The organism is Sorangium sp. So ce327 (assembly GCF_051530205.1).
Classification (GTDB): domain Bacteria; phylum Myxococcota_A; class Polyangia; order Polyangiales; family Polyangiaceae; genus Sorangium; species Sorangium cellulosum_B.
In genome coordinates this window covers 1037645-1499017 of record NZ_CP150330.1, presented here as the reverse complement: position 1 = coordinate 1499017, position 461373 = coordinate 1037645, and the positions used below count along the sequence as shown (strand labels likewise).

The 461373-nt window shown below is 70.9% G+C and carries 344 protein-coding genes, 1 pseudogene and 1 riboswitch (2 of these 346 only partly in view); of the genes and pseudogenes, 167 read left to right on the top strand and 178 right to left on the bottom strand.

What is annotated here, in order from left to right:
- A protein-coding gene (locus WME95_RS05545; protein ID WP_437907391.1) for a LysR family transcriptional regulator crosses the window boundary here: on the top strand, window positions 1-116 show its end. Its footprint begins 841 nt before the window's first position; only the last 116 of its 957 coding nucleotides appear in the window; the start codon falls outside the window, past its left edge; the stop codon is at window positions 114-116.
- Window positions 117-250: 134 nt separating this feature from the next.
- Here the strand turns inward: WME95_RS05545 and pyrF are convergent, their stop codons facing one another.
- From pyrF to WME95_RS05470, 15 genes are all read right to left on the bottom strand, one after another.
- Window positions 251-1129 (bottom strand): orotidine-5'-phosphate decarboxylase, encoded by an 879-nt coding sequence (gene pyrF / locus WME95_RS05540; protein ID WP_437907390.1) that lies wholly within the window; start codon window positions 1127-1129, stop codon window positions 251-253.
- 11 nt (window positions 1130-1140) lie between these two features.
- Window positions 1141-1782, bottom strand: coding sequence for a dTMP kinase (tmk, locus tag WME95_RS05535; protein WP_437907389.1), 642 nt, complete (start codon window positions 1780-1782; stop codon window positions 1141-1143).
- Entirely contained in the window at window positions 1779-2387 is a 609-nt protein-coding gene (locus WME95_RS05530; protein WP_437907387.1) for a GTP cyclohydrolase II, read from the bottom strand. Before WME95_RS05530 ends, tmk (WME95_RS05535) begins: the two co-directional genes overlap by 4 nt.
- The gene (locus WME95_RS05525; protein WP_437907385.1) at window positions 2381-3070 is read right to left on the bottom strand and encodes an SDR family NAD(P)-dependent oxidoreductase; all 690 of its coding nucleotides are present in this window, start codon (window positions 3068-3070) and stop codon (window positions 2381-2383) included. Before WME95_RS05525 ends, WME95_RS05530 begins: the two co-directional genes overlap by 7 nt.
- Window positions 3067-3951, bottom strand: coding sequence for a hypothetical protein (locus WME95_RS05520; protein WP_437907383.1), 885 nt, complete (start codon window positions 3949-3951; stop codon window positions 3067-3069). Before WME95_RS05520 ends, WME95_RS05525 begins: the two co-directional genes overlap by 4 nt.
- On the bottom strand, window positions 3941-4633 hold the full coding sequence (locus tag WME95_RS05515; RefSeq protein ID WP_437907381.1) for a hypothetical protein: 693 nt from the start codon (window positions 4631-4633) through the stop codon (window positions 3941-3943). The genes WME95_RS05520 and WME95_RS05515 overlap by 11 nt, the downstream gene beginning before the upstream one ends.
- A gap of 22 nt (window positions 4634-4655) precedes the next feature.
- Window positions 4656-5987, bottom strand: a complete 1332-nt coding sequence (locus WME95_RS05510; protein ID WP_437907379.1) for a hypothetical protein — start codon at window positions 5985-5987, stop codon at window positions 4656-4658.
- A 2-nt stretch (window positions 5988-5989) separates the two neighbouring features.
- Window positions 5990-6448, bottom strand: a complete 459-nt coding sequence (locus WME95_RS05505; protein ID WP_437907377.1) for an acyl carrier protein — start codon at window positions 6446-6448, stop codon at window positions 5990-5992.
- Complete coding sequence (locus WME95_RS05500) at window positions 6445-7389, bottom strand: nucleotidyltransferase domain-containing protein (protein WP_437907375.1); 945 nt, start codon at window positions 7387-7389, stop codon at window positions 6445-6447. Before WME95_RS05500 ends, WME95_RS05505 begins: the two co-directional genes overlap by 4 nt.
- Window positions 7379-8899 carry an AMP-binding protein gene (locus tag WME95_RS05495; protein ID WP_437907373.1) on the bottom strand — a complete coding sequence of 507 codons (1521 nt, stop codon included), beginning with the start codon at window positions 8897-8899 and terminating at the stop codon, window positions 7379-7381. Before WME95_RS05495 ends, WME95_RS05500 begins: the two co-directional genes overlap by 11 nt.
- Window positions 8896-9681 (bottom strand): glycosyltransferase family 2 protein, encoded by a 786-nt coding sequence (locus WME95_RS05490; RefSeq protein WP_437907371.1) that lies wholly within the window; start codon window positions 9679-9681, stop codon window positions 8896-8898. The genes WME95_RS05495 and WME95_RS05490 overlap by 4 nt, the downstream gene beginning before the upstream one ends.
- A gap of 2 nt (window positions 9682-9683) precedes the next feature.
- Entirely contained in the window at window positions 9684-11234 is a 1551-nt protein-coding gene (locus tag WME95_RS05485; protein WP_437907369.1) for a condensation domain-containing protein, read from the bottom strand.
- Between the two features lie 67 nt (window positions 11235-11301).
- Complete coding sequence (locus tag WME95_RS05480; protein WP_437907367.1) at window positions 11302-11952, bottom strand: hypothetical protein; 651 nt, start codon at window positions 11950-11952, stop codon at window positions 11302-11304.
- A gap of 377 nt (window positions 11953-12329) precedes the next feature.
- Window positions 12330-12665, bottom strand: a complete 336-nt coding sequence (locus WME95_RS05475; protein WP_437907364.1) for a hypothetical protein — start codon at window positions 12663-12665, stop codon at window positions 12330-12332.
- Window positions 12666-13237: 572 nt separating this feature from the next.
- Window positions 13238-16168: a protein kinase domain-containing protein gene (locus WME95_RS05470; RefSeq protein WP_437907362.1), complete on the bottom strand. Its 2931-nt coding sequence runs from the start codon at window positions 16166-16168 to the stop codon at window positions 13238-13240.
- A gap of 406 nt (window positions 16169-16574) precedes the next feature.
- On the opposite strand from WME95_RS05470, the gene WME95_RS05465 reads away from it, so the two are divergent.
- From WME95_RS05465 to WME95_RS05445, 5 genes are all read left to right on the top strand, one after another.
- Window positions 16575-17423: an SDR family oxidoreductase gene (locus WME95_RS05465; RefSeq protein WP_437907360.1), complete on the top strand. Its 849-nt coding sequence runs from the start codon at window positions 16575-16577 to the stop codon at window positions 17421-17423.
- Window positions 17424-17434: 11 nt separating this feature from the next.
- Window positions 17435-19804, top strand: a complete 2370-nt coding sequence (locus tag WME95_RS05460) for a tetratricopeptide repeat protein (protein WP_437907358.1) — start codon at window positions 17435-17437, stop codon at window positions 19802-19804.
- Complete coding sequence (locus WME95_RS05455) at window positions 19801-20064, top strand: GIY-YIG nuclease family protein (RefSeq protein ID WP_437907356.1); 264 nt, start codon at window positions 19801-19803, stop codon at window positions 20062-20064. Before WME95_RS05460 ends, WME95_RS05455 begins: the two co-directional genes overlap by 4 nt.
- Before the next feature lie 62 nt (window positions 20065-20126).
- A complete protein-coding gene (locus tag WME95_RS05450) occupies window positions 20127-20762 on the top strand; it encodes a PH domain-containing protein (protein ID WP_437907354.1) in 636 nt (211 codons plus the stop codon).
- A gap of 34 nt (window positions 20763-20796) precedes the next feature.
- Window positions 20797-21015, top strand: coding sequence for a hypothetical protein (locus tag WME95_RS05445; protein ID WP_012233609.1), 219 nt, complete (start codon window positions 20797-20799; stop codon window positions 21013-21015).
- 41 nt (window positions 21016-21056) lie between these two features.
- On the opposite strand, the gene WME95_RS05440 is transcribed toward WME95_RS05445, so the two are convergent.
- Both WME95_RS05440 and WME95_RS05435 read right to left on the bottom strand, forming a co-directional pair.
- The gene (locus WME95_RS05440) at window positions 21057-21416 is read right to left on the bottom strand and encodes a DUF2325 domain-containing protein (protein ID WP_437907352.1); all 360 of its coding nucleotides are present in this window, start codon (window positions 21414-21416) and stop codon (window positions 21057-21059) included.
- 223 nt (window positions 21417-21639) lie between these two features.
- A complete protein-coding gene (locus tag WME95_RS05435; protein WP_437907350.1) occupies window positions 21640-21999 on the bottom strand; it encodes a DUF2325 domain-containing protein in 360 nt (119 codons plus the stop codon).
- Window positions 22000-22508: 509 nt separating this feature from the next.
- Between WME95_RS05435 and WME95_RS05430 the strand changes: the two genes are divergently transcribed.
- Together WME95_RS05430 and WME95_RS05425 are read left to right on the top strand one after the other, a co-directional pair.
- Complete coding sequence (locus WME95_RS05430; protein WP_437907348.1) at window positions 22509-23483, top strand: ferritin-like domain-containing protein; 975 nt, start codon at window positions 22509-22511, stop codon at window positions 23481-23483.
- Entirely contained in the window at window positions 23456-24370 is a 915-nt protein-coding gene (locus tag WME95_RS05425; RefSeq protein WP_437907346.1) for a hypothetical protein, read from the top strand. The genes WME95_RS05430 and WME95_RS05425 overlap by 28 nt, the downstream gene beginning before the upstream one ends.
- 9 nt (window positions 24371-24379) lie before the next feature.
- Here WME95_RS05425 and WME95_RS05420 read toward each other — a convergent pair whose 3' ends face one another.
- The 3 genes from WME95_RS05420 to WME95_RS05410 all read right to left on the bottom strand — a co-directional run bounded on the left by WME95_RS05420 (window position 24380) and on the right by WME95_RS05410 (window position 27118).
- On the bottom strand, window positions 24380-25012 hold the full coding sequence (locus tag WME95_RS05420) for an RNA polymerase sigma factor (protein WP_437907344.1): 633 nt from the start codon (window positions 25010-25012) through the stop codon (window positions 24380-24382).
- Window positions 25005-25931 carry a helix-turn-helix transcriptional regulator gene (locus tag WME95_RS05415; RefSeq protein ID WP_437907343.1) on the bottom strand — a complete coding sequence of 309 codons (927 nt, stop codon included), beginning with the start codon at window positions 25929-25931 and terminating at the stop codon, window positions 25005-25007. Before WME95_RS05415 ends, WME95_RS05420 begins: the two co-directional genes overlap by 8 nt.
- Before the next feature lie 98 nt (window positions 25932-26029).
- Window positions 26030-27118, bottom strand: coding sequence for an RNA polymerase sigma factor (locus tag WME95_RS05410; RefSeq protein ID WP_437907342.1), 1089 nt, complete (start codon window positions 27116-27118; stop codon window positions 26030-26032).
- 225 nt (window positions 27119-27343) lie between these two features.
- Here WME95_RS05410 and WME95_RS05405 point away from each other — a divergent pair, with 225 nt between their 5' ends.
- The 3 genes from WME95_RS05405 (at window position 27344) to WME95_RS05395 (ending at window position 31703) form a co-directional block, all read left to right on the top strand.
- A complete protein-coding gene (locus tag WME95_RS05405; RefSeq protein WP_437907341.1) occupies window positions 27344-28465 on the top strand; it encodes a hypothetical protein in 1122 nt (373 codons plus the stop codon).
- Entirely contained in the window at window positions 28459-30120 is a 1662-nt protein-coding gene (locus WME95_RS05400; RefSeq protein ID WP_437907340.1) for a hypothetical protein, read from the top strand. The genes WME95_RS05405 and WME95_RS05400 overlap by 7 nt, the downstream gene beginning before the upstream one ends.
- 587 nt (window positions 30121-30707) lie before the next feature.
- On the top strand, window positions 30708-31703 hold the full coding sequence (locus WME95_RS05395; RefSeq protein WP_437907339.1) for a hypothetical protein: 996 nt from the start codon (window positions 30708-30710) through the stop codon (window positions 31701-31703).
- A 215-nt stretch (window positions 31704-31918) separates the two neighbouring features.
- Here WME95_RS05395 and WME95_RS05390 read toward each other — a convergent pair whose 3' ends face one another.
- From WME95_RS05390 to WME95_RS05375, 4 genes are all read right to left on the bottom strand, one after another.
- Window positions 31919-32509: an SMI1/KNR4 family protein gene (locus WME95_RS05390; protein ID WP_437907337.1), complete on the bottom strand. Its 591-nt coding sequence runs from the start codon at window positions 32507-32509 to the stop codon at window positions 31919-31921.
- A 57-nt stretch (window positions 32510-32566) separates the two neighbouring features.
- Window positions 32567-33622 carry an RHS repeat-associated core domain-containing protein gene (locus WME95_RS05385; protein ID WP_437910950.1) on the bottom strand — a complete coding sequence of 352 codons (1056 nt, stop codon included), beginning with the start codon at window positions 33620-33622 and terminating at the stop codon, window positions 32567-32569.
- Window positions 33623-33775: 153 nt separating this feature from the next.
- A complete protein-coding gene (locus tag WME95_RS05380) occupies window positions 33776-34150 on the bottom strand; it encodes a hypothetical protein (protein ID WP_437907336.1) in 375 nt (124 codons plus the stop codon).
- Window positions 34147-40848: an RHS repeat-associated core domain-containing protein gene (locus tag WME95_RS05375; RefSeq protein ID WP_437907335.1), complete on the bottom strand. Its 6702-nt coding sequence runs from the start codon at window positions 40846-40848 to the stop codon at window positions 34147-34149. Before WME95_RS05375 ends, WME95_RS05380 begins: the two co-directional genes overlap by 4 nt.
- Window positions 40849-41219: 371 nt before the next feature.
- On the opposite strand from WME95_RS05375, the gene WME95_RS05370 reads away from it, so the two are divergent.
- From WME95_RS05370 to WME95_RS05350, 5 genes are all read left to right on the top strand, one after another.
- Complete coding sequence (locus WME95_RS05370) at window positions 41220-41816, top strand: hypothetical protein (RefSeq protein WP_437907334.1); 597 nt, start codon at window positions 41220-41222, stop codon at window positions 41814-41816.
- Between the two features lie 12 nt (window positions 41817-41828).
- Window positions 41829-42395, top strand: a complete 567-nt coding sequence (locus WME95_RS05365; RefSeq protein WP_437907333.1) for a sterol desaturase family protein — start codon at window positions 41829-41831, stop codon at window positions 42393-42395.
- Window positions 42392-43147 (top strand): sterol desaturase family protein, encoded by a 756-nt coding sequence (locus tag WME95_RS05360; protein WP_437907331.1) that lies wholly within the window; start codon window positions 42392-42394, stop codon window positions 43145-43147. Before WME95_RS05365 ends, WME95_RS05360 begins: the two co-directional genes overlap by 4 nt.
- Before the next feature lie 295 nt (window positions 43148-43442).
- Window positions 43443-44135, top strand: coding sequence for a hypothetical protein (locus WME95_RS05355; RefSeq protein WP_437907330.1), 693 nt, complete (start codon window positions 43443-43445; stop codon window positions 44133-44135).
- 74 nt (window positions 44136-44209) lie between these two features.
- Window positions 44210-45913, top strand: coding sequence for a DNRLRE domain-containing protein (locus WME95_RS05350; RefSeq protein ID WP_437907328.1), 1704 nt, complete (start codon window positions 44210-44212; stop codon window positions 45911-45913).
- Between the two features lie 58 nt (window positions 45914-45971).
- On the opposite strand, the gene WME95_RS05345 is transcribed toward WME95_RS05350, so the two are convergent.
- A complete protein-coding gene (locus WME95_RS05345) occupies window positions 45972-47363 on the bottom strand; it encodes a right-handed parallel beta-helix repeat-containing protein (protein ID WP_437907326.1) in 1392 nt (463 codons plus the stop codon).
- A 499-nt stretch (window positions 47364-47862) separates the two neighbouring features.
- Between WME95_RS05345 and WME95_RS05340 the strand changes: the two genes are divergently transcribed.
- The 3 genes from WME95_RS05340 (at window position 47863) to WME95_RS05330 (ending at window position 52157) form a co-directional block, all read left to right on the top strand.
- Window positions 47863-49044: an N-acetylglucosamine-6-phosphate deacetylase gene (locus WME95_RS05340; protein ID WP_437907325.1), complete on the top strand. Its 1182-nt coding sequence runs from the start codon at window positions 47863-47865 to the stop codon at window positions 49042-49044.
- A 527-nt stretch (window positions 49045-49571) separates the two neighbouring features.
- Entirely contained in the window at window positions 49572-50792 is a 1221-nt protein-coding gene (locus tag WME95_RS05335; protein ID WP_437907323.1) for an aldose epimerase family protein, read from the top strand.
- A gap of 165 nt (window positions 50793-50957) precedes the next feature.
- The gene (locus tag WME95_RS05330; RefSeq protein WP_437907322.1) at window positions 50958-52157 is read left to right on the top strand and encodes an alpha/beta hydrolase; all 1200 of its coding nucleotides are present in this window, start codon (window positions 50958-50960) and stop codon (window positions 52155-52157) included.
- A gap of 116 nt (window positions 52158-52273) precedes the next feature.
- On the opposite strand, the gene WME95_RS05325 is transcribed toward WME95_RS05330, so the two are convergent.
- Window positions 52274-53620, bottom strand: a complete 1347-nt coding sequence (locus tag WME95_RS05325) for a glycoside hydrolase family 30 protein (RefSeq protein ID WP_437907320.1) — start codon at window positions 53618-53620, stop codon at window positions 52274-52276.
- Between the two features lie 893 nt (window positions 53621-54513).
- Here WME95_RS05325 and WME95_RS05320 point away from each other — a divergent pair.
- The 3 genes from WME95_RS05320 (at window position 54514) to WME95_RS05310 (ending at window position 58108) form a co-directional block, all read left to right on the top strand.
- Window positions 54514-55401 (top strand): glycoside hydrolase family 11 protein, encoded by an 888-nt coding sequence (locus tag WME95_RS05320; RefSeq protein ID WP_437907318.1) that lies wholly within the window; start codon window positions 54514-54516, stop codon window positions 55399-55401.
- Between the two features lie 329 nt (window positions 55402-55730).
- A complete protein-coding gene (locus WME95_RS05315; RefSeq protein ID WP_437907317.1) occupies window positions 55731-57281 on the top strand; it encodes a DUF5924 family protein in 1551 nt (516 codons plus the stop codon).
- Window positions 57278-58108, top strand: coding sequence for a hypothetical protein (locus WME95_RS05310; protein ID WP_437907315.1), 831 nt, complete (start codon window positions 57278-57280; stop codon window positions 58106-58108). The genes WME95_RS05315 and WME95_RS05310 overlap by 4 nt, the downstream gene beginning before the upstream one ends.
- Window positions 58109-58132: 24 nt before the next feature.
- On the opposite strand, the gene WME95_RS05305 is transcribed toward WME95_RS05310, so the two are convergent.
- From WME95_RS05305 to WME95_RS05260, 10 genes are all read right to left on the bottom strand, one after another.
- Window positions 58133-60052 carry an ATP-binding protein gene (locus WME95_RS05305; RefSeq protein ID WP_437907314.1) on the bottom strand — a complete coding sequence of 640 codons (1920 nt, stop codon included), beginning with the start codon at window positions 60050-60052 and terminating at the stop codon, window positions 58133-58135.
- A gap of 187 nt (window positions 60053-60239) precedes the next feature.
- Window positions 60240-61964 carry an SEL1-like repeat protein gene (locus WME95_RS05300; protein WP_437907313.1) on the bottom strand — a complete coding sequence of 575 codons (1725 nt, stop codon included), beginning with the start codon at window positions 61962-61964 and terminating at the stop codon, window positions 60240-60242.
- A 204-nt stretch (window positions 61965-62168) separates the two neighbouring features.
- On the bottom strand, window positions 62169-62498 hold the full coding sequence (locus WME95_RS05295; protein ID WP_437907311.1) for a hypothetical protein: 330 nt from the start codon (window positions 62496-62498) through the stop codon (window positions 62169-62171).
- A gap of 169 nt (window positions 62499-62667) precedes the next feature.
- Window positions 62668-63129: a hypothetical protein gene (locus WME95_RS05290; RefSeq protein WP_437907310.1), complete on the bottom strand. Its 462-nt coding sequence runs from the start codon at window positions 63127-63129 to the stop codon at window positions 62668-62670.
- Window positions 63130-63662: 533 nt separating this feature from the next.
- Window positions 63663-63830, bottom strand: a complete 168-nt coding sequence (locus WME95_RS05285; RefSeq protein WP_437907309.1) for a hypothetical protein — start codon at window positions 63828-63830, stop codon at window positions 63663-63665.
- Window positions 63831-64027: 197 nt separating this feature from the next.
- Entirely contained in the window at window positions 64028-64513 is a 486-nt protein-coding gene (locus WME95_RS05280) for a DUF1579 domain-containing protein (protein WP_437549823.1), read from the bottom strand.
- Window positions 64514-64588: 75 nt separating this feature from the next.
- Window positions 64589-64975 (bottom strand): VOC family protein, encoded by a 387-nt coding sequence (locus tag WME95_RS05275; RefSeq protein ID WP_437549822.1) that lies wholly within the window; start codon window positions 64973-64975, stop codon window positions 64589-64591.
- Window positions 64976-65236: 261 nt separating this feature from the next.
- Complete coding sequence (locus WME95_RS05270; protein ID WP_437907307.1) at window positions 65237-66370, bottom strand: formimidoylglutamate deiminase; 1134 nt, start codon at window positions 66368-66370, stop codon at window positions 65237-65239.
- 160 nt (window positions 66371-66530) lie between these two features.
- Window positions 66531-67169 carry a hypothetical protein gene (locus WME95_RS05265; protein ID WP_437907306.1) on the bottom strand — a complete coding sequence of 213 codons (639 nt, stop codon included), beginning with the start codon at window positions 67167-67169 and terminating at the stop codon, window positions 66531-66533.
- A gap of 174 nt (window positions 67170-67343) precedes the next feature.
- On the bottom strand, window positions 67344-68366 hold the full coding sequence (locus tag WME95_RS05260; RefSeq protein ID WP_437910949.1) for a YegS/Rv2252/BmrU family lipid kinase: 1023 nt from the start codon (window positions 68364-68366) through the stop codon (window positions 67344-67346).
- A 158-nt stretch (window positions 68367-68524) separates the two neighbouring features.
- On the opposite strand from WME95_RS05260, the gene WME95_RS05255 reads away from it, so the two are divergent.
- Both WME95_RS05255 and WME95_RS05250 read left to right on the top strand, forming a co-directional pair.
- Window positions 68525-71608, top strand: coding sequence for a PEP/pyruvate-binding domain-containing protein (locus WME95_RS05255; RefSeq protein WP_437907304.1), 3084 nt, complete (start codon window positions 68525-68527; stop codon window positions 71606-71608).
- A gap of 226 nt (window positions 71609-71834) precedes the next feature.
- Window positions 71835-72347 carry a DUF1993 domain-containing protein gene (locus WME95_RS05250; protein WP_437907303.1) on the top strand — a complete coding sequence of 171 codons (513 nt, stop codon included), beginning with the start codon at window positions 71835-71837 and terminating at the stop codon, window positions 72345-72347.
- Window positions 72348-72387: 40 nt separating this feature from the next.
- Here the strand turns inward: WME95_RS05250 and WME95_RS05245 are convergent, their stop codons facing one another.
- Window positions 72388-72978 (bottom strand): Uma2 family endonuclease, encoded by a 591-nt coding sequence (locus WME95_RS05245; RefSeq protein ID WP_437907302.1) that lies wholly within the window; start codon window positions 72976-72978, stop codon window positions 72388-72390.
- Window positions 72979-73385: 407 nt separating this feature from the next.
- Between WME95_RS05245 and WME95_RS05240 the strand changes: the two genes are divergently transcribed.
- Together WME95_RS05240 and WME95_RS05235 are read left to right on the top strand one after the other, a co-directional pair.
- Window positions 73386-74621: an AAA family ATPase gene (locus WME95_RS05240; protein ID WP_437907301.1), complete on the top strand. Its 1236-nt coding sequence runs from the start codon at window positions 73386-73388 to the stop codon at window positions 74619-74621.
- The gene (locus WME95_RS05235; protein ID WP_437907299.1) at window positions 74618-75187 is read left to right on the top strand and encodes a hypothetical protein; all 570 of its coding nucleotides are present in this window, start codon (window positions 74618-74620) and stop codon (window positions 75185-75187) included. Before WME95_RS05240 ends, WME95_RS05235 begins: the two co-directional genes overlap by 4 nt.
- A 30-nt stretch (window positions 75188-75217) precedes the next feature.
- Here the strand turns inward: WME95_RS05235 and WME95_RS05230 are convergent, their stop codons facing one another.
- The gene (locus WME95_RS05230) at window positions 75218-77257 is read right to left on the bottom strand and encodes a sulfatase-like hydrolase/transferase (RefSeq protein WP_437907298.1); all 2040 of its coding nucleotides are present in this window, start codon (window positions 77255-77257) and stop codon (window positions 75218-75220) included.
- A 5-nt stretch (window positions 77258-77262) separates the two neighbouring features.
- On the bottom strand, window positions 77263-79311 hold the full coding sequence (locus tag WME95_RS05225; RefSeq protein ID WP_437907296.1) for a sulfatase-like hydrolase/transferase: 2049 nt from the start codon (window positions 79309-79311) through the stop codon (window positions 77263-77265).
- A 153-nt stretch (window positions 79312-79464) separates the two neighbouring features.
- On the opposite strand from WME95_RS05225, the gene WME95_RS05220 reads away from it, so the two are divergent.
- The 13 genes from WME95_RS05220 (at window position 79465) to panD (ending at window position 94456) form a co-directional block, all read left to right on the top strand.
- Entirely contained in the window at window positions 79465-80748 is a 1284-nt protein-coding gene (locus WME95_RS05220) for a SprT-like domain-containing protein (protein ID WP_437907294.1), read from the top strand.
- Between the two features lie 189 nt (window positions 80749-80937).
- Window positions 80938-81402, top strand: coding sequence for an SRPBCC family protein (locus WME95_RS05215; RefSeq protein ID WP_437907293.1), 465 nt, complete (start codon window positions 80938-80940; stop codon window positions 81400-81402).
- A 395-nt stretch (window positions 81403-81797) separates the two neighbouring features.
- The gene (locus WME95_RS05210; protein WP_437907292.1) at window positions 81798-83252 is read left to right on the top strand and encodes a sensor histidine kinase; all 1455 of its coding nucleotides are present in this window, start codon (window positions 81798-81800) and stop codon (window positions 83250-83252) included.
- 414 nt (window positions 83253-83666) lie between these two features.
- On the top strand, window positions 83667-84068 hold the full coding sequence (locus WME95_RS05205) for a c-type cytochrome (RefSeq protein ID WP_437907290.1): 402 nt from the start codon (window positions 83667-83669) through the stop codon (window positions 84066-84068).
- Between the two features lie 143 nt (window positions 84069-84211).
- The gene (locus tag WME95_RS05200) at window positions 84212-86788 is read left to right on the top strand and encodes a transglycosylase SLT domain-containing protein (protein WP_437907289.1); all 2577 of its coding nucleotides are present in this window, start codon (window positions 84212-84214) and stop codon (window positions 86786-86788) included.
- Window positions 86789-86894: 106 nt separating this feature from the next.
- Window positions 86895-88232: a protein kinase domain-containing protein gene (locus WME95_RS05195; RefSeq protein ID WP_437907288.1), complete on the top strand. Its 1338-nt coding sequence runs from the start codon at window positions 86895-86897 to the stop codon at window positions 88230-88232.
- Between the two features lie 4 nt (window positions 88233-88236).
- Entirely contained in the window at window positions 88237-89316 is a 1080-nt protein-coding gene (locus WME95_RS05190) for a dipeptidase (protein WP_437907287.1), read from the top strand.
- Between the two features lie 47 nt (window positions 89317-89363).
- Window positions 89364-90467: a hypothetical protein gene (locus tag WME95_RS05185; protein WP_437907286.1), complete on the top strand. Its 1104-nt coding sequence runs from the start codon at window positions 89364-89366 to the stop codon at window positions 90465-90467.
- 210 nt (window positions 90468-90677) lie between these two features.
- Window positions 90678-91223, top strand: a complete 546-nt coding sequence (locus WME95_RS05180) for a DUF1232 domain-containing protein (RefSeq protein WP_437715874.1) — start codon at window positions 90678-90680, stop codon at window positions 91221-91223.
- 82 nt (window positions 91224-91305) lie between these two features.
- Entirely contained in the window at window positions 91306-92403 is a 1098-nt protein-coding gene (locus tag WME95_RS05175) for a metallophosphoesterase (protein ID WP_437907285.1), read from the top strand.
- Window positions 92404-92611: 208 nt separating this feature from the next.
- On the top strand, window positions 92612-92788 hold the full coding sequence (locus WME95_RS05170) for a hypothetical protein (protein WP_437907284.1): 177 nt from the start codon (window positions 92612-92614) through the stop codon (window positions 92786-92788).
- Window positions 92788-93933 carry a hypothetical protein gene (locus WME95_RS05165; protein ID WP_437907282.1) on the top strand — a complete coding sequence of 382 codons (1146 nt, stop codon included), beginning with the start codon at window positions 92788-92790 and terminating at the stop codon, window positions 93931-93933. The genes WME95_RS05170 and WME95_RS05165 overlap by 1 nt, the downstream gene beginning before the upstream one ends.
- Before the next feature lie 133 nt (window positions 93934-94066).
- Window positions 94067-94456, top strand: coding sequence for an aspartate 1-decarboxylase (panD, locus tag WME95_RS05160; RefSeq protein ID WP_437297999.1), 390 nt, complete (start codon window positions 94067-94069; stop codon window positions 94454-94456).
- A 78-nt stretch (window positions 94457-94534) separates the two neighbouring features.
- On the opposite strand, the gene WME95_RS05155 is transcribed toward panD, so the two are convergent.
- The 9 genes from WME95_RS05155 to WME95_RS05115 all read right to left on the bottom strand — a co-directional run bounded on the left by WME95_RS05155 (window position 94535) and on the right by WME95_RS05115 (window position 111245).
- A complete protein-coding gene (locus WME95_RS05155) occupies window positions 94535-95920 on the bottom strand; it encodes an MATE family efflux transporter (RefSeq protein ID WP_437907281.1) in 1386 nt (461 codons plus the stop codon).
- 382 nt (window positions 95921-96302) lie between these two features.
- The gene (locus WME95_RS05150) at window positions 96303-97955 is read right to left on the bottom strand and encodes a hypothetical protein (RefSeq protein WP_437907280.1); all 1653 of its coding nucleotides are present in this window, start codon (window positions 97953-97955) and stop codon (window positions 96303-96305) included.
- An 8-nt stretch (window positions 97956-97963) separates the two neighbouring features.
- On the bottom strand, window positions 97964-100051 hold the full coding sequence (locus WME95_RS05145) for a PhoX family protein (protein WP_437907278.1): 2088 nt from the start codon (window positions 100049-100051) through the stop codon (window positions 97964-97966).
- 578 nt (window positions 100052-100629) lie between these two features.
- A complete protein-coding gene (locus tag WME95_RS05140; protein ID WP_437907276.1) occupies window positions 100630-100833 on the bottom strand; it encodes a hypothetical protein in 204 nt (67 codons plus the stop codon).
- Window positions 100834-100986: 153 nt separating this feature from the next.
- Window positions 100987-103437 (bottom strand): sodium-translocating pyrophosphatase, encoded by a 2451-nt coding sequence (locus WME95_RS05135; protein WP_437907275.1) that lies wholly within the window; start codon window positions 103435-103437, stop codon window positions 100987-100989.
- Between the two features lie 472 nt (window positions 103438-103909).
- On the bottom strand, window positions 103910-105661 hold the full coding sequence (locus WME95_RS05130; RefSeq protein ID WP_437907274.1) for a protein kinase domain-containing protein: 1752 nt from the start codon (window positions 105659-105661) through the stop codon (window positions 103910-103912).
- 118 nt (window positions 105662-105779) lie between these two features.
- Window positions 105780-108413, bottom strand: a complete 2634-nt coding sequence (locus tag WME95_RS05125) for an ATP-binding protein (RefSeq protein ID WP_437907272.1) — start codon at window positions 108411-108413, stop codon at window positions 105780-105782.
- 62 nt (window positions 108414-108475) lie between these two features.
- Entirely contained in the window at window positions 108476-109171 is a 696-nt protein-coding gene (locus tag WME95_RS05120) for a DNA-directed RNA polymerase (protein ID WP_437907271.1), read from the bottom strand.
- A gap of 169 nt (window positions 109172-109340) precedes the next feature.
- Window positions 109341-111245 carry a hybrid sensor histidine kinase/response regulator gene (locus WME95_RS05115; RefSeq protein WP_437907270.1) on the bottom strand — a complete coding sequence of 635 codons (1905 nt, stop codon included), beginning with the start codon at window positions 111243-111245 and terminating at the stop codon, window positions 109341-109343.
- Window positions 111246-111700: 455 nt separating this feature from the next.
- Between WME95_RS05115 and WME95_RS05110 the strand changes: the two genes are divergently transcribed.
- On the top strand, window positions 111701-112195 hold the full coding sequence (locus WME95_RS05110) for a hypothetical protein (protein ID WP_437907269.1): 495 nt from the start codon (window positions 111701-111703) through the stop codon (window positions 112193-112195).
- Window positions 112196-112208: 13 nt separating this feature from the next.
- Here the strand turns inward: WME95_RS05110 and WME95_RS05105 are convergent, their stop codons facing one another.
- Window positions 112209-114410, bottom strand: coding sequence for a TonB-dependent receptor (locus WME95_RS05105; protein ID WP_437907267.1), 2202 nt, complete (start codon window positions 114408-114410; stop codon window positions 112209-112211).
- 240 nt (window positions 114411-114650) lie between these two features.
- Window positions 114651-114858: riboswitch (cobalamin riboswitch) on the bottom strand.
- Window positions 114859-115008: 150 nt separating this feature from the next.
- Here WME95_RS05105 and typA point away from each other — a divergent pair.
- Together typA and WME95_RS05095 are read left to right on the top strand one after the other, a co-directional pair.
- Window positions 115009-116895, top strand: a complete 1887-nt coding sequence (typA, locus tag WME95_RS05100; protein WP_437907266.1) for a translational GTPase TypA — start codon at window positions 115009-115011, stop codon at window positions 116893-116895.
- Between the two features lie 87 nt (window positions 116896-116982).
- On the top strand, window positions 116983-117477 hold the full coding sequence (locus WME95_RS05095; RefSeq protein ID WP_437907265.1) for a hypothetical protein: 495 nt from the start codon (window positions 116983-116985) through the stop codon (window positions 117475-117477).
- On the opposite strand, the gene WME95_RS05090 is transcribed toward WME95_RS05095, so the two are convergent.
- Entirely contained in the window at window positions 117465-118403 is a 939-nt protein-coding gene (locus tag WME95_RS05090; RefSeq protein ID WP_437907264.1) for a LysR family transcriptional regulator, read from the bottom strand. The two genes, WME95_RS05095 and WME95_RS05090, sit on opposite strands and share 13 nt — an antisense overlap.
- Before the next feature lie 216 nt (window positions 118404-118619).
- Between WME95_RS05090 and WME95_RS05085 the strand changes: the two genes are divergently transcribed.
- Window positions 118620-119429 (top strand): haloacid dehalogenase type II, encoded by an 810-nt coding sequence (locus WME95_RS05085; RefSeq protein ID WP_437549786.1) that lies wholly within the window; start codon window positions 118620-118622, stop codon window positions 119427-119429.
- 55 nt (window positions 119430-119484) lie between these two features.
- Here the strand turns inward: WME95_RS05085 and WME95_RS05080 are convergent, their stop codons facing one another.
- Both WME95_RS05080 and WME95_RS05075 read right to left on the bottom strand, forming a co-directional pair.
- Window positions 119485-120084: a DUF1990 family protein gene (locus WME95_RS05080; RefSeq protein WP_437907262.1), complete on the bottom strand. Its 600-nt coding sequence runs from the start codon at window positions 120082-120084 to the stop codon at window positions 119485-119487.
- A gap of 23 nt (window positions 120085-120107) precedes the next feature.
- Entirely contained in the window at window positions 120108-120584 is a 477-nt protein-coding gene (locus WME95_RS05075) for a hypothetical protein (protein ID WP_437907261.1), read from the bottom strand.
- 347 nt (window positions 120585-120931) lie between these two features.
- Here WME95_RS05075 and WME95_RS05070 point away from each other — a divergent pair, with 347 nt between their 5' ends.
- From WME95_RS05070 to WME95_RS05025, 10 genes are all read left to right on the top strand, one after another.
- Window positions 120932-121291: a hypothetical protein gene (locus tag WME95_RS05070; protein ID WP_437549783.1), complete on the top strand. Its 360-nt coding sequence runs from the start codon at window positions 120932-120934 to the stop codon at window positions 121289-121291.
- Entirely contained in the window at window positions 121288-122478 is a 1191-nt protein-coding gene (locus WME95_RS05065) for a caspase, EACC1-associated type (protein WP_437907260.1), read from the top strand. The genes WME95_RS05070 and WME95_RS05065 overlap by 4 nt, the downstream gene beginning before the upstream one ends.
- A gap of 137 nt (window positions 122479-122615) precedes the next feature.
- Complete coding sequence (locus WME95_RS05060; RefSeq protein ID WP_437549781.1) at window positions 122616-123113, top strand: HD domain-containing protein; 498 nt, start codon at window positions 122616-122618, stop codon at window positions 123111-123113.
- Window positions 123085-123498 (top strand): RNA polymerase sigma factor, encoded by a 414-nt coding sequence (locus WME95_RS05055; protein ID WP_437907259.1) that lies wholly within the window; start codon window positions 123085-123087, stop codon window positions 123496-123498. The genes WME95_RS05060 and WME95_RS05055 overlap by 29 nt, the downstream gene beginning before the upstream one ends.
- A complete protein-coding gene (locus WME95_RS05050; RefSeq protein ID WP_437907257.1) occupies window positions 123495-124337 on the top strand; it encodes a nucleotide-binding enzyme in 843 nt (280 codons plus the stop codon). Before WME95_RS05055 ends, WME95_RS05050 begins: the two co-directional genes overlap by 4 nt.
- 287 nt (window positions 124338-124624) lie before the next feature.
- The gene (locus WME95_RS05045) at window positions 124625-125674 is read left to right on the top strand and encodes a DUF2169 family type VI secretion system accessory protein (protein WP_437907256.1); all 1050 of its coding nucleotides are present in this window, start codon (window positions 124625-124627) and stop codon (window positions 125672-125674) included.
- Between the two features lie 98 nt (window positions 125675-125772).
- Window positions 125773-126615, top strand: coding sequence for a helix-turn-helix transcriptional regulator (locus WME95_RS05040; RefSeq protein WP_437549777.1), 843 nt, complete (start codon window positions 125773-125775; stop codon window positions 126613-126615).
- A 45-nt stretch (window positions 126616-126660) separates the two neighbouring features.
- Entirely contained in the window at window positions 126661-127848 is a 1188-nt protein-coding gene (locus WME95_RS05035) for a methylated-DNA--[protein]-cysteine S-methyltransferase (protein ID WP_437907255.1), read from the top strand.
- Window positions 127779-128051, top strand: coding sequence for a hypothetical protein (locus WME95_RS05030; protein ID WP_437911136.1), 273 nt, complete (start codon window positions 127779-127781; stop codon window positions 128049-128051). The genes WME95_RS05035 and WME95_RS05030 overlap by 70 nt, the downstream gene beginning before the upstream one ends.
- 102 nt (window positions 128052-128153) lie before the next feature.
- Entirely contained in the window at window positions 128154-128876 is a 723-nt protein-coding gene (locus WME95_RS05025) for a glutathione peroxidase (protein WP_437907253.1), read from the top strand.
- A 40-nt stretch (window positions 128877-128916) separates the two neighbouring features.
- Here the strand turns inward: WME95_RS05025 and WME95_RS05020 are convergent, their stop codons facing one another.
- Complete coding sequence (locus tag WME95_RS05020) at window positions 128917-130383, bottom strand: hypothetical protein (protein ID WP_437907251.1); 1467 nt, start codon at window positions 130381-130383, stop codon at window positions 128917-128919.
- Between the two features lie 184 nt (window positions 130384-130567).
- Entirely contained in the window at window positions 130568-132361 is a 1794-nt protein-coding gene (locus tag WME95_RS05015; RefSeq protein WP_437907250.1) for an AMP-dependent synthetase/ligase, read from the bottom strand.
- A 233-nt stretch (window positions 132362-132594) separates the two neighbouring features.
- Here WME95_RS05015 and WME95_RS05010 point away from each other — a divergent pair, with 233 nt between their 5' ends.
- The gene (locus WME95_RS05010) at window positions 132595-134328 is read left to right on the top strand and encodes a protein kinase domain-containing protein (protein WP_437907249.1); all 1734 of its coding nucleotides are present in this window, start codon (window positions 132595-132597) and stop codon (window positions 134326-134328) included.
- Here WME95_RS05010 and WME95_RS05005 read toward each other — a convergent pair.
- On the bottom strand, window positions 134279-138139 hold the full coding sequence (locus WME95_RS05005; RefSeq protein ID WP_437907247.1) for a serine/threonine-protein kinase: 3861 nt from the start codon (window positions 138137-138139) through the stop codon (window positions 134279-134281). The genes WME95_RS05010 and WME95_RS05005 overlap by 50 nt on opposite strands.
- 145 nt (window positions 138140-138284) lie before the next feature.
- Between WME95_RS05005 and WME95_RS05000 the strand changes: the two genes are divergently transcribed.
- The 3 genes from WME95_RS05000 (at window position 138285) to WME95_RS04990 (ending at window position 142247) form a co-directional block, all read left to right on the top strand.
- The gene (locus WME95_RS05000) at window positions 138285-140084 is read left to right on the top strand and encodes a sigma 54-interacting transcriptional regulator (protein WP_437907245.1); all 1800 of its coding nucleotides are present in this window, start codon (window positions 138285-138287) and stop codon (window positions 140082-140084) included.
- A gap of 406 nt (window positions 140085-140490) precedes the next feature.
- Window positions 140491-142098 carry a CHAT domain-containing protein gene (locus tag WME95_RS04995; RefSeq protein WP_437907244.1) on the top strand — a complete coding sequence of 536 codons (1608 nt, stop codon included), beginning with the start codon at window positions 140491-140493 and terminating at the stop codon, window positions 142096-142098.
- Complete coding sequence (locus tag WME95_RS04990) at window positions 142095-142247, top strand: hypothetical protein (RefSeq protein WP_437907243.1); 153 nt, start codon at window positions 142095-142097, stop codon at window positions 142245-142247. Before WME95_RS04995 ends, WME95_RS04990 begins: the two co-directional genes overlap by 4 nt.
- 36 nt (window positions 142248-142283) lie before the next feature.
- Here WME95_RS04990 and WME95_RS04985 read toward each other — a convergent pair whose 3' ends face one another.
- On the bottom strand, window positions 142284-144140 hold the full coding sequence (locus WME95_RS04985) for a hypothetical protein (protein WP_437907241.1): 1857 nt from the start codon (window positions 144138-144140) through the stop codon (window positions 142284-142286).
- A 167-nt stretch (window positions 144141-144307) separates the two neighbouring features.
- Window positions 144308-145627, bottom strand: coding sequence for a glycoside hydrolase family 5 protein (locus WME95_RS04980; protein ID WP_437907239.1), 1320 nt, complete (start codon window positions 145625-145627; stop codon window positions 144308-144310).
- 490 nt (window positions 145628-146117) lie between these two features.
- Between WME95_RS04980 and WME95_RS04975 the strand changes: the two genes are divergently transcribed.
- A complete protein-coding gene (locus tag WME95_RS04975; RefSeq protein WP_437907238.1) occupies window positions 146118-146834 on the top strand; it encodes an RNA polymerase sigma factor in 717 nt (238 codons plus the stop codon).
- Between the two features lie 48 nt (window positions 146835-146882).
- Here WME95_RS04975 and WME95_RS04970 read toward each other — a convergent pair whose 3' ends face one another.
- A complete protein-coding gene (locus WME95_RS04970; protein WP_437907237.1) occupies window positions 146883-147239 on the bottom strand; it encodes a hypothetical protein in 357 nt (118 codons plus the stop codon).
- 235 nt (window positions 147240-147474) lie between these two features.
- Here WME95_RS04970 and WME95_RS04965 point away from each other — a divergent pair, with 235 nt between their 5' ends.
- Window positions 147475-147921: a hypothetical protein gene (locus WME95_RS04965; RefSeq protein ID WP_437907236.1), complete on the top strand. Its 447-nt coding sequence runs from the start codon at window positions 147475-147477 to the stop codon at window positions 147919-147921.
- Window positions 147922-148012: 91 nt separating this feature from the next.
- Here WME95_RS04965 and WME95_RS04960 read toward each other — a convergent pair whose 3' ends face one another.
- Window positions 148013-148399, bottom strand: coding sequence for an NFACT RNA binding domain-containing protein (locus tag WME95_RS04960; protein WP_437549763.1), 387 nt, complete (start codon window positions 148397-148399; stop codon window positions 148013-148015).
- A 14-nt stretch (window positions 148400-148413) separates the two neighbouring features.
- Entirely contained in the window at window positions 148414-149409 is a 996-nt protein-coding gene (locus tag WME95_RS04955) for a lysophospholipase (RefSeq protein ID WP_437907235.1), read from the bottom strand.
- 117 nt (window positions 149410-149526) lie between these two features.
- Here WME95_RS04955 and lon point away from each other — a divergent pair, with 117 nt between their 5' ends.
- Window positions 149527-151938, top strand: coding sequence for an endopeptidase La (gene lon / locus WME95_RS04950; RefSeq protein ID WP_437907234.1), 2412 nt, complete (start codon window positions 149527-149529; stop codon window positions 151936-151938).
- A 6-nt stretch (window positions 151939-151944) separates the two neighbouring features.
- Here lon and WME95_RS04945 read toward each other — a convergent pair whose 3' ends face one another.
- The 3 genes from WME95_RS04945 to WME95_RS04935 form a co-directional block, all read right to left on the bottom strand.
- Complete coding sequence (locus WME95_RS04945) at window positions 151945-152838, bottom strand: N-acetylmuramoyl-L-alanine amidase family protein (protein ID WP_437907233.1); 894 nt, start codon at window positions 152836-152838, stop codon at window positions 151945-151947.
- A 162-nt stretch (window positions 152839-153000) separates the two neighbouring features.
- Window positions 153001-154251, bottom strand: a complete 1251-nt coding sequence (locus WME95_RS04940; protein ID WP_437907232.1) for a DNRLRE domain-containing protein — start codon at window positions 154249-154251, stop codon at window positions 153001-153003.
- Between the two features lie 721 nt (window positions 154252-154972).
- Window positions 154973-156229 carry an MFS transporter gene (locus WME95_RS04935; RefSeq protein ID WP_437907231.1) on the bottom strand — a complete coding sequence of 419 codons (1257 nt, stop codon included), beginning with the start codon at window positions 156227-156229 and terminating at the stop codon, window positions 154973-154975.
- A 143-nt stretch (window positions 156230-156372) separates the two neighbouring features.
- On the opposite strand from WME95_RS04935, the gene WME95_RS04930 reads away from it, so the two are divergent.
- Window positions 156373-157233: an MBL fold metallo-hydrolase gene (locus tag WME95_RS04930; protein WP_437907230.1), complete on the top strand. Its 861-nt coding sequence runs from the start codon at window positions 156373-156375 to the stop codon at window positions 157231-157233.
- A gap of 272 nt (window positions 157234-157505) precedes the next feature.
- Window positions 157506-159368: a hypothetical protein gene (locus tag WME95_RS04925; RefSeq protein WP_437907229.1), complete on the top strand. Its 1863-nt coding sequence runs from the start codon at window positions 157506-157508 to the stop codon at window positions 159366-159368.
- Between the two features lie 104 nt (window positions 159369-159472).
- Here WME95_RS04925 and WME95_RS04920 read toward each other — a convergent pair whose 3' ends face one another.
- The gene (locus WME95_RS04920) at window positions 159473-161923 is read right to left on the bottom strand and encodes an ATP-dependent helicase (RefSeq protein ID WP_437907228.1); all 2451 of its coding nucleotides are present in this window, start codon (window positions 161921-161923) and stop codon (window positions 159473-159475) included.
- Between the two features lie 180 nt (window positions 161924-162103).
- Here WME95_RS04920 and WME95_RS04915 point away from each other — a divergent pair, with 180 nt between their 5' ends.
- Complete coding sequence (locus WME95_RS04915) at window positions 162104-164398, top strand: D-alanine--D-alanine ligase family protein (protein WP_437907227.1); 2295 nt, start codon at window positions 162104-162106, stop codon at window positions 164396-164398.
- On the top strand, window positions 164395-165597 hold the full coding sequence (locus WME95_RS04910; RefSeq protein WP_437907226.1) for a P1 family peptidase: 1203 nt from the start codon (window positions 164395-164397) through the stop codon (window positions 165595-165597). Before WME95_RS04915 ends, WME95_RS04910 begins: the two co-directional genes overlap by 4 nt.
- Window positions 165598-165758: 161 nt before the next feature.
- On the opposite strand, the gene WME95_RS04905 is transcribed toward WME95_RS04910, so the two are convergent.
- Both WME95_RS04905 and WME95_RS04900 read right to left on the bottom strand, forming a co-directional pair.
- Window positions 165759-166136 (bottom strand): STAS/SEC14 domain-containing protein, encoded by a 378-nt coding sequence (locus tag WME95_RS04905; protein ID WP_044963993.1) that lies wholly within the window; start codon window positions 166134-166136, stop codon window positions 165759-165761.
- A 153-nt stretch (window positions 166137-166289) separates the two neighbouring features.
- Window positions 166290-167531 (bottom strand): glycosyltransferase, encoded by a 1242-nt coding sequence (locus WME95_RS04900; protein ID WP_437907225.1) that lies wholly within the window; start codon window positions 167529-167531, stop codon window positions 166290-166292.
- A 182-nt stretch (window positions 167532-167713) separates the two neighbouring features.
- Here WME95_RS04900 and WME95_RS04895 point away from each other — a divergent pair, with 182 nt between their 5' ends.
- From WME95_RS04895 to WME95_RS04875, 5 genes are all read left to right on the top strand, one after another.
- Window positions 167714-168802 carry a Gfo/Idh/MocA family protein gene (locus tag WME95_RS04895; protein ID WP_437907224.1) on the top strand — a complete coding sequence of 363 codons (1089 nt, stop codon included), beginning with the start codon at window positions 167714-167716 and terminating at the stop codon, window positions 168800-168802.
- Window positions 168799-169809: an NAD-dependent epimerase/dehydratase family protein gene (locus tag WME95_RS04890; protein WP_437549750.1), complete on the top strand. Its 1011-nt coding sequence runs from the start codon at window positions 168799-168801 to the stop codon at window positions 169807-169809. The genes WME95_RS04895 and WME95_RS04890 overlap by 4 nt, the downstream gene beginning before the upstream one ends.
- Entirely contained in the window at window positions 169806-172280 is a 2475-nt protein-coding gene (locus WME95_RS04885) for a hypothetical protein (protein WP_437907223.1), read from the top strand. The genes WME95_RS04890 and WME95_RS04885 overlap by 4 nt, the downstream gene beginning before the upstream one ends.
- A 131-nt stretch (window positions 172281-172411) precedes the next feature.
- The gene (locus WME95_RS04880) at window positions 172412-173377 is read left to right on the top strand and encodes a hypothetical protein (RefSeq protein ID WP_437907222.1); all 966 of its coding nucleotides are present in this window, start codon (window positions 172412-172414) and stop codon (window positions 173375-173377) included.
- Window positions 173378-173493: 116 nt separating this feature from the next.
- Entirely contained in the window at window positions 173494-174870 is a 1377-nt protein-coding gene (locus WME95_RS04875; RefSeq protein WP_437907221.1) for an O-antigen ligase family protein, read from the top strand.
- Window positions 174871-174944: 74 nt separating this feature from the next.
- Here the strand turns inward: WME95_RS04875 and WME95_RS04870 are convergent, their stop codons facing one another.
- Window positions 174945-175676: a sugar transferase gene (locus WME95_RS04870; protein WP_012233516.1), complete on the bottom strand. Its 732-nt coding sequence runs from the start codon at window positions 175674-175676 to the stop codon at window positions 174945-174947.
- Window positions 175677-175741: 65 nt separating this feature from the next.
- On the opposite strand from WME95_RS04870, the gene WME95_RS04865 reads away from it, so the two are divergent.
- The 5 genes from WME95_RS04865 (at window position 175742) to WME95_RS04845 (ending at window position 181910) form a co-directional block, all read left to right on the top strand.
- On the top strand, window positions 175742-176329 hold the full coding sequence (locus tag WME95_RS04865; RefSeq protein ID WP_437327675.1) for an ATP-binding protein: 588 nt from the start codon (window positions 175742-175744) through the stop codon (window positions 176327-176329).
- Complete coding sequence (locus WME95_RS04860) at window positions 176326-176625, top strand: STAS domain-containing protein (protein ID WP_012233514.1); 300 nt, start codon at window positions 176326-176328, stop codon at window positions 176623-176625. Before WME95_RS04865 ends, WME95_RS04860 begins: the two co-directional genes overlap by 4 nt.
- 354 nt (window positions 176626-176979) lie before the next feature.
- Complete coding sequence (locus WME95_RS04855) at window positions 176980-178536, top strand: GumC family protein (RefSeq protein ID WP_437549746.1); 1557 nt, start codon at window positions 176980-176982, stop codon at window positions 178534-178536.
- The gene (locus WME95_RS04850) at window positions 178529-180388 is read left to right on the top strand and encodes a hypothetical protein (RefSeq protein ID WP_437907220.1); all 1860 of its coding nucleotides are present in this window, start codon (window positions 178529-178531) and stop codon (window positions 180386-180388) included. The genes WME95_RS04855 and WME95_RS04850 overlap by 8 nt, the downstream gene beginning before the upstream one ends.
- A gap of 88 nt (window positions 180389-180476) precedes the next feature.
- On the top strand, window positions 180477-181910 hold the full coding sequence (locus tag WME95_RS04845) for a hypothetical protein (protein ID WP_437907219.1): 1434 nt from the start codon (window positions 180477-180479) through the stop codon (window positions 181908-181910).
- 121 nt (window positions 181911-182031) lie between these two features.
- Here WME95_RS04845 and WME95_RS04840 read toward each other — a convergent pair whose 3' ends face one another.
- The 4 genes from WME95_RS04840 to WME95_RS04825 all read right to left on the bottom strand — a co-directional run bounded on the left by WME95_RS04840 (window position 182032) and on the right by WME95_RS04825 (window position 187924).
- The gene (locus tag WME95_RS04840) at window positions 182032-183726 is read right to left on the bottom strand and encodes a SpoIIE family protein phosphatase (protein ID WP_437549743.1); all 1695 of its coding nucleotides are present in this window, start codon (window positions 183724-183726) and stop codon (window positions 182032-182034) included.
- Window positions 183727-184203: 477 nt separating this feature from the next.
- Window positions 184204-185538 (bottom strand): nucleotide sugar dehydrogenase, encoded by a 1335-nt coding sequence (locus tag WME95_RS04835; protein WP_437907218.1) that lies wholly within the window; start codon window positions 185536-185538, stop codon window positions 184204-184206.
- Between the two features lie 290 nt (window positions 185539-185828).
- The gene (locus tag WME95_RS04830) at window positions 185829-187310 is read right to left on the bottom strand and encodes an oligosaccharide flippase family protein (RefSeq protein ID WP_437907217.1); all 1482 of its coding nucleotides are present in this window, start codon (window positions 187308-187310) and stop codon (window positions 185829-185831) included.
- 2 nt (window positions 187311-187312) lie between these two features.
- On the bottom strand, window positions 187313-187924 hold the full coding sequence (locus tag WME95_RS04825; RefSeq protein ID WP_437549740.1) for a polysaccharide biosynthesis/export family protein: 612 nt from the start codon (window positions 187922-187924) through the stop codon (window positions 187313-187315).
- A gap of 283 nt (window positions 187925-188207) precedes the next feature.
- On the opposite strand from WME95_RS04825, the gene WME95_RS04820 reads away from it, so the two are divergent.
- From WME95_RS04820 to WME95_RS04805, 4 genes are all read left to right on the top strand, one after another.
- Window positions 188208-189542 carry a 3-dehydroquinate synthase gene (locus WME95_RS04820; protein WP_437907216.1) on the top strand — a complete coding sequence of 445 codons (1335 nt, stop codon included), beginning with the start codon at window positions 188208-188210 and terminating at the stop codon, window positions 189540-189542.
- Window positions 189539-191056 carry a metabolite traffic protein EboE gene (gene eboE, locus WME95_RS04815; protein WP_437907215.1) on the top strand — a complete coding sequence of 506 codons (1518 nt, stop codon included), beginning with the start codon at window positions 189539-189541 and terminating at the stop codon, window positions 191054-191056. Before WME95_RS04820 ends, eboE begins: the two co-directional genes overlap by 4 nt.
- Entirely contained in the window at window positions 191053-191934 is an 882-nt protein-coding gene (locus WME95_RS04810; protein ID WP_437907214.1) for a UbiA family prenyltransferase, read from the top strand. The genes eboE and WME95_RS04810 overlap by 4 nt, the downstream gene beginning before the upstream one ends.
- A gap of 374 nt (window positions 191935-192308) precedes the next feature.
- The gene (locus tag WME95_RS04805) at window positions 192309-193688 is read left to right on the top strand and encodes a hypothetical protein (RefSeq protein WP_437907213.1); all 1380 of its coding nucleotides are present in this window, start codon (window positions 192309-192311) and stop codon (window positions 193686-193688) included.
- A gap of 59 nt (window positions 193689-193747) precedes the next feature.
- Here WME95_RS04805 and WME95_RS04800 read toward each other — a convergent pair whose 3' ends face one another.
- The 3 genes from WME95_RS04800 to WME95_RS04790 are packed head-to-tail and all read right to left on the bottom strand — an operon-like array spanning window position 193748 to window position 196836.
- On the bottom strand, window positions 193748-195121 hold the full coding sequence (locus WME95_RS04800) for an alkaline phosphatase family protein (protein ID WP_437907212.1): 1374 nt from the start codon (window positions 195119-195121) through the stop codon (window positions 193748-193750).
- A gap of 12 nt (window positions 195122-195133) precedes the next feature.
- A complete protein-coding gene (locus WME95_RS04795; RefSeq protein ID WP_437907211.1) occupies window positions 195134-196018 on the bottom strand; it encodes a TatD family hydrolase in 885 nt (294 codons plus the stop codon).
- A gap of 23 nt (window positions 196019-196041) precedes the next feature.
- On the bottom strand, window positions 196042-196836 hold the full coding sequence (locus tag WME95_RS04790; protein ID WP_437907210.1) for an EboA domain-containing protein: 795 nt from the start codon (window positions 196834-196836) through the stop codon (window positions 196042-196044).
- A gap of 68 nt (window positions 196837-196904) precedes the next feature.
- Here WME95_RS04790 and WME95_RS04785 point away from each other — a divergent pair, with 68 nt between their 5' ends.
- The 3 genes from WME95_RS04785 (at window position 196905) to WME95_RS04775 (ending at window position 201274) form a co-directional block, all read left to right on the top strand.
- Window positions 196905-198356 carry a PQQ-dependent sugar dehydrogenase gene (locus WME95_RS04785; protein WP_437907209.1) on the top strand — a complete coding sequence of 484 codons (1452 nt, stop codon included), beginning with the start codon at window positions 196905-196907 and terminating at the stop codon, window positions 198354-198356.
- A gap of 110 nt (window positions 198357-198466) precedes the next feature.
- Complete coding sequence (locus tag WME95_RS04780; RefSeq protein WP_437907208.1) at window positions 198467-200344, top strand: MYXO-CTERM sorting domain-containing protein; 1878 nt, start codon at window positions 198467-198469, stop codon at window positions 200342-200344.
- 168 nt (window positions 200345-200512) lie between these two features.
- Window positions 200513-201274: a YdcF family protein gene (locus WME95_RS04775; protein WP_437549730.1), complete on the top strand. Its 762-nt coding sequence runs from the start codon at window positions 200513-200515 to the stop codon at window positions 201272-201274.
- A 17-nt stretch (window positions 201275-201291) separates the two neighbouring features.
- Here WME95_RS04775 and WME95_RS04770 read toward each other — a convergent pair whose 3' ends face one another.
- From WME95_RS04770 to WME95_RS04760, 3 genes are all read right to left on the bottom strand, one after another.
- The gene (locus WME95_RS04770) at window positions 201292-202416 is read right to left on the bottom strand and encodes a glycosyltransferase family 2 protein (protein ID WP_437549729.1); all 1125 of its coding nucleotides are present in this window, start codon (window positions 202414-202416) and stop codon (window positions 201292-201294) included.
- Between the two features lie 129 nt (window positions 202417-202545).
- A complete protein-coding gene (locus WME95_RS04765) occupies window positions 202546-204906 on the bottom strand; it encodes a peptidylprolyl isomerase (protein ID WP_437907207.1) in 2361 nt (786 codons plus the stop codon).
- 2 nt (window positions 204907-204908) lie between these two features.
- Window positions 204909-205454 carry a YdcF family protein gene (locus WME95_RS04760; RefSeq protein ID WP_437549727.1) on the bottom strand — a complete coding sequence of 182 codons (546 nt, stop codon included), beginning with the start codon at window positions 205452-205454 and terminating at the stop codon, window positions 204909-204911.
- A 415-nt stretch (window positions 205455-205869) separates the two neighbouring features.
- Here WME95_RS04760 and WME95_RS04755 point away from each other — a divergent pair, with 415 nt between their 5' ends.
- A complete protein-coding gene (locus WME95_RS04755; RefSeq protein WP_236644465.1) occupies window positions 205870-206691 on the top strand; it encodes an MBL fold metallo-hydrolase in 822 nt (273 codons plus the stop codon).
- A gap of 250 nt (window positions 206692-206941) precedes the next feature.
- On the opposite strand, the gene WME95_RS04750 is transcribed toward WME95_RS04755, so the two are convergent.
- On the bottom strand, window positions 206942-207769 hold the full coding sequence (locus WME95_RS04750) for a sigma-70 family RNA polymerase sigma factor (RefSeq protein WP_437549726.1): 828 nt from the start codon (window positions 207767-207769) through the stop codon (window positions 206942-206944).
- Between the two features lie 380 nt (window positions 207770-208149).
- Here WME95_RS04750 and WME95_RS04745 point away from each other — a divergent pair, with 380 nt between their 5' ends.
- The gene (locus WME95_RS04745) at window positions 208150-210033 is read left to right on the top strand and encodes a S41 family peptidase (RefSeq protein ID WP_437907206.1); all 1884 of its coding nucleotides are present in this window, start codon (window positions 208150-208152) and stop codon (window positions 210031-210033) included.
- 6 nt (window positions 210034-210039) lie between these two features.
- Here the strand turns inward: WME95_RS04745 and WME95_RS04740 are convergent, their stop codons facing one another.
- The 3 genes from WME95_RS04740 to WME95_RS04730 all read right to left on the bottom strand — a co-directional run bounded on the left by WME95_RS04740 (window position 210040) and on the right by WME95_RS04730 (window position 218180).
- The gene (locus WME95_RS04740; protein ID WP_437910948.1) at window positions 210040-214251 is read right to left on the bottom strand and encodes a DnaJ domain-containing protein; all 4212 of its coding nucleotides are present in this window, start codon (window positions 214249-214251) and stop codon (window positions 210040-210042) included.
- Entirely contained in the window at window positions 214251-217079 is a 2829-nt protein-coding gene (locus WME95_RS04735; protein WP_437907205.1) for a protein kinase domain-containing protein, read from the bottom strand. Before WME95_RS04735 ends, WME95_RS04740 begins: the two co-directional genes overlap by 1 nt.
- 285 nt (window positions 217080-217364) lie before the next feature.
- The gene (locus WME95_RS04730; protein WP_437907204.1) at window positions 217365-218180 is read right to left on the bottom strand and encodes an N-formylglutamate amidohydrolase; all 816 of its coding nucleotides are present in this window, start codon (window positions 218178-218180) and stop codon (window positions 217365-217367) included.
- A gap of 209 nt (window positions 218181-218389) precedes the next feature.
- On the opposite strand from WME95_RS04730, the gene WME95_RS04725 reads away from it, so the two are divergent.
- The 6 genes from WME95_RS04725 (at window position 218390) to WME95_RS04700 (ending at window position 226954) form a co-directional block, all read left to right on the top strand.
- Window positions 218390-219541, top strand: a complete 1152-nt coding sequence (locus WME95_RS04725) for a hypothetical protein (protein WP_437907203.1) — start codon at window positions 218390-218392, stop codon at window positions 219539-219541.
- A 122-nt stretch (window positions 219542-219663) separates the two neighbouring features.
- Entirely contained in the window at window positions 219664-222102 is a 2439-nt protein-coding gene (locus WME95_RS04720) for a type VI secretion system Vgr family protein (protein WP_437907202.1), read from the top strand.
- Between the two features lie 7 nt (window positions 222103-222109).
- Window positions 222110-224749 (top strand): DUF2169 family type VI secretion system accessory protein, encoded by a 2640-nt coding sequence (locus WME95_RS04715; protein ID WP_437907201.1) that lies wholly within the window; start codon window positions 222110-222112, stop codon window positions 224747-224749.
- Complete coding sequence (locus WME95_RS04710) at window positions 224746-225807, top strand: pentapeptide repeat-containing protein (RefSeq protein WP_437907200.1); 1062 nt, start codon at window positions 224746-224748, stop codon at window positions 225805-225807. Before WME95_RS04715 ends, WME95_RS04710 begins: the two co-directional genes overlap by 4 nt.
- 14 nt (window positions 225808-225821) lie before the next feature.
- A complete protein-coding gene (locus WME95_RS04705) occupies window positions 225822-226529 on the top strand; it encodes a DUF3540 domain-containing protein (protein WP_437907199.1) in 708 nt (235 codons plus the stop codon).
- A 29-nt stretch (window positions 226530-226558) separates the two neighbouring features.
- Window positions 226559-226954, top strand: coding sequence for a DUF4150 domain-containing protein (locus WME95_RS04700; RefSeq protein WP_437555306.1), 396 nt, complete (start codon window positions 226559-226561; stop codon window positions 226952-226954).
- Between the two features lie 20 nt (window positions 226955-226974).
- Here WME95_RS04700 and WME95_RS04695 read toward each other — a convergent pair whose 3' ends face one another.
- The 3 genes from WME95_RS04695 to WME95_RS04685 form a co-directional block, all read right to left on the bottom strand.
- The gene (locus tag WME95_RS04695; RefSeq protein WP_437907198.1) at window positions 226975-227982 is read right to left on the bottom strand and encodes a double zinc ribbon domain-containing protein; all 1008 of its coding nucleotides are present in this window, start codon (window positions 227980-227982) and stop codon (window positions 226975-226977) included.
- Window positions 227983-228190: 208 nt separating this feature from the next.
- Window positions 228191-229123, bottom strand: coding sequence for a 3D domain-containing protein (locus WME95_RS04690; protein ID WP_437907197.1), 933 nt, complete (start codon window positions 229121-229123; stop codon window positions 228191-228193).
- On the bottom strand, window positions 229120-230901 hold the full coding sequence (locus WME95_RS04685) for a hypothetical protein (protein WP_437907196.1): 1782 nt from the start codon (window positions 230899-230901) through the stop codon (window positions 229120-229122). Before WME95_RS04685 ends, WME95_RS04690 begins: the two co-directional genes overlap by 4 nt.
- A 162-nt stretch (window positions 230902-231063) precedes the next feature.
- Here WME95_RS04685 and WME95_RS04680 point away from each other — a divergent pair, with 162 nt between their 5' ends.
- The 6 genes from WME95_RS04680 to WME95_RS04655 all read left to right on the top strand — a co-directional run bounded on the left by WME95_RS04680 (window position 231064) and on the right by WME95_RS04655 (window position 241497).
- Window positions 231064-232206 (top strand): SDR family oxidoreductase, encoded by a 1143-nt coding sequence (locus WME95_RS04680; protein ID WP_437549713.1) that lies wholly within the window; start codon window positions 231064-231066, stop codon window positions 232204-232206.
- A complete protein-coding gene (locus tag WME95_RS04675; RefSeq protein WP_437907195.1) occupies window positions 232203-233627 on the top strand; it encodes a GDSL-type esterase/lipase family protein in 1425 nt (474 codons plus the stop codon). Before WME95_RS04680 ends, WME95_RS04675 begins: the two co-directional genes overlap by 4 nt.
- A 132-nt stretch (window positions 233628-233759) precedes the next feature.
- Window positions 233760-235190, top strand: a complete 1431-nt coding sequence (locus tag WME95_RS04670) for a serine/threonine-protein kinase (RefSeq protein ID WP_437907194.1) — start codon at window positions 233760-233762, stop codon at window positions 235188-235190.
- On the top strand, window positions 235190-235837 hold the full coding sequence (locus WME95_RS04665) for a tetratricopeptide repeat protein (RefSeq protein WP_437907193.1): 648 nt from the start codon (window positions 235190-235192) through the stop codon (window positions 235835-235837). Before WME95_RS04670 ends, WME95_RS04665 begins: the two co-directional genes overlap by 1 nt.
- A gap of 372 nt (window positions 235838-236209) precedes the next feature.
- Complete coding sequence (locus WME95_RS04660; protein WP_437907192.1) at window positions 236210-240445, top strand: protein kinase domain-containing protein; 4236 nt, start codon at window positions 236210-236212, stop codon at window positions 240443-240445.
- A 5-nt stretch (window positions 240446-240450) separates the two neighbouring features.
- Complete coding sequence (locus tag WME95_RS04655) at window positions 240451-241497, top strand: tetratricopeptide repeat protein (protein WP_437907191.1); 1047 nt, start codon at window positions 240451-240453, stop codon at window positions 241495-241497.
- A gap of 118 nt (window positions 241498-241615) precedes the next feature.
- Here WME95_RS04655 and rpsS read toward each other — a convergent pair whose 3' ends face one another.
- From rpsS to WME95_RS04605, 10 genes are all read right to left on the bottom strand, one after another.
- Window positions 241616-241912, bottom strand: coding sequence for a 30S ribosomal protein S19 (gene rpsS, locus WME95_RS04650; protein ID WP_437297915.1), 297 nt, complete (start codon window positions 241910-241912; stop codon window positions 241616-241618).
- Between the two features lie 2 nt (window positions 241913-241914).
- Window positions 241915-242745, bottom strand: coding sequence for a 50S ribosomal protein L2 (gene rplB / locus WME95_RS04645; protein ID WP_437279857.1), 831 nt, complete (start codon window positions 242743-242745; stop codon window positions 241915-241917).
- 2 nt (window positions 242746-242747) lie between these two features.
- Complete coding sequence (locus tag WME95_RS04640) at window positions 242748-243044, bottom strand: 50S ribosomal protein L23 (RefSeq protein ID WP_012233478.1); 297 nt, start codon at window positions 243042-243044, stop codon at window positions 242748-242750.
- A gap of 15 nt (window positions 243045-243059) precedes the next feature.
- Window positions 243060-243683: a 50S ribosomal protein L4 gene (rplD, locus tag WME95_RS04635; RefSeq protein ID WP_012233477.1), complete on the bottom strand. Its 624-nt coding sequence runs from the start codon at window positions 243681-243683 to the stop codon at window positions 243060-243062.
- A gap of 13 nt (window positions 243684-243696) precedes the next feature.
- The gene (gene rpsJ / locus WME95_RS04630) at window positions 243697-244008 is read right to left on the bottom strand and encodes a 30S ribosomal protein S10 (RefSeq protein WP_272100105.1); all 312 of its coding nucleotides are present in this window, start codon (window positions 244006-244008) and stop codon (window positions 243697-243699) included.
- Window positions 244009-244018: 10 nt separating this feature from the next.
- Window positions 244019-245209, bottom strand: a complete 1191-nt coding sequence (tuf, locus tag WME95_RS04625; protein WP_012233037.1) for an elongation factor Tu — start codon at window positions 245207-245209, stop codon at window positions 244019-244021.
- Window positions 245210-245218: 9 nt separating this feature from the next.
- Entirely contained in the window at window positions 245219-247333 is a 2115-nt protein-coding gene (fusA, locus tag WME95_RS04620; RefSeq protein WP_437907190.1) for an elongation factor G, read from the bottom strand.
- A 305-nt stretch (window positions 247334-247638) separates the two neighbouring features.
- A complete protein-coding gene (gene rpsG / locus WME95_RS04615) occupies window positions 247639-248109 on the bottom strand; it encodes a 30S ribosomal protein S7 (protein ID WP_012233474.1) in 471 nt (156 codons plus the stop codon).
- 36 nt (window positions 248110-248145) lie between these two features.
- Window positions 248146-248544, bottom strand: coding sequence for a 30S ribosomal protein S12 (gene rpsL, locus WME95_RS04610; RefSeq protein ID WP_012233473.1), 399 nt, complete (start codon window positions 248542-248544; stop codon window positions 248146-248148).
- Between the two features lie 61 nt (window positions 248545-248605).
- Window positions 248606-248740 (bottom strand): hypothetical protein, encoded by a 135-nt coding sequence (locus tag WME95_RS04605; RefSeq protein ID WP_437907189.1) that lies wholly within the window; start codon window positions 248738-248740, stop codon window positions 248606-248608.
- Window positions 248741-249960: 1220 nt separating this feature from the next.
- On the opposite strand from WME95_RS04605, the gene WME95_RS04600 reads away from it, so the two are divergent.
- A complete protein-coding gene (locus WME95_RS04600) occupies window positions 249961-250725 on the top strand; it encodes a hypothetical protein (RefSeq protein ID WP_437907188.1) in 765 nt (254 codons plus the stop codon).
- Between the two features lie 77 nt (window positions 250726-250802).
- Here the strand turns inward: WME95_RS04600 and ppk1 are convergent, their stop codons facing one another.
- Window positions 250803-253109, bottom strand: coding sequence for a polyphosphate kinase 1 (gene ppk1, locus WME95_RS04595; RefSeq protein ID WP_437907187.1), 2307 nt, complete (start codon window positions 253107-253109; stop codon window positions 250803-250805).
- A gap of 100 nt (window positions 253110-253209) precedes the next feature.
- On the opposite strand from ppk1, the gene panC reads away from it, so the two are divergent.
- A complete protein-coding gene (gene panC / locus WME95_RS04590) occupies window positions 253210-254100 on the top strand; it encodes a pantoate--beta-alanine ligase (RefSeq protein WP_437907186.1) in 891 nt (296 codons plus the stop codon).
- Window positions 254101-254799 carry a dTMP kinase gene (gene tmk, locus WME95_RS04585; protein ID WP_437907185.1) on the top strand — a complete coding sequence of 233 codons (699 nt, stop codon included), beginning with the start codon at window positions 254101-254103 and terminating at the stop codon, window positions 254797-254799.
- 120 nt (window positions 254800-254919) lie between these two features.
- Here tmk (WME95_RS04585) and WME95_RS04580 read toward each other — a convergent pair whose 3' ends face one another.
- Together WME95_RS04580 and WME95_RS04575 are read right to left on the bottom strand one after the other, a co-directional pair.
- Window positions 254920-259242, bottom strand: a complete 4323-nt coding sequence (locus WME95_RS04580; RefSeq protein ID WP_437907184.1) for a tetratricopeptide repeat protein — start codon at window positions 259240-259242, stop codon at window positions 254920-254922.
- A gap of 32 nt (window positions 259243-259274) precedes the next feature.
- Window positions 259275-259583, bottom strand: a complete 309-nt coding sequence (locus tag WME95_RS04575) for a hypothetical protein (RefSeq protein WP_437907183.1) — start codon at window positions 259581-259583, stop codon at window positions 259275-259277.
- 532 nt (window positions 259584-260115) lie between these two features.
- Here WME95_RS04575 and WME95_RS04570 point away from each other — a divergent pair.
- Window positions 260116-260427: a hypothetical protein gene (locus tag WME95_RS04570; RefSeq protein WP_437907182.1), complete on the top strand. Its 312-nt coding sequence runs from the start codon at window positions 260116-260118 to the stop codon at window positions 260425-260427.
- Window positions 260424-261002 (top strand): AAA family ATPase, encoded by a 579-nt coding sequence (locus WME95_RS04565; protein ID WP_437907181.1) that lies wholly within the window; start codon window positions 260424-260426, stop codon window positions 261000-261002. Before WME95_RS04570 ends, WME95_RS04565 begins: the two co-directional genes overlap by 4 nt.
- A gap of 65 nt (window positions 261003-261067) precedes the next feature.
- On the opposite strand, the gene WME95_RS04560 is transcribed toward WME95_RS04565, so the two are convergent.
- Window positions 261068-262420 (bottom strand): hypothetical protein, encoded by a 1353-nt coding sequence (locus WME95_RS04560; protein ID WP_437549701.1) that lies wholly within the window; start codon window positions 262418-262420, stop codon window positions 261068-261070.
- Window positions 262421-263054: 634 nt separating this feature from the next.
- On the opposite strand from WME95_RS04560, the gene WME95_RS04555 reads away from it, so the two are divergent.
- The gene (locus WME95_RS04555; protein WP_437907180.1) at window positions 263055-264191 is read left to right on the top strand and encodes a vWA domain-containing protein; all 1137 of its coding nucleotides are present in this window, start codon (window positions 263055-263057) and stop codon (window positions 264189-264191) included.
- 36 nt (window positions 264192-264227) lie between these two features.
- On the opposite strand, the gene WME95_RS04550 is transcribed toward WME95_RS04555, so the two are convergent.
- Entirely contained in the window at window positions 264228-265400 is a 1173-nt protein-coding gene (locus tag WME95_RS04550; RefSeq protein ID WP_437907179.1) for a tetratricopeptide repeat protein, read from the bottom strand.
- Window positions 265401-265739: 339 nt separating this feature from the next.
- On the opposite strand from WME95_RS04550, the gene WME95_RS04545 reads away from it, so the two are divergent.
- A complete protein-coding gene (locus WME95_RS04545; RefSeq protein ID WP_437549698.1) occupies window positions 265740-265961 on the top strand; it encodes a DUF465 domain-containing protein in 222 nt (73 codons plus the stop codon).
- 269 nt (window positions 265962-266230) lie between these two features.
- On the opposite strand, the gene WME95_RS04540 is transcribed toward WME95_RS04545, so the two are convergent.
- The 5 genes from WME95_RS04540 to WME95_RS04520 all read right to left on the bottom strand — a co-directional run bounded on the left by WME95_RS04540 (window position 266231) and on the right by WME95_RS04520 (window position 272409).
- Window positions 266231-266740, bottom strand: coding sequence for a hypothetical protein (locus WME95_RS04540; RefSeq protein ID WP_437907178.1), 510 nt, complete (start codon window positions 266738-266740; stop codon window positions 266231-266233).
- A gap of 120 nt (window positions 266741-266860) precedes the next feature.
- Entirely contained in the window at window positions 266861-268036 is a 1176-nt protein-coding gene (locus WME95_RS04535; protein ID WP_437907177.1) for a serine/threonine-protein kinase, read from the bottom strand.
- Window positions 268037-268072: 36 nt separating this feature from the next.
- On the bottom strand, window positions 268073-269473 hold the full coding sequence (locus tag WME95_RS04530; protein WP_437907176.1) for a serine/threonine protein kinase: 1401 nt from the start codon (window positions 269471-269473) through the stop codon (window positions 268073-268075).
- A gap of 78 nt (window positions 269474-269551) precedes the next feature.
- Window positions 269552-270946 carry a formylglycine-generating enzyme family protein gene (locus WME95_RS04525; RefSeq protein ID WP_437907175.1) on the bottom strand — a complete coding sequence of 465 codons (1395 nt, stop codon included), beginning with the start codon at window positions 270944-270946 and terminating at the stop codon, window positions 269552-269554.
- Window positions 270943-272409: a formylglycine-generating enzyme family protein gene (locus tag WME95_RS04520; RefSeq protein ID WP_437907174.1), complete on the bottom strand. Its 1467-nt coding sequence runs from the start codon at window positions 272407-272409 to the stop codon at window positions 270943-270945. Before WME95_RS04520 ends, WME95_RS04525 begins: the two co-directional genes overlap by 4 nt.
- A 166-nt stretch (window positions 272410-272575) precedes the next feature.
- Between WME95_RS04520 and WME95_RS04515 the strand changes: the two genes are divergently transcribed.
- The 4 genes from WME95_RS04515 (at window position 272576) to WME95_RS04500 (ending at window position 276719) form a co-directional block, all read left to right on the top strand.
- Window positions 272576-273514: a hypothetical protein gene (locus WME95_RS04515; RefSeq protein WP_437907173.1), complete on the top strand. Its 939-nt coding sequence runs from the start codon at window positions 272576-272578 to the stop codon at window positions 273512-273514.
- 26 nt (window positions 273515-273540) lie between these two features.
- The gene (locus WME95_RS04510; RefSeq protein ID WP_437907172.1) at window positions 273541-274572 is read left to right on the top strand and encodes a PEGA domain-containing protein; all 1032 of its coding nucleotides are present in this window, start codon (window positions 273541-273543) and stop codon (window positions 274570-274572) included.
- A gap of 129 nt (window positions 274573-274701) precedes the next feature.
- Window positions 274702-276072, top strand: a complete 1371-nt coding sequence (locus tag WME95_RS04505) for an AAA family ATPase (protein ID WP_437907171.1) — start codon at window positions 274702-274704, stop codon at window positions 276070-276072.
- Window positions 276073-276155: 83 nt separating this feature from the next.
- Entirely contained in the window at window positions 276156-276719 is a 564-nt protein-coding gene (locus WME95_RS04500; RefSeq protein WP_437907170.1) for a hypothetical protein, read from the top strand.
- Window positions 276720-276818: 99 nt separating this feature from the next.
- On the opposite strand, the gene WME95_RS04495 is transcribed toward WME95_RS04500, so the two are convergent.
- The 4 genes from WME95_RS04495 to WME95_RS04480 all read right to left on the bottom strand — a co-directional run bounded on the left by WME95_RS04495 (window position 276819) and on the right by WME95_RS04480 (window position 294731).
- Entirely contained in the window at window positions 276819-284714 is a 7896-nt protein-coding gene (locus WME95_RS04495; RefSeq protein WP_437907169.1) for a beta-ketoacyl synthase N-terminal-like domain-containing protein, read from the bottom strand.
- Window positions 284715-284725: 11 nt separating this feature from the next.
- On the bottom strand, window positions 284726-292447 hold the full coding sequence (locus WME95_RS04490) for an SDR family NAD(P)-dependent oxidoreductase (protein WP_437907168.1): 7722 nt from the start codon (window positions 292445-292447) through the stop codon (window positions 284726-284728).
- A gap of 26 nt (window positions 292448-292473) precedes the next feature.
- Window positions 292474-294123 (bottom strand): PfaD family polyunsaturated fatty acid/polyketide biosynthesis protein, encoded by a 1650-nt coding sequence (locus WME95_RS04485; RefSeq protein WP_437907167.1) that lies wholly within the window; start codon window positions 294121-294123, stop codon window positions 292474-292476.
- 275 nt (window positions 294124-294398) lie between these two features.
- Window positions 294399-294731 (bottom strand): SDR family oxidoreductase, encoded by a 333-nt coding sequence (locus WME95_RS04480; RefSeq protein WP_437907166.1) that lies wholly within the window; start codon window positions 294729-294731, stop codon window positions 294399-294401.
- A gap of 303 nt (window positions 294732-295034) precedes the next feature.
- Between WME95_RS04480 and WME95_RS04475 the strand changes: the two genes are divergently transcribed.
- A complete protein-coding gene (locus tag WME95_RS04475) occupies window positions 295035-297614 on the top strand; it encodes an ATP-binding protein (protein ID WP_437907165.1) in 2580 nt (859 codons plus the stop codon).
- 41 nt (window positions 297615-297655) lie between these two features.
- Here the strand turns inward: WME95_RS04475 and WME95_RS04470 are convergent, their stop codons facing one another.
- A complete protein-coding gene (locus tag WME95_RS04470; protein ID WP_437907164.1) occupies window positions 297656-298405 on the bottom strand; it encodes a hypothetical protein in 750 nt (249 codons plus the stop codon).
- Between the two features lie 172 nt (window positions 298406-298577).
- Between WME95_RS04470 and WME95_RS04465 the strand changes: the two genes are divergently transcribed.
- Both WME95_RS04465 and WME95_RS04460 read left to right on the top strand, forming a co-directional pair.
- Window positions 298578-298703: a hypothetical protein gene (locus WME95_RS04465; protein WP_437907163.1), complete on the top strand. Its 126-nt coding sequence runs from the start codon at window positions 298578-298580 to the stop codon at window positions 298701-298703.
- A gap of 9 nt (window positions 298704-298712) precedes the next feature.
- Window positions 298713-299891 (top strand): hypothetical protein, encoded by a 1179-nt coding sequence (locus tag WME95_RS04460; RefSeq protein WP_437907162.1) that lies wholly within the window; start codon window positions 298713-298715, stop codon window positions 299889-299891.
- Window positions 299892-299973: 82 nt separating this feature from the next.
- Here WME95_RS04460 and WME95_RS04455 read toward each other — a convergent pair whose 3' ends face one another.
- Complete coding sequence (locus WME95_RS04455; RefSeq protein WP_437907161.1) at window positions 299974-301320, bottom strand: MBL fold metallo-hydrolase; 1347 nt, start codon at window positions 301318-301320, stop codon at window positions 299974-299976.
- A 292-nt stretch (window positions 301321-301612) separates the two neighbouring features.
- Window positions 301613-302422, bottom strand: a complete 810-nt coding sequence (locus WME95_RS04450) for a transglutaminase-like domain-containing protein (protein WP_437865948.1) — start codon at window positions 302420-302422, stop codon at window positions 301613-301615.
- Window positions 302423-302975: 553 nt separating this feature from the next.
- Here WME95_RS04450 and WME95_RS04445 point away from each other — a divergent pair.
- The 4 genes from WME95_RS04445 (at window position 302976) to WME95_RS04430 (ending at window position 308725) form a co-directional block, all read left to right on the top strand.
- A complete protein-coding gene (locus WME95_RS04445; RefSeq protein WP_437907160.1) occupies window positions 302976-303749 on the top strand; it encodes an acyl-CoA desaturase in 774 nt (257 codons plus the stop codon).
- Window positions 303750-304232: 483 nt separating this feature from the next.
- Window positions 304233-306155 carry a glycosyl hydrolase gene (locus WME95_RS04440; RefSeq protein ID WP_437907159.1) on the top strand — a complete coding sequence of 641 codons (1923 nt, stop codon included), beginning with the start codon at window positions 304233-304235 and terminating at the stop codon, window positions 306153-306155.
- A 234-nt stretch (window positions 306156-306389) separates the two neighbouring features.
- On the top strand, window positions 306390-307124 hold the full coding sequence (locus WME95_RS04435) for a hypothetical protein (protein WP_437907158.1): 735 nt from the start codon (window positions 306390-306392) through the stop codon (window positions 307122-307124).
- Window positions 307125-307228: 104 nt separating this feature from the next.
- On the top strand, window positions 307229-308725 hold the full coding sequence (locus WME95_RS04430) for a carotenoid oxygenase family protein (RefSeq protein ID WP_437907157.1): 1497 nt from the start codon (window positions 307229-307231) through the stop codon (window positions 308723-308725).
- Window positions 308726-308895: 170 nt separating this feature from the next.
- Here WME95_RS04430 and WME95_RS04425 read toward each other — a convergent pair whose 3' ends face one another.
- The 7 genes from WME95_RS04425 to WME95_RS04395 form a co-directional block, all read right to left on the bottom strand.
- Entirely contained in the window at window positions 308896-309963 is a 1068-nt protein-coding gene (locus WME95_RS04425; RefSeq protein WP_437907156.1) for a nuclear transport factor 2 family protein, read from the bottom strand.
- Between the two features lie 148 nt (window positions 309964-310111).
- Window positions 310112-310942: an SDR family oxidoreductase gene (locus WME95_RS04420; protein WP_437907155.1), complete on the bottom strand. Its 831-nt coding sequence runs from the start codon at window positions 310940-310942 to the stop codon at window positions 310112-310114.
- A 215-nt stretch (window positions 310943-311157) separates the two neighbouring features.
- On the bottom strand, window positions 311158-311538 hold the full coding sequence (locus tag WME95_RS04415; RefSeq protein WP_437907154.1) for a hypothetical protein: 381 nt from the start codon (window positions 311536-311538) through the stop codon (window positions 311158-311160).
- A gap of 94 nt (window positions 311539-311632) precedes the next feature.
- Window positions 311633-311977: a hypothetical protein gene (locus tag WME95_RS04410; RefSeq protein WP_437907153.1), complete on the bottom strand. Its 345-nt coding sequence runs from the start codon at window positions 311975-311977 to the stop codon at window positions 311633-311635.
- Window positions 311978-312249: 272 nt separating this feature from the next.
- Window positions 312250-312627, bottom strand: a complete 378-nt coding sequence (locus tag WME95_RS04405; protein ID WP_437907152.1) for a response regulator — start codon at window positions 312625-312627, stop codon at window positions 312250-312252.
- A gap of 35 nt (window positions 312628-312662) precedes the next feature.
- Complete coding sequence (locus tag WME95_RS04400) at window positions 312663-313199, bottom strand: chemotaxis protein CheX (protein ID WP_437715744.1); 537 nt, start codon at window positions 313197-313199, stop codon at window positions 312663-312665.
- 48 nt (window positions 313200-313247) lie between these two features.
- Window positions 313248-316037 carry a nitrate- and nitrite sensing domain-containing protein gene (locus WME95_RS04395; RefSeq protein WP_437907151.1) on the bottom strand — a complete coding sequence of 930 codons (2790 nt, stop codon included), beginning with the start codon at window positions 316035-316037 and terminating at the stop codon, window positions 313248-313250.
- Window positions 316038-316525: 488 nt separating this feature from the next.
- Here WME95_RS04395 and WME95_RS04390 point away from each other — a divergent pair, with 488 nt between their 5' ends.
- The 3 genes from WME95_RS04390 to WME95_RS04380 are packed head-to-tail and all read left to right on the top strand — an operon-like array spanning window position 316526 to window position 318843.
- The gene (locus WME95_RS04390; protein ID WP_437907150.1) at window positions 316526-317962 is read left to right on the top strand and encodes a hypothetical protein; all 1437 of its coding nucleotides are present in this window, start codon (window positions 316526-316528) and stop codon (window positions 317960-317962) included.
- A gap of 18 nt (window positions 317963-317980) precedes the next feature.
- Entirely contained in the window at window positions 317981-318436 is a 456-nt protein-coding gene (locus WME95_RS04385; protein WP_437907149.1) for a hypothetical protein, read from the top strand.
- Window positions 318437-318459: 23 nt separating this feature from the next.
- Window positions 318460-318843: a hypothetical protein gene (locus WME95_RS04380; RefSeq protein ID WP_437907148.1), complete on the top strand. Its 384-nt coding sequence runs from the start codon at window positions 318460-318462 to the stop codon at window positions 318841-318843.
- Between the two features lie 31 nt (window positions 318844-318874).
- Here WME95_RS04380 and WME95_RS04375 read toward each other — a convergent pair whose 3' ends face one another.
- A complete protein-coding gene (locus WME95_RS04375; protein ID WP_437907147.1) occupies window positions 318875-319384 on the bottom strand; it encodes a chemotaxis protein CheX in 510 nt (169 codons plus the stop codon).
- Between the two features lie 488 nt (window positions 319385-319872).
- Between WME95_RS04375 and WME95_RS04370 the strand changes: the two genes are divergently transcribed.
- A complete protein-coding gene (locus tag WME95_RS04370; RefSeq protein WP_437907146.1) occupies window positions 319873-322044 on the top strand; it encodes an alkaline phosphatase D family protein in 2172 nt (723 codons plus the stop codon).
- Window positions 322045-322069: 25 nt separating this feature from the next.
- Here the strand turns inward: WME95_RS04370 and WME95_RS04365 are convergent, their stop codons facing one another.
- Window positions 322070-323494 carry a multicopper oxidase family protein gene (locus tag WME95_RS04365; protein WP_437907145.1) on the bottom strand — a complete coding sequence of 475 codons (1425 nt, stop codon included), beginning with the start codon at window positions 323492-323494 and terminating at the stop codon, window positions 322070-322072.
- Window positions 323495-323653: 159 nt separating this feature from the next.
- Entirely contained in the window at window positions 323654-325183 is a 1530-nt protein-coding gene (locus WME95_RS04360; protein WP_437907144.1) for a right-handed parallel beta-helix repeat-containing protein, read from the bottom strand.
- Window positions 325184-325840: 657 nt separating this feature from the next.
- Here WME95_RS04360 and WME95_RS04355 point away from each other — a divergent pair.
- The 4 genes from WME95_RS04355 to WME95_RS04340 all read left to right on the top strand — a co-directional run bounded on the left by WME95_RS04355 (window position 325841) and on the right by WME95_RS04340 (window position 333171).
- Window positions 325841-327589 carry a DUF1592 domain-containing protein gene (locus tag WME95_RS04355; protein WP_437907143.1) on the top strand — a complete coding sequence of 583 codons (1749 nt, stop codon included), beginning with the start codon at window positions 325841-325843 and terminating at the stop codon, window positions 327587-327589.
- A 4-nt stretch (window positions 327590-327593) separates the two neighbouring features.
- Window positions 327594-329066 carry a DUF1552 domain-containing protein gene (locus tag WME95_RS04350; protein ID WP_437907142.1) on the top strand — a complete coding sequence of 491 codons (1473 nt, stop codon included), beginning with the start codon at window positions 327594-327596 and terminating at the stop codon, window positions 329064-329066.
- Window positions 329067-329476: 410 nt separating this feature from the next.
- The gene (locus tag WME95_RS04345; RefSeq protein ID WP_437907141.1) at window positions 329477-331438 is read left to right on the top strand and encodes a protein kinase domain-containing protein; all 1962 of its coding nucleotides are present in this window, start codon (window positions 329477-329479) and stop codon (window positions 331436-331438) included.
- Between the two features lie 8 nt (window positions 331439-331446).
- Window positions 331447-333171 (top strand): ATP-binding protein, encoded by a 1725-nt coding sequence (locus WME95_RS04340; protein WP_437907140.1) that lies wholly within the window; start codon window positions 331447-331449, stop codon window positions 333169-333171.
- 38 nt (window positions 333172-333209) lie between these two features.
- On the opposite strand, the gene WME95_RS04335 is transcribed toward WME95_RS04340, so the two are convergent.
- The 3 genes from WME95_RS04335 to WME95_RS04325 form a co-directional block, all read right to left on the bottom strand.
- Window positions 333210-333887, bottom strand: a complete 678-nt coding sequence (locus WME95_RS04335; RefSeq protein ID WP_437549659.1) for an iron-containing redox enzyme family protein — start codon at window positions 333885-333887, stop codon at window positions 333210-333212.
- A 30-nt stretch (window positions 333888-333917) separates the two neighbouring features.
- On the bottom strand, window positions 333918-334118 hold the full coding sequence (locus WME95_RS04330) for a hypothetical protein (RefSeq protein WP_437549658.1): 201 nt from the start codon (window positions 334116-334118) through the stop codon (window positions 333918-333920).
- A 125-nt stretch (window positions 334119-334243) separates the two neighbouring features.
- On the bottom strand, window positions 334244-334444 hold the full coding sequence (locus tag WME95_RS04325) for a hypothetical protein (protein WP_437907139.1): 201 nt from the start codon (window positions 334442-334444) through the stop codon (window positions 334244-334246).
- A 168-nt stretch (window positions 334445-334612) separates the two neighbouring features.
- On the opposite strand from WME95_RS04325, the gene WME95_RS04320 reads away from it, so the two are divergent.
- Together WME95_RS04320 and WME95_RS04315 are read left to right on the top strand one after the other, a co-directional pair.
- Entirely contained in the window at window positions 334613-335857 is a 1245-nt protein-coding gene (locus tag WME95_RS04320) for a YcaO-like family protein (RefSeq protein WP_437907138.1), read from the top strand.
- Window positions 335858-335931: 74 nt separating this feature from the next.
- Window positions 335932-337260 (top strand): TfuA-like protein, encoded by a 1329-nt coding sequence (locus WME95_RS04315; RefSeq protein ID WP_437907137.1) that lies wholly within the window; start codon window positions 335932-335934, stop codon window positions 337258-337260.
- On the opposite strand, the gene WME95_RS04310 is transcribed toward WME95_RS04315, so the two are convergent.
- The 3 genes from WME95_RS04310 to WME95_RS04300 all read right to left on the bottom strand — a co-directional run bounded on the left by WME95_RS04310 (window position 337232) and on the right by WME95_RS04300 (window position 343939).
- The gene (locus tag WME95_RS04310; RefSeq protein ID WP_437907136.1) at window positions 337232-338032 is read right to left on the bottom strand and encodes a GNAT family N-acetyltransferase; all 801 of its coding nucleotides are present in this window, start codon (window positions 338030-338032) and stop codon (window positions 337232-337234) included. The genes WME95_RS04315 and WME95_RS04310 overlap by 29 nt on opposite strands.
- Window positions 338033-338116: 84 nt before the next feature.
- The gene (locus WME95_RS04305; RefSeq protein ID WP_437907135.1) at window positions 338117-342211 is read right to left on the bottom strand and encodes a TOMM system kinase/cyclase fusion protein; all 4095 of its coding nucleotides are present in this window, start codon (window positions 342209-342211) and stop codon (window positions 338117-338119) included.
- Between the two features lie 48 nt (window positions 342212-342259).
- The gene (locus WME95_RS04300; protein WP_437907134.1) at window positions 342260-343939 is read right to left on the bottom strand and encodes a GMC oxidoreductase; all 1680 of its coding nucleotides are present in this window, start codon (window positions 343937-343939) and stop codon (window positions 342260-342262) included.
- 351 nt (window positions 343940-344290) lie between these two features.
- On the opposite strand from WME95_RS04300, the pseudogene WME95_RS04295 reads away from it, so the two are divergent.
- Window positions 344291-344677: pseudogene (locus WME95_RS04295) on the top strand (thioredoxin); the annotation flags it as partial.
- Window positions 344678-345145: 468 nt separating this feature from the next.
- Here WME95_RS04295 and WME95_RS04290 read toward each other — a convergent pair.
- From WME95_RS04290 to trmB, 6 genes are all read right to left on the bottom strand, one after another.
- Window positions 345146-348127, bottom strand: coding sequence for a DNRLRE domain-containing protein (locus tag WME95_RS04290; protein ID WP_437907133.1), 2982 nt, complete (start codon window positions 348125-348127; stop codon window positions 345146-345148).
- A gap of 1118 nt (window positions 348128-349245) precedes the next feature.
- Entirely contained in the window at window positions 349246-350178 is a 933-nt protein-coding gene (locus WME95_RS04285; RefSeq protein WP_437907132.1) for an SDR family NAD(P)-dependent oxidoreductase, read from the bottom strand.
- A 426-nt stretch (window positions 350179-350604) separates the two neighbouring features.
- Window positions 350605-350733 (bottom strand): hypothetical protein, encoded by a 129-nt coding sequence (locus WME95_RS04280; RefSeq protein ID WP_437907131.1) that lies wholly within the window; start codon window positions 350731-350733, stop codon window positions 350605-350607.
- 86 nt (window positions 350734-350819) lie between these two features.
- Window positions 350820-351554 carry an MXAN_6577-like cysteine-rich protein gene (locus tag WME95_RS04275; RefSeq protein WP_437907130.1) on the bottom strand — a complete coding sequence of 245 codons (735 nt, stop codon included), beginning with the start codon at window positions 351552-351554 and terminating at the stop codon, window positions 350820-350822.
- A 581-nt stretch (window positions 351555-352135) separates the two neighbouring features.
- The gene (locus WME95_RS04270; RefSeq protein ID WP_437907129.1) at window positions 352136-352372 is read right to left on the bottom strand and encodes a hypothetical protein; all 237 of its coding nucleotides are present in this window, start codon (window positions 352370-352372) and stop codon (window positions 352136-352138) included.
- A gap of 57 nt (window positions 352373-352429) precedes the next feature.
- A complete protein-coding gene (gene trmB, locus WME95_RS04265; protein ID WP_437907128.1) occupies window positions 352430-353110 on the bottom strand; it encodes a tRNA (guanine(46)-N(7))-methyltransferase TrmB in 681 nt (226 codons plus the stop codon).
- A 111-nt stretch (window positions 353111-353221) separates the two neighbouring features.
- Between trmB and WME95_RS04260 the strand changes: the two genes are divergently transcribed.
- The 7 genes from WME95_RS04260 to WME95_RS04230 all read left to right on the top strand — a co-directional run bounded on the left by WME95_RS04260 (window position 353222) and on the right by WME95_RS04230 (window position 363865).
- Window positions 353222-355435, top strand: coding sequence for a hypothetical protein (locus WME95_RS04260; protein ID WP_437907127.1), 2214 nt, complete (start codon window positions 353222-353224; stop codon window positions 355433-355435).
- A gap of 393 nt (window positions 355436-355828) precedes the next feature.
- Entirely contained in the window at window positions 355829-358168 is a 2340-nt protein-coding gene (locus WME95_RS04255; protein ID WP_437907126.1) for a TonB-dependent receptor, read from the top strand.
- A gap of 163 nt (window positions 358169-358331) precedes the next feature.
- The gene (locus WME95_RS04250; protein WP_437907125.1) at window positions 358332-358820 is read left to right on the top strand and encodes a chemotaxis protein CheW; all 489 of its coding nucleotides are present in this window, start codon (window positions 358332-358334) and stop codon (window positions 358818-358820) included.
- A 155-nt stretch (window positions 358821-358975) separates the two neighbouring features.
- Entirely contained in the window at window positions 358976-359329 is a 354-nt protein-coding gene (locus WME95_RS04245) for a response regulator (protein ID WP_437907124.1), read from the top strand.
- A 75-nt stretch (window positions 359330-359404) separates the two neighbouring features.
- Complete coding sequence (locus WME95_RS04240; RefSeq protein WP_437907123.1) at window positions 359405-359986, top strand: YfiR family protein; 582 nt, start codon at window positions 359405-359407, stop codon at window positions 359984-359986.
- A gap of 137 nt (window positions 359987-360123) precedes the next feature.
- Window positions 360124-361689 carry a methyl-accepting chemotaxis protein gene (locus tag WME95_RS04235; RefSeq protein WP_437907122.1) on the top strand — a complete coding sequence of 522 codons (1566 nt, stop codon included), beginning with the start codon at window positions 360124-360126 and terminating at the stop codon, window positions 361687-361689.
- A complete protein-coding gene (locus WME95_RS04230; RefSeq protein ID WP_437907121.1) occupies window positions 361673-363865 on the top strand; it encodes a hybrid sensor histidine kinase/response regulator in 2193 nt (730 codons plus the stop codon). Before WME95_RS04235 ends, WME95_RS04230 begins: the two co-directional genes overlap by 17 nt.
- Before the next feature lie 30 nt (window positions 363866-363895).
- On the opposite strand, the gene WME95_RS04225 is transcribed toward WME95_RS04230, so the two are convergent.
- Window positions 363896-364687, bottom strand: a complete 792-nt coding sequence (locus WME95_RS04225; protein ID WP_437907120.1) for a hypothetical protein — start codon at window positions 364685-364687, stop codon at window positions 363896-363898.
- A gap of 203 nt (window positions 364688-364890) precedes the next feature.
- On the opposite strand from WME95_RS04225, the gene WME95_RS04220 reads away from it, so the two are divergent.
- Window positions 364891-365691: a DUF4339 domain-containing protein gene (locus tag WME95_RS04220; protein ID WP_437907119.1), complete on the top strand. Its 801-nt coding sequence runs from the start codon at window positions 364891-364893 to the stop codon at window positions 365689-365691.
- Between the two features lie 478 nt (window positions 365692-366169).
- Window positions 366170-367636 (top strand): glucose/sorbosone family PQQ-dependent dehydrogenase, encoded by a 1467-nt coding sequence (locus WME95_RS04215; RefSeq protein ID WP_437907118.1) that lies wholly within the window; start codon window positions 366170-366172, stop codon window positions 367634-367636.
- A gap of 78 nt (window positions 367637-367714) precedes the next feature.
- On the opposite strand, the gene WME95_RS04210 is transcribed toward WME95_RS04215, so the two are convergent.
- Window positions 367715-369397, bottom strand: a complete 1683-nt coding sequence (locus WME95_RS04210) for a delta-60 repeat domain-containing protein (protein ID WP_437907117.1) — start codon at window positions 369395-369397, stop codon at window positions 367715-367717.
- Window positions 369398-369978: 581 nt separating this feature from the next.
- Here WME95_RS04210 and WME95_RS04205 point away from each other — a divergent pair.
- On the top strand, window positions 369979-372021 hold the full coding sequence (locus WME95_RS04205) for a hypothetical protein (protein WP_437907116.1): 2043 nt from the start codon (window positions 369979-369981) through the stop codon (window positions 372019-372021).
- A gap of 11 nt (window positions 372022-372032) precedes the next feature.
- Here the strand turns inward: WME95_RS04205 and hcp are convergent, their stop codons facing one another.
- Complete coding sequence (hcp, locus tag WME95_RS04200; protein ID WP_437910947.1) at window positions 372033-373334, bottom strand: hydroxylamine reductase; 1302 nt, start codon at window positions 373332-373334, stop codon at window positions 372033-372035.
- Between the two features lie 566 nt (window positions 373335-373900).
- On the opposite strand from hcp, the gene WME95_RS04195 reads away from it, so the two are divergent.
- Window positions 373901-375658, top strand: coding sequence for a CotH kinase family protein (locus tag WME95_RS04195; protein WP_437907115.1), 1758 nt, complete (start codon window positions 373901-373903; stop codon window positions 375656-375658).
- A gap of 58 nt (window positions 375659-375716) precedes the next feature.
- On the opposite strand, the gene WME95_RS04190 is transcribed toward WME95_RS04195, so the two are convergent.
- Both WME95_RS04190 and WME95_RS04185 read right to left on the bottom strand, forming a co-directional pair.
- Entirely contained in the window at window positions 375717-376139 is a 423-nt protein-coding gene (locus WME95_RS04190) for a DoxX family protein (protein WP_437907114.1), read from the bottom strand.
- A gap of 97 nt (window positions 376140-376236) precedes the next feature.
- On the bottom strand, window positions 376237-377139 hold the full coding sequence (locus WME95_RS04185; RefSeq protein WP_437907113.1) for a LysR family transcriptional regulator: 903 nt from the start codon (window positions 377137-377139) through the stop codon (window positions 376237-376239).
- 413 nt (window positions 377140-377552) lie between these two features.
- On the opposite strand from WME95_RS04185, the gene WME95_RS04180 reads away from it, so the two are divergent.
- The gene (locus WME95_RS04180) at window positions 377553-378923 is read left to right on the top strand and encodes a glycoside hydrolase family 15 protein (RefSeq protein WP_437907112.1); all 1371 of its coding nucleotides are present in this window, start codon (window positions 377553-377555) and stop codon (window positions 378921-378923) included.
- Between the two features lie 54 nt (window positions 378924-378977).
- Here the strand turns inward: WME95_RS04180 and WME95_RS04175 are convergent, their stop codons facing one another.
- The gene (locus tag WME95_RS04175; protein WP_437907111.1) at window positions 378978-379865 is read right to left on the bottom strand and encodes a transglutaminase-like domain-containing protein; all 888 of its coding nucleotides are present in this window, start codon (window positions 379863-379865) and stop codon (window positions 378978-378980) included.
- A gap of 178 nt (window positions 379866-380043) precedes the next feature.
- Between WME95_RS04175 and WME95_RS04170 the strand changes: the two genes are divergently transcribed.
- The 5 genes from WME95_RS04170 (at window position 380044) to WME95_RS04150 (ending at window position 383168) form a co-directional block, all read left to right on the top strand.
- Window positions 380044-380349: an ArsR/SmtB family transcription factor gene (locus tag WME95_RS04170; protein ID WP_437297850.1), complete on the top strand. Its 306-nt coding sequence runs from the start codon at window positions 380044-380046 to the stop codon at window positions 380347-380349.
- A gap of 44 nt (window positions 380350-380393) precedes the next feature.
- Window positions 380394-380870, top strand: a complete 477-nt coding sequence (locus tag WME95_RS04165) for an ArsI/CadI family heavy metal resistance metalloenzyme (RefSeq protein WP_437907110.1) — start codon at window positions 380394-380396, stop codon at window positions 380868-380870.
- 76 nt (window positions 380871-380946) lie between these two features.
- Window positions 380947-381357, top strand: a complete 411-nt coding sequence (locus WME95_RS04160) for an arsenate reductase ArsC (RefSeq protein ID WP_437907109.1) — start codon at window positions 380947-380949, stop codon at window positions 381355-381357.
- Complete coding sequence (gene arsN2 / locus WME95_RS04155) at window positions 381354-381794, top strand: arsenic resistance N-acetyltransferase ArsN2 (RefSeq protein WP_437907108.1); 441 nt, start codon at window positions 381354-381356, stop codon at window positions 381792-381794. Before WME95_RS04160 ends, arsN2 begins: the two co-directional genes overlap by 4 nt.
- 288 nt (window positions 381795-382082) lie before the next feature.
- Complete coding sequence (locus tag WME95_RS04150) at window positions 382083-383168, top strand: STAS domain-containing protein (protein WP_437907107.1); 1086 nt, start codon at window positions 382083-382085, stop codon at window positions 383166-383168.
- Window positions 383169-383413: 245 nt separating this feature from the next.
- Here the strand turns inward: WME95_RS04150 and WME95_RS04145 are convergent, their stop codons facing one another.
- Entirely contained in the window at window positions 383414-385651 is a 2238-nt protein-coding gene (locus tag WME95_RS04145; RefSeq protein WP_437907106.1) for a prolyl oligopeptidase family serine peptidase, read from the bottom strand.
- Between the two features lie 382 nt (window positions 385652-386033).
- On the opposite strand from WME95_RS04145, the gene WME95_RS04140 reads away from it, so the two are divergent.
- The 4 genes from WME95_RS04140 (at window position 386034) to WME95_RS04125 (ending at window position 388849) form a co-directional block, all read left to right on the top strand.
- Window positions 386034-386300: a hypothetical protein gene (locus WME95_RS04140; RefSeq protein ID WP_437907105.1), complete on the top strand. Its 267-nt coding sequence runs from the start codon at window positions 386034-386036 to the stop codon at window positions 386298-386300.
- Window positions 386301-386378: 78 nt separating this feature from the next.
- Window positions 386379-387896, top strand: coding sequence for a M20/M25/M40 family metallo-hydrolase (locus WME95_RS04135; RefSeq protein WP_437907104.1), 1518 nt, complete (start codon window positions 386379-386381; stop codon window positions 387894-387896).
- Window positions 387897-387965: 69 nt separating this feature from the next.
- Entirely contained in the window at window positions 387966-388409 is a 444-nt protein-coding gene (locus WME95_RS04130; RefSeq protein WP_012233393.1) for a helix-turn-helix transcriptional regulator, read from the top strand.
- 53 nt (window positions 388410-388462) lie between these two features.
- The gene (locus WME95_RS04125; RefSeq protein ID WP_437297839.1) at window positions 388463-388849 is read left to right on the top strand and encodes a VOC family protein; all 387 of its coding nucleotides are present in this window, start codon (window positions 388463-388465) and stop codon (window positions 388847-388849) included.
- Between the two features lie 77 nt (window positions 388850-388926).
- Here WME95_RS04125 and WME95_RS04120 read toward each other — a convergent pair whose 3' ends face one another.
- The 3 genes from WME95_RS04120 to WME95_RS04110 form a co-directional block, all read right to left on the bottom strand.
- Window positions 388927-390060, bottom strand: coding sequence for a hypothetical protein (locus tag WME95_RS04120; protein ID WP_437907103.1), 1134 nt, complete (start codon window positions 390058-390060; stop codon window positions 388927-388929).
- An 89-nt stretch (window positions 390061-390149) separates the two neighbouring features.
- A complete protein-coding gene (locus tag WME95_RS04115; protein WP_437907102.1) occupies window positions 390150-390989 on the bottom strand; it encodes a hypothetical protein in 840 nt (279 codons plus the stop codon).
- On the bottom strand, window positions 390986-391918 hold the full coding sequence (locus WME95_RS04110) for an ABC transporter ATP-binding protein (protein WP_437907101.1): 933 nt from the start codon (window positions 391916-391918) through the stop codon (window positions 390986-390988). The genes WME95_RS04115 and WME95_RS04110 overlap by 4 nt, the downstream gene beginning before the upstream one ends.
- Before the next feature lie 650 nt (window positions 391919-392568).
- Between WME95_RS04110 and WME95_RS04105 the strand changes: the two genes are divergently transcribed.
- Window positions 392569-393162 (top strand): hypothetical protein, encoded by a 594-nt coding sequence (locus WME95_RS04105; RefSeq protein WP_437549606.1) that lies wholly within the window; start codon window positions 392569-392571, stop codon window positions 393160-393162.
- 57 nt (window positions 393163-393219) lie between these two features.
- Here the strand turns inward: WME95_RS04105 and WME95_RS04100 are convergent, their stop codons facing one another.
- On the bottom strand, window positions 393220-394578 hold the full coding sequence (locus WME95_RS04100) for an FAD-binding oxidoreductase (RefSeq protein ID WP_437907100.1): 1359 nt from the start codon (window positions 394576-394578) through the stop codon (window positions 393220-393222).
- 129 nt (window positions 394579-394707) lie between these two features.
- Window positions 394708-395613: a LysR family transcriptional regulator gene (locus WME95_RS04095; RefSeq protein WP_437907099.1), complete on the bottom strand. Its 906-nt coding sequence runs from the start codon at window positions 395611-395613 to the stop codon at window positions 394708-394710.
- 145 nt (window positions 395614-395758) lie between these two features.
- On the opposite strand from WME95_RS04095, the gene WME95_RS04090 reads away from it, so the two are divergent.
- Window positions 395759-396538: an NAD(P)H-dependent oxidoreductase gene (locus WME95_RS04090; protein ID WP_437907098.1), complete on the top strand. Its 780-nt coding sequence runs from the start codon at window positions 395759-395761 to the stop codon at window positions 396536-396538.
- Window positions 396539-396639: 101 nt separating this feature from the next.
- On the opposite strand, the gene WME95_RS04085 is transcribed toward WME95_RS04090, so the two are convergent.
- The gene (locus WME95_RS04085; RefSeq protein ID WP_437907097.1) at window positions 396640-398055 is read right to left on the bottom strand and encodes an RICIN domain-containing protein; all 1416 of its coding nucleotides are present in this window, start codon (window positions 398053-398055) and stop codon (window positions 396640-396642) included.
- A 431-nt stretch (window positions 398056-398486) separates the two neighbouring features.
- The gene (locus WME95_RS04080; protein ID WP_437907096.1) at window positions 398487-399989 is read right to left on the bottom strand and encodes an RICIN domain-containing protein; all 1503 of its coding nucleotides are present in this window, start codon (window positions 399987-399989) and stop codon (window positions 398487-398489) included.
- A 1468-nt stretch (window positions 399990-401457) separates the two neighbouring features.
- Between WME95_RS04080 and WME95_RS04075 the strand changes: the two genes are divergently transcribed.
- Window positions 401458-402672 carry a hypothetical protein gene (locus WME95_RS04075; RefSeq protein WP_437907095.1) on the top strand — a complete coding sequence of 405 codons (1215 nt, stop codon included), beginning with the start codon at window positions 401458-401460 and terminating at the stop codon, window positions 402670-402672.
- 173 nt (window positions 402673-402845) lie between these two features.
- Here WME95_RS04075 and WME95_RS04070 read toward each other — a convergent pair whose 3' ends face one another.
- From WME95_RS04070 to WME95_RS04060, 3 genes are all read right to left on the bottom strand, one after another.
- Window positions 402846-403391 carry a DUF1003 domain-containing protein gene (locus WME95_RS04070; protein ID WP_437907094.1) on the bottom strand — a complete coding sequence of 182 codons (546 nt, stop codon included), beginning with the start codon at window positions 403389-403391 and terminating at the stop codon, window positions 402846-402848.
- Between the two features lie 572 nt (window positions 403392-403963).
- Window positions 403964-405271, bottom strand: a complete 1308-nt coding sequence (locus WME95_RS04065) for a hypothetical protein (RefSeq protein WP_437907093.1) — start codon at window positions 405269-405271, stop codon at window positions 403964-403966.
- A 240-nt stretch (window positions 405272-405511) separates the two neighbouring features.
- Window positions 405512-409186, bottom strand: coding sequence for a sensor histidine kinase (locus tag WME95_RS04060; protein WP_437907092.1), 3675 nt, complete (start codon window positions 409184-409186; stop codon window positions 405512-405514).
- A gap of 184 nt (window positions 409187-409370) precedes the next feature.
- Here WME95_RS04060 and WME95_RS04055 point away from each other — a divergent pair, with 184 nt between their 5' ends.
- On the top strand, window positions 409371-409640 hold the full coding sequence (locus WME95_RS04055; RefSeq protein ID WP_437907091.1) for a hypothetical protein: 270 nt from the start codon (window positions 409371-409373) through the stop codon (window positions 409638-409640).
- Window positions 409641-409838: 198 nt separating this feature from the next.
- Here the strand turns inward: WME95_RS04055 and WME95_RS04050 are convergent, their stop codons facing one another.
- Window positions 409839-410198 carry a hypothetical protein gene (locus WME95_RS04050; RefSeq protein ID WP_437907090.1) on the bottom strand — a complete coding sequence of 120 codons (360 nt, stop codon included), beginning with the start codon at window positions 410196-410198 and terminating at the stop codon, window positions 409839-409841.
- Between WME95_RS04050 and WME95_RS04045 the strand changes: the two genes are divergently transcribed.
- On the top strand, window positions 410179-410883 hold the full coding sequence (locus WME95_RS04045; RefSeq protein WP_437907089.1) for a hypothetical protein: 705 nt from the start codon (window positions 410179-410181) through the stop codon (window positions 410881-410883). The genes WME95_RS04050 and WME95_RS04045 overlap by 20 nt on opposite strands.
- A 132-nt stretch (window positions 410884-411015) precedes the next feature.
- On the opposite strand, the gene WME95_RS04040 is transcribed toward WME95_RS04045, so the two are convergent.
- The 9 genes from WME95_RS04040 to WME95_RS04000 form a co-directional block, all read right to left on the bottom strand.
- The gene (locus WME95_RS04040) at window positions 411016-414930 is read right to left on the bottom strand and encodes a serine/threonine-protein kinase (RefSeq protein ID WP_437907088.1); all 3915 of its coding nucleotides are present in this window, start codon (window positions 414928-414930) and stop codon (window positions 411016-411018) included.
- Window positions 414914-415768: an ATP-dependent Clp protease adaptor ClpS gene (locus WME95_RS04035; protein ID WP_437907087.1), complete on the bottom strand. Its 855-nt coding sequence runs from the start codon at window positions 415766-415768 to the stop codon at window positions 414914-414916. The genes WME95_RS04040 and WME95_RS04035 overlap by 17 nt, the downstream gene beginning before the upstream one ends.
- A 69-nt stretch (window positions 415769-415837) precedes the next feature.
- On the bottom strand, window positions 415838-416707 hold the full coding sequence (locus WME95_RS04030; protein ID WP_437907086.1) for a hypothetical protein: 870 nt from the start codon (window positions 416705-416707) through the stop codon (window positions 415838-415840).
- A 365-nt stretch (window positions 416708-417072) separates the two neighbouring features.
- The gene (locus WME95_RS04025) at window positions 417073-417231 is read right to left on the bottom strand and encodes a hypothetical protein (protein WP_437549591.1); all 159 of its coding nucleotides are present in this window, start codon (window positions 417229-417231) and stop codon (window positions 417073-417075) included.
- A gap of 74 nt (window positions 417232-417305) precedes the next feature.
- Window positions 417306-417800, bottom strand: coding sequence for a cupin domain-containing protein (locus tag WME95_RS04020; protein ID WP_437910946.1), 495 nt, complete (start codon window positions 417798-417800; stop codon window positions 417306-417308).
- A gap of 176 nt (window positions 417801-417976) precedes the next feature.
- The gene (locus WME95_RS04015; protein ID WP_437907085.1) at window positions 417977-419056 is read right to left on the bottom strand and encodes an STAS domain-containing protein; all 1080 of its coding nucleotides are present in this window, start codon (window positions 419054-419056) and stop codon (window positions 417977-417979) included.
- Window positions 419057-419417: 361 nt separating this feature from the next.
- Window positions 419418-420656, bottom strand: coding sequence for a DUF1552 domain-containing protein (locus tag WME95_RS04010; protein ID WP_437907084.1), 1239 nt, complete (start codon window positions 420654-420656; stop codon window positions 419418-419420).
- A 122-nt stretch (window positions 420657-420778) separates the two neighbouring features.
- Window positions 420779-422449: a DUF1592 domain-containing protein gene (locus WME95_RS04005; RefSeq protein ID WP_437907083.1), complete on the bottom strand. Its 1671-nt coding sequence runs from the start codon at window positions 422447-422449 to the stop codon at window positions 420779-420781.
- A gap of 476 nt (window positions 422450-422925) precedes the next feature.
- Window positions 422926-423720 (bottom strand): hypothetical protein, encoded by a 795-nt coding sequence (locus WME95_RS04000; protein ID WP_437907082.1) that lies wholly within the window; start codon window positions 423718-423720, stop codon window positions 422926-422928.
- A 477-nt stretch (window positions 423721-424197) separates the two neighbouring features.
- Here WME95_RS04000 and WME95_RS03995 point away from each other — a divergent pair, with 477 nt between their 5' ends.
- The 4 genes from WME95_RS03995 (at window position 424198) to WME95_RS03980 (ending at window position 426307) form a co-directional block, all read left to right on the top strand.
- Window positions 424198-424866 carry a hypothetical protein gene (locus WME95_RS03995; RefSeq protein WP_437907081.1) on the top strand — a complete coding sequence of 223 codons (669 nt, stop codon included), beginning with the start codon at window positions 424198-424200 and terminating at the stop codon, window positions 424864-424866.
- A 76-nt stretch (window positions 424867-424942) separates the two neighbouring features.
- Window positions 424943-425257 carry a hypothetical protein gene (locus WME95_RS03990; protein ID WP_437907080.1) on the top strand — a complete coding sequence of 105 codons (315 nt, stop codon included), beginning with the start codon at window positions 424943-424945 and terminating at the stop codon, window positions 425255-425257.
- Window positions 425241-425528, top strand: coding sequence for a hypothetical protein (locus WME95_RS03985; protein ID WP_437907079.1), 288 nt, complete (start codon window positions 425241-425243; stop codon window positions 425526-425528). Before WME95_RS03990 ends, WME95_RS03985 begins: the two co-directional genes overlap by 17 nt.
- Window positions 425529-425815: 287 nt before the next feature.
- Window positions 425816-426307, top strand: a complete 492-nt coding sequence (locus WME95_RS03980) for a UPF0262 family protein (RefSeq protein ID WP_437907078.1) — start codon at window positions 425816-425818, stop codon at window positions 426305-426307.
- Between the two features lie 152 nt (window positions 426308-426459).
- Here the strand turns inward: WME95_RS03980 and WME95_RS03975 are convergent, their stop codons facing one another.
- Entirely contained in the window at window positions 426460-426966 is a 507-nt protein-coding gene (locus WME95_RS03975; protein ID WP_437907077.1) for a DUF1993 domain-containing protein, read from the bottom strand.
- A gap of 407 nt (window positions 426967-427373) precedes the next feature.
- Between WME95_RS03975 and WME95_RS03970 the strand changes: the two genes are divergently transcribed.
- Complete coding sequence (locus WME95_RS03970) at window positions 427374-427976, top strand: hypothetical protein (RefSeq protein ID WP_437907076.1); 603 nt, start codon at window positions 427374-427376, stop codon at window positions 427974-427976.
- 112 nt (window positions 427977-428088) lie between these two features.
- Here WME95_RS03970 and WME95_RS03965 read toward each other — a convergent pair whose 3' ends face one another.
- On the bottom strand, window positions 428089-430011 hold the full coding sequence (locus WME95_RS03965) for a response regulator (RefSeq protein ID WP_437907075.1): 1923 nt from the start codon (window positions 430009-430011) through the stop codon (window positions 428089-428091).
- A 219-nt stretch (window positions 430012-430230) separates the two neighbouring features.
- Between WME95_RS03965 and WME95_RS03960 the strand changes: the two genes are divergently transcribed.
- The 5 genes from WME95_RS03960 (at window position 430231) to WME95_RS03940 (ending at window position 436037) form a co-directional block, all read left to right on the top strand.
- Complete coding sequence (locus WME95_RS03960) at window positions 430231-431160, top strand: RNA ligase family protein (RefSeq protein WP_437907074.1); 930 nt, start codon at window positions 430231-430233, stop codon at window positions 431158-431160.
- 77 nt (window positions 431161-431237) lie between these two features.
- Window positions 431238-432452, top strand: coding sequence for a phosphotransferase (locus tag WME95_RS03955; RefSeq protein ID WP_437907073.1), 1215 nt, complete (start codon window positions 431238-431240; stop codon window positions 432450-432452).
- Window positions 432453-432483: 31 nt separating this feature from the next.
- Window positions 432484-433143, top strand: a complete 660-nt coding sequence (locus WME95_RS03950; RefSeq protein ID WP_437907072.1) for a MarR family winged helix-turn-helix transcriptional regulator — start codon at window positions 432484-432486, stop codon at window positions 433141-433143.
- A gap of 416 nt (window positions 433144-433559) precedes the next feature.
- Window positions 433560-434144 carry a protoglobin domain-containing protein gene (locus tag WME95_RS03945; protein WP_437907071.1) on the top strand — a complete coding sequence of 195 codons (585 nt, stop codon included), beginning with the start codon at window positions 433560-433562 and terminating at the stop codon, window positions 434142-434144.
- Between the two features lie 327 nt (window positions 434145-434471).
- Entirely contained in the window at window positions 434472-436037 is a 1566-nt protein-coding gene (locus tag WME95_RS03940) for a hypothetical protein (protein WP_437907070.1), read from the top strand.
- Between the two features lie 125 nt (window positions 436038-436162).
- On the opposite strand, the gene WME95_RS03935 is transcribed toward WME95_RS03940, so the two are convergent.
- The gene (locus WME95_RS03935) at window positions 436163-436609 is read right to left on the bottom strand and encodes a hypothetical protein (protein WP_437907069.1); all 447 of its coding nucleotides are present in this window, start codon (window positions 436607-436609) and stop codon (window positions 436163-436165) included.
- A gap of 208 nt (window positions 436610-436817) precedes the next feature.
- On the opposite strand from WME95_RS03935, the gene WME95_RS03930 reads away from it, so the two are divergent.
- On the top strand, window positions 436818-437294 hold the full coding sequence (locus tag WME95_RS03930) for a VOC family protein (RefSeq protein WP_437907068.1): 477 nt from the start codon (window positions 436818-436820) through the stop codon (window positions 437292-437294).
- Between the two features lie 115 nt (window positions 437295-437409).
- On the opposite strand, the gene WME95_RS03925 is transcribed toward WME95_RS03930, so the two are convergent.
- The 7 genes from WME95_RS03925 to WME95_RS03895 form a co-directional block, all read right to left on the bottom strand.
- Window positions 437410-438447, bottom strand: a complete 1038-nt coding sequence (locus tag WME95_RS03925) for an NADP(H)-dependent aldo-keto reductase (RefSeq protein ID WP_437907067.1) — start codon at window positions 438445-438447, stop codon at window positions 437410-437412.
- Window positions 438448-438666: 219 nt separating this feature from the next.
- Complete coding sequence (locus WME95_RS03920; RefSeq protein WP_437907066.1) at window positions 438667-439389, bottom strand: hypothetical protein; 723 nt, start codon at window positions 439387-439389, stop codon at window positions 438667-438669.
- A gap of 143 nt (window positions 439390-439532) precedes the next feature.
- The gene (locus tag WME95_RS03915; protein ID WP_437907065.1) at window positions 439533-443456 is read right to left on the bottom strand and encodes an ATP-binding protein; all 3924 of its coding nucleotides are present in this window, start codon (window positions 443454-443456) and stop codon (window positions 439533-439535) included.
- A 152-nt stretch (window positions 443457-443608) separates the two neighbouring features.
- The gene (locus WME95_RS03910) at window positions 443609-444649 is read right to left on the bottom strand and encodes a metalloregulator ArsR/SmtB family transcription factor (RefSeq protein ID WP_437907064.1); all 1041 of its coding nucleotides are present in this window, start codon (window positions 444647-444649) and stop codon (window positions 443609-443611) included.
- 234 nt (window positions 444650-444883) lie between these two features.
- Window positions 444884-445486 carry a glutathione S-transferase N-terminal domain-containing protein gene (locus WME95_RS03905; RefSeq protein ID WP_437907063.1) on the bottom strand — a complete coding sequence of 201 codons (603 nt, stop codon included), beginning with the start codon at window positions 445484-445486 and terminating at the stop codon, window positions 444884-444886.
- 27 nt (window positions 445487-445513) lie between these two features.
- Window positions 445514-447214 carry a right-handed parallel beta-helix repeat-containing protein gene (locus WME95_RS03900; RefSeq protein WP_437907062.1) on the bottom strand — a complete coding sequence of 567 codons (1701 nt, stop codon included), beginning with the start codon at window positions 447212-447214 and terminating at the stop codon, window positions 445514-445516.
- 133 nt (window positions 447215-447347) lie between these two features.
- Entirely contained in the window at window positions 447348-448286 is a 939-nt protein-coding gene (locus tag WME95_RS03895; protein ID WP_437907061.1) for a helix-turn-helix domain-containing protein, read from the bottom strand.
- A 170-nt stretch (window positions 448287-448456) separates the two neighbouring features.
- On the opposite strand from WME95_RS03895, the gene WME95_RS03890 reads away from it, so the two are divergent.
- The 4 genes from WME95_RS03890 (at window position 448457) to WME95_RS03875 (ending at window position 450986) form a co-directional block, all read left to right on the top strand.
- Entirely contained in the window at window positions 448457-448912 is a 456-nt protein-coding gene (locus WME95_RS03890) for a nuclear transport factor 2 family protein (protein WP_437907060.1), read from the top strand.
- Window positions 448909-449817, top strand: a complete 909-nt coding sequence (locus WME95_RS03885) for an NmrA family NAD(P)-binding protein (protein ID WP_437907059.1) — start codon at window positions 448909-448911, stop codon at window positions 449815-449817. The genes WME95_RS03890 and WME95_RS03885 overlap by 4 nt, the downstream gene beginning before the upstream one ends.
- A 256-nt stretch (window positions 449818-450073) precedes the next feature.
- The gene (locus WME95_RS03880; RefSeq protein ID WP_437907058.1) at window positions 450074-450340 is read left to right on the top strand and encodes a PAS domain-containing protein; all 267 of its coding nucleotides are present in this window, start codon (window positions 450074-450076) and stop codon (window positions 450338-450340) included.
- Window positions 450294-450986 carry an STAS domain-containing protein gene (locus WME95_RS03875; RefSeq protein ID WP_437907057.1) on the top strand — a complete coding sequence of 231 codons (693 nt, stop codon included), beginning with the start codon at window positions 450294-450296 and terminating at the stop codon, window positions 450984-450986. Before WME95_RS03880 ends, WME95_RS03875 begins: the two co-directional genes overlap by 47 nt.
- 25 nt (window positions 450987-451011) lie before the next feature.
- Here WME95_RS03875 and WME95_RS03870 read toward each other — a convergent pair whose 3' ends face one another.
- The 4 genes from WME95_RS03870 to WME95_RS03855 all read right to left on the bottom strand — a co-directional run bounded on the left by WME95_RS03870 (window position 451012) and on the right by WME95_RS03855 (window position 456885).
- Entirely contained in the window at window positions 451012-451644 is a 633-nt protein-coding gene (locus WME95_RS03870) for a MarC family protein (protein WP_437549562.1), read from the bottom strand.
- Between the two features lie 403 nt (window positions 451645-452047).
- On the bottom strand, window positions 452048-452887 hold the full coding sequence (locus WME95_RS03865) for an inositol oxygenase family protein (RefSeq protein ID WP_437907056.1): 840 nt from the start codon (window positions 452885-452887) through the stop codon (window positions 452048-452050).
- 118 nt (window positions 452888-453005) lie between these two features.
- Window positions 453006-455273 (bottom strand): hypothetical protein, encoded by a 2268-nt coding sequence (locus tag WME95_RS03860; protein ID WP_437907055.1) that lies wholly within the window; start codon window positions 455271-455273, stop codon window positions 453006-453008.
- A gap of 52 nt (window positions 455274-455325) precedes the next feature.
- The gene (locus tag WME95_RS03855; RefSeq protein WP_437907054.1) at window positions 455326-456885 is read right to left on the bottom strand and encodes a dipeptidase; all 1560 of its coding nucleotides are present in this window, start codon (window positions 456883-456885) and stop codon (window positions 455326-455328) included.
- A gap of 355 nt (window positions 456886-457240) precedes the next feature.
- Between WME95_RS03855 and WME95_RS03850 the strand changes: the two genes are divergently transcribed.
- Both WME95_RS03850 and WME95_RS03845 read left to right on the top strand, forming a co-directional pair.
- A complete protein-coding gene (locus tag WME95_RS03850; protein WP_437549557.1) occupies window positions 457241-457687 on the top strand; it encodes a hypothetical protein in 447 nt (148 codons plus the stop codon).
- Between the two features lie 79 nt (window positions 457688-457766).
- Window positions 457767-459608: a DEAD/DEAH box helicase gene (locus WME95_RS03845; protein ID WP_437549556.1), complete on the top strand. Its 1842-nt coding sequence runs from the start codon at window positions 457767-457769 to the stop codon at window positions 459606-459608.
- Between the two features lie 232 nt (window positions 459609-459840).
- Here WME95_RS03845 and WME95_RS03840 read toward each other — a convergent pair whose 3' ends face one another.
- The 4 genes from WME95_RS03840 to WME95_RS03825 all read right to left on the bottom strand — a co-directional run.
- Complete coding sequence (locus WME95_RS03840) at window positions 459841-460227, bottom strand: DUF5615 family PIN-like protein (RefSeq protein ID WP_437907053.1); 387 nt, start codon at window positions 460225-460227, stop codon at window positions 459841-459843.
- Entirely contained in the window at window positions 460224-460460 is a 237-nt protein-coding gene (locus tag WME95_RS03835; protein ID WP_437744190.1) for a DUF433 domain-containing protein, read from the bottom strand. Before WME95_RS03835 ends, WME95_RS03840 begins: the two co-directional genes overlap by 4 nt.
- A gap of 217 nt (window positions 460461-460677) precedes the next feature.
- A complete protein-coding gene (locus WME95_RS03830) occupies window positions 460678-460920 on the bottom strand; it encodes an anti-sigma factor family protein (protein WP_437907052.1) in 243 nt (80 codons plus the stop codon).
- Between the two features lie 6 nt (window positions 460921-460926).
- On the bottom strand, window positions 460927-461373 hold the 3' portion of the coding sequence (locus WME95_RS03825) for an RNA polymerase sigma factor (protein WP_437907051.1). The gene runs 312 nt beyond the window's last position; the window shows 447 of its 759 coding nt (coding positions 313-759); the start codon falls outside the window, past its right edge — the gene reads right to left on this strand; its stop codon occupies window positions 460927-460929.

Sequence of the window (461373 nt, the reverse complement as noted above, 5' to 3'; positions counted from 1 at the left end):
CGCCCATGGTGCGAGCGCTGATCGAGGCCGCGCGAGAGGTGAGCCCGCTCCTGCAGCACGCCGCAGACCGCGCGCGCTCCCCCAGGGCCGCCGGGCGAAAGCGCAACGAGCGCTGAGGCGTTTTCCCGGGCGGTCACGAGAGCAACACGCGTCGCCTCCGCGCCTGGGCGGCTGCTTTGCCCGTGCGGAGGTCGACATCACCGGCGCGCTGCAGCGACTGCTGCCCTGACCTGCCTCCGAGCGGAGGGCCTCAAGCAGCCCGGTGGGCAACCACGGTGTCGATGAGCTGCCGGGTCGACGACCGGACCGCCTCTTCGCTCCAAGCCGCCGCGCCGCCGAACCGATCCGGGAACGTGAGTGCCCTCGAGCTCGACAGCAGCGCGCCGAGCCCATCAGGCCGGCGGAAGCGAACGAGGGTGTCGAGGGAGCCCCCCTGGGCACCGATGCCCGGCACCAGAAACCACGACCGCGCCCCCGAGCTGCGTAGCGCCTCCGCCGTCCCGGGGAAGGTGGCGCCCACGACGAGGCCGAGGCTCGGCTCTTCGGCCTGATCGTAGCGCGCTACATGCTCGGCGACGAGCTGGTACACTGGCTTTCCGTTCACGGTGGCGAACTGGAGATCCCGGGCGCCGGGGTTCGACGTCTGCGCCAGGACGAACACCCCCTTGTGGTTCGCAAGAGCCACGGAGAGGAAGGGCTCGATGGAGTCCCACCCGAGGTAGGGGCTCACCGTCATCGCGTCGCACGGGAGGAAGGCTCTCGGGCCCAGGTACGCCTCCGCGTAGGCCGCGGAGGTCGACCCGATGTCGCCGCGCTTGGCGTCGATGATCACCAGGAGGCCCCGGGCGGTCGCGGAGGCGGCCACCTTCGCCATGGCGTGCACCCCGTCCCCCCCCAGCACCTCGAAATACGCTGACTGCAGCTTTACCACCGGGACGAGATCCCCGACCGCGTCGAGGATGGCGAGACAGAACCGCTCGACGGCGGCGCTCGGCCCGCCTCCGCTCAAGAACGCCGGAGGGATGAGATCCAAGCTTGGATCGAGGCCGACCACCACGGGATTGCCCAGGCGCCGCACCTGGCTGGCCAGCCTGACACCAAACGAGACGACTGTGGATTGATTCTCCATGACCCCCCCTATCACAGGATCGAGCCCCACCGGCGCTGGATCTCCTCGGCGATCCTGACCGAGAGGACATCCGCCGACAAACCGGCGTCGAGCACCAGGAACGATTCGTCCCGGCACTCGAGGAACGTCTCCCGGACAAGTGTCATGAACTCGATCCTCCGCTCCTCGAATTTCGTGATCTTCCCCTCCCGGCACAGTACGCGGCTCCTGGCCTGCTCCGCGGAGAGATCCAGCAGCAAGGTAAGGTCGGGGATCCGCACCCCCTCGTTCGCACGCCGAACGAACGCGAGGTCGACCCTCCGCGCGCGAAAGAACGCATACGAAGAGTATACATACCGGTCACATAGCACCCAGGCGCCGCGCTCCAGGGCCGGGCCGATCACGGTTGCAAGGTGCTGTCGCCTATCCTCGGCAGCCAGAATACACAACTCCTCCATCCCGATGCTCCCGTCGCCTCGCTCCAGGTAGGCACGGACCCGCGGGTCCTCGCGGTAGTGGGACGTCGGTTGACGCGTACAGAGCACGCTGGCGCCCCGCGCGCGCAACATGCTCTCCAGGGCTCCGAGCTGGGTCGTCTTGCCGCACCCGTCAAGCCCCTCGAAGGCGATCAGCTTTCCACTCGCTACATCCATGTCCGGCCGGTCGTTACTCATGGTCCGGCATCTCCCGACAGGAGCCGATCCCGGAAGCGATAGAAATCCGCGAGGCGAGGCTCGGGCGACCGCAGCCCGACGACCTCCACCGCCTCGATGCCCTCCTCTACAAGAGCGCCCCTCTTGGCGTCGTTGTCCGAGAGCAGGCGAGCCCTCCGGACGCCAAGCCATCGCGCCGCGAACGCCTGGCTGCGGAATTGCCTCAGGTCACGCGTCGCGAGGTATCGGCCCTCGAGGCCGCTCGAGGCGGTCCCGTCGGACCCGAGATAGGCGCGCAGCTTCGAGACGAGGCCGTGACCGCGCCCCTCGTCCGTCGGAGTGTACACCAGCGCGCACGACTCCTCGGCCTCGAACATCCTCAGCGCCTCGGCGAGCTGCCAGATGCAATCACAGCGCTGGCAACCGAAGAGCTCGGAGGTCAGGCACGCGGAGTTCAGCCGCAAGAGGCAGATCGAGCCCGGCCCCACGCCCCTGTACAGGCACAGGTGCTCGCTCTCGCGCCCAGCCACGTCGCGCAGCCGGATCGCAGCGGACAAGAAGCGCCCGTGCGGCGTCTCCATGGGAACGTCCCGCACGCAGTCGAGGATGACGTGCTCGTTCACCATGTCAGTCCATTGCTCACGTTGAGGTCGGCGCCGCTCATGTAGTGAGGGCGCGTCTCGACGAGCCAGAGGATCGCCGCCGCCACCTCCTCCGGCCTCGCGGCCCTCTTCAGCATGGTTCTCGAGATGGCCATCTCTCTCCGCTCCTCCGGCTGTGCGCGGGACATCGCCGTATCGACGATCCCGGGAGACACACTGAACACGCTTGGCCCGCGCCCCGTCAGGTTGAGGGCCAGGCTCCTCGTCAGGCCCAGGATGCCGGCCTTCGAGGCCGAGTATCCGGGATCGCGGCTGCCGATGTGGCCGGCCGCGGAGCCCACGAGCACGACGACGCCCCGCGCATCCTCCGCCGATGGATCGAGCCACGCCCGGACGAGCGCGAACGGGCTCACGAGGTTCATCCGGAGCACGGAGGCGAACGAGTCGACGGTGCACCCGTCGAGAGTCGAGGCGTCGTAGCGCGCGGCGCACAGGACCAGCGAGTCGACGGATCCGAGGGCGGTCCGCACGGACGCGATGAGCGAGCCCGCCCCCTCCGTCTCGCTCAGATCACACTGCACGTAGCAGTCCGCCTCCTGCGGCTGGTTCCTGTCCGCTACGGCCACCCGGTGCCCCCGGGCGCGGAGCCCCTGCACGACAGCCTGGCCAATGCCGCCCGAGCCTCCCGTCACGAGCACGTTGCTCACACGACCCACCTTTCGTCGTCGAGCAGCCCGTCGCCCGACGTGCGCCCGCGCAGGTGCACCGGAGGTACCTCGTGCTCCGCGAAGCGGGCCACGTACTCCTCGAGGGTCGTTCCGAGCTCGTCCCGGGCGGCGACGCCGCCGAGCAGGTACTCGGCGACCGCCGCCGGCCCGCAGAGATGGGCGCCGGCCAGGACGCCGGACAGGTCCGCGCCCCGCCTGCGCAGGCTCTCATCGAGCGTCGCTCCGGCGGCCGCGAGTACCTCCTCGAGCGCGCAGAGGTTCCGCTCCAGGAGCTGACGGACGAGGAGCTCCTGGCTCGCAGGTGACATGCAGTCTTCGTACGTCCAGATGCCGTGGCGTCCCGTGAACGTGCCCGCCCAGGTGTTGACGTCTGTCGCCCAGATCATCTGTCCCTCCACGCGCTGGAGCCCCGCCCGCCGCCCGGCAGCCCAGCAGCTGGCCGGGACGGCGCCCGAGTAGAGGCAATCGACATCGATCCCGCGCCCTTGGTGATCCACGCGCACGCGCCGCGGACGGTAGACACCGAGGCTCACGAGGGCCGCTTCGCCGAACTGGTATCCGAAGAAGCCGAGCGCGTTCACCGAGCGGTACTGCATCGAGGCCAGGCACCCGGGATCCCGGGGATCGAACAGGTCGGCGACGCCGAGGCTCGCGAAATACTGTTGAACGGTCATCTGCTCGATGATCAGCGCGCCGGTCCGCGGATCGCGGCGGCACCGCCCCGGGCGCTCGACCGCCATCGACCGGAGGACCGGCTCGTGCAGGTTGCTGCGGTACCAGGCGTGGCGCCGTAGATCGACGCCCGACTCGACCGCCAGCAGCGCCGGCAGGAGCGGCTTCGAGAGCCTGTCAAACGGCATGGCTCCTCTCGATCACCTCGAGGAGGGCGCGCTCGACCTCGCGCGGCTCGAGCGTGCGCCCGGAGGTGGTCCCGTCGCACGATCCCCCGGTCTCCGGGTCAGGCCGCATGATCACCCGGGAAAAGCTCCGCCGCGGGGGACCCGTGAGCACCAGGGTCGCCGCGAAGCTGCTCGGCGCCGGTGTCCGGTGGAGCTGGGTGTGCTCGATCCAGTGCGTCCCGCCGGGGGTCACGGTATACTCGCAGGTGAGGCGCAGATCGCAGCGCGCGAGCTGCGCGCACTGCTTCACGCCCCGCAGGTCCGCGTCGGTGAGGTCGCGCGCGAACCAGCCTCCGCCCGCCGCGGGCACCTGCTCGAAATTGGAGAAGCTCAACCGGCCGGCCAGCACGAGGGAGGAGAGATTCCACCTGTGATTGTGCACGGAGGACGTCGACGGCTGTCGGGCGGGCTTCCAGACATGAACGCGGATGGATGTCCCGGTCTCCGGATGGCGCCACAGAGAGATCTTGAGAAAGCCGTTGTTGTGGGCATGGGATCGTCCGGCGGGACGGCTCTCGCGCCTCGACCAGGCGAGATAGCTCTCGAGGAGACGGAGCGCCTCGCCGCGGCTCGCGAGCTGCTCTAGAAGCGCGCGGTGCTCGTCCTCCCGGGCGCCGATCTTCGAGATGAAGTGTGCAAACATCGATCCCGGCATGTCCGCACTTTCAGGAGACATTTTGTATAAGGCCGTCGCTGGCCTCCCGCTCGGACCACGAGGACACGAGCTCGCCGAGCATCGCCTCCAGGGTCTCCTTGACCTCGCCGGACGTGCGCGTCCCGGCGCGGACCTCGCGCGCGAGCCCGAAGCAGAGCTCGTTCACCGCGCGCTTGTGCCAGCCGGCGAGCGGCGCCGATAGCCGAGGATCCGGCATTACGAAGGACGCGGAGCCCGGCCAGAGCACCCCCCCGATACACAGCCAGGAGTCCGACACCGTGCTCGCCAGGGGATTGTGAAATTCGGCCCGGACGTTCACGTGACCGAAATCAAACATCTGAGCGACCCGCCCGCCCGCGTCCACGTCCCGGGTCAGCTGGATGTTGATCCGCTCGATCCGGAGATCGCCTCGATCGCCCTTGAACTCTCGAAGGCGGCGCAGGTCGTCAGCGTCGAGCGCCAGAGTGATGTCCCGTCCACTGCTCGTCACGCTGAGCTCTCCGTCCTTCTCCTCGATCGTCAGGCAGTTGCCGTTGTTCACCGAGGTCAGGCCGTACGAGCGCAACAGGAGCTCGATGAACGTGCTCATCGCCTCCGCGTTGCTGCCGCTCGCGGGGATGCTCGAGCCCCCGGGCGGACGGCGATGCGCTCTGCGCACGTGTACCCCGGCGGGGCCGGTACCGTTCCAGCCATTCACGATGTCGAAGCCGAGATCCAGGACCGCATACACCGGGACCGTCGAGAGCGAGGGCACCGTCCTCGTGAAGATGGCGTCGACCAACCGCTTGAGGAGGTAGTCTCCGAGCGCCACGCCGAGGTATTCCAGGCCGCTCCCGTAGGGACCTGCGTGAGGCCGCGTGCCGGCCGCGACCCCTACTCCCTTGAGGTCCAGGAGCCCCCCTCGCTCCTCGCCCTGGCACGACCAATCCGCGGCGCGGATCTCGTCGAGCGCCACGATCGCCGATCGACCGTACCCGGGCGGCCGGTGGCAGGGCAAGGCAGGTCCGGTCGTGACGATCTCCGAATTGACCACGTTCTGCCCGAGCTGAGCCTCGGAGATGAGGCCGGCGTGCTCGACCAGCCACCGGTCGACCATCGCGCTCATCGCCCGCCGCCGCTTGTCCTCGGGCAGGCTCCCCAGAGCCGGGAAGCGACGCAGCAGGGCGGCGTCGGATAGCTCCGGGAAGTCGTGCTGCAAGAGCCGGTAGTCCGCGAGGGCCACTCGAGCCGATGACAGACGTCGAACCGAATCCGGGCGGATCTGCGCCTCATCGAGCTGCTCGATCGAGGTCAGGACAGGACCGACGGGCGCCGGAGCTCCGGAGGATACTACCTCCCCCATACCTACGCCTCCTCCGGGCGCCCGGGCACCGCCGGGGCCCAGGGGACCTGCATCGAGAGCAGGAGCGCGAGCGCCAGCGTCTGCTTCGGCTGCGGGTCGACCCCGAACGGCCGGTATCCCAGGAGCTCCGAGGCCGCGCGCCCGGACCTGTCGACGGCTCGCTGGTGCGCCGGGAGGGCCAGGAGACCCGGCGGGACCTCGGGAGAAGCGCCCCCACGACCGGGCTCGTCCGGATGATCTGCGGCGAGGACCGCGCGAACGAGCCTCTCGAACGTCGGGTGCGCAAGGAACGACCTGTATTCGAACGCGAGATCCAGCTCCTCGCACACCCGGGCGACCAGGTTGATCACCCCCATCGAGTCGCCGCCTGCCTTGTAGAAATCATCCTCGTCGCGAACGACCGGGACCGACAAGACGGACTTCCAGATGGCCGCGAGCCGGCCGACGGTCGCCTCGCTCATGGTCGCCCTCCGCTGATGATCCGCGGCCGGGCAACGAACGGCGAGACATCCAGCGCCAGCCGGAACCGCAGGTTCGAGTCGAGCACGCGCCGAACATCCCCGACGAGCTCCTCTACGCGCGTCAGGTAGCCGAGGACTTCCTCGGGGGCGGCGACCGGAAAGAGCAGCTCGCGGCCACGCACGGCGACCGGCGCGGGCAATCGGCCGCGCTCGACGCCCGTCATGTCGCTCCAGCGGCGCTCCAGGAACCTCAGCCACTTCAGCCCCAGGTAGCTGTAGCCGCGACTGGCGAAATAGGCCTCGAACGCCTTCTCGACCGAGTGGCGCCCCATCGCGAGCGCGAGCCAGAAGCTGTCCTCGGCGGCGACCCTGGCGTCGACGAGGGAACGGTAGGACGTGATCATGGACTGGACAGCACAGTGGATATCGAAGCTCTCGTCCGGCAGATCCACCACCGCCGACGGCCACGCCTCGGGGCTCAGCGGCCACGCCCTGCGGAGCCGGGCCAGGAGCTGCCGCTGCTGGAACGAGAGCGCCACGCGGGAGGTCTTCAAGAGCCCAAGGAGCTGCGATATCTTCTCGGTCAGGAGGAACTGGACATCCATCTCGACGTTCGAGCTGCGCACCACCGCCGTCGCGATCGCGAGCTCGTCCGAGCTGGCATAGTTGCCTGCAAAAAGCACGTGAGGCGTGCCGGCTCGTGGCATACGGAGGCAGTCCGGCGATCTCAGCAGGACCAGCAGATCGATGTCGGAGGCTTCCGTGGCGATCCCGAGGGGGATCGACCCGCCGAGCGCGATGAGCACGATCCCGGCGGGATCCACGAAGTCCGACAGCACGGCGTCGATGGTGCGGCCGGTCGCCGCCTCGAAGCGGGACCGGAACACGGCCGCGTCCGAGGCGGCATGCAGCCTGTGGCCAGAGATGGTGTCAGTCTCCATAGCGTTCGCTCATCGATCCATCCGCTTGCAGCATCTTCGCGAGCCGGACACGGTCGACCTTGCCGCTGGAGGTCCGCGGCAGTTCTCCGAGCGGGACGAACCGGCGCGGCACCATGTGAGGAGGCAGCTCCTCGCCGCACATACGCGTCAGGTCGCTCGCGGAGCAGGCGCCCTCGACGAAGGCCACGATGCCCGACACTCGGCCGTCCGCCTGCGCCACCGGCACGACCGCCACGTGGGCCCGCGTGAGCGCGCGGAGGTGGCTCTCCACCTCGAGCAGATCGATCCGGAAGCCGGACATCTTGATCTGCTGATCACGACGGCCGACAAAGAGCAGGCCATGATCGGGGGAGAGCCGCACCACGTCGCCGGTACGGTACCACACGCCCGCGGACGTGTCGTCGAAAGCGGCGGCTGTAGCTACCGGGTCGCCCCAGTACCGCCCGGCCACCTGGTCGCCCGACAGGAGCAGTTCCCCGCGCCCGTCCGGATGTCCATCCAGCGGATCGATCCGGACACCCACGCCCGGCAGCGGTGCGCCGATCGGCACGATCCGCAGATCCTCCGGGAGCCCCCCCGTGTACCGGAACCAGGTCACGCAGACAGTCGCCTCGGTCGGGCCATAGAGATTGATGAGCTCCGCGCCGGGGGCGAAGCACCGCCAGGCGTCGGCGAGCGAGACGGGCAACGCTTCTCCACAGAAGAGGGAACGGCGGAGGTGCCGCAGCATGCCTGTCCGGACGGCGCGCATCGAGACCATCGCGGCGGCGAGGGTCGGGACGGAGCTCCAGATGGTGATCTTCTCTTGCTCGCAATAGGGAGGGAGCGCCAACTTCTCCTCGGCCGAGGGCACCGCCACACAGCCTCCCCCGTGCCAGGTCGGGAAGATCTCGCCGACGGAGAGATCGAACGAGAGGTCGGCCGCCTGCAGGACCCGGTCCGAGGGCTCGACGGGCAGGACCGCGCTCAGGGCATTGACGAACGAGACGGCATGGTGGTGGGAGATCGGCACCGCCTTGGGAATCCCCGTCGAGCCAGAGGTCAGGATCAGGTACGCGAGCCCGGAAGCTCCGGCGGAAGCCGTGGTCGCCGGACGCAGATCGACCAGATCGAGCGCCTCTCCTTCGACCGAGACCTGCGGGCGCACGGCGTCGTCGAGGTCGAGGGCAGCGCGCAGTCGGCCGCGGAGCTCCGGAGCGCAGAGGACCGCTGCGAGCGTCGCCTGACGCACCTGTGCGCCCAGCCGCTTCGGGGGCTCCCTGAGGCCCAGAGGAACGTAGGCATTGCCGCTGGACAACACGCCGAGCATCGCGGCGAACATCGCGAAGCTCTTCTCCCCGAGTAGGCCGATCGGCACCCCGGCGAGACCCACGCCGGTGAGCGTATCCGCGATCCGACGTTGTGCGGCTTGGAGCTCGTCGTACTGCCAGACGCGCCCGGCCACGGACAGGCATGGTCGCCCGGGGAATCGCGCGGCCGCGAGTTCGAAGCAGTCCTGGATGCGGCTCATAGGGGATCTTGGCCGGAGAGACCGACGGCAAACCGCAGCTTGTCGCGGAGGTAAGGATGGGCGTCGAGGACGGCGGCCATCCTCTCCAGGACGACCCCGCACTCGTGGAGGCGGGCGCTGTCATGTTCCAGGCTCGTGAGCCGGGGGTCCTCGTGGCAGTGAACCGTGACGTGCACTCCCGGGACGACGGTGGGGAGGTATCCATGAGACAGGAAGCGCAGGAACCACTCCGTGTCCTCCACCAAGCGGAGATCCTCGGAGAAGCCGCCGACCTGCGCGAAGCACTCACGGCGGACGGTCACGCCGTGGCCGAGGCCGATGGACAGGAACGCCAGAAGCAGGCTGCGCTGATCGCGGATCCTCGGCGCGAAGTCCCTGACCCGAGACGCCCGCGGGTCGTCCGAGTTCGAGGGCTTGAGCAGGACCCCCGTCCAGCAGAGCCCGACCGTGGCAGGCGCCTCGGCGAGCGCCGCGGCTGCACGGGCGAGGTAACCGGGGTGGAATTCGTCGTCGTCGTCGAGGAAGGCCACGAGCTCGGAGGTGGCCGCGCGGAGCCCCGCGTTCCTGGCGACCGCTGGCCCCGCGTTCCGCTCGAGCCGGACCACGTGGATGCTCGGATCCAGCGCCCGCAACGCGGAGACGTAGTCGAACGAGGAGGCGTCGTCGACGAGGATGATCTCCCGGGCCGCGCTGCTCTGAGCAAGGACGCTCCGCACCGCCCTGTGCACGAGCTGTGGACGGTCACAGGTCGGAATGATCACCGATACTCGAGGATCGCTCATCGTCACTGGCCCTCGACGGAGCGCGCGAGATCCGTGATCTCCTCGCGGCAGAGCTCGGTGAAGGCCTCGACGTGGGACCGGGAGAGCAGCCGCTCGCTGAAATCCCACGCGACGCAGACCTTGCCCTGCCGCCGGATGACGCCGCCGCTCAGAAGGAATACACGCTGTGTCGAGGGCGCGACCACGCTGGGCGCGACCACGCTTTCCTCGCGCACGAAGAACGCGCTGTGTCTCGGCAGGAGAGGCTCTCGCAGATCGATGTTCAGCGACACGTCAGCGTCCGGCAGCCGGCGGATGGCATCGACGCCGGGCACGGTGGAGGGAACCAGGTGCCTGAGCACACCGAAGGAGCGCCCCGAGGAGGCGGCCCTCTCGAGCTGCGCCCGGGCTTCCAGGGCGAGGGCACGGCGATCGGCCTCGAGCGGCAGGACGATGGGCACCGTCTCGCTGATCCAGCCCACCGTCCGCGCCAGCTCCCCGGATAGCCCGTCCTCGGTGCGCCCGTGCATCACCAGCGAAAGGTGGAGCGCGGCATGCGCGCTCCAACGCCGGAACGCTCTCGCAATCCCCGCGACGATGAGGTCGGTGATTTGGAGATCGCCCGCGCCCCCCCCGTCGCGCAGGACGGGAAGATCCTCCAAGGCGAGCAGGACCTGGACGGAGTGCTCCTCGGTGTTGAGCGGATCGGCCGGCGACGTCCCCGGCAGCAACGGTGAAACAAGGTGCCATGGGAGCGACAGCCAGCGTGGGACCTCCTCCGGCCCACGTCGAGCCCAGTACGCGATGCTCTCTGACGAGTATCGCGCGAACGACAGGGTCGGCGGCGCCGGGGGCGGGTCCTCGCCGGCCCCCTTCGCCCAGCACGCGTAGGCCTCGACGAGGCTCGCCATGACCATCCGGAAGGACATGGAGTCCACCAAGAGGTGATGGGCGATCACGCAGAACCAGGCCGAGCCTGTGAACACATCACGGAAGAGCAGCACCCGGAAGAGATCGCCGGGCAGCGCGAGCGCCTGTTGCGCCGCCCGGCTCTGCTCCTCCATCCACCGCGACGCCATCGAGGCGGAGAGCGCACCGGGGATCTCCAGGACGCGGAGCGGCCGGACCTCCCGAGGCGGGAGGCATACCTGCTCCACGCCGCCGGGACCGACGCAGACACGGAGCCGGAGGCTATCGTGCCGGGCCACGACCAGATCGACGGCCCTCGCGAAGGCGTCCACGTCGACCGGCGGGAGCAATCGATACACGTGGCTGACGACGTTCCACGCCGAGAGGTTCCGGACGCGCCGGACGAAGTAGGAGTAGCGGTTGGCGAGCGCCGGCACACGCGCGGCTTGCTCCTCGTCCGGCGCAGGCAGAGCGGATGTCCCCGCGCTCTCCGTCCGGACGGCGCTCAGCCTCGCCGCGAGCGTGGTCGCGATCTCGTCCAGGCTGTGGGATACCGAGAGATCCCTGGACGACAGCAGGAGGTGAAACTCATCGTGGATGCCCGCGAGCAACAAGATCAAGGAGAAAGAGTCCGCCCCCAGCTCCTGCAGGGGCCGATCGAGCACCGAGGCGCGCGCTCCTACGGTCGCCCGGGAAACGCGGACCAGCCTCCGGCGGACGTCCTCCAGCATCTCAGAAGGCCCCCGCCGTGGAGGCCAGGACATCCAGCATCTGGCGCCACTCTGCCTCGAAGCCTGCGTCCATCGCGGCCCAGTCCACACCTTGGGGTCGAACCAGGATCTCCACCATCATGCTCTCTCGCCGCCCCTTCGTGCGCGCAATGAATTCATCCACCTCGCGGGCGACACGCGCGCTCTCGGGCGCGCGCTCCTGGACGAGGTGCTGGGCGAGCATCAGCAGGTGCAGGTTGCCCAAGTTGACCTCCTTCAGGTACGATCTCAGGAGGCGCTGCGTGACATCCCGGCCCCGGCCGCGAGCGGCCTGAAGACGCCGCAGGTGGCGGCGATCGACCGAAGCGCCGGGCTGCAAGCTCGACCCATTGAGTATGCGCAGCAGTGAGGTCGCGTGCGCTCCAGCCGGGCTGGGGCGTGCTCGAACCCGCATTGCCCAGAGCCCCGGCTCCCGCAGCATGGATCGCACATCGCCGGCTCCGGCCAGGGAGAAGCGCTCCAGAAGAGCCCCGAGCTCGACCTTCGGGAACCGGAACTCCTGGTAGGTGGTCCGCTCTTCGTACGGGGCGGCATCCGCCGAGTCCAGAAAGACCAGATCTTGCTGCTCCTCGCGCAGGACGAGATGATAATGGACAGCCTCGCCCTGCCCCACGGAGCTCGCCTCCCCTCCTCGGACCCGTCGAGCCGCCGGTACGAGCACGGGCTCCCCCGCGGCGACGGCACGCTCGACGGCCTCTCTCACCTGGTCGGGGCCACGACAGGGCTCAATCAGGAAATCGACGTTGAGAGCCGGACCCGCCACTTCTCCGACGAAGGAGAAGTGCCCGCAGTCCTCCGACGAGAAGTGGTCGCCGATGCCGTGGGCCCTGTGTAGCGAGAGGAGGAGAAGGAACGGATCCCCGGTGCCGGGGGCCGCGAGCTCGAGCAGGTGAGCCTGAGGGCGCAGGAAGCAGTCGATGGCATCCCAGCCGAATGCTGTCCAGATCGCCATGGCGACGGCGCTACCTCACTCCGAGTTCGCGCGAGAGGTCACGCGCCAATGTCGATGATCATGGCGTCCAGCCTGAGCCTCTGGAGGGCGAGCCTGGAATGCGCCCTGTAGATCTCGGCCCACTCGGCCTTCAGCTCCTCGGGAGACGACTCCTTCAATGGCTGGCCGTGGAGCTCCGGGTGCAGGGCGTGAAACTCGGCGTCCGCGCCCCGGAAGATCTGGAATAGCGCACCGTCCTTCCCGTCCGCCATGACACGCTTCGACATGGAACCGTACAGCACGTTCACGAGCGCCGAGCGAAGAACCTGGCTCTCCCGGAGAGCACGATTGCCGCCGTCGGCCGCCGCCGAAACATCCGCATCCTTGCTTGTCATCGGTTACATCCTCCGCGTGAAGTTGAGACCCCAATCCGCGGCTCCGGCTGGCAGTGTCGTGCCCGCGCGTGAGCCCTCACCACGGTCGCCGACAAGCTTGCGGTCTGGGCGAATGGCGAGTCAAGCATTTTCAGGCTACCGGCGCGGTCGCATACAAATGCTCCATGGGCTGTCAAGCTCAAATTTTATTGATTCCCCGTGCCGGCATTCCCCGCGATCCGCGTCACGCCGCGCAGGGCATTGGGCGATAGGCGACGGCGCCGCAAGCTCACGCCAATACTACAGTCGTACTTCGGCGAGGCAGCCGCCCCCGTCCTGCCCCCGCAGGCCCGCGGGTCTCGTGCATGGTCACCGCCGCACCCCGGACAGCTCGGCCGGACGCCGCTCTTCTGCACGAACTAGCAGCGCTCGGTGACGTCTGGGCATCCGCCTGGACGGAAATTTCTCGAGCGCGTGGGCAGCCACTTCGCACGCGGGGCGACGAATCGGTGGCCTCGTCTGGCGGAGATCATTCATGTGGTCCACGTGCCAGAAGGCATTGAGTCAGGAGGCACCCAACGATCCCAGCGCGCTCAGCGCGCGGGCCGGTCGAGCGCTGCGAGCGCCTCCTGCGCGCCCCGGTGTTTGGGATCGAGCCGCAGCGCCTCCTCGAGGTGCTTCTTCGCCTCGGCGAGGAGCTCGGCGCGTCGCTGCTGCTCCTGCTCCTTGTCCGCCAGCGCCCGGAGGTACAGCGCCATGCCGTGCGGCGCCTCGGCGCTCCCGGGATACGCCTCCTTCGCGGCGAGGAACTGCGCCCGCGCGCCCTCGAGGTCCTGCCGGGCGAGCAGTTGCCGGCCCTTGCCGCACAGCGCGCTGGCCAGGATCGTGCGCCCTATCGGGTAATCGTTCGTGGCGAGGGCGGCTCGCGCCATGTCCACCGCCCGATCGTGCTCCTCTCTCCACGTGAGAAAGTTGGCGTAGTTGCCCTTGGCCCAGGCGGACTTCGGATCGAGGCGAACGATCGCCAGGTAGGTGTCCTCCACCGCGTCCCACTCACGCATGGCCTTGTAGACGTCGGTGAGGATGTCGTAAGCGCGCGCCAGCACCTGCGGGTTCTTGCTGGTCTCGATGATCCGCTTCGCGCCCGCGAGGGCCTCCTCCGTCTTCCCCTCGCGCTCGGCGAGGGTGGCCGACAGGAGGATCACATCGTCGGCGTCGCGGCGGAGCGCCTCCGCGGCCTCGACCCTCCTGCGCGCCTCGCCGTGGTTCTTCTGGAACATGTAGGCCCAGCCCTTGACCACATGGGCGTCCAGGCATCCGGGATCGAGCTCCAGCGCCTTGTCGGTGTGCTCGTGGGCGCGCACAAGGCTGTCGGGCTCGTACTCGTTGCCACGGAGGTAACCGCTCTTGTAGGCGACGCGGCCGAGCGCCGCGTGGGCCGGCGCGTAGGCGGGGTTCGCGCGGATCGCCTGATCGAGCAGCGCGCGCGCCCGCTGGTAGACGCTCTGCGATCTGGCCTCATCGAGCAGCGCGTTGGCGTCGCGGACGAGCGACGCCTCGACGGAGGGCGACGGCTCGGGGGCGACGGGCGCTGGCGTGTAGTCGGCGGGCGGCACCGGCGGCCTCCACACCTTGCCCGGCGCCGCCCAGATGCGGATCTGGTTGTTCCCGCCGCCCGCGGCGAACTGCGCGCCGCCCGGGTGGAAGGCGAGCGCGATCACGCCGTTCAGGCCGGCGCGCAGCTCTCTCCTGACCTTGCCCGAGTAAACGTCCCAGACCCGGATCATGTCGTCCTTGCCGCCGCTCACCAGGGTGTCGCCGTTCGGTGAGAGCGCGAGCGACCAGACCTCGTCGGTGTGCCCGGAGAGCGTGTTGAGCGGCTTCCGGCTGCCGAGGTGGGAGAGGCGGATGGTCCGATCGTCGCTCGCGCTGATCACGGTCTGCCCGTCGGGCCCGATCACGATGCGGTTCACCGGCCCGGCGTGGCCCGAGAGCACGCCGATCTCGCTGGCCGTCTCGACCGACCAGACCCGGACGGCCCCGCGGTCGTCGCCGCTCAGGACCACGCGGCCGTCGGCCGTCATGGCGACGGACATGACGCGCCCGCCGTTCTGGAACGTCTTCTCGTTCTGGCCAGTCCGGATCGAGAACACCCGCACGGTCCCATCCATGCTCGAGACGGCGACCCGGCCGCCGTCGGCGGACAGCGCGAGATCGGTGATGACCCCGGCGCCGGCGTCGAGCGTCTTCAGCGGCGCGCCGGAGTCGACGTCCCAGAGCCGCACCGTCGAGTCGGCAGCAGAAACAAGTGTCTTGCCGTCCGGCGTGAACGCGATCCCTCCGATGCGCTTCGTGTGCCCGGCGAAGGAGCGCAGCGGCTGGCCGTCGTCGAGGTTCCAGAGCTTGAGCGCGAGATCGTTGCTGCCGCTCGCGAGGCGCTTGCCCCCCGGGTCATAAGCGACCTCGAAGATCGCGGACCAGTGGCCCGAGAGCGTCCGCAGCGGGGCGAAGGACGCCCGTCCCTTCGCTTCCTTCGCGGCGGTCGTCATCGCGGGCGTGCCGGGCGTGCCGGGCGTGCCGGGCGCGTCGCGCGAGACGGCCGCGGTGGGGAGCGGAGCCGATCGAGTGCGATGGACGACCAGGGCGGCGCCGCCGGCGACCGTGAGGCCGAGGGCGACCGCGGCCACCGCGAGCAGGCCCCGCCGGGGGCCGCGTTCCGCCGGACGATCGAGCGCGAGGAGCGCTTCCCTCGCCGTGGCGAACCGGCGATCCAGGTCGGGATCGAGCATGCGATCGAGCCAGTCGGCGAAGGGAGGCGAGACCTGGACGCTGCCGCGGACATCGAACCGCATGCCCTTCTGGGGCAGATCCGCGGGATCGCGGCCGGAGAGCACGTGCAGCAGCGTGGCGCCGAGCCCGTAGAGATCGCTCCCGGGCGCGGCGCGGCCGCGGAACTGCTCCGGGGCCATGTAACCGTACGTGCCCACCACCGTGCTCCCTCCCGAGGTGGTGTCCCGCGCCTCCCCCACGGCGCCGAAATCGACGAGGTACACGGAGCCGTCCTCGTGGCGAAGCAGGTTCTGCGGCTTGATGTCGCGGTGGACGATGGGCTGGCTGAAGCCCTGGAGATAAAGCAACGTCCGCAGGACGTGCCGCGCGATGGTCGTCGCCTCGGCCTCGTCGGCGCGCCATCCGTCCTTGACCCAGGCCGAGAGCGGTCGCCCCGGCGCGAGCTCCTGCACCAGATAGAAGCAAGGCCCCTGCGCGCCGTCGAGCTTGAGGTAATCGATGTAGCGAGGAATGCTGGGGTGGGTGAGGCTCGAGAGGACCCTCGCCTCGCGCTCGAACAGATCGAGGGCCTTCCACTCCGCGTGCTTCCAGATCAGGAGCTGTTTGACGGCGACGCGCCCCCCGGTCGAGAGGTCCTCCGCCTCGTAAGTGATCGCGTTGCCGCCGCGGCCAAGCACGCGAACGACGCGGTACCGATCGGCGATCACATGCCCTTCGAGGTACGCAGAGTCCATGAGGAGCGAGAGGGTATCATGTGGAATGCGCTGCTCTCCGCGCGGTCCGCGCCGCCGGAGCGCCGGAATCGTGCCCCGAGGCGAGGGCGGCTCCGGGGCCCAGGGACGTCGTGAGGACACGCAAATGACCCAATTCGTTCAACAATGCCTCGCTCGAGAGGCGCAGTCGCTCACGTGAGCAGCGCCGGCGTCGCGCAGCGGGATCGGCGGTCCGACCGCGCGCTGGCCGCGAGGCGCCTGGCAGGCGCGCCGGGCGATCGCCGAGCCGTGGAGCACTCCGCGCCAGGCGCCGGAGCCGGACGGGCAAGCGCCCCCGAACGCCGGGACCTTTCTGCCTGGGACGCCGGATACCCCCCGGATCGCCCAGCGTGTGGCGGCGCCCGCTGAGCCGTTGTAAACGCGGGGCGTGACCCAGGTGCGCTCGATCTTCGCCCCAGGACTCTTCGAACGCCAGGTGGCGATCGTCACCGGCGGAGGCAGCGGCATCGGCCTCGCGTGCGCGCGTGAGCTCGCTTACCTCGGCGCGAAGGTCGCCCTCTGCGGCCGCCGGGCCGACAAGCTCGAGGCCGCGGCGAGCACGCTCGCGGGGGACGGCGTCCCCGGCGACGACGTGCTCGCCGCGCCGTGTGATATCCGCGAGCCGGAGCAGATCGCTGCCTTCGTGGGCCAGGTCCTCGAGAAATTCGGCCGTATCGACGTCCTCGTGAACAATGCCGGCGGCCAGTTCCCGAGCCCGGCCAGCGAAATGACGCCGAAGGGCTGGGAGGCGGTCGTCCGCAACAACCTGAACGGGACCTTCTTCATGACGCGCGAGGTCGCGAGGCGCGCGATGCTCCCGGCGCGCCGCGGCCGGATCGTGAACGTAACCGCGTCGGTGAGCCGCGGCTTCCCGGGCATGGCGCACACGGGCGCCGCGCGCGCCGGCGTGGAGAACCTGACCCGCTCGCTCGCCGTCGAGTGGGCGGCGCTCGGCATCCGGGTCAACGCGGTCGCGCCCGGCAGCAACATCCGGTCGAGCGGCACATCGCAGTACGGCGACGAGCTGCTCGAGCTCGCGCGGCGCGCCACGCCGCTCAAGCGCCTCGCCACCCCCGAGGAGGTCTCGCGGCTCATCGTGTTCCTCGCCAGCGACCAGAACGACTTCATCACGGGCGCGGTCTACGGCGTCGACGGCGGCCAGCCGCTCTGGGGCGACATCTGGTCCATCCCCGAGCCGGACGGCGCGCCGGGCGCTCCACCGGACGTGAAGGGCTGAGAGGGCGCGGCGTGACCTATCGGCCCCCGTCCCCTGCCGCCGCGCGCGACCCCATGTCCAGCGCGCTCGACGACGACACGACGACGCCGTACGGGCCGCCGTCCTCCGGGCCGCCGCCGTCCTTCGGGCCGCCGCCGTCCTCCGGGCCGCCGCCGTCCTCCGGGCTGCCGCCGTCGGCAGGGCCGCCCGCCACGCCGTCCTTCCTCGGGGACGCCGCGCGGCGCGTGCGCGACTACTTCCTCGCGCTCGACCCGACCTTCCTGTCCGCGATCGCGCCGCTCGCGCTGGTCGCCGTCATCCTCTTCACGCGCGCACCGTCGACGAACTACATCTTCGACGAGCAGGAGGCGCTCCTCGCCAACCCGTACGTGAACGCGAAGGGCGGGATCGGCTTCCTCGACGCGATCCACCGCGATTTCTGGGGGCTGCCGCCCGACCGGAGCGTCGGCTCCTACCGCCCGCTGCCGAACTTCCTCTGGCGCACGATCTGGGCGGTCACGAAGCAGCCGTTCTTCCACCACTTCTACAACGTCCTCTTCCACGCGGTGAACGCCGCGCTGCTCACGTGCGTCACGTTCTGGCTCACGCGGCGGCGCGGGCTCGCGTACCTCACGGGGCTGCTCTTCGTCGGCTGCGCGGTGCTCACCGAGGCGGTGAGCGGCATCGTCGGCATCGCCGACGTGCTCGGGGGCATGGGGGCGATCGCCGCCCTCGCCGCCCTCGCGCTGCCCGCGTGGGCGATGCCGTTCGGCGTGTTCGCGGCCGTGCTCTTCGGCCTCTTCTCCAAGGAGAGCGCGCTCGTCTGCGTGCCGCTCGTCCCGTTCGCCGCGCTGATCGCGGCGCCGCTCACCCACCCCACGCGGCCGGCGCGGTTCGTCCGTGCGTTGCTCGCGCTGCTCGCCGCGGGCGCGGCGTTCGTGCTCTACGTCGAGCTCCGGCGGCGCTGGTTCCCCTCGCCCATGCCGGCCGAGCTCGCCGCGCCGCTCCCCGAGGGCGCGCCGCTCGTGAAGCGCGCGCTCCACGAGGCGCTCGTCTGGTTCCACCAGGCGCCCCTGCCGCGCGATCCGCTCAACAACCCGCTCGGCGCCGCGGACATGCCGCACCGGATCGCCGGCGCGCTGCGCGTCTACTGGCGGGGCCTCACCCAGATCGTGTTCCCGTGGACGCTGAGCGGCGACTACTCGTACCCGCAGGAGCCGGTGCCGGACAGGCTCGTCTTCTTCGGCAGCGTCGCCGGCGCCGCGATGATGGTGCTGCCCCCGCTCGGATCGCTCGCGCTGTGGATCGCGGCCCTCCGCCGCGAGCACCTGGAGCGGCGCGAGCGGCGGTCGGTGCGCGCCGCCTTCCTGGTGGACGGCGGCCAGGCGACGTCGCGGAGGTGGCCGCTGCTCCTCGCGGGGGCGCTCCTCGCGATCGCGGCGGCGGCGCTCGCGGCGTACGACTGGCACGTGCTCCGCCCTGCGGGGCGCGTGCCGCTGCTCCGGGCGCTGCCGCTCGTGCTCTGGCCGCTGCCGTTCCTGCCCGCGTTCCTCCTCGGGCTCGGGCTGCTCGTCGAGGGCGCGCGCCCCCTGCCCTGCCCGGCGACGGCGGACCGGAGCGCCTGGGTACCGCTGCGCCGCGGCTACGCGGGGCTGTGCATCGCGGCGATCGGGCTGACCTGGGTCGTGGTCAGCTACTTCCCGCACTCGAACATCCCGGTCGTCCTGCCGACGGTGCGCGCCGAGCGCTTCTGGTACTTCCCGGCCATCGGCTCGTCGCTCGTCCTCGCCGTCGCCTTCTCGTGGCTCCACGAGGCGCTCGCGGGCTCGACCCTCACGCCGCGCGCGCGCTGGTCGTGGAGGGCGTGGGTGACGCCGGCGCTGTTCGTGCTCTTCTTCGGCTTCCAGTGCGCGCAGGCCTACCGGCACGCGATGGACTACCGCAACGACCTCGATTTCTGGGCCGCGACGAAGGAGGCGGTCCCGAACAGCGCCAAGGCGCACCTCAACTACTCGGTGATGAAGGGCGCCCGCGGCGACCTCGAGACCCGCCTCGCCGAGAGCAAGATCGCGATGGATCTCGCCCCGACGTGGCCGATGGCGCACGTGTACACGGGCGACACGCTCTGCCGGATGCACCGCCCCGACGAGGCCTTCCCGCACTACAAGCGCGGCATGGAGCTCGGCCCGAACGAGCTGAGCCTGATCGCGCTCGCGCTGCAGTGCCTGCACGACGAGCAGCGCCTCGCGGCGCACGACGCGGAGCTCCGGCGGCTCGCGGAGGAGCACCCCGGGACGTGGCTCGCGTACCTCGCGACCGACACGCTCGACAACGGCGCGACGCACGGCGGAGTGGACCCGAAGTACCGGCCGCGGGGCTACAACGAGGGGCCGAAGGAGTGACCGCGGGCTGGCACGTCTACATCCTGCGCTGCGGAGACGGGTCGTTCTACACGGGGATCGCCCGCGACGTGGAGGCGCGCTTCGCGCAGCACGCGGCGGGGCGCGGGGCGCGGTACACGCGCGGGCGGGGGCCGCTCGCGCTGGTTCACGTCGAGGCGGCGGCCGACAGGGGGGAGGCCCTGCGGAGGGAGGCCGCGATCCGGCGGCTGGGGCGCGCCGGGAAGGCGGCGCTCGCCGCCGGGGGCCGGGGGTCAACGTAACCGTTCGGATGTAGGACAACGCGACGCGAAGCTTGGTGGTTGCCGTGGATCTCACGCCCGGGATGTCGACTAGAATCGTCGGGGTGAAGCCCTGCCCCTTCTGCGCGGAGCAGATTCAGGACGCCGCGATCAAGTGCCGATTCTGCGGCAGCATGCTCGACGAGCGAGCGCCCGTGGCCGCGGCCCCCGCCGCGCCGCTCGCCCACACCGCCCAAGCCGGCAGCGCGCTCGCCCCCGCTGGCGGCGCGCTCGCCCCCGCCGGCGGCGCGCTCGCCCCCGCGCCGGGCGCGGCGCGCGTCCTCTTCGAGGGGACGCCGAGCTGGAAGGCGTGGTTCTGGTCCTACGTGGCGGCGGGCGTGCTCTCGCTCGTGCTGGTGGGCCTCATCTGGCTCGGCATCCTGCACTGGAAGCGCAAGAGCCTCCGCTACAAGATCACCGATCGCACGATCGACTACGAGGCCGGCCTGCTCACGCGCCGGATCGAGACCCTGCAGCTCTGGCGGGTCCTCGACATCGACCTCCGCCAGACGTTCATGCAGCGGCTGCTCGACGTCGCGGAGATCCGCGTGTTCACGAAGGACGCGAGCGATCCCGAGCTCGTCATCCGGGGGCTGCCGGCGTCGCGCGAGCTGTTCGAGGCCCTCAAGAACGCGGCGGAGCTCGCGCGCCAGCAGCGCGTGCTCGGCGTCGTGCAGTGAGCCCGGCCCAGGAAGCCTAGATCGGAGCCCGACCATGCCCCCGAGGCGATCCCCGCTCGACGAGCTCCCGGACGTGCGCGACGGCCTGACCCGCGCCGAGCGCATCATCCTGTGGAAGCTCTCCGAGCTCGAGAAGGAGTTCAACGGCCGCAACGTGCCCACGGCCACGCTCTACGGCCGCGTCGTCGAGCACATCGACCTCTCGGTCCCCGAGTTCCAGCGCCTCATGCAGCGCCTCGTCGGCGTGCGCTGAGCGCTGCGTGGCGTGTCCGCGCGCTGGCGCGGCGCCTCCCGTCAGGCGGCCGCCTGCTCGATGGCGGCCCGCAGCGCGGACACGGACGCGCTGCGCAGGTACACGACCTGAGCGCCGTCCGCCGCGAGGCTCTGCATCTGGTCACGCAGCGCGTGCGAGACCATCGTCACCATGATCACGATGAGCGCGATCCTCCCCACGCCGTGGCGCGCGCCCGGCGGCACGCGGTTCTCGTAATGGCGCAGCGACCAGCCGTGCTTCTCGGCCACATCGCGGTAGCGGCTCGACATGCCGCCGCTGCCCCCGATGACCAGCACCGTCTGCTCCTCGCGCCTCCCGTCGCTCCCCTGACTCCGCCGCTCCGCCTTCATGCGATCTCCCTGGAGCAAGGCGCAAGCCACGCTCTCCAGCTCGCCGTTTCTTGCAAAACCCTCGGTATCGGGCTCTATTCCTGGGCAAATTGTCCTCGAATCGCAAAGGCCCTTGTCTCCGTGACAGCGCGGGCGTCGGAGCGCGGGACAGACATGCTCGAGGAGGGGCGGAAGAGGAGAGCAGCAGGAGAGGAGGCGCGACGCCGGCTCCGGGGGAGAGGTCCTCTCCTCGCCGCGGCGGCGCGACGTGGTGTCAGGCGGCGCGCTGCTCGATCGCGGCCCGCAGCGCCGAGACGGAGGCGCTGCGCAGGTACACGACCGGGGCGCCATCCGCCGCGAGGCTCTGCATCTGATCGCGAAGCGCGTGCGAGACCATCGTCACCATGATCACGATGAGCGCGATCCTCCCCACGCCGTGGCGCGCGCCCGGCGGCACGCGGTTCTCGTAATGGCGCAGCGACCAGCCGTGCTCCTCGACCACATCGCGGTAGCGGCTCGACATGCCGCCGCTGCCCCCGATGACCAGCACCGTCTGCTCCTCGCGCTTCCTGTCGACCGCCTGGGAACGCCGCTCCGCCTTCATGCGATCTCCCTGGAGCAAGCCGTAAGCCACGCTGCTCCAGCGGCCATTTCCGCGCAAATGTCGCGGCTCCGGCCTATTCCCCGGCAAAATGTCGTCGAGTCACCGAGGCCTCTGTCATCGTGACATCGCGAGCGCGAGGACCCGGCGCTGCGCCGCGGCCGCCACGAGGATCGGGGAATATTCTCCCCCTCGCGGCAGTTCCTGCCGGCGCGCGCGGCCCGGGCGAGGAGATGGATCGCAGGCGCTACCGCGAGCGTCCCGCCAACGCCACGAGAGCGCCGCGACGACGACCCCTCGGTGCGGAAGGCAAACCCACCGGCACCGAGATAGCCCGACATGCCGTCCCCACTGCCCGCGGCCGGGGTGCGCCCGGTGGAAGGGCGCCGGATGCGGGCACGAAGGCGGGAACGCCGGAATAAAATTCAACAATATTCCATGTTGAACGCTGCAGGATGGCTCTCTCCTGGCGGACGCCACGGCGTTCCGCCGGCGACGTCGAGCTGTGGTAGGGAGCGGCGTCCCCCCTGCCCCGCCCTGCCATGATGTCTCCCGCCACGCCGCCCAGCGACCCGCCTCCGCCGCCGCCCGGCACCGTCGAGCGCTGGGCCTGGGATTACGTCCTCTCGACCGACCTCGAGCACAAGCTGTCTCCGCCGCCCGTGCCCTCCCTCTGGGAGTCGGATGCCACGCTGTCGGCGTCGGGCGCCGCGCCGGCCCCGCCGCGGCGCCTCGAGCGACCTGGGCGGCCCGCCGCGCTGCGCATCTCGGAGCGCGCGCAGAAGAGCCCGGGGCCCGAGGCGCTGCGCAACCCGGCGCGCCGCGCGCAGCTCTTCCACGCGTTCCTGCACCACGAGCTCCAGGCGGCGGAGCTCATGGCCTGGGCGCTGCTCGCCTTCCCCGAGACGCCGCGCGCCTTCCGCGGCGGCCTCGTCCGGATCGCCCTCGACGAGGCGCGCCACATGCGGCTCTACGCCGCGTACCTCGCCGCGATCGGCCACCGCTTCGGCGACTTCCCCGTGCGCGACTGGTTCTGGACGCGGGTGCCCGCCGCCGCGTCGCCCGCGCAGTTCGTGGCCGTGATGGGCATGGGCCTCGAGGGGGGCAACCTCGACCACACGGCGCGCTTCGCCGAGCGCTTCCGCGCCATCGGCGACGTCGAGGGCGCCGCGCTCACGGAGCGGGTCTGCGCGGAGGAGATCCCGCACGTGCGCTTCGGGGTCCGCTGGTTCCGCCGCTTCACGCAGGCGAGCGGGAGCGCTGGCCAGGCGGCGCCTTCCACGTCTGCCGCAGGCGATCCGGCCGCCGCGGGTGAAGCGGCGCCGCGCGGGCCGGAGGACGTCGCGCAGCGCGGGCCGAGCGATTTCGAGGCCTGGGTCCGCCACATCCCGCCGCCCCTCTCGCCGCTGCTCATGCGGGGCGAGCCGATGAACCGCCGCGACCGCAGCCGCACCGGCCTCTCCGAGCCGTTCCTCGACGCGCTGGCCTCATGGACCGAGCGAGCGCCTGGGTCCTGAACTTCGACGCCGACGAGGAGCTGGCGCGCCCCGCGGGGTACACCCCGCGCGCCGCGGTCGCCGGCCGGGCTCCCGAGCTCGCCGGCCGCGTCTCGGCCCTGCTGCGCCCCGGCGACGTCGTGCTGAGCCCCGAGCTCCCCTCGCCCCTCGTGCCGCCGGCGCCTCCTGGAACGCCGCTCGTCGGCCGCGCGTGGTGCCCCACGCCCCGCGCCCTTCGCCTCCTCGGCCGCGCCGGTGTCGCCCTCGCGGAGGCGCCGCCGCTCGAGGTGCTCCGGCGCGTCAACCACCGGAGGTTCTGCGCGGACCTCGGCCAGACGCTGCCCGGCGCGCGCTATGTCGCCTCGCTGGCCGAGCTCGAGGCCGCGATCGCGGAGCCCACGCCGACGGGCCACTGGCTGCTCAAGCGGCCGTTCGGGTTCGCCGGGCGCGGCCGGCGCCGGGTCGCCCGCGGGGCGCTGCTGCCCGACGCGCGGCCCTGGGCCGCCGCGTCGCTCGATCCCGCGTCGCCGGACAGCGGCCTGCAGGTCGAACCGTGGGTCGAGCGCCGCGGCGACTTTTCGCTGCACGGGCACGTCGCCCGCGGCGGCGCGGTGCACCTCGGCGACCCGTGTGTCCAGCGCTGCGACGCGAACGGGGCGTACCTCGGGGCCGCCCTGGCCGGCGAGGGCGACCTGGGCGACGGCGAGCGCCGGGGGCTCGTCGAGGCCGCGCTCGAGGCGGGGCAGGCGCTCGCCGGCGCGGGCTATTTCGGGCCGTTCGGGATCGACGCCTTCCGCTGGGAGGACGAGCAGGGCGCGCTGCGCTGGAACCCGCGGTGCGAGATCAACGCGCGCTACACGATGGCGTGGGCCATCGGCATGGGCAGCGCGCGGCCTGACCTGGAGTGACCGAGGCCGTCAGCCCTCACTGCTCGGCTCCCGAAGCGGTGACGTGCTCGCCAACATGCTCCTGATGGCTGGCAGCGTCGGGGCATCGTTCAAGCGCAGCACCCTCCGGAGCCGCTCTCTTCCGCGCGCCAGACGCTCCTGGATCGTGCTGGGGTTCTGACCGAGCTCGGCCGCAATCTCCTCCGCGGTGAGTCCCAGAGCGAAGTCCACCACGACGTCGCGCAGCGCGGGATCGATCCGTTCCAGGTTGCGGAGGCTGAGCCGCGCCTCCACGCGCCCGGACGGCGACGACATCGGGTCACCGATCGCCGAATACGCATAGGAATCGCGGCCTTTCTCCCACCGATTCTGGAATTCCCTGTAGTGCGTCGTATGGTGCCACACGACCACATCCAACCAGCGTCTTGTCGCCTGCTTCATCGACAGGTGCTCGCGCGCAGGAACGCGTCCTGCCTCAACTGTCTTCCATACGGAGAGCAGGATCTCCTGCATCACATCATCGCGATCGCACTCTGGAACCTGGAGCCGGCGCAGCCTGTCCCTGATCATCGAACTTTGCTGCACGATGACATCGAATGTAACGCGTGCCCCGGGGCGCATGGCCACGTCCTCCGCATCCGCGGCACGGTGGCGCTCACCCATGGCGCCCTACTCCCGGAAGTGTCGTGTTCAGCGGAGAGCGCTCTGCTTCCTCCCAATCCGACGCGTCGGCGGAGCTCGCCCCCCCTTCGTCACGCTGTAGCGGGATGCTCGCCAACGTCCCAGCTCGACGGGCGACCTCTTCCCCCGTGGCGGAGCGGACAGGGAGCGGCGACCGAAGCCGCGGCAGCGGTGGCGGCGGGAGCTTCGCCCGCGGGCTCCTGGCCGCGAGCTCGGGAGACGGCACCACGGGCGGAGGAACGTCGGGCGCGCGGGGAGGCATCGTGAGCGGAGGCGGCGGCACCGAGCTCGGCGCCGGTGACGACGCGGAACGCGCCGAGCTCTCGCGCCTGGTGACGGGCTCGCCGACCTGGATCACCGCGGTCTCCTCTGCGTCCGCCCGGTAGTCCTCGTGCAGCCGCCACAGGCGCTCCCAGTACCGGGCGGGTGTGCCGGTGAACGCCTCCAGCTGCCGGGCAAGGCCGGGGGTCATGGGAAGGTCGCTCCTTAACAACTGCTCCACCTCCCTCGTCGATAGCCCCGTGCTCTCGGCCAGCTTTCTCCTCCACGAAGGGTTTGTCGCGCAGAACGACTCGAGGACCCTGCCTGGCCCGGGAATGGGGCGCGCGCGGACGTTTGTGAGCTCTGCGAGCGCCGCATCGATGTGGCAGTCCAGCAAGCGCCGGTATCGGTCCCGCTCCGCCGCAGCCTGCTCCTTCGCATCGGTGAGGACTGCCACCTCGTCATCATGCGCGTGCTCGCGCGCCTCGCGAAGCCCGCGCTCGCGTCCCAGCGCTTCGCGCGCGGTGACCGCGAAGCCGATCGCGACGCAGGCTATCATCGCGAGCCCGAGCGGCGAAATGAGCCACATCGCACCGAGCACATCCTCCATCGTCGTCATCGCGTTTCGTTTCCTGGACATGACCGTTCTTGTCGGGAACAAGGCGGATCGTCGCCTTGTGCTGTCCGAAGACCTCACCAGCGTCACCGCCTGCTTGCTGTCAGAGGACAGCCGAGGGCTCAGCGTAGCTGTCGGAGAAGCGCTTCGCGCTCGGCGGCGAGCAGCCCATCGGGGAACTCCCGCGCGTGGACGTTCAGCAGCTGGAGCGCCTCGACGTCGGCCATGGCGTTGCCGGCCTCGACAGCCCTCCGGGCCTGGTCGATCAGGCTCCTCTCGTGCTCGCTGACGGTCGGTCGAACGGCCCTCGCCGGAGCCACGGGCCGGCCGTTGGTCCTCTTCGAGGGAGCGGGTGTGCTGCTCGCAGCCGGCTGCGCGCGTGCGCTTCCTTGATGCCTGACCGACGAGATCTCGTGCGCGATCGGCGCAGAGGGCGCCGCGGCGCCGTGCGCGCCGCCTCGCGCAGGGGACGCCCCAGCATCCTGCGCTGCGGGTGGGGTGACAGGGACGCGGACCACCGCCGCCCCGAGCCATGATTCCAGGTCGGCCAAGGGCGGCACGGCGGAGACGATCGCGCCGGTCAGCAGGACGAGCGCGCACTGAACGAGGATCCTCACGCCCAGATGGCGCAGCGAGGCCACCCACGACGCGTGGCGGCGGAACCCCAGCGCGAGCGACAGGAAGGCGCGATCGTCCCTTCCCTGCGAGCGCTCCCGCGCCTGCCATCGCTCCCGCTGCACCCGGAGCTCCTTGTGCGCCCGCCAGTGTCGCGTCTTCACCGTGGCCAGCGGCAGCCCCTGCTCGGCGGCGATCTCAGCGAGCGGGACCTCCTGGAGATCGTGCTTGATCACGAGCTCCCGGTACTTGGGATCGAGCTGGTCTATCAGCTGCCGCGTGAACTCTTCCTGCTGCCGTCTCCGGAGCAGCTCTTCCGGCGTGGGGCACTCGTCTCGGAGCTCGCACTCATCGAACGACGTCAGCACCTCGCCGCGGAAGCGCGCGTCACGGACGTGGTTGCGCGCCTGGTTGACGGCGATCGTGACGCGGTACGGGGCCGGGTCTCCCCCCGGGTCGAGCCGCTTGTCGGCCTCCAGCCCCCGCAGCAGCGCTTCCTGAGCGACATCCTCGGCGCTTCGCGCCGGCACGCCGTGGCGCCTGGCGAGGCGCCGGAAGAGCTCGAAGCCGGGGGAGACGGTCGCTGGCTTGTCCACGGTAAGCAGCACACTTGAGCGGGTCGAAAGGCTTCAAAGAAATGAACCGCCGAGCAATTTTGGTCGGACAATGTAGCACAAAGCAACACCATTAATCACATCCAGTCGGGCATGGCGTTGGCTGATCGCATTCAATTAACCGACCGAAAATTCTCACCAAAACGGACTAAATCTGGCGATTTCTGTCGGTTGACGCCAAGAGGACGGCATCACTAGCGTGACTGGATGCGTTACATCGCGCATTCGCTCTCGATCTTTCTTGCGCTCGGGATCGCGACAGGCCTCACGCGCTCCGCCAGCGCGGACGACATTCAAGCGAAGGCGAAACCGAGCGGCAGCTCCTCGGTGAAGGACCATGTTCGCCGCGGTCAGAGAGCGCGTTATGCCGGGCTGTGGGTCGAGGCGCACGCCGCCTACAAGGCTGCTTTCGAGGCCGCGGACCCCGCGACCAGCACCGAGCGAGAGCGCGCGGAGCTTGCCGGTGAGCTCGGCCTTTGCGAGGTCGCGCTGCACAGGTACCGCGACGCGGCCGAGCACCTCTCCAGGAGCCTGCAACAGCGCGAGACGCTGCCGGACGCGCTCCGGCGCCGATTCGAGGCAGGTCAGCGCGAGGCAGCGAAGCACATCGCGACGCTCGTGCTCGGGGTCGATCCGCCCGACGCCGAGGTGTTCATCGACGGCGAGCGCATCGGCGAGATTGCACGGACCTACACACGCTTCTTCGAGCCGGGCAAACACATGGTGCGGGCCCGCGCACCGGGCCGTGAGGACGCGCTCCATTCGTTCCTCGCCGTGGCAGGCGCGGAGCACGAGATCACGATGCAGCTGCCCCGCAGTGCGGCGAGCAGCGCCAAAGAGGCGAGCAGCGCCAAGGAGATCGCGACAGCGGCGCCGTCCTCCGCACGCAGGTTGCCCGCTGCGCGCGCGCAGGCTCCCAGCCCGTGGGCCTCCTGGCCGGGGACGCTACGCATCACGGGGATCGCCGTCTCGACGGCAGGCGTGGCCGTGGGCACCATCCTCATCGTTCGGGCGGGCAAGCTCGATGACGATCTGAGCGCCCGCAGAGCTCGGCTCCAAAGCGAGCCGTCATCGAGCGCGTCGATGTGCTGGCAAGCGCCTCGGAGCTCGCCATGTGGCGAGCTGGCGCGCCTTCAGGACGCGCGCAACACGTACGGCCGGGCCGGGCTGGCCACGGTGATCACGGGCGGTGTCCTCGGGGCCATGACCGCCGCGTCATTCTTCACGGACTTCTCTTTCCTGGGACTCGAACCGGCTGGAGACCGAGTCCATGTCTCGCCCGTGGCGAATGGGAGCGAAATTGGCGCGCGAATCGAGGGGAAATGGTGAACACGCAGGGGGCCGAGAGAACGGCGGCGCTGGCAGGCCGAGGCGCCGTGAGGTCGGTCATCGCTCTGGCAGTCTGCTTGTGGGGAGCTGGCACGCTGACAGCTTGCGCTAACTATTCCGATGATTGCTCGGAAAAGCTGGCGTGTGCTCCCGAGACGGAGCCTCCGCTCGACCCGTGCGCGGGAGACCCCAGCACAGCGCCAGCGCTCGACAAGTGCGGCGTGTTCGTCAGCGAGCACGGCGACGACGAGCACCCCGGCACGAAGGATGCGCCCGTGAAAACCTTGCAACACGCGGTCGGGCTCGCCGCGCACGGACGAGGCCACGGCGAGGCAGCGACCCGGCGCGTGTACGCGTGCGGCGGGAGGTTCGAGGAGGCGCTCGCGTTGCCCTCGGGCGTCGATCTCTGGGGCGGGCGGCTCTGCGAGGACGGCGAGTGGTCGTATGAAGGGTCGTTCGGCGGGCCGGATCACCCGACGATCATCGCTCCGGCGGTGGGGATCCCGCTGCGGGTCCTCGGGGGGAACGACGGGGGCATCGCAGGGGACGACGCGACCTCCGTGATCTTCGGCGTGCGCGCCGTGGCGGCCGACGCCTCCGCGAGCGATGGAAAGTCGTCGATCGCGATGATCTTGAGCCAGGGCGCCAAGGCGAGGGTGGCGTCGAGCGATGTCATCGCGGGCGACGGCAAGGATGGGGAGGCGGGCAAGGACGCGCCGAGCCATCGAGCGACGGACGGCGAGCTGGGGAACGACGGCGCGCCCGCCTGCACCGTGGACGCCGCTGTGGGCGCCCTGCCGGTTGTCAACTCCTGCGAAGACGGCATCGAGTCGACGGGCGGATATGGCGGCGACGGCGGACTCGACGTCGGCGGCGATGGCGCACCGGGAAAGCCGGCGCCCGCGGAAAATCCGCAAGGCTACGGGGTTGCGGGGCTCGGCGCGGGCAGCGATCCATGCACGAAGGGGGCAGACGGCGCGCCCGGTGCAAGCCGTGGCCGCGCTGACGGCGCGGTAGGTGAAGGCTACCTCAACATCTACGGATGGGTCGGCGTCCGCGGTAAGGATGGAGAGAAGGGCGGCGTCGGCCAAGGGGGGGGCGGCGGGGGCGGCAGCAAGTCGCGCGGGCCCATGGTTGCGTGCCCGGTAGGCCGCCCCCAAAGCGGTGCGGCTGGCGGCTCGGGGGGGAGCGGGGGTTGCGGCGGCGACGGAGGCAGGGGCGGCGGCTATGGCGGCGCGAGCATCGCCATCGTCGCGCTGGAGGACTCGGAGCTGGAACTCAACGCCACGAAGGTTGTCGCGGGCAACGGCGGCAAGGGCGGGGTCGGCGGAACGGGTCAACCGGGCGGGCACGGCTGGACTGGTGGTCATGGGGGGGGAACGAGAGGTGATATGTGGCCTGCGTGCCCCGGAGGCCAAGGAGGCGACGGCGGCCACGGCGGTGACGCCGGTGGCGGGCTTGGCGGCGCCGCGATCGGCATCGCGTACGTGGTCCCCCATCTGACCATCCTGCCGGGCACGACCTTCGAGGTTGGGCCAGCTGGAGAAGGCGGCCCCGCAGGCAACACCGATGTCAATGACGAGGTGGGCAAAGGCGCGCGCGGCCCACGGGGCCACCTCTATCCTTTCGGTGCGGCGAACGAGCCGCCCCGTTGAATCGTTCACCGCGGCGCCGCCGTCGAGGAATACCGATGATGTCAAGACGCACGATTGTCCTGCTCCTGGCACTCCCTCTCGGCACGGTCGGCTGCGGGAGCGCGCCAGGCCCCATGGATGCCGATGGACCGCCGTGTGCGCTCACGTCGTCGTGCCAAGACGAACCACCGCCGGAAGCCGTCTGTCTCGAGCACCTCGCGGCCGATCGGTTCGACGACGGCTGTGGCGTGTTCGTCACCGGACCCTTCTTTGGCGGCGACGATGCGAATCCAGGCACGAAGGACAAGCCGGTCCGCTCTCTCCATCGTGCGATTGCCCTGGCACGCATCGGTCGAGGAAGGGTGTTCGCGTGCAACGACGCCTTCGAAGGAGCCGTCGTCCTACCTTCCGGCGTGGACCTCTACGGGGGCCTTGATAGCCAAACGTTTGAACGCTTCAAGGAGGATGTCACGACCGGCATCGTCGTCCGTGAGAAACCTTTCGCCATTGCCCTTACCGTCGAGCCGGCGGGCGCCGGCGACACCGGGGCGGCGGATGGAGTCTCGAGGATCGACCACATAGACCTTGCGGGCGGAAAATATCTCGGGATGCTCGTTCGGTCGGGCGCCGCGGTGGAGCTCACCCGGAGTTACATCAGCGCATCCTACGGGAATGGGGGTGCCCCCGGAGAGAGGTGGCCTGGGCCGTATCAGGCACCCGACGGGGCGCACGGCATCTACGGCGGAGATGCGTGCTCGGCGGCCACCGTCGTCGGCGGGCCCGCGGTGGTGAACCCGTGCGAGGGCGGGCTCCCGAGCGTCGGTGGCAAGGGAGGCGACGGGCGCGCCGACGGCGCCGGAGATGGGGAGGCCGGCGAGCCCGTTCCCGCGCCGGACCCCGGACACGATGGGCAAGGAGGACTCGGCGACCGCGAAGACGTTGGCTGCTACAGCGGCGTTGCCGGGAAACGCGGGAAGTGGGGCGCCGCCGGCGCACCCGGCGAGGGCATCGGGCGGCTTGCCGAGACCGGATGGGAGGGCGACAAGGGAGCCGAGGGCGGCCGCGGCATGCCGGGCCAGGGCGGTGGCGGGGGAGGCGGCCGTCGCGGCGGGCTCGCCGTGTGCGACGTGGCCTCCAAGGGAGGCGCCGGCGGTGGTTCGGGCGGCGCGGGGGGCTGCGGCGGTCGAGGCGGCCGAGGAGGCGGGAACGGCCAGCCGAGCATCGGCATCGCCGTGCTTCACGCCAAGCTGACGGTGCGCGACAGCGTGATCGAGACGCTGGCTGCGGGGCCGGGCGGCGATGGCGGGGAGCCACAGCAAGGCGGCGACGGGGGCCGAGGCATGCCAGGCGGGGCCGTGGGGGACGGCACCTGGTCGTGCGGCGGCGGCGAAGGAGGCCGAGGAGGCGACGGCGGCTACGGCGGCCCGGGGCGCGGCGGCGACTCGATCGGCATCGCCTACCTCGACGAGGACCAGCTTACGCTGGAGGGCGTCAGGTATGAACTGGGACCGCCGGGTAAGGGCGGCGTGAGCTGGGATTGGTCTGGCGACGAGATCAGGGGGGAGGATGGCGTCGCCATCAAGACGCTTCGCTTTCGCGAATAGGTGCGGTCATCGGTCAAGGCATCAACGAGAGAGCCTTGACTTCATATGTTACGGCGGTGTCCCACGTCCACGTGGTCGTCCGGCTCTCCGCGCCGTCCTGGTCCACGCGCATGCGCGGTCGACCGGCCGCGTTGCTGGTAAAGGTAGTCGTGCCCCGATCATGGTCTGCGATCCACCGCGCGTGCCGCACCTCGTCGGAGCGCTGAACGGGCGGTTCAGCTGGTCCGTCCACGGTAGGGCACGCCGATTGGACGGCTTCGAAGTCGCGCGGTCATCGGAGCCCTGGTGAACGGATTGATCCCTGAACGCTCCTCAAATGTGAACAGCCTCTCCGCGAGTGAAACACCATTGACCCAGTCAGCCATCCAGTCATGAAGCGATATCTGCGTGTCGGCGAGGCCTGTCTCGTCCAACATCAGCACATGTCCAGTGTCTTCGTCGATGCACGACCATGTGCCGCAGCCCCAATCGCAGAGAGGGACTACCTGCGCAGGTACACCAGCACCCGTAGGGTCTGCGAAGAGCTGTTCGCGGAGCTCTACGACCGATCGACCGTCGTCATCAACTTTGCCTCCCGGTAAGCCAATGAGACCATTCGCTGGACCGAATCCACCATTTCCGACCTCTTGGAGCAGCCTTCGGTGCAATGGGTGGAGCTTACACTTCAATGCTTTCTCGGCTCGCTCCACCTGCTCCAATGTGGCGCACTGAGCTAGCTCAGGCGTGTCTCGGTCCGGCCAATCCGTGCGGGTCGTCGGATCTGTTGCTCGTCTGATGATCGCGCCAATAAGGGTGTCGTCTTTCATGATTAGAACTCGAATGCGTGCTTTCCGGTGACGCGGCCTCCGAGGCCTTCGATAAACTCAGTGCATCCACCGGGGGCCTGTGCAAATGGTGCTGGTGGTTACGCCGCACGTAGGTGTCAGGCCGAGCTCTCCGGCTCCGAAAATTGCGGTTGGCTCAGCATGAACTCCTGGCATCGGTGGTGCTGGAGTCAGCCCGAGCCTCTGAGCCGCAGCGATTTGAGCGGCGGATAGATCGCTCGCGCCTCCAGCAACCAGCGTCGGTCCTTCGGCCGTTTCGACGAGCACAACCGTTCGTCTGAAGTTCATCGGCACACGTTCGACGTTGGCAATATGCTGAGCGAGCTCGCGAGTGGCTCCTGCCCCGCGTACCGCCCCCGCCGCAACCGCCGATCCCTCTGCTGCCCCGAGCCCCCGTCCCATCCCGAAGACGGTGGCCGCGGCGAGCACCATCGTCTTGGTCCCCGCCGCGCCCGCTGTCCGATAGTCATCCGGATCGATGGCGAGGGTCGTGTCCGCCGCGCCGCGGCCGACGTGGTAGAGCGGGTTGACGGCATTGAGCGCGCCGACGAGGCCGTCTTCGTCGTAGCCGTCCCACCTCGCGCTGGCGAACTCGTAGCCGCTGTACATCCCGAGCGTCAGCGCATTCAGCACGAGCATCCGCCCGATCCCTGCTCCGAGGTCGCGCGTCCCCTCCGCGGCGCCCAGCAAGGTCTGGCCGACGACGGTGCCTGGGCCGCCGACGCCCGAGTGCTCCGGCGATAAGGTCACCGGCTGCGGCACGTACCCGGACGAGCTTCCGGTCGTGCCCACGTCGATAGGCGCCGTCGTGGCGCCGACCTCCACCGCCTCGTGCGGCCCTTCTTCAGGCTGGTTTGCTTTCGGCGGCGAGTAGAAGATCTCCACGGCATAGTGTTCCGGGCGCACCATCGAGTAGACCGGCAGGATCGGCGCCTCCACCGGCTCTTCCTGGAACCCGCTCGGATCCACGTGATTGAGCGGACTGTTGCGCACGTAGCTGCACGGATTCCAGCTCTGTCCGAAGGACTGGATCGAGATGATCAGGTCCGTCGTCAAGAACCGCCCGATCCTTGGATCGTAGATCCTGCCCTTCATGTTCACGAGCCCGAGCTCGTCGTCGCTCTCGTGCCCGGTGACCCCTTGCGTCGTCTCGCTCGGGAACGACGCAGGCGGGCGCTCCCCCGATGGATCGGATCGTACCTCCACTCGGTCACGGGCCCATGATGCCGCGATCCGGGCGGTATCATGCTAAATATTCTTATCGCTCAATTGCTGGTTCAGGATGTCGTGCAGCGGCGTTCCGTTGGGACTGTTTATCTCCCACTCGCGCCCCCCCTTTCGGAATATCAGCCTGAATTCTCCCTTCTCTGCGTCATCTTCGATCACTCTCGAGCCGTCGAGGACAGCGAGAAAGCCGAAAACCGCTTGATGGGCCGCCATGTTGAGCACTCGGAGCAGCGTCGCCTGCTCCTGGTCGGACAAGGTTTCAAACCACCGACTGGCCTCAACAAGATTCTTCTCGGGCCGACGCCCCGGCGGGTGCTCCAATGTTGCCACCGTCGCTTCGGTTGCGGCTTCGAGGACATTTTTTTGTATCGCTGCGACAAATTCTTCCGGTGTCATTTTGTAAAGGCTCCAGGGTACATTTCCTTGTTGAGTCGAACTAGCTCTTGGAGTGGGCCGTTTGGCACATTGGTGGACTGACGCAAGTTCCAAATGTCATGAGCGAGCAGCGCCCGCGGTGAGAGCGATACAGGCCCTCGGAGCGTCGGAACCAAGGCGTGTTCACCGCGGGGTAAGGCGATGGCAGGTCCGGAAGCCCTGCTGTAGCCAGGGACGACTTGCTCCATTGCGTGCGCCTGTCCCACATGATGAATGTCGAGTGCATCCCCAACAACTGAGCGAGCTTTCAGTGCGTCGTAGGTCCCCACTTCGTATGCGGCGACTCTCGGGGCTCCGCCTGCAGCTCGAGCCGCAACCACCGACTCCTCCGTCGCCGCCCCCAGCCCCCTTCCCATCCCGAAGACGGTGGCCGCGGCGAGCACCATCGTCTTGGTCCCCGCCGCGCCCGCTGTCCGATAGTCATCCCGATCGATGGCGAGGGCCGTGTCCGCCGCGCCGCGGCCGATGTGGTAGAGCGGGTTGACGGCGTTGAGCGCGCCGACGAGGCCGTCTTCGTCGTAGCCGTCCCACATCGCGCTGGCGAACTCGTAGCCGCTGTACATCCCGAGCGTCAGCGCATTCAGCACGAGCATCCGCCCGATCCCTGCTCCGAGGTCGCGCGTCCCCTCCGCGGCGCCCAGCAAGGTCTGGCCGACGACGGTGCCTGGGCCGCCGACGCCCGAGTGCTCCGGCGAGACGGTCACCGGCTGCGGCACGTACCCGGACGAGCTTCCGGTCGTGCCCACGTCGATAGGCGCCGTCGTGGCGCCGACCTCCACGGCCTCGCGCGGCCCTTCTTCAGGCTGGTTTGCCTTCGGCGGCGAGTAGAAGAGATCCACGGCGTATTGTTCCGGGTGCACCACCGAGTCGACCGGCAGGATCGGCTCCTCCACCGGCTCTTCCTGGAAGCCGCTCGGATCCACATGATTGAGCGGGCTGTTGCGTACGTAGCTGTACGGATTCCAGCTCTGCCCGAAGGACGGGAGCGCAATGATCGGGTCCGTCGTCAAGAACCGCCCGATCCTGGGATCGTAGATCCTGCCCTTCATGTTCACGAGCCCGAGCTCGTCGTCGCTCTCGTGCCCCGTGAATCCCTGCGTCGTCTCGCTCGGGAACGACGCCGGCGGGCGCTCGCCCCACACGGGGTTCCTGCGCTGCCCGAACGGGTCGTAGCTCCGCCGTTCGATCACAGCGCCGTCCTCGTCGGTGAGCGCATCGATCGAGCCGAGGTGATCGACATGCACGTAGCGCGTACCCTCGTCCGAGCCTCCCCGGGTCACGATCGCCACCACGCGCTCCGGCGAGTGGACGTGGTACCGGTGCTCCACGGCGCCTGACGCCGCCTCGGTGACCCGCTCGTACAGATCGCCGAAGTAGAGCGTCTCCCTTTCCGGCGTGGTCTTGCGGATCCGCTGCTGGTCGCCGTCGTAATCGAACGTGATGGCGCTCGCGCTCTGCGTGATCTGCTCCGGCAGGTCGAACGGCGTATAACGCACCGTCGTGCCGCCGGGCCGCGCGGTCTGATTGCCGACAGCGTCATGCGCGAAGGTGTCCGTACCCGCGCCGGTGACCGCATGCGGGTGCAGCGGGTCGTCATACGAGAGGTCGCCGACGTCCGACTTGTAGGTGAGATTGCCGTTCGGGTGGTAGTCGTAGCGGAGCGCGCAGGGCGCCGTCGCGCTCTCGAGATCGCCGAAGTACGCGCAGGTCAGCCGTTGGATCGGATCGTACCGGAAGCGCTCCGTCGTGTTCTCGGGCTGGAGCGCGTCGGTGCGGCGCGTGAGATTCAGGAGATCGTCGAACCCATAGTCCAGGTCCTGCACCTCCCCCGCGCCGCTCTGCGTCGCCATGTGCCTCAGACGCTGCTTGTCCGCGAAGTAGCTCCGCTCCGTGACGGCGCCGTTGCCGAACACCTCCTCCCGGAAGCGCCCCGCGTCGTCCACGTCCGCCAAGCGCCAGTAGGTGAGGTTCGTTCCGCTGTCGCGCACGGCGAGCACATGGCCGTGTGCGTCGCGTTCGCGGGCCACGACGAACGCCGCCACGCCGGCAGGCGCCGGATACGTGATCGTCTCGACGCGGCCGAGGTCGTCATAACCGAGCCTGGCCTCCAGGGGAGAGCGCTCGCCGTCGATGCGGAGCGCGATCGTGTCGAGCTGGCCACGGCCCGTGTACCCGTACGTCTTCTCCCCGTCGGGGCTCGCGAGCGTGTGCAGCTTCCCGACGCCGTGCGCCGCCGTGTCCCATGTCCAGGTGGTCGTCAGGCTCTCCGCGCCGTCCTGGTCCACGCGTGAGCGGGGTCGACCGAGCGCGTCGTACGTCCACGTGACCTTTCGCTCGAGCGCGTCGGTCGACGAGATCAGCTCGCCGAAGCCGTCATGGATCGAGACCGTCGTGCCCCGATCGGGGTCGTCGAGCTGCCGGACACGGCCGAACGCGTCGCGCGTCGTGCGCGTCACTGCCTCGCCCGGATCGGTAACCGTGTGCAGCAGGCCGAAGGGGCCGTACGCGTAGCGGGTAATCCCGTCGGCCGCGTCGGTGATGGTCTTGATGCGCCCCAGCGGGTCCTGCTCGGTCACCGTCACGTGATCGAGCGGGTCGGTGACGCGCACCTGCAGGCCATCGTACGCCGTCGTCGTGACCGCGTTCCACGGCGTCGTATGGCGCACCTCGCGGCCCGCCGCATCGTACTCGTAGCGATCGTACAGGATCGCGCTCTCGGGCGTGTCCTCCCTGACCGGCACCGAGCGCCGTGCGATGTGCTCGCCCAGCGCGTCGTACCCGATCTCCTGCATGATGCGCTTCGCATCGCCCGAGCCCTCCGAGGGCTCCGGTTCGGGCCCGTGTCCCAGCCATCGGATCGGGCGGCCGAGGCTGTCGAACTCCACCGTATCGTCGGCACCGCCGGTCGTGATGCTCCGCTCCCTCACCCGCCACGCATCCTGCTCCGGGCCACCCTCCTTGCTGCGAGCGAGGGTGACGGTCGTCGTCGTGCCGTCCGGGCGCCTCTCGATGCCGAGCCGCCCGAAGCCGTCGTGCGCCCACGTCGTCACGAGCTGATTCGGATCGACCCGCTTGAGGAGCACGCCGAGCGCGTCGTCGAACTCCAGGAGCGTGGTGTGCCCGGCCGCGTTCACGTACTTCTCGGGGAACATGCCCTCCTCGTCGAAGCCCGTGCTGAATGGCCGCTTGTGCCCGAAGGCGTCCTCCGCCGTGACGCCGGTGATGTTCCCGAAGGCGTCGCGCGCATAGGTGAGCTTCAGCTTCGTGTCCGGCAGGCCGTCGTCGCTCTCGGTGGACTCGGTCTCCACCTCGCCGTAGATCGTGTTCGTTCGGTTGAGGGTCCTGCACTGCGACATCCCGGCCGCCGCGCTGCACTCCTTCTGCGTTTCAAGCTGGCCGAGGGCCCAGCGCCCTGTATCGTTCTTGAACGACCGCGTGACCTCGAGCGTCAGGTCGACGCCCTCCGTCGACACCTCCTCGGCGCGCACGTTGCCGAACGTGTCGAAGTCCGTCACCTTCGATATCGAGTCGCGCAGCAGCGTCGCGCCATCGCCGCCGCGCTCGATCTCCCGCACGTACACCTCGATCGATGTCGCGTCCCCGCCCGGGGGCGGATAGATCCCTTGCGCTCGCCTCACCCGGCGCTCGGTGGGCAGCGTGAAGTACGTGGCGCCGTCGTTGGTCGGCACGAGCGTCCGCGTCACGTCGCGGAACGAGAGCTCGATCAGCTCCGGCCTGGGCTGGCTCGCGAGCCCCGGAGCCCCGCGCAGCGTCCGCTGGACGCTCCCCGCGAAGGGAAAGACCTGGAGCTCGTCGTCGAAGGTGCCGTGGTCGTAGACGTCGATCGTCACGGCCCCCGTATCCAGGTCGGTGACGATCCGCTCGCCGAACCCGAGAAATCCGCGGCCCAGCCGGTGGTAGCGCCCGTCGCGGTAGCCGACCTCGAAGCGCCTCGCTCGATCCGCGCCGTTGTTGAGCGCGTACGCGCTGACCACCCGGCGAGGGCCCGCGACGCAACGCCGAGGATAGCCGCAGTCGTCCGCCGCGCCGGAACGCGCGACGTAGAGCGCGCTCCTCCTTTCAGGATCCTCCTCCGCGCCTCCGCTCGTGACCGGCGCATCGGTCAGGTGGCCGTACGAGATGCTCACGTTGGGCACGAAGCCCGGCTCGGTCGGCTCGTGCGCGTTCATCCCGTCAGAGACCGCGACCAGGAGATCCTGGTCGGCCGAGAGGTTCTGGAAGACGTTGAACACGCCGCCGAGCGCCAGGATCACGTCCTGGGCCCCGTCCCCGTCGAGATCGCCGGTGCGCGGCCCGCGCGGATCGGCGAGCGTGATCGCGTCGCCGAGCTTGGCCTCGAAAGGAACCCCTGCATCGACGAGCTTGAACGGCGGCCCCGCCAGGTCGCCCGTCGCTTGCAGGACGCCCCAGGAGGGGAGGACATTGGAGCCACTCAGCAGCATGCCTGGTGGGACGGGCATGAGCAGATCCTGCCGTCCATCGCCGTTGAAGTCGAGCGGCACCGCGAGGCGGAAAAGCGCGTCGTGATCCGGGGCCCCCAGCAGATCGCCGAAGCTGAACGCGTCGACGGTCCGGAAGGGCGACATCACGAACGTCGGCCCCGTGTTGAGGTAGGTATAAAGCTGGTGGTCGCTGCTGCCGGATTCGACGGCATCGGGCAGGCCGTCGCCGTTGACGTCGAGAAAGACGACGCGGCCCCCGCGCCGCACGACAGGGAGCTTGGTGTCGATGAGCTCCCAGCGCCCCTCGCCCCGGCGCATGATCGCTTCGTAGCTTTCTCCGATGAGGGGCGTCCCGTCATTCCACAACATCAGGGAAGGCACGACGAGATCGATCTTGCTGTCGGCGTCGATGTCGAGCGTGTGGAGCTCCACATCGCATGGATAGGCGCTGAGCACCTCGATCGATTCGCCCGTGGGGCCGAACCCCGCGGGCGTCGCGCCGCGCGCGGGCCTCCAGAGGTGGACGGTCCACACGGTGGACCGCGGATCCGGTACCAGCTCCTCGACGTGGTCCTGGCACTGGATCAGATCCGGCACCGAGTCGCCGTCGAGATCGGCGAGGTGCACCGAGGCGACGGGGCTGCTCAGGCTCGGCGGTCTTGGCGTGCTCCCGAGCGGGAACGGCCGGCGGATGCCCGTGTCATGCAGCGCGAAGGTCCGGTCCGGCCGGGACAGGAGCACGTGCCATGTGGTCCTGGTGTCGAAGACGTCGTGGAGAAAGACGTCCATCTGCCCATCGTCGTTGTAATCGAGCACCGTCCCGAGCTCGGGCTGAAGAAGGGCCGGGTCGGACGGTCCATCCGCATCGGCGGCGAACAGCCAATCCTGGAGGAAGGCGCGCTCCGGCGCCGCGAGAAAGGACGGCGAGGCGCTGGGCCCGAGGTTGCGCGCCACCTGCCACGTGGTGATCGGATGCGACGGCGTGCTGGACCCCGGGACGATGTCCGGAATCACGAGATCGTCGAGGCCGTCGGCGTCGATGTCGAACACCATCGGGCTCGCCCTCTCGGAGACCGGCTTGTCGATGTCCGTCGTGAGCCGCTCGAATCCGGGCTTTCCACGGCTGTACTGAAACCGTGTCGAAGGCTTGCAGACCCCGTCGCTCGCGCACTCCTCGACCTGGGTGAGGAGCGTCCGGCTCGTCGTCGGGCTGAGCTCGTAGCGGAAACCGTAGCGCCGGACCAGCGCGTCGCCCGGACCGAGCATCTGGATCTCCTCCAGGCGAAGCGAGCGCTGGAGCACCACGCCGCCCGAGTAGCCCGTGCGAACCGAGGCCAAGTCCTTGGTACCATACACGAAGCGCACCGCCCGGGTGGGCGCAAGAGACGGCGTGCCCTCGAAGCTCGTGTAACGGATCTCGTCGATCGCGTACTCGGCGGCATGACCGTCCTCGGCCTCGGCGAGGCAGTACGCGTACGTCATGGCGTTGCCGCGGCCGTCACGGGCCTCGTTCGCGAGCCACGCGCGCGGGACGCCGTCTCGCGCGAGCGGCTTGCTGCCATCGTTGCGCCCGTACTCGACGACGCGGCCGGAGGGCAGATAGGCCTCGAAGAAGAGCGCCTCGGCGGGCGCGCCGCCTTCCGGAGCGTAGTGTCCGACCACCTTGACGAAGGTGTCCGGGAACGTGCGGTACTCGATGATTCCCGGCCCCTCTCCCACGGGGACGAGGCGCTGGCCGTCGAGGCAGAGCCCGTCGTCTCCGTCGTACCGCACCGCGCGGACCTCCCCGTCTTGCGCGAGGCTCTTCGGACATCGGGTGATCGCGGACAGTCCGCTGAGGGAGAAGCCGTTTCCGAGCACGCCGTCGCCGCCGTCGCTGCGATAGACGATCTGGAGCCCGGGACCCATGCCCGCGCGCGAGGGCGGTGAGGCCAGACCCATGGTGTACACGGCCTCGCCGGTGCTCGTGATGGAGAACGCCCCGGGGATGGTGCCGGCGGCGACGGTCTCGACCTCCGGCGCGGGACGGGACGTGGCAGGGCCATGCGCGCGCTGCGTCCGGCAGGCGACAAGGCCAGGCGGCTCCGGAAGCGGCTCACCGAAGGCGCACTGGCACCCGCCCGACGCGAGCACGCAAGCCAGAAACATCCAGAGCGGGATCAACGCCCGGAGCGACCAACGCGGAACTGGCGACATCTCAGCCTCCCCGGCGAACAGCAGTGCCACGGCGCTGCATCGCGCGTCAAGCGCCGCGCTCCTGCGGAACCGCGCCATCGACGCCGAGATCGACGCATTCGTGAATGCCTCTGTACGTGTCCGGGGTGCACGCCGCAGGCGCCACAGCTGCGCTCATCAAGGCGCGATTGGCCGTCCATGCTCAAGTCGCGACGAGGAGAGGGCAAGCGAGCGTGAACGCGCGCATGACGGCGTGCCCCCTACCTCGACGAGGACCAGCTCACGCGGGGGTTACCGACGATCTGGAACCGAGGGGCACGGGAAGCTGGAGTCTCCTGCACGGGCGACGATCTGCGCGCCAGCTCCGGCGCGCTCCGTGGTAGGATCTCATCATGGCCGAGCTCATGCCGACGCCGGACGCCGCACTGTCGCATCGCCTCGGAGCGCGTCCGGCGCTCGGGGCACGCGCGCAGGAGCTCTTCGAGGAGCTCTCCCCCTACCGCGGCGACGGGCTGCGCAACCACTGTCTTCGCGTATTCCACTTCACGATGCTGCTCCTCGAGCGCCGCCGCCAGAAGGCCGATCCCGACCTGCTCCACGCGCTGGCGATGATTCATGATCTCGGGCTGCTGTGCCCAGACGAGCGGGGCGGAGACTACATGCAGCGCAGCCGCTCGCTGTTCCACCGCGCCTTCGCCGCGAAGTCGTTCGAGCTCTCCCCGCACGACCTGCGCGTGGCCGACGAGTGCCTCCTCTACAACCATCGCCTCCGCCCGACGCCGGCGTTGTGCCCTGAATCGACGGCATTCCGGCAGTCGGTGTGGATGGACCACTCCCTCGGTGTGCGCCGCTACGACCTCGACGCCGCCTCGGTGCGCGACGGCTTCGCGCGTTATCCGCGGGGCGACTTCAACGCGGTGCTCCTCGACTTCGCCCGGCGCGTCCTGACGCGCGAGCCCTGGACCCTCGTCGATGGCATCTTCATGTGAGGGCTGGGCCGCATGTCGACCCTGCGTCGCGCCATGTTCCGGGACCCCGCCGACGCGCGGCGGCTCGCCGTCGTCGCGGCAGCCGAGGTGCTCCTCCTCGGGATCGGCGTGTGGAGCGGAGGCGGCGCCCTCGCCGGAGCGCTCTTCTGGGCGGCTGGGCTCGCGGGCTGGACCTTGATTGAGTACCTGCTCCACCGCTTCCTCTTCCACCTGCCGGCGGAGCACCCGCTCGCCTTCCTCGGCGCCCGTATCCACCTGGCGCACCACGAGGCCGCTGACCAGACGCCGATCGTCAAACCCCCCGCTGCCACGCTCGGAGCCTTCTCCGCCGGCTTCTGCGCGACCGCGGCGGCCGCGGGGGTCTCTCGCGCCGCGCCGCTCTGGGCCGGGCTCGTCGCCGGCTATCTTCTTTATGAGCTCTCCCATCTCGCGGCGCACCTGCTCAGCGACGCCGAGCACCCTCTTCCGGCGCAGCGCCGCCATCACCTCCGGCACCACGCCGCGCCGCGCGCGCGCTTCGGGGTGAGCTCCGCGCTCTGGGACCGGGCGTTCGACACCGGGCGCGAGGCAGGCCAGTGAGCGCGTCTGACCAGAGTGGCTCGCCCGACCCCGCCCCGCTCGACGACCCGGGCCGGGCCGAGCTGCGGCGGCGCCGGGTCATGTCGATGCCGCGGTGGTACTCTCCCTGGCTCCACCTCGCGAGCACGGTCGGCCTCGGGTGTGGGCTCGCGGCGCTCTCGCTGACGCGGTTGCATGGCCTGCGGACCTCGGAGCTCGCCGCGATTCCGCTTTTTTTCGTCTTTTGCAATGCCGTCGAGTGGCGGGCGCATCGGGGTCTGCTCCACCGGAGGCGGCGCTTCCTCGAGGCGTTCTACGACCGGCACACGCCGGTGCACCACCGCGTGTTCGTCGAGCACGACATGGCGATCCGCACACCGCGTGAGCTCGGCTTCGTGCTGATCCCGTCGTACGGCATCGCGGGTGTCTTCGCGCTGACGCTCCCGCTCGCGCTCGCCCTCAGCGCGGCCGGTCAAAGCAACCTCGCATCGCTCTTCGTGGCGACGTGCATGGGGTACATGGTGCTGTACGAGTGTCTCCATCTCGCGTACCACCTCCCGCCGGAGAGCAGGATAGGCCGCAGCCGCGTCGTGGCACGGCTCCGGCGCCACCACGGCGCGCACCACCGGCCGTCGTTGATGCGGCAGTGGAACTTCAACGTCACCTTCCCCCTCTGGGATCTGGTACGCGGGACGTACTACCGCGGCGACGCCGCGGACGCGACGACCCGGGATGTGCGCTCCGGATCAGCGCTCGAGCGCCTCGAACGGTGATGTCAGCGCCCGGGAACCGCGGGGCGGATCCGGCGGTCACGCAGATCAAATTCCCGTTCGGCCAGCTCTTCTCGCTCGTTCCGAGAGAGAGCGATGACGCCGTGGAGGCCTCAATGGTCCGCGGTAGGGGCAAGGCTGCCGAGCGGCTCAGCATCCCGGAGCTCTGATCGCAGCGCCGCGCCCTCGCCGACACAGACTTGTTGCACACTGGCCCGTCCAGCTCCTTTACCTTCCGCCCGCCGAACGACACGGGCCATCCAGGATCGTCCGATGGCCACGTGAGAGGAGGGGCGGCATGGATCTTCCAACGTGCATGGCGGTGCGACGTGCGGTGAGGCATGGCGCGGTGCAACCCGGCACCAGCGCGACGACGAGCGTCGGGCTCGGGGCGTTCGGCGCGCTCGCCGCGCTCCTGGCGCTCTTCGCGGCGTGCGGGGACGGCGGCGACGACGGAACGGGCGCGGCCCGAGGGCCCTGCGGCGGCGCGTTCTGCGCCGCGGATCAGTACTGCAACTACCCGCCAGGCGACTGCGGAGAGGGCGGCGTCGTCCCGGGAAATTACGGCGTCTGCCAGGAGCGGCCCACGTCGTGCGACACCGCCACGCCGCGCGAGGTCTGCGCCTGCGACGGGCGCCCCTACGCCAACGCCTGTGAGGCCGCGCGGGCCGGCGTGAGCGTCGGCAACGGCGAGGAGTGCGCGGGCGCAGCGCCGCCGGGGACGTTCGCCTGCGGAAGCTACTTCTGCCGATCGGACAGCGAGTACTGCCAGACCATCGAGGATCAACACGACGAGCTGTTCCGGCTGCCGCCGCAGAGCTCCTGCAAAGCGGTCGCCGTCGCCTGCGCGTCGGAGCCCTCCTGCACCTGCCTGATCGACGTGGTCAAGCCGGCTGGCAGCAGCGACAAAAGGGAGTGCACCACCGCACCGACCTGCACGCAGGACGCATCCGGCAATTTCGCCCTCCGGTGCGCCGGCAATCTTTACTGAGCTGCCATCGCGAGCGGCGGGCTCTGCCTCGCTCACACCTACGTTCGAGATCAGGAGAAAGGGTAGACAGACTCATGCAGAATTCGCGCACGCGAGAGGACGCAGGCACACACGAACACCGAGAGACGAGCTGGTCGAGACGATCGAAGGGCACCCTCTGCGCCGCCCTTCCGGCGCTCGCGGTCATCCACGCCTGCGGCGCCAATGACGAGTACATCGAGGAGGTCCTGGAAACGCGGCAGACGCTGACCACGGTCTCCTTCCAGCAGGGGTCGCTCCCGAGCTCGTCGTACGCCGGCTCGACCGACGCGACCGTCCGGCAGGCCGCCGCCACCACGAACTACGGCGGAGCCACCACGTGCGAGGCCGACGGCGACGACGGCTCGGGCGTGGACAAATCTTGCCTGCTGAAATGGGCCCTCTCCGGCATCCCCGCGGGGAGCATCGTCCAGTCGGCGTCGATCACCCTCCAGGTGACGGACGGCTCCGCGAACACGTACAGCGTCTACGAGGTGAAGCGCTCGTGGAACGAGTCACAGGTCACCTGGAACAACGCGACCTCCACGACGGCGTGGGCCACCGCGGGCGCGATGGGCTCGACCGATCGCGGAAGCCTCGTGGGCAGCGTCACCGGCAGCGCGGGCGCCAGGACGATCACCCTGAACGCGGCCGGCGTGGCGCTCGTCCAGGCGTGGGTCGACGGGACCTCCAACGACGGCATTCTCATCGCGAGCGCGTCGAACACCGATGGCATCGACTTCGCGTCTTCGGAGCACGCCACGGTGGCGCAGCGGCCCAAGCTCACGATCACGTATGGCGCGCCCGGCGGCGGCGCGGGCACGCCGACCGATCCCGATCTCCTGATCGCCTTCATCGGCGACCAGGGCGCGAACGGCAACTCGGACGCGGTGCTCAACCTGATCAAGGACGAGGGCGCCGCGGCCACCATCCACAACGGTGACTTCGACTATGCGAACAACCCGACAGCGTGGGACAACCGGATCAACAGCATCCTCGGCGCGAACTATCCTTACTTCGCGATCATCGGCAACCACGACGCCGCGGCCTGGGGCGGCGCGAGCGGCTACGCCAGCAAGATCCAGGCTCGCCACGCGGCCGTGCCGTCGATGAACTGCACAGGCGAGCTCGGCGTCAAGTCGACATGCAACTTCCGCGGGCTGCACATCATCCAGTCGTGCGTCGGGACGAGCGAGCTCCGCTCGACCTGCGCCGCCAACGCGGCCGACCAGGTGGACTTCATCCGCGACGCGCTCGCCGCCGACAGCTCGATCTGGTCCATCTGCAACTGGCACAAGAACCAGAACGACATGCAGGTCGGCACCAAGGGCAACGAGGTCGGCTGGAGCGCGTACCAGGAGTGCATGAACGCCGGCGCCATCGTCTCGACCGGCCACGAGCACTCCTACTCGCGCACGCTGACCCTGACCGACGTCGGCAACGCCGCGACCGGCCACGGCAAGACAGGCGCCTACGACCTCGTGGAGCTCGGCCCGAGCCGTAACTTCGTGTTCGTCTCCGGCCTCGCCGGCGTCGGCATCCGCGACTACGCCGCGGCCAGCCACGACGACGACACGTGGTGGGCCTCCTACTACGCCGGCAACAAGTGGAAGAAGAACAACGTGGTCATGTCGGGCACCGCCGCCTATGGCGCCCTGTTCATCCGCTTCCACGTCGGCGGGGATCCGAAGCGCGCGACGGCGTACTTCAAGGACGTGAACGGCCGCCTCGCGGACGAGTTCACGATCCAGGTCCAGTAAACCCGGGCGGGCCCCGGCGAACCTGCGGGATCCATGGGTCCCGCCGGGGAACAGCCGGCTACTCGCAGCCGGGCGGGGCAGACAGCCCGATCAGCGAGAAGAACGTGCCGAACGTGTTGTCCTCGAAGCAGCTGTCGTGCGTGTCCGGCACGGTGAGCAACGTCAGGTCGCTCGCGGCAAAGTAGAAGGGGTTCTCGGCGGGCGATCCTGGATCCAGGCCGTTGCCCGTCACCGTGTTGCCCGCCACGTGGTTGTCGCGGGCGTCCTGGTCCATCAGGTACGGAACGGTGATGGACGGATCCGTCCGGCAGTCGAGGCTCGGTATGCCGCTGGCCACCGCACAGTAGTCCGCGATGGTGATACCCGAGAGCTTGTTGCCGAAGACACGGTTGCCCGAGATCTCCGACTCGTCCACGCCGACATAGAGAACCCCGATTCCGGGCGGGATAGCCGAAAGAATGCTCCCTGGCCGCGCCGTGTTCGGCCTGTTGTTGTCGACCACGTCGTTGTCGCGAACGTCGATTCGCCTGGCGCCCGCCCGGACGTCGAAGATGCCCGGCAGGAGCACGACCGAGAACCCCACGGCGTTGTTCCTGGCCACGTTGTAACTGAGATCGACGTCGTCGCTGTTCGACACCTCGAAGCCGTTGGTGTTGTCTTCGACCAGGTTGTGCGTGACCCGGACGTCCTCGGAGGTCTCGACCCAGATGCCGCTGTCATTGGCGCCCGTGGCCTTGCTCAGCGCGATGAGCCCGTTGCGCGATTGCGTAGGGAAGATCCCGTAGCTCTTGTTGTTGTCCGAGTGGACGTCCACGATCCGGAAGCCGTCGACGCGCTCCGTGAACAGGCCGTTGTTGACGAAATTGCGGATGGTGATGCCGCGGATCTCGACGTCGTACAGGGCGGGCTCGCCGCTCGTCGCGGCGCTGTGGATGCCAGGCTTGAGCTCGAACGGCGGCGCCATGCTCTCGTGGCAACCCATGCAGTCGTTGCGCTCGCTGGGCACGACGACGATCCCGTTGCGCTGGCCGCCGGCGTTCTCGAGGACGACGCGCTTCGTCGGGGTGTTCTGCCCGATGAGCGAGAGGCCGCTCTTGTTGATGATCAGGCCGTTGGTCGCATTGGCGGTCTCCCGGTACACGCCTGCCAGGACGAGGATCCTGGCCCCGTCGTTCGCCTGGTCGATCGCTTCCTGGATCGACTGGCCGGGCCGGACGACGAGGGTCTGGCGCTCGTCCCGGCCGGCCACGAGCAAGCTCTCCTCCGCCGGCGGTGATGCATGACAGCGCTGGCAGCCGGCGTTCTCACCGGACCCGAACATCGTTCCATACGGCGCGGTCCACTCCGTCAGCGTCGCGCCGGAGGCGTGGGCCCGCGCAGAGACGAGGCATGCAGAAGCTCCCCCGGATACCGCACACAACACGACCAGCACGGCGCGATTGCAGCTCATGGAACTCCCCTCTGCGATCCCGACGATCCGCGGCATGCAGTCGCCCGCGCTGCGTCTACGACAGCTGAGCGCGAATTCTCTGCATGTCACGATATACCATGCCTTCCGCTTGCCAGCAAACCATGGTGCTTCACCACGTCAGCGGACCACCACGCCTGGAGGCGGAAACTGGAGACGATCCCCGGAAGGCAACCTCCTTCAAATCGGTCGATTCATCCCGGACGGGTCGATGGAAGCGTGTCCGCGGAGCGCCTGGGACACACGCCAAGACGAGGACAGGAGACGAGGGCACCAGCTATCCGGACGGTGAACGCTGGCCATCAGCAATCCACCCCGGCGCTCTTGCGCCCTTCATTCTTCAGCATCAACATGCCGACGCGCCGGCTCGCGGACAGATCCATGAACGGTTGAACGGCGCTGTCCGCGTCCAGCAGAAGGTCGACGAGACCCCCTCGCCCTGTGGGAGAGGGCAGCGCGAGCGGACGTGGGGCCCCCTGTCATGCGTGTGCGGGCAAAGCATTATCGGACGGGCCAGCCTCTCGACCTCGTCTGCGAGCGAGGCGCGATCCAGCGCGTCGAGTCCGCCGGCGCCGGCCCCGCCGATCACGAGGCGGATTGGGTCGCGCCCGCCTTATGCGATGTGCAGATCAACGGCTGCGGGGGGATCAGCTTCAACTCCCTCCAGCTGACACGAGCACAAGCCCGCCACGTCGTTGACACGTGCCAGCGACACGGCATCGCCCAGCTCTGCCCCACCCTCGTGACCGGCTCGTTCGATGCCCTGATGCACGGATGCCGCACCCTTCGCGCCGCGTGCGACGAGGATCGGGAGTTGAGCCGGGCCATCGTCGGGATTCACCTGGAGGGCCCTTACATCTCGCCGGACGACGGGCCGCGCGGAGCGCATCCGAGGCACCATGTCCGCCCACCCAGCTGGGAGGAATTTCAACGCTTTCAGGACGAGGCCGCCCGCGGCATGATCAAGATGGTGACGCTGGCGCCAGAGACTCCGGGGGCGCTGCCGTTCATCGAGAAGCTGGCGAAGGCGGGCGTGGTCGTCGCCATCGGCCACACTGCGGCGTCGGCCAGCTGCATTCGCGACGCGATCCGCGCCGGCGCACGCATGAGCACGCACCTGGGCAACGGTTCCCATGCGATGCTGCCCCGGCACGACAACTACCTCTGGGAGCAGCTGGCGGCGGATGAGCTCTGGGCCAGCATCATCGCCAACGGGCATCACCTCCCCATCCCCGTGATGCGCTGCATCCTCCGCGCCAAGACGCCGGCCCGTTTGATCGTGACGTGCGACGCGGACCCCCTGGCCGGGCTGCCGCCGGGGAAGTATCGCGAATGGGATCAGGAGTTCGAGATCCTCCCGGCGGGCAAGATCGTCGTGCCCGGCACCAGCTTCCTCGCTGGCTCCTGGGCGTTCACGGACGTGTGCGTGCGCAACCTGCTCAACCTGGGCGAGACGTCGCTGCCGGACACGATCGACATGGCGTCGAACCGACCGCGCGCCCTGCTCGGGCTGCCCCTGCGCCGGATCGAGGCCGGCGAGCCGGCGGAGTTGATCCTGTTCGACTGGTCGCCGGGGCAGGAGTTGCACGTACGGGCGATCGTGATGGGCGATACCTCAACTGGGCACTGCGCAGACCCAGAGCACCCAACAAGACCCCGCTGACACCGCTCGCGAGCCGGCTCGCTCGAGTGATGCTCGGCTGACGGCGCGGTGGTCGAGGAAGCCGACGCGCACGCCGCGAGCGGCGCGAGCGCCATCGTGAGGCACAGCCTGGAGGACCGGCCAAGCTCGACATCGGATGGCCGACAAGTCTCCTCCGGAGCGGCGCGTCAAAAGGGCGGGCGCAGGGCCACGGTATTGTTCGATGTGGATTCCAATTTCGGGATCGAGGCTCGCCTCGCGCCGGTTCATTTGAGTTGACATGGGGAATGTGAACGTTCACAATTTCGTCTCAGGGTATCGTTTCGCTTTGTCCCGGGTAGCCGTCGTGCGCACCGGACTCCTGGTCCTTTGTACCGGGATCGATCTCTGCGCCGGCTCCGCTCGGGTGTCGTGAACGCAGGCCGTGACGAGATCGCGGGGGCTCGCCTGCGCTGGGCTCGCTCAGGTGGAGCCGATCCAGGTGAGACAATCGTGGCGGAGGGAACAGCATGGCGATGGGTAGGACGAGATCGTGGTTCGGATTGACGATGACGGCGTGCCTCGCCGGCGCGTGCGGCGGCGCGCAGGCCGTCGACACGCCCCCTGCGGCAGCGCCGCCTGCGCCTGCGCCGGCGGCGGCCCCCGCGGCGGACGCGGCTCCAGCGGCCCCGGCCGCCAAGTCCGAGCCACCTGGTGGTGAAGCCGTGAACGCAAAGCCCGCTTCCGTCTCCAAGGCGCCCTTCGGCAACGCCGACGGCAAAGAGGTGATCCTCTACACGCTCACGAACGCGAACGGCCTGGTCGCGAAGGTGATGACCTACGGCGCGACGGTGACCGAGCTCCACGTCCCCGACAGGACAGGGAAGATGGGCGACATCGTCCTCGGCCACGACAACCTCGACGGGTACCTGAAGAGCAGCCCGTACTTCGGGGCGACGGTCGGCCGCGTGGCCAATCGCATCAAGAACGCGCAGTTCCAGCTCGATGGCAAGACCTACAAGCTCTCCGCGAACAACGGCGCCCACACGCTGCACGGCGGCAAGAAGGGCTGGGACAAGGTCGTCTGGGACGCGGAAGCGACCGAGACGCCGGACGGCCCGTCCATCAAGCTCACGTACGTATCGAAGGACGGGGAAGAAGGATACCCCGGCACGGTCAACGCGACCACGACCTACACGCTCACCAACAAGAACGAGCTCAGGGTCGAGATGTCGGCCACGACCGACAAGACAACGATCGTCAACATGGCCCACCACGGCTACTTCAACCTGGGAGGGCACGGCTCGGGCTCCGTCGCCGACCAGGAGCTGACGCTGCACGCCGACAGCTACACCCCGCCGGACGCCACCGGCGTCCCCTCGGGCCAGACCAAGCCGGTGAAGGGGACGCCGCTCGATTTCACCGCCGCCAAGCCGATCGGCAAGGACCTGGAGGCGATGGGCGGCAAGCCGGTCGGATTCGACCACAACATGGTCATCAGCGGCGACCCGCACAAGCTCCGCGAGGCGGCTCGGGTCAAGGATCCGAAGACCGGCCGGGTGCTGACGATCGAGGCCGATCAGCCGGGGATCCAGTTCTATACCGGCAACTACCTCGACGGGTCGATCAAGGGCAAGGGCGGCGCGGTGTACAACCAGTACAGCGGATTGTGCCTCGAGCCGCAGAAGTTCCCGAACTCGATCAACGTCCCGGCCTGGAAGAACGAGGTCATCCTCAAGCCCGGCCAGCGCTACGCGCAGACGGCCGTCTTCCGGTTCACCACCGAGTAGCTCGTCGGCGGTCACCCGCGCTGCCTCGCGGCGCCTGCGCGCTCACGCGAACGTCACAATCGGCTTCAATCGGCTTTACGTCCGCCACCGGCGCGCGAGCGCCGCGGCCTGACGTCGGCGCCGCACACGCCAATGGCGGGCGGCAACTTCATCCCAGGAGGATCCATGACCCGGTCGATCCCGTGCAGTATCTCACTCCTCGTCGCGCTTTCAATCGCCGCTTGCGGATCCGACAACGACGCCGCCGACGGCTCGGGCGGCAGCGGAGGAAAAGAAAGCAGCAGCAGCGCTTCGAGCAGCAGCAGCAGCAGTTCTTCGAGCAGCAGCTCTTCGAGCAGCACCGGCAGCACCTCGGGCGCGGGCGGCACGGACGACCCGAACCCGAGCGGCGGGGGAGGACAGGGCGGGACGGTCGATCCGGTCGGCACCGAAGGCGACGGCGATTTCGAGATCGGGCCTGACTACCGGGACGCCCCGGAGATCAGGAGGATCGACGGCGTTCCCCAGGGGCGGACGTTCACGTTCACCCTGTCGTCCCGGGAGAGCAAGATCTTCACCGGCCACGATCCGACGTTGAACGACAACGCCAAGGGGGATTTCAACCGCCGCGTGGAGGTCGCGATCCCGGCGACGTACGTCGACGGCGCGGAGGCGCCGTTCATGGTCGTCCAGGACGCGCGGGACAGGAACGAGATCATCAACACGATCAACAACTTCGTCGCGGACCCGGACAACCGCTTCCCGAGCGTCATCACCATCTTCGCCGCGAGCGGAGGGGGCGACTCGTACGGCAGCGAGCGGGGGCTCGAATACGATACCATGTCGGACGCTTATCAGAGGTTCGTCGATACGGAGCTCCTCGAGGCGGTCAAGAACGACCAGGCCGTCCGCGCCGCGTACCCCAACCTGAAGTTCACGAGCAACCCGGATGGCCGCGCCTCGTACGGGTGCAGCTCGGGCGGGGCGGCGGCGCTGACCATGGGCTGGTTCGGCCACGACACCTACCGCAAGATCGTCACCTACGCCGGCACGTTCGTCGACCAGCAGAACCCCATCGCGCCCACCGAGGCCGAGTATCCCGACGGCGCCTGGGAGTACACGGAGGGGCTCATCCGGGACAGCCCGCCCAAGCCGTTGCGCGTCTTCCTGCAGGTCGGCGAGAACGACCTCGGCAGCACCCGGGATGAAGCCAGCCACCACAACTGGGTGATGGCGAACCAGCGCGTGGCGGCGGTCCTCAAGGAGAAGGGGTACCATTACCGCTTCGTCTACGCGAAGGGCGCCGGCCACTGCGACGGGAGGGTGATCAAGCAGACGCTCCCCGACACGCTGCGCTGGATGTGGCGGGGCTATCCGGTCGATTGACGACACGGGCCGGTGGCCTTGGGGGCAGCCCGCGAGCGCCCCGCACGACGCGCCGACGCACAGCGTCGTGAAGCGGACGGTCCGACGCTCGACCATGGATGTCGAGCCAGGCGAAATCAGGGCATCGGGATGACGAAGGTGGTGACGGAAAAGGCCGGGACCGTCACCACCAGGCGATAGCCTTCGATCGCCATGTCGGGGAGCCGATCGAGGTCCTCCGTGCGCGAGGTGCGGTGCACCTCCGCGGCGGGACCGACCGTGGGCAGCCGGGTGAGATCGAGCGTGTAGCCGCGGCTCGCGTTGCGATCGCCGTTGCGGACCACGAGCGAGAGAGAGCCCCCGTCGGCGCTGACCGCGGCCACCATGTCCTCGCTGTCGACGTCGACGAAGCGCGCGCCGGGCCGGATGTAACGGCTGAAGCCGGCATGCATGTAAAAGCGCTTGATGGGAGCGAAGGACTGCTCGCGGTCGTTCAGCGTGAAGCTCGCCCAGCTGCGCGACGGATCGCCCGACTGCCAGTCCACCCAGGCCTCCGGCTTCAGCTCGCGCAGATCGTCGATGATGCGCTCCGCCATGAACAGCGCCGCGTCCGTGTCGTCGCTGATGTTCTGCCCGAGCGGCCCCGACTCCGATTGCCACAGCCGCTTGCCGAGCCTGGTCGCCAGCCGCCGGAGCTCGCTGCGCTGGCTGCCCGCGTAGGAGTGGACGTTGAGCTGCTGGAAAGCGGCGAGCGTCCCCGCGCCGAAGGCGCCGATGTTCCGGACGGCGTCATCCATGCTGTTCTCGTCCGACGCGCTGACCGCCGTCTCGCCGAGGCCCTTGCTGGTCAGCTGCTTGGCCACCTCCTGGATGATCTTCTCCTGACTCGCCCGGTCGAAGTGGCATCCTTCCTGGGAGCCGTTCGATTTCCACCAGTCGGCGAAGGGCTCGTTCAGCGGCTCCAGCGTGCGAAAGGTGATCCCGTGCTCGTCCCTGTAGTGACGGACGACCTCCGTGAGGTAGTGGGCGAAGTCGTCGTAATGGTCCGCCTTGAGGTTGTCCTTGCCGTTGCTGCTGCCCGAAGCGCAACCGCTGTTCGTCATCCAGTAGGGGGGAGAGTTGGAGAACGCCTCGAAGATCAGATCCGCTCCGCGCTCCGCGATGCGCAGGAGGATGGCGCGTTGCCTTTCGTCGTTCGCCCACGTGAAGATCCCGTCGGCGCTCTGGAATCCAGGCATCTCGCGGTGCTCCTTCATGTGCTCGTGGGACGGGTTCTCCCCGCCGCCGATGTTGTAGCGGAAGACGTTGTAGCCGAGGCCATTCACCGGATCGACGACCGCGTCGACCACGGCGTTGCGCCTGGCTTCCTGCCATCCACCCACGTGATCGGCCCACCAGCACAGGCTCGTGCCCCAGCCCTCGAAGGACTGGTGCATCACGTCCGTGTCGACCCGGACGAGCTCCGTGCCCGGAGCGGCGGTCACCGTGGGGCGAGGCTCGCCCGGCGCGCCCCCGCTTGCGCCCGACGAGCCGCCGCTGGTCGAAGCCGCGCTCGCCGCCCCTGCCCCGCCGGAGCCCGCTGGCGCCCCGCCGGAGCCCGCTGGCGCCCCGCCGGAGCCCGCGGCTCCTCCTGCTCCGGTCGAGGGCGCGCCGCCGCTTCCACCGTTCGACCCGGCCTCGTCCGAGGGAGCTGCCGAATCACGACCGCAGCCCGAGACGAGGACCAGGGTGATCGCAAGGAGGGACGAGGTTCTCGACGTCCTGGTCATCATGGGGTCGTCCCCGAGCGCCGGCGACCGGTCGCTCCACGGTGAGAGGTCTCAACAGCTCTCTCAGGTGGCCGATGACCTGTCCGGCTGGGCAAGGCGCCGAACAGGCAGCGTCTTCCCAAGAACCGCAACATTAGAGCATGGCGGCCCGGAGCGTGGAAGATGGGACCCGAGCCGATCCCATATTCCCGTCCTCATGTAGTTCTCTTGCGCTGTTTCACGCGACTCAGCGCGTCAAGGATCCAGCGCGTCAAGGATCCAGGGTGACGGGGGGAAGCGCGTGCCTCGGCAGCTGTTCGCAGACCCACCGTACCGGGGCGGCTGTGCGACCTCGTCCGCGACTTAACCGGATCGAGCCGAGGGCGGGACTTGGACCAGCGGCTGGAAGGGCTCTACGGGTCGTTGTCGCCACCGAGTCCTGGTGCTAGCCATGATCACGAGAGCGGCTGCGGGGAATTGAGTCATCTAGCCAAGGAGGCGCTGTGCGTTTAACTTTGTTAAAAGTTTTTACTATCTCTTTAGGGTTCGTCGCCGTGGGGTGCGCGGGGCCGGACGATTCATCTGCTGAGAGCGGGGCGGGGGGCAGCTCGTCTGCTGGGACGGGCGGCGTGACCGCGGGCAGCACCGGCACCACCGGCACCACCGGCACCACAGGCACCACCGGCACCACGACGGGCCCGGGCGGGTCGACGACGAGCGGGGCCGGGGGCAGCACCACCACGAGCGGGTCGACGACGAGCGGGGCCGGGGGCTTTGACGGGTCCGGGGGCGGGAGCACCACGACAACGAGCAGCTCGACCACAAGCAGCTCGACCACGAGCAGCTCGACCACGAGCAGCTCGACCACGAGCACCACGACCGCGAGCAGCACCACGTCCACGACCGGGACCGGCACACCCACCCGGTGCACGGAGGCCGACCTGGAGGTCTGCAGCGACAGGACAGGCATGCATTGCGGGCTCACCTTCGAATACTGGAAGGACCGAGGAAACGGGTGCCTCGTCAACACGGCGGATGGCTTCCGCGTGGATTGGAACAACATCAACAACCTGCTGGGCCGTAAAGGCTTGAGGCCGGGCGGGAAGAACAATATCGTCACCTACGAGGCCGACTACCGGCCGAACGGCAACTCCTACCTGTCTGTCTATGGGTGGACGAGGAACCCGCTCATCGAGTATTACATCGTCGATAGCTGGGGCAACTGGCGTCCGCCGGGCGGAGAGGGGTTCGTGGGCACCGTCACCAGCGACGGAGGCACCTACGACATCTACAAGACCCAGCGAGTCAACCAGCCGTCCATCGACGGCAATGCGACCTTCTATCAGTTCTGGAGCGTCCGGCAGCAAAAGCGCACGAGCGGAACCATCACCGTCGGCAACCACTTCGACGCGTGGGGGAAGCAGGGGCTGACCCTGGGGACCTTCTATGAGGTCTCGCTGGTCGTGGAAGGCTATCAAAGCAGCGGCAGCGCCGATGTGAAGCTCTCGATCGAGTGAGCGCCGAGCCCTGAGCATCGTTTCGGCCGACGGCCGTCCCTGAACGGAGCAACGACGGGCAGCTGAAGCATCCCCTCGAATCTTTCGGGGGGAGGATTCACAGGGAGGCGGGGAGACGGGGAGTAACATCCCGACGATCTCACCGTCTCCCTGTTCCGTTTCCCGGCAAGATGCCGACCGATGCCGACCCATGAGGGGGTTGTTCAGGACGACGACACGCGCCCCGTCCAGGCGCTCGCCGCCCTGCGCGCCCCCGAGCGCCGGCCGCGCCGGCCCGCTCGTGCGGCGCTCGAAGGTGGACCGCCCGTCGGGTACGCTGCGGGCCGGACATGAAACAGCACGCGCCGCGCTCCCCTGACGCCCCGGCCCCCGGGGCCCACGCGAACGCGCCCTCTCTGCCGTCGCCGCCTTCCAGCGCCACGACGCAGGTCCACAAGACGCGCGTCCCGGAGGCGTTCGGAGAGGCGCCCACGATCATGTACATGCCGGGCGACGAGCCCGATCGCTCGCCGGGCCACGCCCCGCCCCACGCGGCCGGACAGGCCCGGCCTCCGGCGACCGACGAGGCCACCGTGCGCATGCCACCCAGGGCCGGCGCCCAGGCCGGGGACGAGGCCACCCTGCGCATGCCACCCAGGGCCGGCGCCCAGGCCGGGGACGAGGCCACCCTGCGCATGCCGGCCAGGGCCAGCACCCCGGGCGGGGAGCACGACGACCGCACGCTCAAGATGCCCGAGCGGCAAGCGCGCGGCGGGGCAGCGGACGACGACAACGCGCCGACCGTCAAGGCCGAGCCCAAGGCGTCCTACGTCGACCTGAACGCCGAGGACGAGGGCAAGCCCGGGGACCTCCGATCGTCCGCCCGCGCCTTCCTCAAGCGCCACCACAAGAAGCTCTGGTGGCTGCACACCGCGTATGCGCTCAGCCTCGGCGCCTTCGTGGTGACCTTCGCGCAGAAGGGGTTCCAGCACGCACGCTTCCTCGCGGTCACGGTCAGCGTCGCCTGGCTGCTCGTGCTCCTCTTCTTCCGGCTCTTCGGCACCGGCGCCCGCCAGGACTTCGCGACGGCGTGGCGCGGCGCCCGGCTGCGCTTCCTCGTGATGACCTATGTCCTGAAGAACCTCTATCAGGGCATGCTCTTCTTCCTCCTCCCGTTCTACTGGAAGAGCGCCAGCCTGGACGCGCCGAACCGGTGGTTCGTCCTCCTCCTCGCCGCCTGCGCGGTGCTCTCGACGCTCGACCTCGTCTTCGACCGCGTGCTCATGCGCTGGAAGACCCTCGCGTCGGTGTTCTACGGGGTGACGCTGTTCGCCTGCCTGAACCTCGTCATCCCCGCGCTCCTCCCCGACACCCGCACGCTGTACACGCTGCTCTCCGCCGCCCTCGTGTCCGTGCTCGGCTTCTGCACCCTGCACCTGCCGTTCGGGGCCCTCTGGAGCCGGATGGGCGCCGTGTTCCTCGTCGTCGCGATGGCCGCCGGGGTCGGGCTCGCCTACGGGACGCGCGAGCTCATCCCGCCCGTGCCAATGCACCTGTCCTCCGCGGCCGTGGGCCCCTCGGTGCTGCCGGACGGACGTCTCGCCATGTCCGTGAAATCGCTTCATTTTTCCGTGATCCGCGAGCTCCGCGCGGTGACCGACGTGGTGGTGCCGGGCGGCGACGGCGATCGGCTGCTCCACGTCTGGCGGCGCGAGGGGCGCGAGGTCCTCCGCGCGCCCGAGGAGACGCTGCGCGTGCCCGGGCCGGAGGGCGCGGTGCGGCTCAAGTCGCAGCTCGTGGGCGGGAGCCTGCCGCGCCGCCTGGCGGGGCGCTGGACGGTGGATGTCGAGACCGAGGACGGCCAGCTCGTCGGCCGCACCTCGTTCGAGGTGACGGAATGAGCTGGCCGCTCCGGGGCGGAAGCGAGGCGAGCGCCGCGGAGCGCGCGCGCTGGGTCGACGCCGGCAACATCGCGAACGGGTTCCTCGTGTTCGGCAACGTCGTCACGGGCTTCATCGCGATCGGCAACGTCGCGCGCGGCTTCATCGCGATCGGCAACGTCGCCGTCGGCGTCGTCGCGATCGGCAACGTCGCCGTCGGCGTGGTCGGCGGGTTCGGCGCGACGATCGCCGTGGGCGCCTTCGCCGGCGCGGGCGTGCTCGCCCTGCCGGTGCTCGACGGGGTGGCGGGCGTGACCAGCCTGCTCGCGCTGAATCCGTTCCTGTCGGTGCTCCCTATCGCCCTCTGGCTCTTCGCCGCGCGCGTGCTCCCGGGGGAGCGCGCGCCCCGGCTGGGCCCCGATCCCGAGCTCGCCTCGCTCTCGTCGGTGCTCCGCGGCGAGCGCTCCGAGGGCTGGGTCCGCGCGCGGGTCGAGCGCGCGGGGGACGGCGCGCTCCGCCTGACGCAGCGCGGCCGGGCCGTCGAGCTGCCCGCGACCCCGGAGGCGCTGCGCGCGGGCGCGGCGCTGCTCCCGGAGGGGCGCGGCGCGCGGCTCCTCGCCCTCGTGCGGGCGGAGGAGCACGTCCGCGGCGGCGAGGGCGGCTACCGCGCGGCGCAGGAGCGCGAGCGGGTCCTCACCGTCGCCGATCTGCTGGCGCCGCCGGCGTGGGTGCCGCCGTGGATCAACGGCGCCGAGGTGCAGTGGTGGCTCGCGCGCGCGTGGAACGTCGGGGCGGTCGTGGCGGTCCTGCTGAGGGGGGCGCAGCTCATCGCGGGCGCGATGGGATGAGCGCCCGCCGCTCGCCTGCTCCCGTTACTCCGTCCCTCCGCTGCTCCGCTCCTCCGCCGGCTTCCGCTCGCCATCGGGCGCCAGGGCGGCGTCGCCTCCCTCGATCTCCGGAGGCAGCGGCAGCCGGACGCGGAACGTCGTGCCCTGACCTGGCTCGCTCTCGACGACGATCTCTCCGCCGTGCGCCCACACGATCAGCCTGCAGACGTAGAGCCCGACGCCGAGCCCGCTGTGCGCCTCCGGGGTCCACCGGAACGGCTCGAAGAGCCTGTCCCGCTGCTCCGGCGTGATGCCGACGCCGCGATCGCGCACGGAGATCACCGCGAAGCCGGCCTGCCGGACGACCGACAGCGTGATCGGCTGTCCAGCGCCGTGCCGCGACGCGTTCGACAGCAGGTTCGTGATGACCTGCTCGAGGCGCGCGTCGTCCCAGTAGCCAAAGACGGATCGGTCGAGCTGGAGCTCCAGGGAACACCCGTCGGCCTCGAGCTGCTCTGTCACCTGCCGGGCGGTCCTGCGCACGGTCTCGTTGAGCTCCGTCCTCTCCAGGTTCAGCGCCGGCGGGCCGGTCGCGAAGCTCGCGACGACGAACATGTTGTTGATGACCTGCGTGATCCGGGCGAGCTCCCGCGACGACACCTTCAAGAAGCGGCTGATGTCCTTCGAGCCCAGCGTCACCATGAGGGGCTGCGATCGCGATCGCAGCATGTGCTCGTACAGGAGCCGCAGGCTCGTCAGCGGCGTGCGCAGCTCGTGCGAGGCGAACCGCAGGAACTCCTCGCGGACGCGGATGGCGTCTTTCAGCTCGGTCTCCGCGCACTCCAGGCGGCGGACACGATCCTCGAGCTCCCTGCGCAGCTCCTGCTCGCGCTGCACGCCGGTGGCCAGGTCCTTCGCGCGCCGCTGCAGCAGGATCGTCAGGACGAGCGTGGCGAGCAGCATCACGCCGCAGGCGGTGAGGACCACACGGCGCGTCACGACATAGACGCCATAGGCATCGTCCTTGTCGATCTCGGTCGCGAGGCCGAGGTCGAGCTCCTGATCCCACAGCCACGAGCCGACGACCTCGACGCCGCGATAATCGCGGTATCCCTCCACGTCGACGCCGGCGATCCCCGCGATGGCGCTGGTCGCCATGCGCGTGAGCGGCTGCTCCGCACGGGGCAAGATGCGCCCGGAGCCTTCCGGCGCCTCGCCCCCGGGATCGCGTATCTGCACGTTGAGGCTCGTGCGCTCGCCGGCCGCCAGGAGGCCCATTTCGCGGAGGTTCTGGGCGAACCTGAGCTCCGTGACGACGCGACCGTGCCTATCGAACGCGTAGGTCTCCCCCGCCGCGCCGACCTGGCCGCGATGGGCGATCTGCGTGAGCTCCCTCCCGGGATCGATGCGGAAGGCGAGCGCCGCGATGATCTCCCCTTCCCCGGCGACCGAGCGCACCGGCGCCGCGACGACGAGGACGGGGGTGACCCTGCCGAGGACGGGGGACCGCATGGCGAACGGAGTACCCATGACGGTCGAGCCGCGCAGGGCCGCGGCGATGGTGTCCGGGTCGTGGGCGCTCAGCGTCTTGGTGCCGAGGAGCTCATCGCGATCCGAGGCGATATGGGTGCCATCCAGCGCGATGACGTCGAAGCCGAGGCACTGTTGCCGCTCGACGACGTTCCCCAGCTCCAGCCGCAGATCCTGGAGGTACGGGCTATCGCGGAGCGAGCCATCGCCGCGGCGCAGCTCGACCTGCGCGGCGACCGCGCGCTGTACCCTCCGCTCGTTCGCCCAGAACCCCGTGGCGCTCTTCACCTGCCGCGCCCACGTCAAGAGCCCTTCGCGGGTCGTCGAGAGCACCGCCTGCAGGGTCGCCGCGATGTTCCTGCGATGGACGTCCTGGATCTCGTGGAGGCTCAGGAGCAAGACGACGCCGATCGGCAGCAGCGCCGCCAGGGGCATCCAGTCGAGCCATTCTTTCCTTGGCCGTTCGTTACCCATGCATGACGCAGGCAAGACGCGGGGAGCAGCTCCTCACAAACCCCACGCCACCCCCCCGTGTGAGCGCGCTTCACGCTCGCCCGCTCGGCCCGGGCCTGCCTCGATCCCCCCGCGCCACGGCGAGCCGGCGCCCAGCCTCGGTCGGCCGCTATCTCTTCTTCGACGAAGGCTGCTTCGGCGCGCCGTTCGCCTTGGCGCACACGTCGGACCCGTCGAGCCCTTCGGCCCGCATCGCCTCGCACGACCTTCGCCAGTTCTCTTTCGCCTTGTCGAGATCCTTCGGAACGCCCTTCCCCTCGGCGTGCAGGTCCCCGACCTCTTCGCACCAGACCGCCCTGCGATCACACCCGGATTTCGCGAGGGCGAACGCGTCCGCGTCCTTGCCGATGCGGAGCGCGACCTTCGACGCCAACGAGCAGAGATCGGCCTCCTGGGCGCAGCCGAATTGAGCGACGCTGAGCGCGCGGACGGGGTCGGCATGGTCTCGGGACTTGGCGAGGAGCTCACCGAGCCGGACGCAATCGGATGGATAGCCGCCGTAGCAGGCGCGGTTCATGAGCGCGAACGCCTTCACCTCGTCTTTCCCGACCCCCTCCCCGAGCAGGTACTGCGTGGCGCTGGCGGAGCAGCCCTCGCCGTCGCCGAGCGCACACGCGCGCTCGTACGCGCGGACCGCGCCCGGCAGGTCGGAGAACGGGCCGGCCGACTCATAACCCCAGAGGAAGTCGCCGAGCATCGTGCATGCCTCGCTCCCGCCCATGGAGCAGCCCTTTCGAGCGAGCTCGATCGCCTCCTTGTTCGCCGGGCTCTTCGAGTGGTCTCCCCCCTGCCAGCGGTAGAGCCCGTACCATCCGCAGCCGTTCGCGACGCCGCCGTCGCAGGCCTTCTTGTAGTAAGCCTCTCGCTCGTTCTTCTCGACGGTCTTTCCCGCCGCGTAGTTGTAGCACGACTCGGCGCTGCCTTTTTCGCACTGCTCCCTGCAATCCGGCCCATTCTCGGGCTTGCACAGGTGCGCCGCCTCGCCCGCGCGCGTGCAGATCCCGCCGCTGAAGACGAAGTCTCGGGGGCAGGGGCTCTCCTGCGGCGTCGGCTCCTTGCCTTCCTTCCCGCTCTTGCCTTCCTTCCCGTGCGGCTCCTTGGCCGCGCTCGCACCCCCGAGCGGATGGAGCTGGACGCTGAGCGGCGACCGGCACTCCGGCGGCGGGCTCGGCGCGTCCGGGTCCGCCGTGCGACAGGCCTCGAGCGAGCCGTCGGTGCTCGAAGCGTTGCGTGACGCGGAGCTCGAGCCCGACGAGCCGATCTTGAAGAGATCGGCGACGGCCATGATCTTCCCGGCGGAGCCCGTCGTCATCGAGAACGCCCCGAGCGAGGCCGACTGGAGAAAGTGCGTCGCGCCGTCACAGCTCCCCGTGAGCTCGGCCCGATCGATGCGTTCGACCGTCGTCGCGCGCCTCCCGACGAGCACGAGCGCGAGATCGATCGAGTTGCCGGATTTCATGTCGGCGCCGATCTTCCCGGCGCTGAGGGGGAGGTTCACGTTGAGATCGTCCTGGTTCGTCATCTGGACGACCTGCTCCTTGCGGCTGACGCCCGCATATTCGTAGTCGCCGTTCGCGAGCTTGCACGAGGGCAGGACACGCAAGCTCTTGCAGTCGTACGCGACGATGGCGACGCCCTTCTTCATCGATGCTTCGAGGTCGACACGCGACGATGCGTCGAGGTCCACGACCAGCGCCTGCGCGAGCTTTGGCTCGGCGCCGCAAGGCTGCACGGTCGTGCCGAGGGCGTCGGTGCCGGTGATGTCGTTCGGTCGAACGATCTCTCCGCCAGCGCCTCCGCACGCGGCAAGGAACGTCGATGCCAATGAGAACATGAGTCCAGGCTGGCGCATGGCCCGAAGGATTACCTGAAAGCGCATCCAAAGACAATGGATCCTGCCTGGGGCGCCCGACGCGAACAGACATTCATCGTGTCGAGCCTCCAGCCCGGATACCCCGGCGAGAGCGCGATCGCACCGGCGGGCAGCTCGACGTCCCCAGGCGCCAGCGTCACGTCGACCGCCGCGCCTCGGAGCCGCTCACCCCTCGACGATCACAGGGCTCCCGCTGTACATCACCGCGTCGAGCAGCCGCTCCTCCCGCACCATCGCGAGCGCCGGCGCGTCCCGGCGCACCGAGATGCTGCCGCCGGGATCCGCGAACCCGCACGCCTCCGCCCCCCGCTGCGAGCCGATCTCCCAGAGCACCTCGGCGGGCGTCGCCCCGCCCTCGCCCCGCAGCGTCACGCGCCGGCCCGTCCGCAGCCGCTCGCCGAGCTCGACGCCGCGCATGTCCTCGAACGGATCGGTGATCACGTGGCTGTCGATCCCGACGCACAGCCGCGCGCCCGCCGCGCGCAGCGCGCCCACGTCGGGCAGTCCGTCGCCGAGGTCGCGCTCGGTCGTCGGGCACAGGCACGCGAACGCCCTCGCCGCGCCGAGCAGCGCCGGCTCGTGCGGCGCCGCGGTCCCGCCACTCCGGTTTGCCGCGCCACACTTCCTCGTGCTGCGGTCCGGCTTCTTTTACCTACGCGCCTGGTCAGGGCCGCACAAATTCATAGGTGTACGTCTCGTTGCAGGTTTCCGTCGTTCCATCGAACAGATCGGTTTCGACGACTGCCTCCCCGTCCTCACGCATCCAGTGATCGACAAGGTTGATGTCGTCTCTCGTGTAGATCCAGCGCATCTCGATGTACTCCGGGAAACCCGTGCGGACGCATGTTTGCTGGCCGTCCAACGTCGCGACCTCACCCTCCACGGAGTAACCATAGATGCAGCTTCCCCAGGGTTGACCCTCCTCATCGAGCGTGATGTACTCGAGGTCGCTGTCTTCTCCTTCGCGTAGCCGGATGTTGAAGGAGGACCGCAGCTCCCAGTCGCCGTAACACGAGCTGGTGCCCCGGCCGCCTACTGCCCTCCACGTTCCCTCGAATCTCGAGACGTCAGGCCCTGAACAGCCCACGACGAGCAGGGCCAGGGCTCCCAATAACGACTTCCGCATGAGGTTCTCCTGAGAGCAGGACATGGAATCAGCGACTGAGTGGGTCTTCACCGCCGATCTGAGTGTCCGGAGGAGACAGCGCGCCAGTGGCTTCCCCCCACGCGCGCGGGATGTCAAATCAGCGGTGAGGACCCACTTGGCACTGTTCTGGTGCTGCCTCGCACGAGGCAGGAGAGAAGGAGACCCAAACGCTCAGGAAACGTCAAGCCCCAGCCGCGGGGCGTGCCCCGGGTCGGCAGACATGCTTGTGGGCGATCCGATACCTCCCTGCGGAAAGCGACTCTGGTTGAACACGCATCGATACATCGATCGTGAGCAAGACGAGGCCATGGCCGGCTCGTCGTCCTCGCGGCAACCAGGCCGGGGCGAGAGGAGCTGAACACGAGGTGTCCGGAAGAGACAGTGCGCGGGCCGGTCCCCAGACGCGGTCAGCAGGGGTTCCGCGCTCAGCGCTCCACGACCGTCGGACGTCCCGATCCCGAGCGCGCGGACGCGCGAGGCCCAGTAGCGCTGATTGGCGAACATCGGCACGCTCACCTGCGGGACGCTCGCGCGCAGCCATGGGTGAGGAGCGCGCCCCGGCGCGCGCGGGCGGCGTGGTAGCGGCGGCCGAGCTCGAAGGCGGCGGCGAGCCGGCTCGCATCGAAGAGGGCGATGTGGGTGCGCTCGGCGACGCTCGGAGGGCGGTCCCACCAGCCCACGCCCGGGTTGACGGGTCGGTGTGCCCGGCGCTCCAGTCGAGACCGGCCTCCGGGAAGCTGCACCTCGTCACTTCCCGTGCCGAGCAGGGTGCGAGTTCGTGGACTGTTCGACAGGTCCTTCCCGCGACGGGGGCGCGCCCGATCATCGTGCCGCCGCGCCCCGCGCGTCCGTGGTCGTGGGCAGCCGTCGCCGGCGGTCACTTCTTGCGCCGGTAGTTCATCGTCATGACCTCCTGCCACGCCCCGTCGGGGCCCAGCATGCGCGACGTCAGGACCCGATGGTCGTCGCTCTTCAGCTCGATCGAGTCGACGTATTTCGTCAGGCCCGCCCCCGGCTCCATCCCCGGCCCCTCGGTGTCGAGCCGCAGCACCCGCTCCGACGCGTCGAGCGAGCCCTCGTAGACCCACAGATGGGTCATCATGGCGCCGACGAAGGTCCCGATGAACTTGTTCTTCTGCGGGTCGTAGCCGAGCGTCATCAGATTGATCCCCACGCCTCCCGGCGTCTCGAAGCGCCCTTCACACACCACCCAGACCCCGCCCAGCGAGCGTACGATCTCCGTCCCCGTGAACGTCTGCGGCGGCTTACCGGGCTCGGCCGGCGCCTCGAACTCGCTCGTCCACTCCCCGACGAGCTGCTCCAGCCACGGGTGCACATTCTGCGATCCGGTCGTCGTCGTCATCGGCTTCTCCTGGTGCAGCGCTTGTATCGTGGGGTTCGCTCCGGCGCTCCGCGCGCGCCGGCGAGCGCGAGGAGCCTACTCCACCTTGGTGGCGATCCACCACGTCGTTCCCCCCGCGTCCCTCACGCCACCCCGTTTGTCCTCATCCGCCTTCTTCACGGGCTCCTGCACCGAGGTCGCGCCCGCCTCGAGGGCGCGCCGGTAGGTCGCGTCCACGTCGGACACGTAGACATGCACGTACGATGGGATCGGCGGCCAGCCGTCGGCGCCATCGGCGATCATCACCACCGTGTCGTCGATGCGCACCTCGGCGTGCTGGAGCTTGCCCTCGGCGTTCGGGAAGCGGCGCAGCTCGACCGCGCCGAAGACCTTCACGAGGAAGTCGATCGTGGCGCTCGCCCCGTCGACGATCAGGTACGGCGAGACAGTGCTGTAGGTGTCGGGCTTGTGGTGCGAGCTCATGGAGTCTCCTCCGGGTGGCTGGTTCTCCGGTGGTGTCCTAATTTGAACATGAAGGCGGGAAGGCGGGAAGAAAAGATCGATGATCTTCCCGCCTTCATGTGGACTCTCTCCGGGCAAATTAGGACACCACCCGCGGAGGGTGAGACGGGTTTCATCGCGCGCGGAGTCTACTGGACTCCACGCGCGCCTGCGAGCGGGCTCCGGCTCGGGCGAGCGAGCGCGAGGCGAAGAGCCTTCGTTCGTGCTCGTGAAGAGCGCGGCTCACCCATCCACGATCGCCGGGCTCCCGCTGTACACCACCGCGTCGAGCAGCCGCTCCTCCCGCACCATCGCGAGCGCCGGCGCGTCCCGGCGCACCGAGATGCTGCCGCCGGGATCCGCGAACCCGCACGCCTCCGCCCCCCGCTGCGAGCCGATCTCCCAGAGCACCTCGGCGGGCGTCGCCCCGCCCTCGCCCCGCAGCGTCACGCGCCGGCCCGTCCGCAGCCGCTCGCCGAGCTCGACGCCGCGCATGTCCTCGAACGGATCGGTGATCACGTGGCTGTCGATCCCGACGCACAGCCGCGCGCCCGCCGCGCGCAGCGCGCCCACGTCGGGCAGTCCATCGCCGAGGTCGCGCTCGGTCGTCGGGCACAGGCACGCGAACGCCCTCGCCGCGCCGAGCAGCGCCGGCTCGTGCGGCGCGAGGTGCGTCGCGTGCACCGCCACGAAGCGCTCGCTGAGGACCCCGCGTTCGGCCAGGAGCTCCACAGGCCGCCGGCCGGTCTCGGCGAGGCACGCCTCGATCTCGGCCGGCTGCTCGGCCACGTGCATGTGCACCATGAGCCCGCGCTCCGCGGCGTACCGCGCGATCTCGCCGAGCCACGCCGGGGGCACGGCGCGCACGCTGTGGGGCGCCACGCCGACGCGCACGTCGTCGCAGCCCGCGTAGCGCGCCCGGAGCGCCTCGACGTCCGCGAGCGCCGCGTCGAGCGAGGCGTCCGAGAACCGCCGCTGCGCCCCCTCGGGCGCCCTTCCCGCGCCCGCGCGCGCGTAGACGACCCGGAGGAGCGCGATCCGGAGGCCCTCCTCGCGCGCGGCCTCGATCACCGCGTCCGCGAGGACCGTGCGATCGGCGTAGGGCGCGCCGCCCGGCTGGTGGTGCACGTAGTGAAACTCGCCCACCGTGCGCACGCCCGCGGCGCGGAGCTCGCGATAGGCCACCTTCGAGATCGCATGAATGGACTCCGGCGTGAGCGACTCGGCGAGCGCGTACATGGCGCTGCGCCACGACCAGAAGTCGTCCGCCCCCGACGGCCCCGGCCGCTGCGCCTCACCGCGCATCCCGCGCTGGAAAGCATGGGAGTGGGCGCTCGCGAGCGCCGGCAGCTCGATGGCTCGCTCGGTCAGCCTCATGGCGCACGTCTATCACGTCCATCGCGTCCATCACGTTGGGACAGACGGGAAAAGGCGTGGGCAGGCCGCTCTGCCGGGGCGGCGCCGCGAGCCAGAGCGGCCCTCCGCGCTGGAGCGGGGAGCGCACGGCCCGCGGCGCGCCGCGTCCGGCGCGGTCTGCTCACTCTGCGCCTGGGGTCGTGAAGAGAGGGAAGCAGCCGGCGCCGAGCTTGCCGCAAGCGCCGTCGAGCAGGGCGTCGCCCTTGTCGGTTTGCTCGTAGAAAGCCATGGTGAGCGCGCTGCACTCGGGGAACACCTCGCGCGCGTACGCTCGCATCTCGGCCGCGCAGGCGTCGATCTCCGCGATCGTGGCCGTGCACTGCGTCGGCTGGCTGCAGGGCTTTGCGTCGACCTCCATGAGGGCCTGCTCCAGAAGCTGCTCTGCCTGGCTCGGGTCGGCCATGCACCCCTCGACCAGCTCGGAGCACTTCGCCTGCAGCTCGGCGTCGCTGGTCTCGGCGTCGTCGCCGTACGCCGCGCCGAGCACGCCCTGCATGAGGCAGACGTACTCGACGGTCACCTGCTCGGCGCTGCAGCGGCGATACCCCTTGCACGCCTGCTCGACCTCCGCTGGCGAGAGCTCGCTGACGAGCGCCGACGTGTCGAGTCCGGAGCAGGACGCGGCCCCGGAGCCCCCGCCCCCCGCCGGACCCGTCGAGTCAACGGGCGTCGCCCCGTCGTCGTCGCCCCCGCAGCCCAGCCCCGAGAGGCCGCAAGCCAAGCACACCCCCACCACGCCAGCCCAGAACGTCGTTCGCATTCCTGTGCGCTCCCGATGAAAGGTCAAGAATCGAGCCCTGCCGCGGCAGAACCACGTTTCCTTACGCCGGGCGGCTCCGATTCCCCCCTGACGAGGCCGTCACGATGCTGCTCGCCGCGCGCCCCGGCCCCGGTCCTCTGGATTTTCCTCGGGCCTTCGCGGCCCGAGGGCGCCTCACTGCTTCGGCTCGACCTCGAGCTCGGGCAATCCCGCGAGCTTCACCTCGACCTCCGCGGCGGGCGGCGCTTCACGGGCCTCCTCGCGGCGGGGAGCCATGACCGTCAAGGCGCGCGGGAGGCACTCCACCACGAGCGGCGTCGTCCCGGCCTCCTCGCCGTCGATGAGCACGTTCTGGGGCGGCTCGGTCGTGATGCAGACCCGCCGGGCGGCGAGGAAACCGACGTTGTCGCGCTCGGCCGGCTCGCCGTCGATCGCGGTCCTCAGGAGGTGCAGCCCTGTCGCGACCGCCTCCACCAGCGTCGTGGCCGACACGATGGTCAGGTCGAGCCGCCCGTCGTCGGGGGACAGGACGGGCGGCCCCTGCGCCAGCACCGTGCGCGGAGGCGCCATGTTCGCGACGGTCACCGCGACCGCACGGCAGTGGATCCGCTGGTCCTCGGTCTCGATCTCGACAACGAACGGCTCCAGGCTCATCAGCTTCTTCAGCCCGGTGCGGATGTACGCGAGCACACCCCAGCGCTGCTTCTCGTCCTGCGGGGTCTCGCCGACCGTGTCGGCGTGCAGCCCGACCGCCGAGAGCAGGATCATGGTCTTCCCGTTGGCGCGGGCGGCGTCGATGCGCGTCGGCTCGCCGTGGACGAGCACGTCGATCGCCCCCTCCAGGTCGGCCGGGATCCCCAGGGAGTGCGCGATCGAGTTCGCCGTTCCCAGCGGCAGGACCCCCAGGCACGCATCGGTCCCGAGGAGCGCCGACGCCACGCTGGAGATCGTCCCGTCACCGCCCGCCGCGATCACCAGGGAGGCGCCTTCGCGGCGCGCTGCGTCGGCGCAGGCGGCGGCAGAGCGCTCCGCGCTCGTCTCGTAGACGCTCAGCGCAAACTCGCGCTGGAGCCGGGCAGGCAGCGACTCGACCGAATCGCCCGCGTGGCCGGCAGCAGGGTTGACGATCAGCGCCGCTCTCCGCTCGGTCATGGCGGCATCGTAGAACGCCGAACCGGTTGAAACCCCAAGAAAAATCGGCAGGGTGGCCGCCAGCGGACCCCCGCGAGCGGCTATCGCCGCGCCCGTACGGCTGTGCCTGCGTGCGCCACCCGCGCGACAGCAGCGCCCCGCCGCGCAGCCCAGAGACGCCGCTGGCCGCACGATGGCACGGCAGTTGTACCGCGATGTTGTTCATGAGACTTCAGCGAATCGGTCGACCGGCTTGTCTTGCGCTCGCGCTCCTCGGCGCGGGGACGCTCGCCGCGTGCGGAGAGGACTCGTCACCGGGCACGGGTGGCAGCGGCGCCACGAGCAGCGGGGGCGCCACCGGCGGCGAGGGCGGCGCGGGCGGCGAAGGCGGGGGGGACGGCGGGAGCGCCGGAGGCGGCGCGTCATGGCCCGTCGACACCTACCCGATCGACATCACTCCATCGGAGGACTGGAAGAACCAGATCACCTTCCCCTTCGAGCCCTTCGCCGCCTGGCCCCCGACCTTCCAGACGCCGGGCTGGGTGAAGTTCACCGTGCTGATGCACGACCCCACCAAGGTCTACTACCAGGACAGCAACAAGTTCCCGTTCCACGGCGAGTTCGCCACGGCCCGGCTCGACCCGTTCTTCGAGATGTCGCGGGACGAGTTCGACCAGGTCTCGCTGCACGAGGAGGGGCAGAAGGCCATCCTCGGCGCCGTGATCTTCCCGCCGACCCCGGAGAGCGTGCCGGAGTACGGCATCCAGCTCGTCCGCCAGGACGCCTACGATCCCGAGGTGGCGCGCGTCGTCCTGGAGCTCGTGAAGGACAGCGTCATCGCGCCCGGGGGGACGCGGCCCTTCTATTTCCCGACGTACGAGCAAGCGGCGTCGGCCGCGGAGAACAGCGCGTTCTTCGAGGCGAGCGGGTTCCCGGTGAGCTCGGTCGAGCGGTGGCTGGACGGCGACGCGTGTTATGCGACGGGCTGGGCCGTGGGCCGGCTCCGCTATGTCCCGCCGGACGCGATCGACGCCGCCTACGCGAGCGGCGAGCTCCGGGCCGAGGACATCCTGCTCACCGACTCCATCCCTGCGGAGGTGCCTTATGTGGCGGGCATCGTCTCGCTGTCGCCCGCGACGCCGAACGCGCACACCGCCCTCCTCGCGACCTCGTTCGGCATCCCGTTCGTCTACCTCGGCGATCAGGCCGCCGCGGACGCGGCAAAGGCGCTCGACGGCGAGGAGGTCGCGCTGCGGGCCTCGCTCCAGTACGGGTCCATCTGCCGCGCCGTGCTCTTCGAGGCCGGAGGGATCGCGCCGGCGGACAGGGAGCAGCTGCTCGCGCTGAAGCGGCCTGGCGAGCTCGGGATCCGCCCCAAGGAGCCCTTCGGCGCCTACGCCGGATCCACCGAGGACCTCGGCCCCGCGGATATCGTGCATTTCGGGGGCAAGGCCGCGAACTATGGCCTGCTGCGGGACGCCATCCCGGAGAACTCCGATGTCGCGGTCGCGCTGTCGCTCGATCTCTGGGACGATTTCCTCGATCAGGTCATGCCCGGCGGCCGCACGCTGCGCGCCGAGATCGCGGAGCGCCTCGCGGGCCATAGCTACCCGCCCGACATGCTGGCGCTCAAGGCCGATCTCGCGGCGATCCGCGCGCGGATCACCGGGGATACCGCCTTCTCGGCGGGGCAGCGGCAAGCGATCGAGGCGGCGCTCGAGGGCTTCACGCCCACGAAGAAGATCCGGTTCCGGAGCTCGACCAACGTGGAGGACAGCGCCGTCTTCACGGGCGCGGGCCTCTACGACAGCTACAGCGGCTGCCTGGCCGACGATCGGGACGCCGACCAGGAGGGGCCGAGCCTGTGCGACCCCGGCGAGGCCGGCGAGCGCGGCGTGTTCCGCGCGATCCGCAAGGTGTACGCGAGCTTCTACAACGACAACGCCTTCCTCGCCCGGCTCCTCCATGGCGTGGACGAGGCGGAGGTAGGGATGGGCGTCCTCGTCCATCACTCCTATCCTGACGAGGACGAGATGGCGAACGGCGTCGCGACGCTCGAGCGGCGCGAGCTGGTCAATGACCAGATCAAGATCGTCACGCAGCTCGGGGCGACGTCCGTCACCAACCCGGAAGGCGGAGCGCAGCCGGAGGTCGTGACCGCGAGCCTCTTCGACCAGGAGACCTCGGTTTACCTCCTGTCCGGCTCGACGCTCGTCCCGCTCGGCGGCCACGTGATGCAATGGGAGGACGATTACCTCGCGCTCGCCGGGCTGCTCGGCCGCGTCGAGGCGCGGTTCAGCGAGCTGAACCCCGGCAGGAAGTCGTTCCTGCTCGATTACGAGTTCAAGAAGATGAAGCCCGGAGATCTCGTCGTGAAGCAGGTGCGCGAGGTCGCGCTCCCGGACACGACGCCGAGCCTCACGCCGTTCCTGCTCGACGAGCCCCGGGAGGTCTGCACCTTCCAGGGCGAGTCCGGCGACGTGTTCGCGAACCACCGGCTCAAGGTGCGCGCGAGGCTCTCGGCGAAGAGCGGATTCCTCACGCCGGCGGCGCTCGCCAGCACGCTCTTCAACGAGGACGCGCGGCTCGATTACCTCTCCGGTGGATCGGTGGCGACGCTCTCGGGCAGCCCCGCGGCGTGGCCGGCCGCGTCCCACGCGTACGCCAGCGAGACGGCCACGGACTCCTTCGTGGACGGCGCCGGGGCCTCGGAGATCGCCTATGCGCTCGCCGCCTCCCCGGTGCCCGAGCTGTTGCCGCCGTCGCTGGGCCCGCTGGTCGCGCTGCGCGACGTCGGGATGATGCTGAGCGCCTCCTACGCCACGCCCGTGCCGGCGCTCGAGTGGGACGGGACGCCGCTCGCTGTGTCCTCGGAGGTGGTGCAGCTCGACGCTTGTCCCGCGGAGGGCCCCCCGGTGGCGGGCGCGCTGCTCCAGGAGCGCTCGCTCTCCTGGACGTCCGGCGTCACCGTGGAGACCGCGTTTTACTGGCCGCCGGCCCCCACGGGCCCCACGGCGGGGTACACGGCGCCGCTCCACAAGTGGGTGGGGACGCGCATCGCGGGGCTGACGAGCGCCCCGATCGTGCTCAAGGGCTACTACGCGCAGACGTACCGCCCGCAGCACCACAATTTCTCGGAGGACTTCATCTTCGAGCCCCGCCTCGAGCCCGGCCTGGATCCCGCGATCCTCGCCGAGCTGGAGGAGAAGGGCATCCGGCTGATCCACGTTCGGACGCCGGACGGCGGCGAGCAAGGCCCGAAGCTCTGGACCCTCGATCCAGCGGGCGTGTTCCACCAGGTCGACTGAGCGTCCCCGAAAGGCCTGCGGAGCCCCGGCGAGCCCCGCCGTCGCCCGAGGCTCCGCCGGGCTCGTGACTTCTCCTCGAAGCGCACCACCGGGCTCGACCGCCGCTCCAGTCGACCGCGCCGACCGCGCGACGTGGACCGTGTCCGGCGCGCGCGCGTGGAGTTGACGCGCGGAGGCCGCGGGTGGACCAGAGGCGCCAACTGTTCCTGCTGACGAGGAGACGATCATGAGCCTTTACGACAGCTCGTTCCCCCAGATGACTCGCATGCTCGGCCAGGTGCTGGTCTGGCTCGACAAGGCGGAGGCCTACGCACAAAAGAAGAAGTTCGATCCGGAGGTGCTCCTCACGGCGCGCCTCGCGCCCGATCAGTGGAACCTCAGGCGTCAGATCCAGAACGTCATCGCCTGGCCCCTGAGGCTGAGCGCGCTGCTCACCGGCGCGGAGCTGCCGCAGCTCGAGACGGGCGACGAGACGATCGCGGAGCTGCGCGCGCGCATCGGCAAGGCGATCGAGCAGCTGAACGCGGTGAAGCCGGAGCAGCTGAAGGGCGCGGAAGACCGCACGATTCCGCTCTTCTTCCTGCCGGGCAAGGGCATGAAGGCCCCGGCGTTCGTGTTCGGGTTCGTGCTCCCCAACTTCTACTTCCACGCCACCACCGCGTACTCGATCCTGCGGCACAACGGGCTCGACGTCGGCAAGTCCGACTTCATCGGGTCGCTCGACCTCCGCGACCTGTGACCGAGGCGGCCCTCCCCCGCGGGAGGCGGCGGGGGGGCCGTCAGTCGTCCTCGCGCTCGTCGCCGAAGAGCACGCCGACCTGAAGCTCGAGCGCATCGAACGGCTCGGCCCTGATGCGCTCGCCCCGCTCCGCGCGGAGCGCCACGAGGTACCCCTCCGGGGTCCACCGGTGCACGGTCAGCGTCTCCTCCCGGGGATCGACGATCCAGTGATGGGGGAGCTGACAGCGGTGGTAGACGCGCATCTTCTTGACCGTGTCGTTGCGCGCGTTGCTCGGCGACAGCACCTCACAGACCCAGTCGGGCCGGATCCGGACAGGGCACCCGCTGGGCCGCTCCGGCGCGCGCTCGCGGCGCCAGCCGACCACGTCAGGCCGGTACACCTGGTCCGGCATGAGCTCGACCTCGATCTCGGTGGCGAACCACCATCCTCCGGGCCAGCGGCCCCCGGGGCGCCGCTGGAAGGGGTTCTTCACGTGCGCGACGATGGCGGACTGCGCGTCGCCGTGCTCGAACGAAGGAACGGCCTTCTGCACGAGCTCGCCGTCGAGGATCTCGTGAAAGCGCTGCTCCTCGGGGATGGCCAGGAGATCCGCCACGGTGGCCGGGCGTGGCTTCTGTGCAGCGGGCACGCGTCGAGCATAGCGCCTCCGAGCGAGGTGTCGCGGCGCTTCGCTCGGCCTGACCAGCTCGCTCCGCCTGCCTCCGGGACGTAGGACCGCGACGCGCTCTCTCGCCCGATCGGCGCCGGGCCTCGGTCCAGCGCGGCGCCCGCTCAGGGAACACGATCCACCTCGCCTGGCGCAAAGGCGCGGCGCAGAGCGCGCGCTTCCGGGCCGTGCAGGCGGCGCTGCTGGAGGAGGGCCGAGCGCCGCGCGGGGCTCAGCCGCCCGCGTCGCGGAGCGTGCTGGGCCCGGAGCGCGCGCCGTCCGTCCGCCGCCCGTCCAGAGTCCGCACGCTTCACCGGGCGCAGGCGCGCCGTCGAGCGATTCAGTGAAACGACGGGCAGCGCGGCGGCTACACTCCACGCCGAGAGCCCATGCTGAACTCGATCACGCTCGAGAACTTCAAGAGCTTCCGGAAGGCGGCGATCCCGCTGGGCCCCTTCACGCTGCTCGTCGGGACGAACGCCTCCGGCAAGAGCAACCTCCGCGATGCGTTCCGCTTTCTCCATGGCGTCGGCCGCGGCTATTCGCTGGCGGAGATCCTGGGCGAGAAGTACGGGGAGGGCGGCGAACTTCAGTGGAAGGGTCTTCGAGGCGGCACGAAGGAGGTTGTCTTCGGAGGAGGACCGGAGTTCTCGATCGGTGCAGAGCTCAAGGACATCGAGAACCAATACCATCACAAATATCGAGTCTCCGTCGCCACCGGGCTCTCGAATGCTGCTCCCAGGGTCACACGCGAGGCCCTCTACGAGAGCACAGACATGAGCTTCGACTCACACCCCGCCGAGGACGCCCCTGCACAGAAAGACAAGGAACACTTGCTCGTACGCCTCGCGCGAGGTGGTGAGGAATCCACCTTGTCAAGCTCGCCTGCGATCGCGCAGGTCAGGGATCCTCGTTACGTCCGGAGACAAGCAAAGCGGACGCTGCACACGCTGCGCTCGATGCGTTTCCTGGACCTCTCACCGGACGCTGCGCGGCTACCCTCGTTGCCGGGCAGACAGGTGCTCGGGGATCGAGGCGAAAACCTCTCGTCCGTGCTGCAAGCGATCTCCCTGGATCCGAAGCGAAGAGACACGCTCCTCGAGTGGATCCGCGCCCTCACGCCGCTCGACGTGATGGATCTCGAATTTCCACAGGATTTCGCCGGACGCGTCCTCGTGCACCTCGTGGAGCAGGGCGGGCGCAGGATCTCGGCCTACAGCGCCTCGGACGGCACGCTGCGCTTCCTCGCGATCCTTGCCGCTCTTCTCGACACCGACTCCGCTCACTTCTATTTCTTCGAGGAGATCGAGAACGGCATCCATCCGACACGCCTTCACCTCCTCGTGCAGCTCATCGAACAGCAGTGTCGCACAAGGGATGTCCAGGTCATCGCGACGACCCACTCGCCCCAGCTCCTCGGATTCCTCAGCCCCGAGTCCCGCGAGAGCGCTCTCCTCATCTACCGGCTCCGCGGCGCCGACGAGTCCAGCGTGCGCAAGGTGGTCGACCTTCCTGACCTGAACCGGGTCCTCGAGACGCAGGACCTCGCTCGCCTTCACGCCTCGGGGTGGCTGGAAGACATGGTAGAGCTCATGGCAGACGACGCGGGCGAGGCCGCCCAGTGAGCTATCGCGTGCTCGTCATCCCCGAGGATTTTCGCAAAGATCAGTACGTCCTCGAGCCCATCGTCGCGAAGATGTTCGAGGCCATCGGCCGCAAGGCCAAGGTGCTCGTGTGCCGCGATCCGCTCCTCGGCGGCGTCGACCAGGCGCTCCGGTGGGAGCGGCTCCAGGAGATACTCCTGCGCTACCAGGCGATGATCGAGTGCTTCTTGCTCCTCGTCGATCGCGACGGCAAACCGGGGCGGCGCGAGGCCCTCGATAGACTGGAGTCGCTGGCCAGCTCCGCGCTTCCACAGGGAAAACGGTTTCTGGCCGAGAACGCCTGGCAAGAGGTCGAGGTGTGGCTCCTCGCCGGACACGATCTGCCCTCCGAGTGGGCGTGGAAGGCAGTACGCGCCCACGAAAACCCGAAGGAACATTACTATCAACCCCTCGCCAAGAAGCGCGGCGTCCTCCAGGAGCCGGCGGAGGGGCGCGGGATCCTGGCGCGCGAGGCAGCCTCGCGGTACAGCCGCATTCGCTCCCTGTGCCCGGAGGTCGCGGACCTCGAGCGGCGCGTCGGCGCGTAGCGCCTCGCGCCGCCCGCGCCCGATGCGGGCTCACCCGCCCCAGTCGACCTTCGGCCTCCCCGGCGGCGTGACGTTCGGCATCTCGTGGAAGAGCCCCCGCGCGAGGTCGGGCAGCGGAGCGCACGCCTGCTCTCCCAGGTTGGTCAGCTCCAGCGGGTCGTCGAGCACGTTGAAGCAGTGGTACTCGCCGTCCCACTCGCGCGCCTCGATCTTCATCGGCCCCTGCATCATCCCCCAGTTGCGGAACGCGCAACCCCACACCCACGTGCAGTTCGTGAGCGGCATCGGCGCGACCGTGCGCTCCGGCCGCGTCAACGGATGTCCGATCATCCGCCGGCGGAACGGATCGAGCGCCGGCTCGTCCCAGAGGCCCATCAGATCGAGGAACGTCGGCGCCAGGTCGAGGTGCCACACGAACGTGTCCTTCGCGCCCTCGATGCTCGCCCGCTCCTCCGGCGCGAGCGTCCCCTCCGGCGCGTCGACCCACGTCGGGACGAGGATCTCCTCGTCCCAGAGCGAGCTCGTGTGGCCGAGCTGCCAGTGCTCCCGGAACGACTCGCCATGATCCGACGTGTACACGATGACCGTGCGCTCGCCGCTCGGCGTCCCGCGGATGTGCTCGATGAGCCGGCCAACCGCCATGTCCGACAGGTAAACGACGTTCTTGTAGTAGTTCTTGAAGTGCTCGTTCTTCTCGGGCGCCTTCGTCAGCTCGCTCGGTTGAAACGGCGAGTGGAGCGGATCGCTCACGTACGGGAAATGGACGTTCGAGTAATGGACGACCGCGAAGAACGGCTCGACGAGCTCGTCCCACTCCTCGATCACCCGATCGGTGAGCTGCCGATCATAGGCGCCGTAATCGAGGTCGGCGCCCGGATCGAGCTGGGTCGCGACAGCCCGGTGCGAGACCGGGATGTCTTGCACGTAGAGCCGAGCGTTCCCGAACATGAGGTTCTGGCTCGTCCAGTACGCGGTGTCCCACCCGGCCGCGTGGGCGTAATCCCAGAGCAGCGGCGCGGCGCCGAGCACCTCGAGGCGCTCCGTCGGAGGGACGCCGGACCAGATGTTCGAGATGGAGATGGCCGTCGTCGAGTCGTGGGCCCGCATCTGCAGGAGCGGCATGCGGCGGGGCGCGGCGGCGTTGGAGAACGGCGTCGCCTTGTCGCAGGCCGGGTCGTACGCGACGCACGTCACGTCCGCCCGCTGGCTCTCCTGCAGGAGGAGCACAACGTTCCGCGGCCGCGCAGGCCGCGCCGAGAGCCGCGGCACGCGCTCCGGGTGGCGGCGCTGCACCCGCAGATCCGGGGAGTCGTTCGTGATGCCGAGGTGCTCCTTCACCACGGCGGTGATGCCGTGGAAGTAGATCATGTCGGCCGACGACGACTGGATCACCCGGTAGCTCACCGGGATCACCGCCACGCCGGCCAGCGCGAACGGCACGAGCACGGCGGCGAGGCGCCGCCGGAGCCGCCGGGGGCGCACGAGCCGTCGGGAGAGCCGGAGCGCCCCAAGGGCGAGCCCGAGCGCGACCGCGAAGTGGGCGATCACGCGCGGGTGCCCGAGCGGGAGCGTGCCCACGATCGACCAGGGGATCGACTGGGAGTGGATCTGGGAGTCGACCGAACAGTAGATGTTGTAGAGGGCGTGGAAGCCCCCCTGGACGCCGCACGCGAGCGTGAAGAGCGCGACGAACAGCGCGCCCACGGCGCCGCGCGCCGCGCCGCGACGGCCCGAGGCGACGTAGAGCAAGAGGCCCCAGAACCCCAGCGACGCCGCCACGGTCGCGGCGTACCCCGCGGCGTGCGGCCGATCGAACGTTGTCATGTGGCGGGCCCGGCGCAGCACGTCGGCGACGAGGATCCAGAGCGCCGGCGAGGCCAGGAGGGCCAAGCTGATCAGGCGGCCGCGGCGGAGCGCGGCCTGCCGCGCGGCGCGCGGGCGGACGCGGTCACGGGCGGCGCGATCGTCCGCTCGCGCGGCGCGATCGTCCCCGTGCGCGGGCAGGCTGATGGCGGGGGACGCGGGCGGCTCGGCGAGCGCGCCGCCCTGTCGGTCGATGTCCTGGGTCATCCGGATCAGTCGTGGCGAGGCCCGACCGCGAGGTCGCGGAGGTGGGCGGGGACGTCGACGCTGCCCGCGGGACCGCCGTAGAGGGCGTCCGCGAGCCGGGGCAGGTCGCCGCAGGCAGCGGGCCCGAGGTCGCGCTGCTCGCGGGGGTCGGCGAGCACGTCGTAGCAGTGCCAGGCGGTGTCCCAGGCGCGGGATTCGAGCTTCATGTTGCCGCGCATCATCCCCCAGTTCTTGAACGCGCAGCCCCAGATCCCGGTGCAGTTCGTGAGCGCCAGCGCCGCCGGCCCCGGCGACGGCCGGAGCAGGCTGTGCCCGACCATCGCCGCCCGGTACCCCGCGAGCGCAGGCTCCTCCCAGAGGCCCATCAGGTCGAGCAGGGTCGGCGCCACGTCGGTGTGGAAGACCGGCTCGTCCCGGGCCGCGCGCAGCGCGCCCTCCTCCGCCGCCGTCAGGGTGCCCGGCGGAGCGTCGATCCATCCGGGCACCCGGATCTCCTCGTCGAGGATCGAGCCCGTGTGGCCGAGCTGGCCGTGCTCCCGGAACGCCTCGCCGTGATCCGACGTGAAGACGATGACCGTGCGCTCGCCGACCGGAGAGCCGCGGACGAAGCGGATGAGGTCCGCGATGGCCGCGTCCTGACGGTAGACCGCGTTCCTGTAGAAGTTGCGGTACGCCTCGTTGTCGTCCGGCGCCTTGCTCTCGAGGGCGGGCTGGAACGGCGCGTCCTCCGGGTCGACAAGGTAGGGGACGTGGGTGTTCCCGAAGTGAGCGACCGCGACGAACGGCTCGCGCAGCGAGAGCACCTCGGACCGGACGTGCGCCGACAGCAGCCGGTCGTCGGCCCCGAGATCGATGTCGGCCAGCGGATCGAGCTCGGTCGCGCCGCACTGGTGCGAGACCGGCAGGTCCTGCACGTAGAGGCGCGAGTTGGCGAACATCATGTGGTGGCTCGTCCAGTAGGCGCTGTCGAAGCCGGCGGCGTGCGCGTAGTCGAAGACGAGCGGCGCCGAGTGGAGCGCCTCGCGGGTCGCGACCGGCTGGAGGCCGGACCAGAGCACCGCGAGCCCGATCGCCGTCGTCGAGGCGTTCGAGCGCATCTGCGTGAGCGGCAGCCGGTCGGGGACCGCCGCGTCGATGCGCGGCGTGCCGGGGCACGCGGCGGGCGCCTCGCCGGCGGCCACGGGCATGCGCGCCGAGCACGTCGCGTCGGCGCGCACGCTCTCGGTCAGGATGAAGAGGACGTTGCGCCGCGGGCCCGGCCGCGGGGTGACCGGCGGCAGCGAGGGCGGCGTGCGGAGCCCGGGGCGCACCTGCGCCGTGGTCTGGACGCCGGCGAGCTCCTTGAGCAGGCCGCCGATCGCGTGGAAGTAGATGACGTCGGGCGTGGAGGCCTGCACCGTGCGGTAGGAGCACGGCAGGACGAACGCGGCCACAACGACCGCGGGCGCGGCGAGACGGGCGGCGCGGGCCCACGCCGTGCGGCCTGGCCGCACGATCCGCCGGCCCAGCCAGACGAGCGCGATCGCGAGCAGGAGCGGCGGGAGGACCGAGCGGAAGAAGTTCTCGCCGTCGGCCCGGAGCTGGCCGAAGAGGCTGGCCGAGAGCGAGGTCCCGAAGAGCGTCGCGTCGAGGTTGAGGTACGTCGCGTACTGGCGGTGGAAGTAGAGCTGGCCGCCGAGCGACAGCGTCGCGAGCGCCACGAAGAGCAGCGCCGCGAGCCACCGCGACGCGCCCCGCCGCGACGAGGCGGCGAAGAGCAGGAGCCCCCAGAGCGCGGCGCTCTCGACCATCGCGCCGAGGTAGCTCGCGATGTGCTTCCCGCCCAGATCGAGCAGGCGATCGCCGCGGAGGAGGACGTCCGCCGCCACGATGAGGAGCAGCGGGAGCGCGAGGAACAGGCGGCCGTAGCGGCGGCGGGCGCGGGCGACGGCGCGCAGCCGCGCGCGCGCCGCGGCGCGATCGGCGCCCAGATCGCGGGCGAAACCGCGGGACGAGCGGCTTGCGGCGTCGGCCTCGACCGGCCGAGGATCGTTGAGCGCCTTGGAGCGGAGCACGGAGGCGCGCGAGTTTACCGAGGACGTGGCGTATCGGGAACGTTTCTGAGGCGGCCCGGTGGCATCGAGGTGACGGCGCCGGCCGGGATTGCCCGCCCGGGGGACGAGAAAACCCTTCGACCGCCGCGCGAGGCATGCCATGGAGGCGTTCGCATGGCTGAGCAGCTCTTCCTGAACGGGATGCGCGGCGCGCAGCAGGCCTCCGGGGCCGCGGCGCCGCCGGCCGAACCCGCGTCGACCGAGGCCGCCGCGCAGCCCGAGGCGCGGCCGTCGCCGGGCGCGCCGGCGCCCGAGCCGCCGCTCGAGACGGCGGCCAGGCTCAGCGCCGAGCTGGAGGCCGCGCTCGTGCGCGAGCTCATGGCGGCCTACCAGAGCCTGAACTACACGCATTTCCGGCGGAAGCTGCGCTCTGCGTCCATCGAGCTGTCCGACGCCGCGAGCCGGCTCGGGCGGTGGATCTCGGAGGCGCGCGCGATCGAGATCTCGCGGCCGCTCGTCCTGACGCAGCCGTGGGGCGTCGTGATCGAGGTGCTGAAGCACGAGATGGCGCACCAGTACGTGCACGAGGTGCTGGGCGTCACGGACGAGGCGGCGCACGGGCCGGCGTTCCGCGAGGTGTGCACGCGCCTCGGCATCGACGGGACGGCGGCCGGGATGCCGGCCGCGGGGCGCTCGCCGGCGGATCCGGCCGGGGTCGCGCGCGGCGACGACGCGGGCGCGTCGGAGGCGAGCGTGGACGCCCGGATCCTCGATCGCATCGCGCGGCTGCTCGCGCTCGCCGACAGCCCGAACGCGAACGAGGCGCAGGCGGCGATGAGCGCCGCGCAGCGGCTGATGCTGAAGTACAACCTCGACGTCGCGAAGGCGCGCGCCGCGCGGCAGTACGGCTTCCGCCACCTCGGGGCGCCGAGCGGGCGCGTGGGCGAGACCGAGCGAATCGTCGGCGGCATCCTCGGGAAGCACTTCTTCGTCGAGGCGATCTGGGTGCCTGTCTACCTGCCGCTCGAGGGCAAGCGGGGCAGCGTCCTCGAGATCTGCGGGACGCCGGCGAACCTGGAGATGGCGGCCTACGTGCACGCGTTCCTGCACCACACGGCCGAGCAGCTGTGGAACGCGCACAAGCGGACCCACGGGGTGAAGGGCAACAAGGACCGGCGGACCTACCAGGCCGGGGTGATGCTCGGGTTCCTCGAGAAGCTGAACGCGGAGCGGAAGGTGTCCGTCGAGCAGGGGCTCGTCTGGGTGAGGGACGCCGATCTGGACGGCTACTATCGAACGCGCCACCCGCACGTGCAGCACCTGCGCCACGCGGGCAACCAGCGGACAGCGGCGCACGCGCACGGGCGCGAGGCGGGGCGAAAGATCGTCCTGCACCGGCCGATGCAGGAGGCGACCGGCAACCGGGGCATGCTGCTGCCGCCGGGCAAGAAGGGCTGAGCTCACGACGCCGGATCCGGGCCGCGCGAGGAGCTCGGACGGAAGCCGGACGATGCGAGAGATGCGAGAGATGCGAGATGGCGCAGCGCCGGCGTCTCGGCCGCGGCGCGCTCGACGGGCTCGTTGACGGAGAAGGAGCGGTTCCGGCACGATGGCACGGCGCGCGGGAAAGCCTAGGAGAAGAACGAGATGCCGCTCCTGTTCACCATTGAAGAGCGCTTCGATGCATCGCCCGAGGACGTCTTCCGGCTCGCGACCGACATCGACGCGTTCGGCGACTGGATGCCCAATTTCGTGCGGGTAGAGAGGCTCACCGGCGCCGTCGTCGGCAAGGGCGCGATGTGGCGTGAGACCCGCAAGATGTTCGGCAAGGAATCGACCGAGCTGTTCGAGGTCACGGCGGCGGAGCCCGGCAGGCGTCTGGACCTCTTCGTCGACGGGCAGAAGGGCACCACGGGGCGGGGGGCTTACCGCTTCCGGTATGTGTTCGAGCCCCAGGGCGCCGGTACGCTGCTCAAGATGGAGGGCGAGATCGCCGGGATGGGCTGGTTCATGGAGACGCTGGGGCGGCTGTTCATCGGCAGCTTCAAGAAGGCGGTGCACGCGGATCTCAAGGCGATGAAGACACACCTGGAGCGGCGGCGGGCGAGCTAGCGCTCTGCGCCTACCGGCCCCGGAGAGGGCGCTGGTCGCGAGGGCCCGGCCCCCGGAGAGGGTGTCCGTGGGGCGGCGCGGGGGCCCCACCGAACTCGCCTGATCGACGTGCTCTCTCCGGCGCGCTGCGCACGCCGGAGAGAGCACGTCGATCAGGCTCAGACAGCGGTCCGTCCCCCACGCCGCCCCACGGACACCCTCTCCGGGGGCCTCATCGGTGTTCATCAAGCCCGTTCGATCGCGCTCAGGGCAACCCGGGGCGCACGAGCGTCATCGTGGTTATTTTATCATCCCTCGACACGAGCCTGGGGGACATCCGCTGATGCAGCGAGGGTGATCCGCCACGGCGTACTTCCCGCGTTGCGCTCGGGGGGACGGCGGAACAGCATCCCGGCATGGCGAGGCGACGGCGAAAGGACCCGGGGAGAGCGAAGTCTTCTCTTATGCTCGAGCGGCTGCCGTCTATCCTGCTGTCGCTGTTTGCGGCGTTCTTCGTCGCTATCGCGAGCTTCGTGATCTCCGCCGGCTACGCGGAACACCGAGCCGCCGAGATCGACGCGGCGGCCATGAGCTTGGCGGAGAACGCCACGCCGAGCATCATGCACCTGGCGGCCGCGCGCGCCGAGCTGAGGCATACCCAGGCGCTCCTGAGCGACCTCGTCAACGACGCCGCGCTGGGGCGCCCGCGCGACCGCCACGAGCTCGACGAGGCGCGCGACAACCTATCCCGGAGCGTCGACGTCTACCTCGGCACGCCGGTCTATCCGGGAGAGCTCAAGCAGTGGCAGAGCGTCGCGCAGGCGCTCGGCAAGCTCGATCTGGACACCGATCGGGCCCTCTCGCTGGTGGCGAACGGCCATCCGGACGAGGCCAACAAGCTTGTGGACGGCGCGCTGCGAGCGGACTTCAACTCGACGAACGACGCCGTGATGGCCAGCATCGAGCTCAACGCCCGGCAGGCACGCCGCCTGGCGATCGAGATCGCAGCCAACCGCGTTCGCTCCCGTCGGACCGCGCTCGTGCTCAACACGGCGAGCGTGACGTTCGCGCTGCTGGCCTGCGCGGCGGCCGCCGTGCAGGTCCGGCGCCACGTGAGGCTGCTCTGGCAGCAAGGCGTGGTCCTGGAGCGTCGAGCGGATGAGCTCGAGCAGTTCGCCGGCCGGGTCGCGCACGATGTGCTCAGCCCCCTCGGCGCGGTCGCGCTCGCGCTCGACCTCGCCCTGCGGCGGTGCGGCGAGGGAGATCCGGCACGAAAGGGGCTCGAACGGGGCCGGCAGGCCATCCTTCGCGTCAAGCGCATGACCGACGGGCTGCTGGAGTTCGCTCGCGCGGGCGCCAGGCCGGAGCCAGGCGCGCGCGCCGAGGTGCACTCCATCATCGACGATCTCATGGTCGAGCTCGTTCCTGTCGCGGTGGAGCTCGGCGCGGAGCTCCGCGTCGAGCCCTTCGCCCCGTGCGCGGTGGCCGCGAGCCCCGGCGTGCTGACAAGCATTCTCGCCAACCTGACCCGCAACGCGCTCAAGTACCTCGGCGACGCGGCGGTCTGTCACGTCGTGATCCGGGTGCTCGACGCGAGAGAGGCTGTGCGGATCGAGGTGGAGGACACGGGGCCCGGCGTCGCGCCGGCCCTCGAGCACCTGGTGTTCGAGCCTCACGTCCGAGCGCAAGGCGCTCGAGTGCCGGGTCTGGGCCTGGGGCTCGCCACCGTCAAACGCTTGACCGAGGCGCACGGCGGCCGCGTGGGGCTCCGCACGGTCGTGGGCAAGGGGAGCCTCTTTTGGTTCGAGCTGCCCAGAGCGAGCGCCGAGCCAGCGCACGCGTTCGACATCGGCTCGAGCACCAACGCATGACGCCCGGGAGGCTGCGCCCAGGTCGCTCCGCGAGCGACATGAGGATGCGTTTGCGAAAGACAGGCGCCGGGCTCGAGCTCGACACGCCGGTCCCGGACGTGCCCCGGTAGCCGCCCCATCCACACGGGCCGGCGGCGCCTCCCCTCGCACGATGCTGCCGCCGAGGAGACCCAGGGCGCCTCGAACTTGTACAAGGTTGCCCCCTCGGACGACCCACGGCGCCTCGAACCTGTACAAGGTTGCCCCCCTCGGACGATCCCGGTTTCCTTCGGTACACACCGATCCGTCTTTGTTGACCCGGTGCGCGGCCCCAGGCACCATCGGCGCGCAGCGCCCGGCCGGCCGGCCGGCCTGCATGGCCGGAGCTCGACTCCGGCTCGCTCCCCTTCCCTAACAAGCTGTTGAGGTGCTTTGATGCCCGTTCGTACGATGCTCTTGCTCTGCTTCGCGCCCTTCGTCATTGGCGCTCTCCACGGTTGCGGCGGCGATGACGGCGGCGGCGAGACCTCCGGGGGATCGTCGCTCGGTGACTGTCCGCCGGACTCGGCCGCGCAGGCGGATACGGGCTACCAGGCGCTCCAGACGCAGTGCGCGCCCTGTCATTTGTCGACCTCGGAGGGCGCGACGCGCATCGGCGCTCCGGACGATGTCAACGTCGATGACCCCGCCAGCGTCACCGCCGAGGCGGAGGAGATCCTCGAGGAGATCCGGATCGGCGGGGCGAATGGCGGGGACGGGATGCCCATCGGCTCGAAGCTCTCCGACGACACGATCGAGGCCATCCGGGTCTTCCTCGCCTGCGACGCGGCACAGTAACGCCGCGTCTCTGCCCCGCACGCTTCCCCCCACCACGTCCGAACGCCGGCGCGCCAGCTCACGAGAGGGCGCGCCGGCGGCTCTCAGGCGCGCCGCTCGCCTCGATCGCTGTGCGATCGCGCGATCCGGAGTATGGTGCAGGCATGTTCAGGCTGGATGCCCGCTCCGGGGCCGCCGCGCTCGCGCTGGCCGCCACGCTCGCGCTGACCGCGTCGCTCGGCGCCTCGTGCGCCGGCGCGCCCCCCGCGCAGCGCGGGGCGGCGGCCTGCCCGCCGCTCTGCCCGCAGCCGGCGCCCCCGCCGAGCGCAGCGCCGGCCGGGCCCGTCGTCCAGGGCACGCCGGGCGAGGCGCCGGCGTTCGACCCCGAGCGCCTCACCCTCGTGCTGGACGACCCGCGGCTCGCGCAGGTGCAGAAGCTCGTCGAGCAGGAGGCGTACGCAGGCGCGGCCGCGGCGATGGCCCAGGCGCTCTCGGCGCCCCTGTCGCCCGCGGACGCGGCGGCGTTTCGCTACCAGCTCGGGCGGCTGCGCGCCCTCGCGGGCGATCCCGTGGGCGCGGCGAAGGAGTACGACGCCGCCGCGGCGGCGGGCGGGCCGCTCGCGGATCACGCGAGGTTCGCGGCGGCCGATCTCCTCGCCAGGGCGGGGCAGCCCGACGCGGCGCTCGAGCGCGCGCGCGCCGTCGCGTCGGACGTCGCGATCGCCGACGAGCTCGATCGCATCGTCGCCGGCGCGCTCGCCGACAAGGGCGACATCGAGGGCGCGGCCGCGCGCTGGCGCGCGTACCTCGCCCGCAGCTGGCCGGCGTCGACGTGGGTGCCCGAGGCGCTCCGCTTCGCCCGCGCGCTGCTCCGCCACCCGAGCGAAGACCATGCCGAGGAGGCGGTCCGCGTCACCCGGCGCGTCATCGACGAGGCGCCGGGCGGCGCCGGCGCCGGGGAGGCGAAGGAGATCCGGGACCAGGCCCTGTCGACGCTGCCGTTCGCGCGGCGCAAGCCGTTCCTCGACCTGGGCCCCGCCGATCTGCTCGCCCGCGCGCGTGCCCTGCTCGCCTCGCGCCAGGACAAGGAAGCGCTCGCCGTCACCGACGCGCTGATCGCCCTCCCCGAGGCGCAGGCGCCCTCGGCCTTCGCCTGCGACGCGTTCGCCGCGCGCGGCGAGGCGCTCGGGCGCCTCCGGCGGCGGGCCGAGGCCGCCGACCTCTTCGGCACGGCCATCGAGCGCTGCGGGCCGGCCGCGCCCGCCGCCGCAGGCGCGAGCGCGCCCGCCGCCGCAAGCGCGGCCCCCGCCGCCGCAAGCGCGGCCCCCGCCGCAGCCGGGGCGCCCGCCCCGCGGCGGCCCGAGGCCCTCTACAACGCCGGGCGCGCGTCGCTCCGCGTCGATCGGCACGCCGAGGCGGCCGCGCGCTTCGCGCTGCTCGAGAAGGAATACCCGGATCACCGGCTCGCGGACGACGCGCGCTACCTCGGCGCGCGCGCGCTGCTCGGGCTCGGGGACCAGGCGCAGTTCGTGCAGCTGCTCACCGCCATGCCCGACGATTACCCGTCGGGCGACATGGTCGCCGACGGCCTGTTCGAGCTCGCGCTCTTCGAGATGGAGCGCGGCGACTGGGCGGGCGCGGTCAGGCCGCTCGAGCGCGCGCTCGAGCGGTTCCCGCACGAACGCGCGTACCACGCCGCCGGCAGGCTCCCCTATTACCTCGGGCGCGCCCACATCGAGACGGGCTCGCCCGACAAGGGGAAGGCGCTGCTCGAGCAGGTGATCCGCGATTACCCGCTCTCTTTCTACATGGCGCTCTCGCACGCGCGGCTCGCCGACGTGGACCCCGCCGCCGCCCAGCGCGCCCTGTCCGCGGCCCTGGAGCGCGACGCGAGCGCGCCGTACACCGAGCTCAGGAGCCCGCTCTTCGCGCAGCCCGCGTTCACGCGCGCGGTCGAGCTCGCGCGCCAGGGGGAAGCGAAGCTCGCGCGGCGCGAGCTCGACCTGCTCGGCGTCGGGGGCAAGACGGCGCCGCGCGAGGTGATGTGGGCCTCGGCGTTCCTGCTCGCGCGCTCGGGCGCGCTGCCGCAGTCGTACAGCATCCTGCGCACCGCCATGGCGGCGCCCGCGGCCGTCGAGCTCGCGGGCGAGTGGGTCGACCACTACCCCGTCGGGCGCTGGCGCGGCGCCTGGGAGCTCGCCTACCCGCGCCCCTTCGCCGGCCTCGTCGCCGCGGAGACCAAGCGGAGCGGGATCCCCGAGGCCCTCGCCTACGCGATCATGCGCGAGGAGTCGGCCTTCGACCCGAGGGTGGCCTCGCCGGCCCAGGCGTTCGGGCTGATGCAGCTCATCGTGCCGACAGCGAAGCTCGTGGCCAAGCCGCTCGGGCTGCCGTGGAGCGCCGACGCGCTGAAGCGCCCCGAGGTGAACATCGCGCTCGGCTGCCGCTACCTCTCGCAGCTGCGCGGCCAGTTCTCGGACAACCCCCTGCTGGCGATCCCCGCCTACAACGCGGGCGGCGGCGCGCCGAAGCGATGGATCGCGGAGCGCCCCTCGCAGAGCTTCGACCTGTGGGTCGAGCGCATCCCGTACGAGGAGACGCGGCTCTACACGAAGCGCGTGATGACGAGCCTCGCCGTCTACGAGCTCCTCTACGCCGGCGCTCAGCCGGGCGAGGCCCTGCGGACGCCGCTCCCCGCGAGCCCGGCCGCGCGCTCGGCCGTGGCGAACGCCGCGCCCTGACCCGCGCCGGCGGAACCGGAAGCCAAACGCCGAAGCGCCGGCGGAAGCCGCATACCGCCGAGGTTTCGGCGAGCGGGCCGCGCTCAAGCTTTGGTAGAGTCCGCGTGTGATCGACCCATCGAGCCCTTCCCATCAGCTCGTGGGCGCCGTGCTCAGCGGGCGCTTCCGGATCCTGCGTCTCCTCGGCGAGGGGGGTATGGGCGCGGTCTACGAGGCCGAGGGCCTTCGCGGCGAGGGCAAGCGGGCGATCAAGGTGCTCCACCCCGAGTTCACGCAGGAGGAGCAGGTCCTCCACCGCTTCTTCGCCGAGGCGGAGGCGACGAGGGGGTTCGTCCACCAGAACATCGCCTCGGTCTTCGAGGCGACCCGCGCCGAGGACGGCACGCCGTACCTCGTCATGGAGCTCCTGCAAGGCGTCCCGCTCGCCGCGTACATCGACACGGGCAACCCGATCCCCCCGCAGCAGGCCGTGCCGATCATCCACGAGGTGCTCCAGGCGCTCATGGCGGCGCACAGCCACAAGGTGATCCACCGCGATCTGAAGCCGGAGAACCTGTTCCTCATCCGCGATCCGCGCGGGGGCTTCCGCGTGAAGGTGCTCGACTTCGGCATCGCGAAGGTGATGGACGCGGCCGGCGGCATGGGCCTGAAGACCCGCGCCGGCACGCTCCTCGGGACGCCCGGCTACATGAGCCCCGAGCAGATCAAGAACGCGCAGGGCGTCGACGCGCGCGCCGATCTCTGGAGCGTCGGCGTGATCTTCTACGAGATGCTCACGGCGACGCAGCCGTTCCCCGCCGAGAACGAGTTCGCGCGGCTCACCGCCGTGCTCGCCAAGGAGGTGCGCCCGATCGAGCAGGTCGCGCCCCACCTCGCGGCCTGGGGCCTCTTCTTCCAGCGCGCCCTCTGCAAGGACGTGGCAGGGCGCTTCCAGACGGCCGAGGAGATGGCGCAGACGCTGGGCGCCATCGCGCACCGCACGGGCATCGCGACGCCCAGCGCGCGGCCCGAGGCGCCGGCGTCGCCCGCGCTGACGCACCAGCTGCCCTCGCTGCCGCCGCCGCAGCCGCTTCAGAGCCCGACGCAGCCGCCGCAGAACATGGCGCCCCCGCCGCAGAACGTCACGCAGCCGGTGCAGAGCGTGCCGCCGATCGCGTCCAGGATCCCGACGGTGCCCCCGCCGCGCATGACGGCGCCGCCCGTCCAGGCGTCCCCGTCGGTGGCGCCCACGGCGACCTTCTCGGCCAGGCCAACCCACATCAGCGCGCAGCAGCCCGCCGGCGTGCCGACGCTCACGGGCGGCCACTACGACGTGCGGGTCGTGGACGTCCCCCTGGCCGCCGAGGGCGGGGGCTCGGAGGGCGCTGCCTGGTGGCTCGTCGGGCTCATCGGGCTCGTGTGCCTCGGCGTCGGCTTCGCGCTGGGCGTGCTGGTGAGCCGGTGAGCGCGTGAACGGAAGCGCCCGCGTCCGCGCCCTGCTCGCCGTCACCTGCGCCGCCGGCGCCCTGGGCGCGCCGCGGCCCACGCTCGGCGACCCGCCCGGGGAGCCCCCCGTGCCGGTCGTCGATCTGCACGTCGACGTGCCCTGGCAGGTCCACTTCAAGGGGCGCGACAGGCGCCTCGGCGAAGGCCACGCCCGCAGGGAGACGCTCGTCGCGGGCCACTACCTCGGCGTCGTGCTGCCGATCTACCTGCCCGACCAGGCGCGCCCCGAGGGCCCGCAGATCGAGGACGCCAGCGCGGTCCTCGCGACGATCGAGGCGATCATCGCCGCGAACCCGGTGCTCCTCCCGCTCGGCGCGGCGCGGGCCGAGCCGGGGAAGATCAGCACCTTCCTCTCGATCGAGGGGGCCGGCGCGTTCGCGGCGGACATCGCGCAGATCGACCGCTTCATCGCGCGCGGCGTGCGGCTCATCAGCCCGAACCACGCGAAGAACACGCGGCTCTCGTCGTCCGCGACCGGCGAGCCGGCGGCGTACGGGCTGACCGAGCTCGGCAAGCGGTTCTGCGAGCGCGTCTACGACCAGGGCGCCCTGATCGACGTCTCGCACATCTCGGACGCCGCGTTCGCGGATCTCGTCCCGATCGCCGCGGCGCACGGCGCGCCGATCGTCGCGACGCACTCGAACGCGCGCGCGGTGGCGAACCGGCCGCGCAACCTGACGGACGAGCAGCTGCGGCTCATCGCGCGGAGCGGCGGGGTCGCGGGGCTCAACTTCCACGCCCCCTTCGTGAACGGCACGAGCGAGGCGGACGTCGACGACGTGGTCGCGCAGGTCGATCACATGGTCCGCGTGGCCGGCGTCGATCACGTCGCGATCGGCTCGGATTTCGACGGCGGCATCGTCCCGCCGAGGGGGCTCGCCGACGCGTCGGCGCTGCCGGCGCTCGCCGCGCGGCTCAGGCAGCGCGGCATGTCGCGCGAGGACGTCGTGAAGATCTTCGCGCAGAACGCGCTGCGCATCCTCGGCTGGCGGCCGGCGATGGATGCGAAGAGCGCGAGCGCGGCCGGCGGCGCGCGCCCGTAGCCGGAGGCCGCCGCGCTCCGCCTGCGCGCTCGTGGTAAAGGCCACGCATGCGCAGGGAAGTCGCTCGGTCGGCGCGGGGGCTGCTCGCCCTCGCGCTCTTCGCATCCATCGCCGGCCCGAGCTGCGCGGAGCTCGGGCACATCGAGGGCGTCGGCGAGGCCGTCTGCCCCGAGCTGCGCGGCCCGGGCGACGTCCTCGGGGCCCAGTTCTCCGCGGACGCCCGGGCGAACGCGAAGGTGAGGACGTTCGTGCAGGCCGCCAAGGACATGGCGGCCGTGTCGGCGGCGATCGAGGCGCAGGTGGCCGACGCGTGCCGCCGGATGGGCGCGGATCTGGGGATACCGCCCGCGCAGATGGCGTCGCGCGACGAGGCGGGGGGCCAGGCCAGCGGCGCCTGCGGCGCGGTCTCGGCGGCGATCGACGCCATCCTGCGCCAGGGCGCCGCCGTGCAGATCGCGGTGACGCCGCCAGCCTGCCAGGCGAACGCCCAGGCCGGGGCGCGGTGCAGCGGCTCGTGCGACGTGCAGCTGGATCCGGGGCAGATCGTGGCGCAGTGCGAGCCCGCGCGGCTCTCCGGCTATTGCCAGGGTCGCTGCGCGGGGCGGTGCGACGGGCGCTGCACCGGGCAGTGCCGGGGGCAGTGCTCCGCCTACGACGCGCAGGGCCGCTGCGTGGGGCAGTGCAACGGCGAGTGCGACGGTGGCTGCGACGCCACGTGCCACGCGCGCTGCGAGGGCAGCTGGCAGGCGCCGCAGTGCTCCGGGATGGTGCGGCCCCCGAGCGCCGACGCCGAGTGCGAGGCGAGCTGCCGCGCGCACGCGGACGTCTACGCGGCCTGCACGCCGGCGCTTGTCCAGGTGCGCGCGTCGCAGGGCGCCGAGATGGCCGCGCGGCTCGCCGCGACGCTGCAGGCCAACCTGCCGGCGCTGCTGCACGCCGAGGTGGCGCTCGGCCGCCGGCTCCTCGGCGACGCCCAGACCGTGGTCCAGGTCGGCGCCGCGCTCCCGCGGATCGTGGGCGACGCGGGAGCGCGCGCGCTCGCGTGCGTCGCCGGGGCGGCGGAGGCCTCAACGAGCGCGTCGGTGCGCATCCAGGTGAGCGTGCGCGCGAGCGCGAGCGTCACGGGGCGCGTCGGGGCGACGGGCGGATGATAACGTGGCTGCCGCGGGTCAGCGCCCGCGCCCGTGCCGCGCGGCGCGCCGTCGCGAGCCCCGATCCGTCGACGCGCGCCCGCGCCGGCACCGATGTCCTGGTCGCAGCGCCCGGCGCCCGAAGCGGCGCCGAGCGCCTTCGCGTGCATGGATGGCATGGACGGCGCCGCGCCCCTCGGACTACCCTCGCGCTCCCGCCGGGAGGATCCCATGACCGATCTCGACGACCGCTGTCTCGACACGTTCCCCGAGTGGCTGCGCAGCCTCGCCTCGGACGCCACGGATCTGGCGGGCCTGCTCGCCTCACCGGAAAGCCCGGAGGCCACGCGCCGATCGCTCGCGGGGGGCCTCAACTACCTCTTCAAGTCGCTCGACCTCATCCCGGACGGCATCGAGGATCTCGGCTTCCTCGACGACGCCTTCGTGCTGCGCGTCGCCGCGTCCTTCGCCGCGGCGGAGAGCCCGGAGCTGCGCGACCAGGCGCCGGCCCTCGCGCGGCTCGCCCGCGACGCAGAGCTCATCGCCGAGCTGCTCGGCGGCGACTACGCCCGGCTCAAGGGCTACGTGCGCTCGCTGGAGAAGGGCGCCGCGCGCGGCCGCACCGTCGACGACATCCTGAGCGACGAGCAGGTCCGCACCTCGTTCATGCACGAGATCACCGGCTGGGCGTCGAGCTACACGGCACCGAGCTTCAGCCGTGACGCGAAGAACCTGATCAAGCTGAAATCCTTCCTCTCCGCCAAGCTCCCGGCCTGATCGCGCCCGTCGAGGCGCCGCCGCAGCGCGTTCACCGCCGGCCATGGTACACCCCCGATCATCCCCCGGAGGATCGCGTCCGATGTCAGCCGCTCCCCGCCTCACCGCGCTGCTCGCCGCACTGCTCGCCGCGGGCTGCGACGCCGACCGACCCGCCTCGACGGCGCACAGCCCGGCCGCCGCCTCATCTCCGCCCTCGCGCTCCACCGCGGCCCCGGCCGCGCCGCCGCCCGACGCGGATCGCTCCTACGCCTACCCGGCCGCCGATCGCGTGGTCGCCATCGGCGACGTCCACGGCGACCTCGCGGCCACGCGCGCGGCCCTGCGGATCGCGGGCGCGATCGACGGCGCGGATCGCTGGATCGGCGGCAAGCTCGTGCTCGTGCAGACGGGCGACGAGCTCGACCGCGGCGACGGCGAGCAGGAGATCGTCGACCTCTTCGATCGCCTCGCCGTCGAGGCGCGCGCCGCCGGCGGCGCCGTGTACGCGCTGAACGGCAACCACGAGGTCATGAACGTCCAGCTCGATTTCCGCTACGTCACCGAGGGCGGCTTCAGGGACTTCGAGGACGTGCCCGGGCTCGACGCGTCGGGCCCTCGCCTCACGCCGGTGCCGCCCCCCGCGCGAGCCCGCGCCGCCGCGTTCGCCCCCGGCGGTCTCTACGCCAGGAAGCTCGCGGCGCGCGACGTGATCATCGCGGTCGGCGACACCGTCTTCGCGCACGGCGGCGTGCTCCCGGCCCACGCGCGCTACGGCATCGCGCGGATCAACCGCGAGGTGCGCGCGTGGATGGAGGGGAAGAGCCCCTCCACGCCGGCCGTGATCGCGGCCGAGGACAGCCCGGTGTGGGCGCGCCTCTACTCGAGCGAGCCGCCGCCGGGCCCGGGGTCGCCCCCCTGCGCGGCGCTGGACCAGACCCTCGCGGCGATGTCCGCGAAGCGCATGGTCGTGGGCCACACCGTCCAGAAGCACGGCGTCACGTCGGCCTGCGGCGACAAGATCTGGCGGATCGACGTCGGCATGGCGTCGCATTACGGCGGAAAACCAGCAGCGCTGGAGATTGTCGGTGACACCGTGCGCGTCTTGACGGCCGACGCAACCAAGGCGGCCGACGCGTCCAGCGCAACCGGCGCAACCGACGCGACCAAAGCGACCAAAGCGACCAAACCGAAAAAATAGACGTAGTTGTGAGAAAACTTCAGCGCCGTCCGCAATGCGATCGCGTGTCGTCAACGACCACGTTCACGGCGACGGCCACGCCCACGCCAACACGCGCCAGGGGGAGAAGCCCCCGGGCGCGGCCACCAGCGCATTGACGCGCGCCGCGAAGACCGGATAACGTGAATAGCAAACTGGGGTGCTTCGATCCCCAGGGGAAGGGAATCAGATGCCCGAGCGACCGCTCGCGCTGATCCACGAGGCGAATCTGAGCGACGGGGTGCCTACCCTGACGCTCGGCGAGCGGCGCCCCGCCCTTCCGGTCCCCCGTACCGCGCCCGCGCTCCTGAGCCGGTGCCGGCGGGGCGAGCGCTGTACCGCGTGGCTCGACGCGGGGAGCGGCTGATGGACGACGACGAGCTGCTGCGCGCCCTGACGCGCATCGCACAGCGGGATCCGACGACCGATCCGCGCTGGCGCAGGCTCGCCGAAGAGACGCGCCCGGAGGACGCGCAAGACGCTCCGGGAGACGCCGCGAACACCGCGGCGCGCTCGAGCGCCGGGCGGGAGGAGCGCGAAGTCCGGCCACCCCTCGACGACGAGACCCGCGCCCGGCTCGCCGACCAGCTCCTTGCCCAGCTCCGGGAGCCGCGCGGCGGTGCGCCCGCGCCGTCTTCGCTGGCGCGTCCAGCGGTCGATCGGAAGTCGGGCATCCGCTTCCGGTGCCCCGAGGAGTGGGACTGCGACGCGGAGGAGGCGAGCGACGTCGCCGACGCCGCGCCGCTGGGCGCGGACGCCGACTCGCTCAGCGGCACGAGCGCGCCGTCCACCACGGACGCGCCGGTCTGTCGCGCGATCGACGGCGAATCCGTGCCGCCCGGGACATCGGAGCCGCCGCGCGACGCGTGCTCGAGCGCGGCGCCCGGGCAGCCTGCCCAGCGCGCGCAGGACGGCGCGGACGCCCTCGCCAGGCCGCCGCGCAAGGGCCTGCCGCACCCCGAGCTGGTCGTCGAGCGGCGGAGCGCGCGGCGGACGACGCCGGCGGCGCGGGCCCGGGCGGCCGTGGGCGTGGTCGGCTGGGTCGTGTCGGCGGCGCTCGTGTCGCTGCTCGCGCTGCGGCCCGCGCCGTTCGCGCCGGGCGCCGCCCCGCTCCCCGACTACACGCTCGCGACGACGACCCTCGGCGACGGCCCGCAGCAGGGAGCTCGCGGGCCGGGCGCCCCGCGCCACGTCGGCAGGGGCCAAAGGCTCATGATCGCGCTCTCGCCCGGCACGCGCGTGCCGGCGCCGGTCGCGGTAAGGGCCTTTCTGGTGCAGGGCGGGAGCGCGCGCCCGTGGCCCGTGGAGCTGGCGCTGGATGGCGCCGGCGGCGCGAGCATCTCGGGCACGCGCGAGGAGCTGTTCCGGGACGTCGCGGTGGGTCCCTGCGAGGTCGTCCTGGTGGTCGGGCACCCCGACGCGCTGCCAGGCCCGGACGACCGGCTGCCCGACGAGGACGCCATCCACCTGGCGGGCGGCCGGCTCCTGCGGCAGCGATTGTTCCTTGACTGACCGCCGCCTGCGCGCATGAGGTAGCCCGTCCTTCCCCTGGCGAGGGAGCCGCCTCGCCCGCGGGCCTGCGGGGCGTGCTCGACCCGGCGCGCGCGCCGCCGTCCCTGGCCGGGAAGGGCAGAGGGCATCACGCATGAACCGACGGATGTTCAAGAGCAAGATCCACCGCGCGACCGTGACCCACGCGGATCTGCACTACGAGGGCAGCGTCACGATCGACGCCGACCTCCTCGAGGCCGCCGACATCCTGCCGTACGAGGCGGTCGACATCTGGAACGTGACGCGCGGCTCCCGGCTGACCACGTATGCGCTCGCGGGGGCGCGCGGCTCGGGCGTCGTGTGCATCAACGGCGCGGCGGCGCACCTCAATCAGCCCGGCGACCTCGTGATCATCGCGACGTTCGCGGACATGGACGACGCCGAGGCGCGGCGGCACACGCCGCGCGTGCTCCGCGTCGACGGGCGCAACCGGCCGCTCGCCGACCAGCCGCCCGAGACGCCGGGCCCGCTCGCGCCCAACTGAGCGCGCGCGGGCCAGCCGGGCGCCTCGCGCCTCGCCCGAGACGCGCCGCGCGCCCGGCGAACCGGCCGAGCGCGCGTGTCACCCGGCGTGCGGCAGCGCCCGCGCGAGCGGCGCGCGGGCCAGCCGGACGAAGCGCGCCGAGAGCCCCCCCGCGACGGCGATGAGCCCCGCGGTGAGCCCGAACCAGAGCCCGCGGACGCCCAGGTCGAGCCCGAAGGCGAGCCCGATCGACAGCGGCAGGCCGAAGGCCCAGTGGGCCCCGAGGTTGGCCCAGAAGGGGAACCGCACGTCGCCCGCCCCGCGCAGCGCGCCGGCGGCGACCGCCTGGACGCCGTCGAACAGCTGGAAGAGCGCGGCGATGCGGAGCAGCGGGACGCCGATGGCGAGGACGTCGGCGTCCGGGGTGAACGCGCCGATGAGGGCGCGAGGGAACGCGGCGTACATCGAGGCGCTCACGCACATGAGGCCGGCGCCGAGCAGGAGGCCGAGCACGCCGGCGCGCAGCGGCGACCGGCCCGCGCCGACCGCGCGCCCCACGCGGACGGCGGTGGCGCCGCCGACGCCGATGGCGCCCATGAACGTGAAGGAGGCGAGCCCGATGGCGATCTGGTGCGCCGAGACCACGGTCGCGCCGAGCCGCCCGGCGAGCAGCGCCGTCATCCCGAACACGCCGACCTCGGCGAGGAGCTGCAGCCCTATCGGCACGCCGAGCCGGTAGACCACAGCCACCGGCACCGCGCCGTCCTCCTCGCGGGGCGCCCCGCGCCGGCGCCCCGCGGCGAAGAGCACGATCGACGACAGCACCGCGCTGGCGAGGCTCGCGGCGAGCCCCGCGCCGAGCGCGCCGAGCTGCGGCAGGCCGAGCGGCGGCAGGCCCACCCAGCGCAGCGCCTCGTCGCCGCGGACCATCAGGTTGCAGGCCACGACGTTGACCGCGTTCGCCGCGACGACGGCGACGAGCGCGGGCCGCGTCGCGCCGTGGGCCTGGAGGAAGTTTTTCCCGGCGAGGAACACGGGCCAGAGGAAGATCCACAGCGCGTGGCCGAGGATGTACCGGCGCACGCCGGGGACGAGCGCCGGATCGACGCCCATGGGCGCGAGCGCGAAGGTCGCCGCGAGCGCGGCCCCGAACGCGACGACGCTGACGAGCAGGCTCGCGCGCAGGGTCGCGCGCAGCGCCGCCCACGCCAGCCCCGGGCGACCGGCGCCGATCGCCTGCGACGCGAGCGGATCGACCGCGGCCGAGACGCCCATCCCGAGCGCGTTGCTCGTGTGGACGATCGTCCTCCCCATCGCGCAGGAGGCGAGCTCGTTCACCGAGACGCGCCCCACGATCGCGACGTCGACGAGCGCCATCGCGACGAGCCCCGCCTGCGCCACCGCGATCGGCAGCGCGAGGCGCGCGAGGGCGCGCAGCTCGGACCGCGCGCTGTCCGCGGCGAGAGGGGCGGAAGCAAGGTTCAAGGGGTCACCGGCTCGACAAAGGGGCGCCACCATAGCGCGCCGGGGTGGGAGCGCTCGCCGGAGGTGGGGTGAAGATCTAAAAGATCAACAGTTACGTAAGCTTATCAAGAAATCGAACGAGCCGACTCTGAGGAGAGAAGATCGAGAAAAAAACGCGAAGGCGCAAAGGCGCAAAGGCGCAAGGGAGAGAGATAGAACCTCTCCCAGCTCCAAGCCTCGTCTTGGACAGACAGCACATTTCCGTGCTTCGGCCATCGCCCTGCGCCCAGCAGCGCTCAATCATTCCTCTCTCTTTTTTGCGTCTTTGCGTCTTTGCGCCTTGGCGTTTTTTCTTCTTCCCGCCGCGCGTCGCCCCGCCCTCTTCGCGCCCGCGCCCCAGGCCTCACCAGGCGAGGTGCGCCCGCCCGTCGAGGTACACGCGCTGCGCCTCGCCGAGGCCCGTCGACTCGCCCTCCACGACGCGCAGGATCCCCGTCGCGGGCCCGAGCGCCACATCCCGCCCCGCCTCGAAGCGCTGCATCCGGACCAGGGCCCGGTAGGCCTTGTCCAGCAGGAGGGCCCGCTCGCGCGACGGCGCGACGAGGTACGCGAGATCGCGGTCGCCGCCGGGCGCGCCGCGCCGCACCTCGGCCTCGTCGAGCGCGCCGCCCGGGAAGAAGCGGGCGAGCATCTCCGCGTTCCCGCGGTAGTCGTCGGCCCCGCGCGCGCGGCGCAGGTAGGTCAGCACCTCCGGCTCCGCGTGGCCGGCCTGCGGCACGTCGGGCATGCCGCGCAGGTCCTGGTGCCGCCAGCCGGCCGCGCCGGGCACCTTGCGCGCCAGCGAGAAGGTGTGGTCCACCGTCACCCCGACCGCGCCGTGGCAGCCCATGCACGCCCGGTGCTCCTCCGCGGTCTGCAGCCGCAGCCGGCCCTGCTCGTCCTCGATGAACGCCTGGATCTGCCAGCCGAACGCGTTGCGCAGGCCGACCTCGGGCCCGCCCGGGTGGAACGGCGGCTGCCCCTCGTCCTTCTCCTCCGCCTCGCGCTCGTACGCGCGCGCGATCGCCCAGTCGTCCGGCTCGTCGACCTTGCGCGCGTAGCGCAGCTCCTTCATCCGCGCGGCGAGCAGCGCCGGGCGATCCGGGTCGAGGTACCGCACCGAGTGCAGGAGCTCCGCCCCGCGCGGGTAGAGCCACGCCCGCACCGGGACGCCGGCCGCCCCGCCGGCGTACCGCGCGGGCAGGCGGACGACGCGCGTCACCGCGGGCTCGAGCGCGCCGTCGCCGTCGAGATCGAAGCCGGCGAGGAGCTCGCTCACCGGCTCCACCTCCCGCCCGGCGGCCGCGCCAGAGGGCCCGGCCGCGCCCTCCCTCGGCAGGGGCGACGGCGACGCGATCGCCGCCTCGAGCAGCGCGAGGTTCAGCTTGTACACCGCGCGCGACGGCGCGCCCGAGGCGTCCTCGCGGAACGCGGCCGGCAGGCGGAGGAAGACGTCGCCGGCGCTGCCGTTCGTGGGCCAGAAGCTCCCGGGGAACGGCTTGTAGCGGACCGCGCGGAAGCCGCTCCCGTCGCGCGCGAAGCCCTCCTCGTCGAGCCCGGCGCCGAGGTCGAGATCCGGCACGTAGCCCGGGTAATCCCGGCGCGCGGCGAGCGCCTCGCGCAGCGGCGCGTAGTTGTCCTCCCGGATGTACTCGAGGATCTCCGCGTCGCTCGTCCGGGCGGCGGCGGCCGAGAGGTCCTCGAGCAGGTTCGTCCAGGGGTTCTTCCGGGCCGCGTCCGAGAAGCTGTACTCGCGCTGGAGCTCGTGATCGGCGAGCGTGTTCGGCCCGATCCCGATCGTGTGGCACGTCCAGCAGCCGTTCGCGCCGCTGGCCGTTGTCGCGTAACACATCGGCGGGATCGAGGCCTCGGGGTTGCCAGCGCGCCCGGCGCGCGCGGCCGCGGTGGCGAGCGGGTCGTGGCCGCCCCCGCCGCAGCGCGCGCCCGCGGCGAGGACGGCGGACACCGCCGCGAAGGCCAGGGGCGCGGACAGCAGGCGCGCGCGGCGGGCGAGCATGGCGGAGATCACTCGGGCAGGAAGGTGACAGCGATCACGCTCGACAGGGCGCCGTCGCCCTTCGGCCAGGTGCTGTAGGCGCTCTCGCCGGGGTGCTGCACCGCCATGAAGACCGTGCCCATGTCGGGCGTGAAGGACGGGCCGGTCGCCTCCGCGTCGCTCGGCATCGCCACCACGCGGAACCCCTTGCCGAAGCTCGGCTGGGTCACGCCCGGCTGGCCCTCGCGGTGGGCGGGGTCGAGATCGAGGTAGTAGAAGGCGTCCGCGTGGGAGGCGACGCCAAAGTTGCCGTCGGTGCCGAACCACACGCCGCCCTCGCGGTCGAGGATCAGGTTGTCCGGGCAGGAGGCGTCGAAGTCGCCCTGCGCCTTCGAGCCGTGCCAGACCTCGAAGTACAGGAACTCGGTCGACGCGCCCGGGTTCGCGGGGTCGGACTCCTCCAGGGCGAAGATCGAGCCCACGGCGTCCGCGCGCTTCGGGGACTGCGTCGCGTGGGTCGCCGGATCGAAGACCGCGCCGTCCTGATCGAGCGACGTCTGCCCCGTGTGGTTGGTGAACGCCACGTAAATGCGCGGCGTGCCGCTCGGGTCGCGCGGGTTCCACTCGATGTCCTCGGGCCGGTTCAGCTCCATGATCCCGACCTTGTTGCTCACCGTGAACAGCGCGCGCCAGACGTCGTAATCCGTCTGGAAGCCGCCGATCCGGTTCCAGGTCACGTCGCGCAGCGCGTCGCCGACCGTCTTGGCCGGGTCGCCGAGCGCGGCCGCGTTCGGCGCGATGGCGGCGCTGTCGACGGAGAGCTCGATCCACTGCCCCGTGCCCGGGGCCGCCTCGGTCGGGGCCGCGCCGGTCGCGACCAGGGTGTTGCCGGTCCTGTTGTCGAGCCCCGCCATGTGCGCTGCGTAGAGCTTGCCCTCGTCGAGCAACGCGCGGATCTCCGCCCGCGTCATCCCGGCCGTATACGTGCCGCTGGTCACGTACTTGTAGATGCGGCCGCCGCGGCGGTCGTCGGTCCCGTAGATCACGATCGGCCGATCCGGCAGGAGCCTCCACGCGTCGTCGACAGCGAACGCCGCGGCCTCCCACCGGGCGCGGCCCATGAAGCCGAACTTCTTGTGGCCCGTGCCCGGCTGCGTCTTGCCGTCGTATTCGCCCGCGGGCTGCCCCGGGTCGATCTCGGTGAGATAACCGTAATGGTCGCGCGGCTGCCGGCCGTTCGGATCGGAGATGCGCCCGAACTCCGCGCTGGTGCTCGCCGCGAAGACCGGGCTCACCGGCGCGCCCGGATCGAAGCCCCGGCCGGTGAGGAACCGCTGATCGCCCGACCAGCTCGCCTCGAGATCACCGTAGTAGTCCTGCACGTTCTCCTCGGCGGTGATCACGGTGCCCCACGGCGTCTGCCCGCCGGCGCAGTCGCCCATGATGCCGGCCACCACCCCTCCGGGGAGCGGCTCGCCGGTCGTGTCGTCCTGGCCCGGGCTCGAGAGCTCGGACCCCGCGAGCCGGCTCAGCGTCTTGCTCGTCGCGTCGTAGCGAACGGCCCTCCCGCTCCGGTCGACCGACCACGCGCCCGTCGCCGGGTCCTGCACGGTCCGGAGCCAGGAGCCGCCGACCTCCTTCTTTTCCCAACGGATATAGGTGTCGACGTCCGCTTGCGACCAGACGTTCGACTCGACGTCATTCGTGAGGACACCGAGCTTGCGCAGGTGCCGTGCCAGCGTGAGGTGCTGCCCGGTCGGCGCGGAGCTGACCGTCGGGCTTCGCCCGGAGACGTACTCGTGGTTGACCCAGAGCCACCCGGCGGTGGCAGAGCCGTTCCACTGGGGCGCATCGCCCGCGGTGGCGGCCCACCCTTCGCCGAAGAAGGCGGTGTAGTCGTTGTTGGCGCCGAAGCGGGGCGCTTCCGGCGCGGTGCTGAAGGTCAACGGATCGAGCCAGGTCACCACGATATCGGAGCGCACGCCCGCGAGCGCCCGGATGGTGTCGGTCGCGGCCGCGCGGAGCGGGAACTGCTCGCCCTCGGGCAAGTTGCCGGTGGCGAACAGCGCGACGCGCTCTCTCACGTAGTGCGCGAGGTTCGCGGCGCTGCTCCACACCGGCGCGTCCTCGCCGGGCGCCCCGGGCTCACCAGGCGCTCCTGGCTCTCCAGGCTCTCCAGGCGCCCCAGGCTCTCCAGGCGCCCCAGGCTCTCCAGGCGCCCCAGGCTCACCGGGCGCCCCAGGCTCACCGGGCGCCCCAGGCTCACCGGGCGCCCCAGGCTCACCGGGCTCCCCAGGCTCACCGGGCTCCCCCTGCTCACCGTTCGCGCCGTCCTTGCCCGGTGCGCCCTGTTCACCGGGCGCCCCGGGGGCGCCCTTCGCGCCATCCTCGCCGCAACCGCTCCCGATCGCGGCAAGACCGCCTGCGAGCACCAGAAGCAACGCCGTCCTCAGGGTCCGCCTCGTCATCATGTCCTCGTCTCCGCCGGGTAATGGCCGCAGACGATGCCTGGCGACGGTGGCGCCCCAATGCCCCTCACGCGACGAGTTGTTGTCAGAGATCCCCTGACCCGCGATCGGGCGTGTCATGAGCACCGCACGACCGGCGGCCATGCGCCGGGGCCACGGCGAAGATGCCCTCAAATGACCAGCGGAGCGGCGTTGCTCGTCATGACCGCGCGGCCGTCGTCGCCGCGCTACTCGTCGTCCTCGTCGGGCACGACGACGTCTTGACCGAAGCGCGCGCGCGCCTCGAGCAGCTCCCTGTCCGAGATCCAGGTGCGCTCGCAGCCGAGGAGCGGCTCCACCTGATAGACGTCCTTGCGCTCCTCGCCGTGCCCGTCTTCGAGGACCCGGACTACCTCGTGATGGAGGCCGCAGGTGGGGCAGAGCGCTCGCATGAAGGGTCCCTATAGTGCGGGCGCGCTGGGCGCAAGGCCCTCCCCTGCGCGCCGTCGACCGCGGAGCGGCGTCGGGCGGCGGGGGAGGTCAGCGCGTGGGAGAGGGGAGCGAAAGGGCGCGGGGAGCGCCGAGCGCGAGAGGAGACGCCCGGCTCAGGCCGTGGCGCGGGCGCCGGCAGCGGCGGTCGCCTTCTCGTCCGACTTGATCCGCATCCCGTAGAAGGAGCGGTACACGAACACCGTCGAGAGCAGGAAGAAGATGCCCGCGAGCACGAGGCTCGTCCCGCGGTCGATCTCGATCGCCAGCTCGACCGCGAGCAGGCCGAACAGCGTCGTGAACTTGATGATGGGGTTCATCGCGACGGACGAGGTGTCCTTGAAGGGATCGCCCACGGTGTCGCCGACGACCGTCGCCGCGTGGAGCGGCGTGCCCTTCTCCTTCAGCTCCACCTCGACGAGCTTCTTCGCGTTGTCCCAGGCGCCGCCGGCGTTCGCCATGAAGATCGCCTGATAGAGCCCGAAGAGCGCGATGCTGATGAGGTAGCCGATGAAGAAGAACGGCTCGAGGCAGGCGAAGGCGAGCGTCGAGAAGAAGACGCCGAGGAAGATGTTGAACATCCCCCGCTGCGCGTACTGGGTGCAGATCTCGACCACCTTCTTGCTGTCGGTGATCGAGGCCTTCTCCACGCCCTCGAGGCGGATGTTCGCCTTGATGAACTCGACAGCGCGGTAGGCGCCGGTCGAGACCGCCTGGGTCGACGCGCCCGTGAACCAGTAGATGATCGCGCCGCCCGTCACGAGGCCGAGCAGGAACGGCGGGTGGAGCAGCGAGAGCTTGTCCACGTTCGACGTCAGCTTGTTCGTGAGCACGACGATGATCGAGAAGATGAGCGTCGTCGATCCGACGACCGCCGTCCCGATGAGCACCGGCTTGGCCGTCGCCTTGAAGGTGTTGCCCGCGCCGTCGTTCTCCTCGAGGTAGTGCTTCGCCTTCTCGAAGTTCGGGGTGAAGCCGAAATCCTTCTTCAGCTCGGCCTCGACGTTCGGGACGTTCTCGATGAGCGAGAGCTCGTAGACCGACTGCGCGTTGTCGGTCACCGGGCCGTAGGAGTCGACCGCGATGGTCACCGGGCCCATGCCGAGGAAGCCGAACGCCACGAGGCCGAAGGCGAAGACGCTCTCGGCGATCATGAGCTGCGCGAGGCCCAGGGAGGAGAAGTAGTACGAGATGGCCATCAGCACGACGAGGACGATGCCCATCCAGTACGCGCTGAAGTTGCCGGCCGTCAGGCCCGAGAGCACGTTCAGCGAGGCGCCGCCCTCGCGCGACGCGGTCACGACCTCGCGGACGTGGCCCGACTCGGTCGAGGTGAAGATCTTGGTCATCTCCGGGATGATGGCGCCCGCCAGGGTGCCGCAGGTGATGATCGACGAGAGCTTCCACCAGAGCGTCGTGTCGCCCCCGATGTTCGGGATCATGAACGCCGAGACGGCGTAGGTGAGCGCGACCGACACGATCGAGGTCAGCCAGACGAGGCGCGTCAGGGGGGCCTCGAAGTTCATCTTGTCGGCGTCGGCGTAAGACGCCTTCGCGATCGCCTCGTTGAGCAGGTACGAGCCGATGCTCGCGAGGACCATCACGATGCGCATCACGAAGATCCAGACGAGCAGCTGGACCTGGACGGCCGTGTCGGAGACCGCGAGGAGGATGAACGAGATGAGCGCGACGCCGGTGACGCCGTAGGTCTCGAAGCCGTCGGCGCTCGGGCCGACCGAGTCGCCGGCGTTGTCGCCGGTGCAGTCGGCGATGACGCCCGGGTTGCGCGCGTCGTCTTCCTTGATGTTGAAGACGATCTTCATCAGGTCCGAGCCGATGTCGGCGATCTTCGTGAAGATGCCGCCCGCGATGCGGAGCGCGGAGGCGCCGAGCGACTCGCCGATGGCGAAGCCGATGAAGCATGGGCCGGCGTAGTCGGCGGGGATGAAGAGCAGGATCATCAGCATGAGCATGAGCTCGGTGCTGATGAGGACCGCGCCGATGCTCATCCCGGCCTTGAGCGGGATCGCGTACGTCGGGAACGGCTTGCCCTTGAGGCTCGCGAACGCGGCGCGCGAGTTCGCGAACGTGTTGATGCGCATGCCGAACCACGCGACGCCGCAGCTGCCGGCGATGCCGACGAGGCTGCTCAGCAGGATGACCACGACCTTCGCGGCATCCATGTGACGCAGCACGCCGAAGTAGAGAACCATGACCGCGCCGATCAGGATCTCCAGGACCAGGATGAACTTGAACTGCGTGACCAGGTACGTCTTGCAGGTCTCGTAGATGAGCTCCGAGATCTCCCGCATCGCGCGGTGGACCGGGAGCTTGTTCAGCTGCGAGTAGATGACGAGCCCGAACACGAACCCGAGCGCGCAGACGCCGATGCCGCCCATGAGGAGCGTGCGGCCGTCGATGCCGCCGAAGGACTGGGTGCCTAGATCGGGGAGGACGAGATCGGATTCACTGGCGCTGGCGAGCCCGCCGCTGAGCAGCAGGGCAAGCGCGGCGAGCCCGGCCAGCATCGGTGCGAGCCAGGCCTTTTGGGACCGGAGAACGTTCATTGACGGTGTGCCTCCATCGCAAAATCCGAGGCAGAGGACGGCGCCATCGCCGCTCGCTGCTTCGTGGTTCCGAGGGGTTGGCCGCCTGCGTAAAGGGGAAGGGGACCGGCGCGCTGCCGGAGGGGCTCTTGCTCTAACGCAGACGCTTCAGCACAGCCTCGTCCCTCGACGACCGGAGGGTGTCGGAGTGCCCAGAGCTGCCAGGCATGCCTCCACCGTGACCGGACCCCCGAGGCGCGCGCTAGCTACCATGCACCCGAGACGCCGTCGAGAGGGTGCGATGCGCGCCCACGACGAGAGGGCCTGTCAGCGGCGCGACGTCAGGAGATCACTTAGGGAGATTACGTACGATGGTGAAAGAAAGAAGCGCGCACGACCGAACGCCGTCACACGCTGTCGCGTCCGGTCGCATTCGGCTGCGCTCGGACGCTTTCAGCTGCGCTCGATCGTGTTCAGCTGCGCTCGACGGTGTTCAGTTGCGCTCGGTCGCGGTGTTCAGCCGCCGATCCGAGCCGGAGAGCCGCTGATCCGAGCCCGAGTCCGCGCCAGGGCTGGCGTGGGACGTGAGGAGCTCCGCCACGAGATCCCGACACTCCGGCTTGTTGCGGAGGTGGCTCAGCAGCAGGTTGGAGGCCTCGCTGAACGACTTCTCGTAGGCGAGCCCCTCGCGCGTGCGCGCCGCGACGCGCTCGCGCCCCTGCGCCAGGTCCTCCTCCAGGGCCTCGGCGTAGCGGGCGAGCTGGGCGCGGAGCTCGTCGATCTGGCGGCGCAGGTCGCGCGCGTTCGCCTCGCGCGTGTTCTTCTTGTGCTCGTAACGCCCGAGCTGCTCGCGCTTCGCCTGCGCGGTCGCGCCGGCCGCGCCCGCGCGCTCGTAGATGAGCGGATCGTGGTTGCCCTGGCGGGCCGCCCCGTCCGCCAGCTGGCGCGCGGACAGCGCGAGCTTCTCGGCGGCGGCGAGCTCGACGCGGACCTTCTCGACGTCCTCGCCGTCGGCCATCGCCTCGCGCATCACGCGCGACTCCTCGTGCGCGAGCTCCTCGACCTTGCGGCCGATCTCGGCGCGCAGCGCGCGGCCGCGGCGCTCGAGCGCCTCGAGCTTGCGGGTGAGGCTCGCGACCTCGCCCTCGAGCTTGTTGGCGCGCGCGGCGAGGTCCCAGGCCTGCGCAAGGCCGTTCTGGACCTCCTGCGGCACCTGCCCGGACGGGTAGGCGCGGGAGACCATGCGCGAGAACAGGGCCGCCCGGCTCGCCCACTCGATGACGCCGGCGCTCTGCGGCGGCGGCGGCGGCGGCGGCACCGGCACGCCGTCGCTCCCCTCGACCTCCCACGCGTGCGCCGGGAGCCCGCGCTGGAGCGCCTTCAGCTCCTCCTGGAGGTGGTGGGCGTCGCGGTAGCGCTTGCGGATGTCCTTCTCGAGCAGGCGCAGCACGATCGCCTCGCCCTGCGCGTGCGCGTCGGGGCGGATCGAGCGGGGCCGCGGCGGCGCGTGGGTCCGCTGCATCTCGAGGAGCGTGTCGCGGTCGTTCGCGCGGAAGGGGAGCTGCCCGGTCAGCATCTCGAAGAAGAGCACGCCGAGCGCGTAGAGGTCGGACTGCGCCGTCGCCTCCTCGCCGCGCGCCTGCTCGGGCGACATGTACTCGGGCGTCCCGAAGACCGCGCCCTTCGGGGCGAGGCGCGGATCGCGCGCGATGGCGGCGAGGCCGAAGTCGAGGATCTTGACGAAATCCTTCCGGCCGCCGCGGTGGGTGAGCAGGATGTTGTCGCTCTTCAGATCGCGGTGCACGACGCCGAGGTCGTGGGCGCGCGCGAGCGCCGCGCACATCTGCTCGAGGATGTCCACCGATCGCGCGATCGGCATCGGGCCGCGCGCGAGCTCCGCCGAGAGCGGCGTGCCGACGAGGTACTCCATGACGAGATAGAGCTCGCCCTCCTCGGTCTCGCCGATGTCGTGGATATCGATGATGTGGGCGTGATCAACGCGGTTTGCGGCGCGCGCCTCGCGCAGCATCCACGCGCGGAGGTGGGTCTCTCCGCGGAGATCGGGCCGGATGAGCTTCAGGGCGACGACCCGGTCGATCAGCACGTGGCGAGCGCGATAAACGACGCCCATGCCGCCTTCGCCAAGCCGTGCCTCGAGCCGGTACCTGCCGGCCACGACCTTCCCGATCAACGGATCGGTGCTCGAAGCCTTGGGACCTGCCGGTCGCTGAATCGCGCGCTCCATGGTGCCTTCGTTTCTCCTCAGCGCTCCCCAGAAGAGCCGTTCTCGTCTCTCAGGGCCCTATTGCGCTGTGCGGTGAGTCGGATCGCTCGCTGAACGTATCCGGTTTGAAACAGCTGGTCTACGGGCCCGCGATCGGGTTGCGATGAATATCGTGCGAGCTCCGTGTGGAGGTGGGGTGGGAGACCGGCGCCGATGACGCGCTCGTCATGGGCGAGCCAAGCCGCGCGATAGGCCGAGCGGGCGGGCTCGCCTCCGCGGACGGCCGTTCGGGCGGGCTCGCCTCCGCGGGCGGCCGCGCGGGAGGAGGGGTATCGCCTTGCGGACGGGCGCTCGCCGGGCGAGGATCGAGGGGCAGGCGACAGACGAAGCGCGCGCCGTGGACCGAGGTCGGCGCTCCGCGGCACGGGTGTCCGCCGCGGCCGCCGTCGCCGTCTTCTCGTTCTGGTGCTGCCGCGAGGGCGAGCGTGCCGCCGTGCCGCCGGACGATCTCGGTCGAGATCGACAGCCCGAGGCCGGTCCCCTGCCCTCGCGGCTTCGTTGTGAAGAACGGATCGAAGATCCGCTGGGCGAGGTCCGGCGGAACGCCCGGCCCGCTGTCCGAGATCGCGACGGCCGCCATGTCGTCGTCGACCCAGGTCTCGATGCAGATCGCCGGCTCGCCGGGCGCGCGCGGCGCCGCGCCCCCGCCGGAGGTCCCCTCCTCTGCCGGCGCGGCGGGCGCCGGCGGCGCCTCGAGCGCCTGGATGGCGTTGACGAGGAGGTTCATGAACACCTGGTTGATCTCGCCGCCCCGGCAGGTGACGGGCGGCAGCTCGCCGTAGCGCCGGATCACCTCGATGCGCGCCTGCCGGAGCCGCGGGCCGAGCAGGAGCAGCGTCTCCTCGAGCCCCGCGTGCAGATCGGCCGGCAGCGGCTCGCCCGAGACGCGCGAGAAGCTCTTCAGGTTGGTGACGATGCGGACGCTGCGCTCGACCGCGCGGTGGACGAGGGTCGAGATGCCGGCGAGATCGTCGAGCGCCGCCTCGGTCTGGAGCCGCTCGCGGAGCGCCTCGAGCGCGCGGCGGCGCTCGCCCGGGAGATCGCGCTCCGCCTCGCGGTACGCGTCGAGGACGGCGCGGAGCTCCGCGGCGCGCTCCTCGATCGGCTGGGCGGCGCCGGCGATGGCGTTCAGCGGGTTGTAGATCTCGTGCGCCACGCCGGCCACGAGCTCGCCGATGGAGGCGAGCCGCTCGCCCTGGATGAGCGCGGCCTGCGTCCGCTTCAGCTCGGACAGGGCGCGCGTGAGCTCGGCGGTGCGCGAGGCGACGTTCTCCTCGAGGCCGGCGCGCTCGGCCTCGAGCTCGGCGATCGTCCGGGAGAGCGCCTGCCGCATGCGCTCGACGCTCTCGCCGAGGCCCACGACCTCCTTCGGCCCTGACAGCCGCGGCACGGCGGCGTCGAGCTCGCCGCGCGCGACCTCGTCGGCGGCGCGCGCGAGCTGTGCCATCGGCCTGGAGAGCTCGCGCGCCGCCCGCGCGACGACGCCGAGGGCGGCGAGGACGAGGAGGGACAGCGAGGCGAAGAGCGCGGTGATCGCGTTGAAGTCCTCGTCGAACGACGAGCCGGTGGCGAGCGCACGGTAGAGGCCGATCGAGGAGAAGAGCGAGAGGAGCCCCGTGAACAAAAGGGGCAGCCCGAAGTCGCGCAGCATGCGCCGCCGGAGGGGCGTCGGGGGCGCGCCGCCGTGCTCGAGCGCGCCCGTCCAGGCGCGCAGGAGGTCCACCGCGCGGGCGACGGAGTCCTTGTGCCAGGCGCGCTGGTAGAACGAGACGCCGAAGGCGAAGAGGGCGCCGAAGCCGAGCTGCATGAGCGCGTCGGCGACGCTGGACGTGGCCCCGACGCGCACGTAGGCCATGCCGATCGCGGTGCATCCGAGCCACAGCGCGAAGTTCAGGGAGGCGAGCACGTCGGGGAGCCGCTCGGCGCGGGCGAGGCCGCGGCCGAGCAGGGCGCGGGCGCCGGAAGGGCCGGCCGCGAGGGCGGCCAGGATCGGGCGCGTGGCGGGGCGCACGGCGAGCGTGAAGCCGAGGGTGCCGGAGAGGGCGAGGAGGGGGACGACCTCGAACCACGCCTGGAACACGACCTGGCTCTGGGTGCGGAGGAACGCGACGCAGAAGAGCAGCATGACGTGCCCGCCGACGATGCCCGCGGTCGCCGCCGACTCCGCGAGCCTCGGCCGGAGCGCCGCGGCGAGGGCGCGCGCCGAGGCGGCGTCTCCGGCGCCGCCCTCGACGGCGCCTTCGCGGAGCAGGGCGCGGTAGATCGCGCGGCGCATGCCGCCCGCCATGACGCCGAAGGCGACCGCGGTCACCAGGAGGCCGAGCCACGAGGGCGGCGTCGAGCGGCCGATCCCGAGCGGGCCTGGCCAGGAGGGGGGCACGGTCGGGGCGCCTCGGAACGCGAGCGGCAAGACAGCGAGCGGCCACGAGAGGGCGCGGATCGCCGCCGCGACGGCGAAGCCGCGGTCGCCGCGGCGGGTGAGCGAGCCCGAGAGCGCGGCCGAGGCGGCCAGGGAGGAGAGCAGGAGGATCGCCGGCCACGGCGTGGTGAGGGCGGCGGGGACGACGGCGGAGAGGAACAGGAGCGCCGAGAACAGCTCCCAGCCGGTCGCGACGAGCTCTGCGCGGACGCGCGGGGCGCGGAGCGCGGCGGGCGGGGGCGGCGGCGGCGTGGTCACGAGGCGAGCGGCATGGAAGCGCAGGGCGCGCGCCATCGCAACGGCGCGCGCCCACGTGCGCACGTGCGACGGCGCGCGGCGGGGCGCGCCTCCGCGCGTCAGCGGCCGGGGAGGCGCACGCCCGGGAGGACGGTGCGCCGCTCGACGACCTCGTCGAGCGCGTCGGCGTCGATCAGGAGGTGCGCCCGCAGGCTGTCCTCGATGGCCGAGAACACCTTGCCCTGGTAACGGATCTCGCGGCCGGGCCCGGCCGCGAGCCAGTAGTTGCCGCCCGGTTCGCTGCCGTCGCCGGCCGCGCTCGGGCTGGCCAGGAGCGGCTCCGCGTTGCCGGGGAACGGATCGGGCGGGGTCGCGAAGCCCGGGAACGACGGCGCGGGCGGCGCGGATGTGAATGGCTCAGGGCCCGCGGAGAACGTGAGCGACGCGCCGGGCTCGAAGCTCACCGACAGGGCGCCGCCGCGAGCTGCGACCACCACGCCGGGCGTGCGCTCCTCGACGACGACCTCCTCGATGACCTTCCCGGAGACGAGCAGGAGCTTGTGGCTGCTCGTCACCTGCGAGCTCTCGGCCGTGAGCTCTCGGCGCAGCGCGATCTGGTGCGAAACGTAAAATTGCAGGTTCTTCACGTCGCTGTCGCTCAGGTCGTGCTGCACCCGGAGCTCGTGCGTGAACGGGACGAGGCGGGGGCCGCAGCCCAGGAGGAGGAGCGACAGGAGCGCGAGAAAGAGCGGGGCGGACGCCGTGGACAGGCGCCAGCGCGCCGCGGCGTGGGTCGTGTGGACGGAGAACGGCATGAAAGCCCTCGTTGAGGAGGCCTCGGCGAGATCGCCGCGGCGCACCTCTTCGCAACGGGGCGGCCGTGCGCAGCTTACAGCGGGCCGACGAGCCGCTCGCCGCGAGGGTGCCTGGCGACGCCACGGCGGAATCGCCGCCGCCTCGGGGGCACCCGACGGAATGAGGCGCTCAGCCGGCTCCAGGACGATTGGCGATGTCCGCCAGGTGCTGTTTCAGCACCTCCGCGCGGATCGGCTTGACCAGGTGCACGTCGAACCCGGCCTCCCGGGTCATGCGGCGGTCCGATTCCTGGCCGTAACCGGTCATCGCGAACAGCGATAGGCCCGCGAGGCCCGGAGTGCGACGCAGCGCGCGCGCGACGTCAACTCCTGTCATGCCCGGCATGCCGATATCGAGCAGCACGACGTCCGGCTGGAGCTGCGCCGCGAGCTCGAGCGCCGAGGGGCCGTCGAACACGGCGTGCACGTCGTTGCCCATGCGCTTGAGCAGCAGCGCCATGCTCTCGGCCGAGTCGCGGTTGTCGTCGACGACGAGGATGCGCAGCTTGCGCCCGGCTTTCGTCGCGGGAGCGCCCACCGCCGGCGGCGCGAGGGGGCGCGTCAGCCGCGGCAATCGCACGATGAACTCGCTGCCGCGGCCGGGCCCCTCGCTGAGCGCCTGGACCGTCCCGCCGTGCAGCTCGACCAGCCGGCGCACGATCGTCAATCCGAGGCCCAGCCCGCCCTCGACGCGATCGAGGCCGCGATCCCCCTGCGTGAACAGGTCGAACACCTGCGGCAGCAGCTCGGACGATATCCCCGCGCCGCTGTCGCGGATACGGAGGATCGCGTGCGCGTCGTCCGCCTCCACCGTGACCCGGATCGAGCCGCGCGGCGGCGTGAACTTCGCCGCGTTGTGCAGAAGGTTGCTCGCCACCTGCGTGAGCCGCGCCAGGTCGCCCGAAACGACGGCGAGCGGCCCTTCGGGCAGCTGCAGCTCCAGGGTCTGCTCGCGCGCGTCGATCCAGGTCCGGGACGCTTCCGCCGCGCGCGTCACCACGTCGGCGAGATCGATCCGCTTGGACTCCAGGGCGATCTTGCCGCGCGTGATGCGGCTCACGTCGAGCAGGTCGTCGACGAGCCGCACGAGCTGGCCGAGCTGCCGTTCCATCAGGCCGGCTGCCCAGACGACCTGGGCGTTGTCCTTCCCTTCGAGCTTGAGGACGCTGGTCGCGTTGGCGATCGGCGCCAGCGGATTGCGCAGCTCGTGCGCCAGCATCGCCACGAATTCCTCCATCTGGCGCGCGTTGGACTCCATCTGCTCCAGGCGCTTGCGCTCGCTCAGGTCGCGCGTGATCTTGGAGAAGCCGCGCAGCTCGCCGCTCGGGCCGTAGATGGCCGTGACGAGGACGCTCGCCCAGAACGACGACCCGTCCTTGCGCACGCGCCAGCCTTCGTCCTCGAAGCTGCCTTCGCGCCGCGCGGCGGCGAGCACCGTCTCTGGGCGGCCGCGCGCGATCGCCTCGGCCGGATAGAAGCGCGAGAAGTGCGTGCCGATCACCTCTTGCGCGGAGTATCCCTTGATCCGCTCGGCGCCGGCGTTCCACGTGGCCACCCTGCCGTCGGGGTCGAGCATGAAGATGGCGTAATCCTTCACGCCTTCGACCAGCGCGCGGAAGCGCTCCTCGCTCTGCCGCAGCGACTCTTCCTGGCGCTTGCGCTCGCTCAGGTCGCGCGTGATCTTGGAGAAGCCGCGCAGCTCGCCGTCGGGGCCGTGGAGGGCCGTGATGATGACGTTCGCCCAGAACATCGAGCCGTCCTTGCGCACGCGCCAGCCTTCGTCCTCGAAGCGGCCCACGCGCCGCGCTTCGGCGAGCTCTGTCTGTGGCCACTTCCGCTCGATCGCCTCGGCCGGATAGAAGCGCGAGAAGTGCGAGCCGATCACCTCTTGCGCGGAGTATCCTTTGATCTGCTCGGCGCCGGCGTTCCACGTGGTCACGCGCCCCTCGGTGTCCAGCATGAAGATGGCGTAGTCCTTCACCCCTTCGACCAGCATGCGGAATTGCAGATCGGCGCCGAGCCCCGTCGGATCCATGCGGCACAGCCTACAGCATGGGTACACGTTCGCCACGCCATGCTCTCCCTTCCTGTCCTGCTCTCCGCGTCCGCGAGCCGTCGTCGTGTCGGCCGGCAGCGGCGAGTGACGAGCACAGCAATGGCCCCATGAGCCCGCGTCGAGAGCGCCCGCCGGCGGCCGCGCAGGGCCACCGCCAGCCGCTGGAGCGGTTCGAGGGTATCAAGACGGACTCATCGATTGTGGAGCCATCGAACGTGTCCAGTGCGAGCCACCCGACCTCGAGGGCACCGGGGTTGTCTTGCCCATCAGCTCCGAGGGCGCGCGGCGCCGATCCGTTGCCGACGCCCGGTGGCCCACGCGCGAGTTGGCGTGCGCGCGTGTCGCGGGCGAAGAAACGCCGGTGTACCCTGGCCGGTGTACCCTGAGGCCCCCGCGAGCATCTCCGGTGCGCCCGCTCCAGAACGAGCACGATCATGCATCCTGAACCCTGGCACCTGGTCACCAGACAACCGGACTACATCCTGGCTTCCTGGCACCAGATCTTCTGTGTCATCTGGCGCCGCGAGACGACCGAGGACGGCGCGCGCCACCTGAGGGATGCGTGCGCGGACTTCGCGAAGAAGCACCCGCGCGGCATAGGGCTGCTCACCCTCGTCGAGAGCGAGGCGTCGTTGCCATCGGCGCCCGCGCGCAGGGCGATCGCGAGCTTCCTCGCGGAGGCGAGCGCAACCATCAGGTGCTCAGCGGTCGTCTTCGAGGGCTCGGGGTTCCAGGCGGCGATGGTTCGCAGCGTCGTGACAGGGCTCACGCTCATTGCCCGCCAGCGTTATCCGCACAGGGTATGTGACATCGGGGAAGCCTGGCAGATGTTCGCGGAGCTCCTGCCCGCGGTGACGGGCGCCGCCGTGAGCGAAGCCGCGTTCCGGGCATCGCTCGACGCGCTGCGCGAGGACCTCCGCCGGACATGAGCCGGCGCGGCGTCTACTCCCAGTAAAGCGTCGCCCGCCCGATCGCGGTGAACGGCCACCCCGGCGAGTAGTGGATCCCGGTGACCGGGGCCGGCTCGTACTGCAGCCGCGACGCGCTCGCGAACTGGACCTCGCGCCACGTCGTGTCGAAGAGGTTCTGGATGTCCACGGCCACCTCGACGTTCTTCCACCGCAGCCCGGCGTTGGCGTCGACGACCGTGAACCCCTCGGCGGTGAGCGACTCGTCCTCGGTCGCGGGCCGAGCGCCGATCGCCTTGACCCGCAGCGCGGCGAACGGCGTGAACGCGCCGAACGTCGGGCGGACGCCGACGCCCGCGGTCAGCGTCCGGGTCGGCGCGAGGGCGACCGCGCTCGCGTTGCCGGCGTTCTCGCGGAAGCGCGCGCGGGTGAAGGTCGCGTCCACGTCCGCGAAGAGCCAGCTCCGGAGCCGGTAGCGCCCGCCGATCTCGATCCCGTAGCGCCGCGTCTGCCCCGACGCCTCGGTCGCGCCCGCGTCGCCGCTCCAGACCAGCTCCGAGTCCAGGTCGAGCAGGAACGCAGCCCCGTTCAGCGACAGCCCGCGCAGGGGCGCGACCCGCAGGCCGACCTCGTAGCCCGTCGCGGGCGTGATCAGCGTCGCCGCCCCCTCCCCCAGCACCGCGCCCTGCGCGTCGTTCGAGTGGAAGCCCCGTCCGAAGTGGGCGAAGAGATCGACCCCCTCGACGGGCGACACGATCGCCGTGAGCTTCGGGAGCAGCTGCATCTGTCCCCGGGCGCCGCTCGACCTGTTCCCCGCCGCCTCGAGGTCCTCGCCCGGGTCGTCCACGTTGACGTCGATCCACTGCGCGCGCGCCCCGAGCACGACGCGGAGCCAGCGCCGGAGCCGGGCGTCCTGCTCGACGTAGACGCCGATCTGGCTCTCATCGACGTGGGTCCTGCTCTTCTCCTCGATCCGCTCGCGCGCCTCGTCGTGGTGGAGGGACTTGTCGATCGCGTCCGCGCGGATCTGCGCCCCCAGCGAGGTCGTGAACCTCGCCCCGCCGATCTCGTATTGCCTGCGGAACCGGAGATCGGCGCCGCCGACGGCGCGGTCGTCGTTCTGCTCGATCTGGTCGCCGTGGACGGGGTCCTCGCTGAAGAACGTGAAGTTCGAGTACAGCGTGAAGCGGTACCGGACGAGGTAGGCCAGCGCGCTCAGATCGGCGTCCCGCCACGCCGTCGAGTACGCGACGGACGCCATGTGCCGCTCGGTCGCGCCGCCCTCGGTCGGATCCACGGCGCCGAAATGGTCGATGCACGGCTGTCCGAACGCCGAGGGGGGCGGGTTCAACCCGCCCTGCTCGCCCTCGCCGCACACGGCGCGCGCGGGGATCTGGCCGGAGCCGTGCCAGGTCGATCCATAGGACATCCAGGTCATCTGGACCTTCCCGGTGTTGCCCAGATCGTGCGTGGCCCGCAGGACCACGTTGAAGCGCTTGAGCCGCTCCGGGCTCAGGAACGGCCCGTCGTTCCGGTAGATCTCCGCCGCGGCCACCGCGCGCCACGTGTCGCCGAGATCCGGCGAGGCGATGACGAGGCCGCGCTGGATGCCGTACTGCCCCAGGCTGACCTGCGCGTAGCTCTCCTCGAGCTTCTCGGCGAAGCGCAGGTTGACGGCGCCCGCCGTACCGAAGTCGCCGATGCTCGCGTAATAAGGCCCCTTGTAGCCGTCGAGCCCTGTCACGAGCTCCGGGATCATGAAGTAGAGATCGGTGAAGCCGTGCCCGTGGCCGTGGCTGACCATGTTGACGGGCACGCCGTCGACGAAGAAGGCGACGTCGGTCCCATGATCCGCGTCGAATCCGCGGAGGAAGTACTGGTTCGCCTTGCCCCCGCCCGCGTGCTGCACGGCGAAGAGCCCGGGGACCGACTCGAGGAGGTCGCCCGGCCGGAGCCTCGGCCTGAGCTCGAGCTCCCGGTGTCCGACGGAGACGCGCGACGCGGCCTCGCTGCCCGGCTTCTCCGCCTGGATCGTCACCTCGATCGCGGCGTCGACCGCGGGTGCGGCCTCGCCGGTGGGCGCTGCGGCGGCGGCCTCCGGCGGGGCAGCGGGCGCATCGGGGGTGTCGCCCTCGGCGCGCGCTGGCCGCGCGGCGGCCAGCACCATGGATAACGCGGCGAGCAGATGAAATGGATGGCGGTGCCCGTGGCTCGTCGTGACCGTCTCGCGCAGCATTCGTGTCCTCCTTCGCCGCAATCGCGCGGAGCGGCGTCGGGCCGCTCGCGTCGAGCTCCGCGAGGACGAAATGGCTGGCCATCGCACGGTGCGCTGGACCGACCTCTCGCCCCCGCGGGCGACCGGAAGGCGACGCGGGGGCGGTTCGGTATCCGGGACGTGCGCAGAGAGGTGGAGCTGCACCGGCTCGGACCTCACCGCCTCCCTCGAGGCTCCCAGGTCGAACCGGCGCCGGATGTCTCCCGCCGCCGGGCGCTGGCAGGTCTTCGGGCTCGCGAGCGCTCCGGTCTGACCGGCTCCCTACTGTCCACCGCTTCCCAGCCCTCGGCGGGCCAGTGCATGGGGTGGAGGTCGTTCTCGCTTACCGCTGCGGGGCAGCCCCGGAATTTCACCGGGTTCCCTCTTCGGCCCAGGCGAACGCCCGGGCACCAGCACGGCGCGCACCCTAGGACCGCGCGCCTTCGGCTGTCAATCGCTACCGCTCGGCTCGCCCGCTCGACGCGCGCCGCTCTCGCGCCATGCGCGCGCCTCGCGCTCTCCATCCGAGCGCCTCGACGCGCGCCTGCCGTGCAGGCCGAACGTTCGGGCTCTAGCGAGGATGGGCTCGCTCCTCCGTGGGTCGCGTGCTACACGGCCGCCGCCGTATATGCCCCGTAACGATCTCCGCAACATCGCCATCGTCGCCCACGTCGACCACGGGAAGACGACCCTCGTCGATCACATGCTCCGCCAGTCGGGCGCCTTCCGAGAGAACGAGGTCGTGGCCGAGCGGGTCATGGACTCGAACGACCTCGAGCGGGAGCGCGGCATCACCATCCTCGCGAAGAACACGAGCATCCGGTACCGCGGGGTCAAGATCAACATCGTCGACACGCCCGGCCACTCCGACTTCGGCGGCGAGGTCGAGCGCACGCTCATGATGGCCGACGGGGCGCTCCTCCTCGTCGACGCCGCCGAGGGCCCGCTGCCGCAGACGCGCTTCGTGCTCTCGAAGTGCCTCCAGCGCGGCTTCCCGGTCATCGTGGTCATCAACAAGATCGACCGGAGCGACGCGCGCGCCCACGAGGTGCTCTCCGAGGTGTTCGACCTCTTCTGCGACCTCGAGGCGAGCGACGCGCAGATGGACTTCTCGACGCTCTACGCGATCGCGAAGTTCGGCCAGGCGAAGCGCGAGCTCGAGCACGAGGCGAAGGACCTCGATCCGCTCTTCGAGACCATCCTCGAGCGGGTCCCCGGCCCCTCCGGTGACCCCGACGGTCCGCTCCAGGTCATCGTCTGCAACACGACCCACGACGACTACGTGGGCCGGCTCGCGGTCGGCCGCGTGGTCCGCGGCACCGCCCGGTCCGGCGCCGACGTCGCGCTCCTCGGCGAGGGCGGCCAGTCGCGCGGCTACGTGAAGATGCTCTACGCCTACGAGGGGCTGAAGCGCGTCGCGGTCGAGAGCGCCGTCGCGGGCGAGGTGATCGCGATCGCCGGGCTCGACGCGGTCACGATCGGCGACACGATCACGGATCCGGCGCACCCCGAGGCGCTGCCGCGGATCGTCGTCGAGGAGCCGACGATCAAGATGAAGATCGGCGTCAACACGTCGACGTTCGCCGGCAAGAGCAAGCAGTCGAAGTTCCTGACGAGCCGTCACCTGAAGGAGCGGCTCGAGCGCGAGGCGATGAAGAACCTCGCGATCCGGGTGGAGCCGACCGAGGTGCCCGACACGTTCGTGGTGCTCGGCCGCGGCGAGCTCCAGCTCGCCATCCTGGTCGAGACGATGCGGCGCGAGGGGTACGAGATGCAGCTCTCGAACCCCGAGGTGGTGACGCGCGAGATCGACGGTGAGGTGATGGAGCCGCTCGAGCTCGTGGTCGTGGACGTGCCCGACACCTACGTCGGCATCGTGACCGAGCGCCTCAGCTCCCGGCGCGGCCGGATGGTGAAGATGACGAACCCCGGCTTCGGCCGCGCCCGCCTCGAGTTCCGGGTGCCGTCGCGCGGGCTCATCGGCTTCCGCGGCGAGTTCCTGACGGCGACGCGCGGGACGGGCCTGCTCAACACGATGTTCGACGGCTGGGCGCCCTGGGGCGGCCCGATGATGCGCCGCCCGACCGGCGCCATCGTCGCCGATCGCGTCGGCGTGGCGACCCCGTACGCGCTGCACCACCTGCAGCCGCGCGGCATGTTCTTCATCGTCCCCGGCGTCGAGGTCTACGAGGGGATGATCATCGGCGAGCACAACCGGCCGAACGACACCGACGTCAACGTCATCAAGGAGAAGAAGCTGTCGAACGTGCGCAACCACGGCAAGGACGAGAACGTCCTCCTGGCCAGCCCGCGGCTGCTCACGATCGAGACGGCGATGGAGTGGATCGACGGCGACGAGCTCGTCGAGGTCACGCCCGACGCGGTGCGCGTCCGCAAGAAGGTGCTCGCGTGCAACCGCCGGGAGCGCCGCGAGGACGCGATCGAGCAATCGCAGGCGGTGGAGTGAGCGGCGGGGGCGCGCGGAACGTCCGACGCGCGCCCGACGCGCCCGACGCGCGCCCCTCCCGTACCTGCCGCGCGATAGGATGCCCTGATGAGAACGCCGCTGCTCTTCGCTTTCCTGGCTTCGCTCGTCGCGCTCGCGGGGGCGGGCGCTTGCGGCGGGGCCGTCGTCGTCGACGGGCTCCCCGGGAGCTCCGACGGCGCCGGGGGCGCTGGCGCGGCCGTGGGGTCGCCATCGGCGAGCTCCGGCGGGGCCTCCGTCGAGGAGCAGAAGGCCTCGTGCGATTTCTTCTGCTCGCTCTTCGACGGCGTCACGTGCCCGGAGCTCCGGTGCAGCGAGCGCTGCGCCGACCTGCTCTCCGAGCAGCGCCCCTGCAACGCGCTGACCGCCCCCTTCTTCGACTGCGTGGGCGAGACCGTCGCCTCCGCGGACCGGATCCCCTGCGAGTTCCTCGCGCCGTCGATCACGTCGCTCTTCGATTGCCTGAGCGGGCGCGCTCCGGAGTGCACGACCGATTTCCTGCCCCAGACGTGTGACGCGCAGTTCGAGAAGCTCAGGGCGTGCCAGCGCGATCAGGGCCGGTAGCGGGGGCGCTCGTCGCCTGACGCGCGCGGCCGCGCGCCGGGGTCGAGGGCGCTCCGGAGCGGCCCGAGGGCGTCGGCGACGAACGTGACGAGCGCCTTCACGCGCGGCACCCCGCGCGTATCGCGGTGCACCCCGAGCCACAGCTTGCGCCCTGGCGGCGGCGAGGGCGGCGAGAGCAGGCAAAGGCCGGCGGTCGCGTCGCCGAGGTAGCGGGGCAGGCAGACGAGCCCGACGCCGGCGGCCCCCATCGTCGCCTGGGGCTCGCGGCCGTTGGTGCGCGCGGCGACGCGGGCCTTCGCGGCGACGGCGCGCACCCACGACAGGTCGGCGATCGCCGGAGGATCGTCGTTCATGGTGACGAGGGTGTGGCCCTCGCACTGCCGGCCCCAGTCCGGCGGGCCGCGCTCGGCGAGGTAGGCCTCCGATGCATAGAGCCCGAACCCGATCCGCGCGACCTCGCGCTGGAAGACCTCGTTGTGCTCGAACGCGGCGGGGCGAAGGGCGATGTCCGCTTCCCGCCGCGGCAGGCTCAGCCATCGCGCGTCCGCGATGAGATCGATGGAGATGGCGGGGTGGCGCGCGAGGAACGGGACGAGCAGCGGCCCGAGGACGCGCGTGGCGAGCCACTCGGACGCGGTGACACGGAGGTGGCCCCTCAGGCCTGCGTCGCGTCCGGCGGCGGCGCGCTCGGCCGCGAGCGCGTCCTGCTCCATGCGCTCGGCGTGGCCGAGCACGCTCTCGCCCGCGGCCGAGAGCGAGAACCCCGACGGCGAGCGCTGGAAGAGCCTCGCCCCGAGGCGCCGCTCGAACGCCGCGACGCGCCGCCCCACGGTCGGCTGGGTGACCTTCAGCACGCGCGCGGCGGCGGAGAGGTTGCCGTGCCGCGCGACGGCGAGGAAGTAGCGCAGATCGTCCCAGTCGAGCATGGCTCCGGGGCGCGGGGCGCTGCTGCCGGAGCGCGCTCCGCGCCATGCAAAGGTGCATGGCGAGTCTACGTCGATGGCGGATCCCCGGGCAACGGCGGACCGCGCATGCTCTCCCGCGTGCGTTCCCGCACCCGCACGCTCGCGGACTCGCGAACTAGCGGACTCTCGGACTCGCAGGTCGCGAGTTTCACGTCGGAGGATCGGAGGGAGGCTGGCATGTTGACGAATCGTCGTGAGTTTCTCCACCGCGTGACCGGCACGGCCGCGGCGGGCTTCCTGGGCTCGGCCCCGGCCGGGACGGCTTCCTGTGCCGCGCAGCACGGGCCGGCGCCGCCGCGGCCGGCGGCGGGATCGAAGATCAAGGCGATCGCCTTCGACGCTTTTCCTATCTTCGATCCGCGCCCGATCGCGGCGCTCGCGGAGGAGCTCTGTCCGGGCAAGGGGGCATCGCTGAGCGAGGCGTGGCGCACCCGGCAATTCGAGTACACGTGGCTGCGGGTCGCGTCCCACGAGTATGCCGACTTCTGGCAGGTGACTTCGGATGCGCTGGTGTTCGCCGAGCGCGCGCTGGCGCTCGATCTCGGGGAGGAGAAGCGGGCGCGGCTCCTCGGCGCCTACCTGGATCTCCGGGCGTGGCCTGACGTGCTGCCGGCGCTCCGGGCGCTGAGGGGCGCGGGGATCCGGCTCTCGTTCCTGTCGAACTTCACGCCGAGGATGCTCGGGGCCGCCATCGAGAGCTCCGGTCTGGGGGGCCTGTTCGAGCACGTGCTCAGCACGGATGGGGCGAGGACGTACAAGCCCGATCCTCGCGCGTACCGGATGGCGCTCGACGCGTTCGGCCTCACGCGCGAGGAGATCGCGTTCGTCGCGTTCGCCGGCTGGGACGCCGCGGGGGCCCGATGGTTCGGCTATCCCACGTTCTGGGTCAACCGCCTGGGCCTGCCGGCCGAGGAGCTCGGCGTGAGCGCCGACGCGACGGGAGCGAGCCTCTCGGATCTCGTGGAGTTCGTGAAGGAGAGGGCGTGACCGGCGGGGCCATGCCGCCTGTGCGATCAGCGGGTCGCAGGGCTCCCGGCGCGCCTCACGGCGGCGAGTTCACGGCGCTGCGCATGGCGCGCATGGAGTCGCGGGCGAACCGCGCCTGGACCCGGCGCGCGTAGGGAAACCCGAGCCGGGCGAGGAGGTGGTTCGGCCGGGAGACGGCGAAGATGTCGTAGGCGACCTCGCCGGAAGGCTCGTCGTGCTCGACGAGGAAGCGCTCCTCGCCGCGCTCGCCGTGCTCCTCGAGCGTCCCGTAGGCGAAGCCGAACCGGCGCACAGGGCCGCTCGTCTCATCGACGGTGTAGACAATCCGGCATGCGTTGAGCCAGTGAATCCCGAGCACGCGGACGAGGATCGCCACGGTGACGCCGGCCTGGAGGGGAGCATCGGGATAGCAGAGCTCGACCCAGCCGAGCCGGAACTGCGCCCAGCGCCGCATCGCCTCGACGGCGCGGTCGAAGAGCGCGGCGCCCTGGCCGAGCACCGCGCGGTGGTGGTCGACGTTGAAGCCGGCAGGCGGCCGCGGGCGGCCCTCGCCGGCGCCGGTGCAGCCGACCTCCGCGTACGAGAGCGGCCGGCCCGCCTGGCGAGCGAGGAAGGCGCGGATCGCGGCATCGGAGGGGCGGGCGCGGGAGAGCACGAGGGGCAGGATAGCCGAGGCGGTCAGGCGTGGAGCCAGGGGCGCAAGCCGAGCTCGCTCCAGCGAGCGGCCCAGCCGACGTCAAACACCTCGGGACACGCCTCGATCCACGAGCGAATGTCCCATGGGTAGCGGCGCTCCTTCAGGGCGGTGCGGAAGCGGTCGACGTCGATTCGATACCAGCTCAGGTAGTCTTGGTTGCTCCACAGACCGACGATATAACCGTCGTTCCAGCGGACGCACGCGCCGTGGATCTCGTACTGGCGGAGCTCCAGGAGCGCCTCGTTGACCTCCGCCTCGATCGCGTCCGGATGCGGCAAAAAGACCGGCGCGGGGAGCCGCGCGATATCGGCTCGAGCAGCCAGGCCCAGCGGGGTGCCAGCGACCGTGACGCGCTCGAGCGCCGGGAGGTGATCCAGGAGCGGGCCGAGCTCGGTCAGGTCGCACGCGGTGAGATGGAGATCCGTGAGGTGGGTCAGCGAGGACAGGCCCGTGGTCACCGCCGTCTCACGTCCGCGATCCGAGCTGCACGAGCTCTCGGATCGGACGCGAGCTCGCACGGCGGTATGTTCCCGTCACCTCAGCCACGTGATGTCTTTGCAGTCACGACGAAGCGCGAGGAGCACCTTCGCTGCTGGCCGGCCTGCACGGATCCGAGACGCCGCTCACCGAGGGATCGGCATGGACATGAGATGGGCTGGACGATCGCGAAGCGGGCTTCAGGCGCGCTTCGCAGCTCGAGGATGGCGGCGCGTACACGACGCGACTCCGCGTGTGCGGCTGGCACCTCCCGGCGAGCGCTGATACGCTCCTCGGCGACTCGTAACAGCGAGGAGGTGCATGGCCAATGGACATGCAATTCAACTTTCACGACGCCGAGGTCGAGGCGGATCAGCTGGATGCGATGCTCGAGAGCCTGATGCGAGACATCGGCACCGCAGGCGCGACCCCGCGGCGCGCCGTTGAAGGCCACCTCCCGAGGAACGCCAAGGGAGACGCCTTCACCGTCGGCGCGATCGCGCTCGCCGCGCTCCCCGCGGTGCTCCCCCAGGTGATTCAGCTCGTCAATGAGTGGGTCGTCCGCGCGCCGAGGCGCCGCATTCGCATCCGGGGGAAGAACGGCCTGGAGGTCGAGTTCACCTCGGACAAGCCGCTCGGGGAGAAGGAAGTGCTCGACCTCGCGCGCCGCATCAGCGCAATCAAATGACAGCCCTGGACAGAGATCCTGTGCTGGGCGGACGGGACCGCCTCGCGCTCATCATCGCGAACGGAATGTATGCGGACGGCAGGTTGCGCTCGCTCCAGGCGCCCGCCCTCGACGCATCGAAGCTCGCCGACACGATGGGAAACCCGGACATCGGCGATTTTCGCGTCCAGCTCTGCGTCGATGGCAGCCAGCTCGAGGTCCGGAAGGCCATCGGCGCGCTCTTCCATCGCCGCCATCCGGAGGATCTGCTCGTCCTCTACTACTCCGGTCATGGCCTGAAGGACGACTGGGGTCACCTCCACCTCGCCACGCACGACACGGAGAAAGAGCTCTTCAGCGCGACCTCGGTCGACGCGGCGTGGATCAGCCGCCAGATCGATCAGTGCCCCGCGAAGCGCATCGTCCTGATCCTCGACTGCTGCTACAGCGGCGCGTACGAGAACTCCGCCAAGAGCGAGCAGGACAGCGTCGACATCGCCGGGACGTTCATGGGAGACGGCTCGGGTCGCGTCGTGATCTCCGCCACGACGTCGGTTCAGCTGGCGTGGCAGGCCGACCAGCCCGTGGGGGTGACCCCGCAGTCGATCTTCACGCGCCACATCGTCGAGGGCCTGTCGACCGGCACAGCCGATCTGGACCGAGACGGATACGTCGATGTCCACGAGCTCTGCGAGTACGTGCAAGCGAGCATCAAGGCCGAGGGAGGCCGGCAGACCCCGCAGATGTGGACGCAGAAGTACGAGGGGCGGCTGCGCATCGCGAAGGCCCCGCTCCGGCCCACGATCCCGGCGTCGGGCGGGAACGCCGTGATCTCCCACGAGCTCTTCGTGTGCAACGGGCCCCTCGCGGGTCGGCGGTTCGTGCTCCACCCTGGAGAGTTCACGGTAGGGCGAGAGCCCGACTGCTTCATCCGCCTCGATGATCCGAAGGTGTCGCGAAAGCACGCGACGATCGTCGTCGGAGCGGATGAGGTGCGCGTGATCGACCAGGGGAGCACGCACGGGACCAAGATCGACGATCAGCGCATCACGAGCGCCTTGCTCCCGCAAAACGGCCAGATCGTCGTCGGGGGCACCGTGCTCAGGCTGGTCCGCCTGGAGGCCGCGGGCACACGTCAGACCGCGGAGACGGTCGCGCACCCGCCAACCGGGCCGAGGAAGCGATCGGCCACCCTGTTCACTCCCTGAGCCCTGGCGCAGGGGACGTCCGCGCTATGCTTCGGCTCGCCCGGCGCGCGGGGCCTCCCGGTGGGTGTGACCGCGCCCCAGGGTGAAGGGGCACCGCTCGCCCGCAGCCCGCGGGCGGCCTGACCGCCCTCCCGTCGATGCACAAGGACCTCCTCGATCTCCTCCTCGCCCTCGACCGCGTGCCGCAGGATCCGCGCTGGCACCCCGAGGGCGACGCGCTCTTCCATTCCCTGCAGGTCTTCGACCTGGCCCGCCGCGAGACCGCGGATCGCTCGCTCTGGGCCGCGGCCCTGCTCCACGACGTCGGCAAGGCGTTCGCCTGCGCCGACCACGCCGAGGAGGGGGCCGACGTGCTCGAGGAGCTCGTGTGCCCGCGGATCGTCTGGCTCGTGCGGCACCACCTCCACCTGCTGCGCGCGCCCGGCGCGACCCGGCGGCGCCTGCGGCGCACGAAGGCGCTCGCGGACCTCGCGCGGCTCCGCCGCTGGGACGTCGGCGGCCGCTCGCCCGAGGCGACCGTGCTCCGCCCCGAGGCCGCCGTGGAGCTCCTGCTCGACGGCGCAGACTGGACCCTCCTCTCGATCGGCGGCGAGCCCGCCCCCTCCGATGACCTGCGAAAGGAGCCGCTCGCCTGAGCGCAAGGTCCGCCGGGAGGTCCTCTGCGACGACGTCGACCGCTGGGCCGACGATCGCCGGCTCTGGGGCGGCGAGGCCGAGCCGCCCGGGCGAGCGCGGCTCTGCGCCGCGGTGCGGGACGCGGTCGAGACCGCGCTGACGGCGAAGCAGCGGGAGGTCGTCGAGGCGTATTTCTTCGACGGCCTCTCGCAGGGCGAGATCGCGCGCCGCCTCGGCGTGGCGCAGCAGGTGGTGCAGAAGCGCCTGTTCGGGGCGCCGCGGGGCGGCCGGGTGGTCGGCGGCGCGATGCTCCGGCTGCGGCAGGCCCTCGAGCCGGCGGTCGCCGCGGCGCCGGCGCGGGCGGCGGAGGCGCCGGCAGCGCGCGCGGCGCGGGGGGCCCGATGAGCGCCGAGCGCTTCGGCGGGCTGCGGGCCCGCATCGCCGCGGAGGCCGCGCGCCTCATGTACGAGGAAGGCGTGGACCAGTACTTCACCGCCAAGCGGATGGCCGCGAAGCGGATCCTCGGCCAGGTGGAGGGGCGGCGAGCGCGCTACCGGCCCGCGGACCTGCCCTCGAACGGCGAGATCCGCGAGGCGCTGCTCCTCTTCGCCGAGCGCGCCGAGGGGAGCCAGCGGACGCGCCGGCTCTTCGCGCTGCGCATCGTGGCGCTGGAGGCCATGCGCGCGCTCGCGCCGTTCTCGCCGCGGCTCATCGGCTCGGTCTCCACCGGCCATATCCGCCGCGGCAGCGACGTCGATCTGCACGTGTTCCCCGCCGACGAGGAGGCGCTGGAGCGGCACGTGCGGGCGCTCGGCTGGACGTTCGACCGGGAGCGCGTGACGATCCAGAAGGGCGGAGAGCTCCGGGAGTACGTCCACTACCACGTGGCGGACGTGGCGCCCCTCGAGCTCACGGTGTACGCCCCGCGCGATCTGAGGGCGCGGCCCCGCAGCAGCACCGATGGGAAGCCGATCGTGCGCCTCGGCGTCGCCGCGCTCTCGGCGCTCTGCGCCCGGGATCACCCCGTGGCGTGGGAGCGCTACCTGGAGACCGGCGAGGTGGAGGGCATGGACGCGCTGCTCGAGGCGGACGAGGACGAGCCGCTCCCCGGGCCGTTCGATGGGCTGCTCGACGGCGGCGGCGCCGGAGAGGACGGCGACGAGCCGGCCTGCGCCGAGCCTGGCGAGGAGGACGACGCAACTCAGGACTACGAGCCGCTCCCCGGCTTCGAGGACACGGCCTGAGGCCCCGACCGCAGGCGAGGAGGGTCCGGCGCTCCTGCGCTCCCGCGCCGGCACGAAGGGATACCGTCGCTCGCCGAGCGCGAGGCTCGACACCGATGGATGGATAGGACGACTCGCCGGACTCGGATCCTGCGGTCGTCGCCGGACTCCACCGCTTTCACCCGCGCTGCGAGGCCGATGAACCTCCTCGGCGGGCGGAAAGGCGAACGTCGGACGTCGGACGGCGCGCCGGTGTCGCCGCGTGGCGAGGCTTGACCCTCGCGACGCCCAAGTGCTCTCATGGCGCGGTGAAGCCCGAGGACCCGCCCGTTCCCAGCGCGATGGCGGCGCCTTCCGGAACGGCGGCGGCGGCGGTGATGTGGCGCGCGCGGGGGCGGCTCCACCTCACCGTGATCGCCAAGGCGACCTTCGCCTTTGTCGACGGCGCACCGATGATTCCCGTCGAGCCGCAAAAAATCATCGATGCTGACATCCACCATCACAACCACCCGGGCCGCAGCGTCCGGTTGACGAGCGATCTCGCGCCCTACCTCGCGCGCATCGACGTGTTCTTCACGGGCCACGCGCACGTGCCGCCGGGCCCGCCTGCGGCGCCCTTCTCCGTGCGCCTCGCGCTCTTCGCCGGCGAGCGCCCGATCCTCGACAAGGCGCTCTCGATCGAGCCCGGCGGCGCGGAGAAGGCGATCCCGCTCGCCTACGAGCGCGCATTCGGGGGGATCGGCATGGCCGACAACCCGTTCGGCACCGATCGCCCGGCCGTCCTGGATCCCTCGCGGCGCGACCGCCCGGCGGGCTTCGCGCCGCTCGGGAGCGTGTGGCCGTCGCGCAGGCGGCTGCTCGGGCGTACGCCCCACAAGGCGCTCGAGGGGCCCATCCTCGAGATCCCCGACGATTTCGACTGGAGCTACTTCCAGGCGGCCCCCCCGGATCAGCGCGTCGAAGCCCTGGTCGGCGACGAGTGGCTCGTGCTCGCGGGGCTTCACCCGACGCTCGCGGCGCTGCGGACGCGGCTCCCCGGGGCGCGCGCCCTCGCGCGCGTCCATGGCCTCTCCGCGTTCGGCATCACGGAGGGGCAGCCGCTCGATCTCGTGCTGGACACGCTGCACGTCGACGGCGACCGGCAATCGTGCTCGCTGGTCTGGCGGCGCAGCTTCCCGCTCGCGGAGGCAGCAGCGCTCGCGGCGGTGCGTGTCGTCGTCGGCGTCGAGGTGCCGGGCGCCACGCCCGCGTGGCTGGCTCCTGTCGAGATCGCGATAGCGGCCCAGAGCGCCGGCGCGACGTCCGATCCGACAGGGGTGACGCTCAACGTGTCCGATCAAGACGCCGTCGGTACGTGAGCGAAGCCGTCGCGCAACCCGTTCCGGAGGCGCGGCGGCGCAGCAGGGGCGCGGGGCGCGTTGCTCGGCCTCGCCGCCGCAAGTACATTCGGCGACCCATGGACGTCACGACGCTGGTGCGGGGCGACGCCATCTCGGTTGTCGACTACCGGTGCCGCTCCGGACCTGGGGACGCGCCGTTCGCCGAGCTCCACCGCGGCTTCTCCGTCTCCTACGTGCGCAAGGGCAGCTTCGGTTACCGCGTCCGGGGGGAGGCGTTCGAGCTCGTGGCCGGGTCGCTCCTTGTCGGCCACCCCGGCGACGAGTACACGTGCTCACACGAGCACGTCGTCGGCGACGAGTGCCTGTCGTTCCAGCTCGCGCCGGCGCTCGTCGAGGCCCTCGGCGACGGCGCCGGCGCGTTCCGGGCCGGCGGCCTGCCGCCCGTGCCCGAGCTGATGGTGCTCGGCGAGCTCGCGCAGGCGGCCGCCGAGGGCAGGAGCGACCTCGGCGTCGACGAGGTGGGGGTGCTCCTCTCCGCCCGCTTCGTCGAGGTCGCCTCCGGCCGGAAGCGAAGGCCGCCGGACACCGGGGCGCGCGACCGCCGCCGCGCCGTCGAGGCGGCGCTCTGGCTGGACGAGCACGCGCACGAGCCCATCGACCTCGAGGGCGCGGCGCGGGAGGTCGGGCTCAGCCCGTTCCACTTCCTGCGGGTCTTCGGGAAGGTCGTCGGCGTGACCCCGCACCAGTACCTGGTCCGCGCCCGCCTGCGCCGCGCGGCGCGCCTCCTCGCCGACAGCGCCCGGTCGATCACCGACATCGCGCTCGACGTCGGGTTCGGCGACCTCTCCAACTTCGTCCGCACCTTCCACCGCGCGGCCGGCGTCTCGCCCCGCGGGTTCCGGAAGGCGGCGAGGGGGGATCGCAAGATCTTCCAAGATCGCCTCGCCGCGCGCTCCTAGGATGGCCGCCGGACGCGGGCGCCCCGCCTGCCCGCGAGGACCCTCATGACAGCAACGGCACACGGCTTCCTCCTGTTCGACACGGCGATCGGCCGCTGCGGCATCGCGTGGGGCGAGCGCGGCGTCGCCGCCTTGCAGCTGCCCGAGGCGCGCGAGCCCGAGACGCGCTCGCGCCTGCTCCAGCGCCTGCCGGGCGCCCAGGCGGCGGCGCCGCCGCCCGAGGTGCAGCGCGCGGTCGAGGCGATCGTCGCGCTCCTGCGCGGCGAGGCGAGCGACCTGTCCGCCGTCGCGCTCGACATGGATCGGGTTCCGCCGTTCCACCGCCGCGTCTACGAGGTCGCGCGCACCATCCCGCCGGGGGCGACGCTGACCTACGGCGAGGTCGCGGCGCGCCTCGGGGCGGTCGGCTCGGCGCGCGCCGTGGGGCAGGCGCTCGGGCGGAACCCGTTCGCGATCATCGTCCCGTGCCACCGCGTGCTCGCGGCCGGCGGCAAGGCCGGCGGCTTCTCCGCGAACGGCGGCGTCACGACGAAGCTCCGCCTCCTCGCGATCGAGGGCGGCCAGACGCGCGGCGCCCCGTCGAGCGCGCCCGGCGGCGACTTCGGCTTCGATCCGGGCGCCGCCGTCGAGCACCTGCGCGCGTCCGACGCGGCGCTCGCGCGCGTCATCGACGCGGTCGGGCCGTTCGCCATGCGGATCGACAGGACGTCGAGCCTCTTCCTCGCGCTCGCGGAGTCGATCGTCTACCAGCAGCTCACCGGCAAGGCCGCCGCGACCATCTTCGCGCGCGTGCGCGCGCTCTTCCCGCGAGCGCACGAGGGCCCCACGCCCGCGCAGCTCCTGCGCGCCTCCGACGAGAAGCTCCGCGGCGCCGGCCTCTCGCAGGCGAAGCTCCTCGCGCTGCGCGACCTCGCGCGGAAGACGGAGGACGGCGAGCTCCCCACGCTCGCCGAGGTGCACGGCATGGACGACGAGGCGATCATCGAGCGCCTCACGCGGGTGCGCGGCATCGGCCGGTGGACGGTGGAGATGCTCCTCATGTTCCGCCTCGGCCGCCCGGACGTGCTGCCCGTGGACGACTACGGCATCCGCAAAGGCTTCACGCTCGCGTTCAAGCGGCCCGAGCCGCCTGCGCGCGCGGATCTCGAGAAGCGCGGCGCGCGGTGGAAGCCGTACCGCACGGTGGCGAGCTGGTACCTCTGGCGCGCGGTGGATCTGGCGCGGGGCGGCTGACGCCTCGCCCCGCGGCGGCGCTGGGGCTGCCCAGCGGGGCGCCTCCTCCGGCGCTGTCGCCGTCGCCCGGGCGAGCAGCCATCGCGGCGCGGCCCTCGGTCGGGCTCGCCATCGCGGCGCGGCCCTCGGTCGGGCTCGCCATCGCGGCGCGGCCCTCGGTCGGGCTCGCCGTCGCGCTGGCCGGCGTCGAGGCCCGGGGCTAAGTTCTCGCCGGCCCGAGAGCGCCGCGTGGAGCGCCGCACGACGCTGGACAAGGTTGCCGTCGCGGATGGCAACGAGAAGAGCACGGGAGGAGCACGACAGTCATGCTGAAGAACCTCGAAGGGCAGCGCGTTCCGGATGTCACGTTTCGTACGCGTGTCGACGGTCAGTGGAAGGACGTGACCACCAAGGAGGTGTTCGCCGGCAAGAAGGTGGTTGTGTTCGCGCTGCCGGGCGCCTTCACGCCGACCTGCTCGAGCAGCCACGTGCCGCGCTACAACGAGCTCGCGGAGGAGTTCAAGCGGCGCGGGGTGGACACGATCGCGTGTGTGTCCGTGAACGACGCGTTCGTGATGGATGAGTGGTGCAAGGCGCAGGAGGCGGACAAGGTCCAGTTCCTGCCCGACGGGAACGGGGAGTTCTCCGAGAAGATGGGCATGCTCGTCGACAAGGCGAACCTCGGCTTCGGCAAGCGCTCGTGGCGCTATTCGATGCTCGTCGACGACGGCGTGATCAAGAAGATGTTCATCGAGCCCGAGGTGGAGGGGGATCCCTTCGATGTGTCGGACGCGGACACGATGCTGAAGTACCTGGATCCGTCGTCGAAGTCGCCGCACGACGTGCTGCTGTTCACGAAGCCGGGCTGTGGCTACTGCACCAAGGCGAAGCGGCTCCTCGACGCGCGGAAGATCCCTTATGAGGAGGTGGCGTCCTCGCCGCGCCGCCTGCGGGCGGTGAGCGGCAAGGGCACGACCCCGCAGGTCTTCATCGACGGCAAGCACATCGGCGGCGCCGACGAGCTCGAAACCTACCTCGCGAAGGCCTGATTCACGAAGGCGGCCCGGGCGCCCCCGACGACGGGGGTGCCTACGCGCCGCCCTCCGGGTCCGACGGATCGGCGCGGAAATGGGTCACCGCGGGCGCCGAGGCCGGCACCTCCACGGGGGCGACGGCCGAGCTGCGGCGCGCCGCGGCGGCGCACCTGTCGCTGTTCATGGCGAACTGCCCGATGCTGCTCCACAGCCTGTCGAACTCGGCCTGATCGAAGGTCGACCGGGACTGGAACAGGTCGTATCCGCCGTATTTCGGGTCCGCTCCGTCGCCGTCCTCCGGGGCGATGAACCGATAATGGCCCATCACGTCGGCGTGGTCGGCGTCGACAAGGAAGCTGCGCTTCGTGTCCGGATAGACCATCGATACGCAGTTGACGATCCCGTCGTTCATCTCCGGCGTGAGCGGCTCGGTCTGGGTCGGGTTCTCGAACCGTGGCACGGAGCAGGGCGGCCCGAGGGCCTCGACGACCTTCGGCTCCTTGATGTTGGCCGTGATGCCGTGAAAGATGCCGAAGGCGCCCAGGAACGGGCCGCCGGGGTCACGCTTTGCCCGGGTGACGATCGACCGGAGCGCGATGCCCCGATCCTCGTAGTACTTGCTCAGCTCCTCCTCGAGCTCCGCCCCGAGGAGGCTGGCTTTCCTTGTCCGCTTCGCGCTCTTGATGGAGGCCGCGAGCTCGCGAGGCCAGGCGCCGATACCGCGCGCGGACAGGCCCTGCTTGGACCAGCGCTCCTCGCGCGGCGGCCGGCCTGACAGCGGCAGGGGATCGAGATCCTCGAAGGCCTCGGTGTCCTCGGCGACGTGCAGCAGCCAGCGGAGCACGTTGAAGTACTCGCCGCGCGCCTCGGCCCTGGCGAGGTCGTCGCATGGCAGCGCGTGGAAGCGCTCGATCGTGTCGAGGGCGGCGCGGACGATGCCGTCCGATTGGCCGAACACCTGGAGGAGCGTCTTCGCGCGGCGGGCCGCGGAGCTCGCGTCCTTCGGGCCAGCCAGGCGGAGCCACCAGTGGAGGGCCCCGGCCAGGCCTGTGAGGAGGGGCTGCCTCCGGTGGAGGACGTGGGCGAGGTTCGTCCCGCGGTGCGGCGTCGAGAGGAACTGGATCGAGCAGATGCTCTCGAGGATGCGCTCCACCGGGACGCCGTAGACAGACCCTTTCTGCTCGGTCTCGGCCAGGAGCAGGAGCATCAGCGTCTTGATGTCCCGCCCGCCTGTCGAGTGGCCCACGAGGTGGACGCAGTCCCGCTGGCCGCGGCCCGCACCCCCGTAGAACACCCCCTGCCTGAACCGATCCGCGAGCCAGCGGAGGAGCGCGTGCGCGCGGGTGTCCACGCTCGCCGTGGGCAGGTTCGGGAAGCAATGCACCGAGAGCGGGCCTTGATACGGCCCGGTATCGGTGTTTCGGAGGATCTCCGTGACACCGCTGTAATAGACGATCGAACCCAGGATATCGAAGCCCGCGAAACCCGGCACGAGCACGAGGTGGCTTCTCGGTGAACTCATGGCTTTCCCTCCCACATGAAACGGCCGCGCGCATCACTTCTTCCGGCGATGAGCGACAGCCCGACGTTCTCTGATCGAGCGGGCGGTCGACGAACGCGCCGCGGGGGCGCCTCTCCCAGGGCCGGGCGAGCGCCGCGGCGCGTTCATCGACCGGCCGCCCGCCGGCGGGGCCCGGGGCCCCCGCTCACTCGGCGGGATACATCTCGTCGATGGTCCCGCGGAAGCGCTGCTCGATCACGTTGCGCTTCATCTTGAGCGTCGGCGTCATCTCGCCGTCCTGCACCGAGAACTCGCGGCCGAGGACCGTGAACCGCTTGATCTGCTCGAAGCTGGCGAGCTCCGCGTTCAAGGCGTCGACGTGCACCTTCACCTGGCTCACCACCTCGACGCTCGTGATCGCGTCGCTGCCCAGGGCGCCCCGCTCCTTCAGCTCGGCGAGCTTGCCCTCGGTCAGCGTGATCAGCGCCGAGAGGTACTTGCGGCCGTCGCCCACCATGCACACCTGGCTGATGATCTCCGCCGCCTTGAGCCTCTCCTCGATCGGGAGCGGCGCGATCATCTTGCCGCCCGAGGTCTTGAGGATCTCCTTCTTGCGGCCCCGGATCTTGAGCTGTCCGCGGTCGTTCCACTCGCCGAGATCGCCCGTGTGCAGCCAGCCGTCCTCGAGCGCGGCCTCCGTCGCCGCCTTGTCCTTGTAATAACCCACGAACACGTGCCGGCCGCGGGTCAGGATCTCGCCGTCCTCGGCCAGCTTGAACTCGACGCCCGGCACGGGCTTGCCCACGGTGCCCGCGCTCTCGATGCCCGGCTCGGTCATGCAGATGACGCCTGTCGACTCGGTCTGGCCGAAGTCCTCGAGGATCTCGAGGTTCAGCGCGCGGAACCACGTCGAGATGTGCGGCGCGAGCGCCGCCGCGCCCGAGGCGAGCACCTCGGCCTTGCCCAGGCCGAGCGCCGCGCGCACCTTGCCCAGCACGAGCTTGTCGGCGAGCTTGAGCTGCAAGGCGTCGAGCGCGCTCGGCGCGCGCTGCGCGTACTTCGCCTGGGCCACGCGGGCGCCCACGGCGAGCGCCCACTCGGCCAGCTTCTTCTTGGCGCCCTTGCCCCCGCGCACCTTCGCCATCACGCCTTCCATCATCTTCTCCCAGAGCCGCGGCACGCAGAGCAGCAGCGTGGGCTGCACCTCGGGGAGCTCGATCGAGACGTTCTCGAACTTCGAGCAGAAGTTGACGGTGTAGCGCTGGGTAAGGCCCGCCCCGACGCACTGCAGCTTCTCGGCGATGTGACAGAGCGGGAGGAACGAGAACATCGTGCCGCGCGCGAACGGCAGGTTCCAGTACTTCACGACCATGTCGGCCGTGTAAGCCAGGTTGTCGTGCGAGAGCATGGCCCCCTTGGGGTTGCCCGTCGTACCCGAGGTGTAGATCAGGAACGCGCCGGCCCTGGGGTCGATCTTCGCCAGGTAGTCGGCGAACGTCTTCGCGCCCGGCTGCCCCGCGAGCGCGCGGCCCTCGGCCAGCGCCTGCTCGTACGAGATCGCCTTGGGCGAGATCGATGTGTCACCATCGAAGACGAGGATCCAACTCACGCTGTCAGGGACGGAATACTCGCCCTTCTCCCCGGAGATCTTCTGAAAGTACTCCTTGTTTTGCACCGAGAGCAGCGTCGCCTCGGTGTGGTTCAGGATGTACTGGATGTCTTTCGCGGTGGAGTTCGGGTAGAGGCCCGCCGACTTGCCCCCGACGAGCAGCGCCGCCAGGTCGACGTGGACCCACTGCGGGCAGTTGTACGAGAGGATCGCGCCGACCTGGCTCGCGTCGAAGCCCCTGGACTCCAGGAACAGCGCGAGGTGGTGAACCCGGTCACGGTAGTCGCGCGCGGTCAGCGTCTTCCACTCGCCTTGAGATTTGAAGCGCTGGGCCGGCGCGTCAGGAGATTCGTTAGCCCACTGTTCCAGACGGTGGAGGACGGTGCTCATTGCATCTCCTGCGGCTCAAGGCCTCGAGGGTCGCGGGGTGGCCAGGATGCGGGAGCCGCCGGGGCATTGTCAATCCGCGTCGAGGAGCCCCTCGAAGCGCTGGCGGCGAGCCGCCGGTTGTCTCGTTCCGCGTACCGCCCGGCCCGCTCGTCGCGGGTCACGGTTCGGCGTGGCCGCCCGGCGCCGCGGCCTGATACGATCCGATAAGGAACCTCACCTCACGTGGCCCGTCCATGCGGCATGTCCCCGAGCGCTTTCAGATCGTCCGGCGGCTCGGGGCAGGCGGCTTCGGGATCGTGTACGAGGCGATCGATCGCGAGCGCGGGGAGCGGGTCGCCCTGAAGGCGCTCGCGCGCGTGGGCGCCTCGGCCCTCTACCGCTTCAAGCGGGAGTTCCGGGCGCTCGCGGACGTCACCCACGACAACCTCGTCCGGCTCCACGAGCTCATCGGCAGCGGGGACGAGTGGTTCTTCACCATGGAGCTCGTGCGCGGGGTCGACTGGCTCACCCACGTGCGCGGGCAGGGAGCCGCGGGCGGCGCCGCCTCGTGGCCCAGCCTGACCAGCACCGCGCCCCCGGACGAGGGGATCGATCTCGACGCCACGCTGGAGGAGCCGGTCGAGCGCCCGCCCGCGCCCTCTCCTGCCGGCGCCGCCTGCGCGGAGGCGCGCGCCGGCGCCGACCTGAAGCGGGTGCGGTCCTCGCTCGTCCAGGTCGCGCGGGCGCTCCAGGCGGTCCACGCGGCGCGGCTCGTCCACCGGGACGTGAAGCCCTCCAACGTGCTCGTCACGGCCGAGGGGCGCGCCGTCGTGCTCGATTTCGGCGTCGCCTCGCGCCTCTCGACCAGCGGCAGCGGGCAGAGCGCGACCGACGCCGAGCAGCTCGTCGGGACGCCGCGCTACATGGCGCCGGAGCAGGTGGGCGCGAGCGCCGCGGCGCCGAGCGCCGACTGGTACGCGCTCGGCGTGATGCTCTTCGAGGCGCTGGCAGGGAGGCCGCCCTTCACGGGCACGTCGATCGAGGTCCTCGCCGAGAAGCAGCGATCCGCGCCGCCCCGGCTCCGCGACGTCGCGCCGTGGGCGCCGGACGACCTGGCCGACCTCGTCGCCGATCTGCTGTGCGCGGCGCCGGAGCGGCGCCCCTCCGGCGCGGAGGTGGTGCGGCGGCTCGGCGCGGCGGGAGATCTCGCGGCGGCGCCCCCCGACCCGGCGGCGCCGGTCGGTCGCGGCGGCCGCGGCCCGTCGCGCGCGGCGGTGGAGGCGCCGGCGACGCGGCCGCGGGAGCTCGAGGCGCTCTCCGGCGCGCTCGCGCGGGTGCGGGAGGGGCAGCCGGGGCTGGTCCTCGTCCAGGGCGCCGCCGCGGCGGACGGGGGCGCGCTCGTGCGCGCGTTCCTCGACCGCGAGGCCGGGGACGCGCTCGTGCTCGAGGGCAGGTGCCACGAGCGCGAGCAGGTGCCGTTCAGGGCGCTCGACGGCGCGATCGACGCGCTCAGCCGCCACCTCGTGCGGACCCCGCCGGGGGAGGCCGCCGCGCTCATGCCCCGCGGCGCCGCCGCGCTGGCCCGCGTCTTTCCCGTGCTCGCGCGCGTGCCGGCCGTGCGCGCGGCGCCGCCGCTCCCGGCGCCGCGGAGCGCAGCGGAAGAGGGCGAGGAGCGGCTCCGGGCGCGCGCCTCGGCCGCGCTGCGCGATCTGCTCGGGCGGATCTCCGACCGGCGCGCCGTCGTCGTGTTCATCGACGACGCCCACGGGGGCGACGCGGAGAGCGCGTCGCTGCTCGCGGAGATCATGGCCTCGCCGGACCCGGCCGCGCTCCTGCTGATCGTCGCCTACCGCCCCGAGGACGCCGGAGCGAGCCCGCTGCTCTCGGCGCTCCGGACCTCCCCGGCGATGGCCGCGGTGCACACCGTGGAGATCGACCTCACGGGAACCCCGGCGCGAAGATCGCCGCCAGGCGCGCGGGGTTCCTGACGCCCTGGCCCGCCATCCAGGCGTCCGCGGCCTGGATCAGCGAGCGGCCCTCGTCCCCGCCGAGGAGCTGGCCGCGGCGGCGGCGCGCGCAGGCGGCGAAGAGGCCCATCCCGCGCTCGTCGAACGCGGCCGCGGCCGCCGCGAGGAGCGACAGCGCCGAGGCGGCCTGGCCCCGCTGCGCCGCGATGGCGGCGCGCAGGGACATCACCATCGGAGCGACCCACGGCGCGCCCTCGCGCGACAGCCGCCGGGCGTCGCGCGCCGCGCCGCGGAGCAGGGCCCGGCCGAGCCGCGCGTCGCCGGCGCCGTCGCGCGCGGCGGCCTCCAGCGCCGCGGACGCGCGCAGGTGATGGATCAAGACGCGGTAGTACTGGAACCTCGGCAGGAACGACCAGGCGATCTTGCGCCAGCGGTCCTCGATCCTCCGCAGCGCCGCGAGCGGCGCGCCGGCGTAGAGGTCGATGCGCCCGAGCGCCACGGTCTCCAGGCAGTCGAGGTGGTCGAACGCGCGGCGCGGCCAGCGCGCCATGGCGCCCAGCACCTCTTCGCGCGCCGCGTCCGGCCGGTCCGCGGCGAGCGGCACGATGTACGTGAGCCCCACCCGGAAGAAGCTGGCCGCGTAGAGGTCGCCGCGCGCGTCCGCGTCCGCGCAGCGCGGCGCCGCGAGGCGGGCCAGCGCGTCGAGCTCGCCGCGGTGGTAGTGGGCCACCATCATGAACCGGCTGGTAGTGCCCAGCTCCCACGCGACGCCCGCGCACCGCGCGCGCAGGAGGTCCTCGGCCTCGCGGCAGAGCTCGAGGCCCTCGGCCCAGCGCCCGGAGAGGCTCTCGACGACGCCGAGCATGCCCTTGTTGAAGGCGATGAGGTACGGGTCGCCGACCTTCTCCGCGAGCGCCGCCCCCGTGCCGTAGAGCCGGTGCGCCTGGCGGCGCCCCACGACGTGGTCCGTGCCGAGGTGCGCGATCTCGGTCGCGATGGCGCGGGCGAGGCGGTAGGGCTCGCCCGCGCGGAGCGCGAGGAGGAGGTGCCTCGCCTGGAACTCCGCGCCCTGGAGGACATCGGCCATGGCGAGCCCGACGGAGGCCGACCAGCAGATGTCGATGCGGGTCAGCGTCTCGGCCGGCAGATCGCGGGCGTCGCGCTCCCGGAAGCGGAAGCCGCGCACGCGCAGGAGCAGGCGGAAGAACAGGAGCGAGAGCAGCACCGCCCACCGGCGCTCGGCGAGCCGCATCCCCACGGCCGCAAGGACGCCCCGGAGCGCGCGCTTGCCCTCCTCGATGTGCCCGCTCACGAGCAGCTGCTCGGCGGCGCACCGCCGCAGATCGAGGCTCTCCCGCGGCGGCGCGCCCTCGGCCGCGGCGGCGTACGCCCGGGCCGCCTCCGCGCCGCGGCCGGCGTTGCGCAGGGCGTGCGCGAGCTTGACCCGCAGCGCGCGCGCCTCCCCCGCGCCGGCCGGCGCCGCCTCGAGCGCGGCGGCGAAGTGCTCCGCGGCGCGATCGAAGGCGAGCGCCTCGGCCGCGCGGTCGCCCGCCTGGACCGCGTAGCGGGCCGCCTCGGCGGGGCGCCCGGCGCGCCGGAAGTGCACGGCGAGCGCGTCCGCGTCGGCCCGCCCCGAGTCCTCCAGGACGGCGGCGAGCCGCAGGTGGACCTCGGCGAGCTCCGCCGCGCCGAGCTGCGCGAGGGCCGCCTCGCGGATGCGGTCGTGAAACGCCTCGAGCTCCTGCTCGCCGTGCTGCCCCCGCGCGCGCACGACGTTGCCGGCCCGGAGCGCCGCGAGCGCGGCCCGCTCCTGCTCGGGGGTGAGCGCCGCGGCCTGCCGCGCGTCGCGGAGGTCGAGCGGCTTGCCCGACACGGCGATGACCTCGAGCAGGCGCCTCGCCTCGGCGGGCAGGCGCAGGAGGCGGTTCGCGAGGACCGATCCCAGCCGGACGCCGCCGCCGTCCGCGCCGCGCGCCGACTCCGGCGCGGCCTGGCCCTGCACGTCGCGCGAGAGCTCGATCACGAAGAACGGGCTCCCGGCCGCCTCCGCCGCGATCGCGTCGGCCTGCGCGGCGGCCCGAGCGCCGCCGCCGAGGAAGGCCAGCGCGAGGTCGCGCCCCTCCTCGGGGGTGAGCGCGCCGACGGCCAGGGAGCGCACGTCGCCCTCGTCCCCGTCGCTCGGGGCTGGCGGGAGCAGCCGCGCGAGGAGCTCGCTCCGCGCGGCGTCCTCGCTCCGGTAGCAGAGGAGCAGCAGGAGCGCGGGCGCGTCGGGCTCGCGGAGGACGTCGGTGAGGAGCGCGGCGCTGTCGGCGTCCCCCCACTGGAGATCGTCGATGAACAGGACGAGCGGCCGTCGATCCGCGATCCGCGCGAGGAGCTCGCGGAGCGCGGCGAACCCGCGCCGGCGGAGCTCCCGGGCGTCCGGGGGCTCGATCTCGCGCCGCGGCGCCCGGGCGATCGCGTCGACCTGCCCGAGCACCGGGAAGAGGCGCACGACCGCGTGGACGTCGCGCGGCATGAGCTCGGCGGCCTCCAGCCTGGGGAGGCGCGAGAGGTGGCGGCTGAGCGCGTCGATCAGGCTGTCGACGGCCTTGTAGGGGACGGATTCCCGCTCGTAACAGCGGCCCTCGAGGATCACCGCGTGATCCACGCGCCCGAGCTCGTCGAGGAAGCGCCGGACGAGCGCGGTCTTGCCCGTGCCCGACGCGCCGTGGATGTGCAGGGTGGTCGCCCGCCCTCCCCTCGCCCGCTCGAACGCCCCGCGCAGCGCGTCGATGTGCCGCTGCCGCCCGACGAACGGCGCGCCGTTCCCGGCCGGCGGCCCCGGGCGCGCCTCGGCGAGCGGCGGCGCGCCGGCGCTGCCGCGGGCGTCGCCGCGCGGCGGCAGCAGCCGCCGGAGCACCTCGGGCGCCGGGGGCCGCTCGTCGGGGGCGCGGCGCAGCAGCTCCGCGCAGAGGGCGTCGAGGTCCTCCGGGATGCCCGGCGCGAGCGCGCTCGGAGGAGGCGGCTCTTCCGCCTGCTTTCGCAGGATGACGTCGAGCGCCCCTCCCTCGAAGGGCCGGCGCCCGGTGAGCGCCTCGTGGAGCATGACGCCGACCGCGTACCAGTCGCATGCGGGCGTCAGGGAGCCGGCCTTGGCCTGCTCCGGCGCCATGTACGCCGGCGTCCCCGCGATGTGGCTGCCGCTCTGGTCGATGGAGCCGCTCGAGAGCTCCGCCACGAGGCCGAAATCGAGGATGACGACGCGCCCCTCGCGCGTCACGAGCACGTTCGACGGCTTCAGGTCGCGATGGAGCTTGCCGGCCGCGTGGAGCGCGGCGAGGCCCTGGGCGAGCTGGAGGAGCGCGCTCCTCAGCGGCCCCCAGGGCGGCGGCGCAGCGGCGGCCGGGTCGCGCCCGGCGCCGCCGGCGGCCGGAGGGGGCCACGCGGCCGACAGGTCCGGTTCCGTCGCGTCCGGGTCGTCCTGGGCAAGGCTGGGCGCTGTGGGGCTGGGCGCCGAGGCGGCGCGGGCGCCGCGGGCGCCGCGGGCCAATGAGCCGCGCACGGAGGAGAGGAAATCGATGCCCTCGATGAGGTCCATCGTGAAAAACCACTGATCGTCCTCGGAGAACAGCTCGTGGAGCGCGACCAGGTTCGGGTGGACGACCTCGGACAGGGCGCGGAACTCGCGCTTGAACCGGTAGAGCGCGAGCGGGTCGAGGCGGTGGAGCGACTTCAATGCGACGCGCGCCCCCCGCTCGCGATCCTGCGCCTCGTAGACGGCGCCGAACGCGCCCTCGCCGAGGCGGCGGCCGATCGAGAATCGCGCATTGCTGGGGGGCGTCCGCTGCATCGAATCGCTCTGCAGTGCCCGGCCTGCGGGCGGCGAGCCTACCACGCGGCGCGCGCGATTTTGCGCCGGATTCCGCGCCGGATTCCGCGCCGACCTGGAGCCTTGCGCGCCCTGGCGCCGCAATGCGAGAGTCGGCCGCGGGAGAATGAGCGAGGCAACGGCGTCCGGCGGCCCGACCCGAACAGACGAGGCGCCGCGCGGGGCCGACGAGGGCGGCTCGTACCTGCTCGTGGTGCAGGGGAGCTCCTCGTCGGTGCTCCGCCTGCCGCGGAGCGGCGTGGTGCTCCTGGGCCGCGGGCCCCGGGCCGACGTGCGCCTCCGCAACACCTCGGCGTCGCGGGAGCACGCGAAGATCGTGCTGCTCGACGGGCGCGCGCAGCTCGTCGATCTCGGCAGCCGGAACGGCACCCTGCTGAACGGCGTCCGCGTCGACGGCGCGAGGCCGCTCGGCTCGGGCGACGTGGTGTCGATCGGCGAGGCCGTCGTGGTGATGCGGTGCCCGCGCCCCGCGAAGAGCCGGCAGGTCCTCGAGATCGCGGAGCTGCGGCGGAGGATCGAGGGGGAGATCGACAGGGCGCTGCGCCACGATCGGCCGGCGACGGTGATCGCCGTCCAGCTCGGGGCGGCCTCGGCCCGCGAGGTCGTCGCCGGCGCGCTGGAGCGGGAGCTCGCGGTGACCGACTTCGCGGGCTTCGAGGCCGACGACCGCCTCCTCGTGCTCTTGCCCGAGGCGGACGCGGCCGCTGCGGGCCACGCCGTGCAGCGGCTCGTCGACGCCGTGCACGCCGTCGCCGCGGCGCCGAAGGTCGGCGTGGCGACGGCGCCGGCGGACGGCTGCGACGCGGACACGCTCGTCGCGTCGGCCCGGGCCGCCGCGGAGGTCGCGCGCCCCGGGCACCCGGCGACCGCGGCGGAGGCGGTGACCACGCTGGAGATCGGCGGGCAGCGCACGGTGCTCGCCGACGCGGCCACGGTGCGCGTGTTCGATCTGATCCGGCGCCTCGCGGCGACGGACCTGCCGGTGCTGGTGACCGGCGAGACGGGCTCCGGAAAGGAGAGCGCGGCGCGCGCGCTGCATGAGTGGTCCCCGAGGGCGCGGCGACCGCTCGTCACGCTCAACTGCGCCGCGATGCCCGAGAGCCTGGTCGAGAGCGAGCTCTTCGGCTACGAGCGCGGCGCGTTCTCCGGCGCGGCGGGCCCGAAGCCGGGCCTCCTGGAGCACGGGAGCGGGGGGACCGTCTTCCTCGACGAGATAGGCGATCTCTCGGCGAGCGCCCAGGCGAAGATCCTTCGCGCGATCGAGACCCGGCGGATCCTCCGGCTGGGCGACGTGCGCGAGCGCGAGGTCGACATCCGCGTCGTCGCCGCCACGCACAAGGATCTTCAGGGGGAGGTCAAGGCCGGCCGCTTCCGGCAAGATCTCTATTATCGCCTCGGCGCGGCCACGGTGATCTTGCCCCCTCTCCGGGAGCGCCCCCGGGAGATCCTCGCGCTCTCGCGGGCGTTCCTGGCCGACGCGTGCGCGCGCGCGGGGCGCGAGGAGATGGTCCTGTCGACGGAGGCGACGGAGCTCTTCACGGCCTATGCGTGGCCGGGCAACGTGCGTGAGCTGAAGAACGTCATCGATTACATCGCGGCGACGGTCAGCGCGCGCATCGTCGAGCGCGGGCACCTGCCAGCCGCGCTCGCGGCGGGGCCGCCGCGCCCCGAGGGCATCCCGCCCTCCGTGGCGCCGGCCTCCCGCGCGGCGCCCTCCGCGAGGGGTGCTGGCCGGACGTTCCGGCCGCTCGCCGAGGAGGTGAGGGAGCTCGAGCGCACGCGCATCGCCGAGGCGCTCGCCGCGGTCGGAGGGGTGCAGACGAGGGCGGCGGAGGCGCTCCACATGCCGCTGCGGACCTTCGTGCTGAAGATGAACCGTTACGGCCTGGCGAAGCGCAGGCGGTGACGCCGCCGCCGGGTGCGGCTCCGAGCGGACAAGGTGTCAGCGGGAGACGACCCGGCGCCTCCCTCGTCCGGCGCATCCTGTTCGAGCCATTTCCGGGGCACCGAGCTCGGTCGTGAGAGGGCGATCGAATAGCGCTGCTGCGGGCCGTCGGACGGGGAAGCGAACCGCCATGACGCCAAGAGACCAGGGAAGAAGGTCGGCGACGCCGAGGTGCAGATCCCCTGAAGGCGGCGCAGATCCCCGCAGTGGCCGGCGGCGAGCTCTCCAGTGCCCGCCGGCATCGTGGCGGATTCTCCGACGCCCCCGGCGTCTTCCCGCGCTCGATCCGATCGGGTAGTCTTGCCCACTGTGATCTCCTGCCTCCGGAGGAACACATCCGGCCCGATCATGGCCGCTGCCTCCTTCGGTGATAGCGCCCAGGCGCTCGACAGCGCCCATCCGCCGGCTCGCGGTGCCCCCGTCCAGGCCGCCCGCACCTCAGAGTGCCAAAGCACATTCACCTGATATGAAAATCCTCTTCCTGGGCGCGAACCCTTTCGACACCACCCGCCTGGCGCTCGATCGCGAAATCCGCGAGATCACCCGACGGCTTCGCGCCAGTCCCCACGCCGAGCGGTTCGAGCTGGTGCACGAGTGGGCGCTGCGCGTCGGAGACATCCAGGCGGCGCTCTTGAGGCACAGGCCGCAGGTGGTCCACTTCTCCGGGCACGGACGCGCCGGGGTTGGCCATGCAGGCGGCCCCGCGGGAATGACCCGCGAGCTGCCTGCGACTGAGCCAACCACAGGCAATTGCAGCGAAATTCTGGTGGAGAACGACGCCGGCGCCGCGGTGCCCATCGCGACCTCGGCGCTGGCCGAGCTGTTCCGGATCGTGGGCGGGGTCCGCTGCGTGGTTCTCAACGCGTGCCATTCCGCCGCTCAGGGAGAAGCCCTCCGGAAGCAGGTGGACTTCGTGCTGGGGATGGGCCACGCGATCCAGGACGAAGCGGCGATCGCCTTCGCCTGGGCCTTTTACCAAGGGCTAGGGTTCGGGGAGCCGGTCGACAAGGCGTTTGAGCTCGGCAAGAACCAGATTCACCTGGCCGGCTCGCTCGACATCGATGTACCGAAGCTCCTGGTACGCGAGGGCATATCCCCAGAGCACATCCGTCTGCCGCTTCTGAGCGCTGCCGAGCGCCCCCCCGCGGCCGCTGCAAGCCTCGACAGGCCCACCTCGGGCGCCCGCGGCGAGGAACCCGACGTTTCCAAGGCGAAGCCGCTGAAGCGTCGCTCGCTGCTCGACCGTCGGCTGGCTGCCGAGCTGATCGTCTCGTATCCGCCGCAGGCGGGCTCGCGCCGCGTCGACGCACGAAGCCAGCGCTCAAACCTGTACGCGCTGAGCCTCTTCGAGAACGTCCTCATCGAAAACCAGTTCGGGAGCATCCTGGCGGGGCTCGTATCCGGGGATCAGCTGCTCGAAGAGGCCGTCCTGTTCGTGACCGGCGACGCCGGCGACGAACCTCCGGAGCTCCTCAAGGCCATTGACGAGGCGTCCCGCGCCTGGCTGAGCGATCCAGGGTTTCAGCTCGCCGCGTCCGTGTACGGGCGCTCCAAGCGCAGCATGAGCGAGAGCCTCGCGGACGCCGTCGCATACCTCCGGCGGATGCTGCTGCTCGCACGGCGCTTCGACGCCGCCATCGTCCCTCACCCCGATCGCTGGCGTCTCTACGAGCACTGGTTCGAGAGCTGCATTCAGCGCGCCTCCGGCGCTGAGCCGACGCGGACCATCATCCCGCTACCCGAGCCGGCGGCGGCTGCGGCCGAGGCGGTATCGATGGAGCGCTCCGCCCAGATCGCGCAGATCGACCCCGGGGCGCCTGGCGCGGCGCCGCCCGTACGTCTGATCCGCTACGGCCCCATGGTGTATCCCTTCCCGGCTGCGTACGCGAAGCGACTCGCCCCTGCCGCCGTCACGACCTACCCGGCCTTCACCTATGAGTTCTGCACCGCCGGCAGGACGGAAGGGCCCCGATGAGCCGAGAGGACGACCCGGAGGGCCTCCGCAAGCTGCTCCTCAGCTGGAACGAAGCCAAGAAAGCCCTCGCCGCCTCTGCCCTGGCCGTCCTCCGCGACGATCCGGATCGCGGAGACGTTCGCCAGCTCTTCGTAGAGCATTTCTTGTGAGGTTTCAGGCGCTCGAGGAGGCGAGCGGCCCGTCGATCACTTCGAGATGACCTTCGTGCACGTCGCGCCGAAGTCGACGTAGCCGACCGGGCAGCTCCCCCAGCACACGGGGCCCGCGCCGCTGTAGCCGGAGGCGCAGGCCGGATAGCAGAGACCCGCGTCGTATTGCTGGCCCGCGCCGCAGCTCGTCGGCACCGAGCCGGCGCCGCGCCCGTAAGAGCTCTTTCCGAAGATATGCGCGTCGCGCCGGCACGTGCAGCCGTCGTTGCTATACCCCGCCGGGCACGTGGAGCAGCCCTTGGCGAAGGTCAGGCCGCAGACGTCGTACCAGGGGCACGCGGAGTTGTTGGCGTTGATGATATGCGCGTCGCGCCGGCACGTGAGGCCGTCGTCCGAGTACCCGGCCGGGCAGCTCTGCCAGCACACGGGGCCGACCCCGTAGTAGCCCGACGCGCAGGCAGGATAGCAGAGACCCGCGTCGTACTGCTGGCCCGCGCCGCAGAGCGTCGGCACCGCGCCGACGCCGCGCCCGTAGCTCGGCTTTGCCACCGTGGAGGAGCACGTCGCGCCGTCATCGCTGAAGCCGGGCGGGCAGGCCGGCACCGCGGCGGGGGCCGGGACGGCGGGGTTCTGCACGTGGAGACGCGCCTGGAAATCGTAAAGGCTGTGGATCGCGCCGGGGTTCGCCTCCAGCACCTGGATCATCGCGCTGTCGCCCACGACATCGGACAGGTCGAGCAGCGCGTTGGCGATGCGCTTCTCGTTCCAGTCCCGGTACTGGCTCGACGGGCACGCGTCCCCGCTGCCGCAGAGGCGGCCGCGCGCGCCGACCCGGGCTTGCTCCCAGTAGTCCGCGAAGCCCTCGTTGAAGGCGTACCCCTGGTTGGCGATCTCGGAGCCGTCGTGAGAGCGCCCGTAGACATAGGCCACGTCGTCACCATTCCAGTGGTTCAGATCCCCGTCGGCGACGTGCCGCACGCTGTGCCCGAACTCGTGGGTGATGACCCGCCGGCGCTCCGCGGCCGTGCTCCCCCAGGTGCTCGTGAGGAAGTCCGTGCGAATGTTGATGTAGTCGTAGAACGTGAAGGGCGTGCCCAGGTAAACCCCGCTCCAGCGCAGCATGCGCAGCGCGTGCGCGGGCGGCTGGGCCCCGCGGGCGGCGTGGAAGTCGCGCAGCGTATCGACGCCGAGCCGCCAGAGCTCGCAGTCGACGCCGCTCAGCGTGACCACGTCGACGTCGAGATCGCCGCTCGAGCGCGGGCTGCCAGCGACGTCGGCCCCCTGGCCCCGCGGCGCGTGCAGCTCGTCCATGATCGTGAGCGGCGTCGTCACGCCGCTCGAGCTCACGACGCCGTCGTACGTCACGTCGAGGTGCACGCTCGCGCTCGCGATCGACGAGATGGGGATCCTGAAATCGCCGTTCGCGTCCGTCACGCCGCTCCCGAGGCCGGGAATGCTGAGCGGCACGAACGCGAGCGCGTTCGTGATCGTCCCCGCGCCGTCCGGCGCGGCGCACTGCAGGCGCCCGATGACGGACGTGGACGGCGGTACGCAATGGAGGCTCGTCACCTCCCCGACGCAGATCGAGTCCCACTGGGTGGTACAGCAAAACGGGTCCGCCGCGCAAACGCAGCTCTGGACGGCCGCGTCGTTGCAGCCGGCGAACGAGTGCGGGTTCACGCAGTCGTTCACCTTGAGCTCGCTGTCCGCCTCGGCCGTCGATTCAGCCTCGGCCTGCAGCTCGCCTGGATCGCCGGAGGGCTCCGAGCCCTCATGATCGCCCGAGGGCTCGGCGCCCTCGGGGACGGCGCACGCGGCGAACGCCCCCGCGGCGAAGAACAGCACGGCGGACGCAGAAAACCTCGCCATCCCGACGTTGGTTGTCGATGACATGCCCCTCTCCTTGGTGTGGTCTGGACCGCTCCATGTCGTCCAGCCACCCCAGGTACGCGGGCCAGGTTGGGTGGTTTCGCGCCACCGTCCAGTTTCGCGATGGCCGGACAAAGCGACGGCCGGGGGCGCGCCGCGCCCTCCGGCCGCCGGAGCGCCAGCGGCGCTGACTACCGGTTGACGGCGCTCACGACGGCCTGCCACTCCGTCGAGAACGAGCCGTCCGTGCGCTTGATGTCCGTCCCCGTGTCCCACAGCACGGGAACGACGCCGCGCGACTTCGCCGCCTCCACCACCGACCGCATCCACAGCGTCCGTGACGCCGGCTCACGGGGGTAGTTCGTGCCCAGCGTGACGCCGAACTCGCCGAGGATGATCGGGAGGCTCCGCTGCGCGCTGAACGCGCCGAGGATGTCGAACTTGCTCTTCAGCTCCGCCTTCTCGGGCTCCGTGCCCCACGTCGTCTTGGGAGAGCCCCAGCTCTCCACCTTGTCGAGGCCGCAGAAGGTGTAGGGCGTATAGTAATGGATCGAGAGGAAGAGGCTCTTCGTGCCGGCCGGATCGGTCGGCGCCTTGAAATCGCCCACACACGTCCTGTCGATGTCCGTCACGAAGCCGGAGATGAGCAGGGCGCGGCTCGCGTTGTAGCCGCCCTGCTCGCGCACGGTGGTGACGAAGATCTGGTTCATCTCGTTCAGAGCGGCGTAGTCCGGCGTCCCGCCGTCCTGAACGCCGTTGACCCAGTAGTTCCCTTCCTCGTTCATCCCCTCGAGGATCAGCTTGTGACCGACGTCGCTGAAGGCCGTGGCGATCTGGGTCCAGTAGGACGCGAACCTGGTCTTGACGTCGTCGGTGAGCTTGTACTTGTCGGCGTTGTCCTCGTTGTAGATCCAGCCCCCGTCCCAGTGGATGTTCACGATCGAGTACATCCCCGCGGCCTCGATCCAGCCCACCACCTCCTTGACCCGGGCCATCTTGGTGGCGTCGATCGTGCCGTTGGCGGCGTAGGTGTCCCAGGCCACGGGCACGCGCACCGTCCTGATGCCGTGGTTGGCCATGCCGTTGATGAACGTCTGCGTGATCAGCGGCTGGCCCCAGCCCGTCTCCCACGCGGTGGTGTTCTCCAGCGTGTTGCCGATGTTGGCGCCGATGCCCATGTCGGGGACCATGGCCGCGGCGTCCACCGGCGTCGCTGATCCGCCGGTCCCGCCGGAGCCCCCGACTCCCCCCGTGCCGGCGCCGCCCGCACCGGCGCCGCCCTCACCGGCACCGCCCGTCGCGGCGTCGCCGGTACCGGCACCGCCCGTCGCGGCGTCGCCGGTACCGGCACCGCCCGTCGCGGCGTCGCCCGTGGTTGTGCCTCCGCCGCTGCCTCCGGTGGCCCCTCCGGAGGCCGCGCCTGCGCCCGACGTGGCATCGGGATCCGTCGAGTTGCAAGCGACCAGCCAGCCGAGAATCGAGAAGAAAGCAAGTCGATACGCGTGGGTCATGGGTCCTCTGCGGGTGATGGAAAGGAGCTCGTCTCCCTCCGGTTGCGCTGCGCCCCTGCCAGCCTTCACAAATCGCACGGACGCTCCCGGACCGCGATCCACGCCGGATCCTGGGAGCCCGCGCTCGGCCTTCACGACCAAGGGGCGGCTCGCTACCAGGGCGCGGCTCACCGTCGCCCTGCCGCCGCGCGCGGGCGGGGCGCCCGCCGGGTGCAGGAGTTACCGGGATCAGGCAAGAGTTACCTAGCCGGTCGTGCAAGAGTTGCACGAGCCGGCCAGGGGGACGCGTCACGCTCGCTGGAGCGCGCTGCGCCCGCGGCGCCGGCGCAGGCACGCAGGCTGCTACGACGACAAGGCCCGAGTGCTTCGCAGGGTTCTCGAACACCCGATGACGGAGCGGGTCACGTCCGCCGCATCCGCCTCGCATCTTTCTTCTGCCGCCTCCTGTCTTCCGTGCGCGCACACCCGCGGACGCGGGCGAGGACGGCAGATGCAGGGCGAGACGAGCGAGGACGCCCCCTGCTCGCAGCCCGAGGAGATCCGCTTGCCCGACGCCAACCTGACGACATCCGCCCTCAACTCCGCGCTCGGCGGAGAGATTCGGTGCCTCCGATCCGTGATCGCCGCGCTCACGCCGGTGATTCACGCGCGGGTCGGCCGGGCGCTCCACCGGCGCCGCGCGCGGTTCGCGGGCGGCGCGGACGACCGCATGGACGACCTCGTTCAGGACGTGTTCGTCGAGCTGTTCCGCGACGACAGCCGGGCGCTCCGCGCCTGGGATCCGGCCCGCGGATTGAGCCTCGCCAACTGGGTCGGCCTCATCGCCGACCAGAGGGTGGCGGCGGCCTTCCGCTGCCGGAAGCGGCAGCTCGACGCCGCGGCGCTGCCGCTCGACGACGCCCCGGAGGAGGGCGCCCGGTCCGACGACGATCCGGAGGCCAGGGTGCTCGCCCGCGACGCGCTGGAGCGCCCCCTCGGCCTGCTCCGGGCGGAGCTCAGCCCCCTCGGGCGCTCGCTGCTCGAGGCGCTCCTCATCGAGGAGGAGCCGATCGCCTCGGTCTGCGCGCGGACCGGCATGAGCGCCTGCGCGGTGCAGGCCTGGAGCAGCCGCCTCAGGCGGCGGTTCGCGGAGCTGGCGGCCGGGTGCGGCGAGCACGCGCGGAGCGGGCCCGGCGGACGGAGCAGGGCGGCCTCGCTCTGCGCGTGAGCGCGGTGGCCTCGCAGCGCGCCGCCTCGGCCCTCGGGCCCGGACGACTCAACCGCTGGCCCAGGCGTTGATCCGCGCTGCCCAGCTGGCAGCACCGTCGATGGTGAGGACGAGCCGCCGATACCGCTCCCCCTCGAGCTCGATGGTCAGCGGGTGCTCCTTCCGGGTCCGCACCCAGTACCAGAACTCCTTGCCGTGCGCGGTGAAGTAGGTCCCCGCTTTGATCACCCCAGGCAAGGCCGTCCCTGGCGCGCGGATCTCCTTCCATGTGGAGGGCGGCAGCGCCGCCTCCGCCCGCGCCACGTGCTCGCGGGGCACCACGATGGGCCGGAGCCTCACGGCCCAGAGCCGCTCGGCGCCCTCCAGGGTGAGCGTCAATCGATCCCCTTCGATGCGAAGCTGCACGGCGACAGTCTAGCTGTTTCGCGAGCGCCTGGCGAGCAGCTGTCGCTGCCAGATTGCCGCCATGGTGAAACGCGGCGATGAAGAAAACGATACGCGATGTCAGAAGTGGCGAGCGTCGCGCATACTCCTCTATCGACGACGGCGAGGCGCCCGGCCCCAAGGTGAAAGCGGCGGCTCGCCCCTCACCAGAACGATGGGAGAAGACATCATGTTTCATGACACGAACCTGCGTTCGATGAAGATGCACCTTTGCGCGCTGCTCGCGACGACCGCGGCGCTCACGACGCTCCTCTCCGCGTGCGGCGCCCCGCCCGTGGGCGATCTCGATGGCGCCGAGCTCGATGGCGTCGAGGAGGAGACCCTCTCCGAGCAGGCGGATGAGCTCGCGGGGCCCGCGGGCGGTCGCCTCACCTGCGCTGTCGTCCGCTGTATGGACGGGTTTGTCTGCGAGGAACGGAAGGGGAGGGCCGCGTGCGTGCCCGCCCCGAAGCGCCAGTGCGTGACCGACGCCGACTGCAGCCTCGTCGACAATTACTGTGGAGGCTGCAACTGCAACGCCGTCCCCACGGGCACGCCCGCGCCCAAGTGCCTGGGAGACGAGGTGGCGTGTCTGGTCGCGCCGTGTGCCGGCCTCACCGCTTCCTGCCAGGCCGGAGCGTGCGTGATCTCGAACGAACGCTGAGCGGAGCCCCCACGACGGCATACCGGGCCGTCGCTCGCCCCTGCGCGGCTCGCCGTCGCCCTCGCACCACGCCCCGGCGCTAGAACGGCGGTCACCCCGGATCGCGGCCGGGGATCTCCGGCCGCACGCGCACGCTCTTCCACCGCGCGAGTTGAACGAGCCCGGCGGGCGCGCCCCGCGGCTTGCTCACGTCCCCGGCCCTGCAGACGTGGACCTCCACCTTGGCGGCGCTCCGCGCCTTCGAGTACCACGCGGCGGCCGCCGCGGCGCGCTCGACCACCTCGCGCGGGACCTCCACGCGCTCGGGGTTGCGCACGATCACGTGGCTGCCCGGCGTGCCGCCGGCCACGTGCAGCCAGAGATCGTGCGGCTCGGCGATCTCGAAGGTGAGCGCGTCGTTGTCCTCGTCGCCGCGGCCGACGAGCACCTCGAAGCCATCGATCGTGAGCGTGCGGTACGGCCGCCCCTTGCTGCCCATGCCGGCCCTCGCCGTCAGCCGGGCGCGGCGCCGGCGCGCGGTCCGGCGCCCGATTCCGCGGGCCTCGCCGGCGCCCTCGCCTCGCCCGCCACCTCGGCGTCGAGCCACGCGAGCAGGTCCCGCACGACCTCCTCGCGGTTGATCTCGTTCAGCATCTCGTGGCGCCCGCCGGGGTAGAACCGCTGCGCCACCCGGCGGAGACCGGCGGCGCGGTACGCCTCGATCATCTGGGTGACGCCCTTGAGCAGCCCGCCGACCGGGTCGCGAGAGCCGGAGACGACGTAGAGGGGCAGGTCCTTCGGGATGCGCGAGAGCCGCTCGGGGCGCGCGAGCGCCGCCATCGCGTCGAGCAGGTCGACCCAGAGCGAGGTCGTCGCCGGGAAGCCGCAGCGGGGATCGGCGATGTACTCGTCGACCTCGGCGCGATCGCGAGAGAGCCAGTCGAAGGGCGTGCGCGTCGGCGCGAACACCTTGTTGAAGCTGTCGAAGCTCATCGTCTGGAGGAGCTGGCTCTTGCCGCGCTCGCCCAGCCGCCGCCGCTCGGCGCGCGCCACGAGCCGGCCCGCGTCCACGAGCGCGTTCGCCTTGCCCGCGGCGCCGGAGAGCACCGCGCCGTCGATCGAGCCGCCGTGCTCGATCAGGACCTCCTGCGCGAGGGCGGCGCCCATGCTGTGGCCGAAGAGGACGACCGGCAGGCCGGGGTGCTCGCTCCGCGCGCGCGCGAGGAGCTGCGCGAGATCGCGGACGACCCGCTGGAAGCCGCCCTGGCTCGCGAAGAAGCCGAGCTCGTCGCTCCCGCGCGCCGTCGCGCCGTGGCCGCGGTGATCGTTCGCGTAGACGGCCCACCCGGCGGCGCAGAGCGCCTGCGCGAGGCGCGCATAGCGGCCCGCGTGCTCCGACATGCCGTGCGCGACGTGGACGACGCCGCGCGCCCCGCCGTCCGGGAGCCAGCGGTACACGAAGAGCTCTCGGCCATCGTCCGCCTGAAACGTGAAGGTGTCCGCGGGCATCGCGGGCCGACCCTACCACCGCTCCGCGCGCGTCTGACCACGATTCTCGACGCTTCCGCGCCGAAAGGAGTTTTCGGTACGGTCCTCCATGGCATGAGGTTCGCACAAAGGCCGGCCATGCCCGAGCGCCGATCGTTGCCCGTGCTCTCGTTGCGCGACACCGTCCTCTTCCCTGGGATAGCGACGCCCATCACGGTCGGACGGCTGAAGACGCTGCGCGCGGTGGAGGCCGCCCTCCGGGTCGAGGGAGAAGACAAGCGCATCTTCGCGGTCGCCCAGCGCGACGCCGCCGAGGAGCCCACCGCGGGCGGCCTCTTCTCGATCGGCGTGATCGCCCGCATCACCCAGGTGCAGCGGTTCGGGTCGGGCCTTCAGCTCGTGCTCTACTGCGAGCGGCGAGCGGCCGCGCCCCGCTACACCGAGGTCGACGGCGTGATCCGCGCCCCCGTCATCGAGCTCGCCGATCTGCCCCTCCGTCCAGAGGAGGACGGCGCCCTGGAGGCGCTCTCCCGCGAGGTGCGCGAGCGGGCCGTCGAGTACGGCCGTCACCGCGGCGCGCCCGAGGACGTGCTCAAGCAGTTCGTCGGCAGCATGTACGGCCCGGCCGAGCTCGTGAACCACATCGCCTTCTACCTGGACCTCCCGACCCCCGAGAAGCAGGCGCTGCTCGAGATCCTCTCGACGGAAGAGCGGATGCGCAGCCTCGCGCTGCACCTCTACCGGCAGATCGGCATCGTGGAGACCCAGGAGAAGATCAGGACGACCGTCGAGGAGGAGCTCGGCGAGCGTCAGCGGGAGATCTACCTGCGCGAGCAGCTGCGCGCGATCCAGAAGGAGCTCGGCGAGGAGGACGACGAGAACGCCGCCGCACGTCTTGAGCACAAGCTGCAGCGGGCCAACCTGCCGGCGGAGATCCTGCAGGAGGCCCGGCGCGATCTCGCGCGCTTGCGGCGCATGGGGCGGGAGACGTCGCCGGAGGCGCAGGTCCTCATGACGTGGCTCGAGTGGGTGGCGGATCTGCCCTGGAACCAGCGCACTGACGACCACGTCGATCTCGATCGCGCGCGGGCGATCCTCGACGAGGATCACTACGGCCTGGGCGACGTGAAGGACCGGGTGCTCGAGTTCCTGGCCGTCCGCAAGCTACGCCTGGAGCAGGCGAGGAGCGAGGGAGAGCGGAGCCGCGCGATCTCCCGCGGGCCGATCCTGCTCTTCCTCGGTCCGCCCGGGACCGGCAAGACGTCCATCGCGGAGTCGATCGCGCGGGCGCTCGGGCGCAAGTACGTCCGCGTCTCGCTGGGCGGGGCGCGCGACGAGGCGGACATCCGCGGCCACCGGCGCACGTACGTGGGCGCGATGCCTGGCCGCATCCTCCAGGGGATCAAGCGGATCGGCTCGAAGAACCCGGTGATCGTCCTCGACGAGGTCGACAAGCTCGGCGCCTCCTACCAGGGCGATCCTGGCGCGGCGCTGCTCGAGGTGCTGGATCCTGCGCAGAACGACGGCTTCGTCGACCACTACCTCGGACTGCCGTTCGACCTGTCCGAGGTGCTGTTCATCTGCACGGCGAACTTCCGCGAGACGATCCCCCCTCCGCTGTTCGACCGGATGGAGCCCGCGCTGTTCGCCGGGTACACGGAGCAGGAGAAGCACGAGATCGCCCGGAAGTACCTGCTCCCCCGGCAGCGGAAGGAGTGCGGGCTGCGCGAGGAGCAGCTGCGCGTGACGGGCACGGCGCTCGGCGGGATCATCAGCGGCTACACGCGCGAGGCGGGCGTGCGGCAGCTGGAACGGACGATCGGCTCGCTGGCGCGGAAGGCCGCGCGGCGGATAGCGGCCGGCGAGATCGAGCGGGCTGTGGTGGGCGCCGACGACGACGTGAAGGAATTGCTCGGCCGCGCGAGGATGCGCCTTGAGCGGAGGCTCCAGTACGATCAGCCGGGGGTCGCGACCGGCATGTATTACACGCAGATGGGTGGCGACATCATGCACGTCGAGGCGAGCGTGATGCCCGGCAAGGGCGATTTCGTCCTCACGGGGCAGCTGGGCGACGTCATGAAGGAGAGCGGCCGCGCGGCGCTGAGTTATGCGCGAGCGCACGCGGCGGAGCTCGGCGTGCCGTCCGATCGGCTGCAGCGGCGGGACGTCCACATCCATGTTCCGGCGGGGGCGGTGCCGAAGGACGGGCCGAGCGCGGGTGTGACGATGGCGGTGGCGCTTGTGAGCGCCCTGTCGGGCAGGCCGGTCAGGAGCGACATCGCGATGACCGGGGAGATCACGCTTCGCGGGACGGTGCTGCCGATCGGGGGGATCAAGGAGAAGGTGCTGGGGGCGCACCGCGCGGGGATCTTCGAGATCCTGCTGCCGGCGGACAACGAGGCGGATCTCGACGATCTGCCGGCCGAGGTGAGGAGCTCGCTCGAGTTCTACCTGGTGAACACGCTCGACGAGGCGCTCGCGCTCTGCCTGCGGCTCCGCTCGATTCCCCTGGAGGCGCCCAAGGAGATGCCGCACGCGCGGGCGTCCTGACGCGCCTCAGGTGGGCGGCGAGGAGGCCGGTGCACCGGCGGCGCCGAGGGCATCGGCCAGCGCGGCGGCTGCGGCTGCGGCGAAGGCGTCGAGCGTGGCGGGCTCGGTCCAGCGGGTCGCCTCGCGGGCGTCGAGCGCGTGGTGGGTCTCGACGAGGATGGAGGGCATGGAAGGGCGGCGCAGCACGAAGATGCGCTGTCCCGGGGGGCGCCGGTCGAGGAAGACGCCGGGCTGGGCGGTGTCCGGCGCGTACAGGCCGCTGTACGCGGCGCCGTCGTAGGGCAACAGGCCTGCTTCTTCCATGCGCCTCGCGAAGCCGCGCGCGAGCGCGAGCCGGAGGGCGCAGAGGGCGGGATCACCTTCGTCGGACCACAGGACGGCGAACCCCGGCGCGGCGAGGCTGAGCGGGCATTGGCGGCCCTGGCCGGGCGACCACGTCTCGGTCCTGCCGCGCACGTCCGAGTGCAGGCTGACGAAGGCGTCGGCGCCCCACCGAGCGGCGTCCTCGACGCGCTCCGCGTAGGGCAACGGACGGTCGCCGGCCCTGCCCACGCGCGCCTCGAAGCGCCCGGTGGCATTGAGCCGCTCGGCGAGGGCGCGCGCCGCGGCCAGGGTGAAGTCCTGCTCGTCGACGCAGAAGCAGGAGAGGTTGCCGGTGTTGCCGGGGGCGCCATGTCCGGCGTCGAGGTAGATGCGGCGGACCCCGAAATCGGGCGGAAAGACGGCGGAGGGGGCGACGACGCGGGCCCCTGGAAACGGCCACCCGCTCGGCGCGATCGGGAGCTTGAGGGCGCGCCGCGCCGCGATCTCGCGCGGGGAGCCCGGGGCGAGCGCCCGTGAGAGGGCGGCCGCTCCGGCGGCGCCGGCGAGACCGAGGACGAGCTTCCTGCGCGAGATCACCGCGGCTCCGCTTGCTATCAAAGGCGGAGCGCGGCGTCAGGTTCTCGACAAGCGAGCGTGGCCGAGGTGACGAAGGGGGCGTGACGTGGCGACATCCCGAGATCGCCCGGGGCGTCCGAGAGCTCGTGACCCGGCGTGCCCCGCACCTCGGCCGGCCCCCCGCTACTGGGCCGGCGTGTAGCAGACCTCGAGCTTCGGCCGGGGGGCGATGTTCGTTTGCTCGCTCGATCGGATATCGGTCCGACCGTTCACGTCGTGGAGCGCGACGCCGTGGTTCGGGGAGCCATCCACCCAGGACTGGACGAGGGCCGCCACGTTGGCGGTCACGACGGCGCTCGCCTGGGCGACGGTGGTGATCGAGGCCTCGACGGCCGGGTTGTATCCGGGGAAGTTGCCGGCGTGCACGGTCGACTCCTGCCAGGGGCCGTTCACGCGGTGCAGCTCGATGGTGCTGGCGCTCGCCTTCCACGTGTGAGCCAGCGAGAGGGTCGCGGATTCGACGTCGGAGCCCGCCGGGATGAACGACAGATCGAAGGCCAGCACGCCCAGCTGCACGCCCTCCGGGAACGTGTTCATGACGATGTACGGGTAATCGCCGTACGGCCACGAGACGCCGGGCTGGATATGCGCATCCTGCACGCTCCCGTAGGTGCCGCGCTGCACGACCACGCACACGGGCTCGGCGGGCGGGGGGGGCTCGCAGGCGTCGCCGATGCCGTCGGCGTCGGCGTCGGCCTGGGAGGGGTTGGCCAGCGCCGGGCAGTTGTCGCACGAGTCGAACACCCCGTCCTGATCCGTATCTGCGGCGACCACGGTGACGTTATCGAGGAGCGTCCCCAGGCCGTTCGAGATGCCCAGGTCGTTGAACTGGAGGCGCGTCGTCGTGCCGGAGGCCACGAGGGTATAGGTGTAGTTGACCCATGCGGTGCTGGCGGTCGTGAGCGTGGCCACCTGCTGGCCGCCCCAGACGACGCCCAGCACGTTCTGGCTCGCGGTCGTGCCGGGGCGCGCGGCGAAGGCGAACCGGAGCTGGTAGGTCGCTCCCGGGACGGTCGTGAGGTCCTGATAGATGCCGCTCGAGTTCGTGGCGTCCAGCTCGACGTGCTGGCTGCCGTGCGCGGGGCTCATGCCGTTCGAGTGGTCATGGATCTGGATCTGACCATAGGCGGCCTGCCAGCCGGTGATCGAGCCGTTGTAGATCGACGACGTGCCGGACGACACGTTCGGCGATTCGAAGCTGCCGTTCGTGACGATGTTGCCGGAGGGGAGCACCGAGCAGGAGACGAGCGCCGCCGCGCCCTCCCCGATGGCATCTTCGGTATCGTCGTGCGGCTCGGCCGTAGCCATGCAGCCGGAGATCATCGAGGCGAGCGCGAGCGCAGAGGCAGAGATCGACAGATAGGCGGTTCTCATGGGAGAGCTCCTCGTTGCGGCGCCGGCATGGCGGCGCCGCGCTGTGCGGCGAGCTGCCGCACGCTGTGGAATTAGAAAATACTTCTTACAAACTGGCCGATGCGGATACGGTGCTCCATTTGCCCGAAGGCGGAGCGCTCAAGGAGTCATTCGTCAACCAGCGCGTGCGGCACGACGGCACAATGGGACGGCCGTTACCAGGCGCTCGCCTCCCGGATCGTGGCCGACCTCGACCTCCCTGGCCCCCAGGAGGATCTCACCCCCCTTGGGGGATGAGGGTCGTCGTCGGCCTGGCGATCGATGGATGAAGTCGGGCGAGCGCGGTCACGAGCGATTCTTGCAGCAGTCAGCCGTAGCGCTGTCTGGTTATATCATGAAATGGGCGCGCGGATCATCGTCTTTCGCACCAGCCAGCGCCGCGACGAAAAAGGCTGTCCCCCTGATCTCATGAGAAAGAGAGCCATGGTGGGCGCCGTGGGCGCCGAGGGAAGAGGAGAGAGCAAAAATTCTTCATCTCTCCTTTTTCCGCTGCGTTCCCCTGCGTTCCGCTGCGTTCCGCTGCGTTCCCCTGCGTTCCGCTGCGTTCCCCTGCGTTCCGCTGCGTTCCCCTGCGTTCCGCTGCGTTCCCCTGCGTTTCGGCGTCTCGACGTCTCGACGTCTCGACGTCCGCCTTGCCTCTACGATTCAATTTCGCCAGGTCACGGAACTGGGGCAAAATTGGTCACTGGGGCAAAATGGGACGACCGGGCCCGCTCACCCTTCTCCCGCTCTCCGCATCCCGCAGCGGCAAGAGCAGCCCGAGGAAGACGACCGAGATCACGGTCCCCAGGGCGAACAGGCCGGCATAGCCGAGCCGCTGGGCGACGGCGCCCGAGAGCCACACAGCGGGCGACTTGCCGAGCACCTCCACGCTGGCGAGCAGCGTGTAGTGCGTCGCGCCGACCGACCGCCGGACACGCGACATCATGAAAGCGAACACCGCCGTCGTGAGGGCGCCGCCGAAGAGGTGCTCGGCCACGGTGACCGCGACGACGGCATTCGCTGTGGGCGCCCCCGCCGCGGCGAGGTACCACTCGCCCGCCATCGCGACGGTGCGCAGCGCCGAGGTCACCCCGACGGCGGCGAGCAGCGGGATCCGGTGCGACAGGAGGCCTCCCGCGAGCGAGCCGGCGATCGACGCGACCAGGCCGTACGTGCCCACCCAGAGGCCGATCCGGTGCGGCGGGAAGCCGGCGTCGACGAGGAACGGCTTGAACATCATGTCGACCATCGCCTCGCCGAGCTTGTAGGTCCCGAGGAAGGCGACGACCCAGAGCGCGCCAGGCGCCCGCAGGGCGGCGAAGACCGCCGCGAGCACCTCGCGGAGCGACCGGCGCGCGTGCGCCTCGACCTCGCTCGCGGGAGGCTCGCGCAGCGCGAGCGAGGCCAGCGCCGAGAGGAAGACCAGCGCGGCCATCGCCCCGAACTGACCGCCCCAGCCGATCCAGGCGCTCGCCCAGACGAGCAGCCCGCCCGCGACGAGCATGCCGACCTTGTAGCCGACCACCTGCGCGGCGTTCGCCAGGCCGAGCTCGCCGCGCCCGAGCAGATCGATCGCGAGCCCGTCGACCGCGATGTCCTGGGTGGCCGCGAGCAGGTTCATCAGGAAGACCAGCGCGAGCAGGGCGCCGAGGTGGCGCGACGGCGGGACGAACGCGGCGGCCGCGCACGTGAGCGAGAGCAGCACCCCGAGCGGCAGGATCCACGAGCGGCGCCTGCCGATCCGCTCCCAGCCGTAGCGGTCGACGAGCGGCGCCCAGAGCGCCTTCGCCGCCCACGGGAGCGCGAGCGCGCCGGCGAAGCCCACGCCGGAGAGCGAGACGCCGCTCGCCCGCAGGAAGACGGGGAGCGCCGTCGCCTGGAAGCCGAACGGGATGCCCTGTGCGAAGTACAGCGCGGCGAGGGCGGCGATCGTGCCGGCGCGCGTTCGGTCTGCCACGACCGACAATCGTAACCGAGCGGACGAGCTTCGGTCGCCGGAAACACGGACACTTGCGTACGTTTCGATCTCGATCCGATCTCGATCTCGATGAGCACGCCGCACCGACTCACCCCTTCTGCCGGCCGGACGAGCGCGCGCCGATGATCGCCGACACCTTCTCTCCGCGGTCGCTCGCGCCGGCGGGCGAGGTCCGGGTGCGGTGGCTGGGCACGGCGGGGTTCGCGATCGAGCACGCCGGCGTGGTGGTGCTGATCGATCCCTATCTCACGCGCGCTTCGCTCCTCCGTTGCGTGGTCGGCCGGCTCGCCCCCGACGTGGCCGCCATCGCGCGCCACGCGCCGCGCGCCGACGCCGTCATCGCGGGCCACACCCATTTCGATCACGCGCTCGACATCCCGGAGATCGCGCTCCGCACCGGGGCCACGGTCTTCGGCTCGCGCTCCGCGGCGGCGCTCTGTCGCGCCGCCGGCGTCCCCGCGGCGCGCGTGCGCGACGTCGAGCGCGCGCCGGGCGGCGAGCCCGTGGTCGCCGAGGTCGGCCCGTTCCAGCTGCGCTTCTTCCCGAGCGCTCACGCCCGCCTGCTGCTCGGCCGGGTCCCCTTCCCCGGCGACATCTCCGATTGCGACCAGGTCCCGCTCCGGGCCGAGCGTTACCGGTGCGGCGCCGTCTTTGCGGTGGAGATCCGGGTCGCGGACCGGCGCATCGTCCACCTGGGCAGCGCGGAGCTCGTCGAGGCGGGCCTCGATTGCAGGGAGCCCGACCTGCTCCTGCTCTGCGTGGCCGGCTGGACCGCCTCGAGCGCTTTCCCCGAGCGCGTCGCGCGCGCCCTGTCGCCGCGCGCGGTGCTCTTCTCTCACTGGGACAATTTCTTTCTGCCCCTCGATCGCCCCGCCGTCGCGCTCCCCGCGATGCAGGGAGAGCGCCTGGCAGAGCGCCTCGGCCGCGCGTCGCGGGACGTGAACCTGGGCGTGCTCCCGCTGCTAGGCGAGGTGTGGATCTAGGGCGAGGCGTGTTGTTCCCTCGCCGTGCCTGAGGACTTTGTACCAGGGTGGGTGGGAGCGGGGATGCCGTCTTCCCCAGCCAGCGCGCTCCGTGCGAGGGGCCGCGCGGCGTCCTCTCGGCGGTCGCTTGCGGCGATGGCGGAGCTCCGGCTAGATTCGCGCCCGCATGAGCGCTCCCCGTCGCTGGCCCTCCTCGCGCGCGAAGCGCTCGTCGCGGCCGCTCGCCATCACCCGCTTTGCTGGGCGGGCATCACAGCTCAGGTGAGGAACCCTTGATTTCGTTCATCGCCGCCTTCAACCTGCCGGACGCGAGCGACCGCGATCCCGGCGCGTTTCTCCGCCGCGCGGCGCTCCTCGTCGGCGAGCGGATGTCCTCCATGGGCCCGGAGCCCCGGATAACGGTGGAGGTCCTGCCAGAGGTGGGCGGCGGGTGGGCGCTCCTCACGCCGGAGCCGGGGGCGCGGCTCGCCCTGCTCGATCACGTGGTCACCGACACGCACGCTGTGCTGTTGTTCGGCGAGCTGCAGGGCGAATCCAGGGCTGCGCCCGCGAGGGCCGTCCTCCGCGCCTGGACGTCGGGCGGCGGGGACGCGGTGGCCGCGCTCGATGGCAATTTCTCCGTCATCGTCGTCGACCGCGCTGAGCGCACGGCCTCGGTGATCTCGGATCTGCTCGGCCGCCGGGCGCTGCGCACCCTGCACGCGGGCGGGGTCCTCTACGTCTCTCCGCACGACGTCGCGCTCGTGGCGACCGGGGCGTGCCCTGTCGAGATCGATCACGCCTCGGCGTGCTCGATCATCACCGCGGACTGGTCCATCGGCGGGCGGCCGCTGCTCGCGCGCGTCGAGCCGGGAGATCCGGCGCACTGGCTGCGCCTGCGGGGCGGCCGCCTGGAGCGGCTCCCCGCGCCGCTCGGGCTGTTCGAGCGCCGCATCGACGCCCGCGACGCGGCCGCGGTCCGGGAGCGAATCGACCGGATCGTCGACACCATGCGCGAGAACACGCGCTTCGCCGCGGCGGGCTGCGACACGGTGCAGGCCGATCTGACCGCGGGCATCGACAGCCGCGCGGCTTTTGCGCTGGTCGCGTCGATCGCGCCGGCGGAGCGCATCGTGGCCAAGACCACCGGCGCGACCGACAGCCTCGACGTGCGCGTGGCCAGGCGCATCGCCGCTCTCGTGGGCGTACGCCACGAGCACCGCGAGCTGGATCTGCCCATCCACGACGATTTCAGCCGTCACGCGGATCTCATCGCGTTTCACATGAACGGCGATTCCAGCGCCAAGCGCGCGATTGACAGGTATCCGAGCTGGGACGACCGCCCCCTGGGCTTCGAAGGGGGTGGAGGCGAGATCTTCCGTGGTTATTACTATGCTCGCCCCGGCCAATACACGCGGGTGGCCCGCGCCAACGCGGACGACGTAGCGGCCTTCTTCGTCCGGAAGTGGCGCCGCCCGACAGCGCTGAGCTTTCGCTCACCCGATCCTCTGGCCGCCGCCCGCGAGCGCACCCGCTCGGTGGTCGAGGCGATGTTCCGGCGCTCGCCCGACCTCCACGACGTGCTCGATCAATTCTACCTCTTCGAGCGGTATGGCCGCTGGGGCGCGATCACGTCGCGTTTCGCCTGGTGGAATACCTTCTCCCCGTACGCCAGCCCATCCCTCGTGCGGCTGGCGTTCGGCCTGCCCTCCCCGATTGGCATGCACGCGGGCCTCCACGACGCCATCGTGCGCCGCTTCTTGCCGTCCGCGCGCGGCATCCTCGTGAACGACAACTCCCTGCTTGCGCTCCAGGGGCCCGGGCTCTCACGCCTGCTCGCGCGCGATCTGCTCTATGTCACCGGCGAGGTCTGGCGAGCGGCGACCGCGTGGCGCGGCCGCTCGGGCAAGAAGCGCCGCTCGGCGGACGCCATGCGCGCCGAAATGCTCGCGGGGCCGCTCCACGACCACGCGCGCGACGTGCTCCTCTCGCGAGACAGCATCGCCGTGGACCTGCTCGGGCACGAGTCCGTCGCCCGCCTGCTGGACGAGCACAGGGCGCGCCGGCGGCACCTGGAGACCCTGTGCAACCTCCTCAGCATCGAGCATTTTCGGCGCCTCGCCACGTCCACCGCCGCGGCCGCGTCCAGCCGCTGACACCGGGTCGCTCACGGCCCCTCTCAGGGGCCCGGCCGCTGGGCGGCGCTTCCCGCGCGGCCGGAACCGTCCCTTGTCGACGCGCTACCAGCGCCCCGCCCCTCTCACGGCCCGGCGCGCAGGAACGCCACCTTGATCCGCTTCTTCCCCCACCCGGAGAACTTCACGGTCGCGATCGGATCCGCCCCGGGATCCACGCTCTCGACCACGCCCGGCCCGAACCGCTCGTGGTACACCCGCATCCCGCGCCGCAGCGCGAGCCCCTCGCTGCCCTCGGCGCCCGGGTCGACCGCCTCCCGCTCGATATACCGCTCGCCCGGCGCCCGGTCGGGGACGTCCACGCGCGCCCTCGCCGGCTCGCCCTCCCGCGAGAACCGCGCCCCTGCGAACCGCTCGTCCGCCTGCGCCCCGGGCCTCCGCTCGCGGCCCTCCCACGAGCGCTCCTGCCCGCCGAACCGGAGCCCGGGCGCGGCGTACCCGCCGCCCCCGCCGAAGCCGCCCTCGACCCGGCGCTGCGCCATCATGCTGGCGGGCGTCGCGATCGGGCGCACCGAGGCCGGCGGCAGATCCGCGAGGAAGCGGCTCGGCAAGCCGTAACGCGTCTGGCCGAAGATCGCCCGCCGCGCCGCGTGCGTGATCCAGAGCCGCTCGCGCGCCCGCGTGATCGCGACGTAGGCCAGCCGGCGCTCCTCCTCGATGTCGCCCTTGCGGTTCGGATCCTGGCTCCGGAACGGGAACAGGTCCTCCTCCATGCCGGTCAGGAACACCGCGTGGAACTCCAGCCCCTTCGCGGCGTGGATCGTCATCATCGCCACCTTGGGCACGTCCGCGAGCGCGTCGACGTCCGACACCAGGCTCACCCGCTCGAGGTAGCCCGCGAGCGTCGCCTCGTCGCCCGCGGCGGTCGCCTCCTGCTCGTAGTCGACGAGCGACTGCACGAGCTCGCGCAAGTTCTGGAGCCGCGCCTCCGACTCGACGCTGTCCTCCTGCTCGAGCGCCTTGGCGTAGCCCGACCGCGCGAGCACCTCCTCCGCCAGCGCGCTCGGCGACGCGCTCTTCGCCTCGGTCATGAGCCCGTGGATCAGATCGCGGAAGCCGAGCAGGCTGCGCTTCGCCGCCGACGCGAGCGGCGGCAGCTGGCCCCCCGGCATCGCCGACGGCGGCACCCGCCCCTCCAGGAGCGGATCGATCGCCTCGAACAGCGACACGCCCAGCAGATCCGCCGCCTGGATGAGCTTGTCGACCGTGCTCTGGCCGATCTTGCGGGCGGGCACGTTGATGATGCGGTTGAGATCCACATCGCTCTTGGGGTTCGCGATCACCCGGAGGTACGAGAGCAGGTTCTTCACCTCCGCCCGCTCGAAGAAGCGCGTGCCCCCGATGATCTGGTACGGGATGCGCGCCTCGCGCAGCACCTCCTCGAGCACGCGCGACTGCGCGTGGATCCGGTAGAACACCGCGATCTCGTTCGGCGAGACGCCCTCCGCGATGAGCGCGCGGACGCACTCGACCACCCACGCCGCCTCGTCGTGCTCGCTGTCCGCCGCCACCACGTCGATCGGCGTGCCGTCCTGGTTCGCCGTCCAGAGCTCCTTCGGCTCGCGATCCGACGCGTGGCGGATCACGCCGAGCGCGCCCCGCACGACATGCCCGATGGATCGGTAGTTCTGCTCGAGCTTCACCACCGTCGCGTGCGGAAAATCGCGCCGGAAGCCGCGGACGATCCGGACGTCCGCGCCGCGCCAGCGGTAGATGCTCTGGTCGTCGTCGCCGACCACGCAGAGGTTGTCGTGGCTCTTGCAGAACGCCCGGACGAGCCGGTACTGCACCTGGTTCACGTCCTGGAACTCGTCCACGAGCACGTGCCGGAAGCGCCCCCGGAGATCCTCGCCGGCGTAGCTCGTCGGGTCCTCCGCGATGCGCAGCACCGCGAGCAGCAGGTCGTCGAAGTCCACCGCGCTCGCCGCCTTGAGGTGCCGCTCGTACGCCTCGAAGCACCGCGCGATCGCGTCGTCGAAGTAGCCCTTCCGCTCGAACTCGGCGGGCCCCCGCCCCTCCTGCTTCTCCGCGTGGATGCGCGAGAGCACCTGGCGGGGCGGATAGCGCCGATCGTCGAGGTTGAGCTCCTTGAGCACGCGGTTCATGACCGCCCGCTGATCGTCGTCGTCGTAAATGACGAAGTTCTTGTCGAGCCCGGCCGCCTCGTGGTGCCGGCGCAACAGGCGCGCGCACACCGCGTGGAACGTGCCCACCCAGAGGTCCTTCACGATGTCGGCCCCGATGAGCGCCTCCAGCCGGCGCTTCATCTCGGTCGCCGCCTTGTTCGTGAACGTCACCGCCAGGATCCGGTAGGGCGGGACACGGTGCGTGACGATGAGGTTCGCGATCCGGTACACGATGACGCGGGTCTTGCCGCTCCCCGCGCCGGCGAAGATGAGGAGCGGCCCCGCCGCGTGGCTGGCCGCGCGCGCCTGCGGCTCGTTCAGCTCCTCGTAAGGGAGGCCAGGCTCGGGCGGCGGAGAGCGGTCGGCGTCGTGTGCGGCGAAACGATCCACACGGGGTCGCTAGCACGACCTCCGCGCGAGCGGGAGCCCGCCGAGCCCCGGAGCCCCCCGCGGCGCTCTCCTGCTTTTTCCCCGGCAAATCACGCCTGCTGGCCGTAATCTCGCACGCGCGTGCGCCTCCGGCAGAGCACCGGGGGAGCCGCGGCCCGGACGACCGGCACAGGAGAGACCATGCGCATCGCGCTCACGCACAACCTGAAGATCACGAGCTCCGCCGAGGAAGCCGAGTTCGACAGCCCGGAGACGATCGCCGCCATCGCCGGCGCGCTCGAGCGAGCCGGGCACGAGGTCGAGCGGATCGAGGTCAGCGGGCCGGCCTCCCGGGTCCTCGCCCGGCTCGAGGCGCTCCAGCCGGACCTCATCTTCAACACGGCCGAGGGCCACAAGGGCAAGACGCGCGAGGCGTTCTATCCGTCGCTCTTCGACGAGCTCGGCATCCCGTACACCGGCTCCGACGCCTACACGCTGAACGTCGCGCTCGACAAGTCGCTCACGAAGCGCGTCCTCGCGAGCTACGGCGTCGCCACCCCGCGCGCCCGCCTCGTCAACCGGACCACGCTGGAGAGCGGCGCGCTCGACGACATGAGCTTCCCCGTCATCGTGAAGCCGAACTTCGAGGGCTCCTCCAAGGGCATCTTCCGGGAGTGGAGCGTCTGCGAGGACGCGCACCACCTCGCCGAGGTCGTCGAGCGGCAGCTCGCGCGCTTCGAGGCGGGCCTGCTGGTCGAGCACTACATCGCCGGCATCGACGTCGCGTGCGCCTTCGTCGACGGGCTGAAGGAGACGAGCCCCGCGCGCTCGAGCGGCACCGGGATCCCCGAGGGGATCCTCGACCCCATCGAGTTCGTGATCGATCCCCAGGTGCCCGGCAGCTACAACGTGTACGACTTCAACCTGAAGCACGCGAAGCCCGAGCACGTCACGCGCCGGCCCGCGCAGCTGCCCGCGGCCACGCTCGAGCGCATCCGGTCGCTCACCGCGCGCGTCGTGCGCGCCCTGGACCTCAAGGATCACGCCCGCTGCGAGTTCCGGGTCACGCCGTCCGCCTCGCGCAGCCAGGGCCACGACGTCCACTTCCTCGAGGTCGACGGGCTGCCCACCCTCCAGCCGGGCGCCAGCGTCTTCGTCGCGGCGGCGCAGCGCGGCGTCGACTTCGACGGCGTGATCCGGGCCATCGTGAGGAGCGCCTGCAAGCGGCGGGGGCTCCTGCCGCTCCTGGAGAGCAACCAGCCGCGCCGGTCGAAGCGGACCGCGCTCCGCGTCGGCTTCACCTACAACATGAAGCGGAGCGACACGGCCGCGGCCGACAAGGCGGGCCCCGGCACGATGCACGACCTGGAGGCCGAGTTCGACTCGCCGCGCACGATCCAGGCGATCGCCAGCGCCATCGAGAGCTACGGCCACACCGTGGTCCCGCTCGAGGCGACCCCGGACCTGCCGCGCGCGCTCGCGGCTTCCGGGGTCGACGTCGTCTTCAACATCGCCGAGGGGCTCCGCGGCCGCGGCCGCGAGGCGCAGGTGCCGGCGCTCTGCGAGCTGCTCGGCATCCCCTACAGCGGCTCGGACGCGACAACGCTCTCGCTCGCCCTCGACAAGGGCCTCACGAAGCAGATCCTGCGGGCGGCCGGCATCGAGACGGCCGAGTGGCAGGTGGTCACGACCGGGCGCGAGAAGCTGAAGCCGTTCCGATACCCGGTGATCGTGAAGCCCAACGCCGAGGGGACCTCGAAGGGGATCACCTCCGCGTCCGTCGTCAAGGACGAGGCCGCCGCGCGCGCCGCGGCGAAGCAGCTGGTCGATCGCTACCACCAGCCGGCCCTCATCGAGGAGTACATCACGGGCCGCGAGTTCACCGTGGGCCTGCTCGGCGAGCGGCGGCCGAAGGTGCTGCCGCCGATGGAGGTCGTCTTCGTCGACCCGCCCACCTACCCCGTCTACGGCTACGACGAGAAGCAATCGGACACGCCGCGCGTGCGCTTCGAGTGCCCCGCGCAGCTCACGCCGTCGGAGCTCCGCCGCGTCGAGAAGGTCGTGCGCGACACGTTCGCGGCCCTCGGGTGCCGCGACGTGGCCCGGGTCGATCTGCGCATGGGGAAGGACGGGAGGGTGTACGTCATCGAGATCAACCCGCTGCCCGGCCTGACGCCCGACTTCAGCGATCTCTGCGTGATCGCGAAGGTGGCGGGGATGGATTACCGGACGCTGATCGGCGAGATCCTGGCCGGCTGCCTCAAGCGCTACCGCGACGCCCGCGCCGCGGCGCCGCGGGCCGCGTTCACCGCGGCGGCGCCTGCGGCGGGCGCGGCCGCGCCCTCCGCGAGCGCGGCGATCGCCTCGCCGGCCGCCGACCCGGGCCTGCTGGCCGCGCCCGGCCCGGCGCTCGCCGGGCCCGCGCCGCTGCCGGCGGAGTCCGCGCCCCTCTCTGACACGGTCTCCGTCGCGAGCGGCGAGGTCGCCGGCCCATGAGCGCGCCCTCGACCGCGCTCAGGCGCCCTCGGCTGCGCGATCTCGGCGTCGCGATCGGCCGCTTTCCGACCGGTCCGGAGAACGCGATCACGGACATCCCTGGGGTGCGGGTCCACCACGTGACCAAGATCGAGGGCGAAGGCGAGCTCGTCCCCGGCCTCGGTCCGGTGCGCACGGGCGTGACCGCGGTCGTCCCGGCCGACGGCGACGTCTTCCTCGATCGGGTGTTCACCGCGAGCTACGTGCTCAACGGCGCGGGCGAGGTGACCGGCCTCTCGCAGATCAACGAGTGGGGCCTCTGCGAGACGCCGATCCTGCTCTGCAGCACGCTCTGCGTCGGCCGCGTCCTCGACGCGACCGTCGCGTGGCTCTCGCGCAAGCACCCCAAGATCGGCAAGGACTACGACGTCGTGATCCCGGTCGTCGCCGAGTGCGACGACAGCTTCCTCAACGACGCCGTGGGGCGCCACGTGGCGCAGGCCGACGTCGACGAGGCGATCGACAACGCCCGGGGTGGCCCCGTGGCCGAGGGGTGCGTCGGCGCCGGCACGGGCATGCAGACGTTCCACTTCGCGGGCGGGATCGGCACCTCGAGCCGGTCGGTCCCTGTCGGCGGGGTCGACGCCCTCGTGGGGGCGCTCGTGCTGTCGAACTTCGGCGATCGCGAGCTGCTCCGCGTCGATGGGGTCCCGGTCGGGCGGCTCATCAGCGACCGCTTCAACCACGTCCCGCGGCGGGGCCCCGCCGGCTCGATCATCGTGCTCGTCGCCACCGACGCCCCGCTCATCCATCGCCAGCTCGCGCGCCTCGCGCGGCGCGCCGCGCTCGCGATCGGCCGGACCGGCGGGTATGCGGCCAACAACTCGGGCGAGATCGTCCTCGCCTGGAGCACCGCGAACCGGGTGCCTCGCGTCGCCACCGAGCAGTGGAGCGCCCCCCGGTCGAGCCGCTCGCTCAGCGTGCACCCCCTCGCGCCGGGCCGGCACATGGCCGAGCTCGTCCTCGACACCGAGGTCGACGCGCTCTACGAGGCCACCGTCGACGTGGTGGAGGAGGCGATCCTCAACGCGATGTGCGGCGGCGTCGACATGACCGGCCACAGCGGACACCACGCCCCGGCCCTGCCGCTGGACGCCGTGGCCGAGATCCTGAAGCAGTACCGCCCCCCGCACCCCTCCGACCCGCCCCCCCTCTTCTAGCGCCCCCCCGCCCTCTTCTCTCCAGCAAAGCCCCCGCCGAGCGGCGGTCACCCGCACAGGAGACGGGCCCAGATCGGCGTTTTCGGCGCGGAAGCGCACTCACGTGCGCTGAGCACCGAAAACGTCGAGATGGGCCCGTATCCGAAGCGGGTGCCCGCCGCTCATTCCGGATCGCCGTGGAGGAGCCACTCGTGGGCTGCGTCCTCGTCCCAGAAGCGCCGGAGGACCTTGTCCGTGCCGCTCTCGCGCGCCACGCGGTTCAGCTGGAGCGCGACGATGTCGCTCTCGATGATCTCGGCGACCCGCATCACCCCGAGCTCCAGGCCGAACTCCTGGACGGCGCGGATCTTCTCCGCCACATCGGGGGACATCGGCCTGAACCCGCGGACATCGGCCTTGATCTTGATCCCCCGGCCCTGGAGGCTCTCGCACGCCTTCCTCAGCTCGCTGACGAAGTTCTCCATCTCCTCGAGGCGGACACGCCCCTCGAGGACGAAATCCACCATGGCGATGTTCCGGTCGACTTTGATCTCGAACACGTTGAGAGACCTCCTGCCAGTTCCCGAAGGGGCGGGATGGGGCCGCGTGATCATACCCCGGATCGCGCGAGGACGCGCCTAGGGATCGCGACGCTCACGCGGCAGCGACGCTGGCCGTCGGCCGTGGGAAGCCCGGGCCGGCGTCGCCGCCCTTCACGCCACGCGCGGCTCGCCGACGCGCGACTTGCCCTGTCCGCGCCGCACGGCGATCGCCTGCTCGTAGATGGTCTCGTACCGCGAGAGCAGCGTGGGCCACTGCCGCTCCTTGAGGATCCACGCCCGCGCGTTCTTGCCGACCTGCTCGAGGCGCGCCGGGTCCTTGAGCGCCTCGACACACCGCCTCGTGAGGTCGGCGCTGTCGCCCGCCTTGAAGACGAACCCGGTCTCGCCGTAACGGACGAGCTCCCCCATGGCCGCGACGTCGCTCACCATCACGGGCCGGGCCATGGACATCGCCTCGAGCGGCTTCAGCGGCGTCGTGAGCTCGGTCGTGCGGGTCCGGATGCGGGGATACACGAGCAGGCTCGCCATCGCGTAGATGTTGAACACCTCGTCGTGCGGCACCCGCCCGGTGAAGGTCACCTTGGACTCCACCCCTCGCTCGCGGGCGAACGCCTTGAGCTCCATCTCCTGGCCGCCGGCCCCGGTGATCACGACGTGCGCGTCCGGGATCTCCCGCGCGATGTCGCCGATCGCCGCGATGAGCGTCTGGAGCCCCTCGTACGGCTGGAAGGTGCCGACGTAGCCGATGAGCTTCTTCCCCGCGAGCCCGAAGCGCTCCCAGGCGCCGGGCGGGGCCTCCCGAGGCGCGAACTTGTCCGAGTCGACGCCGTTGCCCACGACGTGGAGCGCGTCCGTGCTGCGCACCCGCGGCGCGACAGCGCCCTTCAGCGCCTCGCAGATCGTCACCGTCGCGTCAGCGTACTTGTAGACGATCGTCTCGAGGCCGGCGGCGACCTTGTAAGGCGCCGAGTCCTCTTTGAATTTGCCCCGGTCGACGGAGGCGTTCTCCCAGAGGTCGCGCACCTCGTAGACGAGCGGCAGCCCGAAGCGGCGCGCCGCCGCGAGCGCCGGCAGGCCGACGAGCATCGGCGAGTGCGCGTGCACGAGATCGGGCTGAAACTCCCGGATCGCGTCCTCGACGCGCGCCTCCAGCGCCCGCACGAGCTGGAGCTCCCTGACCAGCGGCAGCTTCTTGCCGGTTGGCTCGCGCGTCCGCCAGTACGAGATGCCGCCGATCTCGTCCTTCAGCGCATCCCCGGACCCCTGCTGCGCCGACGTCACCACCGCCGGCCGCATCCCGTGCTCGGCCTGGTGCTTGATGATGTAGTCGCTGCGGATCGTGTACCCCGCAATGACAGGCAGCGACGTATGAAGAACATGGAGCACGCGCACGAATCACCACCCTTCTTTATGCTGCGCCGCGCAGCCTACCCGAGGCCGCCGCGACCGTCATCAAGCTCCTCCTCGCCCGTCCCCGCGCGCGGGCAGGAGCGTGGACGCGTCCACGCTCCTGCCCGCGGGCCGGCCGAGAGCCTAGCTCTCGGCTGCCACGTTGCGGTACGCTCCGCCGCCGCATGACCCTCAAAATCGCGATCGTCGGCTGCGGCAAGATCGCCGACGGCCACATAGAAGAGATCCAGAAGATGCCGGAGCGGGCTCGGGTCGTCGCCGTATGCGACCTGGAGCTCCTGATGGCCGAGCAGATCGCGGTGCGCTACGGCATCCCGAGCCACTACGACTCGTTCGACCGATTGCTCGACGTCGAGAAGCCCGACGTCGTCCACATCACCACCCCTCCGCAGTCGCACCTGTTCCTCGCCCGGCGCGCCATCGAGGCCGGCGCCCACGTCTACGTGGAGAAGCCGACTGCGCTGAACCTCGCGGACGTGCGGCGCCTCATCGAGCTCTGCACCGCCGCCGGGAAGAAGATGACCGTCGGCTGGGAGTATCAGTTCGATCCCCCGGCCGTCGAGATGCGCAGGCTCGTCGGCGACGGCGTGATCGGCGATCCCGTCCACGTGGAGAGCTGCTTCGGCTACAACCTCGCCGGCCCCTTCGGCGCGGCGCTCCTCGGCGACGGCTCGCACTGGGTCCATCGCCTCCCGGGCAAGCTGTTCCACAACAACGTCGATCACCTGCTGAACAAGATCGTCGAGTTCGTGGACGACGAGCAGCCGAAGGTCACCGCGACGGCCTACGCGCTCCGGGAGAAGCGGTTCGGCGACTCGCGCGACGACATGCTCGACGAGCTCCGCGTCACGGTGCAGGGCGCGCGCGTCAGCGCCTACGGGACCTTCTCGTCGCACGCGCGGCCGCCCGGGCACTTCCTCCGCGTCTACGGCACGAAGAACACGCTCCACGTCGACTTCACGAGCCGCACGGTCACCCTCGACGCGTCGCCGAAGCTCCCGAGCGCCATCGGGCGCGTCGTCCCGGCCTTCGATCAGGCCCTCTCGTACCTCCGCGAGGGGGGCAAGAACGTGGTGCGGTTCGCCCGCAGCGACTTCCACTTCTTCTCGGGGCTGAACCGCCTGATCGGCCTCTTCTACGACAGCATCACGCGGGGCGCGGAGCTGCCCATCTCGTACCGGGACATGATCCGGGTCGCGTCGATGATGGATGAGATCTTCCGGCAGGTCCCGCAGGAGAAGGCGCGCACATGAAAGTCCTTGTCACCGGCTCGAACGGCTTCCTCGGATCGGCCCTCGTCGACCGGCTGCTCGCCCACGGCGAGACCGATCTTCGCTGCCTCGTCCGCCCCGCGAGCAACCGCTCGCGGCTCGAGGAGATCGAGAAGCGGCGGGGCGTCCCCCTCGACATCGCGGTGGGCTCCCTCGCCACGAAGGAGGCCGCGGAGCGCGCGGTCGAGGGCGTGGACGTCGTCTACCACGTGGCCGCGGCCATGGGCGGCGCGCCCGCGGACATGTTCCTGAGCACCGTCGTCGCCTCGAAGAACCTGCTCGAGGCGCTCGTCCACACCGGCCGTTCGCCGCGCGTCGTCCTGGTCAGCTCCTTCGGCGTCTACGGCGTCGCCGACCTCCCGCGGGGGTACATCGTCGACGAGAACACGCCCCTGGAGACGCGGCCCGCGCAGCGCGATCTCTACTCGCAGGCGAAGCTCCGGCAGGAGAAGCTCTTCTGGGAGTACCAGGGGCGCTACGGCTTCCCGCTGACGGTGCTCCGCCCCGGCGTCATCTACGGCCCCGGCGGCAACGCCTTCTCCAGCCGCGTCGGGATGAGCCTCTTCGGCGTGTTCCTGCACCTCGGCGGCCGCAACATCCTCCCGCTCTCGTACGTCGAGAACTGCGCGGAGGCGATCGCCGTCGCCGGCCGGAGCGAGGTCGCGCGGGGGCAGGTCTACAACGTCCACGACGACGACCTGCCCACGGCCGACGTCTACCTCGCCCGCTACAAGCGCGAGGTGAAGCCGATCCGCTCGCTCACGGTGCCCTACTTCGCCCTCACCGGGATATCGAAGCTCGTCGAGCGCTACCACGCCTACTCGAAGGGGCAGCTGCCCGCCATCTTCACGCCGTACAAGAGCGCGACCTCGTGGAAGGGCAACCGGTTCGACAACACGAAGCTGAAGGCGCTCGGGTGGAAGCAGCTGGTCTCCACGGAGGAGGGCCTCCAGCGGACGTTCACGTACCTCAAGGAACGCGCGACATGACGGGTCGGCCGTCGCTCGCGTCGCTCGCGTCGCTCGGGCTCGCGTTCGGCCTCGCGGGTCTCCTCGCCGGCTGCGAGCGGCGGCAGACCCCGGGGCCCCCGGCGGTCCACAGCGGCGCGGGCACCCAGTCCGCCACCGCCGCCCTCGCGGTCGAGGCGCCGCGCTTCGACGCGCCGGCCGCGCCGCCGGCCACGCCGGCCAAGGGGCACCCCCGGCTCTGGGTGCGCGCGGCCGATCTGCCGAAGCTCCGGGCGCGCGCCACGCAGGCGAACCCCCTGTTCAAGGAGCTCGCCGCCGTGGCGGCCGAGGCCGCGGCGGCGATGGACAAGGGCAACATCCCCTCGGAGGGCGACTGCACCCACGCCCGCACCTACTGCGAGGCGCACGCGGAGCTGTTCGCCTTCATGTCGCTCGTCTCGAGCGACGAGGCGGCCCGCAACGACCACGCCGCCCGCGCGCGCAAGATCCTGCTCTACATCGTCGACCGCGTGAACAAGGGGGATCCGCAGGATCCCTTCGTCCGCAGGTTCTCGACCGGCGACCGCGCCCGCTGGGCCGGAGAGTCGTTCGGCCTCACGGTCGACTGGATCTACGGGTACCTCTCGGCCCAGGACAAGGCGGCGATACGGCCCGTCTTCCTCCGCTGGGCGGAGGAGCAGCTGAAGTCGTCGACGACGAGCCACGCTCACCCCGAGCCCGTGGGCAAGCTGAACGACCCGGCGATGCTGAAGGAGCCGAAGAAGCGCAGGTACGCCCTGAACAACTACTTCACGTCGCACATGCGCAACCTGACGCTCCTGTCGCTCGCGTTCGACGAGGCCGACGATCCGCCGGATCCGAAGCCGAGCGGCACCTACCCGCGGCTCAGGGACTACTTCGCCAACGTCGCCGGGGCGTGGCTCTACATGACCGACAGCCTCCTGCGGAACGACGCGCGCGGCGGCGCGCCGCCGGAGGGCTTCCAGTACGGCCCCGCGACGCTGGCCTACGTGAGCGAGACGCTGCTCGCCATCCAGACGGCCGGCGAGGCCGATCCGGCGAAGTGGGGCCCGCAGGTGCACCTCGACGGCAACCCGTTCTGGCACGAGTTCATCCCGGCCCACCTCCACAGCCTGAGCCCCGCCACGCCGGCGGGCCGGATCGGGCCGACCCACCAGGCCGCGTGGACGGGCGACGGGGAGCGCTACGAGTACACGGATCACATCGACCCGTTCGCCGCGCTCGGCCTCCACGCCGAGAACAGCGGCAACGCCGAGCGCCTGAACGCGCTCCGCTGGATGGCCATCCACGCCGGCCCGGGGGGCGCCGCCGCCCTCGCGCGGCGCGCCCGCTCGCAGCTCGGCCAGGTCCACAAGCGCCACTCGATCATGTACTTCCTCCTGCTCGACCCGGCGGTCACCCCGACCGACCCGCGCCCCTCCGTCCCGCTCACGCACTACGGCCCCGGCCTCGGCCAGGTCTTCGCGAGGACGAGCTGGGGGCCCGAGGCCACGTGGCTCCACTTCCAGCTCGGCTGGGAGCAGATCGACCACCAGCACGGCGACGGCCTCAGCTTCGGCTTCTACCGCGGCGGCGAGTGGCTCACGAAGGAGCGCGTCGGGTACGGCGCCTTCATGGCGAGCTCCGATCAGCACAACACCCTCACGGTCGAGAACGACAAGAACCGCCGCCACGACGACCCGAACCGCGGCGAGCTCTGGCGGCGCGGGTCCCAGTGGCCGCTCGTGCACACGGGCGATCCCAGGGTGCTCGCGAAGAGCTTCGCGCAGGACTACGTTTACGTCCTCGGCGACGCGACCCCGCTCTACAACTCCGAGTACGAGAACATCCGCGACGTCACGCACGTAAGCCGCGCGCTCGTGTGGCTCAAGCCGGACCACCTCGTGCTCTACGACCGCGCCGCCACGGGCAAGGAGGGGCGCTTCAAGCGCTTCTTCGTGCAGACGCCGAGCGCGGCGCAGGTCGCGGGGAAGCTCGCGACGGCCACGACCGCGAAGGGGCAGAAGCTCTTCGTGACCACGCTCCTGCCGGAGAGCGCCGTCATGGTGGCCGAGCCGTACAAGCCGACGGGCTCCTGGGAGACCAAGCCGGCCGAGAACGAGCAGATGCTCGCGACCCTGCGGGTCGAGCCGCCGGCCCCGATGCCGAAGGACACGCGCTTCCTGCACGTGCTCCAGGGCGCGGCCAGCAACGCGACGGCAGATCCGGTGACGCTCGTGCGCACGAAGCGCGGGACGCCGTTCGCCGGCGCGGCGGTGAAGGGCACGCTGGTCCTGTTCCCGGTCGATCTGGGCGCCGTGTCCGAGGTGCAGTTCACCTCGCTCCCTGGCGTGGCGAAGCACGTCGTCACGGGGCTCTCCCCCGGCGCGTCCTACGACGTGATCAGGAAGCCCGCGGGCGGCGGCGACGAGATCACGATCCGCGCCGGCTCCGCCGCCAAGGCCGACGAGGGCGGCGTCCTCACCTTCTGAGCGCCGTGTCGCAAACGGCAACAGCAACAGCAACGGCAAACGCGACGATGACGCCGTCCGCGCCCGCTTGTCCTCGGCGTGGCGCGCTGCGATAATCCACTCTCTTTGCCCACGTCCTGTACGGAGATGCCATGAGCAAGAAGCGACTCGTCTCTGCCGGCGCATTCCTCGTCGCGCTGGGCGCCCTGTTCATCCCCATCGAGGGCACGGCGCCGGCCGCGACCGGCCCCATCGCGAAGGCCGGCTCGCTCGACCTGTCCGGCTTCGCGAGCGCCCGGCCCGATGCCCCGCTGGATCTCCTGTTCATCCATCACTCGTGCGGCGGCCAGCTCCTCACGGAGACGGGCGCCGAGAAGGAGAAGGCGTCGTGCGTCTACGAGGCGCACCCGAACGGAGGCGGGCTCAAGAGGAAGCTCACAGAGCAGGGTTACCGCGTCCACGAGGCCTCCTACGGCAGCGAGATCGGCGAGAACACCGACCTCTTCGACTGGGCGCCCAAGTTCCGCGACAAGATGGACAAGGTGCTCCGGGTCGCGCTGAACGACCAGATGCACCCGGACGGCGTGGTGAACCGGATCGTCGTCTTCAAGTCCTGTTATCCCAACAACCGCTTCGTCGGCGAGGGCTCCGCCCCCGGCAACCCGGCCGGCCCGGAGCTCACCGTCTGGAACGCGAAGGCCACGCTGGCGTCCATCCTGCCCGACCTCGCGAAGCGGAAGGACACGCTGTTCGTCTACGTCACCGCCCCCGCCAACATCCTCAAACGCTCGAAGGACCCCGCCTGGAAGTGGACCGCGAAGCGGCTCCTCGGGAAGCCCTCCGACGCCGAGATCGCGCAGCGCCAGGCGGATCTCGCCCGCTCGTTCAACAACTGGGTCAAGTCGCCCGACGGCTGGCTCAGCGGCTATCCGGAGAAGAACGTCGTCGTCTTCGACTACTACGACGTGCTCACGAACAAGGGCGAGTCCAACTTCTCCCTGCACGGCTCGGAGGGGAACACCGACCACCACCCCTCGAGCGCGGGCAACGCGAGGGCCGCGGATGAGTTCGTCCCGTTCCTGAACCAGGCCGTGCGCCGCGTGGGCCTCAGCACGTAGGCTCGAGGGCCCGGAAACCACGCCGGAGGGAGCGAGCGCAAGTCGCTTGACGCGAGCCGCGATCCTCCGGAACGTCCCCCACCACCCGAACGGCGTCTCCGCCGAGGACCCTCGACATGCTCGCGCTCCCCGGGGTCATCCTTCTCATCGTCTTCATCTACGGCAGGCCTCAGGAGTGGGACGAGCGCTTCGAGAGCCTGCCGTTCCTGTACCTCTGGCTCGGCCTCGCCTTCATGGGCATGGGCCTCGATCTCGCCATGGGCAAGGTCAGGCTGAAGGCGACCCCGCAGCTCCGGTGGGCCATCGTCGTCTACTTCTGGTGCGTGCTCACGCTCGGCATCCGGAACCCCGCCGAGTTCACCGGGGGGTTCGTCTCGATCAGCGTGACGTTCGTCCTCTTCTTCCTGATCGGGCACAGCCCCGACGGCTTCAAAGGGTTCCAGAAGCTCGCCGCCACGGTGCTCATCATGGGCCTCTTCGTGGCGGGCGTCGCGATCCACCAGGGGTTCTCCTCGTTTCAGTGCCTGGCGATGACGCAGACCATCGGAGGCTCGCGCGGCGAGGCCGGCATCCCCGACGGCCGGTCCTGCGAGCTCCGCGTGGACTGCCGCGAGGGGCCGGGCGCCGATCCCGAGGTCGAGTACCTGTGCGAGCGCGTCGGCCTCTTCAAGACGTCGACGATCAACGGCCGCGTGCGCTGGCGCGGCGTGCTCCAGGATCCGAACGAGCTCGCGCTCACGGCGGGCATCGTGCTGCCGTTCAGCTTCGCGATGTTCGAGCAGAAGCGCTCCTTCACGCGCGCGCTCCTGGTCTTCGGCTCGCTCCTCCTGATCGCGACCGCGATCATCCTCACGCAGTCCCGGGGCGGCCAGCTCGTCTTCGCGACGGTGCTGGGCGTCTACTTCGTCAAGAAGTACGGCATCCGCGGCGCGATCTTCGGCGCGGTCTGCGCGGCGCCGCTCATGCTCCTCGGCGGCCGCGGCGGCGGCGAGGCGGATGAGTCGGCGAACGAGCGCACGGAGATCCTGGGCGAGGGCCTGAATATCTACCGGATGTTCCCGCTGATGGGCGCGGGCTACCGCCAGTTCACGGAGCACCACTGGCTCACCGCGCACAACGCGTACCTGCTCGCGCTCTCGGAGCTCGGCCCGCTCGGGATGTTCGCGTGGACGGCGATGATCTACCTCACCCTCAAGATCTCGCTGGTCGCGCTCAAGCGGTACGAGCACGGCGCCCAGTTCGCGATGATCCGCGCCTGGTCCATGGCGATCATGGCCGGGTTCTGCGGGATGATGGTCGGGATCTTCTTCCTCTCGTTCACCTACCACTACGTGCTCTGGATCTACTTCGGCCTGGCGGGAGCGCTGTATTCCGCCATCAGGAGCGTCGATCCGAACTTCTCGATCCGGCTCGAGAAGCGCGACGTCTACCGGCTCATCCTGGCCAACCTCGCCCTGGTGCTCGTGATCGTCGTGCTCAGCAAGAGGGGCTAGCGGAGCCGCGGGAAGCGGCCCCGGTTCAGCGGAGAGAGCGCAATGGCGCCGGGGTCCGGAGGCGCGGCGCCCGCTCAGCGCCCGAGGCCGAGGACCATCACGAGCGGCGTCTTCACGATGATCGAGAGCTCCATCTGCAGGAACGTCGAGAGCTTCTCGAGCGACGCGGCGTACGCGAGATCGAAGAGCAGCTTCATCCGCATGTCGTCGGCCTCGGCCCCCTCCGCCTCCTCGAGGCCGAACGGGTTCGTCAGCGTCGCCTCGAACGCGGCGACCTCGCTCTCCGCCGGGGCGCGTCCGGTATACCCGAGCGACACCTGCGCGAGCCCCGTGATGCCCGGCTTGATGTCGCGCATCCGCTCCTCGAAGAAGGGAATGGCGAGCGCGAGGTTGACGAGCAGCTCGGGGCGCTCGGGGCGCGGCCCCACGATGCTCATGTCGCCCATGAGCACGCTCCAGAACTGCGGGATCTCATCGAGGCGCGTCTTGCGCAGGAAGCGGCCGACCCGGGTGATGCGCGGGTCGTCCTGCTGGGCGAGCACGGCCCCCGTCAATTTCTCTGCATCCACGCGCATGGAACGAAACTTGCGCATGTGGAATTCGACGAACCGCGGGTAGGCCACGCCATCCCGTACTTCCGTACCGATGAGCATCCCGGCACGGCGCTGCATGTAGAAGATCGGCCCGGGCGACTCGAGGTAGATGGCCGCGCCGATGAGAGGGTAGAGCGGGAGGGTCAGCGTGAGACCCACGAGCGAGCCCGCGATGTCGATCGCACGTTTCGCTACACGAACGCCAGGTGTCACTGTTTACCTTGTGGCTCCCATAGTCGAGAACGTGGTAGGGTACAAGCTCGGATGGAGGTTTGGGCGTGATCCGACTCCGCGTACCAGGTTCGTTGACCTATCGCCACCTCGCCCTCCGCGTGGTGGCGGCCGCATGCAAGATGGCCGCGCCTGGGAGGGTCGAGGGCGGGTCGCCCGGCCTCACCCAGGAGGATTTCGAGGACCAGACCGTCTCGGCGTTCGGCGAGGCGTTCAACAACATCGCGATTCACGGATACCGCGCTGGCCCGCCGGGCGACGTCGACATCGAGATCGAATCCGACGCGGACGGCATCATCATCCGTTTGATGGACACGGGATGCAGCTTCGATCCCGCGGCCATCGACAACCCTCCCATCGACGACCTCCCCGAGTCCGGGATGGGGCTCTTCATCATCAAGTCGTTCATGGATGAGGTCGACTACTGTCCCGGCAGTCCGAATGTCCTCCGTCTTGTGAAACGGAGGGAGGGCAGCTCGTGTATTGCCGGCGACGGGGGTGAAGGCAGCAGCGAACAAGAGCATTCCGACGCCGATTTCGCCGGGGCGACAGGGCATCGGACGAGCAGTTTTCGAATGCGGAGCGTCTCCCGTTCGGGCGCGACCCGCGCCGCAGGGGGAATCAAAATCCAATGAGTTATACGCGGACCGATAACGGCAGTGAGACGGTCGTGCAGTTCGAGGGGACCCTCGACGCAGTGACCGCACCGGAGTTCAGGACATTGGTGGACGAGCTGGTGGCCGAGAACCGGCAGAACATCACGCTCGAGCTCTCGTCCCTCCGGCTGATCGACAGCTCGGGCGTCGGCGTCATCGTCTCGCTGTTCAAGCGGGTACGGGCCAACGGCGGCCAGGTGCGCATCGTCGGGCTGAGGGATCAGCCGCGCGCGATCTTCCGCCTGCTGCGCCTCGATCGGGTGTTCCCCACGTGACGCTCGGTGGCGGCGCGCGCGCCGCCACCCCGGCCCCTCGGCCCAGCCGTCGACAACGGCTGCGGTGGCAGCGCCCCGCGGCGAGTGTCGCGCGGACGGCGCTGAGCGGCTGGAGTCGCCCGGACGGTGCCCCTCCGTCGTCGCGGCGCTGGTTCCGCGTGCTGCGCGTACTGGGGGCGTGTTAGGCGTGGGGTTGCGCGCGGCGGGCACGCGGCGGGCACGCGGCGGGCACGGCCGAGTGCAACAAGCTGGCGCTCGCGCGTCGCACGTCTACCATAGCCAACCAGCCTGCCAGACCGGGGTGCGCGTCCTCCGGATCGGGCGGAGCAAGGCAACCTTCGAGGAGCGGGGACCATGGACAAGAAGATGAACCAGCAGCTCCCCGGGCCTACCCCGCCCCAGGAGGCGCTCGGGGCGATCCCCGCCGACGCAGCGGCGCGGCCTGCAGGTCCGCAGCCGCCCAGCGTCAGCGCGATGATCAACCGGACGCTGGCGCACTGGTACGTGGCGGTGCTGGTCGCGATCGCGGGGCTCGGGTTCACGGTGCTCGTCGTGCAGTCGAGGAAGCCCGCGTACCGCTCCGAGACCGTGATCTTCTACCGCGAGGGCGTCAAGGCGACGTACCTCGGGCCCGACGGGCCCGACCCGCTCCGCACCCTCTCCGCGCGGCTCAAGGAGACGCTGCTCGCGCGCTCCAACCTCGAGAAGGTCGTGACGGAGTTCAACCTCTTCCCCGACGTCCTCGAGAAGCGGGGCATGGTCGACGCGGTCGATCGGCTCCGCGCCAAGATCACCTTCAAGGCCCGCTCGCAGGACACCTTCGCGATCTCGGCCGAAGGAGAGACGCGCGAGCAGGCGCAGGAGGTGACGCAGCGGCTCGCGGACATCCTCGTCGAGGAGACGACCCGCATGCGCAGGTCGCAGGCGAAGCTGACGAACGAGTTCCTCGACGCCGAGCTGAAGCGCGCCGAGCAGGACGTCGAGAAGGCCGAGACCGAGCTCGCGGCGTTCCTGGCCGAGCACCCCGAGTTCGCCGCCGAGCAGAACTCGCCCGGCGGCGCGCAGGGCGGCGCCGCCATCCGCGAGCGAGAGCGGCGCGCCACCGGGACCGACCCGACGCTCGAGGCGCTCGAGCGGCAGGTGCCCCGCCTGCGCAGCCGGCTCACCGGCAAGCCGGAGCAGCCGGCGGTGAGCGCCGCCGGGGTGCCCTCCCCCGCGCTCACCCGGCAGCGGGATCAGGCCGAGCAGGAGCTCGCCACCGCGCGGCGGGATCTGGCCGACAAGCAGTCCCGCTTCACCGAGCAGCACCCCGACGTCCGGGCGGCGGCGGCCCGCGTGACCAACGCCGAGGCGGCGCTGCGGCGCGCCGAGCAGGCGCTCGTCCTGCCGCCGGAGCCGGTGGTGGAGGTCCCCGCGACCGACGAGGCCGAGAAGGCGAAGATCAAGTCCCAGCTCGCGGCTCTCGAGCGGGAGATCGCGGCGCGCAGGGGCGCGAAGAAGGGCAACGCGGCCGACGCGAGCGAGGCGGCGAAGCAGATCATCAACACCGAGACCGACTGGTCGCGGCTCAGCCGCGAGAAGGCGCGCGCGCAGCAGCGCCTCTCCGACCTCGAGGGCAAGTCGTTCCGCGCGGAGATCGCCGCGAGCTCGGAGCAGGGCGGCTACTCGGCGCAGATCGAGGTGCTCGACCCGGCGTACCGGCCGAGCGCACCGTCGAGCCCGTCGCGGTTGATCATCGCCATCGGCGGGCTGTTCTTGTCCGTTGCGGCCGGCATCGCGGCCGCCGCGGCGCGTGGCATCGTGTTCGACGATCGGGTTTACGACATGGAAGATATCGATCGAATGGCCCTCGCTCCGGTGCTCGTCGTCGTACCGCCCGCCGCGCGCGCGCCCCGAGGGCGCCGTGGCTGAGACAGGCGGAGCTGAGCCGGGAAAGCCCCCGCCGGTCGCTTCCCTCGAGCGAGCGCTCGATCAGGTCTGCGATTTCCTGAGTCGCGCGGAGCAGACCGCGCGGGTCCGCGCCCTCGTCATCGAGGCGCGCCGGCTCCGCAACGTGGTCGGCAACTGGCGCTCGATCGCGCCGGATCCGGACGTGCGCGAGGAGATGATCGCCCGCGTCCTGCGCCTCGCGAACGACGCGGAGGACGTCGTCTCGGCGGAGCGCCCGAGCTCCAGCCAGGACGACCCGAGCGCCGCGTTCGACTCGCCGACCATCCGGCAAGATCTGCCCCCGCCGCCGCAGCACCCGCAGGCGATGGGGCTGCGCCTCGGCGCCGCGCAGGCGCCGGGCGCTCACCCCGGCGCGCAGCAACCGCTCAGGGGGCCGTCGCCAGCGACGGCGCTCTTCCTCGGGGGTCCCGCGGCCGACCACGGCGAGCACCGCGCGCATCCGGGCACCGCGACGGTGCTCGGCATGCCCGCGCCGGCGCTGCCGCCCGGCCCCGAGCGGCAAGGCTCATCCCCCGCGATCGCGCGCGTCGTCGATCTGAGCGCGACGCTGAGCAGCCCTGGGCTCGTGTCGAGCGGCGGGAGGCCGGGCAGCTCGCCGGCGCTGCCGGTGCCGATCGAGCGGGTCATCGCCTCGCCATCGCGCGACGTGGGGGTCCGGGACGCGTCGGCGCCCCCGGGGGGAGCGCCGTCCATCGAGCGATCGTTCAGCGGCGCGTTCCCCTCGCCGCCTTCGCTCGTCTTCGATCGCGTGGTGCCGCCCGCGACGCGCGAGGTGACGGTGCGCGAGGTGCCGCAGCCGCATCAGCCGCCGCCGCAGCAGCAGCCGCCGCCCGAGCGGCCGATCGATCGCTCGCTCACCAGCACGTTCAGCTCGCCGCCCTCCCTGATCTTCAACCGCGTGGTGTCGACCCCGGCGCACCAGGCCGTGGACGCGAAGCTGCAGTCGCTGGATCCGACGTTCGAGGAGCCGCCGTCGCTTCACATCGAGCAGCTGCGCTCCCTGCCCACCACGCCGGAGAACGCCGGGTTGCTCCCGGAGGAGTCGCTGCGCGGCCCGGGCGAGATCACCGTGCGCCCCGTGCCGATGCCGGACGCCGTGGATCCGAACATCGTGATGCTCCGCGCGCCCTACTCGCCCCAGGCCGACGCGTACCGGACGCTCCGGCGCAAGCTGCCGACGGGCACGGGGATCACCATCGCGGTGACGAGCGCCGGGCCCGGCGAGGGCAAGACGTCGTGCGCCATCAACCTCGCGCTCGCGCTCCGCGAGACCGTCCGCGGGAAGATCCTCCTCGTCGAGGCGAACATCCGCAAGCCCGGCATCGCGAAGGCGCTGCGGTTCGAGCCCCCGAGCTGCTTCACGGAGCAGCTCCAGCGCCACGTCAACGACCGGTTCGCGCCCTGGGTCGTCGTCGATCAGGCGGCGCCCGCCGTGACGCCGGGCGACGACGGCGGCGAGACGTCGTCGGACAGGAACGCCGCGCCGATGGGCGGCAGGTCGCCCGACGCGAGGCTCGCCCTCCAGACGCCCGTCCACATCCTGGCCGTCGATCCGCGCACGGAGCGGCCGCCGATCTTCGACGGGGTGGCGTTCTCGACCGCGATCGAGAGCCTCAAGCGCGCGGGCTACTCGTACATCATCATCGACACGCCGCCGGTGCTCGGCAGCATGGACCTGAACGTCATCGGCGACTCGGTGGACGGCGTGGTCCTGACCTCGCTGGTCAAGAAGTCGACCCGCAAGGCGATCCGCCAGGCCATCGAGCAGCTCCGGCCGGCGCCCATCCTCGGTGTCGTCCTCCTCGACGCCTGAACGGCCGGCGCGCGGCGCTCACCTCCTTGCGCCGAAAGGTCGGGGAGGCGTAGCCGAGCGCCGGCTCCATTGTTACCTTGCAGCCCTCATGCGCTCCGGACGAGGTATTGCGGTCGCGGCCTTCGGCTGCGCGATCCTCACCCACCACGGCGCCCGGGCGCAGGACGCAACCCTCCACGGCGTCTTCACCGGGTCGATCGGCGTCACCGACAACGTGACCTCCGCGGCCGAGCCCGAGCCCGAGGCCGAGCCCCAGGCCGGTCCCCAGGCCGACGGCCTCGCGACCGTGAGCCCCGGCCTGATCTTCACCTACACGACGCCGCGGACCGCGCAGACGCTGTCCTACACGTTCTCGACGAGCCTCTTCTTCCGGCGCTCGGAGGCGAGCTCGTACTCGAACGTGGCCGCGTGGACCGGCCGCTTCGTCACGTCGCCGAGGACCTCGCTGACGCTCGGGGCGTCCGGGTCGCAAGGCCAGCTCAACACGTTCCAGCTCGAGCAGACGCCGGGGACCACGACGCTCCAGGGCACCGAGGGCGGGACGACGAACTTCGTGCAGGGGTCGTTCAACGAGGGGTTCTCGTTCCAGCCCTCGCCGGTCTGGTCGCTCGGGCAGGCCGCGACGTTCGCCGTCTACAACCCGCTCCGGGATCGCCCGCAGCGCACGTACAGCGCGGCGAACACGCTGACGGCGCAGCGCACCTTCCGCCACGACGCCGCGTCCCTCGCGCTCTCGGTCGGCTACACCCATTTCGACAACGTGGACGCCGATCCCACGACCGCGGTCACGTATGCGTCGCGCGACCAGCTCGTCAGCACGCTCGTGGCAAGCTGGCAGCACGACCTCGGGCGCCGCTTCTCGAGCCAGCTCGACGTCGGCGGGGTCGTCGCGACGGACCTGAAGGACGGCGCTGGGTCGCTCGCGCGTCCCGCCGGGCTCGCGGCGCTGCGCTACACGCACGAGCGGGGCGAGGCGGCCGAGCTCGCGTACGCCTATTCGGCCACGCCGAACGTCTTCCTGCAGCAGATCCAGCTCTCCCACATGCTGACGCTCCGCGCCGCCGTGCCCGTCCGCCCCGCCTGGCACCTGTCGGTCGAGGGCTCGGCCGGCGCGCAGCTCGCTCAGCCCCTCGAGCCGAACGCGGAGGGAGACCTCGACACGGGGCCGACCACGATCGCGGTGCTCACCGACGTCGCGCTGCTCTGGAGCCCCGTCATCGTCATCCCGGACTTCGCGCTCGCGCTCCGGTACCAGCACGGGAACCAGCGCACCGAGGGGAGGACGGTGGAGATCGAGGGGAGGACGGAGAAGCTCCCCGACACACGCGTCGTCCGGAACACGCTCCTCCTGACCGTGTCGGGCGCGTTCCCGCGGCAGGCGGTGCCGGGCTCGCGCATCTTGATGACCCAGCCCTTCGGCTCTGCAGGCCCTTCCGGTGCGACACGCCGCCAGGAGACGCCGAGCGAGCCGCTGGAGGGCGAGGCGCCCACGTCTTCCGGCACGAGCGACGCCGCTCGCTGAGCGCGACGGGGCGCGCTCCCCAGCGGAGCCGGAAACCCGCGCTTGGCGCGCTCAGAGGTTTCGCCGGGCTGCCGTCAGCAGCGCGCTCGGGGGTCTCGCCGGACCGTCGCCAGCGGCGCGCTCAGGTGCGCCGCGCGAGGAGGAAGGCCCTGTCGTCCTCGGGCAGCTGGTCGCCGCGGAACTCCTCGAGCATGTGCGTGAGCTTGTCGGCGATCGACGCGACCGGGCGGCCAGCGCTGGTGGCGCAGAGCTTGGCGAAGCCCGTGCCGAGCGCGTGCAGGCCGAGCATCTGCTTCGACGAGTTGCGCAGCTCGGTGAGCCCGTCGGTGTACATCGCGAGCACCTCGCCCGGCGCGAGCACGCTCTGGTGCGCCTCCATCGGCACCAGGCCGACCCCGAGCGCCGGGTTGACGGCCGCCTGGAGGTGCCGCAGTCCGCCCTCCGCGGTCGCCACCAGCGCCGGCGGGTGCCCTGCGTTGACGCACTCCATGCGGCCCGTCGCGGGGTCGAGGGCGACGGCCACCATCGTGACGAACGAGTGCTCCGGCAGGTACTCGCAGAGGTAGGCGTTCAGCCGGTCCATCATCCCCGTGATCCCGCGGCCGGCGTCGACCGTCGCGCGCACCATCGTGTGGACGCTCGAGCCGATGAGCGCGGCCTGGAGCCCCTTGCCGCAGACGTCCGCCACGGCGAGCATGATGCGGCCGTCCGGCATCGGGACGATGTCCACGTAGTCGCCCCCGACCCACCGGCACGGCTCGAAGCCGAGCGCCACGTCCAGCGCCTTGAACTCCAGCCGCTTCGGGACGAAGGTCCGCTGGATCTGGTGCGCCATCTCGAGCTCGCGCTCGATCGCCGCGTGCGCCTGCGCGTGGCGCCGGGCCTCCCAGGCCGACTCGGCCTGCTGATAGACCTCCGCCGCGAGCGCGATGAGCCCGAGCCACTCGACGCTGCCGAAGTCGGGCGGCAGGGTCACGTAGAGCAGGTTCATCATCTGCTCCTCGACGCGCAGCGGACAGGCCACGACCCAGAGGGCCATGACGTCGCGCGACATCGTGAGCTCGACCGTGGCGCTGTCGCTCACCAGGTTGCCGGCCAGCACCGGCTCGCGCGTGTCCTGCACCGCCGCGAGCACGCGGCGCGAGATGTACGGCGGGGCGACGGAGTCCTCGCGCCGGAGCGACTGGAACGGGCGGTGCGGCCCGGACAGGATCGTCAGCGCGCCGTTCTGCCGGAGCCGCAGCGCGAGCGCCATGCTGCCGTGGAAGTCCTCGCGGACCATCAGCTGGCAGAGCGCGTCGAACCGATCCGTCGCGTCCTCGATGCTGAGGAGCCGCCGCGACAGGTCCATCAGGGTGAACAGGTGCTTCGCCGCGATCCGCGGCGGGTCGAGCTCGCCGAGCTTGCGGATCGCGGTCGGTTTGTCCTCCTCGAAATGGAGGCCGCCCGGGTCGATCGGCACGCGAGGGGCCCGCGCCGTGAGCTGGAACTCGAGGATGTAGTCGCCGATCCCGATGCGATCGCCCGGCTTCAGCACCTTCTCGTTGATCCGCTCGTCATTGACGAGCGTTCCGTTGGTGCTGCCGAGGTCGCGGATCCACCACCGGCCGAACGGATCGCAGAAGAGCTCCGCGTGGCGCCGGGAGACCGTGTAGTGGTCGAGCGTGAGCTGCACGCCAGGCGCCCTGCCGATGACGATGTGGGACTCCGTCAGCGGCCGTCGCGTCCCCGGGAGATCGCCGAGCCGGATCTCCAGGTGGCCCTTCCAATCCGAGCTCGACGGCGCAGGGCCCAGGCTGTCATCTGCAGGCGACATCGTTCGACCTGGCCCGACCATGGGCGGCGGCGTGGACATGGACCGTCTTTGATGGGTACCGAACCGGCGCCCTGACATCAAGGGGATGCTCGCGATTTCGCGAGCTCGGCAAGAGCTGCATCGGTGACGGTGTTACGGGGTTACGGGGTTACCGGGTTACGGCGCTACGGGGTCACGAGGATACGTGGTGACGAGGATACGCGGATACAAGGTGACGCGGCTACGAGGTCGCGAGGACGCGCGGAGCCCCTCGCGGTTGCCGAGGAGTCACCCGGGAGCTCCGCCACGGCGCCGGCGCCGTGGCGTGGGCGCCACGGCGATGCCCGCGGCGCGCCGCCCACAGCGCGGGAGTTGAGCGACACGCCACGGGGCCAGCGGCGACGCGGCAAGGACGCCGCCGCTGGATGCCTGGTCACCAGGACCGCCGCGCTGGCGTGCGACGCTTGCCCGCGCCGCTCGGGGCGCCCTCGCCCTCCGTCAGGCCTTGACCACCTTGGGGTTCGCCGCGCGGTAGACGCCACGGGCGTCGACGATCAGGGCGGCGTGGTTCAGCACCAGATCGTAGTCGACCACGGAGTGGTCGGTGACGATCATGACCGCGTCGTGGCTCTTGAGCGTGTCCTCGTTGAGGGGGAGGGACGAGAGCTCCGGCAGATGCGGCCAGGTGCGCATGCGCGGCAGCTTGGGCACGTGCGGGTCGTGGAAGCTCAGCACGGCCCCGAGCTTGCGCAGGAGCTCGATGATCTCGAACGCGGGGCTCTCGCGCGGGTCGTCGATGTCCTTCTTGTAGGCGACGCCGAGCAGCAGGACCTTCGTGCCCTTCAGCGCCTTGCCGCGCTCGTTCAGCGCGAGCTGGAGCTTGTTGACGACGTAGTGCGGCATCTCGACGTTCACCTCGCCGGCGAGCTCGATGAACTTGGTGGACACGCCGTACTCGCGCGCCTTCCACGCGAGGTAGAACGGGTCGAGCGGGATGCAGTGGCCGCCCCAGCCCGGGCCGGGGTTGAACCGCATGAAGCCGAACGGCTTGGTCGACGCGGCGTCGAGCACCTCCCAGACGTCGATGCCCATGGCGTCGTAGACGACCTTGAGCTCGTTCACGAGGGCGATGTTGATGGCCCGGAAGATGTTCTCGGTCAGCTTCGCCGCCTCGGCCGCGCGCGCCGAGGAGACGGCCACCACGCGCGCGATCGCCTGCGAGTAGAGCGCCTGCGAGAGGACCAGCGACGCGCGATCGACGCCGCCGACGACCTTCGGGATGGTCGCGGTGCTGTGATCGCGGTTGCCCGGGTCCTCGCGCTCGGGCGAGAAGGCGAGGTAGAAATCCTGCCCCATGCGCAGGCCCGATTGCTCGAGGATGCCCTTCACGAGCTCATCGGTCGTGCCGGGATACGTGGTGGACTCGAGGACGATGAGCTGCCCCTTCCGAAGCCGCTCCTTGATCTTCTGGGCGGAGCCGACGACGTAGCTCATGTCGGGCTCCCGCTGGGCCGTCAGCGGGGTCGGAACGCAGATCAGGATGGCGTCGGGCTCGCCGAGCCGCGAGAAGTCCGTCGTCGCCTCCAATCGGCCCGTCTTGGCTGCCGCCGCGATGCGCGCGGGATCGAGGTGCTTGATGTAGCCCTTCCCCTCGCTGAGCGCGGTGACCTTCGCCGGGTCCACGTCGAAGCCCAGCACGCGGAAGCCCTTCTCGATGAACGTGAGCGCCAGCGGCAGGCCGACATAACCCATGCCGATGATGCCCACCTGGGCTTCGCGGGAGTTGATCTTGGCCAGGAAGCTCTCGACCGCAGGGGGATGCGTCTCTGCCATTTCCTTTTATCTCCAGTGGTGGACGGGAGCCGCCATGCGGATCCCGACCCAGTTTCGAAGAGAGGGGCCCGACGCTACCACAGGCCCTTCAATTTCGCTCGAGTGTCGCGTGGGGCCCCAACCTTCGGAGGGGAAAGGTGCTCCTCGTTGCGATCCGCACGCTCATTACGCACGCTCGTCACGCTCGTTACGCTGGCCACGCTCGTTACGCGTGTTGCTCTCACCGCACTCATCCCGCTCGCTGCGCGCGCTTCGCTCGTCACGCCGGTCGGTGACATTCAGGAAACGCCTTAACGACGGCGGCGGACCGCTTCGCGTGCGAGCTGGAGGAAGTCCCGCGATGCCTGTCGCGCGATCACCAGCGCGGCGGCGACGAAGGCGAGCCCGCCGACCACCACCTCGGCGCCAAGGCGGCACCCGCGGGGCAGGTCGTGGAGCGACCGCATGCCGTAGCGAACGGCGAGCACCGCGGCGACCATGGGCAGGCACGCGACGAGCGGGCGGACCAGCGGGCGCAGGAGCCGCAGGTACGGGACGCCATCGGCGCGCTTGACCACCCAGAGGCTCGCCAGGGCGTGCACCCCGAACGCGACGCCGACGCCGGCGCAGGCCCAGAGGACGCCGCCCATCGTTCCGAGCAGCGCGATGCCGCCGACGATCGCGGCCACCTTGAGCCACTCCAGGACCATGATCGTCCGCGTCCGGCCGTAGACCTGCATGTACGAGGACAGGACCCAGCCGATCGGGCGCGCGACGCCGAGCGCGGACAGCACGGCGAGGAGCGGGCCGGCCGGCTCCCATGCCTCGTTGAAGAACGTGTCGTTCAGGATCGTCGGGGCGACCGCGCCGAGGCCCACGGCGAGCGGGAAGATGACGAGGGCGAGCAGCGTGAGCGCGCGGACGAGCGCCGCCTTGCGCTGCTCCGGCTCGAGCTTCGCGAACGACGGGACGAGCACGTCGCCGATGCGCTCGCCGACCTGGGAGGCCGGGATGTCGGCGAGGTTCCACGCGAGGTTGTAGAGCCCGCCGACTTGCTCCCCGAACAGGCGGATCATGACGAGGTTGTCCCATTTGGACGCCCCGAAGTTCGCCAGCGACCCGAAGTTGAGCGGGATGCCGAAGGCGAACAGCTCGCGCGCCTTCTCGCGCGACAGCGGGCTCGGCGTCAGCCACTCGGAGAGCTTCACCGCGGGGACCGTGGTCACGACGCGCACGACGGCGCGCAGGAGCGTCGCCACCACGATGGCGTTTCCCCCCCAGCCGAGCACGGCGAGGGAGACGGACGCCGCGGTGTAGGTGAGCTCGCCGGCGGCGTTCCGGAGGCTCACGCTGCGGAAGCGCATCTCGCGGATGAGCAGGCGATCGGGGACGTACCAGAGCCGATCGATGAGCATCGCGACGATGAGCCCCGGCATGAACTCGAGCATCCCGGGCGCGCCGACGAGGTGCACCGCGATCGGCTCCCGGAGGAGGTACACGGCGGCGATGGCGATGAGGCCCGCCACGTGGAAATAGACGGTCGCGTTGAAGACCATCTGGCGGTCGAGGTTGGGCCTCGACGCGATGAACTGGCCGGTCCCGAGGCTCGACATGAAGTGCGCCGTCATGATCACGACGGACGCTGCCGAGACCTCGCCGTACACATCCGGCGCGATGAACCGGGTGAGCACGAGGGTGCCTATCAGGCCGAGCACGCGCGAGCCGAGCCCGGTCGCGATCGTCCAGACCGCGCCGAGGACCGCCTTTCGGGCAAGCGCGGAGGAGCCGGCCACGATCAGGGCACGAAGACGGTATCGCCGGCCTTGAGCACGAGGTCCTGCTCGGGCCGCTTGCGCGAGGCGATTTCGTCGTAGTTGATGGGGATGTGCCGGAATTTGCCCGGGCTATCCATGCGGATGAGCAGGATCTGATCCGTCGAGGCGAACTGGTTGGGACCGCCGGCGAGCGCGAGCGCCTCGGAGACGGAGACGAAGTAGTTGGAGGCGAAGATGCCGGCGCGCGCGACGTTGCCGCTGACCACGAACCGGTAGCTGTTGATCCCGGTCACGGCGACGGTGATCACGGCCGTCTCGTCCTTCACGAACTCGGAGAGCCGCTTCTTCAGCTCCTCGCGCACCTGGGTCGGGGTCCTTCCGGCCACGTAGACGTCGCCGATGAGCGGCATCGTGATGACGCCATCGGCCCGGACGAGCGCCTCGCTCGACAGGTCGGCCATGCGCCAGACGTTGATCCGGATCTGGTCCCCTACCCCGATCGTGTATTCGTGCTTACGCGGGTCGTACTCCTTCGCGTAGTTCGCGGGGTTGTAGATGTACGTCGGCGCGCACCCGGCGGAGAACGCGGCGAGGGCGAGCCCTGCCGCTGCCGTCAGAAGCACTCCTCGCATGAAGGACCGTTTCGTGGGACGGGCTGTGCCTTCCATGGGCGTCTGCATTGAGGAGGATGTCAGGCGGTACGGGGTTGCGATCACGCGGCGATCAAGGGGCGATCACGGGGCGTTCACAGGGAACGAGGTGAACTCGGCCGTACGGCGGCGCGATTCACCGAGCGGCGCCAGCATTGCAGGAAGGCCGTCCGCCGCCAAGGGGAAGTTTTCGTACCGCGGCAAGACGCGGGATCCTCGCGAGGAACCAACTTGACGGGCCGATGACCTCTCTCGAAAGTCGGCTTTGATGCTGCTTCATCTGCAACGGATCGCGGTCCCCTTCGAGTACCCCGTCTACTTCACGGAGGGCGTCTTTTCGCCGAGCAACGCCGACCTGGCGGCCGCCATCGCCGCGAAGGAGCCGCGCCGGCGTCACCGCGTGCTGCCGGTGATCGACGGCGGCGTCGCCGCGGCGTGGCCGTCTCTGGCGGACGACATCGCGCGGTACGTGGGCGCGCGGCCGGACCTGCTCACGCTCGCGGCCGAGCCGATCGTGGTGCCCGGCGGCGAGGCGGCGAAGAACGACGGCGCGGCGACGGCGGCGCTGCAGGCGAGGCTCGACGCGCTGGGGATGGATCGGCAGTCGTTCGTGATGATCGTCGGAGGCGGCGCGGTGCTCGACATGGTCGGCTACGCGGCGGCGACGGTGCACCGAGGCCTCCGGGTCGTGCGGATCCCGACCACGGTGCTCGCGCAGGCCGATTCCGGGGTCGGCGTGAAGAACGGCGTCAACGCGTTCGGGAAGAAGAACCTGCTCGGCACGTTCGCCCCGCCGTTCGCGGTGCTCATCGATCCGCGCTTTCTGGAGACGCTGCCCTTGCGCGACAAGGTGGCGGGGATGGCGGAGGCGGTGAAGGTCGCGCTGATCCGGGACGCTCGGCTGTTCTCGTGGCTGTCCGAGCACGCGCCCGCGCTCGCGTCGGGGTCGCTCGCGCCGCTCGCGCAGCTCGTGCGCCGCTCGGCGGAGATCCACCTCCACCACATCGCGAGCGCGGGCGACCCGTTCGAGCTCGGGAGCGCGCGGCCCCTCGACTTCGGGCACTGGGCTGCGCACAAGCTGGAGTCGCTCACGAAGCACAGGCTCCGCCACGGCGAGGCGGTCGCGATCGGGATCGCGATCGACACGCTGTACGCCGAGCTGGCCGGCCTGTGCAGCCAGACGACAGCGGCCGCGGTGGTGGCGGCGCTCGAGGCGCTCGGCTTCACGCTGTGGGACGACGCGCTCACGCTGACGCGCACGTGCGAGCGGGGGGAGCGGGGCGAGCGGCTCTGCGTGCTCGATGGGCTGGACGAGTTCCGCGAGCACCTCGGCGGGGAGCTCACGGTGACGTTGCTCGAGGACGTGGGGCGCGCCCGCGAGGTGCACGCGATGGAGGAGCGGCACATCGTCGCGGCGATCGCGCGGCTGCGCGAGCGCGCCGGGAGGCGGGGCGCGCTCGCGGCGATCGGCGCGACGGGAGCGGCGGGCGCGGCCACGGGAGCGACGGGCGTGGCCGCGGCAGCGACGGGCGCGGCCACGGGAGCGGCGGGCGTGGCCACGGGAGCGGCGAGCGCGGTCACGGGAGCGGCGCAATCATGAGGCTCGCGTGCGCGGGCGCGCCGCACCTCACGTACTGCACGAACATCCACGCGGGCGAGACGTGGTCGGAGGTGAAGCAGAGCCTCGAGACGCACCTGCTCGCGATCTGGTCGCGCGCGGCCCGCGGGGAGGAAGGGGCGTTGCACGGAGGAGGCGCCGGAAGCGGCGGAGGCGGCAGCGGGGCGGAGGGCCTCGGGCCGAGCACGCGCCGCCGGTGCGGGGTGGGGCTGCGGCTGTCGGCGAGGGCGGCGGCGGAGCTCGCCGAGCCGGCGGAGCTCGACGCGTTCCGCGATTTTCTCGAGCGGAACGGCCTCTACGTGTTCACGCTGAACGGCTTCCCCTACGGCCGGTTCCACGGCGCGCCGGTGAAGGAGCGCGTGTACCTGCCCGACTGGCTCGACGAGGAGCGGCTCGCGTACAGCGATCTCCTGGCGACGCTCCTCGCCGAGCTGCTGCCGGCGGACGAGGGCCTGATGGGAAGCGTCAGCACGGTGCCCGGCGCGTTCAGGCCGCGGGTGCGCACGCCGGGCGACGCGGAGGCGATGGCGCGGCGGCTGGTCGAGCACGCGGCGCACCTCGTCGAGATCCGCCGCCGCACGGGCAAGCACATCGCGCTGGCCCTCGAGCCGGAGCCGTGCTGCTTCCTCGAGACGACGCCCGAGGCGATCGGCTTCTTCACCGATCACGTGTTCGCGCCGGCGCGCGCGCGCGAGCTGTCGGCGCTGGCCGGGATGAGCCTGCCGGACGCGGAGGAGGCGCTCCGGAGCCACCTCGGCCTCTGCTTCGACGCGTGCCACATGGCGGTGGAGTTCGAGGACGCCCCCGCGTCGCTCGCGGCGCTCCGCGCGGCGGGCATCGGCGTGCACAAGGTGCAGCTCAGCGCCGGGCTACGCGCCCGCGTGGCGGAGCGCGAGCCGGCGACGATGGCGAGGCTGCGCGCGTACGCGGAGGACGTCGTCTACCTGCACCAGGTGGTCGAGCGGCGCGGCGGCCCGGGCGGGGGCGAGCTCGTCCGCTACCTGGATCTGCCCGAGGCGCTGGCGGCGCTCGACCGCGGGACTGCAGCGCCACCCGAGGCGCAGCCGGAGGAGTGGCGAGTCCATTTCCATGTGCCGATCTTCCGGGAGCTCGAGGGCGCGCTCGCGACGACGCAGCCGGAGCTGGCGGCGCTGCTGTCGCACCTGCGAGACTCGCCAGCGACGCAGCACCTCGAGGTGGAGACTTACACCTGGGATGTACTTCCGGAGGACCAGCGCCGAGGCGGGCTGGTCGAGGCGGTGGCGAGGGAGCTCCGCTGGGTGGAGGAGCGGATGGTGGGTAACGGAAGCGTGGGCGCCGGCGAGGGCAGAGGCGTCGGCGAGGGCAAAGGCCTCGGCGCAAGCCGTGGAGTCGGGGGTGGCCGCGAGGCCGGTGGTGGCCGCGAAGTGGGCGCGAGCTCCGCTGGGCGAGCGGACGGCGAAATCGGCGCGAGCTCCGGTGGCCGAGCGGACGACCGACCGGGGGCAGGGCGATGAGCTCGCGCGCACGGGTGTACCTGCGGCTCGGCCGCGTCTCGAACCTGCCCACGGTGTGGACGAACGTGCTCTGTGGCATGGCCCTGTCGGGGTCTGCGCCGCGGGCGCTCGAGGTGGCGCTTGTAGGGTTCGCGGTGTCGCTGATGTACGTGGGCGGCATGTTCCTGAACGACGCGTTCGACCGGGGGATCGACGCGCACGAGCGGCCCGAGCGGCCGATCCCATCCGGGCTTGTGAGCGCCCGCGAGGTGTTCGCGGTCGGCTACGGCCTGCTCGGGGCGGGGGTGCTGATCGTGGGCGGCCACGCCTATGTGGCGAACCGGGGGATGGCGCCCGCCCTGGCGAGCGTGCTGCTCGCCGGGGCGATCGTGCTTTACGATGCCTGGCACAAGGGGAACCCGCTGAGCCCGGCGCTGATGGGGGCGTGCCGCGTGCTGGTCTATGTGACGGCAGCGCTCGCGGCGGGGGGCCAGCTCGGGAGCGCGGTGCTCGCCGGGGGGGTGGCGCTGCTGTTCTATCTGATCGGGCTGACCGCGATCGCGAAGCAGGAGAACCTGCTGGCGGTGCGCAGCCTCTGGGCGCTCGGCTTCATGGCGGTCCCGTTCCTGGCGACGCTCGGCGCGCCGCTCACGGGGATGATGGGGACGATCGCGTACGGGGCGCTCGCTGGCTGCGTGATCCACGCGGTGAGGTTGCTGCGCGGGACGCGAAAGGACCGGATCCCGCGCGCCGTGGTGACGCTCATCGCAGGGATATCGCTGCTGGACGCCGTGCTCATCGCGAGGAGCGGCGCGCCGGGCGCCGGCGGCGCGGCGGCGCTGGCGATACTGGGATTTCCGCTGACGCTGGCGATGCAGCGGGTGGTGAGGGGGACGTGAGGAAGAGGTAAGAAGGAGCCACGCCCTACCTTCCCGACGGAGCATCAGCCCGAGTTTCGGAAGAATACGTGAGTCACAGGAGAGACGCGCACATGTCCACATATCGCCCCCGAATGAAACAGGCCGGTTTTCTGGCGTTCGTCCTCGTCGGGTCCGGGTGCGGGCTCCTCCTCGGGCTTGACGACTTCGAGGACGCTTCCACTTCAGGAAGCCAGAGCTCTGGCGGGAATGGCGGCTCAAATGCGTGCCCCCCTGACACATCGGAGCAATGCTACAGTGGCCCGCCTAGCACCGCGAAGATTGGGCTATGCCGCCCCGGAACCCGGACGTGCGACAGCCAAGGCGAGGCCTGGAGCGCCTGCCAGGACGAGGTGGTGCCCCAACAGGAAAGCTGCGCCTCCACCGAGGACGAGAACTGTGATGGGTTTGACTGTGCGCTGTGGGCTAAGACGTTCGATACACCTAGCAGCGCTGCAAGCATCCACTCGATAGCCTTCGACAGTGAAGAAAACATCATCGCGGCGGGCTCGTTCGCGCGCTCGATACAGTTCGGACCCGAGCCGCTGGTCGGCTCCGACGACGACGACTCTGGCCTAGATGCTTTCATCGTCTCCTTCGATAGCGCCGGAAACCATCGCTGGAGCCGCCAGATCGGCGCCCCGCTGGCCCAGGAAGCGACGTCCGTGGGCGTCGACAACGCGGGCAACGTCATCGTCACAGGGATCAACACCGGCAGCTTGAACCTCGGCGATGACGACGTGGGCCCGGGCATCTTCGTCGCGAAGTTCGACAGCGACGGGAACCACCTGTGGAGCAAGGGCATCGGCGGATCTCCGGCGGGCGATTCCGGCTTCGTGGCAGGTCATCCAAAGGTCAATATCATGCCCGACGGCGACGTGATCCTCGCTGGACACTTCGCTGGCACCCTCCAGTTCGACGATGACCAGTTCACCACCTATCCCGCGGAGGCGTATGACATCTACGTGGCGAGGCTCGACGGAGAGACCGGGGCCAGCAGCGCAGCGGACGGCGGATGGGTCCAGCGATTCAAGAGTCAAGGGGACGACACCTTGACCGGGCTCGCCGTTCACTCGAGCAGCAACATCATCATCACCGGAAATTTCGCTCAGAGGATCGAGTTCGGCTCTCTCTCACCGGCGCTCGACAACGGAATGTTCCTCGTCAATCTGAACAGGGACGGAAGCCCTGCCTGGGCCCGCGGCTTCGCCAATGCTGAGCCGACCGCGCTGAGCGTCGACACGCTCGGCAACATCTCTGTAACAGGCGCCTACGAACATCCCACCGATTTCGGGGGCGGCAGTCTTCCAGAGTGGAGCCAAATGGCGTTTACAGCGCAGTTCAACATCACTGGAAGCCACAAGTGGAGTCGCGGCTTCAGAGGGGACATCACGACGGCGAGCATCAGCACCGATGCGAACAACAATGTCACCGTGCTCGGCAGTGTGGCGTATGAGGTGAGAATCGACGACGGCGAGATACTGTATGTGGAAGAGAAGCCCTCGCCCATAGTCATCAAGCTCGACCCCGAGGGGAGAACGGTCTGGAAAAGATGGTTCCCTCTGAAGCCTTTCGGCGCGGGACCTGCAGGGGCCGCGGAAACACACCTCGGAGGCGGAACCGCCATCGCAGGACGAGGGGTCAACACCTCGGGCCAAAGCACGACCATCGATTTTGGGACCGGCCCGCAACCCATAGTAGACAACTCTCTCTTCATCGCGAAGCTCGGCAAGTGAGCGCCTCGCGATGCCGCACGAGCCGACCGGCAGGCCGCACCCAGGCAGGTCGTGAGCGATCAGTCAAAGATGTGGCTCAGGACGATCTCCTTGATGTCCGCCGCATGAACGCTCCTGTTCGGCAGCAGGGACGCATCGGTCGACGCCACGAGCGGCCCCTCTCCGGCGCTCTCGGTCAAGCGACCGTGAGAGCCCTTCACGAGCGAAGCGTCCAGCGAGATGACATTCATCAGATAGCGGAAACCGAGCTTCTTCTTGAGTAGCCTCCACGCGACGTGGACCGGCGGGAGACGCAGGCCCGCGTCGACGAAGAGCTCCACGGGGTCATAGCCTGGTTTCCTGTGGATATCAACCGTCCTCGCGAACTCGGGGGCCTTGCTGTCATCCGTCCAATAATAGTACGTGAACCATCGGTCCTTCTTGGAGACAGCGACGAGCTCACCTGATCTCGGGTGATCCAGCCCGGCGGCGCGCTTGTCCTCGCCGTCGAGGACGAAGTCCACGCCAGGCAGCTTCACGAGCAGGCTCTTTACCTCGTCGATCCGCTCCGGGCGTCGAACGTAGACGTGCGCAATCTGGTGGTCGGCCACCGCGAACGCCTCGGAGGCTCCCGGATCCAGCTTCTCCAGGCCACGCTCGACGCGCACGCGAATGAGCCCTTGCTCCCGCAGTGCCCGGTTGATGTGCACAGCGCCGGTCACAGCCGTAATGCCATACTCGGAGAGCACCAGCACCCGCGCCCCGTCCTTGCGCACGTGCTCGATGAGCTCCCCGCAAACGGCATCCACCGCTCTGAGATCCTTCTCGATGGCTGGGTCGCCCGGGCCGAGGCGTTGCAGGTTGTAGTCGAGGTGCGGCAGATAGACCAACGTCAACGTGGGACGACGCGTGTCGTACACATGGCGCGCGCACCGCGCGATCCACTCTGTCGACCGGATGTCCGCGTTCGGCCCCCAGAAATGGAAGAGAGGGAACTCGCCCAGCCGGTGCACAAGCTCATCGCGCAATGAGGAAGGCTCGGTGTAGATATCGGGTAACTTGAGCCCGTCCGCCCAGTAGATCGGCCTCGGCGTCACTGCATAATCCGCCGAGCTGTACATATTGTACCACCAGAACAGCTTGGCACAGGTGAACGCCGAATCGCGCCGGCGCGCAGCCTCCCAGATCTTGTCACCCGTTACGAGCTGGTTCGCCTGGCGCCACAAGTTCACCTCGGCGATGTCGCGAAAATACCAGCCGTTCGCCACAGCGCCGTGCCCGCTGGGGGGGAGCCCTGTCGTGAAGGTCGACTGGACCGTGCACGTGACCGCTGGTAGCACGGTCTGCAGAGGGCGCATGGCGCCCTCCTGAGCGAGGCGCTTCAGGTTCGGCGTGGCCTCGCCGAGGAGCTCCCCGGTGAGCCCGACGACGTTGAGAACGACGGTGCGGTGCATGCGTGTGCCCGATCAGCGCTGCACGACAGGGGCCTGCCCGCGCAAGACTGAATTGCCCTCGAAGAGGGTGCGCTGGTCCACCGCGGGCGCCTCGCCGAGCTCCGCGAGGTCGAGCCGGCCGCTCTGGGCAAAGAATGCGAGCGGATTCTTCCAGACGATGCGCTCGATCACCTCATCCGCAATCCCATTCTCACGCATCCGGGCCGCCGTCTTCGGCACTTTCAGGGGATCGCTCACGCCCCAGTCCGCGGCGCTGTTGATCAGCATCCGCTCCGCACCGTATTTCTTGACCAGCGCGACCATCCGGTCTTCGTCCATCTTGGTGTTCGGGTAGATGGAGTGACCCGCCCAGCAGCCCGACGCGAGCACGAGCGGCAGCGTCTCCTCGTTATTGTGATCGATGAGCACGCGCTCCTCGGGGAACCGAAGCTCTCGCACCGCGGCGAGCGTCCGCTCGGTTCCCCGCTTCTTGTCACGGTGCGGCGTGTGTACGAGGATGGGAAGTTCGTGCTCCCTCGCGAGCTCGACCTGCAGGGCGAAGTACTTCTCTTCCTCGGGCGTCATGTCGTCAAACCCGATCTCGCCGACAGCGACCACGCCCTCCTTGTCGAGGTAACGCGGCAGTAGATCGATGACACCTTGCGCCACGCGAGGGTTATTGGCCTCCTTCGGATTGAGCGCCAGAGTACACAAGTGACGGATGCCGAACTGGCTGGCCCGAAAGCGCTCCCAGCCGAGCAGGGACGCGAAGTAGTCCTCGAACGAGCCGACGTGCGTCCTCGGCTGACCGAGCCAGAACGCCGGCTCGAGGACGGCCACGATGCCGGCCGCGGCCATCGCCTGGTAGTCGTCCGTCGTCCGCGATGTCATGTGGATGTGGGGATCGAATAGCTTCAAGAGTCCCTCCGCAGCGCGCCGCTTCACTCGGGGATCCGCGTCGCGCGCTCGCGCTCATGGTCCAGGGAGAGCAAGCCTATGTCGACCGGGATGCCCCGGCCAGCCGCCCTCCGTTCGCTAGCGAAGTCCTCCGCCATCCTGGCGAGCTCGCCCGATCGCCGCCGGTCGAGCCCGATGATCCGGGCGAGCGCCACGCCCATGAACATGGCCTTGAGGACCATCTGGTTGAAGTTGAGATCGGGAAAATTGGCAGCCGGGTAGGGATTCTCGCAGGCGATCGCTTCGAAGATGGGCAGCTCGTTCGTTCGGCACGCCTCGACCGCGAGCGGAACGAAGCGCTCCGCCTCGGTCAAGAGCGGCAGTGCCCGCAAGAGCGCCTGCCGCTCCCGGCCATCTCCCTGCTCATAACAAACACGGAGCAGCGATTCGAGCCGCGGTGCGGGCAGGCGCCTCGAAACCTGCGCCAGCATCGTTATCCGGCCGAGCTCATCCAGCGCCCGGCCATCGACCACCCCGGCGACGCCGGCAGCCTCCAGAGCATCCCGCTCGTCGGGGTGAAGCTCGATCTGCCCCCTACCGAGCACGCGTACCGCCGCAGTGAACGTCGCGAGGAAGCGGTCGAGATCGAACCACGTCGACGACTCGCTCTCCCGCGCGTCGGGCGTGCCGCCGAGACCCGCACCGGCCCCGGTCGCCCGTTCGAAGCGCTCCAACCAGGAGCGCGCCGCCGACGGAATCCGGCGCGATAGAATTCCAAACAGCAGTAGGGAAGCGTCTTGCATTGTAGTCATGCCCGCCGGTCTGGGCGCCTGCCGCAAGATGCCGACGTCGCCGAGCGGTGGAAAGTTATACCAAGGGGCGCGCTGTTCGGATAGTGTCCTACTGCATGATGGACCAGAAGCGTTTCCTTTTTCCTTTTATGCCCATCGCAGCCGCCCTTTTCGGGCTCGGCTTCACCCTGAATGGCTGCGGCGGTAGCGAGAGCGGCGCAGGCGGAGGAGGCGGGGGAGGATCCGGTCCCGGTACAACGGGCTCCGGCGGCGGCACCTCGACCGGCGCCCCCACAAGCAGCGGAACCGGCTCGGACACCAGCGGCAGCGGCAGCGGCAGCGGCAGCGGCAGCACCAGCGGCCCGGGCACGACCACGAGCAGCGGAGCCGGAGCCGGCCCTGCGACCAGCGCCGGCTCCGGCGCCGGCGGGAGCGGGACGATCGAGTGCGACGAGCCGGGTGGGACGGTGCCGCCGCTCAAGCTGACGGAAGTCGTACGTGGTCTGCATCAGCCCCTCTTCGTGACGAGCGAGCCGAAGGACGCCAGCCGGCTGTATGTGCTGGAGCAAGGTGGAACGATCCGCCTCGTCACCGGCGGCGTACTGCAGAGCACTCCATTCCTTGATATCACCGACGACGTCCAGCAGGTCGAGTGGCAAGCCGACGAGCGTGGACTCCTGGGGTTTGCGTTTCACCCTGACTATGCGACCAACGGCCGGTTCTTCCTCTACTTCAACACGACGAACAACTTGCTGGTTCTTCGAGAGTACAGGCGTTCAGAGAGCAACCCGGACCGAGCCGCCCCGCAGGCGCAAAACGAGCTTCTCTCGATACGGGTGCTGCGAAAGAACCATAACGGCGGCATGGTCGCCTTCGGGCCCGACGGCATGCTCTACGTCGGCGTCGGCGATGGTGGCAGCGAAGGCGACACGCAGGACCCGGACAAGAACGGTCAGAATATCGACGTGAAGTACGGCAAGATCCTACGGATCAACGTCGACACATATCCGACTCCCCCCGCCGGAAACCTCGCCGGTGGAGATCCGGACATCTGGGACTACGGCCTCCGCAATCCATGGCGGTTCAGCTTTGATAGCTGCAATGGTGACCTCTACATCGGCGACGTGGGGGCGAAATCGGTCGAAGAGATCAACGTCGAGCCACGCGGCCAAGGGCACAAGAACTACGGATGGAGCATTTTCGAGGGGAGCGGCTGCTACCCGCCGAGCCAGACGAACTGCCAACTCGCAGGTCACACACCGCCTGTCGCGGTGCATGGGCACGGCACCGGCGACGGGTCAATCACTGGAGGGTATGTGTACCGCGGCAGCAGGATCCCCGCGCTGCGTGGCACTTACATCTATGGCGATTTCTCCTCCAACCGCATTCATAGCTTCGTCTGGAAGAACGGCAGCAAGCTGGGAGAGAGGCCTCTCACGACTGATCTCGAGAGCGCGGATACGCTGCAAGCGCTCGCGTCCTTCGGAGAGGACGCCGCCGGGGAGCTCTACGTGGTTGACTATGGAGTCGACGGTAGCGGACGGCTGTTCCGCATCGATCCTGAATGATCAGGGCGTAGCGCCAGGGTCACTCCGCCAGCGCGGAGAGGGTGGTAGCTGAGGCATTTCGGACAGAGCACATCGAGCAGAGAAACCAGGTGAGAAAGAGGACGGGATCGATGCTGAGCACACGGGGGAACACCACTGCTTGGGGGCTGCTCCTCGCGCTCGGGCTGCTGAGCCGAGACGCTGCCGGTGGGATCGACGATCTCAAGGGGACCAAGCCCGGAGATCTGCCGAACAACGGAGACTTCTTCTCCGCCGAGGCATGCACCGGCTGCCACCGGGCCTTACCTAATACAGATCCACCACAGTCTAAGGACTACATGCCGTCCGATACATGGGCAGGCACCATGATGGCCAATGCGTGGCGCGATCCCGTCTTCATCGCTGCCCTCACCATCGCCAACCAGGACGCGCCCGGAGTTGGCACGTTTTGCATTCGCTGCCACTCCCCTATCGGCTTCGTACGCGGGCGTGCGACGCCTCCGGACGGGTCGGCGTTCGACCCCGATACGAGCCTGGAGGGTATCGTCGACGGCCAGGGGGTCGGGTGCGATGTGTGTCATCGAGCAACGACATCGCCCGCCCCCAACGATCCATACATCCTGGGCAACGCGCAGCTCGTATTTGGCTACGAGATTGACCCGGAGGAGCAAAAGCTAGTCAAATACGGCCCTTACGAGAACGTGATCTCTGAGCACCACGGCGGACAGGAGGCTCCCAGCCTCTCGACCTCCCGCTTTTGTGGTCAATGCCACCAGGTCACGAATCCGGAAGTGATGCTCCGAGACGCGAACGGCGCTCCGACGGACATCGAATTTCCGCTCGATACGACCTTCGAAGAGTGGGCATCCAGCGACTTCCGCGACGGCGGGACGAACGCACAGAGCTGCGTTGACTGCCATATGCGCAAGAAGCTCGGGGAGTGGTCCGTCGCCAAATTCGGGCCTCCCCGCACCGACCCGCGCGACCACCTCATCGTCGGCGGCAACCACTGGGGCATCCAAGCCGTCATGGCGGCCGACCCGACGCTCGCGGCGGAGCGCGCTGATTCCTTCGAGCGCGCGCTCAAAGGCACCCTCGAGAGCCTCGCCTCGGCCGCCTCGGTCACGCTCGTCGACGCCCCGCAGGAGGCCGCGCCAGGAGAGGAGATCGCCGTCACCGTCCGGGTCGAGAACCTCACCGGTCACAAGTTCCCGACAGGCTATGCGGAGAGCCGGCGCGCCTGGATCGCCGTGTTCCTCGTCGACGAGAACGGCGTCGAACGACCGCTGCTCGGCGGCTACGACGCAGACACGGGCGAGATCCAGCACGAGCCGCCCACCCACGAGTACCGCGCCGTGCACGGGCGCTGGGACGGCGAGGCGGGCGTGGGCGAGAAGGAGGAGCACCTCGCGCTCCACGACATGATCATCTCCGATACGCGCATCCCGCCGAAGGGCTTCGTCCCGTCGCGGACCACCCAGCCGACGCAGGAGATCGACTTCACCGATGGGAACGGCGGATACCGCAACTACGACGAGGCGCGCTTCACGCTCACCGTCCCGGCCAACGCCTTCGGCAGGCAGACGCTCTCGGCGCGCGTGTACTACCAATCGATGACGAAGGAGTACATCGAGTTCCTGCAGTCCGAGAACCGCACGGACAGCACAGGAGACGACCTCCGGGCCATCTACGAGGAGACCGGCGAGGCGCCGCCCATCCTCGTCGCGGCCGATGACGCGGAAGCGCCGCTCGATCTGGGAGAGCCGCCCGTCAACGCCAGCAGCAGCAACGGAGCCGGCGCCGGCGGCAGCGGCGCCGGCGGCAACGGCACCGGCGGCAACGGCACCGGCGGCAACGGCACCGGCGGCAGCATCAGCGGCTCCAGCGACGACGGCGGGTGCGGCTGCCGGATGCCCGGCAACGCCCCCGACGGGTGGCTCCCCGCGGGCCTCGCGGGGCTCGCCCTCGCCGCCGCAGCCAGGCGCCGGCGCACCCACCGGCGGCATTGAGCGTCGCTCCACCACGAACCGCCGCAAGCGCGCGTCGCTGCGGGGCGGACGATCTTCGATCGGCTCCGTCCCGCCGTTTCACCTGGAGACGGCCCCTTTTTCGCTCGCATCGCCCCCCCGGCGCCTTCATAGAGTGAGCTCACCCAGCGCCTCACGGCGAGCCTCGCCTTGCCCATCTCCCGCCTCGTCGATCCCCTGCTCGTGCTCCTCGTCGCCGCGGGCGTCGGCCTCGCGCTCTCCGGCGGCGACTGGAGCTTCCGAACACGCGGGGCGAAGATCGGGCGGGCGCTCGCGTGGAGCGCCTGGCTCGCGCTGTGGCTCCTCTCCACGCCCTGGCTCTCCAGCACGCTCGCACGCCGGATCAGCACGGTGCCGAGGGACCTGCACGCGGAGCTCGCCGGGAGCTCACCCGAGCGGCGGGTCCTCGTCATCCTCACCGCCGGCATCGACGCCGATGAGTTCGGCGAGCCAGCCATGGAACGGCAGTCGGCGGCAGGCCTCGAGCGCGGCCTCGCCGCCGTGCGGGTCTACCGCGAGTACGGCTTCGGCCACGTCATCGTCTCGGGGAAGGACGTCCGAGGCGCGCCCACCCAGCTCGCCAGCGCGATGGCCGATCTCCTCGTGGAGCTCGGCGTTCCCAGGAAGAAGATCATCCTGGAGACCGAGTCGCGCGATACCCGAGAGAACGCCCTCCACTCCACGCGGATCGCCCGCGGCCTGTCGGCCGACGCCGTCGTGGTCGTGACCAGCGCGCTCCACATGCCGCGCTCCCTCCGCATGTTCGAGCGCGCAGGGCTCGACGTCCTCCCCGCGCCGGTCAGGTTCCAGTCGCTGCCGCCCGAGGGGCTAGAGCGGCTGCTGCCGGAGTCGCTCTCCCTCAGGCGGTCGCAGCGCGCCGTTCACGAGCTCGTGGGTCTCCTGGAGCCGTAGCCCCGGCGCGCCCCGCGCTACCAGGTGACCTTCTGCGAGCCTCGGAGGTAGCGCCAGAGGCCGACCACCGCCGCCGCGTTCAGGACCACGAACGTCCGCGCGAGCGCGCCGAGCTTGCCCGCAGCGCCCCCGAGCACCGCGAGCAGGTAGAAGGCCACCTGCCCGCCGAACAGCGCGCGCGCCGCGTAGAGCGTCCACGAGGCGTCGCCGCTCATCTCGGCGCCCATCCACGCGACCGTCGACGTGATCAGCAGCGCGACGAGCGCCCAGGGGCACACGAGGCGGAGCAGCTTGTGCGAGAAGATCTCGAACCAGGACGGGTTCCTGAACGGGACGAGGAGCGCCGGGAGCAGCGAAAAGAGCTGATAATTGCCGGCCAGCGTGCGCACCTTGCGGCCGAACTCGCGCTCGTCGCCGAACGCGTCGTCGTACGCGATCGCGTCGGGAGCAAACAGGATCGAACGCCCCTCGAGGCGGAGCCGCATCGGCACCCACATGTCGTCGAGGATGACGCCCTCCGGGAGATGGCTCATGTCGGCGCGGCGGATCGCATAGATGGGACCGGTCACGCCCACCATGCTCCTGAACCGCCCTTCCTGGAGGCGAATCCAGTTCTCGTAACGCCAGTAAGCCCCCGACCCCGCCGATCCCTTCAGCACCAGGTTGCCAGAGACACAGCCCGCGTTCGGATCGGCCAGGAGCCGCACGAGCGCGCGCAACGCCCCGGGCACGAGCGGCTGGCGGATGTCCGTCATCAACAGCACCTCGCCCGTCGCGACCCCGAGCATCGTGTTCACGCCGATCGGCTTGCCACGACGCGCCTCGCTGACGATCACCTTCACTCGAGGATCGCGCTCGGCCAGCTGTCGCGCCACGAGCACGGTGTCGTCCGTCGAGCCGTCCGAGAAGAGCAGGACCTCCAGCTTGTCCTTCGGATAGTCGAGCGCGAGCAGGCTCTCGACCTTCGCCGGGAGATACGACACCGCGTTGAAGACGGGAATGCACGCCGTCACCGTGGGGACGTAGTCCGGATCCTCCTTCCGCTGCGCAGGCCAGAGGCGCGCCAGGATGCCGATAACGATCGGGTACCCGAAGTAGGTGTACACGAGCACCGCGACGGCCAGAAAGGAGGCAATGACCACGCTAAACTGTAGAGCGCCGGTCGGGGGCGCTTGTCAACCGACATGGATGGGCCACGCCGCGACACGGCCGTTCACGTTGCGCGCGTTGCACGGCACGCGCACGGCACGCGCACGCCGCGCCGCCCGCGATCAGTTCCGCACCTTCACGCTCCGGATGATGTCCCCATCCGCGAGCGCAGCCCACGGCCCGGCGGCGACGCCGACGGCCGCGTACTGGCCGTCGAGGTGCGGCGCGCGCGCGTGCATCACGAAGAGCTGGCTCGATCCGGTGTCGCGACCGGCGAGCGCGACGCCGACCCGGAGCGGCTCGAACGCGACCGGCGACGTCTCGCAGCGCAGCGCCGGCCGGCCGGGCGGACCTCCGGCGCCGTCGCCGAACGGCGCGCCGAACTGGGTGACGAAGCCGGGCACCACGCGATGGACGATCTTGCCGTCGTAATAGCCGGAGCGCGCGAGATCGACGAAGCGGGTCACCGCGACCGGCGCGAGCGCAGGGTCGAGCGTCATCGTGAGCTCGCCGGCGTCCGTGTCGAAGATCAGCACCGCCGGCGCGCGCACGAGCGCGGAGGCCTCGGCCGGCACCTCGCCGACCGGCGGCGCGACGGCCGGCCGCCCCGCCGCGCCCGCGTCCCCCGGCAGACCGGCGTCGCACGCGACCTTGCGGCCCCTGAGCACGCCGAGCGCCGTCCCGGCGCGCGCCCGCGTCGTGGGATAGCTCGACCGGCAGAGCTGCTCCAGGCGAGCCTCCGCCGGCTTGAACGCCAGCGCCCCCACCGCGTCGACGACCGCGCCGATCAGCTCCGGATCGTCGCGCGCGCCTGGGCGGTCGAGGATCGCGAGCAGCGCGGCCTCGATCGCCGGCGATGTGACCGCTGCGGAAGCGTCCTTCTCGTCGCTCCGCTTCCTGCGCTTCCGCTTCCCCGGCGCCTCCGACGCGCGCTGGGGCTGCCGCGCGATGACCTCCGCCGCGGCGGCGACGAGGCCCGGCTCCTCCGCGGCGAGCGCCTTCGCGAGCAGGTCGGGTGCGCCGGCGATCTCCTCGTGCGCGGCGATGAGCTCGATCGCGGCCTCCCGCGCGCGCAGATCGCCCGACGCGGCGTACGCGCGGAACGCGGCGAGCCGCGCGCCCGTGATGGCGTCGCGGCCGATCACCTCGACGACCGCCCGAGCGCCGATCGGGCCGCGCACCGGCGCGCCTGCGTCCGGCTTGCTCCCGGGCTCCGCCGGCGCCGTGACGTCACAGCCGAGCAGCAGCGGCTCGCGGTAGTCCCCGCCCGCGAGGAGCCGGGCCGCGCCGCAGCGGAGCCACGCGACACGGCGGAGGATCGCCGCGGGCGCGCTCGGCGGCGGCGGCAGGGCGGCGAGATCGCGGAGCGCCTTGCGCGCGGCGCCCGCAGATCCGAGCGCGTCGAGCGCGGTGAGCAGCACGCCGAAGTCCTCGCTCACGAGGCCCGTGAGCGCGATCGGGTCCGCGCTCGGGGCGAGCGCGGCGACCGCGTCGGCGAGGGCGCGCTGGCCGGGCGGGCCGAGCCGCTTGAGGGCGCGCGCGGCCTCGGCGCGCTCGCTCGCGGTGAACACCCCCTTCGCGGAGAGGACGCGCGCGAGCTCGGAGGCGGCCGCCTCCCCTGCCCGGCCGAGCGCGCGCACCGCGAAGAGCCGCGCGTCGGAGGCCTCCGCGAGCCGCGCGGTCGCGACGTCGCGGATGCGGGGGATGACCGTGAGCGGGACGTGCTCGAGGCGCCCGATCGGGTAGAGCGCCTCGGGGACCGGCGGGCTCGCCGCGCTCCCCGAGGCGAGGTTGAGCAGCGCGACGAGCGTCTCCTCGCGCAGCTTGAGCTTGATCGCGGCGAGATCGCCGAGCGCATACGCCGCGTGGATCGCGCGCTCGCGCGGGCCGTCGAGCCACGCGACCAGCGTCGGCTCCGACGCCTCCGCGCCGCACCGCCCGATGGCGCGGGCGAGCGCGCCGCCCGCATCGAGCGGCGGCGCAGCCGCAGCGGCGCCGCCGCTCGGCGCCGCCGCGGACGCAGCGGACGCAGCGGCGGTCGCCGCGCCCGCGGGGCTCGGGCGGGCGTCGCGGGCGAGGGCGCGCGCGACGAGCGCCGAGACCGCCTCGGTCTCGCGCTCCTTGCACGAGAACCCGAGGCCGTAGGCGGCCCACGCGACCACCTCGTCGTCCTCGTCGGCGAGCGCCCGCGCGAGCCCAGGCCACGCCGCGTCTCCGCCGATGCGCGCGAGGGCCCGCGCGGCGGCGCGCCGCACGCCGACGTCGCGGCTCTGCTGGTCCGCGGGGCTCACCTCCAGGGCGGCGCGGCGCTGCTCGGCCGCGAGGAGGGCGTCGAGCCTCCCCGCCGCCCCGGCGCTGGCGGCCGGCGCCGCCGCGGAGCTCCCGGCGTCGGGCGCAGGGCCCGGCGCCGGCTGCCCGGTGCAGGCGGACAGGGAGAAGAGCAGCGTGAAGACGAGGAGCGGAGAGGAGCGCCTTCTCGGCATGATCACGGTTCACCCTGACGAGCGGTGTCGAGCAGCCAGGCGGCGCTCTCGCTGAGGATCCGCTGGCGGCGCATCGCGCGCGCGTCGAGCCACATCGAGACCACCTCGTGACCGCGCTGCCATGCGCGCGCAACCACCGGCTCGCCCACGCGCGACGCCGGCAGCCCGCAAGCATCGATCCCGACGTCGTGGAAGTTCTGGAGAGCCCTGGCCATGTGCCAGGAGCAGGTGACGATCGCCGCGCGCCGCGCGCCCACGCGGCGCAGGAGCGCCGCGCTGAAGATCGCGTTCTCGTGCGTCGTCAGCGACCAGAGATCCTGCAGGATCGCGTGCGCCGGCACGCCGGCGCGCCGCAGCTCGGCGGCGAGCACGCGCGCCTCGACCTGCGCTCCCCAGCGGCGCCCGCCGCTGGCGATCACCCACGGCGCGACCCCGTCGCGGTAGGCCTCCGCGGCGCGCGCCGCGCGGCGCGCGCCGGGGGCCGCCGGGCGCCCGGAGGGAAACACCCTGCAGCCGAGGACGACGATGGCGTCCGCGTGGAGCGGCATGCGACCGACCATAGCCCATCGGCCGCGGCCTTCGCGTGCCCGCTGCGCGCGATCGTCCTGCCCTCCCGCCGCCGCCCGCGGGCCGTGCCGCTCCGATGCCTGCGCCGCACGCAGGCCGACCTGGGGCCGCCACCTGCGCCCCCGCCCCGCCGCCCGCGCCTCTGCCCCCGCCGCCCGCGCCCCCGCCGCCGCGCGCTCCCGCCCCCCCAGCGGCAGGCCGCGCCGGCCGCTGGGCCCGCAACCTATCCCCTGACTACATTGGCGCCTTGGCCCTGCTCCCCCGGCCAGGTCTCCACGTCTGCGACCTTCCTTGCTCCCGGTGCACCAGGCGGCTTGACGCTGCCCGCGCTCGGAATCTAATAGCTCTACCTTGAAACGGGCGGGGTTCAGCGAGCGAGGCAGGATGCGGATCAAGATGTGGGGGGTTCGCGGAAGCATCCCCACGCCCGGTGCAGGCACGGTCGAAGTAGGCGGCAACACGAGCTGCTATGAGATTCGTGCCGGCGAAACGCTGGTCATCCTCGATGGCGGGACGGGGCTCCGTCTCCTCGGCCAGGAGCTGGTCAAGGAGATGCCCTTCGAAGCCTGGATGTTCTTCAGTCATGTGCACTGGGATCACATCCAGGGCTTCCCGTTCTTCACGCCCGCGTTCGTGCGCGGGAACAAGATCCATCTCTACGGTGGCCTCAACGTCTCCCGGACGCTCGAGGAGACGCTGGCCGGGCAGATGGACTACCCGAGCTTCCCGGTGCACCTCACGGAGATGGGCGCGGCGATGACCTTCCGCGACCTCTACGAGGGCGAGGTGGTCACGATCGGCCCGAACGACGATGTGCGCGTGACCAACGCGCGCGGCAACCACCCGAACGGCGTGTACGCGTACCGCGTCGAGCACGAGGGCAAGGTCGTCGTGTACATCACCGACTCCGAGCACTACGCGATCGTGGATCCGAAGCTGAAGAAGCTCGCGATGGGCGCCGACGTGCTGATCTTCGACGCCATGTACACGCCCGAAGAGTACGCGGGCGAGGTCGGCGGCGGCCCGAAGACGGGCTGGGGTCACGCCACGTTCGTCGCGGGCTGCGAGCTCGCGAAGGCGGCGGGCGCCAAGCAGCTCGTCCTGCACCACCACGATCCCAACCAGACCGACGCGATGGTGCGCGAGAAGGAAATGCGCGCCCGCGAGCTCTTCCCGAACACCATCGCCGCGCGCGAAGGCACGGTCATCGAGATCTAGCGCGCCGCCTCGCCAGGCTCGCAGCGCGCCCAAATCGCCGCGCGTCGCCACCGACGACGCGCGACATCCCCAGCAGTACCACCGCGGCGTTCTCCCGCGCCAGCCGCTCCCTCACCGCAGCGTCGGCGCGTGGCTCTCCCGCACAGGAGACGGGCCCAGATCGGCGTTTTCGGCGCGGAGGCGCACTCCAGTGCGCTGAGCACCGAAAACGTCGAGGTGGGCCCGTATCCGAAGCGGGAGAGCCACGCGCCTAGGCGCTCTTCGCCATGGGCTCGCGGGTGATCTCCTCGATGCGCGCGCGCATCCGCTTCTTGGCGCGCTCCTCGATCTGCCGCACGCGCTCCTTGCTGACGCCGAAGTCGGCGCCGAGCTGCTCGAGCGTCACGGGGCTGTCCGTCAGCCAGCGCTGGTGCATGATGGAGCGCTCGCGGGGCGACAGCTCGTTCACGACCTGGAGCAGCGCGCGCGAGAGCTGCGCGCGCTCGTCGGCGTCGCAGGCCTCGTCCTCCGGCGTGTGCGCGCTCGACGCGAGCCGCTCCACCGGAGCTACGCCGTCCTCGGTCGGAGAGCGCTCCAGACTGACGTCGCGCGCCATGAGCAGCGGCAGCAGCTCGGCCGCCCGCTCCTCCGACAGGCCGCTCAGCTCCGCGAGCACCGCCGGGTCCTTCTCGTGCGTCTTGCGGTAGATGCGCAGCGCGCGCCGCTCGCTCTTCGACGACCCGAGGCGCACGATCCGGTACCCCCGCGCCACGTGCTCGCGGATCTCCGCGCGGATCCAGTAGGCCGCGTACGTCGCCAGGCGGCAGCCGCGGTCCGGATCGAAGCGCTCCGCGGCCTTCAGGAGGCCGATGTTCCCCTCCTGCACGATGTCCTCCATCGGCAGGCCCCAGCGGCGGTACTCGAGAGCGATCGTCATCACGAACGGCAGACACGCCTCGATGAGGCGCCGGCCAGCGTCCCGGTCACCAGCTCGCCAGCGGAACGCGAGCTCTCGCTCGGCCTCCGGGCTCAGGGTGGCGTAGTTCGCGAGCTCTGTACGATAAGCCGAGAATGCCGCACGATCCCAGGTGGCGCTCATGATCTCTCCGCTCTCCACCGCGCGCGCCGATCAAGAAGGGCTTGCGAGCCCCTGCGGGCCGGCGGGCGGCACCGGGGCAGATGCAGGCGTGATGCCGGGATTGACCCTAGGAAATCGCCTTTTTTTGCGCTGGAATGCGCAACGTGTTCGGATCCCTCGACGGAAGCGAAAGCTTTGCGGGAAAGCGGAGGAGCACGAATGCGCAGCGCTGAGCCCAGATCCACAGCGCACGAGCGGCGAACGAGGCGGGCGAGGTGCGCGCCGAGGCCCCAGGCCGCGGGCGACGGCGTCGCCCGCGCGGCGCGCGCGCTCGCTCTCCGCGGGGACGCCGCCGCGGTCGCCCCTGCCCCTGCGCGCCGCATCGTGATATCCGGGGAGCAGTGAGGACGCGCGTCGCGGGCTCCGTCGCGTGCATCGCCGCAAGCCTGGCGACGCTCGCCTTGCTCTCGCGCGAGGCGGAGATCCCCCTCGCGAGGGCGCGGCGCGGGATCGCGCGGCCCTTGCTCCACACCGTCGCGCCGGATGACGAGGAGATCGACGGCGTCGGCTGCGACCCGAACGCCCTGGACCGCGGCATCGCGGTGCCGACCGGGGCGCCGACGTCGCTCGGCTGCGAGCAGGCCCGCGCCATCGTGGCCCAGGCCCGCACCACGCTGGCCGCCCCGCCGCTCCGCGTCGATCCCGCAAAGTTTGCCGAAGCGACCTCCGACTGGCTGGATCCGCACGGGCTGTGGTCGGTCGCCCCCGACACGCCCGTGGGCGCCTCGCTGCAGCGGGAAGCCGCCGCGCTCCTGGACGAGCTGCAGGCGCCCGTGGGCAGCGGGCCGTGCGCGGCGGCGCTGCGCGTCGGGCAGGAGCTCGCCCGGTGGTCGCGCGAGCTCGAGACGCTCTTCGATGACGGCTACCGGCGCGGCCTGGCCAGCCCGCCCGCGACCCACGCCGCGGCGTGGGAGCTGGTGTCGTCGGCGCCGTTCGAGGACGGCGAGGTGACGCGCAGCGCCCGGGATCTCGCGCGCAAGCTCGGCCGGGAGGTCGGCGGGCTGCGCGCGCATGTCGGGGAGCCGCTCGCCCGGTACGTGGACGCCGTGCGCGAGCGGGCGGCGCCCTCGATGAGCGAGGACGGCTGGGCGCGCACGGTGATCGCCGCCGCGGTGCGGGCCTACGTGCCCCAGCTGGACGCGCACGGCGCCTGGGCGCCGCTCGAGGAGGAGGTCTCCATCTACGATCTCGACCTCGAGGCGCACCCGCCGGCCCGGCTCTGGCAAGAGATGACGCGCACCTCGATCGGGGTGCGCATCGACCGCGGCGCGCTCGCGCCGCTCGAGGACGGGGACGTGGTGCTCCGGATCCAGGATCTGCCGATCTCCGGCATGAGCGTCGAGCAGGCCGAGCAGCTCGCCGTGCTGTCCGACGTGCACCCCGGGACGACCGCTCGCGTGGCGCTGCTGCGGCGCGGGGTCGCGGCGCCCCTCGAGCTGACCGTCGCGCCGCACCCGGTCGGACCGCAGCCGGCCGAGGCGGCGCCCTCGGAGCTGCCGCTCGATCTGGTGCGCTACGGGGACGGCAAGGTCGCGGTGATCGCCATCCCCGACGTGCCCGACGACCTCGGGGATCGGGTCGCGGCGGCGCTCCTCCGCGCTCGCGCGCAAGGCGACACGCGGGGCGTGATGCTGGACGTGCGCGCGAACGGCGGCGGCTCGACCGACGGCGCGATCGCCGCGCTCGGGCTGTTCCTGCCGGGCGTACCGCTGTTCCCGATGCGGCGCCGCGACGGCGGCGTCGAGGTGGAGCGCTCGCCCGAGGTCCCGGAGGAGCGCGGGTGGAGCGGGCCGCTCGCGGTGCTCGTCGACGGCGACTCCGCGAGCGCGGCGGAGATGATCGCCGGCGCGATCGCCAGCTACCGGCGCGGGGTGATCATCGGCGATCGGACGTACGGCAAGGGGTGCGCTCAGGAATACCTCGACGACGACGCCCACGTCGGCGTGCTGCGGCTCACGACGCTCCTCTACGCGCTCCCCGACGGCGCGCCGGTGCAGAAGGTGGGCATCGTGCCGCAGGTGCAGCTGTCGCTGCCGGCGACGAACGAGCGAGAGGCGCGCGTGGACCGGGCGCTCGGCCCGTGGCGAGGCCCCGACGTGCGCGATCTGCACCGCGTGCGCGACGTGCCCTGGCCGGCGCACGCAGGGCGGATAGGGCCCTGCCGCGACGAGACGGTCTGCCGCGCGCTGCGGTCGCTCGGCGCGGTGCCCGCGGCAGCGCGCTGACGCGCGTCAGCGCTTCCAGAACTTGCCGAGGAGGCCCCCCGCGGGCGTCGGATCGCTCGTCGTGCGGCTCCGCATCTCCTGCAGGCGGACCTCGCGGATCGCGTCGAGGTTCTTCGGGTTGAGCTCCGCCGCCAGGCGGAAATCGCCGATCGCCTTGTCGATCCTCCCCGAGCGCTTGAGGAGCATGCCGCGGTAGAAGAGCGCCCGCTCGTAGCGAGGCTCCTTCTCCAGGACGGCATCCAGCGTCTGGATCAGATCGTCGTAGTGCGCGCTCGTGGCCCCCTCCGCGAGCACGGGCGGATCGCCGCGCCGCTGCGCCTGGATCCAGACGAGCAACGTCATGTACTCGGGCTGCTCCGGGTCGGCGTTGAGCGCGCGCCGCGCGCGGGCCTCGGCGCCCGCGAGGTCGTTCTTCTTGAGCAGGATCTCGGCCTTCTGGAACTCGAGCGCGGCGTCGACGGCGCGGGCGATCCGCTGCTCGTCCTCGGCGGGGGGCGGGGCCTCCTTCGGCGCGCTCTGGTACTCGGCGCGCCGCTTCGGATCGCTCAGCGTCTGGTAGGCCTCGCTGATGCGGGCGAACACGCGCGCGACGAGCGGCTTGACGTCCTGGAGCTCCGCCGGCGTCCGGTCGGGGTGCCACCGCTTGGCGAGCGCGAAATAGGCGCTCTGCACGCGCTCCGGAGGGGCGTCCTCCGCGACGCCGAGCATCTCGAAGAAGCCCTCGCCGTCGATCGACGCGGCGCGCGCCTCGATCTCCGCGCGGCGCGCGGCGAGCTCGGGGTTCGGCGCGGCGCGCGGCAGCGGCGGGAGATCGGGCGCGAGCGCCGCCGGTCCCTGCGGCTTCGCCGGCTCCGCGGCGCGCGCCGGCGGCACGGGCGACGGCGCCTCGGCGCGCCCCGCCCCTCGCGCGGCCCTGCCCTCCGGGCCGACCGCCGCCATCTTGACGGTGGGCGCCTGCGGGGGCGGCGGCGCAACGCGGGCGCCGGCGAAGGTCGGCGCAGGAGGCGGCCTCAGCGCCTTCGGATCCACGCCGCGGTAACCGCCGCCCGGATCACCGCCGGACGCGCGCGCGTCGAAGGGCGCCGCCGGGCTCGGGGTCGGCGCGCCGGTCCACGACGCCGCCTCCGGCGCCGCGGCCGGGGGTGGCGCCGTGGAGCGGCGCGGGGCGACCGGGACCCCAGCGCGCCTGCTGGACGGCGCCGCGACGTCGTCGGGCTGCCGCTGCGGTGCGCGGCCTTCGGCCTCGCCCCGCGCCGGGCGTGGACCGGGCATCGTCGAGCCCGTCGAGCCCACGGTGGCGCGCGGCGAGCGCGCCGCCGCGCCGGAGGGCTCGCGCGTGGGCGCTGGCCCCGCCTCGGCCGGGGGCGCGCCAGCGGCCCGCTCCCTGCCGGGCCCGGCGGGACCGCCGACCCCGACAGGGCGCCGGCCCGGCGCGCCGAGATCGAGGTGCCGCGTGATCGCGAGCGCATAGATCATCAGCCGCACGACGCGCTCCTGCGCGACGCCGGCGGCGAGCAGCTCGGCCAGCGTCATGCGCCGCATCCGCAGGAGATCCACGATGGCCGCCTCGTCGCGATGGAGCTGGAACCGCTTCAGCTCGGCCTCGACGTGGAGCCCGAGCTGCCGGTTCTGGATCCGGTCCAGGGTCGTGTCGATCAGCGGATCGTCGGCGTGGAGCCGGACGCCCGCCATGATCACCGCGAGGGGCTCGCACCCGATGAGCTCCGGACCGCCGTAGGACGACAGCAGGTTCTGGGCGTCGTAGTAGGCGTAACGCGTCGCGGGCGGGAGATCGTAGAGCGCGACCAGCTTGCGCACGAGCTGCTCGCGCAGCACGCCGGACACCGTCTCCCTGTCGAGCAGGCCCCGGGAGACGAGCAGCCGGCCATGCAGCACCCGTCGCTTGGTGATGTCCCGGAGCGTCTCTCGCAGCGTCGCCTCGTCCAGGAGGCCGAGATCGAGGATCACCCGATCGAGCGGGGCGATGATCGTCCCGGTCCAGATCTTGGCGGGCACGCCGTCGCTGAAGAAGATGCCGTGGCGGACGCCGTCGGGGTCGATGAAGCACGTCGTGCCGGTGAGGCGCCGGTCGAGCATGTACACGAGCAGGTGGACGAGCGGCGTGCGCGCGAGCGTGCCCTCCGCGGTCGGCGGGTCGCCCGGCAACGACAGCACGGCGATCGGACCGGCCATCGCCGACGGAGGCAGATCAGACACGGGGTTGCGCTCGCGCCGCTGCGGCGGATCTCCCCAGCCGCGGGTGCGCACCGACGGCGGCCGCGCGCTCTCCTCGGGGACCTCGTCCGGATCGCTGTCTGTCTGCACCGACCACGACTCCTCTCCATGAGCGCCCGGGGCGGGCGAGGTTGGGTCCGCCACCGCGGCGGGCTCCAGATGCGGCGGATCGGGCCAGCGCGCCGTCGTGCGCCCTGACCGCAAGGGCGGAGACAGCCTGCCGGACGGCGCAGGCGGCAGATCCGCGAGCATCCTGGCCTCCGCGCCGTCGTCCGGCAGCCCACCGAACGTGGCCTCGGGCGGCGAGGCGGGCCCGCGGGCGGCGTCGCTGGCCCGCGGCTGCGTCCTCCGGCTCGCCGGCGCGTTGGTCATGGGCAGCGTGGGCGACGAGGGCCGCGTGATCTGCTGCTGCGGCGGCATGCGCAGGTTGCCGAGCGGCGACGCCGGCGCGTTGCGGATCGGCGGCGACTCGGCCGCGAGCACCGGCGAGCGGAGCGACACCTGCGGCGCCTCCTGGATCGCCGCGTGGGCGCGCATCGACGCGGCGGCGGGGTCGTCGCTCGTCGCGACGATCCGGCGGATGTGCCGCGGCGGCTCGCCCTGGCGAGGCCGCTCGGCGAGATCGACCTCGAGCGCGCGCGGGATGGGACCGCCGGCGGCGTCGAGCACCAGCCGGACGCGCGGCTGCGAGTAGCGGGCCGGGTGCGCCGGCGTCTGCACGACGAGCGCGACCTCCCCGGTCGAGAGCTCCACGAGCGTGCCGGTCGGAAAGATGCCGAGCGCGCCCACGAGCAGCCGCAGCACCGCGCGGTCCGCCGGATCGGCCGCCTCCCGCTCGAGCTTGGCGATGGCCTCGTCGGCGGAGAGCGGCGCCTCGCCCGGGGCCGGCGTCAGGAGGTCGTTGAACGCGCGGGCGGTCGCGAGGATCCGCGCCTGGAGCGTCGGCTGGCGGAGGCCGCGGTAGACCGGGCCGAGCGCCGGCTGGCGGCGCACCCAGTGCGCCTCGTAGGCCACGACGGTGCGCATCACGCTCGGCTCGTTGACGAGGCCGAGCGCGGTCAGCACGACCGCCGTGCCCGCCGGGACGTCCGCCTCCTGCTGTTCGCTCAGCTGCGGGACGAGCCCGCCCGAGCCGCTCGTCGCGACGCCCGTGAGGCGCGGCCGGGCGATGTCGAAGAGCAGCGCCGCCATCGAGAGCCGCTGGAGAAGGACGACGTCGCTCGTGATCTGCCGCGCCATCGCGAGGCTCAGGATCGCGGTGTTCACGGCGCGCCCGGCGTCGTCGTGGTTCTGGTTGCGCAGCGCGGTGACGCCCAGGAAGGCCGGCGTCTCGTTCGCGGAGAGGTCGACGAGGCGCTGCGTGATGCGCTTGACGCCCTGCCGCAGGGTGTACCGGCCGCGCCGCAGGTCGTCGTAGAACCGGCGGATGATCACGATCGCCGTCGCGTAGGTGCGCACGATCGCGGAGGTCTCGTCGCCCTCGCGATCGATCGCCACCTCGCGGCGGAGCACGGCCTCGTCCACGGCGCGCAGGCGGACGCGCGGCGACGGGCGGTCGGCGAGCGCCGGCTTGCTGCTGCGGAGGGCCTCGGCGAGCGCGGAGGCGAGGGCGTAGAGATCGCTCGCGCGGACGTCCTTGGCGACGCCGATCTCGGAGTAGCCGCAGCGGCCGAGGACGTCGCCGAGCTCGAGCGCGCCCTCGTAGACGGCGCGGTTCGCCTTGAGGAGCTGCCCGGAGACGAACACCGAGCCGCGGGTGAACAGGATCGAGACGTTGTGACCGGAGCGCTGGCCGAAGTCCTGGACGAGCGAGACCGTCTCCTCGACCTGCCGCACCATGGCCTGGTTGTCGATCGCGTGCAGCGTCGAGAGCTTCACCAGCCGGAAGAGGGCCTGCACCACGCTGGCGGCGAGATCGCGCGCCTGCTCGCGGCGGATGTTCTCCGACACGTTCTGGCTGATGACGTCGACCTGGGGCGCCATCACGGGACCTCCCCGGCGGTCGAGATCCGCTTGCCGAGGCGCGCGGCGATGGCCTCGGCGGCGGCGCCCGCGGCGTCGCGCAGCGCCTGGCTGTTCCAGGGCCGCCGCTTCGTGGCGGCGAGCGCGGCGTCGAGCGCCTCCTGCGAGCGCGCCTCGCGGCCGAGCAGCTCGGCCGAGAGGCAGCGGGTCTGCTCCGCCGCGTCGTCGGCGAGGAGGCCGTGCCGCTGGAGCAGCTCGACGGCGACCGACTCGCCGCGCGCCGGGTTGAGCGTGTAGAGCGCGCCGAGGAACTCGCGCCGCTCGTCGAGCGTGAGCTGGTGGAACGAGCTGTCCTGCACGCGGCGGACGAGCAGCGGGCCGGCCGCGCGGACCTGGTGGTGCGCCAGCGTGCGGAGCGCCGCGACGCGCACGTCGGGCGGCGCCGACTCGGCGAGCGAGAGCAGCTCGTCCCGGATCTGCTCGGGGCTCGTCGCGAGGTGCGCGATCGCCTCGCAGCGGAGCGCCGCGTTCGCGCACCCGGAGAGCCGCTTCAGCGCGCCCAGGGCGCCCTGCGTCCGCGACGCGGCGAACATCTTGAGGATCGGGCGGGCCACGTCGAGATCCAGCGTCATGAGCGCGTCCACGACCCCCTCCTCGTGCCCGGGCAGCGTCCGCTCGACGTGGCCGAGCAGCGCGCGGCGCAGCGCCTCGTGGCCGGTGTGCCCCACGACCTCCATCGCGACGGGCAGGGTCTCGCTGCCGAGCTTGTTCAGGATGGGCGCGAGCCGCTGCGCGACCAGATCGAGGTCCACGGGGGCGGGCTGCGCCGCGCCGCCGGGGGCGGACGTCATGACGACGCGCGTCGCCTCGCGGAGGAGCAGCCGCACCGTGTCGGGCGGGAACATCCCCCGGGCGAGCTCCGTCGCGAGCGCGCCCCCCTGCTGCCTGGGCGCGAGCGCGTCGAGGGCCTTCTCGATGGCGTCGTGCATCCCGAAGAGCACCTCGAAGCGGCGCGCGAGGATGAGATCGCGCGCCGAGGCGGCCATCGGCTCGGTCACGAGCTCGACGTCCTTGTACCGCCTGGCGTTCAGGAAGGCGTCGGCCACGACCTCGACGAAGCGCTCGCTCCAGCGGTCCGGGCTCATGACGAGCTGCGTGCCGAGCGCGCGCTGCGCGACCGGGTCGAGCGCGAGCGCGCTCGCGGCGCGGCGCGCGGCGCGCAGCGCGGCGGCGTCGGTGTCGATGACCATCGCCGCCGCCTCGGCGCGGTTCGCCTTCTCCTCGGCGGCGCGCCGGGCCATGCCCTCGAGGTCGTCGGCCTCGTGCCAGAACTGCTCGCGATCGGCCGCGTCCCCCTCGACGAAGATGCTCACCACGTCGTAGCGCACGTGCTCGAGGCGGCGCTCCCACAGGGCGGCCGCGACGTCGTCCTCGGGCGCGAGGTCGCGCAGCGGATCGAGCAGCAGCACCTCGCAGAGGGCGCGCAGCTCGTCCTCCGTGATGCCAGGGAGCAGCTGGACGCGCCGCACGCCGGCCGCGAAGAGGTTGTACGGGACGAGGTCGAGCGGGTGCGACGGCTCCCACACCGTCCGCCGGCGATGCTCGAAGGCGTACGGCGTCAGCGTCCAGTAAACGAGGCTCCCGTCCGCGCGCAGCGCCTCCACGATCGCCTGGAAGGTCGCGCGGAGCTTGTTGTCCGCGTCCGGGTGGGTCCAGCCGTAGTGACGCACCGCCGGGAGCAGCCGCTCCATGCGGCGGAACACCTCGGTGAGCCGCGTCACCGCGGGATCGTCCGGCTCCGCCTCACCCGGCTCGTCCTGGGGCACGGGCTCCTCCGCCGCCCGCATCCCGACGGCCGTGGGCGAGTCGTCCGGCGGGGGGCGCTTCGTGCTCTGCGGCGAGGAGCGGCGGGGCAAGGACGCGCCGACCTCCTCGAGGACGCGCAGCACCTCCTGCCGCATCTGCGCGGCCGACTCGAAGCGGTTGCGCTTGTCCCAGGCGAGCGCCTTGTCGACGAGGCCGATGACCGAGGCGGGCAGCTCGGGCGCGATCCGCGCGAGCGACGGCGCCGGCGTCGTCGCCGCGAGGATGAACGCCTCGTTGTCCGAGCGCCCCTGGTGGAGGCGCTGCCCGCTGAGCACGGCGTACAGGGTCGCGCCGATCGAGAAGAGATCCGCCCGCCCGTCGACCCCCTCGGTCAGCCCCATCGCCTGCTCGGGCGCCATGAACGAGGGGGTCCCGAGCGCCGTGCCCGCCTTGGTCTTGTCGCCGGGCGCGCCGCGCATCCTCGCCACGCCGAAGTCGAGCAGCTTCACCACGTTGTCCTTCGTGATGAAGATGTTCGCGGGCTTCAGGTCGCGGTGGACGATGCCCTCCGCGTGGAAGCTCTCGAGCGTGTGGAGCACCTCGCCCGCGATCCAGAGCGCCTCGGCGACGGGGAGCTTCCGGCTCTTGCGCTTCCAGAGCTGCTGGACGGTCTCCCCGTCGAGCAGCTCCATCACGAGGAACGGCTCGTCCTGCTCGGTGATGTCGTCGTCGAGGATCGCGACCCGGCCGGGGTGATCGATCTTGTTGGCGACGTAGCCCTCGCGCAGGAACCGCTCGCGGATGCCGACGTCGCGCGCGAACTCGGCGTGCAGGATCTTCAGCGCGGCGCGCGAGCCGTTCCGGTGGTGGGTGGCGGCGTACACGGAGGCCATGCCGCCCACGCCGAGGAGCGAGTCGATCCGCCACTTGTTCTTGACGGTCATCCCGAGGCGGGCGCGCGCCCGCTGCTTCTCGTCCGGCGCGTCCGTGACTTCCGAGGGCGGAGGGATGACGGACTCGGGGAGGACGCCACGTGAGGTCATTCGGCCACCGGAAGGCGGGAAATCGTATCACCTCCCCGCCCGCCCCAGGTTCCGGATTTCGGCGGGCGGGCGGTGAGCCTTACCGTTTCCTGGCGCCAGGCAGGCGCAGGGCGATCGCTGGCACGGTAGCTCTCTCCACCCGCCGGGCGTCCGGCCAGGGGTGCGATCGCCGCACGGGCGGCGAGCCGGCCGGGATCACGAGGGCGGACCGCCGGCCGACGTCGGGGGGGTCGCGGGCGCCGCCGCCGGCTTGACGTTGGCCTGTCCAGCCTCCACGGACGCACGTCACGAGGCGCCGAGCGAAAGCTCGATGGCCAGCGCGTCCACCAGCGAGCGCAGCACCGCCGTCATCCGCGCCACGCGGTCCGGGTCGAGCGCCGGGCGGCGCCGATCGCCGGGCGAGCACACGAGCGCCCGGGCCAGCTCGATCTGGATCGCGTCGACGCAGGGCGCGGCGTGGCGGAGCACGGAGTAGCCGCCCGGAAACGGCGCCTCGACGCCGACGGAGAGCCCATGGTCCCGCGCCGCGCGCGCCAGGGCGTCGCGCACCGCCGGGCGCGCGCATCGGCCGTCTCGGGTCCCGAGCACGACGTCCGGCGCGTCCTTCCGGCCTCCGTCGGGGTACGTGTGGACCGCGAGGAGGGCGGCGCGGCCGTGGCGCGCGCACGACGCCGCGAGCTCGGCGGCGACGGCGTCGTGGTACGGCGCGAAGACCTCTGCGAGGAGCGCCTCGACCTCGGCGCGCGATCGCCGGCGCTCCCACCACATGACGCCGGCGCACGAGAAGCGGCGCACGTCGCCGAGCCCCGGCGGGAGCTTGTCTTCATAGGGCGTCGGCACGCGCGGCTCCGAGTTGAGATCGACGACGTAACGGCTCGCCGTGGCGACGACGCGCCGCACGCCCCTGGCCTCGAGCCCCTCGCACACGGCTGCGGCGCCCACGTCCGAGTCGGCCCAGGGCGCGCCCGCGTCGAGCGCGATCGAGGGGAGGCCGAGGCCCCGCGCGGTGAGCGGATCGAGCCCGAGGCCCGCGTGGGGGACCTCGACAACGACGGGGCCGGGCGCATCGGGGCCCAGGATCTCGAAGTGCGGAGCGGTCATCCTGCCAGGCGCCGGAGTGTGCCGGAGGACGTGTCGTCGCGAGGGGCGAGCGCGTGATGCGCGTGGCGCATGCGGCAGGAGGATACACCGGTCCGGCGAGCGCTCCTCCGCCGCAGAATGCAACCGGCAACCCCGCCCCCCTTGACGTGGTGCGGGAGGGCTAGCGACACTCCTAGGTCGGCGGTCCTCGTGTCCATGTGTGATTCCCCGTGAGCGACAACACGTCCATCGCCCAGGCCCTCGCGAAGCTCGACGAGGCCATGCGCCCGAGCCTCGGCGGCAGCGCCGACCCAGCGCGGCGCCGGGTCGCCCAGCGCCTCGCTCAGCTCGCGCGCTGCGAGGACGAGGACCTGCCGGCGTTCTCGAAACGTCACATGCCCGGGCGCACCGTCGAGGAGTCCGCGCTCCGCGCGGCCCGGGACCTCTTGCTGGCGATCGGCGGCATCGCGGAGATGGAGGAGGGCGGGCCCGACGCATGGGCGGCGCTCGCCGAGGTGAAAGGGCTCCTGGAGCGCCGCCTGGCCGAGGCGAAGGGGGCGGCGCTGACGCGCAAGGCCGAGGCGGCAGAAGCGGCCGCGGGCCCGCCGCCGCACGTCGCGTCGACATGGCCGCAAGGGACGGCGGCGCCGCTGGCAGGGCCGCTCTCGCCGCCTGCGCTCGCACTGAGCCCCTCGTCCGATGTCGCCCCGGCGCCCGCCGGTCCCGTCCCGTTCTCCGCGCCGACGCCGGCCGCCGTGGGGCCGCTGCCGTTCACGCCCGCCCCCGCAGCGGCGCCGACGCCCGCCGCAGCGGCGCCGGCGCCCCCGCTGGCGGATGCCACGCTGCCGCCCACGCCGCTGCAGGTCTTGGGCGCGCTGCCTTTCGCGTCCACGACGAGCCCGCTCCCGTTCGCGGCCAGGGCGGGGTGGGACCGTCCCACGCCGTCGTCCTCGGCGCCCCGGTACGATTCGGTGCTGCCGTTCCGCCCTCCCCCCTCCTCGGCGGCGCAGGCCTCCGCCTCGGCGCCGCCGCCGGCGGCGCCGGCCGCAGCTCCGCGCGAGGAGCGCGCCTCGATGGGTCCCGAGCTCACGTCCTGGCGCGCGCCGCCCCAGACCAGCCCCGCAGCGCCGTCTTCGGGCGTGGGCGCTGCCGCCAGCATCGCCCCGCTCACGCTGGAGCAGTATGCGGGGATGGTGGTGGCCTGCGAGCTCTATCCTCTCCATGCCCAGAACACCCAGAGCCGATATGGTGTGAGGACCCCGGACGAGCGGGTGGCGCTCGACCGCTTCTGGCAGGCGCGGCTCTCGGCCGATCCGGCGCTCGCCGAGCAATGGGAGCGCATGCGGGAGAACGCGCGGAGGTACTTCCGCCAAGGCACCTGACCGCCGGCCCCACGGCCTCGATGGCGCGCCGCCGGGTTACGGGCGCGGCGTGAGCGGTTGACACGAATCGAGGCCCGGCCGAGACTCTCCGTTCCCACTCCCCGCGTCGCAAGAGGCAAGACATGCCCACCGCGCTCTACTCTCTCGCGTGCTCGAAGCTCGAAAACATCTCCTTCGTCGGGTTCCGCGGCAAGGAGGAGATATCTCGGCCGTACGAGTTCGAGCTGTTCTTCACCGTCCCTGTCGGCACGGCTGTCCAGGATGCGGTCGGCGAGCGGGCCAAGCTCACGATCAGCCGCGGCGAAGACGCGGTCCCGGTCGTGTTCCACGGCGTGATCGCGGGGACGCGGCTGCTCCACCAGACGGCCGAGCGCGCCCTGTACCGGGCGCTGCTCGTCCCCAAGCTCTGGATGCTTCGTCACTTCTGGCGGAGCTTCATCTTCACCGACAAGCAGGTGGACGAGTTCCTGACCGACACGCTGAAGGCCGGCGGCCTGAGCACGAGTGAATTCCGGTTCTCCGTTGTCGGCACGTACCCGAAGGAGGAGTTCGTCGCGCAGTACCGCGAGACCCTCCTCGACTTCTTCCACCGGTGGTGCGAGCGCGAGGGCCTCTACTATTATTTCGAGCAGAGCGACGACAAGCCGAGCGAGGTCCTCGTCATCGCGGACAGCCGCGAGCTCCACGACGACTTCCCGGGCGGCGGCCACGTGAGGTACACGCCGATCCTGGGCGACGACGTCACGGCGCCGCCCGGGCTGCATTCGATGGAGGCCGACGTGCGGTGGCTCCCGAAGACGGTCACCATCGCCGACTACAACTACGCGAACCCGTCGGCTTCCGTGAAGAGCGACAGCGACGTGACCGAGCGCGGCGTCGGGACGATCCGGGAGTACGGCGCTCGCGTGTTCGGCGAGAGCGACGCCAAGCGCATCGCGACGGTGCGGGCCGAATCCATCGGCTGCCGCGAGCGCACGCTCCGCGCGGCGGGCAGCGCTCTCGGGCCGCGGTCAGGCTACCGCTTCACCATCGACGACGGACCGGACGACCTCGCAGACAGCTGGCTCGCCGTGGAGGTGGAGCACGAGGGCTCCCACGCGGGCGTGACGCCCGAGGTGGTCCGCATGACGGGCATCAAGGGCACCGACACGTACAAGATGAAGCTCTTCGCCGTGCCCGCGAGCGCACAGTACCGTGCGCCGCAGTCGACCCCGTGGCCGCGGATCTACGGCTTCGAGAACGGGGTCGTCAGCGGCCCGGCCGACAGCCCCTATGCCCAGATCGACGCCGACGGCCGGTACCTCGTCCGCTTCGAGTTCGACACGAGCGATCTCCCCGACGCGCAGGTGTCGACGCGCGTCCGGATGCTCCAGCCGCACGGCGGAGAGAACGAGGGTTTCCACTTTCCCCTGCGCAAGGGCACCGAGGTGATGGTCGGCTTCCTCGGCGGCGACCCGGACCGGCCGTTCATCGCGGGCGTCGTGCCCAACGCGCACAAGCCGAGCGTCGTCAAGGAGCGCAACCGCACGCAGAACGTGATTCGCACGGGCAGCAACAACCAGATCGTGATGGAGGACGAGCAGGGGAAGGAGTTCATCTTCATCCAGTCCCCCAACAAGAGGACGGGCATCTACCTCGGCCATCCCTCCGGCGATCAATCGAAGATCTTCACCGGGGACGGCGACCAGCCGACGAGCTGGTACTTCACGAACCCCGGCGCCGCGGCGACCGGCGACACGAACGCAGGGGTCGACGTCGGCGTGAGCCTCTGGCAGACCACCGACGGCAACTCGGGCCTCTTCGTCGGCGGAGACTCCTGGGTCAACGTCTGGGGAACGCAGAACTGGTTCGTGTACGGCGCCGTATCCCACGGTTACCTGTCGACGTTCACGCTCGACATCGGCGCCGACTCGAACGAGAAGTACCATGCCCGTCGAAATACGGAGATCACCTCCGGCCGGACCGACAAGGTCCTGGCCGGCGGCATGGTGCAGGATATCCACGGCGGGCTGACCCAGACGATCGAGCCTGGAGGGAAGTCGACGGTCACGGGCGGATGGGAGCACAACGTGACGGCGACGAACACCGACCACTACGGGACGTGGGTGTCCAACATCGACAACAGCTGGACCGCGACCGTCGGTCAGGCCATCTCGGTCACCAGCACGGGCGCGAGCATCGAGATCAAGGCCCCCGCCGGGAACGTCGACGTGAAGGGCCTCGGGGGCCACTGCAACCTCCAGGGCTCGGACAGCATCGAGCTCACGGCGCCCAAGGTGACGGTCAACGGCGTCGACGTGCAGGTGAAGAGCACCAAGTGGTTCGACTGGTATACCCACAAGGGCGCCGCGGGCGTCCTCAAGCTGGACGAAGCGGCGATCTATCAGTCCGCCTATGGCCTGAAGATCGACACCGTCGGGGTCAAGGTCGAGAACGAGTTCTGCAAGAAGATCACGGGCGGGATGTTCATGCGCGCGTACGCGATGTCGAAGAAGACTGCCCTGTTCGGCATCGCGGACTACGCCATCGGAATCTGGAACGGCGCGTTCAAGAAGGAGTGACTGGCCGGTGAAGGTCTGCAAGCCACTCAAGATCCCGATCCTGACGCGCGTGATCGAGCACCTGCGGAGACCCCAGTTCCACGTCGCCGCGATCATCGGCTTCCCCCTGGACCGCCCGCGGGCGCTCCTCGACGAGCTCGCGTTCTGGCCGGCGGTCACCCGCGATCTCGGGATCGCCGTGCTCGACGAGGGGATCTCCAAGGCTCGCGGGGAGCTGCTCGTCGCCGGACGCTGCTGCACCCCCGGCGGCCGGCCCCTGACGGCGTCGTACGTCCGGGCAAAGGTGGGCGCGATCGACAAGAAGCTCATGGTGATGGGCGATCGCCACCGCCAGTTCGGCTTCGCCACGGAGCCGAAGCCCTTCGCGGAGATGCCCGTCGACTGGGCGCACGCCTACGGCGGCAAGGACTATCCGCGGAACCCCTACGGCATCGGCGCGGAGGACATCGAGCGCGACGGCAAGCGCGTGCGACCGCTGCCCAACATCGAGCCGCTCGGCGGCCTCCTCGGCTCGAACAGCGGCCAGCCCGAGTCCTTCGCGCCGATGGACATGAGCTTCGCGCCGCGGCGCGCGCGGGCTGGGACCTTCGGGCGCGACTACGTCGAAAAGTACGCGCCGGGCCTGCCCCCCGACCACGACCCCACCGTGTACAACGCTGCGCCCGAGGACCAGTGGCTCCCCGGTTTCTGGCGGGGCGACGAGCGCTTCCTGGTGGAGAACATGAACCCGTCGAGCCCCCGGATCGAGGGAGAGCTGCCGGGCCTCGTGGCGCGGGCGTTCGTGACCCATCGAACGGCGGACGGCGAGCGCTTCGTCGAGATCGGCCTTCGCTGCGACACGGTCTGGCTCTTCCCCACGGCCGGGATCGGCGCCCTGATCCTGCACGGCTGGAGGCTCGTCGCCGACGACGATGCGCGCGACATCGTCCACCTCGTCGTCGCGTGCGAGGAGCCCGCCGCGCCCCGGCCCATCGAGCACTACCAGCAGGCCCTCGTGCGCAGGCTCGACAAGGACAAGGGGTCGCTGAACGATCTGAGCGACAGCGACCTCATGCCCGCGCGCGCGTCCGGCGTGGTCGCCAACATGGACCTCGGGCCGATAGGCCAGTGGCTAAGGCCGGACCTGATCGCGATGCAGAACGAGCGGCGCGGCGCCGAGCGCCGGCGCCAGGAGCGCGTGGCCGAGTGCGAGGCGCAGGGGATCGATCCGGCGCTGTACGGCCTCGCCGAGCCGCTCCCGGCCGTCGCGCTCCCGCCGACGGACGACCTCGACGCCATGGCGCAGTACCTCCTCACGATCGAAGCGCAGGTGGCCGAGGAGGAGGAGAAGGCGAAGAAGGCCGCGGAGGACCTGAAGGCGGAGCACCGGGCAGCGATGGGCGCCGCCGGGTTCGACCCGGCCGCGGAGCAAGGCGAGCTCACCGGCGGTCCACCGACGTTCCGCGCGGAGGCGCACCTCCGACAGCAAGCCGAGCTCGCGAGGGTCGCGCGGGCGGCCGGCGAGCCGGACCTCGAGCTCGAGGCGAAGCTCGCGAGCCGCGCGTTTCACGAGGAGCTCCTCCGGCTCGAGGCGCTGACGCGCACCGGGTACCAGCAAACAGCCCACCTCGCGCCCGCGGCTCCACCGATGACGGAGGAGGCGGTGGAGATCGCGCGCGCGTTGATCCAGGTGGCGCGGGACGCAGGCGAGCCCCTCGCGGACCGCGACCTCACCGGCGCGGATTTCCGCGGGATGGACCTCACCGGCATGGACTTCTCGCGGGCGTTCCTCGAGGGCGCCGATCTGCGCGACGCCGACCTCTCGGGCGCCATCTTCGAAGGCGCCGTGCTCACCCGGGCCGACCTGCGCGGCGCGCGCCTCAAAGGCACGCGGCTCGTCGGCGCCAACCTCGGCGCCGCGAACCTCGAGAGGGCCTCCTTCGAGGGCGCCGATCTGTCGCAGGCCGTCCTGATGGGCGCGCGCGTGGAGGGCGCGAGCTTCGCCCGCGCCACGCTCACGGGCGCCGACGTGCTCGAGACGAGGTGGATCGGCGTGGACCTCGCGGGAGCCCGGCTCGACCAGTGCACCTTCCTCCGGGCCGATTTCACGGGATCGAACGTCACGGCCGCGCACCTCGTGCAGACGACGTTCATCGAGTGCCAGCTCGATCGTGTGGACTTCTCGGGCGCCGATCTCCAGCGCGCCTGCTTCGTCACCTGCAAGGGGGAGGAGGCCCGCTTCGTTCGTGCCCGCATGAGCGAGGCGGTGATCGGTCACAAGAGCGAGCTCCCGCGCGCCGACTTCACCGACGCCGTGATGGAGAAGTGCTGCCTGCGGACGACCGCGCTGCCCGGCGCGAAGTTCGTCGCCGCCAGGATGGTGATGGCCGATCTGTCGGAGTGCGACGCCAGCGCGGCCACCTTCGATCGGGCGATCCTGAGCAGCGCGCTGCTGATCCGGGCGCGGCTCGACGGCGCGTCGCTGCGCGGCGTGAACCTGACCGAGGCGATCCTGTCGAAGTCCAGGCTGGCCGGCGCTGATTTCACCGGCGCCCAGCTCACACGCGCGGACTTCAGCCGCGCCATCGGGGACCGCGACACGCGCTTCACCGACGCCGTCGTGAAGTTCACTCGCTTCGACCAAGGGGCAACGAGGCCCGCGCCGTGAACCGCGACCAGCTCATCGACGCCATCCGCCACGGCACGGTGGTCCAGGGGGACATCTCGGGCCTCGACCTCTCGGGCGCCGACATCTCCGGCGGCGTCTTCGACCGCGTGCGCTTCCCCGCGCGGATGGCCGGCGCGCAGCTCAAGGAGGCGAGCCTCAACGAGTGCGACCTGTCCGCGTGCGACCTCTCGGGCAGCGACCTGCACATGGCGACGGTCTTCCGCAGCAAGCTCGACGGCGTCAGCTTCTCGGGCGCGAAGCTGATCTGCGCGACCTTCGTCGAGTCGCCGGCGCCTCGGGCGAGCTTCGCCGGGTGCGAGGCGCCGCTCGCCACCTGGACGAACTGCGTGCTCTCGGGCAGCTCGTTCGAAGGAGCCAACCTCGACCGCGCCAACGTGCTCGAGTGCGGCCTCGACCGCACGGACTTCCGGCGCGCCAACCTCGACCGCGGGACGTACTACAAGCTGGACCTCGCGACGGCGCTGCTCGACGGCGCCAATCTCACGCTCACCACGTTCGTCGAGTCGAACCTCGGAGCCCGCTCCTTCGCGGGCACGAAGCTCTTCCGAACGCAGTTCATGCGCGGCAGCGTGGCCGGCTCGAGCTTCGCCGGGTGCGACGCGACCCAGTGCAACTTCACGGCCGTCGACATCGGGGGCTGCGACTTCTCGGCGGCCGTGCTGACCCAAGCGCTGTTCGGCCAGGCGCGCGGCGCCAAGGTCAAGTTCACGCGCGCGAAGCTCCAGAACGCCATCTTCGAGCGCGCGAACCTGCCCGGCGCGGACTTCGCGGACGTCGACCTGACGGAGGCTTACCTGGCGAAAGGGGCGTTTCCGGGCGCGCGCTTCGTCGGCGCGACGCTCAGCTACGCCGACTTCTCCCATTGCCAGCTGAACGGCGCCGACTTCAGCAGGGCTTCGATGTTTCGCACGAAGCTGCACCGCGCGGCGCGCGACGGCGCGGTCATCCCGGGCGGCGACTGGCTCGGCGACGACGCCGAGGTCGCCGCGCTGGAGGACTGGAAGGCGCGCCACGGGGCCGATCGGACGGCCCGCTGATCCCGAGGCAAGGCATGCACGCGACGAACGCCAAGAGACAGGAACTGCACGAGATCGCCCCGTACGAGGAGCGTCCCTCGCTCGAGCAGCTCGTCGACCTCGACGCGCGCCCGACGCCCGAGCCCCGAGGTGACGCCGGCAGAGCCGGCTTCAGCGCCGGCCCGCCAGCGCTCGCCTACGGCACCGCGCTGGACGGCGGCGAGCTCGCCGTCCAGCTCGACGGCGGTCCCCGTCCCGCGCGGCGGGCCAAGAGCTGCCTCGTCGCCGTCACGCCGGGCGACCGGGTCCTGTGCTCGGTCTCCGCCGACGCCGTGTACGTGCTGGCCGTGCTCGAGAGCGCCGGCGCCGGGCCGACCCGCGTGGTCGCGGACGGCTCCCTCGAGCTGCAAGCCGGCGGGGAGATCGCCATCAGCGGCGCCTCGCTCCTCATGCGCGCGAGGTCCGCGAGCGTCATGATCGAGGAGCTGAAGGTCCTCGGCCGCTCCGTCGAGGCGAGCTTCGCGGAGAAGGCGACGTTGTTCGCCGAGCGCGTCGAGTCGCGCGCCTCGCGCGTGCTCCAGCGGGCGAAGCAGGCGTTCCGCTTCGTGACCGACATCGAGCAGGCGCGCGTGGGCAACTACGACCTGCGCGCCGAGAACCTCGCCGCGATGCGCGGTGAGAACACCATCGTCTCCGCGCGGGTGCTCGCGAAGCTCGATGGCGAGCAGGTCAAGATTGGTTGAACGGTTCGATGGGATGAATGGAGGACGCGATGCTGGCAAAGACGCAGGCGGGTGGGATGAATTTCGCGTTTCCCGACGTGTGCTTGACCCCGACCCCAGCGGGACCGGTGCCCATCCCCTATCCCAACATCGCGCTCGAGCCGACGAACATCGCCTTCGTGCCGAACGTGCTCATCACCTGCGCGCCCGCTCACAACATGACGACGATCGCGCCGATGACCAACGGTGACAACGCCGGCGTCGCGTTGGGCGTGGCCTCGGGAACGGTGATGGCGCCGCAGCGGAACCTGACCGGAGCCTTCACCGTCATCGTCGGCTGCGCGCCAGTCACCCGGCTCACGAGCCTATCGATGCAGAACAGCACGGACGCGTTCGGCGCCAAGATCGTGCCCAGCGTGACGAACACCATCGTGCTGTCGCCGTGACGTGGGCGCGGCGCCGCGCCTCATCTCCCGGCCCTCGCCTCGAGGTCGGTGCGCGCGCCGGACGGGCCCCGGAACAGGACCCATAGCCGCGGCACAGGGGACGGCGAGGGCGCGGGCACCGCGGGGTCGACGATCGCGGCCGACCCGCCGCAGTACTTGCACGTCACACGGCGCACCCCTTCGGGCGCGTCGAGCGGCGCATGGCAGCGGGGGCACTCGAGCGCGATCACGGCGGCGCCACGGGGCGCGCGTGGCCGGTCCCGGTCAACGAGGAGCGCGACCACGCCGCGCGGCATCGCGCGCCGGACGAGCGCGGGCACCTCGCCCGAATGGCTCACGCCGCACGTGCACGTGTAGCCGCCGCCGCGCCACCGGGGTTCGACGAGCGCGCCGCACGCGCAGATCGGGTGGCCGGGGCCGGCGACGAGGTTGGCGGGCGTGTCGTCGTCGGGCCGGAGCCGCTCGCCGGGGGCGTCGGCGCGCTCGATGCCGACCTCTTTGAAGGGGTTGAGGGGCGCGATCGGCGGCCGGCCGACCGCGCCGCCCTCGGGGTCGGGGCCAGCCATGTCGGCGACCGCATGCGCGTGCCGGAGCGCGGTGCGCCAGAGCAGGGCGGAGAGCTCCTGCGTGTGGCCACACGTCGGGCACACCGCGCGGCCGTCGTCCGCGAGCGAGGCGAGCGGCACGCGGCTGGAGCAGCCCGCGCACGCCCACGCGAAGGCGACATGGCCCCAGTACGCATCGTCGACGCGCCGCACCACCTCGACAGGTGCGGACGGGTCGTCACGGCACACGCTGCATGCCTTGTGGCGCGTCGGCACGACGCGCCCGCACCGGGGGCAGATGCGCAGCGCATTCGCGGCGACGTTCGGCGTCGGATCGCCGGGTCCGAGCGCCAGCTCCGCAATAGCCGCCTCCGCGATCCCCGCCTCCTCCGCGATATCCGCTGGCGGGACCGGCCGGCCGCAGTTGCGGCACAGCAGCGCCCCTCCGCTGTATCGGGTCTTGCAAAACGGGCACGTGGCCATGCGGCGAGTGTACACGAACGGTTCTGCGTGGGCCGCGACGCCGCGAGCGCGCAAGCCGGCCGGACACGGTCGCCGCCCTGAAGTGCAGGACGAACACGGACACGATCCGTACGCAGAGGCGCTGGCGAAGGTGCGCACGCTGCGCGAGGTCCACGGCGTGCTCGAATCCGCTCCCGGAGATCCCTGGCGGGACCGCTGGTACGCGGCGCTAGGACGGCCCGGCAGGGCCCACGAGCGCGCGGCAGCGCGCGTCGTCGAGCACGGGGCGCACGCCGCGGTTCGACGGAAAGAGCGCGTTGAGACGCGCTGTGACCGCGGGATCGCCCGTGAAGACGTCGATTTGCCGTCCGACGACCTTGATGCCGCGATCCTCGGCGACGAAGCACCCGTCGTGTCGGCCCCCACCGGGGAGCGGCAGCCCGACGAGCTCGGGCACGAACAGGGACGTGCCGAGCGGAATGACGCTCGAGTCGACCGCGACCGTGCGCAGCGGCGTGATCGGGCGCCCGGTCGCGCCGCGGCCATACGGGAACCGCCGCGGATCGAGCCGCTCGAAGCAGACCTGCTGGCCGGTGCGCGGGCAGACATCGGCGCACGCGCAGCCGCGTCGCGCGAAGCTCACCGTGTCACCCGAAGCGAGCCGGCCGCTGCCCTGGACGCAGACCTGGTCGTGGAACGCGCGCGGGACGCTCGAGAGCGGCGCGCAGGCAGCGTCGTAAAGGACCGCATCCTTCGGCCCTTCGCCCTCGCTCGGGAAGTCGTAGTAGGTGTTCCGGAACATCCCGGGCGCGAGCCCCGGCGCCGCCTGTGGCGCCGGGGCCGCGCGCGCGGGCCGGCCGTGCTCGCGCACGAGGATCACCGGGTCGCCCTGCGCCGAGGCGCCGCCCAGATCGGCCTGCGCCGCGCCGCGCGCCTCGCCCGGCGCGCCGTCGACAGCGGCGCTGGCGCGCCGGTCGCGATCGCCGTCGTCCGGGGAGGGCTCGTGGAGCCAGCCGCCGCCTCCGCGCGCGATCTGCGGCTCGCTCGAGCCGTCGTGGACCCAGTCCGCGCCCCCCTTGGCCGCGCACCCCGCGGGGAGCGCGAGCAGGAGCGCATGGATCCCGCCGAGGACGAGCGCTCGCGCGCGTGCCGCGCTCGTCAAAAGGCGCCTCCGAGCCGGGCGAGCTCCCGGATCGCCGCGGCGGCGACGTCGGCGCGCGCCCAGAACACGGCGGGTGAGCCGGCGCTCTCGGGCGCGGCGCCGGCCGCGATCACCACGGGCGCGGAGTCGCCCGCGCCCGGCTGGCCAAGGCGGCTCGCGACGAGCCGCAGCGGCTCGACCACCAGCGCGAACGCGATGTCCGAGCCGAGCGGCGCCAGCGCGGTCTTCATGGAGGCGACCTCGCCGAGGCGCTCTCCCTGGAGCGCGCCGACCACGCTGCGGAGCCCCGCGCCCGGATCGTTGCCGACGGACGCGAAGAGGCCGTCGTCGCGGACGAGGTAGAGCAGCTCGATCGAGGACGGCGGAAGCGACGCTCCCTGCGCGGCGGGCCCGCCCTTTCCGCCCTGCGACCCCTTGCGCGCCGGCGCCCCTCCCGCGCCAGCGGGCGCGCTCGCCCCGGCGGTCCGCTCGAACCGCACCCGCCGGACGTCGCCGTCGAGCAGCGGAAGCGCCGCCTTGCCCGCGGAGACCCGGAGCCCCTCGCGCTGCAGCGCGGCCTTGAACGGCGGGAGCTCCGCGGTCCCGAGGAGATCCTGGATGGAGGCCTCGAGCTTGGCCCGGTCGCCCACGGCGGCGCGCACGAACGCCGTGGGACCGGCGCCGTCGAAGCGGAGCCCGCCGGCGAACCAGTCGCCGCGCGCGTCCGACGCCGCGCGGATCGCGGCGCCGACCCGCTCCCGCTCCGCGGCCGGGAGGTCGCCCTCGACGAGCCCAGCGAGGGCGTCGACGAGCCTGGGCACGTTCTCGGCGCGCGTCGCGGCCCGATCGCGGACGAGGATCCCGACGAGCGCGTCGGCGGGCAGATCGAGCAGCGGCTTCACGTCGCCGACGGCGAGATCGGCCGACGCCTTCGACGCCGGGCCGCCCCCTGCCTTCGGCGTTCCGGAGACGCGCAGGTGCGCGTTCTCGTCCAGCACCAGCGTGAGGCGCGCTCGCTCGAGATCGCCGAGCATCGCGAGCGCGCCCTCGATCATCGGACCGAGCGGCACCGCGGTGGCGCGCGGCGCGCCGTCGGGCCCGCGCGCTTTGTCCCAGGCGCTCCGGGCCGCCTTGAGCACCGGGCCCTCGAGCGCGGCCCTCGGGAGCTCGACCGCGAGATCCTCCTTCGGCACCTGCGCTTGCGGCATCGTCCGCGCGACGTAGGGGCCCAGGGAGATCAGGTCGCCCGGCGTCTCCGCGACGAGCAGGTAGTTGCCGAGGACGCCGAGGGCCACCGGGCTCGCGCCCTGGAGCTGGAGCGGCTCGAGCAGCGCGATCGCGGTCGCCGCGTCGGGCTTCGCGCGGAAGCGCGCCCCCTCGCCTCGCGTGAGCTGGTCGATGAAGCGTCCCCCGTCCTTCACGTGGATGCCGAGCGCGGCCCGCGGGCGCGCCCCGTCCGCGGCCTCCACGGCCGCGCCGAGCACCGGCACCCCGCCGTCGATCTCGGACGCGACGGTGATGGGCAAGCCGAGCAGCGACGCGGCGAGGGCGCCGGCGCTGCTCGGGAGGAGCGCCGCCGAGCCGCCGATGAGGCCGCGCGCCTTGGCCCACGTGGCGTCGGGCGTCGGGAGGAACGCCTCGGCGATGAGCCCCGCCGGCGCGGGCACGGGGCTCAGGGCCGCGGCGCCGGCGTCGGACGGCGCGCCAGGCGATTTGCAGGCCAGCGCGCCCGCGCTCAGGCCGAGGGCGATGGCCAGGAGCGCCGCAGCGCCGCGGCGCACGGCAGAGGTCGATCGCACGATCACGACCCGAACGGTAGCGCCTTCCCGCCGCGGTCGACCACGAACCTGCAAAATCGCCGCGCGCGCCGTGGCAGCTGCCCCCATCACCCCCGCGCTGGTCCCAGGCGGCCTCAGCGGAAAGCTGCGGAGCAGGCGCACCGCTGCGGTAAGCTCCAGCCGATGCCTCGCCCCGGCTACGACAGCGTGGTGCTCATCACCGGCTTCCCCAAGTTCATCGCGCGGAAGATGCTGCAGCACATCCTCGCGTCGGAGCCGCGCACGCTCGTGGTTGCCGTCGTGATCGCGAAGTCGTCGGCGCAGGCCAGCGCGGAGCGGGACGCGCTCCCGGCGGCGGACCGCGAGCGCCTCGTGCTGCTCGAGGGCGACGTCGCGGCCATGGATCTCGGGCTGTCGGGCGCCGAGTTCCGGCAGCTGGCCCGCGAGGTCGACCGGATCCATCACCTCGCGCACGTGGGCCACGCCGGGGCCGACCGGAGCACCGCCCACGCCGTGAACGTCGTCGGGACGGCCGAGGTGATCGAGCTCGCCCGCGCCTGCACCTCGCTCCAGTGCCTCGTCCATCAATCGACCGCGTTCGTCGCGGGGGACCGGACGGGGATGGTGTACGAGGACGATCTCGAGGCCGGCCAGGCGTTCCGCAACCCCGTGGAGGAGACGCGGATGCGCGCGGAGGTGCTCGTGCGGCGGGCGATGCGCCACGTGCCGGCGGCGGTCGTCCGGCCGACCACGGTGGTGGGCGACGCGACGACCGGGGAGATCGACCGGCTCGACGGCCTGTACCTCCTGGTGCTGCTCATCATGGCAGCGCCGGCCGACATGGCGATCCCGATGCCCGGCCGCGGCGACGTGCCGCTCAACATCGTCCCGATCGATCACGTCGTCCGCGCGACGCACGCGATCGGCCTGAACCGCCTCGCGCCGGGTCGCACGCTCCACGTCACCGATCCGCACCCGCTGTCGGCGCGGCGGGTCTTCGATCTCATCGCGCGTGCGAGCGGCCGCCGCGCCGCGCGCGGTCACATCCCGTCGAACCTCGCCAAGGCGCTGCTCCGTACGCCCGGGATCGAGCGCTTCGTCCGCAGCCCGCGCGCGTTCGTCGAGCAGCTGATGACCCCGGTGCGCTACGACGCCAGGAACGCGGATCTCGTGCTCACGGCCGCGGGGATCGCGTGCCCGCCCTTCGAGTCGTACGTCGACGTGCTCGTCGGCGCCGTCCAGGAGCGCGTCCGCGAGCGGCGCGAGCGCCAGGAGATCGAGGTCAGCGCGGACGCCGAGCCCGACATCGAGGATCCGCTGTCGTGAGGGGCGCAGCCCGCCCCGCAGCCCGCGCGGAGATCCCGGAGCGCCGCGCGGCGTCCTGCCGCGCCCCGCGGCGGCGAGCGCCGGCGCGGCCCCTCTCCGCCGCGTCGCGGCGCGCCCTCGCGGCGCTGCTCGCGGCGCTGCTCGCGGCCGAGGCGCTCGGCTGCAGCGCGACGCGCGAGCACGTGGCGCCGCCGGCGCCCGAGGTGGGATCCGCGCCGCCCGCGCCTTCGCCCCCGCCGCGCCCCGCAGAGGCCCCCGCCCCGAAGACAGCCGCGCCGAGCCCCGCGGAGGCCGCGCCGGCGCGCCCGCCAGAGCTGGATCTGCTGCGCCCCGAGGACGGGGCTTACGCCCACTTCTTCGCGGCGCTCCGCGCGCTCGAGCAGGGTCGCCGCCGGGATCACGTGCGCATCGCATGGCTCGGCGACTCGCACGCCGCGGCGGACTTCTGGAGCGGCGCGGTCCGGGCCGCGCTGCAGCGGCGCTTCGGCGACGGCGGGCTCGGCTTCGTGCACCTCGGCTACGCCGCCTACCGCCACAACGGCGCGCGGCTCACGGCCGACGGCAAGTGGCGGACCCGCCCGAAGTCTCCGGGCGGCTCCACGCCGGCCGACGACGGCGTCTTCGGGCTCGGGGGCATCCTCTTCGGCGCGCAGGCGGCCCCGGTGCGCGCGGAGATCTCGCTCACCTCGGCGGCGCCTTCCGCGCGGCTGCTCTGGGACGTGTGCTTCCGCCCGAGCGCGCCGACCGACGAGGTCGCGGTGACGATCAAGGGCGGCCCGAGCGAGGTGCTCCGCGCGGCCGCGGGCGAGGCGCCCGGCGCGCTGCAGCACACGCGGCTGGCGAGCGTGGGCGCGGTGAAGCTCGGCGTCGCGCCCTCGGGCGGGGCCGAGCTCTGCGGGCTGGTCGTCGAGCGCGATCCGGAGGCCGGGGCCGGGGTGGTGCTCGACACGCTCGGCATCAACGGCGCCCGCCTGGCGACGCCGCTCCGGTGGAGCGAGCTCGCCTGGGCCGCCGAGCTCGCGCGGCGCTCGCCGGAGCTCGTCGTGCTCGGGTACGGCACGAACGAGGCGGGCGACGTCACAACGGATCCGTCCCTCTACGCGAAGCAGCTGGCCGAGCTGCTCGCCCGCGCCCGCAGGGTGGAGCCCGACGTCGACTGCCTGGTGCTCGCGCCGACGGACCGGAGGGACACGCCGGAGCGCACGCCCGTCGTCCGAGACGTCCTGCGCGACGCCGCGCGGGAGGGCGGCTGCGCGTTCTGGGACACGTACCAGGCGATGGGCGGGAGGGGCTCGATCGAGGCCTGGTACCGCGAGCGCCCGCCGCGCGCGTCGCGCGACGGCGTCCACCTGACCTTCCGCGGCTATCAGGAGCTCGGCGTGAAGCTCTCGAACGACATCCTGGAGCGCTATCGCCCCTGACGAGCGTCGCCGGCGTTGGGGTCGGTTCGACGCCGACGGCTGGCGGCCGGCCCGGTGGCCTTGCTCGTGCTTTCCGCTGTCTTTGCTCGATCGGCGTGAAGGCTTCTCACGCGCGATGGGCGAAGGGGGCACATGCTTCATGCCGGGGACGTTGCAGGAGGTCGCTTCCGGCTGATCCGGCAGATCGGCGCGGGTGGGATGTCGAGCGTGTGGTGGGCGCGCCATGAGCTCATCGGCCGGGACGTGGCGCTCAAGCTGTCCCCGGCGCTCCGGGACGAGCAGGTCGTCGGGCGCTTCATCCGGGAGGCGAAGATCATCGGCAAGTTCCAGCACCGGAACATCGTCGGCGTCGTCGACGCCGGCGAGCTCCAGGACGAGGGCTACCTGTTCCTGGCCCTCGAGCTCCTGCGGGGCTCGCCGTTCGCTGACCGCCTCCAGCCGAACCGGCCGCTGCCGCCCGAGGAGGTGGTGCCCGTCCTCATCGAGGTGTGCTGCGGGCTCTCGGCCGCCCACGCCGAGGGCGTCGTGCACCGCGACATCAAGCCGGAGAACATCATGATGGCGGCGGTCCCCGGCGAGGGGATCGTGCCGAAGATCGTCGACTTCGGCATCAGCCAGCTCACGGGCGCGGGCGACGCCATCACCATCGACGGACAGCTGCTCGGGACGCCCTCGTACATGAGCCCGGAGCAGGCGCTCGGCAAGCGCACCATCGACGCGCGCGCCGATCTCTGGGCGGTCGGCGTCATGCTCTACGAGGCGCTCAGCGGCGCGCAGCCGTTCACGGGAGGCAACCACCACGCGGTCCTCCGGCGCATCCTCGAGACCGAGCCCGCGCCGCTGCCGAGCTCGATCCCGCCGCGCCTCCGGAAGATCACCGGCCGGTGTCTCGAGAAGGACCCGGCGCGGCGCTACCCGGACGCGGCCTCGCTGCGCGCGGATCTGAAGGCCGCGCTCGACGATCTCGGCGCGAGCGCGCCCGCGCCGATCGTGATCCTCTCGCCGCCGGCCTCTCGCTCGCGGGCCGAGGAGGTGACGCGAGCCCGCGGCGCGCTCGCCGCGCCCCCGAGGCTCGCCGTTCGCGCCCTCGAGCGGCTCTGGACCCGGGCGCCACGGGCGCCTCGATGGCGGGAGGCGACGACGATCGGGCGCACGCAGGGGGCCGCCGCCCCGCAGGGCGCGGCGCGCCGCGCGAGGACGATCCTGGCGATCCGGCTCGCGGGCGCCGCGGCGCTCGCGGCGGCGCTCGGCTCGGCCGCGCTGCGGGAGCAGGCGGACGCGGGGCCCGAGAGCGCGGCGCGCGAGAGCCTCCGCCCCGTGCTGGCCACGGCCTTCGCCGACGGCGGCGCCGCCTGGCGGCGCAGCGCCAGCGCCCCCGAGGCGACGCGCGGCGACGCGCGGCCACGGGACGCGGCGAGCCGCGGCGGCGCGCCGGGCTCGCCCGAGCGCGCCTCGAGGGACCCGGGCAGCGACGACGTCTCGTCGGCCTACGAGGACAAGCCCCCGCGCGGGCAAGCGCCGCGCGGGCCATCTCGACCCCGCATCACGAGCCCCGGGTTCTGATGACCAGCGCCGCACCGATCACCGCTCCTCGCCGACGCCGCTGGCGGCGCGCCGCCGCGCTCGGGCTCGTTTGCTGGGCGCTGCTCTCGCCCTCCTGGCTGCATGCGCAGGACGACAGCGTGACGCGCGCGCTGAGGCTCCAGTTTGCGCAGGGGCTGACGCTCGAGATCGCGGGGCGCTGGGCCGACGCGCTGGACAGGTTCGAGTCGATCGCCCGCCGGCGGCCGACGGCGAACGTGACGTACCACATCGGCCTCTGTCACGAGCGGCTCGGCCGGCTGCGCACGGCCGAGCGGACATACCACAACGCGCGTGCGATCGCGGACGCGGACGCGGACGCGCGGAAGGCGTCGCCGGGGGTGCTCGCCGAGATCGACGCGCGCCTCGAGGACCTCGAGGGACGGATGCCGAGGATCGTGCTGAACCTCGCCGGCGCGACCGACGGCGTGACGCTGCTGCTCGACGGCGAGGTGACGAAGCCGTCGCGGGCAATCCGGGTCGATCCGGGCCCCCACGTCGCCGTGGCGCTCCGGCACGGGATCCCCGTCGCCGCGAGCGCCTTCTCGAGCCACGAGCGCCGAACCAGGTTCGTGACGCTGACCGTTCACCCCGGTGCGCTCCGCGTGTCCAGCGTCTCGCGCCCCTGAGCTCGCCGAGCCGGCGCCCCACACCGAGCTCCCCACACCCCAGCGCCTGTGTGCGAGCTGAGGGGGCCCGCGCCCCTCGCTCCGGACATGATCGCGCAGCGGTGGCGCGCCTTCGCGGAGCGCCCTCGCCGCGCGGCCTGCGGCTCGTCGCGGACGTGTGCCCGGCCGCGCGCGCAGCGCCCACACGCGGGCGAGGTCTCGCGAGCGCGTGGCATTTCGCCGCACGCGCGGCGCTGGCCCGACCGTCCAGCGCCCGCTTGGATCCCATGCGAGGCCCACCTGACAGGGCGCTCCGGACACGCCCAAACTCGCCGAGTCGTCGGCCGTGAACGCTGGATCCAGCTTCTGACGTCCTGTTAGCATGCGAATCCCATGGCTCTCGACAGGCCGCCCGGTGCGGGCTCTGCTTCGCGACTCGGCAACTATGAGCTGCTGAGAGAGCTCTCCGGCGGTGGCATCGGCTCCACGTGGCTCGCGCGGGCGTCCTCCGACGAGGGCGAGGCGAAGAGCGCGCTGCCTGTCACGATCCTCCGCATCTACCGGCACCTCACGAAGAGGGCCGAGACCGCCGACAGCATCCTCCGCGAAGCCGGGATGGCGCAGCAGGTCCGCTTCCCCAACGTGCTCTCGGTGCTCGACGCCCGCGTCGCCGACGGCGAGGTCTTCATCGTCTCGGAGTACGTGGAGGGCGAGCCGCTGGGCGCGCTGGTGCCTTTGGCCGGCGCCGAGGGGCTGCCGCCGCCGGTGTCCCTCCGGATCGCGATCGACGTGCTGCGCGCGCTCGCGTCCGCGCACGCGGCGCAGCCGGCGCCGCTCGTTCACGGCGAGCTGAACCCGACCCACGTCTCCGTCGGCATCGACGGCGTCACCCGGGTCGGCGGGCTCGGCGTCGCGCGGGCCATCGCCGGGCTCGCGCCCATGGGGACGAGGAACCCCGATCGGCTGGCCTATGCCGCGCCCGAGCGGGTCAAGGCGATGGCAGCGCACGCGGAAGCCCCGCTCGATCCGCGCGCGGATCTCTTCTCGGTCGGCGTGGTCCTCTGGGAGCTGCTCGCGCGGCAGCGGCTGTTCTCGTCGAAGCTGGAGGCCGCGGTCATCCAGAAGGTGCAGTCGGCGCCGATCCCCCAGCTCGCGGGGCTCGCCGGGGGCGCCGTCCCGGCCGAGGTCGTCGATGTCGTCCAGGCGGCGCTCGAGCGCGATCCGGCGCGCCGCTTCGAGAGCGCCTCGGCGATGCTCGCGGCGCTGGAGGCCGCGGGAGCAGGGCGGATCGCCGGGGACGAGGACGTGGCCGCGGCGGTGAGCAGGCTGGCCGGCAAGACGATCGAGCCGCGCAGGACGATGATCGCGGCGGCCATGGCGAGCCCCGCTGGCGCGGACGAGCCGCGGCCGCCGCCGCGCGCGCGGGGGATGACGCTGGTGGGCGTGGCGATCCCCGCGGCCGACGGCGCGCTCTCCCCCCGCGGCGACAGCCCGCGTCAGGCGATCACCGCGCCGTCGCCGCGCGCGCGCGGCGCGACGCCTGGCGCGCCGCCGGTGGCCGCGGGCGGCGCGATCGCCGCGAGCCAGGTGCGCCCGACGAGCGGCGCGACGGCGACGAAGGACGCCGCCGCGCCGAAGAACGGCCTGGCGGCCAAGCCAGCGGCCGGCGCAGGCGCGTCGAACGGCGCGGGACCTGCGGGCACCGATGCTGCGCACGCCAGCGTCGACACCGGGTGGGGCTCGGTGGACGAGGTCCCCGCCCGCGACCTGCCCGGGCCGCGGCGCCCCGCACAGACCCTTCCGCGGATCGAGCCGTCGGGCCAGGGGACGGAGGACCGCGCCGCCGCCGGGGCGAGCACCGAGCGCGCCGCAGCGACGGGGGCGGCCACGGCGAAGGAGCAGCCGCCCGCGCGGCCGGCCGCGCCGCGCCCGGGCGATCTGGGCGACCCCGTCGGGGCGGCGCGGGCGACGCCGACGCCGGCCGAAGGGACGGCGCCGAAGCCGCCGACGCCAGCCCTGGGAGGGCCGTCCCCGAGGCCACCTCGCCCGCCGCCGCCGGCTCGCGCGGCGTCGCCGGCGCAGCCCGAGGCGCATGGCAAGGTCGCCGCTGCAGCGCCTGCCGCCGTCGTGCCAGCGTTCGCGCCGAGCCCTCCGACGCCTCGGGTACCTGTGCCGCCCCCGGCGCCGCCGGCCGCTGCGACGCGCCGCACGCCCGTGGTGCCCGCCGTGACGCCGGCGCCACGCGCGGCCGCCACGCCCGCGCCGCCGCTGGCGACGGCCACGAGCCGCGCGCCGGTGACACCGTCGGCGCCCCTCCCGCCCGCTGCACCCGCGCCGGCCGCGTCGGCTGAGCCCTCTCAGCCGCTGCCCCCCGTCGCGCCCGCGTCGGCCACCGCGCCTGCCATCCCTGTCGCAGCGAAGACCCCGCCGCCCCCGCCGGCGGCGGCCGCGCCTCCGGGCGGTGCGCCTGCGGTGGCTGCGACGCAGGAGGGCGCGCGCGGCAACGGTCCGGCATCGACCTCCAGCAGGACGGTCGCCACGCCGACCGGGATGCAGGGCCCGAACAAGCTCTGGGGTCGCGCGGCGTCGGCCGTGGACCAGCTGGGCCCGGGGAGCACCCTCGGCCGCTACGAGATCCTCATGCCGGTCGCCAAGGGCGGCATGGCGGCCGTCTGGGCCGCGCGCCTCCAGGGCACCCGCGGCTTCAGGAAGATCGTCGCCATCAAGACGATGCTTCCCGACGTCTCCGACGACCCCGACTTCGAGTCGATGTTCCTCGACGAGGCGCGGGTCGCGGCGCGGATCCGGCACCCCAACGTGGTCGAGATCCTCGACCTCGGCGAGGAGGACGACGTCCTCTACATCGTGATGGAGTGGGTCGACGGCGAGACGGCCGGCACGCTGCAGAAGGCCGCGAAGCGGCTCGGGGGCATCCCGCAGCGGATCGTGCTCCGCATCGCCTCGCAGATCTGCGCGGGGCTCCACAACGCGCACGAGCTGCGCGACGACAGCGGCGTGCTGCTCGACCTCGTCCACCGGGACATCTCGCCGGCGAACGTGCTCATCTCGACCGCCGGGTTCGTGAAGATCGTCGACTTCGGCGTGGCGAAGTCGAAGGGGCGCCTGCACGTCACGCGCGCTGGCGGCATCGTCAAGGGGAAGACGCCGTACCTCTCGCCGGAGCAGCTCGGCGGGCTCCCCATCGATCGCCGGAGCGACATCTTCTCGCTCGGCGCGCTGCTGTACGTGCTCACGACGGGGCTGCACCCCTTCCGCGCCGAGACCGAGCTCGCGACCATCGAGAACATCACCATCAAGAACCCGCTCCCCCCGCGCGAGCTGAACGGAGCGATCCACCCCGAGCTCGACAGGATCATCCTCAAGGCGCTCGAGAAGGACCCCGAGAGCCGCTTCTCGACGTGCGCGGAGATGCAGCGGGCCATCGATCAGGTCGCGTCGACGCTCGGCGAGCCCACGACCGACGAGGACGTGGCGGCCTTCGTGCGGCAGGCGATCGGCGAGATCCAGTCGAAGCGCGCGCAGGAGCTCCGCGACGCGATCGCGGCCGTCGACGCAGGCGCGGCCGTGAACTCGGAGCGCCGGCCCGGGGCCTCGCTGGAGGGCCACGCTGCGCTGGCCGACGTCGGCGCGGGCTCACGCGAGGGCGCTCCCGCCGCCGCGGCGGGGTCTCCCCCTGCGGCAGCGGCGCCGGCCGGCGCCGTCCCGGCGTCCAGCGGAGGGGCCGCGTCACCGACCGCGGAGAAGGACGAGGAGCCGCCGGTCAGCCTGGAGCCGATCTCGTTCGAAGAGATCGCCGTGCCGGCGCAGCCTGCCGGCGTGCCGCCGCGGCTCATCATCGCGCCCGCCCTGCAGGCCGACGTCGCGCCCGGCGAGCCGGCCGAGCCGGTGAGCCCGCGGCCCGCCGCCCGCGAGGGCAAGCCGCTCGGCCCGTCCGCCAAGCGGATCCTCCCGGCGGCCGGCGTGCCCGCCACGAAGGTGCTCGCGCCGGCGGATCCGCCCGCGTCCCGGGCCGCGGCGCTCAGCGAACGCCTCGCGAGGCGCGGCTCGCGGAGCCTCGCCAACGACGTCGGCGAGGTCACGGCGGTCGACCGATCGTTCGAGACCGCGGAGCGGCGCAAGCGGCTCCAGCTGATCGTGGCTGGCGCGGCGATGTTCTGCGTGGCGCTCGGGGCCGTCGCGCTGGTCGTGCGCGGCGGCGACGAGCGCTCGCGTCCGGAGATCGGCAAGGCGCGCGTCGATGCGTTGCCCGCGGCCGCGGCGGCCGACACCACCTCGGCTGCGGCGGAGGTCGTCCCGGCTGCGCCCGTTTCGCCGGCGGCGCCTCAGGTGGCGGAGCCGGCGTCGCCGCCCGCTCCCGAGGCGTCGGCGACGCCTCCCGAGGCGGCGCCAGCGCCCTCGCCGACGCCTCCCGCGGCGGAGCCGGCGCCTTCCCAGACGGCCAAGGCGGCCGCGGCAGCGACGGCGCAGCCCATCGCCGCGCCGCAGGCGTCGCCCCCCCCGTCGACCCCGCGCCCCCGGACGACGTCCACGCCGGCGAAGCCTGCGCCCAAGCCGGCAACGACCGGCAAACCCACCCCCAAGAAGAAGTACAACCCATCGGGTATCTGAACACCGTGCGATCTCGACCCTGGCTCCGTGCGCTGCTCTTCGGTGCGGCATCTTGCCTGTGCTTGTGCACGCTCCCCGGGCCCGCAGCCGGCGCGGACGGCGCCGCGGCGACGCCCGCGCCGGACGCGGTGGAGAAGGCGCAGAACCACTTCAAGAAGGGCGCCGCCCTCTACGAGAGCAAGCGCTACGCGCTTGCGCTGGAGCAGTTCCGGGCCTCGTACGCCACCGTGCCGAGCCCGAACTCCCGCCTCTACATCGCGCGCTGCCTCGCGGATCTGGGCGATCACGTCGAGGCGTACCTCGAGTTCGATCAGGTCGCGGCGGAGGCCGCGTCGCGGGCGAAGGACGAGCCGCGCTATGCCCAGACGGAGCAGACCGCGCAGCTGGAGCGCGACGACCTCGCGCGCAAGATCGCCCTCGTCACGGTCACGGTCGCGCACCCGGACGCGGCGACCTCGCTCGCGGTGGCCGGCAAGGACGTCCCGCGCGAGCGCTGGGGCAAGCCGTTCCCGGTCAAGCCCGGCAAGACCGAGATCGTCCTGCGCACCAAGCTCACCTCGACGCCGCAGACCGTCGATCTCTCGGCGGGCGAAGCGAAGACCGTCGCGCTCGACGCCGAGCCGAGCGGCCCGACCGAGGCCGGCTCCGGCTCTCCGGCGCTCCTCGACGAGGGCCCGAGCCCGCCCTTCTCGGAAGCGCCCTCGCCGCGCGCGTACCTGCGGCCTTATGCCTACGCCGCTGGCGGCGTGGGTGTCGCGGGGCTCGCGATGTTCACCGTCGCCGGGCTGATGGCGAACAGCACCTACAGCGATCTCACCGAGACCTGCAGGGGCCCCTGCCCCGCCGATCGCCAGGACGACGTCGACGCCGGCAAGACCCAGAAGACGGTCGCGAACATCGGCGTCGTGGTCGGCGCGCTCGGGCTCGTCACGGGCACGACCCTGCTCATCCTGAGCTTCACCGGGGGCGGCGCTGGCGGCTCGCAGAGCGCCACGGCCTCGACGCAGCTGCTCGTCGGCCCTGATTTCGCCGGGCTACGCGGCACCTTCTAGGCGCCGACGCCAGTGCTGGCGGCGCTCAGGTCGTAGCTGCGCGAAAAGGAACGGGCAGGGTCGCTGCTGCGACCCTGCCCGCTTCATGTCGGATGCGCTCGCGGTCGACGCGGAGCGATCAGCGACCGCCCGGGCCCTTGGTGACCTTCGACTTCTTGTCCCCGGAGTGGCCGTGGAACGTGCGCGTCGGGGCGAACTCACCCAGCTTGTGGCCGACCATGTTCTCCGTCACGAACACGGGAACGAACTTCCTCCCGTTGTGCACGGCGAAGGTCAGGCCGACCGACTCGGGCAGGATCGTCGAGCGGCGCGACCACGTCTTGATCACCTTCTTGGCATTGGTCGCCTGGGCCGCCTGGATCTTCTCCAGCAGGTGACCGTCAATGAAGGGCCCTTTCTTGATGCTCCTCGGCATGACTAACCCTTGGTCCCGCGCCGCCGAACGATCATCCCGTCGGTGCGCTTGTTGTTCCGCGTCTTGAGGCCCTTCGAGAGCTGACCCCACGGCGAGCACGGATGGCGCCCGCCGCTCGTCCGGCCCTCACCACCGCCCATCGGATGATCGACGGGGTTCATCGTGACACCGCGGTTGTGCGGCCGGCGCCCGAGCCAGCGCGAACGCCCCGCCTTGCCGAGGCTGATGTTCGCGTGCTCGGAGTTCGACACCTGCCCGATCGTGGCGCGGCAATCGAGGTGCACCTTGCGGATCTCACCGCTCGGGAGGCGGACCTGCGCATAGTCGCCGTCCTTCGCCATGAGCTGCGCAGCCACGCCGGCCGAGCGCACGAGCTGACCGCCCTTGCCCTTCTTGACCTCGACGTTGTGGATCGAGGTGCCGGGCGGGATGAAGCGGAGCGTCAGGCTGTTGCCAGGCTTGATGTCCGCGTTCCGGCTCGCGAGCAGCGTCGCCCCCACCGCGAGGCCGTCGGGCGCCAGGATATAGCGCTTCTCGCCGTCCACGTAGTGCAGGAGCGCGATGCGCGCCGTCCGGTTCGGGTCGTACTCGATCGCGGCGACCTTCGCCGGGACGCCGATCTTGTCGCGCCGGAAATCGATGATCCGGTAGCGCTGCTTGTGACCACCGCCGCGGAACCGCGACGTGATCCGGCCGTTGTTGTTCCGGCCGCCGGTGGACGTCTGCTGCTCCAGCAGCGACCGCTCGGGCTCGACCTTCGTGATCTCCTTGAAGTCGCTGACCGAGTAGTAACGCCGCGCCGGCGAGGTCGGCTTGAAGGATCTGATTCCCATCGCTATTCCGCCTTCTCGTCGAAGAACTGGATCTCGTCACCCTCCTTGAGGGTGACGATCGCCTTCTTCCAATTACGCAGCTTCGCGTAGCCGCGCCCCATGCGCTTGTCCTTGCCGCGCATGATCAGCGTGTTGACGTCCACCACGCCCACCTTGAAGAGCGTCTGGATGGCGTCCTTGATCTGGATCTTGTTCGCCTCGCGGCGGACCTCAAAGATGACCTTGTTGCCTTGGTCGCGGAGCCGGCTCGACTTCTCCGTGAGGATGATTGGCCGGCGGATGATCTGCTCGGGCTGCATGTCGGACTCCCCTGACTAGCGAAGGCAACGCGCCTCGAGCGCCTTGGCGGCGTCCCTCGAGACGATGAGGTGGTCGTGCCTGAGGAGGTCGTAGACGTTGACCCCTTCCGGCGGCAGGTACTGGTGGTTCTCCAGGTTGCGGAGGCTCTTCACCAGCTTGTCGTTGCCGGCCGTGTCGACGACCAGCGACTTCCGATCCGCCTGCAGCGTCGTCAGCGTGGCAGCGATCGCCTTGGTCTTGATCTCGGAGACCTCGAGGCTGTCGAGCACGATGAGCCGGCCCTCCTTCGCGAAGAGCGAGAGCGCGCTCTTCAGGGCGCCGATCCGCACCTTGCGCGGGGGACGGTAGGACCAGTCCTTCGGCTCCAGGGCGTGCGCCATGCCGCCGCCCGCGTGGTGCGGCGCGCGGATCGAGCCCTGGCGAGCGCGGCCGGTGCCCTTCTGGCGATAGAGCTTCTTCGTGGAGCCGGCGACCGCGCTCCGCTCCTTGGTGGCCTTGGTGCCCGAGCGGCGGGACGCGAGCTGCGCCTTCACGACCTCGTAGAAGAGGTGCTCCTTCACCTCGGTCCCGAAGACCTCGTCCGAGAGGTCGAGTTCGCCGACCTGCTCCCGCTTGAGGTTGTAAACGGTAACCTTCATGGTACCTGGACTCCTAGCTCTTGATCTCGACGTCGACGCCGGCCGAAAGGTCGAGCTTCATCAGCGCGTCGAGGGTTTGCTGCGTCGGCTCGATGATGTCGAGAAGCCGCTTGTGCGTCCGGATCTCGAACTGCTCGCGCGACTTCTTGTCGACGTGGGGCCCCCGCAGGACCGTGTAACGGCGGATCTCGGTGGGCAGCGGGATGGGCCCCGCGACGTGCGCCCCGGTCCGCTTCGCCGTCTCGACGATATCGCTCGTCGACTTGTCGAGCAGCTGGTGGTCGAAGGCCTTGAGGCGAATCCGGATCTTGGTTGTATCAGGCATGGTGCTCTTCCTACGCGAGGATCTTGGTGACGACGCCGGCGCCCACCGTCTTGCCGCCCTCGCGGATGGCGAAGCGCATCTGCTCCTCCAGCGCGACCGGGGCGATGAGCTCGATCGTCATCGTGATGTTGTCGCCCGGCATCACCATCTTCACCCCCTCGGGGAGGTTCACCGTGCCGGTCACGTCCGTCGTCCGGATGTAGAACTGCGGCCGGTAGTTGGTGAAGAACGGCGTGTGGCGCCCGCCCTCCTCCTTCTTGAGGACGTACACCTCACCGGTGAACTTCGTGTGCGGCGTGATCGACCCGGGCTTCGCAAGCACCTGGCCGCGCTCGATCTCTTCCTTCTCCACGCCGCGGAGCAGACACCCGACGTTGTCGCCCGCCTGCCCCTGATCGAGCAGCTTGCGGAACATCTCGACGCCGGTCACGACCGACTTCTTCGTGTCCTTGAAGCCGATGATCTGCACCTCGTCGCCGACCTTGATCACGCCGCGCTCGATGCGGCCCGTGGCCACCGTGCCGCGGCCCTTGATCGAGAACACGTCCTCGATCGCCATCAGGAACGGCTTGTCGATGTCGCGCACCGGCTCGGGGATGTAGCTGTCGAGCGCGCTGAGGAGCTGCTGGATCGTCTCCTCCCACTTCGGGTCGCCCTGGAGCGCGGGCAGCGACGCGCCGCGGACCACCGGCGCGTTGTCCCCGTCGAACTTGTACTTCGACAGGAGCTCGCGGACCTCCATCTCGACAAGGTCGAGCATCTCCGGGTCGTCCACCGCGTCGCACTTGTTGAGGAACACGACGATGTGGTTCAGGCCGACCTGCCGGGCGAGCAGCACGTGCTCGCGCGTCTGCGGCATCACGCTGTCGAGCGACGACACGACGAGGATCGCCCCGTCCATCTGCGCCGCGCCGGTGATCATGTTCTTGATGTAGTCGGCGTGCCCGGGGCAGTCGACGTGCGCGTAGTGGCGGTTCGCCGACTCGTACTCGACGTGCGCCGCCGCGATGGTCACCGTCTTGGTCTCGTCACGGACCGTCCCGCCCTTCGCGATGTCGGCGTACGAGATCGCCTTCGCCAGGTTGCGCTTCGACTGCACCTTGACGAGCGCCGCGGTGAGCGTGGTCTTGCCGTGGTCGATGTGACCGATGGTGCCCACGTTCACGTGCGGCTTCGTACGAGTGAATTTCTCCTTGGCCATGGCGTCTCTTTAACCTCGCTGCTTGGCGACGATCTCTTCCTGGATCGCTGCTGGAACCGGTGCGTAATGAGAAAACTGCATCGAATGGGTCGCGCGGCCCTGCGTCTTGGAACGGACGTCGGTCGCGTAACCGAACATGGTGGCGAGCGGGACCTCCGCGCGGATCACCCGGGTGTTCGCGCGCTGCCCCATATCGAGGATGCGGCCGCGCCGCGAGTTGAGATCTCCGATGACGTCCCCGAGGTAGTTCTCGGGCGACACGACCTCGACGGCCATCATCGGCTCGAGGAGCACGAGCCCCGCCCTCTTGGCGCCGTCCTGGAAGGCCATCGACGCGGCGACCTCGAACGCGGGCCCGGAGGAGTCGACCTCGTGGTAGCTGCCGAAGTGGAGCCGCACCTTGATGTCGACGACGGGGTAGCCGGCGAGCACGCCGCGGCCCATCGCGTCCCGGATGCCCTTCTCGATCGAGGGGATGAACTCCTTCGGGATGATGCCGCCGACGATGTCGTTCTCGAACACGAAGCCCGCGCCGCGCTCGGCCGGCTCGATGTCGATCCTCACGTGACCGAACTGGCCGTGTCCGCCCGACTGCCGGACGAAGCGCCCCTCCACGTCGGTCGCCTTCTTCGAGATGGTCTCCTTGTAGGCGACCTCGGGCTTGCCGACGTTGGCGTCGACCTTGAACTCGCGCTTCAGGCGGTCGACGATGATCTCGAGGTGGAGCTCGCCCATCCCGGCGATGATCGTCTGGCCCGTGTCCTCGTTCGTGAACGTGCGGAACGAGGGGTCCTCGTAGGCGAGCTTCTGCAGGCTGAGCCCGAGCTTGTCGAGATCGGCCTTGGTCTTCGGCTCGATGGCGATCGAGATCACGGGGTCGGGGAACTCCATCCGCTCCAGCACGATCGGGTTCTTCTCCTCGCAGAGAGTGTCCCCGGTGCGGGTGTCGCGCAGCCCCACGGCAGCGTAGATGTTGCCCGCGTAGCAGACGTCGATCTCCTCGCGCTTGTTCGCGTGCATGCGGAGGATGCGCCCGAAGCGCTCCCGCTTGCCGCGCGTCGAGTTGAGCACGCTGACGCCGCTCTTCGTCGTACCGGAGTAGACACGGAAGAAGGTGAGGTTGCCGAACTGGTCGTTCATGACCTTGAACGCCAGCGCCGCGAACGGCTCTTCGTCGCTCGCCTTGCGCGAGACGACCTTCTCCTTCTTGTCGGGCAGCGTCCCCTCGACGGCCGGGATGTCGACCGGCGACGGCAGGTAGTTCACGACGCTGTCGAGCAGGAGCTGGACCCCCTTGTTCTTGAACGCAGAGCCGCACAGGACCGGGACCATCTTGAAGCCGAGGGTGCCCGCGCGGATGGCCGCGTGGATCTCCTGCTCGGCGATCTGGTCGATCTCACCGGCGATGAACTTCTCCATCACCTTGTCGCTCGCGTCGGCGCACGCCTCGATGAGCTTCTCGCGGAGCTCCTTGCACCGCGGCAGGAGGTCGGCCGGGATCTCCTGCCAGTCGTAGCGCTGGCCCTTCGTCTCCTCGTCGAACACGGCGGCCCGGAGGGTCACGAGGTCGATCACGCCGCGGAACGAGTCCTCCGCGCCGAGCGGGTAGTGGATCGCCACCGGGTTCGCGCCGAGGCGCTCGCGGATGGAGTCGACGCACATGTCGAAGTCGGCGCCGATCTTGTCCATCTTGTTGATGAACGCGATGCGCGGGACGCCGTACTTGTCCGCCTGCCGCCACACCGTCTCGCTCTGCGGCTCGACGCCGTTGCCGCCGTCGAACACCGCCACCGCGCCGTCGAGCACGCGGAGGCTCCGCTCGACCTCGATGGTGAAGTCGACGTGACCGGGCGTGTCGATGATGTTGATCCGGTGAGAGACGCCCTTCTCGGGGCCCTGTTCCGGCGCCCAGAAGCAGTTCGTCGCGGCGGACGTGATGGTGATGCCGCGCTCCTGCTCCTGGACCATCCAGTCCATCGTGGCTGCGCCCTCGTGGACCTCGCCGATCTTGTAGTTGACACCCGAGTAATAAAGGATGCGCTCGGTGACCGTGGTCTTGCCCGCATCGATGTGGGCCATGATCCCGATGTTGCGCGTCCGTTCCAGGCTGTACTCGCGTGCCACTTTATCCTTCTCCGTCGTGTGATGCGTGGGGTGAGGTTTCCGGACTCAGGATGCAAAACACCCTCTCCAGCCCGGCCCGCCTCTGTTGTGGCAAGCACTTGAACCTGGAGAGGGTGTCGGGGTACAGCAGCAGCTTTTCTAGGTCCCGCGAGGGCGAGCGCTGTCGCGCTCCCTCGAGAGGACCGGCTCTGTAACCCGATCCTTATGTCAGCCGTGCCATCTCGCTCTACGCGTCTCCTCGCCTGGGGATGGGACCTGAAATGACGAACCAGCGCAGATCCGGGATCTGCGCTGGCCTCGCTGACCTACCAGCGATAGTGGGCGAACGCCTTGTTGGCCTCCGCCATCTTGTGCGTGTCGTCGCGCTTCTTGACCGCGTTGCCACGGTTCTGCGCCGCGTCGACGAGCTCGGCGGCGAGCCGCTCGCGCATCGTCTTCTCGCCGCGGCCGCGCGAGTAGGTCACGAGCCAACGCATCGCCAGCGCGACGCGACGCTCGGGGCGAACCTCGACGGGGACCTGGTAGGTCGCGCCGCCGACGCGCCGGCTCTTCACCTCGAGCTTCGGCTTCACGTTGTCGAGCGCCTTGCGGAAGACGTCGATCGGCTCCTCCTTGAACCGGTCGCGCACGATGTCGAACGCGCCGTAGAGGATCCCCTCGGCAGTCGCCTTCTTGCCCGACTGCATCAGGGAGTTCGTGAACTTGGCGACGAGCTTGTCCTTGTACTTCGGGTCCGGAATGATCTTCCGCTTCGGGACTTCGCGACGACGGGGCATCTTCGTTCCTCTGCTGGCTTTCGCGCGGTCAGGCCGTCACGCCTTCGGGCGCTTCACGCCGTACTTCGAGCGCTTGCGGTTGCGGGTCGCTTTGTTGGTGGAGCTAGGCCCGGCAGCGCCGGACGCGTCGAGCGTGCCGCGGACGACGTGGTAGCGCACGCCCGGCAGGTCCTTGACACGGCCGCCACGGATGAGGACGACCGAGTGCTCCTGCAGGTTGTGGCCTTCGCCCGGGATGTAGCTCGTCACTTCCATCTGGTTGCTCAACCTGACGCGGCAGACCTTGCGGAGCGCAGAGTTGGGCTTCTTCGGCGTCGTGGTGTAAACACGTACGCACACGCCTCGCCGCTGCGGGCAGGACTTGAGCGCAGGAGAGGCCGTCTTGTAACGAGCGGCCTCGCGGCCTTGGCGGATGAGCTGGCTGATGGTCGGCATAGTGACGCGGATTTCCACCTGAGGGATGGGGACGCGCAGGATACCCAGGAGGCGACCCATGTCAAGCGGGACGACACCCGTTCGTGTTGGATACGCCGGCGTGCCGTTCGTTCGCGTCGATCCCGTGCGTCGCGCCCGCCGCGTCGGTCGCGCCGTTCACGTCGCTGGCGCCGTTCACGTCGCTGGCGTTGTTCACGTCGCTGGCGTCGGTCGCGTCGGTCTCGTCGGTCTCGTCCGTTGCGCTGGCCGAGGCGCGGCATCGTTCGTGTCGGGCGCGTCGGTCCCGCCGCGCCTGCGGAGGCTGTGTTCTGCGCGTCCCGGCCCCGCGCGAAGGGCTCGTGGGCGCGGCGCGCGGCGGGGGCCGTCCGTGCGCGTCTCGTTCGACGGGGCGCTCGGCGTGCGACCGCGGCTCCCGGGACGCGCGGGAGCCTGCGCGCGCCGCACGAGTCGGACGCCGGCACGCGCCGCGGGCCCTTGGCGGCCCGCCTGCTGTTCGGTACGGTCGCTGCGTGGCGAAGAAGCTTTCACGCGCCCAGCGTAAAGAAAGCCGGCGCAAGGCGCCGCAGAGCAGCGCTGCGTCGAGGCCGGCGTCCGAGGTGGACACGGGGCCCTCGTCGCGCGGCGATCAGGGCGGCAGCGCGACAGCGCGAGGCCCCTCGGTAGCGCGCGTCGATCCGACGGCGAGCCGAAGCGGCGACGACCCGCGCGGCGCGCGCACACGCGGCGCCGCTGCGCCGAGCAGCGCGGAGCCTGCGCGGGCGCGCGGCGCCGGCGATCGATCCCATCGGAGAGGCGGAGTCGAGGCGCAGCCCGCGCGAGCGCGCGGCGGAAGCGCACAGACGAAGCCAAAGCGAGATCGCGCGCTCCTGGTGTTCCTGGGCCTCGTGGCGCTCGCCGCGGTGATCGTGTTCGCCGCGCAGTCCCCCCGCGCCCCAGAGCGCGCCGCGCCGGAGCCCGCGAGAACGGCTCCGGCAAAGACCCACGCCGCGGAGCCGTCCACCGCGTCCCCCGCCGCGCCGACGGCGACCGACGAGCTGCCGGCTCCACCTCCGGTCGACTCGTCGCCGCCGACGATCGTCACCGCCGAACCGCCCGCAGCGGAGACGGCGCGCGCTGCAACCCCGCAGGGTGCTGCAGCCGGCGCCTCACCAAAGGGGACAGCTGCCAGCGCTTCTCCATCAGGAGCAGCCACAGGAGCAGCCGCAGCCGCCCCGCCGAAGAAGCGCACCAGCGCACCGAAGCCGGCCGCCGCCCCGCCCGTGACGACACCGACAGCGGGGGCGACGCCGGCAGCAGGGGCGACGCCGGCAGCGGGGGCGCCGACAGCGGAGGCGGCGCCTCCGCCGGAGCCCGCGCAAAAGCCCGCCGAGCTTCCACACGAGTGATCGCAACCGCCGTGATGAAAGGACGCCCGAGATGCTTCGCTTGAATGCTTCGCCCGACGCCGCTCGAACGCCGGGCCGCTCGCCGCGCTCCCGCGCGCGGGCGCTCGCCCTGCCGCTCGGCGTCGCGCTGTCCGGCCTCCTCGCCGCGGCGACGGCGGGCGCGCAGCCGGCGCCGCAACCCGCGCCGCCGGCTGCCTCTGCGCTGCCCGCTGCCTCCGCGCCGCCCGCTGCCTCCGCGCCGCCCGCTGCCTCCGCGCCGCCGTACCCGGCGGTCCCCTACCCGGCGCCGCCGCAGGAGGCCCCGCGGGCTCCGCCAGGGGCCTCGCCGGGCTATCCGCCGCCTGGTCCCCCGGGCGGCTACGCTCCGTACGGCGGCGCCTACCCTCCGCTCCCGCCGGGCTACCCGGTGGCCCCGGCGGAGATCCCGCCTGCTCCGCCCCCGGTTCCCCTGCGCCGGAAGAGCCCGGGCCTCATGCTGGGCGGCATCGCGCTCACCGCCGGCGGCACGATCGCGTTCTTCACCGGGACGGGCCTGCTCGCGTCGGCGAGCAACCGATACGAGATCTACTGCGATTTCGGTGGCTTCACGGGCATCTGCGAGACGCGCTCCGACGGGCGCCGCCAGCTCGCCGGCGCGCTCGTCTCCGTGGCGGGCGGCATCATGATCGCCGTGGGCATCCCGCTCTGGGTCATGGGTGGGAAGAAGGTGCCGGTCAGCGACGCGACGCCCAAGGCGTCGGCCCAGACCACGCTCTCGCTCGGCCCCGGCTCCGCCGCGCTGCAGACGCAGTTCTGAAGGGCTCCCCTCGCCCGATCCTCCCCTCCCCGCGCGCGGGGTCGCGGGGGGCCTCTACCGCTCCTGCGCGTCGTCGCTCAGGGCAGACCCTTCTTCTTCTTGGCGCCCTTGCGGTGGCGCGGCCCGCCGTCGTCCGTGGCCGCGGGCATGCGGAGGATGTGGAAGCGCCCGCCGCCGCGCGCCAGCGGATCGCCGAGCTTCACCCGCTCGCGCGCGAGCTCGATGAAGCGGTGCTGCGACCGCAGCTGGGGGGCGCCGGCGGGCTGCTGGAGCTTGTGGTAGCTGCCGTCGCTCGCGAGCTCCCAGGTCTTCGCCGTGTCGGACATCACGGTGTTCAGCATGTCCTCGACGCGCGCGCGGGTGGCGGGCTCGATGATCGGGATCATCAGCTCGACGCGGCGATGGAAGTTGCGCGGCATCCAGTCGGCGCTCGACATGTAGATCTCCTCGCTGCCGCCGTTCGCGAACCGGAACAGGCGCTTGTGCTCGAGGAAACGATCGATGATCGCGCGCACCTGGATCCGCTCCGACAGGCCCGGGATCCCCGGCCGGAGGCAGCAGATGCCGCGCACGGCGAGCTTGATGTCGACCCCGGCCTGCGACGCCGAGTAGAGCGCGTCGATGACGTCGACGTCCACGAGCGCGTTCATCTGCGCCACGATCTCCGCCTTGCGCCCGGCCCGCGCGTGGGCCTCCTCGCGCGCGATGAGGCCCAGCACCGCCTCGTGCAGGCCGAGCGGCGCCACGAGGAGGCGGTTCCACTTGGGCGGCGCGCTGTAGCCGGTCAGCAGGTTGAAGAGCGACGTCATGTCCTCGCCGATCTCCCGGTTCGCCGTGAACAGGCCGATGTCGGTGTAGAGCCGCGCGGTCTGCGGGTTGTAGTTGCCCGTCGACAGGTGCACGTAGCGGCGCAGCTTGTCCTTCTCGCGCCGCACCACGAGCAGCGCCTTCGCGTGCGTCTTCAGCCCGAGCAGGCCGTAGATCACCTGCACGCCGCTCTGCTCGAGCGTCCTCGCCCACTGGATGTTGCTCGCCTCGTCGAACCGCGCCTTCAGCTCGACGATCGCCGTCACCTGCTTGCCGCTCTCGGCCGCGCGCGCGAGCGCTTTGAGGATCGGCGAGTCGCCGCCGGTCCGGTAGAGCGTCTGCTTGATCGCGAGCACGTTCGGGTCGTCGGCGGCGCGGGAGACGAACTCCGCGACCGGATCGAACGACTCGTAGGGGTGGTGCAGGAGCACGTCCTGCTCCCGGATGACGGCGAAGACGTCCTCGACGTCCCGGAAGAGCGGCGGGACCTGCGGCGCGAACGGCTCGTCCCGGTACTCGCGGCGCTCGTCGTCCGCGACGATGCCCATGAGGTCGGCGATGTGGAGCGGCCCAGGCACCCGGTAGACGGCGTGCGACGCGTCGACCTTGAGCGCGCGGCAGAGCCGCTGGACCGAGGTGCCGGCGCCCTCGCCGAAGCCGATCTCCAGGCGCACGGCGTTGCCGCGATCGCGCCGGCGGAGCTCGGCCTGGATCGTCTCGAGCAGATCCTCGCCTTCCTCCTCGTCGATCTCGAGGTCCCAGTTCCGGGTGACGCGGAAGGGGTACGTGCCGCGCAGCCTGCCCGAGGGGAAGAAATCCTTCACGTGCCGGGCGATCACGTCCTCGAGCAGGACGAACGCGCGCGTCGCGCCCTCGACGCGGACCCGCATCAGCCGGCTCAGCCCCGGCGGCACCTGGATGACCGCGAAGCCGGGCTCCTGCGCTTCATGCTCCCGGGAGAACATGATCCCGAGGTTGATCATCTTGTTGCGCAGGTGCGGGAACGGGTGCCCCGGGTCGATCGCGATCGGCGTGAGGATCGGGAAGATGTCCGTGCGGAACCGCTCGTCGAGCGCGCCGAGCTCGGTCGCGTCGAGCTCATCGGGCCGGACGATCACGATGCCGGCGCGCTGGAGCGCCGGGATCAGATCCGAGTGCCACAGCTGGTAGGCGTCATCGACGAGCGCGTGGACCCGCGCGCTGATCGCCACGAGCTGCTCGTGGGGCGTGAGCCCGTCCGGCGGGACCTCGGCGATCGTGCGCTGCGTCTGCGCCTGGAGGCCGGCGACGCGCACCATGAAGAACTCGTCGAGGTTGGAGAAGAAGATGCTCAGGAACTTGAGGCGCTCGAACAGCGGCACCTCGTGCGACCTGGCCTCCGCCAGCACCCGCGCGTTGAACTCGAGCCACGAGAGCTCGCGGTTCAGGTAGTGCGCCGGGTCCCCCTCGATCGGGATCGCCCCCGGGGCGGCCGATATCGACACCGGGCCGCTGGACGGAGCGGAGCTCCCCCCGGACCGCGCGCTGGAGGGGCCGCTCGGGCGCGGCGCAGGCCCGGCGACCCGAGCTGAATCCACGTCGTCTTCTGAGTCGGGAGCGAGGGCGCTATCTGGGGTGGACGGCGGGTCAACCATGATCGAAGCTCCGATTTTGCCGTACGTCTGATAGGGTTCAACTATGGAGTTTTGGCGACATCCTGGCGACCTCAGGGTGGCGTGCGACCGGGCTCGTGCGGGAGGGAGCCGCGTCGGCCTCGTCCCGACGATGGGCGCGCTCCACGCAGGCCACCTCGCCTTGATCACGGAGGCGCGGCGGAGGTCGGACTTCGTGGCCGTGACCCTCTTCGTCAACCCGACCCAGTTCGGCGCGGGGGAAGACCTGGCGCGCTACCCGCGGACGCTCGAGCGAGACCTCGCCGCCTGCGCGGAGGCCGGCGCCGACGGCGTGTTCGCGCCGGACGTCGCGGCGATGTACCCGCCCGGCGAGGAGACGCGCGTGCGCGTCGGCGCGACCGCGGGCCCGCTCTGCGGCGTCCATCGGCCCGTGCACTTCGAGGGCGTCGCCACCGTGGTGACGAAGCTGCTCTCGCTCGCTGGCCCGTGCGTCGCCGTCTTCGGCCGGAAGGACTACCAGCAGCTCCAGGTCATCCGGCGGCTCGTCGCCGACCTGTTCCTGCCCGTCGAGATCGTCGGGGCCACGACGGTGCGCGAGCCGGACGGCCTCGCGATGTCGTCGCGGAACGCCTACCTCTCTCCCGAGCAGCGGAGCGCGGCGCGCGCCATCCCGCTCGCCCTCGCCGGCGCGTGCCGCGCCTTCGCCCGCGGCGAGCGGCGCGCCGCGGCGCTCCTCGAGCCCGCGCGCGCGCGCCTCGCGGCCGCCGCGACGAGCGTCGATTACGTGGACCTCGCCGATCCCGAGTCCCTGGCGATCTGGAGCGGCTCCGCGGCGATCGGCGATCGGGCGCTGCTGGCGGTCGCCGTCCGCGTCGGGACGACGCGGCTCATCGACAACGTCGTGCTCGGTGAGGACGTGCCGCCCGTCGCGGAGTCGAGCGAGGAGGCGAGCTAGATGCCGAAGACGAGAGGCGAGCAAGAGAGCCCCGCGTCGCGCCCGGCGGGGGAGGCCGGCCGTGGCGTCTTCGTGGTGTTCGAGGGCATCGACGGCGCCGGCACGAGCACGCAGGCCGAGCGCTACGCGGCGCACCTCAGGGCGGCGCGGCGCATGGTCCACGTCACCCGAGAGCCGACCGCCGGGCCGGTGGGCGCGCTGCTCCGGCAGGTCCTGACCCACCGGATCTCGCTTCCCGGCGCCCGCCAGGCGGAGATCATGGCGCTCCTCTTCTCGGCCGATCGCCTCGATCACCTCGGCGCCGAGATCGAGCCGCTCCTCCGCGACGGGTACGTCGTGATCTCGGATCGCTACGACCTGTCGAGCCTGGCCTACCAGTCCACGACGGCGGGCGAGGACGGGGCGGGCTCCGGGGCGATCGTCGAATGGATCCGTGAGCTCAACCGCCACGCCCTGAGGCCCGACGTCACGGTGGTGATCGACGTGGCGCCCGAGATCGCCGAGAAGCGCCGCCGCGGCCGCGGGGGGGCGGAGGAGCTGTTCGAGAAGACCGAGCTGCAGGCGCGGCTCGCGGAGGCATACCGCCGGGCGGAGGAGCTCGTCCCGGGGGACAGGGTCATCCATATCGACGGGGATGGCGCGGTCGACGAGGTCTCCCGGGCGATCACGGCGGCGCTCTCGGCCGTCGTGGAGCGGTGAGCCAGAGGGCGGGAGGCGATCCTTCCTTCCTATCCGGCAAGCGCTGTCCGAGCCGGCGCTTTGCGCGTCCGAGCCGAGCGAGCGGCGCCTTGATGGCCATGAGCTCGCACTCCGCTCAGCTCATCCAGGTGGGTCGTACATGCCGCGACCTACGCCGGTGAACCGATCGCGTGCAGCGGCGATGGAGTGTTTCCTGACGGACTCTGGGTCTTGCAGAACCGAGACCCAGAACTCTTGCGGGCATGCCTTCTGAACCTCTTCCAGGAACGCCGAGCACTGCTGGGCCTCGGCCTGCTCGCCCAGGATCGTATGAAGGTCGCGCAGGAGAATGGTGGTCGCGAGAAGTCCGGAGACGTCATTCAGCTGCTGGAAGAGTGCCATCTGGAACGAGAGGGTAATCCTTTGTCCGAAGCGATCCTGAATGCGGCGCCCCAGCGCCAGCGAGGCCTCGGCCAGCAGCAAGGCCTGATCGAGCGCTCCAGCCATTGCAGCAGCACGCGCAAGGTAGCCATGCGCTGACTGCTGCCCGAGCTGGTGTGTGTGGTTCTGAAACGCCCGGAGTACCTCGAGGAAGCGCTGAAAGGCCAGCGATGGCGCACCGGAAACGAGGTCAAGAAGCCCAAGGCTCTGAAGGCAGTTCGCCTCACCGAGCCTCGCCCGTATCTCTCGGTAGATGGGCAGCGCGCCGTCGTACGCTTTCCGCGCTCCCTCAAGATCATCCACCCGCATCAACAGGTCCCCAAGGCTCTTCAGGCAGTTCGCCTCACCGAGCCTCGCCCGTATCTCTCGGTAGATGGGCAGCGCGCCGTCGTACGCCTTCCGCGCTCCCTCAAGATCATCCACCCGCATCAACAGGTCCCCAAGGCTCTTCAGGCAGTTCGCCTCACCGAGCCTCGCCCGTATCTCTCGGTAGATGGGCAGCGCGCCGTCGTACGCTTTCCGCGCTCCCTCAAGATCATCCACCCGCATCAACAGGTCCCCAAGGCTCTTCAGGCAGTTCGCCTCACCGAGCCTCGCCCGTATCTCTCGGTAGATGGGCAGCGCGCCGTCGTACGCTTTCCGCGCTCCCTCAAGATCATCCACCCGCATCAACAGGTCCCCAAGGCTCTGAAGGCAATTCGCCTCACCGAGCCTCTCCCGTATCTCTCGGTAGATGGGCAGCGCGCCGTCGTACGCTTTCCGCGCTCCCTCAAGATCATCCACCCGCATCAACAGGTCCCCAAGGCTCCTCAGGCAGTTCGCCTCACCGAGCCTCTCCCGTATCTCTCGGTAGATGGGCAGCGCGCCGTCGTACGCTTTCCGCGCTCCCTCAAGATCATCCACCCGCATCAACAGGTCCCCAAGGCTCTTCAGGCAGTTCGCCTCACCGAGCCTCGCCCGTATCTCTCGGTAGATGGGCAGCGCGCCGTCGTACGCTTTCCGCGCTCCCTCAAGATCATCCACCCGCATCAACAGGTCCCCAAGGCTCTTCAGGCAGTTCGCCTCACCGAGCCTCTCCCGTATCTCTCGGTAGATGGGTAGCGCGCCGTCGTACGCTTTCCGCGCTCCCTCAAGATCATCCACCCGCTTCAACAGGTCCCCAAGGCTCTTCAGGCAGTTCGCCTCACCGAGCCTCGCCCGTATCTCGCGGTAGATGGGCAGCGCGCCGTCGTACGCTTTCCGCGCTCCCTCAAGATCATCCACCCGCATCAACAGGTCCCCAAGGCTCCTCAGGCAGTTCGCCTCACCGAGCCTCGCCCGTATCTCGCGGTAGATGGGCAGCGCGCCGTCGTACGCTTTCCGCGCTCCCTCAAGATCATCCACCCGCATCAACAGGTCCCCAAGGCTCCTCAGGCAGTTCGCCTCACCGAGCCTCTCCCGTATCTCTCGGTAGATGGGCAGCGCGCCGTCGTACGCTTTCCGCGCTCCCTCAAGATCATCCACCCGCCTCAACAGGTCCCCAAGGCTCTGAAGGCAGTTCGCCTCACCGGCTCGATCCTGGTGCGCCCGCGCGCACTCTAGCCCCGCGCGCAGCAGGTCATCACGGATCTCGTTGCGAGTGGCAAACCCGAGCGCACCGTCTGCTCCGGCAGCGATGCGCGCCATCGCGGAGCGGTCCAGCCCGGGTTCTCCATGCGCTCTCGCCCAGCGCGCGAGCTCTCGCAGCGTCCCCTCCTCGGCGACCACCTGCCACACGCAGTCGACCTCTCCCGAGGCGATGCGGCCGTGGCGCTCCTCCACGAACTCGGCGAACGCGGCCAGCGCCGCCCTGTAGATCGGTGCTTCGTCGACCTGTCGTTCCTTCCGCCTGCGCTCCGCATACCAGTGGATCGGCACGGGGTAGAACGTCCGCTCGTCGTGCCACTCGATCAGGTTGAGGCGGAGCAGATGCTCGAGCGAGAGCGACGCATCGCCTCCGGCCACCTCGTAGGCCACGCGGTAGGGCAGCCCGCCCGGAAAAAACGACAGCGCCACGAACGCCTCGACGGCCTCCGGGTGCTGCGCCTTGAGCGCCTCGAACGACAGGTCCATGGTCGCGATGAGACTCCGCAGCCGCTCCCTCTGCGCCTCCTCGAGCGCATCGAACGCCTGCTTCCTACCGAGCAGATCCGGCTCGGCCACCGCGCTCTCCCGCAGCTCGTTCAGCCGCTTGACGATGTGCGCCAGCTCCTTCCCACGCACCGTGAACTGCCGCGCGATGAGCCGCAGCGACCGCGGGTGCCCGTCGATGACCTCCAGGAGCCGCGCCCATTCAGCGGTACCTGGCCAGCGCGCCTGCATCGCGCCGTGCGCCGTGAGCTCGGCGACGAGCAACCGCTCGGTCTGCTCGCGCGACATCGGTGGCACGTGTACGCTGCGCTCCGGCTGGCGCGTGCCCGCCACGCGCCAGCGCGTAGTCAGCAGCACACGCAGGCTGGGCGCATGCTCCAGCAAGATGTCGAGCTGGGCACGGAAGGCCGCGTGGGATGCGTCGTCACGCATCAGGTCCTCGACGTTGTCCACCACGACGAGCACTGACCGCCTGTCCCCGCGCAAGGCGGCGGCCACGGCGAGGTCGTCGACGGGGGCTTCCTTCAGACCGAGCGTCGCCCCCAGGCGCAGACGAAGTCCCGCCACGCCAAGGCCGAGGTGCGCCTCGGTGTAGATCACGCGCGCCACGAGCCGCTCGGATAGCGCACGCCGCGCGAGTTCGCGCCCGAGTTCCGTCTTGCCGATTCCCGGCAGGCCAACCACGGACACGAGGCGCTGCTCCTTGAGCGCGAGCAGGCCCTCCTCCTCCAGCGCGCTTCGCGCCTGGTAGAGCGAATACCGCGACGGCACCGGTGCGGCGTCGCGTGCGTCGGCTGCGCTGCCCGACCCGCGCAGCCGAGGTCGGGCGAGCAGGATGGGCACGCTCCAGTGACGACCGCCCTTCGCAGCCTCGTAACGCGCCAGGGCGAGAGCCTCGGCTGGACGACCTCGGGCGCCGAGGTGGCGATAGAAGCGCTCCGCCAAGGTCGCACTGTCGCGGACGGGCAGGTTGGCCTGGGTCGCTACGACCATGGGGAGGTCGCCGCCCGTGTCGGCGAGGAGTCGCTGAGCGACCCCGCCGAACGCATCGCCCGGCTGCTCGCCCGTGACTGCGCTCTGGCACGAGCAGAGAAACGCGAAGCGAAGCCCCACGCCGCGCAGCGCGCTGGCCAGCCGATCCGCGGGTACGAAACACAAGGCGCCGCTCGGGCCGTGGAGGCAGACCCCGCCGGTGAGATCGTCGCGGTAGCCGTGGGCCACGAGGTGCAGGTAGTCGAAAGGACAGTTCCTCCCGTGCGCGCCCCGGAGCGCCGCCTCGATCGCCTCGACGCTCGCGCGCGGCAGCTCTGTCACGCCGTCCTCCCCCAGTGCCGCCTTGAGCGCATCGACGTGCGGCTGTGGGTCGAACGCGTGAAGCCCCGGAGCCACAGGACAAGCCCAAGCGAGCAGGACGCGCGGTGCCGGAGCGAACTCGAAGGGTCGCGCGGAGGTCTTCCGGAGGCTGCGCAGCAGGCCGGCGCCGGGACGCGCAAAGATGAACCCCTCTTCGTCATGGAGGAGCTCGAGCGGAAGGCGCGCGAACGGCTCGGTTCCGTCGCCCAGCTCGACGTGGAGCAGGATCGGCTGCCGCCCCGCGCTCCCCCGGATGCCGGCCCAGGCGTCCGCGAGACCCGACGTGCGGACGAGCCATCCGAGCAGGTCACGCCCGAACGCGGCGAGCGTGTCATGCCTCACGTCGCATGCGAGGTACGCTTCGAGGAACCCGGCCCACGTCTCTCCGGTGCGCAGCTTGCGGCCGAGGTCCAGGATGCAGGCTCCACCGGCGTCCTGGCCGAGATCATCGCCGAGTGCGACGGAGAAGCGCGGCTGCTCGGTAGAGCCGGACGCCATTTCGCCCGAGGCGCGCACCTCGAGAAAGGCTTCGTGCGCGTTGAGCGGCTCGTCGATTCGCATGCCTCCCCTCCCCTCCGAGACCCAGCTCCGAGCTACTCCTCTTCTTCTGCCTTGTTCAGGGCCTGCTCGACGCGCTCCTCGATCTGCCTGGGCTCCAGCTTCATGGCGGCGGCCTTGCCGGGCAGGATCTCCCGCACCTTGGCCATGAGCTTCCGCCGGCTATGGCGATCCACCAGCGCCTTGATGAGGTCGTAAGTCGCATTGCCGATCACACCGCTCACCACCGCGCCGACGAGCCACTGCGCCGCGTCGGCGAGGTTGCCCGGGTCTGCGAGGTGAGGCTCGCCCTGTTCTTCAGGAGTTCCGGGCGTCTTCGAGCCCTCATCGTGGTGGCTGGTCATGGCCACGATCGTAGCCCTGTGCATCTCTGGCGATCCATGACTTTCTTGATCCTCGCGGAGGCGGGCCGACGTCGCTGAGCGGCTGCTCACCTGAACCGGTGCGGCGAGGCCACGGCTCCGCAAGCCCACCGTTCAACGCTGGCGCGGCCATCGCCGGAGATGGCCGCGCCGACCTCGATGCTCGGCCGGCGAGCATGGAACGATGGCCGGGCCATCATTCCATGCCGACCCGCCCAACCCCGGCGTCCCCGCACCGAGGGTGGATCCCTGCCGCGCGAGGGGTGGGGACCTCGTGCGTGAGCCCGATGCCCTGCATCTTCGGCTGCCTGTCGCGCGCCGCGCATGAGCACGCCCCTCGTGCCCCGAAACCCGGACCATCGCCGCGCTGCCCGGCGAGCTTGGACCAGCTGGGGCGACCTCCGCGGCCGAGGTCGCGAAGCAGTCCTCGGCCTCCCAACCTGGACCGCCCTCGCTTCACAGCCCGGCGGCCGATCAAGTGGTACGATGCCGACGAGGCAGGGGCAGACGAACGATGACCATCCTCGAACAGCTCGTGCAGATCGTCCGTACACTCAGCGCCGAGGAGCAACGCCAGCTGCTCGACCTCGCGACCCAGCTGCGGGACTCCCGGCCATCGCCAGACGTCTCGCTCGTCGGCGCCGGCTCCGACGATGCATCCTGGAGTACCTGGCGAGAGCGGATACGCGCCCGCAGCACAGGCGTGCTGGACGAGGAAAAGCAGCGTCTCCGTGCCTTGGGCCTCATCGATGAACACTGGAACGCGCAGACGGATGAGCTGCCGCTCGACATGGTCCCCTCGTCGAAGAGCAGCGTCGAGACGTGACCCGGCCTCGCATGATCGTCGTCGCCGGCCCGCCGGGAAGCGGCAAGAGCCTCCATTTCCCGGTGGAGGCGCTCGGCGGGGATGGCTTCAACGTCGACGTTCGCGCCGCTGCCCTCAACGGCGGCTCGTTCCGCTCCATCCCGAGGGCTGTCAGGCTGCGAGCCCAGAAGGAATGCGAGGCATTCGTCGAAGACCACATCGCTCGGCGGGCGAGCTTCGCCGTCGAGACCACGCTCCGTACGCGCATCGCGCTCGATCAGGCTCAACGGGCGCAGGACGCCGGCTTCTCCACGATCATGATCTTCGTCACGGCAGGTCGAGCCGACGAGTGTGTCCACCGCGTGCGCATCCGGGGCCTCGCGGGCGGGCACGCTGCGCCCGAGGAGGAGCTCCGCGACATCTACGAGCGCAGCATGGCCAACCTCGTCTTCGCCCTCGAGATCTTCGATCATATCGAGCTTTACGATAATTCCGCTCGGGGTGCGGCCCCGCGTCTCGTCGGAAGCGTCGTCCGCGGCCGGTTCGTGGCAGCTCCCGGAGCGCTGCCGGACTGGATTCCCGAGCGCCTGCGGTGAGCCGCTGCCAGTCACGGCCACCGATCGCCTGAGCCGCACGGCGCCCGCCGCCGGCTCACATCGCTCTACGGGCAAGCCGCGTTCGCGATCTCCACATCGTCGACGTTCCAGCTCGACACGGTATCGACGAAGGCTTCCCGCCCGATCTCGTAGCCGAAGCGGACGCGCAGGCCGGCGTTCTTGTAGGGCGTCAGATCATGGACGACCTTCGTCCAGGCCGAGTCGCGGACACCCGGGTACGCCCCCGACTCGAAGAGCACCTTCCAGCGGACGCCGTCATAGACCTCGACACGGTTCGTCATGTGAGGCGTCTCATCGCTGTTCAGGAGGCGCCAGAACGTCAGGTACACGCCGCCCGCGACATCGGCGTTGACGACCGGGCTCGTCAGGTAGAAGTACGGGTGGACCCCGAGGGGCGCGTTCCCTCCGATGACCACGCCGGCCACCCCGTTGTCCGACGTCGCCGTGTGATCGAGCGCCGGATCGGCGTGCCCGTAGGTCTGCCCGGTTGAGGCCTTCGCCGCGCCGATCTGCCAGGTCGGACCGAGCTCCCACCCGGCCCCGTCGCTCTCGAACGTATCCCGGAAATAGACCACCGGCGCCGCCGCGGAGGCGCCGCCCTGACAGACGCCAGCCAGGCAGGACTCCCCCACGGTGCACGAGTCGCTGTCGACGCAGACCCCGCCGTCGGGAACCGGGCGCGCCGTGCACACCCCGGCCTCGCTGCAGACGCCGCGCGTGCAACCGACCGCCTGCGAGAGGCACGACTCCCCCGGGGTGGGGATGGAAATACAGGCGCCGCTCTCGTCACAGACGCCACGATTGCACTCGTCGGTCCCAGAGAGGCAGGCGCCGCCCGGTCCGATCGGCTCAGCATAGCAATTGCCAGAGCCCGGATCACAGGCGCCATCGTTGCACCCGACGCTCAGCGCGCTGCAGTCCTTCGGGACGCCCCCCTCGCAACGGCCGCTCTGGCAGGTCTTGCCGACCATGCAGAGATCGCCGGAGTCCGCGCACGGCGCCCCCTCGTTCCCCGGAACCGCCTCGCACGCACCGGTGGCCGGGTCGCACGCACCAACATGACAGGAGTCCGGTATGTGGAAGAAGAAGCAGTCCCGCGGCGTCCCGACGCAGGCGCCGTCCAGGCACGCCGCGTCGAGGAGACAGCGGTCTTCCGTCGCGCACGGGACCCCGTTCGCCCTCGGCTCCACCCCGCAGCGAGGCGCGCCGCCCGCGTCGACGCACGTGACCACGTGACAGGCGTCCGGCGCGAGGCCGCAGTCCTCCGGGGCCCCGCCCTGACAGACACCCTCCTCGCACACCTCGCCGACCGTGCAGGCGTCCCTGTCGTCACAGGGCTCCCCGCCCGCGCTGGGGACGAGCTCGCAATCACGCGTCGCCTCGTTGCAGACGGCCATGACACATTGCGAGGTCGGAACGAGCGAGCAGTCGATCCGGCACGGCGCGCCGTCCCCGCCTGCGCCGCCCCCGCCGCTCGAGACAGCCGCCCCGGCGGCGCCGCCGGCCCCCGCCGGGCCCGAGCTGCCCGCGGATGTCGCAGTCGAACAGCCGAGATCCGTCAGGGCGACAGCGGAAAGTACCCATGGAATCCACCTAGTCATGTTCGCCTCTTTCCAGCAAGCGTGACGCACCTCGTGGGAATTACGCGTCCTTCGCGGCTGCGCAAGGAAACATGATGTTCCGGCGCGCGAGCACCCGGAACGGTCGGCGCGATCAGCGACGAGCGAAGACGTCGGGCCCCGCCGCGCCGGCGCGCGCGCGAGACCGCGAGTGCGACGAGAGCCGCGACAAGCAACGAGAGCTGCGACAAGCGACGAGAGCCGCGACAAGCGACGAAAGAAGAGAGAGCAACGACAGCACGACACGAGCCGGGCTTACAAACCGGAGAGCCCCTATCGCGCCTCGATCGAGAACTGCATACACTGACGAGATCGTCTCGGAGCTCGGCCACCCCTCGATAGACAGACCACTTCGCGCGTGGAGCCCCGCGGCAGCGAGCCACGTCGCGCCCATTTTCAGAGGAGCGCAGAGATGTCCTTCCGACGTCATTTCGTGTTTGCCCCTTTCCTCGTCGCCGCCGGGATCGCGGCGCAGTCGAGCGGCTGCGCGGCCACCGAGGACGAGAAGCCGGCGAGGATCCCCCGGCCGGATGACGCCGCGAGCGGAGGCGGCGGCTCGTTCGGCGTGAGCAGCGCGAGCGGAGACACGTCGCTCGGCGAGGGGGGTGGGCTCGGCGGCGCCGGCGAGGGCGGCCTCGGGGAGGGGTCCTCCTGCGCCCAGGCGAGCGCGGAGGCCACGCTCCTGCCGCTCGATATGCTCATCCTGCTCGACCGATCCGGCAGCATGCTCGGCTCGAAATGGGTCGGCGTCACGAACGCGCTCTCGGCGTTCGTGACCGACGCCGCCTCGGCCGGGATGAACGTGGGGCTGACCTACTTCCCGCGGAGCAGCAATGGGCAGAGCGACTGCAACCACACGAGCTACGACGAGCTCGCGGTCGCCATCGGCGAGCTGCCGGTGAACACGCCGGAGCTCACCGCCTCCATCCAGAGCACCTCGCCGGGCGGCGGGACGCCCATGCGCCCGGCGCTCCAGGGGGTGCTCACGAACGCGACCGCCTACAAGGACGCGAACCCTTCCCACAAGGTGATCGTGGTGCTCGCGACCGACGGCGATCCCTCGGGCTGCTCCGGAAACACCGTCGCGAGCACCGCGGAGATGGCGCAGAGGGCCCTCCGCTACAACGGCGTCCAGACCTACGTCGTCGCGGTGCAAGGCTCGACGCTCACCAACCTGGACCAGATCGCCGCCGCCGGCGGGACGACCCGCGCGTTCGACGTCACGGCCGACATCACGGCGTTCTCGGCGAAGATGGCCGAGATCCGCGCGTCGGCGCTCCCGTGTGAGCTCCTCATCCCCGCGCCGCCCGCGGGCGCGGTCCTCGACACGAGCCGGGTCGCGGTCAGGTTCGCGCCCGAGGGCGCGAGCCCGCTGGAGGTCCCGAAGGCGGACGACGCGGCGGACTGCGGCACGGGGCCGGGGTGGTACTACGACGACGATGTGATCCCGAAGAAGATCATCCTCTGCCCCGCGTCCTGCACGACGGTGCAACACGAGGTGCGCGCGGAGCTCGACGTGCTCTTCGGGTGCGCGCCGACGCTGAACTGAGCCGCGCGGGCCCCTCCCCCGCCGCCCGCGCGGGGCTCACGGCCGCTTCGGCGCCGCCGTCTTCAGGGCGTCGAGCGCCGCGAGGAGCTCGGCCTCGGTGAAGGGGAGCCTCGCCAGGGCCGCCTGCTCGTCGGCGAGCGCGAGCTCTATCTCGCGCTGCGCGTCGCGGGCGCGGAGGACCCACGCCGACGACTCCCCGGTGCGGTCGCCGAGGCGCACGGTGCCGGCGAGCATCTTCTGCCCCTTCTCCAGGAGCACGCGGTAGCGCAGGCGCATCGCCCCCTCGAACAGCTGCCTCTCCCTCGGGGTGTCGGCGCTCCGCGGCGGCGGGACCTGCATCACGTCGCGGTGGAGCTCCTTGTAGAGCTGCCCGATGCGGTAACCCGCCATCGCCGACCAGTGGGCGTCGAGGCTGCGCATGGCCTCGGTGTAGGCGCTCTGCGCGTCGAGCAGCCCCTGGCAGCGGCGCTCGAGCGCCTCGGCGAAGCTCGCCGGCACCGGCACGAAGGTGATCGCCTCGCTCCGGCGCCGCCGCACCTCGCCGAGCGCGAAGCTCACCTGCGCGAGCTCGATCGGCGGCTTGCCGGACTCGCCCAGCCGGTGCTCCTCGATGAGATCGCGCGCGAGCGCGACCTGACGCGCCGCCTCCTCCACGAGATCCTGCTCGACCAGGCCGAGCGCGAGCGCGCCGCGCGCCTCGATCGCCTCCAGCACGCTCAGATCGGCGAGGCGGAGCAGGCGGCGCGACACCTCGACGAGCTCGGGCCACCGCTCGAGGGCGGCCGCCGCGCGCGCGAGCCGGAAGAGCGCGCCGCGCGCGACCGCGTGGTCCGGGAAGCGCTGCGCGACCTCGCGGTAGCGCTCGGCCGCGAGCGCGCGGTCGCCGAGCGCCTCGTGCGCGAGCCCGGCGTTGAACAGGCTCGGGGGCGCGACCTCGCCGCCCGGCGAGAGGCGGGCGAGCCTCTCGAACAGGGGCGCCGCCTCACGCGCCTTGTCGGCCAGGAGCAGCGCGCGCGCCCGCTCGAACTCCGCCGCGAGCTCGGCGTCCGAGTAAGGCGACACGACGACCGGCGCGAGCTCGACCGGCGCGCGCGCCGAGGCCGGCTGCGGCGATCGCGCCGGCGCCGGCACGTTGGCCTCCGAAGTGCATCCGCCCAGGACGACCGCAAGGGCCAGAAGGGCGACCGAGGTGGCGCAGGAAGTCGACATTGCCGGGGAAGAATAGCCTCACGCTCGAGGTTGTTCCGCAACGTGCATGGACGGAGCGTCCGGCCCGGCCGTCCGGGACACCGGTGGATTGCTGTACGCCGTAGGGCAATCCCTGACTACAAACGGCTGCTCTGTGAAATTGCAGAATGGCCTCGCCCGACAAAAAGCCTGCATGGATCCGCCATGTTGCGGTAATCTCGCATTCGTTCATCAGGCCGCTGTCTCGGCGTGTAGCTCGGTCGGCGGCGTTCTCCTCTCCAGCGACGATCAGAACGAGGGCTTCTGTTGTGGGCCCTCGAAGGCATCACGGCCCCGTTGTGGGGCCTTGGAGGTGGGCACATGAAGCATCAGATCATCTCTCCTCGCGCGGTGACTGGAATCGGCACGGAGCAGCGGCTGAGCATGGCGGAAGCGCGTCATCGCGAGCTCGACTCTCGCCTCAGGCAGCTGGGTCGACGGGCGTTCCTGACACCGGGGGAGAGAATGGAAGCTGCCCAGCTCAAGAAACGTAAGCTCGCCGCGAAGGACGAGATCGAATCCCTGCGCCGGCGGTTGTCGTAGCGAGCGACCCCTCGCCGACCGTCGATCCTGCCTGCGCCACACACGGCGCACCCCCCGCCCCTTTCCGTTCCATTCCAGACACCCCGCGCGCCCACGCAATGGGCCGCTCGCACGCTGCGCGCGTCGCACGGATCTGCGCGCGCTGCTGGGACGCGCGCGCCCGATCGCCACGGCGGACGTGCCGGCGGGGACGCGCGCACGCAATGCGATGCTCGCACCCGAGTCGATGCCCGCGAGGCGCGACGAGCGGGGACGTCAGCGCGCGGCGGTCAGAGCGTGGGCGCCGACGGCTCCGACTCCGACGGCGGCTCCTCGGGCGACGCGGGAGCGTCGGACGCCGGCGCGGCGCCCCCCTCGGGCAGCGCCTCGGCGCCGCCGTACACGTCGCGGTTGAGGTCCGCGAGCGTCTCGGTCAGGCGGTTCTTCTGCTCGCTGGTGATGCCGCCGGGGGCCAGCTTCTCGGTCGCCGCGGCGAGCCCGAGCCAGTGGCGCGCGTTGTCGCGGTAGCCCTTGCGCGGATCGGCGACGCCGGTGCCCTGCGGCGCGAGCTCGGCCAGCCGGTAGTCCGTCATGCCCCGGAGGTAGGCGTACTGCGCCCGCTCCGGGACCGAGAACGAGTCCTGATCGTGCTCGAGCACCCGGAACAGCGCCAGCGCCTGCTCGAACCGGTTCGCCTCGTAGTGGCTGCGGGCGCGATCGAGATCCTGCGTGTAGGTCGCGCAACCCGACGCAAGGGCGAAGGACGAGAGAAGAAGGACGCACGGGACCAGGCGGCGCATGCGCGCAGGGTATCCCCCGTGTCGCCGGGCGATCAAGCACGAAGGCAGCGCGCCACACACCACGCGCCGCGCTGGCCGCTGACGCGCGCCGCGCGGCGCTCGGCATCCAGCGGATCGCCGTCAGCGCAGGAGCGTCGCGGCGAGCACGCCGCTCACCGCGAGCAGCGCGATCGCCAGCAGGACGACCGCCCAGACGAGGCCGCGCGCGGGCGCAACAGGGGGCGCGGCCGCGACCGCGCCCGGCCCCGTCGCCGACGACAGGGGGGCGACCGGGGGCTGCGGTGCAGCCGGGGGCTGCGGCGCAGCGGCGACCGGCGCCTGCCCGGCGCTCGAGGGCAAGGCCACCGTGTCGCCCGTCTCCCACATCCCGGCGGGGGGGCGCACGGCCGAGGGCGGCTTGCCCTCCGGGAGGCCCGCGGAGGAGCCGCGATCCATCGAGTCGGCGACGCCCGACGCCACCATGAACGCCTCGGAGAGCTCCCGGGCCGAGGCGAAGCGCGCGTCCGGCTCGACGGCGAGCGCCTTCCGCATCCAGGCCTCGATCTCCACCGGGATGCCAGCGTCCGGCGCCGCCGCGGACAGCGCGGGCGGGGGCGTGCCCAGGATCTTGGCGATGAGCGGCCCGAGCGCCGGGGCGGTGAAAGGACGTTCCCCCGTGAGACACTCGTAGACCACGACGCCCAGGGACCAGAGATCGGACCGGTGATCGACGCTCTTCAGGCCTTTCGCCTGCTCCGGGCTCATGTAGTAGGGCGTCCCGAGGAGCGCCCCCGTGCGCGTGGGATCCATGCCGGTGATGGCGAGCGCGTCTGTCACCTTCGCCACGCCGAAGTCGAGGATCTTGACGATCTCCCCATCATCCTCGCGCGCGATAAAGAGGTTCTCCGGCTTGATGTCGCGATGGACGAGCCCGACCTCGTGGGCGCGCGAGAGGGCGCGGCAGACGTGAGAGACGATCGTCGCCGTCTCCGCCGGCGTCAGGCGCCGGCGCGCGGAGAGGCGATCGCGCAGGCTCTCGCCCGCCAGACACTCCATCGCGATGTACGGTAATCCATCGTCGGTGAGCCCATGGTCGAGCACCTTGACCACATGGGCGCTGCGGATCCGCGCCGCGATCTGCGCCTCACGGTCGAAGCGCGCCCGGGCGGTCGCGTTCTTCGCGGTCTCGACGTCGATGAGCTTGATGGCCACCGGCGTGCGCAGCGACAGGTGCTCTGCCAGCCACACCGAGCCCATTCCGCCCCTGCCGAGGAGCCGGGCAAGGCGGTACTTCCCGGCGATACGTTGACCTTCCATGGCGCGGGAGCAGGGTAACGCGGGGCGCGCTCGCCGTCAGTACGGGAGTTGATCGACGATCCCCCGCGCTTGCATCGTCGGCGCCGACGGCGGCGGCGGGGTCGCCGATGTCGTCGGCGTCGTCGATGTCGTCGATGTCGCCGGCGCCTTCAGCGTGCCAGAGAGCGCGCTCGGTGAGGGCCGCCTGGACGACGACGCAGCGGACGGCGCGACGCCCGCGACCGCAGGCGCGTCCCGAGCGGGAGGGGGCGGAGCGGGCGAGCTCGGCATGGATGCTGGAGGCACCGCGGCCGCCGCGGGCGGCGGCTCCACCGCCGCTTCCGCCGAGGCGGGGACCGGAGCGGCAGGCCCGTTCAGCGGCGGGGGGCGGAGCGCAGCGAGCGCCGCCACGAAGGCCACCGCGAGGAGCGCCGCGAACGCGAACGCCCTCTTCAGCGATCTCGTGCGCCCGCCGGGGGCCGCGAGGGCCGGAGGCGCCCCGACGGCTCCCGAGCTCGGGGACGCGGCGAGCGGCGCGAGCGCGCCGACGACCTTGCCTCCCGCGAGCGCGCCCGCCGACGTGGGATCGGTGTAGCGACCGAGGACCTCGACGAGCGGCCCCAGATCGTCGAGCCGATCCTCACGCCGCTTTTGCAGGCAGCGGTCGAGCACCCCGGCGACGTCCGCGGGCAGGTCGGGCACGGCCGAGCGGATCGACGGCACCTCGCGCTGCAGGAACGCCGTGTACATCTCGCCGAGGTTCTCGAACTCGAGCGGCCTCCGGCCGGTGAGCGCCTCGAAGAGGATGACGCCCATCGCCCAGATGTCCGCGCGATGATCGATGTCCTTCTCGCTCATCGCCTGCTCGAACGACATGTAATGAGGCGTCCCGAGGATCGAGCCGGTGCTCGTGTTGCCTCCCTGCGTCTCCGAGCTGATGGAGGTCGGGTCGAGCACCTTGGCGATCCCGAAGTCCAGCACCTTGGGCACGCACCCGCCGGCCTGCGGCTCCGAGAGGAAGATGTTGTCCGGCTTGAGGTCGCGGTGCACGATCCCCTTCTCGTGCGCGGCGCGGAGCGCGGAGGCGACCGGCACGAGGAGGCGCGCCGCCTCGTAGAGCTGCAGGGCGCCCCTGCGCTTGCGCAGCCCGGAGAGCGGCTCGCCGCGGAGCAGCTCCATGACCATCACGGGCGTGTGGTCCTCCTCGAAGACGTCGAGCACCTCGATCACGTTCGGGTGCTGGATCGCGGTCGCCGCCTTGGCCTCGCGGAGGAAACGCCGTGTCTGCGCGGCGTCGGCGGCGCCGCGGATCATCTTGAGCGCGACGTCGCGCCCGGTGCCGACGTTCCTGGCCGCGTACACCTCGCCCATCCCGCCGCGGCCGATGAGGCGCTCGATCCGGAAGCGCCCGGCGATGATCTTGCCGGCCGGGAGGGAGCCCTGGAGATCGTCCGACACGCGCGGCAGCGTACCGTGGTTCCCGGCCGGACGCAGCGGTTCGCGGTCGCCGGCCGGCCCCGATCCGCGGCAGCGCGGTCACATCGGCTGCGCGCAGCGGAAGCCGGTGGCCGGGTTGAACGCCGACGCCCTCTCATGGCTGCGCGCTGTGGCCCGGGCTCCCAGCTTGTAACCCGACCAGGAGCTCCCGCGATAAGAGAAGGCCGGCGCCGCGCCGGGGGCCGGCGCGCGACACACCGGATCGACGAGGAGCGGCCCGCCCGACTGCCAGCAAGGCGCGGCGTAGGGAGCGAAGGTGTCGGCCACCCACTCGGACATGCTCCCTGCGAGGTTCCGGATGCCAAGGGCGGTCACGTCGCTCGGAGCGCCTCCGGCGACAGGCCCCCAGGGCACCGGCGCGTCGAGCGGGCGACAGCCGGAGTTCTCGAACACCTCCTGGTCGGCCTCCCCGCTGCCCCGGCCCCTGCCGAGGAGCGCCATCGCGCAGAGATCCCCGCCGTTGCCCCAGGGATAGGCGGTCTCGTCATCGAGGTTGCCGGCCGCGTACTCCCATTCCGCCTCTGTGGGGAGCCGCAACCCCCGCGCGGAACAGGCCTCCTCCGCCAGCGCGTGGGTGACGCAGTTGACGGGCAGCGCGTCGTTCGCGCCGTCGGACGCGCCGAGATACGTGCACGCGCCCAGATCCGACCCCGGCGCGTCGAGGTCCCTGGCCACGGGCGCGGATCGGATCTGCCCTGTCGCCACGAGCTCCCGGACCGCGCCCACGGTCACCTCGTCCGCGTCGAGGGCGAACGCGCGGAGCTGCACGAGGCGCTCGGGCTGGCTCAGCTCGTCGAGATCGATGGTGTATCCGGGTCGCGGCGTCCCGAGAAGGAACACCCCTCCGGGCACACACACCATCCCCGCCGGCGCCGGCCCCTGGCAGGGTACCGGGGCCGCGCTCGGCCAGGAGCCGGGCTCGGGCCGGGCGTCGACCTCGGAGAGCAGCGGGAGCACCGGCTCCGGCGCGAGCGCGCCCGCCTCCGGGTCGCAGGTCGCGCGCTGCTCGGGGAGGCTCGGGACGCCGAAGCAGCGCATCGACAGATCGAGGGCCACGTGGGTCTCGCCGTCGAGCGGCGGGAGCCTGGCCACGGCGTCGATCAAGGCCGGACCGCGGGGAAGGCCGTCGGGGCCCGCCTGCTCGGCCCGGTAGAGCCGCGCGCGGACCCGCACGGCGGCGCCTTCCTCCCGCGGGACCACGCCGAAGCTGACCGGCAGGCTGTCCGGCCCATCCACCCCGATGAGCCGCATGCACCCGGTGCAGGTCGCGCCCTCGCCCATCACCTCGAGCAGCAGGTGATCGCCGAACCGGGGCGCCGGGGCGTCCGTGGAGACGCTGACGAGCCACTGGCGAGGCTCGGGCTCGCACGCCGAGAGCGCCGACAGCAGAAACCCCGCGGCCGCGAGCGCCGTCGACAGGCCACGAGCCGTCACGGCGCACCTCCCGCGTAGACGCACCGGAAGCCGTGCAGCGAGTCCAGGACATCGCCTCTCCGGAACGCGGGCCTCGTGTTCGCGGGGCCGCTGGCCCAGTCTCCACCGCGGGAGGCGTGCGCGTTGATGCCGGCATCGTCGCAGCGGGGCTCGACGAAGATCCCGGGCGCGCTCCAGCAGCCCTCTCCGTACGGAACCAGCTTGTCGGCGCACAGCTCGCTCAGGCTCCCGCCGAGATCCAGGACGCCATCCCTGGAGCTGTCGCCCAGGCCACCGCACGTCGCCGAGGGCCGATGCGAGCCGACCTCCTCCGGCCCCGGATCGCCAGGGCACAGCGTCCCCCGCCCGGCGCTCGCCGTGCAGCACGCGGGAGACGCGTCACCCCAGGGATAGATCCGCCCCTGCCCTCGACCCCGCGCGGCGTGCTCCCACTGCGCCTCCGTCGGCAGATCACCGCCGCTCACTCTGCACGCCTCCCGGGCAAGGCGCCACGAGATGCAGTTGAGGGGATATCCATCGTTCGCTCCGTCGGCCGCGCCAAGCCAGCGGCAGTCTGCGAGCCCCACCCTGCTCGGATCAGGCCCGGCGAGGTCATCCCCCTCGGCGTTAAGGAGCCCCTCGTTCAGCAGCGCACGGAGACGGCCGACCGTGAACTCCGTCCTGTCCATGAAGAACGGGCCCACATGCACCGGCCGCGGCGGCACGACCGAGACATAGCTCTGCTCGTCGACGCCGGCGAGCTCGGCCTGGCCGATGACGCTGAAGCCGCCGGGGATGCAGATGGCATCGGCGCCCTCGGGCGCGGCGCCGCAGGGGACCTCCCGCGCGCGCGACCACGTGCCGGCGCGCGTCGCGCCCATCTCTGCCCCTGATCCGACGAGGACCCCCTCCGATGGGGCCGCCGTCCACCTGGAGGCATCGATGCATGTACGCGGCGGCTTGCGCAGCGACGCGGGCACGCCCAGGCAGTCGGCCGAGAGCGTGAGTTGCACCGTCACCACGCCAGACGTCGGGAGCGCGACCTCGATCAGGCGGTCGATGGCGGCCTCTGGCGGAGGATCGATGGTCGAGACCCCCCTCCCCTCGATGGAGTCCTCACCCCGCGTCGCGACGGCGCCGCGGAACGCCCGGATGCGCAGGCGGAGCACGGCGCTCCCCTCCTCCGGCGCGGCCACCCCGAAGGAGAACGGCCAGGACGAAGGGTCCGGCAGGACGAAGTTCGCCGTGCAGTCGACGTCATCGATGCAGCCGGGGCGCCACGCGCCGTCGAACCCGTCGATGCGCACCGTATCGATGACCGCCTCCGGCGAGATGGAGGGGTCTGCCAGGAGCTGCGCGGCGACCGGCGCGTCGGTGTCCACGACGACGAGGAGCTGCGGTCGCTCTCGCTCGCCGCAGGCGCCGGAGAGCCCCGCCGCAGCGAGCACGACGAGGATCGAGAGCGCGCGTGTCGGTTCGACCACCTGCCGCCTTTCGCCTTTCTCGTTGCCGCCCGACAGGACCCAGGGGTAGTCTCCTCGCTATCATCGAGGAGGGGCGAGGCCAAGAGGGTTCTTTCGCTTCTTCACGCGATTCACGCGATTCACGCGATTCACCCGAACATCGCTCTGCCGCTCGCGAGGAGGTTGTATGTCGTGGGTCACCCGGCCAGTGCTCGCCGCGCTCTCCGTAGCCATCGCGGCGGCGCTCTCCCCCGCGTGCGACGGCGATTCCCCATCCGAGGATCCGGGAGCGGCGGCGAGCACGGGATCGGGCGGCGACGGCGGTGATGCCACGTACGGCGCGAGCGCGTGCGGTACGTGCGTGGAGCAGGCAGCGTGCTTGTCCCAGGTGAACGTGTGCGCGGCCGACCCGGGCTGCGCCGCCTACCTCGATTGCCTCGACGCTTGTCCGCTGGGCCCAGGTGGGGACGCGGACATCACGTGCGAGCAGGCGTGCCCGCCCGTCACCGGATCTCTTGGCCAGGGCGCGAAGCAGGCCTTCATCGACTGCCGCCTCGCCGGCCCCGGCGCGGAGTGCGCCGGTTGCGGTCAGATCCCCGCCCCGACAGACCCGGATTTCAACCAGACGTGCTCGCCGTCGACGGATCCGAACACCTGCTACAAGTGCGAGGACGAGCGCTGCTGCGAGACCTACCAGGCTTGCAGCGACGACCAGGACTGCCAGGACCTGGTCACGTGCGTCAAGGCATGCGCCGAGGACCCGGATGATGCGGCCTTCTCGCCCTGCGAGAGCGCGTGTTACCAGGCGCACGCCGCCGGCTACGTCGCCTACAGCCACCGGATGGCGTGTATGCAGTACTTCTGCTTCGACGACGACGCTTGCGGCAACGAGCCGCTGGACCCCTGCGTCAAGTGCCAGAACCTGCACTGCGCCGATGAGATGGCGGCTTGCCAGCACGAGATCGAGTGTGCGTTGCTGGACAACTGCAAGGTCCCGTGCGACGTCGCGGACCAGGCCTGTCTCATGGAGTGTGACGCGATGTTCCCGGACGCGGTGGCGACCCACGAGGCCGGGCTCGATTGCGCGCTCGCCCACTGCGAGATCGCTTGCGGCGGGACGGACTGACGGGGTGGTCAGGGACGAGGGGTACGATGCGGACACGATGGATCCTGGGTGGCCTGGTCGTGGCGGCGGTCGATCTCTCGACGGCCGGGCGCGCGCGCGCCGAGGCGCCGACCCCTGCGGCGGCGCCGGCAGAGGCGGCGGTCGATGAGCGCACCGCGCGCGGCAGGGCGGCGTTCCTGCTCGGCGTGCAGCGATCGAAGGACGCGCAGTGGGGCGAGGCGCTCGCCGCCTTCGAGGAGGCGGCGGCGGCGCGGGACGCGCCCATCGTCCAGTACAACATCGGCTTCTGCGAGCGCGCCCTGGGCCGCTACGTCGCCGCGCGCCGCACCTTCCGCCGCGTTCTCGCGGGCACCGAGGGCCTGGCGGCCGCGCAGATCGACGACGCGAGGGCGTTCGTCGCCGAGCTGGATCAGCTCGTGGTCCGGGTGGCGGTCACGCTGGATCCCCCGGGCACCCCGCTGACCGTCGACGGGCGCGCGCTCCGGCTGGCCACCGACGACGGGACCCGGGTCTTCGTGACGCTCCCCGGGTCCGCCGAGCGCGCGGCGGCGCCGGTGGAGAAGAGCTTCACCGTGGAGCTCGACCCCGGGGTCCACCTCTTCCGCGCGGCGCGGCCAGGGCGCCAGGATGCCTTCGTCCAGAAGACCTACCGGCCGGGGGAGAAGGCCACGCTCGATCTGCACCTGGACATCCTCCCCGCGCGCGTGGCCGTGCGCGCGGAGCCGGCGCAGGCGCTCGTGCGTGTGGACGGCCGCGAGGCCGGGCTCGCGCCCATCGACCTCGAGCGGCCGCCGGGGAAGTACAGGATCGAGGTGGTGCGGGACGGTTTCGAGACGTACGCGGCGACGCTCGATCTGCACGCGGGGCAGCGGGCGGATCTGACGGCCAAGCTGATCCCGGTGCGGCCGTCGCTGTGGACGCGGTGGTGGTTCTGGACGGGCGCGGCGGCCGTGGTGACGGGAGGCGTGGTGCTGACGTACGCGCTGACGCGGCCGGAGCCGGACTACAACGGGGGAAGCCTGAACTGGGTCGCGGAGCCGGCGGCGATCAGGTGGTGAGGGGCCATCGGCGCGCGCGGCGCCGAGCCGACAGGGCCGCGGTGCCGACGAGCGTCCGGGCTGCGCGTGACGGTGCATCGGGGCGGGCCGGCAAACCGCACGGCAGCGCGGACATGGTAGGGTCGAGGCATGATCACGCGGTTCGAGATCGACGGCTTCAAATCGCTGCGGGATTTCGCGGTCGATCTGGAGCCGCTGACGGTGTTCGTCGGGCCGAACGGAGCGGGAAAGTCGAACCTGCTGGAGGCGATCGGACTGCTGGGGCGGCTCTCATTCATGTCGCTCGAGGAGGCGTTCAAGCTCGGACGGGGGCGGGTCGTCGATCAGTTCAGCCGCTCGGGGGGAGAGGCGGGAAGGACAATTCGGTTCGCGATCGAGGTGTCGCTGCGAAGCACGCCAGCGCCGTTTCAAGACGGTGGGCCACCGCTGCCGGTCCGTTATCGGTACGAGCTCGTCATCGAGCGTCGGGCGCGTCCGTCAGGCGTCGAGGAGCTCGTGGTCTCCGGAGAATGCCTTCGCGCGCTCGCCGACAAGGACGGACCGCCTCGACGAGAGATCATCCTGCGCCACGAGGACGAAGACGGACGCGAGCGGCGCGTGCTCATCGCGCCCGAATACGAGAGTTGGGCGGGACTGAACTATCGCTGTCCACGAACACACGCCGCGCTCGCGGCGCTCAAGACAGGATCTGGAACCTACCATATCAACCTTGACTTCCCGAAGGAATTGACCGCTGAGCGCGTTACCCTCGTAAAGGAGTACGCCGACTTCCGGAACACAAACTCGGAGAGGGGATGGAGGGCGGTCATCAACATCATCACCGACGATCTCTCCCGTTTCAGCCTCCTCCAGCTCGATCCCGCGCGCCTGCGCGACTCGAGCGAGCGCACCGACTCGATCGCGCTCGCTCCCGACGCATCGAACCTCCCCACCATCCTTGCCGATCTGCCGGCACCGACGCTCGGAGAGATCCGCGCGGATCTGGTCTCACTCATCCCGGGGCTCGCCGGCTTCGATGTCGTGCCCGACGACGACGACCTGCGCATCGAGTTCAAGCTCTCCGGCGGCGAGCGCCTCCCGGCTCGCCTCGCCTCTGATGGCACGCTGCGCGGCCTAGCGTTGCTCACAGCGCTCCGCGTCGAGCCTCGTCCATCCATCGTTGGTGTAGAGGAGCCTGAGAACGGCATTTACCCAGGCCGCCTGCGCACGCTGCTCTCGCTGCTACGTGAGATAACGATTCCAGGAGACGAAGCCTCTCCTGACTCAGCTCAACCCGCGACGCAGCTCCTCCTCACCAGCCACTCGCCGGTCGTCCTCGCCGCGTTCCGGGACAGACCCGAGCATCTGCGCTTCATGGATCTCGTGCGACGCGACGGCCAGCTCGTAACGCGCGCGCGCGCGGTGGGGCAGCTGAACGCGCCGGGCGACGGCGCGCACATCGTGTCGCTGCGTGAGGTCGACGCGCTCCTCCAGGCGGCAGCCAGCGAGGCTGCCGAATGAGCAGAAAGCGGCTCTATCTCCGCGCAGGCCTCTATGCCGAAGGTCCGAGTGATTACGACTTTCTCCTGCCGCTGCTCGACCGTGTGCTGGCCGCGCTCGCCGCGTCGCTCTTTCCCGGCGCCTGTGAGGTCGAGAACAGCCTCGGGATCGATGCGCCACACCCAGCGCAAGGCGCGCGCGCCGAAAGGATCGCAGCTGCCATCGCCGATCGCTGGGCGGAGTGCACGCTGTTCGTGATCCACGCCGACGGCGCCAGCGACCCGGAATCCGCGCAGCGGAGCTGCGTCGACCCCGGCGTCGAGGCAACCCGATGCGCGTACCCGAGCCTGGCAGCGGCCTCGTGCGTCCCAGTTCGCGAGACCGAGGCATGGATGCTGGTCGATGGTGAGGTCTTCCGGACCTTGCTCGGCAGCGGAGCGCAGCCAGCCCTCCCCGCCGAACCAGAGCGCGAGGCCGATCCCAAGCTGACGCTGGGGCGCGTCTTGAAAGATGGTGGGATGAGACGAAGGCCCGAGCGCCTCTACCGCTTGTTCGGCGAGGAAGTCAGCCTGGAGGCGTTGCGAACGCTGCCGGCGTTCCAGCTCTTCGAGACGGAGCTCGCCGGAGCGATCCGCGCCGTGGCGCGGTCACAGGGTTGGTCGGACTGACCCGATCCCCGGGACGCGAACCCGTCAGATCTCACTCTCCCGAGCGCAAATCGGCATTCGACGAAATGGAGGTGTGAGTGCGGGCAAAGACGGCTCGGCTCACCCCCCGAGCCGCCTCCCGAGGAGCCGCGCGGCGAGCTTCCGCAGCCAGTCCGCTCGCCGCGCGTCGGGCGCGACGAGCCGCCCCGTGCGCGCGGCCTCCAGGATCGCCGCCGTCTCCGGCGTTGGATCGGCGCACGCCTGCAGCACCCGGAAGACCGTCGCGTCCTCGTGCGCGACGCCCGCCTCCTCCACCCAGGCGTCCACCGACGCCGCGAACGCAGGATCCCCGGGGAACGGCTGCTCCTCCGCGTTGCTCGGGCCGAGCCCGTTGATGCCGCTGATCACGAGGTCCTTGCGATCCTTGTAGGTCAGCCCCGCGAGCTCCTCGGGCAGCAGCGGGCGGCCGATCCAGATGTCCTGCACGCCCATGCCGAGCGGGAACTCGAGCCGCCGCTCGAGCGGCTCCGCCGGCAGCGCGCCGGAGAAGCGCACCGGCACCACCGGGACGCCCACCGCGAGCGCCATGTCGATGAACGAGCCGCTCATCTTGCGCACCGGCGTGCGGCACTCGAGCGACCGCGTGCCCTCGACGTGCACCATCACGCCCTTGCCGGCCCCCTGCATCTCGGCCCCGAGCTCGGCGATGATGGTCCCGAGCGACGCCTTGTCCTCGCGATCGAAGTAGGTGATCACCTTCGGATCACGCGCGCCTGGGTACGCGAAGCAGTGCGCGAGCATCGTGCCGAGCCACGTCGTCCGGTGCTCGGCCTTGGCCAGCGTGACCGTCGAGACCTCCGTCAGGCCGGACACGGCGATGCCGAACAGCAGCGACTCCACGCCGACCTGGTGGTTGCCGAGGTAGAGCAGGCTCCGGCCCTTCACGGCGCGGAACGCCTCGGGATCGACGACGTGCACCCGCCGGATGAACCGCTCGATGAGGCCGAAATACAGGTCCTCCGCCGGCCACCGGCCGATGCCCATGGCCGCGCCCCAGTAGCGGCGGACAGGCGCGATGTCGATCACGGGCGGACCCGCGTCGCGGACCACGACCTCGGAGCCCTCGCGCGCCACGGTGAACGGCCAGCGCGTGAGCGGCTGCGCCGAGGAGACACCGGCGAGGGACACGGTCGACGGGTGCACGCCCGCGCGCCGCGCGACGTGATCCTTCACCGCCGCCGCCTCGACGAGGTCGCCCGACGCGGCGTAGAGCTGCGCCACGGTGCCGGGCATCCAGTCCATCGTGCGCACGTCGGCGGGGCTGCAGCGCGCCTCGCCCGACGCGGCGTCGACGCGCGAGACGCCGAGATCGACCGGCGCGCGATCGCGCAGGAACGCCCGGCGGATCCCGGGAGGCGCGCCGCCGATCGGCCCCTGCGGGAGCAGCACCTCGACCAGCCGGAGCTCCAGCCAGACGCGCTCTCCCGCCGCGGCCCCTGCCTCTGCGATGGCCTGCACCCGGAACGAGACGAAGCGATCGTCACGGCCCTCGTAGCGCACCTCCACGCGCACCGGCGACTCGGGCGCCGGCCCGTACAGGCGGAGCGACGGGATGCGCGACGGGAACGCGATCTGGGCGGGCGGGCACGCTGGATCCCACAGCGACAGCCGGTCGTGCGGGATGGTGTGGGTCAGCGCGTCGAGCATGCCCTGGTGCAGCGTGCCGGGAGGCACCGAGCCCCTCCGGGGGTCCAGCACCGCCGATGACCCGCGCTCGCCGAGGCGGAGCGCGGTCAGGTACTGGAACGCAGGGCCGTGAAACAGCGTCCCCGCGGCGTACGGATCGTCCGCCTCCGGCGCGTCGAGCGCCGGCTCCGGCGCCGGGGCGGGCGGGTAGTCACGGGCCACCCGCACGCGGCCGGTGCACACGGGCTCGAACCGCGAGAGCGCCGGGTTCGATGCCTCGCGCCACGCGAGCAGCCGGACATCGAGGACGTCGCCCGCTCCGGTCGCCTCGGCCTTGACGCGCACCGGCCCCGGCACGGGCAGCCAGCGCTGCACCACCACGTCCTCCACGGCCACGACCACGCTCCCCGGGCGCGCCCGCAACGCGGCGCCGGCCAGCCGATCGACCATGCTCATCCCGGGGAGCGCCGGGACCGTCCACGTGGGGCGGTGGTCCGCGACCCACCCGTCCGGGTCCAGCACCTCCTCGACGTCGTCGAGCGTCGGCGCGGCCTTCGCCGCGGGCTGCTCCTGCGGACGCAGGCGCGGGCTCCCGCCCACGGCGCCCGGGAGCGAGGCGAGGCTGCGCGCGCTCGCGCGCGAGTCGAAGCCGACGTCGCGCCGCGCCCGCGGCGAGGCGCCGTCGACGATCCGCACGCCGAGCGTCGCGCCGTAGATGCGCAGGCCGTCCACCCAGAGGTAGGACTCGGCGATGACATAGGGCCCGCGATCGTCGCGGCCGACCTCGAGGATGTCGGTGTCGACAGTCACCCGCCGGCTGGCCGGCAGCACCTGGCCCCGGTACCGCCAGGAGTGCTCGTGCCCCGTCATCACGGGCTCGAACCGCGGGTCGCGGAGGCCCGCGTGGAGGTCCTGGTGCAGCATCCAGAACTGGATCGTCTGCAGCATCGCCTCGATGCCGAGCGAGCCTGGCTGCACGGGATCGCCCAGGAAATGGGCCTTGAAGAACCACTCCGACGCGTGCACGTCCCGCCGCGCGCGGAGCCGGCCGAGCCCCTTCCGGCCGCCGGCCTGCCACAGGCCGTCGATCCGGTCGATCATCAGCAGCGACGGCCGCGCGAGCCCGAGCTTGCCCCCGCAGTACCGCGCGGGGCGCTCGCGGAGATCGACCTCGAAATCGGACGGCTCATCGAGCGCGGCGACCTCCTCGGGCCTCGGCGGGATCCCGATCTGCGTCGCGAGCGCGGCCTTCGGGAAGAAGCCGAACACCGTGTCGAGGTCGTACACCCGCGCGCCATCGAGGCTGCACTCGACCCGGAACGAGAGGATGATCATGCCGCCCGAACGGGACATGTTCGTGAGCCGCGATTTGGTGCGCAGCGCGCTCACTGCCGGCGCCGGCGCCGGCAGGACCTCGGCGTGCAGCGTGCCCTTGCCGTCGAGGTTGCGGAAGTACAGCGCGCCGTCGGTCGAGAGCGCGCAGCCGGCGTAGCTCGCGAGCCAGCCGCACGTCTGGAGCGCGGCCTCGAGCACCACCGCGAACGGCATCGTGAGGCTCGCGTTCTCGTCGAAGTACCACGCGTCCTCCGGGACGTCGTACTCGACCTCGACCTCGGCGCCGGCCTTCATGGACGCCATGGGGCGAGAGACCGACAGGACCCGGCTCATGAAGTGGTACGGCGGACCCGGGAGCCGGGCGACGTGCTGGCCCCCGTCGAACCTGCGGTAGAGCGGGCCGAACGCGTCCGACGGCCTGCCCCAGGCGCACGAGAGCAGGCTCCGGTAATCGAACGGGAAGCCGCCGGCGTCCGCGTGTCCCGCCGAGACGGCGCCGTCCGGCGGCGGCGCGCCCGTCTCGGACCAGGGGACGCGCGCGACCGGCACCGGCTCGACGTGGCCGTCGAGCAGCTCGGGGGCGCTCGTCATCGGCCAGTCGGGGCTGAGGCGCAGGCCCACGCGGCGGGCGTGGAACGCCTTGAGGCCGTCGACCGTGCACAGGAAGTCGGCGAACACCGTCGGGCACGGGCCGTCGTGGACCTCCTCGACGAACACCTCGTACGTGAGCACGCGGCTCGTCGGGACCACCTGGCCGCGGCAGCGGAGCAGGTACGGGACCTCCGGCACGGGCTCGAAGCGGAAGCCGTCCGCGTCCGCCGTGAAGCCCATGGCCGCCATGTAGAACGCGAGCGCCTGCAGGCAGCCCTCGAACATGAGCGTCCCCGGCATGCAGGGGTCGTCCTTGAAGTGGCCCTCGAAGTACCAGCCGTCCTTCGTGATCGGCAGCGTGGCCCGGAGATAGCCGCGCTTCCACGGGCCGCCCGCGGAGTCGAACAGGTCGACGCGATCGAAGAACAGCATGGGCGGGGCGCTGATCCGCGGCGTCCTGACGTGGGTGCTCAGACGATCGAAGCCGGGGCCGAACGCCGCCGCGCCGTCGCCGGCCGCGAACGCGAGGAGGTCGGCCCGGTCGAACGCGGACTTCCGGCACGCGATCCGGGGCGGATCGAGGCGGGCGGTCGTCGCATGCTCGGCGGTGTCCGCGTCCCAGAGGACGCCCCCGGAGCTCGCGAGCTCCTCGTCGGTGAAGAAGCCTGCCTGGCCCTTGCGCGTCTTCAGGCGCAGCTCGCCGCCGATCCGGCAGTCGTAGTGGAAGAAGAACAGGCGGACGTCGCCGTGCTTCGCGTGCCCGTCCACGTGGATGTCGTAGACGAGCGTGTCGCCCGGGCGCGGCAGGCCGCCGTAGAAGGTGAGCTCGCAGCCGAGCAGGCGGTAGACGCGCTCGCCCTTGTTCTCGAAGTCCGCGCCGAGCCAGCTGATGAGCAGCAGGTCCGCCTGGCCGCTCTCGATCATGACGCCGGCCGGCATCGCGCCGTCGTGCAGGTACCAGGAATCCCACCGCACGTCGGTCTCGGTCCACATCGTGCCGAGCTTCATCGTGCCGGGCTCGGCGTCGATCCCGGTGACCCGATCGGCGAGCAGGAGCGGCGGCATGGGCATGCGCACCTGGCGGCGATAGGCGTCCTGCCGGGCGAAGAGCGGGCCGAACACGTCGGAGATCCGGCCCGAGGCGAGGTGCTCGAGCTGCTCGCGGCTGAACCGGGGGCCGCGAGGCGCGGCGGAAGGCGCCGCAGAGAGCTCCGGCTGGGCGGACGGGCGCGGCGCAGGCGACGGCGGGTACTGGTCAAATTTGAACAGGGAGGCGGGGAGGCGGGGAGAAGAATCGGAGTAAATCTCCCCGTCTCCCCGTCTCCCTGTGATCTTTCTCGTGTGAAGTTGACCACCACCCGACGGCGCGGCGGAGGGGCGCGGTGGCTCGACGACAGGCGGCGGTTCAACGACGCGCGGCGGCTCGAACGGACGCGGCGCCTCAGCGCGGGCGAGCTGCGGCAACTCGGCGCGGGCGAGCTGCGGCGCAGCGGCGGAGCGCGGCGCCTCGATGCGGACCGGCGCGGCGTGGGGCACCTGCGCCAAGGGGGTCTCGACCACCACCGCGACCCCGCCCGACGACGCCTGCACGAGCGAGTCCAGCGCGCGCTGCCGCATCTGAAGGAACCGGCGGTGGACCTGGGCCTGCTGCTCCGCCCACTCCTTGTGGATCTGCGCAAGCTGCACGGTGAACGCCGCGGCGCCGGCGATCACGTCGCCCGGGATGTCCACGGCAGCGGCCGCGACGACGGCCGGTCCGACCGGCGGCGGCTCCTCTGCGAGGCTCGCGGCGACGGCCGTGACGACCGCCGGCCCGACCGGCGGCGGCTCGTCCCAGGACGGCGCGCGATCCGCGTCGGCGGCAGAGAACCCCGTGGGCCCGGGGTACAGCGGCGGCAGGTCGTCGAGAGCGGACGGCAGAGGCGGCGCAGGTTCCATGGAGTCTCCGGGGGATGAACAGGAGGCCGCGCCGGGCACGACGATCGCCGGCGGGTGGGCGGGGAGCGTCAGCGTCGGCCCCTCCGCCGATCGCGGCGGCGGGAGCGGCGCGGCGGGGCCGCCGGCCCCGATGCGGACCGACAGCGAGCCGCCGCCGAGGCCGGCGCAGCGGACCTCGGCGACCCGGATCTCGTCGGACCACGGCGCCCCGTCGGGCTTGCGGCCGTGACGGCAGGCGAGCACCGCGGCGGCCACGTGCAACAGGCCCGAGGCCGCGTGCGCGTGGCCGAACCGCGGCGCGAGATCCGTGGACGACAGCACGAGGCCAGGGTCGGCCGGCTCGTCCACGACCACGGCCAGGACCGGATGCCGCTGCCGGACGGCGTCGTCGAGGCGCTCGAGCACGAGCACCACGGCGGCGTCGCCGGGGGGCAGGCGGACGCCGAGCGCCTCGAGCGCGGCCGCGTGGGCGGCCTCGCACGAGAGATCCACCGCGCCGACGATCGCCGCGTCCACCGCGCCGGCGCGCAGGGCGCGGGACGCGACGCGCAGCGCCCAGGGGCCGGACAGCTCCTCGGCCGCGATCGTGAACGACGGCCCACCGACGTCGAGCTGGCTGTTCAGCCGGTTCGCCGGGATGTTGGGCATGTTCCCGACGACGCCCGCCGCCTGCAGCGCAGGGATGATCGCGTCCTGGAGCGCGCCGACGTCGACCGACGGACCGAGCCGCGCCGGCGCCGTCTCGGCGAGCCGCCATCGCGTCATGTACCGGCACACCTCGGTGTCGGCGCCCATGCCGATCAGCACGGCGGTGCGATCGCGCGGCAGCGCGAGGCCCTCGGTGGCCTCGATCGCCGCCTCGAGCAGCAGCGTCTGCTGGGCGAGCGCCTGCTGCAGATCGCGCGGCGGGAACCGGAGCCGATCCGCGGGCAGCGCGACCGCCGCCCGGCGGGGATCCGCGCCGCGGCCCGAGAGGAGCGGCTCCGCGAAGGCCCGGACGCCGCTGAGCTCACCGACGCACAGGCCCATGGCCACCACGGCCAGGGGGCCCGCCGGCGCGGGGCGCCCGGCGTCGACAGGGCGCGAGGCCGCCGCGGCGGCCTGCGGCGCGGCGTGGGCCGCGCGGCCCCTCGGCGAGGACGGCTCGTACGCCTCCACGAGGAGGTGGGCGTTGTTCCCGCCGAACCCGAACGCCGACAGGCCCGCGATCCGCCGCCCCTCCCACGGCTCGGCGCGCTGCAGCACCCGGAAGGGGCTCGAGGCCACCGCCTCGCTCAGCGGATCGGCGTGCAGCGTCGGCGGGCGGACGCCGGCCGCCATGGCGCCGAGCAGCTTGAGGAGCCCGGCCGCGCCGGCCGTCGTGACGAGGTGACCGAGGTTCGACTTGAGCGAGCCGAGCGGGACGTCGCGGGAGCCGAACACCTCCTTGAGGGTCGCGATCTCGGTCGCGTCGCCGAGGGGCGTGCCCGTCGCGTGGCACTCGAGCAGCGACACCTCGCGGGGATCGAGGCCCGCCATGGCGTACGCGGCCCGCATCGCGCGCAGCTGGCCCTCGACGGAGGGCGCCAGGAGGCCGCGGCCGCGGCCGTCGTTCGACAGGCCGATCCCGCGGATCACGCCGAGGATCGACCTGCCCGCGGCCTCCGCGTCGGACAGGCGCTCCAGGACCACGAACGCCGCGCCCTCCGCCGGGACCAGGCCGTCGGCCTCCGACGAGAACGGGCGGCTCTGCCCGGTGCGGCTCATGGCCGACAGCGCGCAGAACCCGATGTGCATGAAGAGGTCGTCCGAGCGGCACACCGCCCCTGCGAGCATCCGGTCGACCTCGCGGTCCTGCAGCCGCTCGCAGGCGAGCGCGATCGCGTACAGCGACGACGCGCACGCGGCGTCGAGCGCGAACGCCCCGGCCCCGAGGCCGAGCACGTCGGCCAGCAGGTGAGCGGGCAGCCCCGACATGAACCGGTTGCGCGGATCGGGCCGCGGAACGCCGGCGAGATCGCCGAGCCACGTCGACTCGACCCACGCCGACATCGCCGACGACGGGAAGGAGAGGTTCCCGAGCACCGCGCCCGCGCGGTCGGACCGGCCCTCGTGCCCCGCCTCGCGCAGCGCCTCGCGGCCCGCGTGGAGCACCCACTGGAAGAGCGGGTCGAGCGCGAGCAGGGACTCGGGCGGCCCGCCCCGCCGCGGGAACGGGTCGCTGGCGAGCACGCGGCGGAAGTGCTCGTCGAACCCGGTGACGTAGCCGCCGCGGTCGCTCCACGCGCGGTCCTTCGCGTCGCGCACGTCGCGCGCGTCGCGGCCGGAAGGTCCCGCGAGCGCGCGCTCGCGCGAGAGGCGCCAGCGGCCGTCGGGCGCGGCGGACAGGAGGTCCCGGCCGGCGAGCACGTTGTCCCAGAGGGCCGCGGGGTGGAGCGCGCCCGGGAGGACGCACCCGCGGCCGACGATCGCGATGGGCTCGAACACGCTGGCCTCGATCACGCCTGGCCGCGCGCCGTGTCGGGGCGCAGGACGTACTGCACGTCGCGCAGCTCCGCGACGAGCGAGCCGCGGTCGTCGACGAACGCGATGTCGGCCTTCGTGCGATCGCGGGCCACGATCTGCCCGCGCACCACCGCGCGCAGCGGGCCGTCGGACGGCCCCTCGGCGAAGGTGTGCAGCGCGCCCACGGACATCGGGAGCGCCGCGCCGCCGAGCACGTGCTGCGTCCACAGCGTCGCGAGCTGCAGCCCGCCGTCGAGCGCCGCCGGATCGGTCTTCCACGGCTGGGCCACCCAGCCGGCCTCGCGGAGGCCCACGACCGTCCCCGCGATCCCGTCGCGGCTCACGCCGTCGAGCTGCCGGATCACCTGGAAGTCGCGGCCGTGGAAGAGCGTGCGGCCGTCGTACAGCTCGCCGCCGGCGGGCCACGGGCCGAGCTCCGGCGCGGCCGGGCCCTTCGGGGCCACGCGCCCTTCGGGATGCTGCATCTGGATGGTCGCCGCGTAGTGCAGCGCCCCCTGCGGCCCGCGCAGCTCCGCCGCGAGCACCGCGCCGTGGCCGTTGCTCACCTCGCGGCAGTCGACGCGGAACACCTCGCCGCCGGACTCGTACGCCGCGAGCTTGATCCCGCGAAGGACCCGCACGTCGCGGAGCTCGGTCACCACGAGATCCGGCCGGCACGCGCGCGCGGCGCGGGCGAACCACTCGAGCGCGATCACCACCGGCACCACGGGCACGCCGTTGATGGCGTGATCGCCGAGGTAGGGGTGCGTCGCGCGGTCCGCGCGGACGGCCAGCGCGACCCGGCCGCCGTGGCCCTGGGCCGCGAGCGCCTTCGGCTCCGCGCCGAGCACGAGCTCGACCGCGCCGGGCGGGGCGCCGCCTTGCCCGCGCGCGCCGCGATCACCCGAGGCGTCGCACAGCTCGTCGAGGAGCATCTTCGCGCCCGCGGCGATCGGGATGAGGGGCACGCCGAGCTGCGCGAAGTGGGCCTCGAGCGCCGCGTTCACCATGCCGCCTTGCCAGGGGCCCCAGCCGAGCGCCTTCACCCGGCAGCCCGGGCGTCGGGCTGCCTCGACGGCCGCGACCTTGTTCAGGACCTCGTTCGCCATCGCGTAGTCGCACTGCCCCTTGTTGCCGCCGCGCGCGGCGATCGAGCTGAAGAGGACGATCGCCTTGAGCGGGTCGCCCGCGGTCGCGCCGAGCAGGGCCCGGAGGCCGTCGACCTTCGTGCTGAACACGCGATCGAACTGCTCGACCGTCTTCTCGGCGACGAGCTTGTCGGCGAGCACGCCGGCGCCGTGGACGATCGCCGTGACGGGGCCGAGGGCGCCGCGCACGCCGTCGAGCGCCGTGGCCACCGCCCGCGCGTCGTTCACGTCGACAGGGACGTAGAGGGCCTCGCCGCCGGCGGCGCGGATCGCGTCGAGCGTCGCGCGGACCTCGCGGTTCGCGAGGATCTTCGCGACGCTCCGGCCGATCTCCGCCGGGGTCATCCGCTGGCCCGCGGAGGTCGTCGCCTTGATGAGCGCCGCCTTGAGCGCGGCCTCGCCGTCGGCGCCGCGGCAGGCGGCCGGCTCGTCCTCGAGCGCGGTGCGGCCGAGCAGCGCGAACCGCGCGTGGCTGGCCCTGGCGAGCGCGATCAGCGTCGCCGCGGTGACGCCGCGGGCGCCGCCGCTCGCCACGACGACGTCGGACGGCCCGAGGGGGAGCGGCCCGGGCTGCGCGTCCTGCCGGACGCTGCGCGGGGTGGTGCGCCGGCCGTCCGCGCGCAGGCCGATCTCGAGCTCGACGCCGCCGGACAGGAGCTCCGAGGTGATGGCCTCCGCGAGCTCGCCGTCGGAGCGGCCGGCGCGCTCGAGGTCGATCGCGCGGCAGGACGCCTCGGGCCACTCCAGCGCCGCGGTCTTCACGAGGCCCGGCAGCCCGCCGACCCAGGCGCGGTCCGAGCCCGCGAGGCCGAAGTCGCCGCCGGTGTCCTGGACCGTGACGAAGAGGGCCGGCTTCGCCGCGATCGCCTGGGCGGCGAAGAACGCCTCGCGGTGGACGGCGAGCGCCTCGTCGGCCGCGGCCAGCTCGCGCAGGCCGCCGAGGAACACGGCGCCGCGCGCGCCGCGGGGCACGGCGGGGGCGTACTCGGCGGCGATCCCGCGCGCCGCGAGGGCCGCGACGAGCGCGGGGCCGATCGCGTCGTGGCCGGTGACCACGAGGGTGCCTGCGTCGAAGAGGCCGGGCATCGCGAGGCCGGCGGCGGGCGCAGGCTCCTCGACGAGCGTCCACCGGCCGAGGGGCGCGGAGGCCGGCTCCTCGGCGGGCTCCGCCGGGGCAGCGCCGGCGGTGGCAGCGGCGGGACCGAGGCTCGCGCGGAGGTGGTCGACGACCTGCCCCAGCGTGCGCAGCTGCGCCAGCGCCGACGCGTCGACCTCCGCCAGCCCCGGCGTCCGATCGCGGACCGCCGACAGGATCTCCACCCGCTTGATGCTGTCGATGCCGAGATCGCTCTCCAGCTCCATCTGCAGCCCCAGCATCTCCGCCGGGTAGCCCGTCGTCTCCGCGACGACCGCCATCACCACACGCTCCACCTCGGCCGCGCCAGGGGCCGCGCCAGGAGCGACGGCAGGCGCCGCGACGGCAGACGCCTTCGTCGCGGGCGCGGCGGTAGCCGGCCCGGCGCTGGCGGCCGGCCCGGCGGCCGGCAGCGAGGCACGGAGGTGATCGACGACCTGCCCCAGCGTGCGCAGCTGCGCCAGCGCCGACGCGTCGACCTCCGCCAGCCCCGGCGTCCGATCGCGGACCGCCGACAGGATCTCCACCCGCTTGATGCTGTCGATGCCGAGATCGCTCTCCAGCTCCATCTGCAGCCCCAGCATCTCCGCCGGGTAGCCCGTCGTCTCCGCGACGACCGCCATCACCACACGCTCCACCTCGGCCGCGCCAGGCGCCGCGCCAGGAGCGACGGCAGGCACCGCAGCGGCAGAGGCCTTCGCGACGGACGCGGCGCCAGCCGGACTGGCGCTGGCGGCCGGGAGCGAGGCGCGAAGGTGGTCGACGACCTGCCCCAGCGTGCGCAGCTGCGCCAGCGCCGACGCGTCGACCTCCGCCAGCCCCGGCGTCCGATCGCGGACCGCCGACAGGATCTCCACCCGCTTGATGCTGTCGATGCCGAGGTCGCTCTCCAGCTCCATCTGCAGCCCCAGCATCTCCGCCGGGTAGCCCGTCGTCTCCGCGACGACCGCCATCACCACACGCTCCACCTCGGCCGCTCCAGGCGCTGCGCCGGACGCGACGGCGGGCGCGGTGGCAGCGGGCGTAGCGACAGCCGGGCTGCCGCTGGCGGCCGGCCCGGCGGCCGGCAGCGAGGCGCGGAGGTGGTCGACGACCTGCCCCAGCGTGCGCAGCTGCGCCAGCGCCGACGCGTCGACCTCCGACAGCCCCGGCGTCCGATCGCGGACCGCCGACAGGATCTCCACCCGCTTGATGCTGTCGATGCCGAGATCGCTCTCCAGCTCCATCTGCAGCCCGAGCATCTCCGCCGGATAGCCCGTCGTCTCCGCGACGACCGCCATCACCACCCGCTCCACCTCGGCCGCGCCAGGCGCCGCGCCGGATGCGACTGCAGGCGCCGCGACGGCAGACGCCTTCGCGGCGGCAGCCGGGCTGGCGCTGGCGGCCGGCCCGGCGGCCGGCAGCGAGGCGCGGAGGTGGTCGACGACCTGCCCCAGCGTGCGCAGCTGCGCCAGCGCCGACGCGTCCACCTCCGACAGCCCCGGCGTCCTGTCACGGACCGAGGACAGGATCTCCACCCGCTTGATGCTGTCGATGCCGAGATCGCTCTCCAGCTCCATCTGCAGCCCGAGCATGGAGACGGGGTATCCCGTCTTGTCCGCGACCACCTCGAGGACCAACCGCTCGATATCGACACGCGGCGCAGCGGCGACCGCCGCCTGCGTTGCCGCGGCGGCCGCGGGCGCGGCGACGGCCTTGGACACTGCCACCGCCGGCGACGCGGCTGCGGCCTTCACAGCCGCAGCAGGCGCCGCTGTGGCAGCCTTCGCTGTCACCGCGGGCGCTGCGGCTGCCACCTTCGCCGTCACGGCAGGCGCTGTCTGCGCCGGCAGCGCAACAGCCGTAGGGAGCTCCCCGCCTGCGCCGTTCAGGCCGTCCAGGGCCACGCTGCTCCTGCCCTCGCTGGAGCGCGCGGTCGGCGCCGCTGCAGGCCGTACGGACGCCTCCGAGACAGGCCCCACATGCACCGGGGCGAGGAGAACCGGCGCAGGCCGTACCTCGGACACCGTCGTCGGAGCGACCGGGTACGAAGCGCCGGTCGCCAGCGCGGCGAGCCCTGCGAAGGACGCCTCGGCGGCCTGAAGAAAGGCGATGTGGCTCTCGGCCATCGTGCGCTGGTACACGCTGTGGGCGTCCGCCGTGGCGCGCTGCGCCTCCTGGTACGCGGCCAGCCACGACGCGCTAGCCGCCGGCCGCGACGCGCTCACCACAGCCGTCGACGCGCTCACTGTCGGCCGCGGCGCGCTCACCACAGGCGCCGACACGCTCGCCACCACAGACGCGCTCACCGCCGGCTGCGACGCGCTCACTGTCGGCCGCGGCGCGCTCACCACAGGCGCCGACGCGCTCACCACAGGCGCCGACGCGCTCACCACAGGCGCCGACGCGCTCACCACAGGCGCCGACGCGCTCACCACCGCCCGCGGCGCGCTCACTGCCGGCGCCGACGCGCTCACTGCCGGCGCCGACGCGCTCACTGCCGGCCGCGGCGCGCTCGCCACCGGCGCCGACGCGCTCGCCACCGGCCGCGGCGCGCTCGCCACCGCCCGCGCCGCCTCCGGCGCCGGCTTCTGCGCCGCCCGCGGCGGGCTCGCCGCCGGCAGCGCCTTCGCGCCCCCCTGCGGCGGGTACGGCTTCCCGTAGTTGCTGCCGTTGATCTGCAGCGCCAGCTTCGGCTTCGGCAGCGCCCGCGGATCGCTCGGCGCCGCGAAGCCTTCCCACAGGACCCGCGCGTCCAGCGGCACCCCGGCCACGGCGAGCCGCGCCACCGCCTCGAGCAGGCTCGTCACGCCGTGCTTGCCCTTGCGGTCGAGCGCCACCGCCCGGTGCGGCCGGCCGCTCAGGATGTCGCCGACCAGGTTCGTCAGCACCGAGCCCGGCCCGACCTCGACGAACGTGCGCACGCCGTCCGCGTACATCCGCTCGATCTCCTCCACGAACCGCACCGGCTCCGCGAGCTGCCGCGCCAGCCGGTCGCGCGCCGCGTCGCCGCCGCCCGCGTACGGCTCGATCTCCGCGTTGCTGTACACGGGCGCCGCCGGCGTCTCGACCGCGATGCCCGCAAGGAACTCGCGGAGCGGCGCGCTCGCCTCCGCCACGAGCGGCGAGTGGAACGCCGCGGCCACGTCGAGGCGCCGCGCCTGGATCCCGGCGCCCTTCAGCCGCTCCTCCGCGGCCTCGATCGCCGCGACCGAGCCCGACAGCACCACCTGCTTCGGGCCGTTGTGGTTCGCGATCACCACGCCGCCGAGGCCGAGCGCACGCACCTCGTCGATCCCCCGCGGGACCGCGATCATCGCGCCCCGCTCCGACGACGCCGCGCCCATCAGCTCACCGCGCCGCCGCGCCACGCGCAGCAGGTCCGCCGCGGACAGCGCGCCGGCCGCGTGCAGCGCCGTGATCTCGCCGAAGCTGTGGCCCGCGAACGCCTCGGCCCGCACCCCGAGCGCCGCGAGCAGCGCGAGGTGCGCGAGGCTCGTCGCGCCGATCGCCGGCTGCGCCCAGCGCGTCTCGCGGAGCTGCGCCTCCTGCGCCGCCCGGTCCTCGTCCGAGAACACCGGCCGCGGGAACACCACCTCGTGCAGCGGCGCGTCCGCGATCGCGACGCCCGCCGCCGCGTCCCAGGCCGCGCGGGCCGGGTCGAACGTCATGAGCGCGTCCGCGCCCATCCCGACGTACTGGCTCCCCTGCCCCGGGAACAGGAACGCCACCCGCCCCGGCGCCTCCCCGGTCGCGCAGTGCACGAGCGGCGCCGAGAGCGCCTGCTCCGGCCTCGCCTCGAGGTGCGCCGCGACCTGCTCGAGCTTCTTCCTGAGATCCGCCTCGTCCGTCGCGCACAGCCCGAGCCGCGCCGGCCTCGACGCGTTGAACGAGAGCACCGACTCCCGCGCCAGGAAGCGCAGGATCTCGGGCACCTCCGCCTCCTTCGCCAGCGCCCGCGCGCGATCCGCGAGCGCCGCCGGCGTGTCCGCCGACAGGAGGAAGAGCTCCGCCGGCAAGGCCCGCACCCGCCACGCCTTCGGCGCCGGGCCCGTGTACTCCTCCAGCGCCACGTGGAAGTTCGAGCCGCCGAAGCCGAACGAGCTCACCGACGCCCGCCGCGGGTGGTCCCCCGGCCGGATCCACGGCCGCGCCTGGGTGTTCAGATAGAAAGCGGTCTTTTCTATCTCGAGCTTGGGGTTCGGCTTGTCGACCTTGATGGTCGGCGGCAGCACCTTGTGGTGCAGCGCCATGATCGCCTTGAACAGCCCGGCCGCGCCGGCCGCCGCCTTGGTGTGGCCGATCTGCGACTTCACGCTGCCGAGCGCGCACCACTGGCGATCGGCGCGCCCCGACTCGTCGAACATCACCCGCAGGCCCTCGAACTCGGCCGCGTCGCCGGCCTTCGTCCCCGTGCCGTGAGCCTCCATCAGCTCCACGGTCTCGGGGCCGTACCCGGCGGCGGCGTACGTCCGGCGGAGCGCCTTCGCCTGCCCTTCCGGCACCGGCGCGTACACGCTCTTGCTCCGCCCGTCCGACGACGAGCCGATCCCGCGGATCACCGCGTAGACCCGGTCCCCGTCGCGCTCGGCGTCGTCGAGCCGCTTGAGCGCCACCATCGCGATGCCCTCGCCGAGCAGCGTGCCGTCGGCCTTGTCGGAGAACGGCCGGCAGTCGCCCGACTTCGACAGCGCGGGCGTCTTGCTGAAGCACATGTACATGAAGGCGTCGTTCATCGTGTCGCAGCCGCCCGCGATCACGAGATCCGACTGGCCGAGCGCCAGCTCGTTGATGGCCATCGACATCGCCGACAGCGACGACGCGCACGCCGCGTCGGTCACGCAGTTCGTCCCGCCGAGGTCGAGCCGGTTCGCGATGCGCCCGGCCACCACGTTCCCGAGCAGGCCCGGAAAGCTCGACTCCTGCCATGGCACGTAATTGCCCGCGATCTTGTCGCAGGCGCGCTTCACCTCGTCCTCCGGATACCCGAGATCCCGGAGCGCCTTCGCCCACACCGGCCGCTGGATCCGGCTCACCATCGACGCGAGCAGCTCCTGCGCGGAGGTGACGCCGAGGATCACGCTCATCCGCTCGCGGCTCATCGACTCGAACTGCCCCTGCGCCGCGTCCTCCAGGACCCGCTTCGCCACGATCAGCGCGAGCAGCTGCGTCGTGTCCGTCGCCGGGACGATCGAGGGCGGGACGCCCCACTCGAGCGGATCGAACGGCACATTCTTGAGAAAGGCGCCGCGCTTCGCATACGTCTTGTCCGGGGCGGACGGGTCGGGATCGTAGTAGTCCTCGACAAGCCAGTGGGTGCTCGGGACATCCGTGATAAGGTCTGTCCCGGACAGGATATCGCGCCAGAAGCCGTGCGCGTCGACCGAGCCGGGGAAGATGGCGCTCACGCCGACGACGGCGATGTGCGGGATACGCGAAGACGAAGGGTGCATGAGGACCTCGGCAGGTGGTCAGGCGCTCAGGCGAGCGGGCGAGGAGTGAAGTGGAATGCGGCGCTCGGCACGGGGACGCCGTACGTCCGGAGCTGCTGCGCGCGCGTGACGACGGCCGCGCCCTCGAGCAGGTTGCGCGCGACCTGGACCGCGGTGCGGCTTGCCGGGTCCTCGAGGAACGACCCCTTGACCCAGCGGTTGAACGCGCCCATGGCCGGGCCGCACCAGATCTGGTAATCGGCGCGGCGCTTCGGGTCCCCGGCGATCGCCCACTTGCTGGACATGCCGAGATACCAGCGGAAGATCAGCGCCATCTTGTGCTTCGGCTCGCGCGCGGCGCGCTCGAGCTCGGCCGGGTCGCGCTCGGCGAAGAACCGCTCGCAGCCCGCCCACACCTCGTCGCACGACATCTGGAACAGCTCCCTCTCGATGCGCGCGCGCACGTCGCTGGGCAGCGACTCGATGGAGTCGTGGGCGACGTAGAGGTCGTAGAGCCGCTGCGCGCGGACACCGAACATCGTGCCGCGCTTGAGCACCTGGACCTGCACGCCGAGCTCGAACATGTCGGCGGCCGGCGTCATCACCACGTCCGGGAGATCGGCCTGGGCCAGCATCTTCTTGCCCTCGTCGGACAGGCCCGACTCGATGCACGACTGGTTGACCGAGCCCGTGAGCACGTACGCCGCCCCGAGCGCGAACGCGGCGGCGATCGACTCCGGCGTGGAGAGGCCGCCGGCGGCGCCGACGCGGATCGGCCGGTGATACCCGTACTTCGCCGCGAGCTCGTCGCGGACGCCGAGGATCACCGGGAACAGCGCGACGAGGGGCTGGTTGTCGGTGTGACCGCCGGAGTCCGCTTCGACGGTGATGTCCTCGGCGACCGGGAGGCTCCGCGCGAGCTCCGCCTCGTCGCGGGTGAGCCACCCGTTGCGAACGCAGGTATCGAGGATCTCGGCCGGCGCGGGCGACAGGAAGCGCGCGGCGACCTCCGGGCGCGAGATCTTCGCGAACAGGTGGTTCTTCCGGTCGACGCGGCCGTCGGGCAAGCGCTTGACGCCGCTGTAGGCGAACCGCACGACCATCGGGTTCAGGCCCATGTAGGCGGCCGCCTCGGCCCGCCGGACTCCCCTCTTCAGGTAGAGCTCCACCGTGTCGCTCTCCAGCCTGGGCTGGTTCGGAGCGTGGATGAGGTTGCAACCCCAGGTGGGGCCGTCCGTCCCGAGCGCCGCCGAGATCTCGTCGATCGCCTGCTCGATCCGGTGCAGCCCGAGGCCTGCGGCGCCGAAGAACCCCATCAACCCTGCGTTGGCCATCGCGATCGTGAGCCGCGTGGTGTGGATGCCGTTCGCCATCGCGCCGGCCACGTACGGGAAGCGCAGGCCGTGGACCTCGACGAAGGAGCGGTCTCCGAGCCACTCCGGGTACAGGGCGGGCAGCGTTCCGAGCAGCGGGAACGTCGGGACCCCGTTGACCTGATCCTCGCGGAGGACAGCGCCGCCCCGGGACACGCCGACGCGCCCATCCGGCGTCTCACGCACCACGTGCACCGGCTCTCGCACGCAGGAGACGGCCTCCCGCAGATCGGTCGATGTGAACGCGGGGAGCCAGGGCCCGCTGCGCCAGATGCCGATCGGCTGGAGGCCGGCGCTGCGGATGACCTGCGGATCCTCAATCATGCTGAGCTGCCTCCTAATGACAAGCACGGCCTCTATAACACCCGTCGTGAGCGGCCCGCGGTAATGGTTCGGTCACGGCGCAACGGCGGGACGGACCCCTTCACCAGGCGATGAAAGCGCTTTCCCTCGGCTCCTGCGCGCCTGACGCGCCCCGTGACGCACCGCGCCTTTGTTTCGGGTCTGTCACACGCGCCGCAGCGCGGCGCTCACCGCACCGGCGACGGGCCCGTCGTTCTAAAGGGAGTAGCCACCATCGCTGACGAGGAGCGCGCCAGTCATGGTGGCAGAGGCGTCGGAGAGCAGGAACGCGATGAGCCCGGCGATTCGCTCGGCGCGCCGTGGGCGATACCGGCGTTCGCGACGACGTGGTCGAGCCTCCCGAAGCGCCCCTCGACAGCCGCCGCGATCTCGACCCACGCGGCCTCGTCCCCCACGTCGGCCTCGCGCAGCAGGAGCTCCGGCCCGCGGAGCTCGCCCGCGAGGGCGTCGAGCGCGTCGCGGCGCCGATCGATCAGGACCAGGCCGGATGCGGTCTGCGACAGCTTGCGCGCGGTCGCAGCGCCGATACCCGACGCCGCTCCGGTGATGAGCGCGACTCCCTCCACCATGGGCGTACCTCCTCTCCTGTAGCACGGCGGAGCCGCCGCGCGCAGGCGCCGGTGCAGAGCTGGTGGGGTTCAGGGCCAGTGGGACGAGGCCTGCGACGCGCAGGCCAGCGCCGCCGGGAGAGCTCGACGGGACCGACACCAGGCGCTACCACAGCGCCCAGCGGCGAGGTGAGCGGCAGATGCGACGCGCCAGCCTGCTCGGGCGTCATTTTATACGACCGCACGCGCTCGACCGCGGCGTCCCGGTGCTGAGCAGGTTTGATGTCGCCCGCGCTCGCCTTATGCTCCTGTGACGATACGACGATGAGACGTCTCTACCGCCTCTCTGCCAAGATCAGCAGGCTCCTCACGGCCCGTCGGACGCGCGAAGCACGCGCGCAGACGCCCCGTGTGGCGCCGCCGGACGAGGCCCCGACTGGCACCGCCGCCCAGGAATGGACGCCGGCGCCCGTCGAGCAGCAGCAGGCGGTGCTCAAGTACGTCATCGCCAACGTCCCCCACGCCATCTTCTGGAAAGACCGTCATGGACGGTTTCTCGGGGGAAATCAGAACTTCCTCAACGACACCAACACGAAGGTGCTGGAGAACCTCGTCGGCAAGACCGATTACGACGTGTGGGGCAGCAAGAACGCGGAGTGCTTCGTGCGCATCGACCGGGAGGTCATGGAGGGCGGCACCCCGATGCTCGACGTCGAGGAGCCGCTGCTCCGCCCGGACGGCGAGCAGCGGTTCCTGCTCACCAGCAAGGTGCCCATCCGCGACGAACGGGGCGATGTGACGGGGATCCTCGGGATCTACGCGGACATCACCGAGCGCAAACGGATGGAGATCGAGCTCCAGAAGGCCAAGGAGGCGGCGGACGCCGCGGCCTGCGCCAAGGGAGAGTTCCTCACGGTGATGAGCCACGAGCTCCGGACGCCGCTCTCCCTCATCCTCGGACCGCTCGAGTCGCTCCTGTCCAGCCGGGACGAACCGCTCTCACCGCGGGTACGTGGGGACCTCGAGCTCATCCAGCGCAGCGGGCGGCGGCTCCGCCGGCTGGTCGACGATGTCCTCGATCACCAGAAGATCGAGGCCGGCAAGATGCAGATCGACTGGGAGGCCGTCGACGTCGGAGAGCTCGTCTCGGACATGGTGGAGGAGGCTCGCCCGGCGGCGGCGCGCGGCGGGCTCGATCTCTCGATTCACGTGGATCCCGAGCTGCGGAGGGTCCCCGCCGATCGGCGCAAGCTCGAGAAGATCGCGCTCAACCTGCTGGGCAACGCGCTGAAGTTCACCCCGCCTGGCGGGCGCGTCACCGTCGACCTGCGGGCGCTCGATGGTCTGTTCGAGCTCTCGGTCGAGGACACGGGCCCTGGCATCCCTGCGGACAGGAGACACCTGCTCTTTCAACGGTTTCAGCAGATCGACGCCTCGGCGACGCGAAAGCACGAGGGGACGGGGATCGGGCTGTCGCTGGCCAAGGAGCTCACGGAGCTCATGGGCGGCGCGGTCGGCGTGGAGAGCGAGCCCGGGGTCGGCTCTCGCTTCTTCGTGAGGCTCCCGCGCGCCGCGGATTTCCTGGCAGCGCGGCGGGCGACCGCCGCGCCCGAGCCGCCGCGATCGCTCAACGGCGCGGGCACCTACGAGCCTCCCCCGTCGTCGGTCAACCTCCGCGGCTTCGAGGTGCCTCGGCCGCCCGCCGCAGGCGCGCCCCGCGCCGGCGGCCGCGCGGAGGGGCCGCGCGTGCTCGTCGTGGAAGACAACCCCGACATGAGATCGTACCTGGCGGACATCCTGTCGGCCGGACACGAGATCGTCCTGGCGACGAACGGCCGGGAAGCGCTCGAGTCGATCGCGGCGAAGCGGCCGGATGTCATCGTCTCGGACGTGATGATGCCGGAGATGGACGGATTCGAGCTGGTCCGGCGGCTCAAGGGGGATTCCGCGCTCCGGGACATCCCTGTCCTCCTCTTGACGGCCAGGGCGAGCGGCGCGGAGGCCGTGGGGGGGCTCGACGTCGGCGCCGACGAATACATGAGCAAGCCGTTCGACCCCCTGGAGCTCAGGGCGCGAGTCCGCGCCGCCGAGCGGCTGCACCGCGCCTATCTGGAGCTCGCGGCGAAGAACGGCGAGCTCGCGGCGGCGCTGGAGCGGCTCTCGGAGACGCAGCAGGAGCTGCTCCAGGCGGGCAAGATGGCGGCGATAGGGACGCTGGTGGCGGGGCTGTCGCACGAGATGAACAACCCGGTGTCGGCCATCCTGATGAACGCCCAGCTGCTGCTCAGGCGGCACCGGAAGGGGCACGGCCTGCCCGACGAGGCCTCGCTCCTGAAGGCGCTCAGCACCATCGAGCGGCAGGCGATCCGGTGCTCGGACCTCGTGACGGCGCTGCTCGAGTACGCGCGCGGCAAGCCGATCGGCCGGGAGCCGTGCGACGTGCGCGCGGCGCTCCGCCGCGCGGTCGACCTGTCCGCGCCGCGGGCGCGCGAGCGCAGGGTCCACCTCGAGACGGACGGCACCTCATCGGCGCTGCCCGAGGTGCTCGTCAACGCATCGCAGCTCGAGTCGGCCTTGCTCAACGTGATAGGCAATGCGCTCGACGCCAGCCCGCACGGCAGCGCCGTGGTGGTCGAGGCTCGCCCGCTGCCGCGCGGGGACATCCACGGCGTGGAGATCGACGTGCACGACCACGGCTGCGGCATCCGCGCCGAGGATCTGAGCCGCATCTTCGAGCCGTTCTTCACGACGAAGCCGCCCGGGCAGGGGACCGGGCTCGGGCTGTCGCTGACGCACCGGTTCATCGAGGAGCACCAGGGCAGCATCCGTATCGAGAGCGCGCTGGGCGAGGGCACGACGGTGCGCATGTGGCTGCCCGCGCGGCAAACGGAAGGGGCGGAGTGAGGCGAGGGAGCGGCGGATCGCGACCACGCCGGCCACGCGGGTCAGCTCGCCGGTGAGGCGCGGAGCTCCGCGGCGAGCGCCGCGCCCAGGGCGAAGAACGCCGGCCGGGCGGGCTCCGGGCCGCCGCCCAGCCGGCGCTCGAGCCGCGCCGCATCCCAGCCGCAGGCATCGTAGGTCTCCAGCGCGTGCCGGTCGCGCCTGGACAGCCGGGCCCTCGCGCCGCGGAGCGCTGCGGTCATGGCCGGCAGCACCGCGGAGAGCGCGCGGCCGGTCTCCCCCCAGTCGTCGAGCGACGATGGGCTCTCCAGCACATCGACGACGAGGCCCGTGAAGAACAGGCCGACGACGGCCTCGCAGAGGCGATCCAGCGCGCCGCGCACGGCGTCGTCGCCCATCGTCCAGAGCGCCGGGTCCGGGTTGAAGTAGCCCAGGAACGCTTGCAGCATGAGCATCGGCGTCTCGGGCATCAGGAAGCGGCGCTCGCCCCGCTCGCGCGACCGCCTGCGGAGCACGCGCATCATCGAGATCATGATCTCGCCGACCGCGAACCCCTGCTGCGCCTGCTCGGCGAGATCGTCGCCCATGTCCACCTCGACGCGGATCCCGGGGGCGAGCCGGGCGACGAACGAGATCCCGAGCGGGTGCACGAACAGCGTCCTCGTGGCGAGCATCTCGACGTCACGGAGGACATCGTCGGGGAGGACCGCCGCATAGGCGACGAGCGCGCGCTGGACCGCGCCGGTGATGAGCGGGTCCTCGGGCACGTCGTCGACCAGGTCGCCCAAGCTCATGATCGACTCCGCATGATCGCGGAATAGCACAGCTGGACCTGGACGAGGAGCGGCGCCCGCTTCGCGCCGAACGCCCTCGCTGCCGCCGGCGGCGGCGCGACATCGGATCTGTCATTTATTTGCGGCGAGCGATCTGTCATTCATTTGTGACGAGAGATCTCGTCATTTATTGATGACGAAGAGGGAGGCCACGGCGCCCCGCGCCCCCCTCGAGCCGACAGCGCACCGCATCAAGCTCGCCCTCGAGCCGGAGCTCGATCTGCGGCGCGCCCGCCGTACGGGCGTCCCTGTGTGGTAGCTTCGGCGCATGACCAGCGCGGGCGCGACGCTGCCAGTCCCGGTCGCGACGCCGCGTCGAGCCGCGTTGCGCGCCCATCTCACCGAGTTCCTGCTCGTCGGGGGCGCGACGCTCGTGCTCTTCCCGCTCGCGTGGCTCGCCCGCAGGGCCGTCGGGCTCGACGCGGCGGAGCTCGCGATCGGCTTCCTGACGTTCCACGCCGCGTCCGTGATCAACGATCCTCACTTCGCGGTGACGTACCTGCTGTTCTACAAGGACGCGAGGCGCCGCGCGTTCGGCGGCGCGTTCGCCCCGGCGCAGCGAGCCCGCTACATCCTGGCCGGCCTCCTGGTCCCGGTCGCGCTGCTCGCGTGGGCGATCGGGGCGCTCTCGACCGGCTCCGCGCGGTCCATGGGCTTCATGATCCAGCTCATGTTCCTCCTGGTGGGCTGGCACTACGTGAAGCAGGGCTTCGGCGTCCTGACGGTGCTCTCGGCGCGGCGCGGGTTCCGGTTCGCCCCCCTGGAGCGCGGGGTGATCCTCGCGCACTGCTTCGCGGCCTGGGCGTACGCGTGGGCGAGCCCGGCGGATCCAGGCAGGGAGGTCGAGGAGAAAGGCGTGGTCTACACGTCGCTCGCGCACCCGCCGGCGCTCGAGCCCGTCACCGGGCTCGCGTTCGGGCTCAGCGCGCTCGCGCTGCTCTGGGTGCTCGCGCGCAGGTGGCGCATGGAGCGGCGCCTGCCGCCGCTCGCCCCGCTGGCCGGTTTCCTCATCACGATCTGGCTCTGGACGGTCTACTCGAGCCTCGACCGGCTCATGGTGTACGTGATCCCGGCGCTCCACTCCGTTCAGTATCTGTATTTCGTCTGGCTCATGAAGCGGAACGAGGCGCGCGACGCCGAGGGCCCGCCGCTGTTCGGGCGCCCGACCGGCCTGCGCCTCGGGCTCCTGGCGGCGACCGCCGTCGGCCTCGGGTGGGTCGTGTTCCGCGGCGCGCCCGCGCTCTTCGACGGGGCGCACGGCGCGCTGGTGCTGAGCTCGAGCGAAGGCGAAGCGCTGTCCGACCTGGGCCCGACACCGTACTTCGCAGCCGTCTTCGTGTTCGTGAACATCCACCACTATTTCATGGACAACGTGATCTGGCGCCGGGAGAACCCCGAGACAGCGTATCTGCTGCGACAGGACGACCGAGGCGGCGCGGCCGGCTGAGCGCGCAGGCCGACGCGGCGGCGCTCGATCCCCTGCCCCGGCCGTGCGAAGATCGGAGCGCCGGCCGCCCCTCAAGGCCGCTTCACGCCCTCTTCGCGACCGCCCCCGCCGCGCGCGCGGCGAGCCGGGCGGCGGCGGCCGCGGCGCCGAGCGCCGTCGCCGCGACCAGGGAGACCCGCAGCCACGCGGCGGCGGCCTTCTCTGGCCGGTAATCGGGCAGGTACGGGCGGGCGGCGCGCGGCAGCACCCAGGCCTCGCTCCCGGGGCCATCGCCGCCGATCGCGTGCACAGCGCGCGCGAGGCGGGTGCCGGGGTACGAGCGGCTCTGCAGCCAGGGGATGAACCGGAAGAAAGGGACGTGGCCAGGCGCCTGCCGCTCCATCCAGGCGAGCGCACGCCCGAGCTCGGCGGCCGCCGCGGGAGCGCCGCCGTCGCCTTCGAGTCGGTGCCATTCGCCATGGCCGGGCAGGAGCCACGCGAAGCGGAGGTGGCCGGCGCCCGCCAGCGCGACCAGGCGGCGGACGGAGCGGATCTGACGCTCCCAGTCGTTCCAGCAGTGGAGCCGGAACGCCACCATCTGGCCGACGCGGCGCGAGTACGCCAGGTGGTCGCCGGTGAACAGGAAGCGGCCCCGGTACAGCAGGCACATCGAGCCCGCGGTGTGGCCGGGCTGCGAGAGCACGGCGAGCTCGGCGCCGGCGAGGTCGCCGTCGGCGAGCGGCGAGCCGTCGAGGGTCATCGGATCGAGGCGGTCGCCGAGCTGGATCTCCACCTCGGAGGTGGCCGGATTGCGCCCGGCGCCGCGCGGGTTCACGTCCGCGGCGCCGAGGACGCGGCGACACCCAGGGAAGCGGGCCGCGAACTCGGCGTGGTGCACGGTGTGGTCACGGTGGGTGAGGAAGATCCACCGCACGCCGCCGCGCTCTTCGAGGAAACGGAAGACGGCCTCGGTCGGGCTCGGCAGGTCGACGAGCACGCCCCCGCCGGGGCGCTCGATGAAGTAGGCCGTCGCGCCCGCGTTCTCGCGCGCGGGGTGGCCGAGGGCCCAGACGTCCTCTTCGATGCGGCGCGGCCAGGCGCGGAACGGGGCGCCGAGCGCGCCGGGCCGAGCGCGGGACAGCGACGGCGATCGGAGGCGCAAGGCGTGGACGGGACAGGCGGCGACCGCCGAGCGCGCCGCCTCGAGATCGGCCCGGCTCCGCGGCTGGCGCAGGATGCCGGTGAAGGCCCCTTCATCATAGGTGCCCGCGAGCACGGCGGGGCCGCGGCGCCGGACGTCGCCGTCCATGGCTTCCCAGTGCGCGGGCGCGACCTCGCCCAGGAGCTCTGGAGCGAAGTTCCTGCAAACGCCTGCGCCACAGCAGGCGCGCGTGACGTGAAGTCGTCCCCAGTCGCCCTCCTCGATATCGTCGCTCTGCGCGTCGTCCATAGGCGAGCAGACTACCACGCTGTTCGCGAGCAGGCATGTGCGCCGACCGGCCTCAAGCGGCCGGACGCGCCGAGGCGGCCCGATGCCATGACGCCATCACCACACCACCCGATCGTCCAAGTTGCACACCACCGTCTCCTGCATCGACGACATTCGCGGCGGTGCAGCGCCGTCACATCGCCCCGGCGGCGGTCGAAGAAGGCAGCGCTGCGGCGCCTTCGAGCGAGCTCACGACGAGCACCCTCACCGCCCCGATGAGCGCGGCCACCGCGCGAGGCTGCCCCGGGCGGAGCTAGCCCACAACCTCGTCCGTCCAGACACGGAAGCTCCGCAACGTGTTCTCGCCGAAGGTCGTGGTGATCGCCACGTCGGCGGCATCGCGCCCGCGGGCGATCAGCACGCGCCCGATGCGAGGCACGTTGTTGCGCGCATCGAACGTATGCCACTCGCCACCGAGATAGGCCTCGAACCAGCCGGAGAAGTCCATCGTCCCGTGGGGAGGAGGTACGCCGATGTCGCCCAGGTAGCCGGTGCAGTAACGAGCCGGAACGTTCAGGCAACGGCAGAGCGCGATCGCGAGGTGCGCATAATCTCTGCAGACGCCTCTCCGGTCGTTGAACACCTCCTCCGCCGTCTTGGTAGGGCTCGCAAACTCGTATCCGAAGGCGATGTGCCGATGAACGAAGTCGCAGACGGCCTGCACGCGACCCCAGCCGGTGGGCGACTGGCCGAACAGGTCCCACGCCGCCTCTGACAGGCGATCCGTCTCGCAGTACCGGCTGCCCAGCAAGAACACCAGCGTCTCCTCTGGCAGCGCATCGACGGGGTGTTGCTCGGCCGATGTCACGACGCGGTCCGGCGCGCCCGTGTCGTTCACCACCGCGTCGGAGGAGATCTTCAGCTGACCCGCCGGCGCGACGATACGGCTACACCAGTTGCCGAAGGCATCCCGGTAAGCTCGGACCGGGATCGACGGGCTGGTGAGCATATGATCGGGCCGCACCAGATCCGATGCACGCGAGTAGTGGACGCTCAGCGTCAGGATCACCGGCGTCGGTCGTGGGAATTCGTAGAGCAGCTCGTATCCTACGCGGATCTGCATGCGTGCACCTCGATGTGATGGCGCGGCTCCAGTCACGAGCAGGACGCAGCGAGGCACCCTGTTCCTGCGGCGCACGAGCCGCCGCGCGACGGCCGGCCGCGCCAGCTCCCCGCCGCGATGGAGCGCTCGGACGAGCTATCCCACGTCGAGCTCGATGAGCCCGCACCGCGCGACGCCGCTGCGAGCCCCTGGACCCCGAGCGCGACGAACTCTTCGGCGCACGCTCGAATGTCTTACTGAAACATTCTGTACGCAGCGCCCATGTATGTCAAGAACGATCCGCCGCCGCTGACGGTCTCAACGCTGGGCTCGTGGTGATAAGGCGGCGTGCGACGTCGCTTGCGTGACGCCGTGACGCGCTATATCTGCAAGAGCGGCGCCTGGCGGCACAGCATTGTTTCCGGTCGATGAACTCGCCCGTCACGGACTCGCCTCCACGGACGAAATCGCGTGGCATAAGGAGGCGCTCGCACGAGCGACGCGGCAACGGACCTCGCGAATCGTGACCGTGAGCTGACCGCATGTGGGCCCAACCTGGGTGTACAAGCGAGCCATGGAATTCGTCGCCATCCTGATCGCCCATTCGACGCTATCGGTCTTTTTCCAGACCTTCTTCCTGCACCGGTACGCCTCGCATCGGATGTTCACGATGTCGAAGCGCTGGGAACGGATCTTCCATCTCCTCACGTACGTCACGCAGGGCTCCTCGTACCTTGTGCCCCGGGCGTATGCGATTTTGCACCGCATGCACCACGCGTACAGCGACACCCCGAAGGACCCGCACTCGCCACGCTACTACGCGGAGCCAGTCTCCATGATGCTGTCGACCGCGAAGCGCTACGACGCCATCTGCGACGGCACGGCGGAGGTGGAGCCGCGTTTTCTGGGCGGCTACCCCGAGTGGCGCGCGCTCGACCGCATCGGCAACTCGTGGGCCAGCCGCCTCGCGTGGGGGACGGGCTACGCGCTCTTCTACATCGCCTTCGCCACGCAATGGTGGCAGTTCCTGTTTGTCCCGCTCCACTGGACGATGGGCCCGCTCCACGGCGCCATCGTGAACTGGTGCGGCCACCGCTACGGTTACCGCAACTTCAACAGCGACGACGACTCGCGCAACACGCTCGCCCTCGACCTCGTGACGCTCGGCGAGCTCTTCCAGAACAACCACCACAAGTACCCGCAGAGCCCGACGTTCGCGGTGCGCTGGTTCGAGATCGACCCGGCCTACCAGGTCATCCGCGTGATCGCCTGGATGGGCATCCTCCAGATGGGCGGCAGGCGCCAGGTCGCCCGGTTGGACACCGGGACCACGGGTGCCGAGGGTTGAGCTCCCCTCCTCGGAAGAGACATCTCTGATCCGGCCGCCTGGTAGGCGAACGAAACCGAAGGAGCGCGCGGGTCCGGCTGTCCGGCGTGGTGCTCGCCGCGGGCCAGCTGCGGGTGGCGGGCGGTAGGAACCGCTTCCGCAGCGACCCATGGATGGGTCGCCACCTCGGCCGCCGAGGCCATGCGCTCAAGCGCGCTCGCTGGATGCAACCCCATCAACGAAGAACCGGTTAAGAACCTGTCCCGGCAGGGCTCCGGGACAGGGCGCGCCGGCGGCAGCCGGCCGAACCTGCCGGCGATGCGCTCGCGGTGAGCCAGCTGCGCGGTGACGCACCGCAGCATCGCGCCGAGGGGCGCTCGGGGTGAAATCGGCGCGAAGCCCGGGGCGGCGCACCGCTCCCCTGGTGAGATGGCCGTTGACACTGAACCGATTAACACGCTTTATTGTCGCCTCGGCACTGGCACCGTTCGCAGGGGAGAACCCATGAATCTTGTCCCACTCAGTCCACGCGTTTATGCCGCCTTCCTCCTGTGCTTGACGGCCGCCTGCGGGTCGTCGGACGAGGACACGCCGCCGGGAGGTACCTCGTCGGGCACCTCGGGAGGCGCGTCGTCGGGCACGTCGTCAGGCACGGGAGGCGCGTCGTCGGGCACCTCGGGAGGCACGTCGTCGAGCACGTCGTCAGGCACGGGAGGCGCGCCGGTAGATCCACCGGAGTTCCCGGACACGCCGAGGGGCGACCTCCTCGAGGACCTCTGGACGTCGTCGCGAGCCGGCAAGTTCCGGTTCGGTTACGAGAACGCCATCACGTGGGGGCTCTACGATCCGGGCACCAAGCAGCTCGTGTCGACCAACGACTGGTTCTCGAGCATGGCGGGCGCCGCCAGCCGCGGCGAGCGGGGCTGGTCGTCGGACGCCGGCGCTACGGTGGGAGAGAACCCCGGGCTGCTCGGCATCTCCCTCGACGCGATGGTCTTCGATCCGGTCCCCTGGAATCGCCGCGACGTCACCGCGGACGCCGCGGCGTACCTGCTGGAGCAGCCGGGCGGGATGGTGGCCTTCGACTGGCACACGCCCCCATGCAACTACGACATCAGCACCTCGGACTTCGCGGACGCCATCGAGACGCCGCTCGCCACCCTCACGGTCGACGGACAGAGCGTCCCGATTCACGCCCAGGGCGGAGGCACCCCGTTCTACGCCGAGACGTACTATTCGCGCTCCCTCGGCTCCAGCGCGGACATCCCGGAGAACCTGAAGTGCATCTGCAAGATCGCCAACGACGTGCCGATCGAGCAGGGGACCCACGCCGGGATCTCGGCGCGCGACTGGCTCGTGGCCCACGCGAAGTACGTGGCCCAGTTCCTCCGCGAGCATGGGCTCGACGGCAAGCCGATCGTCCTCCGCCCGTTCCACGAGCACACCGGCGGATGGTTCTGGTGGGGTCAGCCCTACTGGAACTGCCAGGCCCTGCTGGACGACGATCAGGCCGTCACCGGCCCCGCCGCCTACAGCGCCGCGTACCGCACGTTCGCCGAGGCCGTCCGGAGCGAGCCGGGGATGGAGAACGTGATCTTCGCGTACTCGACGGACAAGGTGCGAAAGCTGAGCGACAGCTCGGTGACGCCCGCCGAGGCGAAGGTCAGGGATCCAGAGAGCCTCTCTCGCGACATGCTCCGGGCCCGCCTCGTCGAGGAGCTCACCGAGCTGGGCGCGGCCTACGAGAGCCCGCCCCAGGAGGCCATCGCGGCGCTCGAGACCGACGGCCAGCCGCCGTCCGCGCTGCTGGAGGAGTACTACCTCGAGGCGTACCCTGGCGACGACCTCATCGACATCCTCGGCATCGATCTCTATTACCCGTACGAGCGCGCGGCGTCCCCGGCAGATCTCGAGGACATGAAGGCGATGGCGAGCGCCGTCGCGGCGATCGGCGCGGCCAAGGGCAAGCCTCACGCGCTCACCGAGACGGGCACCTACCGGCTGCACCTCCTCCACCGGGTCAGCAAGCTCACCGCGGGCGCGTCGCTCACGCTCTACCCGGCAGAGCACGTGAGCAAGTGGCACGACACCCTGTTCGATGAGCGCCTGCGGACGGAGTTCCTGGCCAACTACGGCCTCGGCTCGGCGGGCGCCGTCGCGCTCTCCTCCGCCGAGGTAACGAGCCTGTTTCCGGACGCGGGGCAGGGCGCGCTCACCGAGGACTGGTACAACACCCACCTCCTCGATCTCGCCAAGAGCGCCGGCGTCGCTTACGCGCTGACGTGGCAGACCTACTACGACGGCAGCGACTTCGACGACAAGGCCGTCTATTACTATGTTCCCTTCCCGGGCCACCCGGAGGCGGACAACTTCCGTCGCTTCGCAAACGATCCGGCGGTCTGCTTCGGCGCGACAGCCTGCCAGTAGCCCGGCGGGGGGCGAGGAGCGGACATCCGCTCTAGACGTGAAGGATAGGCCGAGCCCCGGGCCTCGCGGTCAGGTGTCGAGGTTCAGGCGGTCCCAGGCGGCCCAGAGCCGCCGGAGCGAGGGAGCTCCGGCGGCTCTTTCACTGTCCTTGTCGCCACGGCGAGGGCTCCCTCCCCGGCGCGCTCTGGCCTCGACGACGGCGCTGGAGTAAGGGGAGATCGTTCAGGAGGCACCATGGGCATCTCCATCGCGTACTCGGGCAAGCTCCGCGACCCGATCGTCGTCCCCGAGCTCGTCGCGGATCTCGCCGCCAAGGCCGCGGCCGCCGGCTGGCCCAGCAAGACCATGAAGGAGCTCATCGCCGATCGGCGCGTGACCTGCTCGGGTCTCGAGGGCATCACGCTCTATCCCCACCGCGAATGCGAGCCTCTCCACTTTCACTTCGACGGTGAAGGCACCTTCATCAACCACACGTACCACGCGCTGCTCAGCGACTCGAAGATGGCGGACATGATGCGTCAGGCGCTGGCGGAGTCCGCGGCCATCACGCGCAACCTCACCCGCGCAGCGCAGGAGAAGGCCGGGCGCGGCGGAGGGCCGCGCGTCAGCGTCAGCGTCCCCAGCCTTCCAGAGGCGCCGGGCGTCGAGTTCTTCAAGGAGGGGAGCCGCTACAACTGGACGAAGACGCAGTTCGCCGGCCCCAAGGTCCACGTCGCCGTGTGCGCCATCCTGCGGTACGTGAAGCAGCGCTATGCGCCCGAGCTCGACGTCAAGGACGACAGCGGGTACTTCGTCGACGGGGACTACGAGAAGCTCGAGGGCCAGCTCGCCTACGTCGAGCGCCTCACCTCCCTCGCCTCGCAGGCCATCGAGGCCGCCGCCGCCGCGAGCAACGGCCCGATGACCCTCGACGCGTTCGTGGACCGGATCAACGAGGAGCTCGCCGAGGCCAAGGACAAGCTGCACTGACGAGCGCCGGTGCGCCGGCCGCTTCGACGCCCGCCAATGTGATCGATGATGACATCACCGGCGCCCGATGGGATCGTCCATCACATCGGCCGCCCGGAGGTCCCATGTCCATCGCCCTGTCCGCCCCCGACTTCGACGCCGCCCTCGACGCCGCCTTCGCCGGCGCGGGGGGCGCCTCCGCGGACGCCGCTCGCGGAGCGCGCGCCTTCGATCACCCGCTCGACCTCGAGGCCGAGTATGGCTTCACGCCGCTCGCCGTCGAGGGGACGCTGCCCGAAGGCCTCGAGGGCACGCTGTTTCGGGTGGGCCCGGCCCGCGCGACCCTCTTCGGCGTCCGCGTGCCGCACTCCTTCGAGGCCGACGGAGGGGTGCTCGCGGTGCGGCTGTCGGGCGGCCGGGCGGAGGGCGCGCACCGCCTCGTGCGCAGCCGCGGCCTCGTGGAGGAGCTCGCGGCCGGGCGCCGCCTCTACGGCTCGACCCTGTCCTGGCCGAAGCGCGTGCTCCACGCGCTGCAGGGCAAGCGCAGGGGCAAGAACGTCGCGAACACGAGCCCCTTCCTCGCTGGCGGCCGGCTGTTCGCGCTCGTGGAGTCTGGCAGGCCGACGGAGCTCGATCCCGCGACGCTCGACACGCTCGGCGAGAGCGATCTCGGCGGCGCGGTGGGCCCCACCTTCTCGGCCCACCCGCACCGGGTTGCTGCCAGGAAGACGAGCTACAACTTCGGCGTCCGCTACGGGCGCAGGACCCAGATCGACCTCTACGCGGTCGACGACGACGACGGGCGCGCGCGCTCGCTCGGCGCGGTGCCGCTCCCGGCGCCGGTGATGCTCCACGACTTCTGCGCCACCCGCCGGCACCTCGTGTTCTTCGTCTCGCCCGCGATCATCCGGGTGGGGCGCGCGATGCTCCAGTGGGGAGGCTTCGAGTCCTGGGTGCGCTTCGAGCCCCGCCGGGGCACGGAGGTGATCGTCGTCGACATCGACGACGTCTCCCGCGTGCGCCGCTTCGGCGTCGACGCGTTCTTCCAGTGGCATTTCGCGAACGCCTACGACGACGGCGAGGACCTCGTCGTCGACCTCGTCCGCCACCGCACGCTCGCCACGCTCGGCGCGATCGGCAAGGACCCGGATCGGCCCGAGCTCGCCTCCGTCGACGGCGGCGTCCTCGTGCGCCACCGCGTGCGCGCGGGCCGCGAGCAGCTCCTCGTGGAGGACCTCGGCGGCGTCGTCGGCGAGTTCCCGCGCGTCGACCCCCGGGTCGAGGGGGATCGGCACGGCGCCGTCTTCCTCGCCACGAAGGGGCGGGCCGACGACCCGCACGGAAACGCCATTGCGCGCGTCGACGTCGACACGGGCGCGATCACCCTGGCGCGCGTCGCGCAGCACGAGCGCCCCTCGGAGCCGGTCTTCGTGCCGCGCGCGCCCGGCGCTCCCGAGGGGGACGGCCACGTGCTCGCCCTGGTCACCGACGCGAAGGCCGGGAAGAGCGCCATCCACGTCTGGGACGCTGCGCATATGAACGATGGGCCAGCGGCGCGGGTCCACCTGCTCCACGCCTCGCCCCAGACCTTCCATGGGGCGTTCCTGCCCCGCGCGGATTGACAGCCGCGGCTTCCGCCCCGGCTGGCGGAAACCACGAGAAAAAACAGGAATTCACAGGGAGGCGGGGAGGCGGGGAGCGAGAGACAGGAAGAGGGAGAAATTCATTTCTTCTCCTCCCCGCCTCCTCGCCTCCCTGTGAAAATTCTCCGGGTTTCGATGTAATCGGTGTTCTAGAAAATCGGGAGCCCGCTCATGGTCGAGCTGGGCACCGAGCGCCGCGAGTCCCAGTGCTCTACGATGTCGCCGCCCTCGACGCGGAACAGATCGTAGAAGCCATAGGCGGCGTTGTTGCGCTTCCCTTCCGACAGGGTGAAGACGAAGTTCCCGTCGGCGATGACGTGGTGCACCTTGACGTAGCTGATGCCCTCGTCCTTCACGTACTCGACGAGCGCGGCGGGGCCGCTCGCGTCGGTGTCGCGGTGCTCGACGTAGCTCGCGCCGAGGAACTCCGACGCTCGCGCGTGCGCCCCTCCGATCAGCACGGCGTCGATGAAGCCCAGCACGTGCGCGCGGTTCTGTCCCGTGAGCGCCTCGTCCTCGACCGCCGTCGGGCCGTCCGTCGCCGAGGCCTGGTTCGAGTCGGAGTCCCAGTGCTCCATGATCCTGTCGTCTTTCACGCGGAACATGTCGAAGATCACGCCGGTCTGTGAATAGCGGCCCTGCACGACCACGAGATCGCACTCGCCGAACGTGCGCAGGCGCTGGTAGCTGAACGACCCCGACGTGACGATTCCCCGCATCAGGTTCTTGAGCGTGGCGACGCCGCTCGTCGCGATCGGGTTGTGCTGGAGGTAGGGATCGGCCCAATAGCGATCGATCGCCGAGACGTCCTTCTGGACGAACAGCGCATCGATGGCCTGCGCGACGAGGGCCTTGTTCGCGCGCGACTCCTCCGGATCGCAGCGGCTCCCAACGTCGCCGCCCCCGACGCCAGCGCCGCCCTGCGCGCCGCCGCCCGAGCCCTGCGCGTCGCCGCCCGAGCCCTGCGCGTCACCACCCGAGCCCTGCGGCTCCCCGCCGCTCCCCGTGGAAGCGGGAGAACCAGCCGAGGACGTCGAGCCCGAGGACGTCGAACCCGCGGACGACGCGTCGCCCCCCGCGCCGCTGCTGCCCGCCGACGCTGCTGTCGTGTTGCTGCCGGTGGTGCCGCCTTGATCGTCAGGCGTATCGCCCGATTCGTCGGAGCACGCCACGAAGAGGCAGACGGCCGCCAGCCCGATCCAAGGAGCGATGTTCATCCACGCTCCCTATCGCGCCGCGCACCCGGAGGCAATCCGCGGCGCATGGGCCGCGGAGCGTTTCAAACATGCTGAAGTTCTGAAGGAGCCTTTCGAATGGCGAGCTCATCGTCTGCGCCGAGGGGTGGAGCCCCCCACGCTCGAACGCTCACCCTCGCGTCGCTCGCTCTTTGGCGATCTCGTCTCGGCCGCCCTTCTCGACGAGCGCCGGGAACATCCTGCCGAGGCGCCAGAGCAAGCGTGCGCGCGAGGGGAGCACGATGACGGGCACGTCGGCGGCGGCCGCATCGAGCGCCTCGCGCGCGAGCGCGTCGGCCGGGTAAGGCGGGCCGGCAAAAGCCTCGAGCAGGCGTCGCGCGTTCGGAACCCACGGGACCGCCGGCAGATCGGGGGGGTTCTCGGAGTCCAGGATCGGGGTCTCGACCGCGGCCGGGCAGAGCACGCTGACGTGGACGCCGTGGGCCGCCGCCTCGATTCGCAGGCTCGTGCTGAGACCGACGACGGCGTGCTTGGTCATCGCGTACGGCGTGAAGAGCGGCGCTGGGCCCAGGCCGGCCAGCGATGCCACGTTGAGGATATGGCCGCTCTTCTGGCGCACCATGATCGGGTAGCCCGCCACGATGCCGTGCAGCACGCCGCGCACGTTGACGTCGAGGACGCGGTTCCAGTGCGGAAGCGGGATCTCGTGCGCCTCACCGGCGACGCCGATCCCCGCATTGTTGATGAGCAAGTCGAGGCGCCCGCCGCGGGCGGCCGTGTCCTCGATGGCCTCACGCATGCCCGCCTCGTCGCGCACGTCGAGCGCGCGCGACGAAGCACCGTTTCCAGCCTCGACCGCCACCTTCGCGGCGGCGTCGCCGTTCACGTCCGTCACCGTCACGCGCGCGCCGCGCCGCGCGAGGTCCAGGCTGAGCGCTCGACCGATCCCCGAGCCGCCGCCCGTGATGAAGGCGACTGCATCTTTCCACGCTTTCTTCATGGGCTCTCCGAGCAGGATAGGCAATACGACAACCTCGCTCGTGTCAAGCTTGCGTTCGACGCGCCGGGCGCACGCGAACGCGCTCTTCGCGATTTCGTCGGTCGATGCGCAGACGTTCGGTCACGTGGCCTGTGACGACACGCCTGTACCAGCGTGCCGCCCTTCGTGGCGCCGCTCCCGCCTGACGCCCTGCCGGGCTCGGCTCTCGCCGGTTGCTATCGCCTACATAGAGCTGCGTTCAACCTATCGAAGAGTTCGTCCGGGGCGATCTCGGCAGCCAACAAGATGACGAGCGCCTGATGCCACGGGCGCTCTGCATTGCCGCGTGCGACGAACAGCGTTTCTCTGATGGCATCACCGAACAGGCCCATTTCGCGGTATGCAGTCGCAAGGTCGGCATGCGTCGCCTCGTCTGCAATGTCAACGAGGTCTGCGACCGCGTTGGCAGGCAGGTTCAGCTCAGCGGCTTCTAGTCCCCAGATCCCCGCAATTCGCTCGGGAGGCCCCGCCCGAAGAAGGTCGCGTAGCGCGCCGCAGCAGGACCGGCACAGCCGTCCAAGGTCGTTTCGCCAGTGCGCCGGCTCCTCCGACAGCATGCCACAGATCGAGCAGGTCGGCGCTGGCCGCCGTGGGTCGAGAGCAAGGCGCGTACTCATCGGGTCATCTTGGCAGGCGCCTCAGCGAATCCATTCAGCCGGCACCCACCTCCGGGCGCTCGGCTGAAACGGCTTCTTCGGCATCGTCCTCGTCCATGCTAAAGAAAACGTGCCCCGTGTTCTTGAACCGCAAAAATCTCCACCAACTCAAGGCGTCGACGCCTTCCACCTTCAGCACCGGTGCCCCACCCTGATTCAAGGGTGCATACTCCCCCGTGGTCCAGTCCGCGAGAACCATTGCCTTGGCTATTTCTTCCGCTTGCTTCACCGAGTGGGCTCGAACCGCGCGCGTCGCGAAGAAGCCGATGATCGGTGGTTCCCCGTCTGCCACCTCGACCTTTATACCTTTTCCTTCGAGAATCACGCTGTAGTAAGGCATCGACCCACTCCTGCTCGAGAGGCCGAACGAGTAGTCGACTGGCCAACCGACGCCGGTGGACCTGGCCTGTCTATTCGGCCGCCTTCGGTGACCTCCCGCACAGAGGATCACACGGATCAACGCTGGGCCGCAACCACCGAGCGCTGTCCAGCGCCGCAAGGCAGATCCGTGGAGCACCGGAGGCAGTCGCCGATTTTCCGCAGTACCAGGGAGCGACGCCCCTCGGTCGAGCCGACGTCGCGGGGATACCCGCCGCTCGCGCGGCCGCAGCTTCAGGGCTCGCCGGCGAGCTTCTTCACCGCGGCGAGCAACAGATCCGGCTTGAACGGCTTGATGATCCAGCCCTTCGCGCCGGCCTTCCGGGCCTTCTCGATGAGCTCCGGCTGCCCCTCGGTCGTGAGCATCAGGATCGGGACGCCCGACGCGAGCCCCTTGTCCCGCAAGCTCTGGATCATCTCGATCCCGTTCATCACGGGCATGTTCACGTCCGCGATGATCATCGCCAGATCATCCTTGTGGGCGGCGACCGTGGCGACCGCATCTCGGCCGTTGTCCGCTTCCAGCGTGCCATAACCCGCCGCCGACAGGAGAATGCCGACCTGCTGGCGGACCGTACTCGAATCCTCGACGAGAAGAATTTTCTTGGCCATGTGACGTGTCTCCTCTTGCGTGTACGGCCATCCGCTCAGAACAGCAGCACTTCCCCCTCGGGCTGCGGATCGGGCATGTTCACTTCCTCGAGCTCCAGCGCGTCGTCGGGGGCCAGCGCGTCGAAGAGCACGACGAGCCGGTCGGGCCCCGCGGCGAACAGGAGCCGCCGGAAGCCCTCGCTCTGCTCCTCCCTCGCGCGCAGGTGCTCGCCGATCGCGGCGCTCGGCGTCGAGAGCACGATGACCAGCCCGAGGTGGCGCAGGCGGTTCTTCACCCGCCCGAGCAGCTGGTTGGCGAGCTCGCTCGCCCAGTCGCACACCATGTCTTCGTCGATCTCGCGCCGCTCTCGCAGCGGGTGGCTGCGCGTGATGAGCGCCGCGGGGGCGACGATGGTCAGGCTCCCGCGAAGGTGGTCGCCCGTGAAGCCGATGAAGGAGACCACCGCGTTGCCCGGCGTCGCCTCCGACGCCGCGTCGTCCAGCCGCCCGAGCTCGACGCCGTTGTCACGAAACAGGTGGACGCACGACGAAGCGAGCTCCTCGTGGATGCGATCCCAGCTCTCCGAGTTCATTCCCCTCTCCTCGATATCTCGCTCTGCATTTTCGATGTGCTCACCGTGTCACACGCTCCCCGACGCCATGCCCGGGCTCGATCCGCCCCGCGAAGGGGGCGGTACGAGCGAGCCCCGCCCGCTCGGAGGCGGCAGCGAGGCAGTCGTGAGCGGCGCCCCCGCGGCGTCGCTCGGATCCCGGGGGAACCGGAAGCGGAAGGTCGTCCCCTGGCCGCGCTCGGTGTCGAGCTCTATCCGGCCCGCGAGCCGCCGGCACTCGTGGAGCGCTACGCCGAGACCGACGCCGCGGCCGGAGACGTCCGTGACCTGCTCGGCCGTGCTGAAGCCCGGCGCGAACAGCGCGGCCTCGAGATCGCGCCGCGTCGCGCCCGGCAGCCCGACGGCCACGGCCTTCTCGCGCACGCGCTCCCAGTCGATGCCCGCGCCGTCGTCGCCGACCTCGATGACGATCTCGTCCGCCGTCATCCGCGAGCGGAGCGTGAGCGTGCCCCTCGACGGCTTGCCCGCCGCCTCGCGCGCCTCCGGCCGCTCGATCCCGTGGTCCATCACGTTGCGCACGACGTGGCCCAGCGCCTGCCACATCCCGGCGAACCGCGACGCGGGCAGCCGGACGCCCCCGGCGTCGATGCGCACCTGGGGCTTCGGCTTGCCGAGCTTCCGGGCCAGCGTCTCGGCCTGGTCCTTCATCCGGCTGAACCGCACCTCGGTCCGCTCTTCGCGGAGGGCCGCGATGGCCCGCTCGATCTCGGCGGGGTCGCGGCGCTGGCGCACCATGGCGAGCAGGGCATCGACCTCTTCATGGCCGACGTCGGCGCGCGAGGACTGCGCCGTCGACGCGAGCAGGACGCTCACGCGCCCCACGAACGCGAGCCACACCTCCCTCAGCGCGTCGATCTGCTCGTCGGACGGCAGCGCGCGCTCCTCGACGACGAAGCTCTCGATCTCGTGCGCCACCCTCGCCACGCTCGTCACGTCCCAGAGCCCGGCGTTCCCCTTGATCGTGTGCACGAGGCGCATCACCTCGTCCACCTCGCCGCTGGACCGCGCGCTCACCGCGTCGACGAGCTTCGTCGTGTCGTTGACGAAGCCGACGAGGCCGAGCCGGTCCTTCACGGCCCGCTCGAACACCTGGATATACTCGTGCTGCTGCTCGGCCTCGCGCACGGAGGCGATCGTGGACGTGACGTCCGTGATCACCATCAGCGCCCCGTTGAACTGGCCCTCTCCCGACAGGATCGGCTTGAAGCCGAGCGCGAGGTAGCGGCCCTCGCGGTGCAAGGTCTTCGGGAGCTGGTCGAGGACGACCTCGAGCGGGAGGAAGTCGTCGCAGGCCGCCTCCCACCCCATCCTGAGGAACGCGCTGGCCCTCGGATCGTGGCCGGCGATGCGATCGGCGAAGTGCTCGTCGCGCGCCGGCACGCCGAAGAGGCGCTCGAAGGCGGCGGAGTGCACGGGCTCCATCGTGCCGTCCCGGTGGAGGGTCACGAGGGCCTGATCGACGTTGTCGAGGACGAGGCGCATCTCCCGGTTGCGCTTCTCGAGCTCCGAGGTCCGCTCGGCGACGGTGGCCTCGAGGTTCTGCCGGTGGCCCTCGAGGACCTCGTCGCGCGCCTGGATGCCCGCCAGCATCTCGTTGAAGGCGTCCGTGAGCGCCCCGAACTCGTCGTCGGCGGTCTTGCGGGCGCGCGTCGTGTAGTCGCGCGTCCGCCGGACGTGGGCCGCGGCCTCGCCGAGCACCTCGAGCGACCGGGAGATCCCCCGCACGAGGACCAGCGCCAGCGCGACCGACACGAGGAGCACGAACGCCGAGACCGCGACGCCGTCGCGCACCGTCCTCCGCGTGTCCGCCACCCTGGCCGCCGCGGCGCGCCTCATCCCGGAGATCGCCTCCTCCTCGATCGCGGCGAGCCCGTCGACGCGCCCCTGCTGCGCCTCGAACCACGCGTCGTGATCGATCGCCAGCGCCTCGTCGGTCGACGCGATGGCGGCGGCGCGCAGCTCGTCGGCGCGCCGCACGCGCGGGTTGGAGCGGGCGGCGTCGTAGAGCGCGCGCGCCGGCTCCGACGCGTTGGCGATGAACTCCTCGTGATAGAGCTGCTCCTCCGTCATCAGCGTCACGAGCGTCTTGAAGGCCCCCGGCTCGAACAGCGTGGACGCGAAGGCGTGCGCGAGCAGCGCGTGCTGGCGGCTGGCGCGCTCGGCGAACTCGTGGACGGCGACGATCGACTGGATGCTGCGCAGGAGCTCGCCTTCGTCGCTCAGCTCGGAGAGGCCGGCGTTGGCCCGGATGAGGCTCACGTTGATGCCGCCGAAGACCCTCAGCACGCTGTCGAGCGACACCGTCTTCGCGTCGGCCTGGGCCCGGAACGCGCCGAGCTCGCCGACCTTGGCGCGCCCCTCCGCGAGATCGCGGGCGAGCCGGCGCGGCAGCCCGGAGAGGTCGCGCGCGGCCAGGAACGCGTCGAGCTGGGCGAGGCTCTCGTCGGTCGCCGCCCGCGCGTCCCGGAGCTGGCCGCCGGCGCTCAGGAGCTCCGCTGCGCGATTGAGCGGCGGCGCGGCGCGCCGCTCGCCCTCGACGTCGGTCATCTCCGGCGGACGGGCCTCCAGCCCCTCGACCAGCGCGGTCCACGCCCGCTCCTTCTGGAGGGCGTGCAGCGGCTGCGCCATGATCGAGGAGAGCTGCGCGAGGTCCTCGATCGAGCCTATCCCCGCCGCCCTCGCCGCCTGCTGCCGCGCGTCGCCGACGATCATCGCCGCCAGCAGCAGGGCCCCCGCGACGGGGACGCCGGCGAGCGACCACAGCTTCAGTCGAATCGAAGCGCTACGCAATGTCGGCATGCCCCCGTCCCCCCGGCGTGGCCCCCGCGGCGCGGCGCCCGCGCGCATCTCGTGTGCTTCATGACGAGGGGTCTCGCGCGAACGCCTGTCCCCCCGCGCGGCGCACTCAGCACGAGCACCGGGCGAGCTGCCCCCCGCGCGCGGCGCGGCTGACGCAAATGACAATCAACACGTGCACACGTGGAGTCATCATCAACGTTCGCCCGCGCACCATGTACGCTCCCCTGATTCACGTTCTTTCCTGTTGTGATGTCTCACCCAGCCGTGGTGCACCGGAGCGTAACGGAGCGCGCCGAGTTCACGGCCGCCCTCGTGGCCGTGTATGCTACGCGTGAAGTCCGCGAGTCCGCAAGAGCGCGTTCGACGTCGGCTGGAGCCGCGACGAAGGCTCTGCGAACGGGGAGAAATCAATGATGATGGGTCGGAGTTCACTGCGGCGAGCGCGAACAGGTCGCCTCGCGGGCGCTTCGGGCGCAGCCATCGGAGCAGTGCTCGTCACGGCATCCCTCGCGCATGCGCAGAGCCCTGGCGCCGGTGTCGCCCCGGTGCCCGCCGCGACCGGAGCGCCCGCCGCGCCGGTCGCCGCGGCCGCGGCGCCCGCCACGACCGGGGCGCCCGCCGCCGCGCCTGCCGCCGCCGGAGAAGATGCGATCGCCGCGCGGCTCGCGGCTGCAGAGAAGCGATCGGCGGAGCTCGAGAAGCGCCTCGAGGCGCTCGAGGAGGCGCAGGCCGCGCCGGAGCAGGACGACGACAAGGATCTCTTCCGGATCTACGGGTTCGTCGACGTCGGCGTCCAGCGCACATGGGTCCCGGAGAACTCGATCCTCGCGGTCACCCTCCCGCAGGCGAACGCCCTGAACTTCGTCGTGGCGAACTTGAACCTCTACCTCGACGCGCAGCCGAGCGATCACTTTCGCTTTCTCGGGGAGCTGCGGTTCACGACCGCGCCCGGCGGGGCCCCGGTCCCGGCGACGACGCCGCTGCCGCCCGACGTGACGCGCCGGGTGACCACGGCGCCGTATGAAGCCTTCGACTCGACCGCGACCTCGCTCACCTCGCCGGTCACCTATGGAGGGCTCGTGTCGATCGAGCGCGCCCACATCGACTGGACGCGCTTCAACCTCTTCAAGGTGCGCGTCGGGCAGTTCTTCACCCCGATCGGCATCTACAACGTCGACCACGGGAGCCCGGTGCTCATCACCACCGTCATCCCCACGTTCATCACAGCGCGCCTGTTTCCCACGCGGCAGACCGGGGTCATGGTCTATGGCAGCATGTTCACGGGCCCGTGGGAGCTCGGGTACAACGCGTACGTGAGCAACGGGCGCAACGAGAACGCGCCGTTCGCCTTCGACGACAATCGCGGGTTCGGCGGCCGCCTGCACGCCAGCTACGAGGACCCCGGCAAGCTGACGTTGAAGCTCGGGACGTCGTTCATCGCGGGCAGGGCCCGCGACTGGGTCGCCGACTACAAGATCGGACAGTCCGACCCCGACGTCCATTCGACGTGGTCGTTCCAGGAGTACACCGGAGCCGGCGACGTCTCGCTCGACATCGGGACGACCCGCCTGCGCGCGGAGGCGGCGGTCATCCGCGTGGTCTATGACGAAGGGAAGCGCCAGGCGGTATCCAAATTCTACACACCGGACGCCTGGAAGACCTCCACGTATGCCGTGGCGGCGCACCGGTTCGATTTCCTGAACATGGAGCCGTTCGTCATCGGCTCCGCCATCCACGTGCCGCTCTACGGCGGGCAAGATACCGTGCTCCAGTTCGGCGGCGGCCTGAACTTCTACATCACCCCCGACGTCACACTTCGGACCCAGGCGCTACGCACGATCGTGACCGCCCTGCGTGAGCAGAGCACGGTGGCGCCGGACCTCCGCACCACGAGCGCGGTCGCTCGTCTGGTCATGGCCTTCTGAGAGAGGTTCAACGCAATCATGAAGCGTAGATTCCTTCTGCTCCTCCTGGCCCTTCTCGGAATGACCCCGTCGGCCTCGTCTTTCGCGGAGGCCGACGAGATCGTCGTCGTCGTCAACCGGGCCAACCCCGTGCGGGCGGCGGGACGCGACACGCTCCGCCCGCTCTTCCAGACGGCGCGCACGGAGTGGTACGGCCGGTCGGTGATGCCGGTGAACCTCCCCGAGGGCTCCCCGCTGCGACAGCGCTTCGACATGGCGGTGCTGGGCCTCGATCCCGAGAGCGTCGCCCGCTACTGGATCGACCGGAAGATCCGCGGCGGCGAGCGGCCGCCGCGCAAGGTGGCGAGTCCGAGCGCCGTGCTCCGCGCCGTGGGCGATGAGGCGGGCGGTATCGGGTACATCGCCGCCGGCGACCTGAACCCCACCGTCAAGGTGATTGCGCGCATCCGCGACGGCCAGGTCTTGCCCCCGTGAGTCCGTGGAGAGAGGAACGAACGATGGTCATTCACCCGTCTCGCATCATGCCGCCTACCCGTCGCGGCGCCCTGGTCGTCGCCCTCGGCGCGATCTCCGCGGCGATGCTCGTGGGATGCTGGGATTCCGACCCCTGCGACCCGGGCCAGCAGTTCATCGGAAACGCGTGCTTCGCACCGCTCCCGCCGCCCGGCGTCACGAGCAGCGGCAGCGCCGGCGCCGTGGGCAGTGGCGGTAGCGGCGGCAGCTCCACGGGCAGCGGCGGCGGCGCCACCGGCAGCGGCGGTAGCGGCGGCGGCGCCGCAGGCAGCGGCGGTAGCGGCGGCGGCGCCACCGGCAGCGGCGGCGGCGCCACCGGCAGCGGCGGTGCCGGCGGTGCCGGCGGTGCCGGCGGCGGCAGCCCCTAGACTGCGCGGCGCGGGTGCCGCGCAAGAGGGCTCAGAACAGGATCACCTTGCCATCGAGCGGAAGCGGGGACGAGTTCGAGAACACCAGCGAGCTCTCGTCGAAGTCGCCGCCCAGCGTGACGACGACCTCGCCCTTCAACGTCCGGAAGGCATAGCAGAACTGCTGCTTGCTGCCCCGGTACCGCCGCGCCACGTCACTCGCGCGGCGCAGGTGCGGCAGCTCGGCGTGAAGCGCTATCTGGAACCGCGCGAGGCGGCTCTTCACCTTTCCCATGAGCTGATTGACGACCTCGCGCATCCAGTCGTCGACGCTGTCGAGCCCGGTCGGTAGCCCCGTCATCGCGCGAAACACGCCGGGGTGCGCCGACAAGGCCAGCAGGCCGGAGAAGCCGGGCGCGGAGAACTCGACCGTGCTCACGGGATCGCTGTGAACGAGCGCCTCGTCGCGGCTCTCCCCGATGTCCGCGGGCGCGATGGCGACGCCGTAAAAATGGAAGAGCTCCACGGTCGCGCCCTGAACGAGGACGTCGATGGTCCGCACCTTGCGCGACGAAGCAGACCTTGGAGCAGACGACGGCTCGCTGGGCGGGCCGGAGCGCCCGGGCCCGGAGGGTGGCTGCCCGGATCGGGGCGGGGGGAACGAGTCGCGACGCTCGGCGCCGGGGCGGTCAGAGATGCTGTGCCCCGACCTCGTGTCGGACTCCCCCTCCGGTCTCGTGCTCTGCCGCCGCATGATAAACGCTCAACTTAGCTCATCTATCCCTCGAGGACCAATGCGGTCCTCGGACAGGACGCACGAGCACGTGACGGCTTGTCTATCACGCCTGAGCACGCCTGACCACGCCTGACCACGCCCAGCCGCGCTTGACCCCGCACGTCAACGCTCGGCACGTAGGTTGGCACACACACCTGCCCCACTCACCGGACGCCGCGCTTTGCGCTTTACAGGCGGGGCCGGCAGCGCGTGAAGCGGCGGGGTCCACGAGGAGATTGACATCGGCGAAAGTTCCAGGATTCCCTGATCGCCCGATGCTGAAGCGCAGAGATTTCCTTCGAGCCACGCTCGTCACCGCCGGCGCGCTGGTCGTCCCGGCCTGCGGCGACGATCCCGAGACGATCAACCCGCTCGGCGACGAGCGCGAGCTCGCGGACGGGTCCGAGTACTTCCCCCAGTCGGTCGCCTCCGGCGATCCGCGCCCCGGCAGCGTCGTCCTCTGGACCCGCGTGCAGGACGGCGCAGCGGATCTCGATCTCGAGGTCGAGGTCGCGACCGACGCCGGGTTCGCGCAGCGGGTGGCGCTCGACGCCGGACAGGCGAAGGTGAAGGCGCTCGCGAGGCACGATCACTGCGTGAAGGTGAAGGTCCGCGGCCTGGCGGCGGGCACGGTCTACTACTACCGCTTCATCTACGTGAAGGGCGGGACGAGCTACGTGTCTCGCGTGGGGCGCACCAAGACCGCCCCGGCCGCGGAGGCGGACGTCAAGGTCCGCTTCGCCTACGTGTCGTGCCAGGACTACGTGGGCCGGTACTACAACACCTACCTGGCGCTCGCCCAGGAGGAGCTCGATTTCTTCGTCCACCTCGGCGATTACATCTACGAGACGGACGGCGACCCCAGCTTCCAGAGCACGACCGGGCGCCGCGTCGTCTTCACCGACCTGGCCGGCAGCATCTCCCTCGGTGACGGCGACGGCGCCTACCACGCGGCGAGATCGCTCGATAACTACCGGGAGCTCTACAGGACGTACCGCTCCGACGCGAACCTCCAGAAGGTCCACGAGAGCTTCCCGATGATCGCCACGTGGGACGACCACGAGTTCTCGAACGACTGCTTCGGCGCCACGGCCACCTATTTCGACGGCCGGCAGGACGAGACCGACGCGGACCGGCGCAAGGCCGCAAACCAGGCCTGGTTCGAGTACCAGCCCGTCGATTACGGCGACGGCGTCGAGCTCGACCCGGAGGCCGCGCTCCCGGACGAATTCCACATCTACCGCGACTTCGTGTTCGGCCGGCACGTCCACCTGGTGATGACCGATCTGCGCAGCTACCGGCCGGATCACCTCATCCCGGAGGACGCTTTCCCCGGCAGGGTCGCGCTCGATCAGCCGACGCTCGTGGCCGAGCTCGGGGAGGTCCCCGCGGCCGCCCTGCCCTACGTGGACGTGGAGACCTACGGCGACGGCATCTATGCGCCGGTCCTCCTCGCGGCCGCGGAGACCGTGGGCTACGACCCCGCCGAGGTGACGGGGAAGATCAGCGTCGCCTTCATCAACGAGATCGTCGCCGCCGCCAACGAGGGCCTGCCGGAGGACACGCAGATCCCGCTCATCGACGCCGCGGAAGCGGGCCTGGAGCGGGGCATCGCCTACGTGGATTTCGGCAAGATCAACGCGTACGGCATGATCGGCAGCCGCTACTTCACGGCCAAGGACACCTTCGATATCTACGCTGCCATCCGCTACAAGGAGACGCAGGGCGCGAGCGAGGCCATGATGGGCGCCGAGCAGGAGGCCTGGTTCCTCGACACCATGGAAGGCTCGAAGGCGACATGGAAGGTCTGGGGCAACGAGTTCTGCCTCGTCCAGCTCGCCGTCGATCTCAGCCCCTATTCGCTCCCCGCCCAGTTCAAGCGCAGCTTCTACACGACCACCGACGCCTGGGACGGCTTCCGCAACAAGCGGGACGAGCTGCTCGAGAGGCTCGTCGGGCTGGGGGGCGTCGTGGCGATCACCGGCGACGTCCACGCCTTCTACGCTGGCACGCCCGGACCGAGCGGCGATCCCACGAAGAAGATCGTCGAGCTCGTGGGCGGCGCCGTCTCCTCGGCGTCCTTCCGCGAGATCCTGACGAGCCAGGTCGCGAGCGATCCAACGCTGCGCGGGCTCCCGGGCGCCGCGGCGCTCGCCCTCAGCATCGACACGCTGCTCACGTCGCCCGAGACGAAGATCAACCCGCACCTCGCCCACGCCAACAGCAACGCCCACGGCTACGTCGTGGTCGAGGCGAGCGGGCAAGAGCTCGTCGCCGACATGCGGAGCATCAAGGCCACCGAAGCGCAGACCGACTACTCGGGAAGGATCGGCGATCTGAAGATCACCAGCAAGCGCTTCCGCACCCTCCCCGGGGAGAGCGAGCTCTACGTGGACGACGGCGGCGCCTGGAAGCGCTGGGATCCCACCACACAGGCGTGGGTCTGACGCCCGGCAGCCCTCGACAGACCATTCACGGCATCAGGTGGAGCATCGCCATCATCCCCAGATCCGCGTGATCGAGGATGTGACAGTGGAACATCCACATGCCGGCGCGGTCATCGAACGGGATGGCGATCCGCACGACCTTTTCAGGCACGAGGTTGACGGTATCGCTCCATGCGCGCACCGGCGGCTCGGCGCCGTCGATGTCGAGCACCTGAAAGAAGAACCCGTGCAGGTGGAACGGGTGATCGTAGTTGGTGGTGTTCGTCAGCGTCCAGACCTCGACCGTGTTCGTCTTCGCAGAGAACATGAGAGAGCCGTCCGTCTGGCCGTTGATCCCGAGCACCGCTCCGTCGGCATCGCCCTGCTCCATGAACTCCACCGCCTGTCGTTGCGCGCCCGTGGTGTCGATCGAGGCGATCTCGGCCAGACGCTCGGGAAGCGTCGGTGCGCCGCTCCCCGGAGGCTCGTCGGCCAGCTCGAGACGCATGAGGTCCTTGGGATCCGCCTCGTTCGGCAGGTGGAATCGATTCGCGTCGAGGAGCGGGATCACCACCGGTTCGCCCTCGACGGGCATCACGTAGAGCTCCGCGCGCTCGCCCGGGGCGAGCGTCACCTCGTCCACGGGGAGCGGCCTCTCCGAGAGGCCCCCGTCTCCGCCGATGAGCACGAGCGGCTGGCCCGGCACGGTGAAGCGGAAGTAGCGGCTGCGCGCGGCGTTGACCACCCGCCAGCGCTGCGGAACCCCCTCCCGCGCGGCGACCGTCGGCACGATCTTCCCGTTGACAAGGACCGTCCCGCCCTCGCGCCCGAAGTAATCGCCGAACCATCCGCTCTCGTCGGCGGGGGTGAGCGAGCCGTCTTCCTCGACGCCGATCTCGCTCATCACGAGCAGCAGCTCGTCGCCGAGCGGCGCCTCCTCCGCAGCATCCTCGACGACGAACGCGCCGTAGAGGCCCGCACCGACCTGGGCGCTCGAGCGAAGGTGCGGGTGGTACCAGAACGTGCCGGCGTCCGGCACGGTGAAGGAGTACTCGAAGCCCTCGCCCGGCTCGATGGGCTTCTGCACGTGCAGCGTCCCATCCATGGCCGCCGGCACGCGCAGACCATGCCAGTGGATCGTCGTCGCCTCGGGAAGGTGGTTCTGGAACTTCACCACCACGCGGTCGCCCCTCTTCGCGCGGATCGTCGGACCGGGGAGCATCCCGTTGTAGGTCCAGACCTCGGTCGTGAGCCCCGGGACCACCTCGATCGCGGCCACCCTGGCCTCGAGGTGCACCTCGACCACGTCGGGCGCAGGATCGTGATCCTCGGCATCCGGCAGCCGCAGCGCGTCGTCCCAGCCCGCCGGCTGCCGGAGGTCCGGCGGCGCCTCTTCGGCGCCGCACCCCGCGAGCGCGCTCACGAGCGACAGGATCACCGCAATCTCTCCCGCAAAGCGTGCCGGGGACACGCATCCTTTGCGCCTTGCGCGGGGCAAGGCGCATCCGATCCAGCGCATGCGCCGCCCTCTGCAAGGCGCGATCCCTCACGGGCGAGCCGACCTGGGTTGTGTGGGGTGACCCCGCGGGCCGTGGAGTGAGCCTCGCCGCGGGACTGCACGGCGCGGGGGCTACCGCCCGAACGCGCCGATCGTGAGGGTCGCGCCGTCGTTGCGCGCCCTGGCCTGCTGGTGCGGCGCGTACTGGTGCTCGACCGGCGGGAGGCCGTCGAGCGAGGCGCCAGCGCCGATGAGCGGCGCGCTCGCGGCCGGCATGAAGTCGTGGTTTGCCGCCGACGCGAACGCCGGATCGACGCCGAAGATCGAGTCGTCCAGGCCGTCCACCTGCCCGATCACCTTCACCACCTCGCGGACAGGATCGAACGGCAGCCACCCGTTCGTCACCCAGTTCCCGGACAGGGTGAGGGCCCCGGCGGCCACGCCGTCGCGGTCCCCGAGGAAGGTGACCGCGCGGAGCTCGGTCGGCTCCAGGCTGCTGGCGAACACGTTGTTGCGGGCGTCGATCTGCTCGTCGTTGGTCGAGGCCTCGAACATCGCTGAGCGATCGTAGTCCTCGTAGTTGTCGTTCTTGACGAAGACGGTGTTGGAGAAGAAGTGGAGCGTGCCCTTCCTGTAGTACTCGGTCTCCCCGCTGTCCCCGCCGTAGTGGATCATGGACGCGCCGTAGCCGTTGCGCAGGAGCACGTTGCCGTAAATGAACGTCTCGTGGAACGACGGCAGCGCGACCGAGTCGGTCGCCTCCTGCGCGTCGACGAGGTCGATCAGGTGGGCGCCGTCCTCGATCCAGTTGTACCGGATGACGACGCCGGCCGAGCGCTCCTTGATGTTGTTGCCGTTGCCGCCGCGCGTGGGGCCGAAGCGGTTGAACTGGTAGACGACGTTCGAGGCCTCGTTGTAGACGTTGTGCTCGTTGTAATCCTCGAAGCTCCCGTTGTCGTGGATGTAGTTCGACTCGATGAGCACGTTCGTGGTCAGGATATCCCCGCCGGCCGTGCCGATGAAGAGGCCATTGGCGTTCTCGTGCACCTCGCAGGCGCGGATGGTCACGTGATCGCCGCGCTCCACGAAGATGCCGGCCGCGGGGTCCGAGTAGGCCGCTTCCGAGCCCGCCTTGTCGGTGAAGCGGTGGGGGCGCGACGCGTTCTTGATCTCGAGGCCCTCGATCGTGATGTGGGTGGGCCCGAGCTCCCACGGGTCGTCGTGCTTGTGCCCGACGATGATGAGCCCCCGCACCTGGTGGCCGTCGAAGGGGAAATCGAGCTCGGGCCGGGTGGTCGCGTTTTCACCGTCGATCACCGGCAGCTCGCCGTTCGGCCCCGGGACGCCGCAGAGCCGGATGGGTTGCTCGGCCGTCCCCTGGCCCCCGAGCATGATCTTCTCGTGGTACGCCTCGGCACGCCAGAAGATGCGCACCGTGTCGCCGGCGACGAGCGATTCGAGCGGGACGTCGCCGATCGCCTCGAACTCCTTGCCAGGACCGACCTGGTAATCCTTGCCGTTTCCGACGTGGCTGCAATCGACGTGGATCGGCGGAATGTTCACGACGGGCGGAGGGAGCGGCGCCGGACCGCCGCCAGCCGCCGTTCCCGTCGTTCCGCCAAGCTCGCCGGTGCAACCTGCGGCGAGGAGCAATCCGGTCACGCAAGCTCGAACCCTCACAGAATTCTCCACGATATGGGCCATAAAAGCTCCACTGTAATTTTACAGATTGCGAGGCCTTCTCGCCTCAGTGCGGCAAGATGACACGTCGATGCACTTTGTCATGCGACCGGACATTGCTGTTGTCGCATCTTCCGCCCCCGAGGTAGCAGGATGTAATCCAGACTCGCGCTGGATGCCGCTTTCGCGAAAGGCTCGCCGACGGGGCGTCCCTTACATCGAAACCATCGAACCATCTTCCTTACATCGAACCATCGATGATAACGGCGCTCCTGTGAGAAGAAGTTGAGCCGCCAAGGACGCCAAGAAGGGATTTTTCTCGCGCCTCTGAGGATTCCTGGGGTCCTGTCGGCTCTCTTCGATCAACGGCCCTCGCGTCATTCGAGACGATGACGTAGGATATGCACAAGGTGCATGAGCTCCATGCGGCCTGTGAGCTGGATCCCACCGATGAGTTGGTCGATTATCCACGATGGATGGAGGCCCCGGTTCGGCGATCGCTCGATGCCAATCCCCGGCGGACGGCGAACACGCAGCACAGCGTGGCTCGATAATTCCCGGGAAAGTTCCCGGGAAGATCGCGTCGAGGCCCCTTCGATCCAGCCCGCTGTGTTCAGCGACCGCGCGAGGACTGAAGCCATGAAGCGAACGAAGCCTGGCGGCGTGAAACCCCTCGACGTTCTCGATAGATTCACCGCGCCAGGGCGGCGCGCGACGGCGCTCGCCGGCGCGATTGTCCTCGCGGCGTCCCACCTGCTCTCGGGCTGCGTCGGCGACCTCGGAGGCGACCGCGGCGGGTCGCCGAGCGCGAGCGGGCTGGTCGACGTCGCTCCAGCGGGGATGCGCCGGATGACACCGGCGCAGTTCACGAGCTCGATGCGCGACCTGTTCGGCGATCCGGGGCTCGAGCTCGACCTCGACCCGGACACGGGAGAGGTCGCCTCGCTCCTCGCCGTCGACAAGCTCAACGCCGCGGCGGAGGCGATCGTCGCGCGGCGCGCGTCGTGGGGGACACCGGTGTTCCCCTGCGACACGACCGGCGCGGACGACGAGGCGTGCGTGGACGGCTTCGTGCGGACGTTCGGGCGCCGCGCCTTCCGGCGCACGCTCGACGAGGCCGAGGTCGCGATGCTCAAGGGCCAGTACGCCCGGGCGCGGGAGGAGCAGTCGTTCGAGGACGCCCTCCTCGTCGTGCTCGAGACCATGATCCAGTCGCCCAACGTCTATTACTTCGTCGAGCTCGGCCGCGGCGGGGACGGGAGCGAGCCGCTCGCCTCCGGCGTCCGCCCGCTCACGGGCTGGGAGCGGGCGTCGCGCCTGTCGTATTTCCTCTGGAACACGACGCCGGACGACGCGCTGCTCGACGCCGCGGAGTCCGGCGCGCTCGACACGGCGGACGGCGTGCGCGCGCAGGCGGAGCGGCTCCTCTCGAACGACCGCGCCCGCGCCACGGCGAGGCGCTTCTTCGCCGATTGGCTGGAGCTCGACGGCACGAACAAGCACGCCTCGCTCGAGAGCGCGCCGAAGAGCCCCGAGATCTACCCCGAGGATTCACCCGCGCTGCGCGCCGCCATGCGCACCGAGCTCGAGGCCCTCGTGGAGCGCGTGCTCTTCGAGGGGGACGGCAGGTTCGAGACGTTGCTCACGACGACGGACGCCTACGTGAACGGGCCCCTCGCCGCGCTCTACGGGGTGGAGGGCCCCGCCGACGAGCGCACGTTCTCGTGGGTCTCCCTCCCCCGCGATCAGCGCGCGGGGCTCTTCACGCGGGCGGCCTTCCTGAGCGTGTTCGGCAGCCTCGAGGTCAAATCGCCGATCCGCCGCGGCGCGTACATCCTGGAGCAGGTGCTCTGCCGCCCCCTCGGCCCGCCGCCCCCCAACGCGAGCGACGTACCGGTCAAGGGCGGAGCCGTCGAGGAGAACGGCGAGGTGGTGCACAGGACGATCCGCCAGGACGTGGAGGCCAAGACGTCGAGCGGCGCCTGCGCGAGCTGCCACAGGACCATCAACCCGATCGGCTTCGCGTTCGAGCATTACGACGCGCTCGGGAGATGGCAGTCGCAGGAGGCGGGCGGGGACGCGCAGGCGCCCTACCTGCTCGACATCGACGCGCGCGGCAGCCTCCCTGCGCTCCCTCCGGACGAAGAGGGCGTGGAGGTCGACGGCGGCGTCGGGATGTCGGCGGCCCTCGCGGCGAGCCCCGCGGCGCGCGCCTGCCTCACGAAGCGCTTCTTCCAGACGGCGCTCCGGCGCGTCCCGATCGACCAGGATCTCGCGTCGATCGAGGCGGCCACGCCGACGCCCGAGAGCGGCGGCAGCGTGCGTGATCTCATCGTCTCCCTCACGACCAGCAATGCCTTCTTGCACCTGCGCCAGATCGAGGAGTGAACTTATGAGCCGCGCCGCTTTCAGCCGAAGGAATTTCCTCCGCACCGCGACCGGTCTGTGCATCGCCCTGCCGCTGCTCGAGGCGACCCATGGGGACGTCTGGGCCGCGAACGGCAGGGCCAGGCGGTTCATCGTGTTCTTCAGCCACGGCGGCACGATCACGTCTCGCCACTCCTCCGGCGAGAAGGGGGATCCCTGGAAGCCGGGCGCCTGGAGCATGCTCGACCTCTGGGCGCCCGGCGGCGAGGGGTCGGCGCTCGAGGTCCTCGGCGAAGAGATGGCTCCGCTCGAGGCCCTCAAGGGCGACCTCACCCTGCTCCGCGGCGTCGACGACGCCGCCGGGATGCTCCAGGGAGACTACGGCGGGCACCACGGCTGCTCCAACGCGACAGTGCTCACCTGCGCCGATACGACCTCGGGAGGCGACGACGCCAGGGCGCTCGGCCCATCGATCGATCAGGTCATCGCGCAGCGGCTCGCCGGCGAGAGCCCGGCGCCGTTCTCGTCGATCGATCTCATGGTCGACGGACACAACTACGGAGAGCCGCTGTACAACGCGGCGGGCGAGCAGGTGTCCAGCGAGAAGGACCCGACGAGCGCCTTCGCCCGGCTCTTCCAGGACGTCGCGGAGACCGGGGCGGGCCCGACGCCCGAACAGCTCCGGCTCCGCGCTCACCGGAAGAGCGTCCTCGACGGTGTGAGCGAGCACCTCGCTGCCCTGAAGGGGCGCGTGAGCGCGGCCGACAGGCACCTGCTCGACGCGCACGCCGAGCACATCCGGAGCCTGGAGAAGAAGCTCGAGGGCATCTCCAACCTGGCGGCCTGCACGAAGCCGGATGTCGGCGGAGCGCCCGTGTACCAGGGATATGGATCCTACACGGGAGGGGGAATCAAGGAGGCCGCGCCCCTGCTGGTCGACGTCCTCCTGCATGCGTTCCGGTGCGGTCTCACGCAGGTGGCCACCTTCCAGGTGGCCGACGTCCTGACGAGCTGGCTGCCCCAACCGTACAGCACCGACCTCGGCCACAGCCTCGGCCACGCCGCCCTCGACGTCGGCCCGAGCGGCGCGGAGCCCGACAGGCTCGAGGACTGGCGCGCGACCATCCTCGCGAACCGCAACTGGCGTATGGAGCTCTTCGCACGCCTGCTCGACGGGCTGAAGAGCACCCCCGAGGGCGACGGCACGATGCTCGACAACAGCGTCGTGCTCTTCACGAGCGAGTTCGGGTGCGGCGGCGGGCACTCGCCCCGCGATATCCCCGTCCTGCTCGCCGGCAAGGCAGGCGGCAGGTGGCCGGGCGGCCGCCACGTCAACTACAACAAGCGCGCGAGCGCGGATCCCACCCAGTCCGACTACGAGACCGACGTCTCGATGCACAACGTCTACACATCGATCCTGCGCGCCTTCGGCTACGAAGACGAGCACTTCGGAAACGACACGGCGTACAGGAAGGGCCCGCTCGCGGAGCTGCCGTGAGAGACGTACGAGGCGCCTTCGGCGCGCCGTCTGCACCAAACCGCTTCCGCCCCGGCCACCTTGAACGCTCGGCCGGACGATTCCCACCCGGTCTCGCGGCTGGAAACTAGCGGGCGATACGGCGACCGCCGAGCGCGGCCGAGCCGCTGCAAGGGCGCCGTCCGGCGATGCCTCTTGGACGGCTCGAACCAGCCTGATATAGATACCACCGAGGAGCAGCGCATGCGTCCAAGCGAACCGGTCCAGGGCGGCAGCGCGGTGGCTTGGGATGCCGGCGCGCACGCGCCCGTGCCGCGTGAAGGTCGTCGACGTGTGGCGGCGCGCTGCTTACCGACGTACGAACTGCCGAGTACCAGGGCCAAGACACCGCGGACGAGCTCGCGTGCTTCGCGCGTGAGCCGGACGCCCACATGATCATGTCGAATCGTACGATCGCACGGAAGTACACGCTGGAACGTGAGATCGGACGCGGAGGGATGGGCGTCATCTGGGAGGCGTTCGATCAGGTGCTCCGGCGTCCGGTCGCCGTCAAGGTGATGACGCCCGAGCACCTCACCTCCGACACCGCGCGACGCCGCTTCGAGCGGGAGGCGATGGCGATCGCCCGGCTCCGGAACGAGCACATCGTGCAGATATATGATTACGGCATCGACGAGGATTGCCCTTACATCGTGATGGAGCTCCTCGAAGGAGAGGACCTCGAGAGCAGGCTCGCCCGGGAGCAGCTGTTCTCGCCGTCGACCACGCTCGCCCTGCTCCGGCAGATCGCCATCGGCCTGGAGGCGGCGAGCTCCGCGGGGATCGTCCACCGCGATCTCAAGCCGGCAAACGTCTTCATCGCCCGGAAGGAGCCCGGCGAATGCGTGAAGCTCCTCGATTTCGGCGTGGTGTGGACGGTCTTCGAGGGGTCGGACGAAGACCAGCAGGCGGTGGCTGGCAGGACGATCGGAACGCCGGCGTACATGAGCCCCGAGCAGGTGCGCGCCGTCGTGCCGAACCATCTCAGCGATCTCTGGTCGCTCGGCGTCATGGCCTACAGGGCTCTCACAGGCCGGCTCCCCTTCACGACGAGCGGGATCGGGGAGCTGTTGATCAGCATCTGCACGGATCTATCCCCGCCGCCGTCGAGCGTCGTCCCCAGCCTGCGACCCGACTTCGACGGCTTCTTCGAGCGCGCGCTGGCGAAGGATCCGGCGCAGCGGTTCCAGTCCGCGCGCGAGTTCGTCGCGGCGTTCGCGGCGGTGAGCGAGGCCAGCAGCGGTCCCACCAAGATCCTTGTCGCCGACGATGAGCCCGACGTGGCGCTCATGATGAAGCTGCACTTCCGGCAGAAGATCCGCGACGGCGTCTACCAGTTCCTCTTCGCGGACAACGGGGAGTCCGCCCTTCGCGAGCTCCGGCGCCACCCCGATATCGACGTCATCTTGACCGACATCAAGATGCCCGTGATGGATGGACTCACGTTCCTCGGGCACGTCCCGGAGGTGAACCCGTTCGCAAAGACGGTGATGATGTCCGCCTACGGCGACATGGGGAACATCCGGTCCGCGATGAACCAGGGCGCATTTGATTTCCTGCTCAAGCCGCTCCAGCGCGCCGATCTCGAGGCGACCATCGACAAGACCAAGAAACAGGTCGCGGAGCTGCGGAGGAACGCGCGCTCGGACGAGGAGAACAAGGTCCTCCGCCAGTACACGAGCGCGGCGTTGGTCGAGCGGCTCCGGGCCATAGGGCCCACGATCGCGCTCGAGAGCGAGACCCTCATGGCCACGGTGGCGTTCGTCCACGTCTTCCAGTTCATCCCCGCCGCCAAGGCGATGCCGCCCGGAGAGGCCATGAGGCTGCTCAGGGCCAACTTCGAGATGATCGTCCCGGAGCTCCTGGCGAAGGGGGGCGTCGTGGACAAGTTTCTCGGCGACACGGTGATGACGGTGTTCCAGGGGCCGGATCATCTGTCGAGGGCGCTCAGCGCGTGCGTGGCCGTCCGCACGCAGGTGGCGGCGGTGGCGCACCGCGCCGGCAAGTGCTCGTCCTACATGCGGCGGATCTGCATCGGCCTCTCCACGGGGCAGGTGCTCTCCGGCAGCGTCGGCTCTCAGGCCTACGGGCGGCTCGACTACACGGTGCTCGGCGACGCGGTCAACGCCGCGGCGCACCTCGCCAGGACGGCGCTTCCCGGGGAGATCCTCATCGATGCAGCGGTCCGCGACGCCGCGCAGGGGCTGTTCGACTTCGAGCCGGTGGACGCGAGGAGCCTCTTGCCGGGAGGTCCGCCCGTGAACGTTTTCAACGTGGTTCGCCGCGGTCCGGCCGCCTCCCTCGCAGAGGGCACGCCGACCGTCAGTGTTACCATGACGACCACCATGCGATAGGTCGAGCCTTGCCGACGCTCATCTACAATCCCGGCGGTCCTGAGGAGCAGGCCTTCTCCATTGGAGACATTGCCATCACCATCGGCCGCGCGGAGGATCAGGCGATCTGCATCCCGCACAGGAGCCTGTCCCGCAGCCAGGCGCGGATCGAGCCGTCCGAGGGCAGGTTCTTCATCGTCGACCTGCAGAGCAAGAACGGCACGTTCGTGAACGGCGCGCGGGTCCTGCGCAAAGAGATCCGGAGCGGCGACACGATCACGCTCGGCGATCTCGACCTGCTCTTCACGACAGACGGCGCTCCTTCGTCAAAGCCGTCGCTGCGACCGCAGGCGATCCGCCCGCTGACACACACCGTCATCAGCAAGCTCATGCAGGAGAGCGAGCGCGGCGGTCCCGGCTCCGCGCCGCGGGCGGAGGCTCGGCTGCAGATCCTGATCGAGGTCGCGAAGCTGCTCCCGGTCTCCGATGACATCAACACCCTGCTCCACAAGATCCTCGATCTGATCTTTCAGATCCTCGACGTGGACCGCGGCGCCATCCTGCTCGTCAACGAAACGACGGGGAAGCTCGAGCGGCGCGCCGTGAAGACGTCGCTGCCTTTGCCTGACGATGAGCCGATCTTCAGCCAAAACATCGTCGATTACGCGCTCCGCAAGAGCGTGGCGGCGCTCTTCGCCGACGCCGTTCTCGACCCTCGCCTCGACGCGGCGCGCTCCGTCGTCGCCCAGTCGATCCGCGCGTCGATGTGCGTTCCGCTCAAGCCCAAGGACGACGTCATCGGGGTGCTCTATGTGGACAACCGCAGCGCGACACATGTCTTCACCGACGCGGATCTGGAGTTCCTCGTCGCGTTCGCCAGCCAGGCCGCCGTCGCCGTGAAGAACGCGTCGCTGTACCGGCGCCTCGAGCGCGAGACGGTGGAGCGCATGCAGCTCGTGCTGGACGCGAAGCTCGCGTCGCTCAGCGGCGTCGTGGCAGGCATCGCTCACGAGATCCGCAATCCGCTGAATTTCATGAACAACTTCGCTGATATCGCCGCCGGCGTGGCCGAGGATCTGCGCGAGGAGCTGCGCGCGCAAGGGGCGCGGCTCGACCCTGGCGCGCTCGCGCAGATCGAGGAGAACCTGGGCCACCTGCGCGACAGCATGGCCCGGATCACCGAGCACGGCCGTCGCGCAGACGCGATCATCAAGGGGATGCTCCAGCACGCCCGGCGCCCGGCGGGCGAGCGGGCGCCGGCCGACCTGAACGCAGTGGTGGACGAGAGCGTGCGGCACGCGCGCGCCGGGGCCCAGGGCGGCGACGCCGACGCGCACATCGTCACGGCGTACGATCCGGCGATCGGCCCGGTGGAGATGGCGGCGCTCGACATGGGGCGGGTGTTCCTCAACGTGGTCGACAACGCGCTGTACGCGATGCGGCAAAAGAAGCGCGAGCGCGGGGCCAGCTACACGCCCGAGCTGAGCGTCCGCACCGCGGACCGGGCGGATCAGGTCGAGGTGCGCATCCGCGACAACGGGATGGGGATCCCGAAAACGGTCGCCGTGCGCATGTTCGAGCCGTTCTTCACGACGAAGCCGCCCGGCGAGGGAACCGGACTGGGGTTGTCCTTGAGCCGAGAGATCGTCGTGCAGGGGCACCAGGGGACGATGCGGGTGGAGAGCGAGGAAGGGGAGTACACGGAGTTCGTGATCACGCTGCCGAAGGAGAGCCGCGGCGCTCCGCTTTCATAGGCGTGAGGAGCATCGCTCGACCGATGCCGCCGGGCAGCTCACCCCTGCTGCGCGCCGGCTCCGAGGATCTGCTCCATCGACCTTCCGACCTCGTAAGCGCTGTGGAGCGTGCTCAGCCCGATCGCGGCGATATGCCGCGGCTCGAGCGGCAGTCTGTCCACAAGCTCCTTGTAGATCGCATTGTGCTCGGGCTCGAGCGCCGCGTGCCGCAGGTAGGTCCGGAACGCCGTCCTGGGCAGGCCAGTCTTCGCGACGATCGAGTCCACCCTCTCGGGGGTCGGAGGCTCCGCTTCCACAACCGCGATATAGCCGAGAAGCGCGATCGGATGGTGGTGATAGATCCAGTAGTACTGCGAACCCACCATCGACGCGATCGTCGGCGGAGGGAGCCGATCGAGCACCTCGCGCACGTCGAGCCCTAGCGCCGCGAGGTCCTCCAGGATCCACTCATCATGGCGCCGCTCTCTCGGGATATGATCCGTGAAGTACTCCTGGAGACCAGCGACCACCGGATCGGCAGTGTCCATCGAGCTCAGCCGGCTGACCGCCGCCTCCATCAGCGGCACCGTCGCGCGCGCCATGCAGTGCATCCGGAACAGCATGACGGGGTAGAGCTCCACGAGCTGTGGGTGCTCCCAGAACCTGGCGGTCGCCTCCGCGAGCCGAGCACTGTAGAGCTGCCGCCGGGCTTCCAGTTGCTCGCTGATGCGCTGCATGACTCGAACGCTCCGCGCCAGCGACGCCGCTCAGAAGGAGGCCGTGCGCATGCCGTCGCTGGCGTTGTTCTGAGCGACGCCATCGAGCTTGTTGAATATCGATGTCAACGCGCTTATCTCCTCGTGCGATAGGCTCTCGATCGTCGCCTGAACTTTGGGGTCCAGGTCGGACTCCTGATTCACGCTGCTCGGAAACAGGCCTGCTTTATACAGCACGTCGAAGTTACGCATCGTTGCCCCTTGCTCAGAGGTCCAGATTCATTCTTCACGAGCCGAACACTGTAGAGCTGCCGCCCGGCTCCCAGCTGCTCGCCGACGCGCTGCATGGATCGAGCGCTCCGCTCCATCGACGCCGCTCAGAAGCCACACACCTGCAGAAACGCCTGAGTATTGCTCTGAGCGGTGCTATCGAGCTTCTTGTACGCCGAGATCAGCGCGTTGATCTCATCGCTGGAGAGCCTGGCGATCGTGTCCCGCACCGTGGGATCGAGATCAGCTTCCTTTGTAACGGCGCTCGGAAACATGCCCGCGTTATATAGAGTATCGAAGTTGCTCATCAGGGGCCCCGATTCAAAATCAACGCTCTGTCAGCGATCTTACCTGGGAACGCTTCAAGCTGTCAAACAAAAAAAACGAGAGTCGCGGTGTCCGTCGGATGTATCATCGACGGTAAACCGCCCCCCTGTCGCCGCCACTCCTCTACCGATCACGGAGGAAGGACCGCCTTGCAGACAAGAGACCCCTGGCGCTTCCCCCCGAGCCCCAAGATCGACCCTCTCGTCGATCGCGTGACGACCGCGGATGACGCCGAGCGCCGCGTGAGCGCCATCGCCACCCGTGTCCCGATCACCCGAGTGTCTGATCTCTCGCCGCTCGACAGGCTCCGCCTCCCGGTCTTCGCCGCCGTCACGCCGCTCGCGCGCGATCTGACGACACACCTCGGCAAGGGTCGCGACGCGACGTCGGCCCGCGTCAGCGCGCTGATGGAGGCTGTCGAGCGCGTCTCTGCAGAATCCATCCCCGAATCTTTGACGCTGCGCGCGAGCTTCCGTGACCTCGAGGGGAGCCTCTCGCCACCCGCCCTCGACCCCGCCCTCTTTGACCTCCCCGACGATACCTTGTACTCCGCCGAGCGCGCGATCACCTGGGTCGCCGGGCGCGAGCTTCGCTCGGAGACCGGCGTCCTCCTGGCGGCCGACCTGGCCGTGAGCCCTCCGACAGACGGCCTCCTGCGGGACGTGGATACCAATGGGCTCGCCTCCGGCAGCACCGTCATCGAGGCCGTCATCCACGCCCTGTGCGAGGTGATCGAGCGCGACGCGCAGGCCCAGGTCGAGTTCTTCGCGCTCTTCGGCGCTCCCGAGGCTCCGCCCCCGCCGCTCGCGCAGATCGATCCGACGACCTTGCCCGACAGCGCTCGGGGCTGGCTCGATGCTCTGGCCGCGCATGACCTCCACATGGTCGTCCACGACATCACCAGTGATATCGGGGTCGCAACGTTCTGGGCCGTCCTCACCGACTCGCGCTTTCCGACCGCCGATGGTGTCGCCACCCGGACCTTCAGCGGCGCGGGGACCGCTCCAAGGGCCGAGGTCGCGCTGCTGCGCGCAATCACCGAGGCAGTGCAGTCACGCGTCGGCGTCATCCACGGCGCGCGCGACGCATGGAATTTTCTGCCCGCAGGCCGGCGCGCCGAGAGTCGCACCATCCGCCTGCGGCAGCTTCTGTCGATGAAATGGAGGCCGTTCTCGGCCGTGCCGTCCTTCGCCTCCACGGACCTCCGCGACGATCTCGCGTTCCTGCTCTCCCGCCTCGCGGACGCGGGCATCGAGCGCGTCATTGCCGTCGACCTCACGCGGCCCGACATCGGCATCCCGGTCGTGCGCGTCCGCGTGCCCGGCCTCTCGCCGTTCCTCGTCAACCGGCGGCGGGTGGGCGAACGCTGCCTACGCCATCTGCTGTGGCCGTAGCTCGTTTCTTATGGTCCCTCCCTGTGTTATGACGCGCCGCCGCGGCGACGAGCCAAGGACACCCTATGCCCACCATGCCGGATGCACCCGTCGTGTACATCGGCCCCACGATCTCGCGTCGGGACGCGGAGGCGGCGCTCGCTGGGGGCGATTTTCGCCCGCCGGTGGCGCGCGGGGACCTCTATGCCGCCAGGCAGCACGGGAGCTCCGTCTTCGTTATCATCGACGGGGTCTTTTCCCAGCAAGAAGCGGTGTCGCCCCGCGAGATCGTCGACGTCCTCCGGGATGGGGCGGTGGTCATCGGCGCCTCGAGCATGGGGGCCTTGCGAGCGGCCGAGTGCTGGCCGCTCGGGATGCGAGGGATGGGGGCGATCTATCGCCTCTTCCGCCGCAGCGCGCTTGGGTCCGATGATGAGGTCGCGGTGCTCATGGATCCCGACGACGGCCACCGCGCGCTGACCGTAGCGCTCATCAACGTTCGCCACGCGGTCTCGATGGCCGTCCGCGCCGGACGCGTCGACCGCGCGACCGCGGACAGGATCATTCGAGCCGCCGTCGACCTGTACTACGCGGATCGAACATGGAGCGCCATCCTCGGGCGCGCGCGCGTCTCGGATCCTCACGGACACATCCAAGCGTTCCTCGCAACCCACGATCTGAAGCGCGACGACGCCCTGAGGGCGCTGCGCGGCACCGCCCGGCGGATCGCGGCGGACCCCGGCGTCCTCGCGCGACGGCGCCTCGGTCCCGCATCCTTCGCGCGAACCGAAATCCACCGCGAGCGAGCGCACGACGCCCTCGGCGGTGCCGAGCCACGGCTCATGAAACGAGCGTTGGCTCGCTGGCAGCTCCTCGGCGGCCGCTACGTCGACCACCTGCTCCCCATCGTGGTCGCGCGGCGCGGGGAAGAGCTGTGCCGCCGTATCGAGATGGCGGCGCCGCGCGCGGCGCTCCTCCTTGGCGCGCTGCGCCTGGGCGCGGCGCCGTCAGGCGCTCAGGCGGATCCCGGCAGCGGCGCGCTCGTCGCGCCGACCGCGCTCCGCATTGCCATGATGGAGATCTGGATGGCGTTTATCGCCGCCGAGGCAGAGTTCGCAGAGGCCCTGTGGGACGAGCTCACGATCTCCGGTGGGCTCGACGCCGAGCTCTTCCGGTGGCGCGCCTTTCGCGAAGCGGAGCTCGATGCGCGACGACGCGGGCTCACGATCCGGCCGCGCGATCGCCAGCTCGCCTCAACAGCGATGCTCGCCGCCCACGGCTTTGCTGGTTGGCTCGACCTGCGGCAGGCGGCGGAGAAGACGGCCTACGGCCTTGGCCCTTTCGTCGAGCACCGCGACCGTATCGCCCTTTCGCTCCGATCGCGCGAGCGGATGTTCAACCCTCGCTCGCATAGTGACCGATGAACGGTGCGACCTCGCGAAAGCCCATCGTCGCATAAAGGGACTTCCCAGCCTCGGTCGCATGTAGCGCCATGCGCTTCGGGCCCTTCGCGAGCGCCGCCTGCTCGAGGGCGTGCCGCATCACGGCCTCTCCGTAGCCACGCTGCTGGTAGGCCGGTAAGGTCGCGACCAGGCCGACATAGTGGCACGATTCGAGGGACACGACGGTTGCGGTCGAGACAGCTTTCCCGTCCACGATGGCGAGATAACCGAACGCGGCGTCGGGCCACATCGATGGGTAGTTCACCGCCTCGATCCCCCACTCGTTCGGGATGCCATAGGCCTCGGCGTTGACGGTCCCCACCGACCGCCGCGTGTGCTCGTCGCGGACTCGCACATATTCCACGTTCGGCAGCTCATGCTGCGGTAGCGCGAACGAGTCCGCGACCATGCCGGTCATCGGCTCTGCGTGCGGCAAGCCTTGCTGCGCGAATATCTCCGGAGCGCGCGCGCGGAGCTCCGGAGGCAGCATGTCTGGGCTCACAAACAAGAGCCAGCCATGCTTCAGCCCGCTGGCGCAGGCGAACGTCGCGCGGATACGGGCGACGAGATCGACCTCGTCGTCGACCGGGGTGTCGAAGAACATCAGGTTACAGATCGGCCACGCGTGGTTCATCCACCTGGCCACGACGCCGGGGGCCGGCCTGCTGACGCTGCCGTCGGGCGAACGCTCTGCCCAGAAGGACCACGCGTCGATAAAGAGCTGATTCGATTCGAGCACTCGGCTGTCAATCATGGCGTCGTCTGATCGCTCTCGCGGTCTCCAAGGAGGGAGGTTGATTCACCCCTGCTGGGCCTGCGCGGGCTGCGCAGTCCACGCTCACACGCCCCGCGCGAGCGCCGCGAGCTCAGCCCTGGCGCTCTTCGCTTCTGCTGTTTCCAGCCCGTCGGCGATGTCCCCCGAGCGCGCCGCCGCCAGCTCGCGCGCGTGCCCCGCTCGCCCGTGCGCTCTCCAGAAGCGACAGAGGCTGTGGAGGGCGCGCAGCTCCAGGGCGACGGAGCCTTGCGCTCGAGCGAGGTCGAATGCCGCACGGAGGTACGCCTCCGCTTCGTCAACGCCGCCGCCTGCGCCGAGGGTCGCCTCGCCCTGGATGCGCATCAGCTCGGCGCTCCAGAGGCGCACCAGCGATTTCTCCGCGATTTCGAGCCCGCGCCGCGCGACCTGCCGCGCGTCGTCGAACCGCCCCTTCTCGAGGAGCAGGTCACCGACGATGCCGAGGAACAGTGTGTGCGCCACACCGGCGTGCTCGTCGACCTTGCGACGGAGATCGTCGAGCGCGGTGCCCTCGAGCGCGGCGTCGCCCGCGGCCCAGGCGAGGAAGAACTCGGCCTCGACCCTCCAGTACGGGAAGCAATGCTTATCGCAGAGCGCTATCGCATCCTGGATATAGCGACGCATCGACACCCGGTCGCCGGTGTAGAAGAACAGCTCGGCTCCGATGAAGATGAGCGCGCACGTCAAGGTGTGGGCGTGCCGCAGCTCACGCGCGAGCGCGAGCGCCTCTTCCCCGCGCGCGAGCGCGTCCTCCGTCCGGCCGCGATGCCAGAGCACGAGCGCGCCGAAGCAGAGCGCGAGCACCCGCAGATCGCCGCCGGTCACGGAGAGGTAGAGTCGTTCGTCGGGCGGGCACAGGGCGAAGGCCTGATCGAGCTGCGACAGCGCGCTCCGGAAGTCGCCCAGGAAGAAGTTCTGCGAGCCCAGCTCGAACTGCGAGACGGCGAGCAGCGCCGGCTCCCCGGACACCTCGGCGATACGCTGGAGGAGCTCCGAAAGGCGGACCGCCTCGCGGAGGTTGCTCATCACGTGATGGTGGAGGTGCAGCCCCACCAAGGCCCAGAACACCTCTGGGCTGTTGTCTGCACGCTCGCAGAGCGCCTGCGCGCGGGCATACGCGCGCTCGACGACGGGATCCGTATAGCCGCGGACGGCGATGAGCGCGGCGCCGTGCGCGAGCTGCATATCGATCTCGATCCGTTCGCGCGCCGGCATATGGGCCAGCGACTCGAGCAGCGCCAGACCCCTGCTGAGGTGGGCGGCCGCCTCGACGTGCGCCGAGCGCTGGTTGGCGAGGTGGCCGGCCTTGCGCCACTGGTCGACAGCGCGCTCCTCGAGATCTCCCTCGGCGAGATGGTGCGCGAGGAGCTCCGGCCTTGCTTCGACGACCTCCGGGAGCGTCTCCTCGAGCGCCTTCGCGATCCTCGCGTGCACCTGCTGCCGCGACCGCTTCAGCATCGAGTCGTACGCCGCGTCGCGGATGAGCCCGTGCTTGAACGTGTACGCGGCGCTCTTCAGCCGCCGCTTCCTGTACACGAGCTCCGCCGCCAAGAGCCTGTCCAGATCCTCCTGCGCCTCTGCCTCTCCGAGCGGGCTCACCGCCTGGAGCAGCTCGAACGTGAACTCCCGCCCGATCGCCGCCGCGATCTGCGCCGTCTCCTTGGCCCGGCCGAGGCGATCGAGCCGCGCCATCAGCGAGTCGCGAAGCGTGGCGGGTATCGCCAGCTCCGAGAGCGGCTTCACCAGCGCATAGCGCTCCTCGTTCTTCACCTCGACCAGCGCGCCGGCCTCGATCATCGCCAGGACCAGCTCCTCCACGAAGAGCGGCACACCGTCGGTGCGGCCCGCGACGACATCGAGCACCTCGGCCGGGAGCCCGCGGCCGCCGATGACCTTCATGGCCATCTGCTCGACCTCCGGCCGGCCGAGGCGCCCGAGCTGGATCTGCAGCACCGCAGCCGGCGACCACGACGGCGCGAACTCCGGCCGCGCCGTGAACAGCGCGAGCACGCGGGACGAGCCCACCTCGCCGACGAGCTGGCCGAGCAGCTCGAGCGTGCTCGGGTCGGCCCAGTGCAGATCCTCGATGAAGAGCGCGACCGGCTCCCTCTCGGCCATCTCGAAGAGCAGCGAGAGCACGGCGTTGCGCGTCAGCTCGCGCTGCTTCTGGGGCGAGGCGTCGAGCGGCGCCCACGTCCCCGGCAGCGTGAGCGACAGGAGCGACGCGAAGAGCGGCATCGCCTCGGACAGGTCGAAGCCGTGGAGCGAGAGCAGCGCCTCCAGCTTGTCCGCCCGATCCTCGGGCTTTGCCTCGCGGCGCGGATCGATCAAGCGCTCGAGCAGGCTGACGATGGGGTAGAACGCGCTGTTCGCGCTGTCCGGTGTGCAGCGGCTCTCCAGCCAGCTGTGCGCCTCCGCATCGATCCGCTCTTCGAGCTCGCGGGCGAGGCGCGACTTGCCGATACCCGGCTCACCGGTGATGAGGACGGCCTGGCCTCCGCCGCTGCGGACGTGGCCCCAGCGCTCCAGCAGCGTGTCAAGCTCCCGCGCGCGGCCGACGAGGGGCACATCTCGGAGCCCGCCGGGCACGCTCCCGTCCCGCAGATGGAACACCTCGACCGGCGCTTCGGAGCCATCGAGCGAGCGGGAGCCATCCTCCTCCAGCGCGAAGTGCTTGCGGAGCAGCCGCTGCGTCTCACCGCTCACGACGATGCCGCCGGGCTCCGCCGCCGCGCTGAGCTGGGCGGCCAGGTTCGGCGTCGTCCCCACGACGTAGCCGAGGCCGGCGACCTTCAGATCGCGCAGCTCACGCGCGATCACCAGCCCGGTGTGGATCCCGATGCGGAGATCGATGCGGATCTTGCGCTCCGCCTCGACCGCCTCTCTTCGCCGGCGCAGATCCGCCGCCATCTCACGCGCCGACTCGGCCGCGCGGCGCGCGGCGTCCTCGCGCGCCGTCGGGTAGCCGAAATAGAACAGCACGCTGTCGCCGAGCACGCCCGCGACGTGGCCGTGGAAGCGGCGGGCGATCATCGTGCACGCCTCCTGCTGGAGGCCGAGGAGCTGATCGAGCTCCTCCGTGTCCACCTGCCCCTGCGCCGTGCTCGACGCCGCCAGGGTGCAGCAAACGGCCGTGATCTGGCGCCGCTCGCCCTCCACCAGCTGCTTGGAGCGCCCACCGTCGGCCAGCTGCCTGGCGAGCTCCACCGTCTCCGTCAGCATGTCCGGCGCGACCCGCTGGAGGCGCACGGGGGCGCTCCTCGATCGCAGCCCGCTCACGTCGCACTCCTCGAGCTCACGCAGGAGCCCCTCGGTGGTGACGTTGCGCGCCGCCGCGTCCTTCGCCGTCGCGCGTCGGAGGATGTCCCCGAGCGGATGGTCGACGATGGTCGCGGGGATGGCGACGGGATCGGCGGACAGCTGGTTGAAGATCACGTCAGCCGCGGTGTCGCCCGCGATCACGCGCTTGCCGGTCAGGCACTCGAGGAAGACCAAGCCCCAGGCATAGAGATCGGTGCGCGGCGTCGGAGGCTGGCCGCGGAGCTGCTCGGGCGCAGCGTAGGCGGGCGTGCCCACGGACTCGTTGGTCAGCGTGAGCCGCGTCTTCTCCTCGCGGCTCGCCTCCTCCGTGAGCGCGCCGATACCGAAATCGAGCACGAGCACGTTGCGCCTGGCGCCGGTGGGGATGACCATGAGATTCGCGGGCTTGAGATCCCGGTGGATCACCCCCTGCGCGTGCGCGCAGCCGAGCGCGTCGAGGATCTGCAGCATGAAGTGCCGCGCCTCGCGAGGATCCAGCGGGCCCTCCTCGGCGAGGACCCGGGCGAGGTCCTTGCCAGGCGCGAACTGGAAGACCGAATAGACGACGTCCTCGTCCGCCTGCCCCGAGTCGATGAGGCTGACGATGTTCGGATGGTGGAGCTGCCCGCAGAGCTGCATCTCGCGCTTGAAGCGCGCGACGCGCTTCTCGCGCGCCTGCGCCGCGCCGCTCGATCCGAGCTGCAGCACCTTGATAGCGACGCACTGGCCCGTCGCGAGCTGCCGCGCCTTGTAGACGGTGCTGAAGCCGCCCTCGCCCAGCTCGGCGAGAATCTCATAACGGTCCCCGAGCACCGCGCCGATCTTCTGTCGAGAGTCCAAGCTGCCCCTGCCTTTGTGTGGCGCGCACTACCACGCACACCACATTCTCTACCTACAAGGAATCTTGTTCGCCTCGCAACCGTTTTTTATCGTGGCCTGGCCTTTCGAGGGCGCCGCCGCCTCGAGCATTCTGGACGCCCCGGTGAAGGCGGGGTTGTCCCGCCTCGGCGGCATCTTGCTCATCGCCCGCTCGGCCATGGCGGTGATGGTGAGCGACGGGTTCACGCCCAGGTTCGCGGGCACCATCGAGCCATCGACCACGTAAAGGCCGTCGTGGCCGAACACCTGGTTGCGCTGGTCGATCACCCCGCGCTCCGGGCTGTCGGCGATCGCGCAGCCGCCAAGGATGTGCGCGGTAGTCGGGACGTTCAGCACGGCCTCGTTGATGGCGTTGCGCGGGGTGCCGTCCATCAGCACGGCGAGCCGCTTGCCAACCTCGTTGGCGACGGGGATGTACGCCGGTGGCTTCGGCTGGCCGGGCGGTCTGTGGGTGGTCATCCCGCCGCGCTTCCAGGCGAGCTGCATGTAATTGTCCACCGTCTGCATCACGAGCAGGATCGTGGAGCGCTTCGCGAACCTGAACGGCAGGAGCCCGGTGATCAGGTCGATGGGGTGGAGCAGCCGCCGGCCCAGCCAGCGCAGCCAGCGCGGCAGGCCCGGCGCGTCGTCGGTGAGCACCGTGCCCAGCGCGCCCATCACGTCGGAGCCGGCCGGGTAACGCACCGGCTCGATGTGCGTGCGCGCGTCCGGGTAGATGCCGCTCGCGATCGCGATGCCACGGGAGTAGTCGACCCGGTCGTCCCTGGCCGTCACCCCGAGGATGACTTCGCTGTTGGTACGCACGTAGTTGCCGAGCTGCGTGGAGAGGTGGGGTAACCGGCCCTCGGCCCTCGCCTTCAGCAGGAGCTTCACCGTGCCCAGCACGCCGGCGCTGAGCACCACCCCGCGCGCCCGGAGCGTGCGGCGCCGCTTCCTGAGCAGCGCGGTCGAACGCTCCAGGGTGAGCTCGTAGCCGCCGCCCGGGAGCGCTTCGATCGCGGTGACCATCGTCTCAGGCTGGATGGTGCAGCCCTTCTTCTCGGCCAGATAAAGGTAGTTGAGGTCGAGCGTGTTCTTGGCGCCGAAGCGGCACCCCACCATGCAGCCGCCGCAGTGGACGCACGTGGTGCGATCGGGCCCCTCGCCGGCGAAGAACGGGTCTGGCACGCGCTGCCCTTCCTGCTCGCCCTCCCTCGCGAAGAGGACACCCACGCTGGCGACGTGGAACGTGTCCCCCCGGCCCATCTCGTCGGCGATCTGCCGGAGCTGACGGTCGGCCGGCCAGAGCTTCGGGTTCGCGGTCACGCCGAGCATGCGCTTCGCGAGCTCGTAGAAGGGCATCAGCTCGTCGCGCCAGCTGGTGCCGGCCGGCCAGCCGGGGCTGGCAAAGGCCTCGGGCGGGGGCACCAGCAAGGTGTTGGCATAGACCAGCGAGCCGCCGCCCACGCCCGCGCCCGAGAGGATGAGCGTGTCGCTGAGCAGCGTCAGCCGCTGGATGCCGTGACAGAGCAGCCTGGGCGCCCAGAGGAACTTCCGTACATTCCAGTTGGTCTTCGGGAAATCCTCCTTGCGCCAGCGCTTGCCGCACTCGAGCACGGTGACGCTGTAGCCCTTCTCGGTGAGGCGCAGCGCGGAGACGCTGCCGCCGAAGCCCGAACCCACGATGGCGAAGTCGACGTCGAAATCCATGCCACCCGCTTCTCGGGGGGGAGTATGGCCCAGCCGGTCTCCAGAGCCCACCGGCGGACGCGGCTCGGCCTCGCGCCTCGCGCCTCGTTGACCGCGCGCACGCGCTCCGACGCCGCCGTCGCCGAGAGCGGGGCGCGCCGTTCTGGAGAGGCGCACACCTCGGCGGGGATCTCGGCGGCCGGAGGACGCTCTCGACGTCCGCGGTGCGCCCAGGCCAGCGCAAGGTGCTGGTCGGCTGCTCGCTGCGCAGCAGCGCCCGCGCGCCGGCGCCCGGCGCAACACCTCCACCCGCGGCATTCACCGCTGGTACGCCCCGTGCGTAGCGCCACCGCGGACGAGGAGACGCGAACCATGGGCCATCCGACCATCTACCCCACCGGGGTCACCCTCTATGACCCGGACCGGAGCTGGAACGGCTATACGATCTTCCAGGCTGCAGGGGTGGGCGCGCTGCTCATCGACATGAACGGCCGTGAGGTGCAGCTCTGGAATGGGCTGCACGGGTTTCCCAACAAGCTGGTGCCCGGTGGACAGGTGTTCGGCAGCACCGGGGAGCGCGACCCGCGGCACGGGGCGCAGGACCAGATCGACCTCGTCCAGGTCGACTGGGAAGGCAACGTGGTGTGGCGCTTCGACCGCCTCGAGCACATCCACGATCCCGGCGAGGCGCCGCGCTGGCTTTCGCGCCAGCACCACGACGTCCAGCGGCAGGGCAATCCGGTCGGCTATTACGCGCCCGCCCAGGGCTACGGCGCCGAGGCGGATTTCTGCGTCGCGCCCACGGAGGGGAGCGAGGCGCAGAGATGATCGGCGTCAGGCGGACCGGCGCGCGGGCGCCCACGTGCTCGACGCGCTCCCGGGCGGCTCGCGGCGCGGCGAGCTGGCTTCGTCGGTCGCTGCGCGGAGCGAGGAGCGCGCGCTGCTGGTGACCGGCGCGGCGCCCGTGGAGGCGCAGGGGGCGCCCTGGGAGGCGCTGTGTGCGGCGGCGGCCGAGCCAGAAGGCGAGGAGGCGTCGGCGGGCCTTCTGTGCGGCGCGTGGCGGCCTCCTCCCGACGAGCGTGCGGTCGCCCGCGGCGGCGGCCCGTGCCGGACCGCCGCCGCGCCAAGCCGCCTGGATCTTACCTTGGTCTCCCGGGTCGCCGAGGAGGCCAGCGACTGCGGCCCGGGAGGACCTTTCTCGACTGCGACTTTCTCGACTGCGCGGCGCTACTGGAAGGTCACCGAGAGCGTCGGACGCCTCGCGACATTGGCCACCTCGCTCGAGCAGATGCGCAGATCCTTGCCGGTCGCGGTGTTGGCGAGCACGAGGCCTTGATTGGCGGCGCTGCTCCGGACCCACCTCTGCACGCTGCCTGGGTCGAGCGCGATCGATCTGCGCTGATAGCCGCTATCGTCGATGTTCAGGAACTGAAAGGTCGGTCCCTGCACGTCGCCCGAGCCGATGCCCGGCGCGGTCCAGTTGCTGCCCGCGCCCCCACTTGTGAAGCCCAGCGTCGCGGAGCCGTAGCTCCACGGCGTCTTCATGAAGTTGCCGTTCAGGGCTTGCGGTCCGACCCAGCTCTCGAAGGTCACGTCGAGCTTGGCGGCCGTCACCGTGGCGGTGGTGGGGATCTGCGATACGTCGAAACGAATGAGCGCCTTCATGGTGTAGCGGCGCGTGTCGGCGAGGAGCACGTCGTTGGTCTTGTAGACCGTGCCGACAGGGTTGCTGGACGAGTAATTCAGGCTGGAGATGCTCAGATCTTGCACGCCGGTGTAGCCATTGACGCCCTGAGTGAAGGTCAGCGTCTGCGCTGTACCGCTGGGCGGCGTCGGCGTCGGCTCGGTCGGCGTCGGCGGCGTCGGCTCGGTGGGCGGCGACGGTGTGGTCGGCGTCGACGTCGGAGGCGTCGAGGAGCCCGCCGTGACAGCGCCGGTGGCGCTGACCTTGAAGCTCAAGGTCTTGCTGGCGCCCGACACCTGCAGCGCGCCGCCCGCGCTCACGCGGATGCGCCATTTTCCGCCGGAGGCGACGGCCGTGACCGCGTATCCGGAGCTCGAGGGCGCAACATCGACCAGCACATGCTCGGCTGCCGCTTGCGAGACCAGGTACTCCGCGCTCGACACGGTGCCGGTCGCGGCCTGATCGGCCGAGAACAGCACGACCTGATTCTGCGGCGCCGAAAGCTCGACGCCCACCACGTTGCCGGCGATTACGTTGCCGTCCGCAGCCGACAGTCGCGTTTGCTCGCCGAGCGTCGCGCCCGCCGAGACGACGGTCAGCCACTGCTGCGCCGCCGCACGCACCGGAGCGTGCACCTCGAGCCGCGCCGTCGAAGCGGGCAGCGTCGTCGTCGTCGTGCTCGCGCTCTTCGGCAGCAGCGCGCGCACGCTTCCAACCAGCGTGGTCCCCACCACGACGTCGAAGCGCTTCTGTGTCGCGTCGGCGGTGGTCACCTGACGCGGCGCCACGGGTGTGTGAAAGCTCATCCACTGGTCCGCGCTGGCCTTCGCCACCGTCGTGCGGTCGAACAGCACGAAGCTGCCTGGACGGAAGAACACCACGTCGCGCGTGAACTGCGAGACCGGCTTGACCGTGGGGCTGCCGTACTGGTCTCCGAGGCCCGTGGCGCGCGCGCGCACGAACGCGCCGCGGTCCTCGTACCGCTCTACATGGGCGTTCGAATCGACCGGTGAGAGCGAATTTTGTCCGGGGTTGTACCGGTTCGTGGCGTCGTCGACGAAGAAGGTATTGTGCAGCCGGCGCTGGCTCGTGCCGTAGCTGTCGTCGTTCACCAGGTTCTCGCAGGCGTTGCCGCAGTTCTGGGGCAGCCAGCCGGTGGCGTTCATCAGTACCGGCTGATCGCCGACCACCACGCTCAGACCGCCGGCGTTGAACATCTGCTCACCGGAGTAGGCGGCGTTGATGTACGCGCCGCCAGACAGCGCCCCCCACACGGCCGTCTTGTCCCAGGACGAGCGCATGCCGACGTGGCCAGGGCCGGCCGCGAAGTGCGACAAGCCGCTCGACTGGTACCCGCTCCTGGCGGCGGCCGGATCGCCATACAAGAACTTGGACCACGGCGCCGAGTCGTCGCCTGCTGCCGCGATCACGTCGGCGGCGAAGCCGCGCGCGACGGCGGCCGAGGTGTCACCCTGCTGCTCGAGCATGGTCGCCAGGCCGAGGAACATCGCCGCAGAAGGACGCATGTTGATGCCCGCACGAATCGTGCCCTGGTCGTCCATGTGCTTGAGTGAAGGCCACGCGAAGTACCGAGCATAGGTCGCCTGCTCGCGGGCCAGCGGCAGCTCCTTCCACCAGTCGAGGCCGGTCGCCGTCTTGGTCGCCCACAGCGCCTCGACCATGTACAAGACGGCCCTGCCGCCGTAGCCCCAGCCCTCCGGCCAGCCTCCGCCGGCCATCATGCTCGTGAACTTCGGCTTCACGAGCTGTCCCCACATGCGCGTCACGACGTCGTTCCAGTACACGCTGGCCTTGGCGTTCTCGCCCTCGGTCGCCAGCGCTGCCGCGGTCTTGGCCAGGTAGTAGCCGGCGAAGTAGTTACCGATCGGGTCGTTCTTGATCAACCCGCTCTCGTCGTACCAGTCGATCCACGCGTTCATCGAAGCGACCAGGCGCGTCCTGGTCGCAGCCGGCAGCGCCGGGTAGAGCCAGTCGTAGCCGAACGCCATACCGACCACGTAGTTTCGGATGCCGTAACCCAGGTCCGTCGACGGCTTCTGCCCCCCGGACGCGACCGGGGTGCTCATGGCCTCCAGCAGGCGAACGCCGGCCTCGCCGTAGCGAGCCTGCGCGGCCGTGTCGGTCGTCACGCGATAGCAGATGCCCAGCGCGCGCACGACCGGCGGATACTCGTCACCTTGATAGCCTTGCCCGACGTTCGGGTAGCCCGGGTAGGTGCTGCCGTTCGGCGGGTGCATCGTGCCGGTCGTGTAATCGTCGCAGCGCTTCTTCAACGCCGTCCAGGCGGCGTCGCCAGCCGCGGCGCGCGCCTTCAGGCGCGCGATGACCGAGTCGGTCAAGATGAGCCGCGCGGCGGGGCGCGCCACCAGCATCTCCTCGCTCGCGCCCACGTCTTCTTCGGCCAGCTCAGCCAGCTCGTCCGAATCGGGGACGCCCAGGCAGCCGAGCAGGCCGGAGCTCCCGGCCAAGAACGCCAAGGGAAGGAAGTGACTGATTCTACGCATTGAGTCTCCTTTGACGGAAGGCACACACGTGCCCCGTCGCAGACTTGCTTCGTCTGTGGGTTACCCGTTCGGCGACTGACTTCGAATCGGGGCCTGCGCGGCCCCTCCGCGGTCACGTCCTCATCGAGCGGCGCTCAACGATCGACATCACCACGAGCGAGGTGATGAGCTTCCCGGCGGCAAACGACCGCGACCCAAAGCATCGAGAAATCGAATGCATGGCTTCTTCTCCCCCGGCGTCGTCGAACCGCTGCGGTGGACAGGACCGTGACGGGCGAAGGCACCAGGGGGCAAAAGAGGAGCCTCCCGCTGCATGCCTTCGCGCCGCGAACCATCGGTGCAGACCATCCAGCACCAGAGGGTGCGGATACAGGCGCTCTCGTGAAACGACTCTATTCCCGGATCGACATGTCCGGTCAAGACGAAATACTTTCCAGGATCAAACGACCGCCAATTAGGTCGCACACTTCGGTCGTTATTCACATCAAGGCTATAAATTTTCGATGCAGAACTGAAGTGCTCAGGCCGCCCGCCGGTGTGAAGCAAGGTATAGAGAAGCGGCCGTCCGCTCGCTTGAGTGTATGAAGGCAGACGAAATCCACAGAAGTGTTGGTGAACACCCAGCGCGACTGGGTTATCCAGGCCAGCCAACGACCTTTACTTACCTGACCCCGCGCTGGCTGGCTCGGCGGCGGCCCCCGCGACGCGATGGAGGTCGCGCGCTTCGTTGGCGACACCGCGACTCCGCAAGCAAGAAGCCGCTCCCAGTCCTGATCGAGCGCTGTGCCGAGGGTTGGCTACCCGGATCGCGGCTCGCCAGGGCCGCTGGAGCGCCGCTCGCCGTGACCTTCGTCCGCGCGGTCGCGAGGCTGCGAAAGGCGTGCTCGCGAGCCGCTCGCCGATGGAGCTCGTGTACCGGTCGCGGAGCGCGAGTGCGTCGACGAGCTGCCGGTCCTTCGCGCGCTTGTCGTGGAGAGCAAGACTCCAAAGCAGCGCGAACGCCGCTCGCTTCTCGAATTCCCCCTCTTCACGGCTCCACTGCTCGACCTTCGCCCACGCGTCGTCGCGGCGAGGTGCCGGCAGCGCGCCTGGATCTTCGGAGGCGCGCTGCCCCGGGGTCACACTGCGGTGTAGCCGCCGTCCACGGTCAGCTGCGTGCCGGTCATGTACGACGACCAGTCGGACAGCAGGAAGACCGCCGGTCGAGCGATCTCGTCTGCGTGCGCGTACCGCTTCATCAGCGTGGCCGCGCCGAAGGCGTCGAGCACCTGCTCGCCGCTTTGCATATGATCCCAGATCTCGGTCTCCACCGGGCCGGGCAGGATGGCGTTGACGCGAATCTTGTCCGCCGCGTAGTCGATGGCCGCAGACTTGGTGAGGCCGAGGATCGCGTGCTTGGTCGCGGCATAGACGCCGAACCCGGGCGCAGAGACCGTGGAGGCGATCGAGCCGCAGTTGACGATCGAGCCGCCGCCGCCCTTCTTCATGACGGGCACTTGATACCTCATGCACAGATAGATGCTGTGCAGGTTGACCTGCATGAGAGCGAGGTAATCGGCGACCGGCACGTCCGCGAGCGGCCCGAGCGCGGTGGCGATACCGGCGTTGTTGAAGACGCTGTCCAGCCGCCCATGGACCTCCACGGTGCGCTCGATCAGAGCGTGGATGTCCGCCTCGACGGTGACGTCGGTGCGGACGAACAGCGCGTTTCCACCCTCCACCTTGATGCGGGCCGCGAGCGCGTCGCCCATCTCCTGGCGTCGCGCGGCCAGCACCACCTTGGCGCCGGCCCGCGCCGCCGCGATCGCCGTCGCGGCCCCGATTCCCGATGTGGCCCCGGTGATCAAAACGACTTTATTGCTGAGCATGGTAATCTCAACTCCGTGTAATAAGGATTGGAATGGTTCGAGAGACTGGCTGTCTTCAGCTGACGGGACGACGGCGAAGAGGAGCCGCCCGAGGGGCCGCCGGTGCTCGTCGCGACGTTCGCGGCGCCGCGGGCTCGCCTTGACGAGCTCGAGGCCGTCCAAGCGTTCGCGCTGGCGTGCCACCGAGGATAGCCCGCGCGAAGCCATTCCGACCTGTCAAGAATTTTCCGCCAATGACCGGCAGTTGGCATAAAATACCAACAGATCCAACGAGTTCACTCGGATATGTAATATTATATACATTACGCTGGCGACGCCGTCAGATTTCAGCGCTGCCCGATTCTATTTGGCGAGGGCGGGAACGGCAAGAGCGCGGGGATCAACCTCGTGAGGGCGATGTTTCCGCCGGAAGCACTCGCGAGCCTTCCGCCGCAACGGTGGACGGAGCGATTTGCGCTGTCTGTGCCAGAAGGGAAACTGGCTAACTTCGTGTCGGAAACGCCCAGCGGAGAGCGCCTCGCCCGTGGTCTTCCTCGACGGGGCTTATGACGAAGACGGCACCGAGCTCGTGTGGAACGAGCTCGGTCACCTGCGAACGCGCGAGGTCGGTCAGGTCAGGAGCGAAGGTGTCGCGAGCGCGCGCGGCAGGATCTGCGGCGGCAGCGGTGCGGTCACGATCGTCGGCTCGGCCGTGTCCGCCGCGCCGGCGTCGCGGTACTTGGCGCGGGCGATGACCATGCGGACGTGGCTCGGGCGCCGCCAGGCGAGCCCGGCGACCGCTCGTCATCGACCGGTGTTTCTGGCGAGATCTCTGACACGCGGAACTAGCGACAGATGCCCGTGACGCAGTTCTGTCCGTCGGTGCAGACGGTGCCGCACGCTCCGCAGTTGCTCTCATCGTTGCTGAGGTTCACGCATCGGTTGCCGCAGTACGCCAGCCCCGCGTTGCACGTGCACTCGCCAGCGGTGCAGAACGAGCCGCCGCCGCACGTGTTGCCGCACGCCCCGCAGTTGAACTGATCGAGGTTCGTGTTGACGCAAAGCGGATCGCAGTAGGTCTGCCCCGCCAGCGGGCATGTGCAGGCGCCGGCCTGGCAGGTCGAGCCCGCTTTGCAGGTGGTGCCGCAAGCCCCACAGTTCATGCTGTCCGTCTGCGTATCGACGCACGCGGGATCACAGAACGTCTGGGTCGGGGGACACGGAGATTCGCTGGCCCCACCCTGTCCCCCCGAGCCGTCGAGGCCACCTTGCCCCCCCGCCCCGCCGGTGCCACCCGCCCCGCCGTCACCGCTCCCGCCTTGCCCTCCGGCCCCCCCGAGCCCGCCCGCGCCGCCGGTGCCACCCGCGCCGCCGGTGCCGCCCGCGCCGCCGGTGCCGCCCGCGCCGCCATCACCGCTCCCGCCTTCCCCTCCAGCGCCCCCGAGCCCGCCCGTGCCCCCCTGCACGTCTCCACCACTCCCCGCGTTCCCGCCGGTAGCGCTACCCGTGCTCGTGGTGGTGGAGCCTGACGTGGCGCTCGTCTCCTCCTGCGTGCTCTCGCCGCCGCTACATCCGACCATCGGTGCCGAACAGACGGCCACGCCCGCCAGCCAACCCAGGATCCCCATGTTCACGCGCGCACGATGCATGTCGTCCTCCAGATGTAAGAGGTAAGTGGAGTCGTGCCAACATCATGACTTGCTCTGGACAGCTTCGACGACTCCCATGGACCGCTGTCGCTGCGGACGGCGCGCGCGGCTCAGCTTTTTCTCATCTCGGGTCCGAAAGAACGACTGCCTCTGTTCGGAGCACCACGGAGAGCCCAGGACGAGCCCTTCACCCGAAGCCTCGCGTCCCCCATCCCAGGTGTGCCCGCATCGCCGTAGGACACATGAGCCTCGACACCGGCCGACCGGCCCCGTCCTTCGCGCGGCGTAGGGGCGCTCGACTCCCACGCTTGCGACACCACGACGGTATCGGTCCACGATCTGGGTCGGCGACGCACATGCGGCGATGGGCGCTGCGCCTGGGGCAGGCTTGGCTCCCTCTCCCGATTCGGCAGCAGCGTAGCGGCTACCGTGCGTGCCCGGGAGGGGATCCCCAGAGCTGGAGCATGGCCTGCTGAGCAGCGCACGGTGCTGCTCAGCAGGCCATTCTCCATCTACTCCTCGTCGTCACTCTCCATCTCGGTGTTCGGCGTCGGCCGGGAGACATCGTCTTCCTGCCGCAACCCCGAGTACACAATGAAGCATCCCGCGACCGGCAATAGCCAACTCAGCGCGCTTTGCAGGAGCTTCTGGTGGCGCGAGCACAGCTCGCTCCGCCACAGGCGCACGGTGATGAACGCCTGAGCGAGGATCGCCGCGGCGACTGTCGTCCACGTGAGGATCGACCGCATGACGTGCAGCGTAGCCGCCATCCGCCTCACGCGCCCCGGCCGGCGCGTCCAGCGGGCTCAGCCGGCGTCTTGGCCGGGATCCAGCGGCGCGCCGCCGGCCGGGCGCGGCCGCCTCCGGTAGAGCAGCCGGCTCACCGGCAGCCCGTCGGCGATCGCGTGGTGCTCGCGGGGGCTCCTCGCGCCGTAGGGGTTCTCGGCGAGGAGCGGCGAGCCGGGCGCGTCGCCCGCCGGCTCGAACGCGGGATGCGCGCCGATCTGCTCGGCGTAGAGCACGCCGCGCTCCTCGACGTCGGTCTGCACGAAGAGCTCGCCGCCGTCCACGAGCAGGCGCGCGAGGCTGTCGAGCAGCCCCGGGCCCATCACGAGGCGCTTCGTGTGGCGCTTCTTCCACCACGGATCCGGGAAGTGCAGGAAAAACCGCGCGATCGACGCGTCGGGCCGGAGCCGCGCGAGCGCCTCGCGCGCGTCGGCGTTGAGCGCCCGCACGCGGCCGCCGAGGCCGCCCTTCCTCAGGCGCCCATCGACGATCGCCGACCACTTCAGGCGGATCTCCAGCCCGAGCAGCCGCGCCTCGGGGCTCGCCGCCGCGCGCTCGAACAGGAAGCCGCCGCGGCCAGGGCCGATCTCGATCTCGACGGGGCCGGCGCCCGGGATCAAGGCGTCGATGGAGACGTCGTCGCCGTCGGGGAAGCGGGGCGCGTCGGCGTAGGGGTGGTTCGGGCGCGGCTGGAAGACCATGGAGCCCCGGCGCTCTACCAAATGCCGGCCGCCCCCGCGCGGGAAATCCGCCGGCCACCCGGCGCGGGAAATCGCTGTCCCCCGGCGGCACGGTGGTATGCGTCGGGCCCCATGGCGGCACCTCCGGCCCCCTCCCGGCTGCGCGCCCTCGCCGCGCGCGCCCTCCCCTATGCGCCCGCCCTCGCCGCGAGCGGCGCGCTCGGCGCGCTCTGCATCAGGGCGATCCTTGCGCAGGCCGGACGCCCGGCCTTGCCGCTCGACGACGCGTTCATCCACATGCAGTACGCCCGGCGGCTCGCCGAGGGCGGTTTCTTCAGCTTCGTCGCCGGCGAGGGCTACTCGAGCGGCGCCACCAGCCTGCTCTGGCCCGTGCTGCTCGCCCCCTTCCACGCGCTCGGCCTGCGCGATCTCTCGCTCGTCTATGCGGTCTGGGCGCTCGGGCTCGTGTTCCACGCGGCGCTCGCCGTCGAGACCGCGCGCCTCGCGCGCCCCCTCGCCGGCCCCGCGGCCGCCGCCGGCGCGGGCGCGATGTGCGCCGGGTTCGCCGCGTTCGCGTGGTTCGCCTGGAGCGGGATGGAGACGGTCGCCTTCGCCTGGATCCTCACCCGCACCGCCCGTCTGGCAGCGGCGCTCTGCGAGCCGGCACCGCCAGAGGCCACCACGGACAGCGCGGCCCCCGCGGAGCCACCCGGCGCGCCCGCGCAGCCGCCCACCGCCTCCATCGCCCGCTCCCTCGCGCTCTGCGGCTTCGTCGCGCCCCTGCTCCGCCCGGAGGGCGCGCTCGCCTCCCTGCTCGCCGCGATCGCGCTCGCCCTCTCGGCGTCACGCGCTGTGCCTCCAGCGCCCCTCCCGGCGCCGCCCCTCTCCGCTCCATCCCCCTCCCGCAGCGGCGCTCTCTGGCACTCCGCGCGCTCCGCCGGGCGCCTGCTCGCCCTCGCGCCGCTCCTCGGTCCGCTCGTCGTCCCGGCCTTGAACCTGCTGCTCGCGGGCCACCCGACCTCGTCGACGACCTCCGTCAAGTGGCTGATCGGCAACCCCAACTACGACGGACCGACGCTCAGGGCCGCGCTCCTCGACAACGTCCGGCTGCTCGTGACCGACGTGATCGACGGCGGCCAGTGGACCGCTGTCTTCCTCCCCGAGGGCTCCGCCGCCGTCATCGCCCTCGGCGCCGTCGCGCTCGCCGTGGCCGCGCACCGGAGGGGCCGCCCAGCGCACGCCGCGATCGTGGGCGCCCTGGCGCTCGGCGCGCTGCTGCCCTGCACGTACCTCAGCTTCCTCTGGAACCGCGTGCGGTACGTCTGGCCCTTCGCGCCGGCGTGGATCGTCATGGCCGCCTGCCTCGCGCGCGAGCTCGGCGACGCCGCCCAGCGGCTCCGGCCCTCGCTCCACTACGTGACGCCCCTCCTCGCCGGCGCGTTCGCCGGCGCCCTCGCCGCGCGGCTGCCGTGGGCCATCGGCGACCTCGCCAACTCCGCCCGCGCCATCGATCGGCAGCAGGTCTGGCTCGGCCGCTGGGCCGCGCAGCACCTGCCGGAGGACGCCAGGATCGGCGTCAACGACACGGGCGCGCTCGCCTACTTCAGCGGCCGCAGGACCTTCGACGTCGTGGGCCTGACCACCGAGGGCGAGGCGCGCTACTGGGTGGCCGGCGCCGGCTCCAGGTTCGAGCACTACGAGAAGCTGCCCACGGAGCGCCGGCCGACCCACTTCATCGTCTACCCGCACTGGATGGCGTGCCCGCCGGTGCTGGGCCGCGCGCTTGTCGACGCCACCGTCGAGGACCAGGCCATCCTCGGCGGCACCACGATGATCGCCTACGAGGCGCGCTGGGACCTCCTCGGCTCAGGGGCGCTGCCGGTGCGGTCCGTGCCCGGCGAGCGCATCCTCGACGAGCTCGACGTCTCGGACCTCGAGTCCGAGGCGGCGCACGCCTATGCGCTCGATCCGCTCGCGGACCAGCGCAACATGGCGATCGCGCTCGCCGCGCCCGAGAGCAGCGCGCCAGGGGAGCTCGACCTCACACGCACGGAGCTCGCGGACGGCGGCCGCTACCACCGGACCGCCGATCGCTTCGTCGCCCACCTCGCGGCGCTCCCCGCCGAGGCGCACCTCGTGCTCCGGGTGGCCTCGGACGACGGCGCCGAGCTCGCCGTCTCCGTGGCGGGCGAGGAGATCGGCGCCATCGACGTGCCGCGTGGACCGTGGGTGGAGCGGGCGCTGCCCCTCCCCGCCGCGCGCCTCTCCACGCCGGCCCCCATCGCGATCACCCTGCGCCGCGGGGCTGGATTCCACGCCTTCCATTACTGGATCACCGGGCGCTGACGCCGGCCCCCGGCGCGGCCCGCTCACCGGGGAACACCACACCTTCTCACATCGACTCCCATCGAGTCGCGCCCCGGGTGCAGCTCCCGCCCCCAAGATGCGCTCTCGAGAGTCGAGAGCGCGCCGGCGGGCGCGCCGCGCTCCACGTCGAGCGTTCAGGACAGCCGTTGACGCATCCTGGTATTCGTGTAACATCGGGATGTTCGCGCAATACAGCAAGTCAGCGAACAGATCCGTTGCAGATTCGTGGGGGACCGGGCAGCGCGCGCCCGCTGGCGCCGTCGCGCACAGCCATGGCCGGCGGTCCAGCCGTGCTCCAGGACCTCGGGCCACCGGCTCGCCGGCTCGCCCCGATCCCGTGCGCCCTGCCCGGCGCTCGAACGTGGGGAATCGATGCGCAAGTCGGCTTTGCTCCTCTGCTCGCTGCTATGCCCTCTCGGGGCGGCGGGCTCTTCCTGGGCGCAGACCCCGGGGGGCGAGGCGCAGGCCAGCGGCGATGACGGCGGTCAGGGGCAGTTCCTCTCGCTCGATCTCGAGGAGCTGCTCAACGTGAAGGTCTCGTCGACTGGCTTCTTCGAGACCGAGAGCAAGACGTCGACCGGTCAGGCGCGCCTCTATGATGCGCGGACGCTGAAGCTCTACGCCGTCCGCTCGCTCGACGACCTCTTGCAAGCCCACCAGCCCGGCGTCCTGATCGGCGAGCACGAGCGCACCTCGCGCCTCATCGGCGTGCGCGGCGTGCTCATCGACAACAACGCCAAGACGCTCGTCATGGTCGACGGCGTGAACACGAACATGCGCGCCCATTTCGGCGCCATCGGGAGCACGCTGGCCGTGCCCCTCACCGGAGACATCGAGCGGGTCGAGGTGATCCTCGGCCCCGGCGCCATCGTCCACGGCTCCGGCGCGATCAGCGGCTTCGTCAACGTCCTCAGGCCCACGGGGATCACCCGCCCCGGGCTCTGGGGCAAGGCGTCGTATGCCTCCGGCGACACGCGCACCCTGGAGGTCAGCTACGGCGGCCTGCTCAGCGAGAAGCACAACGCCGATTGCTTCCTCTACTTCGGCCACGCCGACAACGAAGGAGAGCTGCCCCAGGCGCCCCGGCCGAACACCGCGGAGCTGTATGGCAAGGCCTACGCAGGCGTCACGACGTCTCCCTTCCTGCGCCACACGCGCGTCAACGCCCTCGGCGAGCCGAGCTACAAGGGCTTCGGCCGCTTCCGCTACGGCTCCGAGCGCAGCCCCGTCAGCGTCGATCTGCGGCTCGACTACGCGCAGACGTCGATGATGGGCAACGCCCCGAACAGGGCCATGACCCCCGAGCAGCTCGCGGGCCAGTGGTCCGACAGCAACACCGGCCATGTGCGGCAGAGGACGTTCACGGTCACGCCGGAGATCCACGTCCACCTGTCCAGGCAGCACAAGGTCGAGCTGGTCCCGACCTTCTCGGCCTTCGAGACGGCCCTCGTCCCGGCCGACTGGGTCGCAGGCGAGATGGCGAAGGCGTCCAATCCGGCCCCGGGCGCAGGGGTCCTGCCGGTCGGGGGCCTCGGCGAGGAACACCGGGACATCAAGGCGGTCTACAAGACGACGGCGCTGCCGAACAGCCAGCTCGCGATAGGCGCGTCGGCGAGCCACAAGCGCTTCAGCGGCCAGAGGTCCCGCTGGGGACGGCTCTACGGGACCGCCTTCGAGTCCCCGGAGAGCTTCTCGTGGACCGAGCTCGCCGCCTTCGGCGAGAGCACCGCCACCTTCCACGATCTCACCGTCTCCGCGGGCCTGCGCTTCGATCACACAGAGTTTGGAGAGCTGAACCTCCGCGCGGGCCTCTCGCGCGAGCCCGAGCCGGTGGACAGCCCCTCCTACCGCGTCGCGGCCGCCTACGCGATCAGCGGCACGCAGAACGTCAAGCTGTCCTACCAGAAGGGCTTCCGCTTCCCGGACGCCGCCTACTTCAACTGGCTCGAGCAATTCAACGCCGCCTTCGAGGACGAGCCCATCGCGCCGCTGCCCTCGCTCGTTCCGGAGTCCTCCCACCTCGTGGAGCTCGACTATGTCGTGGGCCTGCTCGACGAGCGCCTCGCCCTCGACGTCGCGGTCTTCTATGAGCGCTACAAGAACACCCTCGGCTGGGTGTCGTGGGATCAGGTGCGGCCCGAGGACTTCGAGGACCACGTGGCCCACAACCCCAGGCACCCGTCCGCGGGCGGCTGGTGGGGCAGCTTCTCGAACAGCGCCGCGGACGTCGACGCCCTCGGCGGCGAGATCGGCGCGATCGCCGACCTCGGCGGCGGGTTCGCGGGGGACCTCTGGTACAGCGTGTCGAAGCCGTTCGGCGCCGAGAGCGACCTCAACATCCTGACCAACTGGGACGGCGAGACCTGGGCCAACTACCCCATCCACCTCGTCAAAGGCCACCTGAGCTACAGCGCCAGCCGGTTCACCGCCGGGCTCGCCGCGACCTTCCGGACTGGCATGAACAGCCACGGCTCCAGGGACGCGCCCGCCCACGACACGGACGAGCTGCCGCCCAGAGATCGGCTGGCGGCGCGATCGGCGTTCAACCTCGACGCCTCTGTGTCCTTCTCGCCGATCGAGCGCGTCTGGGTCTCCGTGTTCGGCAAGAACCTCACCTTCAACAAGGTCCCTCCACCGTCCTACGCCTCGCACCGGCTGATCATCACCACCGGTCGCCCCTACGTGGGCGCCTCCGTCGAGGCGTCTTACTGATGCCGCCGGCCTGCGCGGGAAGGCGGCCCGCGCGGGAAGGCCACGCGCACGACAGCGACAGCAGAACCGATGTCAGAAATCTCCTGACACCGCGCAGCCCGATACGAATGCACCTCCCCGGCGTCTGCCCTTGTGATAAATCGAGGACACCTTGTCCGAAGCAATGAGCCAGGTTCACGATCTGCTCGACGATACCCCGGACAAGGGCCTGCGCGAGAGGGCCGTTGTCGATTTCCTGCTCTTCGACATGGGCGCGGTGACGTTCGCGGTGAGGGCGCAGCAGGTGGAAGAGGTGATCGCCTGGCGCGCCCCCTTGCCGCTGCCGCGCACCGACCCCCGGGTGATGGGCATCCTCCAGGACCGGGGGAGGATCATCGTGATCCTGTCGCCCGTCCTCGCGGAGCCGGCGGCTACCCCGCTCCGCATCGTCGTCTGCCGCGCTGCGCGCGGCTACCTGGGATTGCCCGCCGGCAAGACGCGGTGTGTCGCCGCGGTCGAGGTGTTCGGGGAGCCCGTGCCGAACGCTGTCGTCGACACCAGCGAGGGAGCAGTGACCTTCCTCGACGTGACCCACCTGGTCGACGCTCCCGGCGTTGCGCCTCGGCCCTTCGTGGCGACGCGCGAAGCTCAGGGCATCTGGTCGAATCCATGAGCGTTCCGAGCTCCCGATCCCCTGCGTCCAGGGCCAGACAGCCGCTCGATTCGGCCGATGAGGCGTCCCCGGCGAGCGCGGCCCCGCTGTCGCGTTCGCCGGCGAGCGCGCCGGCGAGCACGTTGACAACCGCGCCGACAAACGCGCCTGTGCTGGTGATCGACGACAGCGAGATCGCCCGAGAGGAGGTGTCTCGCGTGCTGCGCTCTGCCGGTTTTCAGGTGCTCGCGCTCCCCTCCCCCATCGGGGCGACGCAGGCCATCGTGCGGCACCAGGTGCGCATCGTCGTCCTCGACGTCTTCATGCCCACCATCCGTGGGGACCGGCTGCTCACCCTGTTCCGGAAGAACCAGCGGCTCGGGCAGCTCAGCGTCATCCTGATGTCCGGACACTCCGAGCGGGAGCTCGAGCAGCTGAAGCTGGAGGTCCAGGCGGACGCGGTCCTCTCGAAGCGCCACCTCGATCGTCTGCCGGCCCTGGTCCAGCGGCTCGCCGGCAAGGAACGCTGACGTGGGGACCGCGGTCGACTGATGCGACGCCCGTCGAGGATCCGTCCGCGATCGTACAGAGCTCGCCAGCGGAACATGGTGTCTCCGATCTCGTCGATTCGAATGCTGATGGCCGCGGCCCTCCTCACGACCGTGAGCACCGAGAGCCGCTCTGCCGCCTCCGTCCCCTACGAGCTGCGGGGCGCCATCCTCCTGCGATCGATCGGCTACGAGAGCGGGTTCGCGAGCCGCGCGGGCACGGCCGTGCTCGCGGTCGTCGGGGCGGAGTCGGGCGCGAGCGCGGAGGACGCGAGCGCGATGGCGGCCGTGCTCTCCAGGCTGGCCGCGAAGACGACCGTGGCCAAGCGGCCGGCGTCCGTCCTGCGCGTGACGTACAGCGGAAGGGCCCAGCTGCAGGAGGCGCTGCGCGCCGCCGGCGCCGAGGTGGTCTATGTGGCGCGCGGGCTCGCCGCGGCCATCCCGGACATTCCGTCGCGCGAGGGCGCCGTCGTCCGCATCGTCGTGTGCGGCGACGGCGACGACACGAAGCGCGGCTGCGCCGTCGCCGTGGGGCTCTCGGGCGCCAAGCCCGAGCTCCTGCTGAACGTGAAGCACGCCAACGCCGTCGGCCTCCGCTTCGACCCGCAGCTCCTCCGGCTCGCCCGCATCGTCGACTGAGGCCCTCGCGGCGTCCGTCACCGGACACCGCGCATCGCCGCTCGCAGGTTCACGGCTCACGGTTCACGACTCGCGATCTCCCATCGCCCATCAAGCGCCCCCCGTTCAGCGTCCGCCATCGCCGCCCCTCACCCGCCATGCTCTACTTTCGCTCTATCCGCTGGAAGATCGCCGCCCTCGTCGCGTCGGTGGCCATCGTGCTGTCGGCGCTCGATCTGTGGCTGATCCCCGAGCACGCAGCGCGGGCGAGCGAGGCCGAGCTGCGCGAGCGCGCCGGGATCCTCGCGACCATGCTGAAGGAGCCCATCGGCGTGGCCATGGACCTCGAGCAGCCGCCGGAGACCTTCCCGGACACCCTGCGCACCGCGATGACCGATCCCCTGGTGAGCTGGGTGTCGGTCTACGACGCGAGGGGGCAGCGCATCGCCGCGATCGGCGCGGTGCAGGCGCCCGAGGGCGCGCGGGGCCGGGGCGACGCGGGCGTCGTCGTCAGCGAGGCCCCGATCCGGTCGCGGAACGGCGATCGCCAGCTCGGGACGCTGGCCGTCGGGCTGCGCAGCGACCGGATCGCCGAGCGCCGCGCCGACGCGCGCAGGACGATCGCCCTGCAATCGGCGGGGATCGCGCTGCTCGGCCTGGGCCTCGCCTGGGTCATCTCGGCGCGCATGACGCGCTCGATGGCGCACATCAAGGAGGCGGCGGACCGGATCGCCCGCGGCGACGTCTCGGCCCGGCTGTCCCTCAGGATCTCGGACGACGAGCTCGGGGACATGGCCAGCGCGTTCGAGCGGATGAACACCCAGCTGCGCGAGCTCCAGGAGACGGCCGCGCGGGTCGCGGGCGGCGATTTCACCTGCAAGATCACCGGCGACGGGGAGCTGTTCGCCGCGTTCCGATCCATGGTGACGAGCCTCCAGGAGCTCGCCTCGCGGATCGGCAACACCTCGGCGGAGGTCGCGTCGGCCGCCGCCGGCATGTTCTCGTCGGTGCGCGAGCAGGAGACGAGCGCGAGCCAGCAGAACGCGGCGCTCGAGGAGATCCGGCGGACCGTCGAGGCCCTGACCGCCAGCGCGGATCACATCGCGAAGGACGCGGCCACCGTGCACGAGACGGCGCAGCGGAGCCTCGTCAGCGTCCAGCACACGGCGGAGCAGACGCGCCTCGTCAGCTCCCACTCGGACCGCATCGGCGAGATCCTGTCCTTGATCCAGAGCATCGCCGACAAGTCGGACCTGCTCGCGCTCAACGCCGCGCTCGAGGGCACGAAGGCCGGCGAGGTGGGGCGCGGGTTCTCGCTCGTGGCCGCCGAGATGCGCCGCCTGTCCGAGCACGTCATGGACTCGGTGCGCGACATCCGGAAGCTCGTGGCGAACATGCACGCGGCCTCCCACGCGTCCGTGCTCGCGACCGAGGACGGGATCAAGCTGGCCCGCGACACGGCCGCGGCCGCCGCGCAGATCTCGGACGCGGTGGACCACCAGCGCGAGGGGACGGCGCGGGTCAAGACGGCGATCGTCAACATCGTCGGGGCGGTGAACGACACGCTGACGAGCAGCGTGGCCGCGACGCGCTCGGCCGAGTCGCTGCTCCAGCTGTCGCACGTGCTCAAGACGACGGCGAAGGCCTTCCGGGTCAAGCCGCCGGGGGCGAGGGCCGGCAAGCCCGAGAGCGCGGAGGCGGACGCGGATGAGGAGCCGGGCTGATCTCGTCGCCGCCTTCCGCCGGACCATGCCCGACCGCGTGGCCCAGGCGACGGACCTGTGGCTCGGCTACGAGCAGGGCCAGAGCGGCAACCTGCAGGTGCTGCGCCGGCTCCTGCACACGCTGAAGGGCGAGGCGCACATGCTGGAGCTCGCCGCGTGCGGCGACCTGGCCGAGCTGGCGGAGGACGTCATCGACGCGGTGCGGGGCGGCGCGCGCCCCACGCAGCTCACCGGCGACAGCCTCCTCGGCGCGCTGGAGGGGCTAGGGCTCCTGTCGGCGAGCCCCGACGCCGAGGCCGCGCGCGAGCTCGAGATCGTGAAGGAGACCCTCCGCGCCGCGCGCGCGGAGCTCGGCGGCGGCGGCCCGCCCGCCGGCGAGCTCGCGCCGGCGCTCGTACCGCCGCTCGTGCCGGCGTCTGATTCCGTGCACGAGAGCGTCCTGCCGCCGCGGCTGGACCCGCCCGACGCGCCGCCCGACCCCGCCCAGCCGACCGCCCGCGCGGCCCTCGACGCCGAGGCCGTCGGGGCGCTCTTGCAGGAGCTCCAGCGGCTCCACGGCGAGCGGGAGGTCATCCAGCGGCGGCTCCGCGAGTCCCAGCGCATGCTCCGCGCGCTGCTCGTCGAGATCGACCCCCGCGGCGCGGACGTGGATCGATTCGCGGAGCGCATCGCGAAGACGCTCGGCTATGGCGCGGAGATCGAGCGCCTCCTGAGCGCCGTCCGGGCGGACTGGTCCAGCAACGAGTTCGCGGCGGGGCGCGCGCTCGACGAGCTCGACGAGGTGGTCCGGAGGGCGTCGGTCGTGCGCACCGAGCGCCTGCTGAACCAGGTGTCGCTCGCCGCCCGGAGCGCGGCGCGCATGCTGGGCAAGGACGTCGAGGCGCGGGTCGAGGGGACGGGGCTGCTCGACGCGGCCGTGGAGCGCCGCCTCGAGCCGGCGCTCCTGCACCTCGTGCGCAACGCCATCGACCACGGGATCGAGCCGGCAGACGTCCGGGCGCGCCGCGGCAAGCCCGCGCGCGGGACGGTGGCGGTGACCGTGGTCCAGACCGACGCCGCCGTGCGGGTCGAGGTGAAGGACGACGGCGGCGGGGTCGACTTCGCCCGCCTGCGCGAGGTGCTCGCGCCGTCGGTCCCGGGCGCCTCGACCCTCGACGACGCCGAGCTCATCCCGTACCTGTTCGCGCACGGGCTCACGACGAGCCGCAGCGTCGGCGCGATCTCGGGCCGGGGCGTCGGGCTCGACATCGTGGCGCGCGAGATCGGCGCGCTGGGCGGGCAGGTGCGGGTCGACTCGAAGCCCGGGCTCGGCACGACGATCGTGCTCGTGGTGCCGAAGAACCTGCACGGCGAGGAGGTGGTCCCCGTCTCCAGCGGGCGCTTCCGGTGCGCGGTGCCGACGCACGCCGTGCACTCGGTCGTGCTGCTGGAGGACGAGGAGCTCCTGCGCGCCCCCGACGGGCCGCGCGTGCGCCTGACCAGCGGCGCCTGCGCGGAGCTCGCGCCGCTGTACGCGCTCGGGGCGGTGCTCGGCGACGGAGGCCAGCCCGCGCCCGGGGACGCGGCGCTCGTGCTGCACCACGCCGCGGGCCTGTTCGCGGTGAGCGTGGACGGCTACGAGAACCCCCGGCTTGTCGCGCTCGTGCGCTCGGAGGAGATGCCCCTCACCTCGCCGCTCGTGCGCGGGGTGGCGCCGACGGCGGACGGCGAGGCGATGCTGCTCCTCGACGTGGAGCGGCTGTTCGCGTACACCCGGCAGGCGCCGGGAAACGCGCCCTTCACGGCCGCCGCCGACCAGAAGCGGGAGCCGCTCGCGCTGGTCGTGGAGGACGCGCCCGTCGCGCGGGAGCTGCTCTGCGGCATCCTGCGGTCGATGGGGCTCCGCGTGGAGGAGGCGAGCGACGGGCGGGAGGGGCTCGCGCGGGCGCGCGCGGCGCCGCCCGACGTGGTGCTGACCGATCTGGAGATGCCCTACCTGAGCGGCCTGGAGATGGTGGCGGAGCTCAGGCGCTCGCCCGGGCTCGCCCGGGTGCCGGTCGTGGTGCTGACGACGGCGGCGCAGGAGCAGAGCGAGGCCGCGCTGCGCGGGCTCGGCGTGCGGGCGGTGCTGTCGAAGCAGCGGTTCGTCGAGGAGGAGCTGCGCCGGATCATCGCGGCCAGCCTGGGGGGCGCGTGACGGCGGGCACGTCGAGCGCCCTCGCGGCCGTCACTTGTCGGCGGAGGCCGCCGGCAGCGCGACGGAGATCTCGACGCGCCCCGGGGGCAGCTTGGTCTCCCCGAGCGCGGCGGCCGCGGGGTCGTGCTCGGCGTGCCCCACCGCCGACAGCCGGGCCCCTGCCACCGAGCACTTGTCCTGGAGCGTCTGCGTGACGGTCGCCGCCCGGACCGCGGAGAGCTCCCACGGCGTCGGATAGGCGGCCTGCAAGGGGGCCGGCACCGAGGCCGGAGGACCGCTGACCGCGCCGACGCGCAGCGGCGCCTGGCCGCCGCCGCTCGCGGACAGCGCGCCCGAGACCTGGCACAGGAGGGCCTGCCCCTGCGGGCTCACGTCGACCGTGTTGGGGAGGAACACCGCGCCCTCCGAGAGCGCGACGAACGCCTGCCCCTCCGCGACCGCGACCGCCGCGACCCCTTTCTTGACGTGCTTGTCGAGCTTCCCCGCGAGCTCCGCCTTGAGCTGCCCGACCCGCTCGGCGCCCGACTTCTTCGCGGCCTCGGTCTGCTGCCGCTCCGCCTCGCCCTTCTGGATCTGCGCCGTCTTCGCCTCGAGCTCCCCGCGCACCTGGCTCAGCGTCTGTTCGAGCTCTTTGGCCCTCTGGTTCGACTTCCGCTGCTCCTCCAGCAAGAGCACGTGAGCGCGGTGAAGCGGGACGTAATATGCCGCCACGAACGCGGCGGCCGCGACGAGGAGGAGCGCCGGCATCACGCGCATCCAGCGTCGGAAGCTGGACGATCCAGCGCTGTTGCCGGCCGCGATCGCCTCATCCGCGATGTTCATGACTGCCTCCATGCTCCGCCGCCATCGCGGGCGAGAATACCGGCATGGCGAGGATCTCGCCAGCGCCACGGGTCACAGCGTTACGGCTCACACCTCACTCATTGCAAAAATCCGCACCGTCTCGAAAGCACGCCGAGGCTCATGTCGGTGTGTACGGTGCGCTCGCGCCGTGGCATCCTCGGGGACGCAAGGGAGGACTTTGTATGAAACCGCCGCCCCTTCCGGCCAGGCGCCCGGCGCCGCCCGTCCCGGCAACCGATGATCGCGAGAGTCTCTGGCACGTCGCGATCGCGCCTGACGACATCAAGGTGCTCACGTTGGACAAGCTCGACGATCTGTTCCGTCTCGATGTGATCGACGAGACGACGAAGATATGGCGCCCCGGGATGGCCGCCTGGCAGCCGCTCGGCGTCGTGGCGGGAATCGAGCCGACGCCCCCCGAGCCGGCGCAGGTCCAGGGTCCTCCGCCGAGCACGGCGCGCCGGGGCCCGCCTCCGCCGCCCCCGCGCGCCCCCGGGCGGCGGAACATGGACTCCGATCATCCGACGCCGGTGGCGTCGCCCATGTCCTCCACGATGCCGCTCGGCGCCCCGATGTCGCTCGGCGACACGATGCCGCTCCGAGCGCTGGACGACAGCTCGCCTCACCTCGTGACGCGGACCGAGGTGCAGGCGCCGCCCGCGGCGATGCTCGCGGCGTCTCGGCCCACCTCGCCGCCGTGGATGCCGGAGGCGCGGGAGCCGGAGTTGTTCAACGAGGCGACCTACGCGGCGCCCCGCGCGCGCGACACGGGCCGGGTGCAGCGCCTGACGCTCGCGCTGTCGGTCGTCGCGGGGCTGGTCGTGACGCTCTACCGCAATGACGTCCTCCTCGACGCCGCGCGCTCCTCCGGGCATCAGGGCGTGTATCTGAAGGTCGAGACCGCGCTCGGCGGGCCCGGCTTCGGGACCCCGCGCTCGATCGAGAAGCTCGACGTGTCCGCACAGCCGGCGCCGACGAAGTAACCCCACCAAGATCCAGCGCTCCATCGAGCGCCGCGCGACACGCGACACGCGACGTCGCGAGATCGGCCGCGCTGCGACGCTCGGCCGTCCTGGCACAGCGACCCAGACACGAAGGCCGCCGAGGCGCAAGCGACGCCACGAGCGCGAGCGCAGCCATGTCCGCGCCAGGAACGACACAGTGGCTCGTTCACGCACAATGTCATCCGCCGACATCGCCAACATCGCAAATCAACGTTGTCAGTGCGAGCGAGCTCCACATTTGCTATAGTAAAGACCTTACTCTAATCGGGGAGGGCCCTACCGGATGTCTCGCAATCCCCGGTTGTATGCCGAGATTTTCCCAGCGCGTCCGCCACGCCATGGCGCGGTGGGATCGGGTCAGCACCGACATTTAAAAATCCCGTGAACGAGACAGGGAGGTAGTCCTATGTCGCCCTTTATCTCACGCAACCTGGCTGTTGTTCTGGCTCAAGTTGGTTTGCTCACCACGGCTTCGTGGAGCCTCACCGGATGTGGCCAGGCGGCTCCCCCGGACGAGCCGCTCGAATCCGATGCTCAGGCCCTCGTCGCCGAGGAGGCCGAGGATCCCGGCGATGGCGACGAGGCGTGCTCCGGCGAGGAGCCGACCTTCACCTCGCGCGAGATCGTGCGGGATCTCTCGTTTCCGATGCGGATCGTCTTGGGACCGGATGGCTACCTGTGGCTCACCGAGCGCACCGGGAAGCGGGTCGTGCGCGTGAGGCCGGAGGACGGCCTTCAGAAGACCGCGATCACCATCCCGGAGGCGTTCCAGTCGGGAGGTCAGGACGGGCTGCTGGCCCTGGCGCTGCACCCGGATCTGCTCAAGCACAAAGGGAAGGACTACGTGTACGTCTCCTTCACCTACAACGTCGCGGCAGATCCGGCGGTGGACCGCAGGACGAAGATCCGCCGCTACACGTACAACCGGGTGACCGAGACCCTCGGAAACCCTGTCGACGTCATCACGGGCCTTCCGGGGAGCGACGATCACAACTCCGCGCGGCTCCTGTTCGGGCCCGATGGGAAGCTCTATTACACCATCGGGGATCAGGGGAACAACCAGTTCGCCAGGATGTGCAACCCCATCCGCGCGCAGGAGCTGCCGACGGCGGCCGAGGTCGCGGCGCAGGACTGGCAGAAATACGTCGGCAAGATCCTGCGCTTGAACGTCGATGGCTCGATCCCGAAGGACAACCCGAAGATCGACGGGGTCCGCAGCCATATTTACTCCTACGGCCATCGCAACGCGCAGGGCCTCACGTTCGGCCGGGGCGGCAAGCTCTACGCGAACGAGCACGGGCCGAAGAGCGACGACGAGCTGAACCTCATCCAGCCCGGCAACAACTATGGCTGGCCGTACGTCGCCGGCTACCAGGACGACCAGGCGTACACGTACGACAACTGGTCGGCCTCGAGCCCGACGCCGTGCAACGAGCTCTCCTGGAGCGACTTCGCTCCTCCCCCGTCCGTGCCGCGGCAGCTGGAGAGCGCCTTCAGCCACCCGGACTTCAAGGAGCCGCTCCTCACCTTCTACACCGTCCCCAACGACTACGTCTTCTTCGACTGGGCGTGCGGGTTCACCCAGTACATCTGCTGGCCGACCATCGCGCCCTCCTCGCTCCACTACTACCCTGCCGGGCACGGCATCCCCGGGTGGGATCACACTCTCTTGATGACCTCCCTCAAGAAGGGCGCCGTGTACAAGGTGAAGCTGAGCCCGAACGGGAAGACCGTGGAGGGCGAGCCCACCGTCCTCTTCCAGACCACGAACCGGTACCGCGATCTCGCGATGAGCCCGGACCGCAAGACCTTCTACATCATCACGGACACCACGGGGAACACGAGCGGACCGACCGGCGGCGTCACGACGGTCCTGGACAACCCGGGGGCGATCCTCGAGTTCAAGTACACGACATCGCACTGAGCCAGCACCGGAGTCGGGGGGCCTGCGTCGTGCCGGCGCAGGCCCGCGCCCGACTGGCCCCCTGACGGGGCGCTTCGCTCAGTTCCAGAGCCGCGCGACGAGGCCGTGGGTGGGAAACGTCTGCCGGATGCCGGACACGAGCAGCTTGCCGTCGGTCGAGAGCGTCATCGACTGCACGAAGTCCTCTTCGCCGAGGAAGAGCGCCTGAACGCCCTTGTCGCCGAACGTCGGATCGAGCGCGCCGTCCGGCAGGAAGCGCGCGAGGGTGGGCTGGTTGGCCTCGCGCGGCCCCACGTTGCCGGCGACCACGATGCGGCCGTCGGGCTGGAGCGCCATGTCGACCGCGTCGCCGCCCGCGAGGCCGGCCAGCGCGAAGCCGTCCTCCCCGAAGGTCGGGTCGAGCCGGCCGTCGGCGTCGATGCTCACCACGAGGAAGTCGCTCGACCCCGCCTCGGTGCTCCGGGCGCCCACGAGGACGCTGCCATTGGGCTGGACGACCACGGCCACCGGCTCCTGCTGACCGGGCCTCGTGACCGTCAGCTGCCCCAGCCCGCTGACCGCGCCGTTCGCGGCGAGCGACACCAGCACGATGTCCCGGTCGCCGCCCAGCTCCGCCCAGCCGGCCACCAGCACCGAGCCGTCCGGACGTGCCGCCAGCGCCGTGCCCGCGCTCGGGCCGACGCCAAGCGGCGCGATCCACCCGACCGTGGCGAACTTGTTGTCGAGGTAGCCGTACGTCGGGTTGATCGCCGCGACGAACAGCTGCCCATCGCGCTCGCCGGTCACGAAGAGCTGCTCGGAGGCCGACAGATCCATGGCCGCCACGTGCTCGTCGCCGCCGAGATCGATCAGGCCCTTGCCCGTGTTGGCCGAGTCGATGTTGTCCTGCGTCCCGTTGTCCCGGTAGCGCAGGAAGGCGATGTCGTCCGTGGCCTCCCCGCTGGCGTAGCCGGCGAGGAAGACGGCGCCGTTGATGAGGCGCGTGATGCCGCGGATCTCCTGGTATTTCGTGCAGTTGCAGAAGCTGCTCGTCACGCGGCCGCCCGCGAACGCGGGGTCGAGCGCGCCGTCGCGGAGCAGGCGGAAGCCCTCGAGCTTCGACGCGCCGACGCCGCTGACGCTGTTGCCGGCGGTCAGGATCTGCCCCGACGCCCCCTGCCGGATGTCGTGGAGCCCTCCGCCGTCCGAGGCGAGGTTCCACGAGGTGATGCCCGCCGCGCCGAAGCTCTCGTCGAGCGTGCCGGGCTTGCCCGTGACCACGGCGCGCGCGCTGTCGGTGCGCGTCGTCCGGCCGGAGGTGGCGATGAGGTCGAGGTCGAACGCCGTGCCCAGCGTGAGCGCGCCGGAGGCGCCGACCTCCAGCCTGCCCGCGCTGCTGCCGGGCGGGATGGTGATCGGATCCGCGACGAGGCCGGCGGGCGCCGCCTGCACGTCGACCACGACCGGCTCATCGAAGCCGCCGATGCGGGTGATCGCGACGTGGACGTGATTGACGCCGTTGTAAGGGACATCGACCGAGTCCGCCAGGATCGCGAACGTGAAGTCGCCCTCGGCCTGGCCCCCCTGCCCGCCGCCTCCGTCGGCCGTCCCCCCGCCGGAACCAGAGGGGGACGAGGACGACGAGGCGCCGCCGCCGGCGCCCGAGTCGAGCGACACGTCCTCGATGCCGAGGAGCGCCTCGCAGCCGAGGAGCGCCGCGGCGCCCCCCAGGAGCGCCGCGCGGGCCAGGGCGGCGGTTCTTCGATGGGTTGTGCTGTTCACGGCCCGCCAGGCTAGGTCACCCGCGGGACGACGTCGAGACGGCGGCCGCATCGCGGGCCAGCCCGCGCGCAGGCGCTCAGGGGCGCCGCCACGGCCTTCTGTAGTCCTAGGAGAGGATCGGGGCGAAGTGGAAGTGCCGCCGGCGTCGAGGCGCGAGCGCTCCCCGTGCGGCGTGAGGATGTCACGTGACATGTCACGTGACTCGCCATGGCCTGTCACGTGACATCCCACGACCCTGGTGTGAACAGCTCGGCGTGCGCCGCCGATGAGGCCACGACGGGCTGGGGGTCCGCCTCGTCAAGAAAGTGCTCTGTTTCACGATTTCTCCGCTCGTGCGTTGCGGAGAGCCGGACGCGGCGTCGGGCCACGACGACGGGGCCGCTCGCCGCCTCCCCGTTGATTTCTTGGGATCTCAACCTATTCGACGCTCCAGGCCAGCGGCAGCACCACGTCGAGACGGGGGTCGCGACACCTGCGGGCGGGCGTTGGGTGCAAGCGCTGCCGCCCGACAAACCTTGCCGGGCAACAGAACCGATTCGCTCCTCGCACCGCGTGGAACGGTCCTTGCCGTGGCGTCGTCCATGACTTTTTCCACGAAACGCTCCCATGGCATCGCGCCTGCGCTCATCGCGGCACTCACCGTCCTGGCTCCGCTCACCGCCCGCGCCTACGAGCTCAAGGTGCCGTGGCGCGGCGACTCGCTGCCGCAACTCTCGTACATGAAGACCAGAGGACACATCAACTACAACTGCCTCGCCAATGGCCACGGCCTGTGCGCTCTCGACATCTCCGGCGTGCGCTGGGACAACGCGACGAACGCCTACTCGTCTTATAAAGAGGGCGCGACCGCCCCGCTCGGCGAATACGACAAAGTCGACTGGGGAATGCCGCTCTACTCCCCGGTGGAAGGCGAGATCATCGCCTGCTTCCGGAACTTGCCCGACGACAACGATGACGGCTCCGAGCCCATCGCTTGCCCGAACCTCGCGGGCGACGGCACGGACAAGTGCAGCGACGGCGGCAACCACCTAGTCATCCGCACCTTCGACAATCATACCGTCACCCTGGCCCACCTCCAACAGCACAGCATCCCGAGCGACCTCTGCCCCATCACGGATTCCCTCCTCTTCGATGACCAGCCCAAGTACTGCAATCTCCCCGATTGGCACGGTGTGCTGGTCGAGGGCGCTCGCCTCGATCACCGGGGCTTCGCGCCGATCCCCGTGCGCAAGGGCGATTTCGTCGGCCGAATCGGCCTCTCGGGCCGCGTAACCGGCACGCACCTCCACATGAGCGCCGTGGAGATCACGATGGATCCCGACGGCAACACCTGCGGGCTCAGCCGCCCGATCGAGTTCGTGGAAGCGTGGTCTCAGGACCAGACACCCGGCGTGGCTCCGACGGCGACGAACTGGGACCGGCTCAGCGGCGCCGTGCTGCCCTTCAACGGGACCACCTACCTGCTCTGGCCTGACCCGCTCGGGCCGAAGGTGGACGAGCTGGGTATGGAGTACGGCACGGCCCCGGCGCTGGCCCTCAGCACGACGGGCGGCGTGGCCGCGTACCGCAATCAAGCAGGCAATCTCGCCGTAAACGCGATGCTGTTCGACGCGAGCGGCAACATCACCCTCGGCACACCGGAGGAGGAGGGCGCGATCGGTGACGTCGCCCTCTCGACCCTCAGCGACTCGTCCCGGCACGTGATCGCCGCGGTCCAGACCGGTGGAACCGCGAAGCTCAAGCTCATCCCCTACTTCGTGACCACGACCGCGGGCCTCGTAAGGGGCGTCAGCCGGACGGAGTCCACGACGGGAATCGGCCAGGTCGAGGCCACGGAACCTCCCAGCCACGACGGGATCGTCGTCGCCATCCAGAACGGCACGAATGCCATGTCGGTCATCAGCTACGGCGCGACGTTCACGGGCACCGAGGAGATCACGGTGAACCGGCTCGCCAGCGCGGCCTCCGCCACGGCGATCAGCGACCTCGGTGTCGCCACCGTGACCGTGGGCCGCGGCCCGAACGAGTGGTTCGATTCCTGGCAGGGCGTGGTGACCGTCGAGCGGCGAAGCTCGGATAACACCCTCTGGGTGCGGAGCTGGCAGATCGACTCCACCGGTTCGACGGTCACCCTCGTCGACAGCGAGCAGGCCCGGGACATCAACACCGACGCGGCCTTCACAGTTTCGGACGTGGATGTCAGCGTCGCTCGCACCGGCAGCGAGGGCGGGGTGAGCCTGTTGAGTCGCGAGGTTGCCGTCGTCTCCGCGGCGACGTCCTCCGGCCTTCGTGTCCAGACCTGGCAGATCACCAGCACCGGGCAGCTGAGCGCCATCGATCAGTGGGACGCGGAGGGCGTCGCCGAGGTGTCGTCCGCGAGGGTTGGCGCTTCGGACACGCTGATCGGCGCCCGCACCAGCGGCGGTTCCCTCAGGATGATCTCATTTCACGTCGGTCCGGACGGCGAGCTCGGCCGCGCGGGCACACGCACCACCGCGGGGTCGATCCTGGGGCTCGAGGTGGATGGGGTTGACAGCGCGCAGAACGCCATGGTTCTCGCGCTGTGCCCCACATCCGAGGTGACCCTGAACCACTACTTCACCAACTACTCCTCGCTGTACTGACCGCCTCGCGCTCAGGCGCTCGCGGGCGCCCGGTGGAGCTGCAGCAGGTCCATCGACGGCGCCCTGCCGGTCAGCCGGAGATCGTAGCGCTGCTGCAGCAGCCGCAGCACGTTCGGCGTGAGGAACGCCGGCAGGCGCGGCCCGAGCACGATGCCCTTCACGCCCAGGCTGAGCAGGGTGAGGAGCACCGCCACGGCCTTCTGCTCGAGCCACGAGATCACCAGCGTGAGCGGCAGCTGGTTCACCCCGCAGCCGAGCGCCTGGGCGAGCGCGCCGGCCACGCGGAGGGCGCCGTAGGCGTCGTTGCACTGCCCCATGTCGAGCAGCCGCGGCAGGCCGAGGTGGGTGCCGTGGTCCTGGTTGCGAATACGGTACTTGCCGCAGCCGAGCGTCAGAATGAACGAGTCCCGGGGCGTCTGCGCGGCGTAGTCCGTGAAGTAGCTGCGCGCCGCCTCGGGGCCGTCGCAGCCGCCGATCAAGAAGAACCGGCTGATCTTCCCGGCCTTCACCGCCTCCACGATGGCCCCAGCGTGCGCGAGGATCGCCTCGTGGTGGTAGCCGACCTCGGTCTCGCGGACGAAGTGGTCGGGCAGCGGCGGGCTCGCGAGGGCCGCCCGGATGACCTCGGAGAAGTCGCCGCCGCGCACGCGCCGGCCGCCGGGCACCGCGGTGACGCCGGCGGTGAACAGGCGATCGCGGTAGGCCTCCTTCGGGATGAGCACGCAGTTCGAGGTCATCAGGATCGGCCCAGAGAACGCCAGGAACTCGGCCTTCTGATGCTGCCACGCGGAGCCGTAGTGGCCGACGAGGTTCGGGTGGCCCGCGAGCTCCGGATACGCGTGCGCCGGCAGCATCTCGCCGTGGGTGTACACCCTCACGCCCGTCCCCTCGCACTGCCGGAGCAGCTCGGCGAGGTCCGAGAGATCGTGCCCCGAGACGAGGATCCCCGGCCCCGCCACGGTGCCTTCCCGGACCATCGCCGGCTGCGGCTCGCCGAAGCGCATGCGGTGGCCCTCGTCGAGCATCCTCATCACGAGGAGGTTCACCTGGCCGCACTCCAGGCAGAGCTCGAGGAGCGCCTCCGGGTCGAAGCTCACGTTGGTCAGCGTGGAGAAGAGCGCCTCCTCGAGGAAGCCGTTCACCCGTTCGTCGCGCATGCCGAGCTTTCGCGCGTGGTGCGCGTAGGCGGCGACGCCCTTCAGGCCGTAGATCAAGAGCTCCTGGAGCGACTGCACGTCCTCGTCCTTGCCGCAGACGCCGGCCGTGGTGCACCCGGTCCCGTGGGATGCTTGCTCGCACTGGTTGCAGAACATGGTCATGACGGACCTCGAGGGTTGTGGGCCCACGCGCCCTGCGCGGGCGCCGGCCGGAGAGCGCGCGTGGGCCGCAGCGCGGCCGCGCAGGGCGCGTCCTCGGCGGCCACGAGGCCAATCAACGTTCGTGCCGGCGGCTCGCCCCGGATCCCGGGAGGCCAGAAGGGGACAAGGCCGGGCTCTCCGGCGCTGCCCCGCGCCGGCCGAGGCGCAATCATGGCGTAGGGGTGCAAACGGTGCGCGAGAGCGGCTCGAAGAGAGATTGCGCCGCTCGCCAGGGACGCGCCTGACGTGCGCTGATCCTGTTCAGCTCAGGGAGACGAAGCGTCTCGGCGGCGAGGTCGACCTGCCCACGCGACCATGCCGCCATTCCAATCCCAGCTGGCGCTGCCGTTACCCCATGATCCACGTTCACACGCGACGTTTTACAAGATGTGAGCTGCTCCCCGCCGGGACACGAGGCCGCTCGAGTCGCCGCGCCCGAAACGGATAGCGCTGCAGCCCTGTGTGCCAGTAGAATGGAGGATCCTTGAACTCTGAATGAGGTCGCAGTGGAAAATCATGTCATGGTCAAACGAGGGCGCATTGCCCGGTTTCACCGTTCCATCTCGCTCGCCCTGATCTCGCTGAGCGTTGCCTGCGGCCAGGCACCGGCTGGCGACGGCAACAGCGGCAACGGCGACGGCGGGGGCAACGGCAACGGCGGGGGCAACGGCAACGGCGGGGGCAACGGCGACGGCACCGCGGCGCCTCCCCCCTCCCTGACCGGGGAGGTGTCGTTCTCCACGCCCAGCCAGACGTTCAGGGATCAGATCCAGGTGGGGATGTCCACCCCCATCGAGGGGGCCGAGATCCGCTACACGCTGGACGGGCTGCTGCCGACCGCATCCTCCACGTTGTACACGGGCGAGCCCGTGACCCTCACCGTCACGACGCAGGTCCGCGCGCAGGCGTTCGTGGGAGGCGCCGCGAGCGGCGCGGCGAGCACAGGCCTCTACATCGCGCGCACCTTCGACGCGACCTCCGATCTTCCCATCGTGATCATGGACGGTTACGGCATGGGCAAGCCGACGGACAAGGAGGTCTACTTCGACGCGGCGGTGATGGTCTGGGAGCCGGTCAACGGCGTCGCGTCGATCGCGTCGCTGCCCACGCTGGCGATGCGCGGCGGGTACCACGTGCGCGGTCAGTCGTCGCGGAACTTCCCGCAAACGCCGTACAAGCTCGAGCTGTGGGGCAACGACGACAAGGACCTCGACTACCCGGTGCTGGGCATGCCCGCCGACTCGGACTGGGCGCTGATCCCTCCCTACTACGACCGCACGTTGATCCGCAATCCGTTCACCTACAGCCTCGGCCGCGACATGGGCCTCCAGGCGCCACGGGTCGAGTTAGCCGAGGTCTATCTGAACTACGACGCGCGCGTCGTGGGCGAGGCGGATTACCAGGGCATCTACTGGATCTCCGAGACCATCAAGAACAACAAGGTCCGCACCGATCTCAAGGAGCTCAAGGAGACGGACCGGGCACTGCCGGACATCAGCGGCGGCTACATCTTCAAGTTCGACCAGGCGGCCGCCGAGGAGCCGAAGCTCGCCTGCACCGGATCGGATCCCCTCCCGTCGTTCAGCTTCGGCGGCGGCGGTCCCCGTCCCGACGAGGGCGGCACGTGCTGGATCGATCTCGAGGTCGTGGATCCCGATCCCCTGAACGACGAGCAGGCGACCTGGCTGACGCAGTACATCCAGCAGTTCCACGACAGCATCCACCAGACGCCGATCGGCGATTACGCGTCGTACATCGACGTGCCGTCGTTCATCGATTACCTGATCATCAGCGAGCTGACGCTCAACGTGGACGCGTACGTGCGGAGCGCGTATTACTTCAAGGATCGCGATCAGAAGCTCAAGGCCGGGCCGCTGTGGGATTACAACTTCGCGCTCGGCGGGGTGGGCGCCCAGAGCGCGACGCCGCAATCGGAGAACGACACCGGCTGGCGCTTCAGCGGCACGAGGAACGTCAACAACTGGTACCAGAAGCTCACCGCGGATCCGAGCTTCATGGCGCAGGTGAAGGCGCGCTACACGGCCCTTCGCCAGACGCACCTGTCCGAGGCCGCGATCGAGGAGCGCATGAACCAGCTGAGCGCGCCGCTCTCGCAGGCCGTGGTCCGCGACTTCGCCAAGTGGCCGGTGTCGAGCATCATCGAGTCGAGCGAGGGTTTCCTCGGCGGCCCCACCGCGCCGACGTGGGAGGGGCAGCTGCAGAGCATGCGCGACTTCCTGCGGGCCCGGCTCGCCTGGATGGACGCCAACTTGCCGTGACGCGGCGCGGGCCGCCGCGCAGATCGCGCGGCCCTCCCCGACCGTGCGCGGCGAGGCGCTAGCCGCGCTGCAGCCGGCTCACGGCGAACGCGCCGTCGCCGAGGAGGGCCTGCGCGCCGAGCGCGATCATCAGGAAGGCGACGTACTCCCAGCCGCCCCCCTGGCCGGCGAACATCCAGCCGTTCGGCAGGTGCACGAGCAGCGCGCCGATCATCACCGGCAGCAGCAGGAGCGAGACAAGGCGCGTCCTGAGCCCGGCGAGGAGCGCCGCGCCGCCGATCAGCTCGGCGAGAAACACGGGATACGCCGTCCAGCCGGGGAAGCCGCTCGCCGCGAAGAACGCGACGGTGCCCGGCAACGTGAACACGAGCGGCTTGGCGAGCGCGTGCGCCAGGAACACGGCGCCCAGCCCGAGGCGCAACATCAGCGCGGCCAGCTCGGCCGAGCGGGGAACGGAGAGGATCGTTTCGACACGGTTCATGGGTGATGCCTCCATGACCCAAGCAGTAAGCCCCGGCGCCGCGCCACGGTAGAGCGCGCCCGGGAACGAATTGTTCTCCGGGGAGAACGATCTGCCGCTACGCCCACGAGATCCCGCGGAACGCGGCCGCCAGGTGCTCGATGAGCCGCCGCACCCGCGCGGGCGGGCGCCGGCCGGCGGCGTGCACCGCGTAGATGCCCATGGGCCGGGGCGCGAACGCGTCGAGCAGCGTGACAAGGCGCCCGGCCGCGAGATCCTCGTCGACCATGAAGCGCGGCAGCACAGCGAGGCCGATCCCGGACACGGCCGCCTCGCGGAGCGCCGTCCCGTTGCTCGCCGTCAGCGGGCCGGAGACGGGGACGGAGATGCGCCCGCCGGCCCCGTAGAAGCGCCACTCGTCCTCGACGCGCAGGTGGACGTAGCGCAGGCAGTCGTGGTGCAGGAGATCCCCCGGCTGCTCGGGCCGCCCCCGCCGCTCGAGGTACGCAGGCGCGCCGACCACGTGCAGCGCCGTCGTGGCGAGCTGGCGCGCGACGAGGCTCGAGTCCTTGAGCTTCGTGATCCGGATGGCCAGGTCGACGCGCTCCTCCACCAGGTCGACGAGCCGGTCGTTCAGCATGAGCTCGACGTGCGCGCCCGGGCTCGCCCGGAGGAACCGCGCGAGCGGCTCCGCCAGGTACATCTGCGCGAAGCTGACCGGCGCGTTGAGCCGGATGCGGCCCCGGTCGGCGTCGGACGCGCCCCGCACCGCGGCGGCGGCCTCCTCGAGCACGCGCGCGCAGCGCGCATAGAGGTTCATGCCGGCGTCCGTGACGGTGAGCTTTCGCGTGGTGCGAACGAGCAGGCGCTCGCCGAGGCGCTCCTCCAGGCGCGCGACCCGGGTGCTCACCATCGACTTCGACACCCCGAGCTCCGCCGCGGCCGCCGTGAACGAGCGGCGCTCCACGACGCGCGCGAAGCACAGCAGGGCGGGCAGATCGTCGAAGAGCGGGTCGACCATGCGCCCACTGTGCGCGGCGGGGCGGATTGTTCGCAACAGCGAACATCCCGGGATCGGCGCCGCCGGCCACGGCCCGGCCAACGCGGCGCCGCGCGGCGGGCGGCCGGGGCCTCCTCGCGGAGCGCGACGTTCAGAGGAGACCAGGCGACGACGCCGCGACGCTCGGCTGGCCGCGTGACGCGGCGCGCGACCGCGGTACGCCTGCTCTCGACGCGCCGGCGCCGCCGGTCGTGGCGTCGCTCCGCGCGCGGGATCCCTGCACGACAGGGGCAAGCCCTGTGCCCGGCATGCGGACGGATAGCAACAAGACGGCGTTCGAGCAGGGCCTCCCACACCACCTCGCCGCGATCGCGCGTAGCGCACGGATCGGCGCCCCGCTATAAAGGAACCAACCACGAGAGAGAGGGGGTCCCATGGCCAGTTCATTCGGTTACCTGAGCACCAGCGTCGATGTCTCGTCCGTATCGTTCGACGCGATCAGCAAGTACATGCAGGTGCTCCTCCTGCGGAACATCGCGACGGGGACCTGGGTCTTCAGCAAGGGCGCGATGCAGTCCGTCAAGGGGTGCGTGCTCGCGTCCCCGTCCCTGCCGGACGACAGGGGTCAGACCGACCAGGACTATGTGCACCACTGGATCCGGGACGCGGCCATCTGCATTCCGGAGGCGCTCGACAACCCGGTCTTCACGGCGCGGACAATCTGCGAGGATTACACGATGTTCTCGGCGCTGTGCCAGGAGAACGCCGAGCGAGCGAGCAGGTTCGCGCTGGCGTGCTTCCACATCGACGGCACCGTGCGCGACAACTGGACCTCGCAGACGGACGGCCCGGCGCACCGCATCCTGTCGCTCCTCGCCATCGAGGATCGGCTCTCGCTGCAGGCGCTCGCCACGGCCAGGTCCATCATCGAGAAGGACACCCGGTACCTCCTCTCGGCCTACAAGGAGCAGACGCACAACCTCTGGGAGGAGACGGCCGGGTTCAGCTTCTATGCCCGCTCCGTGCAGCGAAAGGCGTTCCTCTCGCTGATCAGCCGCGCCGACGAGCACGGGCTCTCTCCGTACATCAACGACATGTGGGCGGCCGCAGAGTGGCTGGGCAGCCAGATGGCGACGCACCAGGGCACGTACGAAGGGCAGCCGTACTACGCGTCCATCACGGGGCCGAACGGCAGGCCCGTCGAAGGCAGGGGAGCGACGCTCAACGTGGATGTCGTCATGTCGGCCGTCTACGGCTCCACGAACTGCGCGGACCCGGTGCTGCTCTCGACGGCCGCGCTGGTGCGCGAGGCGTTCACCCAGGGCGACCGGCGGTACCGCATCAACGACGCCGATCGGGCGCTGCCTCGGAGCAGGGGGCCGATGATCGGGCGGTACCCTGAGGACACGTACGACGGCAACCTGTCGGATCACGGTCCGGACGCCGGTCACCCGTGGGCGCTCACGACGTGCAACTTCGCGGAGCTCTACTTCATGCTCGCGGCGAAGATCAAGAGCTCCCCCGGCGCCGTGCTCGTGAACGCCACGACGCAGAAGTTCTTCGCGCAGGTGGGCGTCAGCGATCCCGCCGATCCGGACATCGCGGCGAAGCTGATCGACGCGGGCGACAGGATGCTCGAGGCGGTGATCTACCACTCCGATCGCCTCCAGCTGAGCGAGCAGTTCGATCGCGACAACGGGTACGAATGCAGCGTGAGCGATCTGAGCTGGAGTTACGCGACCTTCCGGAGCGCGGTCAGGGCGCGCGAGGCCGCCGTGGGCGATTTTCCGAGCCGCCACGGGTAGCCGGAGCGCGGCGCGCTCGTGCGAGAGGTGCCCGGCGGCGAGGTTCGACGCAGGTCAGGTCAGCGCGTTGTCCTGACGGTTGAGCACGGCGTTGAAGACGACCGCCGGCACCCGCAGGCGCTCGTCGCCCTCGTAGAGCTGGCGCAGCTCGGCGAAGCGCGCGTCGGGTGAGCGGGTGATCGCCGCGAGCCGGTCGAACAGCGCGAGCTGGTCGTCCCGCAGCGGCTCGTCGGGTCCGATCATCGGACCCCAGTCGTCCCACGGCAGCATCTCCATGTTGTTGAGCGCCGCGAGATCGCGCAGGACGTTGCCGCTGATGAACCAGAGCCCGCGCATGTCGAACATCCCGAACTTCGACGGATCGGCCTCCCCGGCGCGGCACTGCGCCCAGGCGTCGCTCGCCACCACGAAGCGGTGGCGCGGCACGTCGAGCACATCGAAATCGGGCTTCAGCGCCGCCCGCTGAACGTCGTCGATCTGCGCGTCGACGAGGACCCAGCGCTCCTCGGCGGCGTTCCAGTGCTCGCAGACCCAGTGGTCCACGAAGTCGCCGGCGTGGAAGTAGCCGCCGAAGCCGCAGCGGGCGCGGGCAGGGATCCCCTTGGCGCGCAGAAAGGCGACCAGGAGCACCGTGAAGTCACGGCAGGAGCCGACGAGGCGCGTGTCGAGCGGCCGGGCGGCGGAGAGCGGCCGATCGTCGTGGGCAAAAAGGCGATCCAGCCTCCGGTCCGTCGGGCGGAGGTGGGACTCGGCGCGGCGCTCGTCCGAGAGCTCCACGCCATAGGCCTGCGCCCAGTGCACGTGCAGCAAGAGGCCCTGCACGACGCGCACGAGCGAGGCCACGTCGCCCGGCAGCTCGTCGAACCGGGGCGTGTGCGCGCCGCCGGACGTCATTGGCGCTGGGCGCGTGTAGAAATCGAGGATCTCTCGGGTGGTCGTCATCGTTCTCTCTCCACGAGGTCGGCCGTCCGGGGTGGTGATATCACTCGCGCTAAGGAATTTCACTTCTCGATCCGGACGAACACCGCGCAGGGCGCGGTCCGAGCGGCCGCGTTGACAGCTTCGATTTTTTTGGAAGAAGCCCCTTGCGCCAGTACTTCTAGATCCGTAGAAGTAGTGCGTGCCCTCGACACTGGAGCGCCACGCTGAACAACTGGCCGCGCTCGGTCACCCCGTCCGCCTCGCGGTTCTGCGCTTCGTGGTGCAAGCCGGCGCCGACGGCGCATCCGCAGGCGAGATCCAGGCGCACATGCACATGCCTGCGTCCACGCTGAGCCATCACCTGAAGCGGCTCGTCGACGCTGGCGTTCTAAGAACGCGCGGAGAAGGAACGTTCCACTACTACAGCGCCGACTACGCGGCGCTTCGCGGCCTCACGGACTACATCTGGGAGGACTGCTGCAAGCGCGGGAAGAGTTGCTGTTAATTTTTTTCTCCACTATTTCTAAAAATTTGGAAGGAGTACCTGAGATGAACGTCCTCAAGCCTCACGTTTCGCTGAACATCTCCAACATCGATGCCTCGGTCGCGTTCTACGAGAAGGCATTCGGTGTGCGCGCCGCGAAGCGTCGACCTGGCTACGCCAAGTTCGACCTTGCGTCGCCTGCCCTCAACCTGACGATGCAAGAGGCGCCGCGCACGGGCGTGAACGCGAGCCATTTCGGCATCCAGGTCGCGAGCACCGACGACGTGCTCGAGGCCAAACGCGCCTTTGAGGCGGCCGAGCTCAAGACCTTCACGGAGGAGGACACCGCGTGTTGCTATGCGGTGCAGGACAAGGTCTGGATCGAGGACCCCGACGGCAACTCGTGGGAGGTGTTCGTGGTGAAGGGCGACGCGGACGTGATGGGAAGCCAGCCTGCGAGGAGCGAGCCTGAGAAGAGCGAGGCGGCGTGCTGCGCGCCTGCCTGCTGCGCCCCCGCGAAGCTCGGCGATGCAGCGCGCTGATCTCACCCGAAGGGCCGCCAAACCTGCCCCAGCGCGCATCCGATGTCGTCGTTCCACGAGAGGAGGCCCGCACGTCATGACAGCCACACCGAAGCTGATCCTCTTTGCCTGCGTCCACAATGCGGGCCGATCGCAAATGGCCGCAGCATGGTTCAACGCCCTGGTCAACCGCTCGAAGGCGCGCGCCATCTCCGCCGGCACCGAGCCCGGCTCACGCGTTCACCCCGAGGTGCGCGAGGTGATGCACCAGGTCGGGATCGACCTGTCCGAGTCGACGCCGCAGAAGCTCACGCACGCGCTCGCAGCGGACGCGTACATGCTGATCACGATGGGCTGCGGCGAAGCTTGTCCGACGGTCCCAGGCGCGCGACGCGACGACTGGCCCTTGGAGGATCCGAAGGGAAAGCCGCTGGAGCGCGTCCGTGCCATTCGCGACGAGGTGAAGGCGCGCGTCGAGGCGCTCATCGCGGCCGAGGGGTGGCGTTGAGCGACGCGAAGATCGAGCCGGCTGCGTCGGGCGATCTCGACGTGGTTCGGGGGCTGCTTGTCCGCGCGGAGCTACCGACGGCCGGCCTGCTCGACCAGTTCCCCGCCGCGTACGTGGTCCTGCGGCGCAGCCTGGAGCTCGTCGGCGTAGCTGGGCTCGAGACGTACGGGCGAGTTGGCCTGCTGCGCTCCGTGGCCGTGGTGCGGACGCTTCACGGGCAAGGGTTCGGCCGGGCTCTCGTCGCCAACCGCATCGATGCGGCGCGGGTGGAGTCGCTCGAGGCCGTCTACCTGCTGACCACGACCGCCGAGGACTATTTCCGGGCGCTCGGCTTCGCCTCGACGCCGCGCGAGGCGGTTCCAGCCGACCTCGCCGCCTCCCCGGAGTTCGCCGGCGCCTGCCCGGCCTCGGCGGCCTGCCTGCTGCTCCGCTTGTGAGGCCAGGAAGCCGCGCAGCTTTGGCTCCTGGGTCCGCTCCTCGGGGCGGAGTCAGGCTCGGCCCTCGGACGCCGCCGTGATGGCGACGCCCCCCTCTTGCACGCTCTCGAGAAGGATCGGCAGCGTGACCTGGGTCGAGAGAAACACGCCACCTTCCTTCAGCGAGCCCTTGCAGCGTGCGGCGCTGGACAGCCCGGCGCCGCTCGGGGAACACTCGGGCATATGGGACACGAGGGGGACGGCGATAGCGCTCAGCTGGCTCGCCGCCTGGAGGCGATGGAGCAGGAGATGGAATCGCTGCGGGCGGACGCAGGCAGATGGCGCGCGCTGATGGCGGCGCGCTGCCTCAGCGTGTCGATCCACCAGCCCGTCGGCAGGACCCACGCCGTCAACGCCGGCTGGGAAGCGCTCTGGCGAGCCCCAGCCGAGGAGTTCTTGCAACTGAAATACAACATGCTGGAGGACCGGCAGCTCGCCGAGAACGGGATCATGCCGCACATCGAGCGGTTCTTTCGCGGCGAGGAGGTCGCGATCCCGCCGATCAGCTACGACACCGACCTTGTCGAGGAGCTCACGGGCAAGAAGGGCGGCGCGGTGTGGGTCTGCTCCTTCGGGGTGCCGGTGCGCGACGCCGGGGACGGGTTCGAGGGCGTGCTGTTCCAGTTCGCCGTCCCGGAGGCGGCCGAGATCCAGCACAAATACGAGGCCCTGCTCGAGGAGCAGCGGGCGCTCCAGGCGTCGCTGGAGGCGCGGAACCGGGAGCTCGAAGAGACGGTGCGGGTGATCGCGGCGCAGCGGGACGCGATCCAGGCGATGAGCGTCCCGGTGATCCGCGTCGCGGACGGCGTGCTCTGCCTCCCCATCGTGGGCATGATCGACGACGCGCGGGCCAGCGCGCTCCTGGAGCGCCTGCTCGAGGCGATCGCCGCGCAGCAGGCGGCGCAGGTGCTGCTCGACATCACCGGCGTGCCGGCGCTCGACGCCCGGGCCGCCGCGCAGCTCGTCGGGGCGGCGTCGGCAGCGCGGCTGCTCGGCGCGTCCTGCACGCTGGTGGGCGTCTCGCCCGCGCTGGCGCAGACGCTTGTCGAGCTGGGCGTCGACCTCGGCGGCCTCGACACCGCGGCGACGCTGGCCGAGGGGCTGACCCGGGCCCTCGCCGCGCGCCGTGGGGCGGCGCAGCGGAGCGCGGCGTTCGCGGCGCATCGGAGCACGACCGTCGCGGCGCACGCGCCCGAGCGAGGCGAACGGGGAGCGGCGCATCGGCCGGCGGCGCTGCCCCGTGGAGAGGCGTATCGACCGGCGGCGCTGCCCCGTGGAGAGCCGCATCGGCCGGCGGCGCTGCCCCGTGGAGAGGCTCCGTTTCGCAAGCGGTGAGCGCTCGCCCGGCCACAGCAAACGGCGCGGCGGGCGGACCCATGCTCTGCTGTTCACCATCAAGCTGTCGAGCGCTCGCAGCGCTCGCAGCGCTCGCAGCGCTCGCAGCGGCGCCGTCCCCTGCGCCCGGCGTGCCGCTCCAGGCCCGCCCGAGGCGACACCACCCGTCCCGACCGGTCAGGTCTTCACCGCGCCCGCGGTGAGCGGGCGGCGCGCCCCGGGCGGGGGCGGCCGCGGCCGTTCCTTCACCGGGGCGCCGCGCCGTCCTTGGCGGGCGGGGCGCCGAGCCCGAGCTCCTTGAAGAGGAACGCGAACACGTCGGCTTGCTCCTCGATCTCCTCGGAGAGCGGTGTCCCGGCCCCGTGGCCCGTCGAGCCGCTCGCCCGGAGCAGGATGGGCGCCGAGCCCGACGAGGCCGCTTGCATCCGCGCCGCCATCTTCCGCGAGTGCCATGGATCCACCCGCGGGTCGTTGGCGCCGGTCAGGAACAGGGTCGCCGGATAGGCGGTCCCGTCCTTGACGTGGTGATACGGCGAGTAGGCGTGAAGGGCCTTGAACTGCTCGGGGTCCTTCACTGTGCCGAACTCGGTCACGTTGAACGCCCCGTTCGGCGTGAGCTCCACCCGGAGCATGTCGTAGATACCGACGTGCGACACGACCGCCTTGACCATCTCCGGGTGCTGCGTGAGCAGCGCTCCCATCAGCAGACCGCCGTTCGAGCCGCCGCGGATGGCGAGCCGCGCCGGGCTCGTGACGCGCCCGTCGATGAGGTGCCGCGCGCACGCCGCGAAGTCGTCGAAGACGTTCTGCTTCTTCGTCAGGTTGCCGCCGCGGTGCCACGCCTCCCCGAACTCGCCGCCGCCGCGCAGGTTGGCGATCGCGACCACCCCTCCCTGGTCGAACCACAGCCGCCAGAGCGGGTTGAACCCGGGAGCCATGCTGATCCCGTAGCCGCCGTATCCCGTGAGCAGCGCCGGCGCGGTCCCGTCGAGGGGTGTGCCCTTCCGGCGCAGGATGTTGAGGGGGACCTTGGTCCCATCCTTCGAGGTGCACGCCTCCCGGGCGACCTCCACGTCGGCATAGGAGACAGGGGCCGTCATCGCGAGCGCCGTCTTCGTCACCTTGCCGTCCCTGGCCGAGTACGCGAACCAGGCCGCCGGCTCGGTGTAGCTCACGCCGCGAAAGAGCATGTCGTCGCCCTGCGTGCGCACGAGCTGCCGCACCGAGGAGACCTGCGGGATCGGCACCGTCCCGAGCGCCTTGCCCTTCGGATCGAAGACGCGGACCTGCGACGGGCCGCCGAGCAGATCGCGGACGTAGAGCCGCCCTGTCGTGGGCAAGAAGTCCTGGATCACCGCCTCGCTCTCCGGCACGACGAGCTCCGCCCTGGCGAGGTCCAGCTTGCCCGGCGAGAGGCGCAGCACCTTGCCGCGCGGCGCGTCCTTGCGCGACAGGAGGTAGAGCCGGTCGTCGGCGCCGAACACGACCCGGATGACCTTGTCGGGCAGGTCGGCGAAGCGCGCCCACTTGCCCGAAGCGTCGAGCAGATAATGCCAGTACTCGCCTCCATCGCCGTTCTGCACGCTGGCGAGCACGAGCTTGCCGCTCTCGCTCGTCGTGAGCTCCACCTCGGCGATGCGGGGGAACTCCGTGCCGAGCGCGTACCTGTCGTCCTTGTCCGGCGTGCCGAGCTTGTGGAAGTAGATCTGCTGGAAGAAGCCCATGTCCTCTCGGGGGCGCTCCCCGGGCCGAGGGTGCCTTGTGTAGTAAAACCCCTTGCCGTCGCCAGTCCACGCCAGGCTGCCGCCCGCGGTGCCGCTGTTCGCGTAAGGGACGGTGTCGCCCGTCTCCTTGCCCGTCGCCACGTCGTAGACGCGCACGGTCCCGCTCTCGGTGCCGCCTTCGGACAGGGAAACAGCCACCTTCTTGCCGTCGCGCGACGGGACGAACCAGTCGATGGCCGTGTGCCCTTTCGGGTCGATGACCTCTGGATCGACGAGGGTCCGCGCGGAGGCGGGGTCGTTCACGGACCTCAGGACGACGAGGAAAGGCTGCTGCTTCGGCGGCTGGTCCTTGAGCGCGAAGCTCTGCCCGCCGGCCTCCTCGAGCGCGTAGTGGTTCGCGGAGGTCGCCGACAGGATCTCCTGCACGCGCGCCCGGATGGCGCCGCGCGCCGGCACGGCGTCGAGGTAGGCGCGCGAGAGCTGGTTCTGCTCGGCGACCCAGCGCTCCACCTCGGGGGAGCTCCCGTCCTCCAGCCACGGGTAGTCGTCGACGACCCGGGTGCCATGGTACTCGCTCGCCACGGGCCGCTTCGCGGTCGCTGGATAAGGAAGCCGCCCCGGTCCGGAGGGCGCTGCCGGCGCGGCGTGCGGCGGCGGGGTCGCGGCCGGCCTGTCCAGCGGCCTCGACGCGGGGGCGCTGCACGCCGCGAGCAGCGACAGCGTCAGGGTGAGGGCGGAGGTCGTACGCAGGCGGGTCATGTACCCGACGCTAGCCGGCGACAGGGCGGTCACGGAAGAGGGCGAGCGCCGTCGCGATCCTGCAACCGTGCAAGCCGGCTCCTCGCACAATCGAAACCCGCCCGATCGGCGCCCGAGACATAAGTAGGGGATTTTCCGAAGGGTGTACCTGGTACGGAGAATGCTTAACCCTCGACCAGCTCCGCCGGCGGCCTCCGCCTAATCCCCCGAGGCGCCCGGCGGCGCTGCTATTTTGTCCTCTTGATCTCGGGCGGCCGCTCTGGTCGCGGCGCCTCGATGGTTGAGGCCGGTGGGCGCCGGCGTCCCTGCATCGATGGCAGAGGTCGCCCTGGCACCCGGGCAGCGCGCGAGGCGCGGCGCCCTTCGTGCTACCGTGCGCCGCATGTCAACTTACGCGAACGAAGGGGCGGCTGCGAACGGCGAGGTCCGCGAGGTCGACGAGAGCGTCCTTAAAGATCTCGAATCGAAGTACGCCGAAGTGGCTTGCCCGGTGCACGGCGAGCCGCCGAGCTTCGAGCTCGCGCCCGACGGCTCCGTGGTCGAGCGCTTCTGCTGTCCAGCGCTCCTCTCGATCGTCCGCGAGCTCCAGGTCGCCGCGGGCGAGCGCCCTCCGCCTCCGGAAGGCGAGGACGAAGAGGTCAGAGGCTGATCCCTGTCGCGCAACGAGGGGTGTCCATGAAAGCGGGGGGAGGACCGTTCCCGGCCGGCGCGCTTTAAGCTGCGCGCCATGCTGGACATCGATCGCCGCACCTTCATCGCCGGCGCCGCGGCCTCCGGACTGCTCGCCTCGTTTCCCCGCCTCGCCAGGGGCGCGCGCGGCGAGGCTGTCGACCTCTCACCGGTATACGACAAGATCACCGAGCAGCGGAGGCCGTCGATCGAGCGCATCCAGCGCTGGATCCAGCAGCCATCGATCTCGGCGCAGGACGTAGGCATCGCCGAGTGCTGCGACCTGACGATGGATCTCCTGCGCGACGCCGGCTTCGGAACGGTCAAGAAGATGAAGACCGACGGGCATCCGGGCATCTTCGCGACGCTCGACGCCGGCGCGAAGCAGACCATGGGCTTCTACTTCATGTACGACGTCCAGCCGGTGGAGGAGAAGGAGTGGTCCTCCCCGCCCTTCGCGGCCAGGCTTGTCGACAAGGCGGACGTCGGCAAGGTCATCGTGGGGCGCGGCGCGGTCAACCAGAAGGGACCGCAGGGGGCGTTCCTGGCCGCGCTGCACGCGGTGCGCGCCGCCGGCTTGAAGCTGCCGGTCAACCTGGTGGTGGTCGCCGAGGGGGAAGAGGAGCTCGGCTCGCCGCATTTCTCGCAGGTGGTGCGGAACGATGAGGTGATGAAGGCGCTCGAGAAATGCCAGGGCGTGATGATGCCGGCGGCGGACCAATCGCTGTCGGGCACGGTCAACGTCGTCCTGGGCGCGAAGGGCATCGTCTACGTCGAGCTGGAGGCGAGCGGCGACGCGTGGGGGCGCGGCCCGCGCGGCGGGGAGATCCACTCCAGCATGAAGGTGGTCGTCGACAGCCCGGCCTGGCGGCTGGTGCAGGCGCTCGGCACGCTGGTCTCGGCGGACGGCAACGAGCCGATGATCGACGGCATCACCGACGCCGTGCGCCCGGTCTCGAGCCAGCAGAAGAAGCTGCTCGACGACCTGTCGGCGCGCTGGGACGACGCCGACTGGAAGAAGGTCTTCGGGGTCGACAGGTGGGTGAACGACCTCGACGAGCGCGCCATGCTCGAGCGCTACGTCTCGCGCCCGTCGGTGAACATCGACGGCCTCTACGCCGGCTACATCGGCGAGGGCTCCAAGACCATCCTGCCGCACCGCGCCTTCGCCAAGATGGATATCCGGCTGGTGCCGGACATGACCGCAACGGACGTGCTCGCCAAGCTGCGCAAGCACCTCGACAGGCGCGGCTACAAGGACATCGCTATCAAGAACATGGGCAGCTACGACCCGACGGACACCGCGCTCGAGGCGCCGCCCATCCAGACCCAGCTCGCCGTCTACAAGGCCGCGGGCCTGGCCCCGGTGATCTGGCCGCGCCTCGCCGGCTCCTGGCCCGGCTACCTCTTCACGGGAAAGCCGCTCGAGCTCCCCGCCGGCCACGTCGGCCTCGGCCACGGCTCCGGCGCCCACGCCAAGGACGAATACTTCGTCATCGAGCCCGCCGCCGGCAAGAAGTACCTCGGCCTCGACGGCGCGACCCGCTCCTTCGTCGATTTTCTGTTCGCGCTCTGAGGCCCTCGCGCGCCCCTCCGGTGGGTCGCTTGAGCCAGCCGCCGCCACGCTCTATCCTGGTCGCCGGCCATGCTGCTCGGACACGACGCGCTCAGGAACCTCTGCCGGGCGCGGGACCTGCTCTCCGAGGTGCGCGAGTCGAGGTTGTCGATCGAGGACGTGGCGCGGGAGGTGGCGATCTCGCCCTACCACTTCATCCGGCAGTTCGAGGCGGTGTTCGGCGTGACCCCGCACCAGTACCGCATCCGGCGGCGCCTTGATCTGGCCAAGCAGCTCCTGGCGGCTGGACATCACTCGGTGACCGACGTGTGCATGGAGGTCGGGTTCTCCAGCCTCGGCAGCTTCAGCGCGCTGTTCGCGCAGCGGATCGGCGTGCCGCCGTCGGCGTACCGGCGCCGCGTGCGCGCGATGGTGCAGGTGCCGGGGAGGCTCCCGTGGGAGCTCGTCCCCGGCTGTCTCACCCTGATGGGCCGGCTGCCGCCGGGCGCGTTTCGCAGTTTTCGAGAAGCATGAGCCGGGCGGCCCTGGCAGAGTCGGCCCGAACCGTCAGCTCAGCGAGGCGATCGATGAGGATCAAGCTCAACAGCATCATGGTCGAGGACCAGACACGCGCGCTCACGTTCTACACGGAGGTGCTCGGCTTCAAGAAGAAGAACGATTTCCCGGTCGGCGAGTACCGGTGGATCACCGTGGTCTCGCCGGAGGGCCCCGACGACGTGGAGCTCGTGCTGGAGCCGAACGCCAACCCGGCGGCCAAGACGTTCCAGCAGGCGATGTTCGCGCAGGGCATCCCGCTCACAGCGTTCGAGGTGTCGGACCTCAAGGCCGAGTTTGCTCGCCTCAAGGAGCACCAGGTCGCGTTCACCCAGGAGCCCACCCCGATGGGCCCGGTCATGATCGCGGTGTTCTCGGACACCTGCGGGAACCTGATCCAGCTGTATCAGCCGCTCTGATACCCCATCGCCAGGGCCATCCCCGGCCCTGACAGGGTATCATCCAGGGACGCGCGGCTCGCGAGGCATTGCGCGCGTCACCGCGTCGGCGCTGGCTCGGGCTCGGGCTCGGCCTTGATGTCGCGCTCCGGCTCGGGCCGGTCTCGACGGCACGGGCCGAGGTTCTTCAGCAGCTCGACGGGCAGCGCCACGTCGACCGAGAAGCGCTGCTCCCCCGGCTTGCTCGCCCAGGGAGCGCGCCGCGCCTGCGTCTCCACCCGCGCGTGGTCGAGCAGCTCGGCGAGCACGTCATTGTCTTCGCGCTTCGCGTTGAGCCGCCCCATGGAGAGCGCGGCGCCGAACAGCTTCGACAGGTCCTCCATCTCCTGGCCAGGGGGGCCGGCGACCTCGGCGACGACGGCGACGTCCTCCGAGGCGTCGACGTGGATCTCCACCCGCTGGACGGTCTCTCGGATCCGCTCGGCGAGCTCGTCCTGCTCCGACGCCAGCATCTTCGAGAGATCGTCGGGCGACAGCACTCCATAAACGTCGCTGTAGGCCTGGTGTTCCTGGAGGATGGAGCCCTGCGCGGGATCGGTCGATTCGAGTCGATCGATCGCGTCCTCGACGAGATCGGGCTCGGCGCGCGGGTTCAAGAGCAGGACGTCAGGCCCCCACGTCGCGACGACCCTGCCCGTGTCCTTTTCCTCGTAGAGGATGCCTTTCTCCCCGTACGTCCGCGTGGTCCATCGCTCGCGCTCGAACTTTGCGCCCTCGAACGATCCCTGGAGCACCATGAGCCCCGCGCTCGACGAGGCGACGCGCTCCACGTCCTCCAGCACGTCGATCCCGAATCGGTCCTTCAGGCGCGCGACGCCGGCGCGCTCCTCGCCGCGCGACAGCATGCAATCGAGCCAGATCTGCATGATCGGCGACTCCTTGAGCGCCTCGATCTCGAACACCATGGCCGAGTGCTTCGGATCGACGGGCAGGGCGGCGAGCACCGGGTCGCGCGTCCATTGCGGCGCTTCGACGCCGGGCGGCGGGGCAGACAGCGGCGGCAGGGTGCGGCGGCGGCTGGCGCGCTCCATCTCCGCCGGCTTCGGATAGCGCGGAAACTCGATCTTCCGGGGCCGGACCGTGGGCTTCTCCTTGTCACCGCGCGACATCAGCCACGCGGCGAGCGCGAGCAGGACCATCGCCGCCGCGAGCCACACACCCCGCTTCTTCATCGGTCTCATCGGGTCGTCACCCCCGCAGAGGCGCCGCGGATCTGCCGATGTCGATCGCTCACCGCCTCGTCCAGCATCGCCGCTCCACCCTAGAAATCCTTCTCTTCGAACACGTGGACGCCCACCGCGAGCGCGGCCAGGCCGAAGAGGAGCAGCCCCGCCACCTGGCTGGCGAGCACATCCCCCTTGATCGCCGTCGCCACCGCGATGTCCGCCGACGCGTCGGCGAGCGCCGACACCCGCGGCAACACGAGCGTCGCCGCGCGGAAGGCCCCGCGGGCCAGGCCAGGCTCGAAGAACGAGTCGAGCTGCTCGCGGTACCCCGCGACGATGCCGGCGATGAACAGCGCGATCCCCACCGCCGCGGACAGCGCGGCGCTCCGCACCATCACCGCGGTCGTGAGCATCGCCCCGTAGATGCCGGCGAACGTCACGCTCGCGAGGAGCGCCGCCACGATCGGGCTCGCCATCCACACGCCCGCCCTCAGCCCGAAGATGACCGTGATCCCGAGGGCGCCGTACAGCGTGCTGAGGAGCGAGAGCGCGAGCACGCCGAGGAACGTGCCGAGCAGGAGCTCGAACCGCCGCACGGGCAGCGAGAGCAGGTGCTCGATGCGCCCCGGCGCCAGCAGGCTCGGGCCGAAATCGGCGCAGGAGACGATCCCGAACGCGAGCCCCCCGTAAAACAGCACGTACGCCAGCGCGCGGCCGACGTAGCGGAGCGCGACGTCGACCGAGCGGATCTCGCCGCGGCCGAGCTCCTTGCCGAAGAGCCGCGTCGCCGCGAGCGCGCCGTCCACCACCTCGAGCTGCAGCGCGCTCCCGATCACCACGAGCGCCATCGTGACGCCGATGCCAAGGGCGAGGAACCACCGCCGCGACGAGGCCTCGCGCAGGAGGTCGCCGGCGACGCTCAGCGCCGCCCTCACGCCGCACCTCCGCGGGCGCCGCCCGCGCCCAGCGCCTCCGCCAGCACGTCCTCCAGGTCGCGCAGGTCCCGCGACAGCTCGACGAGCAGGGCGCCGGCGCGCCGCGCCTGATCGAGCGCCTCGTTGAGCGCCGCGGGGCTCTCGGCCTCCAGGCGCCACCCGCCCTCCCCGTCGATCGCGCGGAACCCGAGCGCGGCGAGCCTCGCCGCGTCGGCGCCGTCCGCGAACCGCACGCGGTACGCCGTCTCGCTGCCGCACAGCTCGACGAGCGCCCCCTCGCGCACGAGCCGCCCGCCCGCGAGGATGCCGATGCGGTCGCAGATGCGCTCGGTCTCCGACAGGAGGTGCGAGTTCAGGAACAAGGTCGCCCCCCGCGCGCGCTCTTCGCCCAGGATCCTGCGGATCTCGGCGCGGCCGAGCGGATCGACGCCGTCGGTGGGCTCGTCGAGCACGAGCAGCTCGGGCTGCCCGAGCAAGGCCGCGGCGAGCCCGAGGCGCTGCCGCATCCCCTTCGAGAACCCGCCGATCTTGCGGTCCGAGTCGACCCCGAGCCCCACCCTCTCGACCAGCGCGCGCAGCGCGCCCTCGCCCGGCGAGAGGCCCTTCATGCGGGCCACGCTCGCGAGGAACTGCCTCGGCGTGAACGCGCTGGGCAAGAAGAGCCGCTCCGGCAGGTACCCGATCCTGGCGCGCACGCCCGGGTCCTCCGGCTCGCCGCCGAGCACGCGCACCGTGCCGCTCGTGGGGCGCACAACGCCGAGCAGCGTCTTGATGAACGTCGTCTTGCCCGCGCCGTTGAGGCCGATGAGCCCGAACGCGGCGCCGCGCTGGATGGCGATGTCGAGGCCCGCGAGCGCCGTCTGTCCGCCGCTCCGGCGGAAGAAGCCGCGGTAGACCTTCCTCACGGAGGACGCTTCGATGGCCAGCACGGCGGCGTAGTCTGGCCGGCCGACCGCCGCACGCAAGCGGAATGCCCGAGGCGAGGGAGAGCGGGGCAGGAATCTTTCCCTCGCGACGGCGCGACCAGGCGCGCGCCGAGTCGACCTCGAAAACACAGGTTCAGAGCAAAACCCATCGTGAGGGAGCGGGAAGTCCAGACGCTCCGGAGGCGTTCCGGCCCCATCCTCCGCCCGCGGGCAGCGTCAAGTGCCAAGGAGCACATGGTTATGACAGACCATGTCCGACCGGGTCCACGCCTCGATCACACCCCGACCTCTCCAGTTCTCCACAGGGGTTCTCCACAGGAGATCCCCTGGAGAACAGCTGGATTCTGTCGATTACCTTTGCCGCGCGCGCCTCCTCCCGTCATGGCCACTCGCGCGGCCAGGAGGGGCCCCGCGCCGCCGGGGGAACCGCGCCCGACCACACGCGTAAATACTCGTAATCACGAACATTTTTCGACAAGCAGCGCATCCGTCCGCCCTCGACAGGTTGGGACAATGTCCGTCCGACCGATCCCTTTCCCGACGGGTCGAAGATGACTATCCATGGTAGACACCAAGGACGCGGCGCGACGGCGTGTCTCTCGTACGACGCGTGTCAGTGGCGCGCCCGAATGCTTCGTTTTGCAGGAGACTTCATGGAAAAGATCTCGCTCACGTACTTTGTCGACTTCGTCCTCAAGGCCGGGACGCCCAAGCTGACCGGCGTCAGGGAGTTCAAGGAACGGAAGGACGAGCTCTACACGGACTTTTACAGGCAGGTGCGAGAGGCGATCGTCGACATGCACAGGAGCGGAGAGCCCACCAGCGTGCTCGACGGCTTCCTGGCCGCGCAGCACGACGAGCGGCGCCGCCGCATCTACCCGTCGGTGGTGAATGGATATCGCAAGTTCCTCGCCTCGGCGAAGATGACGTGGTTCGAGCCGCCGGCGTCGACGTACCGCCTGGGCGATCTCGAGATCAACGTCAATCCGGAGCTCGGGCTCGTCATCGACGGGACGCCCCACGTCATCAAGATGTATTTCCGCGGGGAGCCGCTGTCGTCCAAGCGCGTCTCGGTCGTGCTGAACCTGCTGATGAACGGTCTCGCGGAGAGCACGCCGGGCGGCGCCTTCGCGGTGCTCGACGTGCGGAACGCCAAGATTCACACCTTCAAGGTGCCGAACCCGCGTCTCAGCCTGCTGCTCCGCGGCGAGGCGGCCTCCTTCGCCACCATCTACACCGGGCTCTGATCGCGGCGGCGCCGCGCAGCGCGAGGCGCCGCCGCGCTGCGCGGACACGACGCCACGTCAGCCGTCGATCACCTTTCCGGGGTTGAGGATGCCGCCCGGGTCGAAGGCGTGTTTGATGCGGCGGTGCAGCGCGAGCGACGCCGCGCCGAGCTGGCGGGCAAGGAAGCCGCGCTTGAGCGTGCCGACGCCGTGCTCGCCGGTGATCGTGCCGCCGAGCTCGAGCGCCTGCGCCATCACCTCGTTGAAGGCGGCGACCGCGCGCGCCTCGGCCGCGGCGTCCTTTCCATCGAACACGACAAGAGGGTGAAGGTTGCCGTCGCCCGCGTGCGCCACCGTCGCGATGGTGGTCTGCGTCGCGGCGGCGATCGCCTCGATTCGACGGAACATCTCCGGCAGCTGCGGCAGCGGCACGGCGACGTCGTCGACAAGCACCGTGCCGAGCTCCGCGAGCGCCGTGAGCGCGAGGCGGCGCGCGGTGAGCATCATCTGCCCTTCGCTCTCGTCGTCGGTGGTGGCGACCACCGTCCCGCCGGCGGCCTCGCAGGCCTCCTGCATGCAGGAGAGCTCGGCGGCCCCGGGCGCGTCGCTCTGCGCGATCAGCATCGCGGCAGCCTCGGTGTCGAGGCCGAGCGGGCGGTAGCGCTCGACGGCGCGGAGGGCCGTGCGGTCCATGATCTCGAGCATCGACGCATCGACCGACCGGACGATCGTCGCGACCGCCCGGCCCGAGGCCTCGAGCGAGGTGAACGTCGCGACGAGCGTGGTCGCCGGCGGGGGCCGCCGCCGCAGACGCAGCGTGATCTCGGTGATCAGCGCGAGGGTGCCCTCGGAGCCGACCAGGAGCCGCGTCAGATCGTAGCCTGCGACGTCCTTGCGGCTCCGGCCGCCGGTGCGGAGCGCCGTCCCGTCGGCGAGGACCGCCTCGAGGCCGAGCACGTAATCGGACGTGACACCGTATTTCACGCAGCACAGGCCGCCGGCGTTGGTGGCGACGTTGCCGCCGAGGGTCGAGACGGCGTAGCTCGACGGGTCGGGCGGATACCACAGCCCCCGCTCGTGCGCGGCGGCCTTGAGCTCGCCGTTGAGCACCCCCGGCTGGACGACGGCGAGCATCGCCGCCTCGTCGATCGCGAGGATCCGGTTCATGCGCTCGAAGCTCAGCACCACGCAGCCGTCGCTGGCGGTCGCGCCGCCGGCCACCCCGGTCCCGGCGCCGCGCGGCACCAGCGCGGTGCGGTGCCGGGTCGCCCACTGCGCCAGCGCCTGCACCTGGGCGGTCGAGGCAGGCCGCGCCACCGCGACGGGCCAGCCGCCAGGCGCCCACAGGGCCTGATCGCGGCGATAGCCCTCCATGACGTCCCGATCCGTCACCAGGCCGTCGCCCAGGATAAGTGCAAGTTCATCGAGCGGGTTCATATGCCGTAGAACTCCGAGAGGTGCGCCCCGAGGAGCGTTGCTGCCGACTTCACGTTACCGCCATCGGCTTGCCGAACGGGTGACAGCCCGCGACCCGCCTCGCCGGCCTCGCCGCGGCGAGCGGCGCCATCATCGAACATCCCCCGCGAGCGATCGCACCCGGTCCCGGAGCCAGGTGAGCGCCGGGTGCCTGGCTGTCCTGTGGTGCCACGCCATGACGATGGTGAAGCCCGGCACGGGGACGGGGGGCGGAAGGAGCTCCAGCCGGTCGGCGCGGTCGCGCGCCAGGCGCTCGGGGACGAGCGCCGCCATGTCCGAGCGCGCCACGAGCTCTGGCACCATGAGGAACGAGGGCACGGACAGGACCACCCGCCGCTCGCGCCCGAGCGCCGCGAGCGCGGCGTCGGTCGCGCCGGTGAAGCCGCCGCCGCGCGGGCTCACCACCACGTGGTCGAGCGCGCAGAGCTGGTCGAGGCTGATGGTGCGGGACACCAGCGGGTGATCGCGCCGGACGATGACGACGAAGCGCTCGTCGAGCACCTTCCTGGTCCGCAGGTGCTCGGGCGCGAGCTCGGGCGTCAGCACGGCGAGGTCCACCTCCCCGCGCTCCACCTGGCCCGCGAGCTGGGCGACGTCGAGGGCTCGCCACGCCAGCCGCACGCCCGGCGCCTCGCGCCGGAGCTGGAAGGCGAGCGGCATCAACAGCGCATATTGCACGTAGTCGGACGCGGCGATCGCGACCGTCAGCTCGGACGTCGCGGGATCGAAGCCCGCGCCGGCGGCGACCACGGCGCGCACGCCCTCCAGCGCCTCGTGCAGCGGCGCCTGCAGCTCCAGCGCGCGCCTCGTGGGCGTCATGCCGCGCTGCGCGGGGACCAGCAGCGGGTCGCCGAGCAGCTCGCGCAGCCGCTGGAGCTGCGCAGACAGCGCCGGCTGGCTGAGGTTCAGGCGCCTTGCAGCCCTCGTCACGTTGCGCTCGGCGAGCAGCGCGTCGAGCGCGACGAGCAGGTTCAGGTCGAGGCGGCTGCTATCCACCGGGTCGATAGCAGCACAGAAGAACCGTGACTTCAACGATGCCGGGGAGAGACCTAGTTTCCTGGGCATCCACCCGGCCGCACCCGGGCCTATCCGCTGATTCACTGCAGGAGGAGACGAACACGCTCCTCGGAAAGGACATGCCATGAAGGTCCTCATCGTCTACGCGCATCCCGAGCCGCGCTCGTTGAACGGCGCGCTCCGCGACCGGATGGTCGCGACGCTCACCTCCGCCGGGCACGAGGTGCTCGTCTCCGACCTCTACGCGCAGGGCTGGAAGGCAGCGCTCGACGGCGTCGACTTCCCGGCCGAGCCGGCGGGCGCCCCCCTGCGCGTCATCGACGCCTCCCACCGCGCGTTCGAGCAGGGCACGCAGACGCCGGACGTCGCCGAGGAGCAGCGGCGCCTCCTCTGGGCCGACGCCGTCATCCTCCAGTTCCCGCTCTGGTGGTTCTCCATGCCGGCGATCCTGAAGGGCTGGGTCGAGCGCGTCTTCGCGCACGGCTTCGCCTACGGCGTCGGCGAGCACTCGGACCGGCGCTGGGGCGATCGTTACGGAGAGGGCGTGTTCGCCGGCAAGCGCGCCATGCTCGCGCTCACCGCCGGCGGCTGGGCCGACCACTACTCGGAGCGCGGCATCAACGGGCCGATGGACGACCTGCTGTTTCCCATCCAGCACGGCATCCTCTTCTATCCCGGCTTCTCGGTGCTGGATCCCTTCGTCGTCTACCGCGCCGAGCGGATGAACGAGGAGCGATTCCAGGCGATCGCGATCGACCTCGATCGGCGCCTCGAGCGGCTGTTCGTCGACAGGCCGATCGCCTACCGACCGCAGAATCACGGCGATTACGAGATCCCGTCGATGAAGCTGAGGGAGGGGCTCGGCGGCGCTGGGCAGCAGGGCTTGAGGCTGCACCGGACATAGCTCACGCCCGCAGGCTGTGGCGTGAAGAGGGACGGGCGACGCGGCGGCTCGGGCGGGCGCGTCAGCCGCCGCCCGAGCCGCCGCGTCGGCGGGGCGCGAGGTCAGAATTGCGAGAAGAAGTTCCAGATGGACGAGCTCGCGAAGCTCGGCGTCTGGTGGTCACCGGGGAACTCGCAGCGATGCACCGGGTATCCGTCCCGGCACCCTTGATAGGCGACGCACGAGTTGGAACCTACGGGGCTCGTCTGGGTGCTGCAGCCGTTCTTGCGCACGAAGACGTCGAGCGCCGCCCTTCCGGCCGAGACGGGGACGACGCTGTCGGACAGGCCGTGCGACATCCAGACGGCGACGGGCTGGGTGTTGGACTGGTTGCAGCCGCTGTAGAGGGCGCCGGACATCGGCGCGATAGCTCGGAAGACGTCGGGCATATCACAGCCGAGCGCGTTCGACATCATCCCCCCGAAGCTCCACCCCGTCGAGAAGACACGGCTCGTGTCGACGCACAGGTTGGCTTTGAGGGAGTCGACCATGGCGCGGGCGAAGGCGATGTCGCGCCCGCCCGTGTTGGCCCATCCGTTGTCGATGCCGTTCGGCGAGACGAAGATCGTGCTGCCGTTCGCCAGCGCCTTGAGCCCATAGTACCCGTTGTTCACGACGTCGTTGGCCGATCCGCCGCGCCAGTGCCAGCCGAACACCAGCCGATACGCCTTGTTCGGGTCGTAGTTCGCCGGAACGTCGAGCACGTACTGGCGCGTGGTGCCGTTGACGTTGATGGTGCGGTTACCGCTGGTGAAGGAGGTGGGAATGCCGCAGCCGGCGCTGCGCGTGCCGGCGGAGCCGCCGCCGCCACCGGAGCCGCCCGTGCCGCCGGAGCCACCGCTGCCGCCGGTGCCGCCGGTGCCGCCGGTGCCGCTGGTGCTACCGGAGCCACCGCTGCCGCCGGTGCCGCTGGTGCTACCGGTACCGCCGGTTCCCGAGCCCACGGGCGTGAGTCGGAATTGCTGATTGGTGCCGCCGTTCGACGCCCATTGAATCACGGCGGTGCCGTCCGCAGTGCCGCGGCCGTAGACGTCCAGCGACTTGCCGCTGTGGCGCGCGGTGAGGCGCACGACGCCGCTGGCCACGTCCGTGAACGACCATTGCTGGTTTGTCCCGGTCCAACAGGAGTATTGCTGGATGGCGGCGCCGTCGCTGGTGGAGGCGCCCGTGACATCCATGCAACGGTTGCTGTTCACGTTGCGGATGCGATAGTAGCCGCCGCCTGCCGATTCCATGCGGAACTGTTGCCGCGTCGAGCCGTTGCAGCTGGCGATCTGCATGGCCGCTCCATCAGCGGTGCTGCCTCCGGCCACCTGCACGCATTTTCCACTCTGGACGCCGACGATCGTGTAGACCGCGCTCGTATCGATCGTGATGGCGCCCTCGAGCGAGCCCGCCTCCTCGATCTCGGCGTCGTACGCCTCGTCGGGGCCGATGACGCACGACACAGCGAGGATGCCCGTCGCCGCCGCAAGCAAGCTCTGCTTGGTTCCGAATCTCATCTTGTCCTCCTCTTCCTGTCAAGCAAGTGAAACTGCCATCTTCTCACGGCTCAACGCTGCCCTTGCGCAGGTCGGGGTCGCTTGCCCCGCGCTCGAGGCTCCCCAGCGGGCCGCCGCACCGGCCACTGCCGCTGCGGATGAATGGTGAGACGCGCGCAGGGTGGATAGGTTCGCTCTGCGTGCGCCAGGGTCGGTCAACCCCCCCTGCTCCTCGGAGCAAGGCGGTTCGAGAGCGAGCCCCCCCTAGAACACCGTTCACGTTGAAACCCGAAGAATTTTCACAGGGAGGCGGGGAGGCGGGGAGGAAGAAAGAATGAATTTCTTTCTCTTGCCGTCTCTCGCTCCCCGCCTCCCCGCCTCCCCGTGAATTTCCTGCTCTTTCTCGTGGTTTCAACCCGTTTGTCGCTCTAGGGCAGATTGGCAGAGGAGACCTGCCAGGTCCTGTCGGTGCAGAAGCGGCAGCTCGGGCCGACGAGCGCGCCCTTGCCGGTGGCCGATTCGTCGCCCTTGAGCCACCAGTTGAGCCACGCCAGGTTGACCTGAGTGAACTCGCCGCCGTTCCTGGCCCACAGATCGCCCCCGTGATCCGCGCCGACCTTGGCGAACATCATGACCGGAATATCACCCAAGGCGGCGATGTTCGCGAAGTCTCTCGCGCCGTTCGCGTTCGCACCCAGGCTATCCGCGGTGCCGGTGACGATCAACACGGGCGTGTGAATCGAGTTGTAGAATGACTGATTCGCCGAGAAAGATCCGCTGCTCGTGTGTCCCCAGGTCGTCATTCTGGGATCTGCAGCGGTCCCCGCCGCCATCAGGCCGCCGCAGGAGAAGCCGTTCGCGGCGACCTTCGTGGTTTCGATTTTCTGGTAGTAGGCGCTGCAAGGCTTCTCATTCTGGGCGATCACCCAGTCGACGTAGGCGCGCAGCACGTCGCCTCCGCTCCCGAGGTCGCGGTTGGGCTGGCTGTTGACCGGTGTCCCATCCGCCACCACGAAGTAGCCATGCGAGGCGATCTCGGCCATGGCCGCTTGATTCGCGAGCCCGTCCCGCGAGCATGCGCCCTCCCCCCAGACGAAGATCGGATACTTGGCGCCTCCACCGAGATCCGCCGGACGAAAGATGGTGCCCTGGTTGATGCCCGGGTCCGAATTCGTCTCGACGACCACCCTGTGAGGGCCGCTCCCCGACACGTTTCGACCAGTCGGTTGTGACGCGGTGCACGTGCCGCCGGTGCCGCCGCCGGAGCCACCGCTGCCGCCTGTGCCGCCCGTGCCGCCCGTGCCGCCCGTGCCGCCTGTGCCGCCCGTGCCGCCGCCGGAGCCACCGCTGCCGCCGGTGCCGCTGGTGCTACCGGTGCCGCCGGTTCCCGAGCCCACGGGCGTGAGCCGGAATTGCTGATTGGTGCCGCCGTTCGACGCCCATTGAATCACGGCGGTGCCGTCCGCAGTGCCGCGGCCGTAGACGTCCAGGGACTTGCCGCTGTGGCGCGCGGTGAGGCGCACGACGCCGCTGGCCACATCCGTGAACGACCACTGCTGGTTTGTCCCGGTCCAGCAAGAGTATTGCTGGATGGCGGCGCCGTCGCTGGTGGAGGCGCCCGTGACGTCCATGCAACGGTTGCTGTTGACGTTGCGGATGCGATAGTAGCCGCCGCCTGCCGATTCCATCCGGAACTGTTGCCGCGTCGAGCCGTTGCAGCTGGCGATCTGCATGGCCGCTGCATCCGCGGTGCTGCCTCCAGCCACCTGCACGCATTTTCCACTCTGGACGCCGACGATCGTGTAGACCGCGCTCGTATCGATCGTGATGGCGCCCTCGAGCGAGCCTGCCTCCTCGATCTCGGCGTCGTACGCCCCCTCGGGGCCGATGACGCACGACACGGCGAGGATGCCCGTCGCCGCCGCAAGCAAGCTCTGCTTGGTTCCGAGTCTCATCTTGTTCTCCTCGTCAACTTAAGTAAGTGAAGCTGGAGTCTTCTCACGGCTCAACGCCGCCCTTGCGCAGCGTCGGGGTCGCTCGCCGCGCCCTCGAGACTCCCGAGCGGGCCGCCGCGCCGGCCATTGCCGCTGCGGACGATCGTCAAGATGCGCGCAGAGTGGATAAGTTCATTTCTCGCGCGCCAGGCAACACGAAGAGGGAATCTATTGCTCCGGGCTGGCAGGCCCGTCAAGCCGATTGTGCATCGCGAGCGGGCCTGATCCTCATGAAGGTGCGATAAGCTCAGATGCGGAGTCACGGTGGTGACTTGACGCCGACATGGGGTCGAGTCCTTCACGGGCGCGATCGCCCGGCGCGCCAGACGCGCGAATCTCGTGCGAATCTCGTGCGAATCTTGTCGAAAACCGCCCGCGACCAGCGGGCTTCGCCGGCCGCGCTCGGCATGCGAGCGCGCTCGAAAATCTGGAGTGAGAATGGATGAGATGCCGGGGGCCAGGAGATCCAGACGCGGAAATCAAGCCCCTCGCAGCGGCCGTCCCGTCGTACAGCCATGCTGCACGTTGGTCGGCATATCGAACATTATTCGATCCGCCTCACTCCTGAAAAAGTGATGCTCTATCAGACTCATCCATGCATCGAACGGGCCCCCTTCACGCCTCAGCCTGCTGGCTCCGACAGGACAATGAAGCGCACGAGCAGTAGCGACCTCATCATCGAGCAGCTGGCGTTGCCGTACAACACAACCAGAATGTTCATGGTGCAGCCCCCCGGAGAGTCCTGCTGATGGGCGGGATATGCCGGGTCGCTTCCGGGGTTTCCTCCGCTGGGATCGTTGCTGCAGCCACTGTCCCCACTGGCCAGGACCGCGATCCCAGCCGCGAGCGACATGACCGAGCGCTACTTCATGACCGTCTCCTGGATGCGCATGAGGGCCCATCCGGAGCGAAGCAAAAGCAAGACGACCGGTCGACACTGTGAGCGTTCACATCTCCGGTGTCAACTTTGATCGACCAGCCTGCCGCTCGGGTAGCGAGGTGCGCGCTGCTGTGAACATTCATAATTTCACCCAGCCAGCGCGCTTGCGTGCTGAGCCGCGGCACACCATCCAGCTCGTCCCTGCTTCCGCGCTCGGCGTGGGCCCGGGCCACTCGGCACGACCCCCGCGCGACAAGGGACGACCTCGGGCGCCGCCCAGCACGGCGATCACCGGCACCTCGAAGCCGCGGGGCCAATGCGACGGCTCGCGACGGTTCACCACCAGCTCAGGAACGCCTCCTTCAGACGCTGATCCACATACCCCGGAGGTGTGTCCCGCACCTCCCCACCACGAGATTGATGAGCCGCGGCGCCCCCTCGGGCGCACTGCTGCAGGAAGTCGAGAGGATGCCACGACCGAGCCGGCGCTGGCCGGCGCGGCACAGGATGGCAACGGAGGAACCGATGATCCGTATGGCTCATACCGCGCTGGTGTATCTCCCCCTCGCGCTCCTGCTCCTGCCCGCCTGCGGCGAGGCCACCGCGACGGCCAGCGCGGAGATGGCCCTGAGCGAAGAGCTCGGCGCCGCGGCCCTGGTCGAGGAGCACGACGAGGGGAATGTCGCCTGGCGCATCGACGGCGACGGCCAGGTGAAGGCCGCGATCAGGGCAAGCTCCGGTGTGCGCCTCAAGGAGGACGTCGGCGGCACGCTCGTCTGGAAGCTGCCGTCCGGAGAGGCGCGGACAATCCCGCTCGCGATCAACGCGAGGACGGGGCTCCTTGTCGCGGCGGGGCCGAAGCTCGAGGCGGACCTGACGGAGATCAGCTACACGCTCACGATCTCGGGCAAGCCGTGGAGCGGCGTGCTGCACGTGCCGGCGGGCGGCACGGCGGAGCTCGTGGCGAGCGCCAGGGTGAGCGCGGAGAGCAAGGTGTCCGAGGTCACGGTGGGCCCCCACGGCGGCTCCGTCCAGGTGGTCGGCGACGACCGGCTCGAGATGGTCGCCAACGAGGCCACGGGAGAGGTGCGCGTCTATGTGCTCGATGCCCACCTCAAGCCGGTCGCCATCGAGGGACGAACGCTCAAGCTGGGTCTCGTGGCCGAGCGACCCGAGGTGCTCGTCCTCGCGCCGGCTTCTGCCGGGTTCTATTTCGTGGGCAAGCTCGCGGCGGTGGTGAACCCGTTCCGACTGACGGTCGCGCTCGGATTCCACGGCACGACGCGCGTGGCGCTCTGGGGCTACCGGCCCGGCGTGCGCGTGATCGCGACGGCCGCGCGGGCGCCGCGGGTCAACATCCTCGTGAAGACCTTCGTCGATGGGCCTGGCGTCGACGTGCACGCGGGCGCGCGCGCAGACGTGGATGTGAAGGTTCACGATCATGATCGCGGCGGCGACAAGGTCAAGATCATGGTCCACGACAAGGACCATGGCGGCGGCGACAAGGTCAAGGTCATGATCCATGACAAGGATCATGGCGGCGGCGGCACCAAGATCATGATCCACGACAAGGACCATGGCGGCGGTAACACCAAGGTCATGATCCACGACAAGGGCCATGGCGGCGGCAACACCAAGGTCATGATCCACGACAAGGACCATGGCGGCGGCGGCAAGGCGAACGCGCATGGGAGCAGCGGCGGCGCGGCGAAGTCAGGCGGCGCCAAGGGCAAGCGCTGAGCTGCGCCGAGCCCGCAGGTGCCGCCGTCGAGGCTTGACGTCTCCGAGGCATGTTGACTTCCCTCCCCCGGCGCTGCCCGAGAAGGATTCGACCGAGGTGAGGCGGAGTTTCGACGGCTCGGCTCGCCGCGCTGCGGGCCGGGCTCATCCAGGCCTCGCGCGCTCACGCGGCCTCACGTGCCGGGCCTGTCGCGCGCCACCCGCTCGATCTCCTCGATGACCTCTTCGGGCCGGACATCCCTCTTCAATTCGTCCAGGGTTGCGTCCTGTCCGCTGGTGACACCGAGATGACGAGCGATGTCGTCCACGAGGCCGATCAACCGCGTGACCTCGTGCTCGGCGAGGAGGTTGATCTGGAGATCCAGATCAGCCCGTTTGTCCGCGAGCGCCTGCATCCGGTTCTGGCTGATGAGCACGAAGGTCGACAGGAAGATCGCCTCGACCGACGCGATCATCGCCAGCATCACGAAGGGGAACGGGTCGAAGGGCTGGATCCAGGGGACGACGCCCAGGTTCACCAGGATCCAGCCCCCGAACAGGAGAGCATGGATATAGACGAACGTCATGCTCCCCGCGAAGCGGGTGATCGCGTCCGCCACCGTCTCTTGATGGGTCTTCCCACGTTCCATCTTCTCCCGTACGGCGATCAGGGTCTCTATGTTTCGCCGGACCAGGTTGTTCAGCTCGCTCGTGTTCGCGTGACGTCGATTCCGATCCATCGGAGTCATGCGGATGCAAGTTTCGCCCCCACGGGACGACCCGCGCCCTTCCCGGCGTGGGCCGTACCCGCAGGGGATGACTGGCTGCTGCGCCAGCCCGCCGGGCGTGGTCCCGCGGCAGGCCGAGCAGCGGCTCCACCGCCGCGCCGTTCGCGTCCTCGGCGCTCCTGGCGACCGAAACGAAGCCGCGCAGGCTCTCCTGGACCTCATCGACGGGATGCATCACCCGCGTGCGGAACGTCACCCTCACGTCGAGCAGCTCCATGCCTCTCTCGGATCACCTGGGCCTCGACGGACTCGTACTCCGACATGTCCCGGCTCACGGTGATGTCGCCGCCCTCGGTGACGTACCGATCGGTCAGGCCGAGGACCACGCCCTCGAACGGCGCTCCGTCATCTCCACATCCCGGCAGGGCCGCAAGGATCGCTATCACCAGCACTGAAGAGTGAAGAGTCCACGTGCGCATCGTCCCAGTAGACGAAAGCGTGTGGAAGCAGCGAAAATGGAAAATTCCGTCCGACGCGTTTCTCTCGGCGGCGCGCTCGCGGCCAGGCGCGCTCGCCGCGGCCGCTCACGCGGCGACGAGCATCCGTTCGCCGTCGCGCCGCGCCGCCGCCCACGTCTCGTCCCAGGCGGCGTCGGCCTCCGCGCGCCGGAGCCGGCCGAAGGCCTGCACCTCCTTCCGCTCGCCCTCGACCTCGGCGTCGTCCGCCGGCGGCGCCGGCGCCGGCCCCGTCATCGCGTCGCCGACCGCCTCGCGCACCTCGCGCCCGCCCTCGGCCAGGCAGTAGGCGAGCACGCGGCAGCCGAGCTCGGCGTGCAGCGCCTCGTCGCGCGCGATCTCGCCGAGCGCCACGCGCACGCCCTCGTCCCTCGCCCCCGCGAGCGACCGGCGCGCCCGGGCCGCCGCCGCGCCCTCGCCGAGACAGCCGTCGTGCCACGCCTCGAGCGCCATCCGCACGAGCGCCGCCTGCCGGTCCGCGTCGCGCGCCGCCGGAGGCGGGAGCAGCGCCGGCCTGAGGCGCCACCCCGCGAGCTCGCTCGCGATCTCGCTGCACCGCGCCGTGTGGCGGACCTCATCGCCGAGCGCGCCGAGCGCCCGCGCCACGAGCGACGCGGGCGCGCCGACCGCCGCGAGATCCCGCGCGAGGGCGAGGAACGCCGGGATCGAGCCGCACTCGGCCCGCGCGCTGTCCAGCCACGCCCCCGCGAGCGCCGCCCGGGTCGCGCGATCGAGCCGCGCCGGGCGCGACGCAGCGGGGCCCAGCCCGAGCACCGGCGGGAGCACCACCCCATCGGCCGTGCGCAGCGGCCGGCCATCGGTGCCATGGAACCGCTCTCCGAAGATCGGAGCGGCGTGGATGCCCACGCCCAACATCCCCTCGGGGGCGAGCGATTCGCCCGACAGTGGAATGGCCGCGCCCGCCGAGAAAACGACGACCGCCGGGTCGAGCAGGCCGGCCATCACACCGAGGTGGAGACCGTGCTGCCCCGGGAGCAGGTCGCGGTAGGGGGTGCGGTACATCCAGCCGATCTCGCCGTCGACGCAGGCGTCGCGCGACAGATCGCCGCCGCCGTGGGTGCCGATCGCGAAGCGACCGGCAGAGAAGTTGAGCCACGTCGCCTGCGCGAACGGACCGAATCCCATGTGCCCCGAGTCGAACGCTCCGGCGAAGCTGCCCTCCATGAGGAACGTCGCACGGAGGTCGGCGCCCAGACCGAAGGCGACGAGCTTCTGGCCGAAGGAGACCGATAGGGAGACGCCGACCGACATGGCAAAAGCATCGTCCTCGGCGCGCGCCTGGCCGGGCAGCGAGACGAGGGAGGCGACACCGAGGGCGGCGAGCATGGGCGGGAGCGCGCGGGAACAAGAGGACATGGAACCTCCGTAAGCCAAAAGGGGGCCAAGAATCGATCTCGGCTCCAAACTTACCAGAGGGCGCGAACCGGCACGACCGCGTTGGATGACGGAAAGCGGCTCTGGAAGGCGGGAGCGCGCGCGATCCCCGGTCCGTTCGGAGGTCCACGTCGCCGGGCGCGAGAAGGGATGAGGCTCCGCATGCCCACACGGCTTCCGCCGGTGATGAGGGCGACGCAGCTGCTCGCCGCGTTCGGTGTTCTAGCGGCGCTCAAGCATCAACGTCGGATTTGGCCCGCCATGAAGCCGTGCCTCACCCCCGGGATGACATGGCGGGCGGGCTGCCTCCGGGATCGTGAAGAAGAACGTGCTCCCGCGGTCTACCGCGCTCTCCACCCATATGCGGCCGCCGTGAGCCTCGACGATGCCCTTGACGATGGGGAGCCCCAGCCCGGCGCCGCGCCGCCCGGCCTTCCGCGCCTGCCAGAACCGATCGAACACGTGGGGCAGGTCCTCCTCATGGATTCCGGCGCCCGTGTCCGCGACCCAGCACAGCACTTCACCCTCCCGTGACGCGGCGCCCACGGTGATGGATCCGCCGGGCTTCGTGAACTTGATCGCATTGCCGATGAGGTTCTCGAAGACCTGCAGGAGGCGATCTCGATCGGCCCAGACCTCGTGGAGGTCGGGCTCCACACCGAGCTTCAGCTCGACCGGGACCGAAGCGGCGAGCGGCCTCTGAGCCTCGACGGCGTCGGTGACGAGCTGTCCCACAGGTTCGGCGTTCTGTTCGATGCAGAGGCGACCTGCCTCCATGCGCGTCACGTCGAGGAGGTCCTGGATGAGGCGATTCATCCGTGTCCCGGCCCGCTCGATCCTCTCAGCCGCCTTTCGAGGAGGGCCGTCGGCTTGAGGTGAGAGGTGCCGAAGGAGCGCCGCCTGCATGAGGATGGTTCCGAGCGGGTTGCGAAGATCGTGAGCGACGATCCCCAGCACGTCGTCCCGTGCCTGGATGGCGCGCCCGGCTGCCCGATAGAGCCGCGCGTTCTCGACCGAGAGCGCAGCCCGGTGCGCGAGGTTCTCCGCCAGGCGGAGCTCGGAAGACCCATACACCCGAGTCTGCGTCGAGGACACGAACGCGATCGCGCCCAGGAGCCTCCCGTGTGCCAGGAGCGGCACGGTCATGACGGATTGGGGATCCATGCAGCGAAGCACCTGAAGGTGCTCCGGGCTCTGGGCGAACGACTCGACCATCTCGGGCGACAGCCGCTCGATGAGGATGGGTTGCCGGGCCTCCAGCGCCGGCAGAACGAGGTGCGGGCGCCTTCGATCGAGCGGCAGCCGCTCGAGTGACTCGCAGGCCCAGGCCTTGGAAGGGTCTCGGCCGACGACCTTCACGCGCCGCACATTGTCGTCTTCTTCGACCACATCCACGATGCAAAAGTCCGCGAGGTCACGGACGACGAGTCGTGCGATATTGCAGAGCGTGTCGTCGTAGTCGAGCGTCGAGGCGAACACCTCGCCGACCTCCGCGAGCAGCTTTTGCTCGTCTTCGAGCCGCCTTCGCTCGGTGATGTCGTGCTCGGTCCCGACCATGCGAGCGGGTCTTCCCTCTCCGTCGCGCACGAAGACCTTGCCCCGGTCGAGGATCCAGATCCATCGACCGGATTTCGTGCGAACGCGAAGCTCGGCCTCATACTCGGGGGTGAGCCCATCGAAGTGATCCCTCAGCGCCTTCTGCACGCGGGGCGCATCGTCGGGGTGCACGCTGGCGAGCCACGAATCCACGTGGGGCCTGACCTCGTCCGGGCGAAAGCCGCGCATCTCGCACCAGCGCGGGCTGAAGATGACCTCGCCGGTATGGATGTCCCAATCCCATGCGGCCAGGTCTGCGCCCTTCAGCGCGAGCTCGAACCGCTCTTGCGATTGACGGATCTGGTTTCGAGCGCGCGTCTGCTCTGTGACGTCGCGGAGGGTGACCGTGAGGATCCTCCTGCCGCCGACGTCGAGCCTCGAAATGGAGGCTTCGACGGGGAACTCTTCGCCGTTCTTCCGCAGGCCGACGAGCTCCCTGCCGCGTATGTCCTTGGAGCGCGCGACCGTCTCCTCCGCCGCGAATCTCTCGAGATGTTGACGGTGGATCGCCCGGAAGCGCTCGGGGATCAGGATTTCGAGGGGAGCCCCGATGACCTCTTCCTTCGAGTAGCCGAAGATGATCGCCGCGCCTTCGTTGAACATGCTGATGCGTCGACCATCGTCGATCGAGATGATCGCGTCCGTCGAGATGGAGACGATGCCCGAATATTTCGCTTCCGAGAGGCGGAGCTCCTCTTCGAGGCGCCTTCGCTCGGTGATGTCCTGCGTGATGCCGATGCCGCCGAGGAGCGTGCCGTGCTCGTCGAACTCGAGATCTGCCTTCTCGCGAACCCACCTGGTCTCACCCTCCGCGACGACGCGGTGTTCGATGTCGTACGGCTCGCCGCGGAGGGCGGCCATCCACTTCTCGTCGACGTACGCCCGGTCGTCCGGGTGGATGCAGGCGAGGAACCCCTCGTAGGTCATCGGCGTCCCCGTGGGGACCCCGAAGATCCGGTAGTTCTCGTCGGACCAACGAAGCTCGTTGCGCCGGACGTCGAGCCGCCAGCTGCCGACCCTGGCCACGGACTGGGCTCGATTGAGATCCGCGTGGCTCGCGTGGAGCAACCCCTCGATGCGCTTGCGCTCGCTGATGTCCCGCACGAATGCTTGCCATCGTCCATCCGGGAGGATCTTCGCGCAGACCTCGACGAATACGTAGCTACCATCCTTGCGCCTGAGTCTCCACTCGTCGATGTCGATGCTGCCACCGACGAGCTGCTGCCTCGACTGCAACAACCGACCGGCGTCCTCGGGCGGGATCAGATCGAAGATGGTCTTCCCGATGATCTCTTCGCGAAGATAGCCGAGGATGCGGCAACCGGCGCTGTTGACGTCGGTATAGCGGCCATCGAGGTTCGCCACGAAGATCCCGTCCGGCGCCTGTTCGATCAGCTCGCGGGTCCGGGCGCGGATCGCCTCGAGGGCCTCGTGGACGCGGTTGAGGGGCGCGGCCGTGATGGCGAGCAGCGACAGACCTACCGCGGCCATCGCGGCGATCAGCGCGGCGATACCGAGCGAGAGGTCCACGACCCCCGCCGCGGCGGAGATCCGCGTGATGGCGACTCCGAGGAGCACCGGGACGACGATGGTCGGCAGCGCCAGGCGCCTGAGCATGACGCCGCCCGCACCCTCCGACGTGGCCGTGCGCATGATTCCGGCCGCCGGCCGTTCGAGGAGCAGGCCCGCCGTCGCGAGCAGGAGGCTCAGCGCCGTCGTCGGCGCTACACCGATGACAGGCGAATAGGCCGACTGATATAGCGGACCTGCGCCGAAGACGAATCCAACGAGAGCCGTGAAGGCGATGAGACCAGCGAGCAGGGCGAAGCACTCGGACGGACGTACGCGAGCGGTGGGGCGGACGTCGGAGAGGAGGAGCGCAGCGGCGAGGAGCGCGATCGACACCGCCGTCGGCGGCGACGGGCGTCCAGGATAGGGTCCAGCCTGGCTGCCCACGGGGAGCGCTCGGCCGCCCACGAGGAGCGAATCGATAGGAAGGTCGATCGCAAAGAGGTACTCGGCGAGCGTCCCGACGCCGATGATCAGCACGACGGCGAGCGCGAGCAGCGACAGAATCTTCAGCAGGCGGCGGTATCGGGTGCCTTGCCGATAACGAAGGGCTCCAGCCACACCGATCAGCGACAGAGCCAGCGCCGTGTTCGGCATCATCGGTGGCTGACCTGGCACCATCGTGGTGAGAGGCGTCGCCCCGGCGAGCCAGCCGACGAGCCCAACGAATCCTAGCGCCGCGCTCCCGAGGTACAGCCGCCGCCCGACCGCTGCCTGACCGAGGTCGGTCATATGCCAGCTCGCATGGCTTTGATCTCGTGCTGCATGGATGGCTTCGCCACCCGTGAACGTAGCATGGGGCAGGAGGGGTCCGTCCCGTTCGACGGGAGGGGAGTACAGCGCCCGGGAGGCTCAGCGCGCCCCTTTCAGCGCCTCCGGTCTGTCCAGAACGCCGCTCGCTGGTGCGAATTTCCGGATGCCGTGGCATTCCTCGAATGGGCTCCTCCTCCCCGCGCCTTCGCTGGCGGAGGCGCTGTCGCCAGGCGCCGGCACGGCCACCGGCGAGCCCGCGACCGCCAGCGTCACCAACGCCCGAGCCGGCCGGGTGCCGCGGCTGCGCCGGATCGAGCGGACGGCCGACCGCGCGGCCATCGCCGATCTCCTCGCCTGTCATCGCGAGAGCGTCGACGGACCGCGGCCGCACGCGCCTGTCGGAGCTCGGCGGCGGATGAGCGCAGGGGGCTGACACCGGTAGCAGCGTCCGTGCGGCGGGGGCTTTCGGAAAAAAAGTTGACTCCCGAGCGCGCGCCGTCGCCACATGGTCATCTGGATGTCGCGAAACGTTTGCCGAATTGAAAAATTCTGCTCGCTCGACGAGAGGCGCACCGGCGCGGCCGCCCCTCTAGCTTAACCAGGGAAAGGAAACGGAGACCATGACACGCACTTATCGCCCCTTGCTGCTGCCTCTCACCCTCGCGCTCTTCTCGCACGTTGTCGGCTGCGGTTCAGACTCGGATGCGGACGCCTCGAGCGACGGCTCGACCAGCACCTCGTCCACCTCCGGCGGCAGCTCCACCTCCTCCGCCTCCGGCGGCAGCTCCACCTCGTCCACCTCCGGCGGCGGCACCTCCTCGTCCACCTCCGGCGGCAGCTCCACCTCATCCACCTCCGGCGGCGACGCCACCTCGTCCACCGCGAGCGGCGACTCCACCTCATCCACCGCGAGCGGCGACACCACCTCGTCCACCGCGAGCGGCGGGACGACCGAGAAGTTCAGCTTCTTCGTGACCAGCCTCGCCGCCATGCGGGAGCTGTCGGGCTCCCAGGACGGCTTCGGGGGCGACCTCCGCTTCGGGGAGACAGGGCCGGGCGCCGGTCTCCGCGGCGCGGACAAGATCTGCGCGACGATCGCCGAGAAGAGCCTCCCGGGCGCGGGAAGCAAGGTGTGGCGCGCGTTCCTGAGCGCCACGGCAGGCGAGGACGGGAAGCAGGTCAACGCGATCGACCGGATCGGCGAGGGGCCCTGGTACGACCGGCTCGGCCGGCTGGTCGCGAACGAGAAGGCGGAGCTGCTCAACACGCGCCCCAGCGGGGCCGACGCGGCGATCATGAACGATCTGCCGAACGAGGACGGCGTCCCCAACCACCAGCCCGACCCGGCCCAACCCGAGGTCGACAACCACGACACCCTGACGGGCTCCAACCCCCAGGGGCAGCTCCAGGGCGCCAACGCGACGTGCAAGGACTGGACGGCCAAGACGGGAGACAGGGCCGAGGGGACACCGCAGGTTGGACACTCGTGGCCAAGGGGAACCGGCGGCGGACCCGGCGGGGGCGGGGGCTGGGCCCACTGGATAACGGTCCACAATGCACCGGGGTGCGCGCCGGGGGTCAATCTCGTGGACGCGGGAGGCCCCGCGCCGGGCTCGAACACCGTCGGCGGCGGCGGCGGCTACGGCGGGATCTACTGCTTCGCCCTGACGCCCTGACGCAGGCAACCCGGCGCGCGCCGCCTCCCGGCCGACAACGCCATGAGCCGCCCCGAGCTGCCGGCCGAACGACGAGCTCGTCGAGCTCACCGCGAGGCCGTCGCGCTGGATCGGGCACCCCTCCTCCCGGCGTCAGCGACCGCCGAAGCCGGGAGCGAACAGGGCCGTCATCCGATCCGGGCGGCTGGCGCCGAGGCGGACCATCGCGTCGTCGGCCGTCCGGACGAGCGCGCGGCCCTCATCGCCGCCAAGCACCTCCCCTAGCCGCCTGCGCGCCGCCGCGGCGCTCAGCGCGACCTCGCTCGCGTCGAACCCGGCGATCGCCGCCTCCAGGTGCGTGCGCGCGAGCGCCGCATCGCCGCGCGTCCAGGCGACGGCGGCCAGCGTGAGCCACCCCTGGGCGCTCGCCCAGCCCACCCGCTCCCGCAGGAGCGCGCCGGCCACGCGCTCGGCGATGCGCAGCAGCGGGGCCGGATCCGCCGCGCTTGCGACCGCGTCGAGCGCCGCCCGCCCGCGCAGCTCGATCGCGCCGATCCGCATCGGGCTCATGCGCAGGTACGTGGAGTCCTCGACCGCCGGCCACGCGGCCGTCAGCCGGCGCCACGCGGCGCCTGGGTCCTCGCAGTACAGATCGATGAGCACGTCCGCAAAGAGCCCGAAGAAGTGCTGCAGCTGGAACCCCTGCTGCCGCCACGCCGCGAGGGCCTGCGCGAGATCCGCGCGCGCCCGCGCCGGATCGTCCGCGGCGAGCGCGACGAGGCTGTGGCCCCCCGTGACCGTGCGCAGCGACGTGACGGCATACCTGTCGCCGCGCGCCTCCGCTTCCTTGATCCACGTGGGGAGGCGCTGGGCGAGCCCCCTCAGATCGCCGAGCTTGCCGAGCCCGATCATGCAGATGGTCTGCGCCGTGCCGATCTCCCAGGCCACCCCGGTGCACCGCTCGCGGAAGATGCGCTCTGCCTCCTCGGCGTGCATCACCGTCTCTCGAAACGACGTCTCGTGCGCGGCGATCGCCCGCTGGATCCGGAGGACGCCCTCGACGCGCGCGTCGGCGGAGCGCTGGAGGAGCGGCGTCACCGCGGCGATGGCGCGCTCCACGGAGCTGCCCGCCGGCTTGCCGATGATCGACGCGAACAGCGCCATGAACGCGAGCCCGAGCGCGACGCGCCCCGGCTCCCTCGCGGCCAGCGCGAGGAGGACGTGCTGCGCGTGAAAGCCCACCGCGCGCACCGGATCGACGGCGCAGAGCCCGAGAAACGCAGAGAAGCAGACGTCGACGCGGCGAAGCTCGCCGGGATCGATCTGGCTCGCGTCGCGCTCCTTGAACCCGAAGCCGCGCAGGGCGAGCCGCGTCCGGTGAAGGAGCGCCGCGGCGAGGGCGCGGCGCTTCGTCTCGGGGTAACGCAGGCCCGTCTCGGAGAGCACCTCCCGGAGCACCGCGACGCCCTCTTCCGTGTGACCGCTCGTCAGGAGCTGCTCGGCCGCGAGGCGCTTGCAGTCGAGGACGACCGAGGGCGCCGCGGCGCCTCGCGCGGCGTCCGCCGCGCAGAGGTAGGCGCGGGCGGCGTCGGCGCCGCGGCCCGCGTTCGCGAGCGCATGGCCGAGCTGCACGAGGAGCCCGTGCCGGCGCTCGCTGCCCGCCGGCGCGCAGTCGAGCGAGAGCTGGTAGAGCCGCGCCGCGTTCTCGAAGGCGAGCGCGGCGGCGGCCCTGTCCGCCGCCTCAGCGGCGTACGCGCCCGCCCTGTCGAGATCGCCCGCGCCATGGAAGTGACGCGCGATCTGCTCGGGATCGGCGCGCCCCAGGGCCGCGAGCTCCTCGCCGAGGCGGCGGTGATGGTCCTTGAGCCGGGACGGCTCGATCTGGCCGGACGCCGCCTCGCGCACCCGATCGTGGTACGCCTCGACAGGATCGGCCTCCTCGAGCCCGCCGGTGCGGACCAGGTGCCATGTCCGCAAGGCGTGCAGCGCCGACGCGGCGTCCCCCTGCAACCCGGCGGCCCTGAGCGCGACGCGCTGCTCGATGGGGAGCCCGGCGACGGCGATCACCTCGAGGAGCCGCCGGGCGTCCGCCGGCAGATCCGCGAACCTCTCCAGGAGCAGCGCCTCGAGCGACACCGGCGGCGCCGGGGAACAGGCGTCGTCGTGACCCGGGTGAACCGGCGCCGCGCGGCCCAGGTGGAGCGCGAGCTCCGCCAGGAAGAAGGGGTTGCCCTCGGACTCGCGGGCGATCTCCGACGCATCGTGCGAGGGGCCGTGGCCGCCCAGGAGCGAGCGAGCCAGCGACTCCGCTTCTTCACGAACGAGCGGGCCTAGGCAGAGCTTCCGGTGCTCGGTTGCCCCCGTCCACCTGGGCGCCGGAGCGCCGAAGAGCTCCCGCAGGAATGGACTCGATGCCTCGTCCTCGGACCGATACACGCCGAGCATGAGCATCGAGGGCGGGTCGGGCGGGCCGAGGAGGTCGGCGAGGAGCAGCGCGCTGTCGCGGTCGCCCCACTGCAGATCGTCCATGGACACGACGAGCGGCCCCTTGTCGGCGAGCGCCGACAGGAGCTCCTTGAGCGCTCGAAACGCGCGGAACCGGAGCTCCTGGGCGTCGTGGATCTCGAAGGCGCGCCGCGGGACGTCCTCGATGGCCGCGACGACGCGCAGGGCGGGGAACACGCGCACGAGCTCGTGGATCCCGCGCGGCAGGAGGCCCGCGGCCTCGGACCGCGGCAGCCGCTTGAGATGGCGGCTGAGCGCGTCCAGCGCGCTGTCAAAGGCCTTGAACGGGACGGACTCGCGCTCATAACACCGGCCCGCCAGGACCACCGCGGCGCGGCGGCCGCGCAAATCGTCGAGGAAATGCTCGACCAGCGCCGACTTGCCCATGCCGGAGCGACCATGGACGTAGACCGCCACCGGGCGGCCAGCGCGCGCCTCGTCGAACGCTTCCTGGAGCGCTCGCAGCTGCTCGCCGCGTCCCATGAACAGCGCGCGCGGGAGCGGCGCCGGCGCCTCGCCGCCTGGCGGCGGAGCGCCGGGCCGGGGAGCGGCGCCAGGCGCTGCCGCGAGGGCGACCGCCGCCTCGCGGAGGACGCGCAGCGCGTCCGCGCCCGTGGCCCGCGCGCGCGGGTCGCGCTGGAGGAGCTGCAGGCACAGATCGCTCAGCGGCCGGGGCGCGTCCGGCGCGACGAGGTGAGGCGGCGGCGGCTCGCCGAACGCCTTGGCCTCGACGATGTCGAAGAGACTGCCGCTGAAAGGCGCGCGGCCGGTGAGTGATTCGTAAAGGATCACGCCGACCGCGTACCAGTCCGCGGCGGCGGACGGCTCTCCACGCATGTGCTCCGGCGCCATGTAGATGGGCGTCCCGGCGATCGGGGCGTCTGTCTCGGCGGTCGCGAGCGCCGTCCTGCGAGCGCCGGTGTCGCGGGCGATGCCGAAGTCCAGGACGACCACCCGACCGCTCTGGTCCACGAGCACGTTCGAGGGCTTGAGATCCAGGTGCAGCTTGCCCGCGCCGTGCAGCGCCTCGACGGCGTGCACCAGCTGCTCGAGCGCCTGGCAGAGGCGCGCCACGTCGACCTTGGGCTGTGACGCTGGCGCGCCGCCGGAGGCCGTCGGCGCCGCGCCGTCGGCGCGGGGCGAGGGCGCGCGGCCGTCGAGATCCGCCTGACAGGTCGTGGCCGCCGCGGGGGAAGTCCGCTCCAGGACATGCGCCGGCGCGCCCGGGGCGGCGAGCTCGCCCCCGCGGACGTACCTGGTGAAGCTCACGCCGGAGACGAGCTCCATCGTGAAGAACCAGCGCCCCTGCGCGGAGATGAGCTCGTAGAGCGTCACCAGGTTCGGATGGGCGATGTCCGCGATCGCGCGGAACTCGCTCTTGAGACGGAGGATGTCGGCGGCCTCCATCCGGAGCAGCGTCTTGAGCGCCACATCGGCGCAGCGAAGCCGATCGTGAGCGTGGTAAACGACCCCCATGCCGCCCGCGCCGAGGCGGGCGCGGATCTTGAAGCGGTCCGTGCCGCCGAACCCCTCGGCGGCCGGACCGTCAGCGACGCTGTCCATCTGAGCTGTCCATCTGACCCGTCCCTGCCTCCGCGGGCTCGGTGGCCCAGGTGAAGCCCATCTCCTCTGCCGCCGGACCGAGCGTGATGCGGATCGGCATGCCGCGCTCGCGCGCGACCTGCGTCGCGCGCGCCAGGAGCGCGGCGGCGGTATCCGGCCGATACGGGCCCGCTGCGGCGGAGCCCGCGAAGTGCACGGTCAGCATGAAGTGCGTCGCCTCCACCTCGTCCATTCCGAAGCAGTCGATGAGCAAGCGCTGCACGGCTTTCATCTTGGTCACGTCGTCGTTCCAGAACACGACCTCGACCAGCTCGCCTGCGGGGTCGCTGCGCTCCGGGGCGCGGGGCGGCTCCCGGCTCGCCCGGTCGAGGTCGCGACACGCCCTCGTGAGCAATTCGGCGGCGAAGCAGCCCTCCCCCGCCGACTGCGTCGCGACCACCAGATCGAGCGGCGACGGGCCCCCCCACGACGCCGACCTCGACCAGGCGCGATCCACGATGGCATTCACAGCCGGCGAGAGCTCGAACGCGGCGCTGTCCGTGGGTGCCTGGCGCGGCGCCGGGAGCTGTTGTTCCAGCTCGCGCCGCAAGGACGCGGCGCTCGCGCCGGCCGATGCGACCAGCGTTGCCACCCGGCGATCGCAGAGCGCAGCGAGCACGACATGCTCTGGGAGCAAAACCCGCTGCCCGCGCCGCATGGCTTCGATGGTCGCCGTGTGCAGGACGACGGCGCTATCGCCGCGAGGACGCGCGTGTGAGCGCCGCTTCCGCCGGCGGTAGAGGATGGCGAGCACGGTCGCCAGGACGAGGAGCCAGAGCCCCACGAGGAGGATGCGCATGCGCGCTGCGCATCCTACGCTGAAAGCAGGGTTGCCTCCAGCGCGCCTCGTGGGGAGTGGGCTCCGCGATCAGTTACACGGCCCGAGGTCGGCCCACTCGGCCGGGCACCAGAACGTCGGGTTGCTGGGCGGGCACTCCGGGTGCGACCACCAGATCTGCTGGGTCGCCGACCAGAGATGGCCGCCGTTGGTGACCAGCGTGGAGGGCGTATACACCTGCCCCGACGACCACGCGGGCGCGTTGCTGCAGTCGTTCGGGGGCACGGTCGATGACGTGCAGGCTTCCCAGGTCGACGGCGACGCGCTGAGGTTCTTGTTCTGGTAGACGTAGGGCGCGGCGTCGTGGAACGACCAGGTGCTCGCGCCCGACATGTTCTGCCAGGCGCCCGAGGTCGTCTTCACCTGCTGGCGAAGCATCTTGATGGGCGCCTCGCAGGAGACCTGCGGCTCGGGGTACTGCGGGCCCACGTCGGCGAAATGCTCGATGTCGTGCGCGTACATCTCGACGGTGCTGCGCGCGTCCTGGGCGAGGAACTGCCAGCCGGCGCCGTTCTTCATGTCGACATAGAGGCAGAGCTGGGCGCCGGTCACGCTCGCGACGCGCTCGGCCGTGCACCACTCGTACTTGAAGACGACCTGCTGCCCGGGCTGCAGGCCGCCGAGCGAGCCGCCGCAGGTGCCCCCCGAGCCCCACTGGGTGTTGCAGCTCGGATGATTCCCCGTGACGCCGTTGTCATCTCCGAAGTAGTAGACGAACCATCCATCGGGGCTGTGGTAGATGCCGGACTCCAGATTGTAGTACCACTGGCCCACCGCGGTCCAGGCCGTGGACGCGTTCAGAAGCTGGGGTACCTGCCACTCGATGAGCCAGCCGCGGGTGTCTCCGACGTTGCCCGTGTAGCTGCTCGTCAGATCGTAAGTTCCGCGCTGGCTCGCCACACCGAGGCTCTCCTCTTCGTCCGCGCCGGCACCGGCTGTGCATGCGGCCGCGCCGAGGGCTCCGAGGAGCAACAGCGCCGCGCCGATTCGCGGCAGGAAAGCGCGTGACGGGCGGAGAGAACAGGGTTGCATCGACAGAGTGCTCTTCTCGATCATAAGGATTCTCCTGAGAGCGACGTTATCCCCCGCGGCGGTGAATAGCGCGGACCGAGGCCGCCCACCGTTAAGACGTGTTAAGCCGAACGACGTGATTCAGGGGTGGGGCGCTGGGCGCGCGGAGCCGTCCGCGGGGTGGGGCGATGCGCTGGTGACGACGTGGAGGACTGCTCAGCCCGCCACTGCGTCGAGGATCTGACGCGGCCCGGTCACGGCAGCTCGAGGCCGAGGCCGAGGTCGAGGATCGCCGACACCGGTGACGCACGGAAGACGTCGCGCCGCTCCCCCGCCTCGTCCGTGTAAAAATACACATCGCGCGCGAGCGGCACGGCGATCCCGAGCCCGACGGCCCCGAACAGCGGGCCCACGCCGGCGTCGCCGAGCGCCCCAGCGGCCGATGCGGTCTACCCCCCGGGAGACATCGATTCGGCCGAAAGCCCGCTCATCGGCGCGCCGTCTCCCATTCGGGGCTGCTCAGGAAGTACGTATCGTAGAGCTCCTGCACGTCGCGCAAGGTCTCGGGCGGCTCCTCGCCGTAAGCGATGCGCGTCAACTTGCGAAAGTAGTCGAAGCGCTCGACCCCTGGCGTGATGACGACCAGGAGCTCTGCGCCCTTGCCGCGCGCGGCGGCGAACGCGTGGGCGACCCGCGGAGGGACCACGAGGAGATCGCCCTTCTCGGCCGTCACGATGTCGCTCCCCGAGAGGACCTGCACGGCGCCGTCGAGCACATAGAACATCTCGGCCGAGGCGTCGTGACGATGGGGCCGCGCGCCGTCCGCGTCCTTCGCGAGCGTCACACGCACGGTGGAGAGGGCTCCGCCCGTCGCGCTGCTGTCCGCGAGGAGCTGGATCCGCGCGGCGGGAGAGCCGACGATCTCAGCGTCAGCGCTACGGACGACGACCGACCGATCGAAACAAGGCTGGATGATCGACATGCCGCCCAGTGAAGCACCCGCGGGGCGAGCGCTCACCTCGAAAAACGTAGGGAGCGCTCCCGCAGGCCGTGGGAGGAGCTCGCCCCGTCGATGGCGGATGCCTTGTGGAGCTGGTGGAGGTGAGGTCGCTGTTCCAGCAGGTGGACAGCGCGTCCGTCACCTGGGATGAGCGCGCTTCACTGGGCTTTCGGGCGGGGAGCAGCATCGGCCCCGGCGGCCATGCACACCTTGAGGCCCTCCTGCAGGTTGCGCAGCGTGATCATTCGATCGAGATCCATGCCCACGGACACGACGGTCTGAGCCACCGCGGGCCGGATGCCGGTCACCACGACGCGGGCGCCGAGGAGCTCCACCGCGCGCACGATGCGGATCAGGTGATCGGCCGTGCTCGTGTCCACCGCCTCGACGGCGGTCAGATCCAGGATGACGTGCCGCGTCTGGCTGTCGACGATCACGCCGAGCAGCCGCTCCATCAGCGCGGACGCGCGCTGGTTGTCGAGCCCTCCCATGACAGGGACGGTGAGCACGCCGTCCCACACCTGGATGATCGGCGCCACCATCGCGCTGAGCGCCGTCTCTTGCTGCTGGATGAGCTCCAGCTTCTCGCGCAGCGCGAGCTCGGTCCTCTCCCGCTCGGCCACCTCGTTCCTGAGCCTGGACAGCGCGATCGCGAGATCCGAGCTCGTGCCCCGATCGGCCTCGAGGAGCGCCGAAAGCCGCGCCTCGACGGTCTCGTCGGTCGGGCGGACCAGGAACTCGTCGTACGCCGCGCCCTGCGCCGCGAACACCGTCTGCTCGGCCCAGCAAGGCACCCCGAACAGGCGCTCGGTGATCCCGGCCAGCTTGCCGGCCACCATCGCGCTCCCCCAGCTGACCCCCAGCGCGCGCTGGTAGATCGCCTCCCAGCTGTTGACGGTGCGATACCGGACCTCGCGGCGCTCGCGGTCCACCGCCACGACCTCCCACCGCCCCCATCCGGCCGGCCAGGCGATCTCGGACACCTGGCGCATGCCCTCCTCGAAGCTCGGATGCGCGCTGATGATGGCCCAGTCGCCGTCGACGCTCTGCCGTCCCCCGAGCTGGAGACACAGGTTGAAGCGCTCGACCCCCACCATCGCCACCATGCCCGACATCAGCCCGGCCACCGAGCTCGGGATCCACATGCTCAGGGTAGGCGTCCCGGCCCACAAGTTGACGCCGTTCTTCATGTCCCATTCGATGTCGAATCCAGAGATTGTTATCCGAGGGGTTGTCATGGGCTCACCTTGTAGCGCGATGGATCACGGAGACGGGGCGCCGCATGCGCAGCGTTCCGCCCCGCCGGCGCTCTTGCCTCACCTGCGGCGGCACGGCAAGCCCTAGCGCTACCACGCCGGCACGGCGGCACGACCTGCGTCGGGTCGCGGCGAGCAACGAGCGGCTCACGCGGACGAGCGTCGAACGAGCGGCGTTGTCGGCAAGTGACCGAGACTTCATGTCTCAGCTGCCGCGCAAGGTCTCCATCGATGCTCGGGCGCACGACGCTGGTTCACCCTACCATGAAGTAGGCTTCGACTCTCCTGCAGGGCTCCTTCCAGCGACGTGTGCTCGCGAGAAGGTCGAGGAGGCGCCGCCTGTTCAGGTGAGCGGCAGGGCGCCCCCGGTGTTCAAGACGCCCTCGCCGAAGCTCTTGACGTCCTCGAAGCCCATGTAGTGGAAGCAGCTCACGAGCATGTCGGCGAAGGAGCGATCGCCGCGGAAATCCATCAGCCGACCGCGCCGGAAGTGGTCGTGGGCCTTTCCCGCGAAGACGACCAGGCTGTCCTCGATGCTGTGGCTGTCGCCCTGCCCGAGCTCGTTCCAGTGCACGACGAGCGTATGATCCCAGAGCGTGCCGTCGCCGTCGCTCGTGTTCTTCAAGATCTCGTAGAGCTTGGTGTTCTGCTCCCAGAGGTGCCTGTGGATCTTGCGCACCTTGGCGAACGAGTCGTCGTCGCTGTTGTGCGAGATGTCGTGGTGCCCATCGCTGAGGCCCAGGTTCGAGTAGACGCGGTTGCTGGTGTTGCCGCTCCAGTTGAAATGCACCACGCGCGTCAGATCGCAGGCGAACGCGAGGGCGCTGATCTTGAAGAACAGCTCGCCCATGATCGCGTGGTTCTCGTCGGCGTAGGGGTTGATCCTCTCGCCGAGCGGGGTCTGCACGCAGGCGGCCGCGCCGTTGCCGGCCTGGAGCGCGCGCTCGACGTCGCGCATCGCGTCGAGGTGCTGCTGGATCTTGGCGCGGTCCTCGGCGCCGACCCGGGTGAGGAGGGAGTTGCCCTCTTCGCGCACCAGATCGATGGCCGACTGCTTCTTCGCCAGGCGCCTCAGCACCTCTTGCTGCGCGCCCCCGTCGCCGGGCATGGCGGCGAAGATCCGGGCGTAGGCCTCGTAAGGGTCCGTCTCCGGCGGGATCGGGTTCTGATCGCCCGCGGGCCCCGCGTGGGAGTGCGTGTTCCAGATGTCGTTCCACTTGTCCCCGACGCGGTACACGAGGTGCCGGTGCGCGACGCTCTCGTTGGCTTCCAGCACGCGACCGCCGATCGCGTAGTCGGCGCTCGGCCCCTCCACGTAACCGATGGTGGTCTCGGTGCCGCCGATGGGGAACGACCCGGTGCCGGACTTCCACGGAGCGAGCGAGCTGCCGCCCTGCTGGTGGTTGTCCGCCCGCTCGGACTCCGGCAGATCGTAGAAGCGCTTGTGCAGGTTGTTGAGAAAGAGGAGATCCTCGCGGTACGGCTCGAGCGGGGCGAGGAACTCGCCGAGCTGAAAGCTCGTCTCGCCGGGGGCGTCGAAGCGCCTCTCCGTCTCGTCGCCGTTCGCCTGAAACACGAACATGATACGGCGCGGGGACGGCGTCGTCTGGGCTCGCGCGCGGCTCGAACGCATCGCATCGAGGAACGGGAGCGCGAGCGCAACTCCGGATGCGCCACGCAGGAAGGTACGGCGGCTCAGAGGTTTCATTGTTTCTCCGGGACGATGACGGGGCGGTAGCGGAAGGCGTCGGTCTGCGTGAGCGCGACCAGGAGCTCGGACAGGCTGTAACCGCTGTCCTTGAACGCGAGCGAGAGCGACGCCATCGAGCAGCGATCGGCGTCGGTCTTGTCGCGACCGTAGAAGAAGCGGAAGTTTTGCAGCACGTAGCAGGCGCGCGCCTCCTCGCTCTGCGCGAGGCGCTGGCCCAGCTCGGCGGCGTTCGCCACAGGGCCGTTGACGTCGCGCGTGCTCGAGATGGCGCTCGAGGTGTCGATCGGCCTGCCGGCCTCGTCCGTGGTGCGGGGGCGGCCCACGGCGTCGAACGACTCGAACACAACGCCGATGGGATCCATCAGCGCGTGGCACCCCGCGCAGCTCGGCTCGGTGCGGTGGAGCTCGAGGCGCTCGCGCTGCGAGAGCCCCTCTCCGAGGCCCTCGAGATCGAGCTTCACGTCGTTGGGCGGCGCGGGCACGATCTGGCACAGGAGATCGGTGCGCACCTTGAGGCCGCGGCGGACGATCGAGGTGCGCGCCGCCTTGTCGCGCGTGAGCATCATGCCCTGGGTCAGCACGCCCGAGCGGCCAGGCATGTCGACCTTGACGAAATCGTCGCCGCTCACCCCGCTCACGCCGTAGTGCTGCGCGAGCGCGCCGTTCACGAAGCTGTAATCGGCGGCGAAGAGGTCGTCGAGCGAGCCGCTCGGGCTCGCGAGCAGGTCCTGCACGAACGCGCGCGTCTCCTCCCGCAGCAAGGCGGGCAGATCGCGCGAGAGGTCCGGATACACCTCCGGATCGCGGTTCATGCTGCCCAGCATGTCGGTGTCGAGCCACTGGTCGAAGTACTCGAGCAAGCGCTCGGCCCTGGGATCGGCCAGCATGCGCCGCACCTGGGCTTCGAGCTGCTCCGGCGCGCCGAGCTCGTCCGCCTCCGCCGCCCGCGTCAGCTCCTCGTCCGGCTGCGACTGCCAGACCAGGTACGAGAGCCGCGAGGCCATCTCGTGCGGCGTGGGCTCGGTGACGTCCCCCGTGCTCGCCTGGCCGAGCTCGACGCGATAGAGCACGTTCGGCGACTGCAGCATGCTGAAGACGACCCACTCGATGCCGTCGTCGAAGGTGTACCCGTCCGATCCTGCGGTGAAGCGCTCCTCGTAACTCTGGACCTCGGCTTCCGTGAGCGGCCGGCGGTACGCCCTGGCGCCGAAGGTGCGGATGAAGTCGCGCGCGCACTCGATCTCGCCGATCTCCTCCGGATCGCAGGAGACGAGGCCCGAAGCGTGGGCCGCGACAGCGGCGACCTCCTCCGCGGCGTCGAGGAACTTCTGCGCGACGAGCGAGCCGACGTTCAAGAAGCTCGCGTTGTTGCGGAAGCCGAGCGACTCGGACTCGTTGGGAAATGTGGCGACCACCTTGTCGACGGCGGAGGCCACGCCCGGGACGCCGGAAAAGAGATCCTTCACCGTGTTGGCGTACTCGTAATTGCTGAGACGGCGGAGCGGCGCCGTACCGGGCCTCGGCGTCTGGCAGAACGCCGAATCCAGCACGTCTTCCGGCGGCTCCACGATCCCAGGATCGTCCCCGCCGGGGCCCGTGCCAGACCCCGTGGACTGGCCGGGGCCGCCGATCTGGCCGTTGCAAGCCGCGACGAACGCGAGCAAGAGCGGCGCAGCATACCTGAGTTGTGAGCCGAAAAGCTCAAGAGGCCAGCGATGCGTGTGTTGCTCGGGGTTCACCGTGTTCTCCACGCCGCGCCCGAAGAAAGGCACGAGTTGGTGCGAGCGCCGACCACATGGATCGGCACCTGCACGGGTTCCCGACGCTGCGACTCAACAGCGCCGATTTGATATTATGTACCAGAACCTGTCCCGTCCGGCTCACGGCAGAGGTCGATTGCGAACACTTTTGTGCCCCAACGACCCACCAACCCACCCACTTTATCTACTGCCGTCGCGTTTTTGAACCTCGACGGTAGCTCCGCGCGGCGAGGCGCCGCACAGCACTGCCGAGAGCAGATAGTTCAACTATCAACGATTTTGACGCCTGGACGACGGAGTGGTCCGGGATCACCTCGGCGCGTCTCGCTGAGCGCCCGCGATCCCAGCGTCACGCCGCCGAGAGGCCTCCCCTCAGGCGATCACCTGTAGAAGCCGACATCGTCGATGTAGACGTCGAAATCCTCGCCTTGCACGAACCCGAACTCGATCGCGAAGAGCCCTGTGAGGTCGATGGCATCGGCCGTGGGTTCGGCGCCCTCGCCGCCGCGCGCGAACTGCTCGAAGGGGATCACGACCGGGGCCCACGCCGTGCCGAGGCGCGCGGTGGATGACCAGTCGTCGAAGCACGGATTGGCCACGTCCTCTCCCGATTCATCGCAGATCCCGCCCGCGGGATCCGAGGTCTTGTCCGTGATGTTGACCTTCATGGTCGTCGCCGCGCCCGCGTCGCCGAGCTTGGCCCAGAACACGATACCGCTGTACGCCGACGCGTCGTAGGCGAGCAGGCCCCCGTCGGGGCCGTTCAGGGCGAAGCCGAACCCGGCGCCCCACTCGGTGAAGCCCGATCCGAACGTGTGCATCGCCATCGTGCTCTCGCCGCGCGGCTCCGCGAGCGCCTCCGGGATGAACCCGACGGGATTCTCTTCCGAGTAGACCGGGGGAGTCTGCGTGCCCGTCCCATCATTGAAGCTGTACCAGTAGCCGACCCTGCCACCCGCCTCATCGATGGCGCTGTCGCCGTCTTCCATGTCGTCGATCAGCTCGACGTCGGTGGGGACGACCACCTCGCCCCCGCCCGCGCCCGCGCCCGCGCCGGCCTCACCACCCGCTCCGTCCACCAGGTGGTAGCCGTCGTCCAGCCCCACGAGCGTGGTGCATCCACCGGCTGTGAGCGTCCACGCCGCGCACATCCATGCTGCACGCCTCTTCGCCATATCTTTTCCTACCACCACCGCGTGGGCACGGTCCACCGCGGCCCCACCGCGCCCACGGCACCCCGGAGAGGAAGCGACGACCGCCGGTGTTGGACGGATCTGGCCTGCGGCGCTGAACGACACCCGGGACTTGCGGCGCAGCGCCGATCCGTGAGATCTTCCGTGCGTGAGGTCACCCAGAGCACCTGAATCGACAGACCTGGTCCGGCGGCTTCCGTTGACCAGCCGATCACTCGTTGGGCGGAGAGGAAGAAGAAGAGATTCACAGGGAGGCGGGGAGGCGGGGAGACGAGAGATGGGAATCCGACGTCATGGTCCCCATCCCTCGCCTCTCCATCTCGGTCTGCACAGTTCTCTCTCCTCCCCGTCTCCCCGCTTCCCTGTGTACTCTCTCTTGCTCTGCCTCCCGCCCAGCAAGCCGCTGGTGCCGACCACGCTGCGCGCGGCGGCACACCGGGAAGACGTCAGGTGGACGAAATGACGGTCGAAGACGCAAGGCGCGCCCTGGACGCCGCCCGCGAGGAGCTGTCGGCAGCAGCCGCTGCGCTCTCCTTAAAACGCGGAGACGGGGGATGGGCCCGTTACCAAGCTGCGCACGACAAGTGCATCTCGCTCGAGCGAGATCTCGCCCGCGCGACCGGGGAGGAGTGTGCCGTCGAGATCCCCTGGCAGCATCCTTGGAATGTCGGCGCCCCACTCCCGCATGTTTTCTCCTCGGGCTCCAGGACTCTCGTCGTCTACAACATGCGCGAACCTGACCCCGCGTGGGATGGCTCGTATGCGACCGTGGTCGATCGCACCAGCGCCGACCTGCGCCTGATCGCCATCGTCGAATTCGAGCAATGCCTCGCCCACAAGCTCGGTCCACCGAATGACGAGGTGCTCCACGGACATCCCCTGCACGGCCGCGGGCTGGTGGGGTATGCTGCGCACGTCGTCGAGAGGTCCCAATGGATCGCCGAGCTGATGAAGATCAACTCGGTTCACAGCGAGTACAATCCAGCGTGGTGGAAGCAGTATCGACACTACTTGCTTGCCTTCCACGACGAGACGTTCGAGTGCATCGCCCGGGGTCATTCACTCAAGCAGACGATGTCGTCGTTCCCCGAAGCGCTCCACTTGTGCACCAGGAGCATCCTGGCGTGACGTCGCCGCCCGACAAGCTGCTGAAGCAAGCGGCCGCGGCTTATAGCGGCACGTCGGGCAGATCTGGGTCACTCCCATGGCCATAGACTTCAGAGATTACGCCATGCTCGTGTCGCTCGACGCCCAGGGCCGCCTCGTTGACCGGTTCGAGCTGTTCATCCCGCTGGAGACGACACGCTCGTGCTTCTCACGCCCACCTGATTTCGACGACGGCTCGGTCGTCTCGTGGGGCGCGCTGACCCCGGAGGAGGCAGAAGACCTCGTCGCCCACGACGTCTATCCCGAGCATCGATCGGAGACCCTTGATCTCGTGCGAGAGCTCTTCGCGGCAGGCGCCTCGACCCGCGTGAGCCTCTTCTACGCCGACTCGAACCATGCCTACCGACCTTGACCTGCTCATCGTCGACCCGGACAGCGCTGCCGTTGTTTGTAGCCGCTCCCTCGGCGGCAACGTGACGCTCGAGCGCGCTCGACAGGTCCTCGGGCGGGAGCCTGCTACGCGGATGCCAGGCCTGGAAGCCTGGAGCGGCGTATCGCCCGATGAGCTCCGGCAGATCTCCAGCGCGAGCTACGCCCATGGCGCAGATCCAGCGGAGATCGACGTCATCGCGCAGCGCTTCCCATCCTCGAGGTATCTCTGGATCCTGGTGAGGGATTTCTAGCGCTGCCGTCGCGATACGGGCCTTGTGCCATACACGAGGAGCCCCATGGCGATGCCGCGGTTCGCCCTCGCGCACCGAGCGCTGCGCGTATTCCGGCGGTCGCGCGGCGTGACGAGGCAGAGGTTGCGGCAGAATTCTATCCTGGGCGTCCGAGGGTCCCGGCGACGATCGTGCACCGGACCAAATACGGACAATATGTAGTTCATGGAGTTCTGTCGATTTCCTCGGTGGCCGACGGTGAGCGGTTACAACCGTGAGGGGTGAGCGCTACACTGAGCTCAGCCCATATGCCCGTCGATGCCATCCGAATCGAAGAGCGCCTCTGGTCGAGCGCGTCGCCGCTCCGCAGGCAGGAGTGGCGCACGCTCACGACCGATATCGTCTCCGGCGAGCCGCCCTGGCCCTCGCGCGAGCCCTGCACCCTCGTCGCCGGTTGCGACGACAGAGACCTCCACTTCGTCTTCACCGGGAGCTCCCCCTCGGCGGACACCCTCGCCCTCCCCCGGGCGGAGGTCGCGCCCCTCGTGGGCGAGTACGTGGGCCTCATCCGAAAGCTCTCCGGGGGCGACCTCTACCCCGCCCACATCGAGCCCATCGATATGGCCAAGCGCGTCCTCCACGACGCCGGCGCAAGGCGGATGGGCGCCCTCCTCCCCGACCTGAGCCCGAGCTTCGAGACGCGCCGCCGCTTCTTCTCGCTCGTCGTCTCGCTCCTCGTCGACACCACGCAGCTCGGCCCGCTCCCAGCACATCACCACGATCCAAGGCGCGTGCGGTAGCCGGGCGTCCCCCAGAAACGACGGCGAGCAGCGGTCACCCGCACAGGAGACGGGCCCAGATCGGCGTTTTCGGCGCGGAAGCGCACTCCCGTGCGCTGAGCACCGAAAACGTCGAGGTGGGCCCGTATCCGCAGCGGGTTACCGCTGCTCGATCAGCGGGCGCCTAGGAAGTCTAGCTTGCCGATCTCGAGCCCGTTGTGGCGCAAGATCGCGTAGGCGGTCGTCACGTGGAAATAGAAGTTGGGCAGCACGAAGTTCAGCAGGTAAACCAGGCCCTTGAACTGCAGCGGCTGATCGCGCGTCGGGATGGTGACATCGCGATCCTCGGAGCCGTCGATCTGCTCGGGCCGGAGGCTGTTCAGGAACGCGACGGTCTTGGCGATGCGGGCCTGTAGCTCGTCGAAGCTGGCCTCGTTGTCGTCGTACTTCGGCACGTCCACGGCCGCCAGCCGCGCTCCACAGCCCTTGGCCGAGTCGGAGGCGATCTGCACCTGGCGCGTGAGCGAGAGCATGTCCGGGGCGAGGCGCGCGTCGAGCAGGACGCGCGGCTCGATCTTCTTCGCCTCGGCGTACGCGGCGGCCTTGGTGAGGATCACCGAGAGGTTGCCGAGCATCCTGACGAGCACCGGGACCGAGGCCTGATACATCGAGATCGTCATCTTCTCATCTCCTTGCTATCGCACGGTTCAGGCAGCGCGTTCCCCGCACGGCGCACGCGGCGCGGCGCGGCGCCGGCGCCCCCCCCGGCGGGGACGCGAGCAGGCGCGAACATAGGGCATCCTGCCCGCCAGGCAAGCACGCCCTCTCACGCAGGGGCCGCCCGCGCCCCCCGGGCGCCCGAGCACGGCGCTCGTTCACGGGGATCCTCGGACTCCAGCGCTGAGCACAAGCCCGCGGGGCGCTCCGCGTCATGACGCGCTCGTGAAGTAATGTAAAGGGCATTGACGAACAAGATCCGATGACGGGGTGCCGCGGCGAGCGGCTCGGCGCCGGGGAGGGAGCGCGACGGGAGCGCGCCGTGATGGCCCTCGACGGCCGCGGGGACGGCACGCTATAGGGGGCGCCGATGCGACACATCCTTTTCCTCAGCTTGTTCACGGCTGCGCTCGCGACCGCATGCGGCTCCTCGACGACCGATCCGGAGCCGACCGGGAGCGGCGGGTCGTCCGCCAGCTCGACGAGCGAAAGCTCGACGAGCGAAAGCTCGACGAGCGAAAGCTCGACGAGCGCCAGTTCGACGAGCGCCAGTTCGACGACCTCCAGCTCGGCCACGGGCGCGACCTGCGCTCCTGGCGAGACCATGTCCTGCACCTGTCACGCCGTCGGCGCGCCGGGCGTCGCGACGTGCCTCGCCGACGGCAGCGGCTACGGGCCGTGCATGGAGCAAGGCGGCGGCGCCTGCCGCTGTCCCCTCGGGCGCAGCGACGGCTGCTGCCCTGGCGACGGCATCTGCTGTGCGTGCGTGCAAGGCTGCGATCCGAACACCGATCCCCTGCAAGATCCCGAGACGGACGCGCTCATCGCCTGCGTCTGCGCGGCGGGCGTGTGCGCCGACGAGTGCGAGAGGGAGTGCGCCGGCCAGGGCATCGCGGCGGACTGCAGGGCGTGCGTGCAGCAGGCGGGCGCGGACGCGTGCAAGGCGGAGTACGAGGCCTGCGGCGGGACGTGAGCCCGCGCCGCGAATCGCGCGGCGCGCGATCAATGGCGGGGCGGGGGGCGGGGCCCGATTCCCCTCTTCCCGGCCGGCCCCGATTCCCACCTTCCCGCCCCCGGGCTCTCCTCTACACGCTCTCGGGCTCTGCCGCTCTCGCCTCCAGCAGCGCATCGATCCGCCGGAGCAGCTCCGCCGGATTGATCGGCTTCGGCAGCACGCGTCCCCCGTGGGCCGAGAGGAACCGCCTGCTCACCTCGCTCGTGCCCCCTCCGGTCATGAACAGCACCCGGTCGACGAGCGCCGGCAGCTCCGCCTCGAGCCACTCGTGGAGCTCTATCCCCGTGCCCTCCTGCATCACGATATCGCAGAGCACGACATCGAAGTTCGCGTCCAGCCGGAGCGTCCTCTGGGCCTCTCTGCCCGAGCGCGCGCAGACGACCTCGTGCGACGCCTCGAGGAGCCCGCGCAGCGCGCGAAGGAGGAGGGGCTCGTCGTCCACGATCAGGATCCGGGCGCGCCGCGCCGGCTCCTCATGCCGCGCGGGCGCGGGCGCGGGCGCGGGCGACGCGCGGCGAGGGGTGAGCTCGGCGCTCGCCCAGGCGGGCAGCCGGACGCGGACGCAGGTGCCGACGCCGGCCTCGCTGCTGACGCCGATGGTGCCGCCGCACGACTCCACGATGTTGCGGCAGATCGCGAGTCCGAGCCCAGTCCCCTCCCCCGCGCGCTTCGTGGTGAAGAACGGCTCGAACAGCCTGTGCATGTGCTCCTCGGGCACGCCGCAGCCGGAGTCCACGATCTCCGCGACGACCTCCCGGCCCTGATCGCGGGTCCGCACCTCGACGACGTTGTCGGCGACGCGCCCCTCCTGGATCGACTGCGCCGCGTTGATGAGCAGGTTGACGAACACCTGCGTCAGGCGCCCCTCCGCGCCGCTCACGGGCGCGACGGAGGCGAGCTCGCGCACGACCCGCGCGCGGTGCTTCATCTGGGAATGCACGATGTTGAGCGCGCTCTCGATCACCGCGTTGATGTCGGTCGGCCCGACCGCCTCGTTCGCCTCCGCGCGCGCGAACACCCCGAGATCCCCGACGATGTCCACCACCCGCGCGGCGCCCTGGCGGGCGTCCGCGAGCGGCTGGGCGAGGTGCTCGGTGGCGACGCCCTTGCCGGCCAGCCGCCGCACCTCGCGGGCGAGCAGCTCGAGGTTGGCCACCACGTACGCGAGAGGATTGTTGATCTCGTGGGCCACGCCCGCCGCGAGCTGGCCGACCGCGGCCAGCCGCTCGCTGCGCTCGAGCCGTGACCTCAGCTCCTCGGCCCGGCGCCGCCCGGTCACGTCGCGCAGGAGCGCCATGCGCGAGGGGCGCCCCTGCCAGTCCACGTCGACCCAGCGAACGTCGAGGACGACCTGCTGCCCTCCGATCTCCAGGCTCGTCTCGCCGGCGCAAAGCGCCGCCGGGCAGCCCCGCCCGGCGACGGGGCGCCCGTCGCCCAGCAGCGACTCCGCGGCGGGGTTCGCGAAGAGCACCGTCCCGGAGGGATCCAGCACGATCACCCCGTCGGCGCTCCGGGCGATGAGCTGGTGCAGGTTGGCCTCGTTCTCGCGGGCCTCGGCCATGGCCCGCGCGAGCTGCGTCAGGAGCTGCTGGCGGCTGACCGCATAGCGGATGGCTCGCCACAGCGTGTCCGCGTCGAGGCCCCGCTTCACGAGGTAATCCTGCACCGACGCGCCGAGCGCGCGCTCCGCGAGGCGGACGTCGTCGTGGCCCGTCAGCACCACGATGGGCACATGGGGGTCCACCGCCCGCACCCGCTCGACCACCTCGAGGCCCTCGCCATCGGGCAAGGAGAGGTCGAGGAGGACGACATCCCACCCCTCGTTCACGCGCGCGAGCCCTGCGGCGAGCGTCTCCTCGTGCGCGAGCTCGGCGCGCTGCCACGGCACGGCGTCGAGGTGGCTTTGCACGACGGAGGCCGCGATGGCGCTGTCCTCGATCAGCAGGAGGCGAAAGCAAGGCGCAGGCGGCGCCCGGCTGGGTTCAGCGGACATGGTGACCCCCTGAGAGCTAAGGAACGCCAACGCTTTCCCGGAATCAAGCGCCTCGCGCCCCCGCCGCCCTCGCCGCGCCGGCGGCTCGCAGCGCGGGCGGAGCGGGGATTGCCGCGCTCCTCCGCCGCGTACGACGCAACGCACCATTCAACGCACCATTCAACGCACCGTTCCGGCGTCCGCGGACCGGCCACGCCATCGGCGCTATCGTCGCCGGAAATGGAGTTCCTCCCCTTCCCGAAGATGCCGTGCCTCGGCGCGAGCGACGCTCCGACCTGGGTCGCGCTCGAGAAGATCCACGGCGCGCAGCTCGTGATCGGCGTGGACGCGGCCGGCGTCCATTTCGGCAAGCGCAAGGAGTGGCTCCGGGACGAGGACCCCTTCTTCGGCTGGCAGCTGCTCCGCGCGTCGCTGCGGGACGCCGCCCGCGCGGCGCACGCGGCGGTCGGCGCGGCGCGGCTCGTCCTCTACGGCGAGCTCTTCGGCGGCGGCTACCCGCATCCGGACGTGCCGTCGGGCGGCGTGAGCCCGGTGCAGACCGGGGTCTGGTACGCGCCCGACCTGCGGTGGGCGCCCTTCGAGCTGCGCGCGGTCGATGCCGGCGAGGACGCCTTCCTGGCCTGGAGCGAGGCGGCCCCGGTCGCCGCCGCGGCGGGGCTCATGATGCCCCCGCTGCTCGCCCGGGGGCGCAAGGCGGAGATCGCCGCCGTACCCGAGCGCTTCCCGTCGCGCGTCGCGTCCGCCCTGGGGCTGCCGCCCCTCGGCCCGGAGAACCTCGCGGAGGGGCTCGTGGCCAGGCCCGACGTCCGCATGCCGGCCGGGGCCTACATGGCCTTGAAGCGCAAGATCGCCGAGATGCGCGAGGACCGCTTCGACGAGAGCGCGCCGTGGGACCCGGAGCGCCCGGTCGACCTCGCCGCGCTGATCCGCTGGGGGGAGCGGCTCGTGAACGGCCCGCGCCTCGCGTCCGCCGCGTCGAAGGTGGGGCGCCACGATCGGGCGGCCGTCGACGAGGAGGCGGCCCTCGACGTGCTCGTGGACCTCGAGGCGGCGTTCCCCGGCGCGATGCGCGCCCTCTCGCCCGACGATGGCGAGGCGCTGGAGCGCGCCGTCAGGGCCGCGGTCGCGGGGCAGCCGCTCTCGACGTGAGCGGCGCTCGGACGTCTTTCGTACCGCGGCCGAGCACCCGCGCGCGAGCGACGCCGCCCCTTCGCTATCATCGCGCGATGCTGCCCCACCCGCCGCGCGTCGTTCGGCTCGTCCTCCTCACCACGAGCGGTGAGCTCCTGGGCGCGCTGCCGCCCTATCCGGTGGCGACGCCGTGGTGGCAGGACGCGCACGCCGTCGTCCAGGGTGCCCGCGAGCGCTTCGGCCTCCAGGTGACGGTCCTCCGGATGCTCGCCGCCGAGCTCCCGGCCCCCCAAGGCGGGGCGGTCACCTACCTCGCGGAGGCGGAGATCGACGCGCCGCCGCCCGGGGTCGAGCCCTGGCGCGGGGCGCTCGACGACCACCCGCTCCGGCAGCCGTGGGCGCGGCCGGGCGGGCCTGATGACGACCTCGCGTGGGCGGACGCCGTCCTGCGCGATCGGGGCCTCACGCGGACGGCGCCCGCCGAGCAGATGCGGTCGTGGAACCTCTCGAGCCTGTGGCGGCTCCGTGCTGGCGACCAGACGGTCTGGCTGAAGCACGTCCCTCCGTTCCTGGGGCACGAGGGGGCCGTGATCAGGCGGCTCGCGGGAGGGCCGGTGCCAGCCCTCCTCGGCCACGACGGCCGGCGGATCCTGATGCCCGAGATCCCGGGCGAGGATCTCTACGAGGCCGATCTGCCGGTCCGGGAGCGGTTGGTCTCGCTGCTTGTCGGGCTGCAGCGCGACGCCAGCCGGAAGGTCGACGAGCTCCTTTCGCTGGGGCTGCCGGACTGGCGTGCGCCGGCCATGACCCGGCTCATCGCGGACGTGGTGACCCGGACGCCCGACCTGTCCGCCGGCGATCGGGCGACCCTCGACAGCTTCGTCGATGGCCTCCCCGAGCGCTTCGCTCGCCTCGCCGAGGCCGGGCTGCCCGACACGCTGGTTCACGGCGACTTCCACGTCGGCAATGCCCGAGGCGACGCGACGTCGGCCGTGCTGCTGGACTGGGGCGACAGCGGCGTCGGGCATCCGCTGCTCGATCAGCCAGCGTTCCTCGACGGGGCCCCGCCCGGCGCGGTCGAGCCGCTCCGGAGCCTCTGGAGCCGCGCGTGGCGCGCCGCGATCCCGGGCTCCGACCCCGAGCGCGCCGCCGAGCTGCTCGCGCCCGTCGCAGCGGCCCGCCAGGCGATCATCTACCGCAAGTTCCTCGACAACATCGAGCCGTCGGAGCACCCCTACCACGCGAGAGATCCCGTGGCGTGGCTCGCGAGGACAGCGGCGGTGGTGCGCTCTCGGCGCACCCTCCCTTGACAACTTAGGACTCCTAAGTTAAATGAGGGTCATGGGTCGCTCGCTCCCGCTCTTCTTCGAGGAGAACTCCGAGCCGATCGATCGGCGCATCGCGGTCGGGCTTCGAAAGCTGGGGCTCGCGATGAAGCTGCAGGCGTGGGAGCAGGCGAACCACGAGGGCCTGTCGCCCACGCAGGGGCAGATCCTCGCGACCCTCTCGCTCGAGGGGCCGCTCAGCGGGAGCGAGCTCTCGCAGCGCCTGGGCGTCACGCTGGCGACCATCAGCGATTCGGTCCGGACGCTCGTGGACAAGGGAGCTGTCGTCAAGCGCCCGGACCCGCGCCACCCGCGGGCGAGCCTGATCGAGCTCACGCCGCACGGGCGCGCGCTCGCGCAGAAAGTAACGACGTTGCCCGACGCCATCGTGTCCGCGGTGGGCGCGCTCTCGGCGCTGGAGCAAGAGGCGTTCCTGGCTGGGGTCGTGAAGATCATCCGGTCCTTGCAGCTCAGCGGGCATATCCCGGTGAGCCGCATGTGCGTCACGTGCAAGTACTTCCGGCCGAACGCGCATGAAGGGGCGCTGCCCCACCACTGTGCTTTCGTCGACGCGCCGATGGCGGGCCGACACCTGAGGATCGATTGCGGCGAACACGAGCAGGCTGAAGAGCAGCAGCGCGAAGACGCGTGGAGGCGCTTCGTCCAGCCTGACTAGAACAACGATCACGTTGAAACCCGGAGAGTTTTCACAGGGAGGCGGGGAGGCGGGGAGGAAGAAAATAGAATGATTTTCTCGCTCTTGCTGTCTCTCGCTCCCCGCCTCCTCGCCTCCCTGTGAAATTTCTGCTTTTTCTCGTGGTTCAATGCGTTTGTCACTCTAGAGCGTTGCTCATCCCCGCGAGATGAGGGGATAGCTCTCCCGAGGCCTGTCACTGGCTCCTCGCTCCGGGCCTGCGCGCCCGCGACCTCGGAGCGCGGTCGGCACGCGCGCCGGCGCTGTCGCGAGGAATCGAGGCCGAGCTTCGGAGGAACAACCTACCGGCCAGTCGCCGTCGCGACGACCGGTTCGACGCCCCGAGCACGTCGCTCGGGGTGAGCGCGGGGTATTGCCCGCAGAAAGAGTGGACGATCATGACCATCCATGGATACACGGTTGGAACACACGCCGTCGCGACGTCCCCGGTTCTGCCCGCCGACTTCGAGGACATGAAGAAGAGCGCCCTCTTCGGGGAAGAAGACGTGAAGTACCTGCGCCTCTCGCACGACGTCGTGAAGGATCAGGTCGAGCAGATCCTCGATGTCTGGTACGGCTTCGTGGGCGCGAACCCGCACCTGCTCGCGTCCTTCACCGGCAAGGCCGACGGCAAGCCGCTCGGCGACTACCTCGGTGGGGTCCGCAAGCGCTTCGGCCAGTGGATCCTCGACACCGCGCGCGCGGAGTACGACCAGAAGTGGCTCGACTACCAGCACGAGATCGGCCTCCGCCACCACCGCATCAAGAAGAACAAGACGGACGGGGCGCCGTCGACCGACCTGGTGCCGTTTCGCAACCTCTTCGCGCTCATCTTCCCGGTGACGCTCACCCTGAAGCCGTTCCTCGCGAAGAAGGGCCACTCCGCCGAGGAGGTCGAGAAGATGCACGCGGCGTGGGTCAAATCCTGCCTGCTGCAGGTCACGCTGTGGAGCTACCCCTACGTGAAGGAGGGCGACTTCTGACGCGCTGACCGCCCTGCGCCGCTGCGCGTGCTCTGCGCCGCGCCTCGAGGCGCCCGGAGCCCCTCTGCGCGTCGGGCGCCGTACGGATGGGGTCTGTGGACGAGCACCCCATCGCCCGCTCGCTTGTGTGGTAGACAGGGGCGCGATTTCCTCGCTCAGCGTCCTTCGAGCGCGTGAGGAACGTGCGGGAACGCACGTGAGCTTGTGGGCGCGCTGCTACCCTGTCCTGCCGCGGTGGCGGAGAGGTTGAATGTGTCTCATCAAGCCAGGACAGGTCGCGCGGTCGGGGATTGACATCTCCGAGGCGTTCGGATCTCATCCTGGCGCATGATGCGCGAACAATTCGGACACGTCGGAGGGTCGGGCGCCAGGCCCAAGCTGGGTTTCATTCTTGGGCTCCTCCTCGTCGCGGCCTGCGGACAGAAGGTGCGAACGTTCGAGTCGTCGTCGAGCTCCAGCGACGTGGGGAGCGGCGGAGGCGGCGGTCATGCGGGCAGCGTCGGCAGCGCGACAGGCAGCGACGGGACAGGCGGCGACGGAGCGGGTGGCGGCGCGGCAGGCGGCGACGGGACAGGCGGCGACGGGACAGGCGGCGAAGCCCCCCCGCCCCACTGGGAACCGTTCGAGCGCGTCGGTCATGACGATCTCGCCAATCAGATCTCGAATTTCCTTCCGCAGGTCGCGGTCTCGGCCAACGGCGACGCGCTGCTCGTGTTTTATGATCAGTCCACCGTATGGGCGCGCCGCTATGTCAAGAAGAGCGACAGCTGGGACCCGCTGCTGCAGATCAACGACGCGGCCACGAGAGGCGTGAACGCCAGGGTCGCCATCGACGCCGAGGGCAACGGGGTGGTCGTCTGGTATTCGTCCTCGGTGGGCGGCGCCGTGTTCGGCAAGCGGTTCACGGCATCGCTCGGATGGCCCGCCGGGTGGGGCACGGTCGAGACGATCGCCGAGGGCACCTCGGGGGTCTCGAAACATTCGACGACGGTCGCGATGACCCCCGCCGGCCATATCGCCGTGGGGATCGACGTGAACACCACCGACACCTCGGCGCGTGAGGGCTACCTGGCCATTTACGAGGGCGGGCAGGGCTGGCAGACACCGGTGAAGGTGTCGGGGAGCACGACCAGCTGCAACGGCACGGCTGTCGGCGTCTCGACCGTGGGCACGACGCTGCGCGCGGTGGCGGCGTGGTACCAGTCGGACGGCGGGCGTCTCAACGTGCTGGGTAACGTGGTTACCTACGATCTGACGACGCACAAGGGCAGCGCGGCAGGCCCGAAGCCGCTGGAAGCGGATGACACGCTCGACCATTTGAGCCCGCGCGTCGTGATGGACGGCAACGGGAACGCGATGGTCGTCTTCCTCCAGCGCGACTCGACCTCCTCGGTGTCGCACGTGATCGCCAATTCTTATTCAGGCGGCGTGTGGGCCGGAGCCACCGGGGTGGATACCGCGGGGCAAAAAGCGTCTGACTACGCCGTCGCGATGAACGCGGAGGGTGAAGGGGGCGTTGTGTTCCGTCAGTGCGGCGCCGGCTGCGCGATCTGGGCGCGGCGCTTCTCGGGGACGACCTTCCAGCCGGCCGACAAGCTCTCGGCCGACGAAGATAGCGTGAGCGGTCCCGAGATCGCCGTGGATGGGGCCGGGCGCGGGCTCGCGGTGTGGACCCAGAAAGCCGCCGCCCTCCGGTCGATCTTTGCCAGCGAGCTCTCGCCCGCGCAGGGATGGACGGGGGCCCACGCGCTGGAGGACGACAACGCAGCCGAACACTGGGAGCCGACGGTGGGCTTCGGCCCGAACGGGACGGGGATCGCCGCGTGGGTGCGCGAGACGACGACGAACGAGGTCATGCGTCGCTCGATCTTCGCCGCTGTTTACAAATACTGAGGACGGCGCTGGGTGCCCGCTCCACCGACATCTGAGTCCAGGCGTCCACGGTCCTGGTGGGCCCTCAGCCGGGCTCCAAGAGCTTTCACGCGCTCATCTGCAGGCCGGCCCACGCGGAGAGGGGCTCAGGGCGGCGGCACGTTGATCAGGCGGGCCGCGCACCGGCCGCTCTGGCAGAGGCAGCCGCCGCCGCAATCCATTGTTCCGGGGCGACACTCCTGTGTGCACATCAGGCCTCGATCACACGTCGGCGCGGTGGCCTTCGCGATGCACGCGGCCGCGTGGCACGCGCACACGGGCACACAGTCTGCGTCGCTCTTGCACGGATCGCTGCCCACGACGATCCGCTCGCCCATCGGGGCGGCCGCCGGCGGCGCGGCGGGCTCTTCCGCCGGAGGCGCGATCGTGCCGGGAGGCGCGTTCGTGCCGGGAGGCGCGTTCGTGCCGGGAGGCGCGTTCATGCCGGGAGGCTCGTTCATGCCGGGAGGCTCGTGCGTGGACGCCCTGCACCCGGCGCCGCAGAGCCCCGCGGCCAGGATGACCCCCATCGACCCATCGAGGATGTGTCTCATGCGCGTGCTCTCTCACGGATCGCCGCGACGTTCCACCCTGCCCGCGAGCTCATCCTCGCCCAGGGCCGCCCCGGCGGGTCGAAAAAAAAATCGTCGGTCCCATGTCGAGCCGGCGCACCGAGCTCCGACATCCAGGCAAAGCGCGGTCGCGGTGACCGCGCCGCCCTCACCTCACCGCCGGGCCCGACCCCGGCCAGGAGCTCCGATCATGACCACCCCGCAGAAGATCAAGACGTGCCTCTGGTTCAGCAACAACGCCGAGGAGGCGGTGAAGTACTACCTGTCCGTCTTCAAGGGCTCACGGATCCTCTCGGAGCTCCGCTCGGGAGACGCGGGTCCGGGGCCCAAGGGCTCGCTCGTGATGGCCGAGTTCGAGCTGCACGGCCAGCGGCTCATGGTCCTGAACGGCGCCCACCAGAAGTTCAACGAGACGTTCTCGCTCGTCGTCACCTGCGAGACGCAGGAGGAGGTCGACGAGCTCTGGAGCAAGCTCACGGCCGACGGCGGCGCCGAGAGCCAGTGCGGGTGGCTCAAGGACAGGTTCGGCGTGTCCTGGCAGATCGTCCCGTCCGCCTTGATCCGGCTCATCCAGCACCCGGATCCGGCCAAGGCGGGGCGGGTCATGCAGGCGATGATGCAGATGAAGAAGATCGACATCGCGCGGATCGAGGAGGCCGCCCGATAGGCGCCCTCGTCCCGCCCGCCCGAGGTCCGGCGAGGGCTCGCCGGACCGCTCCCGCGAACAGAGAGGTCGCACCGCGCGCCGCCCCGGGCGAGCGGCGCCGCCGGGGCCGGCGAGATCAGGGCGCCGGGTTCGGGTACCGGGCGTGGATCTGCTCGATCTCTCCGAGAACCTCCGCGGCGAGCACCACGCCCGCGCTCTTCACGTTCTCCTCGAGCTGCTCGAGCGTTGTCGCCCCGAGGAGGGTGCTCGCCACGAACCATCGGCTGCGCACGAAGGCGAGCGCCAGCGACGCCGGGCTCAGGCCGTGGGCGCGCGCGAGCTTGACGTAGGCCTGCACCGCCTCGTCCACGTTGGGCTTCCTGTAGCGCTGGCCGAAGGTCTCGAACCGGGCGAAGCGCGAGCCCGGCGGCGGCCCGCCCAGGTGCTTGCCCGTGAGCAGGCCGAACGCGAGCGGGCTATAGGCGAGCAGCGGCACGTCCTCCCGGCGCGAGGCCTCCGCGAGCGCGGAGTCGAACGTGCGGTTGACGAGGCTGTAGGCGTTCTGGATCGACACCGGCCTGGGGAGCCCGAGCTGCGCCGCGACGCGGCTCCACTGCGCCACCCCCCAGGCGGTCTCGTTGCTGAGCCCGAAATACCGGACCTTGCCGTCGCGGATCACCTCCGCGAGCGCCGCGAGCTGCTCGGCGATCGGCGTGCTCGAGCGCTCGTTCGCCGGATCGTAGGCGCTCGCGCCGAACTGCGGCACGTACCGATCGGGCCAGTGGATCTGGTAGAGATCGATATAATCGGTCCTGAGGCGCCGCAGGCTGTCCTCGACCGCGCGCCGGACGTTGGCGCGGTTGATCGCGAGGGAGCCGCCGTGGACCCACGGGATCGGGCGGCCCGGCCCCGCGATCTTCGTCGCGACGATCACCTTGTCCCGCGGCCGCTGGCTCAGCCACTCGCCCACGTAGCTCTCCGTGCGCCCCTGCGTCTCGGCGCGGGTCGGCACCGGATACATCTCGGCCGCGTCGATGAAGTTGATGCCCGCGTCGAACGCGTAGTCGAGCTGCGCTCTGGCGTCCTCGAGCGTGTTCTGCTCGCCGAACGTCATCGTCCCAAGGCAGAGCTCCGAGACCCGGAGCTCGCTGTCACCCAGCTGTCGGTAGTGCATGGCTGTCCCGTCCGTTGATGCCCAGTACCACGGGGCAGCGCCGACGTCCACCATAACGGACGATATTTCTTTTATAACGGACCAGCACCTCTCCGCGCTCGACAGCGCCCGGAGACCTGGAGCTCGCCTCCGGCGGCGGGGGTCCCCGGTCGCTGCCGCCTCGCAGAGGAGAGCCCTCTCGCCGAGGAGCGGCGTCTCCGGAGGCGGCCTTGCGAGGGATCAGGGCATTCCCAGGCAGTAGCGAGGCCCTTCGAAGCTTCGTATGGATTGACCCTCCTCGCTGACGTTGAGCGTGAAGTAGCTATAGGCGGAGCCCTCCTCGCATTGCGCTCCGTACTCTTGCGGACCAGCCGTCGTCCCGCCGATGGGATCGAGCCATTGTTCGACGCTGGGCGTCGACGATTTCCATACCTCGGGCGTCGAACAACCAAACTGGACCTGGTACACGTGCTCCGCGTCGTACGTGTACCTGAACGCCACGACATTCCTGGGGTAGTCGCAGAACTTGGAGACGTGCGAGCCCGTCATGCTGCCAGTCACGGGGCCTGCGTCGTACCCGTCCCCGGTGTGACCGTCGCTCTGAAAGTCGGCGCAATGCAGGACGAACCCGTTGAGCCACGCGTCACCCCAGACGCGGGCGCCCACCGTAACCCCCTTGCCGGGCACGCACTCCTGGACCATCGCGCCGCCGCCCGTACCGCCGCCGGCGCCGCCCGCGCCGCCGCCTCCCGCTTCGCCTCCGCCGCCCCCGGCGCCGCCCGCCGCGCCGCCTCCCGTGTCGGCGCCGCCGCTCGCGTCGGCGCCGCCGCCGGCGTCACCGCTTCCACCAGCTCCCCCAGCGGCGTCACCGTCGAACTCGAGCGTTCCTACCCCCGAGACCAGCGTGCATCCCGCGCTCGCGGCGAATCCTACGACCAGAACTCCCATCGTCGCAATTCGCATGCGTTGCGTATTCATTGTTCCTTCTCCCATCAGAAGCTGCCTCGGTCTCGCCGCGGCGCGCGTCGCCGCAGCGCTCCGGGCGCCGTCACATCGTGTCGTGCGTGAGCCCTCGCCGGACTCCAGCGGGACGAGCCTGACGTGGCTCACTCGGCCCTGCGGGCCGAGGGCTCCTCGAGGAGCGCCGTCAATCGATCAATCTGGATCGGCTTGACGAGGTGCGTCTCGAAACCTGCCCCCTTCGAGCGCCGGAAATCCGCCTCCTGCCCATAACCGGTGATCGCGAACAGGCGAACGCGCTCACCCGCCGGCTGCTCGCGGAGGCGCCGCGCGAGCTCGTAGCCGTCCATCACGGGTAGTCCGATGTCGAGCAGCGCGACGTCGGGCGCGAACTTTTCCGCGATCCGGAGCGCGGACGGGCCGTCGTAGGCAACGCGCGTCGTGTACCCCAGGGCGCCCAGCGACTCGGCCAGGAGCTCGACAGCATCGAGGTTGTCGTCGACCAGCAGGATGCGACATCGGCCGGCGGGAGCCGGAGTCCCCTGCGTCCCGGCCTGCGGGCGCGCCGGCGCGGCCCCGGGCGCGCTCGCGTTCGCCGCGGCCGGCAGCCGGAGGGTGAACTCGCTCCCGCGCCCGCGGCCCTCGCTGTGCGCGCTCACGCGGCCGCCATGCATCGCGATCAGGTTGTGCACGATCGCGAGGCCCAGGCCCAGGCCGCCCTGGGAGCGGTCGAGCGCCTGGCGCTCCTGCACGAAGCGCTCGAAGACGCTCGCCAGCATCTCGGGCGCAATGCCGATGCCGTTGTCGCGCACGGACAGGACGACCTCGCCCTCCGTGCGCTCGGCCCGGACGGCGATCTCGCCCCCGCTCTCGGTGTACTTCGCGGCGTTCGTGAGCAGGTTCGAGACCACCTGGGCGAGCCTCGTGACGTCGCCGTCCACGGCCAGGCCGCTCGAGGGGACCGCGACCGTGAGGTGGTGCCGGCGCTGCTCCAGCAGCGGGCTCGCCAGCTCGACCGCCTTGGCCACGACCTCCGTAATCTCGATCCGCTGCTTCTTCAGCTCCACCTTGCCCCGCGTGATCCGCGAGACGTCGAGCAGGTCGTCGACGAGCGCCGTCAGGTGCTTGATCTGGCGCTCGATGACGAGCCGCTCGCGCTCGGCGTGCCCCCCGGCGCGGAGCCGCATCAGGTGGAGCGCCGTCACGATCGGGGCGAGCGGGTTCCGCAGCTCATGGCCGAGCATCGCCAGGAACTCGTCCTTCGCGCGGTTCGCCCGCTCCGCGTCGCGCCGCGCGTCCTCCGCGCGGCGCAGCAGCTCCTCGCGCTCCCGCGCCGCCGCCTCGAGCTCCTTTCGTGCCTGCACGTACTCGGTGACGTCGAGCGAGACGACCAGGATCCGGGCGACGAGACCATCCGGCTCGCGCATGGGGTGGATGTTGAAGCTCCAGTACAATTCTTCCAGCACGCCGTCCCCGCGCTCGAGATCGAACCGGTAGCCGTGGGTGACGAACGGTTCGCCCGTCGCGTAGACCCGATCGAAGACCTGGAGGAGCGGCGAGCCGACGATCTCCGGGAAGGCTTGCGCCAGCGTGCGTCCGCTCACGTCGCGATGGCCCACCGTACCCACGAAGTACGGGTTCGCCATCTCGATGACGTGCTCGGAGCCACGGTAGACGGCGATCCCCACGGGCGCCTGCTCGAACACCGCGTACATCTTCTCGCGCTCCCGCTCCGCGGCCCGCCGGTGCTCTGCGAGCTGGAGGTGGGTCGCGACGCGGGCCACGAGCTCGCGCGCCGAGAACGGCTTCACGAGGTAATCGTCGGCGCCGGCCGCCAGCCCCTCGACGCGGGACTCCTCGCCCGCCCGCGCCGAGAGCATGATCACCGGCACACCCTGCGTCGTCGGCTCGGCGCGCAGCGCCCGGAGCAAGCCAAAGCCGTCGAGGCCCGGCATCATCACGTCGGCGATGACGAGATCCGGCGTCGACCGCTGGGCGACCTCGAGCGCAGCAGCGCCGTCGCTCACGGCCTCGACGGTCCACCGCTCATCGAGGATGCGCCGCACGTACATGCGCATGTCGGCGTTGTCGTCGGCGACGAGGATGCGCGCGCTCGGGTCGAACGGCACCGAGAGGGGGTCGGACTCGACACGATCGGCCGAGGCAATCGCGTCAGCGGGCCCATCCGCGGCGAGCTGCCACCGCAGCGCCTCCTCGACGTAGGGCGCGGCGCCGGTCGCCGTCGACGAGAGCGTCTTCTCCGCGCGGATGCGCTCTGCCGGCAGGTGCGTGGACCCGCGCGGGATCGCGATCGTGAACGCCGTCCCTTCGCCCAGGCGGCTCTCCACCCGGATGCTGCCGCCGTGCAGCCGCACCAGCTCGTGCACAAGCGCGAGCCCGATCCCGGAGCCCTCGTGCGTGCGCGCGCGCACCCCCTGGACGCGGTGGAAGCGCTCGAAGAGGTGCGGCAGCTCGTGCTCGGGTATGCCGGTGCCCGTATCGCGCACCACGAGCTCGACGTGGTCCCCGCGCACGCAGAGCGACAGGAGAATCTCGCCCTCGAACGTGAACTTCAGCGCGTTGGACAGCAGGTTCAGCACGATCTTCTCCCACATGTCCCGGTCGACGAAGACCGGCTCCGGGAGCTTCGGGCACTCCACCTTGAACGCGAGCCCCGCCCGCTCGACCGCGGAGCGGAACGCGCTCGCGAGATCGACGGTGAGGCCAGCGAGGTCCGTTGGATCGTAGGACGCCTGCGCGCGGCCCATCTCGAGGCGCGAGAAGTCGAGCAGCGCGTTGACCAGCTTGAGCAGGCGCAGCGCGTTGCGGTGAGCGAGCGAAAGGGGCTCGCCGCAGAGCGCGCCCTCCGGCGACGCGAGCGCGTCCTCCATCGGGCCGAGCATCAGCGTCAGCGGCGTCCGGAACTCGTGGCTCACGTTGCTGAAGAACAGCGTCTTCGCGCTGTCGATCGCGGCCAGCTCCTCGGCGCGCCTGCGCTCTTCCTCGTAGGCCCGCGCGTTCGCGATGGCGGTCACCACCTGATCGGTGATCAGCTGAAACAGCCCTCGATACGGCTCGTCGAGCAGGCGATGCGGGCTGACGCCGCCGACGAGGAAGCCATACGGACGAGGTTGGCCCGGCCGCGAGAGTGGCAGGACGATCGCCTGCTCCGGCGCGCTGCCCCAGCGGCCGACGGGCAAGGCGCCGAAGCGGGCCGCGAGATCGCAAATGAGGATCTCGCCAGAGGCGCGCGCAACCTCCGCGAGCGGCCAGGTCGAGGCCACATCGCCTCGATCCTGGAGCGAGACGCGCGCCGGCTTCGCCGCTCCCTGGTACCCGTCGAGCCCGCTCGCGCCGACGAGGCGCGCGTCGCCCGTGTCGCCGTCCAGGAGGTAGAGCAGCGAGAACGGCAGATCGGCGTCGTTCGCCGCAAAGATCTCCGCGGCTGTGCAGCACGCCTCCTCGGCCGACTTCGCCTGGGCGGAGCGCGTCGCGAGATCGCGCAGCATGCGGAGCTGGCGTGCGTCGAGCACTTGCTCGGTGGTCTCCTTCACCGTGATGAGGACGCCGACGACCCGCTCGGCGTCGCCGGGTATCGGGCTGAAGGAGAGCGTGAAGTACGTCTCCTCGACGAAGCCTCGCCTCTGCACCGGGAGCAGGAGGTGCTCGCTCCACGTCGCGGGCCCGCCGTCGAGCACGCCCTGCGCCATGGGGCCGACGACGTCCCAGACCTCGGCCCAGACCTCGGCCGCCGGGGCGCCCATCGACGCAGGGTGCTTCATGCCCAGGATGGGTCGATAGGCATCGTTGTAGATCTGCAGAAGCTCCGGCCCGATCAACATGATCATGGGAAACCGATTGCCGAGCACGAGGCCGACCACGGTCTTGAGGCTTATCGGCCATGTCGCGACGGGGCCGAGCTTCGTCTTCGCCCAGTCGATCGAGCGCATCAGGGCGCCCATCTCGCCGCCCCCGGCGAGGCAGGCCTCGGCGCTCGCGTCCAGTGCGCCACCATCGAGCGAGGGCTCGGCGACATCTGAAGATTTCTTCCATATGCCGGCTGGCAACATGCACCGCCATGGTGGATGAGATCCACGGCTCCTGCCACCAGGACACGGGCGCACGGCTCAGGCGCCGCTGGCCTTGAGCCGCCCCGGCGGCCAGGAGACGGGCGAGCGCGGCGACCGCCGGGGACGCCGCCCTCTCGCGCCGCGACGTCGCCTCACTCGCGGAGCCGCGTATCCGTGTTGTAGCCGCGCGGCGCGAGGGGCGAGAGCCTCTCCAGCCAGATCTGCTCGAGCAGGGTGAGCTCGTCCGCCAAGGAGAACCCCGGCTCGTCCTTCTGCTGCACGACCTCGAGCACCTCGAACGTGAAGGCGTCGGCGCCGTGCTGCTGCCAGTCCCGCTGGAGAGCCTGGTTCTGGTGCGCGCCGATGGACAGCGCGAAACGGTGCTTGTTGAGCGGCCCGTGGAGGTTCGTGCTGCTGCCGAGCAAGACCTTGCCGTTCACCGTGTTCTTGACCTGGAAGATGCCCGCCTGCTTCGGGGTCTCGAGGTACTTCCGCTTCAGCTCCTTGCGCGTTTCCATCGTGCTCGCTCCCGTCTTCTTCGTCCCTGACCCGGGCGCCGTGTTCTCCGCCCCGGGTGTCGTGTCCTTCGCCTCGGGTGTCCTGGTCTGTTCCGCGATCAGCTCGTAGTGCAGGCCGTCGCGCGTCATGTATCCCTCGTCGACGAGCATGCGCCGGATCGTGCAGTGGTCGGGATACAGGGTCTGGATGATCTCGTTCACCTCCTGCTCGCGGTAGCGCCGGCCCGCCTCGAACTTACCCAGGAACTGCTCGAGCACGATGCGCCGCTTGCGCCATTGCTTCGGCATCTGGACCAGCACGCCCCCGCGGAAGAAGGCGCGCATCACCTGGCTCCGGGCTCGCTCCGCGCGCCGCCGCGCAGCGCCTTCGGCGGCGGAGGGCAGCGAGACGAGCTCCTTCAGCGTGAGGCGGAGCAGATCGTCGCGCAGCGCATAGACCAGGTAGTACTGGGTCTTGCGCTTGGTCACCAGCCCGGCCTCGTCGAGCTTCCGGAGGTGGAAGGAGACCGTGGAGGGCGCGCGCCCCAGCCGCTCGGCCAGCTCCTCGGCGCAGTGCGGCCGCTCGATCAGGGCGTTCACCACCTGGAGCCGCGACGCGTCGGCGAGCGCCTTGAGCACGCCGATGCGCGCCTCGACGCTCAGATCGTGCGCCGGGGGATCTGCTTCGATGGTCATCGAACCGAATCTAGGCCGCGCGAGGGCCCTGTCAATCTGTTTCGACAGTCATCGAACCGGAAGCTCGCGGGGCGGCCGCCGCCGGTTCAAGCGTCCAAGCGTCACCGTCGAGCGCGCAGCCGGGCTCGGGCGTGGCGGGATGCGGCCGGGATGCGGCCGGGATGCAGGCGGGAGATGACGAGCGTCGACCCCGCAGGGGCGGCGAGCGCCGCCTGGGGACCTCGCTTCAGGAGATCACGGCGAGCGGTGCTGCGTCGCGGTCATGGACGGGCGCTGGCCGACGACGTCGAACCAGCGCGAGAGGCCGCTCCGGCCGGTTCGCCACGCCCGATCCGGCCAGCGGAAGTCGAGGTAGCCGAGCGCGCAGGCGACCGAGATCGCGCCGATGTCCGCGAGCCCCGTGGATAACGTGCCGGCGTCGCGCTCTAGCCTGTCGAGGCTGGCCTCGATGGCAGCTGCCTGGCGCTGCATGACGCTGCTCGATCGCTCGTCGGATGGGCGATGCTCGTCGGCGAAGAGGCGCCCGGCAGCAGCGCTGATACCGTCCGCGATGCCCTGCCGGAGCAAGGCGCTCCACCGCGCCTCTCCCGGCGCTGGAACCAGCCCGCCGTCCGCGAGGTGATCCAGGTATTCGCAGAGGAGCGCCGACTCGAAGAGCACCTGCCCGTCCCCCAGGACCAGCGTCGGGACCTTGGCCAGCGGGTTCAGCGACCGCAGCGCCGCGTCCGACCAGGGATTGACCAGCACAAGGTCGATCCGGTCTCCCAGCTGCAGCTCGTGGGCGGTGACCCGCACCTTGCGAGCAAAGGGGGATGTGGGAGCGTAGAAGAGCTTCATGGAGAACAGCTCCTGAGCAACTACGGGCTAAGGCGGCGGCCAGCGGACGCCGAGCCCCTGGTGCGGCGAGTCGGCGCTCAGGCGGACATCGTCGGCTGGAGCCGGCAGCGCGCGCCACACGTCGGGGTGCTGATCGGGCGGCTTGCCCTGGCTCTCCGCGAGCGCCTCGTAGAGCGCGCCCTGGTGGAGGACGTAGGCTCCCTTGGGGTACGTCACGGCGCGCTCGTCCGGGCTGAGCGTCGCGCGGTCGGTCCACCACTCCAGGCGCCGGTAGTCCTCGTCGAGGCCGCCCCCCATGAAGTCTCGGAAGCGGACCCGCTCCACCGCGACCGTCGGATTGTCCTCGGCCTGCACGCTGTCGAAGAGCCACTTGATGAACGGATAGGGCCCGTCCACCCGGTTTCCCTTCAGGATGTGCGGGTTCGGCGCGTTGCTGCCCACCGCGAAGACCTGCACCGGCTCGTCCGCGTCGGGGTACACCTCGCCATAGTTGAAGTGGAAACCGAGGAAGACGTTGCGCTCGAAGCGTATCGTGGCGCCGGTGTCCACCGCGTGCGTGTACACCCCGCTCAGCGACGTGTCGGCGAAGTAGTTGTCCGTGAACGAGACCGTGTCCGACGGCGAGCGCGGATCGCCGTCCACGCGCGTCGGGAACAGCTCGACGAAGAGGTCGCCCGTCCCGATCACGAGGTTGTGGTGGAAGCTCGATCTGCCGTAGCGCTGGCCGAACTGCACATTGCCATCCTGGTAATGGTCGAACGCCGACCGCCACCGGACCGCGCCCGGCCCGATGACGTTGTGGTGGATCTCGCAGTCCGAGCCGAGCTGCCCGACCTGCAGCGCCTCGGTGCCGGTGCGCAGGAACCGGTTATCGTACACCTCGAGGCGCTCGAACGCGTGCTGCGGCTGCGCCTGGGTGCTGCCGAAGTAGATCCCCTCCGAGCCGACGTCGTGCACGTAGAGGTCGTGGATCTTCACGTTGCGCATCGTGGCCTGCCCGTCGTCGTCGGTCTTGGCGACGATGCCGGCGAACTCGGCGCGCGTGACCTCGAGGGTATCCAGCTCGAAATCCGACGCTCCTCCGCCGATGGCCAGCCCCGAGAGGCCCTCTTTGCTGAACGCGTCGTCGATGAAGATGCCGTACGTCCCCTGGCCATGGGCGAACGCGCCCTCGGCGTGCCCCCGGAACCCCTCGTCTCCGGTCTTCGAGACAGGGTCGTGGCGGCCCGTCAGGATCCAGCCCTTTCCGCCCTTGATCACGAACACGTAGTTGGCGGCGTCGCCCCCGACCTTGACCTGTCCGCCGAGGTTCGTGATCACGAGCGGGCGCTCCGCGCTCCGCTCGGGCAGGCCGCCGAGCAGGATGCTCCGGTAGTGGCCAGCCGGAATGTAGAGCCGATCGAGCGCGCTCCAGTCGACCTCCGGGAACGACCCGGCGAGATCGGGATAGGCGATCTCGGGGAGCTCCCCCTCCCTCGGGGCCGGCTCCGGCAGCGTGAAGGTGATCGTCGGCTGGCCGAAACGACCGTAGGCCGGGACGCCCGGTGTCGAGCCCCCCGCGCCGGGCGAGGAACCACCGGCGGCGCCCGCGCCCGACGTGGAGCCGGAGGCGGCGCCCGCGCCCGGCGTGGCGCCTCCGGCGCCAGCGGTGGACTCCGCATCATCGCCATCGCCGCCGCACGCCGCCATCGCGACGAGCAGGACACCTATCCTCGCGCCTTGCCGCATCCGCAGGAGGATACGCCATCAACCGGGGACACCGCGCCGAAAGCCACGTACCGCGCGCCGGCGCGTGGGAGCTGGTGTTCCAATCCGGGTGGACATGATACCAGCTGCGCCGCTCAGCAGCGCTTCCCTCTCGTCAACCCACGCGTCTGACGGTGTGCGCACCGTCGTGCTGCCGCCTCGCCTGCCGGTAGCCGAGGGGGCTCACGCCGTGGGCGCGCGCGAAGGCGCGCCCGAACGCGGGCTCGCTGTCGTAGCCGACGCGGGCAGCGACGAGCTTCACCGGGAGCGTCGTCTCGCCGAGCAGGACCGCAGCGCGCTCGAGGCGCAGCCGGCGCACGTGATGGCCGAGCGGCTCGCCGAGGAGCGCCGTCGCGCGCGCCGCGAACGCGGATCGCGAGAGCCCGGCCGTCCGCGCGAGGTCCCCGAGCTCCCACACGCGCTCGGGTGAAGCGCGCACCTGCGCGAGCGCGGCCGCGATCGGCTCGTCCCGGAGCGCGTCCCGCCGCGGCAGCGACGCCGCGGGGTCGCGCAGCGCGCTCGCGAAGAGCGCGTGCGCCCACGCCTCGCCGACGGAGCGGCGCAGCGCCGCCGACAGGGCCTGCGGGCCGGCGAGCAGCGCGAGCGTGTCGTTGAGCCAGCGCGCGAGCCCCGGCGTCGCGCCCGCGACGTGCACCGCCGGCGGCAGCAGGGCGACCCACGGGGCGCCCGCCGCGTCGACGTGCAGGTCGACGACCACGAGGCGCGTCTCCGGCGGGGCCTCCGTGGCCAGGGCGTCGTCGGCCACGGCGCGCATCCCGCGGCAGAGGGCCTCCGGGTGCGCGAGCGAGGTCGTCGGCCGATCGCGGATGGCGTGCTCCTCGGCGCGCGGCAGGAACACGAGCTCCCCCGCGCCGAGCGCGAGCCGCCGGCGCGCGACGTCGATCCACCCGCCGCCGCCGAGCGCCGCGTACACCCGGGCGGCGGCGCGCTGCGCCGGCTGCCGCTTGCCCCAGCGATCGCCGAGCGCGAAGCGCCTCACCTCGGCCTCGCGGAGCACGACGCTCCGGGCCAGCTCGTCGAACGCGGCGGACATGGCGCGATCGACTCTACATCACGCGGCGGGCCGCGCCACGCCGGCGCGCGCGACCCGCCGCGCGGGCGGCGCCGGCCGTGGACCGTGGACGCGCGGATCGGGGAGCTGGACGCGCGGCAATCGCGGCGTCCCTACGCTGTCCTCGTCGACACGAAAGGAAACGACATCCCATGACGCACCCCCCGCCGCATTCCGGGCCGCTCGACGCCGCGCAGGCGCTCGACGCGCTCCTCGATCTCATCGGTCGTGACATGAATCGCTGGCTCGACCTCTTTGCCGACGACGCGACCGTCGAGTTCCCGTATGCGCCGGCGCTCGGCGCGCCGGCGCGCCTCGAGGGCAAGGCGGCCATCCGGCGCCATTTCGAGGGCATCCTCCAGAGCTTCCACGGGCTCGAGCTCCGCGACGTGCGGCGGTATCCGACGACCGATCCCGACGTCGCGCTCGCCGAGGTGCACGGCTCGGCGACCATCGGGCCCGCGCGCAAACGCTACGAGCAGGACTATGTGATGATCGTCGCGACGAGGAACGGCCGAGTCGTGCGCTACCGCGAGTACTGGAATCCAGCGCCCGTCCTTGAGGCCTTCGGCGGCGAGCTCGACACGCATCGCGAGGGGGCGTCATGAGAACGCGCGCAGGGAGCGATGGGCCGCTCGTCCTGATCACCGGCGGGACGGGCACCACCGGGCGAGCCCTCGCCGCGCGGCTCGCGGCCGCCGGCGCGCGCGTCCGCACCGCGAGCCGGACGGCGACCGCCGCCCGCGACGGCGTGGAGCACGCCCGCTTCGACTGGGCCGACACCGCGACGCACGACGAGGCGCTCCGCGGCGCCGATCGCGTGTACCTCGTGGCGCCCGCGATGGTCGAGGATCCCTCGGCGCTCATGCTGCCCTTCGTCGAGCGCGCGCTCGCGAGCGGGGCGCGCCGCCTCGTCCTGCTCAGCGCGTCGCCCGTGGCGGAGGGGGGCCCCGGGCTCGGCCTCGTCCACCGCGCGCTCCGCGAGCGCGCTCCAGAGTGGACCGTCCTCCGACCGTCGTGGTTCATGCAGAACTTCATCGACCCGCGCCACCCGCACGCGGCGGCGATCGCCGGGCGAGGCGAGCTCACGACCGCGACGGGCGGCGGCCGCGTCGGCTTCGTCGACGCCGACGATATCGCGGAGGTCGCCGCGCGGGCGCTCCTCGACGGCGCGCCGCACAACACATCTCACATCATCACCGGCCCGGAGGCGCTCAGCTACGATGACGTGGCGGCCATCGTGTCCCGCATCACCGGCCGGGCGATACGCCACGTCCGCGCCGGTGAGGAGGACGCTCGCGCGTACCTCGTCAGCGCGGGTATCCCATCGCCCTACGCCGCGTTCCTTGTGAGCCTCGACCTCGCCATCCGCGACGGGGCCGAAGACCGCGTCACCGACGTCGTTCAGCGCGTGACAGGCCGCGCGCCCCGCGCCTTCGGCGATCTCGCGCGCGCCCACGCGCACGTCTTCCGCGGGGAGCCCAGCGCGCGCCGCGGGGGCCCGGCCGCGTAGCGACGTCGAACCGCCGAGCCCGCCACATCCAGCCGACAAGCGAGCTCCACGACACGCCGCCTTCACCCTCTCCTGAGTTGTGCCCGACCCCACTGCGGCGACCACACCCCTCGTCGAGCTCCCCATTCTCCTGTAACCTGAGCAGCTGCGGGCAGGCAGCGCCTTCGCGGACACGGCACCTCAGGCGCTCATCGGGCCGGACAAGTCAAGGTCGAAGCACGACCGGGGGAGAGTGGCGATGGGGACGAAGGACCGCGTGGAAGACTGGCATGACGTCCTGGACAACGCTTCGCTCGGTGTCCACCTGGTGGACGCGAACGGCAAGATCCTGTGGGCGAACAAGCTCGAGCTCGAGCTCCTCGGTTATACGCGCGAGGAGTACATCAATCGACACGTCGCCGACTTCCACGTCGACAAGGACGTGATAGACCAGATCCTCTGCTCGCTCGCGGGCACCGGTATCTCGGAGACGGTCGATGAGCAGCTCAAGAGCGAGATGCTCCGGGGGCGTCGTGCCGGGTGAGCGGGCGCAGGCGATCCTACGCTACATCGAGCAGCTCAAGGAGGGAGACGCGGACGCAGCGCTCGCCGAGGGATCGGACCCTGGCGACGATCTCGGCGCGATCGCGGCGGCGCTGGGGGAGCTCGGGGATGCGCTGAGGGAGCGGGAGGAGCTCGTCCAGATCGCCCAGGCTGTCGCGGCGAGCAACCTGAGGCGGCTCGACGACCTCGCGCAGGAGCTCTCGCGCACGAGGGCCGTCAACGCGGAGCAGCAGGCGACGATCCGCACGCTGTCGGCGCCGATCATCCAGGTCTGGGAGGGCGTGCTGATGATGCCGGTGCTCGGAGCGGTCGATCTCTACCGGGCGGACCAGATGATGCAGGGGCTCCTCGGCGCGGTGTCGAACACCCATTGCAGGGTGGTGATCATCGATCTGACAGGCGTCGACTCCATCGACGCCTCGCTCGGGAACACCCTTCTGTCGCTGGTCCGAGCGGTGGAGCTCCTCGGGGCGAAAGGGATCATCGTGGGCATCCGGCCCGACGTGGCGCGCGGCCTCCTCGTGGACGGCGTGGACATGTCGCGGGTATCCACCTTCGCGCGGCTCCGCGACGCGCTCGTCCTCTGCATGAAGCAGGCGCCGCGGCGCGCGGGCCAGCTCAACTGACGCGCCGGGCAACGCCGGACGCGCGTCACCCGTGCCAGAGCTCCTTCACCCCGTCGGCCATGAACTGCACGGCGATGGCGGCCAGGATGAGGCCCATGACGCGCTCGAGCACGGCCATGCCGGACGCCTTGAGCGCCCGCTGCACGAGCCCCGCGCCGCGCAGCACGAAGTAGGAGGCCACGAAGGTGATGGCCACGCCGGCGAGCACCAGCCCCATGGCCACGGGGTCGTTGCCCTCGCGCGCCATCAGCACCATCACCGTGGCGAGGGCGCCCGGCCCGGCGAGGAGCGGCATGGCCAGGGGCACGAGCGCCACGTCCTCCTTCGCGATGCCCTCCTGCTCCTCGGACGGGGTGGTGCGCGTCGCCGAGGAGCGGGCGCGCAGCATGTCGAGCGCCGTGACGAGCAAGAGCAGCCCGCCCGCGACGCGGAACGCGGCCAGCGAGACGCCGAAGACCTTGAAGACGACGCCGCCGAAGAGGGCGAAGAACAGCATGAGCCCGCCGGCGACGGCGCACGCCCGCCGCGCCGTGCGCCGCACCTTCTCCGGCGGATCGCCCGCGGTCATCGTCAGGAACAGCGGCACGATGCCGAGCGGATCCACGACGAAGAAGATCGCCGACAGCGACACGAGGAAGACCGAGACGTAATGGGCCATGCTCATCGGATGCGTCGCGGCCCCCGCGGGCCAGGCGCATCTCCCACATCCCGGGCGGCCGCGCCAGAACAGCGCCGCGAGGGACGATGGTGCGGTAGCGAACCGGCGTGATCCGTCGGATCCCACGGGACTTCGGTGGGACGTGACGACCGATCGCATCCCCTCGGCACGACGCGATCGGGCGGCGGCTCGATCTGGCGACAGCACCGGAGGGGTGAGCAAGCTTGGGGCGTCGGTCGGGCCCATTCCCGGATACCCCCTCCAGCGTTGGTCTATCGTCCTGGATGAGGCGCGGTAGCTCCGCGGTGTGCCTCGTAGGCCCCCGGAGACGAGCAGGATGGGACGAGCAGGATCTCCATGGGCTCACGCCTGCCCGTCCGCTCGCTTCATCCGTCAAAGCCCCTCACCAGCGGAGCTCGTCCGGCAGGAACTCCGCGATCAGGTCCTTGTAAAACGGCTTCAGCCGCTCAACGTCCGGCGGGTCATCGGCCTTCGAGTACAGATCGTACGGGTTGAAGCGCCGCACCCATTCCATCATCCGCCGATCTTGCTCGTTCATCAGGTGCCCGTACGCGCCCTCGCGGTGCGCCGCGTAGAACGAGTGATATCGGATCATGGCGAGCGCCTCGAGCGGCAGGTGGTCCTTCACCACATGATAGAGGTACTCGTCGTGCCCCCACGACATGTGTATCCGGGAGAGCCCCGCGCCCTCCTCGTAAATCCCGCATGGCGTCTGGTACACCGGGTTCGCCATGTCCGGGTTCCGCGCGAAGAGCTCGGGGAAGACGATCCGGTCCGAGATCGCACAGCCCACCGGGAAGGTGTCGCCCACCACGGCCCACTGCGGCTCGCCCCACGTGCACAGGATCTTCCCGGCGTCGTGGATCAGCGCGGTCAGCACGAACCACCGCGGCTGCCCGTCCCGCCGCGCCGCCTCCGCGGACTGGAGCGCATGTGCGATCTGCGACAGCTCCGTGTCCGGATCGCTGTCGTCGACCACCCGATCGAGCAGCTCGAGCGCCTCCCACATGCCCATCCGGCGCCGGTCGAGGCCGAGGTACTGCCGCTCTTTCTCCTGCACGAAGGCGAGCGTCTGCCCCTCGTGGTTCAGGCGGTAGAGCTCCTTCACGCTCGGCCGCGCGTCCTCGCGGTAATCGCGGAACGCCGAAATTTCCATCTTTTCCGCTGCTGCGCGCGCGGCGCTCCCCTCCACACCCGACGTCTGCTCACGCTTCTCGCTCATCGCGCCCATAGCGTACCCCCACAACCCAGCGCCTGAGACCAGCACGATATCGGAACGGCAAGCACGATCCGCGCGATCGGCTCGCGGTGCTGCGGGTCACCAACGTTTACGTTGTCGCTCAGTCGAGCGGCACCGGCGAGGACGCCGAGACGACCAGGTAATCGCGCGCGAAGGCCCCGCGCTCCTTCGCGAGGGCGAGCGGGACCGGCCGGTAGAGCAGCGTGGCGGTGACGTTCGCGGTCGCCGAGCAGCCCGCGGGGATCGCGAAGCCGTGCGACGTCACCGCGACGCTCCCCGGCGCGATGCGGTTGTCGCTGGCGATATCGACGGCGCGGTGCTGCGGCGCGTGCCGCGCGCCCGCCGGATCGACGAGCACCTTGGCGAAGGTATACCCCGCGGCGCCGGCGAACGCGGCGGCGGGCTGGCCGTCGGCGGGCGCAGCGGCGAGGGGCGCGCCGAGGTAGACGATATCCCCGTCCTGCGCGGGGATCGCGCCGCTCAGGGTGATCACGCCGCCGCCCGCCGCGACCACCCGCGCCTCGCCGACCGGCGCGCGGACCTCGAGGCCCTTGTCCGCGGCGTCGAGCGACGGGTCCGCGAAGCGGCCGATGCCGGTGTAATCGTCGTAGACTCCGGTCGGGCGGACGATCCGCACCACGTCGCCCGCCCTCGCGCGCGCCGCGCCCTCGTTCCAGGCGAGCTGGGCGCCCGTCAGGGCCGCGCCCTGGCCCACGCGCGCCTCCGCGAGCGCGCCCCCGGTGTCGTTCACCGTCATGCCGCTCGACGGCGAAAGGGGCGCGCCGCACGCCTCCGCCGCGACGAGGAGCACGAGCGCGCGCATCGGCTCACCGGTCGGAACGGCGTGGCCCGCCGCGCCTCCGGCCAGGGAGACCGTGACCGCGAGCTCGCCCCACGCCGTTGATGCGTCGATGCGGACGTCGACCGCGCCCCGGATGAGCCGAGGAGACCCCTCCAGCGGGCCGCGGAAAATATGGGAGCGGACCGTCCCCGCCGGGCGGACGAAGCCGAGCGAGACGCTCGCGTTCGCCTCGTTCGTCACGTCGAGGCTGCTCTTCAGCGAGAGGACCCCTGGCATGTGGCAGGCCTGGCATTGCGTGGCCGGGCGGTTCCAGGAGCTCGCGGCCCACTCGGAGAACGTCTGATGGATCGGGAGCCCGTCAGGCCAGCGGACCGGATCGAGCGCCGCGCCCGGCAGGAGCGCCGCCTGCTTCTGCTCGTGGCAGCCGCCGCAGAACTCCGAGGCCGAGAACTTCGGCTGGTAGCTGCCGCCCATGAACCTGTTCGGCACGTCCGGCCGCGGGCCGAACATCACCTCCAGAAGCCTCGACGAGGGATCGGGCGAGCTCCTCTCCTGCGGGCGCTGGACGATCAGGGCCCCGGCGACCCCGGGCGGCTTGCTCAGATCGACGTCGCGGATCTTGTGGCAAGCGTCGCAGTGGTCGCCCTTCTCGAACGCGATGCCTGTGGCCTCGAGGAGGTCTCGCCCGCCCGCGGGGCCGTCGATCCCCGCAGCGTGGCAGTCGGCGCACGCGCCGAACGCCGCCGGGCGCACGGCCTCGGGCAGCGCGGGATCGTCGCACGAGGGCTGCGCTTCCCCGCCGCACGAGGGGTTGAGATCCGGCAGCACGCCGCTCCCGAGATAACACCGCATCGCAGCGCCCCCCTCGCTCCCCGGGACGCGTCCGGCCTTCCAGCGCCCGCCCGCGGCGCCGCACGAGGCCTCGTCCGTGTGGGCCATCGAGACCCCGGCGTAGATGGCCTGGAGGAGCGGATTCCTGGCCGACCGCGCGTGCCCCGACTCGAGGAACTGGGCCACGAGCGTCGTGTGGCAGTGATCGCAGAACCGCGTCGAGTTGTGCGGATCGCCGTCGCCCGGATCGCCGTAGGTGTAGCCGAGCGCGTTGTCCGGCGGCGACGCGCGGCGAAGGGCGATCTCCGCCGGCCCGTCGGGGACGACCTCGAATTCGATACCGTCCGTCCGGTATCCGATCTTCGCCGCGACAACGGTCGGCTGGCCCGGTATCTCGCGCGTGATCTCGATGGAGAACGCGCCGTCCGGGCCGGTCACGAGGGCCGGCTCCCCGCCGGCCTGCATCACGATGGCGCCCTCGAGCGGCGCCGCGCCGTCGGTGACGACGCCGGTCACCGTGAACACACGCGGCAGCTCCTCCAGGGCGCCTCCAAAGCCCGTGGCCACGCTCACGTACGTGGTCGCCGTCACCGGGTGCGCGCCCGCGCCCTGGCCGCCGCCGCCATGGCCGCCCGGCGGCGCCTCCGAGCATGCGCCGCCGAGCACGCACGCGGCGAGCGCCGCCGGAAGCGTGGATGTCCGCAGCCGGGTCAGGGGTCGCGCCGCCGTTCGCATCCCGGGGATCGCCACCGTAAACCCGGCGCGACCGCCTGTCGACGGCGAGAGGCTACCGCGACGTCCGGAGGTCCGAATACGGAGACGCCGGCGCTCCGGCCTTCGAGGGCTGCGCTACCGGTCGTTGCGGCGACGGCGAGGGCGGCGGGACAACCCCCCGCGACATCGGCCCCCACGACGGCGGGGGCGCCGGCGGCGGGGCCGCCGGCATCAGGGGCTGCCCCGGCGGATCGCCCAGCTCGGCCGCGCTGAGCTGCTGCGTGCTGCCATCCCCGGACAGCGTTGTCTCCGTCGCGGCTGCATAGGCCTCGGCGTGCTCGAGGACCCGCACGAAGTTCCCGCCCATCAGACGGAGGATGTCCGCATCCGAGTAGCCGCGACGGATGAGCTCCAGCGTGAGGTTCGGGGCCCCGGCGCTGCCTGCGAGCCCCTCCTTGAGCGCCTCGCTCCCCTCGAAGACGGACCCGAGGGCGACATGCTCGATCCCCGCGATCTTCACCACGTGATCGATATGGTCGATGATCCGCCACAGCGGCGGCGTCTTCTGCCCCTCCTGGGTCCTGAGCTTCTCGATCTCCTCGCGGAGCGCCTTCGTGTCGCCCGGGAGCCTCTCGCCGAGCTCCTTGAGGTGCGCCCCGTACTTCTGCGCGAAGCGCGCCGACTGCTCGGCATACGCCTCGTCCAGGAAGAGCGCCCAGGAGTTCACCATGACGAGGCCGCCGTTCTCCGCGATCGCGCGCAGCATGTAATCGTCGAGGTCGCGGCGGCGGTGGCCGGCGGCGGGCATCGTGGAAGAGGTGATGATCGGCGCCCTGGCCACCTTCATGACGCCCTGGAACGTGCTGTCCGATCCATGCGAGACGTCGACAAGCATGCCGATCCGTTGCATCTCGCGGACCACGGCCTCACCGAAGGGGGAGAGGCCGCGGTCGCGGACGTACCCGGGATCGAGCGCGCCTCCCGCGGAGCCTGCCCAGTCGTTCGTGGTCATGTGCGTGAGCGCCATGGTGCGGACGCCGAGGCGATAGAACGAGCGCAGCGCAGGCAGGGAGTTCTCGATGGCGTGCCCGCCCTCGATGCCCATGATCACGGCGATCCTGCCTTCGCGCTCGGCGCGGCGCACGTCTTTCGCGTCGCGCACGAGCATCAGCGTCTCGCGGTGGCGCTCGATCTGACGGTGGGTCGCTTCGATGAGATCGAGCGCGCGGCGCGCGGCGCTGCCGCCGAGCCGCGAGGACGAAGGCGGCGCGGGCGCGCCGACGTGGATCGGGAAGAACGCGCCGGTGACGCCCGCCGCCTTGTTCCTGGCGACCTCCGCGGCCATCAGCTCGTCGTCCGAGCTCACCTGCGCGAACGAGCCGCCGAGGAGCAGCGAGGGCACGCCGCTGTGGCCATCCACGAGGATCGCCTTGGCTTGCAGCCGCGCGGCCCGCTGCTCCGGCGTCTCGAGCCCCGGTGGGGTCGCCGTGAGGTCGGGCGCCGACGTGTACCAGGGCCCGACGTCGGCGGCGGACGGCGCGAAGACATCGGGCGCCGCCGCGGGCGCGGGGGAACGAACGCAGGCCGCGAGCGACGCGGCGGCGAGCAGCGCGAGCATTGGCGAAGTGCGCATGACCGGATCGTACCATGCGAGCTCGGCGGGAAAGCCAGCCATGAAGGTGGCAGGATCGTGCGCCGGAGAGGCGAGGCAGCACCGCCGCTGGGCGCCGACATATCGGTCCAGGTGGCCCCTATGCCTTGATGACCCCCGTTGTGAGCCACCGGTGGAGCAAGGCTGGTGCCGCCGGCGCGCGCCGCGGAGCCGCGATCGGCCAGAGCAACCAACGGGTCGAAACCCCGGAAAAGAGCAGGGTCTTGAGCCGCCGAGGCGCCAGGGACGCCGAGAGAGTGCTCTGTTCTTGGCGGCAGGCTGCTCATTTCTCGCTCGATCGACGTGTTCGGCGCTCTAGACTCGAACGGAAGACCCGATGTCGCTCCGACAGCGCGATTACCTCCTCCGCATGATCGAGCAGCTGGCCGAGGCCATCGGCCGGATCGCCGGGCTCCGGCGCGCCGGCCAGCTCGACGAGGCGGAGCTGCTCGTCCGCACCACCGCCGACGGGCTCTTCGGCCCGATGCGGGACATGCTCGACCGGCTCGACGCCGCGGGCGCGGCCACCCTGCTCGGCGACCACGAGAAGATCGGCGCGTACGCGGCGCTCTGCGCGGAGCAGGCCGAGATCCTCGAGCTCCGGGGCCGGGCCGCGCCGGCGCTCGCGGAGCGCAGGCGCGCGCTCGAGCTCTACCTCGAGGCGGTGAGCCGCGCGCCCGAGGGCAGCCCCCGCGCGCAGGAGGCCGCGCGCGCGCTCCTCGGCCGGCTGGACGCCGCGCGCCTGCCGGAGCGGTACCGCGCCCTCGCCGCGAAGCTCGGCTGATCGGGGCAGCGGGGCTCGCCTGCCGCGCGCGCTGCGCCCCGCGGTGAATGCCAGGTTGCAACGGCGCTGGCGCGCGACCATGACATGGGGAACCCCTGTGGAGACGACCCCCTCGTCCGCCAGCTTCGCCGCGCTCGGCATCGCGCCTGCCCTCCTCGACGTGCTCGCCCAGCTCGGTTACGAGGAGCCCACGCCGATCCAGCGCGAGGCGATCCCCCACCTCCTGACCGGGCGCGACCTGCTGGGGCAGGCCGCCACCGGGACCGGGAAGACGGCCGCGTTCGCGCTGCCGCTGCTCCAGCGCCTCCAGATCGGCGGCGAGCCGCCCGGCCCCCCCCAGGCGCTCGTGCTCGTGCCGACCCGCGAGCTGGCGATGCAGGTGGCCGAGGCGATGCACCGCTACGGCCGCCGGCTCGGCGTGCAGGTGCTGTCCGTGTACGGCGGCCAGCCGTTCGGGCAGCAGCTGCGCGCGCTCCGCCGCGGGGTCCACGTCATCGTGGCCACGCCGGGCCGGACGCTCGACCACATCGGGCGCGGCACGCTCGCGCTCGACGGCATCCGCACCGTCGTGCTCGACGAGGCCGACGAGATGCTCGACATGGGCTTCGCCGAGGCGCTGGAGGAGATCCTCTCCGCCACGCCGGCGGCGCGGCAGACCGTGCTCTTCTCCGCGACGCTGCCCCCGCGGATCGCCGCGATCGCCGGCCGGCACCTGCGCGAGCCGGTGCGGGTCAAGATCGCGGGCGAGAAGGCGGCCCCCGGCGAGCTCCCCCGCGTCCGCCAGACGGCGTACATCGTGCCGCGGGCGCACAAGTCCGCCGCGCTCACCCGGGTGCTCGACATGGAGGACCCGTCGTCGGCCATCCTCTTCTGCCGCACCCGCAACGAGGTCGACGAGCTGACCGAGGCGCTGCGCGCCCGCGGCTACGAGGCCCAGGCGCTCCACGGCGGGTTCTCGCAGGAGCACCGCGATCGCGTGATGGCCCGCTTCCGCGCCGGCACGGCCGAGCTGCTCGTCGCCACCGACGTCGCGGCGCGGGGGCTCGACATCGAGCATGTCTCGCACGTCATCAACTACGACGTCCCCTGCGCCCCCGAGGTGTACGTCCACCGCATCGGCCGCACGGGGCGCGCCGGCCGCGAGGGCGCTGCGATCACGCTTGTCGAGCCGCGCGAGCACTACCTGATCCGCAACGTCGAGCGGCTCACCGGGCAGCGCATCGAGGCCGCCACCCTCCCGACCGTGGCCGACCTGCGCGCGCGGCGCCTGGAGCTGACGCGCGCCTCGCTGCGGGAGGCGCTCATCGAGGGCGGCGCCGAGCGGTTCCGGGTCGTGGTCGAGGCGCTCGCCGACGAGTTCGACGTGATGGACATCGCGGCGGCGGCGGTGAAGCTCGCCCACGACGCGACGGAGGGGGACCGGGAGGAGGACGAGGCGGAGATCCCGTCGTTCCGGCCGCCTCCGCGCGGGCCGGAGCGCGCCCGCGACGACCGCGCGCCGCGCGGGCCCGCGGGGCCGCGCGGGCGCCCGGGCGAGGCGCAGGCGCGGCCGCGGCGCGAGGGGCGGGAGACCGACGGCAACGTCGCCCGGCTGTACGTCAGCGCGGGGCGCGCCGCGGGCATCCGGCCGGCCGATCTGGTCGGCGCCATCGCGAACGAGGCGTCGCTGAGCTCCCGCGACATCGGCGCCATCGAGATCGCCGACGGCTTCTCCACGGTGGAGGTCCCGGCCGACGCGGCCGACGCCGTCATCGAGGCGCTGCGCGCCACACGGCTGAAGGGCCGCAAGGTCCAGGTCCGCCGGGACGACGCGGGGTCCCGCGAGGCGCGAGGCGGGGCAGCCGAGGCACGAGGCGGCGCGGCTGAGGAACGGGATGGCGCTGCGGGTATGGCGCCCCCGCGCCGGCGTCCACGGGCCTGAGCTCCATGACAGCCAGCGCTGGCGTCTGCTCCGCTGGAGAGCCGGAGAAGCGGTTCGTCATCACGACAGCTTTTTGTTCCTGGCGGCGCTCCAAGCGTCCCTGGCAGCTCTCACTGTGTGTCCCTGGCGGTTCGCGCGCCGCGCCGCTTCGCGTCGTTATCAGCCGCGGATGGCCAGCCGGTGTGTACTGAAGACGGTGAGATCGCGGGAAAGAGTCTCCGATGCGGCAATGTTAGCCGTGGCCTTTCGTTGCCCTTCGAATCGGTAGGATCCGGACCCGCGACGTCGTCCCATCGACGGTGACAATTGCACCGCGGTCGAGCTCGTCGTCATGCTCGCGAAGCACGCGGACGATATCGGCCCCCATCGCGTTCGGGAGAGGATCCAGGGTTCGAACCTGCAGGATGCTCGGACCGCTGGCGCCGGTTGTAGCGAGGATGATGCTGAAATCGAGGTCGTGCGTGAAGACGATGTACCCGCCCTGGCGTGCCCAGGCCATCAGCTCTCGATCCTGTGCTCGAGGGTCGCCGACTGCAGACCAGTGAACGGCCTCTATCCCTTCGCCCTTCAGGAACGATACCCAGGTCGGCGAGAGGTTCATGTCCACCAGAACTTTCATGAAGCCTTCAGCGGGAGCTCGACCTCCTCGACACGCCATGCCGCATAAGAGAGCGCCGCCATCACGTCGTCCCTCTCGAGGTAGGGATAGAGCTCGAGCACCTCCTCGACCGGGTGCCCCGCCGCCAGCAGTCCCAGGATGGTGCCCACCGTCACCCTCATCCCTCGGATGCAGGGCCGGCCCCCCATCACGGCGGGGTCGTGCGTGATCCGTTCCAGCAGCTCCGTCGGCATGCTGGCGAGGCTACCTCATCGTCGGCTCCTCCGCCCCCGTCAGTTGCTTTCTCGGCGAATGCGCGACGCACCGCCGGGCGGCACGGCCGGCGCCCAAGCTGCCTCGGCCGGTCGCGGTGGCGGTAGCGGAGCGTTCCATGCTCACAGCAACGCGGGCATGGCCCCCCCGCGGCGCCGCCCCCGGGCCTGCGCGCCACCGCCCCCCGGGACGCCAGGCTCAGTCGGCGGTGGTCTTCCGCCGCTGGAACTGGGCGAACAGCGCGGCGCGAACGTCGTCGTGCAGCGGCTCACCCGGGAGCCCCTGGAGCGCGTCGATCGTCAGATCCATCTGCTTCAGGTAGGTGCGGCACCTGTCGCACCACGCGAGGTGCCGCGCGCAGCCCTCCTCCTGCTCGGAGGACAGCTTTCCCTCCCTCCTGTCGGTGATCATCTCGGTCAGCTGACAGCACGTGACGATCATGCGCGCTCACCCCCTCGTCATGTAGCGCTCGAGCGCGGCCCTGAGCTTCGATCGGCCACGGTGCAGGAGGACCCGCTGGTTCGCCTCGCTGATACCCAGGATCTCGCAGACCTCGTCGGAAGGACACCCCTCCACGTCGCGCAGGAGGACCACCGCGCGCTGTCCAGGCGCCAGCGTCTCGAGCTCTCGCTGCAGCACGGCGCCTGTCTCCTTGCGCAGCAAGAGCACCTCCGGGCTCTGCTCCGTCCACGGAACAGGCGGAGTCGCCCAGTCACCGATGCTGTCGAATCGGGCCGGATCGACCGCCGGCTCGCCGCCGTGATCCCCGTCCTCCAGCCAGGAGACAGGCACCATGCGCTTCTCTCGAGCGCCCCACGTCCTGGCGCGGTTCGTCAGGATCCTGAACACCCATGTCTTCAGCGCGGAGCGCCCCTCGAAGCGCACGAGCCCATC

Coding starts and splice junctions, on each gene's coding strand:
- WME95_RS04915 (WP_437907227.1), top strand. CDS start 162,104: ATGCGCATCGCGCTCACGCACAACCTGAAGATCACGAGCTCCGCCGAG.
- WME95_RS05255 (WP_437907304.1), top strand. CDS start 68,525: ATGAGACTTCAGCGAATCGGTCGACCGGCTTGTCTTGCGCTCGCGCTC.
- WME95_RS05170 (WP_437907284.1), top strand. CDS start 92,612: ATGCCCGAGCGACCGCTCGCGCTGATCCACGAGGCGAATCTGAGCGAC.
- WME95_RS05110 (WP_437907269.1), top strand. CDS start 111,701: ATGCATCCTGAACCCTGGCACCTGGTCACCAGACAACCGGACTACATC.
- WME95_RS04435 (WP_437907158.1), top strand. CDS start 306,390: ATGGGCATCTCCATCGCGTACTCGGGCAAGCTCCGCGACCCGATCGTC.
- WME95_RS04515 (WP_437907173.1), top strand. CDS start 272,576: ATGTCGTGGGTCACCCGGCCAGTGCTCGCCGCGCTCTCCGTAGCCATC.
- WME95_RS04640 (WP_012233478.1), bottom strand. CDS start 243,044: ATGCAGCCCGAGCAGATCATCCGCCGGCCAATCATCCTCACGGAGAAG.
- trmB (WP_437907128.1), bottom strand. CDS start 353,110: ATGGTCTTCCAGCCGCGCCCGAACCACCCCTACGCCGACGCGCCCCGC.
- WME95_RS04415 (WP_437907154.1), bottom strand. CDS start 311,538: ATGCTGTCGGAGGAGCCGGCGCACTGGCGAAACGACCTTGGACGGCTG.
- WME95_RS03990 (WP_437907080.1), top strand. CDS start 424,943: ATGGCCATAGACTTCAGAGATTACGCCATGCTCGTGTCGCTCGACGCC.
- WME95_RS04400 (WP_437715744.1), bottom strand. CDS start 313,199: ATGAACTCGGAGAGCTGGGATCGCATCCACGAGGAGCTCGCTTCGTCG.
- WME95_RS04560 (WP_437549701.1), bottom strand. CDS start 262,420: ATGGCCGTCTGCAACGAGGCGACGCGTGATTGCGAGCTCGTCCCCAGC.
- WME95_RS05275 (WP_437549822.1), bottom strand. CDS start 64,975: ATGAGCTCGCACCACAAGCCCGACACCTACAGCACTGTCTCGCCGTAC.
- WME95_RS05230 (WP_437907298.1), bottom strand. CDS start 77,257: ATGACCCAGGACATCGACCGACAGGGCGGCGCGCTCGCCGAGCCGCCC.
- WME95_RS04480 (WP_437907166.1), bottom strand. CDS start 294,731: ATGGTGGAGGGAGTCGCGCTCATCACCGGAGCGGCGTCGGGTATCGGC.
- pyrF (WP_437907390.1), bottom strand. CDS start 1,129: ATGGAGAATCAATCCACAGTCGTCTCGTTTGGTGTCAGGCTGGCCAGC.
- WME95_RS04225 (WP_437907120.1), bottom strand. CDS start 364,687: ATGAACATCGCGGATGAGGCGATCGCGGCCGGCAACAGCGCTGGATCG.
- WME95_RS05505 (WP_437907377.1), bottom strand. CDS start 6,448: ATGAGCGAGGCGACCGTCGGCCGGCTCGCGGCCATCTGGAAGTCCGTC.
- WME95_RS05490 (WP_437907371.1), bottom strand. CDS start 9,681: ATGAGCGATCCTCGAGTATCGGTGATCATTCCGACCTGTGACCGTCCA.
- WME95_RS04470 (WP_437907164.1), bottom strand. CDS start 298,405: ATGAGCTTGGGCGACCTGGTCGACGACGTGCCCGAGGACCCGCTCATC.
- lon (WP_437907234.1), top strand. CDS start 149,527: ATGCCCGAGCGCCGATCGTTGCCCGTGCTCTCGTTGCGCGACACCGTC.
- WME95_RS04250 (WP_437907125.1), top strand. CDS start 358,332: ATGAGCCAGGTTCACGATCTGCTCGACGATACCCCGGACAAGGGCCTG.
- WME95_RS04510 (WP_437907172.1), top strand. CDS start 273,541: ATGCGGACACGATGGATCCTGGGTGGCCTGGTCGTGGCGGCGGTCGAT.
- WME95_RS03870 (WP_437549562.1), bottom strand. CDS start 451,644: ATGGCCCATTACGTCTCGGTCTTCCTCGTGTCGCTGTCGGCGATCTTC.
- WME95_RS05015 (WP_437907250.1), bottom strand. CDS start 132,361: ATGAGCACCGTCCTCCACCGTCTGGAACAGTGGGCTAACGAATCTCCT.
- WME95_RS04730 (WP_437907204.1), bottom strand. CDS start 218,180: ATGACCGCTCCGCACTTCGAGATCCTGGGCCCCGATGCGCCCGGCCCC.
- WME95_RS04220 (WP_437907119.1), top strand. CDS start 364,891: ATGAAACCGCCGCCCCTTCCGGCCAGGCGCCCGGCGCCGCCCGTCCCG.
- WME95_RS05025 (WP_437907253.1), top strand. CDS start 128,154: ATGCTGAAGAACCTCGAAGGGCAGCGCGTTCCGGATGTCACGTTTCGT.
- WME95_RS03925 (WP_437907067.1), bottom strand. CDS start 438,447: ATGCACTACCGACAGCTGGGTGACAGCGAGCTCCGGGTCTCGGAGCTC.
- WME95_RS04000 (WP_437907082.1), bottom strand. CDS start 423,720: ATGGCGAAGAGGCGTGCAGCATGGATGTGCGCGGCGTGGACGCTCACA.
- WME95_RS03845 (WP_437549556.1), top strand. CDS start 457,767: ATGACATGGGGAACCCCTGTGGAGACGACCCCCTCGTCCGCCAGCTTC.
- WME95_RS04505 (WP_437907171.1), top strand. CDS start 274,702: ATGATCACGCGGTTCGAGATCGACGGCTTCAAATCGCTGCGGGATTTC.
- WME95_RS04580 (WP_437907184.1), bottom strand. CDS start 259,242: ATGCGAATCGACGAGCCGCTCAACGCGCACGAAGCCTTTCTCGAGGTG.
- WME95_RS04575 (WP_437907183.1), bottom strand. CDS start 259,583: ATGACCAGCCACCACGATGAGGGCTCGAAGACGCCCGGAACTCCTGAA.
- WME95_RS05365 (WP_437907333.1), top strand. CDS start 41,829: ATGTCGACCCTGCGTCGCGCCATGTTCCGGGACCCCGCCGACGCGCGG.
- WME95_RS05375 (WP_437907335.1), bottom strand. CDS start 40,848: ATGTCGCCAGTTCCGCGTTGGTCGCTCCGGGCGTTGATCCCGCTCTGG.
- WME95_RS04890 (WP_437549750.1), top strand. CDS start 168,799: ATGAAAGTCCTTGTCACCGGCTCGAACGGCTTCCTCGGATCGGCCCTC.
- rpsL (WP_012233473.1), bottom strand. CDS start 248,544: ATGCCGACCATCAGCCAGCTCATCCGCCAAGGCCGCGAGGCCGCTCGT.
- WME95_RS03840 (WP_437907053.1), bottom strand. CDS start 460,227: ATGAAAGTTCTGGTGGACATGAACCTCTCGCCGACCTGGGTATCGTTC.
- WME95_RS05405 (WP_437907341.1), top strand. CDS start 27,344: ATGCGTTACATCGCGCATTCGCTCTCGATCTTTCTTGCGCTCGGGATC.
- WME95_RS04485 (WP_437907167.1), bottom strand. CDS start 294,123: ATGATTGAGGATCCGCAGGTCATCCGCAGCGCCGGCCTCCAGCCGATC.
- WME95_RS04535 (WP_437907177.1), bottom strand. CDS start 268,036: ATGGAAGGTCAACGTATCGCCGGGAAGTACCGCCTTGCCCGGCTCCTC.
- WME95_RS04125 (WP_437297839.1), top strand. CDS start 388,463: ATGAGGATCAAGCTCAACAGCATCATGGTCGAGGACCAGACACGCGCG.
- WME95_RS04440 (WP_437907159.1), top strand. CDS start 304,233: ATGAATCTTGTCCCACTCAGTCCACGCGTTTATGCCGCCTTCCTCCTG.
- WME95_RS04665 (WP_437907193.1), top strand. CDS start 235,190: ATGACCAGCGCCGCACCGATCACCGCTCCTCGCCGACGCCGCTGGCGG.
- WME95_RS05520 (WP_437907383.1), bottom strand. CDS start 3,951: ATGCCGTTTGACAGGCTCTCGAAGCCGCTCCTGCCGGCGCTGCTGGCG.
- WME95_RS04695 (WP_437907198.1), bottom strand. CDS start 227,982: ATGGCCACGTGCCCGTTTTGCAAGACCCGATACAGCGGAGGGGCGCTG.
- WME95_RS05400 (WP_437907340.1), top strand. CDS start 28,459: ATGGTGAACACGCAGGGGGCCGAGAGAACGGCGGCGCTGGCAGGCCGA.
- WME95_RS05470 (WP_437907362.1), bottom strand. CDS start 16,168: ATGGACTCTGCGTACCTCGAAGGGCATGTGATCGCCGATCGGTACCGC.
- WME95_RS04105 (WP_437549606.1), top strand. CDS start 392,569: ATGGAAAAGATCTCGCTCACGTACTTTGTCGACTTCGTCCTCAAGGCC.
- WME95_RS04355 (WP_437907143.1), top strand. CDS start 325,841: ATGAAGCGAACGAAGCCTGGCGGCGTGAAACCCCTCGACGTTCTCGAT.
- WME95_RS05290 (WP_437907310.1), bottom strand. CDS start 63,129: ATGCGGAAGTCGTTATTGGGAGCCCTGGCCCTGCTCGTCGTGGGCTGT.
- WME95_RS04195 (WP_437907115.1), top strand. CDS start 373,901: ATGGTCAAACGAGGGCGCATTGCCCGGTTTCACCGTTCCATCTCGCTC.
- WME95_RS05000 (WP_437907245.1), top strand. CDS start 138,285: ATGAGCGAGGCAACGGCGTCCGGCGGCCCGACCCGAACAGACGAGGCG.
- hcp (WP_437910947.1), bottom strand. CDS start 373,334: ATGTTCTGCAACCAGTGCGAGCAAGCATCCCACGGGACCGGGTGCACC.
- WME95_RS05370 (WP_437907334.1), top strand. CDS start 41,220: ATGGCCGAGCTCATGCCGACGCCGGACGCCGCACTGTCGCATCGCCTC.
- WME95_RS05350 (WP_437907328.1), top strand. CDS start 44,210: ATGCAGAATTCGCGCACGCGAGAGGACGCAGGCACACACGAACACCGA.
- WME95_RS04350 (WP_437907142.1), top strand. CDS start 327,594: ATGAGCCGCGCCGCTTTCAGCCGAAGGAATTTCCTCCGCACCGCGACC.
- rplB (WP_437279857.1), bottom strand. CDS start 242,745: ATGGGAATCAGATCCTTCAAGCCGACCTCGCCGGCGCGGCGTTACTAC.
- WME95_RS05105 (WP_437907267.1), bottom strand. CDS start 114,410: ATGCTGCGCGAGACGGTCACGACGAGCCACGGGCACCGCCATCCATTT.
- WME95_RS05065 (WP_437907260.1), top strand. CDS start 121,288: ATGACAGCCCTGGACAGAGATCCTGTGCTGGGCGGACGGGACCGCCTC.
- WME95_RS03930 (WP_437907068.1), top strand. CDS start 436,818: ATGACCACCCCGCAGAAGATCAAGACGTGCCTCTGGTTCAGCAACAAC.
- WME95_RS04260 (WP_437907127.1), top strand. CDS start 353,222: ATGGCGGCACCTCCGGCCCCCTCCCGGCTGCGCGCCCTCGCCGCGCGC.
- WME95_RS03915 (WP_437907065.1), bottom strand. CDS start 443,456: ATGTTGCCAGCCGGCATATGGAAGAAATCTTCAGATGTCGCCGAGCCC.
- tuf (WP_012233037.1), bottom strand. CDS start 245,209: ATGGCCAAGGAGAAATTCACTCGTACGAAGCCGCACGTGAACGTGGGC.
- WME95_RS04070 (WP_437907094.1), bottom strand. CDS start 403,391: ATGGATCGGAATCGACGTCACGCGAACACGAGCGAGCTGAACAACCTG.
- WME95_RS04050 (WP_437907090.1), bottom strand. CDS start 410,198: ATGGCGGCGAGGCTGGTCACGAAGAAGCTGAACTTCTCGGTCGTCCCG.
- WME95_RS04740 (WP_437910948.1), bottom strand. CDS start 214,251: ATGGCGCCCCAGGTCGACGTCATCAGCCAGAACGTGTCGGAGAACATC.
- WME95_RS03895 (WP_437907061.1), bottom strand. CDS start 448,286: ATGTCCGCCGCGTTCGACGAGCTGGCCCGGAGCGTCGTGCTCCGCGAG.
- WME95_RS05530 (WP_437907387.1), bottom strand. CDS start 2,387: ATGGTGAACGAGCACGTCATCCTCGACTGCGTGCGGGACGTTCCCATG.
- WME95_RS05265 (WP_437907306.1), bottom strand. CDS start 67,169: ATGCGAACGACGTTCTGGGCTGGCGTGGTGGGGGTGTGCTTGGCTTGC.
- WME95_RS04780 (WP_437907208.1), top strand. CDS start 198,467: ATGCTGAGCACACGGGGGAACACCACTGCTTGGGGGCTGCTCCTCGCG.
- WME95_RS04420 (WP_437907155.1), bottom strand. CDS start 310,942: ATGAAGAAAGCGTGGAAAGATGCAGTCGCCTTCATCACGGGCGGCGGC.
- tmk (WP_437907389.1), bottom strand. CDS start 1,782: ATGAGTAACGACCGGCCGGACATGGATGTAGCGAGTGGAAAGCTGATC.
- WME95_RS04175 (WP_437907111.1), bottom strand. CDS start 379,865: ATGACGACCACCCGAGAGATCCTCGATTTCTACACGCGCCCAGCGCCA.
- WME95_RS04065 (WP_437907093.1), bottom strand. CDS start 405,271: ATGTCCTCTTGTTCCCGCGCGCTCCCGCCCATGCTCGCCGCCCTCGGT.
- WME95_RS05345 (WP_437907326.1), bottom strand. CDS start 47,363: ATGAGCTGCAATCGCGCCGTGCTGGTCGTGTTGTGTGCGGTATCCGGG.
- WME95_RS04055 (WP_437907091.1), top strand. CDS start 409,371: ATGCCGTGGCATTCCTCGAATGGGCTCCTCCTCCCCGCGCCTTCGCTG.
- WME95_RS05495 (WP_437907373.1), bottom strand. CDS start 8,899: ATGAGCCGCATCCAGGACTGCTTCGAACTCGCGGCCGCGCGATTCCCC.
- WME95_RS05250 (WP_437907303.1), top strand. CDS start 71,835: ATGAGCCTTTACGACAGCTCGTTCCCCCAGATGACTCGCATGCTCGGC.
- WME95_RS05340 (WP_437907325.1), top strand. CDS start 47,863: ATGCGTGTGCGGGCAAAGCATTATCGGACGGGCCAGCCTCTCGACCTC.
- WME95_RS05180 (WP_437715874.1), top strand. CDS start 90,678: ATGACCGATCTCGACGACCGCTGTCTCGACACGTTCCCCGAGTGGCTG.
- WME95_RS04985 (WP_437907241.1), bottom strand. CDS start 144,140: ATGTCATCGACAACCAACGTCGGGATGGCGAGGTTTTCTGCGTCCGCC.
- WME95_RS04160 (WP_437907109.1), top strand. CDS start 380,947: ATGACAGCCACACCGAAGCTGATCCTCTTTGCCTGCGTCCACAATGCG.
- WME95_RS05500 (WP_437907375.1), bottom strand. CDS start 7,389: ATGGAGACTGACACCATCTCTGGCCACAGGCTGCATGCCGCCTCGGAC.
- WME95_RS04545 (WP_437549698.1), top strand. CDS start 265,740: ATGAAGCATCAGATCATCTCTCCTCGCGCGGTGACTGGAATCGGCACG.
- WME95_RS03855 (WP_437907054.1), bottom strand. CDS start 456,885: ATGCGCACTTCGCCAATGCTCGCGCTGCTCGCCGCCGCGTCGCTCGCG.
- WME95_RS04455 (WP_437907161.1), bottom strand. CDS start 301,320: ATGGACGACGCGCAGAGCGACGATATCGAGGAGGGCGACTGGGGACGA.
- WME95_RS04140 (WP_437907105.1), top strand. CDS start 386,034: ATGTCAACTTACGCGAACGAAGGGGCGGCTGCGAACGGCGAGGTCCGC.
- WME95_RS04720 (WP_437907202.1), top strand. CDS start 219,664: ATGCCCACCGCGCTCTACTCTCTCGCGTGCTCGAAGCTCGAAAACATC.
- WME95_RS05125 (WP_437907272.1), bottom strand. CDS start 108,413: ATGGCGCGCGCCCTGCGCTTCCATGCCGCTCGCCTCGTGACCACGCCG.
- WME95_RS04670 (WP_437907194.1), top strand. CDS start 233,760: ATGCTTCATGCCGGGGACGTTGCAGGAGGTCGCTTCCGGCTGATCCGG.
- WME95_RS05515 (WP_437907381.1), bottom strand. CDS start 4,633: ATGTTTGCACACTTCATCTCGAAGATCGGCGCCCGGGAGGACGAGCAC.
- WME95_RS04955 (WP_437907235.1), bottom strand. CDS start 149,409: ATGCCCGCGGACACCTTCACGTTTCAGGCGGACGATGGCCGAGAGCTC.
- WME95_RS04600 (WP_437907188.1), top strand. CDS start 249,961: ATGCTTCGCTTGAATGCTTCGCCCGACGCCGCTCGAACGCCGGGCCGC.
- WME95_RS05135 (WP_437907275.1), bottom strand. CDS start 103,437: ATGAACGTTCTCCGGTCCCAAAAGGCCTGGCTCGCACCGATGCTGGCC.
- rplD (WP_012233477.1), bottom strand. CDS start 243,683: ATGAAGGTTACCGTTTACAACCTCAAGCGGGAGCAGGTCGGCGAACTC.
- WME95_RS05130 (WP_437907274.1), bottom strand. CDS start 105,661: ATGGAGCGCGCGATTCAGCGACCGGCAGGTCCCAAGGCTTCGAGCACC.
- WME95_RS05310 (WP_437907315.1), top strand. CDS start 57,278: ATGAGCTGGCCGCTCCGGGGCGGAAGCGAGGCGAGCGCCGCGGAGCGC.
- WME95_RS04015 (WP_437907085.1), bottom strand. CDS start 419,056: ATGACAACCCCTCGGATAACAATCTCTGGATTCGACATCGAATGGGAC.
- WME95_RS04555 (WP_437907180.1), top strand. CDS start 263,055: ATGTCCTTCCGACGTCATTTCGTGTTTGCCCCTTTCCTCGTCGCCGCC.
- WME95_RS04185 (WP_437907113.1), bottom strand. CDS start 377,139: ATGGTCGACCCGCTCTTCGACGATCTGCCCGCCCTGCTGTGCTTCGCG.
- eboE (WP_437907215.1), top strand. CDS start 189,539: ATGAGGCTCGCGTGCGCGGGCGCGCCGCACCTCACGTACTGCACGAAC.
- WME95_RS04180 (WP_437907112.1), top strand. CDS start 377,553: ATGGCCAGTTCATTCGGTTACCTGAGCACCAGCGTCGATGTCTCGTCC.
- WME95_RS04230 (WP_437907121.1), top strand. CDS start 361,673: ATGAGGAGCCGGGCTGATCTCGTCGCCGCCTTCCGCCGGACCATGCCC.
- WME95_RS04410 (WP_437907153.1), bottom strand. CDS start 311,977: ATGCCTTACTACAGCGTGATTCTCGAAGGAAAAGGTATAAAGGTCGAG.
- WME95_RS04405 (WP_437907152.1), bottom strand. CDS start 312,627: ATGGCCAAGAAAATTCTTCTCGTCGAGGATTCGAGTACGGTCCGCCAG.
- WME95_RS05200 (WP_437907289.1), top strand. CDS start 84,212: ATGTTCAGGCTGGATGCCCGCTCCGGGGCCGCCGCGCTCGCGCTGGCC.
- WME95_RS04475 (WP_437907165.1), top strand. CDS start 295,035: ATGAGACGTCTCTACCGCCTCTCTGCCAAGATCAGCAGGCTCCTCACG.
- WME95_RS05335 (WP_437907323.1), top strand. CDS start 49,572: ATGACGGCGTGCCTCGCCGGCGCGTGCGGCGGCGCGCAGGCCGTCGAC.
- WME95_RS04100 (WP_437907100.1), bottom strand. CDS start 394,578: ATGAACCCGCTCGATGAACTTGCACTTATCCTGGGCGACGGCCTGGTG.
- WME95_RS05090 (WP_437907264.1), bottom strand. CDS start 118,403: ATGCTCGACTGGGACGATCTGCGCTACTTCCTCGCCGTCGCGCGGCAC.
- WME95_RS04840 (WP_437549743.1), bottom strand. CDS start 183,726: ATGTCGCCTGCAGATGACAGCCTGGGCCCTGCGCCGTCGAGCTCGGAT.
- WME95_RS04190 (WP_437907114.1), bottom strand. CDS start 376,139: ATGAACCGTGTCGAAACGATCCTCTCCGTTCCCCGCTCGGCCGAGCTG.
- WME95_RS05385 (WP_437910950.1), bottom strand. CDS start 33,622: ATGAAGGGCAGGATCTACGATCCAAGGATCGGGCGGTTCTTGACGACG.
- WME95_RS04145 (WP_437907106.1), bottom strand. CDS start 385,651: ATGACCCGCCTGCGTACGACCTCCGCCCTCACCCTGACGCTGTCGCTG.
- WME95_RS03875 (WP_437907057.1), top strand. CDS start 450,294: ATGAGCAGCTCAAGAGCGAGATGCTCCGGGGGCGTCGTGCCGGGTGAG.
- WME95_RS04800 (WP_437907212.1), bottom strand. CDS start 195,121: ATGCACCGCACCGTCGTTCTCAACGTCGTCGGGCTCACCGGGGAGCTC.
- WME95_RS04290 (WP_437907133.1), bottom strand. CDS start 348,127: ATGCGTAGAATCAGTCACTTCCTTCCCTTGGCGTTCTTGGCCGGGAGC.
- WME95_RS04090 (WP_437907098.1), top strand. CDS start 395,759: ATGAAGGTCCTCATCGTCTACGCGCATCCCGAGCCGCGCTCGTTGAAC.
- WME95_RS05305 (WP_437907314.1), bottom strand. CDS start 60,052: ATGCCCCTGGCGGCGCTGCTGCCGATCGGCGTCGTCTTGCTCCTGAGC.
- WME95_RS03940 (WP_437907070.1), top strand. CDS start 434,472: ATGATGCGCGAACAATTCGGACACGTCGGAGGGTCGGGCGCCAGGCCC.
- WME95_RS03860 (WP_437907055.1), bottom strand. CDS start 455,273: ATGCGAACGGCGGCGCGACCCCTGACCCGGCTGCGGACATCCACGCTT.
- WME95_RS05355 (WP_437907330.1), top strand. CDS start 43,443: ATGGATCTTCCAACGTGCATGGCGGTGCGACGTGCGGTGAGGCATGGC.
- WME95_RS05175 (WP_437907285.1), top strand. CDS start 91,306: ATGTCAGCCGCTCCCCGCCTCACCGCGCTGCTCGCCGCACTGCTCGCC.
- WME95_RS04205 (WP_437907116.1), top strand. CDS start 369,979: ATGACTTTTTCCACGAAACGCTCCCATGGCATCGCGCCTGCGCTCATC.
- WME95_RS04700 (WP_437555306.1), top strand. CDS start 226,559: ATGCTGGCAAAGACGCAGGCGGGTGGGATGAATTTCGCGTTTCCCGAC.
- WME95_RS05005 (WP_437907247.1), bottom strand. CDS start 138,139: ATGCAGCGGACGCCCCCCAGCAATGCGCGATTCTCGATCGGCCGCCGC.
- WME95_RS04270 (WP_437907129.1), bottom strand. CDS start 352,372: ATGCGGTCGATCCTCACGTGGACGACAGTCGCCGCGGCGATCCTCGCT.
- WME95_RS04075 (WP_437907095.1), top strand. CDS start 401,458: ATGATCCGTATGGCTCATACCGCGCTGGTGTATCTCCCCCTCGCGCTC.
- WME95_RS05390 (WP_437907337.1), bottom strand. CDS start 32,509: ATGAAAGACGACACCCTTATTGGCGCGATCATCAGACGAGCAACAGAT.
- WME95_RS05415 (WP_437907343.1), bottom strand. CDS start 25,931: ATGTCCAGGAAACGAAACGCGATGACGACGATGGAGGATGTGCTCGGT.
- WME95_RS04825 (WP_437549740.1), bottom strand. CDS start 187,924: ATGCGAGGAGTGCTTCTGACGGCAGCGGCAGGGCTCGCCCTCGCCGCG.
- WME95_RS04300 (WP_437907134.1), bottom strand. CDS start 343,939: ATGGATTTCGACGTCGACTTCGCCATCGTGGGTTCGGGCTTCGGCGGC.
- WME95_RS03995 (WP_437907081.1), top strand. CDS start 424,198: ATGACGGTCGAAGACGCAAGGCGCGCCCTGGACGCCGCCCGCGAGGAG.
- WME95_RS04450 (WP_437865948.1), bottom strand. CDS start 302,422: ATGCAGATCCGCGTAGGATACGAGCTGCTCTACGAATTCCCACGACCG.
- WME95_RS04895 (WP_437907224.1), top strand. CDS start 167,714: ATGACCCTCAAAATCGCGATCGTCGGCTGCGGCAAGATCGCCGACGGC.
- WME95_RS04750 (WP_437549726.1), bottom strand. CDS start 207,769: ATGAGCGCCACCTGGGATCGTGCGGCATTCTCGGCTTATCGTACAGAG.
- WME95_RS04785 (WP_437907209.1), top strand. CDS start 196,905: ATGATGGACCAGAAGCGTTTCCTTTTTCCTTTTATGCCCATCGCAGCC.
- WME95_RS04755 (WP_236644465.1), top strand. CDS start 205,870: ATGTGGGGGGTTCGCGGAAGCATCCCCACGCCCGGTGCAGGCACGGTC.
- WME95_RS05010 (WP_437907249.1), top strand. CDS start 132,595: ATGCGGCATGTCCCCGAGCGCTTTCAGATCGTCCGGCGGCTCGGGGCA.
- WME95_RS04165 (WP_437907110.1), top strand. CDS start 380,394: ATGAACGTCCTCAAGCCTCACGTTTCGCTGAACATCTCCAACATCGAT.
- WME95_RS04020 (WP_437910946.1), bottom strand. CDS start 417,800: ATGTCGATCATCCAGCCTTGTTTCGATCGGTCGGTCGTCGTCCGTAGC.
- WME95_RS04060 (WP_437907092.1), bottom strand. CDS start 409,186: ATGACCGACCTCGGTCAGGCAGCGGTCGGGCGGCGGCTGTACCTCGGG.
- WME95_RS04255 (WP_437907126.1), top strand. CDS start 355,829: ATGCGCAAGTCGGCTTTGCTCCTCTGCTCGCTGCTATGCCCTCTCGGG.
- WME95_RS03950 (WP_437907072.1), top strand. CDS start 432,484: ATGGGTCGCTCGCTCCCGCTCTTCTTCGAGGAGAACTCCGAGCCGATC.
- WME95_RS04705 (WP_437907199.1), top strand. CDS start 225,822: ATGCACGCGACGAACGCCAAGAGACAGGAACTGCACGAGATCGCCCCG.
- WME95_RS04130 (WP_012233393.1), top strand. CDS start 387,966: ATGCTGCTCGGACACGACGCGCTCAGGAACCTCTGCCGGGCGCGGGAC.
- WME95_RS03975 (WP_437907077.1), bottom strand. CDS start 426,966: ATGACGATCTCGATGTATCAGGCCTCGGTCCCGGTGCTCGTCAGGATG.
- WME95_RS05475 (WP_437907364.1), bottom strand. CDS start 12,665: ATGACAAGCAAGGATGCGGATGTTTCGGCGGCGGCCGACGGCGGCAAT.
- WME95_RS04325 (WP_437907139.1), bottom strand. CDS start 334,444: ATGAGCAACTTCGATACTCTATATAACGCGGGCATGTTTCCGAGCGCC.
- WME95_RS04425 (WP_437907156.1), bottom strand. CDS start 309,963: ATGAACATCGCTCCTTGGATCGGGCTGGCGGCCGTCTGCCTCTTCGTG.
- WME95_RS03945 (WP_437907071.1), top strand. CDS start 433,560: ATGACCATCCATGGATACACGGTTGGAACACACGCCGTCGCGACGTCC.
- WME95_RS04120 (WP_437907103.1), bottom strand. CDS start 390,060: ATGAAGAAGCGGGGTGTGTGGCTCGCGGCGGCGATGGTCCTGCTCGCG.
- WME95_RS04910 (WP_437907226.1), top strand. CDS start 164,395: ATGAGCGCGCCCTCGACCGCGCTCAGGCGCCCTCGGCTGCGCGATCTC.
- WME95_RS05055 (WP_437907259.1), top strand. CDS start 123,085: ATGACCTGCGAAAGGAGCCGCTCGCCTGAGCGCAAGGTCCGCCGGGAG.
- WME95_RS05280 (WP_437549823.1), bottom strand. CDS start 64,513: ATGACGACGACGACCGGATCGCAGAATGTGCACCCGTGGCTGGAGCAG.
- WME95_RS05270 (WP_437907307.1), bottom strand. CDS start 66,370: ATGAGGCTGACCGAGCGAGCCATCGAGCTGCCGGCGCTCGCGAGCGCC.
- WME95_RS04960 (WP_437549763.1), bottom strand. CDS start 148,399: ATGGGCAGCAAGGGGCGGCCGTACCGCACGCTCACGATCGATGGCTTC.
- WME95_RS05035 (WP_437907255.1), top strand. CDS start 126,661: ATGACAGCAACGGCACACGGCTTCCTCCTGTTCGACACGGCGATCGGC.
- rpsG (WP_012233474.1), bottom strand. CDS start 248,109: ATGCCCCGTCGTCGCGAAGTCCCGAAGCGGAAGATCATTCCGGACCCG.
- WME95_RS03885 (WP_437907059.1), top strand. CDS start 448,909: ATGAGAACGCGCGCAGGGAGCGATGGGCCGCTCGTCCTGATCACCGGC.
- WME95_RS04765 (WP_437907207.1), bottom strand. CDS start 204,906: ATGCCGAGAAGGCGCTCCTCTCCGCTCCTCGTCTTCACGCTGCTCTTC.
- WME95_RS03910 (WP_437907064.1), bottom strand. CDS start 444,649: ATGACCATCGAAGCAGATCCCCCGGCGCACGATCTGAGCGTCGAGGCG.
- WME95_RS04385 (WP_437907149.1), top strand. CDS start 317,981: ATGAAGCGTAGATTCCTTCTGCTCCTCCTGGCCCTTCTCGGAATGACC.
- WME95_RS05510 (WP_437907379.1), bottom strand. CDS start 5,987: ATGGGGGAGGTAGTATCCTCCGGAGCTCCGGCGCCCGTCGGTCCTGTC.
- WME95_RS04965 (WP_437907236.1), top strand. CDS start 147,475: ATGAAGATGCACCTTTGCGCGCTGCTCGCGACGACCGCGGCGCTCACG.
- WME95_RS04445 (WP_437907160.1), top strand. CDS start 302,976: ATGGAATTCGTCGCCATCCTGATCGCCCATTCGACGCTATCGGTCTTT.
- WME95_RS03865 (WP_437907056.1), bottom strand. CDS start 452,887: ATGAGCGAGAAGCGTGAGCAGACGTCGGGTGTGGAGGGGAGCGCCGCG.
- WME95_RS04240 (WP_437907123.1), top strand. CDS start 359,405: ATGGTGTCTCCGATCTCGTCGATTCGAATGCTGATGGCCGCGGCCCTC.
- WME95_RS03985 (WP_437907079.1), top strand. CDS start 425,241: ATGCCTACCGACCTTGACCTGCTCATCGTCGACCCGGACAGCGCTGCC.
- WME95_RS05205 (WP_437907290.1), top strand. CDS start 83,667: ATGCCCGTTCGTACGATGCTCTTGCTCTGCTTCGCGCCCTTCGTCATT.
- WME95_RS04380 (WP_437907148.1), top strand. CDS start 318,460: ATGGTCATTCACCCGTCTCGCATCATGCCGCCTACCCGTCGCGGCGCC.
- WME95_RS04490 (WP_437907168.1), bottom strand. CDS start 292,447: ATGCACCCTTCGTCTTCGCGTATCCCGCACATCGCCGTCGTCGGCGTG.
- WME95_RS03890 (WP_437907060.1), top strand. CDS start 448,457: ATGACGCACCCCCCGCCGCATTCCGGGCCGCTCGACGCCGCGCAGGCG.
- WME95_RS04680 (WP_437549713.1), top strand. CDS start 231,064: ATGCCTCGCCCCGGCTACGACAGCGTGGTGCTCATCACCGGCTTCCCC.
- WME95_RS05165 (WP_437907282.1), top strand. CDS start 92,788: ATGGACGACGACGAGCTGCTGCGCGCCCTGACGCGCATCGCACAGCGG.
- WME95_RS05315 (WP_437907317.1), top strand. CDS start 55,731: ATGAAACAGCACGCGCCGCGCTCCCCTGACGCCCCGGCCCCCGGGGCC.
- WME95_RS04570 (WP_437907182.1), top strand. CDS start 260,116: ATGACCATCCTCGAACAGCTCGTGCAGATCGTCCGTACACTCAGCGCC.
- WME95_RS04975 (WP_437907238.1), top strand. CDS start 146,118: ATGCAGGGCGAGACGAGCGAGGACGCCCCCTGCTCGCAGCCCGAGGAG.
- WME95_RS04465 (WP_437907163.1), top strand. CDS start 298,578: ATGACGAAGAGGGAGGCCACGGCGCCCCGCGCCCCCCTCGAGCCGACA.
- WME95_RS05115 (WP_437907270.1), bottom strand. CDS start 111,245: ATGGATCCGACGGGGCTCGGCGCCGATCTGCAATTCCGCATGCTGGTC.
- WME95_RS04010 (WP_437907084.1), bottom strand. CDS start 420,656: ATGTTCGTGTTTCAGGCGAACGGCGACGAGACGGAGAGGCGCTTCGAC.
- WME95_RS05425 (WP_437907346.1), top strand. CDS start 23,456: ATGGACCGAGCGAGCGCCTGGGTCCTGAACTTCGACGCCGACGAGGAG.
- WME95_RS03830 (WP_437907052.1), bottom strand. CDS start 460,920: ATGATCGTCACGTGCTGTCAGCTGACCGAGATGATCACCGACAGGAGG.
- WME95_RS03960 (WP_437907074.1), top strand. CDS start 430,231: ATGGAGTTCCTCCCCTTCCCGAAGATGCCGTGCCTCGGCGCGAGCGAC.
- WME95_RS03935 (WP_437907069.1), bottom strand. CDS start 436,609: ATGAGACACATCCTCGATGGGTCGATGGGGGTCATCCTGGCCGCGGGG.
- WME95_RS04860 (WP_012233514.1), top strand. CDS start 176,326: ATGAGTTATACGCGGACCGATAACGGCAGTGAGACGGTCGTGCAGTTC.
- WME95_RS05445 (WP_012233609.1), top strand. CDS start 20,797: ATGCCCCCGAGGCGATCCCCGCTCGACGAGCTCCCGGACGTGCGCGAC.
- panD (WP_437297999.1), top strand. CDS start 94,067: ATGAACCGACGGATGTTCAAGAGCAAGATCCACCGCGCGACCGTGACC.
- WME95_RS03850 (WP_437549557.1), top strand. CDS start 457,241: ATGTCGCTCCGACAGCGCGATTACCTCCTCCGCATGATCGAGCAGCTG.
- WME95_RS05020 (WP_437907251.1), bottom strand. CDS start 130,383: ATGAGTTCACCGAGAAGCCACCTCGTGCTCGTGCCGGGTTTCGCGGGC.
- panC (WP_437907186.1), top strand. CDS start 253,210: ATGGAGTTTTGGCGACATCCTGGCGACCTCAGGGTGGCGTGCGACCGG.
- WME95_RS05210 (WP_437907292.1), top strand. CDS start 81,798: ATGGCGAGGCGACGGCGAAAGGACCCGGGGAGAGCGAAGTCTTCTCTT.
- WME95_RS04660 (WP_437907192.1), top strand. CDS start 236,210: ATGGCTCTCGACAGGCCGCCCGGTGCGGGCTCTGCTTCGCGACTCGGC.
- WME95_RS05380 (WP_437907336.1), bottom strand. CDS start 34,150: ATGACACCGGAAGAATTTGTCGCAGCGATACAAAAAAATGTCCTCGAA.
- WME95_RS04345 (WP_437907141.1), top strand. CDS start 329,477: ATGATCATGTCGAATCGTACGATCGCACGGAAGTACACGCTGGAACGT.
- WME95_RS04370 (WP_437907146.1), top strand. CDS start 319,873: ATGCTGAAGCGCAGAGATTTCCTTCGAGCCACGCTCGTCACCGCCGGC.
- WME95_RS03970 (WP_437907076.1), top strand. CDS start 427,374: ATGCGACACATCCTTTTCCTCAGCTTGTTCACGGCTGCGCTCGCGACC.
- WME95_RS04990 (WP_437907243.1), top strand. CDS start 142,095: ATGAGCCGAGAGGACGACCCGGAGGGCCTCCGCAAGCTGCTCCTCAGC.
- WME95_RS04855 (WP_437549746.1), top strand. CDS start 176,980: ATGGACAAGAAGATGAACCAGCAGCTCCCCGGGCCTACCCCGCCCCAG.
- WME95_RS05450 (WP_437907354.1), top strand. CDS start 20,127: ATGTCGACTAGAATCGTCGGGGTGAAGCCCTGCCCCTTCTGCGCGGAG.
- WME95_RS04930 (WP_437907230.1), top strand. CDS start 156,373: ATGATCGCCGACACCTTCTCTCCGCGGTCGCTCGCGCCGGCGGGCGAG.
- rpsS (WP_437297915.1), bottom strand. CDS start 241,912: ATGCCGAGGAGCATCAAGAAAGGGCCCTTCATTGACGGTCACCTGCTG.
- WME95_RS04940 (WP_437907232.1), bottom strand. CDS start 154,251: ATGAGAACCGCCTATCTGTCGATCTCTGCCTCTGCGCTCGCGCTCGCC.
- WME95_RS05330 (WP_437907322.1), top strand. CDS start 50,958: ATGACCCGGTCGATCCCGTGCAGTATCTCACTCCTCGTCGCGCTTTCA.
- WME95_RS03965 (WP_437907075.1), bottom strand. CDS start 430,011: ATGTCCGCTGAACCCAGCCGGGCGCCGCCTGCGCCTTGCTTTCGCCTC.
- WME95_RS04845 (WP_437907219.1), top strand. CDS start 180,477: ATGCGCTCCGGACGAGGTATTGCGGTCGCGGCCTTCGGCTGCGCGATC.
- WME95_RS04135 (WP_437907104.1), top strand. CDS start 386,379: ATGCTGGACATCGATCGCCGCACCTTCATCGCCGGCGCCGCGGCCTCC.
- tmk (WP_437907185.1), top strand. CDS start 254,101: ATGCCGAAGACGAGAGGCGAGCAAGAGAGCCCCGCGTCGCGCCCGGCG.
- WME95_RS04880 (WP_437907222.1), top strand. CDS start 172,412: ATGAGCAAGAAGCGACTCGTCTCTGCCGGCGCATTCCTCGTCGCGCTG.
- WME95_RS04040 (WP_437907088.1), bottom strand. CDS start 414,930: ATGGACAGCGTCGCTGACGGTCCGGCCGCCGAGGGGTTCGGCGGCACG.
- WME95_RS03920 (WP_437907066.1), bottom strand. CDS start 439,389: ATGCGAATTGCGACGATGGGAGTTCTGGTCGTAGGATTCGCCGCGAGC.
- WME95_RS05095 (WP_437907265.1), top strand. CDS start 116,983: ATGAGAACGCCGCTGCTCTTCGCTTTCCTGGCTTCGCTCGTCGCGCTC.
- WME95_RS04315 (WP_437907137.1), top strand. CDS start 335,932: ATGCCGGATGCACCCGTCGTGTACATCGGCCCCACGATCTCGCGTCGG.
- WME95_RS04430 (WP_437907157.1), top strand. CDS start 307,229: ATGTCCATCGCCCTGTCCGCCCCCGACTTCGACGCCGCCCTCGACGCC.
- WME95_RS05215 (WP_437907293.1), top strand. CDS start 80,938: ATGCCGCTCCTGTTCACCATTGAAGAGCGCTTCGATGCATCGCCCGAG.
- WME95_RS05070 (WP_437549783.1), top strand. CDS start 120,932: ATGGACATGCAATTCAACTTTCACGACGCCGAGGTCGAGGCGGATCAG.
- WME95_RS04035 (WP_437907087.1), bottom strand. CDS start 415,768: ATGCGCATCCTCCTCGTGGGGCTCTGGCTCCTCGTCCTGGCGACCGTG.
- WME95_RS05040 (WP_437549777.1), top strand. CDS start 125,773: ATGGACGTCACGACGCTGGTGCGGGGCGACGCCATCTCGGTTGTCGAC.
- WME95_RS04280 (WP_437907131.1), bottom strand. CDS start 350,733: ATGGTCATCGCCCGCGCCAAGTACCGCGACGCCGGCGCGGCGGACACG.
- WME95_RS04760 (WP_437549727.1), bottom strand. CDS start 205,454: ATGCCGCTCCACGCGGACGCCATCGTCGTCCTCGGCTGCAGGGTGTTT.
- WME95_RS04835 (WP_437907218.1), bottom strand. CDS start 185,538: ATGGCAGAGACGCATCCCCCTGCGGTCGAGAGCTTCCTGGCCAAGATC.
- rpsJ (WP_272100105.1), bottom strand. CDS start 244,008: ATGCCTGATACAACCAAGATCCGGATTCGCCTCAAGGCCTTCGACCAC.
- WME95_RS04310 (WP_437907136.1), bottom strand. CDS start 338,032: ATGATTGACAGCCGAGTGCTCGAATCGAATCAGCTCTTTATCGACGCG.
- WME95_RS03900 (WP_437907062.1), bottom strand. CDS start 447,214: ATGCGGCAAGGCGCGAGGATAGGTGTCCTGCTCGTCGCGATGGCGGCG.
- WME95_RS05300 (WP_437907313.1), bottom strand. CDS start 61,964: ATGTTCTCATTGGCATCGACGTTCCTTGCCGCGTGCGGAGGCGCTGGC.
- WME95_RS04330 (WP_437549658.1), bottom strand. CDS start 334,118: ATGCGTAACTTCGACGTGCTGTATAAAGCAGGCCTGTTTCCGAGCAGC.
- WME95_RS04885 (WP_437907223.1), top strand. CDS start 169,806: ATGACGGGTCGGCCGTCGCTCGCGTCGCTCGCGTCGCTCGGGCTCGCG.
- WME95_RS04550 (WP_437907179.1), bottom strand. CDS start 265,400: ATGTCGACTTCCTGCGCCACCTCGGTCGCCCTTCTGGCCCTTGCGGTC.
- WME95_RS04735 (WP_437907205.1), bottom strand. CDS start 217,079: ATGACCTCACGTGGCGTCCTCCCCGAGTCCGTCATCCCTCCGCCCTCG.
- WME95_RS05420 (WP_437907344.1), bottom strand. CDS start 25,012: ATGGGTGAGCGCCACCGTGCCGCGGATGCGGAGGACGTGGCCATGCGC.
- WME95_RS04275 (WP_437907130.1), bottom strand. CDS start 351,554: ATGGTCGGATGTAGCGGCGGCGAGAGCACGCAGGAGGAGACGAGCGCC.
- typA (WP_437907266.1), top strand. CDS start 115,009: ATGGGCTCGCTCCTCCGTGGGTCGCGTGCTACACGGCCGCCGCCGTAT.
- WME95_RS05120 (WP_437907271.1), bottom strand. CDS start 109,171: ATGCCGTTCTCCGTCCACACGACCCACGCCGCGGCGCGCTGGCGCCTG.
- WME95_RS05085 (WP_437549786.1), top strand. CDS start 118,620: ATGTTGACGAATCGTCGTGAGTTTCTCCACCGCGTGACCGGCACGGCC.
- WME95_RS05060 (WP_437549781.1), top strand. CDS start 122,616: ATGCACAAGGACCTCCTCGATCTCCTCCTCGCCCTCGACCGCGTGCCG.
- WME95_RS04235 (WP_437907122.1), top strand. CDS start 360,124: ATGCTCTACTTTCGCTCTATCCGCTGGAAGATCGCCGCCCTCGTCGCG.
- WME95_RS05220 (WP_437907294.1), top strand. CDS start 79,465: ATGGCTGAGCAGCTCTTCCTGAACGGGATGCGCGGCGCGCAGCAGGCC.
- WME95_RS04395 (WP_437907151.1), bottom strand. CDS start 316,037: ATGCCGACATTGCGTAGCGCTTCGATTCGACTGAAGCTGTGGTCGCTC.
- WME95_RS05240 (WP_437907301.1), top strand. CDS start 73,386: ATGCTGAACTCGATCACGCTCGAGAACTTCAAGAGCTTCCGGAAGGCG.
- WME95_RS05050 (WP_437907257.1), top strand. CDS start 123,495: ATGAGCGCCGAGCGCTTCGGCGGGCTGCGGGCCCGCATCGCCGCGGAG.
- WME95_RS04980 (WP_437907239.1), bottom strand. CDS start 145,627: ATGACCCACGCGTATCGACTTGCTTTCTTCTCGATTCTCGGCTGGCTG.
- WME95_RS05395 (WP_437907339.1), top strand. CDS start 30,708: ATGCTCGTTCGGTCGGGCGCCGCGGTGGAGCTCACCCGGAGTTACATC.
- WME95_RS04540 (WP_437907178.1), bottom strand. CDS start 266,740: ATGCGCCGCCTGGTCCCGTGCGTCCTTCTTCTCTCGTCCTTCGCCCTT.
- WME95_RS03835 (WP_437744190.1), bottom strand. CDS start 460,460: ATGCCGACGGAGCTGCTGGAACGGATCACGCACGACCCCGCCGTGATG.
- WME95_RS05430 (WP_437907348.1), top strand. CDS start 22,509: ATGATGTCTCCCGCCACGCCGCCCAGCGACCCGCCTCCGCCGCCGCCC.
- WME95_RS03980 (WP_437907078.1), top strand. CDS start 425,816: ATGCCCGTCGATGCCATCCGAATCGAAGAGCGCCTCTGGTCGAGCGCG.
- WME95_RS05140 (WP_437907276.1), bottom strand. CDS start 100,833: ATGCGAGCGCTCTGCCCCACCTGCGGCCTCCATCACGAGGTAGTCCGG.
- WME95_RS04150 (WP_437907107.1), top strand. CDS start 382,083: ATGGAATCGCTGCGGGCGGACGCAGGCAGATGGCGCGCGCTGATGGCG.
- WME95_RS04335 (WP_437549659.1), bottom strand. CDS start 333,887: ATGCAGCGCATCAGCGAGCAACTGGAAGCCCGGCGGCAGCTCTACAGT.
- WME95_RS04810 (WP_437907214.1), top strand. CDS start 191,053: ATGAGCTCGCGCGCACGGGTGTACCTGCGGCTCGGCCGCGTCTCGAAC.
- WME95_RS05185 (WP_437907286.1), top strand. CDS start 89,364: ATGCGCAGGGAAGTCGCTCGGTCGGCGCGGGGGCTGCTCGCCCTCGCG.
- WME95_RS04875 (WP_437907221.1), top strand. CDS start 173,494: ATGCTCGCGCTCCCCGGGGTCATCCTTCTCATCGTCTTCATCTACGGC.
- WME95_RS03905 (WP_437907063.1), bottom strand. CDS start 445,486: ATGAAGCTCTTCTACGCTCCCACATCCCCCTTTGCTCGCAAGGTGCGG.
- WME95_RS04460 (WP_437907162.1), top strand. CDS start 298,713: ATGACCAGCGCGGGCGCGACGCTGCCAGTCCCGGTCGCGACGCCGCGT.
- WME95_RS05150 (WP_437907280.1), bottom strand. CDS start 97,955: ATGCTCGCCCGCCGCGCGCGCCTGCTGTCCGCGCCCCTGGCCTTCGCG.
- WME95_RS03955 (WP_437907073.1), top strand. CDS start 431,238: ATGCTGCCCCACCCGCCGCGCGTCGTTCGGCTCGTCCTCCTCACCACG.